This window comes from Gluconobacter frateurii (assembly GCF_002723955.1).
Classification (GTDB): domain Bacteria; phylum Pseudomonadota; class Alphaproteobacteria; order Acetobacterales; family Acetobacteraceae; genus Gluconobacter; species Gluconobacter frateurii.
The window spans coordinates 344547-805919 of the sequence record NZ_BEWN01000001.1 but is presented as its reverse complement, the minus strand read 5'-3'; the positions used below and the strand labels follow the sequence as shown (position 1 = coordinate 805919).

At 57.7% G+C, this 461373-nt stretch carries 435 protein-coding genes, 5 tRNA genes and 1 riboswitch (2 of these 441 running past the window's edge); of the genes, 203 read left to right on the top strand and 237 right to left on the bottom strand.

Annotated features, from left to right (window positions below; translation table 11 throughout):
- Positions 1–1635: the beginning of a translocation/assembly module TamB domain-containing protein gene (locus tag GFR01_RS03725; protein ID WP_099181300.1), read on the bottom strand. 2505 nt of this gene lie to the left of the window's left edge; 1635 of the gene's 4140 nt are visible here — the first part of the coding sequence; its start codon is at positions 1633–1635; its stop codon lies off the left edge, out of view.
- Positions 1635–3734: an autotransporter assembly complex protein TamA gene (locus GFR01_RS03720; RefSeq protein WP_099181299.1), complete on the bottom strand. Its 2100-nt coding sequence runs from the start codon at positions 3732–3734 to the stop codon at positions 1635–1637. Before GFR01_RS03720 ends, GFR01_RS03725 begins: the two co-directional genes overlap by 1 nt.
- 215 nt (positions 3735–3949) lie before the next feature.
- On the opposite strand from GFR01_RS03720, the gene GFR01_RS03715 reads away from it, so the two are divergent.
- The 11 genes from GFR01_RS03715 to GFR01_RS03665 all read left to right on the top strand — a co-directional run bounded on the left by GFR01_RS03715 (position 3950) and on the right by GFR01_RS03665 (position 16645).
- Entirely contained in the window at positions 3950–4906 is a 957-nt protein-coding gene (locus GFR01_RS03715; RefSeq protein ID WP_099181298.1) for a lysophospholipid acyltransferase family protein, read from the top strand.
- Between the two features lie 240 nt (positions 4907–5146).
- Entirely contained in the window at positions 5147–6571 is a 1425-nt protein-coding gene (gene miaB, locus GFR01_RS03710) for a tRNA (N6-isopentenyl adenosine(37)-C2)-methylthiotransferase MiaB (protein ID WP_174694650.1), read from the top strand.
- Positions 6565–7755 carry a PhoH family protein gene (locus GFR01_RS03705; protein ID WP_099181296.1) on the top strand — a complete coding sequence of 397 codons (1191 nt, stop codon included), beginning with the start codon at positions 6565–6567 and terminating at the stop codon, positions 7753–7755. The genes miaB and GFR01_RS03705 overlap by 7 nt, the downstream gene beginning before the upstream one ends.
- Entirely contained in the window at positions 7724–8212 is a 489-nt protein-coding gene (ybeY, locus tag GFR01_RS03700; protein WP_099181295.1) for an rRNA maturation RNase YbeY, read from the top strand. Before GFR01_RS03705 ends, ybeY begins: the two co-directional genes overlap by 32 nt.
- Positions 8209–9147, top strand: a complete 939-nt coding sequence (locus GFR01_RS03695; protein WP_016737752.1) for a hemolysin family protein — start codon at positions 8209–8211, stop codon at positions 9145–9147. The genes ybeY and GFR01_RS03695 overlap by 4 nt, the downstream gene beginning before the upstream one ends.
- 58 nt (positions 9148–9205) lie before the next feature.
- Positions 9206–9835 carry a thioredoxin domain-containing protein gene (locus tag GFR01_RS03690; RefSeq protein ID WP_099181294.1) on the top strand — a complete coding sequence of 210 codons (630 nt, stop codon included), beginning with the start codon at positions 9206–9208 and terminating at the stop codon, positions 9833–9835.
- Complete coding sequence (locus tag GFR01_RS03685) at positions 9836–10474, top strand: thioredoxin domain-containing protein (RefSeq protein WP_061931762.1); 639 nt, start codon at positions 9836–9838, stop codon at positions 10472–10474.
- A gap of 28 nt (positions 10475–10502) precedes the next feature.
- Positions 10503–15026: a coiled-coil domain-containing protein gene (locus GFR01_RS03680; protein ID WP_099181293.1), complete on the top strand. Its 4524-nt coding sequence runs from the start codon at positions 10503–10505 to the stop codon at positions 15024–15026.
- 113 nt (positions 15027–15139) lie between these two features.
- On the top strand, positions 15140–15826 hold the full coding sequence (locus GFR01_RS03675; protein ID WP_063902973.1) for a metallophosphoesterase: 687 nt from the start codon (positions 15140–15142) through the stop codon (positions 15824–15826).
- Positions 15816–16130: a chorismate mutase gene (locus GFR01_RS03670; RefSeq protein WP_099181292.1), complete on the top strand. Its 315-nt coding sequence runs from the start codon at positions 15816–15818 to the stop codon at positions 16128–16130. Before GFR01_RS03675 ends, GFR01_RS03670 begins: the two co-directional genes overlap by 11 nt.
- Complete coding sequence (locus GFR01_RS03665) at positions 16130–16645, top strand: SixA phosphatase family protein (RefSeq protein ID WP_099181291.1); 516 nt, start codon at positions 16130–16132, stop codon at positions 16643–16645. Before GFR01_RS03670 ends, GFR01_RS03665 begins: the two co-directional genes overlap by 1 nt.
- A gap of 19 nt (positions 16646–16664) precedes the next feature.
- On the opposite strand, the gene GFR01_RS03660 is transcribed toward GFR01_RS03665, so the two are convergent.
- Positions 16665–18401 carry a Hint domain-containing protein gene (locus tag GFR01_RS03660; protein WP_244902134.1) on the bottom strand — a complete coding sequence of 579 codons (1737 nt, stop codon included), beginning with the start codon at positions 18399–18401 and terminating at the stop codon, positions 16665–16667.
- 264 nt (positions 18402–18665) lie between these two features.
- Here GFR01_RS03660 and GFR01_RS03655 point away from each other — a divergent pair, with 264 nt between their 5' ends.
- The gene (locus GFR01_RS03655; RefSeq protein WP_099181290.1) at positions 18666–19967 is read left to right on the top strand and encodes a citrate synthase; all 1302 of its coding nucleotides are present in this window, start codon (positions 18666–18668) and stop codon (positions 19965–19967) included.
- 27 nt (positions 19968–19994) lie between these two features.
- On the opposite strand, the gene GFR01_RS03650 is transcribed toward GFR01_RS03655, so the two are convergent.
- The gene (locus tag GFR01_RS03650) at positions 19995–20231 is read right to left on the bottom strand and encodes a hypothetical protein (RefSeq protein ID WP_007282266.1); all 237 of its coding nucleotides are present in this window, start codon (positions 20229–20231) and stop codon (positions 19995–19997) included.
- 175 nt (positions 20232–20406) lie between these two features.
- On the opposite strand from GFR01_RS03650, the gene GFR01_RS03645 reads away from it, so the two are divergent.
- Positions 20407–21153, top strand: coding sequence for an orotate phosphoribosyltransferase (locus GFR01_RS03645; protein ID WP_010502438.1), 747 nt, complete (start codon positions 20407–20409; stop codon positions 21151–21153).
- A gap of 5 nt (positions 21154–21158) precedes the next feature.
- The gene (gene murI, locus GFR01_RS03640) at positions 21159–21995 is read left to right on the top strand and encodes a glutamate racemase (protein ID WP_099181289.1); all 837 of its coding nucleotides are present in this window, start codon (positions 21159–21161) and stop codon (positions 21993–21995) included.
- Between the two features lie 48 nt (positions 21996–22043).
- Here the strand turns inward: murI and GFR01_RS03635 are convergent, their stop codons facing one another.
- A complete protein-coding gene (locus tag GFR01_RS03635) occupies positions 22044–23099 on the bottom strand; it encodes a polyprenyl synthetase family protein (RefSeq protein ID WP_099181288.1) in 1056 nt (351 codons plus the stop codon).
- A gap of 147 nt (positions 23100–23246) precedes the next feature.
- On the opposite strand from GFR01_RS03635, the gene GFR01_RS03630 reads away from it, so the two are divergent.
- Positions 23247–24086 carry a tRNA1(Val) (adenine(37)-N6)-methyltransferase gene (locus tag GFR01_RS03630; protein ID WP_373317587.1) on the top strand — a complete coding sequence of 280 codons (840 nt, stop codon included), beginning with the start codon at positions 23247–23249 and terminating at the stop codon, positions 24084–24086.
- 18 nt (positions 24087–24104) lie between these two features.
- Here GFR01_RS03630 and GFR01_RS03625 read toward each other — a convergent pair whose 3' ends face one another.
- Positions 24105–25127 carry a ribonucleotide-diphosphate reductase subunit beta gene (locus tag GFR01_RS03625; protein WP_063902978.1) on the bottom strand — a complete coding sequence of 341 codons (1023 nt, stop codon included), beginning with the start codon at positions 25125–25127 and terminating at the stop codon, positions 24105–24107.
- A gap of 268 nt (positions 25128–25395) precedes the next feature.
- Between GFR01_RS03625 and GFR01_RS15885 the strand changes: the two genes are divergently transcribed.
- Positions 25396–27963 (top strand): YfhO family protein, encoded by a 2568-nt coding sequence (locus tag GFR01_RS15885; protein WP_244902132.1) that lies wholly within the window; start codon positions 25396–25398, stop codon positions 27961–27963.
- A 68-nt stretch (positions 27964–28031) separates the two neighbouring features.
- On the opposite strand, the gene GFR01_RS03615 is transcribed toward GFR01_RS15885, so the two are convergent.
- Positions 28032–29885: a ribonucleoside-diphosphate reductase subunit alpha gene (locus tag GFR01_RS03615; RefSeq protein WP_244902173.1), complete on the bottom strand. Its 1854-nt coding sequence runs from the start codon at positions 29883–29885 to the stop codon at positions 28032–28034.
- Positions 29886–30324: 439 nt separating this feature from the next.
- Here GFR01_RS03615 and GFR01_RS03610 point away from each other — a divergent pair, with 439 nt between their 5' ends.
- Positions 30325–30756 (top strand): OsmC family protein, encoded by a 432-nt coding sequence (locus tag GFR01_RS03610; RefSeq protein WP_063902979.1) that lies wholly within the window; start codon positions 30325–30327, stop codon positions 30754–30756.
- 16 nt (positions 30757–30772) lie between these two features.
- Here the strand turns inward: GFR01_RS03610 and aroC are convergent, their stop codons facing one another.
- Both aroC and fabI read right to left on the bottom strand, forming a co-directional pair.
- Positions 30773–31855, bottom strand: a complete 1083-nt coding sequence (aroC, locus tag GFR01_RS03605; protein WP_099181287.1) for a chorismate synthase — start codon at positions 31853–31855, stop codon at positions 30773–30775.
- Position 31856: 1 nt separating this feature from the next.
- Entirely contained in the window at positions 31857–32708 is an 852-nt protein-coding gene (fabI, locus tag GFR01_RS03600) for an enoyl-ACP reductase FabI (protein ID WP_034881234.1), read from the bottom strand.
- A gap of 290 nt (positions 32709–32998) precedes the next feature.
- Here fabI and pdxH point away from each other — a divergent pair, with 290 nt between their 5' ends.
- The 7 genes from pdxH to GFR01_RS03560 all read left to right on the top strand — a co-directional run bounded on the left by pdxH (position 32999) and on the right by GFR01_RS03560 (position 39680).
- Positions 32999–33601: a pyridoxamine 5'-phosphate oxidase gene (gene pdxH / locus GFR01_RS03590; protein ID WP_063902982.1), complete on the top strand. Its 603-nt coding sequence runs from the start codon at positions 32999–33001 to the stop codon at positions 33599–33601.
- A gap of 43 nt (positions 33602–33644) precedes the next feature.
- A complete protein-coding gene (locus GFR01_RS03585; RefSeq protein WP_063902983.1) occupies positions 33645–34529 on the top strand; it encodes a universal stress protein in 885 nt (294 codons plus the stop codon).
- 82 nt (positions 34530–34611) lie between these two features.
- Positions 34612–35322, top strand: a complete 711-nt coding sequence (locus GFR01_RS03580; RefSeq protein WP_099181285.1) for a polysaccharide lyase family 7 protein — start codon at positions 34612–34614, stop codon at positions 35320–35322.
- A 71-nt stretch (positions 35323–35393) separates the two neighbouring features.
- Complete coding sequence (locus GFR01_RS03575) at positions 35394–37241, top strand: glycosyltransferase N-terminal domain-containing protein (RefSeq protein ID WP_244902131.1); 1848 nt, start codon at positions 35394–35396, stop codon at positions 37239–37241.
- Complete coding sequence (lpxK, locus tag GFR01_RS03570; protein WP_099181283.1) at positions 37238–38221, top strand: tetraacyldisaccharide 4'-kinase; 984 nt, start codon at positions 37238–37240, stop codon at positions 38219–38221. The genes GFR01_RS03575 and lpxK overlap by 4 nt, the downstream gene beginning before the upstream one ends.
- On the top strand, positions 38218–39132 hold the full coding sequence (locus GFR01_RS03565) for a lysophospholipid acyltransferase family protein (RefSeq protein ID WP_099181282.1): 915 nt from the start codon (positions 38218–38220) through the stop codon (positions 39130–39132). The genes lpxK and GFR01_RS03565 overlap by 4 nt, the downstream gene beginning before the upstream one ends.
- A 164-nt stretch (positions 39133–39296) precedes the next feature.
- Entirely contained in the window at positions 39297–39680 is a 384-nt protein-coding gene (locus GFR01_RS03560; protein WP_010502410.1) for a hypothetical protein, read from the top strand.
- A 125-nt stretch (positions 39681–39805) separates the two neighbouring features.
- Here the strand turns inward: GFR01_RS03560 and GFR01_RS03555 are convergent, their stop codons facing one another.
- Positions 39806–41098, bottom strand: coding sequence for a penicillin-binding protein activator (locus GFR01_RS03555; protein ID WP_099181281.1), 1293 nt, complete (start codon positions 41096–41098; stop codon positions 39806–39808).
- 149 nt (positions 41099–41247) lie between these two features.
- Here GFR01_RS03555 and rsmI point away from each other — a divergent pair, with 149 nt between their 5' ends.
- The gene (gene rsmI, locus GFR01_RS03550; protein WP_099181611.1) at positions 41248–42081 is read left to right on the top strand and encodes a 16S rRNA (cytidine(1402)-2'-O)-methyltransferase; all 834 of its coding nucleotides are present in this window, start codon (positions 41248–41250) and stop codon (positions 42079–42081) included.
- Positions 42082–42085: 4 nt separating this feature from the next.
- Here the strand turns inward: rsmI and GFR01_RS03545 are convergent, their stop codons facing one another.
- The 3 genes from GFR01_RS03545 to GFR01_RS03535 all read right to left on the bottom strand — a co-directional run bounded on the left by GFR01_RS03545 (position 42086) and on the right by GFR01_RS03535 (position 45014).
- Complete coding sequence (locus tag GFR01_RS03545) at positions 42086–42718, bottom strand: LolA family protein (protein WP_099181610.1); 633 nt, start codon at positions 42716–42718, stop codon at positions 42086–42088.
- Between the two features lie 103 nt (positions 42719–42821).
- Positions 42822–44198, bottom strand: coding sequence for a glutamate--cysteine ligase (locus tag GFR01_RS03540; protein ID WP_099181280.1), 1377 nt, complete (start codon positions 44196–44198; stop codon positions 42822–42824).
- A 75-nt stretch (positions 44199–44273) separates the two neighbouring features.
- Positions 44274–45014, bottom strand: coding sequence for a 16S rRNA (uracil(1498)-N(3))-methyltransferase (locus GFR01_RS03535; RefSeq protein WP_099181279.1), 741 nt, complete (start codon positions 45012–45014; stop codon positions 44274–44276).
- Positions 45015–45050: 36 nt separating this feature from the next.
- Here GFR01_RS03535 and ubiA point away from each other — a divergent pair, with 36 nt between their 5' ends.
- Both ubiA and GFR01_RS03525 read left to right on the top strand, forming a co-directional pair.
- Positions 45051–45962: a 4-hydroxybenzoate octaprenyltransferase gene (gene ubiA, locus GFR01_RS03530; RefSeq protein ID WP_099181278.1), complete on the top strand. Its 912-nt coding sequence runs from the start codon at positions 45051–45053 to the stop codon at positions 45960–45962.
- 5 nt (positions 45963–45967) lie between these two features.
- Entirely contained in the window at positions 45968–46636 is a 669-nt protein-coding gene (locus tag GFR01_RS03525) for a class I SAM-dependent methyltransferase (protein ID WP_099181609.1), read from the top strand.
- Here the strand turns inward: GFR01_RS03525 and GFR01_RS03520 are convergent.
- From GFR01_RS03520 to GFR01_RS03500, 5 genes are all read right to left on the bottom strand, one after another.
- Positions 46605–47993 carry an MFS transporter gene (locus GFR01_RS03520; RefSeq protein ID WP_174694666.1) on the bottom strand — a complete coding sequence of 463 codons (1389 nt, stop codon included), beginning with the start codon at positions 47991–47993 and terminating at the stop codon, positions 46605–46607. The genes GFR01_RS03525 and GFR01_RS03520 overlap by 32 nt on opposite strands.
- Positions 47994–47998: 5 nt before the next feature.
- A complete protein-coding gene (locus tag GFR01_RS03515) occupies positions 47999–49411 on the bottom strand; it encodes a sugar porter family MFS transporter (RefSeq protein WP_099181276.1) in 1413 nt (470 codons plus the stop codon).
- A 182-nt stretch (positions 49412–49593) separates the two neighbouring features.
- Positions 49594–50985, bottom strand: coding sequence for a ribosome biogenesis GTPase Der (gene der / locus GFR01_RS03510; protein ID WP_063902996.1), 1392 nt, complete (start codon positions 50983–50985; stop codon positions 49594–49596).
- A 4-nt stretch (positions 50986–50989) separates the two neighbouring features.
- A complete protein-coding gene (locus tag GFR01_RS03505) occupies positions 50990–52384 on the bottom strand; it encodes a PQQ-binding-like beta-propeller repeat protein (protein WP_099181275.1) in 1395 nt (464 codons plus the stop codon).
- The gene (locus tag GFR01_RS03500) at positions 52384–53064 is read right to left on the bottom strand and encodes a tetratricopeptide repeat protein (protein WP_244902130.1); all 681 of its coding nucleotides are present in this window, start codon (positions 53062–53064) and stop codon (positions 52384–52386) included. Before GFR01_RS03500 ends, GFR01_RS03505 begins: the two co-directional genes overlap by 1 nt.
- A 154-nt stretch (positions 53065–53218) precedes the next feature.
- On the opposite strand from GFR01_RS03500, the gene GFR01_RS03495 reads away from it, so the two are divergent.
- Complete coding sequence (locus GFR01_RS03495; protein WP_048843146.1) at positions 53219–53521, top strand: hypothetical protein; 303 nt, start codon at positions 53219–53221, stop codon at positions 53519–53521.
- Positions 53522–53527: 6 nt separating this feature from the next.
- Here GFR01_RS03495 and GFR01_RS03490 read toward each other — a convergent pair whose 3' ends face one another.
- From GFR01_RS03490 to GFR01_RS03435, 12 genes are read right to left on the bottom strand one after another with little or no spacing between them, the layout of a single operon-like run.
- Positions 53528–53908 carry a hypothetical protein gene (locus GFR01_RS03490; protein WP_099181273.1) on the bottom strand — a complete coding sequence of 127 codons (381 nt, stop codon included), beginning with the start codon at positions 53906–53908 and terminating at the stop codon, positions 53528–53530.
- A gap of 45 nt (positions 53909–53953) precedes the next feature.
- The gene (locus GFR01_RS03485) at positions 53954–55273 is read right to left on the bottom strand and encodes a dihydroorotase (RefSeq protein WP_099181272.1); all 1320 of its coding nucleotides are present in this window, start codon (positions 55271–55273) and stop codon (positions 53954–53956) included.
- 34 nt (positions 55274–55307) lie between these two features.
- Entirely contained in the window at positions 55308–57068 is a 1761-nt protein-coding gene (asnB, locus tag GFR01_RS03480) for an asparagine synthase (glutamine-hydrolyzing) (protein ID WP_099181271.1), read from the bottom strand.
- Positions 57068–58144 carry a glycosyltransferase gene (locus GFR01_RS03475; protein ID WP_174694649.1) on the bottom strand — a complete coding sequence of 359 codons (1077 nt, stop codon included), beginning with the start codon at positions 58142–58144 and terminating at the stop codon, positions 57068–57070. The genes asnB and GFR01_RS03475 overlap by 1 nt, the downstream gene beginning before the upstream one ends.
- A 37-nt stretch (positions 58145–58181) precedes the next feature.
- Positions 58182–59090 (bottom strand): glycosyltransferase family 9 protein, encoded by a 909-nt coding sequence (locus GFR01_RS03470; protein WP_099181269.1) that lies wholly within the window; start codon positions 59088–59090, stop codon positions 58182–58184.
- On the bottom strand, positions 59090–59776 hold the full coding sequence (dnaQ, locus tag GFR01_RS03465; RefSeq protein WP_099181268.1) for a DNA polymerase III subunit epsilon: 687 nt from the start codon (positions 59774–59776) through the stop codon (positions 59090–59092). The genes GFR01_RS03470 and dnaQ overlap by 1 nt, the downstream gene beginning before the upstream one ends.
- On the bottom strand, positions 59773–60378 hold the full coding sequence (gene coaE, locus GFR01_RS03460) for a dephospho-CoA kinase (RefSeq protein ID WP_099181267.1): 606 nt from the start codon (positions 60376–60378) through the stop codon (positions 59773–59775). Before coaE ends, dnaQ begins: the two co-directional genes overlap by 4 nt.
- Positions 60379–60381: 3 nt before the next feature.
- On the bottom strand, positions 60382–61212 hold the full coding sequence (locus tag GFR01_RS03455; RefSeq protein WP_099181266.1) for a shikimate dehydrogenase: 831 nt from the start codon (positions 61210–61212) through the stop codon (positions 60382–60384).
- Entirely contained in the window at positions 61209–61973 is a 765-nt protein-coding gene (locus GFR01_RS03450; RefSeq protein WP_099181265.1) for an N-formylglutamate amidohydrolase, read from the bottom strand. The genes GFR01_RS03455 and GFR01_RS03450 overlap by 4 nt, the downstream gene beginning before the upstream one ends.
- Before the next feature lie 16 nt (positions 61974–61989).
- Entirely contained in the window at positions 61990–62625 is a 636-nt protein-coding gene (locus tag GFR01_RS03445) for a TlpA disulfide reductase family protein (protein WP_099181264.1), read from the bottom strand.
- 36 nt (positions 62626–62661) lie between these two features.
- Complete coding sequence (locus GFR01_RS03440) at positions 62662–63231, bottom strand: TlpA disulfide reductase family protein (RefSeq protein ID WP_099181263.1); 570 nt, start codon at positions 63229–63231, stop codon at positions 62662–62664.
- Positions 63232–63270: 39 nt separating this feature from the next.
- Positions 63271–63846 carry a TlpA disulfide reductase family protein gene (locus tag GFR01_RS03435; protein WP_099181262.1) on the bottom strand — a complete coding sequence of 192 codons (576 nt, stop codon included), beginning with the start codon at positions 63844–63846 and terminating at the stop codon, positions 63271–63273.
- Between the two features lie 15 nt (positions 63847–63861).
- Between GFR01_RS03435 and argH the strand changes: the two genes are divergently transcribed.
- A complete protein-coding gene (argH, locus tag GFR01_RS03430; protein WP_099181261.1) occupies positions 63862–65307 on the top strand; it encodes an argininosuccinate lyase in 1446 nt (481 codons plus the stop codon).
- Positions 65304–65441, top strand: coding sequence for a hypothetical protein (locus tag GFR01_RS15675; protein WP_167384192.1), 138 nt, complete (start codon positions 65304–65306; stop codon positions 65439–65441). Before argH ends, GFR01_RS15675 begins: the two co-directional genes overlap by 4 nt.
- 217 nt (positions 65442–65658) lie before the next feature.
- On the opposite strand, the gene gluQRS is transcribed toward GFR01_RS15675, so the two are convergent.
- Entirely contained in the window at positions 65659–66492 is an 834-nt protein-coding gene (gene gluQRS / locus GFR01_RS03425) for a tRNA glutamyl-Q(34) synthetase GluQRS (RefSeq protein ID WP_099181260.1), read from the bottom strand.
- Positions 66493–66637: 145 nt separating this feature from the next.
- On the opposite strand from gluQRS, the gene GFR01_RS03420 reads away from it, so the two are divergent.
- On the top strand, positions 66638–67210 hold the full coding sequence (locus tag GFR01_RS03420; protein WP_016737741.1) for an HNH endonuclease: 573 nt from the start codon (positions 66638–66640) through the stop codon (positions 67208–67210).
- 40 nt (positions 67211–67250) lie between these two features.
- Positions 67251–67700, top strand: coding sequence for a CHRD domain-containing protein (locus GFR01_RS03415; RefSeq protein ID WP_063903012.1), 450 nt, complete (start codon positions 67251–67253; stop codon positions 67698–67700).
- Positions 67701–67756: 56 nt separating this feature from the next.
- Here the strand turns inward: GFR01_RS03415 and guaA are convergent, their stop codons facing one another.
- Entirely contained in the window at positions 67757–69379 is a 1623-nt protein-coding gene (gene guaA / locus GFR01_RS03410; protein WP_174694648.1) for a glutamine-hydrolyzing GMP synthase, read from the bottom strand.
- A 75-nt stretch (positions 69380–69454) separates the two neighbouring features.
- Between guaA and GFR01_RS03405 the strand changes: the two genes are divergently transcribed.
- From GFR01_RS03405 to GFR01_RS03395, 3 genes are all read left to right on the top strand, one after another.
- Complete coding sequence (locus GFR01_RS03405; protein WP_063903013.1) at positions 69455–69829, top strand: hypothetical protein; 375 nt, start codon at positions 69455–69457, stop codon at positions 69827–69829.
- Between the two features lie 62 nt (positions 69830–69891).
- Positions 69892–69968: transfer RNA gene (locus tag GFR01_RS03400), tRNA-Arg, on the top strand.
- A 38-nt stretch (positions 69969–70006) separates the two neighbouring features.
- Positions 70007–70083: transfer RNA gene (locus GFR01_RS03395), tRNA-Arg, on the top strand.
- Between the two features lie 19 nt (positions 70084–70102).
- Here GFR01_RS03395 and GFR01_RS03390 read toward each other — a convergent pair.
- From GFR01_RS03390 to GFR01_RS03380, 3 genes are all read right to left on the bottom strand, one after another.
- Positions 70103–70537, bottom strand: coding sequence for a response regulator (locus tag GFR01_RS03390; RefSeq protein ID WP_099181259.1), 435 nt, complete (start codon positions 70535–70537; stop codon positions 70103–70105).
- A gap of 116 nt (positions 70538–70653) precedes the next feature.
- On the bottom strand, positions 70654–71367 hold the full coding sequence (locus GFR01_RS03385) for a trypsin-like serine peptidase (RefSeq protein WP_099181258.1): 714 nt from the start codon (positions 71365–71367) through the stop codon (positions 70654–70656).
- Positions 71364–71756, bottom strand: a complete 393-nt coding sequence (locus GFR01_RS03380; RefSeq protein WP_063903016.1) for a cytidine deaminase — start codon at positions 71754–71756, stop codon at positions 71364–71366. The genes GFR01_RS03385 and GFR01_RS03380 overlap by 4 nt, the downstream gene beginning before the upstream one ends.
- A gap of 68 nt (positions 71757–71824) precedes the next feature.
- Between GFR01_RS03380 and lysA the strand changes: the two genes are divergently transcribed.
- Both lysA and GFR01_RS03370 read left to right on the top strand, forming a co-directional pair.
- Positions 71825–73156, top strand: coding sequence for a diaminopimelate decarboxylase (lysA, locus tag GFR01_RS03375; RefSeq protein WP_099181257.1), 1332 nt, complete (start codon positions 71825–71827; stop codon positions 73154–73156).
- Positions 73149–75830 carry a DUF4175 domain-containing protein gene (locus tag GFR01_RS03370; RefSeq protein ID WP_099181256.1) on the top strand — a complete coding sequence of 894 codons (2682 nt, stop codon included), beginning with the start codon at positions 73149–73151 and terminating at the stop codon, positions 75828–75830. Before lysA ends, GFR01_RS03370 begins: the two co-directional genes overlap by 8 nt.
- 65 nt (positions 75831–75895) lie before the next feature.
- Here the strand turns inward: GFR01_RS03370 and GFR01_RS03365 are convergent, their stop codons facing one another.
- The 6 genes from GFR01_RS03365 to GFR01_RS03340 all read right to left on the bottom strand — a co-directional run bounded on the left by GFR01_RS03365 (position 75896) and on the right by GFR01_RS03340 (position 83160).
- Entirely contained in the window at positions 75896–76582 is a 687-nt protein-coding gene (locus tag GFR01_RS03365) for an HAD family acid phosphatase (protein WP_099181255.1), read from the bottom strand.
- Complete coding sequence (locus GFR01_RS03360; RefSeq protein WP_063903020.1) at positions 76579–77721, bottom strand: MFS transporter; 1143 nt, start codon at positions 77719–77721, stop codon at positions 76579–76581. The genes GFR01_RS03365 and GFR01_RS03360 overlap by 4 nt, the downstream gene beginning before the upstream one ends.
- Positions 77722–77800: 79 nt before the next feature.
- A complete protein-coding gene (locus tag GFR01_RS03355; protein ID WP_099181254.1) occupies positions 77801–78565 on the bottom strand; it encodes a CDP-diacylglycerol diphosphatase in 765 nt (254 codons plus the stop codon).
- Between the two features lie 8 nt (positions 78566–78573).
- Complete coding sequence (locus GFR01_RS03350) at positions 78574–80052, bottom strand: Ppx/GppA family phosphatase (RefSeq protein WP_063903022.1); 1479 nt, start codon at positions 80050–80052, stop codon at positions 78574–78576.
- Between the two features lie 5 nt (positions 80053–80057).
- The gene (locus GFR01_RS03345) at positions 80058–82286 is read right to left on the bottom strand and encodes an RNA degradosome polyphosphate kinase (RefSeq protein ID WP_099181607.1); all 2229 of its coding nucleotides are present in this window, start codon (positions 82284–82286) and stop codon (positions 80058–80060) included.
- A gap of 148 nt (positions 82287–82434) precedes the next feature.
- Positions 82435–83160 (bottom strand): DnaA/Hda family protein, encoded by a 726-nt coding sequence (locus tag GFR01_RS03340; RefSeq protein WP_099181253.1) that lies wholly within the window; start codon positions 83158–83160, stop codon positions 82435–82437.
- A gap of 100 nt (positions 83161–83260) precedes the next feature.
- Here GFR01_RS03340 and purM point away from each other — a divergent pair, with 100 nt between their 5' ends.
- The 3 genes from purM (at position 83261) to GFR01_RS03325 (ending at position 86064) form a co-directional block, all read left to right on the top strand.
- The gene (gene purM / locus GFR01_RS03335; protein ID WP_099181252.1) at positions 83261–84322 is read left to right on the top strand and encodes a phosphoribosylformylglycinamidine cyclo-ligase; all 1062 of its coding nucleotides are present in this window, start codon (positions 83261–83263) and stop codon (positions 84320–84322) included.
- Positions 84319–84909, top strand: a complete 591-nt coding sequence (gene purN, locus GFR01_RS03330) for a phosphoribosylglycinamide formyltransferase (protein WP_099181251.1) — start codon at positions 84319–84321, stop codon at positions 84907–84909. The genes purM and purN overlap by 4 nt, the downstream gene beginning before the upstream one ends.
- Before the next feature lie 216 nt (positions 84910–85125).
- Positions 85126–86064, top strand: coding sequence for a glycosyltransferase family 2 protein (locus GFR01_RS03325; protein WP_099181606.1), 939 nt, complete (start codon positions 85126–85128; stop codon positions 86062–86064).
- A 90-nt stretch (positions 86065–86154) separates the two neighbouring features.
- Here GFR01_RS03325 and GFR01_RS03320 read toward each other — a convergent pair whose 3' ends face one another.
- The 3 genes from GFR01_RS03320 to ndk form a co-directional block, all read right to left on the bottom strand.
- Positions 86155–88539 (bottom strand): spermidine synthase family protein, encoded by a 2385-nt coding sequence (locus tag GFR01_RS03320; RefSeq protein ID WP_145994547.1) that lies wholly within the window; start codon positions 88537–88539, stop codon positions 86155–86157.
- Between the two features lie 481 nt (positions 88540–89020).
- Positions 89021–90412, bottom strand: a complete 1392-nt coding sequence (locus tag GFR01_RS03315; protein WP_145994546.1) for a DUF2142 domain-containing protein — start codon at positions 90410–90412, stop codon at positions 89021–89023.
- 168 nt (positions 90413–90580) lie between these two features.
- The gene (gene ndk, locus GFR01_RS03310) at positions 90581–91003 is read right to left on the bottom strand and encodes a nucleoside-diphosphate kinase (RefSeq protein ID WP_007282334.1); all 423 of its coding nucleotides are present in this window, start codon (positions 91001–91003) and stop codon (positions 90581–90583) included.
- 114 nt (positions 91004–91117) lie between these two features.
- Between ndk and GFR01_RS03305 the strand changes: the two genes are divergently transcribed.
- The 4 genes from GFR01_RS03305 (at position 91118) to GFR01_RS03290 (ending at position 96489) form a co-directional block, all read left to right on the top strand.
- Positions 91118–93034, top strand: a complete 1917-nt coding sequence (locus tag GFR01_RS03305) for an ABC-F family ATP-binding cassette domain-containing protein (protein WP_099181248.1) — start codon at positions 91118–91120, stop codon at positions 93032–93034.
- A 135-nt stretch (positions 93035–93169) separates the two neighbouring features.
- Positions 93170–94399, top strand: a complete 1230-nt coding sequence (locus GFR01_RS03300; RefSeq protein ID WP_099181247.1) for a Hint domain-containing protein — start codon at positions 93170–93172, stop codon at positions 94397–94399.
- Positions 94400–94461: 62 nt separating this feature from the next.
- Complete coding sequence (locus GFR01_RS03295) at positions 94462–95637, top strand: AI-2E family transporter (protein ID WP_099181246.1); 1176 nt, start codon at positions 94462–94464, stop codon at positions 95635–95637.
- 60 nt (positions 95638–95697) lie between these two features.
- Complete coding sequence (locus GFR01_RS03290; RefSeq protein WP_099181245.1) at positions 95698–96489, top strand: MerR family transcriptional regulator; 792 nt, start codon at positions 95698–95700, stop codon at positions 96487–96489.
- On the opposite strand, the gene GFR01_RS03285 is transcribed toward GFR01_RS03290, so the two are convergent.
- From GFR01_RS03285 to GFR01_RS03275, 3 genes are read right to left on the bottom strand one after another with little or no spacing between them, the layout of a single operon-like run.
- Entirely contained in the window at positions 96449–96874 is a 426-nt protein-coding gene (locus GFR01_RS03285) for a hypothetical protein (RefSeq protein ID WP_063903031.1), read from the bottom strand. The genes GFR01_RS03290 and GFR01_RS03285 overlap by 41 nt on opposite strands.
- Positions 96871–98013 carry a DegT/DnrJ/EryC1/StrS family aminotransferase gene (locus tag GFR01_RS03280; RefSeq protein ID WP_099181244.1) on the bottom strand — a complete coding sequence of 381 codons (1143 nt, stop codon included), beginning with the start codon at positions 98011–98013 and terminating at the stop codon, positions 96871–96873. The genes GFR01_RS03285 and GFR01_RS03280 overlap by 4 nt, the downstream gene beginning before the upstream one ends.
- The gene (locus GFR01_RS03275) at positions 98010–100013 is read right to left on the bottom strand and encodes a polysaccharide biosynthesis protein (RefSeq protein ID WP_099181605.1); all 2004 of its coding nucleotides are present in this window, start codon (positions 100011–100013) and stop codon (positions 98010–98012) included. Before GFR01_RS03275 ends, GFR01_RS03280 begins: the two co-directional genes overlap by 4 nt.
- 45 nt (positions 100014–100058) lie before the next feature.
- Here GFR01_RS03275 and GFR01_RS03270 point away from each other — a divergent pair, with 45 nt between their 5' ends.
- Positions 100059–101024, top strand: a complete 966-nt coding sequence (locus GFR01_RS03270) for a glycosyltransferase family 4 protein (protein ID WP_099181243.1) — start codon at positions 100059–100061, stop codon at positions 101022–101024.
- Between the two features lies 1 nt (position 101025).
- Here GFR01_RS03270 and GFR01_RS03265 read toward each other — a convergent pair whose 3' ends face one another.
- Positions 101026–101424 (bottom strand): MarR family transcriptional regulator, encoded by a 399-nt coding sequence (locus GFR01_RS03265; protein WP_015072128.1) that lies wholly within the window; start codon positions 101422–101424, stop codon positions 101026–101028.
- 310 nt (positions 101425–101734) lie between these two features.
- On the bottom strand, positions 101735–103126 hold the full coding sequence (locus tag GFR01_RS03260; RefSeq protein WP_099181242.1) for a leucyl aminopeptidase family protein: 1392 nt from the start codon (positions 103124–103126) through the stop codon (positions 101735–101737).
- A gap of 18 nt (positions 103127–103144) precedes the next feature.
- Between GFR01_RS03260 and GFR01_RS03255 the strand changes: the two genes are divergently transcribed.
- The 3 genes from GFR01_RS03255 to fdxA all read left to right on the top strand — a co-directional run bounded on the left by GFR01_RS03255 (position 103145) and on the right by fdxA (position 106464).
- Positions 103145–105760, top strand: a complete 2616-nt coding sequence (locus GFR01_RS03255; RefSeq protein WP_099181241.1) for a helicase-related protein — start codon at positions 103145–103147, stop codon at positions 105758–105760.
- On the top strand, positions 105757–106053 hold the full coding sequence (locus tag GFR01_RS03250; protein WP_099181240.1) for an RNA-binding S4 domain-containing protein: 297 nt from the start codon (positions 105757–105759) through the stop codon (positions 106051–106053). The genes GFR01_RS03255 and GFR01_RS03250 overlap by 4 nt, the downstream gene beginning before the upstream one ends.
- Positions 106054–106131: 78 nt before the next feature.
- Complete coding sequence (fdxA, locus tag GFR01_RS03245) at positions 106132–106464, top strand: ferredoxin FdxA (RefSeq protein ID WP_063903036.1); 333 nt, start codon at positions 106132–106134, stop codon at positions 106462–106464.
- Positions 106465–106829: 365 nt separating this feature from the next.
- On the opposite strand, the gene cyoD is transcribed toward fdxA, so the two are convergent.
- From cyoD to GFR01_RS03220, 5 genes are all read right to left on the bottom strand, one after another.
- A complete protein-coding gene (gene cyoD / locus GFR01_RS03240) occupies positions 106830–107159 on the bottom strand; it encodes a cytochrome o ubiquinol oxidase subunit IV (RefSeq protein WP_063903037.1) in 330 nt (109 codons plus the stop codon).
- Positions 107159–107779 carry a cytochrome o ubiquinol oxidase subunit III gene (gene cyoC, locus GFR01_RS03235; RefSeq protein ID WP_063903038.1) on the bottom strand — a complete coding sequence of 207 codons (621 nt, stop codon included), beginning with the start codon at positions 107777–107779 and terminating at the stop codon, positions 107159–107161. The genes cyoD and cyoC overlap by 1 nt, the downstream gene beginning before the upstream one ends.
- A gap of 14 nt (positions 107780–107793) precedes the next feature.
- Complete coding sequence (cyoB, locus tag GFR01_RS03230; protein ID WP_063903039.1) at positions 107794–109782, bottom strand: cytochrome o ubiquinol oxidase subunit I; 1989 nt, start codon at positions 109780–109782, stop codon at positions 107794–107796.
- Positions 109783–109789: 7 nt separating this feature from the next.
- Complete coding sequence (gene cyoA / locus GFR01_RS03225; RefSeq protein ID WP_063903040.1) at positions 109790–110728, bottom strand: ubiquinol oxidase subunit II; 939 nt, start codon at positions 110726–110728, stop codon at positions 109790–109792.
- Between the two features lie 448 nt (positions 110729–111176).
- Positions 111177–111947, bottom strand: coding sequence for a Bax inhibitor-1/YccA family protein (locus GFR01_RS03220; protein WP_062023798.1), 771 nt, complete (start codon positions 111945–111947; stop codon positions 111177–111179).
- Between the two features lie 149 nt (positions 111948–112096).
- Between GFR01_RS03220 and thpR the strand changes: the two genes are divergently transcribed.
- Positions 112097–112660, top strand: coding sequence for an RNA 2',3'-cyclic phosphodiesterase (thpR, locus tag GFR01_RS03215; RefSeq protein ID WP_099181239.1), 564 nt, complete (start codon positions 112097–112099; stop codon positions 112658–112660).
- Positions 112657–113328, top strand: coding sequence for a uracil-DNA glycosylase family protein (locus tag GFR01_RS03210; protein ID WP_099181238.1), 672 nt, complete (start codon positions 112657–112659; stop codon positions 113326–113328). Before thpR ends, GFR01_RS03210 begins: the two co-directional genes overlap by 4 nt.
- On the opposite strand, the gene GFR01_RS03205 is transcribed toward GFR01_RS03210, so the two are convergent.
- Genes GFR01_RS03205 through GFR01_RS03195 form a run of 3 tightly spaced genes read right to left on the bottom strand, consistent with a single transcriptional unit; the run spans position 113255 to position 117674 of the window.
- A complete protein-coding gene (locus GFR01_RS03205; protein WP_063903043.1) occupies positions 113255–113953 on the bottom strand; it encodes a MarC family protein in 699 nt (232 codons plus the stop codon). The two genes, GFR01_RS03210 and GFR01_RS03205, sit on opposite strands and share 74 nt — an antisense overlap.
- A complete protein-coding gene (locus GFR01_RS03200) occupies positions 113950–116049 on the bottom strand; it encodes a lysylphosphatidylglycerol synthase domain-containing protein (protein WP_099181237.1) in 2100 nt (699 codons plus the stop codon). Before GFR01_RS03200 ends, GFR01_RS03205 begins: the two co-directional genes overlap by 4 nt.
- A 5-nt stretch (positions 116050–116054) precedes the next feature.
- On the bottom strand, positions 116055–117674 hold the full coding sequence (locus GFR01_RS03195) for a lysine--tRNA ligase (RefSeq protein ID WP_099181236.1): 1620 nt from the start codon (positions 117672–117674) through the stop codon (positions 116055–116057).
- A gap of 201 nt (positions 117675–117875) precedes the next feature.
- Between GFR01_RS03195 and GFR01_RS03190 the strand changes: the two genes are divergently transcribed.
- Positions 117876–120782 (top strand): ATP-dependent DNA helicase, encoded by a 2907-nt coding sequence (locus tag GFR01_RS03190; RefSeq protein ID WP_099181235.1) that lies wholly within the window; start codon positions 117876–117878, stop codon positions 120780–120782.
- Positions 120783–120853: 71 nt separating this feature from the next.
- On the opposite strand, the gene GFR01_RS03185 is transcribed toward GFR01_RS03190, so the two are convergent.
- The 4 genes from GFR01_RS03185 to GFR01_RS03170 all read right to left on the bottom strand — a co-directional run bounded on the left by GFR01_RS03185 (position 120854) and on the right by GFR01_RS03170 (position 126341).
- Positions 120854–123793 carry a TonB-dependent receptor domain-containing protein gene (locus GFR01_RS03185; protein ID WP_167384191.1) on the bottom strand — a complete coding sequence of 980 codons (2940 nt, stop codon included), beginning with the start codon at positions 123791–123793 and terminating at the stop codon, positions 120854–120856.
- 244 nt (positions 123794–124037) lie between these two features.
- Complete coding sequence (gene groL, locus GFR01_RS03180) at positions 124038–125675, bottom strand: chaperonin GroEL (RefSeq protein WP_063903047.1); 1638 nt, start codon at positions 125673–125675, stop codon at positions 124038–124040.
- 51 nt (positions 125676–125726) lie between these two features.
- On the bottom strand, positions 125727–126017 hold the full coding sequence (gene groES, locus GFR01_RS03175; RefSeq protein ID WP_023945273.1) for a co-chaperone GroES: 291 nt from the start codon (positions 126015–126017) through the stop codon (positions 125727–125729).
- A 129-nt stretch (positions 126018–126146) separates the two neighbouring features.
- Entirely contained in the window at positions 126147–126341 is a 195-nt protein-coding gene (locus tag GFR01_RS03170; protein WP_099181234.1) for a DUF4169 family protein, read from the bottom strand.
- An 81-nt stretch (positions 126342–126422) separates the two neighbouring features.
- Between GFR01_RS03170 and GFR01_RS03165 the strand changes: the two genes are divergently transcribed.
- From GFR01_RS03165 to GFR01_RS03155, 3 genes are read left to right on the top strand one after another with little or no spacing between them, the layout of a single operon-like run.
- Positions 126423–127097 (top strand): dienelactone hydrolase family protein, encoded by a 675-nt coding sequence (locus GFR01_RS03165; protein WP_167384190.1) that lies wholly within the window; start codon positions 126423–126425, stop codon positions 127095–127097.
- Between the two features lie 8 nt (positions 127098–127105).
- A complete protein-coding gene (locus GFR01_RS03160; protein WP_063903104.1) occupies positions 127106–127846 on the top strand; it encodes an SDR family oxidoreductase in 741 nt (246 codons plus the stop codon).
- 2 nt (positions 127847–127848) lie between these two features.
- The gene (locus GFR01_RS03155; RefSeq protein WP_099181232.1) at positions 127849–128235 is read left to right on the top strand and encodes a DUF2934 domain-containing protein; all 387 of its coding nucleotides are present in this window, start codon (positions 127849–127851) and stop codon (positions 128233–128235) included.
- Between the two features lie 47 nt (positions 128236–128282).
- Here GFR01_RS03155 and GFR01_RS03150 read toward each other — a convergent pair whose 3' ends face one another.
- A complete protein-coding gene (locus GFR01_RS03150; RefSeq protein ID WP_023945265.1) occupies positions 128283–129173 on the bottom strand; it encodes an S-methyl-5'-thioadenosine phosphorylase in 891 nt (296 codons plus the stop codon).
- 257 nt (positions 129174–129430) lie between these two features.
- On the opposite strand from GFR01_RS03150, the gene hemF reads away from it, so the two are divergent.
- Together hemF and GFR01_RS03140 are read left to right on the top strand one after the other, a co-directional pair.
- On the top strand, positions 129431–130348 hold the full coding sequence (gene hemF / locus GFR01_RS03145; RefSeq protein ID WP_099181231.1) for an oxygen-dependent coproporphyrinogen oxidase: 918 nt from the start codon (positions 129431–129433) through the stop codon (positions 130346–130348).
- Positions 130345–131436 carry a hypothetical protein gene (locus tag GFR01_RS03140; protein ID WP_099181230.1) on the top strand — a complete coding sequence of 364 codons (1092 nt, stop codon included), beginning with the start codon at positions 130345–130347 and terminating at the stop codon, positions 131434–131436. The genes hemF and GFR01_RS03140 overlap by 4 nt, the downstream gene beginning before the upstream one ends.
- A 4-nt stretch (positions 131437–131440) precedes the next feature.
- On the opposite strand, the gene GFR01_RS03135 is transcribed toward GFR01_RS03140, so the two are convergent.
- Positions 131441–131977, bottom strand: coding sequence for a Smr/MutS family protein (locus GFR01_RS03135; protein WP_244902128.1), 537 nt, complete (start codon positions 131975–131977; stop codon positions 131441–131443).
- Between the two features lie 540 nt (positions 131978–132517).
- Here GFR01_RS03135 and GFR01_RS03130 point away from each other — a divergent pair.
- Positions 132518–132724 carry a hypothetical protein gene (locus tag GFR01_RS03130; protein WP_063903052.1) on the top strand — a complete coding sequence of 69 codons (207 nt, stop codon included), beginning with the start codon at positions 132518–132520 and terminating at the stop codon, positions 132722–132724.
- Positions 132725–132783: 59 nt separating this feature from the next.
- Here the strand turns inward: GFR01_RS03130 and GFR01_RS03125 are convergent, their stop codons facing one another.
- The 4 genes from GFR01_RS03125 to GFR01_RS03110 all read right to left on the bottom strand — a co-directional run bounded on the left by GFR01_RS03125 (position 132784) and on the right by GFR01_RS03110 (position 137084).
- The gene (locus GFR01_RS03125; RefSeq protein ID WP_099181228.1) at positions 132784–134244 is read right to left on the bottom strand and encodes a cytochrome-c peroxidase; all 1461 of its coding nucleotides are present in this window, start codon (positions 134242–134244) and stop codon (positions 132784–132786) included.
- Between the two features lie 96 nt (positions 134245–134340).
- Entirely contained in the window at positions 134341–135171 is an 831-nt protein-coding gene (locus tag GFR01_RS03120) for a DNA-methyltransferase (RefSeq protein WP_062017084.1), read from the bottom strand.
- Positions 135168–136313: a murein transglycosylase A gene (gene mltA, locus GFR01_RS03115; protein WP_099181227.1), complete on the bottom strand. Its 1146-nt coding sequence runs from the start codon at positions 136311–136313 to the stop codon at positions 135168–135170. The genes GFR01_RS03120 and mltA overlap by 4 nt, the downstream gene beginning before the upstream one ends.
- A 15-nt stretch (positions 136314–136328) precedes the next feature.
- Positions 136329–137084 (bottom strand): Tim44/TimA family putative adaptor protein, encoded by a 756-nt coding sequence (locus GFR01_RS03110; protein ID WP_099181226.1) that lies wholly within the window; start codon positions 137082–137084, stop codon positions 136329–136331.
- Between the two features lie 180 nt (positions 137085–137264).
- Between GFR01_RS03110 and secB the strand changes: the two genes are divergently transcribed.
- Complete coding sequence (gene secB / locus GFR01_RS03105) at positions 137265–137789, top strand: protein-export chaperone SecB (RefSeq protein ID WP_063903057.1); 525 nt, start codon at positions 137265–137267, stop codon at positions 137787–137789.
- 8 nt (positions 137790–137797) lie between these two features.
- Here secB and GFR01_RS03100 read toward each other — a convergent pair whose 3' ends face one another.
- Together GFR01_RS03100 and hemC are read right to left on the bottom strand one after the other, a co-directional pair.
- Entirely contained in the window at positions 137798–138463 is a 666-nt protein-coding gene (locus GFR01_RS03100; RefSeq protein ID WP_099181225.1) for a uroporphyrinogen-III synthase, read from the bottom strand.
- A gap of 2 nt (positions 138464–138465) precedes the next feature.
- Positions 138466–139539: a hydroxymethylbilane synthase gene (gene hemC / locus GFR01_RS03095; protein ID WP_174694646.1), complete on the bottom strand. Its 1074-nt coding sequence runs from the start codon at positions 139537–139539 to the stop codon at positions 138466–138468.
- Positions 139540–139573: 34 nt separating this feature from the next.
- Between hemC and tsaD the strand changes: the two genes are divergently transcribed.
- Genes tsaD through GFR01_RS03080 form a run of 3 tightly spaced genes read left to right on the top strand, consistent with a single transcriptional unit; the run spans position 139574 to position 142472 of the window.
- A complete protein-coding gene (gene tsaD / locus GFR01_RS03090) occupies positions 139574–140650 on the top strand; it encodes a tRNA (adenosine(37)-N6)-threonylcarbamoyltransferase complex transferase subunit TsaD (RefSeq protein WP_099181224.1) in 1077 nt (358 codons plus the stop codon).
- 23 nt (positions 140651–140673) lie between these two features.
- Positions 140674–141498: a 23S rRNA (adenine(2030)-N(6))-methyltransferase RlmJ gene (locus GFR01_RS03085; protein ID WP_099181223.1), complete on the top strand. Its 825-nt coding sequence runs from the start codon at positions 140674–140676 to the stop codon at positions 141496–141498.
- Positions 141495–142472 carry an NAD(P)H-dependent glycerol-3-phosphate dehydrogenase gene (locus GFR01_RS03080; RefSeq protein WP_099181222.1) on the top strand — a complete coding sequence of 326 codons (978 nt, stop codon included), beginning with the start codon at positions 141495–141497 and terminating at the stop codon, positions 142470–142472. The genes GFR01_RS03085 and GFR01_RS03080 overlap by 4 nt, the downstream gene beginning before the upstream one ends.
- A gap of 247 nt (positions 142473–142719) precedes the next feature.
- Here GFR01_RS03080 and GFR01_RS03070 read toward each other — a convergent pair whose 3' ends face one another.
- Positions 142720–143964, bottom strand: coding sequence for a NupC/NupG family nucleoside CNT transporter (locus GFR01_RS03070; protein WP_099181220.1), 1245 nt, complete (start codon positions 143962–143964; stop codon positions 142720–142722).
- Positions 143965–144054: 90 nt separating this feature from the next.
- Between GFR01_RS03070 and GFR01_RS03065 the strand changes: the two genes are divergently transcribed.
- A complete protein-coding gene (locus tag GFR01_RS03065; protein ID WP_099181219.1) occupies positions 144055–144549 on the top strand; it encodes a glutathione peroxidase in 495 nt (164 codons plus the stop codon).
- On the opposite strand, the gene GFR01_RS03060 is transcribed toward GFR01_RS03065, so the two are convergent.
- Positions 144490–144945 (bottom strand): DUF4112 domain-containing protein, encoded by a 456-nt coding sequence (locus GFR01_RS03060; protein WP_244902127.1) that lies wholly within the window; start codon positions 144943–144945, stop codon positions 144490–144492. The two genes, GFR01_RS03065 and GFR01_RS03060, sit on opposite strands and share 60 nt — an antisense overlap.
- Positions 144946–145050: 105 nt before the next feature.
- On the opposite strand from GFR01_RS03060, the gene GFR01_RS03055 reads away from it, so the two are divergent.
- The 4 genes from GFR01_RS03055 (at position 145051) to GFR01_RS03040 (ending at position 152475) form a co-directional block, all read left to right on the top strand.
- A complete protein-coding gene (locus GFR01_RS03055; protein WP_007282397.1) occupies positions 145051–145287 on the top strand; it encodes a hypothetical protein in 237 nt (78 codons plus the stop codon).
- Positions 145288–145351: 64 nt separating this feature from the next.
- Complete coding sequence (murJ, locus tag GFR01_RS03050) at positions 145352–146908, top strand: murein biosynthesis integral membrane protein MurJ (protein WP_099181217.1); 1557 nt, start codon at positions 145352–145354, stop codon at positions 146906–146908.
- Between the two features lie 93 nt (positions 146909–147001).
- A complete protein-coding gene (gene mutS / locus GFR01_RS03045; RefSeq protein WP_099181216.1) occupies positions 147002–149632 on the top strand; it encodes a DNA mismatch repair protein MutS in 2631 nt (876 codons plus the stop codon).
- Positions 149629–152475: a [protein-PII] uridylyltransferase gene (locus GFR01_RS03040; protein WP_099181215.1), complete on the top strand. Its 2847-nt coding sequence runs from the start codon at positions 149629–149631 to the stop codon at positions 152473–152475. Before mutS ends, GFR01_RS03040 begins: the two co-directional genes overlap by 4 nt.
- Here the strand turns inward: GFR01_RS03040 and GFR01_RS03035 are convergent.
- Positions 152444–154132, bottom strand: coding sequence for a tetratricopeptide repeat protein (locus GFR01_RS03035; RefSeq protein WP_099181214.1), 1689 nt, complete (start codon positions 154130–154132; stop codon positions 152444–152446). The two genes, GFR01_RS03040 and GFR01_RS03035, sit on opposite strands and share 32 nt — an antisense overlap.
- A 562-nt stretch (positions 154133–154694) precedes the next feature.
- Here GFR01_RS03035 and GFR01_RS03025 point away from each other — a divergent pair.
- From GFR01_RS03025 to GFR01_RS03005, 5 genes are all read left to right on the top strand, one after another.
- Positions 154695–155699, top strand: coding sequence for an SdiA-regulated/phytase-like domain-containing protein (locus GFR01_RS03025; protein ID WP_244902126.1), 1005 nt, complete (start codon positions 154695–154697; stop codon positions 155697–155699).
- A gap of 22 nt (positions 155700–155721) precedes the next feature.
- Complete coding sequence (gene thrC, locus GFR01_RS03020) at positions 155722–157122, top strand: threonine synthase (RefSeq protein ID WP_063904084.1); 1401 nt, start codon at positions 155722–155724, stop codon at positions 157120–157122.
- A 66-nt stretch (positions 157123–157188) separates the two neighbouring features.
- Positions 157189–158454 (top strand): M16 family metallopeptidase, encoded by a 1266-nt coding sequence (locus tag GFR01_RS03015; RefSeq protein ID WP_099181212.1) that lies wholly within the window; start codon positions 157189–157191, stop codon positions 158452–158454.
- Positions 158451–159785 (top strand): TldD/PmbA family protein, encoded by a 1335-nt coding sequence (locus GFR01_RS03010; RefSeq protein ID WP_099181211.1) that lies wholly within the window; start codon positions 158451–158453, stop codon positions 159783–159785. Before GFR01_RS03015 ends, GFR01_RS03010 begins: the two co-directional genes overlap by 4 nt.
- Positions 159785–160690, top strand: coding sequence for a Tim44 domain-containing protein (locus GFR01_RS03005; RefSeq protein ID WP_063904087.1), 906 nt, complete (start codon positions 159785–159787; stop codon positions 160688–160690). Before GFR01_RS03010 ends, GFR01_RS03005 begins: the two co-directional genes overlap by 1 nt.
- 120 nt (positions 160691–160810) lie before the next feature.
- Here GFR01_RS03005 and GFR01_RS03000 read toward each other — a convergent pair whose 3' ends face one another.
- The 3 genes from GFR01_RS03000 to GFR01_RS02990 all read right to left on the bottom strand — a co-directional run bounded on the left by GFR01_RS03000 (position 160811) and on the right by GFR01_RS02990 (position 163695).
- The gene (locus tag GFR01_RS03000) at positions 160811–161758 is read right to left on the bottom strand and encodes a heme o synthase (RefSeq protein ID WP_099181210.1); all 948 of its coding nucleotides are present in this window, start codon (positions 161756–161758) and stop codon (positions 160811–160813) included.
- On the bottom strand, positions 161755–162930 hold the full coding sequence (locus GFR01_RS02995; protein WP_099181209.1) for a cbb3-type cytochrome c oxidase subunit I: 1176 nt from the start codon (positions 162928–162930) through the stop codon (positions 161755–161757). Before GFR01_RS02995 ends, GFR01_RS03000 begins: the two co-directional genes overlap by 4 nt.
- 84 nt (positions 162931–163014) lie before the next feature.
- The gene (locus GFR01_RS02990) at positions 163015–163695 is read right to left on the bottom strand and encodes a class I SAM-dependent methyltransferase (protein ID WP_007282411.1); all 681 of its coding nucleotides are present in this window, start codon (positions 163693–163695) and stop codon (positions 163015–163017) included.
- 164 nt (positions 163696–163859) lie between these two features.
- Here GFR01_RS02990 and GFR01_RS15670 point away from each other — a divergent pair, with 164 nt between their 5' ends.
- The gene (locus GFR01_RS15670) at positions 163860–164030 is read left to right on the top strand and encodes a hypothetical protein (RefSeq protein WP_167384189.1); all 171 of its coding nucleotides are present in this window, start codon (positions 163860–163862) and stop codon (positions 164028–164030) included.
- 54 nt (positions 164031–164084) lie between these two features.
- On the opposite strand, the gene gshB is transcribed toward GFR01_RS15670, so the two are convergent.
- The 5 genes from gshB to uvrB all read right to left on the bottom strand — a co-directional run bounded on the left by gshB (position 164085) and on the right by uvrB (position 169221).
- Positions 164085–165062, bottom strand: coding sequence for a glutathione synthase (gshB, locus tag GFR01_RS02985; protein ID WP_063904089.1), 978 nt, complete (start codon positions 165060–165062; stop codon positions 164085–164087).
- Positions 165063–165147: 85 nt separating this feature from the next.
- Positions 165148–165555, bottom strand: a complete 408-nt coding sequence (locus tag GFR01_RS02980; protein WP_099181602.1) for an NUDIX hydrolase — start codon at positions 165553–165555, stop codon at positions 165148–165150.
- Between the two features lie 11 nt (positions 165556–165566).
- Entirely contained in the window at positions 165567–166067 is a 501-nt protein-coding gene (gene greB, locus GFR01_RS02975) for a transcription elongation factor GreB (protein WP_099181208.1), read from the bottom strand.
- Positions 166067–166948, bottom strand: coding sequence for an aldose 1-epimerase (locus GFR01_RS02970; protein ID WP_099181207.1), 882 nt, complete (start codon positions 166946–166948; stop codon positions 166067–166069). Before GFR01_RS02970 ends, greB begins: the two co-directional genes overlap by 1 nt.
- A gap of 65 nt (positions 166949–167013) precedes the next feature.
- A complete protein-coding gene (gene uvrB / locus GFR01_RS02965; RefSeq protein ID WP_099181206.1) occupies positions 167014–169221 on the bottom strand; it encodes an excinuclease ABC subunit UvrB in 2208 nt (735 codons plus the stop codon).
- Between the two features lie 158 nt (positions 169222–169379).
- Here uvrB and GFR01_RS02960 point away from each other — a divergent pair, with 158 nt between their 5' ends.
- On the top strand, positions 169380–169793 hold the full coding sequence (locus GFR01_RS02960) for a hypothetical protein (protein ID WP_099181205.1): 414 nt from the start codon (positions 169380–169382) through the stop codon (positions 169791–169793).
- 68 nt (positions 169794–169861) lie between these two features.
- Here the strand turns inward: GFR01_RS02960 and GFR01_RS02955 are convergent, their stop codons facing one another.
- Positions 169862–170842, bottom strand: coding sequence for a DMT family transporter (locus GFR01_RS02955; RefSeq protein WP_099181601.1), 981 nt, complete (start codon positions 170840–170842; stop codon positions 169862–169864).
- 93 nt (positions 170843–170935) lie between these two features.
- On the opposite strand from GFR01_RS02955, the gene GFR01_RS02950 reads away from it, so the two are divergent.
- Positions 170936–171436, top strand: coding sequence for an Lrp/AsnC family transcriptional regulator (locus GFR01_RS02950; RefSeq protein WP_099181204.1), 501 nt, complete (start codon positions 170936–170938; stop codon positions 171434–171436).
- Positions 171437–171472: 36 nt separating this feature from the next.
- Here GFR01_RS02950 and GFR01_RS02945 read toward each other — a convergent pair whose 3' ends face one another.
- The 8 genes from GFR01_RS02945 to alkB form a co-directional block, all read right to left on the bottom strand.
- Positions 171473–172834, bottom strand: a complete 1362-nt coding sequence (locus GFR01_RS02945; RefSeq protein ID WP_099181203.1) for an ABC1 kinase family protein — start codon at positions 172832–172834, stop codon at positions 171473–171475.
- Between the two features lie 7 nt (positions 172835–172841).
- On the bottom strand, positions 172842–174671 hold the full coding sequence (locus tag GFR01_RS02940; protein ID WP_099181202.1) for a M3 family oligoendopeptidase: 1830 nt from the start codon (positions 174669–174671) through the stop codon (positions 172842–172844).
- Positions 174672–174761: 90 nt separating this feature from the next.
- The gene (locus GFR01_RS02935) at positions 174762–175256 is read right to left on the bottom strand and encodes a DUF523 domain-containing protein (protein ID WP_218016647.1); all 495 of its coding nucleotides are present in this window, start codon (positions 175254–175256) and stop codon (positions 174762–174764) included.
- 149 nt (positions 175257–175405) lie between these two features.
- Positions 175406–176701, bottom strand: coding sequence for a glycosyltransferase family 32 protein (locus GFR01_RS02930; protein WP_099181201.1), 1296 nt, complete (start codon positions 176699–176701; stop codon positions 175406–175408).
- Positions 176702–177354: 653 nt separating this feature from the next.
- On the bottom strand, positions 177355–177816 hold the full coding sequence (locus GFR01_RS02925; protein WP_063904098.1) for a hypothetical protein: 462 nt from the start codon (positions 177814–177816) through the stop codon (positions 177355–177357).
- Positions 177813–179003: a nicotinate phosphoribosyltransferase gene (locus tag GFR01_RS02920; RefSeq protein ID WP_099181200.1), complete on the bottom strand. Its 1191-nt coding sequence runs from the start codon at positions 179001–179003 to the stop codon at positions 177813–177815. The genes GFR01_RS02925 and GFR01_RS02920 overlap by 4 nt, the downstream gene beginning before the upstream one ends.
- Positions 179000–180394: a class II 3-deoxy-7-phosphoheptulonate synthase gene (locus GFR01_RS02915; RefSeq protein ID WP_063904100.1), complete on the bottom strand. Its 1395-nt coding sequence runs from the start codon at positions 180392–180394 to the stop codon at positions 179000–179002. The genes GFR01_RS02920 and GFR01_RS02915 overlap by 4 nt, the downstream gene beginning before the upstream one ends.
- 48 nt (positions 180395–180442) lie before the next feature.
- A complete protein-coding gene (gene alkB, locus GFR01_RS02910; protein WP_099181599.1) occupies positions 180443–181099 on the bottom strand; it encodes a DNA oxidative demethylase AlkB in 657 nt (218 codons plus the stop codon).
- 94 nt (positions 181100–181193) lie between these two features.
- Between alkB and GFR01_RS02905 the strand changes: the two genes are divergently transcribed.
- Both GFR01_RS02905 and GFR01_RS02900 read left to right on the top strand, forming a co-directional pair.
- Positions 181194–181649, top strand: coding sequence for a hypothetical protein (locus GFR01_RS02905; protein ID WP_063904102.1), 456 nt, complete (start codon positions 181194–181196; stop codon positions 181647–181649).
- An 85-nt stretch (positions 181650–181734) separates the two neighbouring features.
- Complete coding sequence (locus GFR01_RS02900) at positions 181735–182556, top strand: alpha/beta fold hydrolase (protein ID WP_063904103.1); 822 nt, start codon at positions 181735–181737, stop codon at positions 182554–182556.
- A 15-nt stretch (positions 182557–182571) separates the two neighbouring features.
- Here GFR01_RS02900 and GFR01_RS02895 read toward each other — a convergent pair whose 3' ends face one another.
- The 3 genes from GFR01_RS02895 to GFR01_RS02885 all read right to left on the bottom strand — a co-directional run bounded on the left by GFR01_RS02895 (position 182572) and on the right by GFR01_RS02885 (position 187002).
- Positions 182572–184611 (bottom strand): FUSC family protein, encoded by a 2040-nt coding sequence (locus GFR01_RS02895; protein ID WP_063904104.1) that lies wholly within the window; start codon positions 184609–184611, stop codon positions 182572–182574.
- A gap of 75 nt (positions 184612–184686) precedes the next feature.
- Positions 184687–186087, bottom strand: coding sequence for a glutathione-disulfide reductase (gene gorA, locus GFR01_RS02890; RefSeq protein ID WP_099181199.1), 1401 nt, complete (start codon positions 186085–186087; stop codon positions 184687–184689).
- Positions 186088–186114: 27 nt separating this feature from the next.
- Positions 186115–187002 carry a ferredoxin--NADP reductase gene (locus GFR01_RS02885; protein ID WP_063904106.1) on the bottom strand — a complete coding sequence of 296 codons (888 nt, stop codon included), beginning with the start codon at positions 187000–187002 and terminating at the stop codon, positions 186115–186117.
- 137 nt (positions 187003–187139) lie between these two features.
- Here GFR01_RS02885 and GFR01_RS02880 point away from each other — a divergent pair, with 137 nt between their 5' ends.
- Positions 187140–189605 carry a helicase-related protein gene (locus tag GFR01_RS02880; protein ID WP_174694643.1) on the top strand — a complete coding sequence of 822 codons (2466 nt, stop codon included), beginning with the start codon at positions 187140–187142 and terminating at the stop codon, positions 189603–189605.
- A gap of 69 nt (positions 189606–189674) precedes the next feature.
- On the opposite strand, the gene GFR01_RS02875 is transcribed toward GFR01_RS02880, so the two are convergent.
- The 10 genes from GFR01_RS02875 to GFR01_RS02830 all read right to left on the bottom strand — a co-directional run bounded on the left by GFR01_RS02875 (position 189675) and on the right by GFR01_RS02830 (position 199331).
- The gene (locus tag GFR01_RS02875; RefSeq protein WP_063904107.1) at positions 189675–190064 is read right to left on the bottom strand and encodes a helix-turn-helix domain-containing protein; all 390 of its coding nucleotides are present in this window, start codon (positions 190062–190064) and stop codon (positions 189675–189677) included.
- A 367-nt stretch (positions 190065–190431) separates the two neighbouring features.
- On the bottom strand, positions 190432–191172 hold the full coding sequence (locus GFR01_RS02870; protein WP_099181198.1) for an META domain-containing protein: 741 nt from the start codon (positions 191170–191172) through the stop codon (positions 190432–190434).
- Between the two features lie 14 nt (positions 191173–191186).
- Positions 191187–192449, bottom strand: coding sequence for a serine--tRNA ligase (gene serS / locus GFR01_RS02865; protein ID WP_099181197.1), 1263 nt, complete (start codon positions 192447–192449; stop codon positions 191187–191189).
- A gap of 14 nt (positions 192450–192463) precedes the next feature.
- Positions 192464–193243: a twin-arginine translocase subunit TatC gene (gene tatC / locus GFR01_RS02860; RefSeq protein ID WP_007283669.1), complete on the bottom strand. Its 780-nt coding sequence runs from the start codon at positions 193241–193243 to the stop codon at positions 192464–192466.
- A complete protein-coding gene (gene tatB, locus GFR01_RS02855; protein WP_061931540.1) occupies positions 193240–193830 on the bottom strand; it encodes a Sec-independent protein translocase protein TatB in 591 nt (196 codons plus the stop codon). The genes tatC and tatB overlap by 4 nt, the downstream gene beginning before the upstream one ends.
- A 9-nt stretch (positions 193831–193839) precedes the next feature.
- Positions 193840–194445, bottom strand: coding sequence for an SMC-Scp complex subunit ScpB (gene scpB / locus GFR01_RS02850; protein WP_099181196.1), 606 nt, complete (start codon positions 194443–194445; stop codon positions 193840–193842).
- Positions 194427–195185, bottom strand: a complete 759-nt coding sequence (locus GFR01_RS02845) for a segregation and condensation protein A (protein ID WP_061931536.1) — start codon at positions 195183–195185, stop codon at positions 194427–194429. Before GFR01_RS02845 ends, scpB begins: the two co-directional genes overlap by 19 nt.
- A gap of 10 nt (positions 195186–195195) precedes the next feature.
- Positions 195196–196317, bottom strand: coding sequence for an SPOR domain-containing protein (locus GFR01_RS02840; RefSeq protein WP_099181195.1), 1122 nt, complete (start codon positions 196315–196317; stop codon positions 195196–195198).
- Positions 196314–198122, bottom strand: a complete 1809-nt coding sequence (argS, locus tag GFR01_RS02835) for an arginine--tRNA ligase (RefSeq protein ID WP_099181194.1) — start codon at positions 198120–198122, stop codon at positions 196314–196316. Before argS ends, GFR01_RS02840 begins: the two co-directional genes overlap by 4 nt.
- A gap of 45 nt (positions 198123–198167) precedes the next feature.
- A complete protein-coding gene (locus tag GFR01_RS02830; protein WP_099181193.1) occupies positions 198168–199331 on the bottom strand; it encodes a deoxyguanosinetriphosphate triphosphohydrolase in 1164 nt (387 codons plus the stop codon).
- A 185-nt stretch (positions 199332–199516) separates the two neighbouring features.
- On the opposite strand from GFR01_RS02830, the gene GFR01_RS02825 reads away from it, so the two are divergent.
- Together GFR01_RS02825 and GFR01_RS02820 are read left to right on the top strand one after the other, a co-directional pair.
- The gene (locus GFR01_RS02825; protein WP_015072204.1) at positions 199517–199861 is read left to right on the top strand and encodes a HesB/IscA family protein; all 345 of its coding nucleotides are present in this window, start codon (positions 199517–199519) and stop codon (positions 199859–199861) included.
- A 4-nt stretch (positions 199862–199865) separates the two neighbouring features.
- Entirely contained in the window at positions 199866–200636 is a 771-nt protein-coding gene (locus GFR01_RS02820; protein ID WP_099181192.1) for an exodeoxyribonuclease III, read from the top strand.
- A 41-nt stretch (positions 200637–200677) separates the two neighbouring features.
- Here the strand turns inward: GFR01_RS02820 and GFR01_RS02815 are convergent, their stop codons facing one another.
- The 7 genes from GFR01_RS02815 to ftrA all read right to left on the bottom strand — a co-directional run bounded on the left by GFR01_RS02815 (position 200678) and on the right by ftrA (position 209064).
- Entirely contained in the window at positions 200678–200977 is a 300-nt protein-coding gene (locus GFR01_RS02815) for a YXWGXW repeat-containing protein (protein WP_099181191.1), read from the bottom strand.
- A gap of 123 nt (positions 200978–201100) precedes the next feature.
- Positions 201101–201748: a CPBP family intramembrane glutamic endopeptidase gene (locus GFR01_RS02810; protein WP_099181190.1), complete on the bottom strand. Its 648-nt coding sequence runs from the start codon at positions 201746–201748 to the stop codon at positions 201101–201103.
- Between the two features lie 90 nt (positions 201749–201838).
- On the bottom strand, positions 201839–203314 hold the full coding sequence (locus GFR01_RS02805) for a sugar porter family MFS transporter (RefSeq protein ID WP_099181189.1): 1476 nt from the start codon (positions 203312–203314) through the stop codon (positions 201839–201841).
- Between the two features lie 272 nt (positions 203315–203586).
- On the bottom strand, positions 203587–205383 hold the full coding sequence (aspS, locus tag GFR01_RS02800; RefSeq protein ID WP_063904119.1) for an aspartate--tRNA ligase: 1797 nt from the start codon (positions 205381–205383) through the stop codon (positions 203587–203589).
- Positions 205384–205464: 81 nt separating this feature from the next.
- Positions 205465–206988, bottom strand: a complete 1524-nt coding sequence (locus GFR01_RS02795; RefSeq protein ID WP_099181188.1) for an FAD-dependent oxidoreductase — start codon at positions 206986–206988, stop codon at positions 205465–205467.
- A gap of 143 nt (positions 206989–207131) precedes the next feature.
- Positions 207132–207896 carry a DUF2076 domain-containing protein gene (locus GFR01_RS02790; RefSeq protein WP_099181187.1) on the bottom strand — a complete coding sequence of 255 codons (765 nt, stop codon included), beginning with the start codon at positions 207894–207896 and terminating at the stop codon, positions 207132–207134.
- A gap of 208 nt (positions 207897–208104) precedes the next feature.
- Positions 208105–209064 (bottom strand): transcriptional regulator FtrA, encoded by a 960-nt coding sequence (gene ftrA, locus GFR01_RS02785; RefSeq protein WP_244902124.1) that lies wholly within the window; start codon positions 209062–209064, stop codon positions 208105–208107.
- A 109-nt stretch (positions 209065–209173) separates the two neighbouring features.
- Here ftrA and GFR01_RS02780 point away from each other — a divergent pair, with 109 nt between their 5' ends.
- The 5 genes from GFR01_RS02780 (at position 209174) to GFR01_RS02760 (ending at position 216069) form a co-directional block, all read left to right on the top strand.
- The gene (locus GFR01_RS02780) at positions 209174–209788 is read left to right on the top strand and encodes a glutathione S-transferase family protein (protein WP_099181185.1); all 615 of its coding nucleotides are present in this window, start codon (positions 209174–209176) and stop codon (positions 209786–209788) included.
- A 177-nt stretch (positions 209789–209965) separates the two neighbouring features.
- Positions 209966–210844, top strand: coding sequence for a glycine--tRNA ligase subunit alpha (locus GFR01_RS02775; protein WP_099181184.1), 879 nt, complete (start codon positions 209966–209968; stop codon positions 210842–210844).
- Complete coding sequence (glyS, locus tag GFR01_RS02770) at positions 210837–212891, top strand: glycine--tRNA ligase subunit beta (protein WP_099181183.1); 2055 nt, start codon at positions 210837–210839, stop codon at positions 212889–212891. Before GFR01_RS02775 ends, glyS begins: the two co-directional genes overlap by 8 nt.
- A 5-nt stretch (positions 212892–212896) precedes the next feature.
- Complete coding sequence (locus tag GFR01_RS02765; RefSeq protein ID WP_099181182.1) at positions 212897–214918, top strand: DUF2075 domain-containing protein; 2022 nt, start codon at positions 212897–212899, stop codon at positions 214916–214918.
- A gap of 110 nt (positions 214919–215028) precedes the next feature.
- Complete coding sequence (locus tag GFR01_RS02760; RefSeq protein ID WP_099181181.1) at positions 215029–216069, top strand: L-idonate 5-dehydrogenase; 1041 nt, start codon at positions 215029–215031, stop codon at positions 216067–216069.
- A 4-nt stretch (positions 216070–216073) separates the two neighbouring features.
- Here GFR01_RS02760 and rodA read toward each other — a convergent pair whose 3' ends face one another.
- The 5 genes from rodA to GFR01_RS02735 all read right to left on the bottom strand — a co-directional run bounded on the left by rodA (position 216074) and on the right by GFR01_RS02735 (position 221816).
- Positions 216074–217261, bottom strand: a complete 1188-nt coding sequence (rodA, locus tag GFR01_RS02755) for a rod shape-determining protein RodA (protein WP_099181180.1) — start codon at positions 217259–217261, stop codon at positions 216074–216076.
- Positions 217258–219183 (bottom strand): penicillin-binding protein 2, encoded by a 1926-nt coding sequence (gene mrdA, locus GFR01_RS02750; protein ID WP_099181179.1) that lies wholly within the window; start codon positions 219181–219183, stop codon positions 217258–217260. Before mrdA ends, rodA begins: the two co-directional genes overlap by 4 nt.
- Before the next feature lie 64 nt (positions 219184–219247).
- Complete coding sequence (locus GFR01_RS02745; RefSeq protein ID WP_063904130.1) at positions 219248–219814, bottom strand: hypothetical protein; 567 nt, start codon at positions 219812–219814, stop codon at positions 219248–219250.
- A 3-nt stretch (positions 219815–219817) separates the two neighbouring features.
- Positions 219818–220750 carry a rod shape-determining protein MreC gene (gene mreC, locus GFR01_RS02740; RefSeq protein WP_099181178.1) on the bottom strand — a complete coding sequence of 311 codons (933 nt, stop codon included), beginning with the start codon at positions 220748–220750 and terminating at the stop codon, positions 219818–219820.
- Between the two features lie 16 nt (positions 220751–220766).
- Positions 220767–221816 (bottom strand): rod shape-determining protein, encoded by a 1050-nt coding sequence (locus tag GFR01_RS02735; protein WP_007283695.1) that lies wholly within the window; start codon positions 221814–221816, stop codon positions 220767–220769.
- 296 nt (positions 221817–222112) lie between these two features.
- On the opposite strand from GFR01_RS02735, the gene GFR01_RS02730 reads away from it, so the two are divergent.
- The gene (locus GFR01_RS02730) at positions 222113–222370 is read left to right on the top strand and encodes a hypothetical protein (RefSeq protein WP_063904132.1); all 258 of its coding nucleotides are present in this window, start codon (positions 222113–222115) and stop codon (positions 222368–222370) included.
- A gap of 45 nt (positions 222371–222415) precedes the next feature.
- Positions 222416–222883, top strand: a complete 468-nt coding sequence (locus tag GFR01_RS02725) for a hypothetical protein (RefSeq protein WP_099181177.1) — start codon at positions 222416–222418, stop codon at positions 222881–222883.
- A gap of 20 nt (positions 222884–222903) precedes the next feature.
- Here the strand turns inward: GFR01_RS02725 and GFR01_RS02720 are convergent, their stop codons facing one another.
- The 3 genes from GFR01_RS02720 to GFR01_RS02710 form a co-directional block, all read right to left on the bottom strand.
- Complete coding sequence (locus tag GFR01_RS02720; RefSeq protein WP_099181176.1) at positions 222904–223671, bottom strand: sulfite exporter TauE/SafE family protein; 768 nt, start codon at positions 223669–223671, stop codon at positions 222904–222906.
- Positions 223672–223784: 113 nt separating this feature from the next.
- A complete protein-coding gene (locus tag GFR01_RS02715) occupies positions 223785–225353 on the bottom strand; it encodes a 2-isopropylmalate synthase (RefSeq protein ID WP_099181175.1) in 1569 nt (522 codons plus the stop codon).
- A gap of 206 nt (positions 225354–225559) precedes the next feature.
- Positions 225560–226405, bottom strand: coding sequence for an N-acetylmuramoyl-L-alanine amidase family protein (locus GFR01_RS02710; RefSeq protein WP_244902123.1), 846 nt, complete (start codon positions 226403–226405; stop codon positions 225560–225562).
- Between the two features lie 545 nt (positions 226406–226950).
- On the opposite strand from GFR01_RS02710, the gene GFR01_RS02705 reads away from it, so the two are divergent.
- Positions 226951–229692: an Rne/Rng family ribonuclease gene (locus tag GFR01_RS02705; RefSeq protein WP_244902122.1), complete on the top strand. Its 2742-nt coding sequence runs from the start codon at positions 226951–226953 to the stop codon at positions 229690–229692.
- A gap of 68 nt (positions 229693–229760) precedes the next feature.
- Here the strand turns inward: GFR01_RS02705 and GFR01_RS02700 are convergent, their stop codons facing one another.
- From GFR01_RS02700 to xseA, 4 genes are all read right to left on the bottom strand, one after another.
- A complete protein-coding gene (locus GFR01_RS02700) occupies positions 229761–230615 on the bottom strand; it encodes an NmrA family NAD(P)-binding protein (protein WP_099181172.1) in 855 nt (284 codons plus the stop codon).
- Between the two features lie 102 nt (positions 230616–230717).
- Positions 230718–231071: a zinc ribbon domain-containing protein YjdM gene (locus GFR01_RS02695; RefSeq protein ID WP_099181171.1), complete on the bottom strand. Its 354-nt coding sequence runs from the start codon at positions 231069–231071 to the stop codon at positions 230718–230720.
- A gap of 85 nt (positions 231072–231156) precedes the next feature.
- Positions 231157–231519, bottom strand: a complete 363-nt coding sequence (locus GFR01_RS02690; RefSeq protein WP_099181170.1) for a hypothetical protein — start codon at positions 231517–231519, stop codon at positions 231157–231159.
- Positions 231520–231564: 45 nt separating this feature from the next.
- The gene (xseA, locus tag GFR01_RS02685; RefSeq protein WP_099181169.1) at positions 231565–233058 is read right to left on the bottom strand and encodes an exodeoxyribonuclease VII large subunit; all 1494 of its coding nucleotides are present in this window, start codon (positions 233056–233058) and stop codon (positions 231565–231567) included.
- A 76-nt stretch (positions 233059–233134) separates the two neighbouring features.
- On the opposite strand from xseA, the gene purD reads away from it, so the two are divergent.
- On the top strand, positions 233135–234364 hold the full coding sequence (gene purD, locus GFR01_RS02680) for a phosphoribosylamine--glycine ligase (RefSeq protein WP_099181168.1): 1230 nt from the start codon (positions 233135–233137) through the stop codon (positions 234362–234364).
- Positions 234365–234412: 48 nt separating this feature from the next.
- Positions 234413–235540 carry a hypothetical protein gene (locus GFR01_RS02675; RefSeq protein ID WP_099181167.1) on the top strand — a complete coding sequence of 376 codons (1128 nt, stop codon included), beginning with the start codon at positions 234413–234415 and terminating at the stop codon, positions 235538–235540.
- A gap of 29 nt (positions 235541–235569) precedes the next feature.
- Here GFR01_RS02675 and GFR01_RS02670 read toward each other — a convergent pair whose 3' ends face one another.
- The 3 genes from GFR01_RS02670 to polA are packed head-to-tail and all read right to left on the bottom strand — an operon-like array spanning position 235570 to position 240632.
- Positions 235570–237213: an ABC transporter substrate-binding protein gene (locus GFR01_RS02670; RefSeq protein ID WP_099181166.1), complete on the bottom strand. Its 1644-nt coding sequence runs from the start codon at positions 237211–237213 to the stop codon at positions 235570–235572.
- 6 nt (positions 237214–237219) lie between these two features.
- The gene (locus GFR01_RS02665) at positions 237220–237828 is read right to left on the bottom strand and encodes an SCO family protein (RefSeq protein ID WP_063904143.1); all 609 of its coding nucleotides are present in this window, start codon (positions 237826–237828) and stop codon (positions 237220–237222) included.
- A gap of 14 nt (positions 237829–237842) precedes the next feature.
- Positions 237843–240632: a DNA polymerase I gene (gene polA / locus GFR01_RS02660; protein ID WP_099181165.1), complete on the bottom strand. Its 2790-nt coding sequence runs from the start codon at positions 240630–240632 to the stop codon at positions 237843–237845.
- A gap of 158 nt (positions 240633–240790) precedes the next feature.
- Here polA and GFR01_RS02655 point away from each other — a divergent pair, with 158 nt between their 5' ends.
- The 4 genes from GFR01_RS02655 (at position 240791) to GFR01_RS02640 (ending at position 243091) form a co-directional block, all read left to right on the top strand.
- Positions 240791–241705, top strand: a complete 915-nt coding sequence (locus GFR01_RS02655) for an alpha/beta hydrolase (protein ID WP_099181164.1) — start codon at positions 240791–240793, stop codon at positions 241703–241705.
- A 62-nt stretch (positions 241706–241767) separates the two neighbouring features.
- Positions 241768–241844, top strand: a tRNA-Arg gene (locus GFR01_RS02650).
- Positions 241845–242162: 318 nt separating this feature from the next.
- Entirely contained in the window at positions 242163–242669 is a 507-nt protein-coding gene (locus GFR01_RS02645; protein WP_099181163.1) for a Panacea domain-containing protein, read from the top strand.
- A 5-nt stretch (positions 242670–242674) separates the two neighbouring features.
- Positions 242675–243091, top strand: coding sequence for a hypothetical protein (locus GFR01_RS02640; protein ID WP_099181162.1), 417 nt, complete (start codon positions 242675–242677; stop codon positions 243089–243091).
- A 35-nt stretch (positions 243092–243126) separates the two neighbouring features.
- Here the strand turns inward: GFR01_RS02640 and GFR01_RS02635 are convergent, their stop codons facing one another.
- The 7 genes from GFR01_RS02635 to GFR01_RS02610 all read right to left on the bottom strand — a co-directional run bounded on the left by GFR01_RS02635 (position 243127) and on the right by GFR01_RS02610 (position 246441).
- Positions 243127–244197, bottom strand: coding sequence for a site-specific integrase (locus GFR01_RS02635; protein WP_244902121.1), 1071 nt, complete (start codon positions 244195–244197; stop codon positions 243127–243129).
- Entirely contained in the window at positions 244194–244436 is a 243-nt protein-coding gene (locus GFR01_RS02630; RefSeq protein ID WP_099181161.1) for a MerR family transcriptional regulator, read from the bottom strand. Before GFR01_RS02630 ends, GFR01_RS02635 begins: the two co-directional genes overlap by 4 nt.
- The gene (locus GFR01_RS02625; RefSeq protein WP_035729993.1) at positions 244433–244681 is read right to left on the bottom strand and encodes a hypothetical protein; all 249 of its coding nucleotides are present in this window, start codon (positions 244679–244681) and stop codon (positions 244433–244435) included. The genes GFR01_RS02630 and GFR01_RS02625 overlap by 4 nt, the downstream gene beginning before the upstream one ends.
- A complete protein-coding gene (locus GFR01_RS15665; RefSeq protein WP_167384188.1) occupies positions 244678–244815 on the bottom strand; it encodes a hypothetical protein in 138 nt (45 codons plus the stop codon). The genes GFR01_RS02625 and GFR01_RS15665 overlap by 4 nt, the downstream gene beginning before the upstream one ends.
- Positions 244805–245191, bottom strand: coding sequence for a hypothetical protein (locus GFR01_RS02620; protein ID WP_099181160.1), 387 nt, complete (start codon positions 245189–245191; stop codon positions 244805–244807). Before GFR01_RS02620 ends, GFR01_RS15665 begins: the two co-directional genes overlap by 11 nt.
- 181 nt (positions 245192–245372) lie before the next feature.
- A complete protein-coding gene (locus GFR01_RS02615) occupies positions 245373–245930 on the bottom strand; it encodes a hypothetical protein (RefSeq protein WP_099181159.1) in 558 nt (185 codons plus the stop codon).
- Between the two features lie 163 nt (positions 245931–246093).
- Positions 246094–246441, bottom strand: coding sequence for a helix-turn-helix domain-containing protein (locus GFR01_RS02610; protein WP_099181158.1), 348 nt, complete (start codon positions 246439–246441; stop codon positions 246094–246096).
- A 298-nt stretch (positions 246442–246739) separates the two neighbouring features.
- Between GFR01_RS02610 and GFR01_RS02600 the strand changes: the two genes are divergently transcribed.
- Positions 246740–247180 carry a hypothetical protein gene (locus GFR01_RS02600; RefSeq protein ID WP_099181156.1) on the top strand — a complete coding sequence of 147 codons (441 nt, stop codon included), beginning with the start codon at positions 246740–246742 and terminating at the stop codon, positions 247178–247180.
- A gap of 10 nt (positions 247181–247190) precedes the next feature.
- Here GFR01_RS02600 and GFR01_RS02595 read toward each other — a convergent pair whose 3' ends face one another.
- Positions 247191–247454, bottom strand: a complete 264-nt coding sequence (locus GFR01_RS02595; RefSeq protein ID WP_099181155.1) for a hypothetical protein — start codon at positions 247452–247454, stop codon at positions 247191–247193.
- Positions 247455–247626: 172 nt separating this feature from the next.
- A complete protein-coding gene (locus GFR01_RS02590) occupies positions 247627–247878 on the bottom strand; it encodes a hypothetical protein (RefSeq protein ID WP_007283724.1) in 252 nt (83 codons plus the stop codon).
- A gap of 64 nt (positions 247879–247942) precedes the next feature.
- On the opposite strand from GFR01_RS02590, the gene GFR01_RS02585 reads away from it, so the two are divergent.
- Genes GFR01_RS02585 through GFR01_RS02570 form a run of 4 tightly spaced genes read left to right on the top strand, consistent with a single transcriptional unit; the run spans position 247943 to position 250305 of the window.
- On the top strand, positions 247943–248392 hold the full coding sequence (locus GFR01_RS02585) for a hypothetical protein (RefSeq protein WP_099181154.1): 450 nt from the start codon (positions 247943–247945) through the stop codon (positions 248390–248392).
- Complete coding sequence (locus GFR01_RS02580) at positions 248389–249591, top strand: hypothetical protein (protein WP_099181153.1); 1203 nt, start codon at positions 248389–248391, stop codon at positions 249589–249591. The genes GFR01_RS02585 and GFR01_RS02580 overlap by 4 nt, the downstream gene beginning before the upstream one ends.
- A complete protein-coding gene (locus GFR01_RS02575) occupies positions 249588–249800 on the top strand; it encodes a hypothetical protein (protein WP_099181152.1) in 213 nt (70 codons plus the stop codon). Before GFR01_RS02580 ends, GFR01_RS02575 begins: the two co-directional genes overlap by 4 nt.
- A 13-nt stretch (positions 249801–249813) precedes the next feature.
- Positions 249814–250305 (top strand): hypothetical protein, encoded by a 492-nt coding sequence (locus tag GFR01_RS02570; RefSeq protein WP_244902119.1) that lies wholly within the window; start codon positions 249814–249816, stop codon positions 250303–250305.
- 90 nt (positions 250306–250395) lie between these two features.
- Here GFR01_RS02570 and GFR01_RS02565 read toward each other — a convergent pair whose 3' ends face one another.
- Positions 250396–251691 (bottom strand): hypothetical protein, encoded by a 1296-nt coding sequence (locus GFR01_RS02565; protein WP_099181151.1) that lies wholly within the window; start codon positions 251689–251691, stop codon positions 250396–250398.
- Between the two features lie 411 nt (positions 251692–252102).
- Here GFR01_RS02565 and GFR01_RS02560 point away from each other — a divergent pair, with 411 nt between their 5' ends.
- From GFR01_RS02560 to GFR01_RS02475, 18 genes are all read left to right on the top strand, one after another.
- Positions 252103–252954 carry a tyrosine-type recombinase/integrase gene (locus tag GFR01_RS02560; protein WP_010504884.1) on the top strand — a complete coding sequence of 284 codons (852 nt, stop codon included), beginning with the start codon at positions 252103–252105 and terminating at the stop codon, positions 252952–252954.
- Positions 252955–252996: 42 nt separating this feature from the next.
- The gene (locus tag GFR01_RS02555) at positions 252997–253194 is read left to right on the top strand and encodes a hypothetical protein (protein ID WP_099181150.1); all 198 of its coding nucleotides are present in this window, start codon (positions 252997–252999) and stop codon (positions 253192–253194) included.
- Complete coding sequence (locus GFR01_RS02550; protein ID WP_099181149.1) at positions 253191–253802, top strand: DUF3164 family protein; 612 nt, start codon at positions 253191–253193, stop codon at positions 253800–253802. Before GFR01_RS02555 ends, GFR01_RS02550 begins: the two co-directional genes overlap by 4 nt.
- The gene (locus GFR01_RS02545; RefSeq protein WP_099181148.1) at positions 253799–254113 is read left to right on the top strand and encodes an HNH endonuclease signature motif containing protein; all 315 of its coding nucleotides are present in this window, start codon (positions 253799–253801) and stop codon (positions 254111–254113) included. Before GFR01_RS02550 ends, GFR01_RS02545 begins: the two co-directional genes overlap by 4 nt.
- A gap of 186 nt (positions 254114–254299) precedes the next feature.
- Positions 254300–254899, top strand: a complete 600-nt coding sequence (locus tag GFR01_RS02540) for a terminase (RefSeq protein ID WP_099181147.1) — start codon at positions 254300–254302, stop codon at positions 254897–254899.
- The gene (locus GFR01_RS02535; protein ID WP_099181146.1) at positions 254877–256670 is read left to right on the top strand and encodes a terminase large subunit; all 1794 of its coding nucleotides are present in this window, start codon (positions 254877–254879) and stop codon (positions 256668–256670) included. The genes GFR01_RS02540 and GFR01_RS02535 overlap by 23 nt, the downstream gene beginning before the upstream one ends.
- A 65-nt stretch (positions 256671–256735) precedes the next feature.
- Positions 256736–257995: a phage portal protein gene (locus tag GFR01_RS02530; RefSeq protein WP_244902118.1), complete on the top strand. Its 1260-nt coding sequence runs from the start codon at positions 256736–256738 to the stop codon at positions 257993–257995.
- A complete protein-coding gene (locus tag GFR01_RS02525) occupies positions 257992–258720 on the top strand; it encodes a head maturation protease, ClpP-related (protein WP_099181144.1) in 729 nt (242 codons plus the stop codon). Before GFR01_RS02530 ends, GFR01_RS02525 begins: the two co-directional genes overlap by 4 nt.
- Positions 258721–258828: 108 nt before the next feature.
- Entirely contained in the window at positions 258829–260067 is a 1239-nt protein-coding gene (locus tag GFR01_RS02520; protein WP_099181143.1) for a phage major capsid protein, read from the top strand.
- A 21-nt stretch (positions 260068–260088) separates the two neighbouring features.
- Complete coding sequence (locus GFR01_RS02515) at positions 260089–260736, top strand: head-tail connector protein (RefSeq protein ID WP_099181142.1); 648 nt, start codon at positions 260089–260091, stop codon at positions 260734–260736.
- The gene (locus tag GFR01_RS02510) at positions 260736–261077 is read left to right on the top strand and encodes a hypothetical protein (protein ID WP_099181141.1); all 342 of its coding nucleotides are present in this window, start codon (positions 260736–260738) and stop codon (positions 261075–261077) included. The genes GFR01_RS02515 and GFR01_RS02510 overlap by 1 nt, the downstream gene beginning before the upstream one ends.
- Entirely contained in the window at positions 261074–261502 is a 429-nt protein-coding gene (locus GFR01_RS02505; protein WP_099181140.1) for a hypothetical protein, read from the top strand. The genes GFR01_RS02510 and GFR01_RS02505 overlap by 4 nt, the downstream gene beginning before the upstream one ends.
- A gap of 51 nt (positions 261503–261553) precedes the next feature.
- Positions 261554–262516 carry a phage tail tube protein gene (locus GFR01_RS02500; protein ID WP_099181139.1) on the top strand — a complete coding sequence of 321 codons (963 nt, stop codon included), beginning with the start codon at positions 261554–261556 and terminating at the stop codon, positions 262514–262516.
- A 14-nt stretch (positions 262517–262530) separates the two neighbouring features.
- Positions 262531–263160: a phage fiber-tail adaptor protein gene (locus tag GFR01_RS02495; RefSeq protein ID WP_099181138.1), complete on the top strand. Its 630-nt coding sequence runs from the start codon at positions 262531–262533 to the stop codon at positions 263158–263160.
- A gap of 9 nt (positions 263161–263169) precedes the next feature.
- Complete coding sequence (locus GFR01_RS02490) at positions 263170–263895, top strand: hypothetical protein (RefSeq protein WP_099181137.1); 726 nt, start codon at positions 263170–263172, stop codon at positions 263893–263895.
- Between the two features lie 13 nt (positions 263896–263908).
- Entirely contained in the window at positions 263909–264937 is a 1029-nt protein-coding gene (locus GFR01_RS02485; RefSeq protein ID WP_167384187.1) for a tail fiber domain-containing protein, read from the top strand.
- A gap of 12 nt (positions 264938–264949) precedes the next feature.
- A complete protein-coding gene (locus GFR01_RS02480; RefSeq protein WP_099181135.1) occupies positions 264950–266245 on the top strand; it encodes a CotH kinase family protein in 1296 nt (431 codons plus the stop codon).
- A gap of 64 nt (positions 266246–266309) precedes the next feature.
- Positions 266310–266747, top strand: coding sequence for a hypothetical protein (locus GFR01_RS02475; RefSeq protein ID WP_099181134.1), 438 nt, complete (start codon positions 266310–266312; stop codon positions 266745–266747).
- 5 nt (positions 266748–266752) lie between these two features.
- Here the strand turns inward: GFR01_RS02475 and GFR01_RS15500 are convergent, their stop codons facing one another.
- Entirely contained in the window at positions 266753–267076 is a 324-nt protein-coding gene (locus GFR01_RS15500) for a hypothetical protein (protein ID WP_145994544.1), read from the bottom strand.
- A gap of 50 nt (positions 267077–267126) precedes the next feature.
- On the opposite strand from GFR01_RS15500, the gene GFR01_RS02465 reads away from it, so the two are divergent.
- The 12 genes from GFR01_RS02465 (at position 267127) to GFR01_RS02410 (ending at position 279148) form a co-directional block, all read left to right on the top strand.
- A complete protein-coding gene (locus GFR01_RS02465) occupies positions 267127–267765 on the top strand; it encodes a hypothetical protein (RefSeq protein WP_099181132.1) in 639 nt (212 codons plus the stop codon).
- A 9-nt stretch (positions 267766–267774) separates the two neighbouring features.
- Positions 267775–272481: a phage tail length tape measure family protein gene (locus GFR01_RS02460; RefSeq protein ID WP_099181131.1), complete on the top strand. Its 4707-nt coding sequence runs from the start codon at positions 267775–267777 to the stop codon at positions 272479–272481.
- The gene (locus GFR01_RS02455; protein WP_099181130.1) at positions 272478–274097 is read left to right on the top strand and encodes a hypothetical protein; all 1620 of its coding nucleotides are present in this window, start codon (positions 272478–272480) and stop codon (positions 274095–274097) included. The genes GFR01_RS02460 and GFR01_RS02455 overlap by 4 nt, the downstream gene beginning before the upstream one ends.
- A gap of 412 nt (positions 274098–274509) precedes the next feature.
- Positions 274510–274848, top strand: a complete 339-nt coding sequence (locus GFR01_RS15880; protein ID WP_244902117.1) for a hypothetical protein — start codon at positions 274510–274512, stop codon at positions 274846–274848.
- 1 nt (position 274849) lies between these two features.
- A complete protein-coding gene (locus GFR01_RS02445; protein WP_099181129.1) occupies positions 274850–275959 on the top strand; it encodes a hypothetical protein in 1110 nt (369 codons plus the stop codon).
- Position 275960: 1 nt separating this feature from the next.
- Complete coding sequence (locus GFR01_RS02440; protein WP_099181128.1) at positions 275961–276617, top strand: hypothetical protein; 657 nt, start codon at positions 275961–275963, stop codon at positions 276615–276617.
- Positions 276618–276684: 67 nt separating this feature from the next.
- Positions 276685–277014, top strand: a complete 330-nt coding sequence (locus GFR01_RS02435) for a hypothetical protein (RefSeq protein WP_010504934.1) — start codon at positions 276685–276687, stop codon at positions 277012–277014.
- 51 nt (positions 277015–277065) lie between these two features.
- Entirely contained in the window at positions 277066–277638 is a 573-nt protein-coding gene (locus GFR01_RS02430) for a hypothetical protein (protein ID WP_145994543.1), read from the top strand.
- Between the two features lie 76 nt (positions 277639–277714).
- Positions 277715–278218 carry a lysozyme gene (locus GFR01_RS02425; RefSeq protein WP_099181125.1) on the top strand — a complete coding sequence of 168 codons (504 nt, stop codon included), beginning with the start codon at positions 277715–277717 and terminating at the stop codon, positions 278216–278218.
- Entirely contained in the window at positions 278205–278531 is a 327-nt protein-coding gene (locus tag GFR01_RS02420; RefSeq protein WP_099181124.1) for a hypothetical protein, read from the top strand. The genes GFR01_RS02425 and GFR01_RS02420 overlap by 14 nt, the downstream gene beginning before the upstream one ends.
- A 132-nt stretch (positions 278532–278663) precedes the next feature.
- Positions 278664–278921 (top strand): hypothetical protein, encoded by a 258-nt coding sequence (locus GFR01_RS02415; protein ID WP_145994542.1) that lies wholly within the window; start codon positions 278664–278666, stop codon positions 278919–278921.
- A complete protein-coding gene (locus GFR01_RS02410; RefSeq protein ID WP_099181122.1) occupies positions 278918–279148 on the top strand; it encodes a hypothetical protein in 231 nt (76 codons plus the stop codon). The genes GFR01_RS02415 and GFR01_RS02410 overlap by 4 nt, the downstream gene beginning before the upstream one ends.
- 216 nt (positions 279149–279364) lie before the next feature.
- Here GFR01_RS02410 and GFR01_RS02400 read toward each other — a convergent pair whose 3' ends face one another.
- The 5 genes from GFR01_RS02400 to GFR01_RS02380 all read right to left on the bottom strand — a co-directional run bounded on the left by GFR01_RS02400 (position 279365) and on the right by GFR01_RS02380 (position 284475).
- The gene (locus GFR01_RS02400; protein WP_099181120.1) at positions 279365–279742 is read right to left on the bottom strand and encodes a hypothetical protein; all 378 of its coding nucleotides are present in this window, start codon (positions 279740–279742) and stop codon (positions 279365–279367) included.
- 283 nt (positions 279743–280025) lie between these two features.
- Positions 280026–280811, bottom strand: a complete 786-nt coding sequence (locus GFR01_RS02395) for a hypothetical protein (protein ID WP_099181119.1) — start codon at positions 280809–280811, stop codon at positions 280026–280028.
- A 92-nt stretch (positions 280812–280903) separates the two neighbouring features.
- The gene (locus tag GFR01_RS02390; RefSeq protein WP_099181118.1) at positions 280904–281716 is read right to left on the bottom strand and encodes a mechanosensitive ion channel family protein; all 813 of its coding nucleotides are present in this window, start codon (positions 281714–281716) and stop codon (positions 280904–280906) included.
- 129 nt (positions 281717–281845) lie between these two features.
- Positions 281846–283966, bottom strand: coding sequence for a TonB-dependent receptor (locus tag GFR01_RS02385; RefSeq protein ID WP_099181117.1), 2121 nt, complete (start codon positions 283964–283966; stop codon positions 281846–281848).
- A gap of 83 nt (positions 283967–284049) precedes the next feature.
- A complete protein-coding gene (locus GFR01_RS02380) occupies positions 284050–284475 on the bottom strand; it encodes a DUF2946 family protein (RefSeq protein WP_244902116.1) in 426 nt (141 codons plus the stop codon).
- A gap of 303 nt (positions 284476–284778) precedes the next feature.
- Between GFR01_RS02380 and GFR01_RS02375 the strand changes: the two genes are divergently transcribed.
- From GFR01_RS02375 to GFR01_RS02360, 4 genes are all read left to right on the top strand, one after another.
- Entirely contained in the window at positions 284779–286086 is a 1308-nt protein-coding gene (locus GFR01_RS02375; RefSeq protein ID WP_099181116.1) for a DUF1800 domain-containing protein, read from the top strand.
- A gap of 3 nt (positions 286087–286089) precedes the next feature.
- A complete protein-coding gene (locus GFR01_RS02370) occupies positions 286090–287298 on the top strand; it encodes a DUF1501 domain-containing protein (RefSeq protein WP_099181115.1) in 1209 nt (402 codons plus the stop codon).
- Between the two features lie 188 nt (positions 287299–287486).
- On the top strand, positions 287487–288680 hold the full coding sequence (gene fdhA / locus GFR01_RS02365) for a formaldehyde dehydrogenase, glutathione-independent (protein ID WP_099181114.1): 1194 nt from the start codon (positions 287487–287489) through the stop codon (positions 288678–288680).
- 76 nt (positions 288681–288756) lie between these two features.
- Complete coding sequence (locus tag GFR01_RS02360; RefSeq protein WP_099181113.1) at positions 288757–289326, top strand: NADPH-dependent FMN reductase; 570 nt, start codon at positions 288757–288759, stop codon at positions 289324–289326.
- Positions 289327–289394: 68 nt separating this feature from the next.
- Here the strand turns inward: GFR01_RS02360 and gltB are convergent, their stop codons facing one another.
- The 3 genes from gltB to GFR01_RS02345 form a co-directional block, all read right to left on the bottom strand.
- Positions 289395–293915, bottom strand: a complete 4521-nt coding sequence (gene gltB / locus GFR01_RS02355; protein WP_099181112.1) for a glutamate synthase large subunit — start codon at positions 293913–293915, stop codon at positions 289395–289397.
- Complete coding sequence (locus GFR01_RS02350) at positions 293912–295345, bottom strand: NAD(P)-dependent oxidoreductase (protein WP_099181111.1); 1434 nt, start codon at positions 295343–295345, stop codon at positions 293912–293914. Before GFR01_RS02350 ends, gltB begins: the two co-directional genes overlap by 4 nt.
- A 179-nt stretch (positions 295346–295524) precedes the next feature.
- The gene (locus tag GFR01_RS02345) at positions 295525–296481 is read right to left on the bottom strand and encodes a complex I NDUFA9 subunit family protein (protein ID WP_244902115.1); all 957 of its coding nucleotides are present in this window, start codon (positions 296479–296481) and stop codon (positions 295525–295527) included.
- Positions 296482–296591: 110 nt separating this feature from the next.
- Here GFR01_RS02345 and GFR01_RS02340 point away from each other — a divergent pair.
- From GFR01_RS02340 to GFR01_RS02305, 8 genes are all read left to right on the top strand, one after another.
- Positions 296592–296678 (top strand) — tRNA-Leu (locus tag GFR01_RS02340).
- A gap of 61 nt (positions 296679–296739) precedes the next feature.
- Positions 296740–297384 (top strand): ribonuclease D, encoded by a 645-nt coding sequence (locus GFR01_RS02335; protein WP_007282433.1) that lies wholly within the window; start codon positions 296740–296742, stop codon positions 297382–297384.
- A gap of 21 nt (positions 297385–297405) precedes the next feature.
- Positions 297406–298392 (top strand): KpsF/GutQ family sugar-phosphate isomerase, encoded by a 987-nt coding sequence (locus GFR01_RS02330; protein WP_099181109.1) that lies wholly within the window; start codon positions 297406–297408, stop codon positions 298390–298392.
- On the top strand, positions 298389–299156 hold the full coding sequence (lptC, locus tag GFR01_RS02325) for an LPS export ABC transporter periplasmic protein LptC (protein ID WP_063904208.1): 768 nt from the start codon (positions 298389–298391) through the stop codon (positions 299154–299156). The genes GFR01_RS02330 and lptC overlap by 4 nt, the downstream gene beginning before the upstream one ends.
- Positions 299153–300097: an LptA/OstA family protein gene (locus GFR01_RS02320; protein ID WP_099181108.1), complete on the top strand. Its 945-nt coding sequence runs from the start codon at positions 299153–299155 to the stop codon at positions 300095–300097. Before lptC ends, GFR01_RS02320 begins: the two co-directional genes overlap by 4 nt.
- Positions 300094–300849: an LPS export ABC transporter ATP-binding protein gene (gene lptB, locus GFR01_RS02315; protein WP_063904210.1), complete on the top strand. Its 756-nt coding sequence runs from the start codon at positions 300094–300096 to the stop codon at positions 300847–300849. Before GFR01_RS02320 ends, lptB begins: the two co-directional genes overlap by 4 nt.
- Before the next feature lie 9 nt (positions 300850–300858).
- Positions 300859–302181 (top strand): RNA polymerase factor sigma-54, encoded by a 1323-nt coding sequence (gene rpoN / locus GFR01_RS02310; protein ID WP_099181107.1) that lies wholly within the window; start codon positions 300859–300861, stop codon positions 302179–302181.
- A gap of 73 nt (positions 302182–302254) precedes the next feature.
- Entirely contained in the window at positions 302255–302605 is a 351-nt protein-coding gene (locus GFR01_RS02305; RefSeq protein ID WP_099181106.1) for a DUF3147 family protein, read from the top strand.
- Between the two features lie 29 nt (positions 302606–302634).
- Here the strand turns inward: GFR01_RS02305 and GFR01_RS02300 are convergent, their stop codons facing one another.
- On the bottom strand, positions 302635–303375 hold the full coding sequence (locus GFR01_RS02300; RefSeq protein WP_099181105.1) for an AraC family transcriptional regulator: 741 nt from the start codon (positions 303373–303375) through the stop codon (positions 302635–302637).
- Between the two features lie 119 nt (positions 303376–303494).
- Between GFR01_RS02300 and GFR01_RS02295 the strand changes: the two genes are divergently transcribed.
- On the top strand, positions 303495–303890 hold the full coding sequence (locus GFR01_RS02295) for a nuclear transport factor 2 family protein (RefSeq protein WP_099181104.1): 396 nt from the start codon (positions 303495–303497) through the stop codon (positions 303888–303890).
- A 398-nt stretch (positions 303891–304288) separates the two neighbouring features.
- Here the strand turns inward: GFR01_RS02295 and GFR01_RS02290 are convergent, their stop codons facing one another.
- Positions 304289–305908 (bottom strand): ABC-F family ATP-binding cassette domain-containing protein, encoded by a 1620-nt coding sequence (locus GFR01_RS02290; RefSeq protein WP_099181103.1) that lies wholly within the window; start codon positions 305906–305908, stop codon positions 304289–304291.
- 375 nt (positions 305909–306283) lie between these two features.
- Between GFR01_RS02290 and fucP the strand changes: the two genes are divergently transcribed.
- Positions 306284–307618 (top strand): L-fucose:H+ symporter permease, encoded by a 1335-nt coding sequence (fucP, locus tag GFR01_RS02285; protein ID WP_099181102.1) that lies wholly within the window; start codon positions 306284–306286, stop codon positions 307616–307618.
- Positions 307619–308017: 399 nt separating this feature from the next.
- On the opposite strand, the gene GFR01_RS02280 is transcribed toward fucP, so the two are convergent.
- From GFR01_RS02280 to GFR01_RS02270, 3 genes are all read right to left on the bottom strand, one after another.
- Complete coding sequence (locus tag GFR01_RS02280; protein WP_099181101.1) at positions 308018–308380, bottom strand: RidA family protein; 363 nt, start codon at positions 308378–308380, stop codon at positions 308018–308020.
- Positions 308381–308389: 9 nt separating this feature from the next.
- Positions 308390–308641, bottom strand: a complete 252-nt coding sequence (locus tag GFR01_RS02275) for a DUF1150 family protein (RefSeq protein ID WP_063904217.1) — start codon at positions 308639–308641, stop codon at positions 308390–308392.
- Between the two features lie 76 nt (positions 308642–308717).
- Positions 308718–309227 (bottom strand): Hsp20 family protein, encoded by a 510-nt coding sequence (locus tag GFR01_RS02270; protein WP_007282449.1) that lies wholly within the window; start codon positions 309225–309227, stop codon positions 308718–308720.
- A 165-nt stretch (positions 309228–309392) separates the two neighbouring features.
- Between GFR01_RS02270 and def the strand changes: the two genes are divergently transcribed.
- The 3 genes from def to truA are packed head-to-tail and all read left to right on the top strand — an operon-like array spanning position 309393 to position 311637.
- The gene (def, locus tag GFR01_RS02265; protein ID WP_167384211.1) at positions 309393–309947 is read left to right on the top strand and encodes a peptide deformylase; all 555 of its coding nucleotides are present in this window, start codon (positions 309393–309395) and stop codon (positions 309945–309947) included.
- Between the two features lie 6 nt (positions 309948–309953).
- Complete coding sequence (fmt, locus tag GFR01_RS02260) at positions 309954–310865, top strand: methionyl-tRNA formyltransferase (protein ID WP_099181099.1); 912 nt, start codon at positions 309954–309956, stop codon at positions 310863–310865.
- Entirely contained in the window at positions 310858–311637 is a 780-nt protein-coding gene (gene truA, locus GFR01_RS02255) for a tRNA pseudouridine(38-40) synthase TruA (protein WP_099181098.1), read from the top strand. The genes fmt and truA overlap by 8 nt, the downstream gene beginning before the upstream one ends.
- A 4-nt stretch (positions 311638–311641) precedes the next feature.
- Here truA and GFR01_RS02250 read toward each other — a convergent pair whose 3' ends face one another.
- From GFR01_RS02250 to dapD, 3 genes are read right to left on the bottom strand one after another with little or no spacing between them, the layout of a single operon-like run.
- Positions 311642–312262, bottom strand: coding sequence for a hypothetical protein (locus GFR01_RS02250; protein WP_063904221.1), 621 nt, complete (start codon positions 312260–312262; stop codon positions 311642–311644).
- Complete coding sequence (gene dapE / locus GFR01_RS02245; RefSeq protein ID WP_099181097.1) at positions 312259–313404, bottom strand: succinyl-diaminopimelate desuccinylase; 1146 nt, start codon at positions 313402–313404, stop codon at positions 312259–312261. The genes GFR01_RS02250 and dapE overlap by 4 nt, the downstream gene beginning before the upstream one ends.
- Before the next feature lie 3 nt (positions 313405–313407).
- Positions 313408–314238 carry a 2,3,4,5-tetrahydropyridine-2,6-dicarboxylate N-succinyltransferase gene (dapD, locus tag GFR01_RS02240; protein WP_063904223.1) on the bottom strand — a complete coding sequence of 277 codons (831 nt, stop codon included), beginning with the start codon at positions 314236–314238 and terminating at the stop codon, positions 313408–313410.
- Between the two features lie 298 nt (positions 314239–314536).
- Here dapD and GFR01_RS02230 point away from each other — a divergent pair, with 298 nt between their 5' ends.
- Positions 314537–315514: a GGDEF domain-containing protein gene (locus tag GFR01_RS02230; protein ID WP_099181095.1), complete on the top strand. Its 978-nt coding sequence runs from the start codon at positions 314537–314539 to the stop codon at positions 315512–315514.
- A gap of 6 nt (positions 315515–315520) precedes the next feature.
- On the opposite strand, the gene argB is transcribed toward GFR01_RS02230, so the two are convergent.
- The 25 genes from argB to rpoZ all read right to left on the bottom strand — a co-directional run bounded on the left by argB (position 315521) and on the right by rpoZ (position 338479).
- A complete protein-coding gene (gene argB / locus GFR01_RS02225; RefSeq protein ID WP_174694664.1) occupies positions 315521–316402 on the bottom strand; it encodes an acetylglutamate kinase in 882 nt (293 codons plus the stop codon).
- 62 nt (positions 316403–316464) lie between these two features.
- Positions 316465–317133, bottom strand: a complete 669-nt coding sequence (gene yihA, locus GFR01_RS02220) for a ribosome biogenesis GTP-binding protein YihA/YsxC (RefSeq protein WP_063904226.1) — start codon at positions 317131–317133, stop codon at positions 316465–316467.
- 6 nt (positions 317134–317139) lie between these two features.
- Positions 317140–318861, bottom strand: a complete 1722-nt coding sequence (gene yidC, locus GFR01_RS02215) for a membrane protein insertase YidC (RefSeq protein WP_099181094.1) — start codon at positions 318859–318861, stop codon at positions 317140–317142.
- A gap of 90 nt (positions 318862–318951) precedes the next feature.
- Complete coding sequence (gene yidD, locus GFR01_RS02210) at positions 318952–319200, bottom strand: membrane protein insertion efficiency factor YidD (RefSeq protein ID WP_082872696.1); 249 nt, start codon at positions 319198–319200, stop codon at positions 318952–318954.
- Positions 319197–319544 carry a ribonuclease P protein component gene (rnpA, locus tag GFR01_RS02205; protein WP_063904228.1) on the bottom strand — a complete coding sequence of 116 codons (348 nt, stop codon included), beginning with the start codon at positions 319542–319544 and terminating at the stop codon, positions 319197–319199. The genes yidD and rnpA overlap by 4 nt, the downstream gene beginning before the upstream one ends.
- Positions 319541–319675 (bottom strand): 50S ribosomal protein L34, encoded by a 135-nt coding sequence (gene rpmH / locus GFR01_RS02200; protein WP_016737691.1) that lies wholly within the window; start codon positions 319673–319675, stop codon positions 319541–319543. The genes rnpA and rpmH overlap by 4 nt, the downstream gene beginning before the upstream one ends.
- A 317-nt stretch (positions 319676–319992) precedes the next feature.
- Positions 319993–320400, bottom strand: coding sequence for a lactoylglutathione lyase (gene gloA, locus GFR01_RS02190; RefSeq protein ID WP_063904229.1), 408 nt, complete (start codon positions 320398–320400; stop codon positions 319993–319995).
- Positions 320397–321242 carry an LpxI family protein gene (locus tag GFR01_RS02185; protein ID WP_099181093.1) on the bottom strand — a complete coding sequence of 282 codons (846 nt, stop codon included), beginning with the start codon at positions 321240–321242 and terminating at the stop codon, positions 320397–320399. Before GFR01_RS02185 ends, gloA begins: the two co-directional genes overlap by 4 nt.
- Before the next feature lie 2 nt (positions 321243–321244).
- Positions 321245–322102, bottom strand: a complete 858-nt coding sequence (gene lpxA, locus GFR01_RS02180) for an acyl-ACP--UDP-N-acetylglucosamine O-acyltransferase (RefSeq protein WP_063904231.1) — start codon at positions 322100–322102, stop codon at positions 321245–321247.
- Between the two features lie 4 nt (positions 322103–322106).
- The gene (gene fabZ / locus GFR01_RS02175; protein ID WP_063904232.1) at positions 322107–322625 is read right to left on the bottom strand and encodes a 3-hydroxyacyl-ACP dehydratase FabZ; all 519 of its coding nucleotides are present in this window, start codon (positions 322623–322625) and stop codon (positions 322107–322109) included.
- Positions 322626–322727: 102 nt separating this feature from the next.
- The gene (gene lpxD, locus GFR01_RS02170; protein ID WP_167384186.1) at positions 322728–323777 is read right to left on the bottom strand and encodes a UDP-3-O-(3-hydroxymyristoyl)glucosamine N-acyltransferase; all 1050 of its coding nucleotides are present in this window, start codon (positions 323775–323777) and stop codon (positions 322728–322730) included.
- Positions 323778–323800: 23 nt separating this feature from the next.
- Complete coding sequence (locus GFR01_RS02165) at positions 323801–324715, bottom strand: OmpH family outer membrane protein (RefSeq protein WP_174694642.1); 915 nt, start codon at positions 324713–324715, stop codon at positions 323801–323803.
- A gap of 57 nt (positions 324716–324772) precedes the next feature.
- Positions 324773–327241, bottom strand: coding sequence for an outer membrane protein assembly factor BamA (gene bamA, locus GFR01_RS02160; protein ID WP_099181091.1), 2469 nt, complete (start codon positions 327239–327241; stop codon positions 324773–324775).
- Positions 327242–327409: 168 nt separating this feature from the next.
- Positions 327410–328510, bottom strand: coding sequence for an RIP metalloprotease RseP (rseP, locus tag GFR01_RS02155; RefSeq protein WP_099181090.1), 1101 nt, complete (start codon positions 328508–328510; stop codon positions 327410–327412).
- The gene (dxr, locus tag GFR01_RS02150; protein WP_099181089.1) at positions 328503–329726 is read right to left on the bottom strand and encodes a 1-deoxy-D-xylulose-5-phosphate reductoisomerase; all 1224 of its coding nucleotides are present in this window, start codon (positions 329724–329726) and stop codon (positions 328503–328505) included. Before dxr ends, rseP begins: the two co-directional genes overlap by 8 nt.
- Complete coding sequence (locus GFR01_RS02145; protein WP_099181088.1) at positions 329719–330567, bottom strand: phosphatidate cytidylyltransferase; 849 nt, start codon at positions 330565–330567, stop codon at positions 329719–329721. Before GFR01_RS02145 ends, dxr begins: the two co-directional genes overlap by 8 nt.
- Positions 330564–331244, bottom strand: coding sequence for a polyprenyl diphosphate synthase (gene uppS / locus GFR01_RS02140; RefSeq protein WP_063904238.1), 681 nt, complete (start codon positions 331242–331244; stop codon positions 330564–330566). The genes GFR01_RS02145 and uppS overlap by 4 nt, the downstream gene beginning before the upstream one ends.
- A 95-nt stretch (positions 331245–331339) precedes the next feature.
- The gene (frr, locus tag GFR01_RS02135; RefSeq protein WP_099181087.1) at positions 331340–331906 is read right to left on the bottom strand and encodes a ribosome recycling factor; all 567 of its coding nucleotides are present in this window, start codon (positions 331904–331906) and stop codon (positions 331340–331342) included.
- Between the two features lie 71 nt (positions 331907–331977).
- Entirely contained in the window at positions 331978–332715 is a 738-nt protein-coding gene (gene pyrH, locus GFR01_RS02130) for a UMP kinase (RefSeq protein WP_063904240.1), read from the bottom strand.
- A gap of 126 nt (positions 332716–332841) precedes the next feature.
- The gene (era, locus tag GFR01_RS02125; protein WP_099181592.1) at positions 332842–333729 is read right to left on the bottom strand and encodes a GTPase Era; all 888 of its coding nucleotides are present in this window, start codon (positions 333727–333729) and stop codon (positions 332842–332844) included.
- A 25-nt stretch (positions 333730–333754) separates the two neighbouring features.
- Positions 333755–334489, bottom strand: coding sequence for a ribonuclease III (gene rnc, locus GFR01_RS02120; protein ID WP_063904242.1), 735 nt, complete (start codon positions 334487–334489; stop codon positions 333755–333757).
- Positions 334486–335301, bottom strand: coding sequence for a signal peptidase I (gene lepB / locus GFR01_RS02115; RefSeq protein ID WP_244902113.1), 816 nt, complete (start codon positions 335299–335301; stop codon positions 334486–334488). The genes rnc and lepB overlap by 4 nt, the downstream gene beginning before the upstream one ends.
- Positions 335302–335341: 40 nt before the next feature.
- Positions 335342–335746, bottom strand: a complete 405-nt coding sequence (gene acpS, locus GFR01_RS02110; protein ID WP_099181085.1) for a holo-ACP synthase — start codon at positions 335744–335746, stop codon at positions 335342–335344.
- 4 nt (positions 335747–335750) lie between these two features.
- Positions 335751–338048: a RelA/SpoT family protein gene (locus GFR01_RS02105; RefSeq protein WP_099181084.1), complete on the bottom strand. Its 2298-nt coding sequence runs from the start codon at positions 338046–338048 to the stop codon at positions 335751–335753.
- 35 nt (positions 338049–338083) lie between these two features.
- A complete protein-coding gene (gene rpoZ, locus GFR01_RS02100) occupies positions 338084–338479 on the bottom strand; it encodes a DNA-directed RNA polymerase subunit omega (RefSeq protein ID WP_063904246.1) in 396 nt (131 codons plus the stop codon).
- A gap of 209 nt (positions 338480–338688) precedes the next feature.
- On the opposite strand from rpoZ, the gene GFR01_RS02095 reads away from it, so the two are divergent.
- Both GFR01_RS02095 and GFR01_RS02090 read left to right on the top strand, forming a co-directional pair.
- Positions 338689–339291 carry a LabA-like NYN domain-containing protein gene (locus GFR01_RS02095; RefSeq protein ID WP_063904247.1) on the top strand — a complete coding sequence of 201 codons (603 nt, stop codon included), beginning with the start codon at positions 338689–338691 and terminating at the stop codon, positions 339289–339291.
- On the top strand, positions 339288–339854 hold the full coding sequence (locus GFR01_RS02090) for a uracil-DNA glycosylase family protein (RefSeq protein WP_174694641.1): 567 nt from the start codon (positions 339288–339290) through the stop codon (positions 339852–339854). Before GFR01_RS02095 ends, GFR01_RS02090 begins: the two co-directional genes overlap by 4 nt.
- On the opposite strand, the gene msrQ is transcribed toward GFR01_RS02090, so the two are convergent.
- Both msrQ and msrP read right to left on the bottom strand, forming a co-directional pair.
- A complete protein-coding gene (gene msrQ / locus GFR01_RS02085; protein WP_099181083.1) occupies positions 339826–340455 on the bottom strand; it encodes a protein-methionine-sulfoxide reductase heme-binding subunit MsrQ in 630 nt (209 codons plus the stop codon). The genes GFR01_RS02090 and msrQ overlap by 29 nt on opposite strands.
- Positions 340442–341386, bottom strand: coding sequence for a protein-methionine-sulfoxide reductase catalytic subunit MsrP (gene msrP / locus GFR01_RS02080; RefSeq protein ID WP_099181082.1), 945 nt, complete (start codon positions 341384–341386; stop codon positions 340442–340444). Before msrP ends, msrQ begins: the two co-directional genes overlap by 14 nt.
- 80 nt (positions 341387–341466) lie before the next feature.
- Here msrP and GFR01_RS02075 point away from each other — a divergent pair, with 80 nt between their 5' ends.
- Positions 341467–342339, top strand: coding sequence for an NAD(P)-dependent oxidoreductase (locus GFR01_RS02075; protein ID WP_099181081.1), 873 nt, complete (start codon positions 341467–341469; stop codon positions 342337–342339).
- A 72-nt stretch (positions 342340–342411) separates the two neighbouring features.
- Positions 342412–343020: a superoxide dismutase gene (locus GFR01_RS02070; protein ID WP_015072278.1), complete on the top strand. Its 609-nt coding sequence runs from the start codon at positions 342412–342414 to the stop codon at positions 343018–343020.
- An 81-nt stretch (positions 343021–343101) separates the two neighbouring features.
- Here the strand turns inward: GFR01_RS02070 and yajC are convergent, their stop codons facing one another.
- Positions 343102–343446: a preprotein translocase subunit YajC gene (gene yajC, locus GFR01_RS02065; protein WP_099181080.1), complete on the bottom strand. Its 345-nt coding sequence runs from the start codon at positions 343444–343446 to the stop codon at positions 343102–343104.
- Positions 343447–343463: 17 nt separating this feature from the next.
- Between yajC and GFR01_RS02060 the strand changes: the two genes are divergently transcribed.
- Together GFR01_RS02060 and GFR01_RS02055 are read left to right on the top strand one after the other, a co-directional pair.
- Positions 343464–344417 (top strand): ATP-binding protein, encoded by a 954-nt coding sequence (locus GFR01_RS02060; RefSeq protein WP_099181079.1) that lies wholly within the window; start codon positions 343464–343466, stop codon positions 344415–344417.
- 149 nt (positions 344418–344566) lie between these two features.
- Positions 344567–345985, top strand: a complete 1419-nt coding sequence (locus GFR01_RS02055; protein ID WP_408870362.1) for a Hint domain-containing protein — start codon at positions 344567–344569, stop codon at positions 345983–345985.
- A 70-nt stretch (positions 345986–346055) separates the two neighbouring features.
- Here the strand turns inward: GFR01_RS02055 and GFR01_RS02050 are convergent, their stop codons facing one another.
- The gene (locus GFR01_RS02050; protein WP_099181590.1) at positions 346056–348599 is read right to left on the bottom strand and encodes a TonB-dependent receptor; all 2544 of its coding nucleotides are present in this window, start codon (positions 348597–348599) and stop codon (positions 346056–346058) included.
- Between the two features lie 126 nt (positions 348600–348725).
- Between GFR01_RS02050 and GFR01_RS02045 the strand changes: the two genes are divergently transcribed.
- Positions 348726–349841 carry an aromatic ring-hydroxylating oxygenase subunit alpha gene (locus GFR01_RS02045; protein ID WP_099181077.1) on the top strand — a complete coding sequence of 372 codons (1116 nt, stop codon included), beginning with the start codon at positions 348726–348728 and terminating at the stop codon, positions 349839–349841.
- Entirely contained in the window at positions 349838–350854 is a 1017-nt protein-coding gene (locus GFR01_RS02040) for a bifunctional GNAT family N-acetyltransferase/(deoxy)nucleoside triphosphate pyrophosphohydrolase (RefSeq protein ID WP_099181076.1), read from the top strand. The genes GFR01_RS02045 and GFR01_RS02040 overlap by 4 nt, the downstream gene beginning before the upstream one ends.
- A 41-nt stretch (positions 350855–350895) precedes the next feature.
- Here the strand turns inward: GFR01_RS02040 and GFR01_RS02035 are convergent, their stop codons facing one another.
- Positions 350896–351789, bottom strand: a complete 894-nt coding sequence (locus GFR01_RS02035) for an SMP-30/gluconolactonase/LRE family protein (protein ID WP_099181075.1) — start codon at positions 351787–351789, stop codon at positions 350896–350898.
- Positions 351790–351891: 102 nt separating this feature from the next.
- Here GFR01_RS02035 and GFR01_RS02030 point away from each other — a divergent pair, with 102 nt between their 5' ends.
- Positions 351892–352656 (top strand): competence/damage-inducible protein A, encoded by a 765-nt coding sequence (locus tag GFR01_RS02030; protein ID WP_063904255.1) that lies wholly within the window; start codon positions 351892–351894, stop codon positions 352654–352656.
- 43 nt (positions 352657–352699) lie between these two features.
- Here the strand turns inward: GFR01_RS02030 and GFR01_RS02025 are convergent, their stop codons facing one another.
- From GFR01_RS02025 to GFR01_RS02015, 3 genes are read right to left on the bottom strand one after another with little or no spacing between them, the layout of a single operon-like run.
- A complete protein-coding gene (locus tag GFR01_RS02025) occupies positions 352700–353674 on the bottom strand; it encodes an acetyl-CoA carboxylase carboxyltransferase subunit alpha (RefSeq protein WP_174694662.1) in 975 nt (324 codons plus the stop codon).
- A 49-nt stretch (positions 353675–353723) separates the two neighbouring features.
- Complete coding sequence (locus GFR01_RS02020) at positions 353724–354644, bottom strand: tyrosine recombinase (RefSeq protein WP_099181074.1); 921 nt, start codon at positions 354642–354644, stop codon at positions 353724–353726.
- Between the two features lie 17 nt (positions 354645–354661).
- Positions 354662–355096, bottom strand: a complete 435-nt coding sequence (locus GFR01_RS02015; RefSeq protein WP_099181073.1) for a hypothetical protein — start codon at positions 355094–355096, stop codon at positions 354662–354664.
- A 62-nt stretch (positions 355097–355158) separates the two neighbouring features.
- Between GFR01_RS02015 and aroB the strand changes: the two genes are divergently transcribed.
- The 8 genes from aroB (at position 355159) to mtnK (ending at position 365353) form a co-directional block, all read left to right on the top strand.
- Complete coding sequence (gene aroB / locus GFR01_RS02010) at positions 355159–356841, top strand: 3-dehydroquinate synthase (protein WP_099181072.1); 1683 nt, start codon at positions 355159–355161, stop codon at positions 356839–356841.
- A gap of 320 nt (positions 356842–357161) precedes the next feature.
- Positions 357162–358307 (top strand): OmpA family protein, encoded by a 1146-nt coding sequence (locus GFR01_RS02005; RefSeq protein WP_063904259.1) that lies wholly within the window; start codon positions 357162–357164, stop codon positions 358305–358307.
- A 144-nt stretch (positions 358308–358451) separates the two neighbouring features.
- Positions 358452–359015 carry a GtrA family protein gene (locus tag GFR01_RS02000; protein ID WP_099181071.1) on the top strand — a complete coding sequence of 188 codons (564 nt, stop codon included), beginning with the start codon at positions 358452–358454 and terminating at the stop codon, positions 359013–359015.
- Between the two features lie 83 nt (positions 359016–359098).
- Complete coding sequence (gene alaS, locus GFR01_RS01995; protein WP_099181070.1) at positions 359099–361738, top strand: alanine--tRNA ligase; 2640 nt, start codon at positions 359099–359101, stop codon at positions 361736–361738.
- Between the two features lie 116 nt (positions 361739–361854).
- Positions 361855–362538 (top strand): carbonic anhydrase, encoded by a 684-nt coding sequence (locus GFR01_RS01990; protein ID WP_099181069.1) that lies wholly within the window; start codon positions 361855–361857, stop codon positions 362536–362538.
- Between the two features lie 32 nt (positions 362539–362570).
- A complete protein-coding gene (locus GFR01_RS01985) occupies positions 362571–363395 on the top strand; it encodes an endonuclease/exonuclease/phosphatase family protein (RefSeq protein WP_099181068.1) in 825 nt (274 codons plus the stop codon).
- A gap of 75 nt (positions 363396–363470) precedes the next feature.
- Positions 363471–364163 carry a hypothetical protein gene (locus GFR01_RS01980; protein WP_099181067.1) on the top strand — a complete coding sequence of 231 codons (693 nt, stop codon included), beginning with the start codon at positions 363471–363473 and terminating at the stop codon, positions 364161–364163.
- Positions 364163–365353 carry an S-methyl-5-thioribose kinase gene (gene mtnK / locus GFR01_RS01975; protein WP_099181066.1) on the top strand — a complete coding sequence of 397 codons (1191 nt, stop codon included), beginning with the start codon at positions 364163–364165 and terminating at the stop codon, positions 365351–365353. Before GFR01_RS01980 ends, mtnK begins: the two co-directional genes overlap by 1 nt.
- Before the next feature lie 75 nt (positions 365354–365428).
- Here the strand turns inward: mtnK and GFR01_RS01970 are convergent, their stop codons facing one another.
- The 3 genes from GFR01_RS01970 to rpsD form a co-directional block, all read right to left on the bottom strand.
- Positions 365429–366976 carry a peptide chain release factor 3 gene (locus tag GFR01_RS01970; RefSeq protein WP_099181065.1) on the bottom strand — a complete coding sequence of 516 codons (1548 nt, stop codon included), beginning with the start codon at positions 366974–366976 and terminating at the stop codon, positions 365429–365431.
- A gap of 596 nt (positions 366977–367572) precedes the next feature.
- On the bottom strand, positions 367573–367854 hold the full coding sequence (locus GFR01_RS01960; protein ID WP_099181064.1) for a hypothetical protein: 282 nt from the start codon (positions 367852–367854) through the stop codon (positions 367573–367575).
- Between the two features lie 196 nt (positions 367855–368050).
- Entirely contained in the window at positions 368051–368668 is a 618-nt protein-coding gene (rpsD, locus tag GFR01_RS01955; protein ID WP_007282513.1) for a 30S ribosomal protein S4, read from the bottom strand.
- A 347-nt stretch (positions 368669–369015) separates the two neighbouring features.
- Here rpsD and GFR01_RS01950 point away from each other — a divergent pair, with 347 nt between their 5' ends.
- Positions 369016–369486, top strand: a complete 471-nt coding sequence (locus tag GFR01_RS01950; protein WP_063904266.1) for a BON domain-containing protein — start codon at positions 369016–369018, stop codon at positions 369484–369486.
- Between the two features lie 57 nt (positions 369487–369543).
- On the top strand, positions 369544–370788 hold the full coding sequence (locus GFR01_RS01945) for an MFS transporter (RefSeq protein WP_099181063.1): 1245 nt from the start codon (positions 369544–369546) through the stop codon (positions 370786–370788).
- Here GFR01_RS01945 and GFR01_RS01940 read toward each other — a convergent pair.
- Positions 370751–372133 (bottom strand): MATE family efflux transporter, encoded by a 1383-nt coding sequence (locus GFR01_RS01940; protein ID WP_099181062.1) that lies wholly within the window; start codon positions 372131–372133, stop codon positions 370751–370753. The two genes, GFR01_RS01945 and GFR01_RS01940, sit on opposite strands and share 38 nt — an antisense overlap.
- A gap of 87 nt (positions 372134–372220) precedes the next feature.
- Between GFR01_RS01940 and cysS the strand changes: the two genes are divergently transcribed.
- Genes cysS through GFR01_RS01920 form a run of 4 tightly spaced genes read left to right on the top strand, consistent with a single transcriptional unit; the run spans position 372221 to position 376213 of the window.
- Entirely contained in the window at positions 372221–373579 is a 1359-nt protein-coding gene (gene cysS, locus GFR01_RS01935) for a cysteine--tRNA ligase (RefSeq protein WP_099181061.1), read from the top strand.
- Between the two features lie 4 nt (positions 373580–373583).
- Entirely contained in the window at positions 373584–374360 is a 777-nt protein-coding gene (locus GFR01_RS01930; protein ID WP_007282518.1) for an RNA methyltransferase, read from the top strand.
- Positions 374361–374364: 4 nt separating this feature from the next.
- A complete protein-coding gene (locus tag GFR01_RS01925) occupies positions 374365–375351 on the top strand; it encodes an ion channel (RefSeq protein ID WP_244902111.1) in 987 nt (328 codons plus the stop codon).
- A complete protein-coding gene (locus tag GFR01_RS01920; RefSeq protein WP_244902110.1) occupies positions 375344–376213 on the top strand; it encodes an aldose 1-epimerase family protein in 870 nt (289 codons plus the stop codon). Before GFR01_RS01925 ends, GFR01_RS01920 begins: the two co-directional genes overlap by 8 nt.
- A 48-nt stretch (positions 376214–376261) precedes the next feature.
- Here the strand turns inward: GFR01_RS01920 and gltX are convergent, their stop codons facing one another.
- Entirely contained in the window at positions 376262–377596 is a 1335-nt protein-coding gene (gltX, locus tag GFR01_RS01915) for a glutamate--tRNA ligase (protein ID WP_007282521.1), read from the bottom strand.
- A 289-nt stretch (positions 377597–377885) separates the two neighbouring features.
- Between gltX and GFR01_RS01910 the strand changes: the two genes are divergently transcribed.
- From GFR01_RS01910 to GFR01_RS01895, 4 genes are all read left to right on the top strand, one after another.
- A complete protein-coding gene (locus GFR01_RS01910; RefSeq protein ID WP_007282522.1) occupies positions 377886–378479 on the top strand; it encodes a LemA family protein in 594 nt (197 codons plus the stop codon).
- Positions 378480–378493: 14 nt separating this feature from the next.
- Positions 378494–379336: a TPM domain-containing protein gene (locus GFR01_RS01905; RefSeq protein ID WP_099181059.1), complete on the top strand. Its 843-nt coding sequence runs from the start codon at positions 378494–378496 to the stop codon at positions 379334–379336.
- Positions 379337–379444: 108 nt separating this feature from the next.
- A complete protein-coding gene (locus GFR01_RS01900; protein WP_099181058.1) occupies positions 379445–380470 on the top strand; it encodes a Dyp-type peroxidase in 1026 nt (341 codons plus the stop codon).
- Between the two features lies 1 nt (position 380471).
- Positions 380472–381272 carry a family 1 encapsulin nanocompartment shell protein gene (locus GFR01_RS01895; RefSeq protein WP_099181057.1) on the top strand — a complete coding sequence of 267 codons (801 nt, stop codon included), beginning with the start codon at positions 380472–380474 and terminating at the stop codon, positions 381270–381272.
- Positions 381273–381351: 79 nt separating this feature from the next.
- Here the strand turns inward: GFR01_RS01895 and GFR01_RS01890 are convergent, their stop codons facing one another.
- Positions 381352–382764 (bottom strand): sugar porter family MFS transporter, encoded by a 1413-nt coding sequence (locus tag GFR01_RS01890; RefSeq protein ID WP_099181056.1) that lies wholly within the window; start codon positions 382762–382764, stop codon positions 381352–381354.
- Between the two features lie 308 nt (positions 382765–383072).
- Here GFR01_RS01890 and GFR01_RS01885 point away from each other — a divergent pair, with 308 nt between their 5' ends.
- Complete coding sequence (locus GFR01_RS01885) at positions 383073–383273, top strand: entericidin A/B family lipoprotein (protein ID WP_218016646.1); 201 nt, start codon at positions 383073–383075, stop codon at positions 383271–383273.
- 64 nt (positions 383274–383337) lie between these two features.
- On the opposite strand, the gene ade is transcribed toward GFR01_RS01885, so the two are convergent.
- Positions 383338–385035 carry an adenine deaminase gene (gene ade, locus GFR01_RS01880; RefSeq protein WP_099181588.1) on the bottom strand — a complete coding sequence of 566 codons (1698 nt, stop codon included), beginning with the start codon at positions 385033–385035 and terminating at the stop codon, positions 383338–383340.
- A gap of 206 nt (positions 385036–385241) precedes the next feature.
- Here ade and GFR01_RS01875 point away from each other — a divergent pair, with 206 nt between their 5' ends.
- From GFR01_RS01875 to GFR01_RS01845, 7 genes are all read left to right on the top strand, one after another.
- Positions 385242–387800, top strand: coding sequence for a TonB-dependent receptor (locus GFR01_RS01875; RefSeq protein WP_063904591.1), 2559 nt, complete (start codon positions 385242–385244; stop codon positions 387798–387800).
- Between the two features lie 96 nt (positions 387801–387896).
- Positions 387897–389120: a TIGR03862 family flavoprotein gene (locus GFR01_RS01870; protein WP_373317573.1), complete on the top strand. Its 1224-nt coding sequence runs from the start codon at positions 387897–387899 to the stop codon at positions 389118–389120.
- Positions 389121–389124: 4 nt separating this feature from the next.
- The gene (locus GFR01_RS01865) at positions 389125–390570 is read left to right on the top strand and encodes an ATP-binding protein (RefSeq protein ID WP_063904279.1); all 1446 of its coding nucleotides are present in this window, start codon (positions 389125–389127) and stop codon (positions 390568–390570) included.
- A 98-nt stretch (positions 390571–390668) separates the two neighbouring features.
- Positions 390669–393047 carry a TonB-dependent receptor gene (locus GFR01_RS01860; RefSeq protein ID WP_099181055.1) on the top strand — a complete coding sequence of 793 codons (2379 nt, stop codon included), beginning with the start codon at positions 390669–390671 and terminating at the stop codon, positions 393045–393047.
- Between the two features lie 10 nt (positions 393048–393057).
- Positions 393058–394170 (top strand): glycerophosphodiester phosphodiesterase family protein, encoded by a 1113-nt coding sequence (locus GFR01_RS01855; protein ID WP_099181054.1) that lies wholly within the window; start codon positions 393058–393060, stop codon positions 394168–394170.
- Positions 394171–394412: 242 nt separating this feature from the next.
- The gene (locus GFR01_RS01850) at positions 394413–395744 is read left to right on the top strand and encodes a hypothetical protein (RefSeq protein WP_099181053.1); all 1332 of its coding nucleotides are present in this window, start codon (positions 394413–394415) and stop codon (positions 395742–395744) included.
- An 85-nt stretch (positions 395745–395829) separates the two neighbouring features.
- Entirely contained in the window at positions 395830–396180 is a 351-nt protein-coding gene (locus tag GFR01_RS01845) for an STN domain-containing protein (protein WP_244902109.1), read from the top strand.
- A gap of 9 nt (positions 396181–396189) precedes the next feature.
- On the opposite strand, the gene GFR01_RS01840 is transcribed toward GFR01_RS01845, so the two are convergent.
- The 11 genes from GFR01_RS01840 to tkt form a co-directional block, all read right to left on the bottom strand.
- On the bottom strand, positions 396190–396717 hold the full coding sequence (locus GFR01_RS01840) for a type 1 glutamine amidotransferase domain-containing protein (protein ID WP_099181052.1): 528 nt from the start codon (positions 396715–396717) through the stop codon (positions 396190–396192).
- Between the two features lie 57 nt (positions 396718–396774).
- Complete coding sequence (gene aldA, locus GFR01_RS01835; RefSeq protein WP_099181051.1) at positions 396775–398217, bottom strand: aldehyde dehydrogenase; 1443 nt, start codon at positions 398215–398217, stop codon at positions 396775–396777.
- A gap of 150 nt (positions 398218–398367) precedes the next feature.
- Positions 398368–399228: a LysR family transcriptional regulator gene (locus GFR01_RS01830; protein ID WP_099181050.1), complete on the bottom strand. Its 861-nt coding sequence runs from the start codon at positions 399226–399228 to the stop codon at positions 398368–398370.
- A 75-nt stretch (positions 399229–399303) separates the two neighbouring features.
- Positions 399304–399783 (bottom strand): YaiI/YqxD family protein, encoded by a 480-nt coding sequence (locus tag GFR01_RS01825; protein ID WP_099181049.1) that lies wholly within the window; start codon positions 399781–399783, stop codon positions 399304–399306.
- Positions 399767–400345, bottom strand: a complete 579-nt coding sequence (locus tag GFR01_RS01820) for a gluconokinase (protein WP_063904287.1) — start codon at positions 400343–400345, stop codon at positions 399767–399769. Before GFR01_RS01820 ends, GFR01_RS01825 begins: the two co-directional genes overlap by 17 nt.
- On the bottom strand, positions 400333–401025 hold the full coding sequence (gene rpiA / locus GFR01_RS01815) for a ribose-5-phosphate isomerase RpiA (RefSeq protein ID WP_063904288.1): 693 nt from the start codon (positions 401023–401025) through the stop codon (positions 400333–400335). Before rpiA ends, GFR01_RS01820 begins: the two co-directional genes overlap by 13 nt.
- Positions 401022–401762, bottom strand: a complete 741-nt coding sequence (gene pgl, locus GFR01_RS01810) for a 6-phosphogluconolactonase (protein ID WP_099181048.1) — start codon at positions 401760–401762, stop codon at positions 401022–401024. The genes rpiA and pgl overlap by 4 nt, the downstream gene beginning before the upstream one ends.
- Positions 401759–402619, bottom strand: coding sequence for a Cof-type HAD-IIB family hydrolase (locus tag GFR01_RS01805; protein WP_244902108.1), 861 nt, complete (start codon positions 402617–402619; stop codon positions 401759–401761). Before GFR01_RS01805 ends, pgl begins: the two co-directional genes overlap by 4 nt.
- An 82-nt stretch (positions 402620–402701) precedes the next feature.
- Complete coding sequence (gene gnd, locus GFR01_RS01800; protein WP_099181046.1) at positions 402702–403700, bottom strand: phosphogluconate dehydrogenase (NAD(+)-dependent, decarboxylating); 999 nt, start codon at positions 403698–403700, stop codon at positions 402702–402704.
- A gap of 3 nt (positions 403701–403703) precedes the next feature.
- Entirely contained in the window at positions 403704–406574 is a 2871-nt protein-coding gene (locus GFR01_RS01795) for a bifunctional transaldolase/phosoglucose isomerase (protein ID WP_099181045.1), read from the bottom strand.
- 11 nt (positions 406575–406585) lie between these two features.
- The gene (tkt, locus tag GFR01_RS01790; protein WP_099181044.1) at positions 406586–408643 is read right to left on the bottom strand and encodes a transketolase; all 2058 of its coding nucleotides are present in this window, start codon (positions 408641–408643) and stop codon (positions 406586–406588) included.
- 121 nt (positions 408644–408764) lie between these two features.
- Here tkt and GFR01_RS01785 point away from each other — a divergent pair, with 121 nt between their 5' ends.
- The 4 genes from GFR01_RS01785 (at position 408765) to GFR01_RS01770 (ending at position 411807) form a co-directional block, all read left to right on the top strand.
- Positions 408765–409784, top strand: a complete 1020-nt coding sequence (locus tag GFR01_RS01785) for an MBL fold metallo-hydrolase (RefSeq protein WP_244902107.1) — start codon at positions 408765–408767, stop codon at positions 409782–409784.
- Positions 409785–409819: 35 nt separating this feature from the next.
- Positions 409820–410323 carry an ankyrin repeat domain-containing protein gene (locus GFR01_RS01780; RefSeq protein ID WP_240283300.1) on the top strand — a complete coding sequence of 168 codons (504 nt, stop codon included), beginning with the start codon at positions 409820–409822 and terminating at the stop codon, positions 410321–410323.
- The gene (gene hisC, locus GFR01_RS01775) at positions 410320–411390 is read left to right on the top strand and encodes a histidinol-phosphate transaminase (RefSeq protein WP_099181042.1); all 1071 of its coding nucleotides are present in this window, start codon (positions 410320–410322) and stop codon (positions 411388–411390) included. The genes GFR01_RS01780 and hisC overlap by 4 nt, the downstream gene beginning before the upstream one ends.
- 132 nt (positions 411391–411522) lie before the next feature.
- The gene (locus tag GFR01_RS01770; protein ID WP_099181041.1) at positions 411523–411807 is read left to right on the top strand and encodes a hypothetical protein; all 285 of its coding nucleotides are present in this window, start codon (positions 411523–411525) and stop codon (positions 411805–411807) included.
- A 27-nt stretch (positions 411808–411834) separates the two neighbouring features.
- Here the strand turns inward: GFR01_RS01770 and GFR01_RS01765 are convergent, their stop codons facing one another.
- Entirely contained in the window at positions 411835–412626 is a 792-nt protein-coding gene (locus tag GFR01_RS01765; protein WP_099181040.1) for a glycosyltransferase, read from the bottom strand.
- A 19-nt stretch (positions 412627–412645) separates the two neighbouring features.
- Positions 412646–413014 carry a hypothetical protein gene (locus tag GFR01_RS01760; RefSeq protein WP_174694640.1) on the bottom strand — a complete coding sequence of 123 codons (369 nt, stop codon included), beginning with the start codon at positions 413012–413014 and terminating at the stop codon, positions 412646–412648.
- Between the two features lie 79 nt (positions 413015–413093).
- Between GFR01_RS01760 and GFR01_RS01755 the strand changes: the two genes are divergently transcribed.
- From GFR01_RS01755 to GFR01_RS01745, 3 genes are all read left to right on the top strand, one after another.
- Positions 413094–414377 carry an aminopeptidase gene (locus GFR01_RS01755; RefSeq protein ID WP_099181039.1) on the top strand — a complete coding sequence of 428 codons (1284 nt, stop codon included), beginning with the start codon at positions 413094–413096 and terminating at the stop codon, positions 414375–414377.
- Complete coding sequence (locus GFR01_RS01750) at positions 414374–414886, top strand: hypothetical protein (protein WP_063904595.1); 513 nt, start codon at positions 414374–414376, stop codon at positions 414884–414886. Before GFR01_RS01755 ends, GFR01_RS01750 begins: the two co-directional genes overlap by 4 nt.
- A 70-nt stretch (positions 414887–414956) precedes the next feature.
- On the top strand, positions 414957–415373 hold the full coding sequence (locus GFR01_RS01745) for a hypothetical protein (protein WP_174694639.1): 417 nt from the start codon (positions 414957–414959) through the stop codon (positions 415371–415373).
- Here GFR01_RS01745 and GFR01_RS01740 read toward each other — a convergent pair.
- Positions 415365–415790 carry a flagellar export protein FliJ gene (locus tag GFR01_RS01740; RefSeq protein WP_063904299.1) on the bottom strand — a complete coding sequence of 142 codons (426 nt, stop codon included), beginning with the start codon at positions 415788–415790 and terminating at the stop codon, positions 415365–415367. The genes GFR01_RS01745 and GFR01_RS01740 overlap by 9 nt on opposite strands.
- 19 nt (positions 415791–415809) lie before the next feature.
- Positions 415810–417186: a flagellar protein export ATPase FliI gene (fliI, locus tag GFR01_RS01735; RefSeq protein WP_099181038.1), complete on the bottom strand. Its 1377-nt coding sequence runs from the start codon at positions 417184–417186 to the stop codon at positions 415810–415812.
- A gap of 153 nt (positions 417187–417339) precedes the next feature.
- Here fliI and GFR01_RS01730 point away from each other — a divergent pair, with 153 nt between their 5' ends.
- Entirely contained in the window at positions 417340–418083 is a 744-nt protein-coding gene (locus GFR01_RS01730; RefSeq protein ID WP_099181037.1) for a response regulator transcription factor, read from the top strand.
- Positions 418084–418092: 9 nt separating this feature from the next.
- Here GFR01_RS01730 and thiD read toward each other — a convergent pair whose 3' ends face one another.
- From thiD to secA, 16 genes are all read right to left on the bottom strand, one after another.
- Positions 418093–418902, bottom strand: a complete 810-nt coding sequence (gene thiD / locus GFR01_RS01725; protein WP_099181036.1) for a bifunctional hydroxymethylpyrimidine kinase/phosphomethylpyrimidine kinase — start codon at positions 418900–418902, stop codon at positions 418093–418095.
- Positions 418903–418905: 3 nt separating this feature from the next.
- On the bottom strand, positions 418906–420264 hold the full coding sequence (gene glmM / locus GFR01_RS01720) for a phosphoglucosamine mutase (protein WP_167384184.1): 1359 nt from the start codon (positions 420262–420264) through the stop codon (positions 418906–418908).
- A gap of 99 nt (positions 420265–420363) precedes the next feature.
- Positions 420364–422268, bottom strand: a complete 1905-nt coding sequence (gene ftsH, locus GFR01_RS01715; protein ID WP_063904303.1) for an ATP-dependent zinc metalloprotease FtsH — start codon at positions 422266–422268, stop codon at positions 420364–420366.
- 168 nt (positions 422269–422436) lie between these two features.
- Positions 422437–423681, bottom strand: a complete 1245-nt coding sequence (tilS, locus tag GFR01_RS01710) for a tRNA lysidine(34) synthetase TilS (RefSeq protein WP_244902106.1) — start codon at positions 423679–423681, stop codon at positions 422437–422439.
- A complete protein-coding gene (locus tag GFR01_RS01705; protein ID WP_099181034.1) occupies positions 423659–424540 on the bottom strand; it encodes a tetratricopeptide repeat protein in 882 nt (293 codons plus the stop codon). Before GFR01_RS01705 ends, tilS begins: the two co-directional genes overlap by 23 nt.
- A 155-nt stretch (positions 424541–424695) precedes the next feature.
- Positions 424696–425175: a peptidoglycan-associated lipoprotein Pal gene (gene pal / locus GFR01_RS01700; protein ID WP_063904305.1), complete on the bottom strand. Its 480-nt coding sequence runs from the start codon at positions 425173–425175 to the stop codon at positions 424696–424698.
- Positions 425176–425764: 589 nt separating this feature from the next.
- Positions 425765–427129: a Tol-Pal system beta propeller repeat protein TolB gene (gene tolB / locus GFR01_RS01690; RefSeq protein WP_099181032.1), complete on the bottom strand. Its 1365-nt coding sequence runs from the start codon at positions 427127–427129 to the stop codon at positions 425765–425767.
- Positions 427130–427146: 17 nt separating this feature from the next.
- Positions 427147–428142, bottom strand: coding sequence for an energy transducer TonB (locus GFR01_RS01685; RefSeq protein WP_099181031.1), 996 nt, complete (start codon positions 428140–428142; stop codon positions 427147–427149).
- A gap of 12 nt (positions 428143–428154) precedes the next feature.
- A complete protein-coding gene (gene tolR / locus GFR01_RS01680) occupies positions 428155–428592 on the bottom strand; it encodes a protein TolR (RefSeq protein WP_099181030.1) in 438 nt (145 codons plus the stop codon).
- A gap of 3 nt (positions 428593–428595) precedes the next feature.
- Positions 428596–429339: a protein TolQ gene (gene tolQ, locus GFR01_RS01675; protein WP_007282570.1), complete on the bottom strand. Its 744-nt coding sequence runs from the start codon at positions 429337–429339 to the stop codon at positions 428596–428598.
- Positions 429340–429416: 77 nt separating this feature from the next.
- Positions 429417–429842, bottom strand: a complete 426-nt coding sequence (ybgC, locus tag GFR01_RS01670) for a tol-pal system-associated acyl-CoA thioesterase (RefSeq protein ID WP_099181029.1) — start codon at positions 429840–429842, stop codon at positions 429417–429419.
- 26 nt (positions 429843–429868) lie between these two features.
- Complete coding sequence (gene ruvB, locus GFR01_RS01665) at positions 429869–430912, bottom strand: Holliday junction branch migration DNA helicase RuvB (protein ID WP_015072339.1); 1044 nt, start codon at positions 430910–430912, stop codon at positions 429869–429871.
- Positions 430909–431511 carry a Holliday junction branch migration protein RuvA gene (gene ruvA / locus GFR01_RS01660; protein WP_061511945.1) on the bottom strand — a complete coding sequence of 201 codons (603 nt, stop codon included), beginning with the start codon at positions 431509–431511 and terminating at the stop codon, positions 430909–430911. Before ruvA ends, ruvB begins: the two co-directional genes overlap by 4 nt.
- Entirely contained in the window at positions 431508–432014 is a 507-nt protein-coding gene (ruvC, locus tag GFR01_RS01655; RefSeq protein ID WP_063904310.1) for a crossover junction endodeoxyribonuclease RuvC, read from the bottom strand. Before ruvC ends, ruvA begins: the two co-directional genes overlap by 4 nt.
- Positions 432011–432760, bottom strand: coding sequence for a YebC/PmpR family DNA-binding transcriptional regulator (locus GFR01_RS01650; RefSeq protein ID WP_099181028.1), 750 nt, complete (start codon positions 432758–432760; stop codon positions 432011–432013). Before GFR01_RS01650 ends, ruvC begins: the two co-directional genes overlap by 4 nt.
- Positions 432761–432792: 32 nt before the next feature.
- On the bottom strand, positions 432793–435537 hold the full coding sequence (gene secA, locus GFR01_RS01645) for a preprotein translocase subunit SecA (RefSeq protein ID WP_099181583.1): 2745 nt from the start codon (positions 435535–435537) through the stop codon (positions 432793–432795).
- A gap of 269 nt (positions 435538–435806) precedes the next feature.
- On the opposite strand from secA, the gene GFR01_RS01640 reads away from it, so the two are divergent.
- The 5 genes from GFR01_RS01640 (at position 435807) to GFR01_RS01620 (ending at position 440731) form a co-directional block, all read left to right on the top strand.
- Positions 435807–436724 (top strand): peptidylprolyl isomerase, encoded by a 918-nt coding sequence (locus GFR01_RS01640; protein WP_063904600.1) that lies wholly within the window; start codon positions 435807–435809, stop codon positions 436722–436724.
- 4 nt (positions 436725–436728) lie between these two features.
- On the top strand, positions 436729–437964 hold the full coding sequence (argJ, locus tag GFR01_RS01635; protein WP_099181027.1) for a bifunctional glutamate N-acetyltransferase/amino-acid acetyltransferase ArgJ: 1236 nt from the start codon (positions 436729–436731) through the stop codon (positions 437962–437964).
- 103 nt (positions 437965–438067) lie between these two features.
- The gene (locus tag GFR01_RS01630; protein WP_099181026.1) at positions 438068–439297 is read left to right on the top strand and encodes an NAD(P)/FAD-dependent oxidoreductase; all 1230 of its coding nucleotides are present in this window, start codon (positions 438068–438070) and stop codon (positions 439295–439297) included.
- Positions 439298–439347: 50 nt separating this feature from the next.
- Positions 439348–440097 (top strand): 2OG-Fe dioxygenase family protein, encoded by a 750-nt coding sequence (locus GFR01_RS01625; protein ID WP_099181025.1) that lies wholly within the window; start codon positions 439348–439350, stop codon positions 440095–440097.
- Positions 440098–440167: 70 nt separating this feature from the next.
- The gene (locus GFR01_RS01620; protein WP_099181024.1) at positions 440168–440731 is read left to right on the top strand and encodes a hypothetical protein; all 564 of its coding nucleotides are present in this window, start codon (positions 440168–440170) and stop codon (positions 440729–440731) included.
- A gap of 18 nt (positions 440732–440749) precedes the next feature.
- Here the strand turns inward: GFR01_RS01620 and GFR01_RS01615 are convergent.
- Positions 440750–440823 (bottom strand) — tRNA-Gly (locus tag GFR01_RS01615).
- Between the two features lie 110 nt (positions 440824–440933).
- Positions 440934–441013, top strand: a riboswitch (SAM riboswitch).
- A 34-nt stretch (positions 441014–441047) separates the two neighbouring features.
- Here GFR01_RS01615 and metZ point away from each other — a divergent pair.
- From metZ to ispF, 3 genes are read left to right on the top strand one after another with little or no spacing between them, the layout of a single operon-like run.
- Positions 441048–442286, top strand: a complete 1239-nt coding sequence (gene metZ / locus GFR01_RS01610) for an O-succinylhomoserine sulfhydrylase (RefSeq protein ID WP_099181023.1) — start codon at positions 441048–441050, stop codon at positions 442284–442286.
- Positions 442287–442327: 41 nt separating this feature from the next.
- Positions 442328–442801, top strand: coding sequence for a Co2+/Mg2+ efflux protein ApaG (gene apaG, locus GFR01_RS01605; protein WP_007282584.1), 474 nt, complete (start codon positions 442328–442330; stop codon positions 442799–442801).
- 55 nt (positions 442802–442856) lie between these two features.
- The gene (ispF, locus tag GFR01_RS01600) at positions 442857–444023 is read left to right on the top strand and encodes a 2-C-methyl-D-erythritol 2,4-cyclodiphosphate synthase (RefSeq protein WP_063904601.1); all 1167 of its coding nucleotides are present in this window, start codon (positions 442857–442859) and stop codon (positions 444021–444023) included.
- 118 nt (positions 444024–444141) lie between these two features.
- Here the strand turns inward: ispF and GFR01_RS16085 are convergent, their stop codons facing one another.
- The 11 genes from GFR01_RS16085 to aat all read right to left on the bottom strand — a co-directional run bounded on the left by GFR01_RS16085 (position 444142) and on the right by aat (position 456600).
- Positions 444142–444270 carry a hypothetical protein gene (locus GFR01_RS16085; protein ID WP_015072348.1) on the bottom strand — a complete coding sequence of 43 codons (129 nt, stop codon included), beginning with the start codon at positions 444268–444270 and terminating at the stop codon, positions 444142–444144.
- 140 nt (positions 444271–444410) lie between these two features.
- Positions 444411–445100 carry an ATP12 family protein gene (locus tag GFR01_RS01595; RefSeq protein ID WP_099181022.1) on the bottom strand — a complete coding sequence of 230 codons (690 nt, stop codon included), beginning with the start codon at positions 445098–445100 and terminating at the stop codon, positions 444411–444413.
- A complete protein-coding gene (locus GFR01_RS01590; RefSeq protein ID WP_099181021.1) occupies positions 445097–447673 on the bottom strand; it encodes an AsmA family protein in 2577 nt (858 codons plus the stop codon). Before GFR01_RS01590 ends, GFR01_RS01595 begins: the two co-directional genes overlap by 4 nt.
- A complete protein-coding gene (locus GFR01_RS01585; RefSeq protein WP_099181020.1) occupies positions 447673–448665 on the bottom strand; it encodes an RluA family pseudouridine synthase in 993 nt (330 codons plus the stop codon). The genes GFR01_RS01590 and GFR01_RS01585 overlap by 1 nt, the downstream gene beginning before the upstream one ends.
- Entirely contained in the window at positions 448662–450074 is a 1413-nt protein-coding gene (locus tag GFR01_RS01580; RefSeq protein WP_099181019.1) for a replication-associated recombination protein A, read from the bottom strand. The genes GFR01_RS01585 and GFR01_RS01580 overlap by 4 nt, the downstream gene beginning before the upstream one ends.
- Positions 450075–450150: 76 nt before the next feature.
- Complete coding sequence (locus GFR01_RS01575; protein WP_099181018.1) at positions 450151–453375, bottom strand: YhdP family protein; 3225 nt, start codon at positions 453373–453375, stop codon at positions 450151–450153.
- Positions 453376–453436: 61 nt separating this feature from the next.
- Positions 453437–453922 (bottom strand): thioredoxin-dependent thiol peroxidase, encoded by a 486-nt coding sequence (gene bcp, locus GFR01_RS01570; RefSeq protein WP_099181017.1) that lies wholly within the window; start codon positions 453920–453922, stop codon positions 453437–453439.
- A gap of 60 nt (positions 453923–453982) precedes the next feature.
- Entirely contained in the window at positions 453983–454354 is a 372-nt protein-coding gene (locus GFR01_RS01565) for a hypothetical protein (RefSeq protein WP_099181016.1), read from the bottom strand.
- A gap of 148 nt (positions 454355–454502) precedes the next feature.
- Positions 454503–455072: a hypothetical protein gene (locus tag GFR01_RS01560; RefSeq protein WP_099181015.1), complete on the bottom strand. Its 570-nt coding sequence runs from the start codon at positions 455070–455072 to the stop codon at positions 454503–454505.
- Positions 455072–455941 carry a hypothetical protein gene (locus GFR01_RS01555; RefSeq protein WP_099181014.1) on the bottom strand — a complete coding sequence of 290 codons (870 nt, stop codon included), beginning with the start codon at positions 455939–455941 and terminating at the stop codon, positions 455072–455074. Before GFR01_RS01555 ends, GFR01_RS01560 begins: the two co-directional genes overlap by 1 nt.
- Positions 455941–456600: a leucyl/phenylalanyl-tRNA--protein transferase gene (gene aat / locus GFR01_RS01550; RefSeq protein WP_099181013.1), complete on the bottom strand. Its 660-nt coding sequence runs from the start codon at positions 456598–456600 to the stop codon at positions 455941–455943. The genes GFR01_RS01555 and aat overlap by 1 nt, the downstream gene beginning before the upstream one ends.
- Before the next feature lie 93 nt (positions 456601–456693).
- Here aat and GFR01_RS15660 point away from each other — a divergent pair, with 93 nt between their 5' ends.
- Positions 456694–456861: a hypothetical protein gene (locus GFR01_RS15660; RefSeq protein ID WP_167384179.1), complete on the top strand. Its 168-nt coding sequence runs from the start codon at positions 456694–456696 to the stop codon at positions 456859–456861.
- Positions 456862–456863: 2 nt separating this feature from the next.
- On the opposite strand, the gene GFR01_RS01545 is transcribed toward GFR01_RS15660, so the two are convergent.
- Together GFR01_RS01545 and GFR01_RS01540 are read right to left on the bottom strand one after the other, a co-directional pair.
- Positions 456864–457253 carry an MAPEG family protein gene (locus GFR01_RS01545; RefSeq protein ID WP_063904327.1) on the bottom strand — a complete coding sequence of 130 codons (390 nt, stop codon included), beginning with the start codon at positions 457251–457253 and terminating at the stop codon, positions 456864–456866.
- Positions 457254–457284: 31 nt separating this feature from the next.
- On the bottom strand, positions 457285–458118 hold the full coding sequence (locus tag GFR01_RS01540) for an EcsC family protein (protein WP_063904328.1): 834 nt from the start codon (positions 458116–458118) through the stop codon (positions 457285–457287).
- 120 nt (positions 458119–458238) lie between these two features.
- On the opposite strand from GFR01_RS01540, the gene GFR01_RS01535 reads away from it, so the two are divergent.
- A complete protein-coding gene (locus GFR01_RS01535; RefSeq protein ID WP_061511930.1) occupies positions 458239–458754 on the top strand; it encodes a hypothetical protein in 516 nt (171 codons plus the stop codon).
- Between the two features lie 27 nt (positions 458755–458781).
- Here the strand turns inward: GFR01_RS01535 and GFR01_RS01530 are convergent, their stop codons facing one another.
- Positions 458782–459198, bottom strand: coding sequence for an EVE domain-containing protein (locus GFR01_RS01530; protein ID WP_099181012.1), 417 nt, complete (start codon positions 459196–459198; stop codon positions 458782–458784).
- Positions 459199–459347: 149 nt separating this feature from the next.
- Here GFR01_RS01530 and ccmC point away from each other — a divergent pair, with 149 nt between their 5' ends.
- The 4 genes in view from ccmC to GFR01_RS01515 are tightly spaced (at most 8 nt apart) and all read left to right on the top strand, a layout consistent with a single transcriptional unit that may run on beyond the window.
- Positions 459348–460109: a heme ABC transporter permease CcmC gene (gene ccmC, locus GFR01_RS01525; protein WP_099181011.1), complete on the top strand. Its 762-nt coding sequence runs from the start codon at positions 459348–459350 to the stop codon at positions 460107–460109.
- Complete coding sequence (locus GFR01_RS15655) at positions 460106–460273, top strand: hypothetical protein (protein ID WP_007282605.1); 168 nt, start codon at positions 460106–460108, stop codon at positions 460271–460273. The genes ccmC and GFR01_RS15655 overlap by 4 nt, the downstream gene beginning before the upstream one ends.
- Positions 460270–460773 carry a cytochrome c maturation protein CcmE gene (gene ccmE, locus GFR01_RS01520; protein WP_099181010.1) on the top strand — a complete coding sequence of 168 codons (504 nt, stop codon included), beginning with the start codon at positions 460270–460272 and terminating at the stop codon, positions 460771–460773. The genes GFR01_RS15655 and ccmE overlap by 4 nt, the downstream gene beginning before the upstream one ends.
- Positions 460774–460781: 8 nt before the next feature.
- Positions 460782–461373: the 5' portion of a heme lyase CcmF/NrfE family subunit gene (locus tag GFR01_RS01515; protein WP_099181009.1), read on the top strand. It continues 1388 nt past the right edge of the window; the window shows 592 of its 1980 coding nt (coding positions 1–592); its start codon is at positions 460782–460784; its stop codon lies off the right edge, out of view.

The window sequence follows — 461373 nt, the reverse complement described above, 5'->3', positions numbered from 1 at the left end:
CGTATTGCCGAGAAGCGTCGGATTGACCTGTTTCAGATCCGGCAGCGCAACCGTTGCCTTCGTCTGCATCCGGTTTCCATGCGCCATATCCACAATGGCTGACACCAAGACATGGAGCGCCTGACCATCCAGCCCGAAATTCTTCACGGTCAGGACATTGGCCGGGGACTTGCTGAGCTGCAGGGCCAGATGACCGTCCTTGCCGATCAGATGCAAAGCCTGCGGCTGACCTCCGGTGATAGAAATCGTGCCCGTGCTTTGGAGCGTCAGGTCATCATGATCCGTCACCGGCATGGCGAAATCAGCCGCCAGTGCAGCGTTTCCGCTCAGGTCCGTGCTACCCATGGCAGCAAGCGGGTGCAGATCCGGCAATGTCAGCGTGACGTGACCGGATGCTGCTGGCTTGAGCGTCGTGTTTGCGGCCATCTGGATCAGCGGGTGACTGACTGTCGCCACCACCGGCATGGTCGCTGCGAGCGGATGCGCCGTCACATCCAGCGTCAACGGGGCGGACGCCAATATGGTGGGCTGAGGTCCGGGCACACGCAGCCCGGTCAGAGCGGCCTGAAGATGAGCAACCGTATCTTCTGATTTGGGCGTTTCGTTCCCGTCAAAAGTCGCGTGCAGATGCCCGATGGAAGCACCACCAGCGGTCAAAGCGTCAATGTCCAGAAGACCCTGTCCTGCGGGGGCCTTCAGCGGCCCGTGCAGATCGGTGTTCAGGGCAATCGCATTCCAGCCAATTCCCGGTTTCAGGGTCATGGCAGGCGCATTGGCCTTGACGTGCAGGGTTGCAGCATTGGTGTAGAGGTTGATCTGCCCGGTCGAAGACGCCGTAATCGGCCCGGCGCTCAGTCCGAAATCAAGAGCGGCAGCGGTGCGCGGTCCGGACAGGTTCAGATGCGTGTCTACAGGATCAAGTTGCGGCAGTTGCCCAAGCGTGGTCGCGAACCCGTTGACGCCTTCCTTATAAGTGAGCGCCAAAGCAATACGGTCTTTGGGAGTCTGGGCCGCCAGCGTCAGGCCACCCGGTGCATCCAGACGGTTCAGTTGCAGCGCAATATCCATTTTCGGAAGCGACTGCATTGTCACGCCATTCAGGAATGGCGCGATTGACGCGATGTGCGCGTGACCGTTCAGTGTGAAGACCGTGGGCTTGCCCGTAAAGTCAGGTCCGATTTCGATACGGCCGACATTCAGGGCATCCAGATCCACCTTGATGTTGAGCTTCGATGGGCTGGACTTCGTCTGTGTCTCGGTTGTCGTCTGCGTCGTGTCCGAAACGGGGCTGCGGAGCAGCGCCAGACGGCTGGCACTCAGAACCTTGACGTGCGCATCCATGAGCAGAAGGGAGAGCGGAGACCAGCGGAGCTCAAAATGATCCAGCTCCAGCCAGACGCCTTTGCTGTCCTTCACCTTCAGTTCAGCCAGCGTCAGATGCTGTGGAAGCGCACCCGACAGCCCGGCGATCTGCACCATACCACCCGTCAATGGGCCGACTTTGCTTTCGATCAGCCGCTGCCCTGGCCCAATATTGATGCCGATGAGCACAACCAAGAGCGCCAGAACAACCAGTCCGACTGGTACGGCGACAACGAGACCAACGATCCAGAGAATGATCCTGCGGGCGCGCATCAGAAAGTCTCCCCAAGACCAATATAGAGTTCCCATTTGTCGCCATAAGCAGGGCGGTTCATTGGGAGAGCAACGTCAACACGGATAGGGCCGATCGGCGTGAAGTAACGAACGCCCGCGCCATATCCGACACGGAGCGTTCCCTGCCCCGGACGGGAGCCGGTCCCAACCTGACCGGCATCCACGAAGGCAGCCACCCCCAGATTCATTGGCAGTCGCTGGCGGAATTCGACCGTTCCCGCATCCAGGGACGTGCCGCCAATGGCATATTTCGTGTTGCCGTATTGTGGCCCCACCCCTTGATACCGGAAGCCACGAACCGTCGCGGGTCCACCTGCATAAAGCCGCTGATCCGGTGGGATCTGGTAGGTGGATGCCCCCTGAACCGACCCAATAGTGCCACGCACGGCAATGACGCTCTTGCCGGGTTTGGTCAGACCGATCCGGGCGAGGTCAAAGTATGTGGAGACCTGCGCAGACAGCAGCGTGAAGAAGGATGTTGCGTTTTCCAGTGACACCGACGGGGACGCAGACAGGGAGGCACGGATGCCGTGAGTCGCAGGGTCGATCGGGTTTGAAAGCTGGGTGCTGTCATAGGTCGCGCTGAGTGGTGCGGACACGATGAAATAACTTCGCGTATCGCCAAACTGCTGGATCTGCTCCTGCATCCCCATCAGGCCGCCAGACACATACCAGAACTTACCCAGACGACGGCCAATGCCTCCGCGAAGAATGAAGGCCGTCTGATGATAGGAGTAGAGAAGCTGCCGCACCGCTTCCACACGCAGGCTGAGGTTCTGGTTCTTATGCAGGAAGTCCGGCTTACTGAAATCGGCATAGACATCGTAGCCCAAGCCCTGCTGGGCTGAACCGCCAAGGCCTGTGAGCAGAGCTGTCAGCTTGAGCTGCTCGGCATTCCCCAGAAGATTATGATGCGTCCAGGTCACACCAGCGCGCCCACCCAGATCGGTCGAGTACCCGGCCTGAACCGCGACGGTGCGTCTTTTGGCTTCTTTGAAATCGAAATCAACAGGCATGGCCTGAAAGACGCCGGGCACGAGCGTCTTACCCGGTCCGAGCGTTACGATCGGCGGCGCATTGTGAACCTGAACTGAAGAGAAGACGCCTACGGAGGCCAGATCCTGCCGGGCAGCCTCGATCTTGGACGGCTGATACAGCTCGCCTTCCTTAATTGTCAGGCGACGACGGAGGAACGACTGGTGCACGCGCTGCAAACCATCCATCCCGACCGGACCAATAACAACCTTCGGACCTTTTCCGACCCGGAAAACCACGTCCAGCGTGTTGTCATGAGGCTGAAGATAGGCAAGCGGCGTAGACACGTCCGCTACGGCATACCCTTCTTCCTGCAACTGCGTGAGCAGATTGCCCTGTGCCGCAAGCACATCCGAAGCAACGGCTGGTTGGCCGGATTTGAGCTTGAACGCTTTCAGTTCGTCCGCAGTCAGTTCAACAGGCTCGCCCTGAGTAGCAGTCCCCCCGGTCGTTTCGGGGACGCCCATCTTGTCCGCTGTCTGCGCCTTGCTGGTCGTGGGAGCTGCACTGCCCTGTGGAGAGGGTGCCTTTGCGACGGCATCAGACGGTTGAGCCGCCGTTGGTGGCGGAGTGGTTAGGGTGATCCTGCCAAGATGAAACAGCGGCCCCATGGTAGCTGATACCGTGATGCTGACCTTGCCGTCCTTAGGGAGCGCCTCCAGAGCGTCTGGCAGAGCCGGATCCCGTCCGTCCAGATCCTGGCTTCCGACCTTGATACGAATTGTAACCGTGCCCGCATAATAGCCCTGTGACTGCAATGCGGTGTCCACACGGTCGTAATCTGCACGGATACGTCCTGCCAGGGCATAAGGCCCGACAGCATGCGTCGTCTTCAGCGTCTGAAGCTGGGACGATGCCTGAATAGCGGCATCAACCTCTGCATTCTTGGTTGGTTGGATGGTAACAGAATACGGAACGGTTTTTTCCGCCGCCTCACCACTGGAGGGCGCATCTGCCCACGCTTTATGGACATGACAGCATGGTGCCATTGCCCCAAGAGCGAGAGAAAGAGAAACGACTGACGAGCGACTGCCTGGCTTCACCGGAGGTCCTGAAAATCCGTTTTGAGGGGTAATCGAACCGGGAAGGATCGAACCTTTGGAGCGGATCCGCAAACAGCAGCCGCGTACCCTTCAGGCTGTATCCTGAACCTGCACGTCAAGTCCACCGTGGAACACCCTTTGTCACCATCGGTAAATACGCCTGTGAGACAAACAAGATTGTCTAGCCTCTCCGAAATCCTTATCACTCAGCACCCATGTCCCATCGTGATGTCCCTGGACCTTCCAGCCGCCGAAGCCATAACCGACCGATCATTGACGAAAGTGTCAATTTTCCGGCTGTTCAGGCAACAACCCAGTCATCAGCCTTCAGCCGTCTGAGCTGCGCAGGCAGACTGGTCATGGTTCTGATGTGGGCTTTCTGGTTGTCGAGCTTCCAGTATGTCTTCATCCACTTGCCGGGATCAGCGAAAATTCGCCTCCCCCGCATTTTCTGGGGTATGATCGCCCGTATTCTGGGGCTTCAACTTCGTGTGGTCGGAGAGAGTGCTGGCGGAATTCGCTCAGCCAAGGATGTTCAGCGAGGGGAACGTCCAATCGTTTATGTGGCCAACCACTGTTCCTGGCTGGACATCGTCGCCGTTGGCGGCGTGCTGCATACGGTCTTTGTCGCCAAGGGTGAAGTCGGCTCCTGGCCGCTGATCGGAACCATTTCCCGTCTGGGCCGCACGATCTTTGTCAGTCGCAATCGTCAGAATACGGGTAAGGAACTTCATGACATGGCGGATCGCCTCTGGGACGGGGATGACATCGTCCTCTTCCCGGAAGGAACATCGTCAGATGGCAGCCGCGTCCTGCCGTTCCTGTCATCCTTCTTTGCTGTCGCAAAGCCCGGCCGTCTCGAACAGGCAGGAATGCCCAAGCCGCCACCAGTCCTTATCCAGCCCGTCTCCATTGTTTATGACCGACTGGAAGGTCTTCCTGTTGGACGCAGCCGCAGATCCGTCTTCTCATGGTATGGCGACATGGATCTGACGCCTCATATTTGGTCATTCGGCCAGTGGCGCTCGATGCGGGCGACCATTCTCCTGCATCCTCCACTGAATCCGGAAGATTTCAAATCCCGCAAGGAACTGGCCAACGCGACATTCAATGCCGTGCGTGACGGCGCTGCCCTGCTTCGGCAGGGGCTTGTGCCAGACGCACAGGACTAAGCGCGCTATTCTTCTACACTTCACAAGGTTTGTCTTGACTTGCCCGGGGCCGCGGCGTCACTTTCATCGTTAATGACGGGAGCACTTTTGCGGCCGTCCGGAGATGATGATGCCGCTTCAGGCCAGTCTGACATGCCGATATGACACCATGTTTGACCTCTCCCGCGTCCGGACAGGCTTGACCGCTCGGTCTCCTGCCCCGATGTGTGTGCCTGTTTTTGCCAACCCCGGATCGAGACCGTGACCCCCGAGACTTCTGCCTCCACGCCTGCTCCTGCTGATCGTGCCCCCACTGACCGTACTCGTCATGGGCTGCATGTCATTACCTGGGGCTGCCAGATGAACGTCTATGACAGCGCCCGCATGGCCGATGTCCTGCGTCCGCTTGGCTACGGGCCGGTTGAAACCCCCGAAGAAGCGGACATGGTGATCCTCAACACCTGCCACATCCGCGAACGCGCGACGGAAAAGGTTTTTTCCGAACTGGGGCGCCTTCGCAAGATCCGTGATGAGCGGATGGAGAACGGGCAGGATCGCAGCATCATTGCCGTTGCCGGATGTGTTGCGCAGGCCGAAGGCGAGGAAATCCTGCGCCGGGCACCCTATGTTGATCTTGTGCTTGGCCCGCAGACCTATCATCGCCTGCCAGAGATGGTCGCCCGTGCAGCGCGCGCTGGCGGTGCGGTCATCGAGACGGATTTCCCGGCCGAGCAGAAATTCGACTTCCTTCCCAATGAGGCTGCCCCGCAGTCCGCCGGAAATCTCACGGCGTTTCTGACCATTCAGGAAGGCTGCGACAAGTTCTGCTCCTTCTGTGTCGTGCCTTACACGCGCGGCGCCGAAAGCAGCCGCTCGGTAGCGTCCGTCATGGCCGAAGCACGGCGCATGGTGGCAGCTGGCGTAAAGGAAATCACGCTCCTGGGTCAGAACGTCAACGCCTATCATGGCGATAATGGGCAGGGTGGAAGTGCCACACTGGCGGAACTGGCCGAAGAACTGGCCCGTCTGCCAGGTCTGGATCGTATCCGTTACATGACGTCTCACCCGCGTGACGTGGATCAGACCCTGATCGACGCTCACCGCGATAACCGCGCCCTGATGCCATTCCTGCATCTGCCAGTTCAGAGTGGTTCGGACCGTATCCTGAAGGCCATGAACCGTGGACATACCGCAGACGAGTACCGCGAGAGCGTTCGTCGTCTGCGGGAAGCGCGGCCGGATCTGGCCCTGTCTTCCGACTTCATCGTCGGTCATCCGGGTGAAACGGATGAGGACTTCGAAGCCACGATGCAGCTCGTGCGCGATATCGGCTTCGCCATGGCTTACAGCTTCAAATATTCCCCACGTCCCGGCACCCCCGCCGCTGGCCAGCCTTTTCAGGTGGCCGAGGATGTGAAGGACCGTCGCCTCGCCGAGCTTCAGGCGCTCCTGCGTGAGCAGCAGGATGCGTTCAATGCCGATATGGTCGGGACGGTTCAGGATATTCTCATTACGGGGAAAGGCCGCAAGCCGGGTCAGCTTTCTGGTCGGTCTCCGTATCTCCAGCCCGTTCATTTTGAAGGGCCGGAACATTTGATTGGCACCATCGCCAAGGTTGCCATCACAACTCGCATGACCAACTCACTTGGTGGAACCCTCATCCGGGAGACAGCCTCCGCTTGCTGACAACACCCCCGACGCGCTCCGTCGCCACCACTGGTGGCACCGAAGGCAATCGCACCGTCGCATTGCGCTTCAATGACAACATTCTTCTCCAGAGACTTCTGGGAGACCACGACCGGCATCTCGCCCGGCTTGAAGACGGGTTTGATGTCCGGCTCTCGTGCCGCGGCAACAAGATCGCCATCTCGGGCGAGACGGACGCCGTAGGCCGGGCGCAGGCCGCCATCGTCGCGCTTTACAATCAGCTTGAACAGGGTGGCACCATCGACAGTTCGCAGGTTGACGGGGTGATCCGCCTTACGGCGCTTCCCACGCGTCATCAGGAACGTCAGCGCGCTGCCGTCCCTCCGCCCCCGCAGCAGCACTCCCAGAAACAGAATGCACGCCGGGACCACCACCAGCGGAGCGATGCCCGTTCCCCGCAGCAGGCCCCTCCTTCATCTGCCCCCTTTACGGACCTGCCCGCCATTCGCACCAAGCGGGGTGTGATCGCACCACGGTCTCACGGCCAGGCGGCGTATATGGAAATGCTGGCCCGCACTGATCTGGTCTTTGGGATTGGTCCGGCCGGAACAGGCAAGACTTATCTGGCGGTCGCGCAAGGCGTCGCAATGCTGCTGGCCGGACAGGTTGATCGCATCATTCTCTCCCGGCCGGCAGTAGAAGCGGGCGAGCGTCTGGGATTCCTGCCCGGCGACATGCGGGAAAAGATCGATCCTTATCTTCGCCCGCTCTATGATGCCCTGAATGACATGATGCCGGGCGACCAGGTCGTGCGCCGGATGGGCACGGGCGAGATTGAAGTTGCGCCACTGGCCTTCATGCGTGGCAGAACCCTTGCCCACTCTTTCGTCATTCTCGATGAAGCCCAGAATACGACCCCAGCCCAGATGAAGATGTTCCTGACCCGCATGGGTGAAGGCACACGCATGGCTGTTACAGGCGACCTGAGCCAGATTGATCTGCCCAACGGGGTATCATCTGGGCTAAAGGAAGCCGTCGAGACCCTCGAAGGCATCAAGGGAATCGGCATTACACGTTTTACGTCCGTCGATGTGGTGCGCCATCCACTGGTCGCCCGTATCGTCGATGCCTATGAACAGAAAGCGCCTGCCCCTCTGGACAGTTTCAGGGATCGGCCGCGCCGGGAAAACAATGGAACCTCCAAGTCGTCACGCCGGTACTGACATCATTATCGAGGACGCCAGATGGCGCTCCTCGGTTCCTGATACGGAGCGCGCGATCCGTCGTGCGCTCACCGCCGTCGCCCGTCAGGGTGGCCCGGATTTCAGCCGGTCTCCCGCTCCATCGATTCTTCTTTCGACGGACCGGATCGTAAAGCGGCTTAACGCCCGCTTCCGCAACAAGAACAAGCCCACGAATGTTCTGACATTCGAGCCGGTGTCCCCCGTCCATGGCGGAGACATCATCCTGGGATACGAGACCGTCCGGAAGGAAGCGCATGCTGCCCATCGCAGCATGCGTGCCCATCTGTCACATCTTGTGGTTCATGGTGCCCTGCATCTGGCAGGATACGATCATTATCAGCCCGGCGAAGCCCGGGACATGGAAGGCGTGGAAACCCGCACGATGCGTCAGCTTGGCTTTGGCGATCCGTGGCGACAGGCAGGAAGACGGGCATGAGCGAAGACATTACTGACCGTTCAGACGACGGTAGGAAGAATTCCCGGGGCCTGTTCGGACTGTTTGGCCGCCGTGGTCGCGATCAGGGCCTCCGCGAATCCATTGCCACGCTCGTTCATGAGGCGGCCCAGCCTTTTGAGGAAACGGGTGACGAGCCCGAACTCGATCGGCAGGAACGCGCCCTCATCATGAACGTGCTGCGCCTGCGGGACATCACGGCGGATGACGTCATGATCCCGCGCGCAGACATCATCGCCATGCCGGAGAACATCTCTTTCAACGATGCTCTGGATCACATGCGCCGGGAAAACCATTCCCGAATGCCGGTCTATCGCGGGCAGCTCGACGATATTGCGGGCATGATCCATGTGAAGGATCTGGTGGCTTATGTGGATGATCCCGAGGCGTTCGACATCCGCCCGCTCCTGCGTCAGCCCCTGATGATTGCGCCAACCATCCCGGTTCTGGATCTGCTTCTACAGATGCGTCAGCGCCGGATGCACATGGCGCTCGTCATTGACGAATACGGCAGCATTGATGGCCTCGTGACGATCGAAGATCTGATCGAAACAATTGTGGGCGATATTTCAGACGAGCATGATGATCCGGTCACAACACCGTGGGTCGAACGTGCGGACGGATCTTTCGATATTGATGCCCGTCTGCCTGTCCGCCACCTCGAAGAACGGCTTGGCTCCGTTCTGACGGATGCCGAACGGGAAGCGGAAATCGAGACGGTTGGTGGCCTCGTATTCCGTCTGGCAGAGCATGTCCCGGCCAAGGATGAAGTCCTGACGCATGAAAGTGGATTGGAATTCCGCGTTCTGGATGCGGATGCGCGCCACATCCGTGCCCTGCGCATGCGGGTTCCGGAAGGATGGGAAAAGAAGCCCCTTCCCGATACGGGACAGCAGGATGACGAGCGCGGGTCTTGACGGCTGCGCCAGTTCATCGTTCTGAGTAAGGCACCCTGTCCGTAATGGAGACCTGTCGATGACCCTTGGCCGCCGCGCGTTCCTGATTGCCGGCCCTGCCCTTGCGGCAGTGACCTCCCTGTCTTCTGCCCGCGCGGAAGACACCGGGCTTCCTCCGGGAGATGCCCGCATGGGAGCACGCGTCCTCGGATCGCCGGATGCCAAGGTGCAGGTTGATGAATGGTTCTCCCTCACCTGCTCTCATTGTGCGCATTTTGCACAAACGGTCTTCCCACAGGTGAAGGCAAACCTGATTGATACCGGCAAGATCCGGTATCGCTATCATGATTTCCCGTTGGATCAGATTGCACTTCTGGCCGCGATGGTGGCGCGCTCTCTGCCTGCGGACCGCTACGCGCCATTCGTGGATGATCTGCTTCGCACTCAGGATCAATGGGCTTTCGCCCAGAACATCGATCCCATGCAGGAACTGAAGAAGCGCGCCGCCATGGCGGGCATTTCAGCGACTGAGTTCGACAAGATCAACGCTGATAATGCCCTACGCGAGGCCATTGTGAACCGGCAGGACCGCGATGGTGCTTTCCTTCAGATCCAGGGTACCCCTTATTTCCGCATCAATGACGCTCCGGCCCCGGATGTCGTTTCCAGCTATGATGCGTTCGCCAAAGCAGTTGCAAAGGCTTCCTGAATGACCCGCCCTATGATTTCCCGCCGCTTCATTCTCTCCGCAGCCCCGGCTCTTGCCGTGGCCGGTACGGCAGCCCGCGCTGCAGATGCACCGCCGGCGCTGCCGGCCAATGACCCGCGCATGGGACCGCGTATCATCGGCAATCCGAACGCCAAGGTGCTGGTGCAGGAGTGGTTTTCCCTGACCTGCACGCATTGTGCCCATTTCGGAACGGAAGAATTCCCGAAGATCAAGGAACAGCTGATTGATACCGGCAAGATCCGCTATCAGTTCCATGATTTCTGCGGGGACCGCGTCGGCCTGACGGCCGCCATGGTAGCCCGTTCACTGCCGGAAGACCGTTACGTACCTTTCATTGGTGCGCTGCTCTCCAGCCAGATGCAGTGGGCCTTCGCTTCGGGTGGCGACCCGATGCAACGTCTTCAACAGATGTCAGCTCTTGCTGGTGTCTCCGCTGCCCAGTTCAAGAGCATCAGCGAAGACACGGCGTTCATGCAGGCCATGTTCAATCAGGTGCAGAAGGATGCGGACACTTACAGCATTCAGGGTACGCCGTATTTCCGCTTTAACAACACGCATTACGATCAGGATCCGGAAACCTACGAGAAGTTTGCCGATCTGGTCGCAAAGGCGTCCTGATCTCTTTCAGGGCGTTTCATAAATACCGATGTCAACCCACACCACGACGATCAGCCGCCTGACGATCGGCGGCTTCAAAAGCTTCGCCGATGAGGTGCGCGTTGACATCCTTCCAGGCCTGACGGGCATTATTGGCCCGAACGGCTGCGGCAAATCCAATGTCGTTGAAGGCCTGCGCTGGGCTATGGGGGAAACCTCTGCCCGCGCCCTTCGGGGTGGCGAGCTGGACGATCTGATCTTTGCCGGAACAGGCGCACGCTCTGCCCGGAACATTGCTCAGGTCACGCTTCATCTGACTGGAGCAAAAGGTCTCGCACCGGCTCCGTTTCAGGATGCTGAAGACCTAGAAATCACGCGTCGTGCCGAGCGTGGCTCCGGCAGCGAATATCGCATCAACGGCCGCGTCATGCGTGCGCGTGACGTGCAGACGCTTTTTGCCGATCTGGCGTCCGGTGCGCGTAGTTCCGCCATCGTCAGCCAGAACCGTGTCGGCCAGCTTATCGCGGCCAAGCCGGAAGAGCGCCGCCTTCTGCTGGAAGAGGCTGCTGGCATCACGGGCCTTCATGCTCGCCGCCATGATGCGGAACTGAAACTCCGTCAGACCGAAACCAACCTCTCCCGTGCGGAAGACCTTCGCCTTCAGATTGAAGAACGCCTTGGCAGTCTCGAAGAGCAGACCGTTCAGGCTCGGAAATATCGTGAGCTTTCCGAGAAACTACGTGAAGCCGAGGTTCAGCTTCATGCGCTTCTCCATGCCCGCGCCAATCTTGCCGTACAGCGCAGCAAAGATGATCTGGCCAAAGCCCGCGAGGCCCTCCGCAAAGCCGAGCAGGAAGCCGAGCACGCGACCATTGCGGAGTTCGAAGCCCGCAAGGCCACGCCACAGGCCCGAGAAGAAACAGACCGCCTCCGCAGTGCTTTAGAGCGCCTGAAAGTGCAGTCCGAGACGGCACGGGTCGATGTCACGCGTGCAAGAGAAGCAGAGGCCGAAGCACTGGCGCGCTTCCAGCAGGCCGAAGCAGATTTTGCCCGAAGCACGGAACGGCTCTCGCAGGATCGAGCGGCCCAGACGGCCGCTCTTGCTGATCTGGAAGCGCAGGAAAAGGAACACGCCCAGCTTCCTGAACAGCGCGCTCAAGCCACCGAAGAGCAGAACCAGCTCGCAGCACTTGAGCGAACGCAGGCAGCATCTCTGGAAGAAGCAGTCCGTCTGCGGGACGCAGAAGCGATCCGTCGCGATGGGCTGAAAAGCGCTCTTGATGCTCTGACAACGCGACTTGATGCTGAAACAGGTGCTCTTCAGGCACTTGAAGCAGAACTGACTTCGCTGGAGAAAGACCGACCTGACGATGATGCTCTGGAGAGCCTGCGCCAACAGGTTGACGTCGCCATCAGTGAGGCTGAGGACGCCAGACAGATCGAAGCTGCTGCTCTCGCCACGCTTCAGGATGCGCGTCTGGCAATGGAATTGCAGGGCCGCACACTCGAAGACGGACGGCAACGGCTGGCGGTTCTGGAAAAGACCGAAGCAGATCTGAAGCGTCGCCTTCAGGCCGCGACTGCTCGTCTGGCTCAGGACCGGGCGGCCCATACCCAGACGGCCACCGCTCTTTTGACGGACGAGCGACGCGCCGAGCTTCAGGCTCAGCGGGAAAAGACCCTGCAGGCATTGGAAGATATTTCCGCTCGGGAACGCGCAGCGCGACAGGCTCTGGATGAGGCCAATACGGCGTGGCTTGAAGCGCGCGCGAAGGCTGAGGAAGGCGTTCAGCGCCATAAGGGTCTTCTGCGTGCGAAAGAAAGCGCACAGCACGCCGCCAATCAGGCAGCCCAGCGTGCAGAAACGGCTCTTCGAGAGCGGGATACCGCCGCAAAAACTCTCGTACCGGACACTGACGTAGCCGTCCTTCGAGCAGCCGTCACAGATCTGGAAGAGAGACTGGATGCCCTTCAGCGTGCTCTTTCCGAAGCCGAAAAAGCTCTCTCTTCCGCGTCCGAAGCGGAGAGCGCTACTCGTGAGGCTCTGACCCGCACAGAAAGCACGATCCTGCGCCTTCGTTCGGAATGTGAAGGGCTGGAACAGACACTCGCAGCCGTCGCCGCGCAGCCAGACCCTCTGGAAGACAGACTGGATATTCCTGCGGATCTGGCACGGGCGGTCGCTGCGGCACTGGCGGATGGACTGGATGCCTCGCTTGCACCTGCGACCGTCGCAGCCGACCGTCGGTGGCTTGCTCTCACAGCACTAGACAGCCCACGGATTGATTGCTGCCCGCCCCTCTCGTCTCTGGTTGTGGCGCCAGACGCTGTTAAACGCTGCCTGGACGCTGTTTTCCTGCTGGATGATCCCGGTAGAGGTGCCGCTCTTCAAACGCATCTCCAGCCCGGCCAGGCGCTTGTCTGCCGGAATGGCGCTCTGTGGCGGTGGGACGGTTTCATTCGCTCGGGAGACGCACCTGATGCCGGTGCTACCCGTCTGGAACAAAGGCAACGCCTGACACAGGCCCGCGCCCTTCTCGCTGAGCAGGAAAAGGGGCTTCCGGCCGTACAGAGCACATTCCAAGAAGCCCAGCGCACTCGCGTCGAAACGGAACAGACCTTGCAACGTCTTCGGTCGGAACGTTCGGGGCTGGAGCCTGAACTGAGCAAGGCCCGCACGCAGCTCTCGTCACGCGAACAGCAGGCTGCGCTGGCAAAAGGTCGATGGAACGAAGCAGAACGTCGTTTGTCAGACGCAGAGGCCGCTGCGAAAAGCGCACGCTCAGATGCTGAGAAAGCAGCGGCGGATTATGACGCTCATCCTTCTCCGTCAGCTCTGACGGACACGGCTGAACAGGCGGGTCAGGTCGTGGAGGGGGCTCGAACGGCTCTCACAGCATTGACGCGGGATCTCCAGACAGCCCGGACAGAAGCCGAACAGGCTGATCGCACTTTGGATCAGGCTGTTCTACGTCATGAGACGGCACAGACACGCCTTCAGGAACTGGAAGAGGCCCTGAAAAGGCTGGAGCGGGACATTGATGCTCTTCAAACAGAACTTGAAGCCACAAAAACTGCGACAGACCGGCCGGATCTTCCAGATCTTGAGCGCCGTGAAGCCGTAGCCCGTCAGCGGCATCAGGATGCCCGGCAGAAACTTGAAGCAGCGAGCAAGGCCACGAGCGACCTGCGCCAGAAAGCAGACCGCCTTTCTGCCGAACTACAAACTTTGGACCAGTCTGCCACGGCAGCCCTCGCCCGGCGCACGGCGCTTGCTCCACGTGCGGCAGAGCTTAAGGCGCTCGTCGAGAAGCTAACTAAGGACCATCAGGCACAGCAAGCCGCCATTGCAGAACGTCCGGACCCGGCGCTTCTGGAACAAAACGTGCTGAAAGGCACTGCGGAACTGGAAGAAACACGGAAGACACTTCAGGCGATCCGGGAGACTCTGTCTCACCTTGCGCTGGAAGATATGCGCCTGAACGGAAGCATCGCGGCGCTCAGAGGACGGCTATCCGACCTTGAGGGACAGATTTCTCTGGCCGTTCAATCCCATGCGGAACTGGAAGAACGCCGGAACACACTGGAGAACGCCTGGAACAAGGCGGCCCATATTCCGGTTCGCCTCGAAGCCGCCCTGAAGCAGCAGGATCTGGATCTTGAGAAGGCCCAGACAGCCTATGATGAAGCCCGCGCAAAGGACGAAGCCACCGATCAGGCTGGTCAGGCTGCGCAGGAGCGTCGTCGGGAGGCTGATCTGGCTCTGTCTTCGGCTCGTGAAGCCATTGCCCGGCTGACCGAACGCGCCGAACAGGCCGTGGCAGCGCGTGAGCGTCTGTTGACGGAAAGCGACCCGCCAGAAGGGGGCGTTTATCCGTCTGATCTGTCCGAGCAGGCTGAAACGTCCACTCGCCGTAGGCTCTCCCGCCTCACCCGGGAGCGGGATGATCTGGGAGCCGTCAATTTACGCGCCGAGACGGAATATCAGGACGCAAAGCAGACTGCCGAGACCATCGCCCGTGAGCATGAAGAACTGACGGCGGCCATCAATCGGCTACGCGGCGGTATTGGAACTATCAACCGTGAAGGGCGCGAGAGGCTTCTGGCCGTCTTCACTGAAGTGGACCGGCATTTTCAGTCGTTGTTCTCACGGATGTTCGGAGGGGGGCGCGCGCATCTGGGTATGGTCGGCAGTGATGATCCACTAGAAGCCGGTCTGGAAATCTTTGCCCAGCCGCCAGGGAAAAAGCTTTCCACCCTTTCCCTCCTCTCTGGCGGTGAGCAGGCCCTGACGGCACTTTCCCTCATTTTTGCGACGTTCCGCTGTAACCCTGCGCCGATCTGCGTGCTCGATGAGGTAGACGCACCGCTGGATGATGCCAATGTGGAGCGCTTCTGCTCTCTTCTGGCCGATATGACCAAAGAAGCCGGCACGCGCTTCCTTGTCGTGACCCATCATCAGCTCACCATGGCCCATATGGACAGGCTCTATGGTGTCACAATGCAGGAACGTGGTGTAAGCCGGGTTTTGTCGGTTGATCTGGGGCACGCCGCTGCCCTGGTTGAAGGCTAACGTCTTTTTTCTTCAATCGAAAATTGACGTTAAGGCGTTGAAGCCTTTTGATAGACAAAACGCCTTGAAAGATCGAACCCATTTTCGTCGAACCACCTCTCCCCGCCCCGATCATGACGCGAATCCGTGAACACGGTATTCGTGTGGTGGGAGACGTGCATGGTGATCTGAACGCTTTCCGGCATGCGACCGCGACCGAGCGGTTCGTCATCCAGCTGGGAGATCTGGTCGATCACGGGCCAGACAGTGCCGGCGTGATGGAACTGATGCTCGATCTTCTGGACACGCATCGCGGGCTGTTCATTCTCGGCAATCATGACCGCAAGCTGGGACGCGCCCTGGAAGGTCGGCGCCTCAGGCGCGATCCTCCCCTTGAAGAAACACTCCGGCAGTTTTCCCTGCCGGAATATGAAGGGCTTCAGCAGCGCACCTACGAGGCGATTGCTTCTGCTCCCACATGGCTACGGATTGGGCGGGCACTATTCGTGCATGGCGGGTTCCATACGGCCATGCTGTCCGAGGCCCCGGTTCCGGGTCTGGGCGAAATGTCCGCCCCGCTCTCCCGCGCCCTTTTTGGTGAAACCACCGGCCGCATGCAGCCGGATGGATACCCTGAACGCCGCCTGACCTGGATCAACCGTATTCCCGAAGGAATGACGGTCTATGTCGGCCATGACCGCCGCTCAACTGACGGACGCCCCTGGCGCCGGATGGGGAGACTTGGAGGCACGGCTGTCTTTACGGATCTTGGTGCTGGAAAAGGCGGCCACCTTGCATGGATCGACATCAATGACTTCTGACAGCTCTTCCGCCCTCGCAGAACTTGAGCGCCTGCGCGCCAGCATCGACAATATCGACGCCGCCCTGATTCATATGCTGGCAGAGCGGTTCCGTTGCACCAAAGCTGTTGGTGAACTCAAAGCACGTTCCAGCCTCCCCGCCGCGGACCCTAACCGTGAAGCCCGACAGATCGAACGCCTGCGCCAGCTTGCACGAGATGCGCATCTGGATCCGGATTTTGCTGAAAAGTTTCTGGCTTTCGTCATCCGCGAGGTCATTCGCCACCATGAGGCGATTGCCGCTCAAGCCAACGGTTCGCACTGATGTCCAAGCGCCTGCTTCTCGTCCTGCGTCACGCGGAAGCAGGCCCTCATCTTCATTCGGGAGCAGGCGATATTGAACGCCTGCTTACTGCCGCAGGACAGGAACAAGCCAAGCGGATCGGACAGAAGCTTGCCCATTTAAACCTGCCTCAGCCCATGCACGTTTTGTGCAGCCCTGCGCGCCGGACGCAGGAAACAGCCCAGGGCGTTCTCTCTGCTCTGCCAAACCCGATCTTACCAAAGGTCGAAAACAGCCTCTATGGCGCGGATCTCGACACGCTGTACGGGTTCATTCATGGCGCAGCAGATGACGTTCGGACATTGCTGCTGATCGGCCATAATCCCGCTATTGGGGCGCTGGCTTATGATCTTGCGGGATTAGCCGTGCAGAACGAAGCATTTGTATCCCTGAGAAGGGGCTATCAGCCAGCAACCCTGACCATCTTTCAGACAACGGAAGACTGGATCAATATCCGGCCTTCCACCGTTCAGGCCAGTCAGGTTCTTACGCCCTGACTGGTGACCTTCTCCTCCTTCAGGCGCAGAGAAGGCTTACGCGGCGCTCAGCAGCCTGAGCTTTCACATACGGTCCTGCTGCAAGAACTTCGATTTCCAGAACACCCTTTTCAGTCGCTGAGCGTGCACCCAGGTCGAGATATGCATTGCCATTCGTCCAGCGGCCACCAGATGCATCTGCATCATACCAGCCGTCGACCTGATTTTCCGTAATCTCACGCATAGCCTGTCCATCCCAAAGCCGGATCATACCGACCAGAACCCCAAGCGAACGGCGATCATCCACGTAAGGACCCGTCACGTCACATGGGCGGGATGTCCGTGACACCAGACGCACAACGTCCGCCCCATCTGGAAGCGAAAACAGGACGCGCCCGTCAACATTCCGCATGGGAGCAATGCGCTGGCCAGAGCGGGTTTCGAGATGCAGATCATGAACACTGGTCGTCTCAAGGACTGGCGCAACATTCAGACCAAGAACCTTCGAACGCCTCGCCAAGCGTGCGTGGATTGGCTCCACAACTGCACGGTCCGTCACGAGCGGTGCCGATGCATCGTGCTCCCAGCTTTTTGCAGCTGTTGAGAGAGCAGCAACATCTCCTGGCTGGGCGAAGCTGTTACGATTTCCCGTGTCGAGATAGCTTTCGGTCATGAGACCATTGGCTAGGACCACGTCGTGATTGGCTGTCTCCACATGGTAATAGTCGTAAACTGCAATGTCTGTCGCATAAGCAATGCTGCCGCCGTTTACGAGCATACGCACAGGAATGAAGGCCCCATCCAGATAGAGGCAGTGCTCAGACGTCAGAAGCAGATCTGTGTGAGGAATATTTTCCGACACAGCACCGGCACGAATACGAACTGCATATCCAGCTTCGTCAGGATGCAGACCGTTACGGACCTGTGCGGTCTTGCTGCCAACCCAGCTCACGGTCTCGGATTGCTCCACACCGTCACGCACAACAATAACGTCATCACCGGCCCGCAGATTTTCAACGACGACTTCACCCGCCGGTGTCTTGATCAAGCTTCCTCCGAGGAAACAAACTGGACCCAGTTCAGCAATGGTTGAACCGTCTGTATCCCTTATCAGGGTGACGCCATTGCTGCTGTAGTCACCCTGCATCCGGGTGGAATACACGACGTCTGCCCCGGATGTGACCTGAAGGTAGTAACCGCCACCACTGCTGACGAAAGAGGCGCTCTCTCCCTGTGAGTAGTCCAGGCCGTTCAGATCAATCTGGCCACCGGACGACAGGATGGTTTCACTCAGAGTGCCGCCGCTTTCCAGTGTCAGTACAGCGCCCGACGAAATCACAGTCGTATCTGCAACAGCTCCAGACGCAACATAGAATGAAGCACCACTTCGGACTTCCGCATGATCGACCACGGAGCCTGAAAGAGCTGACAACGTTGCTCCCGGGTTCAGCTGCGTGTGCGTCAGCTGCCCCCCAGAAGATACAATCTGCGCGCCGCCACTGCTGACCGCGACATAATAGGCGCGGCCACCGTTTGTGATGGTCTGTAGCCCACCGGACAAAACAGTCGCGTTATAGGACGAGCCAGCTGAATCGACTGTAAATGTTCCCCCACTGCTGACAACGAGGAAATGATCTTCACCGCTCTCAGAAACAACGCCACCAGCCACAACTGTGACATTCTGGATGGTGCCGCCCTGTTCAACAGTCAGAGTGTTACCCTGTCCGCTAACGGTTGCGCCCGAAACGGTCTGACCTGAAGAAACTATCTGAGACATGAAAATCCTGTGTGAAGGAAAAATGAAACCGCAGGCTTTCAGAACGCCGGGCGATGAAGAGCGCGGGTTGTAGCGGAAACCCATTCAAAAACACAATATTATTAACAAATATTCTACAACGTATGATTTCATATGGTCTTTTAGGAATTTACAGCTTTTCTCGAGCCTATACGCGCCCTCGCGAGCAGTGTCTCTGGACAGGGAAAACCCCTACCCCCTAGAGTTTGGATCTTCCCGCAACTCTGTCAGGCAGGCGCTCCTTACATGCACGACCCGAAGCCCGAAACCGCTACCCTTCAAGCCGGTGCTGCCTCCATGCAGGCTCCTCTTCTGAAGGGAACAATGGGCCCGGACGTCGTGGACCTGCGAGGAGCATCCCAAAAGCTGGGGGTTTTCTCATTCGACCCGGGCCTGGTCAGCACGGCGACCTGCACCAGTGCGATTACCTTTATCGACGGGGATGAAGGAACCCTTCTGCATCGCGGTTACCCGATTGAAGACCTCGCCCTCAATGCAAGCTTCACCGAGACGGCCTATCTGCTGCTGTACGGTGAGCTTCCGACGACACCGCAGTATCAGGCTTTCCAGGCCGATATGAATACGCATCGGCTGCTGAACGAGCAGATCCGGAATTTCTTTAATGGCTTCCGTCGTGATGCGCACCCGATGGCCATTCTTTGCGGTACGGTAGGAGCCCTCTCAGCATTTTATCATGATGGGCTAGATATCTCACAGGCCAAGGACCGGGATCTTTCAGCGCGGCGCCTGATTGCAAAAGTGCCCACCATCGCCGCATGGGCCTATAAATATTCCATCGGAGAGCCCTTCATCTATCCAGATGAGGAGATGTCCTTCTCCGAAAACTTCCTGCACATGCTGTTTGCGCGGCCGGGCAATCATTACCGCGTCAATCCGGTTCTGGCCCGTGCCATGGACCGCATTCTGCTCCTTCATGCCGATCACGAGCAGAACGCTTCGACCACAACCGTCCGACTTGTCGGTTCAACGGGCGCCAACCCCTATGCCTGCATTTCAGCCGGCATTGCGGCCCTTTGGGGACCGGCTCATGGCGGTGCCAACGAAGCAGCGCTGAACATGCTTCAGTCCATCGGCACGCGTGACGGCATCCCTGCTTTCCTTGAGAAGGTCAAAGATCGGAACTCCGGTGTGCGCCTGATGGGCTTTGGACATCGCGTTTACAAGAACTTCGATCCTCGCGCGAAAATCCTTCAGGCGACCTGCCATGAAGTTATTTCCGAGCTCGGGCTGGAGCACGATCCGCTACTGGATCTGGCAAAGGAACTGGAGCGCGTTGCGACGGAAGATGATTATTTCGTCAGCCGGAAGCTCTATCCGAATGTGGATTTCTATTCAGGTCTAATTCTGAAAGCTCTCGGTATTCCGACGAGCATGTTCACCGTGCTGTTCGCTGTTGCGCGCACGGTTGGCTGGGTCAGCCAGTGGAAAGAAATGATTGAGGATCCTGCAGCGCGGATTACACGTCCGCGGCAGCTTTATGTTGGGGAAGCGACGCGGGAATTCGTCCCCATGAGTGAGCGGGGCTGAAAAGCCCTGCCCTACCTTACGGTCTGATCAGCAATCGCAGCCAGGGGTCTGACCCTTGGCTTTGCGAACGACGTGATGGTCAATCCATTCAGCGACGAGACGACGGGCTTCCGTAATGGAAGATTCAGGATGGTGGATACGGTACAGTGTGGTGCATGCCGCAAAAGCCTGCATATCCGGCTGTCCGACCTCACGCAGTTCCTGATAGGCCGTGACAACTGCACGTTCGCACTTCCGGCCGATCCGGCTGGTTTCAATGCTCACTTTTGGTCCTGCTTCAGAAGAGGAAAAAACGGTCTTACTCCTTAGGGGGCCTGACCTGACTACGCAAGCATAGATTGGGTTCCTCTATAACAGCAACAAGTGCGTACGAATTTGGCACTACCCTTTGCGTCTTGTGGCCGGTAAACCACAGAAAACGACGTCAGTGGAGACCAGCATGACACAACACGGAGACAGCCCGATCGCGGGTCGCACCCAGTGGGACCGGGACGCAGCCCTGACCACCGCCCGCATCCTTCTGGAGATCAAGGCCGTCAACTTCCGCCCGGAAGAGCCTTACACCCTGACGTCAGGCTGGAAGTCCCCGGTCTATATCGACTGCCGCAAAATCATCTTCTTCCCCCGCGCCCGGACCAAGATCATGGAACTGGCCGTCGAGAAGATCGGCCGCCACATTGGCTATGAAAGCATCGATGCGGTTGTCGGTGGCGAGACGGCAGGTATTCCGTTCGCTGCGTGGATCGCAGACCGCATGATGACGCCGATGGCGTATGTTCGCAAAAAGCCAAAGGGCTTTGGCCGCAATGCGCAGATCGAAGGTGATGTGCCCGACGGCATGCGCACACTGCTGGTCGAAGACCTGACAACGGATGGCGCGTCCAAGATCCGATTCGCCAACGCTCTCCGCGATGCCGGCGCCATCGTGAACCACACCTTCGTCGTGTTCTTCTACGGTGTCTTCCCCGGCGCCCACAAAACGCTGGCAGACATGGACATCTCCCTGCACGCCCTGTGCACCTGGTGGGACGTTCTCGAAGCGTGTGCAGGCGGAGATTATTTCTCCGAAAAGGACAGTGCCGAGGTTCGTCGCTTCCTTGAAGATCCCTGTGGCTGGTCCCGCAAGCATGGCGGTGTTGGCAGCGCCGAAGAAGCGCTGGCGCTCAAGGCCAAAGCAGAAGGCTGACGCCCGTGGGCTCTCCTGCCCTTTCGTCCCGATGCCTTGTTTTTGACTCGGGCATCGGGGGGATGGGTGTCGTTCAGGCTCTGCGCGACATCCTCCCCGCACTCACGATCGACTATCTGGCTGATACCGCGCTGTTTCCATATGGGGAGCAGCCGGATGACCTCCTGACCGGCCGTATCGTCAGTCTGCTCGAAGCAGCCTGCCACGACTTTCGGCCAGACGTTTTGGTGATTGCCTGCAATACGGCAAGCACTATTGCGCTGCCGGCGCTCCGGGAACGTCTCTCCATCCCCGTTGTCGGATGCGTCCCCCCTATCCGCTGGGCTGGGCGCGTTTCCACAACCCGTACCGTCGGTCTGCTTTCCACGTCAGCAACGGCCCGGCGACCTTATGTACTGGAACTGCATCGGCAATTTGCGCCCGATTGCCGCCTGATTACCCACGGTGCACGCGGACTGGCTGATCTGGCCGAACGCGCCTTTCTGGGCGATGACATTCCGGATACAGACGTTGAACGCGAACTGACCTGCCTGTTCGAACAGCCTTACGGCGAGGCCATCGATACAGTCGGGCTTGGCTGCACGCATTACACGTTCCTGATGCCAGCATTTCAACGCCTTGCGCGCGCCCACCTGAACTGGCTTGACCCGGCGCCAGCCGTCGCCCGGCAGGTTCGGACTGTGCTTGAAACCCTCGCAACACTCGCACCAGACAAAGCTGCAGCACCGCCCCGGCTTTTCATGACCAGCGCACCATTTAACGCACCGCGTCTGGAAGCAGCCGTAAGCCGTTTAGGTTTTTCGGAGTGGTCTCTTTTCAGCCCGCTTGCAGTAACGGCCTGAGAGCAAACTCTGCGCCAGCCTTGAGGGACTGACGCAGAACAGAACTTTTTAGCGCGCCCGGTTCACCGTGAACTGAACGGTCTCGATTAGAAGGCGACGCAACTCGCTATCCGGGAAAATGGACAGAGCTTCGACAGCTGCGTCCGCGTAAACCTGCGCGCGGGCGATCGTCGTGTTGATCGCGCCCGTTTTCGCAATCAGGTTCAGAGCATGAGGCAGATCTTCCTCGGTCTGCTCGCCTTCTCCAATAACGCGTTCCCAGAAAAGCCGATCTTCCGGGGAGCCAGCCTCATAGGCGGCCAGCACCGGCAGGGTGATCTTACCCTCCCGCATATCATCGCCAACGGTTTTGCCCAGAACCTGCTGGTCTGCAGCATAATCGAGAGCATCATCAACAAGCTGGAACGCCATACCCAGATTGGTGCCAAACTGCTCCAGCGCTTCCTCTTCGGCATCCGGACGCTCGGCCACGACAGCACCGACACGGCAGGCAGCCGCGAATAGCGCGGCCGTCTTGCCGTGAATGACCTCAAGATACCGCTCAACAGGTGTCGTGAGGTCGTTTTGCACGACCATCTGAAGGACTTCGCCTTCGGCAATTGTCGCAGACGCATCCGAAAGGATCGCCATGACCTTCAGGGAGCCATCTGCCGTCATAAGCTGGAACGAGCGGGCAAACAGGAAGTCGCCTACCAGCACGGACGCCTTGTTGCCGAACACGGCATTGGCGGAGGCCAGTCCGCGACGCAACGTGCTCTCATCCACGACATCATCATGCAAAAGGGTCGCGGTGTGAATGAACTCAACGCAGGCTGCGAGCCCGACATGACGCTGATGATCCGGGCCCGGCTGATACCCGCACAGACGTGCGGAGGCCAGCGTCAGCAGCGGACGAAGGCGTTTGCCTCCAGCCGCGACAAGATGGGCGCCAAGCTGTGGGATCAGGGGAACCGGGCTCTCCATCCGGGCGATAATCGCACGGTTGCAGGCCAGCATGTCCTCTTCAAGATAAGCAGAGAGTGCCGATAATGCGCTCTCGCCCCCTGCACCCTGAACCACAGCTTTATCAACGGTCACGGCGGCATCCGGTGCGGCAGAATCCAAGGGTCTTTACTCCAGTTCCTGCATAACGCCCCGGGACTGCCCAGGACCATGCAGGCACGATATGATATGGCGTGTTCCCGTTCGTTCTTCCTGACCGGAAAAGCGACCGGGCCTTATTAACGCCGGACGACAGGTTGGAATGACCATATGAGCGGCAGCAGGAAGGCGGTCAACCCATTGCAGCCCTCTAAGCCTCCTCAGAAGCGCACTTCCTCCCTTTCTGAAAAAGAAAGGGAGGGCACATTGCTGAATGGACGACTCCGCTACACACAGTTCCGGCAGGGATATCGTACGGGGCTGGAGCCGGTGCTGATGGCCGCAGCCATTCCCGCTAGAGGAGGAGAGACCATTCTGGAAGCCGGATGCGGTGCCGGAGCCGGATTGCTATGTCTCGCAGCCCGTGTGCCGGGTGTCAGCGGGATTGGTCTTGAGGCAGATGCCGACACCGCAGAACTTGCCGCTCACAATTTCCTGAACAACCCGTTTCCAGACTCGCGAACCCGTCTTTCCATCGTTCAGGCCATCCTGCCGACAATTCCCTCATCCCTGCGTGCCAAAGCGCCCACAGCTAATGGGCGCTTCCATCATGTGATGGCCAACCCTCCCTGGCACAGTGTGCATGGCACCCCTTCCCCGGATGACAGACGACGTCTGGCACTCAGCGCGGAAAACGATGACCCACAGGCCTGGATCCGCGCTTTGACCCGATGGGTCCTGCCGGGTGGTACGCTGACCTTCATCATATCCTCAGCAATCGCGGATAGAGCCTGTCAGACACTTCTGGAAAACGGGTGCGGATCACTTCAGCTCTATCCCTTCTGGCCCAAACCGGGTCGGGAAGCGAAACTGGTTCTGATCCAGGCCATTCATGGCGGCAAAGGAATTTTCCGCCTGCGGCCGGGACTGGTCCTGCATGAAGAAGATGGCCGCTTTACCGATGCGACCGAACGGGTTCTGCGACTGGGAGAGGCGCTGCCCGGCAGCTAACCTCTCCCGACATGCAGATTATTCGAAGACGTTGCCTTCGAACGCTTCTTCCCAGGTGCCGGACGTAGAGGCACGGGAATATTCCGTGGAGCGGTTTTCGAAGAAGTTGGCATGCTCGACAGCATTCAGCATGTCGTCGATCCAAGGCAGCGGATTTTCTTCCTCGCCGTAAACCGGATCAAGGCCAAGCTGCGTCAGACGACGATCTGCGATGAAGCGAATGTAACGCTTGACGTCATCTGAAGACATTCCTTCAACCGGTCCCATCTCGAACGCCAGATCAATGAATGCGTCTTCATGCTCAACGGTCGTGCGGCAGATTTCCTTCAGTTCTTCACGGAAATCTTCCGTCCACAGTTCCGGATTTTCCCGGATGAACGTGCGGAACAGACGGATCATGGACAGGCAGTGCAGCGTCTCGTCACGCACCGACCAGGACACGATCTGCCCCATGCCCTTGAGCTTGTTAAAGCGCGGGAAGTTCAGCAGGATCGCGAACGACGCGAAAAGCTGAAGCCCTTCCATGAAGGCACCGAATGCCGCCATGGTCTTCGCGATTTCACGCTTGTTGTCGATGTTGAACGACTGCATGAAATCGTATTTGTCCTTCATCTCCTTATACTTCAGGAAGGCCGAATATTCTGTTTCAGGCATCCCGATAGTGTCGAGCAGATGGGAATAGGCCGCGATGTGGATCGTCTCGATGTTCGAAAACGAGGACAGCATCATTAGCACTTCAGTCGGTTTGAAGACCTGGCTGTAATATTTCATGTACGCGGAATTCACTTCCACGTCGGCCTGCGTGAAGAAGCGGAAAATCTGCGTTACAAGGTGCTGTTCAGCTTCCGTCAGCGTGCGGTGCCAGTCCTTCACGTCGTCAGCCAGAGGCACTTCTTCCGGAAGCCAGTGAACGCGCTGCTGGGTTAGCCAGGCATCATAGGCCCAAGGATAGCGAAACGGTTTGTAAACCGGGTTCGCGGTCATCAGGTCATAGTGCTCGGGTGCTGGAGTTTCTCCAGCAGTCGGGGTTGGGTTGCTCATGACCTTACTTTCCTCAAAGACACGTTTTCCCCGTGACTGCCCCTCTCGATTTCAGAGAAGCTGGACACATTAGAAATCCGTGTTTTTCAATACCTTAGACAGTCTGAAGACCACTGTTTATGGGTGCAAATTTGCTCAACCCGGGTCATCCAGAATCATTCTGGGACAGATCATAACGTCCGACACCGCATCAGTCGACAATCCATTCTCTTGTGAGACGAAAACACGGAGGTTATGCAAACAGCACAATCCTCCCGGCGGAGACTTCATGCCCCAGCAAACGCGTCGCTTCTGGCCGCGCTCCCACCTTCTCGCACTCATCCTACTGCCCATCTGCATTTATCTGCCGGAATGGTTCGGGTTCGTCTCAAGCGACCCGATGATGACAACATCCCTGATGGTGCAGAACTCCGCTGCCGCGACAAAAGGGATCATACCGGGCAATCCGGGCTGGATTGACGGCTGCGCGGGCGTTTTCGTTGAAGCTCTCGGACGGCTTGTCGCGCGGGACTGGGTGCATGGCATCATTCCGTGGTGGAACCCTTACAGCGGTGTCGGCATGCCTCTGGCCGGAGAATACCAGCCTGCCGCATTTTTCCTCCCCTTCGTGCTGTTTCTGGGCTTTTCCAACGGCCTCCTGATGATGAAGTGTGCGCTTCAGATCATCGCCGGACTTTCAACCTATGCCCTCCTGAAACAACTCCGCCTCGATCCGCGCGCGGCTCTGATCGGCGCCCTTCTTTACGCGTTCAATGGAACTTATGCCTGGGCGTCTGACGGCCCCTCCGAACCCCTCGCTTTCCTCCCACTCGCACTGTACGGCGTGGAGCGCGCTCGCACCGGGAACTGGAGTTGGCTGGCACTGGGGCTGGCCTATCTCCTTCTGGCCGGTTTTCCGGAAACAGCCTTCCTGCTGGGGCTGATCGCTCTGGGACTGGCAGGTCTTCGCTTTTTCCAGACGAACTCAGGCAAATCCCGCTTTGCTCTTCACATTCTTCTCGGAGGGCTCACGGCCGGCCTGATCGCAGCCCCACAGCTTCTGGCTTTTTTGACATTTCTGCCCCATGCCGACGTCGGATTTCATGTTGGCATCAATAATGACACCCTGCCGCATCAGGCATGGGCCATGCTGCTTTTCCCCTATATCAACGGCCCCATATTTTATGGCCCAGAACTGGGCGCCTGGTATGCGCTGGGAGGCTACTGCGGGCTTGTTCTTCCGTTCCTGGCCTTGTGCGCGATTGGCGGAAAGAAAGAGCGCAGACTGCGATTCCTGCTGCTGGGAATCATTATCGCGGTGGTCGGGAAACAGGCTGGCGTTCCTGTCCTCACCCAATTTGTCGATCTGATTCCGGGAGCAGGCCATACGGTTTTTTACCGCTTGTGCGAACCCATGGTGGAAAGCTGCCTGATCCTTCTGGCCGCTTTCACGCTGGACGACATGTTTCGTGGCATCTGGCGGCGCAAGGCGGGTCTGCTGTCGGCTGTTACAATAATTGCCGTGGGCGTAGTGGCATATCTGTTGGATCGACCAGCCTTGGAGCAGCTTCGCACGTTCTCCGACGGGCCAGTATCCTCACAGTGCTACGCAACCGGCTCACTGATTTTCGGGCTTTTCTGTTTGGCTGGCGCTTCAGGGCTTTGCTGGTCCGGAAAACATCCAAGAACTCTTGGAGCACTTGTCCTGAGTGAGAGCTTGATCCTCTTCGGCTTTCCTCTCTTGAGCGTCTATCCAGAGCCCCCTCGTCCCGACCAGAATCTCATCGCGGCTCTTCGCGAAGAAACCGGGTTACAACGCTTCGTCACCATTGGCCCGGTCGAGCCAAATTATGGCGCCTATCTTGGTATCGCATCCATCAACCACAATGCCATTCCAACGCCCAAGGCCTGGATTCAGCGCCTGAGGCATGATTTTGGCTCGAAGGTGGATTCCGTAACCTTCAACGGGTCCTATCCGTTCACCGAAAGCGGGGATGCCTTCCTGGAAACATTCCTGGCGCGTCGGCCAGAGCTGTTTACTACATTAGGCGTCTCAGCCCTTCTGGTTCCACCGGGGCATGGTCTGCCCAGTATTGCGCCCTATTCTCTGAAAGATCGTCAGTCAGGCGGCCTTTCTCTGACCCCCGACGCTTCAGAAATCAAAGTCGATATCTCGTCGTGGGATAAACCCTCCAGCCGACTGACAATGCTTCAGTTGGGGACTTACGGCGGTCATTCAGATGGTCTTCTTGTCCTGTCCATCTGTTCCGACTCTCAATGTGCAACGGGTCAAACCCCGTTGAAACAGGCAAAAGACAATGGACTAACGGCCATTGAGCTGGACGGAATTATTCCGTCCGACGCTCGGACCATGACTTTGACCCTCAAAGACGCCACCACAGGCGTCATGATCTGGTCTACCGTGAGGGATCAGATAACCTGGCCTCGCATTCGTTTCGAAACGGATGCTGTGCGCGAAACCATGATTCCCGTTCTGCAAACACCAACCGGTGATCTGATCCGGCTGAAAAACCCAGCGCCCTATTTTGAAACTGAAGCAGCCTGCACCCTGACTCCCAAGGACCGCGAGATGCTGTCTGCAACCTGCCGGGAACCTACGCACCTTATCCGCCGGGAAGTCATGCTACCGGGCTGGAAAGCTGAGGTGAACGGAACCTCAGTCCTCCCCGAAATGTGGGATGGATTGTTTGAGCGCATTCCGCTCCCCGCCGGCACCAGCCAGATCCACTTCCATTTCGCCCCTCCCGGAGCACCCTTGGCGTGGATCGCCGTAGCACTTGGGCTAATCCTGCTCGGGTTGGGCTTCCGCCGAACCAAGAAAGACGGGCCGCTTTAACGGCATAAAAAAAGCCCGGCTCCCCAATTGAGGAGCCGAGCTTTTCAAACCGGTATTACCGAGTTGCCTTACTGGCAGGCGAGGCACTCTTCATAATCGCCACTGCTCATCTTGCCACGCGGGGCAGTCTGCGCCGTTGCTTCGTACTTCTCGTCTTCCAGAATATCGCTCTTCACGGCCAGCGTGGAGACTGCATCAGCGCGCTGCACCGACAGGGAGCGGCAGTAGTACAGAGACTTCAGGCCCTTCTTCCAGGCCTGGAAGTGGATCTGATGTAGATCGCGCTTATGGACATCCGCCGGCAGGAAGAGGTTGACCGACTGTGCCTGGCAAATGAACGGCGCACGATCCGCGGCATGTTCGACAACCCAGCGCTGATCCAGTTCGAAGGCCGTCTTGAAGACGTCTTTCTCGTCCTGCGTCAGGAAGTCCAGATGCTGGACAGAACCTTTGCTCAGGGTGATGTCAGACCAGACCTTGTCCGTGTTCTGACCGCGCTCTTCAAGGATCTTGGTCAGATGACGGTTACGAACCGAGAAGGAACCAGACAGCGTCTTCTGAAGAAAAACGTTAGCGCTGATCGGCTCGATACCCGGGCTGGCATTGCCCGTGATGATTGAAATGGAGGCGGTCGGAGCAATCGCCAGCTTGTGCGAGAAGCGCTCCATGAAGCCATATTCTTCGGCATCCGGGCATGGGCCACGCAGTTCCGCCAGCTTCTTTGACGCTGCATCGGCCTGAGCGCGGATATGCTGGAAGATCTTTTTGTTCCAGACCTTCGCCATCACGCTCTCGAACGGAATCATCCGAGCCTGAAGGAAGGAATGGTATCCCATCACGCCAAGGCCGACAGACCGCTCACGGGCAGCGGCATACTTGGCGCGCGCCATGTCATCCGGCGCACGATCGATAAAGTCCTGCAGGACGTTGTCGAGGAACAGCATGACGTCCTCGATGAACTGCGGATCGTCTTTCCACTCGTCCCAGGTTTCCAGGTTCAGGGAAGAGAGGCAGCAGACAGCCGTACGATTCTTGCCGTGATGGTCGATACCGGTCGGCAGCGTGATTTCGGCGCAGAGATTGGACGTTTTGACCTCAAGTCCGGCCAGCTTGTGATGTTCCGGGCGGGCACGGTTCACATGATCCGAATAAATGACATACGGCTCACCCTGCTCCATGCGGGCCGTCAGAATACGGATCCAGAGTCCACGGGCAGACACCTTACGGATAATGCTGTGATCCTTCGGGGACAGCAGAGGCCATTCCTCATCGGCCTCAACAGCCCGCATGAAGGCATCCGTGACCAGCACGCCATGATGCAGGTTCAGGGCCTTACGGTTCGGATCACCACCCGTGGGGCGGCGCATTTCCGTGAATTCTTCGATTTCAGGATGCCAGACCGGCAGATACACGGCCGCAGATCCACGACGCAGAGACCCCTGCGAAATGGCCAGTGTCAGGCTGTCCATCACGCGGATGAACGGAATAACGCCGGAAGTCTTTCCGTTACGACCGATGTTTTCGCCGATTGAGCGGAGGTTACCCCAATACGAGCCGATACCGCCGCCCTTGGAGGCCAGCCAGACGTTCTCGTTCCAGAGGCCAACAATACCTTCAAGGCTGTCTTCCGCCTCATTCAGGAAGCAGGAAATCGGCAGACCACGTGATGTGCCACCATTGGACAGGATCGGCGTGGCCGGCATGAACCAATGGCGGGAAATATAGTCATAGATGCGCTGGGCATGACCCTGATCCGCACCGTAATAGGAGGCAACGCGCGCAAACAGGTCCTGATAATGCTCGCCGGGCAGCAGGTAACGATTGTCCAGCGTCGCCTTGCCAAAATCCGTCAGCAGGGCGTCGCGTGAACGATCCACCCGCACGGCGTGATGACCGGGAAGCTGGACAACATCGTCGAACATATCCGGCGTTTCGTCGCCTTCCCCAACAGCAGGCTCACCAACGGGATGGTCAACAGGCGGTAGCACGTCATGCGGTCGGTCGGCCGTGTGTGGCGTGTCCATCGTCACGTCATGAAGTGTCATTGCGCTCTGCTCCGGCGGTCTGTTTTTTTCGAGTTGATGACCTTCCAATTCCACACTCGCCGTGCTCACTGCAAGCGAACTCTTCGCTTGCAAAATGGAAAGACCTGTGAATTTGGAGTCATCCATATCTAGGGGCAAAAACGATCCACACCCCTATATATTGGGGCAATCGCAGAAAACTGCCACGAGTTCCCATTCATCCCCAAGCGGCTTTCCCACCGTGACATCACAACCACAGGGGCAGAGGATTTTAACCGCAACCTAAGACCGGCTCTTTACGTTGGAGACCCCGACCCCAACACGCGGAGAGCGTCTCATGACCATCAACAAGAAAGCTTCGGCTCATTGGAGCGGAACCATCAAGGAAGGCAAAGGCACCATCTCGACGCAGAGTGGCGCCCTTCAGGACCAGCCTTATGGTTTCAATACGCGATTCGAAGACAAGCCCGGCACGAACCCGGAAGAACTGCTCGGCGCGGCGCATGCGAGCTGCTTCACAATGGCGCTATCCCTGATCCTTGGGGACGCTGGCTTCACAGCAGACTCCCTCGATACGGAGTCGACAATTTCCCTGGATAAGGTGGGCGATGGGTTTGCCGTTACAAAGGCTCATCTGACACTCCGTGGCGTCGTTCCGAACGCGACTGAAGCTGATTTCCTCGAAGCAGCCAACAAGGCGAAAATCGGTTGTCCAATGTCCAAGGTTCTCAATACTGAGATCACTCTGGACGCCAAGCTCGCCAGCTAAAGCCTGAAGGCTGGGATCAGTTATCCCAGCCACACTGCGCATGATTACGCAGCAAGTGGTCTGCCAGAACGCAGGCCATCATGGCTTCGGCCACAGGCACCGCACGGATGCCGATGCACGGATCGTGTCGTCCTTTGGTGCGAACCTCAACCGAATCCCCTGCACTGTTGATGCTCGGCACGGGCGTCAGGATCGAACTGGTTGGCTTGATGGCAAAGCGGGCCACGACTGGCTGACCTGTGGAAATGCCTCCCAGGATGCCACCGGCATGGTTCGATGCGAACTGTGGTCCTGGCGCAATCGGGTCAGCATTCTGCTCACCACGAAGGGCAGCCACAGCGAAACCGTCGCCAATCTCAACGCCCTTCACACCATTGATGCCCATAAGCGCGCCCGCGAGATCAGCATCGAGCTTCCCATAGACTGGCGCACCAAGCCCCGGTGGCAGACCTTCCGCAACAACCTCAACAGTCGCACCGATGGATGAGCCATCCTTGCGAATGGAGTCGAGCAGCTCTTCCCAAGGACCCACGCTTGCAGCGTCCGGGCACCAGAGAGGATTGCGCTCCACTTCGTCCCAATCCCAGCGGGTCGGATCAATCGTTTGGCCACCGATCCCTGTCAGAGCCGCGCGAATCTTTACGCCTTCTCCGACCAGAGCTTTCAGAAGCACACGGGCCACGGCACCGGCCGCGACACGCATAGCCGTTTCACGAGCGGACGAGCGGCCACCACCACGGTAATCGCGGATGCCGTATTTCAGATCGTAAGCAATATCGGCATGGCCTGGGCGATAGCTCTGGGCAATCTCACCATAATCTTTCGACCGTTGATCGGTGTTTTCGATCATGAGCGAGATGGGCGTGCCGGTCGTCTGGCCTTCAAATACCCCCGACAGGATCCGGACCTGATCCGGCTCCCGCCGCTGGGTGGTAAAGCGGGACTGTCCCGGCCGACGGCGATCAAGCCAGGGCTGGATGTCCGCTTCGGACAGCTTCAGGCGGGGTGGGCAGCCATCCACCACGCAGCCGATGGCTGGCCCATGGCTCTCACCCCAGGTGGTGACGCGAAAGAGTTGCCCGAAGCTGTTGTCTGACATGTCAGTCCCCGGAACTGACTGCTGCGATGTCCGGAGCTGCCGGGTTCTTCATACCGACCGTGTGGTAGCCGCAATCCACATGATGGATTTCGCCCGTCACGCCGCTGGAAAGATCGGAGAGCAGGTACATGCCCGAACCGCCAACGTCCTTCAGGGTCACGTTACGCTCCATTGGGGCGTTGAGCTGGTTCCAGCGCAGGATGTAGCGGAAGTCACTGATGCCATTGGCAGCCAGCGTCATGATCGGACCTGCGGAGATACCGTTTACGCGGATATCGTCACGGCCAAGATCGGCAGCCATGTAGCGCACGGAAGCTTCAAGAGCGGCCTTGGCCACGCCCATGACGTTGTAATGCGGCATGACGCGCTCGGCACCGAGATAGGTCATGCTCAGGAACGAACCGCCAGCGTTCATCATGGCAGATGCACGACGGGCGACGGACACGAAGGAATAGCAGGAGATGTCCATGGCCTGCAGGAAGGCATCACGTGGCGTATCGATGTAACGGCCACGCAGGTACTGCTTGTCGGCAAAGGCGATGGCGTGAAGCACGAAGTCGATCTTGCCCCACTTCTTTTCGATCTCGTCGAAGGTCGCATCGATTGCGGCATCATCGCTGACGTCACAAGGTAGAACCAGATCAGAGCCAACGCTTTCCGCCAGCGGACGAACGCGCTTGCCAAGAGCCTCACCCTGATAGGTGAAAGCCAGTTCGGCACCCTGTGCAGCACAGGCGCTGGCAATCGCCCAGGCGATGGAGTGCTTGTTCGCGACGCCCATGATGACACCGCGCTTGCCCTTCATGAGGGTGCCGGTCACGGGAGCCGGGATGTTGTCTTCTGTTTCAGACATTGTGGTTTCCTGAATCGCGTTGGCGTATTAGCGTGGTGGTCGCACAAGAGATGCTAGCAAACAAGAGTAACACGACACTCAATGCCTCTTTGGCGGCGGTTTCCAGCCGTAGTGTGGATTTCAGGCCCATGAGGCAGGTCAAGGCAATGGCCCGTCTTTCCTGTATGGAAGAACCCTGACGACACAATTCGGAATCATAAGCCATCCGCACCTGTTCCTGCCATCTCGCGGAACAGCTATGATTTTCTCTCGACCGTCCGAGACCGTCCCCGCTGTTTCAGGAGACTATCATGTCCACTCAGCCTCTCATTGACCTGACCGCCAATCCCTTTGCCCTGTTCACAGCCTGGATGTCAGACGCAGAAGCGTCGGAACCCAATGATCCTAATGCGATGGCCGTGGCGACTTCGACCCCAGACGGTCGCCCCTCTGTGCGGATGCTTCTGCTCAAAGGCGCGGATGAACGGGGGTTTGTCTTTTATACAAATGTGGATAGCCGCAAAGGCGGTGATCTGCTGGCCAACCCACATGTCGCCCTGCTGTTCCACTGGAAGTCCCTGCGTCGGCAGATCAGGATTGAAGGGCCGGTTACGCAGGTCAGTGACGAGGAAGCGGATGCCTATTTTGCCAGCCGTTCGCCGATGTCCCGCCTTGGGGCAATCGCGTCTGACCAGTCCCGTCCACTGGATGACCGGAGCACCTTTGAAGAGCGCCTGAAAGCCGCAGAAGAAAAATATGGCGACGGTCCGATCCCGCGCCCGAACAACTGGACCGGTTTCCGCGTTGCGCCGGACGCCATCGAGTTCTGGCAGGATCGACCCTTCCGTCTCCATGACCGTGCATTATGGACTCGTGATGGATCCGGATGGAACGTCACGCGTCTTTATCCGTAAAGATATAGAACACCCTTTATCCGCAGGTGGGGAGCCTCACACTATGCTTATCGAAATCAAGAACATCCTTCTCCCCCTCACCGGGGCCGACGATCTGGATTCCGTCATGTCGGTCGCCCTGGATTTTGCCCGTCGTTTCAACGCGCATCTTTCCGCTGTCGTCGTAGGCTCTGATCCGACGGAAGTCGCAACATTGGCTGGTGAAGGCATTTCTGCCGGCATGGTAACGGAAATGATTGATGCGGCGGCCACGGAAGCCCATCGCCGCGCTATCCGCATCCGACACAGCTTCGATACCTTCGTGCATCAGAACGGTATCCGCCGCGTTGAGGCTTCCAAAATCGGCATGACGCTCGGCGAAGGTGTCAGCGCCAGCCTCGAAGTACTGGATGGAACGGAACATGACGCCCTGACCTGGCGCTCGCGTCTGGCGGATATGACGCTCGTACCAAATCTGATTTCGGCCACGGACCCACGCGCCTCCGAAACGCTGCATGCCATTCTTTTTGACAGTGGGCGCCCACTCGTCATTGCACCGCCAATCGTTCCCAAGACCGTTGGGCGCCGCATTGCCATTGCCTGGAACGGCACGCCCGAGGCATCCCTCGCCCTTCGTTGCATCCTTCCATGGGCCCACACGGCAGAAGCGGTGCAGGTTCTGACCTGTCAGGAATATCAGCGTCGTGGCCCAACGGGTGATGATGTTGTCCGCTATCTGCGGATGCACGGGATTTCCGCCACAACACAGGCCTGCGATCCCATCAGCAGGGACGTTGGAGCCGGTCTGCTCAAGGGGGCTGAGAACTTTGGCGCGGACATGCTCAGCATGGGCGCTTATTCCCATTCCCGCCTGCGTCAGATGATTCTCGGGGGTGTGACCCGTCATATTCTCGAAAACATGAAACTCACTGTCCTCATGAGCCGCTAACTGCGAATCATGCGTCTTTTTCCGGAGTTCTGCGTTGGAACCGTCATCTGACGTTCCACACAGACTTCCGGAAGGATGCTTCATGCTTTCCCGATTTGCCGTCCCGCTCTTCTGCCTTGCCGCTTTTGCAACTGCGCCAGCACAAGCCATGGACACCGACCTTTCAACCGATATTTCCTCTTTCACACTTCAGGAACCAGCCGGTCGCCTGAGCCTGCATCTTGTCCCTTCCGCGACGCTGGCTTCCGGCTACGGCAGTTCTTTCTTTGCCCGCAATCCGCAGACGGGCAGCGTCACTATTCAAACTGACGGTCTTCAACCACCTGTTCGGGGCACAATTGCCCCTGAGACGCTCCTCCGCGAAAATTCTGCCTGGTACTTCCAGCAGACATCCTCTGACCTGCAAGCATCCCTGCACATCGACCGTTTTCCGGAAAATGGCCACATCACGATTGGCAGACTCACCTCTCAGAACGGAGCTGTCGCCGAATTACGGGTGGAAGGCGACAGGGTTTTAGCCATCGTGGACAACGGGACGTCCACTCAAAATGTGGTCGCCGGAACCGTTTATCCGCAGCAGACCGTTCGCTATTCCATACACACGACGCCCAATGGCCTGCTCGTGATCTCCGTCAACGGAACGGTAAATCATTTCTCACTGCCTTCTGCTGCAACGACTCATGCGTTGTGGTTTGAAGCCGTTGCTGGCGAGCAGGGTTTCCATCGGCCCAGCCACTCGGATGCAGCACGTGTGACCTTTACTGGGCTACAGGTTCACCATCAGGCTGCCTGAGGTTCTGTCACAGAGTTTTGCGAGCCAGGCCGGACCATGCTACCCGACTGACCATGATATCGCCCGCGCGCATGATCCGTATCTGGCTGGGTGCCAGCCTGCGTTCCACACGCTGGCAGGTGAACGGTTCACGAGACTCCCGGGACCTTCTGCAACAGCCGGATCAGGGAACGGTAGTCGCTTTCTGGCACCGCTCCCTCACCTTGGCTCCGGCTCTCTGGTTCTGGGCAACTGCGCACGAACCTCGCCTGAAACTCAGGGTCCTCATCTCCCGCAATGCTGATGGCCTTCTTATTGCCGATGCCGTTCGTCCCTGGGGCATTATCGGCATTCACGGATCGTCCTCCAGCAAAGGCAAGGACAAAGGCGGCGCGGCCGTTATGCGTACCGCTCTTCGGGAGCTTAAGAACGGTGCCTTCGTCGCCATTACGCCCGATGGACCGCGTGGCCCAGCCGAAGAAGTCCAGCCCGGCGCCGTAGCGCTCTCCCGTCTGGCAAACTGCGCCGTCGTGCCCATGGGACTGGCCTGTAATGGCATTCGTCTTCCTTCGTGGGACAGAATGCTGTTCCCGTTGCCTTTTGGCAGAGGATCAATGGTCACGGGAGCGCCACTTTTCCAGCCGGATGCGGAAACCCTGCGAAATGCGCTCAACGCAGTCTCACGGCAAGCCGAAGACAATGTCCGGAAACAAAATCTGTCCCTGATGGATCGCGTCTGGGGAGCAGTCGGGACCTTACTGGCTCCATCCCTCACAATCATGCTGCGTATCCGCGTACATCGGGGGCGTGAACTGCCAAATCGGCTCCGCGAACGTATGGGGCTGGGCGGTGGCGTAAGGCCAAACGGCTTACTATTGTGGATTCATGCCGCCAGTGTGGGAGAAACACTCTGCGCCCGCCCCTTGATGGACGACCTTCTGGATCGACAGCCTGATCTGAAGATCCTTTTCACGACGGCGACCGTCACGGGAGCGGAAATCATCGCCGCTCACCCGGAATTCGGAAAGCGAGTTCTGCATCGCTTCATACCGCATGACGTGCCTCGCTGGTTCAAACGCTTCCTCACGCGCTGGAAGCCGAATGGGGCCGTCTTTGTAGAAAGTGAACTCTGGCCGGGGATTATTACGGCCTGCTGTCGTCAGAACATTCCCACAATGGTGATCAATGGTCGGCTGTCTGACCGTTCTGCCCGACGCTGGGCCAAGGCTGGCACCCTGACGCGCCGGATGTTTTCACGCCTAAGCTGGGTGGCAGCTCGTGGGCCAGAAGACGCTGCGCATTTTCGCAGTCTGGGCGCCAACCCGGTTTATGAAGATGGAGATCTCAAGCAGGATGCAGCTCCCCTGTCGTGTGACGAACAGGAACTGACGCGCTTGAAAGCTCTGATAGGCAATCGCCCGGTGTTTGTGGCAGCTTCCACTCACCCAGGCGAAGAAGAGCTGGTTCTGGAAGCCGCAGCAATTGCGCGACAGAAGAGTCCCGATCTCCTGACCATCCTTATTCCCCGTCATCCGTCCCGCGGAGAAGAACTGGCCCAGCGGTTTGGTTTGCCACGTCGATCCCAAGAACAAGACCCGAGCGCCGCAACACCCGTTTGGATCGCAGATACACTTGGAGAGCTGGGGCTGTTCTATCGTCTGGCCGATAGTTGCTTCATCGGAAACTCCCTGGCTGGCAAAGGCGGCGGACATAATCCATTTGAACCTTTACGTCTGGGGATCCCGACCGCGACTGGGCCGTTAATGGAGAACTGGCGTGAGGCCATGATTCTGCTTCAGGATTATCTTCACATCGTCAGTGATGTCGCTACTCTGGCGGAGTGGATGGACGCACCACACTCCACAGCCTCGACGGCGGGGCTTCAGCGCTCCGTGGTGTCAAGGCTGAGCCCTCGCATTCTGGAGACACTTGGACGATGAAGCTGCAGGCTCCGCGATTCTGGTCCGCTCCCCGGATAGGACCTGCCGCGTTCCTGCTGCGTCCGTTCGGGACCATCGCGACTCGTCTGACGCGCCGTCGGCTGAAAAAAAGCGGGTTTCAGGCCCCTGTTCCCGTGCTGTGCTGTGGCAACATCACGGTTGGCGGGACAGGGAAGACACCCCTGACCCTCGACCTGGTCCAGCGCCTCACAGAGCGTGGACATCATCCTCACATTCTTAGCCGCGGTCATGGCGGGCGCGAACGGGGGCCTTTGGAAGTCAATCCGGGCCGCGCCAGCGCGCGGGATGTCGGCGACGAACCTTTGCTGCTTGCGCGGGCTGCACCGACATGGATCGGGTCCGACCGTGGGCAAACCGCGCGTCTGGCAGTTGGCCAAGGCGCAGACTGCATCGTCATGGATGATGGCTTCCAGAATCCCAGCCTGCACAAGGACGTCTCTATTCTTGTTGTGGATGGGTCCGTGGGATTCGGGAATGCGCAGGTCATGCCAGCGGGGCCGCTGCGAGAACCGATTATGGATGCTCTGAAACGGGCACAGGTCGTGGTCGTGATTGGTGACGACCGTCACAATCTCCTGCTGACCCTTCCACCTTTTCTGTTCAAGGCGCAGGCCCGGCTTGTTCCAGGGCCGGAAATCCGGAGTCTTCAGGGCCGTCGCGTGGTTGCCTTTGCCGGGATCGGTCGGCCCGAAAAATTCTTTTCCATGTTGCAGGATGCCGGCGTAACCCCTGTACGGTCCCTGCCTTTTCCAGACCATCATTCCTATTCGAACAACGATATTCAGCGCCTTGAAACGCTGCGCCGGGAGTCCGGTACAACTCTCGTGACCACAGCCAAGGATGCGGTCAAACTTCCTCCTGCCTTTCGGGCGCAGGTCACGGTCGTCAATGTCGAGCTGCTCTGGGCAGATCCCAAGGCGCCGGACCATATTCTGGATCTGCTTTTTCCCCTGTCATGACCTCTCTTTCATATCGGGCAGAAGCCCTGATCGTGCGCATCCTGCTGGGCGGGCTCCGCATTCTGCCACCTTCCGTGGCCTCTACTCTCGGCGGGTCGGTAGCACGAACGCTCGGGCCGCTTTTGCCAGTTTCCAAGGTAGCGGACCGAAATCTGCAGATGGCCATGCCGCAGATGACCCGCGAGGAGCGACGCAAAACCGTTCGGGACTGTTGGGAAAATCTGGGGCGGACCGTTTCGGAGTTTCCGCATGTTGGACAACTGAAACAGAACACGCCTTCTGGCCCAGGATGGCAGGTTAAAGGTGCGGAGCACCTCGAAGAGGCCAGAGCTACGGGACGGCCGATCATTTTCTTTTCCGGTCATATTGGGAACTGGGAGCTGATGCCGCCTGTCGTGGCCCGCTTTGGCATGCCCTTCGCGTCCTTCTACCGCGCGGCGAGCAATCCCACTGTGGATTCCATCATCCATGCCCTGCGCCGGGAAGCCATGGGAGCCGACGTTCCCATGTTTCCGAAAGGCTCCAAAGGAGCACGTGCAGCCCTCAGGCATCTCTCGAAAGGTGGCCATCTCGGCGTCCTGGGCGATCAGAAAATGAACGATGGCATCGAGGCCCAGCTATTCGGTCGCCCCGCGATGACGGCTTCGGCCACGGCTGTGTTTGCACTGAGACATAACGCTCTGATCGTGACGGGTCACGTACGGCGCGATGGCCCGGCGAGACTCGTGCTTGTTGTAGACGAACCGATCGACTTCCAGCCGACGGAGGATCGTCAGGCCGACATTCTGGCTCTTACCCAGCGTCTCAACGACCGCCTTCAGGAATGGATCGAGCAACGGCCCGGTTCGTGGCTCTGGCTTCATCGCCGCTGGAGCAAGGATCTGTATCGGAATATGACAACAACATGTTGAGCTATGCGTTTTTCGCATGGCAGATTTGCCACAGTGGAGAAAGTTTATGTCGCCAGACGGGGTTTTGGCGTCATTTAAGATTGTGAAAGGCCCCATTAGGATTTTAGCCTAACCTCATCGCAATCACCGGGCTCTTCCGCCCCGCTTTGATGAGGACTTACCTGATGGCGCAGGCAACTCCCCTTCTTGACCTTTCCCCCGTTTCCATGGGGGGCAATGTCATTACCCTGAGACAGGGTGTGCTTCCTCGCCACCGTGAATATCTGTCCCGGTGGCTCGAAGCTGGAATGCGGATGGGTCTGTTCGATGCAGAGATCACTCCGGTCGACTCTGGCGTCACCAATTTTGATGGAACGACCCCGATTGAGCATGTTCTCGTCTGGGTTCGTGAAAATCCTGATCCGGCTTACATGCTGCGTCCGCAAGGCATGCGCTGGGTTCTGATCGATCATCTGCGGAATCACGAGCTCGGCAGCTACGCCAGCTTCGAACTGGCTCTTCATACGATCCGCCCAGTCCTGCCGCTGGCTGAAACATACGCCGCCTGACAATACTCTCAGGAGCAAGCGCTCCTGAGGTGGCCTCCCGGATTTCATACTTAGAGGCGAACATAAAAAAACACGCGCTGATCGCCACAGACGCGTGTTTCTTCTCTTTAAAATGAAGTGTCGGCTTAGCTCGGACGCGCAGCAATATCCCGCGATGCGGGAACAATGATACGGGCACCGCCGCCCCGCTGGATCTGGAAAATTGCCAGAGCGCGGGTCACATGCCCATCCGACCGCAGCCGGAACAACCCGTCTACCCCCATATAACCGTCAGCCCGTGTCAGGGCTTCCGTCGTAGGGCCGCCCTGCTTCATCAGGTTTCCGGCAAGCGCCGCTGCATCATAGGCGAAATCTGTCACAGGAGACGGGGCCTGATGATAAACAGCCTTGTACTGCCCGACATATCCGTTGCGATCCTTGGCATCAGGCGCGGCATACCAGGCGCCATGGAGCGCGCTCAGCTTGCCATCAAACGCTTTCCAAAGTGCAGGCCCCATAATCTGAACCTGACTGGAGTCGATGTGATCATCACGTAGCGCCGTGATGATGTGACCGAGTTCCATACCGGTATCTGCAAGAACAAGGGCATCAAATGGTGGCGGGGGAACTGGTGCTGCTGCGACAGGCTGCGGAGGCGTTGCCTGAGCTGGATTGGCCGTGGCAGCCGAATCGGGTGCAGCGTCTGCGGTCGGATCCACGGCTGACGGGCCGGAAGGCACTGCAGGCGCTGGTGCCGGAGGCTGGCGGTTCGCGATATCCGATAGGCTCTTCATGCCATCGTCGATATTCTGTGCGTCCATTGTATGGAAAACGATCTGCGGATCTTTCAATCCGTCGTCACTGCAGGCGCGCTGCAAACCTTCTGCCATGGCATGACCCAGCGCATTGTCGGGCAGGAAAGCCGCAAAGGTCTTGCGTCCTGTCGCACGAGCGGCATCCACCATACGGCGGACCTGCTGCTCCGGGGTGAGACCCATGACCCAGACACCCGGCCGAGCCTGCGTCGAGTCGCTGGTGAAAGCCAGAACGGGCTTGCCCGCCTCAACCGCCAATGGAGCGACAGCCGCTGTTTCCGTAGCAGTCAGTGGTCCCAGGATCATCGCGTCCCCGCGCGACAAGGCATCATGAGCGGCCTGTGCAGCGCCGCCCGCTGCGTTGCTGTCATGGACATCCAACGCGGGGGAACCCTGTGCAGAGAGGGCGAGCTTGGCTGCGTCGCGCATACGGCCGCCGATGGCTCCATAGCGCCCCGTCAGCGGAAGAATCAGGCCGACTTCGTGCGCGCCCGGAGCCTGACTGATGCCCGGAATGCCGCCAACACCCGGGATCAGGGAAGAGCCTCCCCCCGAACATGCGGTCAGCGTCAGGAAGGTTCCAGCGGCGAGGCCAGTGCTTACACCCTTGCGCAGACGGCTCATCGGTCCAGAATAGGGCCTTGAGTTCGTCACCGAGGATGCAGATGTCCGAAAAGTCATGTTCCGCTGAAACTCCCTTGAGCGATACGGCTGAAATGTTAACGGCCGCCCCGCCATCGGAGCATGGCCCGAAAGTGGGGGGACAACTGATATTGGTTGCGACGCCAATCGGCAACCTGGCCGATATCAGCGAACGCGCGATAGAAACCTTACAGAGCGTTGAGGCGATTTTATGTGAAGATACGCGCGTGACGGCAAAATTGCTGATGTCGCGCAACATCTCCACGCCCACCAGAACGCTGCACGATCATAACGAACAGGATCGTACCCCGTTTCTCATTGAAAAACTTTCTGCGGGTGCGCGATACGCCGTGGTGTCAGACGCTGGCACTCCGCTTGTGTCAGACCCGGGATATCGACTGGTTCGGGCGGCAATTGCGGCGGGTATTCATGTTACGGCCATTCCAGGACCGAATGCCGTTGTCACCGCACTGACCCTCTCGGGCCTGCCGCCGCTGCCGTTCATGTTCCTAGGCTTCCCTGCCCCCCGCAGTGAGGCGCGCAAGACCGGCTTTGCTACACTCCGAGCAGCGGAACAAGCCGGCGTTCGCTCGACGCTCATCTGGTACGAGGGACCACATCGCCTCGTCGAAACGCTGGAAGATCTGATTACCGTCTTCGGCCCCGATCGCGAGGCCGCCGTTGGCCGCGAACTGACGAAGCGTTTCGAGGAAATGGTTCGTGGAACACTGGCAGAGGTGCTGGCTCATTTCCAGACCACAGCTCCGCGCGGCGAAATCACGCTTCTGATTGGTCCGTCAGCGGAAGACGACAGTGGAGCGGATGATCTGGACACGCATCTTCGCGAAGCGCTGGAAAGTCACTCCGTCAAGGATGCTGCTTCGCTGGTCGCAGGTATTATCAAGCTCCCCAAGCGCACGGTTTATGCCCGTGCACTGGAGCTCTCAAAAGAAATGAAGAGCTGACTGATCAGTCTTCGGATTTTGGAAGCGTGAACAGAGACTGGGACACGCTTCCACCCGTCTTCACATCAGACAGGGCAATACGCGTCGTACGACCTTGAGCGTCCACAACTTCCCACCCCAGCAGAGCCAGCGGCGTTTCCGAGAAAACAAGCGTCAGATTGCCCTCACCCGGATTGTCACTTTTCTCGACCTGAAGACGGATTTGACCGCTCTTGCGTTCAAATCCCGTGACGGTCACATCCCCGGACAGTTTCAGATCAGGACGAAGCAACAGCCCCAACGGGGTGCGGTCCAGAGGAATGACCGTGACCTGGCCGACGCTACGATCCTGAAAAACAACTTTGCCGTCGTTAGCCACTAGCAGCAGAGGGCTAGGACTATCATAATCGAAGCGCATCCGCCCCGGCCGATCCAGCGTAGCCGTTCCGCCGACAGTTTTGCCATCGGGAGCGATCTGCTGGAAGCGGGCCTGAAGGACGGTGATCTGCCCCAGTGTGTCCTGAATACGAGCGACCCAGCCCTGATCGACAGGGCGGAGCTGCGCCGGAACGGCCTGCGCCAGAGCAGGAAGCGGCAGAACTGTGACGGACATGAAAGCGCTGGCCAAAGCCGCGCGGAAGAAAAGACGGTTCATCATTCCTCTGGAACTGCCGATCAGGAGGTGGGTTGCAAAAGTCCCCGCCTTTCCTGATGCATAGCGCGTTCCCACAAAAACCGGAATGTTGGCTTTCGGCCTCGCCTCAGATAGCGGCTTCGCGGAACAGCGGCTTCACACTGCCACCCCATGCGCCTTCATAGAGCGCCAGCCAGTACTCGGCCTGAGTCGGGCCACCATCCGCAATGAGGTGTAGAGGATCAAGGAACTGCGCCTCGTTGCGGACACGGGCGCGCAAGCCCTGCTCGGCGAGTGCCACAACACGCTTGGCCAGAGTCTTCAGACCACCCGGAAATTCAGCCTGCATGCCCTTGACAGGAACGTCTGCCCGAAGCTGCTGATAGACCTCCCAGGGCTGCTCCAGAACCAGCTTTTCAGCAGCTTCCAGTGTCGCTGCATCATAGAATAGTCCAACCCAGAGCGCAGACTGTGCAACCATCATCTCAGGTCGGCCTGCATCTGCACCACGCATTTCAAGGAACTGCTTGAGGCGTACATCCGGGAAAACTGTCGTCAGATGATCCTCGAAATCCCCGATCGTGGGCGTCAGACCTTCCAGGCCCGGCTGTGGCTCACCATTCAGCCACCGACGGAACGAACAGCCACTGACATCCAGATTCTTGCCATCCCGTGCAACGAAATACATGGGCACATCCAGCGCCCAATCCACGTATTTCTCGAAACCGAAGTCTTCCGCGAAGAACAGCGGAGGCTGACCGGCTCGCTGATTATCAACATCCGTCCAGATTCGCGCGCGGTTGGACAAATATCCATTCGCCTTGCCCTCAACGAAAGGCGAATTGGCAAACAGCGCTGTAGCCAACGGCTGTAGGGCGAGAGACACGCGCATCTTGCGGGCCATATCGGCTTCATCGCCAAAGTCCAGATTGACCTGCACGGTGCAGGTTCGCGTCATCATATCCAAACCGAGGCTACCGACCTTCGGCATGTAATTCCGCATGATGGCGTAGCGGCTCTTGGGCATCCACGGCATGGCATCCCGGCTCCAGAGCGGCTGGAAGCCGAACGGCAGGAAACCAATCCCGAGTTCCGAAGCCGGCCCGCGGATCAGGTCAAAATGCTCCTGCATTTCGGCCTGCGTCTCCTGAAGGGACACCACAGGCGCACCCGAAAGCTCAAACTGACCGGCAGGCTCCAGAGAAATCGACCGACCTTTCTGACTGTTCTGGCCTGCCAGTCCGATCAGCGCTTCACCGTCATGAATCGGCGCCCAGTCAGGCCCTTCCAGCTTCTGCAGGAGCGCCCCAATCCCTTTTGGCTCATAGGGCGGCGGTGACAGCGGCTCACGACCATCATCCTGTCCCGGCAGCACAAATCCGAACTTTTCATGCTCGGTGCCAATCTTCCACTCAGACTGCGGCTTGGAGCCACGCTCCAGAACCTCGACGAGCTGCGCCCGATTCTCGATCGCTGCGCTATTGGATGTGCCGGGATTGGACATGGCGGTTTTGCCTCGGTTTGAAATCGTTGTTCGATATTGATTGAACTTGTAGCAGTTCAGACGGTCCTGTCACCCTCAGGCGCCACGTCTGAGTGCCAGACGGGCCAGCCCAGCACAGACAGCCGTCTCAGCCCGTAGAACCAGCGGCCCCAGTGTAAGGGCATGCACAGCGGAGTGACGCTGCAGCAGAGCCACTTCAGCATCTGAAAATCCCCCCTCCGGCCCGATCAGCAGCGCCGCAGCCTTCATAGGGCCATCCTCACCGGGACGACGTTCCAGCGCAGCGAAAAGCGGCTTGTCGTCCGGCCAGGTGGATAGGACGGTTTTCAACGATTCCAGCGGAAGGATCTCAGGAATATCAAGTCGCTCACATTGCTCGGCAGCTTCAGATGCGATGAGGGCGAGACGTTCCAGATTCAGCCGATGCGTATTCGTCCGCTCTGTAATGACAGGCCTGAAGCAGGTCACACCCAGTTCGGTTCCCATGCGGATGACGAGCTCGGTCGCATCGCGTTTCAGCGGCGCAAACAGAAGCTCTACCCCCTCCGTCGCCTGGGGAGGACGCTCCATTGTTCCGAAAACGATTGTCCCGCGGTCTTTCCGTAGGGTCTGGATCGTCGCGGCCCATTCCCCGTCCCGCGCATTGAAGACGCGAACGGCGTCTCCCGGCCCTTGTCGCATGACATTGCCCAGATAATGGGCCTGACCGGCGGGGAGCGGAAGTTCAAGCCCTTCAGAGAAAGTAACATCCGGCACTTCAAGATAAAGACGGGGATCAGATCGGCTCATCCTTCCCGGATAGCGCGCAACAGCCATTGACGGAAGCGCCTCTGCCCCGCATCAGGGGCTTTGATGAGTGAAACCCGCCCCCATACCGATATCAGCCTGACAGGCTGGACCGGCCGCCTGCCTGAGCCCTGGCGGTCCTACGCGCTTCTGGCCCGGCTGGATCGCCCGGTCGGAACGTGGCTGCTCTTCCTCCCGGGCGTGTGGGGACTTTTCCTTGCACCGTATGCATCACTCGGACTCCGCGTCCTTTACACGGCACTCTTCGCATTCGGCTCCCTCGTCATGCGATCTGCCGGATGCGTGGTGAACGACATCTGGGACCGCGATATTGATGCCAAGGTCGCCCGGACCGCTGGCCGACCACTGGCCAGCGGTGCGCTTTCCCTGAAGCAGGGGCTCAAGCTGCTCGCTGCCCTGCTCTTCTGTGGCCTGTGTGTTTTGCTGTGCCTACCCGTGGCCTGCTGGATTTTGGCCCCTTTTGCGTTGGTTCTTGTGGCCCTGTATCCCGCCGCGAAGCGCGTCACATGGTGGCCTCAGTTGGTCATGGGATTCACCTTCGGCTTCGGTGCACCGATGGGCTACGCTGCGGCTGGCGGACGCCTCGATGGAAACGGAGCCCTGCTCTATGGCGCCGTCATTCTCTGGCAGCTCGGCTTCGATACCATTTACGGCTTTCAGGATATGGATGATGACGCGCGCATCGGCGTGCGCTCCACGTCCCGCCTCATGGAAAAGCGTGCCAAACCCTTCATCGCAACCTGTTATAGTCTGATGCTGCTGGCTCTGGGGCTGGTCGCTATTCATGCCCATCTCCATCTCGGCTTCTGGTTGTTCTTCGCGATGGCAGGTCTGCTTCTTCTTCAGCAGGCTCGCACCCTTGATCCATACGACGCGCCGAACTGCCTGCGTCAGTTCAAGCAGAACGTTCCGATCGGTTTCCTTCTGGCTATTGCCTTTATCTGCGGAAGACTTTGAACATCATGTCAGTCAGACTGCAGGACCCAGCGGCATTCATCCGCGACAACACGGCAGTCGAAAGTGCCGGACTTGTTCCGGAAATCGCCCTGCATCTGGCAACAGACATCACGCCGATCTGGCAAGCCAGCGAAGCGTTTCTCGAAGCGCATGGCATCGAGCCTCCCTTCTGGGCTTTTGCATGGCCTGGCAGCCAGCTTATTGCACGGTATATTCTGGATAATCCCGAACGTGTCCGCGGCAAGCGGGTTCTGGACGTCGCCTGCGGGTGCGGTCTGGCAGCCATTGCTGCGGCAAAAGCCGGAGCTTCGGTCGCAGAAGCCAACGATATCGATCCGATGGCTCTGGAAGTCACAGCCCTGAACGCCACACTCAACGCAGTTACGGTGGCGCTTCGTACAGGCGATCTCGTCGGCTCAAAGCCTGACTGTGATCTGCTGGTTATCGGGGATGTCTGTTACAATGAGGCTATGGCCGCCCGGATTATGCCGTGGCTGCTGGAGTGCGCTCAATATTGCGAAGTCTGGCTCTGTGATCCGGGACGGCACTATGCGCCCAAACTGGATCTGGACATTCTGATTCAACAGAACGTCCAGACCACCCAGGAACTTGAAAGCACCGACCAGCGAACAACCACGCTGTTCAGTCTGCGAGGTATTTCCGCCCAAGACTGATCGCGGACCCGGTCAGTGCAGCGATCATCGCCCCACCAAGGCAGATAAAGGCTGGATGGGGAAAGATCGTGAAAAGAGCGGCCACGAGCAGAGCGCCCGTCGTCTGACCGCCAAGCCGCGCGACTGAGAGCATGCCGCTGGCCCCGCCTTCCCGTCCTGCTGGGGCAGACACCATGATAGCACGGTTGTTGGGAGGCTGGAAAAGCCCGAAGCCACACCCGGCCAGCAGAGTGCGCCATGCAATCGCGGCGTTGCTTGCATCCAGAGGAAGCAGCCAGAGCAGCAGAAAACCGAATGCTGTCAGCAGCAGTCCCAAAGAAGACAGGACGGACGCCGGAAAGCGGTCAGCCATTTTCCCGACCACAAACGACATCACTGCCACCCCAACGGCCCAGGGCGCAATCAGAAGACCGATTGTGGAATCGCCACGATGAAAGGCTGACGCCAAGGTGAAGGGCATAGCGACAATATAAAGGTTGGATGCCACAAAGCCGAGAAAACCCACCAAGCAGGCCAGCAGGAACGGACGCCGCGCCAGAAGATCCACGGGAACAATCGGCTCCCGGCGCCCCTTCTGATACCGGAGCAGAAGCCACCAGCAGATCAGACCAGCGCCTGTCAGCAACGATCCGGGTAGAAAATCGCCATGCATCAGACCATCGAGACCGATGCCAAGCAGCGCGAAAGAGGCCACGGTCAGAATTGAACCGGGAATATCAGCCTGCATTTCGCTTCGAGGCGTCTGCGGCAAAGCAAAATGCGCCATGGCGAGGGCTGCAAGAGCCAAAGGCAGATTGATCCAGAAAATCCACGGCCACGTTGCAACGGAAAGGACGATAGACCCAATCGTTGGTCCAAGAGCCACGCCGATACCAACGAACAGGCCGTTCAGGGCGATGCCCTTACCAAGCTCTGCATGCGGATAAATGAACCGTACAAGCGCGATATTCACGCTCATGATGCAGGCACCCCCGACACCCTGAAGCGCGCGGGCCAGCGTCAATTCCAGCAGGTTCTGGGAAAGGGCGCAGCCAACGGAGGTGATGAGGAACAGGAAGATACCGATCTGGCTCATGCGGGCAAAACCCACCCTCGCTCCAAAGGAGGCCAGAGGCAGCAGGCAGGACAGATTTGCCAGCTGATAAGCATTCACCACCCAGATTGCCCGTGAAGACGGAGCATTCAGATCATGGGCGATGGAGGGAAGCGCCACGTTTGCAATGGCGTAATCCAGAACGGAAAGAAGCAGCCCAAGAAGAACGGCTGACATGGCTTTGACACGCTGGGCTCCGTAAAGCCCAGCGTGTCGTTGTGGATCGGAGGCGAGATCACTCTCTCCAGCCGTAGCGGCTTTCATCACGATTAACGTCCCAGATCCTTCAGTTTCTTACCGGCAAAAAGATTGGCTTCCAGTGTCTCAAGGGAGACACCTTTCGTTTCCGGAACCATCATGAGCGTGACAAGCACGAAAAGTCCATTGAACGCAGCAAACATAATGAAGGTGGATGCTGCTCCCATTGCCACCATGATCATCGGGAAAGTCTTGGAAATTGCCCAGTTTGCGCCCCAGTTTGTGACAGTAGAGCAGCCGATTCCAAAATCACGTCCCCGCGTTGGCTGAACTTCAGAACACAGGGTCCAGACCAACGGCCCTTCACCGATTGCGAATCCGGCAACGAACAGCAGGACAAACCCGCACAGGGCAATCTGTGCCTCAAAACTCGAAGCACCGACTTCCAGCAGGACGCCTACGCCCAGCAGCGCGGCACCAGCAATAACGCAACTCAGGATGAGAAGCGGGCGACGCCCCCACTTGTCCACGCAGGCAATGGCAACGCCCGTCAGAATCATGTTCGTCAGACCGACAAGCGTTGTAGCCCATATAGAGGCATTGACGCCGAAATGAGCGGCCTGAAACACGCGCGGCGCGTAGTACAGCAAAGCATTGATGCCGGTCAGCTGCTGCATGACCTGAAGAAGCATGCCCAGATAGACAGAACGGCGGAAATTGGGGTTGCTGCGGAACAGACCAAACCCGGCATCACTGCTTTTGTGCAGACGCGCCTGAATATCGGCCAGCTCCGCTTCAGCCACTTCTTCGTCAGAACGCAGACTGTTGAGCACGCGACGCGCGTGGTCCTTGCGCCCCTGCATCATAAGCCAGCGTGGACTGTGCGGGAGAATCAGAACGATACCCAGAAACAGCGTCGCTGGGACGGCCATGATCCCGAGCATCCAGCGCCAGTGATGGCCGTTGGCTAAAAGGCTATCCGACACGAAGGCCAGGAAAATGCCGAGCGTGACCATGAGCTGATAGAAGGAAATCATGGACCCGCGAGCGGATTCGACAGTGATTTCGGAAATATAGAGAGGGGCTGCGAATGCTGCGAGGCCGACAGCTAGCCCGAGAAAAACACGCCCGATAATCAGAACCGCCGGAGACGGCGCAAGGGCACAGAGCAGGGTTCCAAGCAGGAAAAGGATTGCTGCCAAAAGCATGGCGCCTGTGCGGCCATATTTACTGGAAACGCGACCGGCAATGAGGGAGCCAAACGCGGCACCCGCCATCATGGAGGAGACGATCCACCCCTGCAAAGCATCGCTGGCATGAAAATCTGTAGCGATAAAGGGCAATGCGCCTGCGACGACGCCCGTATCAAGGCCAAACATCAGGCCGGCAAGTGCTGCCATGATCCCCAGCGCCGTGGCGCGTGCCGTGCTGCGTTGAGGCTCCCCTGAAACGTCCTCACTGCGAACCGCAGCAATCCCGACCATAATTCCTATTCCTCATCCTTAACTCAGGCCTGACTGATGGCTGGCAGCCTTTCTAAGGCCGAACACCAACCATCGCCAGTCTGTGGAGAGGGATTAGATATACGAAAACAGGGAGTTTTATAGTCCAGTTTCGTCATTCTGTTCCGGTATGCGTACGATGCATAACGGAACAGAAACGAGAATCACTTATCCGCGTAAGGATTCTTGGTGCCGCGCAACTGGATACGGATGGGTACACCAGGCATGTGGAACGTCTCTCGCAGCCCATTCACCAGATAACGCTTGTAGGCATCCGGCAGCATCTCTGCTCGTGTTCCGAACAGGAGGAACGTTGGTGGACGCGCCTTGACCTGCGTCATGTAACGCAGCTTGAGGCGGCGACCATCCACCAGTGGCGGCTGATGGCGATCCAGCATCTCTTCGAACCAGCGGTTCAGCTCACCTGTCGTGACGCGCGAATTCCAGACTTCGTAAGCCTTGCGCACGGCTGGCAGCAGACGATGAACACCTGCCCCCGTCAGCGCGGAGAACGTTACCACCGGAATGCCACGAACCTGAGCGAGAGACGTCTCGATCCGGTCGGAAATAGCTTTGCGGGTCGCAACGCGATCTTCGACAGCATCCCACTTGTTCAGCGCCAGAACACAGGCACGGCCTTCTTTCTCAATCAGGCGGGCAATCTGCAGATCCTGCTCATGAACACCAAGCGTCGCATCAATTGTCAAAACGACCACTTCCGCCATCTTCAGCGCTTCAATGGACGCAGAAACGGACATGCGCTCAAGGTGTTGCTCAACGCGGGCACGCTTACGCATTCCTGCCGTATCGACGAGACGGATCGGGCCATGCTCATCATGCAGGTCAACAGAGATGGAATCGCGAGTCAGACCGGCTTCCGGGCCGGTAATCATACGCTCCTCGCCCAGCAGGCAGTTCAAAAGCGTTGATTTCCCGGCATTCGGACGGCCGACAATCGCAAGATGCAGCGGACCCGCTGGACGTTCTTCCTGCTCTTCGCCCTCTTCAGGCTTTTCGTCCCGGCGGCGGTGACGAACCTCACGCGGTGCATGTGGCAGGCGGTCCACGATCTCACCCATAAGATCACTGATGCCTTCGCCATGCTCGGCCGAAAGGGCCAGCGGCGTGCCAAGACCAAGCGAATAGGCTTCCAAAGCCGCGTCAGTTCCGGCTTTGCCTTCTGCCTTGTTCGCAATCAGCATGACCGGCCGGTTCTGACGACGCAGCCAGTTGGCAAAATGAGCATCCGTCGGCGTAATGCCTGCACGTGCATCGATGCAGAACAGAACCAGATCCGCCATGGACACAGCGGATTCGGAAGACGCCCGCATACGGCCGAACAGCGTATCCGGGGCAGCTTCTTCAAGGCCGGCCGTATCGATGATGCGGATCCGACGACCGCGCATGAGGGCCTCGCCCTCCTTGCGGTCGCGGGTTACGCCCGGCTGATCGGAGACAAGCGCCTGACGGCGCCCAACAAGCCGGTTGAAAAGAGTGGATTTCCCGACATTCGGGCGCCCGGCGATAACTACGATGGGCAGGTTCTCAGAGGTCATTTATTCAGCCATAGGCCCGCAGAACAGCATCCTGGGACAGTGTCAGAACCAGACCGTCACAGACGATTGGCTGAACCTGGCATGGCGCCGTGGTTTTACGGGTCGATTCAATTTTGCCAGTTACGGCATCAACAATCACCATGCCTTCCTGAGGCAGGGTAGAGAAACAGAGCAGCTTGCCGTTCACCAGAAGAGGACCGACCCACTGGACGGCATCCTTCTGCACTTCCTGACGGCGGAAGCGACGCAGCTGTGTAATCCAGCGCACGTGGCCAGACAAGCGATCCAGACAGGCGAGCTGCTGATCCGTCGACAAGACAAACATCCAGTCGCCACAGATTGTCAGAGGCGTCTGCCCGCTGACTTCACGCTCCCACAGACGGCGACCGGAACGCATGTCCACGGCCACGAGAACGCGCGACATGGAGATGGCGTAAGCCGTGCCGTCCTTGATAACGGGCGCGCCACGGATGCACGAGAAATCCAGCATGGCGCCCATACCATTGGCACCGCCAAGACTGTCACTCCAGACCATCTCACCAGACGTTGCACGCAGAGCGACAAGATCACCGCTGCCGAAACCTGCCAGAACCACACCGTCAACAATCGCAGGTGCGGCCTGACCAAAGACCACCGTGTCCGCACCCGTTGCCTGGTACGTCCAGACCTGACGGCCTGTCGCCGCCTCCAGTGCAAACAGACGCTCGTCAATCGTTCCGAAAACGACCAGCCCGTCCGCGATAGTTGGAGCAGAACGGCCCGGGGTGCCGAGATCGACTGTCCATTTAATCTTGCCAGTCGCGGCCTCCACGGCAAGCGCCTGGGCCACACCGTCTACGATGTAAAGCGTGTCACCATCCAGGGCGACACCGCCACCGATATTGGTAGACCGGGACTTGCGTGGAGCTGGCTGATGGGACCAGAGTTGCTTCATACCCGGCCACGTCCATGCCTTCACTACGCCCTGAGCATCTGTTGTGAAGATCCGGCCATTCCCGATCACGGGCGGCGACTGAATCGCACCACGGCTGTTCGGCATGATGGCGACCATGGACAGGAAGCTCGTCGGGTTAACCTCGGCACCGATCGAACGGCTCCATTTGAGATTTGCGCCGCTGCCAATCGCATTGACCGAGATGTGATCCGGCGTGCGGTCAGGCTGAAGCCATTCCGTCACGGCCTGTGGGGCCGAGAGAGTGATTGGCGTATGATCTTCCGGATCAACGGTCAGGCCAGCACCGGTAGAAAGCACGTCAACACGATGACCGGCCAGCATGGGCTTTTCATCGTCATTGAACAGGCTGCATCCACCCAGTGCGGTCAAGGCAGCACCGGAACAGGCGACCTGCAAGAGGGAGCGACGGTTCACGGTCGGGGAAGATCGGTCAGGGCGGCGCATTAACCAGCGTCTCCAAAGGTTTCAAGCAGGGCCTGTGCACGGGCACGAACCCCTTCAGGTGCAGCGGCATTACCACTGATCTGCGTCAGCAGGCGCTGAGCTTCTTTCTGCTGATCGGCGGTTGCCCCCGATCGCAGATCCAGCCCGGCCAGACCTTCCTGCGCCAGTGCTCCCCAGGCCCCGCCATTCTGGGCAAGACCTTCATAACCGGGGCGCACCGTCTTTGGGTCTGCCGTATTGGTCTGGGCATTCAGGACCATGTAACGCGCCATGTCCTTCAGAGCAGGCTCAGCCACAGAATCGGCCGCAACGCTGTTCCAGGCTTTCAGTGCAGAGGCAGTGTCGTGATCCTGCATCTTCAGGTCAGCCAGACGCAGCGCGGCATAGGAGCGCACACCTGCTGGACCGTGATCGGCCAGATCCTGGAAAGTTGCCTCAGCCTGCTGCGTGACAGACTTGTCATGCTTGGGATCAGCCAGCGTTTCGAGTGCCGTGAAATACCGGGCGGAAGCCGCACCCTGCGCCGCTTTGCGGGCATGAGTCTGCCATTCCCAGACGCCACCGCCGATCGCGCCTACGACGACGACACCTGCCACAACAGCACCCCATCGACGTGCAGCTGCCCTTAAGCGCTGAAGCCGAATTTCCTCGTTCACCTCTGTGATGAAATCGTCCGCCACCTGGTCCCCTGTTGGATCGGTTTTGTAAAGTTCTGGCGGAACCATACAGGTGCCGCACGTTTGCGGCAAACGCTTCGCTTGAGAAGCTGTTACCGAAAGAAATTCATTGCCGTTTTAGGGCTTCCTTAACCCCTGCCAGACGATCTTCTCCAGCATGAAGAAACCAGCCCTGCTGCTGCCATCGGCCCTGATGCTTTGCGCTCTCGGCGGATGTGCCCCGGACCGCATTGCCTCTGCCCTCACCGGCAAGGACTGCAACACCGCTTATCTCTATGATGACGAGAGCTTCTGCTCCCGCCCTGTAGGGCCGCCCCCTCCCCAGCCTTACTGCACGACCAGCTTTGAAGGAACGGATTGCTGGGCAAGGCCGGACCTGATGCCCAATGTAGCCCGTCAGACCTATGAAGGCCCAACGGGTCTGACGCCCCTGCAGAATCAGACGCGTATGGGACAGTAACGTTTTTTAGTGATGCCCGAGCTTACGGCCTGCCGCAGTCAGCTCCGTGGACAGCTTCTGGAATGACCCGGCAATGCGGGACTGCACCGCCGCACTCGCCGTATGGATATGCGAAATCCTGGCGCTGGCTTCCTGACTAATGGCAGTTTCTTCGCGATTGGCCTGTCCTGACACGCAGGCGTTATAGGCCCGGGCATCTTTTTCGTAAGCCGTCACGCGGTCCACGCTCTCGTTGTACTGGGCGACCGTCCCGGCCTTGACCGTGGGTGCCGTTGGCTCGGCACCACATTTAGGCGCACTCCAGCCGGAGTCGGCAGCCGTGGCTGCTCCGACAGCAAGCACGGACAGAAGAGACAGGCCACAAAGTGCGGCAACGGGACGAATCATAAAGCTCCCTTTCTTGGTCAAAGCGTCGCGCGCCCTACGCCTCGATCAAGGCGCAAATTTGGCAAAACGTCCCGTGGCGTTTCCAATCACTTCGTCATCCTGCATGACGACCGTTCCGCGCACGATGGTTGCCATCGGCCAACCTGTCACCTGCGTGCCATCAAAAGGCGTCCAGCCGGCCGGAGACGCGATCCAGTCATTCGTGATTTCGCGCTGCGCCTTCATGTCCACGAGCGTGAAATCCGCGTCGAAACCGACAGCCATCCGCCCCTTTGTCTGAAGTCCGTAAACACGTGCCGGACCCGCAGCCATCAGGTCGACAAGGCGGGACAGGCTCAGGCGACCCGCATTCACATGATCGAGCATGACTGGCACGATCGTCTGCACGCCCGTCAGACCAGCGGGGCAGTTCGGCCACGGACGCTTCTTGGCCTCAAGCGGATGCGGCGCATGATCGGACGAGACGACATCCACGCGACCATCCTGAATGGCCTTCCAGCTCGCTTCGTAATGATACTGATCCCGAAGCGGCGGGTTCATGACGGCGAGACCACCCAGCTTTTCATAGCACTCCGGGCCAACCTGCGTGAGATGATTGACCAGAACTTCAACGGTTGAAACATCCCGGAATCCTGCCAGATACTCCAGTTCTTCCGCCGTGGACGTATGAAGAATATGGGCCGGGCGACCCGTCTTGCGGGCAATCGCCATAATCCGGCGGGTGCCGAGAAAAGCGCATTCCACATCACGCCAGATGCTATGCGTGGCGTAAGGCTGACCTTCATGAAACATCGGCTTGCGTTCCTGAAGACGGTATTCATCTTCAGAATGAAAGCAGACACGACGATGACCGGAGCGCATGACGGCTTCGATGCCCTCATCGTCTTCAATCATCAGATTGCCGGTTGAAGAGCCCGCAAAGACCTTAATTGCGCAGACGCCCGGCTGCTGCTCCAGCATGGCAAGATCCGGCGTATTGTCGCGGGTTGCGCCGATATACATGCCTACATCCACATAAGCGACCTTGCTGATGTGCTCGCGCTTCCAGTCCAGCATCGCCTTATCCGTGACGCTGGGAGACGTGTTGGGCATATCGAACACGGTCGTCACACCACCAAGAGCCGCAGCGCGCGTTCCGGTTTCCAGCGTTTCGACAGCAGCGTTTCCTGGGTCTCGCAGATGCACGTGACTGTCGATCAGACCAGGCAGAACATGCAGACCCGTCGCATCAATCACACGATCGGCGTCATCGTCTTTCGAAATGGACAGGGAAGCGATGCGACCATCACGAACGCCCAGATCAGCTTCCGCCTCACCCCATGGAAATACACAGCGGCCGCCCCGGATAATCAGATCGTAATGCATGGTCTATCCTTAATCAGTCTGATGGAAACCGCACTCAATGGGCGCGGGAAAGCGTTTCGAAAACATCCGCGTCTGCCGAAATACCTTCGATATGATGTCGGTGCCACAAGGCATAAAACAGCAGCGTCCAGGCTTGTCTGGCATGTCCGCGCTGTGTTGCCGTGGAAAAAAGGCGCTCAACCCGATGGGCCGGCATGATGGCCTGAATGCAGGCCTGCTGCGCCACGAGGGGAGCCAGTCGTTTTGACTGTCCCTCGATCCATGGTCCGACCGGAACGGTGAAACCCTGCTTAGGGGCAAACGGACGTGCCTGAGGCAATGCATCCTGAAGCCAGCGCCGCAACAGCCACTTGCCGTAGCCATCACGGACCTTGAAACGATCCGGCAGGGACCAGATCGCCTTAGCCACGACGGGGTCCAGCAAAGGCGTACGGCCTTCGGCGGAATGCGCCATCAGGCAGCGATCCAGCTTGAGCAGAAGATCGTTTGGCAGCCATTCGGCAATATCGAGGGCCTGCACAGCAGGCAATCCGGTCAGGCGCTGGGAAAGCTCCATGGCCGCCAGCCCGGACCGCCACTGCCGTCCACGCCCCGGAAGGCTGCGGCCAAACGTTCCCGAGCGCCAGGGTGTTCTTCCTCCTCGCCACCAAGGCTTCAATGCCCGGCGATAACGGCCATATCCGGCGAATAATTCGTCGCCACCTTCCCCGCTCAGAATTACCGTGACGTCTTTGCGGGCTTCCTGCGCAAGGAACCACGTTGGAATGATGGCGTAATCCGCAGCCGGATCGTCCATGCACGCCACGATGGCCGGGAGATGCTCCCAGACCATCGCTTCCGTAACAGTCAGGACGTGGTGATCGGCTCCAACAGAAGCCGCCAGAGCCGCAGCGTCATTGGCTTCATCCGCCTTTCCGCTATCAAAACGGGCGGTCCAGGTTTTGGGATGCGGAAGGCCCAGCTTATGGGCAGCCGCAAGAATCGTCGAACTGTCTATCCCGCCTGACAGGAACAATCCAAGAGGTACATCAGCTCGCAGATGAGCGTGAACGCTATCCAGCAGGGCGCTATCCAATCGACGGAGAGCCTGATCGTCCGTCAGATCGACCGGCACTGACGTCGTGGCTTCCTTGAGAACATGCCTGCGACGGGACTCCACGATACGACCATCCACAATCCGCAAGGTCTCACCCGGAAGCAGTCGCCGGATGCCCGGAAAAATCGTTTTCTGGCCCGTCGTGAACTGGAGTTGCAGCAGTTCGTCCCGTGCTTTCCCGCGTGCGCGCCGGATACCAAAACCTCCAGCCAGAAGCGCCTGCGCTTCAGAGGCAAAGGCTATTCCGCCTTCATACTCCGCGATGTAGAGCGGCTTGATCCCGAATGGATCACGAGACAGCACCATTTCATGCTGGCCCTGCTCGTTCTCCACCGCCGCAATCGCATACATGCCGCGAAGATCGTGCGTATAGCCGGTGCCATCCCTCAGCCAGAGATAGAGCGGCGGTTCACAGTCACTGCCAGTTTTGAAATGATTGGCCGGAAAGCCTGCGCGAATGTCAGGGTCGTTATAGATTTCACCATTAGCGATCAGGGCTGCACTGCCAACCCGGAAAGGCTGCGTGCCTCCAGCAATATCAACGATAGACAGTCGCCGATGCCTGAGAGCCGCTCCCGCGAAATCGAGACGTCCCTCCCCATCTGCCCCACGATGGAAGATGGCGGCCGACATGCGCTCCAGCGCCGCCTGATCCGGCGAATGGCCTGGAAGGCAGGAAAGTCCGGCAATCCCGCACATCAGGACAATCCCCCGTCCAGAAACTCGGACCATTTTGTCATGACAACGCTTTCGGCAAACTCGCGCTCGAACCGGGCACGACCGTTCTGCCGCAAACGTCCTGCCAGCGCTGCATCCTCCAGAATGGCTCCAATCTGACTGGCAAAAGCGTCCGCGTCTTCAACGGGAGCCAGAAGCCCGTCTTCTGTTCCTGCAAGAATTTCCTGCGGCCCCTGAATGGCGCTTCCTACGACCGGGACGCCTGCGGACAGACCTTCGATCACCACATTTCCAAGCGGCTCGATCCGGGACGGACAGACCATGACGTCACAAGCTTTAAGCCAAGGGCCGCTATCCGCCACCCAGCCCGGCAGGTGCACACGATCCGAAAGCCCTTCCTTCCGGGTCAGTTCTTCAAGCGCGACGCGTTCCGGCCCTTCCCCACCGATCACGAGATGCACGCCCGGAAGGCGCGTCATGGCCCGGATCAGAACGTCAAAAGCCTTGTTTTCATGCAACCGCCCGAGAGCCAGTACGAAAGGCGCGCCTGAGGGCAGGAATTCCGGACGGACGGCAGGAATAGGAGAAAAATCGGTCGCAAAATTTGGGACGTAATGAACGCGGTCTGCGGGCCAGCCCTGAGCTTTCATCCAATCCGCGAGCCCACGCGTATTGCCGATCAGGTGCTCGCAGTTCCGGTAATTGGACAAATCATAATATCCGCCAAGACGCCCTGCCGTCCGCCACGACCCTGACGGCAACTTCCGGGCCGCACGGCTCATCCAGGCGACGACTACATCCGGCTGAAACTCACGTAAACTCTTCTGAAGACGCGGCTTCGTGCCCACGTCTAGCATTCCGCCAAAGCGGAAGGTGTGCGTTTCTACATTGGCGGCACGCAGACGCGCTTCACGCCCGGCATCATGCCGGATCAGGGCTCGAACGAAGCGCTGATCCGCCGTCTGGGCCATGGAGAGACGCTCGAAAAACAGTTCCGCACCCCCTCGCGCAGACCCAGCCATGACATGCGCCACCCTGGCTTTTCGACCCGAAGGAGAAGACGGTGCCACAGGCGACGGCTGGGAAGAAACGCTCATGACTTCTCTATCGGCCATGCAGCGCGACGCTTCAAGGTCAGGTTCGGAAGGCTTCAGCTTTTCCGTCCAGAATCGCCCGGGCAACATTCAGAACGTCCGAAGCCGGGAGATCTGTCAAAGCCGCCTCTCCTTCAGGTCCCGGAGCTGAGATGGCAAAGGCGTTTTGTCCTGATGGCGCATATTCCGACATGCGAGACGGCCCGAACAGGCCAAGTGTGGGTGTTCCAGCCGCCGCCGCGAGATGCATCAGACCGGAGTCATTTCCAACGAAAAATGCGCACCGTCTGAGTAAGGCCGCGACCTCGCCGAGTGCCCGGTTTCCACCAAGATCGAGCGCATCCGGGAGGGCATCCAGAACTGGTCTTGCCCGTTCTTTCTCTGCTTCGCCCGGTCCATAGAACAGAACAGGCCGCAAACCCTGCGCTCTCAGGCCTTCAGCCAGAGCAACAAACCGTTCCGGCGGCCAGATTTTGCCGTCCCAGTTTGCAGTTGGCCCAAGAGCGAGCCATTTTCCATCCGGCAAAAGAACACGCGCCGATGCGTCCTGTTCATCGGATACCCAGACACGGGGCATAGGGGTCTGACGGCGGCCGAGTGCCTGACCAAGCTGCTCGATCTTACGACCATCCCGACGGCCCCCGCGAACAATCAGTCGGCGACGCGTTCGTAAGGTGAGGCTTAGCAGCGAGCCGCGCAGATCGATCACCATGAACCAGCGCGTCCGCACGCATTCTCGCCAGAGATCCAGCCAGTGGCGATCATGCCGACGCTTTTCCATCGTGATGACGCGTTCACACCGGGGATCAGGCTCGAACAATCCGGCAGCAACAGGACCGCAAACAACCGTAAAGAGCGCGGAAGGATATCGCGCCTGCAACGCACGTAGAACACCTGTCGAAATGACGGCATCGCCCAGCCGGTTGGACGTAATGAACAGAATTTTCATCAGTCGCGGCGCCAGACCGGCTCCTTGAGGCCGTTCACAAAAGCCTCATGGGCCGCCAGTTCTTCTGCGCTGGGGGGAACCATTTTCCGTGGTGCACGATTGGCCAGAAAGTCAGCCGCGCCTGCGATATTGCGGTTCCGCGACGGGCCAGCCAGACCGAGCCCGCGCTGACGGCCACCCATCAGTTCGACGTACACTTCCGCCAGCAATTTGCAGTCCAGCAGAGCGTTATGGGTGCCACGCTGGGACAGGTCGATATTGAAGCGCCGGCACAGCGCATCAAGGCTGGCGGGCATGCCTGGATACTTTTTGCGCGCCATTTCCACGGTATCGACCGCCCGACTGGCGTAATCCAGCGCAGTACGCCCACACTTCTCAAGCTCGGCGTTCACGAATTTGAAGTCGAAGCGCGCGTTATGGGCGATCATCGGGGACTCGCCGATAAATTCCAGAAATCCGTCCGCAATTTCGGCGAATTTTGGCGCGCCTTCCAGATCCTCGATCCGAAAACCATGCACTTTCGTGGCCTCGGCAGGAATGTCCCGCTCGGGATGCACCATGACGTGATAATAATTGGTGGTCGGCAGGTCATCGATCAGCTCGATGGCGGCGATTTCGATGATGCGATCGCCCTGATCCGGGTCAAAGCCTGTGGTTTCCGTATCGAACAGGATCGAGCGTTTCATGAGGCCTCGCGCAGACGGTGCAGAAGAGCGCGAACCTGCCGGGCAGCAGATCCGCGGGAAAGGCCGGTTCGTATCACGATGTGCGCCCGGCGTCTGCGTTCATGGTCCGGCATCTGTCTGGCCAGCAGGGACCGCGCCTGCTCTTCGGTCATGCGGACTTGCCCGCGCCCGCGCTGTCGGATGCGGCTCAGACGCGTCGTCATCGGGGCCTGCACCACCACCACGACATCGCAGTTTTGGTCCTCCCCAATTTCCATCAAAAGCGGAATGTCCAGAACACAGAATGGCTCTTTGCGCGCCCGGCATTCCCGCAGAAACCGCGTCCGCTGGGCACGAACCAGCGGGTGCATGACGGATTCCAGCCGTTTCAGCGCATGTTTATCGCCAACGACCGCCTGACGCAGGGCATGGCGATCAAGCTGGCCATCCGTGACGGTTCCAGGAAAAAGGCGCGCAATTTCGGGGAGAGCCTTCCCGCCCGGCGCCTGTAGCGCACGCACCGTTGCATCGGCGTCAAAAATAGGCACACCAGCCCGGCGGAACAGGGCGGCCACCGTACTCTTCCCTGCGGCCATCCCGCCCGTGAGGCCAATGATTTTCATGGATCAGCGCAGACTGGCAGCCAGCAGGTTGAACGTTGCTTCATCTGCCTCCGGGTCAACACCGAACCAGGCCCGGAAACCGGCTCGTGCCTGATGGATGAGCATGCCAAGCCCATCGACCGTGCGCAGGCCTTCCTTCTGGGCAGCTTTCAGAAGCGGCGTGTCACGTGGTGTGTAAACGATGTCCGTCACACACAGATTGGCCCCAGCTTGGCGCAGCAGCGGTTTCCAGTCGATATCGGCTTTGCCATTCATGCCGAGAGACGTAGCATTGACCAGCAGGGAACATCCCGAAAGCAGACTTGGCCAGTCGTGCCATTCGACCGCCTCCCCGCCCTTCAAGGCTTCAACCATGGCTTCGGCACGTTCCATCGTCCGGTTGGCCACGATAACCTCACACCCGCGATCGAGCAGAGCCGCAGCGACGGCACGGGCCGCGCCGCCAGCACCAAGGATCAGCGCGCGGCCGGACAGTTTGACGTCATGGGCCGTCAGATTGTCGCAGAAACCCGTTCCGTCCGTACAATCTCCGATGATCTGGCCATTTTCGAAGCGAACAGTGTTCACCGCTCCGGCTCGCGTGGCCGTATCCGTCAGACGGTCACAGGCCCTCATGGCCGCTTCCTTATGAGGAATCGTGACATTGACGCCCTGAAAACCGGCAGCAGCCAGACCTTTCAGGGCAGCTTCGAAATGCTCGGGGCGCGTTGGCAACGGGACATACGCGCCATTGACACCATGAACCCGGCACCAGTGATTATGCAGCAGCGGGGAGCGTGAGTGCTCGACCGGCCAGCCCATGACGCCGGCAAGTTTGGTATGTCCGTCAATCATGCAGCCAGTCTCTCCCAGACCTGAGGCAGAAGCCGCGCAAGGCGCGCTGCCCATTCCCGTTGTCTCGCCTCGTCAGCGATAAGATCCTGCCGAAGTTCAATTTCCAGATACGGCAGACCGTTCGCTTCTGCGTGACGGGGGACGGTGTATTCGTTGCTGTCCGTCAGGACATAGGGTTCGTTATCGCCCACGCAGAGGTCTCCCTCCGCGCGAAGCATTTCGATCATCACCTGCGCCAGACGGCTATCTTTGTGATGCAGGATTCCGATCTGCCATGGCCGCTTTACGCCCGCCATTTCCGGCGTGAAGCTGTGGAGGGCAATGAGCGCAGTCGGGCGACCTGCCCGCTCCAGCAGAGCTTCGGCAATCGCATCATGATAAGGGTGCAGGATCTCGCGTTCGCGTCGGGCACGACAGTGAAGCGGAGCCGCACTGTTACCCGGAACAGGCGTTCCGTCGCTGACATGCGGCATGGACGTCGGATGGCCGGGCGCGCGGTTACAGTCGATGACGAGACGGGAATAGACCTGCTCGATCAGGGTAGACCCAAGCATGCCGTGCAGACTGCGCCCGACCCCGAGAATACCAATGTCCCAAGCAATGTGCCTCTGCCATTCCGCTTCTTCCACACCCAGAGACCCAAGCGCTCGGGGAACAGCTTTGCCTGCATGGTCACTGACCAGAACGAATGGCGAGGGTCGCGTTTCGGGAAACAGGAGAAACGGTGCCGGATCATCGGCACCCAGCAGAGGAAAGGACATTGGCTCTTTAGCGTTGTTAACCTGCAAGGGCAGACAGAGTATGGCGGACCGCATCCGCAGACCAGTCCATATTCCCGATTGCCTCGGCTACAACCTCACCTCTGGCGTTCAGCAGCAGAGACCGGGGGACACCGTGCAGGGACATGACGCTTGGCGTCAGGTCCTTGAGATCGTCCGGCCGAACCTGTTTGACGGAAGCCACCAGAGCGTCCTGATCTGCCGTTTCCATCATGACTGAAGATGTCGGGTCCACCAGGAGAGGTAGCGTATCGATCTGGTGGGCATCATAGAAAGCGCGAACCTTGGGAACAGTGCTCCCCCGTACCGCCACTGTCACGATCTGCGGCCCGTCTGCACCGAGAGCCTTGGCGGTCGCATTCACGGACGGCAGTTCACGGATGCAGGGCGGGCACCAGGTGGCCCAGAAATGCAGCACGAACGGCTTGCCGAACCAATGTGACAGCGGGGCGTCCTGACCCTGCTCGTTCTTGACAGACAGGGCTGGCAGAACACGGGGTTTGGTGAGAACGCCAAAAGAGTTCGGGACGAAAGGAATACCCTTGTCTTCAGCAGAGGCACTGAACGCGCGGGACGTTGCGAGAAGCCCAGCGGCGCCGGTGAGTGCGGCACGGCGGGTGAGAGAAAAAGCCATCAGTCAAATCCTGGTGTCGTCAGTAAAGATAAGAATTCAGAGTTCGGAAAGAATGTCGTGCAGCTGGTGGGCAGCATCCGGTGCAGACCAGTTGACGCCGCCCTCTGCCGAAGCACGGAGGCGGCCTGCACCATCAATGAGATACGTGACAGGAATGGCGACATCGGATGTCTTGAGCCATGCTTTGTAGGCCGCTCTGTCCATGATCCAGGCAGGAACGTGCTTCAGACCGGCAGCGTCCAGAAAGGCTGCAACCTTTTCAGGCGTCGCGCTGGCAACGGCTACCGGGATGATCGGGCAGTCTGTTCCCAGAGAAGCCATGAACGCATCCAGCTTCGGAAGCTCCTGCTTGCAAGGGCCACACCAGGTTGCCCACACATGCAGTAGAAACGGTTTGCCCCGCTGGGATTCGAGGCTTTTGCTCGCTCCAGACGGACCAGATAACTGAAGTGCGATTGGATCAAGCTTGGCCTTACCGGCTTTCAGGCTTTTGACGGATCGAAGATTTTCCTGCTGCTCCGCCCACGCTGCCCCTGAAAGAGCCGCAGCAATGCTGATACAGCCAACACCCGCGATAAATCCACGCCGTCCAATCGGGACTGTCATCAAAGCACTCTCTTTTCTGTTCCTATTCCCACAACACCATTACTCTTTCAGAGCCGCAATCACTTTTCTGAACTGCGCGACAGCATCCGGGGCTCCCCAGTCCGTTTCATCTTCAATGGACGCTCGCAGATGGCCCTCAGAATCAATCAGATAGGTTCCGGGAAAACTGAGTTCACTCACACCCAGCCACGCCCGGAAGTCGTGCCAGTCTGCGGTCCATGGATCGATATGGGTCAGATTGAGGTTTTTGAGAAAGGCAGCCACCGCATCCGGGCTATGGCTGGACATGGCGACAGGGACAATCGGGCTGTCATCACCCAGCTTTTTCATGAAGGCATCAAGCTGGGGCAGTTCAATCTTGCAGGGCGCGCACCATGTGGCCCACACATGCAGGACGAACGGCGCCCCTCGCCATGCGGACAGAGATCGCGCGCCACCTTCAGGCCGTTCAAGCTTGAGTTCCAGCGGCGTAAGACGTGCTGGCCCCGGTTCCAGGACCGGAACAATCGGTTTTGGACGATCTTCAGCATGTGCGGAATTGCACAGGCTGGCCGCCGCAGCTAGGCTTAGGCCTCCTGAAAGAAGGGTTCGCCGGTCGATCTGCTTCTGTTTCATCCTGTTACGGTTATCATGAAAAACGTTCCTGTCGAAAAAGAAACCGATGCTGCCTCGAGCTTTGAAGGCACGGCTGCCAACCCGCAATGGGGTGGCCGTTTCGCCTCCGGACCGGCCGCCATCATGAGCGAAATCAACGCCTCCATTGGCTTTGACAAAGTTTTGTGGCGTCAGGATATCCGCGGCTCTCTCGCCCATGCCGCCATGCTTCAGAAGGTTGGCCTGCTGACGGAGACCGAACTGGCAGAAATCCGGCAGGGTCTGGGTGATATCGCGCAGGAAATCGGCGAAGGACGTTTCGAGTTCTCCCCGGCCCTCGAAGACATTCACATGAACATCGAGGCCCGCCTGTCCGAGCGGATTGGTGAGGCCGGCAAGCGCCTGCACACAGCGCGTTCACGTAATGACCAGGTGGCGACAGACTTCCGCCTGTGGGTCCGTGATGCGATTGATGGCCTTCAGGAACAGACAGCGTCCCTCATGCGGGCACTGGCGAAACGCGCGCTGGAACATCATGCCACGCCCATGCCCGGCTTCACGCATCTTCAGGTCGCCCAGCCTGTAACGTTCGGCCACCATCTTCTGGCTTACGTCGAAATGCTGTCCCGCGACCGGGGCCGTCTGCGCGATGCCCGCGCACGCCTGAATGAGTGCCCGCTGGGGTCTGCTGCTCTGGCTGGAACATCCTTCCCGATTGACCGCGCCATGACGGCAGCGGCACTGGATTTCGACCGCCCGACGGCCAATTCCCTTGATGCCGTGTCTGACCGGGACTTCGCACTGGAGTTCCTGTCAGCTTTGTCTTTGCAGGCCATGCATCTGTCCCGTCTGGCGGAAGAAATCGTCATGTGGGCGTCGGCCCCGTTCGGCTTCATCACGCTGTCCGATGCGTTCACAACCGGGTCGTCCATCATGCCGCAGAAGCGTAACCCGGATGCTGCTGAGCTGGTGCGTGCGAAGATCGGCCGCATTATGGGCAACTTCACCGGCCTGCTGACGGTCATGAAAGGTTTGCCGCTGGCGTATGCCAAGGACACGCAGGAAGACAAGGAACCTGTCTTTGATGCGACGGAAGCCATGACGCTGTCCCTGGCCGCCATGGACGGAATGATCCGCGATCTGAAGCCGAATGAAACGCGGATGCGTGAAGTTGCCGGTATGGGCTTCTCCACCGCGACGGATCTGGCAGACTGGCTGGTTCGCGAACTGCGTGTTCCGTTCCGGACGGCCCATCATGTCACTGGCCGCCTCGTCGGTCTGGCAGAGCAGCGTGGATGTGATTTGTCAGATCTGTCCCTCGAAGACATGCAGGCCGTGGAACCGGGCATCAACGCTGGTATTTTCGATGTTCTGACGGTTGAATCCTCACTGGCTTCCCGCACCAGTCTGGGCGGAACCGCTCCGTCCAACGTGCGTCAGCAGGCTCAGGCCTGGCTGGAAAAACTTGGAGACGCTGCATGAAACGTTTTCTGCTTGTTGGCCTGACTCTCGTAGCACTCGGCACAACTCTGAGCGCCTGCGGAAAGAAAGGTGCTCCTCACGCACCGGGCCCGGCTTCAGACATCACCTATCCCCGCAACTATCCGCCTGAATAAAGGACTTTCAGGTACGTTTTTTAAGACCTGAAAACGGGCTGTAAAAATCGGTAGATTTTCGAGGACAGAATTTTCCTTTTCCTGTCAGTATGTTGTGAGGAAGAGTGTTCCCCGCGTGAGCGGGGATAGTTTCACCTCTGAAAAGCAAAGGCACCTTCTTAAATGTGCCTGTGACAATTTTCTGGCTGACCCGCTCAGCCTCAGGCGGGAGAAGCCGTCAACTTTCAGTCAAAGCTTTGGTGACCAGCGGGTGCGTCAGAACGTCATCCGCCGACCAACCCATCGCGCGGAGCGCTCGAACACCCTCTGCGCCATCCCGTTTGGAGAGCTTCTTTCCGCTCTTATCCAGAATAAGGGCGTGGTGTCTGTACTCAGGTTCGGGCCATTTCATCAGGGTCTGAAGCACACGATGAATGGAGGTCGCGGCGTAAAGGTCCTGCCCTCTCGTGACGCAGGTCACGCCCTGAAGGGCATCATCATGAGTGACACACAGATGATAAGATACCCCCGTATCCCTGCGCCCCAGAACGACATCGCCAAATTCATCGGCACGTCCTGCCACGCGCCCATGGCCTGCTTCATACCAGGACGGCACACCTTGGATTTCGTTCAGCGCGCGCTCCATATCAAGCCGCCATGCGGGTGCGCGGCTGTGATCGAAAGCTCCTGACCTGCAGGTTCCCGGATAGACGGTACTCCCGTCAGGTGCCTGTTGTCCGGATGCAGCCGCAGCGATGTCGGACCGTGTGCAGAAACAGGGGTAGAGCAGTTTGCGCTGTCGGAGATGATCCAGAACAGCCGCATAGGCGCCCATATGCTGCGATTGCTGAAGAACGGGTTTTGCCGACCACAGACCAAGCCATTGCAGATCTTCCCGAAGGGCGTCCGTCAATTCAGGTGTGCAACGTGTGGTGTCGATATCTTCGATGCGAACCAGAAAGCGCCCTAACGGGCCAGCGGTCTTCTGCGCATGGACGGCAGAAACGACATGCCCAAGATGCAGGTATCCGGTCGGGCTTGGGGCAAATCGGGTTACGGGCACGTGCGTCATCAAGCTGTCATCAGGGATTTCTTGCAGTCTGTGAAGTTTACTGAAATAGTCGTTTCAAAGAAGCCGACGACGCATGTTTATCGGCGTTTGTCTTACTGTTTTCTACGCCGAAGTTTCCCGCATGTGCCGTCCTCTCAAAAAAGGGATGCGCGTGGTGCCTGTCAGTAGTCAGCATTTTCCGGCTCTTGTTCTGAATGCGGATTTTCGTCCGCTGTCGTATTTTCCGCTCTCGCTATGGTCATGGCAGGAAGCCGTTAAGGCCGTCTTTCTCGATCGGGTCTCCGTTCTGTCTGAATATGAAGACGGCGTCGTTCATTCCCCAAGCATGACCATGCGCCTCCCCAGCGTGATTGCCCTGAAGGACTATATCCCCTCAGCACGAAAACCGGCCTTCACTCGCTTTAATGTGTTCTTGAGGGACAACTTCTCCTGCCAGTACTGCCATGATCGATTGCCAACGCATGAACTGACTTTTGATCATGTCATTCCCCGCGCCAAGGGGGGCAAAACAACTTGGCAAAACGTGGTAACAGCCTGCAGTCCCTGCAATCTTCTCAAAGGCTCCCGCCTTCCCAAAGAAATCGGCATGTATCCTCACCGGAAACCAGACCAGCCAAGCAGCCGACTTCTTCAGGAAAACGGGAGGACCTTCCCACCCCACTATCTGCACGAAAGCTGGCGTGATTATCTGTACTGGAACACTGAACTGGAGACCTAAGCCCGCGTTCAGTGTCTCCACTCAGCAAGGATCACGTTCCATGCGTAAAAATTTTCTGACTGCAGCTCTCGCCCTTGGCCTGTCGGTGACGGCCCTTCCGGCTTCTGCTGAAACGATCCATCTCTTCGGGCCGTTCAAAACGGAACATGGCGCTACATCCCCCATCAAGGGATCGGCCTCCGCCATGCTGGACACGACGAAGAACACCCTCACCTACCGTTTTGAAGACAATGGCCTGACGGGGCCCGTCACCGCTGCCCATCTGCATGGTCCGGCCGCAGACGGTGAAGACGCTGGCGTCCTTGCGCCGATCAACGGCCCCTACCAGACCCGTATGACAGGCACACTGAACCTGTCCGCAGATCAGGTGAAGGACGTTCTGGCAGGCAAGAGCTATATCAACTTGCACACTGAGAAATTCCCGGATGGTGAAGCCCGCGCCCAGCTCACGACCGAGCTGACCGGTCACAAGCATCATATGGACCACTAAAATAAAAAAGGCCTGCCCCTTTCAAGGCAGGCCTTTTCTCTTTTAGGGCTTAGCCCTTACTCCCACTCGATCGTTCCCGGTGGCTTGGACGTGATGTCGTAAGTCACGCGGTTGATGCCACGGACTTCGTTGACGATACGTCCAGCAACGCGGTTCAGGAATGCGAAGTCAAACGGATAGACTTCGGCTGTCATGCCATCCGTGCTGGTCACGGCACGAAGGGCACAGGCCTGATCGTAGGTCCGACCATCGCCCATGACGCCAACCGTGCGGACTGGAAGCAGCACAGCAAAGGCCTGCCAGATGGCATCATAAAGGCCAGCATTGCGGATTTCTTCCAGATAGATCGCATCGACCTTACGCAGAAGATCGAGCTTTTCCTTGTCGATGTCTCCCGGAATACGAATCGCCAGGCCCGGGCCAGGGAACGGATGGCGACCAACGATATTCTCTGGAATTCCAAGCTCACGGCCCAGTTCGCGGACTTCATCCTTGAACAGTTCCCGCAGCGGCTCGACAAGCTGCATGTTCATGCGCTCTGGAAGACCGCCGACGTTGTGATGGGACTTGATGGTAACGGACGGCCCACCCGTGAAGCTGACGCTCTCGATCACGTCCGGATAGAGCGTGCCCTGTGCCAGGAACTGTGCGCCACCAAGCTTTGCAGCTTCTTCTTCGAAAACTTCAATGAATAGACGGCCGATGGTCTTGCGCTTGACTTCCGGGTCCTTAACGCCTGCCAGTTCGCCCAGGAAAAGGTCGGATGCGTCGCGGTGAACCAGACGGATATTGAAGCGGCCACGGAACGTCTTGACGACTTCATCGGCTTCACCAGCACGCAGAATGCCCGGATCGACAAAGATGCAAGTCAGCTGATCGCCGATGGCATCGTGAATCAGCTTCGCAGCTACGGAGCTGTCAACACCGCCGGACAGACCACAGATGACCCGGCCGTCCCCGACCTGCTTGCGGATACGGGCGATTTCCAGTTCGCGGAAGCCAGCCATCGTCCATGTGCCACTGCAACCAGCAACATCATGCGTGAAGTTGCGGATCAGCGCAGCGCCATGCGGCGTATGCACAACTTCCGGATGGAACTGCACACCATACAGGCGACGGCCTTCGTCAGCGATGATCGCGAACGGAGCCCCCTCGGAATAGGCAATAGCGCGGAAGCCCGGCGGAAGCTGCGTTACGCGGTCACCGTGGCTCATCCAGACCTGTTCGCGCTTACCACGAGCCCAGACACCCCGGGACAGCGAGCAGTCTTCAGCAACTTCGATATACGCACGGCCGAACTCACGGTGTTCGTGCGTTTCGACCTTACCGCCGAGCTTCTGGCACATGGCCTGCTGGCCATAGCAAATGCCAAGAACAGGACGATTCAGGGAAAACACGATATCCGGAATCGCTGGGGCGTTTTCATCATGAACGCTGGCCGGGCTGCCAGACAGAATGATCCCGCGCGGGTTGAAATCGCGGATCTTTTCATCTGTCGCCGTGAAGGGCCAGATTTCGCAATAAACTCCGCTTTCGCGCACGCGGCGGGCGATAAGCTGGGTTACCTGGCTGCCGAAATCCAGAATGAGAATGCGGTCTTCGTGGAGCGTTTCGTCGAGTTTCGCGACGGTGCTGGCGTCCTGCTGGGTCAATGTGATGGCCTCGCGTTCCGTGTTCATGGTGCCTTTTGATGCTCTCCTATAAGGTGTTGTGTCGTCTGCGTCATCCATTCTGCATCACAGGACAGGCACAACATGCGCCCGATTGCTCTTTTTTCTTTCTCCGCACTGGCATTTCTCGCTGCGTGCGCTACGCCTGACCCAGGGAAGGATCCATCTGGCCGCTGGGTTGGCGCTCTTGTGACCGACCAGGGCACCTGCCCCACCGAACGGACGTCAACGTTCGAAATCCGCGGCAAGACGATTGTTTTCACGCCTGCTGACGGCTCACAGGTTCTGACCGGCGTCTATCAGCCCGGCACGCACCACTATCATGCAGAGCTCATGAGTAAGGACACCAGCGGTCATCCAAGCCCACTCGTTTTCAACGGATATCCGGTGGGACAGGCGATTGGCGGCACTTTTGGTTCGGCCGCATGCCGTGCTCACATCACCATGACAAGAAAGTAGAAATTATTTTCAGAGGGGGGTTGTCAGGTCTAAAAACCGCCTGTAAAACCCCGCCTCAAGACGCACCCGTAGCTCAACTGGATAGAGCACCAGACTACGAATCTGGGGGTTAGAGGTTCAAGTCCTTTCGGGTGCACCATCTTACTTTTGGCTTTGCCAGAAGATCATACTGTGTAAGCACCCGTAGCTCAACTGGATAGAGCACCAGACTACGAATCTGGGGGTTAGAGGTTCAAGTCCTTTCGGGTGCACCACACAGATTTTTCCTGAAAATCAATGTTCCAGTTGCTTCAGAACGCGATAGACATCTTCCCACTCATATGGCTTGGGAAGAAATGTCGCCTTTTCCGGAAGTGATCTCTGCTCTTTCAGGAACGCTCCTGACGTCAGGATAACACCGATATCAGGCCACCGCTGAACGACCGTTTCTGCAAGATCGATCCCGTTGATACGGCCCGGCATATTCACATCAGAAAAAACGAGATCCACGGTTTCGCCTTTCAGCAAAATATCCATGGCTTCGTCGGCAGTGGCCGCAAGAATCGGATTATAACCGGCGTCTTCAAGCATATCGGCGGCGAGAAACCGCAACAGAGCCTGATCTTCGACAACAAGAATACTCTTACGATCGGTTAGATATGCACCTCCAGCATGCATGCCGTGAGATCGCCCGACAGACGTCGTTCCTTTCCCTGACATGACATACATAAAACGTGCCCTCCTGGACCAATATTGGTTGGAAAAACCAAAAAGGTGTTTCCCGGTCTTTCAAACGTCTGATCTGAAGGATGTTTGCAGAATTATGAAAATTCTTCTTATCGAAGCTATCGAACCAGGGGAGCAGCCAGTCCACCGGGCCCAAGATTCGCTTCGACTGCCACAGCGCCGATGCCCCAGGAACCGTCTGCTGTCTGCACCAGCAAAGGCGCTCCGCTGACGCCTCTGGTCGCCTCACAGTCATGATGCACAAGTCCGCTGACCGTAACGCCGTTGACGGTACACTCCACATCCCCAAACGGAACTTCACTTCTGTCCTGCGGATAACCCACAAGCATGGCACTCATTCCGTCTTTGGCTTCCACGGCCGGAAGAAGATCAGCCGCGATCGCTACAGGATGATCCATGAGCAGCGTAGCCCGATCATTACTTGCCGTTCCGGCCTCGTTCTTTGGATCATAACCCGCTGGAATGACAAACCGCGTCACCTGGGCATGTTGTCGATAACCGCCACGGGCGTATCCCATGAGGACATGAATGTCCTTGGGCTGAATATAATGATGTGTTGCGGGTAGCCAGAGACAGTGGGCTGCCGTCATCACAACGGTCGGAGCCACGGCAAACCCAGTGCAACGGCCGCCCAACTCAGTCTGCACACGTGCCAGAATCCGCCACGGTGCCTGATTGACGTCTATCAGCTCCCGCCGTGCTCCGTCTCCCAGACCCGGAAGCGCAGACTGCACCTGCGCAAACGCGCCAGCCGCCCAGTACAGCCCCAAAAGCTCCAGAACACCAACCAGCAGGCAGGAGCGGAGTTTCATCCCAGATTGTCCGGCCCGAACGCATCAGGCAGCAACTCAGCAAGTGTCCGCGTCAAGAGAATCTCACCTTTTGGAGAAATCATGTGCACTTTCAGGTTTGGCTGACCAAACTCACGAAGTTTCTGTCGGCATCCTCCACAGGGTGTACATGGCTGGTCGCCGCCACCAACAATCACAATTTCCTCAATACGCTGGCCGCCACCAAGAACCATTGCAGAAATGGCACCACCTTCAGCACAGGTTCCCAACGGATAGGCTGCGTTTTCTACATTGCAGCCGGAATAGACGACACCATCACATCGCAAAGCCGCGCCCACCTGAAAGCGGGAGTATGGCGCGTAAGCACGGGAGCGGGCATCAAGGGCCCGGGAGATCAGTTCTTCCATCATAATTCCGACCCTAGCGCCTGTGTGAACGGCTTGGAACATCCAAGCGTCCACGATACGGTAGAACCATCATGAACGCTCTCTCTTCCGCCCCCTCCTTCAATGACCTTCTGACAAGCCGCCCTCCTTTGGAGGTCAATGCACGTGATGGTCTGCTCTTTGAAGGCGTGCCCCTGCACGTCATCGCCGCTGTTGCCGGTACGCCCTGCTGGATCACGGGGGCCGGTACGCTGCGCCGTCGCGCCAATGCGCTGAAAGCGGCCTTTGAGGCGCGGAACCTTCCGGTTCACTTCCACTTTGCCATGAAATCCCAGGATCATCAGGCGACCCTGACCATCCTGCGGGACTGCGGCTACGGCGTGGACATTGTCAGCGGCGGCGAAATGAAGCGCGCGTTGCACGCTGGCATCGCCCCCGATGGAATCGTCTTTTCCGGTGTCGGCAAGTCTGATCCGGAACTACGTGCAGCAGTGGAACGCGAGATCCGTCAGATCAATGTGGAGAGCGTGGAAGAGCTCCATCGCCTGAACGAGATCGCCCGTGCCTGTGGCAAAGTTGCCCGTGCGGCCCTGCGCGTGAACCCGGACGTCGATGCACAGACACACGACAAGATCAGCACTGGCCGCGCTGGCGACAAGTTCGGGATCGAGCATCGCCGCGCCGTCGAACTCTATGCAGAAGCTGCATCGCTGGATCATGTGCAGCTTATCGGCCTGGCGGTGCATCTTGGCAGCCAGATGCTGACGGCTGAACCCTTCCGTCAGGGCTATAGCCGCCTCGCCGATATGGTGCGCGAGATCCGTGCTGCCGGTCACACGGTGGAAAGCATCGACTGCGGTGGTGGTCTGGGTATCCGCTACAAGGATGAGGTCGCCCCTCCCCCCGAAATGCTGGCTGGCGTCATTGCTGAAACGCTAGGTGATCTCGACGTGGCGCTCAGCATCGAGCCGGGCCGCTGGCTCTCCGCTCCGACAGGCATCCTTTTGTCCCGCGTCATCGAAACCAAGGCTGGCAATCCAGATTTCGTCGTGATTGATGCCGCTATGAACGATCTGGCCCGTCCGGCGCTTTATGATTCCTGGCATGGTATCCTTCCTGTCGCCCCGGCCGCGTTCAGTGACGCACTCAAGCCATGGGATGTGGTAGGACCTGTCTGCGAAAGCAGCGATATCTTCGCTCGGGACCGCATTCTGCCTGCATCCCTGAAGCGGGGGGATCTCGTTGCCCTTCTGGATACGGGAGCCTACGGATCCGTCATGAGCTCGACCTATAATTCCCGGCCGTTCGCCGCCCAGGTTCTGGTCGATAACGGTCGCTGGGAGATTATCCGCCAGCGCCAGACCGTCGAAGACCTGATCGCCGTTGAAACCGTTCCGGACTGGCTCCTGCCCGACCATGGCTGATCCGATTGCCGCAACAGCCCGCCTCGTTTCCCTTCGCCGTCGCGCCCGGCGCGTTCTGTGGTGGGAACGTGCCTGGCCAGCCCTGCGCTGGTCTCTGCTTCTTGCGGCATTCTATGGTCTGGCCAGTCTGGCCCGCATTCCCCAGTCCTTACCGGACTGGCTTCATGCTCTCTTTGAAATGCTCGTTCTGGGAACGGCACTCTGGCTCGGCGCCAAGGGACTACGATCCATCCCACAGCCTACCGCAGCACAGGTTGACCGCCGAATTGAGCGTGATTCCCATCTAGCCTACCAGCCGCTTCTGACGCTTGCTGACCGTCCGGCTTATGCCGGCAATGGTGAGCAGGCCGCCATCTGGGCACAGCACGTTCACCGTGTTGTTGCTTCCCTTGGCCCTTTGAAGGTCGGCTTTCCAAGGCCAGAAACAACAACCGGTGAAAAGCTGGGCCTTGCCTCCGTCACGGTTGCACTTGCCGCGGCTGTAGCTTTGAGCGGGCCTCACTCTCTTTCCCGCCTGCATTCAGGTTTTGTACCAGGTGTGGATGATGACAGCGTTCCCCTGCCATCGGTACAGGCGTGGATTGATCGTCCGTCCTATGCGCCCGGAGCCCCTGTTTTCCTTTCCCAGACGCAGCAGGCAAACCCGGCAACAGTTCCGCAAGGCGCCGTCCTGAACGCGACAATTACAGGGGCCAATGGCCGCCCTGTCCTGCACGGAGCCACCTCTCTCAGCCATGACCGGCTTGATGAAAAAAGCTGGAGCGAGAAGGCAACGCTTCAGCAGAGCGGAACAGTAACGCTTTCCTCACGTGGTCGGACCCTGGGCTCGTGGCGCGTCACTGTCGAACCTGATCTTCCTCCCCTGGTTTCATGGGACGGGAAACCAGCTCCGCAGAAGGATGACTGGCGGACTAGCCTTCCCTGGCATGTGAAGCAGTCTTACGGCGTCGCGTCTCTGGAAGCTGAAATCAGACTACCGGGCATTTCGAAAGGGCGTGTGCTTCGCGTTCCTATTCCTCTGGATGGTCATCCCAAGGACGCCAAAGGCGAGGCCCGACCGGACCTTTCTTCCGACCCGTTCGCGGGTATGGAAGTTGAGGGACGTCTGCACGCAACCAGCGTTTCAGGGCGCGAAAGCCTGAGCGATGCCATTCGCTTCCATATGGGCGCACGCAAGTTCACAGACCCGCTGGCCCGCGCCATTGTGTCTCTGCGTCGTCGCCTGATGCTCGGTCAGGAGCGCCCACAGCAGGCCGCAGATGAACTGAAGCTTCTGACCCAGACGACAGATGTTCGCCCGGTTCTGGCACCTTTGAGCCTCGATATCGCTTCGCTTCAGCACAACGCACCGCAGGAGGCAGCCGAACAGGTTCCGGGCCAACTCTGGGCGCTGGCCCTGTATCTGGATGATCTGCGGCGGGATGGTCCGGAAATTGCAGATGCCGCCGCCGCCGTGCGTGCAGCCCAACAGAGCGTTCAGCAGCAGCTCGATCACATGCGGGATCTGGGCGAAAAAGGCCATTCCCTTGCCGAGCAGGAAGAGCTTCAGCGCCGGACGAAAGACCTTAAGGATGCGCTGAACCGACGGATGCAGCTTCTGTTCCAGAAGGCAGCGCAAAGCGGCATCATGATGCCACAGTCCGGTACCAGTTCGGCTGATCCGTGGTCCGACCAGATGCAGCGCCTTCAGAACGATGCCTCCCAGGGGCATGGTGACGAAGCCCTCCGCAAGCTTCAGCAGATGGAAGACATGGCCGAGCATATGCGTCAGGCCACGCCGGAAGATCTGAAAGCCCTTGCCGCCCAGATGAAAGCGCAGGAAGAAGCCCGGGCACAACGGGCCGCCCTGCATGATCTGGTTCATCGGGAAACGACGCTTCTGGATCACGCACAGGCCCGCCTGTCTGCCGCACGCAAGGCCGCCCTGCCCCCGGATCAGCAGGATGGACATGAGGATATCAGCCAAATGTCCACGGCTGATCTTCTCCGTCAGCTCGGCATGCAGCCCCCGCCCAATATGGACCAGGCGGCTCCGGCCAAACCGGAAGCGCCAACCGATCCGGCCACTGTCGCCGCGCAATCTCCCGAGCGCCGTACGGACCATGCGTTCCAACGCGCTCTGGAACGCATCGACAATATTCTTGGCCGTCGCGTCAAGGATCTTACCGGCAAACCTGCAACGGCGTTCGACAAGGCCAAGGCGGACATGCAGGACGCCCGAAAAGCTCTGGCAGACCGTCATGATGATGCTGCTGCGACGGCGGAGCAGAAAGTGCTCGCTGACCTGTCCGAAGCTGGAAAACAGATGCGGCAGAACCAAAAATCTGGCGGATCGGGTCAGGGCAAAGGCGGAAGCCTGAGCTTCATTCCGTCCATGGGAAGCGGCGGTTCTGGCCAGCAGCAGCATGGTGCAGCGGGTCAGCAGGGCGACGGCGGAGACCAGCCCGACGCAGGCGATGACGATGATGGAGATGAAGACCGCAAGGATCAGGATCCGCTGGGCCGGAAGCTGGGTGAAGGCCAGAACGGCAAGGATTCCGACGCGCACATCCCGGATCGGAATGCGCGGGATCGGGCCAGAGACATTGAACGCGAACTTCGTCGCCGGGCGTCGGATCGCACACGCCCTCAGGGCGAACTGGATTATCTGGAACGACTGCTGAAGTCGTTCTAAAGACACAAAAAAGGCGCTCAGGTCATTCACCTGAGCGCCTTTTTTGTATCAGAAACCAGTCCGTCTTACGGTACGCGGTAGAACGGGTTGGGCAGCAGAAAGCCCTTCTCCGCATGACCATCAGCGAGATCGGAAGGCTGATCTCCGATGCTGGCAATAATGGTGTATCCCTTGGCTTCAATCGCCGCGCGGGCTGGTGCCTTGTAATGCGCGGCATAGCCATGTGAGGTCATGGGGCGTAGATCCAGCCCGTCCCAGTGCTTGATCCCGGCCAGATGAAGATTGCGGGCGGTCGCCTCACGCTCGTCTTCATGGCGGCCCGTGATGAAGAAAACCGCAACATGGTTCTTCTCGGCTTCATTGATCAAAGCCAGCGTGGACGCAAAAGCTGGCGCACGGCCACTCTTTTCCCAGGCAATGGCGCCACATGGCCCTTTGGGCAAGGCGTCGCAGGGACCGTTGGCGATATAGCCAAAATTATCCGCCCGGATTTCATCCCAGTTGGACAGGGTCGTTTCGTCAATATCGAGGACGATCGCAGGCTTGTGCACCTTGGGCGCACGCTCGAAGACCCAGTGACGGGCCTGTGCCATCACCGTATCAAAATCGTGCTGATAATCGCCGCTATCATGATAGGCGCTGGCCGCCATGACGGCATCACCGACATTGGCAGGTTGCTCGGCGTAAGCGGCAAGTGGCGTCAGGGCCGCACTGAAAAGAAGCCCGGTGGCGAGCAGAAAGGAACGGGTCATGGCGGAGCCACCTTTCGCGAAAAGAGAACAAGACCGACCCCAACGAGGGCCAGAGCCGTTCCGATAACGGAAACACCCGCATAACCCAAGCCCATGGAGAGCGCGATCCCGCCAAAAGCGGCACCAATCGCATTTCCAAGGTTGAAAGCACCGATATTAACCGAGGATGCCAAGGCTGGGGCATCATGAGCGGCCTGCATGACGCGCATCTGGAGCGCCGGCATCAGAGCAAACGTCGCCGCCCCCCAGACGAGCGTGGCAATCAGCGCACCCGGCACGGTCTGAGCGGCCCAGGGGAAGAGCAGCATGACAGCCCCGAGAATGGGGAAAAACATCAGAAGGCTTCCATCGAGCGAGCGATCCGCACTCCGGCCACCAATCGCGTTACCGATTGAGAAGCCGACACCTGTCAGCATCAGGGCAATCGTAATGACCAACGGGCTGGCATGGGTGATGTGCTGAAGGATCGGCGCGATATAGGTGTAGAGCACAAACATGGCCCCTGCCCCGATCGCGGTCGTTAGCAGGGCAAGCAGAACATTCGCACGCAGAAGTGCCTTGAGTTCACTGGCAACATCCGGAACAGGTCCCGCCTCGCGCGCCGGAAGCGCCCACTGCACGGCAACCATCGTCAGCAGGCCCAGAATGGCTGTCACACCAAAAGCCATGTGCCAGCCAAAGTTCATGCCAAGCCACGTTGCCGCGGGGACGCCAATGATATTGGCGACCGTCAGTCCCATGAACATGGTTGCAACCGCGCTGGCCCGGCGCTCGGGTGCAACAACAGCGGATGCTTCAACCGCTCCGAGACCAAAGAAGGCACCATGGGCCAGGCTGGTGAGCACACGCGAGGCAAAAAGGAGTTCATAGCTTCCAGCGACTGCGGACAGCAGGTTGCCAGCGACGTAAATCCCCATCAGCAATGTCAGGGCGGATTTACGGCGTAGTCTTGCCAACAGAAGCGTAATGAAAGGGGCGCCAACCATGACGCCCACGGCATAGGCCGTTACCAGCCCTCCAGCCTTCGGGACAGTAACCTGAAGGCCCTGCGCAATGACAGGCAGAAGGCCCATCGGGGTAAATTCGGTCGTACCGATGGCGAATGCGCCCACGGCCAGAGCCAGCAAAGGCCAGTTCACGGGCAATCTCCGGAATTAACAGGTGGTTCGAGGATGATCGAACCATGCCAGTCCCGGAGCGTCAGAACAAGATGAAGTGTTACATCATCCCGTTCATGTGCATGCCCGGTTCCATGCCGTCCATATGCATGGCCTTGTGCTTCGGGTCGTCGATCTTGCACTTGTGGTCCTGAACTTCCTCACCGGAAGCCCGATCCAAAGCGTGAGCAACGTCATCAAGGATGACGAAACCACCATGATGGCCCGGCGTAACCACAATCGTGTGATCCGCCATGTCCGCATCACCCACGAGGCGGAACGGTGATGGATCAAGCGTCTGCACCAGTCGGGCGCGGTATGGATGTCCATACAGCGAAACAGGGGTCCAAGCCTCGCCGATCATGTACTTGTCGATCTCAGTACGGACGTAAGGCGTCAGGCAATCGATATGGATATGAAGCTGGTCCTGCGTCCGGCCATCACGGGAATTGATGGCGAGAGACAGGTGCTCGTCCGGGACTGGAAATCCATACCCTGTCGGAACACGCTGCCGTTCGGCCCATGCTTCCGCGAAGTAGTTCGGAGTTTCCGGCTGAAGAAGGGATGCATCCTCAATACCGGGAACCTTCTTTGTTGGAATCAGCAGGTACTGACCGTGGCCATACAGATCCTTCAGCAACGCATAACCGTCCTGAGGATCATAAACGGCGCAGGGATGATGCTGTGCATCCTTGGCGCAACGACTGCCTACCAGTTCCCAGAGCTTGTTGCGGTCATGTCCCGGCACTTTGCCACATGCCACCAGACCACCGCCGATCGTGACAGCAGCCATCAGGCCCAGAGCGGCTCCAGCGCCAAACTTCATCCTCAAACTCATTCTTCCCTTACCTGACATTCTAACTGCATGGCTGCCGCCAGTCTTTCAAACCGCCGACGGACCGCACTGCCTGCCGCACGCACGCTGCGTGCACCCAGGATAAGAACAAGCTGCTGATCTTCCACCAGAAGACGGCATTCCTCCAGCAGCACAGTCGTTCCGGCACAGAGCGTATAGGCCAGACGGAGAGCCAGCCCCAACCTCACCGCCCGCTCGATTTCCGACCGGGACAGAAGCTGGCGGGACGGCTCGATCAGGGACGCGTCCATCGCCACTTCATAACGGACTGCAAGGGTGAGCCCGATGAATGCCCGGGCGGCATGTTCGAACCCAACGCCGTGGCAATGCATAACACGCTGATAGGTCTGCTCTGCACGATACTCAGGATGATCGTAAGAGCCGATATCTGACAGGGTGCAGGCCAGTTGACGCAAACGTCGCTGCCATGGCGTTTCATCACGGAACAGAGGTGCCGTCCAGCCCGTCAACGCATTGGACAGCGTGACACTACGGGCAAGGCGCCCGGCCATTTCTTCAGCCAACGCCGTCATCGGATCATCGCCAGCAACGGACGATGCCACATGCTTCATGTACCAGCCTTCCCGCAGGCCATCGACACTGAAGACAACCTTGGACGGACGCACGCGCTCCATCAGGCATTTCAGAACAACGGCTGCGAAAGGCGCATCCCCCAGACGCTTGCGAGGTGCATTCGGAAGTTTTTCGAGGGTGCGCTTGGAAGCACCGATCACCCAATCCGACATCTCGCGCGCTTCCCCTTCGGAGAGCGTGAAAAGATGAACCAGATTGAGCGGATACTGTGTACGGGCAATCTGCAAACGAGCCAGCGCACGGAAAGCCCCACCGACCAGATACAGCGGACGACCCGTCATGCCCGGAAGCCAGTTAACCTCCTGAAGCAGTTCTGACGCAATTTCAGCGGCACGTTCGATACTGCCCTTGGCGCGATCCTGAAGGCGGATTACGCCAAGTTTGGTCGTCAGGGCTTCATAATACTGCCCGTCAGCAACGTGAATCAGTTCAAGAGAGCCACCGCCAATATCCGCGACGAGACCGTTCGCGTCCGGCAAACCGCACAGCACGCCACGGGCCGCATAATCGGCCTCTTCTGTCCCTTCCAAAACACGGATGGGAACGCCCGGCATACGTGCACGAATGGCCGACACAAAATCCGGCCCGTTCGATGCGTCTCGTACTGCCGCGGTGGCCAGAACCTCAAAAGGTTCCGCCCCCATGGCACGCGCCACCGTATGGAAACGTCCCAGCACGTCCATTGCCAGCGTTACGCCTTCGTCATTCAGGCGTCCCGTTGCATCCAGACCGCGCCCCAGCTTGAGCGTAACCTTCTCATTGAAGATGGGGAGCGGATTGCGCGCAACGCCTTCAAAAACCACGAGCCTGACTGAATTGGACCCGAGATCGACGATGGCGGAACGCTGTGCAGATGATGACATGTGGTTCAGTCTTCCAGAATCCGGTCAGGCCGCTCGCGTGGGCGATGGGCCTCCGGAAGAGCTTTCTCCCGAGCGGCCGAACCCCGGCCGGAAAGGGATGGATTGTTCATGAAGTATTCGTGCGCAGAGAATGGGTGAGCGCCAGGGGCAACCCGGTGCCAGCGGCCGTCTTTCAACAGCGTCCAGCTCTGAAGGGTGTCCTTGATGTTCATCGTCATGATCTGGCCGAGAATCTGGGCATGAACGGTTGGATTGGTAATGGGCACCATTGCTTCTACCCTCCAATCCATGTTCCGCACCATCCAGTCCGCCGAAGAAATGAAAACTTTTGCTTTGTGGGACGGCATCCGATGGCCATTTCCGAACGCAAACACCCGGGCATGCTCCAGGAAACGCCCGACAATGGATTTGATGTCGATGTTCTCCGAGAGCCCCGGAACGCCGGGACGGAGGCAGCAGATACCACGGATGATCCCGACGATCTTCACGCCAGCCTGAGAAGCCTCGTAAAGCAGATCAATGAGTTCTGCATCGACGAGGCTGTTCATTTTCAGCCAGATGCGAGCCGGACGACCTGCCTTGGCATGCGTGATCTCATCCCGGATCAGTTGCTCCAGCGTGGGCCGGATGGTGATAGGGGAAAACGCGAGGGCATCCATTTTTTCCGGCGTGGCATAGCCGGTCATATAATTGAACAGCTTGGCTGAGTCGGAAGCCAGCTTCGGATCGCACGTAAAGAAAGACAGATCCGTATAAATCCGCGCTGTGATCGGATGGTAGTTACCAGTTCCAAAGTGAGCGTAGGACCGGAGCGTTCCCCCTTCGCGACGAACCACAAGGCTGAGCTTTGCGTGCGTTTTCAGATGCGCAAAGCCGAACACGACCTGTACCCCTGCTGCTTCCAGCGCGCGGGAAAGACGAATATTGGCTTCTTCGTCAAACCGCGCCCGTAGTTCGACCATAGCTGTGACGGACTTGCCTGCTTCAGCCGCCTCGATCAGGGCCTGAACGATCGGGCTGTCACGTGAGGTGCGATACAGGGTCTGCTTGATGGCAAGGACGTTCGGATCCAGCGCAGCCTGACGCAGGAACTGCACCACCACATCGAAGCTTTCGAAGGGGTGGTGAACAACAATGTCCTTCGCGCGGATGGCAGCGAAGCAGTCCCCGTCATAATCAAGGATGCGCTCCGGAAAGCGCGGTGTGTACGGCGGGAACACGAGGTCCGGACGATCATCAACAATCAGTTGCTTGAGATCGACGACACCCACAAAACTCGGGAGAACAACGACGTCTTCATCGCCGACGCCCAGTTCCTCACCCATTTCACGGCCCAGTGTCTCTGGTAGCTTGTGGTCGAGCGCCAGGTGAATACCTACACCCCGACGACGCTGCTTCAGTGCAGTTTCGTAGGATCGAACGAGGTCTTCTGCTTCGTCCTCGAACTCGACATCCGTGTCACGGATAATCCGCAGAACACCTGCGGCACCAATCATGAGACCCGGAAACAAGCGATCCGCAAAGAGCTGGACCAGATCTTCCAGAAGCACAAAGCGTATCTCGCCGGAGGCATCACCCTTTGTCCCAACCTTTGACGGCAGACGAAGGAAACGTGGCACCTGCGCGGGAAGCAGGATCAGGCCGTCCATGACGTGCTTGCCTGTTCCGGGATCTTTCAACCGCATCACCAGAGCCAGCCCCATATTGGGAATGAAGGGCAGCGGATGAGACGGATCAACAGCTAACGGCGTCAAAACCGGAAAGACACGCTCCTGGAACAGGGTGCCAAGTTGAGCCCGGTCGGCCTCATCAAGTCCTTCCGTAGACAGGATAGAGATCCCTGCATCTTTCAGTTCAGCCTCCAGCTGACGCCAGACACGCTGCTGCTCTTCAAGAAGAAAACGTGCTTTCTGGCGAACGGCTGCAAGCTGCTGGATGGGGGTTGCCCCATCGGGGCTGCGCACCACCATTCCTTCACGAACCTGCCCGACGAGGCCAGCCACACGCACGGAATAGAACTCATCCAGATTGCTTGCACTGATAGACAGGAAACGAACCCGTTCGAGCAAAGGATTTCGGGGGTTTTCAGCTTCTTCAATGACGCGCTGGTTGAAATCAAGCCAGGACAGTTCACGATTGATAAACCGCTCTGGCGAGGTCGGCATGTCCGCGTAATCCTTGGCCGTCGGAATAACTGTCCTTCTCCGCCGCGCCCGAGTGACAGCCGGGGTCATGCTGCCTTCACGAGGCTGGCGGGAAGTGCGGCGGCGCGGAGCCGGTTTTTTGTCTTCAGTCGTCACGATGGTCTCTTCCGGGAAGCTCGAACCAAAATCCCGATCAGGATCGGGACTCGGAAGTAGCGTGTCAAACGTCGCTTTTGTGTCACTCGTCAGAATGCTCGGACATCAGGAGATCGGGAAGCATTTCCAACGCCAATGCCCGGGTAATGGCCGTGCCCCGCGCAAGTGCCGCATCATCAAGACGCTCAACAGCAGAAACCAGCGCACTCCCGGTCCGGGGAAGATGACGCCACAGCCAGTCCGTCACGGATTGGGACACCACAAGTTGCCGATGTGCCAGAAGCGAGAGAAGCAGCGTTGCCCGTAGATCATCTTCTGGCTCCCCCGTAGCCGTCGTGGCGGTAGCGCGCAGACGACTGGCGAGATCTGCAAGAGCAAAATGACTACGGGAAGGCGGCAGACGCCCGACCATCAGAACGCGGTCACCCTGCGCCAGTGCATCATTCAGAAGATGAAGCAGAGTGGCCTCGTCCCCTGGCGAATCGGCGTTATCAATGGCGAGATTACCTTGTACGCGAATGCGCCCCCCTGAAGATGAGCGGGAAAACAGGCGCGCATCCAGAACCGTTGCGTCATATTCCTGCGCCCAGACAGATAAAAGGTGGGTTTTGCCGGTGCCCGCGGGGCCCCAGAGCCACAGCCGACCATCTGGCCACCCCTTGCGGGACAGCCACGCTCTCGCAGCCGCATTGGACGGACTCGTAATGAAACGCTCGGCTGTAAATGCAGCGGGCCTACGTAAGGGAAAAGCCATCTGCGGGCCAATATCCCCTCCCAAGGGCCCTGTCTGTCCGTCCGGTTTTGTCATGCCAGCCCTTTTTCCGTGTCGTTCCGCTCTCAAATAGCGTTCCGCCCGTGCGCAGGATGCTCTAGAACGGCGTCACGTCAACCAGCGGGAAGCTTTCACGATGACCGATCAGCCCGACACCCCTCAGGGCGCCAGCTATGCACAGGCTGGCGTGGACATTGCCGCAGGCGACGCTCTGGTCGATGCCATCAAGCCGGCAGCCAAGGCAACGAACCGTCCGGGAACGATGGGCGGCCTTGGTGGTTTCGGCGCATTGTTTGATCTGAAAGCTGCTGGTTTCACGGATCCCGTCCTCGTCAGTTGCACGGACGGTGTCGGTACCAAGCTGATGGTCGCCATTGAGGCGGGCAAGCATGATGAGGTCGGTGTGGACCTCGTGGCGATGTGCGTGAACGATCTGGTTGTGCAGGGCGCAACACCACTTTTCTTCCTAGACTATCTCGCAACCGGCAAGCTGTCCGTTGAAGATGCGGCCACGGTTGTGAAAGGTATTGCACACGGCTGTGCGGAATCCGGATGTGCATTGGTCGGCGGCGAAACCGCAGAAATGCCGGGCATGTACGCACCGGGACACTACGACCTCGCAGGCTTCAGCGTAGGCGCAGCAGAACGCGATAACCTGCTTCCCGCCGGTATCCGCGAAGGCGACGCACTGATCGGTCTCCCCTCTTCCGGCGTGCACTCCAACGGGTTTTCGCTGGTACGCGCGATCGTTCGCCGATCCGGTCTAGGCTGGAACTCGCCCGCACCTTTTGCAGACGGCCATACGCTCGCAGAAGCCCTCCTGACACCAACGAAGCTTTATGTGCGCACGGTCCTGGATCTGCATGCCAAGGGTCTGCTACATGGCTGCGCGCACATCACCGGTGGCGGCCTTCCTGGCAATCTGCCCCGTGTTCTGCCCGAAGGGCTGGGCGTTCGCGTTGATGGCTCGTCCTGGACCGTTCCGTCCGTTTTCCGCTGGATGGCTCAGGTTGGTAACGTAGCAGCGGACGAGATGCTTCGGGTTTTCAACTGCGGCATCGGCATGGTTCTGGTCACCCCTGAGCCGGAACGCGTTCTGACAGAACTGGAAGCTCGTGGAGAGAGTGCCTTCCTGATTGGGGAGGTTGTTCGTTCAGACGAACATTATGCGCTGACAGCACCGGTCTCTTTTTCATGATGCAGAAAACGCCGATTGCCGTTCTGATCAGTGGTCGCGGAAGCAACATGCGCGCACTGATCGAAGCCTGCGAACGGCCAGATTACCCCGCCCGTATTGCGCTGGTTCTGAGTAACCGGCCAGATGCGGCGGGTCTTGAAATCGCCCGTGCAGCGGGCCTTCAGACGATTGCCATCGACCACAAACCATTCGGCAAGGATAGGGAGGCCCACGAACGCAAAGTTGATGCCGCCATCCGCGCCTCAGGCGCCGAAATTGTCTGCCTTGCAGGCTACATGCGCGTTTTGACCCCGTTTCTGGTCAACGCGTGGAATGGGCGCATGCTGAACATTCACCCAAGCCTCCTACCCGCCTTTCCTGGGTTGCACACCCATGAGGCGGCCTTGGCGGCAGGAGCCAAAGAACACGGCTGCACCGTTCATCTTGTAACGGCGGGGGTTGATGAAGGACCCATTCTTGGACAAGCCCGCGTGCCTGTGCACGCTGGCGATACGCCTGACGGTCTGGCCGTTCGCGTTCTGGAGCAGGAACATGTGCTCTATCCTGCCGTGCTTCTAGACTTCATCATCAACCGGTATGCGGAATAATCTGAAAACGGCTGCTTTCTCATTTAACGTCGTATGACGTCATGAATGACAGAACTGGGTGATGAGAGCACATGTATTTCGCGCTTTCCTTACACGGCAGACCTTCCTGAGTTTTCCAGTTTCGCTTATGCAGAGTATCTCTTTGATACATTACCAGTCAGAAGCACTGTCTTCTCCAATCAGTACTTTCCTGTCTCATTCCATAAGGACGTCATCATGAGTGATTTGAAAATTGCTGTTCTGATCCCGTGTTATAACGAAGAAGTAGCAATCACTCAGGTCGTATCAGAATTCAAAGCGGCTTTGCCGCAGGCGGAAATCTACGTCTACGACAACAATTCAGCAGACAATACCGTCGAAGCAGCACGCAAGGCTGGTGCAATTGTCCGTTCGGAAACGATGCAGGGCAAAGGTCATGTCGTAAGACGCATGTTCTCTGATATTGAGGCAGATTATTACGTACTAGTGGATGGGGACGCGACCTACGAAGCTGCAGCAGCTCCCCGCATGGTCGCAAAAGCATCCGGTGAAGGCCTGGATATGGTAAACGGCGTCCGGGTTACGGATCGTACTGCCGCATATCGTCCGGGGCACGTTCTGGGTAACAAGATGCTGACAGGTCTGGTCATGTCGATCTTCGGGCGGCGTACTACAGACCTGCTTTCAGGCTATCGTGTATTTTCCCGCCGCTTCGTCAAATCCTTCCCGGTCATGTCTTCGGGTTTTGAAATCGAAACCGAGTTCAGTGTTCACGCTCTTGAACTAGATATGCCGATTTCCGAAGAACCGACAGTTTATGTCGAGCGACCGGTGGGCTCCACATCCAAGCTAAACACCTACCAGGATGGCTTTCGTATTCTCTTTACGATCCTCACCCTCGTTCAAAGAGAAAAGCCCATTCTTTTCTTTTTCTCATCAGGGCTTCTGTTTTTTCTGATTGGACTTCTGGCTGGGACCCCGGTTGTCATTGACTACGCACAGACAGGGCTGGTTCCCCGCCTGCCCTCTGCGGTTCTTGCAACTGGTTTGGTTCTTTTGTCTGCACTTTGCGTGCTTTGTGGCATTGTCATGAACGGCATCAAGCATGGCCGTCAGGAAATGAAGCGGCTCGCTTATCTGTCTTACGCCGTCCGTATTGTCGATCCTACCCTCTGAATCTGAAAACAATATACAATCGTCACTTTAAATAAATAAAAATCCCTGAGGCTTAATAGTCTCAGGGATTTTTATAATTTCTAAAAGAAATCAAATTTTATTGAATTTGATTTCTTTGCCACGACTTTGAAAGAAGGGGAAAAGAAACCCTAATAATCCCAACAAGAATACTAGATATATGCCTCGTCGATAGGGCGGCGCATAAAAGAACTCTACATGACTGTGCCCGACAGGGAGCTGAACGACCTGGAAAAGCCCCTCTCCATCCTTGGAAATTTCTGACATCTCTCCATTAACGGAAACTCTCCATCCCGGGAAAAACAGCTCGCGCCTCAACATTGACCCGGCAGAAGGACAGAAAGTCTCAAAGCTCTTGTCTGTGAACGTCTCTATTCTGCATCCTGCGGATTCCGTGTAAGGAACTGCGCCACCCAAATGATGAATGGACACATACCGATCATGGTAAGGCGTCGTGACATCTGGGTCCGAGAAGTGGAAACGAAGCGGCATAAGGGGAGCGTATTCATCTGAACGATATTGCTGTTTCCACATCCATAGAGCTGGAGGGGACTGCGTGTCAGAAGTCCAAGCATGCCAATGAAGGATATCTCCAGTCTTTGTATTCAACGGCTTTGACAATGCTATCCATGCCAGTTGATTGTCCTGAGTGCTCGCGACATTAAGAACACCGTCTATACATTCATCTCCATTACACAGACGCAGATGCAGTTGACCACTTGCGTGGCCTGAAAAAGTGCCCAGACCAAGGCCAACAGATGTAATTTGTGTCTCGTTCCCAGTGGGAGCGTCAATATTTCCTTCAACTCCTTCTCCCCCGATACTGACAGCTTTGGCGGTATCAGGCTGGAGTTCTGTCCAGGTAACGTCGCTCATTTTTTCGTCACCAGCAGGTCGAATGACCCAGGCGACACCATGCTTACGCATCCAATCAAGGAAATTTTTTCCAGAAACCGGATGGCTCTTCAGGTAAAAATCAAAGCCTGACGAATTGGTCGCGCCACTATCCGCTGTTCCCAGACCTGGTGTGTAAAATCCACTCGGATCGATAGCGGGGTCATCCGCCGCATCAAGTATTCGAGCAAAATCTGTAGGAACTGGAAGATAAGTATAATTTAGGGTGCGCAGACCAAAGAAGGATCCATAATTCGGTGCAAGGGCATTGAAGCTTACAATACGCGAAAGCCCCTGATGATCGCGCATCCACTTTGCAGCTGCATAATTTATGGATCCCCCCTGCGTTCCACTTGCGACCACAGGCCATGTACTCAACAATAGCGCATGCAATGACAGCAATCCCCCCCCTGCATAAAGAGCGAATGGAGTTCTGACAGCCAGAAACCAAGGAAGCATTAGCGCCAACCCACCGGTGATCATCAGACCACACACAGCCATGGGCCGGTATTCTGGCAGCACACGCCACAGGGACATGACTTCAGGCCATGCGGAAGGCAGGACCAGGGCCATAATCAAAATCGTAGCCGAATTAGTCAGCAATGCAGATTTGATGGAAAGACGCCCATAACGAAGACGGTCATTCAAAGCAAAACTGGCTAGTATACAAAATGCGAACCACCATCCAGACGACGCATATACATAAAGCATGGTCTGTTTGATCAGGGGGATCATATCAATAGTGCGACTAATGACATGAACACCTTCAGCTTTCGCTACGGTCGCAAGAACCCAGACGCCAAGCAGAACCCGAAGCCCCCAATATGAATTTTTCATTTTCCATAGAGAGGGACGCAGAAATGCCATGAGCCCAAACACAACGAGAGCTAGATCTACATAGCCTCCCGTGTGGAACCATATGTCAGCGTGCCAAGTCCCTGCATTGGCATAGAAACCGTAAAGAGGCGGCCCGAACAGTATCGGGAATAAATGAAGAGCGCTTGTTCCCGTTACAAAGTGAGCATCGCCAAAATCAGCATTCTGCCCCACGATCGCATCTCGCAGAAACAAACCGAACGGCACCCATGCTGGAGCCGATAGGGCGAGGCCTGCTAAACCGCCGCCACAAATGTGGAACGCAGCTCGAAGCCTCAACTTACTCTCCAGGCGCAAGAGGGCCCAGACTGCTATCGCAAGCGCCAAAAGTCCATTTACATAAGCCGTTTCGGGAAATCCTGCCGCAACGGCGTAGGCGACCGCGATACCAACCATGCGACCTCCATATCGGCGCGGTATAGGCGCCGCAGCCCGCAGGATTCCCCACACCATCAGCGCAAGAAAAGGCACTGGCATGATGGGCCCATGAGCAAACCAGCTGAACGTCCCACAGAATTCTGCAAGGATACCGCCCAAAAGCGCGGCCAATGGCAGCACTTCCAATTCACCCAGCAATGCGAAAGTGAAAAGACCACACAGGATCTGTAAAATCAGGCGAAGAACCAGCAGTCCGTGCGGGAAAGCCAATAGAAGCACAAAAGGCACGAACATTGCAGAATTCTGCATTTCTGCTGCGAGAGGAACGCCAAAGCCGGTATTGGCATTCCACCAAGGCACAATCCCATGTAACCATTGACGGGCTGCAAGGGCCCCAAGCGCTTGGGTTGTAGCGCCTGCGTTCGCATCTACATAACCTGGATTACCAGGAAAAAACTGATGCCCTTCATCGCCAAACTTGGCCAGACGAAGAACCGGATCAAAAGCTGTCCAGCCAAGAAGGGCGGGCAACTGAGACAGTGGGGGCAGCACAATGAGTAAAATGATTGCCCACTGCTGAGGTGACAGGCGCCTGAGCCACAAAGGGAGGGCGAGAGTTTTCATTACAATTTATGTCTCAAAATTTACGATATTCGACGTGTTGTTTCATTCAATAATAATTTTGCCAGTCACACAACAAGAATACCTTGTTTCGTGCCTGGCCTTACAAATTAGAAAAACAAATTATGAACCAATTAAGCTCTATCAGAGAAATGCCGTCATAAGGTTTTTACCAATAGCGGGCCAGAACTGTCTCAAGCACCGCCCCCATCCCGCCCCATAAGCTGACACAGAGAACAATAATTTCCAAAACCATTACCTTTGTTTCAGTCAAGGCGCGCGGTAGAGAAGAAATTGGAAGCATTAGAATTGAGAAAATTGCCAGTGGAATAAAATATCTCCCTTGAATACCCTCAATATAATTCAAACCAACAGGCGTCCAAATCAGATACAGAGCGATACTGACAGCGCACGCCGTTCCCAGACACAGTGTAAAAATAAGTATTTTTCTCAATAAAAATTCTTTGTTAATTTTTATTGAGAAATACAGAGAAGAAATTAATGCAGTAAGTATTAGTATGATTTTTTCAAAACGATAAAACCATGATGGCAAAGGAGCATCCAGCCATCCCAACACTCCCACAAATTGCTGCTTAAAAGAGCTCCCGAAGAAATGGAATGTATTTAGAAGAGCTTCCAAACCTGTAATAGGATGACTGAGCAAGAAATGAACTTGGCGCCCTGAATCAACACCTTGCCCAGATTGGAATGGCACTTTTGTAGTGTGAACTCCCCAAAATGACCAGATCATCAGGAGCGCAACTGCAATCCCGCAAGCACCAGCAGCCCTACGCCATGAAAAACTGGGAGCAAGAACCACGGGAATAAAGGCCATTAAAATATACGGAGGCTTTGAAGCAAGAATACATCCCAACAGTAGCGCAACCGCGGGCCAGAACCATTTCCTTTCGGAAAAACTATCTTCAACCCGCGTTAGAAGAGCGACACATAATGCACAGGAAGCAATCAGAGGACCGTCCTGAGAACAGGACGCAAATAATGATAAGACCATTGGCATGGACAGGAAAACAGCAATAAGAAGTTTTCCTCTGATGGCTACTAAAAGTGCCATGAATCCAACCAGAAGACAAAAAATAGAACTTGATATTCTCGCAAGGTAAAAAGACGTCAAAATATTTGTATGAAGAACCTTGCCCACCTCGACGCCTAGCACGGCAGGCAGGTAAAACACTGGAGAGTATATGACGGTATTGGGAAAACCTGCTGGTATTCTCTGACTTTTCCAAGTCAGATTTGATCCTGTATCCAAACGGCTCCATTGAATTTTATGATCATAGTGCGAGGGGATATCGTCGTAACTATGAGCAAATGTCACGCTGTCCGCAGGAAGCATTCCTCCGCTATCCAAAGCGTTAAGACGACGACCAATCACGCCTCCCTGTGCAAGCTGTGCAACTCTAAGGAAGTGATTTTGCTCATCGGGAACCTGCATAGGAGGCGTGGCAAAAATCAGGAACACTAGAAAAGCAGAAACCAGAAGCCCCCAAACAATAGCTAAGGGATTCCTATATAACTGAGCCGTTAGAACATGTTCGCGCACAGATTACACCACACTTATAGACTGCTATTAAATAGTGTATCTCTTTTAACAATAAAAATGACTAATAGAAACAGATAAAGACCCTGTTTCTGTCACGACAGTTTAATGAATTGTCAGCAAAAAATGGGAATGAAGGATCATATGCCTCCATTCCCACATCTATCTTCCTTACGGAAGGATTTCCGTCTCAGCGAAGAAGAATGCGATTTCGTTCTTTGCATTCTCAAGGCTGTCAGAGCCGTGCACGGAGTTGGCTTCGATGCTTTCTGCGTACAGCTTGCGAACAGTGCCTTCAGCAGCGTCAGCCGGGTTCGTTGCACCCATGACTTCACGATGCTTGGCAACAGCGTTCTCAGCCTGCAGAACCTGCACGACAACCGGCTCGGCAATCATGGAGGACACGAGGCTGCCGTAGAACGGGCGCTCCTTGTGAACAGCGTAGAAAGCACCAGCCTGCTTTTCGGTCAGCTGGATGCGCTTCTGGGCAACGATGCGCAGACCGGCTTCTTCGAACACGGCATTGATCTTGCCGGTCAGGTTACGCTTCGTGGCGTCTGGCTTGATGATGGAAAGCGTGCGCTCGAGAGCCATCTTTCTTCTCCTGTTGGACAAAGGGGTAAATCCCGCCGTTCCACTAGAGCAAATTCGTCGTTCCTGATAGGTCTGTCGCGGTTTTTTCACTCTTCCCGACTGATCGAGGCGCCCGTGAGCCTGCTCACCATCACTGACCTGACACTTCGCATCGCTGGCCGCCCTCTGCTGGACGGCGCATCGCTGACTGTCGATCCAGGTCGGAAAATTGGCCTCATTGGAAAGAATGGTGCCGGAAAATCAACACTTCTTGGCGCTATTGCGGGTGATATCGCACCTGATGGCGGTACGATTACGCTGGCCAACCGCGCGACAATGGGCCGCGTGAAGCAGGAAACGCCATCTGGCGAAACGTCCCTGATCGACACCGTTCTCGAAGGCGACATCGAGCGTGCCAAGCTCCTTGCGGAAGCAGAAACTGCCACAGATCCTGAACGGATCGCAGACGTTCATGAACGCCTGATCGCAATCGACGCATACACAGCCCCCGCCCGCGCTGGCGCCATTCTGTCTGGCCTTGGGTTTGATCAGGACGCTCAGCTCCGCTCTGTCTCGGATTTCTCGGGCGGCTGGCGGATGCGCGTTTCCCTTGCGACAGCACTGTTCCTGAGCCCCGATCTACTGCTGCTGGACGAACCAACCAACCATCTTGATATCGAGGCTACCCTGTGGCTCGAGTCCTGGCTGGCCAAATTCCCCGGCGCAGCGATCATCGTCAGCCATGACCGCTCGCTGCTCGATAATACCGTCGATGCGATTGCGCATCTTGATCATCAGAAGCTCAGCCTGACGCCAGGTGGCTATGACAATTTTGTGCGCATCCGCACGGAGCAGGCTCTCCAGCAGAATCGCATGGCAGAACGCATCGCGACCCAGCGCGCTCATATGCAGTCATTTGTGGATCGCTTCCGCGCCAAGGCGACCAAGGCCAAGCAGGCCCAGGCCCGGCTGAAAGCGCTTGAACGCCTGCCCCAGATCGACAGTGTCGTGGAAGATACGCCTACGCGCTTTTCCTTCCCCGAACCTCAGCCCCTTCCGCCGCCCATGATTACGCTCGACAATGTCAGCATTGGTTATGATGGGCGCGTGGTTCTTAAAGGGCTGAACCAGCGTCTGGATATGGAAGACCGAATCGCGCTTCTAGGTCAGAACGGGCGCGGAAAATCCACGTTTGCCAAACTTCTAGCAGGCCGACTTGAGCCAATGGTCGGTTCTTACAACCACTCTTCAAAACTCAGGATCGGGTATTTCGCGCAGCACCAGGCGGATGAACTCGTCCTGTCAGAAACACCCATCGACCACATGGCGCGCGCCATGCCGGACGCACCCCCTGTCGCCGTCCGGTCTCAATTGGCGCGATTTGGTCTGGACGTGAACCGAGCGGAAACACGTGTTTCTGAACTGTCAGGCGGCGAGAAGGCGCGGCTTCTTCTTGCACTCTCGACGCGTGACGCCCCTCACCTGCTCATCCTCGATGAGCCGACCAACCATCTGGATCTAGATGCCCGAGACGCTCTGATCCGTGCCCTCTCAGAATTTGAAGGGGCCGTTATCCTGATCAGCCATGACAGCCATCTGGTTGAATCCGTGGCGGACCGGTTCTGGCTGGTCGAAGACGGAACGATCACCCCCTTCGAAGGGGATATGGCTGAGTATAAGGAATGGCTGATCGAGCGCGCCCGGAAGGCCCGTGCAGAAAATACGGAACGTACGAAAAGCGCCGCCCGTTCGTCTTCCCAGGACACTCCCCAACCTTCTGCAAATCAGAAAAGGGTAGATCGCAAGGAATTGACGCGTGCGCTGGCTCCGCTCAGGCGAAAAATTCGTGATGCCGAGGCGAAACTCACCCAGATTACGAAAGAAAAAGAAAAAATCGAGGCCAAGCTTGCTGACCCCCTACTCTATCAGTCCGGAAACCCCGGCGAAATTGCGTCTCTAAACGCACATCTGTCCGCCCTTAATACAACGCAGGAACAGACCGAAGAGTTATGGCTGGAAGCTCAGGCTGAACTTGAAGAAGCATCAGCCTGAAAACGAAATTTCACAGATTGTGACGTGTGAATAAGGAGTTTGTTTACCTTTGAACGGTAGATGTCTGTCTGGACCTTAAAACATGAGGCAACTGGCGCTCCCAGATTTGCCTCCCAGTAAAGACAGGATGCCTACGTGCCTCAGAACACTTCCCGCGGCTCTTATGCATCTCACTCTCCGTCTCACAAGCAGTCTTCCCGCGGCCGCGAACAGGTTCGTCATCGCTCGTCGTCGTCTTCAGAGCATGCCAGTCCCCACTCCCCCCATCACCAGCATGGGCATCATTCGGCAGCTCGATCCAGCTCTGCACACTCGAAAGCAGAAACAGAGCGCACAGTAACGGACAACTTTACTGCAGCCTGTTTTCTTTCGGGAAGTCTGATTGCGACCCCAAATGGCGAAAAGGCCGTGGAATCCCTTGCTATCAACGATCTGGTCCTGACGTCGGATGGCCTGTCGGAAAAACTGGTGTGGGTGGGGAAAAGTCTATGCACCGTTCGCCCGGATCTTCCAGATGATCTGGCTGGCTGGCCTATTCGTATCCATGCAGGCGCTATTGCTGACCACATGCCGCATACAGATCTGCTTGTAACGGCTGAACACTGTATTTTCCTGAACGGTGGCTTCATTCCGGCACGGATGCTGGTCAATGGCGCTTCCATCACATGGGATAAAACATTTCGCTCATATGAATATTTCCATGTTGAAACCGAAACGCATGTCGTTATCTCAGCTAATGGCCTTCTAACCGAAAGCTATTTGGACACTGGCGACAGGCAGGCTTTCCGACAAACTGGCCAGATTGCAGCCCTTCGCTCAAGCCAGAAAGACTGGCAAAAAGATGCTGCAGCTCCCCTTATGACATCCCGTTTCCAGACAGAGCCAGCATGGAAAGCAATCGCCCTGCGAGCAGGCATTGACGGCTTTGCAGCATTCACAACAGCAGATCCGGCCCTGCATCTGCTTTTGCCAGATGGCACCCGTCTCTACCCAAGCCGCCAGAGCAGTGGCTTTGTCATTTTTACGTTGCCGCACGCGATCAGAAGCCTCCGGCTGATGTCCCGTGCAGACCGCCCCTGTGATGTGGTGGGGCCGTATGTGGACGATAGACGCGCCTTGGGTGTCCTCATCCGTGACATTATGCTTTTTGACGGCCCCAAAACCCGAAGGGTTACTGACCATCTGATCCCCCCAGAGCCTACCTCCGGCTGGATGGCAGATGAGATTGAAGGTCAGGGCTGGACTGATGGTGACGCAGCCCTGCATATCAATACTGAAGGGCCAAGCACTCTCGCACTTCAGATTATCGGAGGGGGCCCCTATATTCTTTCCCATACAGACACACAGATCCGTCGGGCAGGATGACCTCAGCTTCACCCTCGGGATAAAACAGCCGATTGACCCGCCATCCCTAAATCCATAAGCGGATGCTGGCCTACAGATTCAGGATGGACCGGCTGATGCCCATTTCGTTTTCCGACCCGAAGGACCGTGACGAAAAGGAACCTCGCGCCCGCGAGCTTTCCAAGATCGCGGGGCTTCTCCGCATCGCCCTCACCGTCACATTAATTCTGTTGGCCGTCTGGCTCATGAAAGATGTCCTGGCCGTTGTCTTCGCATCGGCCCTGATGGCCGTCGTACTGCATGGCCTGGCCCGCATGGTGCGCCGACACGTCACGTTCATCCCTTATCAGGCTGCCGTGGCATTGGTGACTGTTGTCATTCTTCTGGCGGTAGCCGGTCTGGCCTGGAGCAGCGGTCCAGCTATCGGGGACCAGTTCATTCGCCTCAAGCAGGCCCTTGTTCAGCAGTCCGGAGACCTCAAGTCCCATCTTTCCGGCTCTACTCTCGGCCAGTTGGTTCTCGACCATCTGCCAACTGCCGTGGGCGGCAATGATGCGACCTCCGGCAGCCTTGGCTCACTGGGATCGGGCCTCGCAGGCTCTGTTACGGGCATTCTAAGCAGCGCCTTCGGTGTTCTCGGCACCCTGGCGGTGATCCTGATTGCAGGCCTCTACTTCGCTTTGTCTCCAGCCATTTACATTGATGGTTTTCTGCGCCTCTTTCCAACCCAGCACCGCGGCTCAGCCCGCACGCTCCTTATGGCTGCTGGGACCACCCTCTGGGCGTGGACTGCCGGACAGGCTCTCGACATGCTTGTTGTCGGGATTCTGTCAGGTATCGGCCTTTCGCTGATTGGCGTACCCCTCGCGCTGGCTCTCGGCGTGGTTGCAGGGCTTTGCAATTTCATCCCGTATATCGGTGCCATTATGGGCGCTGTTCCCGCCGTGTTGCTGGGTCTCTCGATGGGAACCAAGGAAGCGCTGTTTGTCGCCATTCTCTATAGCGTTATCCAGTTCTTCGAAGGCAATGTCCTTGCTCCGCTGATCCAGCGCCGTGCTGTGCACATGCCACCCGCAGTCGCCATCTTGTCTCAGACCGTTTTCAGCTCGATTCTTGGTATTCCAGGGCTGATCCTGGCTTCTCCGATTACGGCAGCTCTCCTTGCTATGGGAGACAAGGCCACAGCTCCTCTGGAAGACGAAGATCAGACCAAGCGGGATGTCGGAGAGATTTTTGAAGACGAGGCGCGCAAAGAGTAAATTTTCCCCTTGCTCCTGACGTAACGTCATCATGACAGATGGCGCGTCAGGAGGAACCCGATGAAACCGCAAACCCTGACCATTGGGGAACTGGCCAAGGCCAGCGCCACCACACCCCGTACGCTCCGATATTTTGAAGCTATGGGGCTTATCAGCCCCATCCGCGCAGAAAACGGCAGAAGAGTTTACGATCTGTCAGCCGTAAGCGCGCTAGCCCATGTCCTGCTTCTGAAGCGCATGGGATTCAGTCTTTCAGAAATCAAAAACATGGAGCGCAGACCCAGTGCTCCTGAAACCATCATAGACGCCCAACTGGCGCTTCTCTCGATGCGAAAGACAGCTCTCGAAAGAACAATCCATCAGCTCACCGCAACCCGAAACCTACTGAAAGAGAGCCACCCCTGTAACGGCGCCGTGGATCTTGCAGCATTCTGCCTTCTGCTCCGGGAAGGAGAAACGGCTCTTCAGTGGGGAAATACTCAGCCTGTTTTCGAACAGTATTTCACGCCGTCCGAGCAACATGAATGGCAGAAACAGATGGACGCTCATTTCGGCGGTGAAGACGAAAAGACGTTCTATCAAATCCGATGGGTAAAATTGATTACCAGTTGTGAAGAGGCCATCGGCCGTCACGTCGTGCCTTCAAGCCCGGAGGCTCAGCAACTCGTCAAAGAGTGGATGGAATTGCAGAAGCCGTTGCAGGACGCTGTAGGACCGGACCTGTGGCGTAAGGCGGCGACCATGTACGAGCAAATGCAGGACTGGCAGACACCCGAGCGGCAGGCGCCTTTCAGCCCTGAAGTTTTCAACTTTATCCGTGAGGCTGCAGCTCTGCGGGCTGCAACGCCGTAAGGGACGCATCTTCAAAGGCGTTCATGCGGTAAGGGCCGTCATCCTCAAGCTGAACACCCACGATGTCCGCTTCGTGTTTGTGCTTCCAGATGGAAACGATGACGGGGTGGTTTTCTGCGTTGCTCAGACGAAGGATGACCTGTCCCTTCGTCGGAGGCTGCTCGCCACTCGGTCCCCATCCCGTCGTATGGGACTGAAGCCAGAGATTAACGTCATTAACTTCCCCAGATGTCAGATCGCGACTGACGGGGGCCACGATTTTTCCTTCCGTAACGGGCGGAAATTTCCAGGCGTGGATCAGTGGCCATGCGACAAACCAGACGATGCCCACGGGAATAAAAACCAGTGCACAAAAAGCCAGGAGCAGCTTCTGTTCGCGCCTCATGCGTTCTCTCCTGCCCAACTTTTCAGGGCATCAGTAATGCGGCTGACTTCATCACCTGTCAGCTCCGGATGAATAGGGAGCGCTAATACCCGTGCACCGAGGCTCTCGGAAACCGGCAGCGACACACCATCATGATGTTCGCTATAGGCAGGCTGATGATGCAGTGGCTTGGGGTAATAGATCGCCGTAGGAACGCCAGCCTCTTTCAAATGTGCCTGAAGCGAATCCCGTGCGGCAGCGTCTGGAAGCAGGACTGTGTAAATTGCCCAAGCACTCTCGCTATCCGCAACGCGAACTGGAGCCTGAATACCTGCTGGCATGGCGGCGTCATACTCACGCGCAATGATGTCCCGACGTTTCAGCTCATCCTCAAAGGCTTCCAGCTTGGCGATCAAGACAGCAGCCTGAATAGTATCGAGACGACCGTTGATTCCAATCCGCTCGACTTCATAGCGGGTCTTTCCCTCGCCATGGGTCCGGAGTGACCGATAGAGCGCAGCCAGTTCTGCATCATCCGTCAGGATCGCGCCGCCGTCCCCGTATCCGCCCAGCGGCTTGGACGGAAAGAACGAAAGCGTCGTTGCTCGGGCTTCATGACCGAGGCGACGCCCATGATAAGAGGCTCCGAAAGACTGGGCACAGTCTGCAATTAGCGTCAGCTCTTCTTGCGCAGCGAAAGTCTTCAGTTCATCCCAAGGTGCAGGCTGACCAAACAGATCAACGCCGATGACAGCTCGTGGCTCCAGTTCACCAGCAGCCCGGATAGCCGCTAGACGATCAGCCAGAGAACTCATGCTGATCTGGAACGTATCCGGCTCCACATCCACAAAAACAGGCGTTGCGCCAAGAAGAAGCACAACTTCCGCCGTCGCCGTATAGGTGAAAGCAGGGAGGAAGACCGCGTCCCCCGGCCCGACTTCCTCACCCATCAGCACCATCAGAAGCGCATCTGTACCGGACGAAACGCCAATTGCGTACTTTGCGCCACCGAACTCGGCGAGGCGCCGCTCCAGTTCCTCGACTTCTGGCCCCATAACGAAGCGGCAATGTTCGAAAACCGTCTTTACCCGACGCTCGATCGCATCCTTGAGACGGGCCTGCTGTTTCGGAAGATCCAGAAAGGCAATGGGATCAGTCATGCAATCGTCTCCACGTCGGGCTGGGAATGGTCTGATTGAGACGGTGTCTTGCCGTCTCGGTTATGATTAAATTCAGGAACAAGCCGTTGAAAAATGGCCATAATGGCAGGAAGATCTTCACGCAGGCAGGCTGCTTCAAGCTCATCCATGGCTTCCGCTGCCACATCGAAATCGACCGTGCGAGGCGAGGCCATGCGCAGGCCAGGCGCATCCGTAGGAACGGGTGCTTCGCGGCCGTGAAACAGCTCTTCAAACAGTTTTTCCCCCGGGCGAAGGCCTGTAATCCGGATCTCCACATCTGTCTCGGGTCTCAGACCCGCCAGACGGATCATCTGACAGGCCAGATCCATGATACGAACCGGGTCCCCCATATCGAGCACGAAAATGCCACCCTGACGGAGCTTCTGGTCCGTGGTGTCCTCGCCTGACGCTTCCTGGGTCCCACGGACTGCCGCCTGCAGAACAAGGCCAACGGCTTCAGGAATGGTCATGAAATATCGGGTCATATCCGGATGAGTGACCGTCAGTGGGCCACCTTGTTCAAGCTGCCTGCGAAACAGGGGCACAACAGACCCAGTGGACCCCAGAACGTTTCCGAACCGCACGGTCACACAGCGCAGGCCACCTTTTCCTGCCCGGGCGCGCATATCAAGCGCCTGCCCGTAGACCTCGGCACACCGCTTGCTTGCCCCCATCAGGCTGGACGGATTGACCGCCTTATCGGTTGAAATCATGACCATGGCCTGAGCACCGGACCGTTCTGCCTCATCAAGCACGATGCGCGTCCCGATCACGTTGGTCAGGACGCCTTCGATCGGATTGGATTCGACGATAGGCACATGCTTCAGCGCTGCAGCATGGAAGACGAGCGCTGGCCGATACTGATTGAAAACTTCAGCAATCCGGCGTCGATCCCGAACATCCGCAACAATCTGATGGCGGAGTACATCGGGATAACGCTCTGACAAATCGAGATTGATCTGCCACAGAGCGTATTCATTATTCTCGATCAGCAGAATGGCCTGAGGAGAGAAAGAGGCGATCTGACGAGCCAGTTCCGACCCGATACTGCCTCCCGCTCCCGTCACCGCAACAACCTGCCCTGCGATCAGCCGGCTCATACCCTGCGAATTCAACGCAACCTGAGGGCGATTCAGCAGATCTTCAATCGCTACAGGACGAAGCTCAACACTTTCCGCAGGCTTCAGATCGGTCAGGGACGGTGTTCTCTGGACATCAAGGTGATGCAGACGCGCGACCTCAAGCACTCGCGAGAGTGGGGCACCGCGCAATTCTGACGTTGTGATGACCAGTGTATCGGGCAACCGACCCGCTGCAGCCATCTGATTCAGGAGTTCCGGCGTCTCATCGATGGTTCCCAGAATAGGACAACCGTGAATACGCCGCCCCGCCTGCTGACTACCTCCCGTCAACAGCCCGACCACCCGTCTGCCTGCCTCCTGGTCACGTTCCATCGCACGAATAAAAAGATCCGCCTCATGGTCCGCGCCGAGCAGGAGAACGCGCTCCCGACCAGCCACCATCAAACGGCGACGGGCGCTCAACCGCCAGATCATGCGGATGGACCCGAGGAATGTCAGCAAGACCAGCGCATGAATGAATGGGAACGTTGAACTGGGAAGCGGATAGCCCGCCAGATGCAGTAACGTTGAGAACAAAATCGCGCTCAGCGCAGAGGCACAGGCAATATTAAAAAGGTCCGCCAGCCCGGAAAACCGCCAGTATTGCTGGGCCATACGAAACGGCAATCCGCTGACCAGCAGCGTAATGCCACCGCCTGCAAGGAACCACAGAGGATGCAGCCATCCACCATGTGGATCTGCCAGCCAACGGGCCACAGGAGCAGCCAGAGCGGAAACGACTCCGTCCAGCACAACATTGAGAGCAATGCGCCTCGCCTGCACGGTGGTACGACCGGTGCGGCTGACGGAAGAAGACTGGGCCGGTAAATGGAGGCCGGAAGGTGGTGTGACTGTCACGCCTCCCTTATAGCGCCAAAACACCTGTTCCCATAAAGTCGGTCCATGCCCTTTTCTTTACAATCTCTTCTTTCCGGCTTCGTGCTGCCCGATCTGCTGGCGGCACTTCTCTGCATGGTGCTTATCGCACTCATGATCCGTGCCGGCGTGATGGACCATCCCGTTCATCGAAGCTCACATACCCGACCGATTCCAAAAGGGGGTGGCATCGGGATTATCGGGGCGTTTCTATTGTGCCTGGGACCCACGCTCTACCTAAGCCATCAGCCAGTTTTGACAGGCCCGGTTCTCGGGCTGATCAGCGGTGTCATCCTGCTGGCCGTCGTTTCCTGGCTGGATGACCTCTATTCTTTCCCGGCCCGTTACAAACTGGCTGCACAGTTTGGGGCAGCCGCTCTGGTGGCTTTCGGCAACGGCGCCGCCGTCCCCCTGAGCGTCCTGTTTATTCTGGGAGCAGTTTTCATAACCAATGCCCTGAACTTCATCGACGGCATTAACGGATTGGCCGCTGGAACCATGGCGCTGACGTCCCTGCTTCTGGCTGCAGCCGGAATCCAGCCCTGTTTGTTTGTCCTGTTTGCCGTCTGCCTGCTCGCGTTTCTGCCTTGGAATTTTCCAAAAGCCCGCATTTTCATGGGAGATGTGGGCAGTCAGTCGGGAGCCCTGATTGTCGCATGGGGTGCCATGCAGCCGCATCGTTATTCAGCCATGCTCACGTTGGCACTTCTGTCAGGCGTGGTGTGGGACGTTCTGTTCACCTTGGCTCGGCGCGCGCGCGCCGGAGACCATTTGGCACAGGCTCATCGCGGACATCTTTATCAACTGGCAATCCGTTCCGGGATGCCGATGCCGCTGGTGACAGTCTTTTACTGGGGTTTTGTAGTCTGGGGGGCAGTAGCGTGCCATGCAAAACAACCGTGGGAAACCGGGCTGCTTGTTCTTCTGCCTCAGCTTTGCTGGACAGGATATATCTGCACGCGAGCCAAAGCCCGCGTGCAGGATCGCTGGTAACTTAACCAGCGCGACGCGTGATACGCTCGACAGAAGCAGAAGCGCGTTCTGCACGTGCAGGGCGCGTGCCGGAAGCTTCAGCCATAACAGCGCGCATTTCACGCAGGAAGGACGACCCCTTCAGCGTGCGCTGAACCAGCACGGAGCGACGGTCCAGCGGATCGACCTTGCGGCGAGCCAGATCGAGTTCGCCCAGACGGTCCAGGGCGCGTGTGATGGCAGGCTTGGAAACCTTCAGCTCTGACGCCAGACCACGAACGGTGTGAGCACCGTCACGCAGGTAGCAGGTCAGGAACACGGCAAGCTGGCGGGCAGACAGGTCTGGACCGTCACGGCGCACCATGGAAACGACGGTGTCGCACAGAAGGTGAAGCATCTGGTCGTTGTTAGCCTGAGGCATTTCTCTCTCCTTACGGTCTGCCTTCCCTGTTGCCTGATCGGGTAACAGGGAAAAGAACAGTCGAGCCATGCAGACCCGACGGGGTTATGTGTGCCGCTCAGCCCCGCATGGGTCTAAGCCTTGGTCTTCTACATCTGGTGTTTTGAAACGCATCCGCAAGTATGCGGGTTTCAAAACGATTTATGCTGCGGATAGCAGCTTTCGAACATGGAAGGCCGTATGCCCTATCAGACGCAGATTTACACCCCATAGTTTTAAGACAATCATATTACGGTTCGTTAAGGATCGTCCCGCACTCTGGTTGTTCACTTCACGAAGACCTGTTCAGGCTTGCAATCATTTTAAGAAGCGCACGAAGCGCGAGGGTCTCTCCCCCTTCCGGACGACCTGGGGAATTCGCGTCATTCCAAGCGTAAGTGTCTATATGTAGCCACTTTTGTCCGTTCGGAACGAACCGTTGAAGGTACAGAGCGGCCGTAATCGCTCCTGCCATTGGTTTTGACGTTATATTTCCGAGATCCGCTATTTTACTATCCAGCCATGCGTCGTAGCCATGCCAGAGTGGCAATCTCCACAAAGCATCCGCAGTATCCAGACCCGATTCGAGCAGTAATTGAGCGAATTCATCACTGTTACTGAACACCGCCGGAAGGTCGGGACCGAGAGCTACGCGTGCAGCGCCGGTCAGGGTTGCAGCATCCACAATGTAATCCGGAGCGCTTTCAGCGGCTTCCGTTATCAGATCACACAACACCAGACGCCCTTCCGCATCCGTGTTCCCGATCTCCACGAACTTGCCGCTGCGTGTCTTCAAAACATCCCCCGGGCGCATGGCATGTCCGGACACACTGTTCTCGACACAACCCAGGCGAAGCTCCAGATCAATATCGAGCTTCAGGTCAATCGCCGCGCACATGACAGCAAGCATCAGGGCCGCGCCGCCCATATCCTTTTTCATGCGCAGCATTCCGGCCGCAGGCTTCAGGTCATACCCGCCCGTATCAAAGCAGACCCCCTTCCCGACCAGCGACAGACGCGGCGCACCCTCACGCGCCTTCCAGCGGGCCACGACAACAGCAGGCTTACGCTCAGACCCTTCACCAACCTCAGCCAGACAAGGGTAAGCCGCTTTCAGATCATCCCCTTCAACAATCCGAACCTCAGCGCCCCTCCCCTCCAGAGCCCGATAAGCAGACTGTGCGAGATCCCTCGGACCGAGAAGATTGGCTGGCGTGTTGATGAGGTCACGACCAAACCAGTTGGCCTTCGCAATGGCACTTGCTGTCGCAACGGTATCAGGAACCACCATGCGGGTCGCAGCGTCCTGCTCCTGCCCCACACGATAGCGATACGCCCCCATTGCGAACCCTAGGAGCGCGGTCTCCTGCACGCCGTCTTCAACCCCATGCAGGACAGCAAGCCAGTCACCGGCAGGAAGAACTGTTCCCAGCCGACCGAAAGCGGTCGGATCATTCAGTCGGCCCTCATCCACACAGAGTAGAGCCGCACCCGCTCCGTTCTCACCCGGCAGCAGCGTGAACGAACCGTCACGGGACGCAAAGCCTTGCGCCTTCAGAAAAGCGCCATGCTCTCCCAGCAGACGATCAACCGTTTCCGTATCCTGAGAGCGCACCAGATGGACTGTGCGGGGTGCCGGAGCATCAGAAACGGACACGAAAGGGAGTTGAATATGAAAACTCATGAACCTCTTTCCTGAAAAGTGTCGAACCTTGAGGCCCGAACGCTTGCTTTTGTTCCGCAGGCACCCGACCATTCAGACATGAAGGGTGCACACCGCGGTAACCATCCCGCTCATCATATCATGCCGGCAAGCGTCCGTGCGGCGCTGGGTCCAACCAATACCGGCAAGACGCATTATGCCCTCACGCGCATGATGGCTCATTCCTCCGGCATCATCGGCTTTCCGCTGCGGCTGCTGGCACGGGAGAACTATGAGCGGCTGGTGAAAGCCAAGGGAGAGCGATCCGTCGCCCTTATTACCGGGGAGGAGAAAATCGTTCCTCCCGGTGCCCGCTGGTTCGCCTGCACGGTGGAAGCCATGCCGCTGGACCGGAAAGCCGAGTTCGTCGCCGTCGATGAAATCCAGCTCGCGTCCGACCCGGACCGTGGACACATCTTTACAGACCGACTCCTGCATGCCCGCGGCACGGTAGAAACGCTCTTCCTTGGCGCTGAAACCATTCGCCCACTTCTTCAGAAGCTGGTTCCCGGCATCGAGATCGACACCCGGACGCGCCTGTCCAGCCTGGTCAGCACCGGCCCGACCAAACTGTCACGCCTGCCACCCCGCTCCGCGATCGTCGCGTTCTCCATGGCTGAGGTTTACGCGCTGGCGGAAGTTATTCGCCGCCGCCGGGGCGGATGTGCCGTCATCATGGGGCAGCTGAGCCCCCGCACCCGCAACGCACAGGTCGAACTCTACCAGAACCGGGAAGTCGATTACCTCGTTGCCACCGATGCGATCGGCATGGGGCTGAACATGGATGTGGACCATGTTGCCCTTGCCCAGCTCTCGAAGTTCGACGGTACGTCCCCGCGCCCGCTGTTTCCGCAGGAAATCGCGCAGATAGCCGGACGTGCTGGCCGTGGCATGAAGGACGGAACCTTCGGCACCACGGCGGACTGCCCGCCCATGTCTGCTACCACCATCGAAGCCGTGGAGCAGCATCGCTTCGATCCGATCCAGCGGCTGTACTGGCGAAACCACGAACTGGATTTCACCAACCCGCGCGCCCTCCTTGCCAGCCTGACAGTCGCGCCGCCGTTTCGTGGCCTGACCGCAGGCCGGGTGGCATCAGACGTTACAACCCTCGAATCCCTCGTCCTCGATCCAGAGATCCGGGAGGTCGCAAAAGGACGTCGCGCCACGTCCCTGCTCTGGGAAGTGTGCCAGATCCCCGATTTCCGGAAACTCGGGGACGACAGTCACACCAGACTCTGCGCGCGCCTTTTCCTGCATATTCTCAAAGAAGGTGCTGTCCCGGCCAACTGGATGGAAGGTCACATCAAGGGCTTCGCGCGCGTTGACGGGGACATCGACACCCTGATGCACCGACTGACCGGTGTACGTGTCTGCTCCTACGTCGCCGCCAGAACGGAATGGAGCCGTCATTCCGCCACCTGGCAGCAGCGGGCCCGCGAAGTGGAGGACCTTCTCTCAGACGCCCTTCACGAGCGTCTGACGGCACGCTTCGTGGACAGGCGGGCGACTTCCCTGCTCCGCCGCCTGGATGCAGAGACAGATCGGAACATTCTTTCCGCCGTCACAGCGGATGGAGATGTGATCGTTGAAGGCCACAGCATCGGAAAAATCCGGGGCTTTACCTTGCAAGCCGATACGACAGGCGGCCCCGATCACCAGATCATCATGCGTGCGGGCCGGAAAGCCCTTCTTCAGGAAATTCCCCGCCGCGTCCGCCTGTTTCAGGATGCACCTGACAGTGCACTGTCTCTGGATAGTGACACAGGCACCCTTTTTTGGGAGTGCGTGGCGCTTGGAAAACTGATTGCCGGGAAGACATTCCTTCAGCCGGCCGTACGTCTGTTTTCCGGGGAATTCGCCGATACCAATCAGCGCGCTCAGGTTGAAAACAGGCTGCTGCGTTATATTCGGACAATGATCGAACGGGACATGGCCGTTCTCTTCAAGGCAGAGCAGACCGTTACGAACCAGCCGGAGCTCAGAGGTATCGTTCATCGTCTCCATGAAGATGGCGGAATCACGAGCCTTCTCCCCCCTGACAGGACGTTGCCGCCGCAAGTCAAACGATCCCTGCGTAAGGTTGGCGTGGAAGTCGGGCGCTTTGCCATTTTCTTCCCTGCGCTTCTGCGGCCTCGCCCTCTTGGACTGATGACACTCCTGACGCAGCTTCGCCTGGGCGAGTCCCTCACCATACCGGCTCCAGGTCGGGTCTCGCTTCCATGGGAGCTTGTGGCAGGCGTGCCGGGCTGGCTTCAGGCCGGGCAGACAGGAATCAGACTTGATATTGCAGAACGCTGCGTCACTGAACTGGAGCATCTGACCCGCAAGCAGGATCATCCTGCCCCACTTGGTTTGGCCTCCCGACTAGGCGTGAAGACAGACATGCTTCCGGGAATCCTGACTGCTCTTGGAGTTGCTCACCGGCCCCCTTCTGTTGTCAGCCCATCTCATGCAGGGCCACCTGCCCCACTCATGATCCTCTCGGATCGGCGTACCCGTGCGGGCCGCAGGAGGCCTAAAGCTTCGGGTCAACGCACCAGTCGGCCTACTACTGTCCGACAGGATAGCCCTTTTGCTGCTCTCGCTATTTTAAGAGAACGATCTACCCCATGAGTGATGCCTATCAGCGACTGGATCAATGGCTGTATTATGCACGGGTCGCCAAAACACGCCCTCTCTGTGCGACGATCGTCAATAAGGGGCGTATTCGTGTAAACCGGCAGCCAACCAGCAAGCCTCACGCCAAACTTCGTGTGGGAGATGTGCTGACGCTTCCACCCGCCAGCCCCAACGAGGACGTACGTGTCTGGCGTATTCTGGACCTTGGGGAACGTCGTGGCCCCGCAAAAGAAGCATTCCTGCTATACGAGATCATTAAAGAAGAGCCTAAGAAGCTTGCTTCCTAAGCCAATCCTTCGCATATCATCCCGCACAATTGAAAAATGGGCCGCACAGCCGGGCCCGAATGAGGATCGGAGACACCAATGAGCTATGTGGTCACGGAAAACTGCATCAAGTGCAAGTTCATGGACTGCGTGGAAGTTTGCCCCGTAGACTGCTTCTATGCCGGGGAAAATTTCCTCGTCATCAACCCGGACGAATGCATTGACTGCGGCGTGTGCGAACCTGAGTGCCCGGCTGAAGCCATCTTCCCAGATAGCGACAACCGTGCGGCTCCATGGATCGAAATCAACTCCAGGCTCGCAGCCCAGTGGCCAAACATCACCCGCAAGGGCGATCAGCCGGCTGATGCGGAAGAATGGAAAGACAAGCCCGGCAAGGCTGCCATGCTCTCCGAAGCTCCTCACAAGGACTGAACCTTCTCCTCATTTGAAGGCTCAAAGCCCGGCACACTGTGTCGGGCTTTTTTTATGGGGATACGGCTGGGTTGTGTCGAAGATCATCTATTTCATAGTGCGGTGGTTCGGCGTGGCTATTCAGGAAGCACTCTCCCGGCGTGGAGTACCGAAACGACAAATGGTGAATATGCGCCGGAACTAAGTGTCCGCGTCATCACAGGACTAAGGGCATCAAACCCTCTGGGCTTCATGTGCCTGAAACAGAGCAGCAGAAGTAGCCGTATTTTCGGATCCTGCAGTCAAACGATCAGAATCCCACCGGGCACAAAAAAACCGGCAGGATTTCTCCTGCCGGTTTCTTCTGCTTTGATCCGGAAGGGATCTTAGCGGGACATCATGTTGATGGCCGTGTCATGCATGATGAACAGCGTGCCGCCGACAATGATGACCACTGATGCTGCTGCGAAGATGAAGCACATCAGGTTCCAGCTCTGCTCGTTGCTGGTGTTCAGGTGAAGGAAGAACACCAGATGCACGACGATCTGAACGACCGCCAGAACACCAAGAGCTGCAAGTGCCATCCCGGGAGCAAGTGCGTGGGTCATGACTGCTGCGAAAGACGCAACAGTCAGGACGACCGCAAGAACGAACCCGATGATGTAGGACTGATAGGAGCCGTGGCTACCATCGTGGGTTGTATGTGCCTGGGCCATTACATCACACCTGCGAGATAGACGAAGGAGAAAACACAGATCCAGACGATGTCCAGAAAGTGCCAGAACAGGCTGAGGCAAGTCAGCTTGTCCATCATCCGCTGGGACAGATCCTGCGGGCCCATCATCTGGACCATCAGAACCGCCATCCAGATCAGACCACAGGTTACGTGCAGACCATGCGTTCCAACCAGCGTGAAGAACGCGGAAAGGAAAGCAGAACGGTCAGGACCGTTACCTTCAGCGATCATGTGTGAGAACTCGCTCACTTCAAGACCAACGAAGGACAGACCCAGCACGAAGGTGATGGCCAGCCAGACCAGAACCATGGTCTTGTTCTTTGCCAGCGCATTGAGCGAGGCAAAGCCGTAGGTGATGGATGAGAACAGCAGGATAGCTGTCTCGATCCCTACATTCGTCAGATCGAACAGTTCCTTGCCCGAAGGCCCTCCGGCAAACTGGTTCCGGAGGACTGCAAACGCAGCAAAGATCGAACCGAACAGAATGCAGTCCGTCATCAGGTAGAGCCAGAAACCGAAAACATTCGGCGTCTCGTGATGATGATCGTGACCGTGGTCGTCAGCGTGTGCCAGAGGCGACATGGTTGCTTCGTGAGCCATTAACTATGCCCCCCTTACTCTGCTGCCTGCGCAGCGGCGATACGACGGGAATAGACTTCCTCGTTGTGCTCGATTTCGCTGACAGGGACGTAGTAATCGACATCGCGGTTTGCACTGCGCAGGATCATCGTGACGACGATACCGATCAGTCCAAGACCAGCCATCCACCAGATGTACCAGATGGCACCGAAGCCAAGGATGAACGAGAACGCACCGATAAGAGCGCCCGCAGCCGTGTTCTTCGGCATGTGGATGGGCTCCAGCGGCTTGTTATGTGCACGACGGCCAAGCTGCTTCTCGGTGTGGAACGTGTCCAGACCATGGATGTCCGGGATAACTGCGAAGTTATAAGCCGGCGGCGGAGAAGAAATGGACCACTCCAGCGTACGACCACCCCACGGATCGCCCGTCAGGTCCAGGTTCTCCGGCAGGTTACGATCGCGGATGGAGACGTAAAGCTGCGTGAGCTGGCAGACGATACCCAGAGCGATAACAACCGCACCAGCTTCTGCAATCAGCAGCCACGGACGCCAGTCCGGATTGTCGTAGTGGTTCATACGACGCGTCATGCCTTCGAGACCGAGGACATAGAGCGGAACGAAGGCAAGATAGAAGCCAACGAACCAGCACCAGAACGCGCGCTTGCCCCAGGCTTCGTTCAGCTTGAAGCCGAAAGCCTTCGGGAACCAGAAGCCCATACCTGCAATGTAACCGAAGTACACACCACCGATAATGACGTTATGGAAGTGGGCAATAAGGAACAGGGAGTTGTGAAGGATCCAGTCAGCGGCCGGCATGGCCATCATGACGCCCGTCATGCCACCGATGGAGAAGGTGATCATGAAGCCGATCGTCCAGTACATCGGAGCCGTGAATTCAACACGTCCCTTATACATGGTGAACAGCCAGTTGAAGATCTTCACGCCTGTCGGGACTGCGATAACCATCGTCATGATACCGAAGAAGGTATTGACGTTGGCGCCTGCGCCCATGGTGAAGAAGTGATGCACCCACACGACGAACGACAGCACCATGATGGAGCACGTAGCGTAAACCATCGTATTGTAGCCGAAGAGCGGCTTGCGGGAGAACGTTGAGGTAACTTCAGAGAACACGCCGAAAGCCGGGATGACCAGAATGTAAACTTCCGGATGGCCCCAGGTCCAGATCATGCTCAGATACAGCATGACGTTGCCGCCGGCATCGTTCGTGAAGAAGTGCATGCCGAGGTAACGGTCGAGGCTGAGCAGAGCCAGCGTCACGGTCAGAACCGGGAACGAAGCCATGATCAGAACGGTCGTGCAGAAAGCAGTCCAGGTGAACACCGGCATCTGCATCCAGCCCATGCCAGGAGCGCGCATCTTCACGATGGTCGTGAAGAAGTTCACACCCGTCAGAAGCGTACCGACACCGGAGATCTGAACGGCCCAGATGTAGTAGTCAACGCCGACGCCCGGGCTGAACTGCATCTCGGACAGTGGCGGGTAAACCAGCCAGCCGCACTGAGCAAACTCACCGATGAACAGCGAGATGTTGATCAGAAGGGCACCGACCAGCGTCATGTAGAAGCTGAGCGAGTTCAGGAACGGGAACGCAACGTCGCGCGCACCGATCTGGAGAGGCACCACCAGGTTGAGCAGCCCCGTCATGAACGCCATGGCCATGAAGAAAATCATGATCGTGCCGTGAGCGGAGAAGATCTGGTCGTAGTGGTGAGGCGGAAGGTAACCAGGGTTACCGGCATAGGCCAGCGCGAGCTGGGTACGCATCATGATGGCGTCCGCGAAGCCGCGGAACAGCATGACAATTGCCAGGATGATATACATCACGGCAAGGCGCTTATGGTCGACTGTCGTCAGCCATTCACGCCACAGGTAACCCCACTTACCGAAGTAAGTAACGGCACCCAGCACGGCAAGGCCGATGACAGCCACACCCAGGAATGTGCCGACAAGGATCGGCACATCGAAAGGTATGGCTGAAAGGGAGAGTTTTCCGAGCATCTGTCGGTTATTCCTTCATGCCAGTGTCGGACGGTGCAGCGCTGGAAGCGGACTGCATATGCATGACCTTGCCCGTCGTCTTCTCCACCATCATGCCATTGTTGTACTTGGCGACGATGCCGTCGAAGAGATCCGGCTGGACATGCGCGAAATACTGAACCGGCGCAGCTTCCTGCGGGGCAGAGTACTTCGGATAGGTCGTGTCATCGAGGTTTTCGCTGCCGCTCTTCACCTTCTCGACCCAGGCGCTGAATTCTTCAGGTGCCATGGCGAGGGTGCGGAACTTCATGTCAGAGAAACCGCGACCACTGAACTGGGAAGCTTCACCCAGATAGTCACCCGACTCAGTTGCAAGAAGATGCAGCTGCGTCTGCTGACCCGGCATGGAGTAGATCATCGATCCCAGACGCGGGATGAAGAACGACGTCATGACAGTGTCAGAGGTGATCTGGAAGTTCAGCGGCGTGTTCGTGGGCACATCCAGCTGGTTGATCGTAGCGATCCCCAGATCCGGATAGATGAACAGCCATTTCCAGTCGAGAGAGACCACCTGAACATTCAGCGGCTTGACGTTGTCAGCCGTCTGGATCGGGCGGTACGGGTCATAGGCGTGGGTGCTGTACCAGCTGATCGCGCCGAGAGCGACGATGATCAGGGAAGGAATGCCCCAGATGACATACTCAATCTTCGTTGAGTGATCCCAGGTCGGCAGATATTCGGCCTGGGTATTGGAAGCGCGATACTTCCAAGCAAAATAAAGCGTTGCGATACAGGTCGGAACCACAATCGCCATCATGATGGCAAATTCTGCCACCATAACGTCGCGGTTCATTTCTGCGATCGGACCGCGCGGCTGAAGCAGATCAACCGTGCAACCCGATAGCATCAGCGCCGGCAACGCTGGGAGATATCGCCAGAGTTTTTTCATCGGTCCTGCTTTCATCATCCGTTCCGGCATGGAGTATTCGCCGGGAAACGGTTTGACACGATAAGGGTCGCATCAGAGCTGCCGAACGCTGCCATAGTCTGCTGCCTTTCTCGTTCGTATCCTGACGTCAGGAACCGGATCAAAGATCCGACCCTGAAATTCATTCAGCATGGGACACGACTGTCCCGGTTCCTCAGGTTTTTTCTGCCTGAATCGCCCGGAAGACAAGGCTTATCACGGATTTCGTGAGGGGGTGTGCATATCCTCGACGACGCCATAAATGGCTGTTTTTCGCCACATTTGGTTTAATTATAGCTTTCATTAAGTACGAATATTACAGCTTTTTAATGTAAACCAATTCGAATAAGGCGAAAATAATTCAAGACCTTTTTAGTCCCAAAACAAGAAAGGGGGCGACATTGACTGTCGCCCCCTGAGAACTATCAACAATACTTGATAGGTAATATCAGTCGCTATTACTGGAACGAACGCCCGTGAACTGAATAAGAAACTGAAACAGGTTCACAAAATTGAGATACATCGACAGCGCATCGTAAATGCTGAGCTTTCCAATATCGTCCTGTGAGGCAAAAGACATATATTGCTGGTAGTTAATCTTGATGCGCTGCGTGTCATAGGCTGCAAGACCTGTGAAAAGAGCGACCCCGATTAGAGAAACAAGCATTGCCAGTGGTGCACTGTGCAGGAAGATGTTCACGACCATCGCGATCATGATGCCGATCAGCCCCATAAACAGGAAGGAACCGAGTCGAAGAAGGTTCGCGCCCGTGGTGTATCCCCACAGCGCCATTCCACCGAACATCACAGCACTGATAAAGAACGTTCTGGCGACAGAAACGCCCGTATAGCTCAGCAGCAGGCTAGACATGCTTGCGCCCATTGCTGCGCTGAACAGCAGGAAAATCGCCTGAACCGCAGAGCGTGAAAGACGGTTGATCCCGAAGGACAGCACCATCACAAAAGCAAGCGGGGCGAAAATCGCTACTCCACCAAGAAAGGTAGGGCGCAGAACAAACGCACCATTGGGCGTCTCTGCCAGATGAAAGAAGAGCGCGCGCAGAGAGGTCTCTGCCACGCCATAGGCAACAAGCCCCGTTACGACGAGGCCGATCGCCATCCAGTTGAAGACACGGCACATATAAGAGCGAAGACCAGCGTCAAGACTGCCGACCCCTGCCTGTGTACCGGCCCTGCCGAAATTGGAATTGAAAGCCATGATACCTTTTCCAGTAAAAGGCCCTTTGAAAAAGGGCGCTTGACGAACCTTGCAAGCTCGCCCGTACTTTCCCTGAATGTGGGGCTTTTCACTGCACGGTCAAGAAGACCCTTCATATCTGTGTTCCATTTGCCCGGGAAACGAGCCTCTTGAGACTTTTTGTCGCACTCGACCTCTCCCCCGCCCAGCGTGAAGCGCTTGCTCTCCTCAGAGGATCACTGCCGGGCGTGCAGTGGGTTCCCTCCGAGAACTATCATCTGACCCTTCGCTTTATCGGCGAAATTACAGACCGCTATGTCATGGAAGAGATCGATCTCGCTCTTTCACGCCTGTCCTGGAAGCCATTCAATGTCTCTTTCCATGGTGCAGACCTCCGGGAAGGCATGACTGCTGACAGCCTCATGATTGGCATCGAACGGTCCGAAGCTCTGACAACACTTCAGACACAGGTGGAAAGCGTTCTGCGCAGAGCCGGATGCGCCCCTGCCAAACGCCGTTTTCAGCCCAGCGTAACTCTCGGGCACCTTGCGACGACCCAACGTGCCGATGCAGCCCGCTGGGTTCAGCGGCATAATCTTTTCAGAAGTGAGCCAATGCCCGTTCACCACGTTACACTCTTTGAGAGCCTGCGCGGGTATGATCAGCATGTCTATGTTGCCCGCGCGGAATATGCCTGGCACCCGGATATGCCGCTTCTTCCTGAGGATGAATGATTTCCAAACCCACCACGCAAGACCGACTGACCGCTCTGGTTCAGGAGGTCCGTGCCTGCCGTGTCTGTGAAGCCCACCTCCCTCTTGGCGCAAGACCGCTGATCCATGTGTCAGCAACGTCCCGCCTGCTGATTGCCAGCCAGGCGCCAGGAACCAAGGCCCATTTCAAGAATACGTCTTTCATGGATCCGTCAGGCGTCCGGCTGAGGCAATGGCTCGGTCTGACAGAGGATGTCTTTTATGACACTCGTCATGTCGCCATTCTGCCAATGGGTCTTTGCTATCCTGGACGCTTGCCCAAGGGCGGAGATTGTCCACCGCGCCCCGAATGTGCACCGATCTGGCGGAAACGGGTTCTCTCGCTGATGCCAGCCCTCCAACTCACCCTGCTGGTCGGCAGTTACTCACAACATCATGTATTGGGAAAAGGCTCGGTCACAGAACGGGTCAGAAATTTCCGGGATTATCTACCCGACAATTACTTCCCCCTGCCCCATCCGTCGTGGAGAACAGGCGTATGGGAAAGAAAAGCACCCTGGTTTCAGGAAGAAGTCATTCCTGCCCTTCGTGAAAAAGTGCAGTCCATTCTGGCTCTCAGTGATGAGCAAGCCGAAGGGTCTCAACCAGAAAGCCCTGAACACCGGAAATCAGGATCTGGATGCCGATAGCGAGAAGGATCAGCGCCGCCAGACGGCTGACGATCCGAGCCCCCGTCACTCCCAGCATGGAAACAATACGTTCCGCGTAGGCGTAGGCAATCGCCACAACAATGCCCATGGCCGTTGCTGCTGCTGAAACACCCATGAAATAATCGGGTGCAGGCATATGCGGCGGACAGGATGAACTCAGGGCAATCGCGACTGAGATACTGCCCGGCCCCACCGTAAATGGCATGGCCAAAGGAAAGAACGCGCGCTCTTTCAGATCCGGGGCCGCGACGGTGCGGCCACCCTGCAAAGCCTGCTTTTCCTTACGCGCTTCACTTGTTTCTGGCTGTTGCAACATGACCCATGCACGTGAGGCTACAACCAGGCCCCCGGTAATGCGCAGGGCATTCATGCTGATACCAAAAAAGCTGAGAATCCAGCTCCCAAACCATATGGAAACAAGAAGAATGGCAAGCGAGTTCAGCGCAACAAGCCGCGCCAGTTCGATCACCTCCTTGCGTGTGCGTCCTTGGGTCGCCTGGGCGAAAATCAAGGATGCACCCAGCGGGTTGATGATCGAAAATAGCGCCGGGAAGGCAATCAACCAACTATTGACCGCATTTCCCAAGCTTGGCGGAAGGCTCATGTACCCGTGGTACCGGAAACAGTTTCAGACCGCCCTGCTGCCCGCTTCTTGCGAGCCTGCCGTTCTTCTCCGCTCAGGAAGGCCCGGATCATGCGATAATCCTCAGAGAAACAACAGATGGTCCCAGCCTTTCCATCCGGACAGACTGTCAGTCCAAGATCATTATAGACTGCCATGAGAGACTGACCAACACGGACAAACGCAAGTTTGCGCCCTTCCTGCAGGGCAAGATCCCTCAACCGCCAGATTGCGGCAATGCAGTTCCGCTCCGAACCAGCCGGATCACCCAGGCCAATGATAAACTGGCCCGTACGAAGGAATGGGATGGCGGCACGGCCCGCTTCATCATGCAACAGGCCACTGGGCCGACGACGCCCCAGTTCCTGCAACGCGTGCGGAAGGCTGCGATACCGCTGCTCGTTTTCCGAGTTCCACGCCTCAAAGCGAATGCGCGTCCTGCGCATCCCCAGCCAGAGAGCGAAAAGCCCACAAAGCGCAGAAATGGCCAAAAACCAACGTCCGATCGCTGTATGAGCGTCATAGATCATTGAACGCCACCAGATGGGCCCAAGATGACGTTGCAATGCCACCCACCCCACGCCGAGCAACCCCAGCGCCCAAAGTGACACCGGAGCGAGCATGGCAGGTGTCAGAGGCGCAACAAGGATCTGCGCACGGCGGTAATAGCAGTTCCGGAACGGCGCGATCAGCAGCATCACCAGTCCTAGGGCAACCGGCGCCTCCCATGGCGCATGGCGCAGAACCAGCAGGACAACGGACGCTCCCAGAACGCCCAGCGACACTTTCCAGGCTAGCGCCACACGTTGCGACAGTCCCAGAGCCAGACCAACCAGCGCGACACCACTCACGGTCAGGAAAAGATCCGCAATCTGGGACACAGCAGCGCCCAGTGACGTCCGTAGCGGTGGCAGTTCCGCCGCCAACGCATAAAGAACCAGAAGAATACCTGCGACAGCCTGAACGCTCGTCGCCACCGTGACGGAGAAATCGGCTTCCGACTCCCGCACGACCTGGCTCGGCCGGATACGACGCGGCGTCTGTCCGGCTGACATGAGCGCCTGTTCGCCCCGCAGAAATAGTTCGTGCCCGGCAAACATCAAACCAGCCAGCACGAGCGGAATGATGTAATAAAAGAGACGGAACACAAGAATGGCGCTCATGATTTCCGGAACCGGAAGATAGGGGCGCAAAGCCAGCAACATGGCGCTATCAAAGACACCAAGACCGCCCGGCACACTGGCAACCAGACCGGCCGTGTAGGACGCGATGTAGATGGCCAAAAACGTGCCAAAGCCGAAATGCGCTTCTGGAGGCAATGGTGGAAGGACGCCGTATGCGATCAGGGCCGTAGCAGCCATATCAGCAGCGCTGACGGCAATCTGGGAAATGGCGATGCCTGTCCGGGGGATTTCGATCGTGTAACGCCAGATTTTGACATGCCGTCGCACACGCGACAGAATCACATAAGCCGCCAGAACGCCCCAACACCCCAGTCCCGCCAACCTCAGAATAAAGGTGGGCAGATGAGATAATACGGGGATGGCATGAGGCTCAAGGGTCAGTATTCCCCCGACAAGCGCGGTCGTTCCCAACAGATAGGTTGCGGAACAGAACGCAATGATCTGAGCAATATCGCCTGGTGCAACACCCCAGCTACGATAAAGCCGAAATCTGACGGCGGCCCCCGAAATCGCTGCACACCCGAGATTGTGGGACAGGACATAGGAGCAGAACGCCGCAAATGCCGAGCGTTGGAAGGAAACCTTCGCCCGGACATGAAGACAGGCCAGTCGGTCATAGAACGACAGGATGAAATAGGACAGAAACGTCGCGCCAGCCCCAGCCAGCAGAGCACCCGAGGGAATATCTCCCAGACTTCTGACAATGTCATGCAGCGACAGATGGCGCAGCTCGCGCCAGATCACCACAACAGCCGCCACCAGAAGCACGAGCCCGACAACGGCGGGCGCGCGCGTCAGCAGAAGCTGCCAACGATTCTTGACGCACCCGCCCTCGTCTTCAAGATCGAGAGCAGGACTGTCATCGTGCCAGTCGTTTTCCCTATGAGGGCACATCGGCGTCAGGCCTGAGGGGTCCCGGATGCCGGGCGGGCCAGTGCGCCCCGAATAAGGGCAACTGTCTCCGGCAAACCGAAGAGCGATGCGAAAATCCCAAAACGAGGTCCCTCACTCTGTCCAAGCAGGACTTCGTACAGGCACCCAAACCAGGATCGAAGCTCGGATTTTTCGAAGTAGCGTTTGCCGACTTCGAACACCACATCCTGCACTTCGACTGGTGGGGTATGAGCCGGAAGTTTTGCCAGTTCCGTCGCCAGATCCTCAAGCCCCTTGCGTTCAGTCTCGGATGGATCACGATAGGTTTTGTTGGGGTAAACCTGCTCCTGGAAATAGGTCAGAGCGCAGCGAACAAGCTTGTCCACATACGGATGAGTTTCCGGCGATAACGTCTCGTCATACCGGCGCAGGAACTTCCAGAGAGTCTCCGGATTATCCGCATTCGCGACGTTCGCTAGGTTAAGAAGAGCCGTGTAGGACACAGGGCTTGTCTCTTCCGGACGCACCGTTCCACCGTGAATGAACCAGACCGGATTGGCCATCAGGTCTACCGGTTCCTGCGTCTCGGCCTTCTGAACCAGGGTCAGATAGTCATCCGTCGCACGCGGGATCACGTCGAAGAACAAACGCTTGGCGCGCGTAGGCTGCTGGAACATGTACTGCGCAAGGCTTTCCGGCGTGCCGTAACGCAGCCATTCCTCAACAGACAGACCATTACCCTTGGACTTGCTGATCTTCTGCCCCTGAGCATCAAGAAACAGCTCATAGGTCAGTCCGGCAGGTGGCTGCTTGCCCAAAATGCGGCAAATCTTCGAGGACAGCTTCACACTGTCGATCAGATCCTTGCCAGACATTTCATAGTCGACACCCAGAGCATACCAGCGCATGGCCCAGTCGGCCTTCCACTGCATCTTGGCATGCCCACCCAGAACTGACGTTTCGAACGTCTTTCCAGATTCATCCTTCCAGACGACGGTGCCGGCATCCGGATCAACCTTGATGATCGGAACCTGCATCACCTGCCCTGTTTCAGGGTGGATTGGCAGAACCGGGGAATATGTTGCACGACGCTCAGGACCAAGCGTCGGAATAATGGTCGCGACGACTTCGTCATGGACTTCAAGCATACGACGAAGAGCAGCATCGAATGTGCCGCCGGTATAATAATCCGTCGCGGAAGCAAATTCGTAGTCAAAGCCGAAGCCGTCCAGAAACTGACGCAGACGGGCATTGTTATGTGCGGCGAAGCTTTCATACTCGCCAAAAGGGTCCGGAATACGCGTCAGCGGCAGGCCAAGATACTTCGCAAGCATCTCCTGCTGCGGGACGTTCGTTGGAACCTTGCGCAAAGCGTCCATATCATCCGAGAACGCCAACAGGCGCGTCGGTCGGCCGGTCAGTGCCTCAAAAGCCTGACGGACCCAGGTCGTCCGTGCGACTTCGCCGAACGTGCCAATATGCGGCAGTCCAGACGGCCCGTACCCCGTTTCAAGCAGGGCCGGGATTTTCGGATCGCGCTCACCCACATGCGCGGCGATTTTTTTCGCTTCTTCGAATGGCCATGCTTTTGGCAACGGCGCATCAGGTGCGAGGGACGGAAAGGTTTGTGTTCTGGAATTGTGCATGATTGCTGGAAAACGTAGGCAGACACGTATCCCGGGTCAAGCAATACGAGAGTGTACGAAGTTTCTCCGGGCACCCTAAAGAATTACGAAATATGTCAAATCCCTGTTGCGTGAAACACGAACACCGCCCCAGACCTGCCCTTTCACGATCTGTTCCAAAAGCTCTCGCCCCTTTCCCCCCTTCCCGCTAGACTAAGCAGAATGCCACCAACCCCCTCTTTTCCGTCGCCATTTGATGCCCCCGCCCTGATTGCACGGCGGGGCCTGTCGTCTCTTCTGACGCCCGACGGAGAACTTCTGGATCTGTCAGCCGAAGACGCACGGGAAAAATTATCGCAGCTTCCCCCACCCCTTCTGGTGCACGGGCCGGCGGCCCTCCGGGCGCTGGACCTCACACCCCTGTCACAGCCGGTTCCCTGGTTCGACCTTCTGGACCTGTTCCTGTTTGTTCTTCCAGCGACAACCGTGGCCCCCACGCCACGAGGACTGGCCATTGCGCTCGGGCTAACGCCTCCCGAAAACGTAACGGCTGATCTTCTCCCGCTTCTATGCGAAAATCTTCTCGGCAGATTGCGCGCCAAAGCGGACACGCCCGAAGGCGCGCGCCTTCGGGCGCTTCTGCTTCCCCTCACACGGGCAGGCTGGATCTGGAGTGGCGAAGTTGCAGACGCGATTGGCTCTGCCTCTGACCCGGGAAGTGCGCATCCTTTTGATGCCGTCCGCATCTGGAGACGGTTGCCCCGTTGGGAGGAAACAGCTCCCCGCCCCGCTCCCAGCAGTCAACCCGTGTCTCCCCGTGCAGCACGCGAAAGACTGCGCCAGATTCTTGGTGAAGGTGCAGAAGAACGCCCCGGACAGGCCGACTTTGCCTCTGTCGCAACGGCCGCCTTCGAACCGCGGGAAACGCTCGGGTCGCCCAACGTCGTTTTGGCCGAGGCCGGAACGGGGACTGGTAAAACGCTGGGATACATCGCCCCTTCCAGCCTATGGGCCGAACAGAATGACGGTGCCGTCTGGGTCAGCACCTATACGCGCCATCTTCAGCGGCAGATCGAACAGGAACTTCATCGCCTTTATCCCGACGAGGCCACACTTCGACAAAAGGTTGTCGTCCGCAAAGGCCGTGAAAACTATCTTTGCCTCCTGAACATGGAGGATCTTCTCAATACCGCCACCTCCCGTGGAAATGACGGTGCAGCAGCATTGCTGCCTCTGGCCCTCCTGGCACGCTGGGCTGAGGCCAGCCGGGATGGCGACCTGATGGGCGGCGACCTTCCCGGCTGGTTCGGAGAACTTTTCGGACAGGGCACGCTTTACGGCGTCGCCGATCGACGCGGCGAGTGCATCCATGCCGCCTGCCCGCATTATCAGGCCTGCTTTGTAGAACACGGCATCCGCCGGGCGCGACAGGCCGATCTTGTCGTCGCCAATCATGCCCTCGTCATGTCTCAGGCTGCTTGGGCCTCATTGGCCCCTCCAGGTCTGCCAGATGAAGATGCTGCTCCCACGCGCTATGTGTTTGACGAAGGTCATCATGTTCCCGAAGCCGCCGACAGTGCCTTTGCAACGGTTCTCTCCGGCCTCGAAGCTGCTGAACTCAGACGCTGGCTTCTAGGCGCTGAAGGCAGTCGATCGCGTGCAAGAGGCCTCTTGCGGCGACTGGATGATCTGGTCGAACGCATTCCTTCGATTGATGCCCCACTTCATGCCGTCCTGCAGGCTGCCCGTGCCCTGCCAGCTCCCGGCTGGAGCACCCGTCTGAAGAGTGGTCCCGACGCTCCCTCTGATGAAGAGGAGGTTCCATCCCTTCTTCCGCTCGAAGAACCAGAACTCGACAATCCCTCAGAGCTGTTCCTTCAGGCACTGGATCAGCAGTTGAAGGCACGCAGATCTCAGGACCCACAACGTGAAAATGGATATATTTCCACGGAGTGCGATCTTCATCCGACGAATGATACCGTCCGCAAAACTGCCGAGGATCTTTCCCGCGCACTGCGTCGCCTCCAAGATCCACTCCTTCTTCTGACCAAGCGCCTTGAGGCCCAGGTCGAAGACGACCCGGAAATGGAAGCCCCAACGCGCCAGCGTATCGAAGCCTTCATCCGGACGCTTCATCGACGCGCCATCAGCCGCGTTACAGGATGGGTTGGAATGTTGGATGCGCTGCAGACACCTCCGGAAGATGGGGTCACACCCGTCCATATCGACTTCATCCGCACGGAACGCCTCCCCAAAACCCGTGCTGCCCAGGGAGATCATGACGTCGGATTGTATCGGCACTGGCTGGACCCGACCATTCCGTTCGCGTCTACCATCCAGACACCGGCTCATGGCCTCCTGCTGACCTCCGCCACCCTCCGTGATCAAACTGGCCCTGAGGACGGGGAAGAAAGCTGGCACGCCGCCGAACTTCGCTTGGGCGCTACACATTTCATGAAGCCGCCGATCCGGGCGTCTCTCATGAGTCCGTTCAACTACGCAAAGCAGACACGCGCTTACGTGGTAACGGATGTCTCTGTAGAAATCGCTTCTCTGGCCCACGCTTTTCGCGCCCTGTTCGAGGCTGCGGGAGGTGGCGCACTTGGACTATTTACAGCCATCCGCAGACTGCGCGAAGTGCATCGGCGCATTAACGAGCCACTGGAAGCGCAGGGTTTCCCCGTATACGCGCAGCATGTCGACGCGATGGACAATGCGACTTTGGTCGACGTGTTCCGCACTGAAACCCATAGCTGCCTGCTGGGAACAGACGCGATGCGCGATGGCGTGGACGTGCCGGGAGAGGCCCTCCGAATGGTGGTGTTTGAAAAAACGCCCTGGCCTCGCCCCGACATTTTACATCGGGAACGCCGGCGCCTCCTCTCCGAGGGCCGCCCCAGCGACTATGACGATCGCATCACCAGAATGCGTCTGAGGCAGGCTTTCGGGCGCCTTATCCGCCGAGGAGACGACAGAGGCGTTTTCGTCATGCTGGATCGCCGCATGCCCTCCCGCCTCCTCTCGGCTTTTCCCGAGGGGGTAGAAGTCCGACGCCTCAGCCTTGCCGAGACCTTGAAGGATATTGAGGAATTTTTGAGCTCTCCTTCCCCGGTTTCCTCGGAAACCTAAGATCGATCAGAGCATAAAAAAAGGCGGTGGAATTTCCACCGCCTTTTTCGTGTCTTCGGACAACGCGAAGATCAGAAGTTCACGCCTGCCTGCAGGAAGACGTTACGTCCCATGTAAAGGTTGCCATAGAGGGCAGCCGCACTGTTGTCTGTACCACCAGCAACAAAAGGAGGCTTCTTGTCGAGCAGGTTGTTCACACCAGCTTCGAAGTTCCACTTTTTCCAACGATAAGTCACCGTGACATCATGAGAGAAGATCCCAGGCGTCTTGGTGCGACCCGAAGCTGAACGGGTAACGTCGGTTTCCGTGTCGTTCCAACGCATACCACCCATATAGCTCATCATATAGGTGACGCCGATTGCACCATGCTGCCAACCTACGGTCGCATAATCGCGAACGCGCGGGTTGCCAGTACCGTTTTGGTAGAACATGCGACCTGCATAATTGTACCACTTCCCACCGATTTCGTTCTGCTGAAGATAGCTCACGAGCTGCTGGAAGTTATTGGATACTGTGAAAACGTCATGAGCCGTGACACGGATACGGTAATCGAGGTCGAAGTCGATGCCGCTCGTCTTGAGGCCACCGATGTTGCCATACAGAGCCGTTACGGAGTTCAGCTGGTTCGTGCTGCTGACGCGGGTAATGTCATTGCAGTACGACGTGGTTGCACCCGTGTAGCACTGATTCATGATGTACTGGCTGCTCAGGTACGAGATCATGTTCTTGAGCGTGTAGTGCCAGTATTCCACGGAAGCCGAGAGACCCGGAATCCAACGCGGCGTGACCGTCGTACCAAACGTGTAGGTACGGCCAGTTTCAGGCTTCAGCTTGGAATTGCCACCAAACAGGGTCGGAACCTGACTGGAAGACGCGGATACGAAGTTGCTGCTGTTAATTCCCTGCTTTGCGCAGTTTGCTGCAACGATTGGCGTCAGACTGCCATAAGTCCCAACCTGGCCGCTGTCACACGGGTCAGTCGCAGACGCATAGCCGAGAGACTGCCCACCATACAGCTCATAAACGTTCGGCTGACGATAGGACGTGCCGAGCGTCGCACGGAAGCGGATGTCCTGAACAGGCGCCCAGTTGATGGAGGCCTTCCAGTTCTTGGTGCTACCGAACGTGTTGTAGGACGAGTAACGGCCCTGCGCGTCCACGGTCAGATCCTTGGCGAGGAACGCATTATGCAGCAGCGTCGCCTTACCTTCGAGGTAACCTTCCGTGACATTGAATCCACCGCCCGTGTAGGAAGCGGAGTTCGTCAGCGTCTGGCCGGATTCCACCAGGGCATCCGGATGGTAGGCAAGCTGCTCACCGCGATGCTCCATACCGAGCGCGATACCCAGATCGCCACCGTTCTTCCACGGCATGTGGGCAACATGGTTGTTGTTGATACGCAGGTTTAGATCACGCAGCTGGTAGTAGTAGTGATCGTGCGAGGTGTAATTCGAGTACTCAGCTGCCTGCGGAGAGAGCTTGTTGAAAGGGTTGGAAAGTGTGCAACCAGCTGCTGCGTTGCAGATCGACGGGTTGTAAATCAGCGCACTGTCAGGATTGCCCGGCTCTTCAGCGGACAGACCATAACTCTGAAGCAGCTTGGAATAATTACCAACGCCAGAGGTCTGGGACATGACCTGGTTCCACCCATAGGTGTATGACAGATCGTATTTCCAGCCGTGGGTGATGTCGCCCGAAGCGCCAATCTTTGCCGTGTATGTGTCGGTCGCAGTCTGGCTGACGCGATCACCCCATTCGCCCATACGCTTGTACATCGTGGCATCTTCGCCAAGCGTATTGTACGGCGCGCTACCCGGAATGGTGATGGCTACCGGCAAAGTGGACGGGTAAATGCTACCTGACACCGGAATCGGCGCCATCTGCGTGTTCGAGTTGCGATGCGAATACAGGAAATTGCCATACGGCGTGAAGTGACTGTTCACATCGTAATGTGCATCGAACGACAGCGTGGCGTCCTGCAGGGAGTTCGTCAGGTTCTGATCGTTACCGTAGTTGTAGCGATCTTTCTTGCTGAAATCGTGGAACGTACCATCACCATTGGGAACATTGTCCGCGGTATCAGTGATGAAACGACCAGCCGTCGGGATGGACGATCCATAAGTCGGCGAAGCACCCGGTGCAATCAGACCAGACACAACCGGATTGGCCCAGTCACGGCTGTTCTGACGGATCCCGCTCTGGGTCATGTAAGAGCCGGAGATCGTGACGTTGCCCTTACCATGATCGAAGTTCCAGCCCTTGTAGCCGGAAATCATGCCGGACTGGCCGTCTCCACGATCAGTGATGCCACCACGAACCGTCAGGTTCGCGTCATCCAGATTGTGCTTGAGCTTGATGTTGATGACACCGGAAACAGCATCCGCACCATAAAGCTCGGAGCCACCATCCTTGAGGATTTCAACGCTCGCCACCTGGTGAACGTTAATGGTATTCATGTCGAAACAGCTGGCGGAGCCATCCATGGCTGCACGCTTGCCGTCGATCAGGACGAGAACACGCTTCTGACCAAGATTACGAAGGTCGATACAAGAAACACCAGCCGTACCGTTGGTCTGGCTGTTTGTCGTGCCCGAAGAGCCAACAGACGGCAGACGCTGCAGGTAGTCACCGAGCGTGTTGGCGCCGGTCTGTTCGATCTGCTTGCTCGTAATAACCTGAACGGGGTTGGCGTTCTGGTTATTGGACGTGCTCAGAGCAGACCCCGTAACAACCACGCTTTCCTGTGTTCCAGAATCAATGGAACGAACAGCATGGGACCGGTTGACCGCTACAGGTGCAGAAAACTGCGGAGCTGCGACCGGACGAGCCACCGAGACCGGAGCTGTTGTTGCAGGCGTCGCAGCAGAACGCACCGGACCATGAGTCACAGTCTTGTGGCGCACATGTGAGGACGTGTGAGTGCTTTCGGTTGCAGCATGAGCAACGCTAGAGAGCGCCCCCATCCCCAGCACCGATGCGCAAAGTAACGTATTGCGACGCGATACGATCATAGTGAAACGAAATCCTTCTAAAGGCGGTGGAGTCCTTTAGACGGATCGTTACGATCATGTCACCCCAAGTTACCGTGGTTACGGTCGTTACATGATAGTTGTGTGACAGGCGTTGCATAAGGGTCACATATGCATCTTGCACATATCAAAAAAAGGCCGCTCCACCTGCGTGGAACGGCCTTTTTTGCAATCTTTCGACACAATTTCCGGCTCTGAAACGAGCCGGAAATCAGGTGCGACCGGATCAGAAATCCATGTCACCCATGCCGCCCATTCCACCCGGAGCGGCCGGAGCCTTCTTCTCTGGGCGCTCGGCAACCATGGCTTCCGTCGTGATCAGCAGACCACCAACCGAAGCGGCATCCTGCAGAGCCGTACGCACAACCTTCGTCGGGTCGATGATGCCAGCGGCAACAAGGTCCTTGTACTCAGCATTCTGAGCATCGAAACCGAAGTTGTAGGTGTCGTTCTCGAGCACCTTGCCAGCGATCACGGCGCCGTCTTCACCAGCGTTCTCAGCGATCTGACGCAGTGGTGTCTGGAGAGCCTTGCGAACGATCTCGCCACCGATGCGCTGATCATCATTGTCGAAGGTCAGCCCCTTCAGAGCAACAGAAGCGCGGGCCAGAGCCGTACCACCACCCGGAACGATGCCTTCTTCAACAGCAGCGCGGGTTGCGTGCAGCGCATCGTCAACGCGATCCTTGCGCTCCTTCACCTCAACCTCGGTGCTGCCACCGACGCGGATGACGGCAACGCCACCAGCCAGCTTGGCCAGACGCTCCTGGAGCTTCTCACGGTCGTAGTCCGACGTCGTCTCTTCGACCTGCGCACGGATCTGGTTGCAACGACCCTTGATGTCGTCGCTGTTACCAGCGCCTTCAACGATCGTGGTGTTTTCCTTCTCGATGTGAACCTTCTTGGCGCGGCCCAGCATGTCGAGGGTAACGGATTCCAGCTTGATCCCGATGTCTTCGGAAATGACCTGGCCACCCGTCAGGATCGCGATGTCTTCCAGCATGGCCTTGCGGCGATCACCGAAGCCCGGAGCCTTGACGGCAGCGATCTTCAGACCACCACGCAGCTTGTTCACAACCAGCGTGGCAAGGGCTTCGCCATCTACGTCTTCAGCGATGATCATCAGCGGACGACCGGACTGAACAACGCTTTCAAGAAGCGGCAGCATCGGCTGAAGCGAAGACAGCTTCTTTTCATGAATCAGGATGTACGGCGCATCGAGATCGGCCGTCATCTTTTCCGGGTTCGTCACGAAGTACGGGGAGATGTAGCCGCGATCGAACTGCATGCCCTCGACGACGTCGAGTTCCGTGTGCAGACCCTTGGCTTCTTCAACCGTGATGACGCCCTCGGAGCCGACCTTCTGCATTGCAGAGGAGATCATCTCACCGATTTCGCGCTCACCGTTGGAAGAGATCGTACCGACCTGAGCGATTTCCTCCGGGGAGGTCATCTTCTTGCTGTTCTTCTTCAGCTCTTCAACAACAACGCCAACAGCCTTGTCGATGCCGCGCTTCAGATCCATCGGGTTCATGCCAGCGGCAACAGCCTTGGCACCTTCACGAATGATAGCCTGTGCGAGAACCGTGGAGGTCGTCGTGCCGTCACCAGCGAGGTCGTTCGTCTTGGATGCGACTTCGCGCACCATCTGAGCGCCCATGTTCTCGAACTTGTCAGCCAGTTCGATTTCCTTGGCGACAGAGACACCGTCCTTGGTGATGCGCGGTGCGCCGAAGCTCTTGTCGAGAACAACGTTACGACCCTTCGGGCCCAGCGTTACCTTGACGGCATTTGCAAGAATATCAACGCCACGCAGCATACGGTCGCGGGCATCGGCACCAAACTTTACGTCCTTGGCAGCCATGTTCTTATCTCCTGTTGAGGTCTTTTAATGAGAGGAAACGGGGACGGCTGTTCAGCCGATCACACCCATGATGTCGCTCTCTTTCATGATCAGCAGCTCTTCGCCGTCGATCTTCACCTCGGTGCCGGACCACTTGCCGAACAGCACCTTGTCACCAGCCTTGACGTCGAGAGCCACGATCTGGCCCTGCTCGTTCCGGGCGCCTGGGCCTACGGAAACGACTTCGCCTTCGGTCGGCTTGTCCTTGGCGGTGTCAGGGATGATGATGCCGCCAGCGGTCTTCTCTTCACCGGTCAGGCGGCGGACCACAACGCGGTCATGCAGGGGACGAAAAGTCGTCATGGATCGCTCCATTTTAGGCCGTGCCCTTCTCAAAAGCGACGCGGCCGGGTTACGCGCTCAATGACTGCAGCGCAGTTAGCACTCCCGTATCGAGAGTGCCAAGAGAGGTAGTCCCAACGACCGTTTTCGTCAAGAACCATCGTCTTTCAGGGAAAAAATTTTCTTGCCATCCAGAAGGGTTTTGAGACGCTGTTTCTCGAAGGAATCTGCCATTTTTTGCCCCTTCGTCCGCCCGAATAGACGACGATTAGTTTCAGCGTCCTTCGCATCCTCCACAGACTTGCGGCGTTTGCGTTCCCGACGGAGATTGATGACGTCGCTCATGGCACCTGCCTTTCCGGCGTTACAGAGACTGGACAGAAATCAATGGACCACAAGCATTCCCAAGAGAAGACCGCGGGCCACATGATCCGCCTCAAGGCGGAAGATGGTCACGAATTCGAAGCATGGGAAACTGGCTCCCCCGAGTCCCCGCGTTCGATCGTTGTCGTACAGGAAATCTTTGGCCTGACGGGACATATCCGGGAGGTCTGCTCGGAACTGGCGCAACAAGGCTTTCATGTCCTCGCCCCGGCTCTTTTCGATCGGGTCAAGCCACACACGGTCCTGGCCTATAACGAAGCAGGTCTGAAGGAAGGTCTGGAGTTCCGCAGCGGAATTTCACCGGACCTGATCCAGCAGGACCTCGCAGCCTGCGCCAAAAAGCTTCGCGAAAATGACGATCAGCGGCCCGTAGGGGTTCTGGGCTTCTGCTGGGGCGGACTCATCGCCTGGCTGGCGGCAACACGGACACATCATTTCAATGCGGCCGTCGGCTGGTATGGCGGCGGCATTGCCAATCACTCCGATACAGCGCCCCACTGCCCGACACAGCTTCACTTCGGTGGTGAAGATGCATCAATCCCACCAGCCGATGTCCAGAAGATCCGCGCAGCACGCCCTGAAGTCGAAGTCTTCCTCTACGATCAGGCCGGCCACGGGTTTGGTTGCCCTGAACGATCCAGCTTCAATCAAGATGCTCGTGACCTCGCCTGGAGCCGTACAACGGCATTCCTGAAACATCACCTCAAGAGAGCATGAGGCCAATCATGGAAGGCATTGCAGGAAAAATCGTCCTCATCACAGGCGGCAGTAGCGGCCTTGGTGAGGCAACCGCGCGTTACCTGGCCGCCCGGGGCGCCTACGTCGCTATTGCAGCCCGACGCCGGGAGCGGCTGGACGAAATCGTCTCGGAACTTGAAGCACTGGGCCAGACTGCTCGCGCCTATACGCTTGACGTCACAAACCGACTGCAAGTGTCTCAGGTTGTTGAAGCTGTCGAGCGCGACTTTGGACGCCTTGATGTACTGATCAACAACGCGGGCCTGATGGCGATCGCTCCCATGAAGAGACTGATGGTCGATGAGTGGGACCGGATGATCGACATCAACATTAAAGGCGTCCTTTACGGTATCGCTGCGGCACTCCCCATCTTCGAGCGTCAGCGTTCCGGGCACGTCATCAACCTGTCCTCCGTCGCGGGGATCAAGGTTTTTGCGCCTGGTGGTAGCGTCTATTCAGGAACGAAATTCGCTGTTCGCGCGATTAGTGATGGCCTGCGGCAGGAAGCAGGCAACGCTTTCCGCGTCACATCCATTGAACCCGGCGCGGTGGAGAGCGAACTCAAAGCAGGTAGCGGTGACAGCGAAAGCCGCAAAACAGTCGAAGAATTTTACAAAATGGCCATCCCGGCAGAGTCCGTAGCACGGGCCATTGCCTTTGCCATTTCCCAACCTGACGACGTGGACATCAACGAGATTGTCCTGCGTCCAACCCTTCAGGAATTCTGATCATGAGCAATAATCCCCTTGAAGCCGACCCGAAACGTGACGCAGCTATCCGTCGCGAGGCCAAACTGCTGTGGGAAGCCGATGGAAAGCCGGACGGTGGCCCGGAATCATACATCGAAAAGGCAACTGACCTGATCTCCATCAAGGGCGTTCCCGAAGGTATCCCCGTTGAGGATCTCCCGCCACCAGAACTGGCAGATGTTCAGATCGAAGATCCGCGTCTTCAGGAAAATCTTGGAGAATTCCCCGAGCGCAGCACGGATCAGGGCGATCAGCGCCACTTCCCTGTCGCAGACCGGAAGGAAGAGCGCGAACTGATGGATGATCCAAGCACCGATGCCGGCCAGCCGGGTTACGCCCAGATCGATGAGAAACAGGAAGGGCCCTGATTGCCCTTCCCTATTGCCGCCCGCCGTTTACACGGGCGGCAAATGCATCAGGCCTTGTTCAGAACACGACCTGCAACGGCATCAAGCTTGGCAACAAGTGCCGGATCGCGCTTTTCAGGTGCGGTGATGATCGCAAAGTCGAGCGCACGCTCCGCAGACAGATCCAGTGGGCGCTTCTGCCCCAGAACCGGGATCACAGCTTTCACGAGACGGCGGGCATTATCCGCATTCCCCTTCATAACCTTCACGACAGCCTCAACCGTGACACTGTCATGTTCGGTGTGCCAGCAGTCATAATCCGTGACCATGGCAACCGTTGCATAGGTCATCTCCGCTTCACGGGCGAGTTTCGCTTCCGGCATGTTGGTCATGCCAACGACTGAGCATCCCCATGACCGATAGAGTTCACTCTCGGCACGCGTTGAGAACTGCGGGCCTTCCATGACGATATAGGTTCCGCCACGCGTCACCGGAATATCAAGCTTGCGGGACTCCGCTTCCAGCACATCCAGCAAACGGCCTGATACTGGATCAGCCATGCCGACATGCGCCACACATCCCGTCTCAAAGAAGCTCTTTTCGCGCGCAAAGCTGCGATCAATAAACTGATCGACGAGCACGAAACGGCCTGGTGGTAGTTCTTCTTTCAAAGAGCCCACCGCTGAGAGCGAGAGAATATCCGTCACGCCCGAGCGCTTCAGAGCGTCAATATTTGCACGGAAGTTGAGGCGTGACGGCGGGATTGGATGCCCACGACCATGACGCGGCAGGAAGACGCATTTTACGCCTTCGAACGTTCCGAAAAGCAGTTCGTCCGACGTCTCGCCCCAAGGCGTCTCAACCCGACGCCATTCCTTGTTTTCCAAGCCGTCAATGTCATACAGGCCGGAGCCGCCGATAACGCCGATAACCGGCTGAATTTCTGTTTCCGAAGACATGGGTGTTCCATCCGCCCCTGATGAACATGTTTGAGGACCGTTCAGGAACACGAGACAGAAGCCAGACGCAAGCCTCTGCTGTTCAGCCCGGTGCAAAAAACGGTTTCATATTTACGAAGCGGCAAGACACTCTCTGCCATCATCGCGCCACAGAGCCGCAGCAGACATGCAACCAGCCAACTGTTCGTATCAAGTGCGATTTGCTAGGACATTCCGCGTAACGCGATTTTGTACCCAGGATGGTAGGGGAGAGAAAAATGGACCAGATCAGCCCCGATTTTGCTGAACTCGTTCGCCCGGATGTGCCTCATGATACGCTGAAGCGTGAGGCGAAGGCCTGGTTTGAATCTCTCCGGGACCGGATCTGCGCGTCCTACGAGCAGCTTGAAGATGAAGCTGTCGAGGGAGGTTCGCAGGTTCTGCGAGACCGCAAGGAAGCTGGCCGCTTCACCCGTACCGCATGGAGCAGGCCAGAAGGCGGCGGTGGCGTTATGTCGGTCATGCGCGGCCGCGTCTTCGAGAAGGTGGGCGTTAACGTCTCCACAGTCTGGGGCGAGTTCTCCCCCGAGTTTCGCAAGAATATTCCCGGCGCATCCGAAGACCCACGCTTCTTTGCGACAGGCGTTTCTCTCGTCGCGCATCCCTGCAATCCGCATGTCAGTGCCGCGCATTTCAATACGCGCATGATCATCACGACCAAGGGCTGGTTCGGCGGCGGTGGCGACATTACGCCAATGTTCCCCGATAGTGCCGAAGCCCGAAGTGACGCGGACTACTTCCACAAGATGTTCGAAGCAGCCTGCAACAAGCATGATCCCGAACACTATCCGCGCTTCAAGGAATGGTGTGACCGGTACTTCCATTTGCATCATCGCGACGAACCCCGCGGTCTGGGCGGCATCTTCTACGATCAGTTCTCGACCGGCAGCCTGGAAGGCGACTTTGCCTTCACGAAAGACGTCGGCATGGCCTTCCATGATGCCTATCCTGCCGTGGTTCGCCGCCGGATGTTCAATCCCTGGACCGAATCTGACCGTGAAGCCCAGCTCATCCGTCGTGGCCGCTACGTCGAATTCAATCTGCTCCACGATCGCGGAACGCTGTTTGGCCTGAAAACTGGCGGCAATACGGAAGCGATCCTTATGAGCATGCCGCCGGAAGTCCGCTGGCCGTGACGTCTCCTTCCACAACGCGCCGTGGCTGCCTGAAAGGGCTGGCCCTGCTCGGTGCCGGAAGCGCCATTCCCGCACTATCTGCGAAGGCGGCTGATATTCCTGATGCCCACCTCCTCCTTGGTGGCACCATGACATCCATTCAGGGACAATTCGGAGAACTGGCGGCGGGCGTCATTTCCCGCACACTGGGCCTGGATGCGCCACTCGAAATTACGCCCGATATCGGCCAGGATGGCGTACGCGCAGCAAACCTTTTCGATGCCAACAGCGCCCCGGACGGAAGTACGGCCCTGATTGCTCCCGGCAGCGTATTGCTGGCCTCCCTCACCGGAGACCCCCGCGTTCATTATGACTTCGCCAGATGGACGCCCCTGCTCACGGCCCACACGACAACCGTAGTCATCGCCAGAGCAGAGCTGCACAAGACCCTTCGAAGCCGTCTCAAGGGCTTTTTCCACGATCATCCTGTACGCCTTGCCGTCTCCCGCCCGACGGGAACAGAACTGGATGCGCTACTGGGGCTGACCCTTCTGGGACTGCGCCCTATTCCCGTGTCTGGCTTTGCCCGAACGGAAGACGCTCTCGACGCATTGGCCAATAATCAGGTCGATGCCGTTCAGCTTCTTCCTTATACGTTGGGCGTCCCGGTTGAAGATATTCTCGCAAAGCTTCCGCCAGACACAGTGCCGCTCTATCACACGGGTGATTTGTCGGACACCAGCGCCGATAGCATTCCAAATTTTCTGGAAGCCTACCAGCAGGCCCGTCATCGACCGCCTGAAGGCGCGCTCTACCGGGCCTGGCAGGCTGTTTCAGCCAGCACCTACACGGCGCTTACCGTTGCACTTCCCATGCTAACGCCCCCCGATCTGGTGAAAAGCTGGCAGAAAGCCTGCTGGGATGCAGCCGTTGATCCAACAGTCCGTCACTGGGCAGAGAAACACCATTTCATGCTGGCTGCCGGTGACAACGCCGCCCCATTCCTGTCCCGTGCCACGCCGGACATCGGGGCAATTCTTGCCCTCAGGCGCTGGATTGCCATGAACACCCCACGTTGGCGGATCGGGCAGGAAACACGTCCGATCTGAGGGGTCAGCGTCGTTTCGTCCGTAATAAAATCCGGACAGACCCATGATTGGCAGAATGTGGGTGAACCACCGCCAGAACCATGGGTCGAATGTCTGATCTCTGGAGCCAAAGCGGCAGTTCACGACGGATAAGACCGCTCGTGGCACCACTCCCCAGCCCCGTGACGACTTCGACACATCGCCAGTTCCGGGATTTGGCTCGATGCATGAACTCAATCAGGCGCTCAAACGCGTCCTGAACGATATATCCGTGCAGATCCAGCTTGGCATCAACCTTCAGATCCCCACGAGAGAGGCGCTTCCAACTGGTATCATCCAGGCCCGGAGACCGGACACCAATCCTGAGATCCTGTAGTTTGGGGCGTCTGATGACCGGGCGCGACAGCATAGCCTTGAATGAAAGCTCACTGTTTGATGGCGCACTGACAACCGTGAGCTTTTCTTTCTTTTCTGGTGTACTCGCCGTCGGACTCACAACAACAGGCGCAGGTCTGGATTTCGGGCGATCCGGATGCAGAGGCTCAATGTCGCGCACGACCATGCGCCACAAGGCTGCCTCCTCCTCCCTCAAAACCCGCTTCGCCACAGAAATTCCTTACCCGTTGCATTCTGAGTGCACCGTCGACACAAAATCTGCAACGCGTGTAACTGTTTCCATGCCCATCGAACAATGGGAAAGAAATCTTTTCCTTCCCTTGCCCTGCTCGATAATCATTCTCCACGACAGTCATAATAAAAAGGTATGGGAATGAGCATGTCCTGCAGCGCAGCGCTCGGGGCCGGGATCTCGGGCAATCAATGCTCCGGCCTTACCCTACTGGACAGCCCCATTATCTCATGGACTGTTGCTTACTACGCGACTTCATCTTGGATCTGAAACTAGGCTTTCGCTGACTGATCACAGCAATTTTCAGCTCAGCTCACTGATCTGTGCTGGACCAATGGCCCTTACAGGTCTTTTCTGTTTGCTGTCATTTGATTTCATACCGATAAACACCAACCTGTTTCAGAGCCAGACCGCCCCACAGAAACAGCGACCCTGCGCACCGCATCTCACTACCTTGCCTCAAGGAGAAAGAGCATGAGCAAACTCACAAAAGACGAACGGGACAACCTTCCCGACAGTGAATTCGGCCTTCCTGAAAAACGGGCCTATCCCGTCGATACAAAGGCCAGGGCCCGTAATGCGAAAGCCCGTGCCACGCAGGAGCTGGAACGTGGACTGCTGACACCGGAAGAGCGGGATGAAATTGACCGGGCGGCAGATCATAAACTGAACGAAGACTAAGTCAGAATCAGAAACGGCCCCGAATCACTCCGAGGCCGTTTCATCATTCAATTCCGCAATCAGTTAGCCTGCGCTGCCCGCAATGGAGCATCAGCCGGAACATCCTTGAGCGGAATGCCCTGATACTTGCCCGTCAGGGTCTTCAGGAACGCCACAATGTCTGAGACATCCTGATCCGTAATATCATGATCCGGCGTCTCATAACGGGCCATGGCACGGACAGCAGCGTCCAGTGTCTTGGCAGATCCGTCATGGAACCACGGACCGGTCAGCTCAACATTTCGCAGGTTCGGCACCTTAAAGCGCTCGCGGTCAGACTCGCTGTTTGTGAACGCGAAACGTCCATCATCCGCGGCCGTCAGCTTGCTGTGACGGTCTTCGAAATATGGCCCTTCCAGACCAAGAATTTCGTACGCATCGCCACCCACGGCAACACCACTATGGCAACCTGAGCAGCCAATCGCCTTGAAGCGCTCATAGCCGCGCTTTTCCTGCGCGGTAATCGCGTCTGCTTTGCCCTTCAGATACAGGTCAAAGCGGCTGTCCGGCGTAATCAGCGTCTTTTCGTACTCGGCAATCGCATCGGTGACAGTGTTTTTGGTAACATCATCAGATCCGTAAACCGCTGTGAACTGGTCCGTGTAACCTGGCTCTGCCCGCACCCGATCCGCCACGGCTGGCCAGTCATGCGAACCCATTTCCAGCGGGTTCATGACAGGGCCAGCAGCCTGCTCCGCCAGATCCTTGGCACGACCATTCCAGAACTGTCCGATATTGAAGACGGAGTTGTAAACCGTCGGTACATTGATCGGGCCAGTCTGGCCGTTGATGCCTGTTGCGGTCGTCTGGTTGTCCACGCCGCCCTTGTCCAGACCGTGGCAGCTTGCACAATTGAGCTGACCATTGCCGGAAAGCTGCTTGTCAAAGAACAGCGCGCGGCCCAGCTCAGCCTTCTTCCAGTCCACGGCAATTGTTTCCGGGATCGGCTGGATAACTTCACCACGGAACTGCGGCGCAACATCCGTACTGGCGTAATAGCGCTCGCGCTGGTCACGTACCCACTTCAGAATATCGGCGCGCTGCTTCTCGTTCAGATGAGCATGAGGATGCATCGTGAGATAGGCGGCCGGTGGCATCCGGTTCTGCACGATGACTTCTTCGATACGCGAAAGCTGCTCCACGGAAGGCGGCTTGCCCTGCTGGAACGCTTCGATGATCGGCGCAAATTCGAAATGCCTCTGCCCCTGCTCCAGATCGCGGTTCATGATCTGATTGGCCAGCGGCAGCTTGAAGTAGAATGGAAGATCGGCGTTGCGCGTGTGACAGTAGTCACAACGCACTTCCTGAAAAGCTGCAAACGCCGTCATGGCTACAGGGTCATGACGGGTGGGGCTGCTGGCAGGAAGCTTTGGCGCGCCAGCATGATCGAAATGCTCAAGATAGGTGACTGTACCGCCCCAGGCGACGACGCCCAGTGCCACCAGACCGGCAATTCCTTTGGTAATTGTGCTGCGACGCACCGCAAATCTCCTCACTGTCACGAGAATGTGAGGTTTGGAGATTGTAACACAAGAAGTCAAAACGATTGATCCTGTCAGACCTACAGGCCTGACCGATCATTCGTCCTCCCAGTCTTCCTCCGGCGTGCCGATCGCTGCCCGCAGACGCTTGCGCGCAATGTTGACGTAACGCGTATCTTTCTCGACGCCGATACCCGACAAGCCTTTACGTTCTGCCGCAATCAGACTGGTTCCAACGCCCATAAACGGGTCAAGCAATACCCCGCCCGGCTTCACGCCATGCAGGCGGATACAGGCTTCCGGCAACGCGATGGGAAACGTGCCCGGATGGCTGAATTTTTCTTTGCGACTCCGAACCGTTTCATAGGGAATGAACCACGTATCCCCTCGACAGCGCCTGTCCATTTCGTGCTGCCGGCGTGAAATATTGCTTTTGTCCGTAAACGGAACACCAGCATCCAGCCGGGCCACTTTCACATCACCCTTCTTGGTCAGATGAAAGATATGCTCATGGTTACGGTTCACGAAGCGAGGCGAATTCAAAGGCTTGAAATGCCCATATGTAATTTCGCCCACCGAGATCGACTTGATCCAGGTGATATGGTTCTGGAGCACGAACAGCTTACGCAGCCGGGACATCAATTCGAACGGCAGCCAGGGCTGAGACGACGAGCCCGCGATATTCAGGAAGAACGATCCATCATCCTTCATGATCCGCTTCACGCTGGCACAGACGTCTTCCATCCAGTCCAGATACGCGTCTTCAGGCAACTGATCCTGATAGGTGCGGTATTCGATACCCAGATTATACGGCGGGGACGTGACGACAATATCGACGCTCTGCGACGGCATACGCCGCAGAACGGTCGTGCAGTCTCCTCGGATCATCGTATGGGCGCCGAGCGTTTCCCGACGACTTCGGATCATGGAGCGGAAGAATCCGCAGGAGGACGCGGCAGCAGGATCACCATCCTGCCCCCTTCATGCAGATTGCCAGCCACGTACTGGGCAAAAGCGCCCCAACCGGTAAACAGGTCAGCTCGTCCCGCCCCCTTGATGTCCGTCCCAATATCCTGCGCAAAAACCAGATGCTGCCATGGTGCAGGCTGGCCTTTGGCATCAGGCAGCTTCGTCTCAACCCAAAGCGGGGTCGCGAACGGAATCATGGACCGATCAATAGCTACCGACCGCCCGGCCGTCAGCGGCACACCAAAAGCCCCCGTCGCACCCTGCGCAAGACTGCCATCATCCCGACGGAAAAAGACGTAATTCGGATTACGTTCCATCGTCGCCATCATGCGGTCCGGATGCGTTTCCAGCCAAGCTTTGATGCTATCCATACTGACGGCGGACGATGCCAGTTCATTGTCCTGAACCAGAACACGTCCGAGTGGCACATAAGGCTGGCCGTTCTTGCCATCGTAGCCCATCCGGATCTGGGAACCATCCGGCAAAATAAGCCGCCCCGATCCTTGAATTTGCAGGAAGAACAAATCCACGGGGCTTTTCAGCCACGCGATTTCCAGCCCCTGCCCGTTCAGCACTCCGCCATCAATCTGCGCACGATCATAGTAGGGCTTGAACTGACCGTTCTCCCAACGCCCCGTGACCATCTGGCCATTGGTGGCTTTGGTCCGCACTAGATCCTTCGGCCGCCCATAAACCGGCGTCTGATACGGGCCACCACGCGTCAAAGACGCTTCGATCTGTGGCTCGAAGTAGCCTGTGTAGGACGCCTTGGCATCTACAGTATAAGGCTGGAACCACGTCTGGAGGTAAGTGCGGGTATCTGTTGTCGTCTCAAGCGCCGCGCACGCCGCAGACCAGTCCCCTGCTTCCCGACCGTATGGTAGCGTCTCCGCGCCCCCCAGAGGCGTTTCCGGCGGAAGCTGTGCCAGCCGATGACAGTTCTGACGAAAGACAGGCATTAGAGAGGAAAAATCCTCCCGTTCCCACCCCGCAAGGGCGTCAAAACCGGTCGCTGTCAGGGAAAGAGAGGACGACGTGTCGTTCGGTGTGGCGCACCCGGCCACGAGGGCAAGTGCTGCCAAGGTCAGCAGTTTTCTCATGATGGGCGTATATAATCAGGCCGGGCGTGATGCCGCCAGACGCCATTGCGTTCCTGACATTCCAAACTGACGCTCGAACAGCCACAGATCATGGAACTCGGTCACAGCATCCGTGCCCTGAACCGGCTCACCCTGACGGTCCGTCAGCATGTTGACCTGGCGAGATACGATCCGCACTTCGATTCGCCCGGTTTGCGTATTGCCTTCGCCCGCCACCAGCATCGCATCCAGAATTGCCATGCTCTCAATGCCGCGAAGGTCACTACGCTGTGTTTCACCGGCTTCCGTTCGCGCGTTGATGGCCGTCAGGAATGCTTCTTCTGTCTCTGGCGTCATCAGGCCGGACAGAGCCGCCCGATCGCCCGCCGCGAAAGCTGGAACCACCTGGCGGAAGATGGTCTCGGCATCTTTCAGGAAGCCCTGCGGCGTGAACCCACCATCAAGCTGCGTCATCTGCCCGAGAATGGTTCCCACGCGGGTGGCGGGTGTTGGGATATCATACTCGATCTGAGGCGCAGGCTCGGCATTTCCCTGTGCAGAGGCGACCGGAAGGGGCGGAGGCGTCTGGCGAGCCGGCGCCTGTCCGGGGCTCGTAAAGACAGGGGGCCGGTCCTGCCGAACACCTTGCATACCGATACGACGTCCCAGCACGCGGTAGAGGCGGAAACCGAGTGCAATCGCCAGAACTGCCAGAACCACGATGTCCCAAGGGAATTCGTGGCCAGAATGGCCAATCAGGGCGGAGGGGAGATGAATGTCGTCAGAAGACATGAAGGTTATGTTTCACGCAGGTCGTTGAAATTTTCGTTGCCTTACAGATAGGGCGGCAGCGCCCCAATCTCAACCTCATGCGTGCAGGAACCGCGTCTTGGCGTGCATGTCGCATCATGCTACCGCCACTGTATCGCAATCGTTCCATCGCTATCCGCCCCGCGGATCCGGAGACCGTATATGTCCGAGACCATCAACGACAACGCCACGCAGAACCTGGAAGGCGCTCCGCCGCAGATGCCGCTTGCCGTCAACCTGCAGTACACGAAGGACCTGTCCTTCGAAGTTCCGGCTGGCGCTTCCATTTTTGCAACGCTCCGCGCTGCTCCGCAGATTTCCGTCAACATCGACGTTCAGGCAAACCGCCTGGAAGAAGAGCAGCCGGTTTACGAAGTTGCTCTGGCTGTTCGCGCCGAAGCTGCTGAGCCGCCGGCAGAAGAAGGTGGCAAGGCTGGCCGCACGGTGTTCATCGCCGAACTGACCTATGCCGCCATCGTCACGCTGGGCAATGCTCCGCAGGAGCTCGTCGAGCCGATCCTGCTGGTTGAAGTTCCGCGCCTGATCTTCCCGTATGTGCGTTCCATCATCAGCGACGTCACCCGTGACGGTGGTTTCCCGCCGGTGGTTCTGCAGCCGATCGACTTCGTTGCCCTGTGGCAGGCCAAGCGCGCCCAGCAGTTCCCGGAGCCAGCTGGCGAAGCCTGATCTCCTGATCAGTAAGGCCCGAGCCGTTCCATCGGATCGGGCCATTCTACTGCGCGCCAGTCCCTTCCGGTCAGGCGTGCAGCGATGGCCTCTGACAGACAGAGCGCCCTCACCCCGGACAGGCTTTCCAAATCCTGCCTGCCCAACGCCTCCATGAAGGCGTCTGCTGTTTTCCCTGAATAAAAGACAACAGCCTCGACCTCATGCCTCAACAGGGCATCACAAGCGGCATCCGTGAGCATGGCATTTTTGGTAGCGCCATAGACGCTCACCCGAGACGCATTCAGCTCTTCCGCAAGATCCAGCCCATAGCCCTCGCCACAAGCCAGAAGAAGCGAGGGACCAATCAGGTCATGATCACGGCAGTAAGCAGCAAGTGCCAGTGCATCGCCATCCGCCGCCTCGACCCGTTGAAATCCCATATCGCGAGCGCGGTCGGCGGTGCTTGAACCCACGGCCACGATACGCTGATCGCGAGGCCAGTCTTTCAGCGCGGCTAGGGCGTTCGCACTGGTAATGGCGACGGCCGCACACTCACTTACCGGCAGAGGTGCATATGTTCGGATTTCCAGCATCGGGCATGAGACTGCGTCCCACCCCAGACGCCGAATATCAGCGAGCGTTGCGCTCAGGCCAGGCTCAGGACGCGTGACCAGAACCGCCCGCCGTCTCATGGTCAGGCGCGCGTCATCTCGGCGAAAATGGCGGCAGGCGTATCCCGGCGCAGTTCTTCAGCCAGTTCCGTTCCCATGCGAGCCGCTTCAAGTGGCGCGCCAGAAATTTCGCGGCGAATCAGGAATGTTCCATCTTCGCTGGCAATCATGCCTGTCAGCTTCAGAACGCCATTCTCGATACGGGCATAGCCACCAATCGGCGTCCGGCAGGAACCATCAAGCTCAGCCAGAAGCGCACGCTCCGCTGTGGACACCGCGCGAGCTTCCGGATCTTCGATAGCGGAGAGCAGTTCACGCAGTTCGGTGTCGCTCTCACGCACCGTCACACCCACAATACCCTGCCCGGCTGCAGGGAGCATCTGGTCCGGCTCCAGCACAATATCGACGCGGTCTTCCATTCCGAGACGACGCAGACCAGCAAGCGCCAGAAGCGTGGCATCACAAGCGCCAGCCTGAAGCTTGTCCAGACGCGTCTGAACATTTCCACGCAGGAGACCAAATCGCAGATCCGGTCGGCGGCTCAACATCTGCGCCTGACGACGCACGGACGCACATCCGATCAGGGCACCTTCCGGCAAGGAGGCATACGGATCTGCCGGGTCAACCTTTGTCGTTCGGTCCCGCAGAATGATCGCATCCCGCGCATCTTCGCGCTTCAGCGTACAGGCCAGCACCAGACCTGGTGGAAGATTGGTTTCAAGATCCTTGAGGCTGTGAACCGCAAAATCTATCCGCCCGGCCGCAAGAGCCTCATGGATTTCCTTGGCGAACAGACCCTTGCCGCCAATTTCGGCCAGACGCTGGCTGAGATTCCGGTCACCCTCGGTGCTGATCTGATGTTCCTGAAACGCGCCCATATCACGAAGAACGGGGCAGAACCGTGTCAGACGAGTCAGGAATGTCCGTGTCTGCCAGAGCGCCAGCGGAGAGGCGCGCGAGCCAACCCTGAGTGGGAGTTTGCGCTGACCGGAGGGGCTGGCGGCATGAGATCGGCGGACGGCTTCCGCCGCGACCTTTTGGAGGGCGTCGGAAGACAGGACGGAAGCATTCATGGACGGCAGCTTTAGCTCATTCACGCGGGGCTGTCATGATGAGAGAGACTCGGTCATAATGCATGGCATGTCCGACCCTGCTGCATTGCGCCCGCTTCTGGCGATCGAAACGTCCTGTGATGACACAGCCTGCGCCATTCTCGCCCATGACGGCACCATTCTGGCCGAAGGCGTGTTGTCCCAGAACGATCATGCCATTCTGGGAGGCGTCGTTCCCGAAATTGCAGCCCGTGCGCATCTGGATGCTCTGCCCGCACTGGTCCAGTCCGTTCTCTCCAAGGCATCCCTAACGCTGGCTGACATTGATACCTTTGCAGGAACGACAGGTCCCGGCCTGATCGGTGGGCTGATTGTCGGCAGTTCCTATGCAAAAGGGCTGGCTCTTGCCCTCGGGCGGCCATTCATCGCTGTCAATCACATCGAGGGTCATGTCCTGACGGCACGCCTGCCCTCACTTGACGCCAAACTCCAGTTTCCATTTCTGACGATGCTGGTCTCTGGCGGCCATTGCCAGTGTATCTCCGTTGAGAAAACCGGGCACTATATCCGCCTTGGGGGCACCATTGACGATGCCGCCGGGGAGGCTTTCGACAAAGTTGCCAAGATGCTGGGCCTTGGCTGGCCCGGTGGCCCGGCTCTCGAAAAACTCGCAGCAGAAGGCCGAGATGATGCCTTCGCCCTGCCCCGTCCGCTCAAGGGACGCGAGGGATGCGACTTCTCGTTCTCCGGCCTGAAAACAGCAGTCAGCCGCCTCATCGAGCCGCAGGGCTCTGGTGCCCTCCCCCGCCAGTTCGCCGCTGATGTTGCTGCATCCTTCCAGCGCGCCGTTGCCGACGTCATGGCAGATCGTGCGGAGCACGCGCTCGCCATGGCTCCGCATTCCACGGCCCTTGTCGTAGCTGGTGGTGTCGCCGCAAACCGCACGTTACGCAGCGCCCTCGAAACCGTTGCCGCACGTCACGGCATTCCTTTCATCGCGCCGCCCCTACGCCTCTGCACGGATAATGCCGTCATGATCGGCTGGGCCGCACTGGAACGTCTGCATGCAGGCGAACAGCCCCACGAAATCGATGTCGCCGCACGTCCCCGCTGGCCTCTTTCGGAACGCCAGCCCCCCGCCACCGTATTGTCCTGACCCCAAGCCGGAATACAGAACCCTTGAATTACCGCCACGCCTACCACGCGGGAAACTTCGCGGACTGCGTCAAACACGCAATCCTTCTGGTCCTTCTGAAAGCCCTTGCCCGCAAACCGGCAGGGTTCTGCGTTCTGGACACCCATGCCGGCTGCGGACAATACGACCTGTCCTCCGAAGAAGCTCAGAAAACCGGCGAGTGGAAAACGGGCATCGGCCTTCTGGAAGAGTCGGAAGACCCTGCGCTTCAGGACTATCTGGCCGCGGTTCGGGATCTCGGGCTCTATCCCGGCTCCCCAGCCTTCACACGCCATGTCCTTCGCCCGCAGGATGAACTTATCGCCTGCGAACTGCACCCGGAAGACGTTCGTCCCCTACGCCGCCTGTTCCGGGATGACCCACAGGTCTCCATCCATCATCGCGATGGCTACGAAGCCCTGCGTGCGCTTTTGCCACCCAAGCACCTGAAGCGTGGCCTGGTTCTGATCGACCCACCGTTCGAAAAACTGGATGATTTCCAGCAATGCGCGCAGGCTGTTTCGCTCATCCGCAATCGCTTCCGGGCCGGGATCGTGGCTGTCTGGTACCCGATCAAGCATCGCACTCCCGTCCGAGCCTTCTACAACGCCCTGACAGATGCCGGCATTCGGGACATCATCGCCTGTGAATTCCTGTTGCGCCCTGCCCTCGACCCATCCCGCCTGAATGGATGTGGAATGCTGATCGTGAACGCTCCATATGGTTTTGAGGACGAGGCTCGCGCCATTCTGGACGCTATGAAAACCGAATTGGCCACAGAGGACCGGGACGACATGCAGGTGCATATCGAACGACTGGCCGAAGAATGAGCATGACAAGCCACCATATCGCCGTCATTGGAGCAGGCGCCTGGGGAACGGCGCTCGCATGTGCTGCGGCACGCACGGGTGCCAATGTCACGCTCTGGATGCGCTCGCCAGTTGCACCAGAGGTCAGGGAACTTCCCCGCCTGCCCGGCATCCGCCTGCCCGATACCGTGCACGTCACGGGAGAATTCCCGACGCAGGCAGATATGGTCCTTCTGGTCGTTCCGGTTCAGACGGCACGGCAGGTCTCTGCCGCACTGGAACAGTCTTTAGCGCCGGGAATACCCGTCATCACCTGCTGCAAAGGGCTGGAACAAGGCACATCCCTTCTCCCCCTCGATGTGCTCGCCGAAACAATGCCGGGTCGGCCCATAGCCGTGCTGTCAGGTCCAAATTTCGCCATAGAGGTCGCCCAAGGCCTGCCCGCTGCCGCAACGCTCGCCAGTGCGGATCTGTCGCTCGCCCAACATCTGGCCAGCCAGCTCAATTCCTCTTCCTTCCGCCTCTATGCCAGTCAGGACACCGCCGCCGTCCAGCTTGCCGGAGCTGCAAAGAACGTTGTGGCGATAGGGGCGGGCATCGTCATGGGGGCAGGCCTCGGCGAGAATGGTCGCGCAGCCCTCATCACACGGGCTGTCGCGGAAATCGCCCGTCTGGCCGAAGCGCTTGGCGGTCGGGCATCCACCCTGGCTGGTCTCTCGGGCGTTGGCGATCTGATCCTGACCTGCACCGGCCGTGGGTCACGAAACTACAGCCTTGGCGTCGAACTTGGTGAAGGCCGCTCTCTGGCGGACATTCTCGCCTCCCGCACGACCGTGGCCGAAGGCGTTCTGACAGCTCCGGCACTCGTGGATTTGGCGCAAAGCCTGAACGTTCAGGTGCCCATCATCGAAACCGTGACGCATCTACTGTCAGAGAAGCTGACGATTGATGAAGCACGATCCCTGCTGCTGGATCGTCCGCCAACGGTGGAATAGAAATCTCTTTCAGGTTCAGGGATAAACATGAAAGCCTCATGGCACGCTTGCCTGACGACACTCGTTTTCTTTCTGCTTGGAATAAGCATCAGCGTGCTGGACTTCGTCGCGACAAAAGAAAATTTGTTCGGCAATTCCCTTTTCTGGGAATGCGTCGCTATCGGTGCACCTTCTCTATGGATAACGTTCTTTTTCTGGAAAAAGTCGAAAGAGCCCTAAGTCCTCTGAACACCCGTAAAAAGCTGGATCACACAAACAGTCCAGCGATAACAGCGCTCATGGCATTGGAAAGCGTTCCAGCCACAACCGCCCGGACAGCCAGCTTCGCCACATCCGTGCGCCGACGCGGTTCCGCGCTCCCGAACGCGCCGATCAAAATTCCAATCGTGGAAATATTGGCAAACCCGCACAGCGCAAAAGACAGAATTGTAATGGTTCTGTGAGACAGCGCATGCGCGTGGATCATCGGTGACAGGTTCACATAAGCCACGAACTCATTGAACGCGATCTTCTGACCTAGTAGGCCGCCCGCAGCCACACATTCGGACCACGGAACGCCCATCAGCCACGCGAAGGGCGCAAACACGATCCCAAGGATCTGCGCCAGAGAAAGACCGATCATCGCCAGAAGACCGTTGGTCAGGGCAATAACACCGACAAAAGCGATCAGTACGGCTCCCACTGCCACAGCAATTTTTGCACCATTCATCGCGCCTTCGGCCAAGGCTTCGAACACGCTGTGATGCCCATGATCGGCTCCGGCAATTTCCGTACTGGCATGACGCGGACCGGAAAACAGCACCCGGGAAAACAGCAGACCACCCGGAATGGCCATGGCAGACGCGGCCAGAAGGTTCTCCATCGGCACGCCAAGAGAGGCATATCCTGCAAGAACGGACCCGGCGATAGAAGACGTCCCGCTGCACAGGACTGTAGCCAGTTCGCCCATCGACAGCCCTGCGAGACAGCTCTGGAGCGCTATGGGCATTTCGCTTTGCCCAAGGAAGATCGTCAGAACAGCTGAGAACGATTCAAGCTGCGTGGTCCCCAGAATTTTTGCGAGGCCGCCGCCAATGATGCGGGACAGGAACTGAAGCACGCCCCAGTGCTGCAACAAGCCTAGTAAAGCTGCCACATAAACGATCTCTGGCAGGACCTTCAGGGCAAAAATAAAGCCCCCGTCCCCAAAGACCGTATCCATCTTCGGTCCGACCAGACCGCCGAACAGGAATGCGCTCCCCTGATCCCCATAAGAAAGGATTTTTGTGACGCCATCCGACACCAGATGCAGGGCATGAGCACCTATGGGCACCCAGAGAATGATAGCAGCAATAGCCACCTGAAGGGCAAGCGCGCGCGCAACCAGCTTCCAGTCAATGGCCCTGCGGTTCGTGGAAAAAAGCGCGCCAAGACAGAGAAGACCGGCCATGCCGATCAGGACGCGCAGGATCACGAACAGAAGCTCCCTTTCAGAGACAGAACGGTTCCACAACCTGTCTGCATGACAGCGCCGTGTCCAGCCCTCCTCTCGCTTCCGGGGCGTTATGCCATTACACTCATCCGAAACGAGAGGGAGAAACCCATGTCCTGTGCCTATGATTTTCACCTGCCTGGCCTGTCAGGTGAAACCATCGACCTCTCGACCTATCGCGGCCGTCCTCTGCTCATCGTAAACACTGCATCCAAATGCGGGTTCACGCCTCAATACGAGGATCTGCAACATCTATGGTCCCGCTACGGCAGAGACTATCCGGATGGCCTTGTTGTCCTCGGGGTGCCTTCAAACGATTTTGGTGAACAGGAGCCGGGATCAGCAGAAGACATTAAAACATTCTGCTATCGGAATTACGGCGTGACATTTCCAATGACCGCAAAGGCGCATGTCAAAGGGCCGGACGCGACACCAATTTTCCAGTGGCTTCGCCAGGAAGGAGGCTTCCTTTCGCGTCCGCGCTGGAATTTCTACAAATATCTGATCGGGCGTAATGGCAAACTGAATCGCTGGTTTACCCCACTGTCAAAACCCACCTCGGGACGGGTAGAAGAGTCCATCCGCCGGGTTCTTCTCGATCACTGAGTCTTCAGTATCGCGGGATGTCGTTTGCATAAGCGCCTGCTCTATCAAGGCGACATTCCGAAGGTCAGCTTTGAAGACGGTGTCAAACACATCTCCCAGGAATGGCACCACACCAACAATCGCTTCGATTCCGACATTCAGCATCATCTTGCGGACAGTCCGCGGTCCAACGCCCATCCGATGGCCTTCCCATACGATGTAAAGCGAAAGAAGCGTCCCGAGAGCGAGCCCTCCTCCCGGAATAAGGCCCAGAATCGTGTCGACGCCGGCTCGCAGGCGCAAACCGGGAATGCGCACGGCAGCATTCAGAATCCAGGCCAGCCGCCGAAGCTTCTCCAGCCTTTGCATGAGTTCTTCAGTGCTGGAGGGAGACGAGGTGAACGAAGTTTTGATCATGATACAAAACAACACAGCAACGGGATCGGAAGTTGCGTCTTTTTCCTTGACGCTGCGCACCAAAAAACGCGAGCTTCATGACAGCAATATGACAGGAGGCTTGTCATGACGGTGTCTGTTCTCCGCCCTATTCTGCCGCTGCTGGTCGTCGCCGCTCTCGGCGCGCTCACACCGTCTGTCGCCCATCACGTTTCAAGCTTTCTAGGCCTTCCCGGCATCTTCTGGGCCAGTGTGATGCTGACGCTGGAAATTGTCCTGCTCTGCATCGGTCTGGCCGCTGTTCGCCCGAGCATGACCCGTCCATCTGAAAAGCTGTACGCCCGAGAAACCGTTCTGCGATAAAAATCGTTCCTCCTGCCCTCTGGAGGATATGTTACCTGCTCGCGGGATGGGCTAGAGACGGGAAATGCTTCGCAATTTCCTGACTGTCGGCAGCTGGACCATGCTTTCGCGTGTTCTGGGCCTGATTCGTGACCAGCTTCTCGCAGCTTTTCTGGGCGCAGGCCCGGTACAGGATGCCTATCTGGTCTCCCTGCGTCTGCCCAACATGTTCAGGCGCCTCTTCGGCGAAGGGGCGTTCAACGCCGCCTTTGTTCCGATGTTCACAGCGAAATATGAAACAGAGGGCCATACTGCGGCTCTGCGTTTCGCGGGACAGGCACTTTCGGCCCTCATTGCATGGCTCGTGATCCTGACAGTTCTGTGCGAACTGTTCATGCCACTTATCATTTCGATTCTGGCTCCGGGTTTTCAGGGCGAACGTTTCGAGCTCGCCCTGACACTGACGCAGATCACCTTCCCCTACATGGTCATGATCTGCGCGGCCGCTCTGGTGTCTGGCGTTCTGAACGGTCTTGGAAAATTCGGTGCGGCATCAGCGGCCTATCTGAGCTTCAACATCATCGGCATCGCCGCCATCTTCCTGGGTGCGTATGTCTGGCACAACGTGGCCTTCACAAGCGCGTGGGGTGTAACGATTTCCGGCGTGGTCCAGCTTGGCGCGCTCTACTGGGCCGCTCATCGCGCAGGCATGGCGCCGCATCTGGTTCGGCCGAGCTTCTCACAGGACATTCGCGCCCTTCTGCGCCGTATGGGTCCGGGTCTTGTAGGGTCCGGTGTAACCCAGATGAACCTGATGGTGGACACCATCATCTCCACCCGCCTGCCAGTCGGTTCGCCGTCGATCCTCTACTTCGCGGATCGTATCAACCAGCTTCCCCTCGGCGTTCTGGGCGCAGCAGCGGGCACCACACTGCTGCCACTCCTGACACGTCATGTCGCCAACAAGGATCGTGTTTCCCTTCACGCCAGCCTGAACCGGGCCCTTGATTACGCGCTGCTCCTGACGCTGCCCGCCACCGTCGGGCTGATCGCGCTTGCGCCGTCCATCATGGCTGGCCTCTTCAGCTACGGGCATTTCACGGTCCCAGACGCCATGAAATCCGCTCAGTCGCTCCGTGCCTACGCGCTCGGGCTGCCTGCCTTCGTCCTCATCAAGGTCTTCTCCCCCGGCTTTTTTGCAGAGGGCGACACCAGCACGCCGGTCCGCATCGGCTTCTTCACACTCGCCCTGAACCTCGCCCTCAATCTGGCGCTCTACAAGCCGCTCGCGCACGTTGGCCCTCCGCTAGCCAGCACCCTGGCAGCCATTATCAATGTCGCAATTCTGGCTGTTCTGCTTCGTCGTCGGGACGTCTTCAAACCAGATCCTCGCCTGAAAAGTCGCGTTACACGTATTGTCGGCGCTGCCCTCATGATGGGCCTATGGGTGGCTGCTGCCCAAAAATTCGTCGCCCCTGATCTCCCAAACTGGCACGGAGTGTGGCGGCTGGGGATGCTTGGCGCACTAATCGTTTTTGGGGGTATAGTTTATGCCATTTCCCTCGACGCTCTTAAGGTCGTGAAACTTCGGGACGCAGCCGCAGCGTTGCAAACGCGCATCGCCCGACGCCGGACACGATAAGAGATCCATCCTGCCGGTTCACACACCGGCAGGGACAGGGTAGTTTGCCGCCCTCCCCATTCACCATCGGAGACTGGACCCATCGGCACGTTCATGCCCCTGCCTTCTGCTGCGAATGCCACGCCATCCATGGCCCAGTGGTTTGACCTGAAGCATCAGGAGCCGGATGCCCTGCTGTTCTTCCGCATGGGGGATTTTTACGAGCTTTTCTTCGGTGACGCCCAGGCGGCCGCCATGGCGCTCGATATCGCGCTAACAGCCCGTGGCAACCATAATGGCGAACCGATCCCGATGTGTGGCGTGCCGGTCGCGGCCGCACCGGCCTATCTGTCCCGCCTGATCCGCCGAGGTTTCCGCGTCGCTGTCGCCGAACAGACGCAGTCTCCGCAGAAGGGCCAGAAAGGCCCGCTGCCTCGCGCAATCGTCCGCGTCGTCACTCCCGGCACACTGACCGAAGACGAACTGCTGGAAGCCGGACGCGCCAATCTTCTGATGGCCATTGCCCGCTCCGGAAGTCGCAGGTCCAGCATGATCGGTGCCGCCTGGATCGACATTTCGACTGGCGCGTTTGAGACAACATCCGTTCCAGAAGCCGCACTGCCGGAACTCATGGCCCGACTGGACGCTGCGGAAGTCCTGTCCGATCCAGAACTCATTCCTGCTGACCATGCGAGCCGCCTGGCTCCGGTTGCCGTCCCACCGACCATCGACAGTGCCCGCACCCTGATCGCTCGCGCCTATGGCGTCGCTCAGCTTGATGCGCTGGGAGACTTCCCGGACGAACAGGCCATCGCCTGTGCCATGGCGCTGAATTACGTTCAGCGCAGTCAGGCCGGTGCGCTTCCACGCCTGTCCCGCCCCATTCCACAAGGTGTCAGCGGCGTTCTGGGCATTGACCCGGCTACTCGCGCCAGCCTCGACATTCTCCGTACCCGCGACGGCGAAACGAAATATAGCCTCTTTGGCGTTGTTTCCCGCACGGCCACAGCAGCCGGCTCACGCCTGCTTTCACAATGGCTGTCCTCGCCACTCACTAACGCCCAGCAGATCACGGACCGACAGAATGCCTGGCTATGGCTCCAGTCCGTGCCGGGCCTCGTGGGATCACTGGGTGACATTCTCAAACGCACTCCCGATCCAGCCCGCGCGCTTGGGCGCCTGTCTGCCGGGCGCGGCCAGCCCCGCGATCTTGCCGCCATTCGGGACACGCTGATCGCCGCAGACGATCTCACCGGCTTGTTGCAACCCGTCTGTGACGCACAGACCCCAACGCTAATCCGTACGCTGACAGCCGGATTATATGGCAGGGCAGACACCCTCCTCGATCGCCTGAAAGCCGCCGTCGCCGAGGATCTTCCGGCCCGTATCGAAGACGGCGGGTTCATTGCCGCCGGATTTAACTCAGAACTGGATCGCTACCGCACACTCCGGGACGAGAGCCGACGGATTGTCGCAGCCCTTCAGGGGCGACTGTCAGAAGAATACGGCATCGGCAATCTGAAGATCCGCCATCACGCCCAGCTCGGCTATGTCATCGAAGTTCCGTCCGCCGCAGGTGCGAAGCTGAAGGACCGGCCTGAATTGTCTTTCCGTCAGGGAACAGCAAGCCTCGCCCGTTTTTCGACGGAAGAACTGGCCGCTCTGGACCGCGCCATTCTGGAAGCCGCAGATAAAGCCACCACACTGGAACGCCGTCTTTTTGCCGAGCTCTGCGCGCATATTCTCCAGACCCCCGCTCTGGACGAGGTAGCAGAATTTCTAGCATTGACAGACGTCCTGCGCTCTTGCGCGCTTCTGTCCGAAGGTGGCTCATGGTGCCGCCCGGACGTCACAGACGGCACGGATTTTGAACTGATTGCCTGCCGCCATCCCGTTGTAGAAGCCGCACTGGCGGAATCAGGGAGTGCAGACGCACGCTTCATTCCCAATGACTGCAAGCTACCGCCTGAACACCGCGCCATGCTTCTCACCGGCCCGAACATGGCTGGTAAATCGACATTCCTCCGCCAGACAGCACTGGCTGTCATCATGGCGCAAGCGGGACTACCTGTTCCCGCAAAAAGCGCCAGAATCGGCGTTGTAGATCGGCTATTTTCCCGCGTCGGCGGCGCGGACGACCTCGCACGTGGCCGCTCGACCTTCATGGTCGAAATGACCGAGACCGCAGCCATCCTCAATCAGGCCGGACCGAAATCCCTCGTCGTCGTCGATGAAATCGGGCGTGGTACCGCAACGCTGGATGGTCTTTCCATCGCGTGGGCCACGCTCGAAGCGCTGCATACGCAACTCGGCTCCCGCACAATCTTCGCTACGCATTTCCATGAACTCGGTGCATTGACGGAGTTTCTTCCCCGTCTCGCACCGTACACCATGGCCGTGAAGGAATGGCGCGGAGAAGTCATCTTCCAGCATGAGGTGCGCCCCGGGTCAGCCCGGAAAAGCTGGGGCCTGCATGTCGCCAAGCTCGCGGGCATTCCACAATCCGTCGTCACTCGCGCCTCCCGGCTACTGGCAACATTCGAGCGCGAACAGGCAGAAGCACGCTCTTCCCTGCCGCTGTTCGAGGCTGTTGCAGAAACGCCAGACCCGGCCATTGAGACACCTGCGCCACAGTCCGCTGCCCTCGATGCCCTCACGACTCTGAATCCCGATGATCTCTCTCCTCGGGAAGCACTTGCCGCGCTATATGATCTTAAACGCCTCGCCACAGGAGACAGGACTTGAAAAAAGCGGGTTTCTGGGGCGAAAGTCATCCCTCCCCTTTCGCTGACGCTACGGATACGACCCTGTCTGACCGCAAAGCCATGACCCCGTCGCTGCAAACAGCCCTCCAGAATGCTGCAGCCCAGGGGCAGACATCCCGTGAAGATGTTCTCTCCATTCTCCGTCGTCATCTCGGCAATGGCCATGCGGCTATCCGTCAGCGGTTTGAAAGCCGCCAGATGTCCGGAATTGCAGCAGCACGCGCTCTCGCCGCTCAGGCGGACAGCGTCGTCTGCGCGCTGGCGGACCTGTCATCCCAGCAGGAAGGCGCGTCTGACGAGCCACTCTGTCTCTGTGCGACTGGCGGGTATGGGGCGGGCCTTCTCGCACCCTTCAGCGATATTGATATTCTCTTCCTGATTCCGGAAAACGCATCCACCGCCCTCACCTCCCGAATCGAATTCATTCTCTACGCCCTGTGGGATCTTGGCCTGCGAGTCGGCCATGCCACGCGCTCCATCAGTGCCTGCATCAAGGATGTCGCTGAAGACCTGACAATCCGCACGGCCCTACTTGATCTGCGCCCGCTGTACGGTGACCGTACCCTCGCCCGCGATCTGCGCTCCGCTTTAGGCGCTGATCTTCAGAACGATACGCTCTGGGGCTTCGTGCAGGGCAAGATTGAAGAGCGCGAACAGCGCCATCGCCGCTTTGGCGACAATCCATACATGGTGGAGCCAAACATCAAGGAAGGCCGTGGTGGCCTGCGAGACCTTCAGACCCTGAACTGGATGGGCCGCGCCGCCCTTGGCTGTGCGATTACGACGGTCGACCAGACGGCAGCCCCTGCCGAAGCCGTCCCGACCCCATCCTTCATTTCCTTTGGCCTCCTGACCAATCGTGAAACCCACCGCGCCCGGCGCGCGTGGGATTTTTTCTGGACGGTCCGCCTGCATCTTCACTACATCACCGGTCGCGCTGAAGAACGTCTGACCTTTGACGTCCAACCCGTCATTGGTGGCCGCATGGGCTACGCAACCCATGGTCGCCAACGCGGCGTCGAGCGCTTCATGCGGCACTATTTCCTGACCGCCCGCGACGTCATGCGCCTGACGCACGTACTGCAGCCGATTGTCCTGATGCGCCTTCAGGATCAGGCCAGCGACACCCAGCCGGAAACCCTAGCCGGCCCCGAAGGGTTCGAGCGCATTGCCGGTCGTCTGTGCCCTGTCGAGCCAGTGACGTTTGCAAAGAATCCGCGCGACATGTTCCGCATGCTGGACTGTGCACGGCGCCATGATCTGGAACTGCATCCACTCGCCATTCAGCAACTTGTCCGCAACGAACGTCATGCCGTCGAACTGCGGGATGATCCGGAAACGGCTCAGATCTTTCTGAATCTGCTTTGCGAACCAAGCGCCGACGACACAAAGAATGTTCCGTTCTGGCTACCCATCCTGAACGAGACCGGTCTTCTGGGTCGCTTGCTACCAGACTGGTCCCGCGTGGTCGGGCAAATGCAGTTCGACAGCTATCATATCTATACTGTGGACGAGCACATCATCGAGGCTGTCCGCATGATGGGGCAGATCGAAGCCGGGCACATGGCGGATGAAATTCCGCTCGCTTATGGCTTGGCCAAGGATCTGCGGTCCCGCCGTGCGCTGTATGTCGCCGTCCTTCTGCATGACATCGCCAAAGGCCGCGGTGGCGATCATTCCGAACTCGGAGCGGACCTGGCCCTCACCATCTGCCCGCAGCTTGGCCTTGATCCAGAAGAAACAGACACCGTCTCCTGGCTGGTCCTGCATCATCTCCTGCTCTCGCAGACAGCCTTCACCCGTGACATCGACGATCCACGCACCATTCTGGATCTCGCGGACACCATTCAGTCCCCCGAACGTCTGCGCCTGCTTCTCCTGCTGACCATCGCGGACATGCGTGCCGTGAGTCCGAAAGTCTGGAACGCCTGGAAAGCAACACTGCTGCGCGAATTGTTCTCCCGCGTTGCAGAAGTTCTTGAAGGCGGCCTCGCGGCGACGGAACAGGATGGACGTGTCAGTCATGCACGCGAGCTTGCCCGTGACGGCCTGACCCCGCTCCTGCCAGAAAGCAGCATCGAGCATTTCCTTGCACTTGGCTATCCAAGCTACTGGTTAGGCTTCGATACCGATACGCACATGCGCCATGCCCGCATGATCCATGATTCAGACCGCTATCGCTCTCCCGTCACGGTAGAAGCGTATCCCATTCCAGACCGGGGCGTGACGGAGCTTACCGTTCTCTGCGCCGATCATCCGGGCCTGTTCTCACAGATTGCGGGTGCTTTGGCTGTTGCCGGAGCTTCCATCGTGGATGCCCGCATTCATACGCTCAGCGACGGCATGGCTCTGGATACATTCTGGGTTCAGGATGCCGATGGTTGCTCCTTTGAAGATCCACATCAGCTTGGCCGCCTGAACCATCTCGTTGAGCAGGCTCTGTCTGGTCGACTGGATCTGGAAAAAGGCATCTCCGAAGCCCGTCATCGTGGCGCATCGCGCCGAATGCGTGCGATCCACGTTCCACCCCGTGTAGTCATGGATAATACGGCATCAGATCGCCACACGGTCATCGAGATCAACGGTCGCGACAGACCAGGCCTGCTGCATGACATCACACGCACCCTGAGCCAGCAGTCACTCCAGATTTCCTCTGCTCACATTACGACTTACGGCATGCGCGCTGTAGACGTGTTTTATGTCCGCGATCTTCTGGGCATGAAAATCACGGACCCGGCCCGTCTGGCCCATATCCGTGACTCGCTTCTGGCCTCCCTGACACCTCTACCCGTCAAGAAGCCGACTGCTGCTCCCACAGCCTGAGTTCTGCCGCCACCCGTTCCACCACGGGTGGCCAGGCATCGGGTAAATATCCTTCCGGCCGGAACTGTCGCACGTCCCGGTACCAGGACACATCTTTCCAGCGCCAATCGCCTCCCCGCCGGTTCAGGAGCCAGAGAGGACGCCCCGTTGCCCCGGCTATATGCGCGACCAGTGTATCAACACTGATGACCAAATCGCATCGACTGACAGCACGAGCCAATGTCTCAAGGGTGGAAAGATCCGCAGCCTCAATCCAGTCAGGACATTCCCCTCGCTGGAGAGACACAAATCTAACTCCCACAACGTTTCTCAACGGCTCCAACCATTCAGGTTTCAGGGAACGCCTCGAATCAAAACGGTACGAAGGATTTCCCGCCCAGCACACACCAATCGTTTTCGTCTCTGGGGAAAGCCCTGTTTCCAAATAAGGCTTTTGGTCCGGTGGAGACTGCAATCCAAGCACGAACGGCAGACTTAGAAGACTGATTTCGCTTTCCACCGGACCTTCCCGATCCAGAATGCGAGACTTGTCCAGTTGAGGCATAAAAGAAACGAGATCGGCTGTCGGAAAACGGAGACGTAATGGGCGCCGCTTTCCTGCTTCGCCCAGAAACCGCAGAAACTGAACACTGTCCCCCAGCCCCTGCTCGGCGGTGACCGCAATCGGTTCTTCGCCTATCGACCCATCCCAGACGGGTATCTGGGGCGCATAACCCAACAAAGCATGACGGCTTTCAAACTCTTTCCACCCTGGGGCAAAAGATCCCTTACCCAGAAGAAGGGTGGCGTGATTGAAACGCGCCTGCTCCCTGTCGACCCCTACTTCCCTGCTTATCACGGCCCGAAAAAGCGTTTCAGCAACAGCTTCCTCACCCATTTCCATCAGAACGGTCCCGAGACTATTCGCAACGCGCCCATCTTGTGGCCGTAGAGCCAATGCTTCTTCAAGAATGTTGCGGGCCGAAGGCAAGTCGCCCAGCGCCATCAGAACCAGTCCAAGATTATTCAGAGTTTCGGGCGTCCGTGCGCCAAGGTCACACGCACGGAGCAAAATATCCTGGGCTCTTCCATACTGCCCAACTCCGAACAGCACAGCTCCCAGATTGGCCCATGCTCTCCCGTCTTGCGGGCATCGATGCGTGACGGTTTCAAAGCATGCAATCGCCTTTTCTGCCTCTCCGTCCTCAAGGTGGATCTGCCCCAGTCTTGTCAGATATTCAGCATCGTATGCGGCAAGCTTTGCGGCCTGTCCCAACGCCCCTTTTGCCTCCGCCCTTCGCCCCAGAAGCAGAAGAACCTCCGCATGAGCTGCGAAGGTCCGAGGGTCTGATGGCTGAAGCGTTTGAGCCACGACAAGCGCAGCACGCGCCGGTTCAGAATGGCCCTCCGCCATCAAAGCCAGGCCAAGCGTCAGGTGAATACGGGCCAGACGAGAGGGTGGAAGACCTGCACCTGCCTTGAGTGCCTTTCCACACAGTGCAATCGCCGTCGCATTCTGGCCGTTGGCGCGCGCCATACAGGCCATGCCATGCAGGGCGTCTGGCTGCGATGGATCAGAAGTCAAAATATCCTGAAAAAGGCGCCCGGCTTCAATCAGATCACCCTGTGCAAAGCGGTCAAAAGCATATCGGGTAGGGTCAGAAACAAGACTGGTCATTCTGGTTCCGTCATTTCGGAAAGTGAAAGAGAGTCAGTACAGACCGTGACGCACTGAAACATTTCATAAGAATATTAAAGGCCGTTAACGAAGTATTCAGGTTTTGGACAGCATTGTGCGTATGACCAAGACCATAAGAGGCGTCTGACCATGCATCTTGAACAACGGACAGGCAATGTTCCCGGCCTGGTTTTCGCAACCGTACGTCAGGGCATGACTACACGTACCTTCCCGATTGAAGTAAGGCAGACTCCTTCAGGGCATTACATTTCCCGGATGCCGGATCAGCGCTGGTCCATTGAGTGTCAGACTGTCGAGTCTGCTCTTTTGATGCATGCGGCTGTCCTGTTTCCTGTTGAGCATGAACATGCTCCCTGGTTATCTAACCCGCGCCCCGCACCGCGGCCCACCCAGCGATATTCTCACGTCACAGAAAAATTTGGCTCTGCTCACCCCCGAACAAGACACGCAGACAGAGCTGACAGAGCTGACAGAGCTGACAGAGCGCTGCCGCTGGAGAATTAATCCCTTTTCAGGCTTGTCAAATTTTCAAGACAGGCCGATGTCTCGAACCATGAAACGCTGGCTCCTGCATTCCGTCTCCGCCGTCCTTCTGGGAACGTCCTGCCTGTTTGCTTTCCCTGCACTAGCAGATCATCCCTGGAAAGACGCTGCACAGGCAGCGACCGTTACAGCAGATGTTCCGCTTCAGAATGTTCAACTTACGGACCTGGCGCCTCACGATTCTAAATCTGTCGTCGGGCTGGACCTGGACGGACATCCCGTCCTTATCGATTCGACTAATCAGACACATCCTTTTCCTTTGGACGCGACTGAGAGAGCAAAAATTCCGCTCATTTCGGCGCTCACAGCGCAAGATACATCCCTTTGGGGCCTCACCACCTCCCCGCAGGCTGCACTTGTTCACTTATCCGCAGAGGGAAAACTGCTCGGAACAGTGCCTCTTCAGGGGCCACTCGCGGCAGGCAGCCATTTAACTGCCATTCAGGTTCATGGAAATTACGCTTACCTGACTGACGAAGGACAGGCTGCACTCGTTGTGGTGTCTCTCAAAGACGGAAAGACACAACGCTTTCTTCCCTATGACCCATCCGTAACAGGCCGCCGTCCATTGATACGAAACGGTCGGATCAATAATGGCCCGGACAATCACCCGCTAACAGGCGGAAACGTCAGGTTTCTAGCCCTTGATGCCAAAGGCCAATGGCTTTTCTACATGCCAGCCTGCGGGCCTCTTTACAGAATTGACAGTGCCCTTCTCACTGACCCGGCCTTCACACCGGTGGAGCAACTCGACGGAATTGTGGAATGGCGTGATACACCCAGTCTGGGCGGCATCACACTCTCTTCCGACAACACCTTCTACATGTCGGACATTACGGACGGGGCGCTTCTGAAATTCGGAAGCGAGCGCAATCCCCTGATTCTTGTTCGCGATGCGCGCCTCACAAATGCCGGGGCATTGACGGTTTCAGGTGATCATGAGGTCAGTGTACTGACATCAGAAGATGGAAAACCGCACATTCTTCGCATCGCCTTGCCATAGAAGGTCGTGATATAAAGGCGGCATGCGCTACCGATCTACTCGCGGCGACCTGACCGCCGACGCCCCCAACTTTTCCGACATTCTGCTTGCCGGCCTTGCTGGAGACGGCGGTCTCTACATGCCGGAGACATGGCCCAAAATCAGCGCCCAGACATTCCGGGACTGGCGCGCCCTGTCCTACGCAGATCTGACGGCTGAAGTCATTTCCCTGTTTTCTGAAGGTGCTATTGATCGCGATACCCTGCGCGATATGGCCCGGGACGCCTATGCAGGCTTCGATCACGCTGCTGTAGCACCGCTGTGCGAAGTCGAGCAGGACCTCTTCTCGCTCGAACTGTTCCATGGCCCGACGCTCGCCTTCAAAGACATGGCGATGCAGATGCTTGGCCGCCTGTTCGATCACGTCCTGACGCAACGGAACCAGAAGGTCACGATCGTCGGTGCCACTTCCGGTGATACCGGTTCGGCTGCCATTGAAGCTTGCCGCGGACGTGAACGTCTTTCAGTGGTTATCCTGCATCCGAAGGGCCGCACCTCGGAAGTCCAGCGTCGCCAGATGACGACGGTGCCGGACGACAATATTCTGAACATTGCGGTCGAAGGTGACTTCGATACCTGTCAGGATATCGTCAAGGCGCTCTTCGCTGACCAGCCGTTCCGGGACGAAGTTTCCCTGTCCGCCGTCAATTCCATCAACTGGGCACGTATCGCCGCACAGATCCCCTATTACGTCCGTGCAGCGCTGGCTCTCGGCGCGCCGGATCGGGAAGTGTCTTTCTCCGTTCCGACTGGCAATTTTGGTAATGTGCTTGCAGCATGGGCTGCCCGCCAGATGGGCCTCCCCATTCGCCGTTTGTGCATCGGATCAAACCGCAACGACATTCTCACGCGCTTCCTTCTGGAAAACGACATGAGTGTCCGCACGGTTGAGCCAAGCCTGTCGCCGTCAATGGATATTCAGGTTTCGTCCAACTTCGAACGCCTGCTGTTCGAACTTCTGGATCGCAACCCGACGCGCTGCGCCGCGATCATGAAGGAGTTCCGCGAGACTGGCCGTATGGCCGTTCCGCACGATGCCTGGACGCGCATGAAGGATGTCTTCGACGGCATGACGCTCAATGATGAGCAGACCAGCGAAGCCATGCGCCACTTCTACGATGAGAGCCTTTACCTGGCTGATCCGCATACGGCCATCGGTCTGGCGGTCGGCAAGCGCTTCCAGGAACCCGGCATTCCTATGATCGCCGCAGCAACGGCTCATCCCGCCAAATTCCCGGATGCGGTCTTCTCAGCGACTGGCATCAGAGCTGCCCTGCCACCACATCTGGCTGATCTTTTCGAACGGCCAGAGCGTTACGACACGGTGAGCAGTCAGATCTCTGGCATTCAGGATGCGGTCCGCGCTCATCTCAAAAGCCACTAACGCCTTGTTCCTTCCCGCAGGCTCCCCATCTCAGGGAGCCTGTCTTTTTATGACTTACGGAAACTCATGCCCGATACGATTGAAGTCACTACGCTCGACAACGGTCTGACCATCATTACGGAACGCATGGAACGTGTTGAGACCGTCTCGTTCGGGGCATATGTCTCGATTGGCACCCGTGACGAAACTGCCGAAAACAACGGCGTGTCCCATTTTCTTGAACATATGGCCTTCAAGGGAACCGAACGCCGCTCTGCCTCCCGGATTGCCGAAGAAATCGAGAATGTCGGCGGCTATATCAACGCCTACACAGCCCGTGAAACCACCGCCTATTACGTCAAGCTTCTCAAGGAAGACCTGGCGCTTGGCGTAGACATCATCGGCGACATCCTGACGCACAGCACGTTTCTGGATGCCGAAATCGAGCGTGAGCGTGGCGTGATCCTTCAGGAAATCGGTCAGGCGAATGATACGCCGGATGACATCATCTTTGACCAGTTCCAGGAACGCGCCTTCCCGGAACAGCCCATGGGCCGCCCGACGCTCGGTACGGAACAGCTCGTCTCCGGCATGACGCGTGAGACGTTGATGGGATACATGCGTGAGCACTACACCACGCACAACATCACGATCGCCGCAGCCGGAAACCTGCATCATCAGCAGGTCGTCGATCTGGTGAAAGAACACTTCCGGGACCTGCCAACGCATCAGACGCCCCGTCCTCGTGGGGCGGCTTATACAGGTGGCGATCTGCGGACGACACGCGAACTGGATCAAGCCCATCTGGTCATGGGCTTCCCGTCTGTCAGCTATCATCATCCCGATCATTACGCGGTCATGATCCTGTCGACCCTTCTAGGCGGCGGCATGTCTTCACGTCTGTTCCAGGAAATCCGGGAACGTCGTGGGCTGGTGTACAGCGTGTATTCCTTCGCCTCCCCCTTCAGCGACAGCGGGCTGTTCGGCCTGTACGCAGGTACCGGTGAAGCCGAGACAGCCGAACTCGTTCCGGTCATGATCGACGAACTCAAGCGTCTTCAGGATGGCCTGACAGAGGAAGAACTCTCCCGTGCCCGCGCGCAGCTCAAGTCTTCGCTGCTGATGTCTCTGGAAAGTACCGGCAGCCGCTGTGAACAGCTCGCTCGCCAGATCCAGATCCATGGCCGCCCGGTTCCTGTGACCGAGACAGTCGCCAAGATCGACGCTGTCACGGAAGAAGACATCCTGCGCGTCGCCCGCGAAATCTTCGCCGGCACACCAACCTTCACAGCCATCGGCCCGGTCAAGAACATGCCGACGATGGACGACATCACCGCGAGGCTTGCTGCATGAGTACAACCCGTCACGTTGAAGCCCTTCTTGCTGCGGCAAAACGTCACGGCGCCGATCATGCCGACGCCATTTTCATCCGGAACGAATCCGAATCTGCCATGGTGCGGAAAGGCGTTCCTGAAGGCATTGAGCGCTCCGAAAGCGTAGCCCTCGGCCTGCGCGTTTTCCGCGGCCAGAAAGCAGCCTCCGTTTCCACCAGCGTGCTGGACGATGCGGAGTTTGACCGTCTGGCAGAGCAAGCCTGTGCCATGGCGCTTGTGGTGCCGGAAGACCGCTTCGGGGGTTTGGCACCCGACGCCATGATCGGCCATTTCGATGCTGCGGGTCTGGATCTTGCCGATACGGCATCACCGGATATGGACATCTTGCTCAGTCGTGCCCGGGAGGCCGAGGAGGCCGCTCTGGCCGTGTCAGGTGTGACCAACACTAACGGCGCATCAGTTGGGCACGGGCGCACTGTGATCGCTTTGGGCACGTCCGCTGGCTTCATGGGCAGCTATAGCCGTACCGGACATTCCATCAGTGCCAGCGTTCTTGCAGGTGAAGCTGCGTCCATGCAGCGCGATTACGCGTATCACAGCACTGTCCATCTGGAAGATCTGGACGCGCCTGAAACGATTGGCCGACTGGCTGGTGAACGCGCTGTTGCCCGCATCAATCCAGGCCGCCCCAGGACGGGCACTTACGACGTCATCTATGATCCCCGCGTTTCATCCAGTCTGGTCGGGCATCTGGTCAGCGCGATCAACGGTGCATCGATTGCGCGCGGTACGTCCTTCCTGAAAGAGGCTATGGGTACGCGGATTCTTAACGCGGGCCTGACAGTCAGGGACAATCCGCGTCTTGTCCGCGGCCTTGCTTCGCGCCCGTTCGATGGTGAAGGCTGTGCGGCTGAAGCGCTGGACCTCGTGACAGACGGCGTTCTTCAAACCTGGCTGCTGGATTCACGGAGCGCCCGCCAACTGGGCTTGCGTTCCAATGGACGGGCCAGCCGTGGCGTTTCCGGACCACCAAGCCCAAGTGTGACAAATCTTCATCTGGCACCTGGTGATCTTTCCGCAGTCGAATTGCGTTCCGATATAAAGGAAGGGATTTTGGTTACGGAACTGATGGGATCGTCCGTCAACATGTTGACGGGAGATTACAGTCGCGGAGCTTCCGGCTTCATGATCCGCAACGGCGAGATTGCCGAGCCTGTTGCGGAACTGACTATTGCCGGAAACCTTCGGGACATGTTCATCCGGATGGTACCAGCCAGTGATCTTTCCTTCCGGAGCAGCGTGAATGCGCCAAGCATCCGGATTGACGGCATGAGTATTGCAGGACTTTGATGCGTAATTTTCGTCTTTTCTCTATCGCCTGTGCGCTTCTCTGCGTGCTGGGTTCCGCTGATGCCCGTCCGGGTGGAGGATCGTCCATGGGAAGCCGTGGCTCCCGCACCTGGAGCGCGCCTCCACGGACCTCCATTACGCCGAGTTGGACACGCCCGATGGACCGGACCATGACGCCGCAGTCCAACTATGGCGCCCAATCCGCTGCCCCTCGCCCGATGGCGCCCATGACGCCGGGGTACCGTCCGTCCTTCCCGAACCGCCACCCGTTCATGACAGGATTTGCAGGCGGCCTACTCGGCGCTGGCCTGTTTGGAATTTTGAGCGGACACGGCTTCTTTGGCGGCATGACCGGTGGCACATCAATTCTGGGCTTCCTGTTCCAGGTCTTCGTGATTGGCGCGCTGATCATGTTCGTTATCCGGTTGTTCAACCGTCGTCAGGGTACGTCAGGCTCACCTGCTGCCGCGCCGTTTAGTGCAGCTAGTGGCAATACTCCGGTGACCCTGAGCAACGACGATTACACCAGTTTCCAGCGTCTTCTGCTCGATATCCAGTCTGCCTGGAGCGCGCAGAACATGCGTGCACTGTCGTCCATGACAACGCCGGAAATGGCGGGTTATTTTAACGAGCAACTGTCAGATCTGGCGAGCCGTGGCGCACGGAACATCGTCTCCAACGTCCGTTTCCTGCGCGGCGACCTTTCGGAAGCCTGGCGGGAACGTAACCTGACTTATGCCACCGTCGCCATGCAGTATTCCATGACCGACGTGACCACAGACTCGTTTGGCAATGTCATTGATGGCAGTTCAACGGAACCCGTTACGGTCACTGAGCTCTGGACATTCGTGCGTGCCGATGGGCGCGGCAACTGGATCCTCTCAGCCATCCAGCAGGCTGGCTGAGAGATTTTCAGAAGCGGATCAGAGTAATCACATAGAAGATTGCAGCGAGGGTGATCACCCCTCCTGCAATGCCCACGATCCGGCTTTGACGCCGCTTTACGGTGAGATCAGTTGTTGTTTTCATGACAGCAGTACCCGATCCACCAACAATCCACAGAACAGAAAAAACAGATACGCCAGCGAATAACGAAACGCGAAGCGTGCTGGCTTGTCTTTCGTCAGACTAACGCCCTGAGCGTCCTGCTGATCCATCAGCACACGGACCGCGCAAAGAATAAACCCAAGATCGAGCAGGCTGGTCGTGATGGTGTAGAACAGCCCACACTCATGCACGAAAGACGGAACCAGCGACACAGCCGTCAGAATGAACGTGTAGAGCAGGATCTGCCAGCGCGTATGCCGTGCACCCTTGACGACTGGCAGCATGGGAATACCGGCCTTGTCGTAGTCTTTGCAGGCATACAGCGACAGGGACCAGAAATGCGGGGGCGTCCAGAGAAACACGATAGCGAACATCGCAACAGGCAGAACAGCCATGGAATTCATCGTCGCGGCCCAGCCAATCATTGGCGGGAATGCGCCAGCAGCACCACCAATAACAATATTCTGAGGCGTGCTTCGCTTGAGCCACATCGTGTAGATGACGCTGTAGAAAAAGATCGAGAACGCCAGAATACCCGCGGCGAGAGCGTTCGTTGCGAGCCAAAGCACCAGCACCGATAGCACTGACAAGGCCACGCCATAGATCAATGCGCTATCAGCGGGCATCCGCCCATCCGGAATAGGACGAACATTCGTCCGCTTCATGATGGCATCAATATCTCGATCATACCACATGTTGATCGCACCAGCGGCACCTGCCCCGATACAGATGCACAGGATGGTAATGATCCCGATGGGGATGGAAGGCCAGCGCGGTGCAACGGCCATGCCAGCCGCGCCCGTAAAGACCACCAGAGAAATGACGCGGGGCTTCAGCAGAGCGAGCCAGTCCTTGAGGGAAGAGTCGCCGTCAGCGCCCAGAACGGAAAAAAGCCCCGACGGGGCTAGAGGAGTTGTCTCGCTCATGCTCTGGCCCGGGCACGCCCGGTCTCCCTGATCAGGAAAAGGCCTAAAAGACCAAATGTCAGCAGGCTAAGCCCCATCAGCCCTTCTCCAACCGGCATGAGAGCCGGCGTCAGGGAGCAGAGGGCACCAACAAATGTCAGGACTGCATGCATCCTGCTCAGAGGCGCAGGAATGTGGTCTGGCAGAAGGCGTATCACCCAGGCATAGAACCCGCCACAGAGAGCCATCACACCACCAAATGCAGCAGCCGTATGATCGGTGGCATGTCCAGGCATAAACTCAGCAACCCAGCCTGCAGAAAAAAGAACGATGCTTCCCAGGGCCCAGAGCGTGGTGCCGTCGAGAGCGCGCCGCTGCTTCCAGACATCCCCGCACAGCGCAGCAACAAGCACAAGCGACGGAACAAGCTGCGTCAGAGAGACAAGACTGTTCTGAACAACGGTTGGCATTCCGCCAAACAGGCCATCCATCCAGCAAAGTGGCCCCAGCACCGCCATGCAGCCAAAGGCATAAGGTGCAACCCGACCAGACAGGCTTTTCGCACCTTGGCGAGGCATCAGAAGATGACAGACCAGCCCCAGCGCAGGCGTCAGCATCAATGCCGTCTCAGGAAGATGGAGCATCCCTATCAGGCCTTGCGCCGCGCTGGCAGGTGCTCCGTTAACCATCATCTGGGTAACGACCGCAGCGAGCGCTGGCGCAACAATCGTCACGCCCGAAGCCGTGGCAAGCATGGACCAGGCCAACGGAGACAGGGTGCGGAAGCGCTGGGTCCGGCCTTCCAGAAAGGTCGTAATGATATCAATTGCGAGCGCCAGAACACCAACGGCCCAGAGCGCAAGAGCAATGATAGGCTGCACCGGAAGCAGGACAACACCAGAAGACAGGAAGCAGAAACCCGCCAGACTGAAAGCAGGAAGCGTTGTTCTGTCCGCCCCCAGTTCAGCGGGAAGCAGCCACTGGCCAAACCCGCCAAGCGCAGCGGGACAGATGACGAAAAATGCCATCAGAATACCGTGGCAGAACGCGAGTCCCGCGGTCGGATGTGTCTGAAGAAACGGCAAAGCCAACGACCCACCCAGGAGGCCGGCAAACAGTGCCAGCAGAATGAAGGATGTCCCGATCCGTCTGTTGGAAAGAGCGGGAGTAGAGTCGAAGGCCTGATAAGTCATGATCGCGTAGTCGGTCCCTGCCAAGGAATACCGCAGCGAGCGTCGGAATACTCGGCGCCGGCCAGTACCGGAGCCATACGCCGATCAGGCGACCAGGGCTGCGGCGTCGCTTTTACTCTCGCATTGCGGCAATGTCACGAGTGTAAACAACCCTGCAGGCGGAACAGGCGTCAGAGTTGCGCGTTTCAGATCTTCTGGTGGCAGGAGGGACTCGATTGCGAAGTCCGGGTGCCAGCCCAGGGAACGGGATGCCCGGGCCATACCGCGTTCGACCGTCAGGCGCAGACCGCCCGTTGCAAGAAAGTGGTTTACGAACAGGATGTGTCCGCCCGGACGAACAACGCGCTTGAGTTCAGCAAGCAGGCGGTCGGGGTGTGGAACCACGGACGCAACAAACATGGCGACGGCGATATCGAAGCTGTCGTCTTCGAAAGTGGTTGCTTCTGCATCCATTTCGAGAAGGTCGTCTACATTCGTGAGACGGTCCTGAAGAACACGCTGGCGTGCGCGATCCAGCATGTCTTCTGACAGGTCGATGCCCGTAATCCGTTTATCCGGATTATAGGATGGCAGGGCGAGTCCCGTTCCAACACCGACTTCAAGTACACGCTCGCCAGGAAGAGCATTTACCGCTTCAACAGCCCTCTTCCGTCCATAGCCAGAGATACCACCAAAAACAGTATCGTAAACGCGGGCCCATCGACGATAGGCCGCTTTGACGGCCTCCGCATCCAGTGCAGAACGCGGGGAGAGGGTTGAAGACATATTCTATGCGACCTTCTGTGTCCGCTCTCCTTCAAAACTGGAGAGCATGTCCGGAAACGTGGTTCAGTTGGCTCCTTCTTGCCCTTCCAGATATGCATCTGGCAAGACACGGGTTGCGGATGATGACTGAGTCCCCCGTATTTTCACTATTCAGGACACAACAGATGCTGAATTTTCTTCTTATCCTGCTCTGTATTGCTATCTGGGTAGCGCTCTATGGCCTTTATTTTCGTAACGATATCAAGGCTTGGTTTGAAAACCGCTATGGAAAAGACAAACCACCGGAGGCCCAGGAGCCACCTGAACCAATCAAATATCCTGAATCACCTAGATAAAAAGAACCGTGGCAGGGGCCAGTTTTTATTCACTCAACCGCCTGCCTGCCATGATCAGGAGGGGTAACGCCGCTCAATGGCGTCCCAGATCAGACCAGCGCTATTGATACCTTCGAAGCGATCCAATTCCTGAAGCCCGGTTGGAGACGTGACATTGATTTCTGTCAGCCAGTCTCCGATGACGTCGATCCCGGTAAAAATCAGCCCGTGGTCGCGCAGATATGGACCGATCGACTCACAGATTTCCTTGTCACGCTCCGTCAGATCGACGCGCTCGGCACGCCCACCGACATGCATGTTCGAACGCGCCTCACCCGTTGCCGGAACGCGGTTGATCGCTCCGATCGGCTGCCCATCCACGAGGATAATACGCTTGTCGCCTTTACGGACTGCCGGTTCATAGCGCTGGATCATCAGAGGCTCGTTGGTGCGTGCAAAGTGCATTTCCAGCAGAGCCTTGAGGTTCTCATCATCCGGCTTGATGCGGAAAATCCCTGCGCCACCATTGCCATAAAGCGGCTTGACGATGATGTCCTGATGCTTCTCGCGGAAGGCCAGAATGTCCCGTGGGTCCCACGCCACGAGCGTCGGGGGCATCAGATGCGGAAAATGCGTGACCAGCAGCTTTTCCGGCGCATTGCGGACAGCTACAGGATCATTCACCACCAGAGACAGCCCCTCACCGACCCCATGAACATGCTCAAGCATGTGCGTCGCGGTGATGTAACCCATATCGAACGGAGGGTCCTGACGCATCAGGATGACATCCGTCTCGCCCAGCGGAAGAATTTCTTCTTCCCCAAACGTCGCATGATCGCCACGAACACGGCGGACTTCGACACGGCGGGCGCGGGCCTGAAGGCGGCCGCCTTTGCCCTGCCCTTCTGTCAGGCTCAGGGTGGAAACAGGATAAACCCAGAGCTCGTGTCCACGCGCCTGCGCTTCAAGCATGAGGGCAAAAGTGGAGTCGCCATCGATGTTGACCTGTTCGAGAGGGTCCATCTGTACGGCAACCCGGAGTGAGCGGGACATTTCGGAAACTCCGGTTGAAGGGATGTTGAAACATTATCTGTAGCTGGCACCACGGCTTTTTCAAAGCCGGTGCCCGTGCGGGTCGTCAGGGTTCGCGCTTTTGCAGAACGGCTACGGCCTGAAGCGTTGGGGTGGTCAGCGGAGACGGCAGTTCCGCCAGCGGGAACCAGCCAAAATCGCTATGCTTTTCCGGCTCCATCAGAGCGGGCGTCCCGGTAAATTCCGTGACCAGATAGACTGGCGCAATCCAGTGCGTTCCAGCCACCTGATCTGATTGCTCTACTAAACAGAGCATTGTTTCCGCGTGGATCGTGACACCAAGTTCTTCCGCCACCTCGCGCTCAACAGCCCTGGCGACGGGTTCGAACAGATCTACCTTTCCGCCCGGCAACCCCCAACATCCGGCTTCTGGTTCTCTCTTTCGACGAATCAGCAGCAGCTTTCCACCAACAAGAATGGCAGCGCCACACCCTACACGTGGTTCGGATTGCACAAGCGCCCCCTTCAACCCTGCGGATCAGGATAAGTAATTTTCAGAATTTCGATTTCAACGGGTCCACGGGGGGTCTGCAAGTTCGCCACATCTCCAACGCGCGTACGCATCAGGGCGCGAGCAATCGGGGAAATGAGGCTGACTTCTCCCCGCACCAGATCCGATTCGTCCACACCCAGAATCGTGACAGTGTGCTCAGCATCATCTTCATCAACATAGGTCACAGTCGCCCCGAAGAATACGCGATCCCGTGTCGCCTGGGCTGCCGGATCGACGATGACGGCATTTTCCAGCCGCTTCCCCAGAAAGCGCAAACGACGGTCAATCTCGCGCAGACGACGCTTGCCATACTGATAGTCCGCGTTCTCTGAACGATCCCCGTTCCCGGCAGCCCAGGATACGATTTCAACAATGCGGGGCCGCTCTTTCTGCGCCAGTTCCTTGAGTTCCGCCCGCATGACAGCGGCGCCTTTGGGTGACAGGTAATGCGAAAGCGGCGTCTTTTCAGACATCAGACACCCCTGACACGGAAACGCATCCGGCCACCAATTCGCGTTTTTGGCTTGAGGATATGCAGTCCTCTGCCCGGAATATCAGCTCGATTAATGGCATCTGTCATGTTCGTCACTGGCTCTACAGCAACGAATGGCCCATCAGGCGACGTAAAAACGACCAGATGGGTGAAGATTGGGTCAGCCTCTACCGTGACCATCACTCCTGCATCGGGGCGATTAAGCCCGACCGTTCCTTCGAAACCTGCAAAGCAGTTATCAATGAACCGGGCATGAGCATCTTTGGGGGTATGGAAAGACCATTCGCCTTCGCAGGGGACTGCTTCAACAGGAAGCCCGTCCGGTGATGTAAGCCAGACTTTTTCTGCGTCGAATGAAAGCGTCGCTGGCCCTTCGGCTGCAAGAAATGGATGAAAGCCAAACCCGACAGGCTGTTCCACCGTATCCCGGTTTTCGACGACCATGTGAACATCGAGCACATCGTCAGTCAGCAGATAGGACAGAACCGCGCGATAAGCGAAGGGCCATTGCCGGTCATTGTCCTGCGGAACGTGATCCAGTGTCAGGACAGCGTGGCTTGCGCCCTGGTGGGCGACCGTCCATTCCTGTTCCCACGCATTTCCGTGAATTGTGTGAGGATGATCACCCATGTTGGGAGCCAGATCGTAATCCTGCCCGTCGAATGAAAAACGCCCGTTCGCGATCCGGTTGGAATAGGGAATCAGCGGATATGCTCCAACGGCCTCCCCTTTCTGCGCAGCCAAAGCCTCGTTCGGTACTGGCAGAAAAATGTCTTTCCCGTCCCGTTGCCAGACACCAACGGCGCCTCCCGTTTCGGGAAGAATGGTCAAGCGGCTCTTACCGCGGCTCAATTCGATCATGACAGTCTGCAATCCTGATAGTGGCGGTTGGTCATGGGCAACCGGGGTCGCCCCATATACCCCGATCAGCGACGACCGCCACGTTTGCGTTTGGCCGGATCGTACCCGCCACCACCTGGACCAAGCGGTGTTGGACCTTTCGATTTCTTGCTTCCACCGGGACGGCCCGCAGTAGACGTCGCCAACGGAGGTGGCTCCAGCCCCATATCAATCGCTTCAAGACGACGTACTTCATCACGCAGGCGAGCGGCCTGTTCAAAGTCCAGATTGGCAGCGGCTTCGCGCATCCGCTTTTCCAGTTCCTGAATGGTGACAGGCAACGATTTCCCGACAAACTGCTCGGTATCCCCTGCCTCGTCCGGCGCAACAGTGACGTAATCCTGCTCAAAGATGGACGAGAGCGCATCGCCAATCTTGGAACGAACCGTCATCGGCGTAATACCGTGCGCCTTATTCCATTCCATCTGACGTGTCCGGCGTCGAGCCGTTTCCTCAATGGCAAAGGTCAGACTGTCCGTCATCTTGTCTGCGTAAAGCAAGACACGACCATCAACGTTACGGGCAGCACGACCGATCGTCTGGATCAGCGACGTCCGTGAGCGCAGGAAGCCTTCCTTGTCCGCATCCAGAATGGCGACGAGCGCACATTCTGGAATATCCAGCCCCTCACGCAGCAGGTTAATGCCAACCAGAACGTCAAAGGCGCCAAGGCGCAGATCACGGATGATCTCAATCCGTTCCAGCGTATCCACATCGGAATGCAGATACCGGACCTTGATCCCGGCTTCGCTCAGATAATCGGTCAGATCCTCGGCCATCCGCTTGGTCAGCGTCGTAACGAGAATTCGGCCACCCTTTGCAATCGTCTCCCGAGCTTCATGCAGCAGATCGTCCACCTGTCCTTCGACTGGCTTCACGATCGTGATCGGGTCAATCAGTCCTGTCGGACGAATGATCTGCTCGGCAAAGACGCCGCCTGTCTGTTCCATTTCCCATGGACCGGGCGTAGCAGACACAAAGATGCTCTGCGGCCGGAACGCGTTCCACTCCCCGAAGGCCAATGGCCGGTTGTCGATGCAGGACGGCAGACGGAACCCGTAGTCAGACAGAACGGATTTCCGGGCTCTATCCCCACGCTCCATGCCACCGATCTGCGGAACCGTGACGTGACTTTCATCCACGATCAGCAAAGCATCTTCAGGCAGGTATTCAAACAGCGTCGGAGGCGGATCGCCGGGACCACGGCCAGACAGATACCGGGAATAGTTCTCGATGCCTTTGCACGCGCCAGTCGTCTCGATCATTTCCAGATCAAACGTGGTCCGCTGGGACAAGCGTTCGGCTTCCAGCAGCTTTCCTTCTTCGGTGAACTGCGCGAGCCGCTGTCGAAGCTCGTTCTTGATCCCGATCATGGCCTGATTCAGCGTTGGGCGCGGCGTGACGTAATGGGAGTTTGCGTAAACGCTGATTTCCGCCAGATCCGCCGTCTTGTTGCCCGTCAGCGGATCGAATTCGGTGATCTGGTCAATCTCATCACCAAACAGCGAGACACGCCACGCACGGTCTTCATTCTGAACCGGGAAGATGTCGATCTGCTCCCCGCGCACACGAAACGTCCCGCGCTCAAACCCAGCATCGTTTCGACGATACTGGAGTTCGACCAGCGCCTTGATGAGCTTCTCGCGATCAATCTCGCCCCCGACCTCAAGCCGGACGACCATTTTCGAGTACGTCTCAACGGACCCGATACCGTAAATACAGGACACGGATGCGACGATGATAACGTCATTCCGTTCCAGAAGCGCCTGCGTGGCCGCATGGCGCATCCGGTCGATCTGCTCGTTGATCTGACTGTCTTTCTCGATATACGTGTCCGACCGCGGAACATAGGCTTCCGGCTGGTAGTAGTCGTAGTACGAGACGAAATATTCGACGGCGTTATCGGGGAAAAACTGCCGCATCTCTCCATAAAGCTGCGCGGCCAGAGTCTTGTTCGGGGCCAGAATGAGCGTCGGCTTCTGCGTCGCTTCAATGACCTTAGCCATGCTGAACGTCTTGCCAGACCCCGTCACCCCCAGCAGAACCTGATCGCGATCCCCGTTCTCCACGCCCTGCACAAGTTCGGAGATCGCCGTGGGCTGATCGCCAGCCGGTTCATAATCCGCTTTGACCACGAACTTCCGCGTCTTGGCCTTTGCAGGCTGCTTTTCAGGGATGAATGCCGTCATGGGCATTGCGGTCGCATTGCGGAGTGCGGAGGGTTTTTTGGCCATGAGATCCAAGATGGGAAAGAAACGGGAACATCACAAGAGCGCAGCAGCACGGAAGGCGTTCCGGCGGCGTATCTTTATGTCTTTCTATTGCTGAAAAGGATGGAGGGACTCGTCAAGAGGGCGTATTCAGACCGCGTATCTTTGAAGGGAAACCGATCATGGACGTCCAGACGATCGAGCAGACATACAACCAGCTTCAGGAACAGGCCCGACAATCCGCACAATCCCTCCAGACGCTCGGCGCCAAAATGCAAGGTGCCGCACAGAGCGGAGACATGCAGGCCCGGGAATGGGCACTGGACCTGCGGGAAGTCGCGCTCTCGTTTCAGGCCGAGCAGCAACAGGTCACAACCCTGCTTCAACAGCTTCATGCAGCGCTTGAAAATGCGGCAAACAGCCAGAATACCTATGTCTCGCCTCAGCCGTACGTCGCACAACCACCTGTTCAGGCCGTGGACCAACCCGCTGAAAACAGCTTCTTTTCCAACATTCTCAATTCAGGATTTGTCCGCTCGGTGGAAGCAGGCGCCGGCTTCGGGATCGGCAATGATCTGATCAAGGAAATCTTCTGAGACTGTCTGGCCCGATCATCCACACGGGCCACCCTCCTGCTGCCGTCAGAGTATGAGAGCAGAATTAATCATGCCGCAAGATCCATGACTGGAAGGGTCTCGTGGGTGGATTGCCTGCGATGAACGGCAGCACAGGACAGAACGCTCCCGATCATCAGAGCAAATGCCGCCATTTCGAGAAAACGGGGCGCTCTTTGTTCCCACAGCACCCCATAAGTCACACCAAAAAGCGTCTCGAACAGGATCATCTGGCCCGTCATGGTCAGCGGCAAAAGACGGCACATCCGGTTCCACAGAGCATTCCCAAACAAAGAGGCAATAACGGCAACGCCTGCCGAGACACCAGCGAAACGCCCCCATTCCGACGGAGAATGGCTTCCAGAAGACGCCAGAAGAGCAACTGGCAGCAGAACCAAGGCCTGCCCTCCCGTGACCAGCCCGGTCAGCAGAGTCCAGTCATGTGCCGAAAGATGGTGCATGCGCATCAGACATCGACTGTTCCACACGGCATAGGTCGTCCAGCACGTCAGAGCGGCCAGCGCATAAACCAACCCCATCACTGATTGCCCTGACGGTGAGGGCATGGTCAGCGCCTGCCAGCCGATACACACCGCACCTGCCGCACATAATCCTAATGACGGCAGCAAAGACCTGAGCGGCACCGCTCCCTTGTCCCGACTTCCAATGATGGTGACGGCAACGGGCATAAATCCCAGAACAAGCGACGTCAGGGCAATGCCTCCTGCAAGCACGGCGGAAGACACCAGAACATAATAGAGCGTATTGCCAAACAGGGAGAGCCAGAACAGGGCGCTCCAGTCCCGAAGTCTGATGACGCAAAACACCCGGCTCCACCGAGGCGCAATCAGGACTGCGGCGATAAGACCGTAAGCAAGGTATCGCCCCACCGAAAGCTGAAGTGGCGTAAATGACCGCACCAGTTCGGGAGCCAGAAAAACCAGCCCCCACAATGCCCCCGCCCCTGCACCACACAGGATCCCCAAAGTGGCCTGACTGGATCTATCCGGATTATGCGACGGTACGTTCACGATGATCTTTCCCCTGGGGGCGAGAGGCATATCATCGGCGCAGCGAGTTTTGTGCTCTTGATTGGGGGATCAAATGCAACAAAAACTCACTCCATGAACAAGAAAGCTCCCGCGCCTTCCCGCGTTTCTTTTCGGCCTTTGGACTCGTTCGACCGAGCCATCCTGCGGATCGTTCAGAAAGACAATAAAATGCCTCAGCGACAGATCGCAGAGAGGGTCAATTTATCCGCCGCCGCGGTCCAAAGGCGCATCGCCGCGATGGAGAAATCCGGCGTCATCACACGGAACAGCGCCACGGTGGATGCCCGTGCCGTTCAGATGGGCATTACATCCATCGTGGAAGTCATGCTGACAGACGAACGGTTGCAAACCGTCGATAATGCCAAGGCCCTCTTCCGGGCCGCGCCGGAGGTCCAGCAATGCTATTATGTGACAGGTGGGGTCAGTTTCATGCTGGTCATCGTGTCACAGGACATGACCACTTATGAAGAAACAACCCGGCGCCTCTTCGCCCAGAACGACTCCGTTGCCAGCTATCGCAGCCTGATTGCGCTGGATCGGGTCAAAACGGGAAATGACATCCTCATTCCATAAAAAAAGCGCTCCCGTTTCCGGAAAGCGCTTTTTCTCTTAGAGCGAAGAAATCGCAGGTGGAACCTTGGCCTTGGCCAGTGCTTCCTTCTGGCGCTCAGCCAGAACATTGACGTCAAAGCCCTCGATCAGCTCCTGGAACATCTGATGCCAGTTCAGGCGTGCACCCAGGCGCAGGAACGCACTTCCAAGCCCAATGGCTGACCGGTCCATCAAAACGAACTCACGAGGCAGTTTTACGCCCCCCGTGCGCTTCAGCCCTTCATAGACGCGTTCCAGAACCTGTTTGGCCTCTGCCGGATCATTGCTTTCCTGCATGGCACAAACGCGATCGGTCATGAGCGGACGATAGAAGAACCGAGCCCATTCGTTCAGCACAGCGGCCGTTTCACGGGAAAGGCCCTCAAAGCCCCATTTGCTGTAGGCATGGAAAGCACGATCCTCGTCATTGTCCCGCAGAGCCGCAAACAGATCCACCACGCCCTCAACAAAGCGAGGAGAGAAGATACGGACGGCACCGAAATCGAGCAGGTTCAGACCGTAATCATCGCGAACGGTGAAGTTGCCCATGTGCGGGTCGCCGTGAATGACGCCGTAGCGATAGACTGGCGTGTACCAGGCCCGGAACAACGCCCGCGCCATATCATCCCGCTGTTCCTGCGTCGCATCAGACGCCAGCACCGCCTTCATGCTGCGACCCGACACCCAGTCCATGGTCAGCAAGCGGCCGGTAGACAGTTCTTCAATCGGAGCAGGAACGGTCACAGTCGGGGTTTCGGACAGCATATCGCGATACAGGCGCAGATGGCTGGCTTCCCGACGATAATCCAATTCTTCCCGAAGACGGTCAGACAGTTCGGTATAAACCTCGTCCTGACGGATCGTCGTCTCGAAACGCTTGTATACGCCCAGCGCCGCACGGAACTGCCGCAGATCGGAATCAACCGCGCCCTGCATGTCGGGATACTGAAGCTTGCAGGCCACTTCGCGTCCATCAACCAGACGGGCCCGATGCACCTGGCCCAGAGACGCCGCCGCAACAGCATCATGGCTGAAAGAGCGAAAGTTCTTTTCCCAGCCGGCCCCCAGTTCCGCCGTCATCCGACGACGCACGAAGTTCCAGCCCATCGGGGGCGCATTGGCCTGAAGATGAGCCAGTTCTTCCGCATATTCGTCCGGCAGAGCACCAGGAATGGTGGAAAGAAGCTGGGCCGCCTTCATGAGCGGTCCCTTCAGATTACCCAGAGAAGACTTCAGGCCTTCCGCGTGGACACCCTTATCCGTCTTGATACCAAGACGGTTTCCAGCCAGGCGCGCAGCGATGCCGCCGACTGCACCAGATGTCCGAGCCATCCGGCGAAGTTCGCCCATCAAACCGGTATTATCGAGATCGCGCGCCATGGTGCCCTCAGCCCTCCTGCTCGAGCTGATCGATCAGACCCGAGATTACATCCAGTCCTTTACGCCAGAAACCCGGATCCGTCGCATCAAGACCGAACGGCGCCAGCAATTCCTTATGGCGAAGCGTTCCACCGGCTTCGAGCATGGTCCGGTATTTGTCCGCAAAACCGTCAGGCTGGTCCTGATAGACGCCATACAGCGCGTTCACCAGACAGTCCCCGAAAGCATAGGCATACACATAGAACGGCGAATGCACGAAGTGCGGGATGTAGGACCAATAGGCGTCATAATCCGGCGTAAAGTGGAATGCCGGACCGAGGCTGCGTTCCTGCACATCGCGCCAGATGGAGCCAAGCTGCTCTGCGGACAGCTCACCCTTGGCACGCTCATCATGCACGCGCACTTCAAACTGATAGAACGCGATCTGGCGGACTACCGTGTTCAGCATGTCCTCCACTTTCGCCGCCAGAAGATGACGGCGGCGCTTCGGATCGGTTTCACGATCGAGCAGAGACTGAAAGGTCAGCATCTCACCAAACACAGACGCCGTTTCAGCCAGCGTCAGAGGCGTCGCGGAGTTCAGATAGCCCTGCTTCTGCCCTGCAAGGATCTGATGCACCCCATGCCCAAGCTCGTGAGCCAGCGTCATCACATCGCGGGCGCGACCATGATAGTTCATCAGGATATAGGGATGGACGGACGGTACGGTTGGATGGGCAAAAGCACCTGAGGACTTACCCGGTGCAGCTTCCGCATCAATCCACGGGTGCGTCAGGAAGCGGTCCACCAATGTCCCAAGCGCCGGATCGAAACCCGTGTAGGCGTTCAGAACAATCTCCTTGCCGTTCTCCCAAGGAATCACTGTGTCAGCCACGCCCGGCAGAGGCGCATTACGGTCCCAGTGTTCCAACTTTTCCAGCCCAAGCCATTTGGCCTTCATCGCGTAATAACGATGAGACAGACGCGGATAAGCCTCATCAACAGCACTGACCAGCGCGTCGACAACTTCGTCTTCAACCATGTTGCCACGGTTGCGACTGCTGGATGGACGCGGATAACCACGGAGCTTGTCCCCGATCGCCTTGTCCTTGGCGAGCGTGTTGGTGATCATCGTCAGAAGACGGGAATTGTCCGCCAGAACAGCACTGATCTGCTCAGCAGCCGCAGCACGCTTTTCGCGTTCAGCGCTCGTCAGGGTGTTGAACGCGGCCCCCAGAGGCTTCGTCTCGCCATCAAGTGTGATGGTCAGGCTGGCCATGGTTTCATCAAACAGTCGGTTCCAGGCATTCCGGCCTGTTACCGACTTGTCCATCAGAACCTGCTCAACCTCATCCGAAAGCTGATACGGACGGAAAACGCGCAAATCCCGCAGAAAGGGCTGCCACTTCGCCATGTCCGGTGACGCAGAAATCTTCGCAAGAACGTCATCCTCAAGACGGTTCAGTTCCAGCGAGAAAAATAACAGGTCAGCCGAAATATCCGTAATGCGCTCCTGCACGCCCTGCGTGAAGCGACCCCAGGTTGGGTCCGTCGTATGGGCGGCAAAGCCAAGCTGGGCGAAGGAGCCGATGCGTCCCAGCCCTTCCTCGATCCGCTCATATTCCACGAAAGCCGAGGCCAGAGCCGCTCCATCAGCCTGCCCCAGTTTCCCCTTCCAGGTTTCGCTGAACGTGCGGGCGGCCGATGTCAGAGCCGCAAAATCCTGTTCAATCGCCGGATCGTCCAGCGACGCATACAGGTCGGACAGATCCCAGCGCGGCGGTGTCCCGCTCTCGCCGGAGGGAGCAGACGGGGCATTGGACGGATCAGTGACCGCGGAAAGATTCTGACTGTTCATACCCTGAATTTAGACGTCCCTGCCGCCGGGTCAAACGGGAGGAAGATGACAAATCCGTAGTAAATGCTCCGCTGAGAGCAAGGATATGCTTTAACCGGCTCGTTGAAGGGCAATTCTGAGGTCTTCAATCGCGTCCTGACTGAAAACCTGAATCCCGTTCTGGCGCAAAAGCGCTGCTGTCACGCCTGCTCCGGCATGTTTCTGGCCGCTGAAACTGCCGTCATAAATCATCTGACTTCCACAGGACGGGCTGCCTTCCATGAGCAGCGCGAACCGGCACCCCTGTGTTTGCGCGACGTTCAGGGCAATCCGGGCACCTGCAACAAATTCGTCCGTCACATCCGCGCCTGACGTGTCGGTCACGCGCGCTTCACCCTGGAGAACGTCCCTTCCATCCTGCCGCGCACCAATTTCGGCTGGCGGACGTGGAACCGGCATCCCACCCGCAAGCTCCGGACAGACCACGACCAACCGCCCCTCTTCCTGCCATTGCTGAAGCAGCGGATGCAGAAGGGTCTTTGCCTTGCCATCATATCGGACTGGCTGACCCAGCAGACAAGCACTAACCAGAATTCGGTTCTTCACAAGCGGCAATATCCTGCTTTCGGAGCACATCAGAATTCTACTCTGATACCCTGATGTGCCCAAAAGCTGAACCAGCCCGTAACGCCCTCAAGCAGACAATTTTTTCGATCTTTGCAACTCTCGCTCAAGTGATAACAAAACTGTATTTTTCAAACATTTTGCCAGTTGGGCAGGGAATGTTTGTAGGGCGTATCAAACTCCTCAATAATTTTCTTGAAATCATGCTGGTCATAAATTGCGATTGTCTGGGTTGGCCGAAGCCCATTCAGAGACTTATGCGCCGTACGATTAAGCGCTCGCGTCAGAGGGCCAGGCCCCGTTTTGAACGCTATATACAGGTTCGGGAATAAATAGCAGTTTCGATATACTGACAGCAAAGCATCTGACACAATTTCGCTGTTCGGAACAGTTCCATAAAAGTCGTTGTGAACCATTCCATTATCCGTAAGGAAAAAAGCATTCTGAGCAGGCTCAGAGATCATCTTTTTCAACGCTACGGAACCTGACACTCTTAAATCAGCATCCAGCCACCACCCTCCCAGAGTCTGCGTCACATGAAGACGCAAAAAATCGGCGGCTTCTGCAGGGTGACGCATCTGCAGAAAGAGATTGCGAGCTTCTACGCCATAAATGTCGTAAAGCCATTCCTGTGCTTCGTCTTTATTGAAAATTTTTAATGGCATTCCTGGAAGTGTGCTATGCAGATCGAAGTTATTTTGAATCTCAGGGGGAGGATTATTGTCCCAATACATATAAAGGGCGGAAGGAATTCTTTTCCCTTCTTCTTGACGGTCCGGGGTGAACAAACTTGGCTCAATTCGTTTTGCAATTTGCAGGATTTGCCAATCAGCTTCCTCACCCGTATGAAATTCGTCATACGCACTACCGATTTTTTCAAGCGCTCCGCGCAAGTTATTTTGACGCCAGGCTAACCTGATCCCACTGATATAGTTCGCATACGGAATATGTAAGCTACGGAGGCGTTCTAATTCTTCGTCTGCAATATCCTGCCCACTTTTTAGAAGACAAAGTAAACGAACTTGCAAAAGTGTATAAACACTTGGAAATTCCGTAGGATTCCCTGAGTGGAGCTGCATAGATCGAAGGTAAAATGCTGCTGCTTCAGAAAAATGTGCATGTGTATGAAGTATATTTGCAACCCTAAAGCATGTAGATACTGTGGAGCCACCATCTTCAAGAAAAGCTTGACGAGCATCCAGGTCGCAATTCAGATCGGCACCAGCTAAAGCAGCAACAGCCGTGGGCATTGGCGGTAGAAAAGATTCATTTTGAAAAGCAATAGAGGAAGTATCCCCTTCCGTTGCTTCCTCCCCTGGAAACAGATTTTGGGGCGAGTTCATAATACCTTCTTGAGGCGTTTCTATTTCGGAGACGCTGGAGTCAGTGGCCCCAAAATTCTTGATGTGATTTTTTGAAGACATCATTCAATCCAATCCAGAATAGAGGTGTGAATACTGCTATATCGTAAAAATTATCAGAAATATTCTGTAGCAATGCGTTTCGGATTTGACAAGATACTCCGATGTTATGAGTAAAACTTGATTGGGAATATAGTTTTAACTACCGATTCAATATGAAAGATAACGTCCAGATCTGCGTTAGAAGCAGAGGAAGGTAACGGGGCACGCCGCTTTGCATGAAAGCATTGAAATGGCCACCAGCGTTCTCATCATGGTTGACCGCTGATCTCTACTGAAGGATAGCGCCCCATGGATCCTTATGTGCTCAGGTAAATGAGCGGTGGCCGCAAAGCCTGTCGGAGGCTTTGATAGCCCCACTCACTATATAGGTCAGTTGCACACCAACAGACGGCGCCATCGGACCATGAGCCATCCCGATATTCAAGCCGATCAGTGAAATTTCGCACCAGGTATTTGCTGGATAAGGTGTTGAACAGGCCAACCCCGTGCGCCTCGAAAATGGTAGAGATGTCTTGTGGAAAAATATCCCTCCACACGACTTGCCAATCTAACGCAAGAATTACAGAGCCACAGTCATGTGGATATTTTTATGACCTGCCCTTCATAACGGGCGTATTGCCCTCGTACGCTCGCAACCATACGAGGGGCAATCCTATTCAGTGACGGATGACCTCGTGAGTATCTTCGTCATCATCATCATCGTCGTCTTCATCGTCAACATCAGGAGGCCCGGCAATTTCACCGTCATCTACCAGTCTGCGCGGATCAATGGCACGCCAGTCGCGTTCCATGTCTGTCGCTGGGTTGGCGGCAAAATCTTCCAGTTCGGTGGAGGACTTCCAGCCGTCATCACCGGCATCCACAACCTCGGCGTTCTCACCGAAGGCGAACCAGCTTTCCAGCACTTCCTTGCTCGTTGCGCCCGGAACACGGCAACGCTCGATGCTGTCCCGCACATAGGCGCGGGCATAAGCATTAGCGTGCATCAGATCCATGAAGTCTTTCACGACCTCGACGGTGTCATCCTCGGATGCGCCTGACAGATCAATGATCCGTACGTTCCAGGACTGGCCCTGCCCTGCAGTCTCAGTTCCTGTGTTTTCCGGTTCGTCGCTCATGAGGCCCCCTGTTCGGCTCGTGCCTTGTTCAGCAGAAATTCACGTCCAACCTTGACGCGAAGCGTGCCGTCATAGGCCACGATGTCCGCTGTTGCATAGGTCTCGGACCAGCGATCCGGAATAAAGGAGCCACTTCCAACCACGTCAATCGGGGCATGGGCATCCCGCATCGTAGTGCATTTGGAAGCATTGAAGCCCGAAGAGACCGTGATTTTCACTTTCGGAAAACCGGCTTCGTCCAAGGCTTCCCGCATCCGCCAGATGGCAGCCGCAGAAACACCCGTCCCAACAAGATCACGCAGTTCCGCGTCCGAGCGATAACGGCGGATCGTACCGGGCGTATAGCGTTCCAGCACGGCATAGGAAGACTGCGGGTCCAACCCTTCGAGGAAGCGACCGCCATGCGTATCAAGGCGGACACTTAACTGCCCTGCGGCGGCTTTTTCAGGAAAACGATGACAGACTTCCAGAGCGTCTGTCACTTCCTGCCCGAAATAGTCCACCAGAATTGTCAGCGGATCATTTGGATAAACATCCACATACATTTCGGCAGCGCGCAGGGTAGAACCTGCATAGCCAATCAGGGCATGCGGCATGGTACCAAGCCCATGATCCTGCCCGAAGAAACCCGCCGTCGCATCATTGGCATTGCCAATGAAACCACGAGCACCTTCCTTCTGGGCGGCCTGAGACCCAACGGCCGCGGCATAACCCATCTGTTCCTGCATTTCGAAACCGGCACAATGCCGTGCTTCCATGGCCAGAAACGAGACATCAGGAAGCGCCATGGCCATCTGATAGGCATTATGTGCCGCCACACAACTGGCCCCGAGACGCTGAAGCAACAGCGTTTCCAGCGGAGCAAGACAGCTGAAGGGGCCGGTCAGGTACAGCAGAGGCTCACCTGCCCCGACCCACTGTCCCTCGTCGTACACCTCGCGGATGTGAAGATCGAAGCCCTGCTCTTTGGCGACATTGCGAAGCCAGGTGACGGCAATGCCACAGGCTGCAATCACAGGCCGCCTTATGAACACCGCGTAGGTAACCCGTGAGTCCCCGAAATGTTCGACAATCTGTCGGGTACGCGCGAAATAGGCGTCCGTCCGGGATTCGATTGTTTTCCGATCCAGCGGGCCAAGGACACCGCTGGACTGGTTTAGTGCACGTTGAGAAACGGAAGAGTTCATTCCTGCTTTCCTGCTCGTCGTCCTGTCAGTTCATGAGCAAGAAGGAACGCCATTTCAAGCGACTGTTCTGCATTTAGGCGCGGATCACAGAATGTTTCATACCGATCACCCAGGTCGGCCTCCGTCAGACACTGGGCACCACCGATGCATTCGGTGACGTCCTGACCCGTCATTTCAAGGTGAATACCACCCGGACGACGGCCTGCAGCCTCGAAAACATCGAAGAAGCCAAGGACCTCACCAAGGATGCTCTCGAAGGAGCGCGTCTTGACCTTGCTGGACGTCGTGGTCGTGTTGCCATGCATGGGGTCACACAGCCATGTGACCGTGCGGCCCGTCTTGATGACGGCATCCAGGAGGGGCGGCAGATGCTCGCGCACCTTGTCCTTACCCATCCGCGAGATCAGCGTGATGCGACCGGCCTCGTCATTCGGGTTCAGGATTTCGAGCAGCTTTTCAAGATCCTCAACCGTCGTCGTCGGGCCAACCTTGATCCCGATCGGGTTCTGAACGCCGCGCAGGAACTCCACATGCGCGCCATCCGGCTGACGGGTGCGATCCCCGATCCACAGGAAGTGCGCCGAGCAGTCGTAGTAGTCACCACTGGTGCTGTCGATGCGGGTTAGAGCCTGCTCGTATGGCAGCAGAAGCGCTTCGTGAGAGGTATAGAACTCTGTCTCATCAATCTGGGACGCAGCCGCGTCAAAACCACAGGCGCGCATGAAAGACAGCGTCTCATCAATGCGATGAGCCAGATCCCGATAGCGGGCTGCCAGCGGGGAACGCTCAACAAAGCCAAGGTTCCAGCTATGGACCTGATGCAGGTTCGCATAACCGCCGTTTGCGAAAGCGCGCAGCAGGTTCATCACACCAGCAGACTGGAAATACCCCGTCTCCATCCGTGCCGGATCAGGAATACGCGCCGCCGCAGTGAATTCCGGACCATTGATGATGTCACCGCGATAGCATGGCAGCGTCAGACCATCGATCGTTTCCGTATTGGACGAGCGTGGCTTGGCGTACTGACCCGCCATACGGCCAATCTTCACGACAGGAACCTTGGCGGCGAATGTCAGAACCACGGCCATCTGAAGCAGCACGCGGAATGTATCGCGGACGATATCCGCCGTGAATTCGTCAAAGCTTTCCGCACAAGCGCCGCCCTGAAGCACAAAAGCCTCTCCACGGGAGGCTGCGGCCAGACGCGTTTTCAGACGCCGGGCTTCACCCGCAAAAACCAGTGGTGGATATCGATGCAGACGCGCCTCGACAGCGGCAAGCGCAGCTTCGTCTTCATAAGACGGAGCCTGGACGATCGGACGGGAACGCCAGCTTGCAGGAGACCATGACATCGTGTTGTCGGACGTCTGGGTCTTGGTCGAGGGGTGCATTGAATGCCCTCCAGGGGTCGGGAAGTGAACAAAATTGCGGGGCGCTGTTTATGGCTGAAAAAGCGCCGCGTTGATAGCGCGAAAAGTCAGATTGTAACGCATGGCACCTGTCTGCGGATGGAATGTTTCACGCACGGGCGAAACTCCATGCCAAGCCAGCCGGGAAATACCCCCCCAGACTACGACATCTCCGTGAAAGAGATCATGACGTTGCACCGCATCCGTCTTTAACAGGCCCCCAAACGCAAACCGGGCTGGAACACCCAAAGAAACCGAAACGATGGGAGACGCCTGATCATCCTCATCCCGGTCCTGATGTAGTCCCATCTTTGCTCCAGGCTCATAGCGATTGATCAGGCACGAAGAAGGAGAAAAATCCGGGTATCCAGCCTCTTTCGCTGCGGCACTGGCCAACTCGAAAAACATATCTGGCATTTTTGGCCATTGCTTCCCGGTTAAAGGATCTGCACGCACATACCGGTATCCCTTCTCATCCGTATACCAGCCACAGTCTCCACAACTGGTTGTCGCAACAGACATGGAGCGCCCTCCTGGCGTTTTCATGACCCGAAAGGGCGCCTCGAGCGAGAGGCGTTGAATAGTTGCTACCAGTTGACCAGCCCAGAATTCGGCAAAACCAGGAAGGAGCACCGCCCCTTCAGCAAGGTCGGTCCGACACCGCAGTCCTGCAAAGAGATCCTCCATATCATTTCCCCCGTCCCCAATCCGGGAAAAGAACTCTTGAACCGCAGCCCAACCGGGCCGATTATAAAAGAGAGTATGCGGTTCTGCTTCCCATATGGTGATGGGGCCGTTGATTTCCATGATTGGTTCAGGACCAGACTCCATGCTGCCCTCTTCCCGCTTTTTCTGCCACGCGCTGCTGGCGACCGCCCTGCTGGGCGGGGTAGCTCAGGCTCAGACCGCGACGTTCGGTCAGCCTTACGACGCCGCCCCCCAGCAGAACAGCACCCAGTCGCAGACTCCTTCCACACAGCAGAAAGCAAATGGCGGCGAGCATTTTCGTGCCCGTGGTCACCGCTCTCTTCCGCCAGGGTATCAGGATGCCCCGAGCACCGAATTCGAGCATGGCCCCGACCCGGATCATGAAGCAGGCGTCGAGCGTGACAGCGTGACAGGTGCCAACCTTTCCAAGTTCGGCTCGGCCTATCAGGGCAGCAACAACACCCAGTCCGGTCAGCTTGGCGATGCAAGCGGCAATGGCTGGACGGCCCCTCGCGGCAACGGCTGGTAAGACGCAACCAATCTGACACAGCGGGGTTCTGCTCTTCAGGATGCAGCTGGTATCATCCAGCCAGATCATATGAGGAGCAGCACCCATGCCGTACATTACTGCTACTGACGGAACCAGTCTCCACGTAAAGGATATGGGCGCCGGACGCCCGGTTGTTCTTATCCACGGCTGGCCGCTGACCGGCGACATGTGGGAAAAACAGACTCTCGCACTTGTCGAGGCTGGCTATCGAGTCATTACCTATGACCGTCGTGGTTTCGGCCTCTCGGGTCATCCCATCAACTGCTACAACTACGACGTTCTTGCAGATGATCTGGCTGTCATTCTGGAGCAACTCGATCTGTGGGACGCAACCCTTGTTGGCTTCTCGATGGGGGGCGGCGAAGTTGCCCGTTATCTTAGCCGCCACGGCCGCGCCAGAATTTCGAAGGCTGTGCTTCTAGCCTCCATCGTTCCGTTCCTGCTGAAGACCGCCGACAACCCGGATGGGGTCGATATTTCTGTCTTTGATGGTATCAAACAGGAAATCCGACAGGACCGTTTTGCTTTCCTGAAAAGCTTCCTTCCAGGTTTTTATGGCACGACCATGCTGCACCATCCGGTCAGTGAAGGCGTGCTCGACTGGTCTTTCACGCTGGCCAGCATGGCAAGCCCGATGGCGACCATCGATTGCGTGGATGCCTGGGGGAAAACGGATTTCCGCAGTGATCTCCAGTCTTTTACTATTCCAACCCTCATCATTCACGGTACGGCCGACAGCGCAGTTCCTGGCGACATCGCCGGCCGTCGCGCCGCAGACCTGATCCCGGGATCGGTTTTTCTGGAATATGATGGCGCCCCGCACGGCCTGTTCCTGACCCACGCGGAACAGGTCAACGAGGATCTGCTAAAGTTCCTCGCGTCCTGAACGGAACGGCCTGTTTCAGGTCGTCGCTCTGAGGAATGCCCTGCTGGTTGGCAGTTCGGACTGAACAATCAGCAGGGACCCAATCGCCAGAACAAGATCATGCCGGATGGACGTATCCTGAGACTCCCGCTCCAGCGCATAGAGTTCTGCAAGGGTCGGCTCGATGGTTGCTGCCGTGTGGGTCAAAGGAAGCTTGCGACGCAGTAGATTGCGGATCAAGCCATCCACCGCCACAACTGCCGTGTCGGGCAAGCTGCCATGTTGGGCCAGTTTGCGCAGCATCAGGACGTTTCGTCCTACCGTCATGACAGACAATGTACCACGCAGCATTTCTTCCGCACGGTCACTCTCCAACGAGCCTGCGAAGCGAACCGCACGCTCCATGCTCTGTGTACCGTCATTGATCCAGACGTATTCGTCCATCATAACACCCGGCAATGCCAGCCGCCGCAGGCTGCGCTTGAGCTGATAGCGAAGGACCTCCGCCGCCCGACGTGGCGTAAACGGCAAAACTGCCCGGAAGATCACCACACCAGCCCCAAGGCCCAGCAGAAGCGCAATTGTGGTATTGAGCCAGGACAGCTCATCCATACGCCCCTGATTGTCCATACCGAGCAGGAAGGGAAAAAACGTCCCGTAAGACGCCGCCATGACGGCCGTACCCGGGTTACGCGTCGCAAGACCGCCAAGCATCATGAAGAAGCCGACCGTCAGGCAGAAAAACACATAACTGGCCGTGACTGGCATCACCACAAAGACGGGAATGACGCTGGCAAGTGCTGCAAAAACTGCGCCGTAGAAGAACGCAGCACTCAGCAGGACGGTATTTTCAAAAGTCGCAAACCGGGCACAGACTACGGCAATAAACGTCAGGAACACACTCCCTTGCGGCCAGGCCGTCACTTCCCAGACATACGCGCCAAAAAGAAGCGCAGCCATGGTCCGCACCCCGTTTCGAACAGCCGCGCGCCAGTCCGTATTTCGGGTCAGGCGGTGACGCTCGGAAATTGGCGCGCCATCTACACTGGCCCGATAAGAGCGCAGGGTTTCACAGAGGTCCGAAATCATGACCTCCACACCTGTCAGGATGATGCCCTCATTGAGGGAATCCTCATCGTCCCGCGGCAGGACAGCCTGCATCCGCCCTCGACACTCAGCCAGAAGAGCTTCAGTCTGAACAAGGGCGGCGATACCCCGACGGTCACTTTCCAGCCGCCCAGGCAGCCCTTCGAGAGCAACACCCATATCATGAAGAAATGGAAGAAGTGCCTCCGGAATATGAGACACGGACGCCATACGCGTTTTGAGACCGAGACCACGCGACAGAACACGCGCCACGAGACCGAGCGTCACATAAGCATGCTCGACTTCATTGCCCTGACTGCGAATTTCGATCCGGGAGAACTCGATCTGGTCGCTGGAGGCCTGAAGTGATCCCATGAGTGCACAGAGCGTATCCGTGGCATCCGCTTTCTGGTTCAGAACATCCCGTAAGGCCCCGCTGGCCTTCGTCAGAATGGTCTGCAGGCGCTTTCGCAGTTCTTCCCGGGCTCGGTCAGCGATATTGGGAACGAACACCATTCCCATGACCGTCTCACAGATCACGCCAAGGAAAATGTAAGTTCCGCGTGCCATGGCGATATTGAACACATTGTCCGGCTCTTTGACGGCACCGAGGGCAATAATCGTGCAGGTATAGCCTGCGAGAACGAGTGCATAGCCACGAAAATTATGCGTCAGCGTCGCAAAGCCCGCACACAGCCCGACCCAGATGGCCAGCGCCGGCAGGAAGAGCCATGGATATTGTGGAAACATTCCCATCAACGCGATGGCGGCAATCATGCCAATGACGGTTCCTACGAGACGCCAGCGCCCCTTGGAAATACTTTCGCCGCGGGAATTCTGCGCGACAATCCAGACCGTCATGGCGGCCCATTGCGGCTCACCAAGTTCCATCCACAATGCAATGGCCAGAGCCAGCAGGGAGGCAATCGTCGTGCGCAGGGCGAACATCACGGACGTGATGGACGGCGCAAACAGCCAGCCTAGTTTCACGCCTGCACCTGCCCTGTTGTGTGATGGCTCATGATCTTCAGGGGCGGCAAAGGATCGTCATGAGCCATCGGAGTATCAGTTCTGTTTATCGGAAGAAGGAGGAACATGGCGCGTTGGCGTCCGCATGGTCACGAACTCCTCCGCACTTGTAGGGTGAAGGCCGATCGTGCGGTCAAGATCGCGCTTGGTCAGACCTGCCGTGACGGCAATGGCCAGCCCCTGGATGATTTCCGGTGAATCCGGACCAATCATGTGGGCACCCAGCACCACCTGGCTCTTGGAATCCACAACCAGCTTCATGAAGGCCTTGCCCTTACGGCCGGATAGCGACTGGCGCATCGGCGTGAAGGACGAGGTGTAGATATCAAGTGTGTGGTGTTCGGCAGCCTCTTCTTCAGTCAGACCTACCGAAGCGAGCGGCTGGCTGAAGAACACGGCTTTGGGTGTCGTGGCAAAAGACCACTCGCGCCCCGTCTCACCGAACAGACGCTCCGCCAGAAGATGACCTTCGGCAATAGCGGTTGGCGTGAGGTTATAAGTGTCGGTGACATCCCCGATGGCATAAACGCCCGGAACGTTCGTCTTTGCATCTTCAAGGCGTGTGACAATGCGACCGTCCGTGACCTCAATCCCGGCCAGATCCAGCCGCAGGGATGTCAGGTTTGGGTGCCGTCCTGTCGCCATGAAGACGCAGTCGGTTTCGATGACCTTTCCACCCTTCAGGTGGAGTCGATACCCTTCAAAGGTCTTCTCAATCCGTTCCGGCGTGCTGCCCGGATGGGATGTGATACCGTTCAGAGGCACTAGCTCTGCGATATGGCGACGCATTTCCTCGTCAAACCCACGCAGTGGCAGATCCTGACGATAAACGAAGTCCACCTGCGAGCCGAGACCCGCGAAAATCCCTGCAAATTCAATCCCGATATAACCGCTGCCAATAATGGCAACACGCTCGGGCCGGTTCTCCAGATGAAACGCATCATCCGAGACAATCGCGTGCTCTGCTCCGGGAATATCGAGACGCGTCGGCGCACCACCCGTCGCAATGACGATGTTCTTTGCGTGAACGGTTTGAACCTCAGCATCCAGAGCAAGCTCAGACGGACCGATTTCAACCGTATTCGCATCCACAAAGCGTGCGTCGCCCGTAAACAGCTCAACGCCAGCTTTCTTCAGCATTGAGACGTAAATGCCATTCAGGCGCTCGATCTCGCGGTCTTTGGCATCAATCAACGTGCGCCAGTCATGCCGTCCTGGCGTCACGTCCCAGCCATAGGCGCGGGCATCGTCGATCTCGCGGCCATATTCCGCCGCGTAGACCATCAGCTTCTTTGGCACGCAGCCGAGATTGACGCAAGTTCCGCCCCAGTGACGACGCTCCGCAATTGCGACGCGCGCGCCGTTCTGGGCAGCAATACGCGCACAGCGCACACCGCCCGATCCGGCTCCGATGACGAAAAGATCGAATTCCTGCATAAATCCCGGCCTTCCGTGCCTGTGGTCTCAGCGCTCTGCGAACGCCTTCTCGACAACGTAAGAACCCTGACGGCTCATGTTGCCTTCCTCAAAGCCCATACGCTCCAGAAGTGCTTCCGTATCTGCCAGCATTTCCGGCGAACCACAGATCATGACACGGTCATGCTCGGGGTCGAGCTTGTCGATACCCAGATCCTCGAAGATCTTGCCGCTCTCGATCAGCTTTGTGATGCGATCCGTAACGGCATAATCTTCACGCGTCACAGCCGGGTAGTACTTCAGCTTCTCAGCAACGAACTCACCCAGGAACTCATGCTCCGGCAGTTCATGACGGATGTGGTTCTCATAAGCCAGCTCGCCCGAGATACGGACCGTGTGGCTGAGGATCACATTCTCATAACGCTCGTAAGCGTCCGGGTCTTTGATGAGGCTCATGAACGGCGCAAGGCCGGTGCCGGTGGACAGGAAGTACAGGTTACGGCCCGGCTTCAGGTTGTCGAGCAGCAGCGTCCCCACCGGCTTGCGGCCAATCAGAACTGTGTCTCCCACCTTCACATGACGCAGACGGGACGTCAGTGGCCCCTCCGGCACGGCGATGGAGAGGAACTCCATATGATCTTCATAGTTGGCAGAGGCGATGGAATAGGCACGCAGAAGCGGCTTGCCCTCGACCTCGATGCCAATCATCGCGAACTGGCCGTTCTCGAACCGAAGGCCCGGATCGCGCGTTGTGGTGAAGCTGAAAAGACGATCCGTCCAGTGATGAACGGTCAGGACCTTCGCAGGATACAGATGGGCGTATTCCTTGCTCGGCTCAGCCAGACGGTACTGTTTAGGATGCCCTTCATACGGCGTCAGGCCCGTGATGGGTTCGTCGATTTCAGGAGTCGGGGCGGCAAAACTCGGGGTGGACATATCGGTTTCTGTCTCCGGTGTGGCGCGGATAATTAGGTCTCGGACCTGATAAGAGCCGGACCTTTTAGCGCAATCATCACATTTCGGAAAACCCATCCGCGTTGAACCTGATAGCTGAATGACGCAAAAGTCTTTTCATGACAGACGACTCCGTGAGTGACGCCCCCCTCTCCCCCGCTGAACGCGCCCTGAATCAGGCTGAAGCCGACTTCGGAACGCCGCTGGACATTACCCCGCGTGAACGACCCGCCCTTCTGCGGCAGGTGGCACGTCGGCTTGAGGGCAACGAGGCGACCCTCCCCCATGAAGCCCTGATTGACGCCCTGTGCGTCGTCCGGCGCAAGACATGGGCGTCCCAGCTCATGAACGTGGCCCGCCGCGCTGGTGAAGTCTGGGTCACGAAGGCCGACACACAGGAAGCTGCGGCCCGAACGCATGACCCCCGTGCGGACATCGCGGCCCTGCGCCTCACGCTGGACGATGTTCTGGTTTCGCGCTGGCAGGATCTTGGAGACTCGCCACGCAGTGTTCTGGAAGAAGTCCGGGCTGATCTGGCGGATGCCGGGTTGATCCTATCGGGCGGCCAGCTCGAGAAACTGTCCCGCAGCATTGCAGGCGCTTTCGGAAGCGTGGATCTCGGCTTTGAAGACGACCTGCGTCTGGCCGAAGAGCGCCGTGCCCGTGAGCAGGCTGACATTCAGGCCCGTGCCGAGCGCCGTCGGGAGCGCGAACTCGAACGCCTGAAAGAATGGGAAGCCAATCTTGTCAGCTTTGATGAGGTGCCTGGCATTCTTCATTGCTCGCGGCGTGAAGCCCTGCGCTGGGTTGCAGAAAATCGTCTCCCGATTGCCAAGCGCGAAACGCGTGATGACGGAATCGAACTGTTCTTCTTCGATCCGGACGAACTGAAGAAGCTCCGCGCGCGCCTTCCCGAATGGCGCGGTACAACACCGGCCCGACCAGAAGTTCTGGAACGTGGCACCAAGGTCGGTAACGCTGCCATCGCCCGCGTTGCAGCGTTGGACCGGTTTGCGGCTCATTTCCGGACAGCGCGCTCTCTCAAGCGCCGTATCACGCTCGTTACCGGGCCGACCAACTCCGGCAAGTCCTATACGGCGTTGAACGCCCTTGCCAACGCAGAGAGCGGTCTGGCCCTCGCGCCTCTCCGCCTTCTGGCGCATGAATTCCGGGAAGCGTTGCTCAACCGCGGCGTGCCTGCCTCACTTGCTACAGGCGAAGAGCGCATCGAAATGCCCGGCGCACGGCATCTGGCCGCCACCGTCGAGATGTGCCCGTTCCACAAACCTGTGGATGTGGCCATCATCGACGAAGCGCAGATGCTGGCCGACCCTGATCGCGGCGCTGCGTGGACGGCCGCCATTATGGGCGTTCCGGCGCGGCATGTGTTCATTCTTGGTGCTGCGGACTGCATCCCGCTGGTCAAACGGATTGCCGAACTCTGTGATGACCCGGTGGATGAGATCCATCTGGAACGAAAGAGCCCTCTTAAGGCTGGCGGCACGCTCCACCTCAGCGAACTCACGACGGGCGACGCCGTCATCGCCTTCTCACGCCGCGAAGTGCTGGACATGCGCGCCGAACTCATGGCGCGCGGGCGACGGGTTGCGGTGGTTTATGGTGCTCTCAGCCCCGAAGTCCGCCGTGCGGAAGCCGCCCGTTTCAACAGTGGCGATGCGGATATTCTGATTGCTACCGATGCCATCGGAATGGGACTGAACCTTTCCATCCGTCGCGTCGTTTTCAGTGCCCTGAGGAAGTTCGACGGACGCCAGACACGCGATCTTATCTCGCAGGAAGTCAAACAGATTGGTGGCCGGGCCGGGCGTTTCGGCAAGCACGAAGAAGGTCTGGTCTGTGTTCTGGCAGAGTCCGGAAGCCCCACATTTGTGCGTCAGATGCTGGCTGCCCCGCCGGAGCCGGTGACGGAACTGCGCCCTCTGGTTCAGCCGGATTCCGACATCGTTCGAGCCGTTGCCGAGGAAATTGGCAGTGACAGCCTTTACGGTGTTCTGACCCGCATCAAACGCGCTGTTTTACGGCCAGACGACCCCAATTACCGTCTGGCGGACATGGAGCAGTCTCTTGAGATTGCGGCGGCTCTGGAAGGCGTGGAAGGCCTCGACCTGACGGCGCGCTGGACCTATGCCATGTGCCCGATTGATGAACGGGACAATGGTATCCAGCGCCTCGTGTCCTGGGCTGCCGATCACGCCGCCGGCCGTCCTGTGCCGCCGCCAGGTACCGGCCGCCTCCCCCACCCGGAACAGGCTGGCCGCGAAGAGCTGGAACGCGCCGAGAAGCGGCACAAGCGCCTTGTGGCATGGCGCTGGCTGGCCCTGCGTTTTCCGGAGGCTTATCCGGCGCAGCAGAATGCTGAAATCAATACCTCAATCCTGAATGACTGGATCGAACAGGTTCTGCGGACACAGAGCCGTATGCGTGAAAGCCAGAAGCAGCAGCGCGGCGGTTTCAAACCGAAAGGACGCACTGACCGACCCTTTGCCGGGAAGTCAGGCAAGCCTCCTTTCAAGGAAAGCTTTAAAAAGCGCGGAAAACCTTCTGGCCCACGGAAACGGAGCTAAAAATAAAGCCCCTGCGGCTATAACTGCAGGGGCTTTCTCTATTCCAGCGAAGCAAATTCCGCAGATTTTTCAGGTTTCTACTTCGTCTTCCGCCTGGCGAACCCGACGTTCAATCCATTTCTGTGCCTGAAGTTTGATCAGCGGAGTAAGCTGACGATACAAGCTCAGGAACATGCTTTCGTCCGGCGTCAGCGTTTCCTGAATTTCCTTATAGGCCATCCCGGTGAGCAGAACTTCGGCATCTACTCCCAATGCTTCAGCCAATGCTCCAAGATGCTTACCAACATGGCCTGAGCGTCCTGTTTCCCAAAACGCCACGGCAGAACGTGAAATTCCAACCTTGTTGGCCAGTTGCTGCTGGTTGAGGCCAGCCATTTCTCTCAACAGCCGAATGCGTCGCCCCAGTTCCAGACCCGGCGAAATCCGTGCCTTCGCAGTGTCGTCCGTTACGTCACTCATTCCTTCATCCACCCCACGCTCAATATCTGCCCCAGCCTGAAAATACCCCGAAGAAAATGAAGCTGGACGTTACCAGCTCCAGGCCTTCTTGTGAAAGATCGTGGCGTCCATATCAGACAAGGCCAGGGGTCTTATCTTTTCCTTGTCGATGCCACGACTTCGCGGACACGTCAGGCTCGATGCCCCTTTTCAAACTTTGAAAGACACGCTTTCAAGACCAGAAAAAACATGCACGAGAGGGTGCTATCGTAAAAACGTCGGGATTTTGCAAATAATTTTTATTTCAGCAGAAAGTTTATAATTATCTGACGGATAATTTTACTTTAACGCAGAGACAAAAAGAGAAATTTTCCAGTACCCGATTACTTTATTTTTGTTTCTCTGAAATATTTTCAGGTTGAAGAACAACCACTGGCTTCATGCTTTCAGACTGAAAAACCAGATTTCCCTTTTGATCCGTGGACCAGGCCCGTACCTTGTCTAACGCCTTCACAAACGCATCTTCGGTTTCCATACCCGACCCGATGCAGGCCATCCGGGTCATCGCAAAAGGCTTAAACTGCAAACTGTTTGCCGTAATGACAGCTTGCCCTATCAACCTGTTACATCCACCACTTCCAAAGACATGGCCATCACGCGCCAGGGTCAATGTAGGTGCTCGAACTGTATCAGGGATTGCTTCTCCGTTCAGGGACTGAACAGTCCAACTGCCGTAAGGCAAGTCATTTGCAGGCGCCGCGACCCTTGTGACCACGATGTCAGGTTCACTTGGAGAATGTGCTTCCTCAGTCGTGAAAAGAAGCTGCTCTCCGACACGGATCTCAGCATGCAGATTATACCGCCTATGGCTTTCCAGTACTGGCACATGCAGAATGTAAGAAAGAGGCGGGGCACCCTGAATGCTCTGAGTGCTTTCCGCCAAAATCTTTGCCGGAGCATCAGCGAGAGACACATCCTCTAGCCTGACGACGAGAACCGCCCCCGCAGGGAGTGCCATTCTCTCCCGATATGTGACCGTCCCACTGAGTGGTTTCAAAGCATCCGCGCAAGCCGTGAGAGCAAAAGCACCCCCGGCCAGAACAGAAAAAGCGGAACGGCGTGTCATCATGTCAGAACTGGTCCTTAGCCAATACGGGTTAATCCACCCATATAGGAACGCAAGACTTCCGGAATGGTTATGCTGCCATCCTCATTCTGGTACGTTTCCATGACGGCAATCATGGTCCGTCCGACAGCCAGACCGGAGCCATTCAGCGTATTCACGAAGGCCGGACCATTCTCGGAGCGATACCGAGCCTTCATGCGCCGCGCCTGAAAAGCGCGGGTGTTGGAGCAGGATGAAATCTCGCGCCAGGCCTTCTGCCCCGGGATCCACGCTTCCAGATCGAACGTCTTGGCCGCACCAAAACCCGTATCACCCGCACACAGCAGAATACGGCGGAACGTGATGCCAAGGCGCTCCAGAATGGTCTCGGCAGCCTGCGTCATGCGCTCATGTTCGGCATCGCTGTCTTCCGGTTTCACGATGGAAACGAGTTCGCACTTCGTGAACTGATGCTGACGCAGCATACCGCGCACATCACGGCCCGCAGACCCAGCCTCTGAGCGGAAACACTGAGACAGTGCCGTCAAACGGATCGGCAGCGCATCAGCAGGCAGAATATCGCCCATGACAGAGGCCGTCAGCGGAACTTCTGCGGTCGGGATCAGCCAGCGGCCATCTTCCGTACGGAAAGAATCTTCCGCAAACTTCGGCAGTTTGTCCGTACCGTACATGGCATCGTCATTGACCAGCAGCGGAACGCTGGTCTCGCTATACCCAAACTCGGTCGTATGCGTATCCAGCATGAACTGACCCAGCGCACGCTCCAGACGGGCCAGCGCGCCACGCAGAACGACGAAGCGCGTCCCGGACAGCTTGGCCGCCGTCGGGAAGTCCATCAGGCCGAGAGCTTCGCCCAGCTCGAAATGCTGCTTTGGCTCGAACGTGAATTCACGCTTCTCGCCACGATAGTGAACGACGACGTTCTCATCCTCGCTCTTCCCATCCGGCACGGACGGGTCAAGTTGGTTCGGCAGGGACGCCAGAACATCGTCGATGCTCTTTTCGATAATGGCTGCACGCTCTTCCAGACCCGTAATCCGGTCACGCAGTTCGACCGCCTGCGCTTCCAGAGCGGACGTATCTGCGCCAGTGCGCTTGCCCTGCCCGATCTCCTTGGCCAAGGTCTTGCGGGTAGCCTGAGCCTCCTGCAACGCCGCCAGAGCGGCACGGCGCTCTTCATCTTCCGAGACGATTTTCTGCCCCACGGGTGACAGGCCCCGACGCTCAAGAGCAGCGTCAAATGCGGCCGGATCGGCGCGCAGGGCTTTCAGGTCATGCATGGTTCAGGGCTCCGTCAGTCTTCTTCATCAGTCACGGGCTTCGGCTCAACCAGCCGCGCCACAAGAATGGATACCTCGTACAGCGCCACAAGCGGAATGGCGAGGCTCAGCATGGTAATGGCATCAGGCGGAGCAATCACGGCCGCCACGGCAAAGGACGCCACCACCGCATAGCGGCGGAATTTCTTGAGCTGCGCTGTCCCGATCAGCCCAACACGGACCAGCAGCGTCAGGATCACCGGCAGTTCAAAGCAGATCCCGAACGCCAGAATCATCTTCGTCACAAGGGTCAAGTATTCTGACACCTTGGCTTGAAGCTCGATATCCATCCCGCCATTGCCGGATGTCTGGAATGACAGGAAGAACTTCCAGGCAAACGGGAAAACCACGTAATAGGCCAGTGCGGCGCCAATGGTGAACATAACGGGCGTGGCGATAAGAAATGGCGCGAACGCTTTTTTCTCACTGCGATACAGACCCGGCGCGATGAAGATCCACGCCTGAATGGCGATCATTGGGAAAGACAGGCACGTCGCCCCGAAGACTGCCACACGAATATAGGTAAAGAACGCCTCATACAGCGCGGTGTAGATCAGATGCGGCTGCTCGCCCTTCTGCCGCATGATGTCCCCCAGCGGGGCGGCAAGGAAGCGATAGATATCGCCCGCAAAATGATAACAGATGGCAAAAGCGATCACGAACGTCCCGATGGACCAAATCAGCCGGCGTCGTAGCTCAACGATATGGTCAAGCAGAGGCATCGGGGTGTCATTGATGGCATCCGAGTCCGTCACGCGTCTTTCTCCGTGCTTGAAATGGCGACGCGTCGGCCATGATGAATAGCCATGACGGGCGGTAGAATATCCGGGGCGCGCCAACGGGGGCGTTCGTGCATCAGGCGGCGCGCCGTCGCAGGCGGCAGAATGGATGGCGCATCCACGATATCATCGTTCAGTCCCTCCTCCGCCTGATCCTGCATCATGGCGTTGTAAGGCTTGCTTTCCCCTCCACCAAAAGACGGCGGTGGCATCGGCGGAGGCGCCGGAACCTGCGGCAAATCATTGAGCGTGGACGGCCGGGATGATGCGCCCGTTGTATCCAGTTCAAGGCTGCGTCGGATCGAATTGTCGCCATCTATGGCACGGGTCACACGGTCCCGGAGATTGAAATTCTTCAGGTCCCGGAGTTGGTCGCGTGTCTCGGACAGATCTGCCTCACGCACCATATCGTCGATATGGGATTGAAACTCGCCCGCCATTCGTCGCATGGCCTTGATGCCGTTCGAAAGCGTGCGGATGGCGACCGGCAGGTCCTTCGGGCGAATAAAAATCATCGCCACGACGACAAACAGAGCTATTTCCGAGAAACTGAAGTCAAACATGCAACAATCCTAGCCCGTCCCGTCAGTCTCGCCTACGGGGGAAGGCGCTTCTGGTGCTGCTTCGGTCGGTGCCCTGTCCAGAAGGAAATCTTCCCGTTTGGGTAATGAACCCAGATCCGGCAGACCGAAGCTTTCCAGAAAAGCTGGCGTCGTACCCCACAAAACTGGACGGCCAGGAACTTCCTTGCGCCCTTTCGGAGCAATCAGGCTGTCTTCCAGCAGCGCATCCAGAATGGGCTGCCCCAGAGAGACACCGCGAATGGCCTCGATCTCAGCCCGCGTACAGGGCTGGTGATACGCAATGATGGCGAGGGTCTCCATCGCACCTCGGCTCAGTCGACGTGGCTTTTCGACGACTTTTGTCAGCGCCGAAGCATATTCTGGGCGCGTCCGGAACTGCCAGCCCCCGGCAGCTTCGACAAGTTCGATCGCATGGGTCGCATAACGCTCGGCCAGCGCAGCCAGAACGTCCGACACCACCAAATCCAAACCCTGAGCCTTCAGAAGCTCCGCCATGACAGACGGTCGCACAGGTTCCGGATTGGCAAAAATGAGGGCTTCCAGAAGCAGGCAGCCACGCTGCATCTCTTCAGACGTCACGACACAGCCCGCCATTCAATTTCAGCAAAAGCTTCCGGCTGACGCAGTTCCACCGCCCCGCCCTTCGCCATTTCCAGCCCCGCCAGCAGCGTTCCTGCCAGTGCAGCATTGCGTCCATACGGACCGGTTTCGGGATCGTCGGCCAGATGTTCGGGCAGTAAGGACGTCAGGGTCTGCCAGTCCGTAACAGCATCCGTTCCCAGCATTCGGCGCAGACGCGCCAGAGCGTCCTGCACGCTCCAATATCGACGCGTCCGGGGCGCATAGACGCGTTTACGGTTCGTCCGACGCCGGGCAGACAGATAGGCCGTAATCAGGGCAGACAGATCAACGCGCAGGCCAGAACGATCAATTTCCGTGTGGTCTTCGCCTTCCCCACGGCGAAACACATCAATGCCGAGGCGAGGACGCTCCATTAACCAAGCGGCGGCGGCACGCATCCGCTCAAGTTCGATCAGACGCTCCTGAAGCTGCTCGACCGCCTCTTCCGCGTCTTCCCCACCACTTTCCGCAGGCAGCAGAAGCTTGGACTTCAGCCAAGCCAGCCAAGCTGCCATGACAAGCCAGTCCGCCGCGAGTTCAAGACGCAAGGCTCGCGCTTCCGCCCGGGCCTGCTCGACCACGGACAGATACTGCTCGACGAGTTGAAGGATGGAAATCTTAGCGAGGTCCACCTTCTGGGCACGGGCGAGATCAAGAAGCAGATCAAGCGGCCCCTCGAACCCATCCAGCGTCAGATGCAGAACCTCGCTCAAGTCCAGTCTCTCAGAACTGGGCAGGAGTGCAGGCGATGGACTGCGCGTGCAGCTTCACGCAGTACGCACGGGCCGCCTTCAGATCCTCAAAGCCACCAATACGCAGACGTACAAACGTCTTGTCGCCATGTGCAGTCTTTTCGAACAGCGGCGAATGTCCGGCGAACAGAGCCGGTGCCTGATGCCGCAGGGACTCCCATTCCTTACGCGCAGCGGCTTCGCTGTCGAGAGCAGCAAGCTGGACTTCACGTGCCCCACCCGTTTCGGCCTTCGGCGTTGCGGCAGCTTTCTGGGCTGGAGCAACATCAGGCACCGGCTCCGGTGGCGGAAGCGGCTTCTGCACAGGCTTGGCCGGAACGATCGGGGGAGCCTTGTGAACGGGTGCTTCTGGAGCCTTCGGCTTCGGAGCGGGAACCGGCTTCTCCGGAGCAGGCTTTGCTGGCTCCGCGTCTTCCGCATCGTCCTCAGGTGCCGCAGTCTCCGCGGGCGCCTTGGACGTATCCGGCGCATTGGGCCCCGGAGCCGCGGCAGGAGCCTTATCCGTCGATGCATCCGGGGAAGAAGGCGTCGTGCCATCAGAAGGCTTGGCGTCCGGAGACTGCGCATCTGGCGCTGCGGCAGGCTTGTCAGCCGGGGCCGCAGGCGTGCCGGGCTGGACACCATACTGGCGCGCCAGAGCCTTGGCATCTGGCTGCTCAGGACCGGGAGCCAGATGCGCCTCGCCGTTCCCCGTCAGATCGGTATCGCCACTATCGCTACCCATGATCTGCATGCCGCCAGGATCAGCCGGAACATCCTTCACAGGACCCGGCGGGGGGCCGATGATGGGGATGCCACCATGATGACCACCCGTCAGGGACCAGCCACCCACTGCCAGAAGCAGCACTGCACCGATACCGACAGCCCCACCAACAAGCTTGCGCGTTGCCGGATCACTGCCCAGCAATGAGGCCACGCCTCCTGCCCGTTCCGTATTGCCCATAGCAGGTGCAGGACGACGACGCGGCGGCGCGTCTTCGTCATAATCGCTGCTCAGGCGTTCACGCCCGCCACGAGGTGGCGGTGTGGTCGGTCCTGATTCATAATCGCCCGGATCCCGGACGTTCCGATCATTATCGCTGTCAGGGGTCATCGCATTTCCTCCACCGGAACGACGCCAAGAATGGTCAGTGCGCACCGCAGCGTTCCAGCGATTGCGGAGACCAGAGCCAGCTTGGCCAGGCTCATCTCACGATCATTTTCATGAAGGAATCGCAGAGTCGTGTCCTCACGTCCACGATTCCACAGAGCATGGAAGTCAGACGCCAGATCAATGCAATACGTCGCGATACGATGCGGCTCACGCGCAGCAGCAGCAGCTTCCACCGAACGCGGGAAAGACGCGATACGGTGCAGCACAGCCAGTTCTACATCCGAAGACAGACCGGAAAGATCGACCTTCGCCAGCGCCTCAGGCGTCACGGCGTCGGCACCGAACATCGTCTCGGCAGAGCGCAGCACCGAACGACAACGGGCATGGGCGTACTGAACATAGAAGACCGGATTATCGCGCGTCTGAGCTACGACAGCATCCAGATCGAATTCCATCTGCGCGTCGGCCTTGCGGGTCAGCATCGTGAAGCGCACGGCATCACGCCCGACTTCGTCCAGCAGATCACGCAGCGTCACGAACGTGCCGGCACGCTTGGACATCTTCACCGGCTCGCCGTTCTTCACAACGCGAACAATCTGGCACATCACGACTTCAAAGCCGGTCTTGCCATCCGTCAGCGCCGAAATAGCTGCGCGCATCCGGGACACATAACCGCCGTGATCTGCGCCGAGCACGTCAATCAGAACGTCTGAATTCTCGGCCTTCTGGGCATGATAGCCGATGTCATTGGCGAAATAGGTGTTTGTGCCGTCAGACTTGCGAAGCGCACGATCCTGATCGTCGCCAAAGTCCGTGGACCGGAACAGCGTCTGCGGGCGGGCTTCCCAGTCTTCCGGCATCTTGCCCTTTGGTGGCTCCAGAACGCCCTCGTACAGCAGCCCCTTGCTCTCAAGCTTGGCAATAGCTGCATCGACACGACCACTGGCAAGCGTTTCAGCTTCGCTGGCAAAAACTTCGTGAGAAATGCCGAGGGCTTCAAGATCCGTACGGATCGCCGCCATCATCTGCTCAAGCGCCTCCCGACGGACGATCTCGAACCAGACGGACGGATCAGCCGGGCTACCATCATCGTTGGCCAGCGCGCGACCATGCTTGGCAGCAATGCTCTCAGCCACCGGGATCAGATAATCACCCTGATACTGAAGACCGTTCGGCGTCAGCGGGCTGAACGTTTCGGCATCAATCTGCGTGCCGATGGCCTGAAGATAACGCCAGTATGTCGCCCATGTGAGGGCCACAACCTGCGTTCCGGCGTCGTTGATGTAATACTCACGCGTGACGCCAAAACCCGCTGCCTGAAGCAGATTAGCCAGCGCATCCCCCACCACGGCACCACGGCAGTGACCGACATGCATCGGGCCAGTCGGGTTGGCGGACACGTATTCCACGTTGACGCGCGTGCCCTGCCCCATTGTGGAACGGCCATAAGCCTCGCCTGTTTCCAGAACAGCCTTGGCGATGCCCTGAAGCACATGCGGCTTGAGCGTCATGTTCACGAAGCCCGGCCCTGCAGCTTCGGCATGATCGACGTCCGGCAGTTCAGCGAGCTTCAGCACCAGCTCGGCAGCAATATCGGCAGGCTTACGCTTCGCAGGCTTGGCCGCCAGCAGGGCGGCGTTCGTGGCCATGTGCCCGTGGGACGGATCACGCGGCGGCGTCACTTCAACGCGCTGCACCACCTCTTCCGGCAGGCCGGGGACAACAGACCGCAGGGCCTCGCACACCTGGTCTCTGGTGCGGGCAAATAGGCAGTCAGTCGTATGGGCAGTGGGTGCAGCGGCCATTTTCAGTTCGAGTCCTGTAACCTGTAACGTCTTGAAGAGGCTCTATCAGCCCAGCACGGAGAGGTCCGTCAACCGTCGATGTTCTTCCATCGCGAAACGATCGGTCATTCCGGCGATATAATTCGCCACCAGACGCCGCCGTTCCGTGTCATCCGCAGCTTTGGCGCGGTCCTTGAGCGGGTCTGGCAGAAGGCCCGGTTCTTCCGAAAGGATCGTGAAGATTTCGGCCAGTGCGATCTTGGCTTTCCGCGCCATACGGTTGACCCGCCAGTGACGGTACATACGTGCGTAAAGAAATTTGCGGATCGCCTTGTTCTTTTCCCGCATTCCCGGACTGAACGCCACAACCGCATGATCGGCATGACGGATATCATCCGCTGACTGCGGGTCAAGAGCCTCAAGATTTCGGCGCGTCTGCTCCGTCAGATCCGTGGCCAGCGCATTGATGACCACGCGAATGGTTTCATGACGGACACGCTGCGCCTGATCCATCGCTTCACGACCCGTGCGGCGTTCCATTTCGCGAGAGGCCCGAAGGGCATCGCCCACGAGCGGCAGATCCTCAATATCTTCGAACGTCAGCAGCCCTGCCCGTAGCCCGTCATCCAGATCATGGCCGTGATAGGCAATATCATCTGACATGGCTGCAACCTGCGCTTCGGCAGAAGCATAACTGCTGAGATCCAGATGATGCCGTGCGTCGTACTCAGCCAGATAAGGCGTCGGACGCTTTACCGGGCCATTATGCTTGGCCAGTCCCTCCAGCGTTTCCCATGTCAGGTTCAGGCCATCAAAAGCGTGATACCGCGTCTCCAGAGACGTCACGAGACGAAGGGACTGCGTATTGTGATCGAAGCCGCCCCAGTCCTGCATGGCCAGCGCAAGAGCGTCCTCCCCGGCATGGCCAAACGGCGTGTGCCCCAGATCATGCGCCAGAGCCAGCGCTTCCGTCAGATCCTCATTCAGATCAAGACTACGGGCGATCGAACGGGCAATCTGGGCCACTTCGAGGGAATGCGTCAGACGAGTGCGAAAGAAATCGCCTTCATGATTGATGAAAACCTGCGTCTTGTACTGCAATGTGCGGAACCCGGCGGAATGCAGAACACGGTCCCTGTCTCTCTGCCAGGGAGAGCGAACCGGGCTTTCCACCTCGGGATAAAGCCGGCCACGGCTCCCTTTTTCCTGAACCGCATAGATGGCAGCCATCAACACACTCCCCTGATGAGCCGCAGGCACGGAACGCACGCTGTTCGTCGGATCACAGGTGTCATTCTACGACAGGCCTGTATCAACGCAACTCTACCCCTTTGCCCTTGGGGGTGGTCAGGCCATATAATCAGGACCAGAACCGTCCTGCCTTGCAGCAGTGCTTCAGAAACCAGGAACGAGCCATGTCCGACACACCCACCTTCACCATGTCTGCCAGCGCTGCTGCGCGGATCCTGGAAATCATCTCCGCCCAGCCGGAACCTGAAGGGCTGGCTCTGCGGGTTGCCGTGCTGGCCGGTGGCTGCAACGGCTTTCAGTACCAGTTCAAGCTGGATCGCACGAAGAACGATGATGACGTTCTGATCGAACGCGATGGCGCGACGGTCTATGTGGACGAAACCAGCCTCGACCTTCTGGAAGGCGCCGAACTGGAATTCGTCGACAAGCTGATGGGCGCGCATTTCACGGTTACGAACCCCAATGCCGCATCAGCCTGCGGCTGCGGCACAAGCTTTTCGCTGGCCTGATAGAATGTCCTTTACCTTCGCAAGCTGGAACATCAATTCCATCCGCGCCCGCGCCCATCTCGTTCAGGACTGGCTGGAACGCCATCCGGAATGCGATCTGCTCTGTCTTCAGGAAATCAAATGCGAGGACAGCCAGTTCCCGACTGTTTTCCATGAAGCAGGCCTGCACGTCGCCACGACCGGGCAGAAAGCCTATAATGGTGTTGCGTTGATCGGCCGTCGCCCGTTCGAGGTCACGACCCATCACCTTCCCGGTTTTGAAGACCCGACCGCCCGCTATATTGAAGCGGACATGGATGGGCTCACGATTGGCAATCTGTATCTGCCCAACGGAAATTCAGGCGGCGAAGACGGTTATGCCAAGAAAATGGCGTTCTTCGATGCACTCGCCAACCGGGCAACGACATTTCTTGAAAGTGAAAAATCCTTCGCCTTCATTGGCGATTACAACGTCTGCCCGACGGACGAAGACCTTGCGCCCGGCGCCCTTTCCCCCACCGACGCATTGGTACGCCCTGAAACACGGGCTGCGTTCAACCGCCTGCAATGGCTTGGCCTGACAGACGCCCTGCGCGCCGTCCAGCCTACCGGGCGCCACTACACGTTCTGGGATTATCAGGCCGCAGCCTTTCAGCGAAACTCGGGTCTGCGCATCGACCATGCCCTGCTGTCCCCACGCGTGACCGAGCGCCTCGTGTCTTTCACAATTGATCGGGATGAACGGGCCGCTGAAAAAGCATCCGACCATGTTCCGGTGCTCGTCACCCTCCGCTGAACAAAAAAAAAGCCGCTCCCTGAAAGAGCGGCTTTTCTGACTTAACCCCGTGAACGATACGCCGGCGGTGGCGCCCCTCTGCGGACGACACGAGCCAGATGGCCGGGTGTCCACCGATACCCGTTTCCAACCCATGTCCAGTGCCCCGGAACCCACTGCATGGTCTGTGCATGCGATGGAATGCGCTCAACGGGGGGACGAGGTGGCGGAGGGGGCGTCTGACGATATGGCCCCTGGTAGGGAACGAACTGGGCATACGCGGTTCCGCTCAGCGGTGGCAGAGCCATGGCTCCGACAAAAAGCGCAGAGACGGCGAGCAAGCCCGATAGATGTTTCAGCATAACGTCTCACTCCTTTCACAAAAGGCGCTGCGTAGACGTGCACCTTGCGGACCTCACAAGGCGGTGATCAGGCGGAGTTGTGGCAGAAAAAAGATTGTCTGCTGCGCTCTGTAACAACGCTCATCAACCGTGATGCCAGGCCGCACCGGTATAGAAGAACCGTCCCAACCCCACTGTGAAAATCAGGCACCCGTAAAGGCTGTGTTCCAGACAAACCAGCTTCAGGGACCGATGGCGCCCATAATCCCGTGCAAAGATCAGACCACCCAGCGCTGTCATGACAACAGCAATCCAGTTCAGGAAAATGACATGCGCGAACCCAAAAGCCGCGGCACTTGCCACAACCGTCCGACCCGTTGACCCAAAAACGGCACTGTATCGGCGGAAAAGAAATGCCCGGTACAGAACTTCCTGAGGCCAGACAGATAGCAACGGGTACAACCCCATGATCATCAGCCAGAAGAGCGGCTTCTGTCGCGGGAGGCTGAGAAAGGTGTTGGGCCAGAGAAACCAGGTCAACAGCGCTATGAGCGGCGCAAGAACAGCAAATCTAACGAAGATTTCCCGAATTTCGGCCGGAAGCACATGCGGTTCGGCGCGATCATGACGCATCCACACAAATGCCAGAAGAGCGCCAAGCCAGATCATCCCGAAGAGTAATCCAGCCCGACGCTCCATCAGGATCAGAAGCGGCCCACCCCCGTACAGAGCCAGAAACTCCACGGCCAGGCGGATACGACGAGGAACGGACATTTCAGCGGGGAGCGGCATACCGGAATCTTCCAGACGTTCTGGAAGCCATTATGCTCATAAGCCCCTCTTTCCTGAAACAATACCTCTCCGGTACAAGGTCCCTTCGTATCAGACAGGGAGCGTCTCTCGCGCCTGCAAGACCATGGCTGAGTCCGTCTCTAGGCGACTGGGCTGACCGATTTCCCGCAATGGCAGGCCAGCCTCGACACGGTGTTCAATATCTTCCAGCGAGCAGTCTTTTGTTTCTGGAACGAAGAAATACCCGATCACGAAGAACACCGCATTGAAGCCCGCCAATAGCCAGAACACACCGTAATCATTGATTGCCCCCATCACGGAGAGGAAAACGTTGCTGATGAGCCAGTTGGTCATCCAGTTGGCAAATGTCGAGCACGCGATGGCCAATGTGCGCCCCTGAATCGGCTGGATCTCGGTGCACATCGTCCAGGGGATCGGCCCTTCTCCGAAAGCATAGCCAAGAATGAACAGCACCAGCAGGCTGACGATGGCGATCTGCCCCAATACCCCACCGACATGCAGGTAGAGCAGCGTGCCAAATACGGCGAGACTCAGAGACGCCACCACCGTACTGACCAGCAGAAGCGGACGACGCCCCCAGCGGTCAATCAACAGAATGGCTCCAAACGTTGAGACCATATTGGCCAGACCAAGAAGTGTCGTGCACCAGACGGAGGCCGACGTGGAAAAACCGAGGTGCTCCAGAATATGCGGGGCGTAATACATCAGGATATTGATGCCTGCGAACTGCTGAAAAACCTGCAGTCCGATCCCGAGTGCAAAGGTTTTCCGGAACCCGGGTGAAGACTTCAGGAGCGCAAACCCATTCCCTTCCGACTTGCGAAGATTTTCCTCAATCCGGTTCAGTTCCTCTGTCGCGCGCTGCTTGGATCCACGAACCTGTTGAAGAACTTTATGTGCTTCCCTGCGTCGACCACGCATGGCCAGCCAGCGGGGAGAGTACGGAACCTGCATCGTCGCAAGAATAAACACGACTGTCGGCACCGCCAGAATACCCAGCATCCAGCGCCAGTGGCCGCCGTAGGACAGCAGACTGTCTGACAGAAGCGCCAGCAGCATCCCCGCCGTAATGACAAGCTGATACATGGAGATCATCTTGCCACGGCGGCTTTTTTCGGTGATTTCAGCGATATAGAGCGGTGCGGAAAAGGATGCGAACCCGACGCCCAATCCAAGACAGACGCGCCCGGCAATCATGACGGGAATGGACGTAGCGAGCGAGCAGAGGGCCGTTCCCAACAGGAACAGAAGCCCCGCATAGAACATTGCGCCTCGCCGTCCCCGATGATGGGACAACGGAATGGCCAACAGGGAGCCTGCAGCCGCTCCGAGCATCAGTGACGACACGACCCATTCCAATGCGCGGTCATTTGCCTTCAGGTCCGCCCCAAGGAACTTGAGCGCCCCTGCGATCACGCCTGTATCCAGACCAAACATCAGGCCAGCGAGCCCGGCGGCTCCGGCAAAAAGAAAAGCATTCCGGCGCCCCTGCTGCACACGATCCTGCACAGTTCCGCCGTCTCGTTCTGGAAGGGTGCTACTCACCGGATAACCTTTCTTGATCGCTACAGATACCTCAAGAAACGGTTATTCCATGCAAAAGTTTTTCCACCCTCAAAATCATGTTTTGAACGAAGACAGATCGGCAGAGCCTATGCAAATACAGTTTTCCAGTTCTACCAGACTGGAAATGACTGATATTGAACACGCCGTGAAGCAAGACATTTCTGTACCTCGCTTCGTAAATCTGTTTTTCCAATAAAAAAGCCGATGCCCCTTCAGGAGCATCGGCTTGTTCGTTCCAAAAGTGGGAACGCTTACTTTGTGACAGCAGGCTTTGGCTTCGGCAGATCCAGCGCCAGATGCAGTTCCTTCAGACGGGCTGGCTCAACCGGGGCCGGCGCTTCCATCATCAGGTCTTCGCCGCTCTGGTTCAGCGGGAAAAGAATGACCTCACGGATGTTTGGCTCATCAGCCAGCAGCATCACGATACGGTCCACACCCGGAGCTGCACCACCATGCGGCGGAGCGCCGTAACGGAAAGCGTTCAGCATGCCACCAAAGCGCTCTTCCACAACTTCTGGGCCATAACCCGCGATCTCGAAGGCGCGCAGCATGACTTCCGGCAGATGGTTCCGGATTGCGCCGGAGGACAGTTCAACACCGTTGCAGACGATGTCGTACTGGTAGGCATTGATCGTCAGCGGGTCCTGGGTGTTCAGTGCTTCCAGACCACCCTGCGGCATGGAGAACGGGTTATGGGAGAAGTCGACCTTGCCCGTCTCTTCGTTGAGCTCGAACATCGGGAAGTCCACAACCCAGCAAAAGCGGAACGCGTTCTTCTCGATGAGGTCCAGCTCCGTTGCCACCTTGGTGCGAACAACGCCGGAGAACTTGGCAACTTCGTCACCCTTGCCAGCAGCAAAGAACACGGCATCGCCAGCCTTCAGGCCGCAGATCTCACGGATGCTCTCGACGCGATCAGCTTCAAGGTTCTTGGCAATCGGGCCCTTGCCACCTTCTGCCTCGAAAATGATGTAACCCAGACCACCTGCGCCGCTTTCACGCGCCCAAGTATTCAGCTTGTCAAAGAAGCCACGTGGACGATCACCTGCACCCGGCGCCGGGATCGCACGGATCTGGCCGCCAGAAGCTGCAATCTTGGCGAACAGACCAAAACCGGAATCCCGGAAGGCATCCGTCACGTCCTTGATGATCAGCGGGTTACGCAGATCCGGCTTGTCGGAGCCATAATCGCGCATGGCGTCAGCATACGGAATGCGCGGGAATGCACCGTCCGTGATCTTCCAGCCTTCCGGCGTGAATTCGTTAAAGACGCCAGCCAGAACCGGCTCCAGAACCGTGAAGACGTCTTCCTGCGTGACGAAGGACATCTCGAAGTCGAGCTGATAGAACTCGCCCGGGCTACGGTCAGCGCGTGAGGCTTCATCGCGGAAGCACGGAGCAATCTGGAAGTAACGGTCGAAACCCGCCACCATCGCAAGCTGCTTGAACTGCTGGGGAGCCTGCGGAAGCGCGTAGAACTTGCCCGGATGCAGACGCGCCGGCACAAGAAAGTCACGCGCACCTTCCGGGGAAGACGCCGTCAGGATCGGGGTCTGGAACTCAGTGAAGCCCTGCTCGATCATGCGCTGACGCAGGCTGGTGATGACCCGGCTACGCAACATGATGTTCTGGTGCATCTTCTCGCGACGGAGGTCGATGTAGCGGTACTTCAGGCGCAGCTCTTCAGGGTAGTTTTCCTGACCTGCCACCTGGAACGGCAGAACAGCCGCGTTGGAACGGACTTCCAGCTCTTCGGCAAGAACTTCGATATCACCCGTCGGCAGGTTCGGGTTCCGCTGGGAACCCTGACGGACCACAACCTTGCCGGTGACGGTAATGACACTCTCAACGCGAAGACGCTCTGCCTTTTCCAGCAGGTCCGTGCCAGCCGGGATAACAACCTGTGTTACGCCATAATGGTCACGCAGATCGATGAACAGCAGGCCACCATGGTCGCGCTTGCTGTGCACCCAGCCGGACAGGCGGACGGTCTGTCCGGCGTCCTGTTCACGCAGGGCGCTACAGTCATGGGTGCGGTATGGATGCATGTCGGGCCTCTTCAACGTCCTGGCGGATAAGTGGGCGCAGGAAGCCGGGACGGCCCGCTCATGTCAAGCTTCGTGCGCGGTTCAGACCTTTTCCTGCACAAAACCTTCGAAATCGACGGCGGCTCTGGCCATGTCATACGCATGACCCGAGCCCGCCAGCGCAACCGGCTTTCCGTCCTTGAGATATGTTGCAAGGAAGCTGAACCCCTTGATATCCCCCTCAAGGCTGACGTTGTCGAACCCCTCACCCCAGCCCAAAAGCTCGATCTTCTTGCCGAACTGCTGCGTCCAGAACCATGGCGTCGGCAGACGGGTCGTCTCATGACCCATCATGGTCAGAGCCGCGATGCGCCCCTGCACCTGTGCATGCCGCCAGTGCTCGATTCGCCGGGGCTTGCCGTCATGCCGGATCGCAGACGCGTCACCGGCTGCATAAACACCGGGAGCAGCCCGCATCAGAGGATCGACAACGATTGCTCCGTCATCGTCCCGCTCCAGCCCCTGCACGTATTCCGTCACGGGCGATACGCCTACACCTGCAAGAACGAAGGAGGCTGGCAGCTTCATGCCATCTTCCAGCTCGACGCCTTCAGCTTTGTTGTCCCCATAAATTCTCACGACCTTCGCATCCGAAATGAAGGCAACGCCATTTTCTTCATGCAACTGACGCAGACGCGTCCCGATTTCCCGACCGAAATGCTTTTCCATCGGAACATCGGTATCGGCGATAATCGTGACCCCTACTCCACGCTGACGCAGGCAGGAGGCCACCTCCAGACCGATGAAACCCGCCCCGATAATGGTCACTGCCTGATCGGGGTCGATGACGCGGGCAATGTCTTCCGCATCCTTCTCCCTATGAAGGGTGAAAACTCGCTTCAAATCATCTCCAGGAATTCCAAGGGACTGGGAACGGCTTCCTGTCGCGATGAGAACGTGATCGCCCGTCAGGGTAGTTCCGTCGGAGAGTGTTGCTGTTTTCGTTGCCGGTTCGAAGGACTGGATCGTCGCATGTTTCACGCTGATCCGGTTCTGGCCGTAAAATGACTCACTTCTCAGAGAGGGAGCATGAGCTTTCTCGGGATCGCTGAGCAGAACAGTCTTGCTCAAAGCCGTGCGGTCATAAGGACGATATTTTTCCTCGGTGACCATCGTGATCTTGCCAGCAAATCCTTCCTGCCGGAGCGTCACCGCCGCCATTACACCCGCAGCGCCGGCTCCAAGGATCAGAACAGTTTCGTTTTCCTGTCGGGCAGCAGGAGTATTCCTCTTCATGGGTTCGGTGCCCACCAGCACACGACCATCCACAATTTCCACGGGATAGCGCGGCAGCGGCTCAAGAGCGAGAGGCTCGACAAGGCTTCCATCCACCGCATCGAAAACGGCCTTGTGCCAAGGGCAAACCAAGACGCTGCCTTTATCGGTTCGGCAGAAGGCGCCCTGCTCCATCGGGGCTTCCTTGTGAGGGCATTTCCCTCCCAAGGCATGAACCTCTTCCCCATCCTTCACCAGCACAACGGATGTTCCATCAACGGAAAAGGACGTGATCTGGCCCTCTTCCAGGTCTTTAAAGGCCACAAGGTCGCGGAAATCGTTTGTGCTCATCGGGTAGCCCCTGAAAAGTGGAAAATCTCGTTACAAAGCCAACGCAGTATGGGCATGCGGGTTGGCAAACAGCAAAAAACCCGCCGGGCAAAGCCGGACGGGTTTTCTGGTATTGTCGGTATCAGGCGTGAAAGATGCCCTCTTCAGAACATGTCGTCGAAGCCACCGCCATCGCCGCCACCACCGAAGTCTCCACCGCCGCCGAAGTCAGAGTCCGTAAACCCGCCCCCGGCATCCGTTCCGGCCCCGCCAAACGGATCGGAACCGGCATCGCCATAGTTGTTGTTGATGATGGTTTCGCCGCCACCGCCAAATGCTCCGGCATCCGCACCGGAATGATGATCGCTGAACAGGCCTTCAAGAGCATTGGCGGCCATCATGCCACCAGCCACACCGGCAGCCGTCGTCAGAGCGGACCCCAGAAAGCCCGAGCCGCCACGCTGGAACATGCCCGGCTGATAGCCCGGCGGGTAGCCATACTGCTGCTGCGGCTGGAAGTTCGGCGGTGGCATGGCACCGCCCTGCGCGCCCCAGCCCGGAGGCGGAGCAGACGTCTGCTGACGGTTGTTGTTGCCGCCGCCAAACAGACCACCAAACAGCCCGCCATTTCCGGAGGGACGGCTCTGCTGAGCCTGCTGGAGTTGCTGCTGCGCCTGCTGAAGCTGGAATTCCAGCTGGCGGATACGGTTCTGCGCCTGCGCCAGAGCAGCTTCCTGCACAACGGCCATCTGCGTCACGCGATAACGGGCTTCCGGATATTTCTGGAAGTTATCGGCAATGAAGCGGTCAGCCTCCGGGTCGATCGGTGGCAGAGCCGGCATCTGCTGCTGGCTGAAGCCACTCCCCTGCTGCGCTCCGCCAACGCGGGCGATGAAGCGGGAGATGACTTCGCGTTCTTCGTTGTTCATCGTCTCTGATCCTTCCAGACGAAGAAGTTACGTTCCCTCATCATATGAGGCACCCAGGCTTAATCGACAAGGGATCGACCTGCTGTCCATCAGACCTGCGCTGAAATTCAATGCGGGAAAATCTGACCGTTTCAGGATACGGCGCAACAGGTATATCAGGCAGTCAAACACGCTGCCTGATCTTTGGTTTCATTCCCTGTTCCAATCCTTAGCCCGTCGCGTCAAACCGCCTTCGATATTCAGTCGCCGTCAGCCCGCTCAAACGTCGAAACTGCTTTCGAAAACCAGCCTCTGACCGAAAGCCACTCAGGCGGGCGATTTCCATGATGGGACTACGCGTCGTTTCCAGCAGTTCCCTGGCGAGGGCGATTCGCTCATTCAGCAACCACGCCAGCGGCGTCATACCTGTCGCGTCCCGCAAATGGCGATGCAAACCACGCACACTCATCCCCGCTTCCAGCGCCATCCGTTCAACCGGCCAGTCCTCGTCCAGTCTGGTGCGAACCACATCGAACAGAGTGCCCAGACGACACCCAGGCCGTTTTGCCACCGGACGGGGAACAAACTGTGCCTGCCCACCATCGCGATGCGCTGGGATGACCAACCTGCGCGCCACCTGATTGGCAATTTTCGCCCCGAAATCCTGCCGCACGACATGCAAACAGAGATCCAGCCCCGCAGCACTTCCAGCAGAAGTCAGCAGACCATTATCTTCCGTGTAAAGGACGTCCGGCTGCACGCGAATATTCGGATATTTCCGGGCCAGGTGCTCTGTATGGTGCCAGTGGGTCGTAGCGCGACGTCCATCAAGCAGGCCCGTAGCCGCAAGGACAAACACGCCCGAACAGATCGAAACGAGCCGTGCACCCCGCGCATGAGCCCGCTGCAAGGCAAGCAAGAGTTTCTCCGGAACAATCGTATCCACACCACGCCAGCCTGGAACAACGATCGTATCCGCCTGCTCCAAAAGCGACAGATCGCCATCTGGCATGACGCTCAGTCGCGGTCCCGCGCGGAGTGGTCCATCTTCCAGACCCGCTACGACACAGCGATACCAGTACGCACCGACTTCCGGTCGGCTCAAGGCAAATACTTCCAGGGCGCAGCCAAATTCGAAGGCACACAACCCGTCATAGGCGAGAATGACGACAAGAGGACACTCAGGCACAGGCAACAGCATTCTGGCAGGATCGGATCGGAAATGACCGCTTCTGACACTTACATCAGCCACGCCGTAGCGAGAAGATGACGGCTCCACTTCTCACGGAGCAGCCCCCATGAAACTGATCGGTAAACTGGACTCACCTTACGTCCGGCGCGTCGCCATCTCCCTGACACTGATGGATATTCCGTTCGAGCATCTTTCTCTTTCCGTGTTTCGGGATAAGGCCGCCTTTGCCGACATCAATCCCCTGCTGAAGGCCCCCACCTTCGTGACGCAGGACGGGACAGCTCTCATGGACTCAACACTCATCCTCGATCATCTTGAACATGGATTACCCTCCAAGAAGCGCCTGATGCCCGAAGACCAAAGTGAGCGAACACGCGCGCTTTACATATTGGGGCTGGCCCTCGCGGCCGCAGATAAGTCGGTTCAGCTTGTCTATGAAACAAAACTTCGCCCCGTAGAGGGCCAATATGCCCCCTGGGTGGAACGCGTTACCGCACAGGCCCGTACTGCCTTCGCCGAGCTTGAAAAATGCTACGCCGTGCTGGGAGGCAATTGGCTGTTGGGCACACTCTCGCAGGCCGACATAACGACTGCGATTTCCTGGACGTTCGCCCAGAATGAAATCCCGGAGGTCATTGACGCCAAAGCGCATCCGGCCCTCATCCGGCTTGCCGCGCAGGCAGAAGAACTGCCTGCATTCCAAAAGTGGCAACCGGCATAGAAATACGCCCTGACCATCAGGCATCATTCGCAAGGGCTGGGAAAGAATTTTCAAAGATCTGTCCGTCTATTTTCCCTACTCCGAAACCGATCCGTTACTTCCTCGTCCCGCTCACTTCCGGTTATGGACCTCAGGCTGTAAGGTAGCCGCCAATTTTGCCAACCGGAGCCTATCGAATTGTCTGCGACCCGGCCGCTCAGCTTTCAGGACCTGATCCTGCGTCTACATCAATTCTGGTCTGAAAAGGGCTGCGCTATCCTGCAGCCCTATGACACAGAAGTCGGAGCCGGAACGCTCTCCCCTCATACAACCCTGCGCGCGCTGGGCTCGAAGCCATGGGCTGCGGCCTATGTGCAGCCCTGCCGCCGCCCGTCCGACGGTCGTTACGGTGAGAACCCGAACCGCCTCCAGCACTATTACCAGTATCAGGTCCTGCTGAAGCCAACACCGGAAGAGAGCCAGAACCTGCTTCTGGAGAGCTATCGTGCCATCGGGATTGATCCCGAAAAGCACGATATCCGATTCGTTGAAGACGACTGGGAAAACCCGACAATCGGCGCCTGGGGACTGGGCTGGGAAGTCTGGTGTGACGGCATGGAAGTCACGCAGTTCACGTATTTCCAGCAGGTTGGCGGTATCCCGACCGTCATGCCTTCCACCGAACTGACTTACGGGCTGGAACGGCTGGCCATGTATGTTCAGGGCGTCGAGAACGTTTACGACCTGGACTTTAACGGCAGGGGCCTGAAATACGGGGATGTGTTCCTGCGTGCCGAACGTGACTATTCCCGTCACAACTTCGAACTGGCCGATACGCAGATGCTGCTCACGCATTTCAACAATGCGGAAAAAGAGTCCATCCGTTTGGCTGAAGCTGGCGTCGCACAGCCTGCGTTCGATCAGTGCCTGAAGGCTTCCCATTATTTCAATCTTCTGGATGCCCGCGGCGTGATCTCCGTCTCTGAACGCGCATCCTATATCGGACGCGTCCGGACGCTGGCGAAAGCCTCCTGTGAAGCGTGGCTTGCTGGCGAGGAGGAGACGTCCAATGGCTGAACTGTTGCTTGAACTGTTCTGCGAGGAAATCCCGGCAGGCATGCAGCCCAAGGCTGCAAGCGAACTCGGCGCCCTTCTGACCAAAGCGCTCGATGGCCTTAACCCGTCTGGTGTTCAAACGTTCTACGGTACCCGCCGTATCGCAACCGTCCTGAACGTCGATGCCGAAATCCCGGCTCGTACCGTCTCCGAACGTGGCCCCCGCGAAGGCGCGCCGGAAAAGGCTCTGGAAGGCTTTACCCGCAAGCATGGCGTCACAGTTGATGAACTGACGCTGGAAAACGGCTTCTGGGTTCTGAACAAGCAACTTGATCCGGTAAGCGCGGAAAGCCGCGTGGCTGAAGCCGTGCCCGACCTTCTGTGGAAGTTCCCATGGGCCAAGTCCATGCGCTGGGGTGCTGGCTCGAACTTCTCGTGGGTGCGCCCGCTCCGTCGCATCACCTGCCTTCTTGATGGCAAGGTCGTCCCCTTCTCGCTCGCCCGCGATGACGACGATGCCCATGGCCTCAAGTCCTCCAACCTGTCCGAAGGCCATCGCTTTCTGGCGCCCGGCGCGTTTGAAGTCCGTTCGGGAGATCAATGGCTGGAAGAGCTGGAAACACGCTCCGTCATCGTTGATGCGGACAAGCGCCGCGACATGATCCGTACCGGTGTTCACCGTCTGGCTGAACAGCAGGGCATTACGGTTGTGGAAGACGAAGGACTGGTCGATGAAGTCGCCGGTCTGGTCGAATACCCAGTTCCGCTGCTGGGCCGCATCGACGATGCTTTCATGGATCTGCCCGCCGAAGTCATGCAGGTCTCGATGCGCATCAATCAGCGCTACTTTGCCCTGCGTAATGCAGACGGCAAGGCCGCGCCGTTCTTCGCCTTCGTCGCCAACCTGCCATTCAAGGACGGTGGCAAGCTGACGATCGCCGGAAACGAGCGTGTTCTGCGTGCTCGTTTCGCCGATGCCCGCCACTTCTGGGATCTGGATCGCAAAACAAAGCTCGCAGACCGCGTGGCAGCCCTCGATGCCGTGACGTTCCATGCGAAGCTGGGAACGCAGGGCGAGCGCGCCAAGCGGATTTCCGACCTCGCCGGCACTCTCGCTGCTGCCATGGGCCTGAGGGGAGAGCAGATCGAACAGGCAAAGCGCGCAGGTCTGCTGTCTAAAGCCGATCTGACAACCGGCATGGTCGGCGAGTTCCCGGAACTTCAGGGCGTCATGGGCGGCTATTACGCGGCACATGATGGCGAAGGCGACGCCGTTTCGAAGGCTGTGGCCGAGCATTACATGCCGCGCGGCCAGTCCGACGATACGGCAAAAGCACCTGTCTCGGCTGCCGTGGCCCTTGCGGACCGTCTGGATCTGCTGGCTGGCTTCTTTGCCATTGGCGAGACGCCAACCGGCTCCGGAGACCCGTACGGCCTGCGCCGGGCTGCACTGGGCGTGATCCGCACCATTCGTGACAACGGCCTGCGCCTCGACCTGACGGACCTCTTTGCCAAGGCGGCAAATGGTCGCACCGGCGGAGAACTCGCCAAGCTGCCGGACTTCATGGCAGACCGTCTGCGCGTTCAGCTCCGCAGCGAAGGCGAACGTCATGACGTTCTGGCTGCCACACTGGCAGGCGGTCTGGATGGCGATCTTGTGCGCCTTCTGGCCCGTACTTCGGCTCTGTCTGACATGATCCAGACGGAAGACGGCAAGAACCTTCTCGCCGCAGCCAAGCGCGCCGCCAACATTCTGCGCATCGAAGACAAGAAGGACGGTCCTCACAAGGGAACACCGGATGCGTCTCTCTACGCACAGGATGAAGAGCGCGCCCTGGCAGATGGTCTAAACAGTGCCGTGCCTGCGATCGAGACGGCCCTGAAAAACGAGCGTTTCACCGATGCGATGCAGGCGATTGCAGCTTTGCGCCCGACATTGGACCGCTTTTTCGATACTGTTACCGTCAACGCCCCGGAAGCCGACATTCGCGCCAACCGTCTGAAGCTTCTAGCGACCTTCCGCACGACCACAGCCCTGATCGCCGATTTCGCTCAGATCGAGGGCTGAACCTGATGGGAGCGTGGTGGTCCGGCCCAGTCGCCACGTTCCTCAACACGGACCCGGATCGTATTGGAGAGCGCCTCGCCCATGAAGCCGGACGCAGGCGCTTCTCCAGCGAGCCTCAACAACTCCGTGCCTGGGCCACCCAACTTGATCTTCTCCGCACCACGCTAACCGCTCTGCCGCAAACGGCAGGCTGGCAAATCCTGTTCGAATTCCCCATTCCCCGTCTGGGCGGCCGGATCGACACTGTCCTCATTTCCCCGGACGCGACGTTCGTTCTTGAATTCAAGGTTGGCACTTCTCAGTTCGACGCCGCAGCTCTCGCCCAGACCGAAGGTTATGCGCTGGACCTTCAGGACTTTCATGCAGGCAGCCGTCATCACCCGATCATCCCCATTCTAATTGCGACAGAAGCCGCACAACCCGCTCAAACATCGCCGCTCCTGTTAGGATCTGGCGTCACGCCAGTTCTGAAGTGCAATGCTACAAACCTGACGGAACTTTTGTCGGATCTCGCGCGCCGGACATTGCACTCCGTAGCGCCCATGCGACCAGAGGACTGGGAAGAGGCCCCCTACAATCCCGTCCCAAGTATCGTTGAAGCGGCTCGCCTCATCTATTCCACGCACAGCGTTGCCGATATCCATACAGCGAGAGCAGACGCGACCAATCTGACCCTGACGTCAGACCGCATCACGGAACTCCTTGAAACCGCGCGAAAACAGCACCAGAAAACAATCATTTTTGTCTCGGGCATTCCTGGCGCCGGGAAAACGCTTTGCGGCCTGAAGGCTGCGTTCGGCACGGCAGAGCCCGATAACTCCGCCACATTCCTCACCGGCAACCCAACGCTCATCCATGTTCTGCGTGAAGCCCTGACCCGTGACGCTGTGGCACAGGGTCAGAAACGCGCAGCCATAGAACAGCGCATGGAATCCACCATTCAGTCCCTGACCAAATTCCGGGATTACTATGTTGGACGCACCGCAGAGTGCCCGCCAGAACGGATCATGGTCATCGACGAAGCCCAGCGTTCCTGGAACGCCGATCAGGCTATTCGCAAAAGTGCACAACGGCCTGTTCGTCTGACACAGTCTGAACCTGCGCATCTCCTCGACATCATGCACCGGCATGCCGGATTTGCGGCCATCATCTGCCTTATCGGACAAGGCCAAGAAATTCATGATGGCGAAGGCGGCCTGGCCTGTTGGGGAGACGCTCTGGCGAGCCGGCCTGAATGGCAGATCCACGCATCACCGGATGTTGTCAGCTCCACTTCTGCCCTCACCACCCTACCTCCGTCCCTTCCGGTTCAAAAAGCGCCCTCTCTGCACCTCACAGTGCCGGTTCGCTCCCTTCGGGACACAGCAACACCCAAATGGGTGAATGCCGTACTGGAGGGAAATGTCTCTCTCGCCCGCAATATTGCGGAGAACGCCAGTCTTCCATTCCGCCTGACACGAAGTCTTCCGGAGCTACGCAAAGCCCTGCGAGAACGAGCCCGCCTGACCTATCGCTGCGGTCTGATTGCCAGCTCTCAGGCAAAACGCTTGCGCGCGGAGGGCCTCGGTGCAGAACTGGCTCACATGGACTCCAACGCGGTCGCTCAATGGTTTTTGAACCGCTGGGTTCCTGACAAGGACGTTCGAGCCTCCGATGCACTTGAAACCGTCGCCACTCAATTTGCCATTCAGGGACTGGAACTGGATTTTGTCGGCCTTTGCTGGGATGGAGACCTCATCCGTGCAGGCTATCCACAACGCTGGCAGTCCCGGCGCTTTAGCGGAACCACATGGCAAACCGTTAAATCCTCGGAAAAAGCCCTCTGGTCCCTCAATACCTATCGCGTGCTGCTGACCCGCGCATGTTATGAGACCATCATCTGGGTGCCGGAAGGCAATCCTGATGATCCGACACGCTGCCCTGACACGCTGAATGGCATTGCGGACTTCCTTCCGGCGTGTGGCATTGAACCACTGAAACACGCGGAAACTCTGCGCTTGGTCGAAAACTGTTTTCTAGACGTATGAACGAATAGCTAAGGCTATCCGCGTCGCCCAAATGTGACTGCCTTTAGCGCGCAAGATCAGCCATATCTGAGTGACATCATTCACGGTGCTCAGATGAAAGAGGCAAAGCCATGCCCGGCCTTTCTGCTCCTCAGACGACCGAAGCTCTGGTTATTCATGAAAAGGGTGATCTGCGTTTAGAGACCGTTGCCGTCCCGCCGCTTAAGGTGGGTCAGGTGCTGGTACGTCCAGCCTGGGGTGGGATCTGCGGGTCGGACATGCATTACTTCCTGCATGGCGGCGCGGGAGCATCCGTTCTGCGGGAGCCGATGATTCTTGGCCACGAGGTTTCCGGAATTGTGGAAGCTGTCAGCCCGGACGAAACACGTTTCAGGATCGGGGACGCTGTCGCCATCCATCCGGCTCGCCCGTGTGGGCACTGCCCTGAATGCGAGCGTGGGTCGAAACATCTATGCCGGCACATGCGCTTTTTTGGGAGTGCAGCGTTCCTTCCGCATACGGATGGCGGTTTCCGGCGGGATATGGTTGTCGAAACATCCCAGCTTTATCCGCTGCCTTCAGGCCTGGATGTGAAACGCGCCAGCCTTGCCGAGCCTTTCTCCGTCGCTCTCCATGCGATTGCTCGCGCCGGCGACGTTAAGGGTAAACGCATCATGGTTCAGGGAGCCGGCCCAATTGGCGCCTTGATTGTTGCCGGACTTAAAGTGGCCGGGGCGGCGGAGATCGTGGCAACCGATTTGCAAGACTTTGCACTGGATATCGCCGTCAAACTGGGGGCAACTGCCACAGTGAACACCGGCCGCGACAGTCACGATCGGGAATACGAAATCGTTTTCGAAGCAACAGGCGTCATACCTGCCCTTCCCACTGCCATCACGCGCACGCAGAAAGGCGGCATCCTCGTGCAAGTCGGAATTTTCCCACCGGGCGATGTGCCAGCCCCTCTGGGACAGATTATCGCGCGGGAAATCGACTATCGGGGGACGTTCCGCTTTGATGAAGAGTTCGCAGAGGCGCTGAAAATCCTTGCGGACAATCCCTGGATTGCGGACGGCCTTATCACCCACAGCTTTCCGCTGGCTCAGTACAAAGACGCTTTCGACGCCTCGCTGGACCGCAAAAGCTCTTCCAAGGTTCTCCTGGAACTGTAAGGGATCAATCGTCTTCGTCTTCAAAGCCTGGGTCCCGCTCGTTGCGATGGACCCAGGCTGACATCAGAAGCCCAAAGCCGAACATCATCGTCAACATGGCTGAGCCGCCATAGGAAATCAGCGGCAGCGGCACACCGCCTACCGGAATGGCCCCCATCACCATCGACAGATTGACGGCGCAGTACAGGAAAAAATCCATTGCGATGCCGAGCCCGAGCAGTCGCCCGAACTGATTGCGGCTCCGCATGGCAATCAGCGTGGCACCCAGCGTCAGAACCGTCAGCAACCCGATGACGGCTATACCGCCCGCAAAACCCCATTCCTCACCGATCATGGTAAAAATGAAGTCCGTCTGCTTTTCCGGCAGGAAGTTCAGCTGGCCCTGACTGCCATGCAAATATCCTTCGCCCCACATACCACCAGAGCCCAAGGCGATCTTGGACTGGATGATGTTGTAACCCGCGCCAAGCGGATCATGTTCGGGATGCAAAAAAGTATCGATGCGGGCCTTCTGGTAGTCATGCAGATGGCCGTAAATGACCTTCCCCAGAAACGGGATGGGCGCTATCAGAAGAACGATCTGCCACAGCCGCATTCCAGCCGCGAAAAACAGCGTAGCCCCGATAACGCCAATAATGGTCGCCGTACCGAGATTCGGCTCCTTGAGCACCAGAACCACAGGCAGCAGCGTGAGGATGGCTGGGATAACGAGACGTAGCGGATTACCCATCCGCTCGTTTCCAATCCTGTGAAACCACGTCGCCAGCATCAGAACCAGGCCGATTTTGGCAAATTCAGAAGGCTGAAATTGCATCCCCGCCAGATTGATCCACCGCTCGGCTCCCTTTCCCACATGTCCCATCCGCAGCACGAGGACGAGCAGGGCAATGGAGAGAAGATAAATCGGGACGGACAGCATCCGGAGGATCCGCGGGCTGACAAGCGCAACGGCGATCATCATCACAAGCCCAAAGCCGAAGCGGACCATCTGCGGCCCGGCAAACGGTTTCGCCGAACCACCTCCCGCCGAATAAAGCGCGATATAACCAACGCCAGCGAGCAGACAGACCAGCAGGACGTACAGCCAGTTCACCTGAAGCAGCCGCGCCATCGGACGGAAATCCGGCTCAGCCCGCAACAGGCGCTTGTCAGACTTCAGAAAACCGAATGCATTCACGACACCGCCCCTCATCCCTGCTCCGGCTCCCCTTGCGCAACCGTCTGTCCTGGTGGTCTGGACTGATTGGAGGGATCCCGCAGAAGCGTATCGGTCATGATCTGCTTGGCAAGAGGTGCCGCCTCGTCTGCGCCTGCGTTGCCATGCTCCACAACGACAGAAACCGCGTATCGTGGGTCATCATAGGGCGCAAAACAGATAAACAGCGCATGCGGACGATATTCCCAAGGCAGGTTCATCGAGTTGAAATGCCCGGATTCACGTAGCGCCCGCGACACACGCCGAACCTGTGCCGACCCGGTTTTCCCGGCCATCTGCACGTCCGGCAGATCCAGTCTGGCCTTGGGGGCAGTTCCGTGCGGCTCGTTTACAACGGCAAACATTCCGGCCCGGACCACACCCAGATGCTCCTGCGGAATTTCAAGCGCGGGAACTGTATCCAAGGATGCAAGGCTTGAGACCTGGTCGTTTGTAGCCCGGATCAGATGGGGCTGCACATTACGCCCTGATGCAATGCGGGAAACGTAAGTGGCCAATGCCAGGGGGGTAACCTGCACGAAGCCTTGGCCGATGCCCGCATTAACGGTATCACCACCATTCCAGTGAAAACCGTGCTGCTGACGCCATTCTGGCGTAGGGATCACGCCTGCCCGAACATGCGGCAACTCGATATCAAGCTTTACGCCCAACCCCATGGAGTTACCGACCGCCTTGATCGGGTCCATGCCGCATCGGCGTGCAGCCTCGTAGAAATACACGTCACAGGAATATTTCAGGGCATCGCGCATGTTGATCATGCCATGCCCCCAGCGGTTCCAGCAGTGAAACCGCACGCCGCCCATGTCGAAATATCCGGGACAGTTGAACCTGTCCTGAGGCGTGAGCGCGCCTGACTTCAATGCTCCCAGTGCCACAGCAGGCTTAAAGGTCGAGCCAGGTGGATAGAGGCCCGAGACAGCCTTATCTACTAACGGAGTACGCGGATCATTCGCCCATTCATTCCACTGGGCATGACTGACACCGGAATCAAACAGCGAGGGATCAAAGGACGGCGTGCTGACCATCGCCAGCACTTCGCCATTCCGGCAATCCATGACCACTGAACTCGCGACCCGGTCTCCCAGACGTTCCAGAACCTTGGCTTGTAAACCCACATCCAGTGTCAGACGAACGCCTTCGCCTTGTTGCCCTTCCACGCGGTCAATTTCGCCAATAACGCGGCCCAGCGCATTGACTTCCATTTCCACAGAGCCCGGATCACCCCGCAGGAGAGATTCCTGCGTCTGTTCGATCCCCGCACGCCCGACGCGCATTCCCGGCAGGGACAGCGTCGTATCCTTGGCAACATCGTCTTCATTTGGCGGAGCAACATACCCGACAATATGAGCCGTCAGTTCCTGGAAAGGATACAGCCGGGTCGAACCGACATCGACCAGCACACCTGGGAGAGACGGTGCATTCAGCTCGATCCGCGCCATATCGTCCCACGAAAGAAACTCATGCAGCGTAACCGGGACATATTTATGAACGTGCTTCAGGTCCCGCTCGATCCTGGCACGATCATGCTCATCCAAGGGAACAATCTGCGAGAACCGTTCAATAACGGCGGTAATATCCGTCGTTTCCTCCGGCATCAGCAGCGCGCGCCAGCTCACCTTATTATCAGCAAGCGCTGTTCCGAACCGGTCATGAATTGTCCCGCGAGCCGGAGCCAGAAGGCGCTTACTGGTCCGGTTGCGCTCTGCAAGCTGCCGCAGATGATCGCCCTCGAGCGTCTGAATATTATAGAGCCGTCGCCCTAAGGCACCGAGAACACCAGCCTGCACAGCCATCACCACCAGCGCACGACGCGTGAAAACACCCCGACCGGAGCGCACGGGCGCTTCCTGGCGTCGTGAGCGCAGCAGGGACCGAAAAGGGCGTTTTCTGGAAGACATCAGGTCTGGCGTTCAAGTCCGGAGAGAAGCGGCGTTTTGCGCGAAACGCGCGAAAAATGCGCCGTCAGGCCTGATCGGGATTGGCAAACGTGCGGCGACCCCAGACAAACAACGCAGTCAGACTGGGATAGATACCGATAGTCAGCGCAGCCTGAAAGAGGCCCGGCGCGGGAGATAATAGCGCAAATGCATGGACGCAGACGAGAGCCCACTGAAAAAAGGATGCCAGCGCCGCAAAAAAGCTGAAAATTAGCCAGCAGGACACAAATCCTAGACGGGACAAGCCGTATCGCCAGTGATGGGCGACGCCATAAATGACCAGCAGGGACAAAAGAACTGCGCCAGGCGGCCCGAAACTGAAAAGTTCTACACTCAGTCCACAGAGAAAGACCGCCCAGGCTGGCATGGATTTGGGCCGACTGAACGCCCAGAACCAGACTGTGCACATGGCAATTCCGAACTGCAGCTCAGGCTGTCCCGGAATACCGAATGGGGCAGAAAGCAGGACTGCAACCAGAACAATAAACAGCGAAGGCATCGCAGCCCGCGCCAAGATGTCCAGACGCCGACGCAGTGTTTGCCTCGGTTCAACAGCGGAGTGCAGGTGGGGCGTAGAGTTCTCGGCAACCATAACTTATTGCCCTCCCTTCCCTAAACTCTCCGGCAGCCCAGGAAGTCTCGGAAAAGGCAATCCGCCAGGTAGAGTTGGTTCGGCCGTGGGACGCCGTACCTTCACCCGGCCTGGTGCATCCGGCGCCTGTCCGCCATCGTCTCCGTAATCAAATACACGAACGATATCCAACCGCCGCAAATCGGCGTCCGGCATTACAACGGGTCGATTAGGCGCCAGATAATGCACAGTACCGATCGGCAGACCGGCCGGCATGGCGCTCTGACCACGCGTTTCGACGCGCTCTCCCTCAATAGGATGATGATCCTGCGGGTAATAAATCAGACGCGGAGTATCCGTATCGTCGCCAGCCATGATGGCGTCCCCACGAGACGCCGCGAGGGTGACGGGGATACGGCTGGCGTCATCATTGATCAACAGAACACGCACGGTATGCGGCCCAATCTCCGTTACACGCCCTAGAAGACCGGCCGAGTCGAGTGCAACATCGCCCGTATGCACCTGATGACCGCTTCCGACATCCAGCAGAACGGCACGGGAGTAAGGTCCCCCATCATCACGAGTCACGCGCCCCGTCACATATTGTGGAGCGCTTTCCGGAATCCAGTGCAGACTGTTTTTCAAACGCCCATTTTCGGCGGCTAATGCCACTGCCACATCATACCAGTGCCGTAGGGCACGGTTCTCATCGCGCAGACGGGCATTTTCCTTGGCGAGATCTGTCGCGCCCCGGAGATCGACCAGCCACTCCTGAACACGCATCTGCGGGTACACAAGCGCCTGATAGGCTGGGGCAAGAATATCCGTAGCCCTCAGACGCACCCCATCCACTACCGGTCGCCGGACCAGCCCGAGCAGCACCAGCGCCACAGCCAGCAGGATCAGGACAGGCAGGGCCGCTCTCGCAAGCACCTGCCGGGTGTGGATGGAAAACACCGGGAAAAATCCGGGTTCAGTACATGCTGCTCAGCACGCTGCGCAGCCGGCGCATTTCTTCCAGCGCACGACCTGTTCCCAGCGCTACGCAGGAAAGAGCATTTTCAGCAACAGTGACCGGGAGACCCGTGTAGAGACGTAAAACCTCATCGAGGCGATACAGCAGCGCCCCACCGCCCGAGAGAACGATACCCTTGTCCACAATATCGGCAGCCAGTTCCGGCGGCGTGTTCTCAAGAGCCGTCGTCACCGCATCCACGATCTGCATGACCGGTTCAGCAAGGCTTTCGGCAATCTGGGCCTGACTGACCATCACTTCCCGCGGAACACCATTGATGAGGTCACGTCCCTTGATTTCCGTAATCGGACCATCCGGGTTGGACGGATCATCCGGCATCATGGCCGCACCAAGCTCGATCTTAATCCGCTCTGCCGAGCTTTCACCGACCAGAAGGTTATAGGTCTTGCGGATATAAGAGATGATGGCTTCATCCATCTTGTCCCCGCCCACACGAGCAGAACGCGCATAGACAATACCGCCTAGGGAAATAACCGCCACTTCCGTGGTGCCACCACCGATATCGACGATCATGCTGCCAGAAGGCTCGGTCACAGGAAGACCAGCACCGATAGCGGCAGCCATCGGCTCCTCAATCAGCATAACCTTACGGGCGCCAGCACTCTCCGCACTTTCCTGAATGGCGCGGCGTTCAACAGCCGTAGCGCCAGACGGAACACAGATGATGATCTGCGGACTCGCGAAAGCACGGCGGTTATGCACCTTGCGAATGAAGTGCTTGATCATCTCTTCAGCGACTTCAAAGTCCGCAATCACACCATCGCGCAGCGGCCGAATAGCCGTGATGTTGCCAGGCGTACGCCCCACCATCTGCTTGGCTTCATTTCCAACCGCCAGAACCTGCTTTTTGCCACGCACTTCGGCAATGGCGACAACAGACGGCTCGTCGAGCACGATGCCCCGGCCTTTGACATAAACAAGCGTATTGGCAGTGCCGAGGTCGATCGCCATGTCAGCAGACATGAGACCCAGCAGACGAGAAAACATCCAAAACTCCTGGCGCGGCTCTGAGAGCGGAGAGATCACAGAGTATAATGCGGGGCGGGCTCCCCGCGGGTGGACTTAACGGTGCAGCCGCCGTTCAGCAAGGGTTCCGTGCAGTATAATGTCGTCAAACAGGAACAACTTTTCATCACACACCTGTCAGACATGGAAAAAAATTTTCTCCCGCCTCAATCCTGCCACCCTTCAGTCACGTTTCCCGCGTTACCACTAAATGGAATTATCCGTTCTTCCTTTCTTAAAGATGAACGAAGAACGGAACACACGACAGGACTGGACACATGACCAACACCAAGACACCACGCCTTCTTGCTGCTCTGGCACTTTGCGGAGCCGCTCTTGCCGGGTGTGGCAATCCGTACGACAGTGGTGCCCGTGCAGGCTCTGGCGCCCTGATCGGCGCAGGCGCAGGCGCAGCGCTGGGCGCAATTGCAGGTGGCGGTAGCGGTGCAGCTATCGGCGCACTGGCAGGTGGCGGCACAGGCGCTGCAGTCGGCGCGGCAACCACGCCAAGCCAGCGTTCACGGAATGGCTACTGAGTCTGATACAAGACCGGTTGACCATGATATCTAAGGATTTGTGACATGAGGTCCGTTATCGCCCGCCCCGCTCTCAGGGGAATGGCCCTGGTGGGAGCCTTCGCGACCGTTCTTTCACTTGGCGGCTGTCAGGGAAATTATGATCCGGGCTCCCGAGCCCTCGGTGGCGGCCTTCTTGGCGGCGGCACGGGCGCGGCTATTGGCGCACTTGCAGGTGGCGGTCGCGGCGCGGCGATCGGCGCACTCGCGGGTGGTGCTCTTGGTGCCGCCACAGGCGCCGTAACAACTCCGAACCGTCCGGGGTACCAGCAGGGCGGATACCAGAACGGATATCCCCAGCAGGGTGCATATCCACAACAGGGATACCCGCAGTACCCGCAGCAGAATGGTCAGTACCCGACCTATCCGCAACAGCAGCAGTATCAGTGCCCACCGAACACGAACTGCCAGAACGGATATCCGCCGCAGGGCTACAACAACGGTTATCCTCAGCAGAGCAACTACGGCTACTAAAACCTGAGGGCTTCCGGAGTTCAGATCATCCGGAAGCCAATGACAGCCAAAAGGATACCCAGCACCCAGCGCTGGGTATCTTCATGCAGTTTACCCGCGCAAAGCGTTCCCAGAATAATTCCTGGAATTGACCCTAAAAGCAGCGCGATCAGAACAGCCGTATCAACGGCCCCCTCCAGCCAATGCCCACCACCTGCAATCAGCGTGAGCGGAACGGCGTGCGCAATATCAGTTGCGACGAGAGTCCGCATATTCAGGCGCGGATAGAGCATTGTCAGGGCCGCCATTCCAACGGCTCCGGCTCCGACTGAAGACAATGTCACCAACGTCCCCAGAAGGACGCCCAACAAAACCGTCAGCACCGTTTCCGACGTCTCACTCAAGGGTACACGCCCTTCCGCCCATTTCCTCAGCTTCGGCTTCAGAAGAATGGCCGGTGCCGTCAGAAGAAGCGCGACCCCAAGAACAATCCGGATCAGTCTTGATGCAGAATCTGACATACCTTCATGATGCAGAAACAGCAGGCACAACAGACTGGCAGGAATACTGCCGGCCATCTGCCAGCCGACAATCCGCCAGTTCACAACCCCCATATGACGGTTGAGCCCGGTTCCAACAATTTTTGTAATGGCTGCGTAAAGAAGATCTGTTCCGACAGCAGACTGAGGTTTTGCGCCGAAAATCAGAATCAGCAGCGGCGTCATGAGGGACCCTCCCCCCACTCCGGTCATGCCTACCAGAAAGCCTACAAATAGACCCGACGCCGTATAGAGCCACGAATGCGGCATAGCTGCCCCTTCCAAATTCAGAAGGCGACAATATCAATCGTGTTATTTTTGTCCAGATCCTTAAAGAACTATAATTATTCGTTCTTTAAGGATCTCTCATCGGTCGTGAAGATTCAGAGCGCTTCAGGCTCGGTGCGCTCACGCTTGGTCAGCAGTTTGTTCAGAGCATGGATATAAGCACGCACCGCAGACACAACCGTGTCTGCATCAGCACCCTGGCCGTCCACAAGCTTGCCGTTTTCCTGCAAACGGACGGTGGTGCGGGCCTGAGCATCCGTCCCTTCCGTTACATTTGCCACGGAGAACAGTGCTAGTTCAGCAGAGTGCGGGAAAGCTTCACCAATAGCCCGGAATGCCGCATCAACCGGCCCGTTTCCGCTTACGGCTGCATACTGGATGGCACCATCGACACTGATTTCCAGCTTGACCTGAGACTTCTGCTTCGTGCCCGAAGCAACCTCCAGAGAGATCAGGTGAATGCGCTCATGATCACGGCTCTCGTCATCCACCAGCGCACAGATGTCGTCGTCGAACACGACCTTCTTGCTGTCAGCCAGATCCTTGAAGCGCGCGAAAGCAGCGTTCAGGGCCTCTTCTTCCAACGGCGGGTAACCCAGCTGAGCCAGCTTGTCGCGGAATGCGGCACGGCCGGAATGCTTGCCCATCACCAGTGAGCTCTTGTTCCAGCCCACGCTCTCCGGCGTCATGATCTCATAAGTGGCTGCATTCTTCAGAACACCGTCCTGATGAATACCGCTTTCATGCGCGAAGGCGTTGCGACCAACGATGGCCTTGTTCGGCTGCACGTCGAAGCCGGTAATCGTCGCCAGCATCCGGGACATGCCCAGCAGCTTCGGCGTCTCGATGCCGGTCACCTTGCCGTACTGGTCGTGACGCGTCCGCAGCGCCATGACGATTTCTTCCAGCGCAGCATTACCAGCACGCTCGCCGATACCGTTAATCGTGCATTCGATCTGGCGTGCGCCACCTTCGACAGCGGCCAGCGTATTGGCAACGCCCAGACCCAGATCGTTGTGGTTATGCGTGGAGAAAATCACCTGATCCGCACCCGGAACACGCTCACGCAGCATGGTAAAGATGCGGCGCATTTCTTCCGGCGTCGCAAAGCCTACGGTGTCAGGGATATTAATGGTGTTCGCACCATTCTTGATGGCGACTTCCACGCAACGACACAGGAAGTCCGGGTCCGTGCGGGAGCCATCCTCAGCAGACCATTCCACGTCGTCCGTGTACTGCCGAGCCTTCTGGTTACCAGAGGCAATGATGTCCAGAACCGTTCCCGGCTCCATCCGCAGCTTGTACTTCATGTGCAGCGGAGACGTGGAAATGAAGTTGTGAATACGGGAACGTTCAGCGCCCTTCAGGGCTTCACCACAGGATTCAATGTCGCGCTTGCCACCACTGCGAGCCAGCCCACAAATGACGGAGCCACGCACCTGCTCAGCAATGCTGCGCACACTCTCGAAGTCGTCCTTGGAGGCAACCGGGAAGCCGGCTTCGATCACATCCACACCCAGAGCGCTCAACGCATGGGCCATGCGGAGCTTCTCTTCGAGGTTCATGGAGAAACCGGGGGACTGTTCACCGTCACGCAACGTCGTATCAAAAATGATAACGCGGTCGTCGGAAATCGTACCGAAGGACGGATGTTGGAAAGTCATGTCTTGATCATCTCGCTGGTCAGGAAAATTTCTGGTCTGTCATCCCCTGAACGCAACGGAACGCTGCCCGCCTAAGATATGGCGTTCAGGGGCCGATAAGTCGAAGCGAGAGGATCGAAAGAAATGTCATGGCGACGGAAAATGTCCGATTCTTTCGTTATGCGCAACCCACATGACTAAAAACTCTGCTCTGCATTCTTTCAGGGTCAGCCCGTCATCAAACCAGGCTGCGCGGAAAAGTATCGGTCAACGGCGGTTTTCATCGCACTCGCCACCTGCGTTCGGTGAACGGCCTGACGCAGGGCCGCTTCATCCAGCCGGTTGGACATGAACCCCATCTCAACGAGAACAGACGGAATCTCCGCAGATTTCAAAACAACAAAAGCCGCATGACGGGACGGATGAGTCAGCAAGCCAATCCGGTTCCGGAACGCCCCGACCACACTTGATGCCATATGCGCGGAACCTCGCCGCGTTTCTTCCGAAACAAGGCTGGACAGGATCTGCTGCACATCAGGGGACATCCCATGAAACGCAGGTCCACCAAACCGGTCCGCGCTGTTTTCCTTCTGGGCAAGAGCCGCCGTCTGGGCATCCGACGCACCGCTGGAGAGCGTATAAACACTGGCACCACGAACATCGCGGTCATGCAGTGCATCCGCATGCATGGAAATAAAGAGATGCGCCTGATGCTGCTGGGCCAGCTCGACCCGCCCTTCCAGAGGAATGAACCGGTCCTCCGAACGCGTCATCGCGACCCGGTATTGGCCTGACGCAAGAAGCTGTCTTTGAAGTTCAGTCGCGGCCGCTTCCGCAATATGTTTCTCATAAGTACCGGAAACACCAATTGCTCCGGGATCCTTGCCACCGTGGCCGGGGTCCAACATGACAAGCGGCTTCGGGGGAGCAGCATTCCTGTGAACAGCTGGAGCATGAAGTGTACGGGCAGGAGGCGAATGATGCGTCAGATGCTTGGTGCGGGCGACTGCATTGAGCGGCGCTGCCGCTGACAGACAGGCAAGACCTTCCAGTACCGTGCGTCGCGTCAGCATCCGAATATCCTGCGTCTTTTCGATCGTTTCATGACCCCAAACAATACAGACACAGGACAATGTCTGAAACAAGGCAAAGCACCTTTTGGAGAGCCTGATAAAGCCAAGCTTGCCAGCGGCTCTTCTTTAAGTCATCCTGCACGCCAAGGACCTGAAGAGAGCGGTCCGATCGTATGTGGGCTTTTACCCTTTCCCCGCAACGCTCCCGCCTCCATTGTCCGAGCCGTGACGCCCCATCGTTTGACATGTGCCTGACATTTTCTGTGCCATGTCCTGATCGGGCTGCTCCGGCAGGATTAGTTCAGTCCGGCACAGGCTCACAACCTGACCGGAATGCGTTTTCATCCGGTACCAGACCGTGGGCCGGACGTCTGTCAGGGGTCGAATGTCACGCGACGTGATCACAGCCAGGAGCCTAGCCGGAACGGGACCAGATGCGTCCCGCGGACTGGCATTCCGGCTGATCCGCCCCCTCCACCCCGTACAATCAGGTGTTCCCTCTGGCCCAAAGCGCCACACTGGAACATCGTGGAGTTCAGTTTTCCATGACCAAGCGTATGCTTATCGACACCACACACGCGGAAGAAACGCGTGTTGTGGTCATGGACGGTGACCGCGTTGAAGATTACGACGTCGAGACATCGTCCAAGAAACAGCTCAAGGGCAATATCTACCTCGCCAAGGTCATCCGCGTTGAGCCGAGCCTTCAGGCCGCTTTCGTAGAATACGGCGGAAACCGTCACGGCTTCCTCGCCTTCAGCGAAATTCACCCGGATTACTTTCAGATCCCGGTTGCAGACCGCGAGAAACTTCTGGCCATCCAGGAAGAAGACATTGCGTCCGAACAGCGCACCGAACTTCCGGACAGTGAGGAAGAAACCGTATCTGACGACACGGACGAGACCGAAAACCAGGATCGTCGCGCCCCGGAAACCGTAGGCGGCGAACACGACACCGGCGAAGAGAGCGCAGCTTCACGTCGCACGGCCCGATTCCTGCGCAACTACAAGATCCAGGAAGTTATCCGCCGCAGACAGGTCCTGCTCGTGCAGGTTGTGAAGGAAGAACGTGGCAACAAGGGTGCAGCCCTGACCACTTATGTCTCCCTCGCCGGCCGTTACTGCGTCCTGATGCCGAACGCCCTGCGCGGCGGCGGTGTTTCCCGCAAGATCACGTCCGACACCGATCGTCGCCGTCTGCGCGACATTATTGCAGAGCTGAACCTGCCCAAGTCGATGGCTATGATCGTCCGGACAGCCGGTGCAGGACGTCCGGGGCCGGAAATCATCCGCGACTGCGAATACCTGCTTCAGCTCTGGGACGACATTCGCTCACATGCGCTGTCTTCCGTCGCTCCGACGCTGGTTTATGAGGAAGCAAGCCTCATCAAGCGCGCCATCCGCGATCTGTTCTCCAAAGACATCGAAGACATCATGGTCGACGGTGAAGCTGCCTGGAAGAGCGCACGTGAGTTCATGCGCCTGCTGATGCCGCACAACGCTGGCAAGGTGAAGCTGTGGCAGAACCGCGGCCAGAGCCTCTTCGCGCGCTACAACGTCGAAGGCCATCTGGATGCGATGTTCTCGCCAACAGCACGCCTGAAGTCTGGTGGCTACCTTGTCATCAATCAGACAGAAGCGCTGGTCGCGATCGACGTGAACTCCGGCAAATCCACGTCCCAGCGCAACATTGAGGAAACGGCTCTCAGGACCAACCTCGAAGCTGCTGAAGAAGTCGCACGCCAGTTGCGTCTGCGCGATCTGGCAGGCCTCGTCGTGATCGACTTTATCGACATGGAGAGCCGCCGTCACAACGCTCAGGTTGAGAAGCGCCTCAAGGAATCCCTGCGCACGGATCGCGCACGCATTCAGGTTGGGCATATTTCCCATTTCGGCCTGCTCGAAATGTCCCGCCAGCGTCTGCGTCCTTCCATTGCAGAATCCCTGCTGACGGTCTGCCCGCACTGTCAGGGAACTGGCTTCATTCGCGGCACCGAAAGCTCGGCTCTCCATGTACTTCGTGCCATTGATGAAGAAGGTACCCGTCAGCGCGCTGCGGAAATCGAAGTTCATATCGGATCGAGCATTGCGCTCTACATCCTGAACTACAAGCGCGACTGGCTATCAGACATCGAGCAGCGTCACCGCATGCGCGTAATCTTCCGCACTGAGGAAGACCTGCCCGCATCCGAGATGCGCATCGAACGCCTGCGCCCGCAGACAGCCGCTCCGGCTCATATCCCGACCCCGGCTGCAGCGCCTCAGACGGTGCGCACGATCGAGATCATTGAAGACGAAGCTCCGGCTCTTCCGCAGGCCATCGCTACAGAGGCTGCTCCGGCGCCTGTCCGGGCAGAAGAAGCTGACGTGGAAAACGGGGACGAGGAAGAAGGCAACAACGGTAATCGCCGCCGGCGTCGTCGTCGTCGTCGTGGTCGCCGGGATCAGTCTTCCGAGAACGAGACGGCTCAGGTCAACGCTTCTGATGATACCCAGAGCGAACAGCCTTCTCAGCCACAGGATGACGAAAACGGCGAAGTTGGGCTTATTCCAGGACGCCGCCGGACACGCTTCAAGCGCGTTCAGAAGGATGAAGATGCTGTTGCGGAAGCTCCCGCACCCGCTCCTGTGCAGGAAGAAGCTCCTGCCCGGCAGCAGTCCCGTCCGGCTCCTGTGCAGAACCAGCGCCGCCGTGAAGAGCGTCCAGCCCCACAGCGCAGCTATGTTGGCCCAACGCCCGCTGACCCGTTTGGTGGCAGCTTCGACATCTTCGATGTGATCGAACAGGCAGAGATGGAGCAGGCAGCACGTCCGCTTCGCACCTCTACGGCAATGCCAGCCCCGATCGCCATTGAGGAAACTCCGATCACCGTTGTGACGGAAACTGTGTCCGAACCTGCTCCGGAGGTTCAGGAAAAGCCAAAGCGTGGCCGCGGCCGTCGCAGCACGAAGGCTGTGAAGGCGGAAGTTGCAGCGCCGGTTGTAGTAGAAGGCACTGAGGTCGAGGCTCCTGCTCCCGTTGAAGCAGAGGACGCCACAGTCAAGCCGAAGCGCACCCGCGCCCGCCGTACGACCAAAGCCGCTGCCGCCCAAACTGAGAACGTGGCGGTTGATACAGCGGTTCAGTCCGAGGACGAGGCGCCGGCCAAGCCCAAGCGTACGCGTCGTACGACCAAGGCAACCAGAGCCAAGGCCGAAGACACGACCGGGGAAGACAGCGTCCTTCAGCCGATCAACATTGACGAACTTCCCCCCGCAACACGTCGCGTGGGATGGTGGAAGCGCTGAAAAGCCTCACCATAACGTCTAAAAAAAGCCGACCGGATAACCTCCGGTCGGCTTTTTTTATTACTCAGTCACCTACCCTGAAGAAAACGTCGCAGGCAGGTTTCAAGATCAGTCGGACCGCGGTGGGGGTCTATCGGCAACTCATAGTGCTGATGCACAAAAAGCCCCGTCATGGTGGCATAAGAACGGGCCGCCTCTGCGGAGAAGCCATTGGCAAGATAGGTCGCATACCATTCATCCTGCGGAACGGACTGCGCCTGAACAGACCGCCCCAGAAGATTAGTGAACACGTCTGCTACCTCTGTGGGTGTGTAAGCTTTCGGCCCTTCAATATTATAAATCCCGCCTTGCCCCTCATTAGAGAGCAGCATCTGCCCTGCAAAATGCCCGACATCTTCTGGCGCCACCATCGGGAAGGCCTGAGCAGATGGCAGGAGCATTTTCATCACACCCGTCACCTTGACCTCCTTCAGAAGTCCAGCCCAGTTACTCATGTAATAGGCAGCCCGCACAATACAGGTCGGTACATCAAGACGGAGTACACCCTGTTCCAATTCATAAAGAACACCCAGATCCCCGCAATGCTCACCGGGCTGGGCACCATACGTTGACTGCACCACCAGTTTCTCCAGACAGATGCCATGAAGCGCCGCCAGGATAGAGCGAACCGTTCTGCGCTCTTCAACGTCCGTATTACCCGATACGGCTGCGGGTGGATTCAGGACGAACACCCTGCGTGCCTTCTGAAACACAGCCTGCAAGGCGGACGTATCTGTTACGTCCAGAGCAACAGTCGAAAAGCTCCTGGCTAAAGTGGAACTGGCCCCACGACGGCTGACAACAGTTACCTCATGCCCTGCGGCCAGAAGGGTCTCTGTAACAGCACGCCCAACATGCCCTGTTCCACCAAGAATAACGTCCATGCTGCACACACACACCTTTTCCAAAAGCCGCCAGAACGCATTCAGCCCTCGCAGAAGATCCGCGAGGGCTGAATGAAAAAACCAGTCCGATCAGAACCGCAATCAGGACTTCTTGACGAATTCCGATTTGAGATTCATGGCGCCAATCCCGGTGATCTTGCAGGCAATATTGTGCCCGTCCGTCGCATTCACCAGACGGATGTTCTTCACCTTGGTTCCGCTTTTCACGACAAGCGAAGACCCTTTGACTTTAAGATCCTTCACAACGGTCACGCTATCCCCATCGACAAGAACATTCCCGTTCGCGTCCTTGATGACGGAACTTCCCTCACCCGCGTCGTCCTGGCCTTCTGCTTCAGGATTCCATTCATTCGCACAATCCGGACAGACCCAGAGGGTACCATCCGGATAGACATGTTCAGACCCGCATTTGGGGCACTTCAGATTATCAGTCATCACAAGCCTCACTCTTTTGTGAGGCGCATCTTAAAGCACGGTGACTGATAGGGAAATGCGACAGCTCAATCTGTGCCGAAAACTTTTACCGGCACACGCTCTTGTTGCCATCCGCCGCGATAAACGTTCCCGTCAAAGGCTCAAAACAGGCGTTCTGCGGACAGGACGACGCTGTACTTGCCAGCCCTTGAGCATAGACTGCCGCCCCAGCCTGATTGGCCTCATGCAGCGCCGTACCACACAGAGGCGTGTTTGTCGGTGCTGAGGGATCATTAAGCAGAACCTTTTGCCCTGTTGAGGGCGTTTCCTCAGCGAGACCCGGTGCAAAATCCTGTGGGGGGATCTTGTGTGCCGGAACCTGTGCAGCCGTTCGAGACGGCGCAGCAGGCTGTTCGGCACAGGCAGCCAGCAGAGGCAGGACAACAAGGCTCAACCAGAACGGACGCATGTGAACTCCGGATTACAAACCGGGCAACGGCCCGGCACTTCACGATTAAAGCCCGAGATCGCCCTGAGACGTCAGAGCATCCAGTTTTGCCCCACGTTCGCCGTCAGCGAAAGAGAGAACAATACGGTCATTGACGGGTGTAGCTTTTGCACTGGTTACTGGACGCCCCTTGCTATCCTGAACCAGCACGTAGCCACGGCTTAGAATAGCCTTGGGTGACACGGCTTCCAGATGACTTCCTAGTCCTTCAAGCCGTGCTTTCTGAAGACGAATGGTACTCTTGAGTGTCTCGGGAGACAAACGCTGTCGTTCCACACGACGATGAAACTGCTGGTCCGCCCTCTGCCATACTGTAACCAGCGCTGTATCCTCCCTCTGAAGCGCAGCCCTGCGACGTTCGATCATCAAAACTGGCGAGGGAAGCTGGCGCACCGGGGCCGCGAGAATGGCTCTCGCCCGACTGACGATCAGTTCTGGAGAAGGCAACTGATGCAGGGGCGCATCCAGCCGGCTGCGAACGCGCATTACGAAAGCCGGAAGAGCGAAATCAAGACGCTGTCCCCGATCATCCAGCCGCATCCGGGCTGTTGCCAGCAGAGAGGGCAAATCGGGTAGTCCGGCAGTGGCCTGTTCAAGCCGCCCGCGAGATACCTGCATGATCCGGGTGAGACCACCTGCCAGGCGCGCCGTACGATGCGCCAGATCGGCCACCAGTTCGGAGCGGAGCGGAACGGCCATTTCCGCTGCCGCTGTTGGCGTTGGCGCACGTCGATCGGACACCAGATCAATCAGCGTCGTATCCGTTTCATGCCCGACCGCAGAAATCACCGGGATGGGGCATGCCGCAACAGCACGCAGCACCCGCTCATCGTTGAATGCCATGAGGTCTTCAAGCGACCCGCCGCCACGTGCAACAATCAGAACATCCGGTCGCCGTGGCCTCTGCGCCATTCTTTCAATCGCTGCAGCAATCTGGGCTGCTGCCCCTTCCCCCTGCACAGCCACGGGCCACAGCAGGACATCACGCGGAAAACGGCGCTCGATCGTCGTCTTAATATCGTGCAGCACCGCACCCGCGCGGGACGTCACAACCCCCACGAGCGTAGGCAGGAATGGGATTGGCTTTTTCCGATCAGCTTCGAACAGGCCCTCTTCCAGCAGTTTCCGGCGCAAACGTTCAATGTTCGCCAGCAACGCACCTTCGCCCGCAAACTCCATGCGGTCTATGATGAGTTGGTAGCTGGACCGCTCGCCGTAAGACGAGACCTTCCCCGTCGCAATGACTTCGTTGCCGTTCTCGGGTGCCATCCCCAGACGGGACACCGTTCCACGCCAGATCACGCCGGAAATCTTTCCGCCCTCGTCTTTCAGAGACAGATAGACATGCCCGGACGGGTAGCGCTTGAGCTCCGTGACTTCTCCACGCACCCGAACGCGACCGAATCCACTCTCAAGCGTGCGCTTGATGGCTCCGGAAATCTCGGAAACTGAATATTGCGGCACATTCCCGCGTGTGGACGCGGCATCACTCTCCATCATGGCGCCAGTCTATGCTACGCACGCCGTCAGACGAAGCCCTGATCTCAGGGACCCGCATATGAAAAGGGAGAGCGGAATGCGCGTTTTGCTGGTCGGTTCCGGAGGGCGCGAACACGCCCTGGCAACATGTCTGGCGCGCTCGCCCAGTCTTTCGGCGCTTTATGCCGCTCCCGGCAACCCGGGCATGGCCTCTCTGGCAACGCTTGTTCCGCTAAAAGCCGATGACGTTGCAGGGCTTGTCGCTTTTGCAAAAGAGCAGAACATCGACCTGCTCGTTCCCGGCCCAGAGGCACCTCTAGTCGTCGGCCTGGCAGATGCCTGTGCCGAAGCTGGCATCCCCTGCGCGGGCCCAACCAAGGCAGCGGCCCTTCTGGAAGGCAGCAAAGCGTTCACCAAGGACGTTGCGGATGCCGCGGGTATTCCAACAGCAAAGTGGGAGCGCTTCGAAGACGAAGCTCCAGCCCTTGAATTCGTTCGCCGTCGCGGTGCGCCGATTGTCGTAAAAGCCGACGGTCTGGCGGCCGGTAAGGGCGTGGTCGTCGCCCAGAGTGTCGAAGAAGCGGAAGACGCCATTCGCAAGCTTGGCATGCCGCTCGTCATTGAAGAATGTCTGGTGGGCGAAGAAGTCTCGCTGTTCGCCTTCTGCTCGGACGACAAAGCCGTTCTGATCGGCGCAGCCCGCGACCACAAGCGTCTGGGTGATGGTGATACGGGGCCGAATACAGGGGGAATGGGCGCTATCTCCCCACCACCCGGCTTCGACCGTGCAGTACAGGAAAAGGCACTGGACCTCAGCGTCCGCCCGATGCTGGCGGAAATGGTGCGTCGCGGCGCACCTTTCCGGGGCGTGATTTTCGCTGGCCTGATGCTGACGAACGAAGGCCCAAAGCTGATTGAATACAATGTCCGCTTTGGTGATCCAGAGGCACAGGCACTCCTGATCCGTCTCAAGTCAGACCTGCTCCCCATCCTTGCTGCTCTCGCAGACGGCAATCTCGATCATGCCGCTGCCGAGTTCTCCGACGAAGCCTCCATCTCACTGGTGCTGGCTGCCAACGGGTACCCGGACGCTCCGAAAAAGGGCGGACGCATTTCGGGCATCGAACGCGCCGAAGCCGTCCCGGGCGTCTCGGTTTTCCATGCCGGAACAAAGCTGGTCGACGGCGTGCTGGTCGCTGATGGTGGGCGCGTTCTGACAGTCTGCGCCAAGGCTGCCACGCCAGAAGACGCGCGTCGTCTTGCTTATGAAGGCGCGTCAGCTATCCAGTGGGAAGACAAGATTTTCCGCACCGATATTGGGCTGTAAAAACGATAGGCGGTGGCTTTCGGACGTGGTGGGGGCGGAGATGAGAATATGACGTTGATCATTGCTGAAATTTACAACGCAACCCCCATTCTGTTAGGCGACACTGCGGTCTTTCAGAAAGAACCTTCAACAACAAGTGGAATTGAAGTCCCATTCGGAACGCCTTTAGTAGACATTCAATCCGCCCAACAAAAAATTATGCGCATAAACGCGTTCTTTGCTATCGGCGGCGCAGGAGACGCAGAAACAGTTCAAATTTTCTGTCGTCTACTCTCTGAATGCGCCACCCATTTGAACCAAATGGCTGATCTGTACGCTTTCGTTGAAAAGCAGCCGGTAGACTTCAAACCAGAGACTGAGATTGCTGGCGTTTTTTCTGGAAATCTTAAAGAAAAACCAGTCGCATTCCGAATTAATCTACGCCCACACCTTACTTTTACAGAACGAATAAGCACTGGAAAGCGTTTCCTCATAGGTTCTGAAACTGCTATCCGCGACGTAACGCGCTTTTTGGAGAACAGCAGAGAGGTTAAGCACGAGATCAGTGCCGAGCGCGACCCTGAAGATCGTTTGATAAGCCTCATCAATCTATTGATGAACTATGACCGCGGAACATCGGCCGCTGGGAAAAATGGTTACGGTCTCGCCTATAGGGCGATATGGCACGACAATCATGATTTCCAGGCCCTTCCAGCCTACTTATCAATATTTGGTGCAATAAAATCTGAAATATCATGGGATAAGAACGCGGTATCAGGCTGGATACCAAACTCGCAAGCATTTTTTTTACAGCATGATACTATAGATACTGTTACGATCATGGTCATTCAAAGTAATAAAGATGCCAGAATCTGGGAAATTCCTCCATTAACAGAAGAAAATTGTACGAAGGCGGAAATCACAAGACCTACAAAACCGATATTCCCCAAAGAAATTCCAATTGTTCTTTTACTCTGTGTAGATGTTCACATGCGGCTTCCTGGTGGTATTTTTCCAAAAATTGTTCCCATTATCTGCCTCTGGAGATTGGGAAAAAATCCTCTCCTACAGCTTGATACTTTTGTTCCACCCAAAGACCTTTATGAATTGATACCAGAGGAAGCCTTTTACACTATCATCGACAATGCTCTTGAAAAATATTTAGGTTTCATATCGAGAACAAATAAAAATATTTAATAACTCTTCTAGACATTTTTTCTCGAAATTTACTTCACCCAGACATGCGAAAACAGCATATGGTTCAAAAGCGTGGAGTAATAATTCCCCAGTCTTTTCGACACGAAATCAATGGTCTTCATCTGGATCATCGGCGCGCCCGGCATCTGCCGCATGATCTCATGCCCCGCTTCCTGCCAGATGGGCGCGGCTTTGGCTGGATCGGTCTGTGCCTTAGCCTGCTCAAACAGGCTCTGAACATGCTGGTCACAGAAGCCGGTAAAGTTCGGAGATATGGCGGAATTCGGATGGTAGTTATCACACCCGAACAGATCATCCAGAAACGTCGACGCGGACGGATAGTCGGCAAACCAGTAAGCCAGAGCGATCTGCACATGGTTGGCCGTATTCTGCTCGTAAGAGTCTGCCAGACCCGCCGTAATCGGTCGTAACTGCGCCTTCAGGCCAATTTGTTGAAGCACATTCCGCAGATACGTCCCCATGCCCAGTTCGATAGCGCGATTGGGGACAACCAATGTAACCGTCTGCCCTTCCGCGCCAGCCTCCCGAACCAGCCGCCGTGCCTCTTCAAGATTTTGCGGGCACGACAACCCAAGATCTGCACCCGGAATGCCGTGTGGCACCATCTGACAAAGTGGCTCAGAAATAGCGCTCCCACCGAACAGGATCGTCATGGCATGACGGTTCACCGCCAGATTGACCGCCTGCCGAACCCGCTGATCCATGAACGGTTTTTCGTGAACATTCATCGCCAGATAATAGAGACCAAGAAGCGGCTCTATATGCACTTGAGATGTATATTTCGCTCCCAGCTCTCCTAGCCGATCAGACGGCTTGGCATCCAACATCCAGTCATATTGTCCCTGCTCGACCGCCGTAATCTGCGCTTCGTCCGACAAGCCGAAACTGTATTCAATACGATCAACAAACCCATCCGTCTGCGCCTGCGGATTCCAGACGTGAAAGTAAGGGTTCCGTTCCAGCGATAGTCCGTGTTCGGGATCGTAATGCGTAAGCCGGTATGGTCCCGTCCCCGGTGCTGTCGCATTTCCCAGGTCATGGGACGAAATTCCGGCAGGCAGGATGACGGCATGGGGAAATGCCAGCTTGTAGAGAAACTCTCCATCCTGATGAGTCAGATGGAAAACAATTGTGCCATCCGGATGGCCTTCGACACCCGGCAACGTACAGTGATCCGGCGCATCCAGGCACTCTTTTGCCCCGACAATCCCACCATAAAACGACGCGGCCGTCGGGCTGCCAACCCGATAGATCCGACGGAAAGAGGCAACGACGTCCTCAACACGGACAGGCGACCCGTCTGAAAATTTCAGGCCAGATCGCAGATGTAGCGTCCATGTCAGACCATCCGGACTGATGGTGGGCATGGCTTCTGCCAGATCGGGCACAACATCCAGCCCTGAAGGACCGCGCGCCTCCCGGAACGTCAGCAGCGGGTCGTACATGTTGACGAACACCTGCATGTACTGCGTGCCGTAATTGACCTGCGGGTCCAGCGTACCGCCCGGACCATCAGCCGTCAGACGGAGCGTCCCTCCGCGATGCGGGCTACCGAGCGTCTGCCCACCCCAATCTGGCGGTGTCTCCTCCTGCGCAACAGCGGTTCCTGCCAGACACAGGGACAAAGCAAGAACCAAAGCAGACAGCCGCATCGTCACTCAGCGCTTTGCAAGCTGGCGCAGGCGCGCGATCAACGCATCAGCATCGCCCGTCGCATCAATCGTGCCCGCATACCGGGCATTCGGGTCCATGATGACGATCCGCGGGGCCGGAACGTAATGATCGCCCTCTTTCTCATCCGGCGCATGATATTCGGCCGTCATGGCCTTGATCATGTTCGGCGTTCCCGTGAACGGCATGACATGAGGCGCAACAGGAATAACGTAATTCCTAAGGGCTTCATTCTCATCAAACGGATCCAGGGAAACTGCCAGGGGCGAGACGCGCACGCCTTCCGCATGAAGCGCTTGATACGCCTGCTCCATGCTCTTCAGCACAGGCTGGCAGCGGTCTTCCGGGCAGTTCGTGTCGAAGAACCACACCAGCATCCAGGTCCCGTGGAAGTCCCCTTCCGTGACCGTGCTTTCCCCAAGGGAATCAAGACGGAAGCTGCCACCGACTTCATTTCCGTTGGACTGCACCAGCAGTCCCGGGCCGCCATGAGAGGCCAACTGGAAGCCAACCGCCCCCAGAACCGCCGCAACTGCCAGCACTCCCCAGATAATGCGATTGCTGACCCGCTTGCGGCGTTCGTGTTGGGTTTCCATGCTCGTTCAGTCTCTCAGTGTGCGTCAGCCCAGCTCGGGCCAATACCGGTTTCAACCTCAAGCGCCACATCCAGCTTTGCGGCACTTTCCATTTCCTGACGGACAAAATCCGCCAGTGCCTGTGCATCCTGCTCCTGAACTTCGAAGAGCAGTTCGTCATGCACCTGAAGCAGCATCTGCGCTTTCAGGCCCGTCTCAGGCAGCTTTCTCGCCAGACGCACCATAGCGCGCTTGATAATATCGGCAGCGCCACCCTGCAGCGGAGCGTTGATGGCCTGACGTTCCGCATAAGACCGGCGAGCGCCGTTCTTGTCCTTGATGCCGGGCACATAACAGCGGCGACCAAACGGCGTCAGAACGTAACCATGTTCCTTCGCCTCTTCCTTGGTGCGGTCCATATAGGCGCGGATACCGGGATAGCGAGCAAAATACGCATCAATATAAGAGCGTGCTTCACCCGGCGAAATCTGAAGTTGACGCCCCAGACCAAACGCTGAAATCCCGTAAATAATGCCGAAGTTGATGGCCTTGGCCCGGCGACGGGTCAGCGGATCCATGCCTTCAATGGGAATACCGAACACTTCGGAGGCCGTGCGGGCATGAATGTCCTGCCCAAGATGGAACGCCTCCAGCAAAGGCTCGATCTTCGCCACATGGGCCAGAAGTCGCAGTTCGATCTGGCTGTAATCCGCAGACACCAGAACATGTCCCGGAGCCGCCACGAAGGCCTTGCGGATCAGCGCACCTTCTTCCGTCCGGATGGGAATGTTCTGAAGGTTCGGCTCATTGGAAGACAGACGCCCGGTGGTCGTAATGGCCATCTGGAAGGACGTGTGAACGCGCTGCGTCCCCTGATCCATCTGCTCGACCAATGCATCAGCATAAGTCGATTTCAGCTTGGCCAACTGACGCCATGACAGGATCTTCTGCGGCAGGTCATGCCCCTGCTCCGCCAGCCCCTCAAGGACAGAAGAATCCGTACCCCATGAACCGCTCTTGGTCCGCTTTCCGCCCGGAAGCTCCATTTCGTCGAACAGGATTTCACCAAGCTGCTTGGGCGATCCAACATTGAAACTGCGCCCAACCTGTTCGTGAATATCTTTCTCGATCACCGCCATACGCGTTTCAAAATCGGCCGACATGCGCCGCAGTTCAACGGCATCCACCTTAATCCCGACGTCTTCCATATCCGTCAGGACTTCAATCAAAGGCCGCTCGATTTCTTCATACAGAGCCAGTGACTGACGAATACGTAACTGCGGACGCAGAACCTGCCACAGCCGCAGCGTGACATCAGCATCTTCCGCCGCATACGCGGTCGCCTGATCCAGCGGAACTTCGGCAAACGGAATGCGCTTGCGCCCCGTTCCCGTCACGGAATCATAAGTAATCGGCGTATGACCCAGATGGAGCTGCGACAGTTCATCCATGCCCTGCCCGTGCTCACCCGCAGACTGGGCATAGGAAATGAGCATCGTATCGTCGATCGGCGCAATTTCAGACAGACCGGCCTTACGGAACACCGTCAGATCATATTTCGCGTTCTGGAAGATTTTCAGAACAGACGCATCCCGCATCAGCGGCGCAAGACGCTCCAACGTTGCGGCACGATCAAGCTGCCGATCTGTCGGCTGATCGTCCGGCCCATCCTGCAACAGATCCCGCTTGCCTTCATGCAGGAACGGCACATAACAGGCCTTGCCCGGCGCAACGGACAGCGACAGCCCGACCATATTGGCCTGACGCGCATTGAGACTGTCCGTCTCCGTATCAACAGCGACGGCCCCAGCCGTTCGCGCCTCGGCAATCCACCGATCCAGCGTCTCGAAATCCGTAACTGTCTCGTATGGTCCATAAGACGCTTCAGAGAGCGTCACGGTCGGTGCTTCACCCTCCGCTGGCGCTGCCTTGGGACGAGGCGTGGGCCTCGGCTTTGCCGCCAAGCCAAGGCCCATCCGCTGGATCGTGGAATGGAAGCCCATCGTGTCGAGCCAGTCCCGGAGCGTTTCCTGAACCGGCTCACGGCACCCCAGTTCCTCAATCGGCTGCGGCAACGGCACATCGTCGGCCAGCAGAACCAGCTTGCGAGACATCCGGGCGGCATCCGCAAATTCAATCAGATTCTGGCGGCGCTTGGAGGCTTTCATGCCCTCCGCAGCATCCAGAACCTTTTCCAGCGTGCCATATTCATTAATGAGCTGGGCCGCGCCCTTCGCACCGATGCCCGGCACACCCGGCACGTTATCAGTAGAGTCCCCCATCAGGGCCTGAACATCGACAACCTGATCTGGCCGCACACCGAACTTGGCCTCAACTTCCGCTTCCCGAATCGGCTTCTGCTTCATCGGGTCCATCAGTTCGACGCCAGGGCAAATCAACTGCATCAGATCCTTGTCCGACGAGATGATCGTGCAGCGTCCACCCTGCGCCACAACAGCCTTGGCATAACTGGCAATCAGATCATCCGCTTCCCAGCCAGCCAGCTCAATCGAAGGCACATTGAATGCCGCCGTAGCATCCCGGATCAGCCCGAACTGAGGCCGTAGGTCTTCCGGCGGCTCCGCACGGTGCGCCTTGTATTGCGGGTAAATCTCGTTGCGGAATGTCTGACGACCGGCATCGAAAATGACGGCCAAATGCGTGCCAACATGATCACGTAGCAGGCGCGTCAGCATATTCGTGAAGCCATAAACCGCGTTGACCGGAACGCCATCCGGGCTGGTCATGGGCGGCAGGGCATGGAAAGCACGGAAAATGAAGCCGGACCCGTCAATCAGAACCAGATGAGGCGTTTCAGACGGCACGAATATCTCCCTTCTCGCCCGGAAGGGGCGGACGTTCTAAAATCCCCGCGATGATAGGCTCATTCCCATCCGTTTCAAACCGCCTGTGGCGTCTTTCCTGCACCTTGGTTAGCTTTGCGGCCTGCACGCTGCTTCTCGGGGCCTGCACACACCGGCCCATGCCTGACCTGCATCCAACAGCAGAAGAAACAGCCCTCATTGCTCCGGACGTGACGCTCAGCATGTCGGATGGCGCACGCATCCCTCTGCGGATCTATCCCGCAGCACACCCATTGAAAGCAGTCATTTTGGCTCTTCATGGCTTCGGAGACAGCCGGGACGCCTGGGAATTCTTTGCACCGCCCCTGAGCGCTGCCGGTATCGAAATCGTCGCCCCTGACCAGCGGGGCTTCGGAGCGACGCAGGACGCAGGCGGCTGGAGCAGCACGGCGCGCATGGTGGAGGACACACGGGAAGAGCTTGCGTGGCTTCACGGTCGTTATCCCGACCTGCCTCTCTATGTCATGGGCGAAAGCATGGGCGGAGCCGTTGCCCTACTCCTCGCCACCGATCCGCCGCCAAAGCTATCCGGCACTATTCTGCTCGCTCCAGCCATCATGAAAATCGGCGAGCCGTGGCAAACCGTTCTGGATGGCCTCGATACAGTCGCCCCCCAGTGGAAACTGGATGGATCAGCCGTTCCCGGAGAGCGCGTTGCGAGCGACAACATCTATGCCCTGCGTCGCATGTATTTCGACCCCCTAACCCAGCACAGTTCGACCATTCATCCTCTTTCGGGCCTGACTCATCTCATGGCCGCAGCTTTCGACGCAGCCCCGCGCATCCGAACACCGATGCTCATGGTATTTGGTGGCCGGGATCAGTTTGTCCTACCCCCTTACACCGCACGTTTTCTGAAGCGCCTCCCCGCTTCCGTCCGACTGGATGAATTTCCAACAGCGCACCATCTGATAAGCCGCGACAAACGGATTACCGCACAGGATGTAGCGTCCTGGATACTGACGCCAGACCGCGCTTTGCCCTCTGGGGGCGACATTGCCGCAGCCCTCTGGAAAGCAACCGCTCAACCGTGAATGAACAAAATGCCGATAGGGGCTTGGCAAGCCTATCCTGAACCGTCTATTGGAGACCCGACGGACCCGTAGCTCAGCTGGATAGAGCGTTGCCCTCCGAAGGCAAAGGTCACGCGTTCGAATCGCGTCGGGTCCACCACCAATCTCAGAAATCGCTATCTTCCGCCAGTTTTTCGGCAGGTTTGACACCTTCCAAGACGGGTTTGACATTCGGTCTTAGCCTCGACATCTCCAAAAGAGCACAATTTAGTTTTCTGAAAATCCAACCATAACAGCCGCACCGCAGAACAGCTTTTTTTATGGCGTAAAACCTCCCAAATGTGAGGGCATTGTCACCATAATTATGATTTTGGCTGGCTGAGGATATTGCTGCGCGCGAAAATTATGCACATATGTTATCTCTCTCAGAGAGGCCGTACGAAATTTCTCGTGGGTTCAGGAATGAAAGGAGAATGGTATGCCGTTCCCGGTCAAGGGAGTAGCGAACGCGTTTCTGCGGCGCAGCTTCGACGATGATGTTCCTGTAAGCCCTATGAAGCTTCAGAAACTCATTTTCCTTGCCCATGGCTACCATTTGGCGGCGAGAAATGAGCCTCTGATAGAGGAAAGCTTCCAAGCTTGGCCTTATGGGCCGGTGTCAGAAGTGCTTTATCAGGAATTTAAAAACTTTGGTGGCGGACAGATAAAGGAACTTGCTGAAGAAGTTTCTTTCACCGACGCCGACGAATTTGAATACATGCCCGTTCCTGCCCCATCTGACGAAGCGGCCCGCAAAGTAATTAACTTTGTTTGGAAAAGGTATAATTCTTGGACTGCGCGTGAACTTTCCGACCTTTCTCACAAAGAAGGCTGGGCTTGGGACAGAGTTCGAGATGCGTCTCCGGGCGGCAGAAGTGTAGAGATCCCAGACGACTACATTAAAGCCGACTTCATGCCGTTAGTGAAAAAGAAAACGGAAGCCTAATCAAAGTGGAAGACGATTTTGAATTAGAAGAAGCGCAGAAGCCAGAATCGTCTAAAAAATCAAAATCCGAGTCATCAATGTTCACTGCCGAAAAAAAGGCGGAGCATGATGAAGCAAATCATAAAAACCATCCAAACTCGGTAATGATTCCCCTTGGCCGTTCCTTTATTTCCTGGCATTCTGATAACGGTGTAGCGGTTCTCGCCCTCATAATTTTGATAGTTCTTAGCGTTCTTGCAGGATTTACTGAAATTCTCGCAACCTGCACGCCCAACAAAGAGTGGGCAGATAATTTTTTAAAAGTTGTTGGGCAAGGGATAGTAGCTACTGCTGGCGCGTTAGTTGGGGCAGGAAGCAACGCGATGGTACATAAAGGTCACGATCAAGAGAAATCCACTCAACAAAATATCAAAGCAAAGTAATTTATAAATTTTAACTTATTACTGAACCATTAATCTCAGAAATCGCTCGCTTCCGCCAGTTTTTCGGCAGGTTTGACATTCGGCCTCAGCCTTGACATCGCCGAACGTGCCAATTCCACCTGTTCGGCAGCCCGCGTATAGCGTGCCACTTCCGCCAAACTCCGGTGCCCTGTAATGGCTGCGATCTGGTGCGTTGTGCAGCCAGCTTCTGCCAGCCTCCGAGCGGCGGCCTTGCGCAAACCGTGCGGACTGCATCCAGCCGGCAGCCCTGCCTCACGGCACCAGTCGATGAACTGATTGTAGAAGTTGTTCACGGACATCGGACGCCCCTTCTCAGTCGCCAGAAACGTCCCTGCTCCATTCGGCTGCCACTGGTCCAGTTCGACCCGCAACTGCTCGTGAATGGGAATGACCAACTCAGTGCCTGTCTTCTGCTGCCGGACATGAATGCCATGACCCGTCAGTGAGCGCGGCCCCATCTTCACAACATCACTGCGGCGCTGCCCCGTGTAGAGCAGAAGAGCCAATGCCAGACGCTCTCTCGTGCCACTTGGCCAGCGCGCCTCATATCGAGCGATCTCATCATCCGTCCAGGAATGGATGCCATCACTCTTGATCTTCATGCGCTGAACGCCCGCCGTCGGGTTATTCTCCGCCCACCCCATATGAATGGCGTGCTCCATCAACATTGAGAGCAGCCGCAACATGCGATTGGCCGTCGTGGGCGAGTCATTATGCCGGGCCATGATCATCCGGACATGACGGCTTTCCATCAGTAAAACCGGGTTCGCAGCATAATCCGCGCCGCGCATACGCTCCAGCAAGCGCCGGTACACAGCCTTGGTACTCTCTTCGAGCGTCTTAAAATGCGCCGTGGCGTACCAGGATTCGATCACATCCCTCAAACTTCCCGTCGGCGTAACCTTTGCAGCGTCCAGCCCTCGTGGCTCAGCACCAGAAACAGCAGCTTGGTACGCAGCAATGAAACCCGGATCGCGCAGATCTGGCAGCGGAACGCTCTTCTGCCCCTTCTTGCGGAAGTAATACCGAACCTTCCCGTGCCGATCCTTAAAACGCTGAATGTAAGGCAGTCGCAGCGTGGTCAACTCATCGCGTCCCAGGGATTGGCGGAAACAGTGACTGCCACACCTTCCCCACCCACCTGCCGATCAATCCAGCGATCCAGATCAGACACCAAATAGCCTCGACGCCGCGCTGAAAGGTTTATCTGCCGGACATGCGGAAGCACATGCGCCCTGAACGTCCCAACCGACATGGCCAGATAGGACGCAGCATCCCCAATATCCAGCACCTTGGGAGCCATCTGGACGATACGGCCACTCACGCGTAACGGCTCCCCAGTTCGGTCAGGTCAACCTTGATTTTTCCGGCCATGGACGGCGCACAGACAGTCGCGACCAGGCGCATACCCAGATAGATGTCGTGATCACAGAATGTCGTGCGGACATCTTCCTTGGCCTGACGTTCGGCATCCCGGTATTCCGCGTAACGCTGGCCAGCGTATGGACGAGGGCGAACGCCAAGCATGCACACCGTGAACATATCCGGTGACCTTGCTTCCGCCGTCATGGCGCGGGCCTCCGATCAAGAGGCTGAACCCACCTATCGGCAGACTTGATCACCATCCCGGTGACGATCCCTGCCCCGTACACGATAGCCACCAGCCCACACGGCAAAAGCAGATCCAGAAATTCAGTGGACATCGCGCCCTCCCGGCAGAAGGTCGGTGCAAAAGCGTAGGAATCCAGCAAGGCGACCGGACACCTTTGCGGCCTCAGTGCGCATCAGAAGATCTTGCATGGTCTGAGGACCGCGCTTGGGCGGCTCCGGAAACGGGATGGCTTCTGCCGGCTTCGTGGCGTGCAGCAGGGCGACAAGTTCAGCCTCTACGGCTTCAGCTGTGGCAGCATACGCCTTGGCGATGCCCGGAATCGACGCATCAGCAGCTCTTGCGCGTGCATGCACCAGGCACACGCGCCGCTCCCGTGCTTTCTGTTGAACTGCCAGCGGGCGGTCAGACAGATATTCCGCGAATGTCTGGTCGGTGTGACCGCGCAGGAGAGGATGAAGCGGCCGCATTAGACCACTCCCCCTGCAGACAGCAGTCCAAATGGAGGGGAGAATCGGTTGCCCAATTCTCCCGTGCCTTCCATCATTGGCACTGACAAACAGCCAATGAGGAAACTAATGGCAAAGCCTCTTCCGCCACCAATACAGGCTCCAGCACCGAAGCCTATTCCACAGGTAAGCTGGCCACCATTTAAGACAGAAAAATTACCGCCACGCTCAGAGCCGCTGCTGCCATAAATCCGAGCGTGAACTTCATGAATACCGAAGCCCAGCCTAAACGGGTGTCGTTCAACTCGATCCCTTGCTCGTCTCTCTGGGCAAGGGTTTCTCGTAATTCCAGCTCTGTCTCGAACCGCAGACTTCCAAGGTAAGACGGCAGATCGCCAGAGATCTGCCACTGCCGCGGCCATAATAACAGCGCTGCAGAAAAAGAAGCTGCCGCCGTCAGAGTTGCCGGTATCCACAGATAAGGCGGATGACTGTGAAGCCTCCAAACCGCCGATAGCCCGATCGTTGCTGTGAGGCCCCAGCCCACAAAACTTGCTCCGCGAGCCATATAGCGCTCCAGCAGCTTCATCTGTGCGTCGATACGATCTTTCGCAACTCGCTGAGCTTCCGTCGCGATCCAGAGACGAAGAGTATCTCTGTCCAAAGACGCGCCAACCTGATCTGCATCGTACAGATCGTCCGCTGCTGGCGCCTCTTCCTTGGGAGGCACCGTGACGATTATCGAGACTTCCGTGGTCATAAGAGTCTGTCTCCATCAGGTTTGTGCGTGGAGCAGATACGTTAGCTATATTTGCAGACAATGACATAACGATCTCCATCGCGTCGGTGCGATGGAGTAAATGTGAGTTATGCGAACATTTCAGTCAACACCAAAGTGAGTTTAGCTCACATGAAATAATTTCTTACTGATCCAATCTGTCCTTATTCGCACGCTGAAGCATGAGCTTTAAATGAGTTTCGGCTTCGTCGGGAGGTAGTGAGCGAAAGGCCATAAGCAAGAGTGCTTCTTGCTCATTTATGGCTCGTGCTGGAACGGCATCTCCGGAACCGGATGTGAGCCAATCAAGCGAAACGTTGAATTCATGTGACATTCTGATGAGCAAATCCCTTCCTGGTTGCTCCTCTCCTGTCTCAAGTTTTGATAAATATGATCTTGAGATATTCAGTCCGGCGACAAAATCCGCCTGCTTCATATTAAGTCTCTTGCGAAGACTTTTGATCCTGTCACTGATTCTGGACGTGTTTTCCATGTGAAAATTCTGCACGTCTTGACGAGCTGATGTGTGCGCCATGCTCACGCACAAACTTGACAGAAATATGTGAGACATGCTCACATTGCTTTATGGATATTGGTGAAGTGATACGGGCCGCAGGTGGCCCCAAGAAGGTAGGTGAGGTCATAAAGCGCTCTCACTCTGCAGTCTGTAAGTGGCGACGGGTGCCACCAATCCACGTCATCGCGGTCGCACGGCTCGCCAATCTCGATCCCCACGTGATCCGTCCAGACATATTCCCTCAACCGAGTCATGATTTTGGAACAGCCGCAGCATGAGCATTCTTCATACCCTCAAGCGTAAGCTCCGCTCATGCCGCCGTCAGCAAGATGCTGTCTTGGCTGATGATGCGAAGGCTGGCTATCGGCCTCTTAGGCCAGTTTGTCCGGATGATCTTGTGGGGATTCCGCCGCAGCCAGAAGTAAACCAGCCCGCAAAGAAAGTGGAACTGGAGCCTTGGGTTCTTGCTGCCTTGGAACGAATGGAAAGCGTCGGTGCAGCAGAAAGACTTTGGAAGTCTGAACCTACTCAAGATGAGATCAGAGCATTTTCCTCGAAATCGTCTAAGGAACAGCTCGAAATTCTCAATACGCTTCTCACGCGAGTAAATATTCTCCGTGGGAGTATATTTGGATCATCTTCAATTTTCCAAACCGTCCTGTCGGCAAACGTCATTGGTATTCAGTATCGGGACACGAAAGACGGTTCAGAATGAGAACAAATCGTTATCGATTAAACATGCGTTTCGCGGATAGATCTTTGTTAAGATCGTTAATCCTGTTGGAGACAACTTCGGATAGCTCTTTCAAAACCTCCCGCTCTAATTCAAGGAGAGTCAGGCCTTCAGGTGAAAATTCTTTTGGCACTTGGAAAGAAATCCCAAAAATTGCTTTCCTGTCTCCCCACTCTGAAGACGCTCTGATTTTGACTTTTACAGTGCCATCATTGGCACGTTTGAAAGATGCAATCTTAGCAGCTGTTTTATACACGGAATCGTCTCCTGTTTGTTCTGGTGACTACAGGATGGACGATCGTGGTCGGGGACGCGAGTCCTCGACCACAGCGCAGGGAGTACGGACATGACGTTTCTCCCTCAGGACAAATGTAAGCTTTCGCCTTCTAAGGCGATGACTTGGTCCGAAAAAGTATCGTCGGTTCGCTTTAGTGCATCTCGCCTTCAGGCTTCTGGAGAAGCACCTGCGCAGCATCGAGCAGATCGCGCCCTAGTTCAGCAGCCGTCTGCGGCGAAAGCGAGAACTGTTCGAGCTTATCACCAGCCGGATAGTGTTCAGGGGATGTGGCAGCTTTTACCTGAAGCACCACAGCGCCGTCCTGAATTACGACTGTACGGAAGCCCGTTACGCTCGAAATATCGAGGTTTCCGTCTTCCTTCAGTTTCCATTCGTCAGCCATGTGTCGTCGCTCCGTTTTGTAATGAGGCGCGCAAGATGGCCGATCGTAGCGCAAGGGTGAAGCCATGAATCACGCCCCTGCCCTCAAGACGGCCACGCAATTGGCCGTCCGCGCGATTGGCGGCATTGATGCCGCAGCGGCCGTCACACGCGTTGGCCGTGCGCGGATCTCGGAATATCAGAACCGCAATTCCGCCACGACAGCCCCCGTAGACGTAGCGATTGTGTTGGATGAGTTCGCCCAGGAGCCATTCATCCTGCAAGCAATGGCACATGAGTTGGGCTACCATCTGACACCGGTTCAACTTGGCCACGGCGACGTAGCCGAAATCATGGAAGACGTGGCCGACAAGGCCAACGACACCATGAAGATGACGATCCGCGTCCTGGCGGACGGTATTGTCACGGTCGAAGAAGCCCACAAACTGGGCCACGAGCTAACCAAGCTGCGTCGTGTGGTGGACCATGCTCTAAAGATCGTTCGAGGATTGGAAAAGTCAGGAGCTTCCAAATGACGCTCCAGATCCCTGCCACGTTTGATCGGGACAACATCCCGGCCATGGCGTTCCTTAAGGTGCTCCCTGCAGAACAGCGGGGCGTATTCCACTCCCTCATGGACGCACTGAAAGCCGCTCGTGACGTGGTGTTCCACGTTGGCGGCCGCGCACTGGATGACGCTCAAGTGGCGCAGATGGCGTGCGAGCATGTCGATGTGCTGCAACGTGTACTGCCGGAACTCGAGTTCACACGCTTCATCCTGCGCGATGAAGACGGCGCGCTCTACAGCCCTCACCTCGTGGAACGTCAAATCCGGCGCGAAGAACGCGCTGCGGCCCGCGTTGAAAAGCAACGCCGCCTGGACGAGTTTCAGGAGCGTCAGGACGCCGGAGAGTTTGCACCGCAAGCCTCGGTGAAAGTGATGACCTCTCGTGCCAATGCCGCCAAAGGTGGACGCCCACGCAAAGGCGAGACATCCGAGCAGGCACGGGAGCGTCGTGAGCGCGAAGCCGTCGAGCAGCGTGAAATGCGACTGCTGTCATCAATCAGTGGTGGGGCAGTTTCCGAAACTGAAAACCAAAACCAGTTTTCAAAAACGGTTTTGGTTTCCGGGGTTTCGGTTTCAAAACCGGTTTCTGGGTTTCCCGTAGATCTAGAAGTAAAGAAAGATATATCCCCTTCTGATTCTAATTCTACGAAACCGGCTGAAACCGAAACCGGAAAACCGGCTCTTGAGATTTCAGAAGCCCTGATCTCCCAGACCGTCGCCCGCGTTCTCAAGATTGGACGCCTCCCGGACGGTCAGGCCGGTTTCGCCAAGAGCATTTGCGGTCGCTTCCTTCGGGACGGCATCCCGGCTGATGTTCTGGTCGAGGCTGTAAAGCAGCACACCGAGAAAATGGCTCTGAACGGCGACACAGCCTATAAAATGGGCGCCTTTCGCAAGCCTATCGAACGCTTCTGGGCGGATCATCAAGCCGGTGTTTCGACTACCCCAGTGCCAGAGCCTACCCCTCGTGAAGACTGGGAAGACCGTGCGCTGGAGGCTTATGCCAAGGCGCAGAAGATCTGGAGTGAAGCCTTTCATCTCCAGCGGGACTACTCAGCCGTGAAGCGCGAATGGCCGGAGTTGGCCAAGAAGCATGACCTTCCCGCCTGCCCTGTTGAACGTACCGCGTATCTGGACTGGTACCGCCCGCAGGCTCAGGCCGCATGAAGGCACTCCGGCGCGCCCTCGCCTCTTTCGCCCATTCCGAATTCCTCACGGTCCGCTCTGAACGAGACCAGGCGCAGCGTACTGCCCTGGCACTGGAGCGGACTGTGGCGGATCAAGCCCTGGAGATTGTCACACTCCAGGCCCGTCTGGCTCGGCTCACTTCGAACCGGGATGCCGACGGCCGATTCATGAAGCGCAACCCCACATGAACGTGGAATGCAAATGACTACTGCCGCTGAGGCAACTCGACCAATTGAAGAAGCCGTCCCCATGCAGGGGGCCTGGAAAAACCGCATCGCTCTGGCTGAACTGGAGCAAGGAAAAGACAGACCACCAACCAACGTCCTACGCCGTGGAGCTGGCCTCTACGGCTTGCTGCGTTCTGGCACGATAACCCAACGCCACGTCGATGCCGCCCAACGATGGGCGCGTGACTTCGAAACCGGCATCATGGGCGCCTCAGATCCCGAACGCCGCGGATCCGGCGGTGGCGACATCCACGACATGCTTATCGCACGTTCTGCCGCAGTAGCGCGGTGCGAGAGAATCAGGCGTACATTGGGACACTATGCGTCGGATCTGCTGGTGTTATTGGTACTTGACGGGCTCTCGCTTGGAAAGATTGCTGAGCACTATGGGAAGAACCGTCAGGGGATGACTGGTGCAGCTGAATTGCTACTGGAGCAATTGGCAAATTATTATGAGGAAAACTGAGCTTCATATCTCACATTAATTAATCCGCTTCATTTCTAATATAAAAAATAAAATTAAAAATGAAGCGATTATTTAATTTTAGCAAAAAAATTATTTTTTCTTTTTTGTTCCACTATCTTCTCTGATTTTTATAATATTTGTAACATCCCTAACTATTTCAAGTATTTCATTTTTTTCCATTTTTTCTCTTTCAAGCTCAATCGTTGTTTCTCCCGGCTTCAAGAGATAATTTCTTTCTGTTGAAATCAAATTTTCAACAGATATTTTTGTTAAATCATCATTCTCTAGAGAAACTGATAAAGCTGCCCACTTATAATCCAAGTTTGATATTTCATTCTGAAAAAAACGAATTTCCTCAAGATTTTTTTTATATAATTTTAGGAAAAAATAAGCAAAAACTTCAATAAATACAGCAATTGATAGTCTCATTATTATAGTGGATATATATTGTATATGATTTATATGTTCAGGTGCATTTTGAATAAAAACAACAACTCCGAGAGCAAGTACAGATAGAAATGTTGTCGCCACTCCAATCGCCAAGTTAAAATTTCCACTATTTGACAGCCTATCAATTTCTGTAAGAATTCTATTTCGGCTATTTAAAAATATATCATCGTATCCAAGAATCTTATCTTGGCTTAATGCTTTATATAGATATTCTTTCTTAAATTCAGGATCATTTTCTACTGTCCCAAAAAATTCTTCCTTTTCGTTTCTCGGATACGTGTCTTCTCCCAACTTAGATTTTTCCGAATTATTGATTATATCTGATATATTTACATCATTATTTAATTTTAAGCTCTCGTTATCTAATAAGTCGAATTTATTACTTCTGATTGCCATACTAACTGAATAGTAATCATCTAAAAAAATAGTTCCATATTTCAAATATATATTTGAATATATAACTATTGAAAAAAAAGCTATAGGTATGGAAAGTGTAGATAAAACATTATACCCGTTATAAGTATATGTTTTATCTAATAAGATTTGGTTTATAAAAATAAATATCATGTATAATAAAAGTATAACAATAGGCGCTAATAATAAAAACTGTATTTTTCTTATTTTTTCTTTTTGCTCTATTGCTCCATCTCTAATGTAGTAAAATTTATCAAGTTCTTTTCTATATTCTTCTATAGTTTTCTCTATCTGTATTTTTGATTTTATATATTTATTATAATTTTCTATTAATTTGTCATCGCTTACATAAGAATTATCTATTTCGTTTATTGTTTCTTCTATGAAGGATAGTTCTGATGAAAATTTAGATATTGATTTTTCTAAAAAATCTATCTCTTCATTAAGGGCAATTTCATCATTTTGATTTTTCCTGTTTAGTGTATTACGTTTAATAAGATTAATAAAACTCTCAACTCTCATTATTGGGTTCCATATTCATCACTCTCAATCAATGCGAAAAAGTTTATACATTTGAAAGGGCTCATCAACCTCCTTTCCAGTTTTATCCTAATAATCTTATGCTTCGATCAAAACCTTCTTGCATTGAAACCGAACTCTTTATAAAATACCTAAACTTGATGTTTTTACGTTATCACATCGAGATCCCCTAAAATTTAAATTTTATTTTCTTCCTTTCTACTTCAATGAATTTCTGTTTGACGCGACACAATAACCAGGAGTTATCGGACAAGCCTGTGCGGATTGAATGTCAGATAACCCGCTGAAAGGGTTTATAACTCGTCAGATAATACCTGTTATCTGACGGTTTTTCAGGGTCTCCGCAGGATCGGAAACCTTTATAATTCAATTACTTGTCGGAGAGTTGGGCCAATGGCACCAGCGACGGACGCGAAAAAGCCCCGTATCTCTGATGACGATCGCCTCGTGAATATGTGGCTCCATAACCGGTCCGCGAACACGTCCCGCGCCTATCGTGCGGATGTGGACGCGTTCCGTCAGTGGGCAGGCAAGCCGCTTGCGGATGTTGTCCTGGATGACCTGCAAGGCTGGTTTGATGGCCTCGCAGGATCAGATGCCACGCGCCGTCGAAAGTTGGCGTCCGTCAAATCGGCTCTGGCCTTCGGGGTCCGCGTTGGTTTTTTGGATGTGGACGTTGGCGCAGCGCTTCGCCTGGAGCGCGGGCGCGATCGTCTCAGCGAGCGGATTCTCACAGAAGAGGATGTAAAGCGCATCATCGAGCAGGAGCCCTGCCCGCGAAAGCGGGTCGCGCTCCGCGTTCTGTATTTTATGGGGCTGCGCATATCAGAGATGTGCGCCCTAAAATGGCGAGACATGACACGGCGTCAACAGGGAGGCGTGGCCTCCGTGTTCGGCAAGGGAAACAAGACACGCCATGTGCTTGTCCCCGCAAAGCTGTGGAAAGAGATCGTGGCTGTGAGAGCAGACGACTGGCGTCCCGATACGCCTGTCGTCCCCGGTCACGATGGGAGCCCGCTTCACTTGAGAGCGGCACATCGCCTCGTGAAGCGGGCGGCGAAGCGTGCCGGATTGCCTGATGCCTCTGCGCACTGGTTCCGGCACGCCCATGCCTCACACGCATTGGACAACGGCGCACCCGCCCATGTTGTCCAGCAGACTTTGGGACATTCCGACCTGAAGACCACCACACGATACGCCCACGTCCGAGAGGGCGATGGCGGCGGCAATTACCTGAAAGACTGACGCCTCACGAAGCGGCGGCGTCGGCCATTATTGGAGAGCGCTATGAGCACCCGATACCGACGACGCCCTGAGACACCAGCCGAGATCCGGGCCGAGCATGTGGACTTCTGGACCCGCGCAGCCGAGCGCTACGAACGCACGGCACACCATGCCCGGATGCCAGGAATGAAGATCTGGGCCGCTGTCGAGGCACGCCGCGCCCGCGCAGTCGAGGCCAAGCGCAAGCGAGAACAGGCATGAGCCACAATCCCGACGATTACATGAAGGATTCCGCAGGACGCCTTGTCCCGCGTGCAAACGTGAAGCCGGAAGACCTTCTCCAGGACGAACTGGTCAAGAAGCTCTTCGAGCGTGCCCGCGCCATTCGTGAGCTGATGCGCCAGTTTCGTGAGGATGCGGACAGCGATATCCGGGCTTTTCTGGACCTTCTGGCTGAACAGTATGGAGCCAAGAAAGGTGGTGCGAAGGGCAATCTGACGCTGTCGACCTATGACGGCTGCGAGCGCGTGACCATCGCCATCAGTGACACCATCACGTTCGGCCCTGAACTCCAGATCGCCAAGGAACTGGTGGACAGCTGCCTGACACGCTGGACGGAAGGCGGAAACGCCAACATCCGCGCTGTTGTCACGGACGCCTTTGACGTGGGCAAGGAAGGCAAGCTGAACGTCTCGAAGATCCTGGGCTTGCGCCGGCTTTCGATTGACGATGAGGAATGGAAACGCGCCATGCAGGCCATCACTGACGCGGTGAAGGTCAATGCCTCTCGCAGCTACATCCGCTTCCACGAACGCACCTCACCTGATGGCGCATTCATTCAGGTGCCATTGGACATTGCCAAGGCATGAGCCTGCTGCGGTGCATCAACAACGGTCTGACAGTGCTGGACACCAGCATTGCCCGCGTTCCTCCCAAGACTACGGATGCGTTCTACGTGTCGAAGGAATGGCGAGGCCTGATGGCCACCATCCTCAAACAGCGTGGACGCGTCTGCGAGCGTTGCGGCCGCACGGGCTGCCGGATCTTCGGTGATCACATCGTTGAGCTGAAAGACGGCGGTGCGAAGCTGGACCTGAAGAACGTCCAGCTGCTCTGTGGTTCGTGCCACACGGCCAAGACGGCGCAGGCCAGAGCAAGGCGAACCGCTAAAAACTGGTGAAAATGGCGAAAAACTGCCGTTTTTTCATCTCGACACGTCAACCCATACCGAAATGGTACGGATTTAGGGGGGTGGTTCGGATCTTCAGGCCGGCCTAGGGGGCGTAACCGCGCCAGTCCCACGCGTGAAAATTTTTCCTGAAATTACGAAATGAGGTGCGCACCATCCTGCGCAGGACGGTCCAGAATGTCGAAGAAACCGCCAACAGACTGGGCGGAAATTGCCAACGCTTATTGCGCGGGAAGCCTGTCAAACCGCCAGATTGCCAAGCAATTCGGGATTGCTGAAAGCACCCTGCGCAAGCGCATCGCGTCTGAAGGATGGGAGAAAACGGGCGCGCAAAAGGTGCGCACTTCTACCCCAAAAGTGCGCACCACTGCGCACCAACGTCCAGTTGCGCACAAACGCCCCTCACCTGTCGTCGCGGAAGCCATTCCCGAAGACCTGGAAGAGCGTTTGCTCTGCTTGGCTGGGCGTATGACCGAAGAGCTTGAGCATTCGACTGAGCACCTCGATGAAATCATCGAGACCATCAGTGATGAAACTGCTGACGACAAAAGTCCACGACGCCAGGCTGAGATGATGAAAGCCGTCAGTCACTCGATGCGAGCGAATATCCTGAAGACGATTGCGCAGACTGTCACGCTCCTAGGTGGCAAAGCTGGGTCCAAAAAAGGCAAGAAAGAGCAGCAAAAGGATGAAGCTGAAAAGGCGTCCTCCGGTCGGTTTGCTCCCATGACACAGCCCAAACTGGTGGTGAACAATGGCAAGCGACGGGACGGTTAAAACAACCTCTCGGGTACGAAAAACGACGCCAAAACGATCGGGCATAAAAAAAGCGGTCAAACAGGTCGCAGCTATTACAGCGACCGTTGCAAGCCTCACCTGGTCAACGGCCTGCCCTGATTGGGAACAGCGGATTGTTGCCCGCGAAAGCCTGATCCCCTGCGCACCTCTTTTCCCTGCCGCTGCCAAGCAGGGCATGGACGTTTTCAATGCCCTGAAGCTCGTCGACGTGATGGGCGAGCCGACGATTGGGGAGTCCTGCCGTCCTTGGCTGAAGGATTTTGCGGCATCCTTCTTTGGATCCTACGATCCGGATACAGGCGTCCGACACATCAACGAATTCTTCCTGCTGGTCAGCAAGAAGAACACCAAGTCCACCATCGCTGCCGGCGTCATGCTGACCCAGCTCGTCCTAAACTGGCGACGGTCTGCTGAATTTCTGATCCTGGCACCGACCAAGGAAGCAGCGGACAACGCCTTTAAACCGGCTCGGGACATGGTGCTGAACGATCCCGACCTGGACGCAATCTTCCATGTCCAGCAGTACAATCGCGTTATCACCCATCGGCAGACCGGTGCCACGCTCAAGGTCGTGGCCGCTGATGGGCAGGCAGTCGTGGGTAAGAAGGCCACCGGGATCCTGATCGACGAACTGTGGGAATTTGGGAAGAAACCGACAGGCGAAAACATGATCATGGAGGCCATGGGCGGCATGTCCTCACGGCCGGAAGGCTTCGTGATCTACCTCTCCACTCAGTCGGAAGAAGAGCCAGCTGGCGTCTTCAAATCCAAGCTGGAGTATGCCCGGTCTGTCCGGGATGGAAAGCTGGAGAACAAGAAGTTCTTTCCGGTCATCTATGAGTTTCCTGCCTCTCTCATCGAGGGTGAAAAACACAAAGATCCAGACAACTGGTACATCACCAATCCAAACTACGGTCTGTCAGTCAGTGAGGACTTCCTTCTCAGTCAGTTTGACCAGCAGAAGGAAGCCGGTGAAGGCCCACTACGGGTCTGGATGGCCAAGCATCTGAATGTCGAGGTCGGTCTCTCTCTGCGAGAAAAGGCCTGGGCCGGCGCGAAATACTGGGAAAAGTGCGGCGATCCGGACCTGACCCTAAAAGAGCTTGTCAGACGCTCTCGTGTCCTAGTCGTCGGCATTGACGGCGGTGGGCTGGATGACTTCCTATCCATGGTTGTTCTGGGCTGTGATGACGAAACTGAAGACTGGCTGCATTGGCAACGCAGTTGGGTCTTCTGCGATGTCCTCAAAACCCGAAAGGAAGAAGCTCCCCGCTATCTCGACTTCGAGAAACAAGGGGATCTCGTCCTGGTCACAACCATGCAGGACGACATCATTGAATTGGGCGACATCGCAGAGGATCTCAGCCGATCGGGCAAACTCGCCCTAATTGGACTGGATCCAGCCGGGGTTGCAGAAATCGTTTTTGAGCTTCGCCGTCGCGGGATCGAGGAAAGCCAAATCGTTGGTGTGAGCCAGGGATGGAAGCTCACCGGACCGATCAAGACCCTAGAGCGGAAGCTGGCTGACGGGTCTTTCCATCATGGCGGACGCCCCATCATGGCCTGGGCCGTCGGCAATGCCAAAGCCCAGGCACGCGGCAACAACATCGAAATCACCAAGCAGCTGGCGGGCGGAAAGAAGATCGATCCCCTGATGGCCACGTTCGATGCCGTGGCCTGCATGTCCAAAAACCCGGAGCCGCCCGGATCCAAAAGCATTTTTGACCGTGAGGATTTATGGGATTCCTGAATTCAATTTTCGGCGGCTCTCAACGTCCTCAATCGGATCGGAAAGAGCCTGTCTTACCGGCTATAATGGCCCACAGCATAGAGAACCCCAGCACGCCTTTTTCCGAGATTGGCAGTTGGGGCGAATTTCTAGGTCTTCCAGGTACCAGCGATGACTGGATGCCACCTGTCAGTGAACGCACCGCTATGGCCTGTTCGGCTGTCTACCGGTGCGTGACCTTGGAAGCGGGTGTCATCGCAGGACTTCCACTCAAGATTTACCGCCTGTCGGCAGATGGGCAGCGCGAAGAACTGCCAAACCATCGGCTGATGCCACTGCTGCAGACTGCACCTTTTCCAGGGCGCGCTCTTACAGCTTTCTCCTGGCGGGAACTCTGGGGCGTGAACATGCTGCTCTGGGGCAATCATTACAGTGCCATCCGCTACGATGGCGCTGGCCGTGTCATCGGCTTTGACGCCTATATGCCCTGGCAGGTCCAAGTGGTCCGTCTACCAGGCAAGCGGGGAATCAATTTCTACGTTTGTACGGACGACGACGGCAACAGCGAAGTGCTGCATCAGGAAGACATGCTGCACATTCCCGGACCGGGCTTTGACGGAATCAAGGGCCTGTCCCGGATCCAGTCTTTTGCGCGCGGATCGGTCGGCCTGGCGCGTTCGATGGAAGAGCGCACTGGCCGTGTTCACCAGAACGCCTCGATGCCAAGCGGCGTTATGCAGGTGCCTGGAAAAATGTCTGATCCAGCTTTCAATCGGCTCCGACGGCAGCTGGAACAGGCTCAATCGGGTGTGGCCAACTGGGGTAAAACAGTCATCGCAGATGAAGGGTCGAAATACACGCCCTTTCAGCTCTCGCCACAGGATCTCCAGACGATCGAAGCCAGACGTTACCAGGTGGCGGATATTTCCCGCTTCTTTGGCGTCCCGCTCCATCTCCTGAACGAGACGGACAAGACCACGTCGTGGGGCACAGGCCTGTCTGAAAATACGCTGGCGTACCTGATCTTTTCGCTCGATGCAGATCTGCGACGGATTGAAAGCGAGCTGAACTACAAGCTGTTTTCCGGCACGCGGCTCTTTGTAGAATTTGACCGGGACGGCCTGCTGTCCATGGATCCGGCCAAGACAGCCACGGTCATGCAAAGCGAGATCTCCAGTGGTGTCAGCACCATCAACGAGGCGCGCCGGAAGAAGAACCGGCCACCCGTCAAGGGCGGCGACACGCCGCTGATCAACAGCACCAACGTGCCGTTGACGACACAGGCAGCGAAAGGGCCGGATAACCCCTCGCCTGTTCCTCAACCTTCACCAGGGCAACAGGAATGAAACGCTACAATGCCCAGGCAGGCCGGTTCTCAAACCGTGCCCTGCTGGCCTTTACACAGGCAGGGCTTCCCCAAACCCTGACCAGTCGCCCCCGTGCAGACGGGCAACCGGCCGAGATCCTTCTCTATGACGAAATCGGCTTTTGGGGTGTGACGGCAAAGGATTTTGCCAATCAGCTGGCGCAGGTCGGTCCCGGACCCATCAACCTGCGCATTAATAGCCCAGGCGGTGACGTGTTCGATGGTCTAGCCATCTATGCCTCGCTCAAGCAGCATGATGGCACGGTCAATGTCATCATTGATGGCCTGGCGGCCTCTGCTGCCTCATATATCGCTCTGGCGGGCGATACGGTCATGATCGCACCGAACGCCTTCATGATGATTCACAATGCCTGGGGCCTCGTCGTCGGCAACAAAGCCGACATGACAGCCACGGCCGGTGTCATGGCTAAGATCGATGGCCAGATGGCGGCCCTCTATTCCGGCAAAACAGGCCAGAGTGTCGATGAGATTTCCGCACTGATGGATGCCGAGACCTGGTTTACGGCCGAAGAGGCCAAGGATGCAGGTCTGGCCGACGTCATCGTGAATGATGACCGCACTATCTCGCCTTCAGCCAAGATCGATCTGACACCTGACAAGGATGTCCTCGCACTGGCGGCCGAGATGGCCATCGCATCACGCCAGCGTATGGCTCGCCTGGCCGAAGCCGAAAACGCCCTCTGACCATGCTCTGGCCGCCCTCGAAGTGAGGCGGAATCAGGTCATGACCTATACGGAACGCCACCCCTAGAGCGTGGCGGTTCCCCCCTTTCATTCCAAACAGGAAATCCCATGCGTTCCAAGGAATTGCGCGCCAAGCGTGCAAAGCTGATTTCTGACGCCCGCGCTCTGATCAACGGCGAAACTGTCACCGCCGAACAGAATGCCCAGTTCGACGCCATGATGGCCGAGGCAGACGAACTGAAGGCCCGAATTGATCGCATCGAGACAGCTGAGGCTGCTGAAGCGGAACTGGCCGTGCAGATTGCGGCCCGTGGCGAAGGTGAAGGCCGAGGCGCAGACGAACAGCGCGATCGTGAAACGCAGGAAGTCCGTGTCTTCGGCGCATGGCTACGTGGTGGCATGGACAACCTTGCCGGAGAGGACCGTGTCTTCGCCCTCAACCAGGCACGCCTGGGAACTGAGTTCCGGGCCGCACAGAGCACCCAGTCCGGTCAGGCTGGCGGCTATCTCGTTCCTCCCCTCTTTGCCGATCAGCTCCTGGTCGCTCTGAAGGGGTACTTCACGTCCCTGGATCTGTTCGACGAGATCCAGACAGGGTCCGGTGCGCCCCTTCCCTGGCCAACGAACGACGACACATCTGCTCGCGCCAAGATCATTGGTGAAAACACTACGATCAGCACCAGCGACCTGAAGTTCGGAATCTCCAACGTCCTGGCCTATTTGTACGCTACGGATGCCGTCCTGGTGCCCTGGACGCTGATGCAGGATTCCTTCCTTGATCTGGACGCCTTCCTGCGTACCGCTCTGGCCACGCGCTTTGGCCGTACCCTGGCAGATGATCTGACTGTAGGGACCGGCACGAATATGCCGCAGGGTGTCTGCACGGCCGCAGGAGTAGGCGCTACCACGGCCACCGTTGCCATCGGCTATGATGACATTCTCGACCTGCAGCACAGTGTGGATCCAGCCTATCGTCAGGGCGCTTCGTTCATGTTGAACGATATGACGTTCAAGGCTTTGCGCAAGCTGAAGGACAATGAAGGCCGCCCACTCTGGTCTCCATCCATTGCTGCAGGCGCACCGGATATGTTCGCGGGCTCGCCTTTGAACATCAATCAGAGCATGCCTGACATTGGGGCTGGCAATAAGGCCATGCTGTTCGGCAACTTCAAGAACTACAAGTTCCGAAACGTGAAAGGCCTGTCGGTCGTGCGCCTGAATGAGCGCTATGCCGATGCTCTCCAGACCGCCTTCTTCGGATATGCGCGCTTCGGCGGCGGTATGCCTGGTGCCGGTACGGCCATCAAGGCGCTCCAGACAGGCGCAGCGCCGGCGAACGGCGGCTAACCTCAAGCAGGAGACTGATCGATGAGAAGCATTCCCCTCGGGTCAGCTCCTGCCCTGGTGCCTTTGGCCTCTCTGGAGGTCCGTATCAGACTGGGCATCACAGATGCCCAGTCTGATACGGACCTCCAGAGATACCTTATGGATGCGACTGAGGCTGTTCTGACATTTATCGGCCGGCCTCTACTGTCCCAGACCTGGCAGGACCAAATCTTTGTGCGTCCCTTCCCTCGCACGCTGTCTCTGCTCCTTGGCGTCTATCCCGTTCACAACGTGATTGCCGTCACACGAAACGGAACAGCGCTTGAGCAAGACACCATCAACGATCTGGTCATCGATGACGACTGCGGCGAACTTTACCGGCCTGATGTCACACAGCCTTTCTGGCCGGCAGGCCGGTATCTCGTGACCTATGAGGCGGGATATAACCCGCCCGTCACTCTGGATGACGGAACCGTGCAGCCTGGAAATTTTCCGGGAGCCATTTGCCTGGCCGTGCGGCGCGTCGCAGCCGCCTCCTACTATGCTCAGGGCCGTGATCCGACTTTGAAATCAGAAAATGAACAGGGCGTGGGCTCCACAAGCTGGGCTGTTCCGGATCCCTCTTTAGGAGGACTGACACCGGAAGCGGCTGGGCTGGTGCAACGTTTCCGCAGCGCAGGGTGTGCCTGATGGGGTATCAGACAGAACGCCGGCGTCGTCAGATCCGACGTAAAGGCCGCATGATGGCGCTGTCCCGTGCGAATAATGGCAGCCTTCCTGCTCCCGTTGCGGTGAACCTGATCGCCTATTCCGCGCCGCCTGCTACGGCAGCGCTGGAAGCCGGCGTTTCGGTCATGCCGTTCGTGGCGGAAATCCTGAATGATGAGCTGCAAGCTGCTGGATATGGCCGCCCGCACAACATGGACCAGCTGAAGGACGGCGATCGGATTTACACGCTGACAGATGCGACAGCTGTTTATGACGGCGATCAGATCTGCGGCTGGAAACTCTTTGCAGCAGGTGGAACATGACCTCTCCTGTCGTCTGGATGGACGCGTTCCAGCGCGCTTCTGCGGCCATGGCACCTTTTGGCATTCCGGTGCTGGATGCGATGGCGCAGACTACGGAGGATCAGCTGACCCCCTGGGTTCTGTTCGAAGTTGCCAGCGCGGACGGCGATCGCCTGGGCGTCGGTGAGATCGTTGACGAAGAAACCGGCCAGATCTGGCTGCACCTGTTCGTGTCACGCGGTTATGGGGCCTTGCCGGCACTCGAACGCCGCAAGGCCCTGTCAGTCGCGTTCCGCGTCCCGGACGGTGCCGCACCCGAAGGTCTCTATTATGACGGGAAGTCTTACGATCCGCCCGATAATGACCAGACAGGAAAGTGGGTCCGGTTCAGTCTGGCCGTCACCTATCGGTACCAGGACGTCGTCCTCCCTCTGCCATCCCCCTGATTTTCTCTGACACAGCCACCTTCACGGTGGCTTTTTTTATGAGGTGAAACCATGGCCTTCACGGGCTCGACAGCAGGGTATCAGGCCGGTGCCCAGTCTAATGACACGGCCGTTGCCTATGGTCTGGAGAAGACTTACGGCGTCCAGGCGACCGGGACATTCCAGAGCACCCGTTTCACGGGCGAAAACTTCCGTCCTCAGGACACAACGCAGCGTCCGGATGAAATCAATACGGACATCGAAGCCTCTCAGGAAGTCGTCACACAGACCACGACCTCAGGCACGCTGTCTGGTGCCCTGTCGTATGGCACCTATGACGACATGCTGGCCGCCGTCCTTGGGGCAGACTGGAACAGCAACACGATCCAGAACGGTGCCGTCGTCAAAACCTGGACGGTCATCGAAAAGCTGGGCGGAAAATGGTTGGTCCGTCCAGGCTCCTTCTGCACGCAGGCACAGCTCACCTTTGCCCAGGGCAGCTTCTCATCCGTCGCGTTTGACTTCACCTGTAAAGGGCAGTCCATCGCAGACGCGGATCCCGCCACGGCCTATACGGCAGCCCCGACAGGCCGGATTTTTGACACGGTTGGCAACTTCTCCGGCCTGACCATTCAGGGCAAGGCACCCGCAGGCTGTATTCGTCAGGTCCAGATCACGCTGAACCGGAATGGCTCCGGGGCTGACTATGGCATGGGCCATGCGGACGCCTGCGGGATCCGTCCAGGCGAAATTCTGGCAACAGGCCAGATCCAGTATTTCTTCAAGACCTGGGATGAATACCAGCTTTACGCCGCTGGAACGCAGGGACCGATCGCCATTACGGTGAAGGACGCGTCCGGGAACAGCTACGTGTTCACGTTCCTGAACGCAGCCCTCCGAAACCCGCAGATCAATGCCGGCAGCAAAAACACCACGATCGTGGCCACGTTCGACATCTCCGGTAATCCGCTGGCAGCGGGCGGAACCTTCAAGATCGACCGGATCCCGGCAACGCCTCCAGCTTCTGGCAGCTGACATGAGGTTGCGTCATGGCTGACATCCATTGTCCAGGCGTGACGGTCGCGTCGGCGCGGACCCTGCGGCTGCTGGCGTCCAGTACGCCGCCGCTCTGGGGTGTCCGGCTGCCCTCCATCCGGCAAAGCTGGGCACCGAAAGCACCGGCTGACGTCCTGGAGTTTGCACTGGATCCCGGCCGCTGGCTTGCGGATGCGGGTGACACGCTTCTGTCCGTCTCTGCCACGGTTCCGGATCCTGTCACGTCCTCGGACCTGACAGCGCTCTGGTGCGGCAAGGTCAACGGCCTCGCCGTTGTCTGTCTGGCAGGTGGCCAACCGAACACACTGGTGCCGGTGAGCCTGACCCTGCACACGTTGCAGGGGCGTCGTCACACGGAAGCCGTGACTGTCCAGATCAACCTGGACAGCGAGCCGGACGACGTGCCGGACTGGCCATCTCTGGCCGATGGCACGCCCATCATTCCGAACGCACTGACGGATCCGGATGGTCGGGTTCTTACCCTTGGCACCTCGCAGGTGAAGCAGGTTTCCGTGGCGCAGCTGCTGTCTCCGGACGGGACCAGTCACCTCACATCCCCTGCCGGCGTCCCGTTGCTCAATCAGGTTTTCCGATCGGCAACAGACACGCTGCTGCTCGCATAGAGAGACAACATGGCAACAACCAATCAACCAGGGCAGCCGATTTCCGGCCTCCCGTTTGCGGACAGCGTGTCTTCTACGGACGCGCTCCTGGGAATCGTCACCAAAGCCGGCGGAACAGGTGCCAATCAGGTCACAATCCTTGTTCTTGCGCAGGCCATCAGTGCGGCAATCGGTCTGGATGATGCTGTAGAGGCTGCGGAAACGGCTGCTGCCAGTGCGGCTGCCAAAGCTGAAGCGGCCGGGACTGCGTCCTCGGACACCGTAAATTCCTTCCGTGGCAAAGCGGGCGGCCTGGCAGCGCTGGATGCTCTGGGGCAGTTGTCCCTGACAGACGGCAAATCTCTGGTCGCGGCGCTGAAGGTTCTGCCGGCCACACAGACCACGCCAGCCCGTCTGGCGACAGTCATTCCGCTGGATGGGGCAACGCAGTTTCAGACGGGCGACACCGTCGCCACGCTGGCAGACCTGTTGACGGCCGTGTCCGGACTGGATGGTAGCCGGGTCTATATCGACCAGGACGGCTTTGTGCGTCCTGTTCCGTCCGATGCGCAGATCCTGCCGTCCGATCTGGTGGCTGATGGAAGCCGATACGTCGCGCCAGCTGAGTACCAGGCTGGGACGAAATCCTTGCCGGCTGGCCTCTCCCTGAACGCGGACGATGAAACCGTCATGACGGATGGCAGCCAGTTTTTTGCTGGTACCTGGGCGAACGGCCCGCTGCTCTCACCCCTTTAATACTGGAAGACTCATGTCTCTTTCTGATGGAAACCCGACAACCTTTGGCAAGGTTGGAGCAGATACTTTCGTGCGCGGTGACGCCTCTGCCCTGACCGTGCTGGATCCAGGCAGCGCTACACCAGCAGCTGGCATTCGTCTGGATGCGCTTGCCGGTCAGACCCGACAGGCCGCAAGTGATGCGTCTGCTGCCAAGACATCTGCATCTGAAGCTGTTGCTGCAGTAAAGTCAGCCGGAACGGACGTCGATACCAAGCTGGGGAATTATCTGCTGAAGAGCGCTGTCGGCACGAATGGTGGGGTCGTCGGCATCGATGACGGTGGCGGCATTCTGCTCAACTCCGTTTCGGGAGCCATTACCTATATTAATGCTGGAAAGCCCGGAGGATCCGACCAGACCGCCATTCAGTTTTATAGCGGCTCCAATGAGGGGACAGCGGCTACGCTGACTGCCTGGGGTGGAACAGGCAATATGGACGGGAATCTGGCCGTGGGAGGGTCTACGCTGCACCCACAGACCAATAACGTCACCAGCCTGGGAACATCCAACAACGCCTGGTCAGGCGTCGTAACCCAGACAGCGCCGCAGGTTGTTTCGGACGCAAACGACAAGACTATCATCGGCACCCTGGGCGACAGTGGTTATACGGACATCACAGCAAAGCTTCGGGCCGCCTGGGCTGCCATCAGCGGCGTTGTGTATACTCTCAAAAACGGTGCATCTGATCGTCGCCACATTGGCGTCATTGCTCAGGTTGTGCAGGCTGCCTTCACCGCGCAGGGGCTTGATCCTGCGGAATACGGTCTCTGGTGTTCAGAGCCACGGACGCAGATCGTGACGGCGAAAAATGAAGATGGGTCCACGACCACGACTGTCCAGCCCGTGTACGAAGCAGACGGAAAAACGCAGGCGACCCAGCAGACGCTTCGCTATGAAGAACTGCTGTCTCTGGGCCTGTTCTGTGAACGTCTGGAACGGTCTGACCTGACGGCCAGGATTGCTGCCCTGGAAGCCAAGGCCGCTTCTCCGGCTGCGGCATAAGGAAACCGCATCATGGGGGACAACCCAACCTCTGTGGACAAGGCGATCTGGGGTCTGCGGGCCTCAGAAACGTTTCTGCGTCTACCATTGCCGGACAGGTTCGTTATTGCCGCGCCGTCAGCTCCGACAGACAGTGACGGGGTAAACTGCACGTTTGCCATTCTGGCCGGTGATGCCGTTCTGTATTCCAACGATAGCGGGAAATGCACAGTCGGCCTCCAGGGGCAGACCAGTGCAGGCGCGTCCAAGAAGAACCTCAAGATCAAGGTCAAGAACGCCAACAAGGACAAGGTTGCCATTCAGTTTGGAGCGTGGGCCGAAAGCACGTCCATCACGCTCAAGGCCTATGGGTCTATTCCGGGCAATCCCACGGCCTTTGATCGCTCCATGGTCCGTGAGGCGGTCAGTCTGGAAATCTGGCGACAGATCCGGCGCGACACTCCGTCGGATCCGGGTCAGCTCACGCCGTGGTACGCACGGCTGAATGCGACGACCACGCTCTTCCAGTCGCCTCTGTGCTCGTGTGACTGTTGGCCGGTCAACGTCTACCTTCAGACGCCCTCTGATCCGCAGCCAGTGTTTTATGGCTGCTATATGCTGCGATCGGATAACAGCAATCAGACCTATCTGATTGACGACCAGAATCCATCTCACTATCTGCTCCAGCCGCAACACGGCTCGGATGCGATCTGGACGGACAAGGGCCAGTTAAACACGTCTGTCTGGGAATTCTCGTCTCCGGCCAAGCCTGACACATCCGTGCCAGGACGCCTGATCGACTGGTTTGCATCCTGTCTTCAGGATCCGGGAAAATGGCTGCTGTATCGTGACTATCTCAATCTGGCGTCCTGGCTGGACTACATCATTCATATTGAGGTGGTGGGGAGTTTCGACAGCACGCTGAATAACGTCATCCTGAAATCGTACACAGGCACGCAGACGTCCGGATTATGGGAAATTGATTCCTACGATCTGGATGAAAGCCTGGGTGTGAAGTGGAATGAGCCAAATGGTGCTGCGCCAGGCACCACGGGCTGGGCCAGTGATGGGGCAACGGTTTTCAAGCAGATGCGTGATCAGTTTCAGGATCAGATCCGTGCCCGTTACGCCTACTTGCGACGGTCAGGGACATTGTCCGGCACCACTTTCCGGTCGGTTCTGCAAAACTATGCGCGTTTTCGAGCTGACGATCTGGCAGCCGACTGGGCGCTCTACGGGACAAACCCCATCGCGTCCTATCCCTATCTGACGCACTGGTACGACGGCCGCCTGGCGTGGCTCGATACACAATGGGGCTACTCAGCCTGACGTGACATCCGCCGCCCTCCGAGGCGGTTTTTTTATACCCTCAATTCAAACGGAAAAAATTAACATGGCAAAGCTGTCAGCCTTCTCGCGCGATCGTAACCGTGTCTCCCAGGGCGAAGAAATCGAAGTCGGACCTGAAGGCAACACGTTCTTCATCACAACGCGCGGCTTTACGCCTGCCTATCGTGACACGCTGTATGCGCTGCGTCTGGCAGAAGCACGTGACCTGAACCGCTCTGTTCGGGCTGGCGCGGGCTTTTACGCGCCTGACACGCTGCCGCCGTCCAACGAAGATCTGTGCCAGGGCAAGGCGCTGGCGCAGGAATGTGTGCTGGGCGTCAAGGGACTGGAAGGTGACGACGGACAGGACCTGACGGTGGATGCGTTCCGCGACATGCTGTCCAGCGGGGAGTATCCGGCCCTTATCACGTTGTCCCTCATGGCGGCTGGTCGTGTCGGGTCCGACCGTGAAGAACAGGCCAAGGCCTCCGAGGGAAACTGATTGCCTCACTCCAGTGGGAACTGGAGTGGGGCCAGTTCACGGGAGAGAACGAAATTCCAGAGATCCGTGAAGCGGCTCTGGAGCACCGTATTCTCCCGGATCCCTGGAATGAGGTACCCTGGCGCGCCTGGCACGATCTCCAGCACGACCGTCCCTGGATTACCGACGGTCTGGGTGCAGGCATGGGGGCGATCCGGATTATTTCCCGTCCCCAACCCATCGGCTGGGTGGCCGTGGATCGGTGGTGTGATGCCAACGGTGTCACGGCGGATGAACGCCCGCTTGTGTTCCGCCTGGTGCGGGCTCTGGACATCGTGTTCCTCACGCATCGGAACACTCAGATCACGCAGGATCTCCAGAACGCTCTGAGGAAGTAACTATGGCGTCTCCACGCAGTGTTGCCCGGAATATCCGTCTGTTCCGGGATCAGGCGCTGTCACCGGCAGCCCAATCGGCCTATCTGGCACGGGTTGCTATCAATGCCCGTGACACGGCCGTAAGGCGCGGTGATGCGCCTCCGCACTGGACCACGAACGTGGATGGGCGTCAGGGTGCGCCGGAAAGCTCTGTCCGGCCTGACGGGTTCATTCTCTACAAGTTCAACGTGATGGGTCTGGCGGCCAAGGCTGCGCTCCAGCTTTGCAAGGAGCGTTCCCCTGTCCGGTCCGGGCGGTATCGGGACAGCTGGGTGGTCGTGGTCGAGGGCAAGCCCTGGACAGACGACGTGGCTGACGTGCCGGAGGGCAAAGAAGTGATGATTGTTAATCCTCAGCCTTACGCTCGCAAGATCGACACTGGCGCCATGAAAATGAGCGTTCCGCCCGGAATTGTCGAAGCTGTGCGCCAATCCATTCAGCGAAAATTCCCGACCGTGAACGCGGCCCGTGCCTTTGTCACGGTGCCCTCCGGATTGCTGGACAATGCGCCTTACATCCTACGACGCAATGGGCGCGCCAAAGACCGAACAGCCGGAAAAGCGATCACCTATCCGGCTTTGATACTCACCCGAAGAACCTGAGGTTTCGTCATGGCGACAGTTGAGCAGATCGAAGTTTCCTACCGTGGACAGATCGCCTCAGCTGCGCAGGCTGATGCGGATGCCCTGGACAAGGTTGCGGACGGTCTGGACCGGGTCGGTGAATCGGTTGAGGTCACGGATACGAAAATTGGCCGTTCGACTAAGACTGCTCGGGAAAACGTTAATTCTCTTGATGCTGTTACCAAATCTGCAAATGCGCTTGCGAAAACCCAGAAAGAGTTGGCGACAGTTGAGCAGACTCTGACAGATGGCGTCCGAAAAGGTGAAATCACCAGAGAAGAAGCCTCACGCGCTTTGGATGGTCAGACCGCGAAAGTTAATAAAGCTGCGGCTGCCCATGACAAAGCTGTTCAATCCTTTAAGGGTGCCGGCGATGCGCTCCAGGACACGACCGATAAGGCCAAACTGTCCGGCTATCAGTTCGGCATCGTTGCGGATGAAGCGCATAAATTTTTCGACCAGGTGATGTCTGGCGGCTCTGCCATGAAGGCCGCCTTCTATCAGGTGCCGAATATCGTCCAGACCATGGGCGGCCTTGGCAGCGCCGTGAAGGTTGTTGGCGGATTTCTGTCCGGTCCAGGCGGTCTTGCTGTTGCGGCGGCTGCGGGGGCTGCTGCCCTCTACAAGGTCGGCTCTGCGGCCGAAGCCGAACAGGAACAGCTGGCGACGCTGTCGCAGCATCTTCGGGCAACCCGTGATGATTACACCGCCATGGCCTCATCAGCCGAGGCAGCAGCACGCCAGCTGTCGTCCAGTAGTGGCCTTTCCCTCGATGATAGCCGTTCCGTCACCACGACCTTTGCAGCCGTGCCCACGGTCGATGGCTCCAGCCTCCGGGCTTTGTCAGCCGAGGCGCGGGATCTGGCCGAAGTCATGGGCGAGACCGTGCCAGAAGCCGCCAAGACCATGGCGGATGCGTATGCGGATCCGGCCAAAGCGGCCCAGGACTTTGCCGACAAGGGTTTGCTGGGGGTTCATCAGAGTTTGGTCAGCCAGATCGAAGATCTGCAAAACTCTGGCAACCGCCTTCAGGCCTGGCAGCTGCTCATGCAACAGGTCGGAACAGCAACACGTGGAGCTTCGGAACAGGGCCTGACGCCTTTCCAGCAGGCTTTGCATGACCTGCGGGACGACTGGGCCGCTCCGATTGCCGGTGCAAAAAGCCTGGCTGACGCCATCGGGGATGGCATTGTCGCGGGCGCTACGAAGGGTATCAATGCCCTTGCCTCACTCGGAACGTCCCTTCAGTCCGCCAAGAAGTGGATGGACAGCTTCCAGCCTGCGCATGTGGCTTATGAGGCGCAGCAGGCGACACTGCAAAGCGGATCGTCTTCGGGGATTTCCGGCCTGATTGACAGTGTTGGCTCTCAGATCGGGGCCAGCTCTGACGTCCTCTCCCTGGCACACCGGATCCAGCCCGTGGAAAGTGCCACGGGTCAATACAAAAACGGTCAGGTGGTCACGTCGTCTGCCGGTGCCATTGGCGCCATGCAGGTGATGCCGTCCAATGCTGATGGGAATGACCTGACGGACCCAACCGGCAACGTGACGGCCGCTGAACGGCTCCTGATCCGGCTCTATTCCAAGTATGACGGAAATCAGCAGCTTGTAGCCATGGCCTATAACTGGGGCGAAGGAAATGTTGATTCCTACCTGAAGGGCTCAAAGTCTGTTCCGCAGTCTGTCCAGGATTATGCGGACAAGGTCACGGGTGGCCAGGTCTATGGTGCCACGACTGTGGCAAGCATGCAGGGGCGTGTGGACGATGCCCTGAAGACTTCGGACGGTTATACAGCGTCCCAGGTGCAGGATCAGACCAACGCCATCAAGCAGCTCACATCTGCCCAAGCCGCGCTGGATGACCTGCACAAGGCGGGCAAGGTGACGGATGCTGACTATGCGGCGTCCACTCAGGATCTGACCAATCGTCTGCTGACCCACAAGGGCGCGCTGAACGAGCTCCGGGATCCGCTTCAGGAGCTGGCGCATCAGCAGGAACAGGCCACGGATGCTGCCTGGGCTGGAACGGCTGCGCAAAAAGCCATGGTCCAGGTGGATCAGCAGGTCGAGGACGCTGCCCGCAAGATGGGTCAGGCGCATGCCTCTACGGCTGACATTCTGGTGGCTGAAGCACGGGAACAGCAGATCCTGACGGGCGAGTTCAATGCCTCGATCGATACCATGACCCGCAAGACGACTGCCCAGGAAGCGCTTTTGTCTTCCTATGATGGCAGCAAGGGCAGCCTGGACCAGTATCTGCGGTCCGTGGAAGCATCCGAAACGGTCCAGAACACGTCTATTTCAGGAACAAAAGAGCAGGCACGTCAGCAGGCGGTCCTAACGGATGCTCTCGACAAAGCAGCGTCTGCGCAGGCAGATCTGACGACAGCCCGCAAGGCGTATGGTCAGTCCCTCGATCTGGATTACATCAAGGCGGAAACGGCGTCTCTGGGTCAAAACTCGGATGCCGTTTCGGTTCAGATGGCGGTTCTGAAAGAGCGCAACAGCCTTCTGGAGAATGGTGCCGATCTCACGTCCAAGGCCAGCCAGACTGACCTGACGAACGTGGCAGCAATCCAGTCGGCCACGAACGCCTATCAGAAACAGCAGGATGCCCTGAGTGAACTGACCAGTGATATTTCCTCAGCAGCGGACACGCTGTCGGGTGACTTCACGCAGGCCTTCGTCAATGCCTCCAATGGCGGGGTGACGTTCAAGTCTGCCATGCAGGGCGTGGAAAGCCAGCTGGTCTCCATGATCGCCAAGCTGACGCTGATCAATCCACTTCTGAGTGCCATCGATGGCAAAAGCCGGACAACCATCGGAGATATTTCCTCGATCCTTTCGGGATCCGGGTCATCCTCTGGGGTGTCTGCAACCAACGCGATCAGCACCTATTCCGGGGGCTGGGGATGGAATCCTGTTAGTTCCGGATCATCGGTTTCCAGCAGTCTTGGCGGCACCTCCTGGCTGTCCTCCGGACTGAAAACCAATCTGTTCGGGACGGCGACGGTGGGGAACCTTCTAGGCGGCATCGGTGGCGGCTTTGGCCTGGGCTCGGCGCTGTCCTCAATCGGGGGTGGTACGAACGGGACGCTGGGTAGTGGTATCGGCTCTGGTCTCGGCGCTCTGGCCGGCTCCTTCATACCAGGCGTCGGAACGCTGATTGGTGGTCTGGTGGGTGGTGGTCTGGGTGGCCTTCTTGGTGGCCTCTTCGGGCACAAGAAGAACCCCTACACGATCGACCAGGTGCAGACGATCGATGGTCAGCTGTCTCTGGGCCAGACCTGGAACCAGGCCCAGACGGACACGATCACGGAGCAGCTGAAGACAGATATCTCGTCGATCAATAGCGTTTTGTCCTCGACCGGGGCTGATATTGGGGGTGGCTATCTGGGCACGGTGCGGGATGATAAAAACAACAAGAACGCAGCGCTCCGGTCCGTCTCCCTGACGGACCTGCTGAAAAGCTCCACGCTGACCAGCTCTGACGCCACGTTCAATCAGGCGCTGTCTCAGGGCATGCCCTCGGACATCACGGACGTTTCCACCTACACGGCGGCGATCCAGAGCCTGAAGACCATGGCGGATACGGTCGATCAGCTGGGCGTCTCGGTCTCGAAATTCAATTCGGACGGTACCGTCACGATCCAGAATTTCACGCAGCAGACCGGGGATCTGAAGACGGCCCTGGATACGGCGCTGGACGGACAGACGATGTCCACGTCCGATCTCCAGACGCAGATCTCCACGATCAGCACGTTCGTCAACACGACGATGCCCAGCCTGCTGTCTGCCACGGTTTCCGGCCAGCAGTCCTGGGTGGACCAGATGGCGACGCTGAAACAGACCTATGACGCTGCGGCGTCGCAGGCCTCGGCTTACGGGCTCGATGGGTCTGCCCTGACATCCAAATATCAGACGCTTTACGATCAGGGTTATGCAAACAACATGACCACGCTCAATCAGTCTGATGCGGGTGTCCGGGCGCGTTACATGACGGCGACAGGAGATGATGAAGGGGCAGCGCTCCTGAATTTTGACACCAGTGCCGATCAGCAGCGCCAGTCCCTGAAAGATACCTGGCAGTCCTTCCTGGGCGATTCCTATGCGTCCCAGCAGGCCTATGTGGATCAGTCGGCCGATCTGGAAAAGACGCTGGCAGCTGAACGCCTCCAGATCCAGCAGCAGTACAACGGCACGTCCGTGGCACAGCTGAAGGAATACCAGGAACAGGCGCAGCAGTCTGTCACGTCGGTGTTTTCCAGCCTGACGGATTATGCGCGGGGGCTGAATACGTCCGACGCATCGCCACTGTCTGCCCAGGCGCAGTACCAGAGCGCCAATGACAACCTGATGAGCGATTATCAGGCAGCCATGGGCGGGGATTATGATGCCCTGTCGCGGATCCAGTCTGATGCCAGCACCTTCCTGTCCACGTCCAAGACCTGGCAGGGTTCTGGCACCGGATACAGCACGGATTTCACGCAGGTCACGAATATCCTGAAAGCCCTGGGGCAGTCAGACAGTGACAAGATCACGGCCTCTCTGGTCCAGAAGCTGTCGCAACAGACCAACGACCTTCTGAAAGGCATGACCGACCAAATGGCCGAGCTGGTGAAAGTTGCCACGGCAACACAGAAGACAACCCAGCTTCAGGCTGTCACCGACGCCACACGGCCGAGGGCGGCATGAGGTTTCGCACGGTTGATATGGAAATCGTTCTGCCGGCCGTCACGCAGCCGGCAGCGGTTCCAGGGTGGGGCAATGTTCCATGGGGGGCTCTGACGCAATATCCGGATAATCCGGAATCAGTCGAAACCCTGCGGTTCTCGGATGCGGGCTATGTGACGGAAACGCATATCCCCTATCCGCCCTATGTTACCCAGGCGCTGGATCTGTCACGGTCCCTGACCCTGTCAGCCGATGCCCTGGGCGGGTCGTTCTCAATCGGGATCCTGACGCTGGCCAATCCGGACGGCGTTCTGGACGGTCTGCTGCAAAGCCGTGTGAATGACCATCTTCCCGTTACGCTCCGGGAAGGTGTGCGGCTTTGGGATGGCACCCGACAGATCTGGACGGATCCGGCGTCCGCCTCTCTGCGTCCCGTTTTCGCGGGTCTGGGAAAGAACTGGCAGCCGGGTCTGAACAGCGTGTCCATCACGCTGCTCGATGCCACCTACTGGCTGGACGGGACCGTTCCCGTCTCGATCTATGGGGGCACAGGGCGACTTGATGGAGACAGCAATGTGGTCGGCCGGGATGTGCCGCGCCTGCGGGGCACGGTCTGCAATGTCACGCCTGTTCTGATCGACAGCAGCAACTACGTCTATCAGCTGTCAGACGGGCCCGCCGATATTACAGCCCTGTATGAAGGCGGCTATGCCGGCATCGCCTATGGCGGGGCTGTCACCGATATTTACGCCACGTCTCCGGATCCGGGCACCTATACGGTTCTGTCCAGCAGTGCGGGCACCTGGATCCGGCTGGGCACCAAACCCGTCTATGGAATCACCGTCGATGCGGTGGGGCATTTCCGATCGGGCGCGGCTCCTGTCAACGTCCTGGACGTGCTGCGACAGTTCCTGATTGAAGACATGGTCATGCCAGCCGCTTACATCGATGCCGCCTGGACTGCCACGTCCAGCCTGGTGCCGTATGCGGGCGGGTGGTTCTGGGACGGGTCCAGCAGTGTGACAGGTCTCCAGGCGGTCAGCACGATGCTGTCTGGCCTGGGCCTGTCCATGGTTCCAACCCGGACGGGTACCTTGCGGCCGATCCGTTTGCAGGATCCAGCAGATGCCGGCGATCCGGTCCTGACCCTGACCACGGACGTCATCAGCGCGATTTCGCCCGTGGCTCTGGACAGCTCTCTGGATCCGCCCACCTGGCGCTGGCGCATCGGATGGCAGCATAATTTCACGGTCCAGACCTCCGGATCCGGTCTGCATCCGCAGGCCTCGGCGGATCGTCAGTCCCTGATTGCCGAAAGCGACCGGGGTGCTGTCTGGTTTGATACCACTGTGAAAGCAGCATGGCGGGTTCCGAATGATCCGGCATTGATCTCCACGGCACTCGCCAATCAGGCTGATGCGCAGGCCATAGCCAACTGGCATGGTGCGGTCTGGGGAAAGCGCCGGCATCTCTGGGCGGTGGATGTGCCGCAATCCGTGGCTCTGGCCGTGGATCTCGGGGATCCGGTGTCGCTTCAGGCTCCGGTGCCAGGCGCGAAATCCGCCATTCCGGGAATTGTTGTGAGTGAACACGTCACCAGCTCCAGCAACACGACAACCCTCACCATACTGGTCTGAGTTATGCAGAACTGCGGCATCGGCTGGCAAAACCTTGTCCTGGGCGCGGCGATCACAGCCAGTTCCGAGGTCTCGGCATTGCCGGCCACCAACCTCCAGAACCAGCACGGGGCGGCCAGCCTCGGCTGGCGTAGTCCCTCTACCGCCTCGATCAGTGCGAAATTCACCTTCAGTGCCACGGCAACTATCCGGGCGGTCAGCCTGCACCGGACCAATCTGTCTGCGGCGGCCACATGGGAAATCCATCTTTGGCAAGGCAGCACGCAGGTATTTACCTGGTCTGGCCCGTGTCAGGTCTCAGGCGGTCAGTGCATTTACGTTTTACCATCGGTTCAGTCCGGCAATATTCTGACGATCACTTTGAAAGACCCGACCAATCCCGCTGGCCTATGCCGGGCCACTTTGGCAGCCCGTGCGGAACTATTCCACGGAAAGCACCGAAAGCCTGACGGTGGGACAGCAGAGCACCACGACGCTGTCTGGTGGCGAGTTCGTGGATGCGCGGTATGTCCAGCGTGGCCTGTCGATCGCGCATCAGTCCTACGGCGATGCGGACGCTGTTGTCTTGCGCCAGATCCAGCATATGGCGGCCACCGGACAGAACATTCTGTTCGTGCCGGACCCGTCTGCCAGTTCGGCAGCATTGGCCCAGACCTCCCTGTTCGGGAGGCTTTCAGGGGGCGATCTTTCAAATCCGTTCGGGCCGGCCGATCGGCATGCCCAGACCCTTACACTGACGGAAAGGCTTTAACGTGGCGGCTCCGCTTCTTCTTGATCTGGTTCTGGAGACGGCCACCAATCCGGGCACGGCCTCGTTCGTGCTGAATGGTGCCGTCCAGGACCGACGCTCTTTTGCCTCAGCTGCTCCGGGTGGCGGGCAGGTGTTCTATTTTGCCGATGACGGTACCCAGGCAGAATGGGGTGTGGGTGTCCTGACAGTCGGGACACCGAATACTCTCAGTCGTCAGACCATCACCGGCACCACACAGAACACGGCGCAGGCGCTCAATTTCACCGGGACAGTCCGGGTCTATTCCTGGGTGCCGGCATTTTACACGCCTGTGCTCGATGGCAATGGATCTCTGGTGCTCCGGGGCGATCTCTCGGCGCAGAATGGAACACTGCAGACGCTGACGGTGACAACCACCTGCACCGTGCCGCGTGTCACAGACTGGGGATCGCAACAGGCTGCACCGGCGGTCGATGTCCAGAACCGTTTCGTTAACAGAGATGTAAGTGGCGGGAATTTTCCCGTTCTCAATTTGCAGCTGGTGAATGCCGCAACCGAAGACAATGCCTCGGCTTACGTCCAGCTTGTGACCAGCTGGGGCGCGCTGGCAATTCCATCCAATGCAAACGTGGACAGTAAGATCCGTGGTTATGCCCAGCCGATCGGCAACTATGCGCAGTCGCAGGCCCTGACAGACACGACGGCCTATCTGCAAAGCCAGATCAACGGCAAACAGCCCACTGGTAATTATGTCACGACGCAGCCGACAACCTCCGGATCCAGCGGGGATCTGAAGATTAACGCGGTCAACTTTAGCAACAGTGCCTCCGCGCCGTATTTGAGCGGATACAAGCCTGACGGATCTCTGACCAGCTACGTTCTGGCCCAGCTCTCTGACCTGCCCATGGACCGATCTGAAAAGATTGTCCGGATGACAGTTATCGGCGCCAAGTCCCTGACACGGATCAACTTCAGTTCCGGGTTCTCCGGGACGCCTCAGGTTATCGCTCAAAATCGCAACGGCAGCGACATGAACTGTCATGCATCTTCTGCGGATTCGGGTGGATTTACGCTCTGGATCAACGGCGGCGGTGCCACCGATATCGATGTTATTGCAGCGGGACCAAGATAAGATGACCACAGCATTAGATGCTATCAAATCCGCGTATCCGGATCGCTATTATGCGAGCACGGACGGATCTGTCGTCACGGGCGTCCTGGACGTCTGGGGCGGCACCACAAACAACCCGCAGGCACAAATCAACGTGCTAGCGTTACCCGCTGTCTCTGATTTGGTTGTCCTGACAGAAGATCAGTTTGCAGAGTCGGTCGGGGCTACGAACATTCCGGTGTCAGGGGGTGCTCTGGTCTATGCCAGCCGTTATGCCGCGCAGTTCGACCATACGGCCGCGCAACCTACGGGCGTGACGGGATGGTACGATCTCTGGACTCTCGGCTCTCACAAGAATTTGCCGGGGCTCGATGACCTCCTGCTGCTGTCTGGTGCTGACTGGCAGGCTCTGGGCGGGGATTATGCCTACAAGGGCGACAAGGGCGTTCAGGATGGGAAGCTGGTGGATTACACGCCGCCGCCTGTTCCTGTGCCGCTGCCTGACCAGGCAAAATCCGAACAGGCCTGGATCCAGTACCAGGTCAACCTGGCCGCCGCGATGGGTGAAGCCTTTACGGATCCGATGAAGGCCTATGTGAAGGCGATCGCTGCCATCGCGGATGGCACGGACACGACCAGCACGGCACTGCCGGCGCGGCCTGATCCGATCATGGCCTGATCTCTGTCCCTTCTTTTCTGACGTTCTCTGACAGCTGCCTACGGGCGGCTTTTTTTATGGAAAAACCATGCCTGACGCTCAAAGACCTGAAGACCTTCTTGCCTCTCTTCAGGCTGAAATCCGTGTCCTCCAGGACCGTGCTCTGAAGCTCGAAACATTTGCCGACGGCCTGAATGACAAGCACGACACGCTGCGTAGTGAAGTCAGGTCTGAAATTGCATCTCTTCGAAACCAGATCGCAAGCCTGGAGACGAAAATGGAAACTGCGAACAAGCAGATCAACAGCAAGCTGGACCGACTGTTCGGGGCTCGCTCTGTAGTTACGGCCATCATTACACTCGCCACCTCGATCCTCGGATCTGGCGTTGTTCACATGGTGGTGTCGATTGGAAAGTAAATATTAACGATCTTTATCGTATATTGTCGTCTTTCAAGGGAGTTTAGAGTTATGAGAACCCATCTTTTCAGAAATTCTTTGCTTGCACTATTGGCAATGCCGCTTTCTGCATGTGCAGTCCACCAGCCTGAAATAACCCTTCAAAGCATCGTCGCGTTCCATGCTTCAGAACACAATCTTGTCCAGAAGGCAGGCCAAGTATTCTCTTCCGGCACGGAGAATATCCCACTTTCAAAAAATGGGTCTAGCCAGCAAAATATTTCCTCACCACCAAGCTATATTCGTATCTGTGATGTTGATCGCCATAGCTGTCAGAATGGCATTCTCTCTTACAAAGTGAATGCGTATGTAGCAGGGCACACTGCAAACGATTTTGAGGTTGTAGGAGAGGTCATCTCGACCATTAGCGCCTCCTACACCATGAATAATTTCAGTGGTTCTCCATGGTTCTCTGCTGCGATCGACAAAGAGGCAGCCCCCCTTCCTTTCAAGGAATACAAGGTGCCATTCCACCAGACAATCAAGCTCGGCGAAACAGTTAAGCTAGATGGTCTGGATGGAGGCTATGTAACTTTCGCTCTTCAAAATCAGCCTGTTTACTACCACGGCGCTCGCGTGCACTAAGGCGCAAACTCAATACCTCGCAAACAAAACTGTTTCGAAGCCGCCCCACCGGGCGGCTTTTTTTATGGAAAATCCCATGAATGAAACTGCCGTCGTGATGGCCACGACGCTCTTAAGGCTGCCCGGTTTCGAAGGATTCCGGTCGAAGCCCTATGTCTGCCCTGCCGGGTACTGGACCATCGGTTACGGCAGTCGCTGGCTGAAAGACGGCAAGCCCGTCACGGCTAAGACACCACCCATCAGTGAGGCGGATGCTACCAGCCTGTTGCTACAGTCTGTCACAGCTCTGGACGTCGCTCTGTCCCGCCTGGTCAGGGTTCCTCTTTCGGACGTCCAGCGGGCCGCTCTTCTGTCCTGGCAGTACAACGTCGGAACGCCGGCCGTGGCAAGCTCTACGCTGCTGCGCAAACTCAATGCCGCCTGTTACGTCGGTGCGGCTAATGAACTGACACGCTGGAACAAGGCCACCGTGAAAGGGCACCTGGTCGAACTGGCTGGCCTGACCACACGTCGCGCCTTTGAACGGGATGTGTTCCTGGGCAAGCAGACAGTCATGGGAGTAGGCCGTGCAGCTGTCTGACCTTCTCGGCTTCCTCCCGCCTCAAGTCCTGCTCTGGGGCGGCATCTTTCTTGTTCTGACGTCGATGCTACTGAATGTCTGCGGCTTCCTGCGTTCCAGACTTGCCCCACCGGACCCCGGATCGATCTGGGTCAGGCCCTATCAGCTTCTGAGCTTTCTGGCCTTCGAGCAGAAATATGCCGCGGCCATGTACAAGATCGGGCTCACGGCCGTCATGACGACACGGGCTGAAGCGCCGCTTTTGAAAAAGGCAGGCACGGACAGTGGCGTGCCAATCCTGGACAGCAAGGGCAAGCCCAAAGCGCCTACCTGACTGAACCCGTCCGTCGGACCAGGTTCGATCATCCTCATTCCTCAGATCTCCGAAGGAGGCAGCAATCCTGCTGTCAGACCGTCGGATGCAACGCTGCCCGTCGAGGCAGCTTTTTTTATGGAAGAAACAGTTATGGCTTTCAATTCTGTCACGGCTCTTCAGGGTCTCGTAAACCAGTCTCTGGGCAAGGCTGACACGCCTACGGTGCAGCAGGGCATCAGCGTCGGTGGCCTCGTGCTTCAGGGGGTTCTGGCCGCGTCCATGTCCAAGCTGGCTGAGCATGTCGATATCACGGCGTTCGATGCTGCTCTGACCAAGACACTGGAAGGTGCCACGGATCTGGAGCGCGTTATCGCTGCTGGTCCCGTCACTCAGGCGCCAGCTCAGTGAATACTGCCAATCTGGCGATTGTCGGCGTCATGGCCCTTTTGGCTGTGGCGTCGGCCCTCGGGCTGTATCGAGCCGGAGGCAAATCGCAGAAGGCCGATACGGCTGATCAGGACGTCAAAGACGCAGCGTCTCAGGTGACGCAGCTGCAAGCCATGGAACAGCGCGGTGCAGATGCTCCGCAGACCGTGGATGAGCTTCTGGATGCCTTGGATAAGGGGAAAGCGTGATGCGGGCCGTTCTATTGTGCCTGGTGCTGGCTGGGTGTGCGCAATCGCACATCAAGGTGGTGTGCCCTGCCCTTCATCCCTGGATGGCTGATTTCCAGAAGGAAATGGCAGCCGAGATCCGCACACACAGGCAGGACTGTCCTGCCTTAATTCAAAGCGCGATCCAAATGTCTCGCATCCATAAAGTCTGCAATATTCAATAGATAAGAAAATTTATTATTCCGGAATAAATAGATGCGTTCCTGCACACAAAGTCGCCCATCCATCAAACTTTGTATGCATGTATATATCAAAATACTTATTTTCATCACTAGAATTTTCGTCGACTTTTTCCCATGGGAAATCTGAAAATATTCTATCAAAAACTACATCAGGATCATCTTTAGAAAAAATAGCGACATTTTTTTTCAAATCGTATTCAATAATTCTGTTTTCTTTTATTGCAAAACAGAAAAATTCTTTAAATAAATTAAACTTCTCTTTTAACGAAAGTTCATCATGATCACTAAGACCAAGCGACCACCAAATTCCTATGGGGTTATTTCCATTCACACCAATCATGAATTCGTCAAAGTCTTCCTTGTAGTTCTTCATTTTACATTTCCTAGAATAAACTTTTCCATAGCTACTGCTTTACGGATAGTGCCCGCGATCCCAAAAATAGGTTTGACACAACGTCGATTCGCGCGTGGACTTTCCGTTGTGGGAATTTGATGGTTTGACGTGATAAGCTACTGTTTTGAATAGATTTATCTAGTTGCGTCGGGTCCACCACCAATCTCAAAAATCGCTGTTGCCCAAAGTTTTCATGCATTTCCTAAAATACATTTTTTCTCACTGAAAAAGCTGGTGCTGCGTTCACCCCAAATTCAATATATCATTCGGAATAAAATCCAATGTATTTTGGCGGATACATTATATTTAAATCATGTCTCCCTGGATAATAAAGAATAGTCGTATTTAATTTAGCCTTTTCCAGAACAGAATTTCCGTCATCTCCGTACATTAGAGAAAAATCTTTATGAAAATTATAAATATTCTCCTCTCTATCTTTATAAATTCCGTAAACACGGAGAAATCTCTGATTGTTTTGTCGTTTTATAGCGCTTGTTGTGATCCATCCTTGTGTCGCACAACCTAGCCGCATCAACTTCGCCTCTCTACGAAGCTGAAAAAATGACTGCAAGAAAACATAACAACTAGAAACAATTATCAAGCCCAATAATAAGGACGAGATATTCATAAGAGAATTTTCATTTTCTCTATTTTTATCCATAGGTACATTGCGATTGTAATTATCTTTTAAATAGTAAATTTTTATATTTCTACCATACATTCTCGAGCAATTTATATTGTTATAAGACGTTTTATTTTTGTCTATAAATACTCTTTCTTTGTTAAAGAAAGAGTATTCTACCATACAATTCCATCCGTGTCGCTCTTTTACAAGGTAGGATTTGTCAATATGAGCGATGGCGACAAGACCATGAACCTCAAATTTATGAATGTTATTCAAAATAACTGCAGAGATAATTAATATTGGTAAAACACCAAAAAATCCTAAAACCCCAAATATCCACACCCATTGTTTTATGAAAATTGGCAGCCTGTATATATCTCGTGGTGCGGGATTGTTCAGCTCATTTGGCAATTTCCATTCCATAGCAATTATTTCCAAATTTTATGATATTTATTTTTAGTATTAGAATAAATAATTACCGTGCCCAGACGATATCCCAGGCACGGCACAAAACATCAGGCCGCAGTACGGGCGGTAACACCCAGACGGAAACCTTCTTTTTTCAGCGCCTGAATGGACGCTTCGGAATACTTGGCAACCAGCGGCGTCACATTGCCCGGTGCGCACCAGAAGCCCAGCGTTACGGCAATATTGGCCGGGCGTGGTAGAAATGAAACGGATGGAGCCGGCGCCTTGAGAACCAGCGCATCATTCTCAAACAGGTCCAGGAGCAGAGCGCGAGCCTTGTCGATATCGTCATTATAATCAATCAGCAGGCTGACTGATGCGAGCAGTCGCTCAGACTGGGAACTATTGATGACCACATTGTTCGAGAGCGTCCCGTTTGGTACGTAAACAATGTCGTTCGTGGAATCCTGCAGCACTGTCCGGAACATCTCGATCGAGACAACCGTTCCCGTATTGCCCGCGGCCGTAATGGAATCCCCGACCTTGAACGGACGGAACAGCAGAATCAGCACGCCACCCGCAAAGTTGGCAAGGCTGCCCTGAAGCGCCATGCCGACTGCCAGACCAGCCGCACCAAGAACAGCGACGAAAGACGTCGTTGCAATGCCAACCATGGATGCAACGCTGATCAGCAGAAGTGCCTTCAGCAGCAGCCCGACAACACTGAGCAGAAAGCCCCGGAGGGTTGGCTCGATATTGCTGGCAGCCATCATGCGGCCCATGCCACGCGTAATCATGTTGATGATGGACCAGCCCACCAGCAGCACAATAATCGCCAGCACGAGTTGCCCGACATAACTTAGAAGCGTGGGGAGCCAGCCATAAAACTGACCCCACAATGTATTGACGTGATTTTCCATGAACCCCTCTGTTGTCCGTTCAGTTGGCACCACTGTGCCGACAGATGAACCACAGGTTAATGGGCTTGCATGACCAGCTTCAAGTCTGCCCCGGAAAACCCAACAGTTCCCCAGGTCATAAAAGGACTGTCAGAAAGACGCCGTCAGACTCAGATTAAAAGAGCGCCCCAGCCCTAATAGTGGACCAAGATACCCCGTGGACTGGTAATCCCCGAGCGACATCCCGCCCAAGGGCAGGTAATATTTCTGATCCAGAACGTTATCGATGCTGCCATCCAACGTGAAATACCGCCAGTGATAGCTTCCACCCAAGCCGAGCAACGCATAACCCGGCGTGCGCGGTTCCTGACGCAGTCGATCCACGCTTTCCTTGGATTTAACGAGCGTCACATCCACGTGCACACTCCAGTTCTGGAACGTTTCACGCAGCGTTATCACGCCATTCGTCGGCATCTGATGATAGAGGCCCGCGTGAGACACCAAATCCTGCCCGCGGACCCAGTTCAGATTGGCTTGTATCTCACCCTGACCATACGTCTGACTGTTCCATAGTCTCGCAAACATCGAGCTGTTGATGCCATAGCTCTGGGCATTGTGATTGGCGAACTGGAGCATGGACAGCCCATTCGAGAGCGTTCCGATCTTCACGACGTTTATGTAGTGATGAGTATAGGTGTAGTACGGTTGAACCTTGATTTCCCAGCGATGCCCATGCGGATCATGCAGCGTAACCGTCGTACTGACCGTATTGGCGATTTCAGGCGTCAGATTGAGGTTCCCAACATAGCCGTTCCCGTCCCCAAACCAGCCGATCATCGTTGTGGCCATCGTACCCCGCCCCCAGGCATAGCGTTCATACAAATTGGGAGAGCGGGTTTTGCGCGCGTAACCGCCTTCAATGGTCAGACTATCGAGGGCCTGCCATCGTCCGGTTGCCGTGACGTCGAAATTGGTATCCGTCCGCCCACGGGACGCCGCATTGAAAGCCTTGGCTGCAGCAGCATCCGCCATGCTCATCATGCTGGTCCAGGAATAGGGAGCGACCGGTCCGGTGTTCATCAGGACCAGATCGTTTCGCAATCCGAGCTCCGTGGAGAAACGAGGCGCCCACCGGGCTTTCCATTCTATGTAATGGCCCAGCCGGTCGCGATGCCCGTTATTCACATTATGGAACGTGTCCGGCCCCATCATCGTGCTGTTCAGCAATGGCGGCCACCAGTCATTCAGGCCGTTGTGGTCGAATGAACTGCCAATTCCGAGCGTATGTCTCGGCCCCAGAGGGATCGTGGCCTTGATGGAATAGCCCGCTGTCCGAGTGTCCGTATTCATCGGCATCCCGGTCGAGGCCGTATGCCCTCCCTTGTCGGAGAGCATGTTCATCGCGTGATCAACACGCTGCCAGAAGCCACGTGCCTCAAGCGTTCCCCAGTTGAAATCGCCCGTATATTTTCCGTTCACGAACGTGGAGCGATTGTTCGTCATGTCCATGTACTGGTTCGGGAAACCTTCATACGGGATGTCCTGCTGCCCGACCGTTAAAGCCAGCAGATGGTTTTCCTTACGAACTCCTAACGTGACAGCATGATTGAAGCTCAGATAGTTCGTTGAGAGAACCCGTTGCCCACCGCCCGCATGATAGTCGCTCGCGTGACTATAAGAGCCGGTGTAACGCAGACTAAGCCAGTCGTTGGCGACTGTTACTGACCCGGACGCTCCAGAGCCGCCACCATTACTGCGATACTCTCCTTTCGCGTGCCCGGTCACGAGGATTTTCGAACTTTTTGAAAAGATCGGGTCCTTGCGATTGACCTCAATCGTGCCGCCGGTGCTGTCCCCGCCCTGACTGACCGACGTGATGCCAGCGATGGCCACAGCGGAAGACACCATATCCGGATCAATATAGGACATGGCCGGGTTCATGTGATTGGGGCATGCCGCCTGCATGCGCATCCCGTCCACAAATGTCGCCACCCGGTCATCGGCCATACCATTGAGCACAGGAAGCGCCGAAACGCCGCCGGCAGAGTAGGCACTAAATCCAAGACTACGCTTGAACAGGCTTGTCACATCCGGGTCCGTGGTTGTGGTGCGTCGCACACCATTGACCGTGATAAACTCTGTGGAAGGAGACTTCTGGGTCTGTGCGTTATCCGTATCGTCCGCAAAAGCCGGATTCAGAGAGAAAACAAGCGCGCAACCACAGAGCAACAGTGCCGGACGTGACACACGCCGGACATTGAGAAAAAACATGATCCATAACCTTCGATGAAACACAGACAGCCGCTCGCGCGCATCCCCTTTTCAGGACGCAGGCGACCGGCAGAGACGTGATTTCAGGCGAAGAATGGCGGCCCTGTTGCTGGGGGCAGACAGGCCACCCGCCCGACCGGCGGTGCACGAACCGCCTGTGCCAGATATCGCCAGCGGGCCCAGCGGATCATGGTGAGCAGGAAAAGGGCCGCTGCCAGAAGAACAACAGCGGGAAGATGCAGCAACGGGCATAGCGGACAGGCCGCATCATGATGGTGATGCGGTCCCGAGTGATGCATCATCCCGTGCATCCCGGCATTCCCCATCGACATCATTGCAGCATGGGAAGTGGATGCAGGATCATTCGGCCCGATCTGCAATCCGGTCAAACGCTCAAAGGTGGCACGAGGGGTTTCGTCAGAAAGCGCCTGACTCTGAAGTGCAAGTTGCCCAAACAGTCCCAGCAGAACGCAGATTACCAACAGCCAACGACGTATCGTGGCTGACAAATTCCGACCTCCAGTGATTTGCCCTGAAACCAGCGTCTGCGACCTTGCTCAAATCTTCAGGCGCAGAAAAGATCACTCACTCTCTGTTGTAAATAGACTTAAAACGCCTCCAGGAAAGAAATAAACCCCGGATAGGTATCAAGTAATCAAACGACATATACCCCAATGGGTATATGGAATATGAACGCCGACACCCGCATCCGCTGACACTTCCATACAAGAGCGTCCAGATTTTGCCACATAAGGCGAGCAGCCTTCAGTAAAGTCCTGCCACTCCCGTCCACCGGACATCGTGAGGATGCCATGCGACTTGTCAGTGCCATAAACAGATTTGGTTGGGGCCAACGAGAGAGTGGCTCTTCTGACATACCTCTCCGGGAATGGCTTTCCCGTCAGCTCGATGCCCCTGATGCGGCCATGTTCAGGACTGTCGGTCCGTGTTCGGATGGCCTGATTGCCCTGCGGGAACAGCGCAAGACCAAGCTACAGGGCGACCCTCTGGTCAAACCAATTTTTCAGATGGAAGTCACAACCCAGCTCGACAACCTGCTTGTGACGGACCAGCCTTTCCGCGAACGGCTTGCGTGGTTCTGGTTCAATCACTTCACGGTCAGCCTGCGTCAGGGCGGCACAAGAGCGGTCATTGGCGCCTATATGCGTGAGGCCATTCGCCCGCATGTGACAGGACACTTCTCGGACATGCTTCTCGCCGTGATGCGTCACCCGGCCATGCTGATGTATCTGGACAACGCATCGTCCATCGGACCCACCAGCTCCGCAGGACGAAAAAGTCATCACGGGCTTAACGAAAATCTGGCCCGTGAATGTTTGGAACTGCACACGGTCTCGCCGGCCTCTGGCTACACCCAAACAGACGTTACGTCCTTCGCAGCCATCCTGACAGGCTGGAGCATCGACATGAAAGCCGAACAGCCCGGCTTCGTATTCCGGGAAAAAGCTCACGAACCGGGCGAAAAAACCGTCATGGGTCAGACCTTCCCCGAAGGTGAAGACGGCGGCGTGCAGGCCCTGCACTTTCTGGGCACACATCCTGCAACGTACCGCCATATCGCAACCCAGATGGTCGGACACTTCATTTCCGACACGCCTTCGCCGCAGGATATCAACCACATTACCTCCGTCCTCCGGGACAGTGACGGAGACCTGCGGGAAGCCTCTGTCGCCTTGGCAGACCTTCACGATACGAACCGCTCTGGCAGCAAGTTCCGCTCCCCCATGGACTATGCCACAGCCGTCATGCGAGCCCTGTCTTTGGGAGGCGCCCCCAGCCAGCCGGACGATCCACATTCCCCCGCCCATCAGCTTTACGCAGCCTTTGCTTCACTGGGACAACCGTTATGGACGGCTCCCTTACCCAACGGCTGGAGTGATAATGCGGCAGACTGGAGCGCGCCTGCGGACATGCTGGCCCGCACGGACTGGGCGTGGCGAATGGCAGCTCATGTCCGGGCCGGAGACCCGATGGAGATCGCCCATATCGCCCTCGGCCCGGCGCTCCGACCACAAACCCAACTCGCCATGCATCATGCCGGCTCCCGTCAGGATGCGCTGGCTCTGCTTTTCTCTTCACCCGAATTCCAGAGGCGTTGACCCATGATGATCCATCGTCGCACTGCCCTGCTGGGTCTGGCTGCAAGCTGGACACTCGGGCGTTCCTCTCTCGCGTTTGCCGGTTCACCCGGAGGTCCGGACGATCCACGCTTTGTGGTCATTATCCTTCGGGGCGCACTGGATGGCCTGTCTGCTGTCACCCCATACGGAGATGCCGATCTCAGAACACATCGCCGGGACCTTGTTCTTCCTGAACCCGGACAGGAGGGCGGCCTTCTTGATCTGGGCGGCTTCTACGGGCTGCATCCCTCTCTTCAGACACTTCATAGCCTCTATGGCGAAGGTCAGATGCTGCCTATCCATGCCGTGGCAGGCCATTACCGCAGCCGCTCCCACTTTGAAGCGCAGGACTATCTGGAAAGCGGTGCCGATAACCGGCTGAGCAGCGGCTGGCTGAACCGGGCTGTGTCCGTCCTTCAGGGGAAGGCCAACAGACCTGATGGATACGGGCTGGCCATGGGGCTAACGGTTCCCCTTCTGCTTCGCGGTTCTGCAAAGGTCGGAAGCTACGCGCCCGCAGGAAGCCAGCACCCGGACGAGGATCTTTACAACCAGATCGTTGCCCTGAACGCGTCCGACCCCATCACAGGCCCCGCTTTCAGGAATGGCCTGAAAGCCCGGGGTTTTTCGGACGCCACCATGACGGGAATGAAAAACGCCTCTGAGACTGGTAAACCCCGCAAACCCGATGCCTTCATGCAGCTTTCAACCGCCGCGGGGCAAATGCTGGCCACACCCCATGGTCCCCGGATCGCCGCTCTAGAAATCGGAGGATGGGACACACATGCCGCACAGCTCGGACGACTGGGAAGCCCCCTCGCCCAGCTTGATCGCGGGATTGGAGCCTTGCGTCAAAGCCTTGGAGACAGCTGGAAACGCACGGTCGTCCTTGCCCTGACGGAGTTTGGCAGAACCGTCCGCATGAACGGAACAGGTGGAACGGACCATGGCACGGGCACTGTCACGTTCCTTGCCGGAGGTGCCGTTGCGGGAGGAAAGGTCGGCGGCACATGGCCTGGCCTGCGCCCCAGCCAACTCTTTGAAAACCGGGATCTTGCACCGACAACAGACCTGCGCGCCGTAGCCGCCGGTGTGCTGTGCGACCATCTCCACATGCCTCCGCAAGCAATTGCCACGGTGTTTCCGGGGCCGAAGACTGATACCCAGAAAGGCCTGATCGTGTCCGCCTGAAAGATCCCATTGGCCCGGGCCCAAAACAGGGCACGCTCAATCACGTTCGAGCGAGAGGCGCGTCTGTAGCCCTATGTCACGGTTCCAGAACACGCGGCGAACGTTGAGGTCTCTGTACGACAACATTTCGTCGTGCCGGGCGAACCCGGCCGCAAGGGATGGCCGCTGCCCGAACCTGGAGAGAAGCCATGTCTGACGAAAACAGAGGGGTCGTTTACCTCGGCCCCAATCATGTGGAAGTCCAGCGGATCGATGACCCCAGAATGGAAACACCCGATGGCCGGAAGATTGACCACGGCGTCATTCTCAAGGTCGTCTCCACCAATATCTGTGGCTCCGACCAGCATATGGTCCGAGGCCGCACAACAGCGCCGTCCGGGCTGGTGCTCGGTCATGAAATCACCGGCGAAGTCATCGAAACCGGCTCGGATGTCGAGATGGTCCGCAAGGGCGATCTGGTCTCCGTTCCGTTCAACGTCGCCTGTGGGCGATGCCGATGCTGCCGGGAACAGCACACGGGCGTATGCCTGACGGTCAACTCCAGCCGCGCGGGGGGCGCCTATGGGTACGTGGATATGGGTGGCTGGGTTGGCGGACAGGCCCGTTACGTCATGGTCCCTTATGCCGATTTCAATCTGCTGCGCTTCCCTGACAAGGCTCAGGCGCTTGAGCGCATCAGAGACCTCACGATGCTGACCGATATTCTCCCCACCGGGTTCCATGGTGCCATCAATGCCAAGGTGGGTGTGGGCTCAACGGTCTATATCGCGGGCGCCGGGCCAGTGGGTATGGCCGCAGCCGCGTCGGCGCGCATTCTTGGCGCTGCCGTCGTCATGATCGGCGATTTCAATCCTGAACGTCTCGCTCATGCAAAGGCGGTCGGGTTTGAGCCCATCAACCTCCAGAACCATGACAGACTTGGAGACCTCATCGAACAGGTCATCGGGACACCGGAGGTCGACAGCTTCATTGATGCCGTCGGTTTCGAGGCCAAAGGATATGACGGAAAGGAACAACCAGCCGTCATCCTCAATCAGGCCATGGAAGTCACCCGGCCAGCCGGGGCCATCGGTATTCCAGGCCTTTATGTGACGGAAGATCCAGGCGCTCATGAAGCTGCGGCGCAGAAAGGCAACCTGACACTCCGACTGGGTCAGGGCTGGGCCAAAAGTCAGTCATTCCACACCGGGCAAACACCTGTTCTGAGGTATAACCGGCAACTGATGCAGGCCATTCTGCATGGACGCCTGCCCATCGCCCATATCGTCAACGCCACCGTGATTTCACTGGAAGACGCACCACGCGGCTACCATGACTTCGACAACGGCGCACCACGCAAATTCGTTCTCGATCCTCACGGGATGCTGAAAAACGCAGCCTGACTCCTGCTTTGTGTCATGATCTGTTCCCCTTCGGGTCATGACAACAAAAACCCGACTCTTTGACGGAAACCAGTCCATGCCCAACGACACGCCTCTGCATTTCGTCACCCTGCTCGGAAGTCTCCGCAAAGCCTCCTTCAACGCGGCAGTTGCGCGCGCTTTGCCCGAACTTGCGCCCGAAGGAGTTTCCATTACCCCGCTCGGATCAATCGGGGATTTTCCGCATTACAACGCAGATGTTCAGGACACAGGCTTTCCGGCTCCCGTTCTGGCCATGGCGGAGCAGATCCGGGCTGCAGACGGCGTCATCATCGTGACCCCTGAATATAATTATTCCATTCCCGGCGTACTGAAGAACGCCATCGACTGGCTCTCCCGCGTAACGCCTCAACCTTTCAGCGGCAAACCTGTCGCCATCCAGACGGCGTCCCCCGGGATGATCGGAGGGGCCAGAGCGCAATACAACCTCCGACAGAATATGGTGTTTCTGGACGCCTTTGTTCTTAACCGGCCTGAGGTGATGATTGGCATGGTAGCGGGAAAAGTAGATCCGGAAACGCTGAAACTGACGGACGAACCAACCTGCAGGTTTATTTCTAGTCAGATCGCCGCGCTCGTCACCCTAACCAGAAAGCTCAAGTCCTAAGTTACAGAAAAAAGCCCCACACCAGAAACCTGATGCGGGGCTTTTCAGACTTTAATCAATCGAAGCAATCAGGCTGAAAGCTTGGACAGATCTTCCTGCACATAGCCAATGACCTTGGCATATTCGCGGGGAACGATGTGCCAGAACTGCTCCAGCGTATGCTCCCAGCAGTGCAGCAGGTCAGCGGCGTAAGTGCTACCCGTTTCTTCCACATGCTGCTCAACCAGCGTGCGCAGTTCCACGTCCCAGCGGCTGCCAGGCTGCACGCGGTTCCACATCACCGTGTCCGGATTGATGCGGGATTCAAAGCGGTCCTTCGGATCGAGCACATAGGCCATACCGCCCGTAAAGCCTGCGCCAAAGTTGTCGCCCGTCTCGCCGAGGATCACAACCTTGCCGCCGGTCATGTACTCACAACCGTTCGAGCCACAGCCTTCAACAACAGCCGTCGCACCGGAGTTACGAACCGCGAAACGCTCACCAGCCTGACCAGCTGCGAAGAGCTTGCCGCTCGTGGCACCGTACAGAACCGTGTTGCCAATGATCGCATTCTCTTCCGAACGCCATGTAGACGCCGGAGACTGACGGACAACAATCGTCGCACCCGAAAGCCCCTTGCCAACGTAATCGTTGGAATCCCCTTCCACGATCATCTTCAGACCCTGCACCGCGAACGCACCCAGGGACTGACCAGCCGACCCACGAAGCGACAGCGTAAGCTGGCCTTCCGGTAGTTCATGCATCCCGAACTGACGGGTGATCATGCCGGAAATACGTGTCCCGATCGCACGATGCGTGTTCTGCACGTTGTAATGCAGATGCAGCTTCTCCCGACGCTCGAACAGCGGAATCGCATCGGCCACAATCTGTGCGTCCAGCGTTTCCGGAACCTCATTACGGCCCTCACGGGTGCAGTAACGCGCATGTTCACCCGGATCGGCCTGCACCAGCAGGGAGTTCAGATCCAGATCGTCCAGATAGTCCGCGCCGCGAGAGACCTGACGCAGCATGTCCGTCCGTCCGATGACCTCCTCAAGAGAGCGAACGCCCAGATCGGCAAGGATATGGCGGATGTCTTCGGCAATCAACGTGAAGAGGTTGATGACCTTCTCCGGGGAGCCTTCAAACTTCGCACGCAGCTTCTCATCCTGAACGCAGACGCCAACCGGGCAGGTGTTGGAGTGGCACTGACGCACCATGATGCAGCCCATGGCGACCAGCGCGGCCGTACCAATCCCAAACTCTTCCGCACCCAGCATCGCCGCCATGACAACGTCACGGCCCGTCTTGATGCCGCCATCCGTCCGCAGCACCAGACGATGACGCAGACGGTTGAGCATCAGGACCTGATGCGCTTCGGACAGGCCCATTTCCCACGGCAGACCCGCATAATGGATCGAAGACTGCGGGCTGGCACCCGTACCACCGGAATGACCGGAGATCAGGATGGCATCGGCCTTCGCCTTCGCCACACCCGCCGCAATCGTGCCGATACCCGTCCGGGCAACCAGCTTTACGGTGACGGTTGCCGTCGGGTTGACCTGCTTCAGATCGTAGATGAGCTGGGCCAGATCCTCGATCGAATAGATGTCGTGATGCGGCGGTGGAGAAATCAGCGTCACACCCGGTGTCGCATGACGCAGGCGGCCAATCAGTTCCGTGACCTTGAAGCCCGGAAGCTGCCCACCCTCGCCCGGCTTCGCGCCTTGGGCCATCTTGATTTCAATCTCGCGGCAGTCATTCAGATACTGCGCGGTCACACCGAACCGGCCAGACGCCACCTGCTTGATCGCGGAAGACGCATTGTCCCCGTTCGGGCGCGGCTTGGAACGCTCGGCGTCCTCGCCACCTTCACCGGAATCAGACTTCGCTCCAATCCGGTTCATCGCAATCGCCAGCGTCTCATGCGCTTCCGGGCTCAGGGCACCCAGCGAGATGCCCGGCGCGACAAGGCGACGACGGATCTGCGTGATGCTCTCAACCTCGTCCACCGGGATTGGTGCGTGAGGTGCCTTGAAGTCTAGCAGGTCACGGAGGGCAACCGGCGGCATCTGACGCACGGCATCGGCGTAACGGCGATACAGCGTGTAGCTGTTGGCCGAAACCGCACTTTGCAGCATGTGCACAAGCTGGCCGGAGAACGCATGCGTCTCTCCCTGACGGCGCAGCTTGTAACGGCCACCGACCGGAAGCGCTTCAACCTTCTGATCCCACGCAGATGCATGAGCCTTCAGGATGTTGCGGGCGATACCCGGCAGACCAATGCCGGAAATACGCGACGGCATGCCTGGGAAGAACTCAGCCACCAGCGCACGGGACAGACCAATGGCTTCGAAGTTGTAGCCACCGCGGTAAGCCGAGATGATTGAAATCCCGAACTTGGACATGATCTTGAGCAGACCCTTGTCCACCGCCTTGCGGTAACGCTCCATCGCCTCACGCATCGTCATCTGGCCAAACAGGCCACGACGCAAACGGTCTGCAATACTGTGCTGGGCCAGCGCCGGATTCACCGTCGTCGCACCAACACCGATCGTCACGGCAATGGCGTGAACGTCGATAGCACTGGACGTCCGCACGTTCAGGGACGTGAACGTACGCAGGGAATGACGCACAAGATGAACATGCACGGCAGCCGTCGCAAGGATCATCGGCACAGCCACGCGATCCGGACCTGTGTTCTCATCCGTCAGGAACAGATGGGTGCAACCTCCACGGACATGATCTTCCGCCTGAACCCGGATGGACGCGATCGCCGCACGCAGACCTTCCTCGCCATCCTCAACCGGGAAAGTACAGTCGATCGAGGCAGCGTTCTCACCGCAGACTTTCCGCAGTTCATCAAACTCACCAACCGTCAGAACCGGGCTGGGAAGCTGAAGCAGATCGCACTGTTCCGGGCGCTCGTCGAGAATGTTCCCCAGATTGCCCAGACGCGTAATCAGGCTCATCACCCGCGTTTCACGCAAGGAGTCGATCGGCGGGTTCGTAACCTGACTGAAGCCCTGACGGAAATAATGCGACAGGCCACGATAGATCTTGGACAGAACCTGAAGCGGCGTGTCATCGCCCATGGAACCCAAGGCTTCGGCAGCCGTCTCGACCATCGGGTGAAGGATGGTCTCCAGTTCTTCATGCGTCAGGCTGACGGCCATCTGCTGGCGACGCAGCACGTCGGCGGCCATACCTTCCGGCTCGACCACATCCCGCACGATCGGCTCGATATTGCGGATGCGCTTGACCCAAGACTGGAAATCCTGACGGGAGGCCAGCATTTCAAGTAGTTCATCCGGCTGATAGAGGCGACCTTCCTTGAGGTCGAGCGCCAGTGTCTGTCCCGGACCAAGGCGCCCACGACGCTGAATGCGCGCTTCCGGTACGCGGACCATACCCGCTTCCGAACCCACGATCAGCAGGTTGTCGTTGGTGATGGAATATCGCAGCGGACGCAGACCCGCACGATCCAGCCCGGCGATGACCCAGCGACCATCCGTTGCACAGACCGCAGCCGGGCCGTCCCACGGCTCGATGACCGCATTGCAGTAGCGGAACATGGCCCGCGCGGCCGGAGAAATCGCGGAGTTCGCACCGCTGGAGGCCGGAATGAGCATCATCTTGGCCATCGGCGCGCTGCGGCCACCGAAGGTCATAAGCTCGAAGACGTTATCCAGTGCGGCCGTATCCGAACCTGCAGCCTGCACGACTGGCTTCAGATCCTCCATGTAAGGATCGAGTGCTGCGTGCGACAGGCGCGTTTCGTGCGACCGCATCCAGTTGGTGTTGCCGGAGATCGTGTTGATCTCACCGTTATGCGCCACCTTGCGGAACGGCTGGGCCAGCTTCCAGGTCGGGAACGTGTTGGTCGAGTAACGCTGATGGTAGATCGCAAAACGCGAAACGAAGCGCTCGTCCAGAAGATCCGGATAAAAGTCCGTCAGGTTCTCGGCCAGGAACATGCCCTTGTAGATGACGGATCGGCAGGACAGCGAACAGATATACAGATCCACCTGCTGGCGGGTCGCCTGCTTCTCGATGCGGCGACGCAGCACATACAGATCACGCTCGAACTCATCCTCCGAACGACCCAGCGTATTGCGGATCATGATCTGTTCGATCTCAGGGCGCGTCTGGTTGGCCTTTTCGCCAATGCAGGCCGTGTCGATCGGCACCTGACGCCAGCCATAGATCCCGTAGCCGAAGTTCAGAACCTCGGTTTCAATGATCTGACGGCCAGCTTCCTGCGACGCCAGATCCGTCTTCGGCAGGAACACCATGCCAACGGCAATGCGACCGTCGATCGTGTCATCGCTGGAGCTGTTATGAATGGCTTCGGCAAAGAAATCCTGCGGGATTTCAACATGGATACCCGCACCATCGCCCGTCTTGCCATCGGCATCGACAGCACCACGGTGCCAGATGTTCCCCAGAGCCTCGATACCAGCTTTCACAACAGCGCGGGACGGCTTGCCATCCAGAGCAGCGACAAGGCCCACACCACAGGAATCGCGCTCCTGCGTAGGGTCATACAGACCCTTCAGGCGCTCGACGTTCTCGGCATAATCGCGGATGAAATCGGTGTTCTGTGTCATTCCGCGGCCTCCAGCGCCAGGGTCTCGGTCAGAGAAAGGTGAATTGCATCAGCCGCATCACGGCCGTCCTTGATGGCCCAGACAACGAGGCTCGCACCGCGGACAATATCGCCACCAGCAAACACGCCCGGTAGGCTTGTCTGGAAGCCGCCCGGCGGAACCGTCAGCGTGCCCCAGCGCGTCACGGCAAGTTCCGGCTGCTGCCACTGGCCCGGCAGGTCTTCCGGATCGAAACCCAGCGCGCGGATCACAAGGTCGCCTTCAATAATGGAATGCTGGCCCGTGCCTTCGATAGAGCGGCGGCCCGTGGCATCCGGTGCACCAAGACGCATTTTCAGCACCTTCACACCTTCAACCGTGCCTTCGCCCAGAAACTCTTCCGGTGCAGCAAGCCACTCGAAGTTCGCGCCTTCTTCCTCGGCGTTATAAACTTCCTGACGGGAGCCCGGCATGTTCGCACGGTCACGACGATAGACGCAGGTGACTTTCTCAGCGCCCTGACGGATGGACGTCCGAACGCAGTCCATGGCCGTATCACCACCGCCAATGACCACAACACGACGGCCCTTGGCGTGAAGCGCGGCATCTTCGCCAGGGTCTTCGTCATATCCGCGACGGTTTGACGCCGTCAGGAAGTCAATTGCATCCACAACGCCGTTCAGGTCTGCACCCGGAACATTTACGGAGCGCGAACGGTAGACGCCCGTTCCAAGGAACACCGCGTTATGGCGCGTCCGCAGATCATCCAGTGACGTCTCCCCCTCACCCGCACCGATTGGTGTGGAAAGATGGAAAATGATGCCCTGCTCTTCCAGCAGCTTGTGACGACGGGCCACGACATGTTTTTCCAGCTTGAAGCTCGGAATACCGTATGTCAGCAGGCCGCCCACACGGTCCTGACGTTCATAGACATGAACCTCATAGCCGCGTGCCCGCAGACGCTCCGCACAGGCCAGACCGGCAGGCCCGGAACCCACGACGCCAACACTGACTTTGAGTTCACGATCCGGCAGACGCGGCTGCACCCAGCCCTGCTCGAAGGCATTCTCCGTAATAAAGCGCTCGACAGCCCCGATAGTGACGCTCTCGAACCCCTTCTGGATCACACAGTTGCCTTCGCACAGACGATCCTGCGGGCAGATGCGGCCGCAGATTTCCGGAAAGGTGTTGGTTGCCGAAGACATCTCATAGGCTTCCTGCAGACGGTCTTCCGCCGTCAGCTTTAACCAGTCCGGGATGTTGTTGCCGAGCGGGCAATGCACGGAGCAGAACGGAATGCCACATTGAGAGCACCGCGAGGCCTGCTCTTCGGCGCGGCTCATCGCAAACCCACGGTAAATCTCCCCGAAGTCCTCGCGACGCTCGGCAGCATCGCGCTTCTCCGGAAGGATCTGTGGGTGATTGACGAACTGCAACATCCGTTCGGCCATGCGCCGTGTCTCCTAAACAAACCATACGTTCCGTGGAACGCACGAAATCGGTGGAGTACCAGCTATTCCGTCACTTTAAGTGATAACAGTCAGTGATACTTACCTATAACCAAAAACCACGTTTGGATCACCGCTTTCATTGCAGAAATCCCACATTATTTAGGTCCGATATGGACCGATCAGGATTTGAGCTGTCGATAAAGCCTGAAAACTCCCGCCTTCAGATACTCCGGCACCACCATTCGCATGGACACCGGATGGATATCCAGCGTCTGCAAATTGTCTGGCCCCGGATGCACCACATTATCGACGGACATCATCGCCACCTGATCACGCGTCAGCAGGTGGCCCGGCAACCTCTCCAACACGGAAGCTTCAAGACGGGCGAGCACCGCCGGGATCGGTAGCAGAAACCCGTGACGACCAGACGCTTCCAGAACAAACGCCATCATCTCCCGCATACTCAGAATGTCGGGGCCGCCAGCCTCGAGGATACGTCCTGCATGCTCAGGCTCCAGCAGACGCAGCAAAGCTTCAGCAACATCTTCGACAAAAACCGGCTGATAACGTGTGTGCTGAGCGAAAACCGGCAGAACAGGCGAGACTGCCGCAATCAGAGCAAACAGATTGAAGAAACTATCCTCTGGACCGAACACGACGGAAGGACGCAACAATCCGGCATCCGGAAACACACGCCTGACAACCTGCTCAGCCGCCCCCTTGCTCCGACCATAAGCGCCTGGCGACGTCAGTGAAGCTCCAATGGCAGACATGTGAACATAACTCTTCACCCCTGCACGCTGTGCGCGGACGGCAGCCAGATGGGCTCCTTCCACATTGATCCTGTGAAGCACCCGGACATCCGGCGTCATGACTGAGACCAGATTAACCGCCGCGTCCGCTCCATCAAACAGACGATCCAGTTGATCGGCATCATTGACAGAGACTTTCAGGAACTCGACACGCCCGGTCCCCCTTGCCTTGCCAAGCCCCTGAATCGCTTCTGGATTCTGGCTTCCGACCCGAACGATATGTCCTGTTGCAACCAGCTTCCGGACAAAGCTGCGGCCTATAAAGCCACCGCCGCCGAGGACCGCCACCTTACGTGGCGAAGTCCGGGAAAAAAGTTTCTCCATTTTCTTCTTTTCTTTCATGCAGACAGTTGACGCGTCCCTACAGTCGAGGTAAACGCCTCTTCACCAACCCGGGATGCTTCAGGAAACTGAAAAAACCCGGTGCTTTCTGAGCCCAGATGGCGGAATTGGTAGACGCGCAGGTTTCAGGTACCTGTGTCCGAAAGGACGTGGAAGTTCGAGTCTTCTTCTGGGCACCACAGACGGTCAGGCTTCATAAGCCTCACCCTCTGAGCTTCTAAAAAAATTGGTGACACTATCATGAGCCAGCAGAACGCCATCCATCTTCATGACGGCGACCTGCCGGACGATTTTGATATTGGCCCTGTTGTCGCCATTGATACCGAGACCATGGGTCTCAATCCCCACAGAGATCGCCTCTGCCTTGTGCAGCTTTCCGCCGGCGACGGTGAAGCGCATCTTGTGCAGATCAAGCCTGTTTCCATGGGGGGGCGCGGTTATGACTGCCCCAATCTCAAGGCTCTCCTGTCGGATGAGTCCATCACCAAACTGATGCACTTCGCTCGCTTTGATGTGGCCGTTCTCCAGCACGCTCTGGGTATCACCATTTCGTCCGTCATCTGCACCAAGATTGCCGCGCGTCTCGTCTATACTTTCACGGATCGCCACGGCCTAGCCTATCTGTGCCGCGATCTGCTTGGTGTGGAGATGAGCAAGCATCAGCAGAGCTCTGACTGGGGCGCAGACATCCTCACGGAAGACCAAAAGCGCTATGCTGCGTCTGATGTGCTGCATCTGCACGCCCTGTGGGAGAAACTGGAAGCCATGCTGATCCGGGAAAACCGTCGTGAACTGGCGCAGTCGTGCTTTGATTTCCTGTCGGCCCGCGCACGTCTTGATCTTCTGGGATATGAAAATCCCGATATCTTCGCACACCGCGCCTAATCACGACCCGGCCCTGAATTCATGACCAGCCAAGCTGTCTCGCCCCTTCCCTCGGCCCTGCATACCCTCGCAGCGGAACGTCAGGGCCTTGAGGCGCTGGAAGCAGCCTTTCATTCATCGCTTGGATCTGCTTTCTCAAAAGCCGTTGACCGTATCCTGAACTGCCCCGGCCGACTGATCGTCACCGGCATCGGAAAATCCGGGCATATTGGCCGCAAGATCCAGGCAACCCTGGCCTCCACTGGCACACCTTCCCTTTTTGTGCATCCCGCTGAAGCCTCCCATGGCGATCTGGGCATGGTCGCAGCAGGCGATCTAATCCTTGCGCTGTCAAATTCTGGCGAAACAGCCGAACTTGCCGCAATTCTGTCTTATGCATCGCACAAACATCTCGGCGTGATTGCGATAACCTCCGTCGAAACGTCTGCGTTGGCCCGTGCAGCAGAAATTGCTCTCGTGCTTCCCAAAGCCAGGGAAGCGTGCCCCATGGGGCTGGCTCCAACGACGAGCACACTTCTCCAGCTTGCTCTGGGCGACGCGCTGGCCATTGCCCTCCTTGAAAAGCGCGGCTTTACGGCTAGCGATTTCCAGACCTTCCATCCCGGAGGCCGTCTGGGCGCCAGACTGCGGCCAGTGCGGGAACTGATGCATACCGGCGACGCCCTCCCCCTCGGGAAGACCAGCCTCTCGCTACGCTCCGTCATTCTGGAGATGACACGCAAGGCATTCGGGTGCATGGGTGTTACAGATGACGCAGGCGTGCTCTGCGGCCTCATCACGGATGCGGATCTTCGCCGTGCGCTGCACCGTGATCTCGATGCGACAACAGCTGAAGAAGTGATGAACCGGTCACCGATCACGACCACCCCCGCGACTCTGGCACAGGACGTCCTGCTTCTTATGAATGCACGCTCCAAACCCATCACAAGTCTTTTCGTCGTGGGCGAAGATGGGCGACCACAGGGCATCATTCACCTGCATGACCTTTTGCGGGCTGGTCTGGCATGAGCACGCCTCAGGACGACAAACGCCCCCGGCGTGATGATTTCGCCGAGAACCGCAGCGAGAGCCTGGCGAAGCTCGATGCCCTTCGCCGCGCGGCTTTTGACAGGGTACGTACGGCCCCAAATGCTGAGCAACTCGCCCGCAGGCGCTCTCTGCTGGGTTTCGCCAAATGGGCCCTTCCCGGCCTGGCACTCGTTCTACTCAGTTCGATTGCGGCATGGCCTGAGATTTCCCATCTCGTGAACCAGAACCGTGCGGCCCTGAAAGAAATGGCCCGGCTTCGCGTCGAAAGCGGCAACATGGAAAATGCCGTCTATCGCGGTCTGGACGCCCATAACCATCTCTACATGATCACGGCCCGCACCACGCATCAGCAAGGCCCGGACCGCGTTGATCTGGTGGACCCCGTGGCGGATATTGAGCTTTCGGGGAATTCCTGGGCCCATATCAAGGCCGATCGTGGCATTTATATGCAGCACGAGCAGACCCTGAACCTTGATGACAACGTCGTCCTGTACCGCGATGACGGCACCCTCATGAACGGTCCGTCCGCAGATATGGACCTGAAACAGGACGTGATTGCCTCTCGGGACTGGGTCCATGCCGAAGGGCCATTTGGCACACAGGATGCTCAGGGCTATTTCCTGGACCAGCATGCGGGTATCATGCAGTTTACAGGGCCGGGTCTGACGGTCCGCAATGACGATAACGGCCCCCCTTCCCCGGCGGCCCGCCTCCGCCAGGAAGGAGCCAAGACAGAGAAATGATGAGCCGCATCAGCCGACTGCTTCCCATTGCAGGACTTCTTCTCGCGACCGTAGCCACTCCTGCCGCCTATGCAGACGGGCTGGACATGTCTCATGGTGAGGCCGTCAAGCTGTTCTGGAAAAACGAGGAAATCTACGATCGCAATGCCCAGACTGTTACCCTGACAGGGGGCGCCCGCGCCGTTCGTGGGGATGTAACTGTCGATGCCGATACACTCATCGGATATCTCCGCAAAAAGACAGCCCCCGACGGCCAGCCAACACCGCCGCCGCCACCCGCAAATGGCCAGAGCGGCGAAGCCGACCCGATGGGCGGCTCGCTTGAGCTGTACCGCATCGAGGCACGCGGGAACGTCCATATCTACAACCAGACGGATCAGGGTTGGGGCGATCATGCCCTGTACGACATGGATCAGGCCGTCATGGTCATGACGGGCAAGCACCTGAAGCTTACGACGCCACAAGACGTTCTGACTGCGCGGGACGTTATGGAATATCATTCCAAGACCCGCATGTCCGTCGGCCGCGGGGATGCAACCGTCACAACCAATGATGGCAAACAGGTCAAGGCAGACGTTCTGGTCTCCTTCAGCGCTCCGGATTCGCCTGCACCCGCTGGCCAGCCCCAACCCGCCAGTACAAATGGCAATCCGCTTGGTGGCGGATCGTCCAAGCTGGATCGTGCCTATGGCTGGGGTCACGTTGTCCTGCGCACACAGACCCAGACCGCAACGGGTGACCGTGGCGTCTATGTTTTCGCGACGCAGATTGCCCGCCTGATCGGCCATGTTCACGTGACGCAGGGCCAGAACCAGAACAACGGGTCGCAGGCCATCGTGAACATGAAAACCGGGATTGCCACGATGCTGCCAGGATCGGACTCTCCTATTCAGGGACTTGTCGTTCCCAACGAAGCCAACAGCAGCCAGGCCCCAAAGTGACCGAGACACCTTCCACAGCTTCCGTGCTTCAGACCGGCCTTGTCGCCAGCGGTATTGGCAAGACCTATAAGAAGCGTGCCGTCGTCAAAAACGTCTCGCTTCAGGTTCAGCGCGGTGAAGCCGTTGGCCTGCTCGGGCCGAATGGCGCGGGCAAGACCACTAGCTTCTACATGATCGTGGGACTGGTTCAGCCTGACACGGGTTCCATCACGCTGGATGGTGCAGACATCACGCAGCTTCCGATGTATCGCCGCGCCCGACTTGGCGTGGGGTATCTTCCGCAGGAAGCCAGCATTTTCCGTGGACTAAACGTCGAACAGAACATCATGGCGGCGCTGGAAGTGATCGAATCCGATCCTGAAAAGCGCGAAACCATGCTGAATGGCCTTCTGGCTGAGTTCGGCATCACCCATCTTCGTCGCTCTCCGTCGCTGGCGCTGTCCGGTGGTGAACGTCGCCGTCTGGAAATTGCCCGCGCTCTGGCCAGCCAGCCGAACTATATTCTGCTCGATGAACCTCTCGCCGGTATTGATCCGATTGCGGTGGGCGAAATTCGCGATCTTGTGTCCCACCTCAAGGATCGTGGCATCGGCGTGCTGATTACGGACCATAACGTCCGCGAAACGCTTGAAGTTATTGACCGCGCCTACATCATGCATGGTGGTCAGGTTCTGATGGAAGGCACACCGGAAGCCATCGTCGCAAACGAAGATGTGCGCCGGGTCTATCTTGGAGAGAACTTCTCGCTCTAATCTGACGGGATGCTCGGTCCCGGTCTGATACAGCGCCAGTCGCAGTCGCTCGTCATGACGCCACAGTTGCGTCAGGCGATTGCGATGCTGCAACTCGGCCATCAGGAACTGACGCAGTCCCTCCAGCAGATTGCGGAACTCAACCCCCTGCTCGTTCTTGAACCAGCCGATACAGTCGTGCTTCCAGAACCTGCCGAAGCGCCCGATTACCATGACGACGATCCGGATCGTTTCACGTCAGGAGCGGAACAACCTGAAACCGCCGCTCCCGGCCCCTCCCTCCATGACGATCTGAGCAGCCAGATCCATCTGACCTTTCCTGAACACCGCGATCGGGCCGCAGCACTGTATCTTCTGGCCAGCCTCGACGATGCAGGACGTCTTCCCGAGCCTGTTTCCGACATTGCACACCTTCTCGGCATGGAAACAGCCGCTCTTGAGTCTATCCGACGCATTCTGATGCGGCTGGACCCTGCCGGCCTGTTTTGCCGCTCTCTGGAAGAATGTCTGGCTGTGCAATTGGAGCGATGCGGTCGGCTCGATCCCGCCATGAAAATTCTGCTGGCCAATCTGGATCTTCTGGCCCGGCGTGACTGGCGGCTTCTGCGCCAGAAATGTCAGCTCGAGCAGGATGATCTGCTCGATATGCTGGCAGAAATTCAGGCCCTCAACCCCCGTCCCGGTTTCGCTCCATGCCATCCCGTCACCCCGATCCAACCTGACCTGACCGTCCGTAGGAACGGAGACGGTTTTCGCCTAACATTCAACCATCGCACCCTGCCCCGCTGCCACGTGGACACGGATATTCAACGGCACATTGACAGCAACTCAGAGGTAGGACGGCAACTCCAGACCTATGCCAATGAAGCCAGCGCCGTCATCCGGGCGCTGGAGATGCGTCGCCAGACCATTCTGAAAGTCGGAGCAGAAATCATCCGTCAGCAGACCGCTTTTTTCGAAAGCGGAATTTCTGCCCTCCGTCCCCTCACCATGCGCGATCTCGCTACCGCGACAGACGTGCACGAAAGCACGGTCAGCCGCGTCGTAAACGGCAAATACATGGACACACCACGTGGTATCGTGCCACTTCGCATGTTCTTCTCAACAGCCCTTCAGGCCAGTGACGGCTCGGTTCAAAGCGCCAGCGCCATTCAACATCGTCTACGCGCCCTCATTGCCGCAGAAGGAGACGACATTCTTTCGGATGACGCCCTGACAGCCCTGCTTCAGAAAGAGGGCTTTGCCATTCAGCGCCGCACCGTTGCGAAATACCGGGAAGGTCTGGGCATCGCGAAATCAAGCCAGAGACGGCGCCTGAAGAAAACGTCCTGATGGCTTCTCACTCTATCAGGCCCCACCTTATTTGCTGATTGCACGATCAGCCCATGCCGTTAGGGTCTGTTCCATGCTGCATCTCGCCATAAAAGCCCTGATTTCTGGAATACTGATTGCGACCGCGTCCACGCTGGCCCGTCGTTATCCAGGCTTTGGCGCACTCATCGCCTCACTGCCGCTCGTTTCGGTTCTTGGCATGATATGGCTGTGGAACGACAAACCCGCCCCCGCGAACATGGCCGCCCATGCTGAGGCGACATTCTGGTATGTCATCCCCTCACTGCCGATGTTCCTGCTGATCCCGGTCCTGCTACGGCATGGATATGATTTCTGGGTTTCCCTCGCCCTCGGCTGCTGCCTGACGATTACCCTGTATTTTGCAATGACATGGATCGGACCGCGCTTCGGACTGCATCTCTGATGACGTCAGGCCGGATGCCACATACTGCTTTATTTGCCGTAATCGCTGGGGCGTAATCCTGTATTCTTTTTGAATACCTCCGCAAAAGCGCCGAGACTTTCGTAACCGACACTGAGAGCGACAGAGGTTACAGGCTCACCACGCGCCAGCCTTTCCTGAGCATTCAGGATACGAAGACGCTGCTTCCAGCTTGAAAAAGGCATATGCGTCTCGGCCCTGAAATGCCGTACAAATGTGCGGACAGACAGCCCCGCCAGATCAGCCCAGTCTTTCTGGTCTCGAGGATCAGCCGGGTTTGCACAAAGTGCTTCTGTCACCCGAACAAGTTGGGCGGACTGGGGAAAAGGCAGTGACGCGCTCCTTCGCGGCACAGACAGAAATTCGTCCCAGAAACACTCTGCCAGACCCGCCAGACGCGGCGACCATGTCTGCCCTTCAGCACTTTGCGACAACCGCTCTGCCTGAGCCCCAAGAAGGCGGGTGCATTCTGCAAGAAAGGGCTCTTGCGGCAGATCGGCACATGATCCGGGACGGACATAAAGGCTCCACCCCGCCACAGCCCCATGAGAGCGTGCCTCATGACAAAACCCGGGAGGCAGCCAGAGAACCGATCCCGGACCAACCAGCCAGTAAGCCGTTACGCCCCTGATAGCCATCACCCCGCTTTCAATGCCCAGGATCTGTCCCTCGGCGTGCAAGTGGCGCTCCGTTTCCCGTCGCATATCCTGTTGCAGGCTTTTTCCGAAAAGCCACGGCCATGGATCATTCATCTAAACAGGTTCCCGAGACTATCATTTGGCGCATATGAGTCGAATTATGGCCTGAGACCGAAAGAACGCCAAAAGCAGCCCCGGTAATATGTCCTTCCAAGAATTACGAAGGACATCCCATGCCAGCACAGAGCCCAGAACAGATTATCCGTCAGATGTTTGAGGTTTTTACAGACTTCTCATCAGATCCGGCGGCGCTGACAGAATTCATGACGCCGGATTACCGGCAGTTTGTCGATGGCCGGGAAATGACACTCGCCGAATTTCTGGAGCATGCCATTGCTCTAAGAAACGCGCTTCAGAGGCTTGAAATCGACATCCAGCAGATTGTCTGCCAGGACAATCAGGCCGCAACAGTGCATATTGCCCGCGCCATCCGTCTTTCAGGAAAAACGAGCCAAATTAAGGTCATCGCCTTTTACCAATTCAACAATGGCAGACTGTGCCTTGTTGATGAACTGACTCATGTGCTGAAAGGCCAGCACGATGACAAGACGCTCGGATCATTACGATAACAGTCGTCCAGCTATCGAATATATTGGGAACAACTAGCTCCCAAATTTTTCGACCCGCCACCAATAGGCCGCTTTAAGATCAGAGATCCAATGGCGGGTCAGAGTCTCAACACAGGCAGCGTACGCTGTCAGACCGGCAGCCCCGCCAGAGTAGAGGTTCCGCTCGCCTCGACAGGCCTGAGCACGATAATTCACAGCCAGACGCATTGCACGGTCCGCAAATGAACTTTCTACCTTTCCTCCAGTGCCGTCACGATGCAGGTGTAAACAGCACCAAATTCTTCATCTGCCCGTTTTGCTGGCGAGTTCAAACAGTTGGCCTGAGCCGCACCGCATAACTCAATACACGCTCCGATCAGAAGGCGTCTTTTCCGGCCTGCTGCGTTTGAGTTCTTCCCTTAATGCAGGCCCGGCGCTTCCTGACCCGTCCGCGCCACATATTCCGAATAGCCGCCCCCATACTGGTGAATACCCTCAGGCGTCAGTTCCAGCACGCGGTTGGAAAGAGCCGCCAGGAAGTGACGATCATGGGACACGAACAGCATCGTGCCGTCGTAATCCGCGAGGGCGGAAATCAGCATTTCCTTCGTGGCAATGTCCAGATGGTTGGTCGGCTCATCGAGCACCAGAAAATTCGGCGGATCGAACAGCATCAGAGCCATGACCAGACGAGCCTTCTCACCACCAGACAGAACCCGGCAGCTCTTTTCCACTTCGTCGCCTGAAAAGCCGAAGCCACCCGCCAGTGAGCGCAGTGCTCCCTGATTGGCTTGCGGAAATGCATATTCCAGCGTTTCAAAAACAGTCTTGTCACCATCCAGAAGGTCCATGGCGTGCTGAGCGAAGTAACCGACCTTCACGTTGCTTCCGATCGTGACCGTTCCTGCATCTGGCTCAGTCGTACCGGTCACAAGTTTCAGCAGCGTGGACTTGCCGGCACCGTTCACACCCATGATGCAGCAGCGTTCCCGACGGCGGATCATCAGATCCAGCCCATCATAGATCGTGCGGCTGCCATAACGCTTGTCCACGCCCTGAATGTTAACCACCACATCTCCTGAACGTGGTGCAGGCGCGAACTCGAAGCTCATGGCCTGACGACGCTTCGGCGGCTCGACACGGTCGATCTTGTCGAGCTTCTTCACACGGCTCTGAACCTGTGCGGCATGAGACGCACGGGCCTTGAAACGCTCGATGAAGTTGATTTCCTTCGCCAGCATCGCCTGCTGACGTTCGAACTGCGCCTGCTGATGCTTCTCGTTCAGGGCGCGCTGTTCTTCATAGAACTCATAGTCGCCGGAATAGGTTGTCAGGTTTCCGCCATCAATCTCGATCACCTTGTTGATGATGCGGTTCATGAAGGCACGGTCATGGGACGTCATGAGCAGCGCACCATCATAACCGGACAGGAACTGCTCCAGCCAGATCAGACTTTCCAGATCAAGATGGTTGCTCGGCTCATCAAGCAGCATCACGTCAGGCTTCATCAGAAGGATACGCCCCAGAGCCACACGCATTTTCCAGCCACCAGACAGACGACTCACATCGCCATCCATCATTTCCTGGCTGAACCCAAGACCATGAAGAACCTCACGCGCCTTCCCGTCCAGCGCGTATCCGCCCAGATCCTCAAACCGGCTCTGTACTTCTCCAAAGCGCTCGATGATGCTGTCCAGCTCATCCATGCGCTCCGGATCCGCCATGGCAGATTCCAATTCAGCCAACTCGGCTGCGACTTCCGAGACAGCCCCTGCCCCGTTCATCACTTCCGCCACGGCACTATGGCCGGACATCTCACCAACATCCTGACTGAAGAAGCCGATGGTCACACCCCGATCCGTCAGGACATTGCCCTCATCAGGCTCCTCCTGCTTTGTGATGAGACGGAACAGCGTGGACTTACCCGCACCGTTCGGCCCCACCAGCCCCACTTTTTCGCCTTTCAGCAAAGCGGCCGAGGCCTCAATGAAGATGACGCGCTGGCCGTTATGCTTGCTGATGTTGTCGAGACGAATCATGGGTCCTCGGAGGCACTGGGATCTGGAAGTGAATGGCTGTCGGGACTTACCCTCATCCCTGCATGGGCGGAACCCCCAGAAAGAGGCCGTTACCCCGGCACACCTTTATTTATGGCGGCTTAAACCTCGGTGTCGGATCATGAGCTGCACGATCCCGGATGGGATAGTCCCATCTTTCTAGCCCAGGACCTCCATGCAATGTGATCCCGTTAAAAGGCCAGTACATTGAACCAAGTAGGGAATACCACTTTTAAAACACTTTATGTGTGATATATGCACTCAATATAACACCAACCCCATATCCCTAATGCTGGTACCAGCCTGAAGGGATCGGATTTCTATCTTTAGCGCTCAATTTAGTTCTGCGAGGCATCCGTGGCCAAGTCTGATCCGATCGTCCAACTCCCGGACGGCTTTTACCTGAACCGCACACCTCTTCTGGCCTTTGGGCTGCTATGTTGCCTGTTTTCCCTCTGGGGCTGTGCAATGAGCCTCAATGACGTGCTGATCGGGCAGTTTCGCAAAGCCTTCATGCTGTCGGATTTTCAATCCGCTCTCGTGCAGTTCTCATTCTACATCAGCTACTTCGTGCTGGGCATTCCAGCAGGCATGATCATCAAGCGCTTCAGCTACAAATGGTCGATCCAACTTGGACTGCTCCTGTATCTGATCGGCTGCTGCCTCTTCTTCCCTGCCGCCCATTTCGCGACATATCAGATCTTCTTTGTCGCCCTTTTTGTCGTCGCGGCAGGATTGGTCTTTATTGAAACTGCGGCCGATACCTATTGCACCCTACTCGGCCCTCCGGGACGCGGAACGCACCGTCTGAACTTTGCCAGTGCATTTCAGCCAATTGGCGCCATTCTTGGCTCCAGCATGGGGGCCTATCTGATTTTCAAAGATGGTGACCTGTCACGCGAGCAGCTTTCCGCCATGCCAGCCGCTCAGGCCTGGCAGCATCAGCTCGGCATGATCCACGCCACCCTTGAACCATATGTCTATATTCTCGGCGTGCTGCTGGTCGTCATGATCGCCATTGGCGTCACACGTTATCCGGCCTGCAAAGGACGTGATCAGCAGCGCAGTCATGAACTGGATACTGCCGGGGCTCTCAAACGGCTGTCCGCCAACAAGCGTTTCGTCCTCGGTATCCTGACACAGTTTCTGTATGTCGGTGCACAGGTTGGCGTCTGGAGCTTCATCATTCGCCTTTCCATGCGGCTGGGGCACATCAATGAACGACAGGCCTCCGTGTACCTGATCGCCTCATTCTGTGCGTTCTTTGTCGGCAAGCTGGTGGCCAACTTCTTCATGCGGCACGCCCGCCCGGCGCGTGTTCTGTTCGTTTACAGCCTGCTCTGCATCGTTGCGCTAGGTTATGCAGTGATGGTGCATGACTTCACCGCTGTCTATGCAGCCATCCTCGTCAGTGGACTCCTCGGCCCCTGCTGGCCAACCATCTATGGCCTGACCGTCGATGAACTCGGCCATGATCGCGCATATGGCGGGTCCATTCTGGTGATGAGCATCAGTGGCGGTGGCATTCTCCCGCTTCTGCAGGGCTATATTTCGGACGCTACCGGCGGAAACATGCAGCTTGCATACATTGTTCCGATGGGATGCTTCGTCGTGATTGCAATGTTCGCGGCGTACTGCATGAAAAGCGGCGACGAAACGGCAGAGCACGTGGTGTTCGATGCCACCCTCTGATCTACAAAAGAGAGGACGAGCACTTGCTCGTCCTCTTTCAATGAGCAGCCTGAAAAGCTCAGTTTTTGGGGCCTTGACCAAGCTGCACGGGGCCATCACCTGATTGGAAAACAGAACCCTGGTCATTCCAAAAGTGCAGGCTCAAAAGCCGGACAATCCGTACGAATGATCGTGCGCACCGCTTTTTAAGGGGCCCTCACAATAGTGTAGGCGCGCTTCAAACATATTGGCATCCGGCCCAACCAACCTAGAGCGTTAGTACCGGCCTTGTAGCAGCTATCTCCGTTTCTGGTACGTTTGAATAAAACCCGTACCGGACTCTAAACGATCCCGAACAAATAAAAAAAGCGGTACAACCTGTTTGGCCGTACCGCTTTTTTTGTTGGGAGTTGCTTCTGCTCAGCGCAGGGCCGCAATCGCCGTAATTTCCACCCGCCAGTCCGGATCGGCCAGCTTGGCCTCAACAGTGGCACGGGCGGGCTTATGACCCGTATCCAACCACGCATCCCAAGCCTTGTTCATGTTCCCGATCTCATTGATGTCGGTCAGGAAGATCTGAACGGAGAGGATACGCGTTTTGTCTGTACCCAGATCCGCCAGAAGTGCGTCGATCTGGCGCAGGATGTCAGCCGTCTGGCCTTCGGTATCCAGCGTGGCATCATCCGCGACCTGTCCGGCCAGATAGGCCAGACCATTATGGGTCACGACACCGGCAAGACGGTTTTCCTCAAGATGGCGGGTAATGTCGGAGTTGGTGCGCACGCCTGAACCTTACTGAAGAAGAGTGGGAATCATTTCATGTTCAAGGATCGCGTCCATAGCGCTTTCCTCATCGTCTGCCACGGCCATGGGTGTGCCATCAGCAGCATGAATTGCAACCATCAGCTCACCGTCATGCATGACGGATCTGACATAGGCGAGCTGGGACATGCCCAACGTGCGAAGCTGTGGTCCCGTGATCCGTCTCAGATCGGCCGGGAGCATCTCTTCATGCCCATCACTGTTTTCGAACGGATTGTTCAAGTCCTGATCCTTACTGAAACCTGTGGGCTTCTGTGGCACCAGTCAGGTTGAAACATACAAACTGTCAAAAAACGGTTTATTCGTCGTCAAGATCACGCACCGGTCGTGCCCGGCGCGGTTTGACCACGGGTGGAACCACTTCGTGCTGCACGGTCTGCGGCGTTCCTGCCGTCCGGCGGCCCTGCGTGATGGCAATCCGCTTCACGCGCACTTCCGGCTCTGGGCGCAGAAGATCGATATGCAGCAGGCCATTATCAAGCCAGGCTCCACCAATTTCGATGCCTTCCGCCAGAACGAACGCCTTGTGAAACTGCCGCGCAGCAATCCCACGATGAAGGAACACCCGCCCCTGACTGTCATCGGTCTGGCGACCGCGGATCACAAGCTGGTTGTCTTCCTGCGTGATCTGAAGATCGTCCATCACGAACCCCGCCACAGCCAGCGTGATCCGCAGGGCCGTCTGGCTCAGCTGTTCGATGTTGTAAGGCGGATAACCGTCGGACGTAGACTTGGACGCACGCTCAAGCATCTGCTCAAGATGATCGAAACCAAGGAACATGGGTGACGTAAACAGACGACCGGACATAGGGCTTGAGCCTCCTCCACGAGCGAGACAATGGGTGTCAGACCCTCCATGAGGCACCTGACATCAGCACAGGATATGGTGGAGCACCCCAAAGATGCAAGTTATGCCTTGGGAAATGCCCCTCAGGACTGGCACAAAAGCCTCACCCTCGCTACATCGCAGAGCATGAGCGAATTCGATTTCCTGTCCGGCATCGATGCGGTGCCCCCGACCCCGATCCTGATTGCCCCTGCCCCCGTGCTGCGTCAGGTCGCCCGCGAAGTACGCGCGGAAGACATGGCGTTCCTGCGTGAAACGCTTCCAGGCATGTTTTCCGCCATGTACAAGGCCCCCGGCATCGGCCTCGCCGCCCCGCAGGTCGGCCTTGGCATGCGCTTTGCCCTCGTGGATGTGGCCGAGGAAGACGCCCCCCGTGAGCCAATGGTTCTGATCAATCCGGAAATCGTCACGGATTCCGAGCAGATGGCCGTTCGGGAAGAAGGCTGCCTCTCCCTGCCGAACCAGTATGCCGAAGTGATCCGCCCCGAATCGATTCGCGTCCGTTACCGGGACCTTGCCGGCGAAATCATCGAGCGGGACGCGGATGGTCTTCTCGCGACCTGCATCCAACACGAAATGGATCATCTGGATGGCGTCCTATTCGTGGACCATCTTTCCACGCTCAAGCGCAATATGATCATGCGCCGCCTCGCCAAAGAGCAGAAGCTGGGAAGGCGTTAATCACTAATGCGTCTGATCTTCATGGGCACGCCGGATTTCGCGGTCCCGGCCCTGCATGCCCTCATGGCCGCAGGACACGAGATCGTTGCAGTCTACACGCAGCCACCCCGCCCCGCAGGGCGTGGCAAGGCCGTGCGCCGCTCACCTGTCCATGAAGCGGCGGAAGCTGCCGGAATTGAAGTCCGCACGCCCGCCAGGGTCCGCAAAGACGTAGCAGAGCATGAAGCCTTTGCCGCGCTCAATGCCGATGCTGCCGTCGTCGCGGCTTACGGGCTGATCCTGCCCAAGGTCATGTTGGATGCGCCCCGTCTTGGCTGCCTGAACATCCATGCCAGCCTTCTTCCCCGCTGGCGTGGTGCCTCGCCAATCCAGTCGTCCATCGTTGCAGGAGACAGCCAAAGCGGCGTCTCGATCATGCAGATGGATGAAGGTCTCGATACCGGCGCCGTGCTGCTAGAAGAAGCCACCCCCATCAGTGCGTCCGACACAGCCAGCACGCTGCATGACCGTCTGGCAGAAATCGGTGGGCGACTGATCGTTCGCGCCTTGCAGGAACAGCCTGTTGCCGTGCCCCAGCCTGAAGAAGGCGTGACCTACGCCCACATGCTCAAGCGCGAGGACGGTCGGATCGACTGGTCTCGCAGTTGCGAGGACATCGACCGTCAGATCCGTGGCCTGACCCCATGGCCCGGGGCATTCACGACACTCGATGATGTGGTGCTCAAGATTGGCGCCGCAACACCGCTGCCTGAACAGTCGGGCTCTGATGCGGGTACGGCCATTGACCACGCCCTGACCATTGCCTGTGGCACCGGCGCGCTCCGCATCGAGCGTATTCAGAAACCCGGACGCAGCATGATGAACGCCAGCGATTTCGTACGAGGACAAGCCGTCCCGAAGGGGACACGTCTTGGCTGAGGACGACATCGCACGCTGGGCCCTGAAGATTGAATATGACGGTACAAATTACGTCGGCTGGCAGCGCCAGAAAGACGGCCTCTCCATCCAGACCCTGATTGAGGCAGCAGCCTCAAAACTGGTTGGCGGCCGTGCCGTCTCCAGCATTACAGCGGGGCGCACGGATGCAGGCGTCCACGCCTCCGGCATGGTAATCCATCTCGATTTCCCGGCCGACGCACCGATCAATGGCCGTCAGATCCGCGATGGCATGGGATATTATCTCAAGCCCCACCCTGTCGTTGTGCTTCAGGCCGCGCCCGTCAGTCTGGACTGGAGCGCCCGCTTCTCCGCGACGTGGCGGAGCTACCGGTTTACCATCCTCAACCGTCAGGCTCGTCCGGCCTTGCAGGAAAGCCACGTCTGGCACGTCAAACGGTCGCTGGACGTAGATCTCATGCAGGAAGGTGCGAACTTCCTGCTCGGAACGCACGATTTCACATCCTTCCGGGCCATCGCCTGTCAGGCCAAAAGCGCGGTCCGCACTCTGGATGTCTTAAAAATCCACCGTGAGGGTGACCTCGTCCTTGTCGATACACAAGCCCGATCCTTCCTGCACCATCAGGTCCGGAATATGGTCGGCTCGCTCGTCATGGTCGGATCACGCCAGTGGCCAGCAGAAAAAATGCGGGATATTCTAGAAGCGAAAAACCGCTGTGCCGCAGGGCCGACATCTCCGCCAGACGGCTTATGCCTGACAGGCGTCGGCTACCCTGAAGATCCGTTCGCCTAAGACGTCAAACGCCCCCGAACAGATCAACCAAAGCATTGTAATGCGGTGGCAGTAGCCACAGCAGGCCGAACAGAACAACAGCGCTCAGCGTCTGCAAAACCGTCATGATGACCGCCTGCAACGCTGTCATCATCAGGCCAACGCGCGTGACATACCAGGTCAGCCAAAGGCTGTAGAGCTGCACACCAGCAGCCACTCCCGCAACGGCTGCCGATGATGATGCACTGCCCGGCATCACCATCCGCATGACACCCTCGGCCATGATCATCATGACCAGCGGCAGCCACGCACACCAGAGCGAGGCCGTCGCGTAACGCGACCACAGGCCCTTGCGCCCCGCAAAAGCGGCATACCGCTCAGACACCACAAGCTGAAGCAGCGTGCAGACAAGCTGAACAAGCGCCTGCGTCAATCGGAGCCCGCGCTGCTCCACGGGCATGAAAAACGCCCCGAAAATTCCGATCAGCGCTATCGCTACCGTCGGGGCCAGCGCTGCCATGAGTGGCTGCATACCCGGCGCGAAACAGTTAATTCCGACGCCACGGCCGCGCCCCAGAAGCCATACTCCGAGCGGAACATTCATCCCTCCGACGGGAGGCATGCCATTCGGGCGGTCTGGGGTCACAGGCCAAATCTTTCCATGAACGTCAGATAAATGCGGGTCAGATCTTCAAGGGTCGAAACATCAACATGCTCGTCCCGCTTGTGCATGGTCGCGCCCACCAGACCAAACTCTGCAACAGCACAATACTGCGAAATGAAGCGGGCATCGGATGTTCCGCCACCCGTATCGAGCTTCGGGCGACGCCCCGTCACATCCTGAACAGCCTGTTCAAGACAGTTCACTGCCGGTCCTGGCTGCGTCAGGAATGCTTCACCACTGATGGCGATCTTCACGTCGCCGTCTGGTGCATGACGGCTTACAACGCCCCTGATCCAGTCAGCCAGAGCGGCTCCCGTGTGGCTGTCATTGAACCGTATGTTCAGCCGTGCACGCGCATCGGTCGGAATAACATTCGTAGCTGGATTTCCAACATCAACACTCGTCACCTGCAGAGACGACGGAGAAAACCATTCCGTCCCTTCATCAAGGCAGCGGCCTGTCAGTTCAGTCAGGGCCGCCAGAAGGCGATGTACGGGATTATCCGCCAGATGGGGATAGGCCACATGCCCCTGCACGCCACGCATGGTAATTTCAGCATTCATGCTGCCGCGGCGACCAATCTTGATGGTATCGCCAAGAGCGGACGGATTAGTCGGCTCACCCAGAAGGCAGAAATCCGGCACCTCTCCACGTGCGGCCAGCCAATCGATAACAGGCTTCGTACCAAAATGCGCCGGGCCTTCTTCATCGCCCGTAATGAGAAGGGAAATCGATCCCTTGAGCGGACGGCTTTTCAGAAAGCGGGCGATAGCTGCAACGGAGCAGGCCACACCGCCCTTCATGTCCGCAATGCCACGCCCATAGAGGCGGCCATCATGGATTTCGGCGGAGAACGGATCATGCACCCAGCCCTCGCCGGGGGGTACAACATCCGTATGCCCTGCGAAACAGAGAGACGGGCTCCCCGTTCCGATCCGGGCGTAAAAATTCGGAGTCGGCGCATCTTCTGGTCCAAAAGGAAGATGCGTGACCTCAAACCCCATCCCTTCCAGAACCGATACCAGAAGAGCCTGTGCTCCATCATCGGCTGGAGTAACGGACTGGCAACGGATCAGATCCTGCGCAAGGGCAACAGGGTCAGTCGGAAAAGATGGGGACGGCATAGATCAGTCGCGCAGAAGTTCGTTGATGGACGTCTTGGAGCGCGTACGCTCGTCAACGCGCTTGACGATCACGGCACAGGCGAGAGACGGCTGACCCGGCTCCTTCGGCGGCAGCGTACCTGGAATGACAACGGAATAAGCCGGAACACGGCCCATAAAGATCTCACCCGTCGCACGATCCACAATCTTTGTGGATGCACCGATAAACACACCCATGGACAGGACAGAGCCCTTCTCCACGATCACGCCCTCAGCAACTTCCGAACGTGCACCAATAAAGCAGTCGTCTTCAATGATGACCGGAGCAGCCTGGAGCGGCTCCAGAACGCCACCAATGCCAGCGCCACCGCTGATATGGCAGTTCTTGCCAATCTGGGCGCAGGAGCCAACCGTTGCCCAGGTGTCGATCATCGTGCCGCTGTCCACACGGGCACCAACATTGACGAAGCTCGGCATCAGAACAACGTTCGGAGCAATAAATGCCGAACGACGAACAATGGCGCCCGGAACCGCCCGGAAACCGGCTTCAGCGAAACGGAACTGATCCCAGCCGTCGAACTTCAGCGGAACCTTGTCAAAAGCCGGCTCACCACCGCAACCACCGACCATGACGCGGCTGTCATTCAGACGGAAGGACAGCAGAACGGCCTTCTTTAGCCATTCATGCACGACCCAGCCATCTTCACTCGGCTCGGCCACACGCAGCGTACCGGCATCAAGACCTTTAAGCGCGGTTTCGATGACCTCGCGATCTTCCCCCTCTGTCTGTGCGTTCAGAGTGTTACGACGCTCCCAAAGAGCGTCAATGGCGGTGCGAAGCGTATCGTGAGGCATCAGGACCATCCGGAAAAGGAGCAGAAAACCGCCGGACCATGCGATCCCCGGCCGTGCCTGTCAACGGCTCTTTCCCCTTCAGCGGAGTGGGTCACGTTATTAAGCTTCCGTTAACCTATTGCGCCTATGGAAAACAGGGAGCGTACTGTCTCAGAAACGGCCCGAAAGAAACTCCTGATCTGCTCCGGGCCTTTCTTTGGAACAACAAGCCCGTTTCAAGTTCATCCACGCCGCAGGGTAGCAGCCTGCATCATCAAGGCGGCTTTATGGGCCGCGCCAGCATGGAGCCTTCGTGGCAATGCCTGATCCAGGACTGAACCATCCCAGCCTCCTCCCGCTGCGGGAAAATCAGTCCTTAACCCTGCCCGTGATCCGCAAGATTCTGAAGGCCATGCGCGGAGCTATTCTGCCTCGTCTGGGTATCGCCGCGGCGCTGACCGAGCTTCAGGGAATTCTTCAGGCTAACAGCCTGCTCTTCAATTCATTCACGCCCCCAACGGATGAGAGCATCCTTCATCAGTCCGCGGCATTTCCACAGGGTCTGCAGGAATGTCTTCAAGGAAACACACTCATCCCCGATCAGTCCGCCATCCGGTTTTCAGCCGGCTCAGACTATGGCGTCCTGATCTGTGAGGTTATCCGCAGTCAATCTCCACTTGGGCTGATCTTCTGGAAAAATACGTCCTGGTCTCATGAGGAAATTGAACTCCTTCAGACCGTTATGGCATTCATTGCCACCATTCAGGAGCATGATGCTCTTCAACGCCGGGTTCTGGGGGAATCCCACTACGATCTCGCATCCAATCTTCTGAACTGGGATGGCCTGAAAGATGAGATGGAACGTCGCATTCCGCGCCTGGACCGGGAAGGCCTTCCAGCAACCCTCATGGTCGCATACGTCCCTGGTCTAACTGACATCACGCAGAAGAACGGCTTTCAGGCGGGAGAAGAGGCTCTGGCCCAGTGCATAGCCCTTCTCCGCAAAGCCGTTCGCCCGACAGATGCCGTCGCACGGTTGAGCGGCAATACATTTGCGCTCTGGATGGATGGTGGGGACCGTTTTGCCATGGCCGAGCGCGCTGAACGCATGACAGCGCACGGCATTCCCCTGCTGATCGAACCGCCCGCGCACCTTCCCCTGTATCTCGGCCTTATCAGCAGGGAGCCAGAAGATCAGGAAACCTCTCCTGACACTCTGCTTGAGAGAGCGACACAGGCCCTTCACGACGCTATGGACGAGCAAAAAAAATGGCGCTTCTCTTACGAAGCGCCATAATCCGGTTCATGCTTTGATGAGCGTTCCCGGTCCAGCCCGTGTGAACAGCTCCAACAGGCAGGTATGCGGCACACGGCCATCCAGAATAACGGCAGCCTTCGCGCCGCTCTGAACAGCGTCCAGACAGGTTTCAACCTTCGGGATCATACCGCCCGAGATCGTGCCATCCTTGATAAGGTTGCGCGCCTCTTCAGCACTCAGTTCCTCAATCAACTTACCGTCCCGATCCAGAACACCCGGAACATCTGTCAGCATCAGCAGACGTGAAGCATGAACTGCGCCGGCGATTGCACCAGCTGCCGTGTCGGCGTTGATGTTGTACGTCTCACCGTTTTCGCCCGCACCGACTGGAGCAATGACCGGGATCAACCCTGACCCAAGCAGGGCGTACAGCACGCGCGGATCAATCTTTTCCGGCTGACCGACAAACCCAAGATCAATCACGCTCTCGATCTGACTGTCCGGATCGCGACGGCTCCGGGTCATCTTACGCGCCTGGATCAGACTCCCGTCCTTGCCGGAAATACCAACAGCCATCGCACCAGCACGATTGATGAGTTCTGCAACCTGCTTGTTCACACTGCCAGCGAGAACCATTTCGATGACGTCCACCATCGCGGCGTCTGTCACGCGAAGGCCATCTATGAAATGGGAACGAATCTGCAAACGATCCAGCATGGAACTGATCTGCGGGCCACCGCCGTGCACGACGATCGGGTTGATCCCCACCAGCTTGAGCAGGGCAATATCGTAGCCAAAAGCGCTGGCAAGCTTTCCCTCGCCCATCGCATGGCCACCATACTTCACAACGATGGTGTCACCGGCATAACGCCGCAGATACGGAAGGGCACTGGCAAGGATGGCCGCCTGCTGCTGGGCATCATCCATATTCACGGCCGGCGGAATTTCCGGCAGCTTTTCACTGTGGGTCTTTTTGCTCACGGCCGGACTTATCCTTCCACTGAGGTCTTGGCAGGATCTGCAAAGCGGGCAATTTCCGCACGCAGATCTTCGATACCTTCGCCGGTCTGGCTACTGGTGCAAACGATGCGTGGATAGGCAGCAGCATGCTTGAGCGCAAGAGCTTCCACATCCGCAATCTTGGCTTTGAGTGCCGTGGGCCGCACCTGATCGCACTTGGTCAGAACGATCTGAAAAACGACTGCTGCCCGATCCAGAAGTTCCATGACATCCTTGTCGGACGGCTTGAGCTCGATGCGGGCATCAAGAAGCAGAATAACGCGTGCGAGCGTCGTCCGGCCACGGAGATAAGCGAACATCATGTTCTGCCAATCTTCCTTGACGGACTTTGCAGCCTTCGCAAAACCGTAACCCGGCATATCCACGAGAGAAATGCGGTCTGACAGATTGAAGAAGTTGAGCTGCTTGGTGCGCCCAGGTTCGGAAGACGCGCGTGCAAGCGCCTTTCGTCCCGTCAGGGCATTGATGATGCTGGATTTACCAACATTCGAACGTCCTGCGAATGCAACTTCAGGCCGACCGACTGGTGGAAGCTGCTCGATCTTCTGGGACCCGAAGAAAAACTCGCACTCCCCCGCAAAAAGAAGACGTCCGTCTTCAATCTGCTCTGGAGTAGGAGGGCCCGCGACTTCTTTCATGGCGTCTCAGCGTCCGTTCTTGGCAACTGGAACCGGCAGCTTGGCGCGGCTCTGGATAAAGGTCTGCTGAGCGAACGTCAGCAGGTTGTTCCAGGTGTAATAGACCAGAAGACTGGCCGGGAACCCGGACATCACAAACACATACACCAGCGGCATGAACTGCATGATGCGCGCCTGAGCCGGGTCCATGCTGACCATCGTCTGACGCTGCAGCAGCCAGAACGTAACACCCAAAGCGGCTCCCCAGACACTGATATGCAGAAAGGAGAAATAAACCGTTGGATCAAACGGGATCAGACCAAACAGATTGAAGATGTTCGTCGGGTCTGGGACGGACAGATCACGGATCCAGCCGAAGAACGGTGCATGACGCTCGTCAATGCTGATGTTCAGCATTTTGTACAGGCAGAAGAAAATTGGAGCCTGGATCAGAACCGGCAGGCACCCACTGGCCGGGTTCACGCCCTCTTCCCGATACAGGGCCATGACCTTCTGGTTCATCACCATCGGGTCGTCTTTGTTCTTCTCGCGGATCTCCTTGATCTTCGGAGCCAGCAGACGCATCCGCGCGGAAGACGTGGCAGCCTTGGACGCCAGCGGGAAGAGCACGATCTTGACGATCAACGTCAGCGCCATCAGCGCCAGACCAAAGTTACCAAGATGCAGATACAGCCAGTGCAACAGATACAGGATCGGGCGCGTCAGGAAGCTGAACCAACCGAAATCAATTGCCTTGTCAAAATCCGCAATGTGCAGGTTGCTGCTATAAGACTGAAGCAGGCTCGGAACCTTCGCACCGGCAAAAAGATGGCTCGTCTGCGTGATCGTGCCGTTCGGCATGATCTGCTGGGGAGCCTGCGAGGTAAAGCCAATCCGATACGAACCGGGATTGCCAGGCGCATAGGCAAAGCTGGCCGTGACAGCGGCATTAGCGTCTGGTGCTACCGCCGTCAGCCAGTACTTGTCGCTGATACCGCCCCAGCCACCAGTCCCACCCTTGGCCCAGAACGTATGGTCTGCGTGCTCGGCACCCTTGCGGACATTCTTGTAGGTTTCGTCATTCAGACGACCATCCATGACGGCAATCGGGCCTTCATGAGCCGTCCAGAACCCTTCTGCTGCCTGATAGTCACGCTGAACACGCTGAAACGGAACCAGAGCGACCGGCTGTGAGGAATGGTTCTCCACGGACTGGACGACCGAGAACATGTAATGCTCATCGACCGACAGCTGGATTGTGAAGATCAGCCCTTCGCCATTGTCCCACTTCAGCGTCACCGGATGACCAGGAGACAGAGCTTCGTCTGCACTGGTCCAGACCGTATTCAGGTCAGGCACCTTGGCATTCGAACCCGGAGCATTGCTCCAGCCAATAACGAAGAAGTTCGGATGCTCGCTGCCAGGCTTATCCAGCAGGCGGACCAGCGGGCTGTCCTTCGCCAGTGTGGCGCGATACTTGGTCAGCACCGCATCATCAAGCAGCGCACCCTTGAGGTTCAGGGAACCCTGCACGTCTTCGCTCGTGATTGCGATACGTCGCGCCGTTACCGCAGGTTCAGGAGCAGCCTCTGAGGGTGCGGCCTGAGCCGGGGCTGATGGGGACTGTGTCGCAGCAGTCTGCGTGACAGCGGGATGACTGTCCTGATGGGGCTTCGGCATGAAATAGTCGAAACCGATCAGGATGAGGGCCGAGAGGATAGTGGCCGCAATGATGCGCTTGATTTCCATCGGGCGGATGCCGGTCTTTCGTCTCTACGGAGGAATGCTGAGCCTCAAGTGGCCGAAAACCGCGATCAAAACAATAGCTGGCCGCGTTTTTTAATGCTGATGGCGCTCAGGAGGGAGGTCACAACCCCCTTTTGACCAAGGATGACAGCGCAGGAGTCTCCTGCATGCCAGCCATCCGCCCCGCAACGGGCCATGCGATTTGATCACCATGACAGCATAGGTGCTACACCCCGGCTCAAACCGGCAGTTCCGTCCCAGATATGGACTGACGAAAAGTTTGTAAGAATCAATCAGTGCGAGCAGGAAGACAGTGACAGGCTTGCTAAAAAAGCCTGTCATTTTTCCGTACCCTTACGGAGGGCTTTCCGGAGATCTTCCTGAAGCAGAGAAAAATCGCGTCGGCGGGTACCGTCTCGACCAATCAGGACAAAGTCCCCTGTTGGGAGACCATCCTCACGTGCAACAAGACGCAGCACCTCACGGAGGCGGCGTCTGGTGCGATTTCGGATGACTGAATTCCCAACCTTTTTCGTGACGGTAAAGCCGACACGGCTTTCAGGCTGGGTATCATCCTGCAGGATCTGCACAACCATTCCCGGGGTAGCGACTTTACGCCCCTTCCCGGCAACACGCAGAAACTGCGGCCGCTTTTTCAGGCGGCCAGCTGTATGGTTCGCGCTCAGGCGGAGAGCTTCTTGCGACCCTTCGTGCGGCGGTTTGCCAGCACGCGGCGGCCACCGACTGTAGCAGTACGTGCACGGAAACCGTGACGACGCTTACGAACCAGCTTGGAGGGTTGATACGTGCGCTTCATGACATCGATCCTTAAAAACCATGCAGACGCCCCTCTGGACATCCGCGTCGATCGGGCGCACGAAACGCCCGGTGAATGAGACCCGGGCTTGTACTCACCGGGTCTCCGCCTGTCAATGCCGGACGATCAGGAAGCTGAGGATATGAGCCAAAAACCGACTCTAACACCGTCTCAATCGAACGAATCCAGTGCATTTCGCCATGATTTGCGAAACGCACTCTCACCTGCCCTGCTCTGCGCCGACATCCTGTCATCCCACACAGACGATTCTGTACGGCGGAATGCAGAGACAATCATACACTCACTTGAGAAGGCACTCAGTCTTCTGAAGACGTCGGCTTCTTCTCAATAAGCTCGATCTTGTAGCCATCGGGGTCCTGCACGAAGGCAATGATGATCGTCCCGAACTTTAACGGGCCGGCCTCACGCGTTACAGTTCCACCGCCAGACCGGACAGTCTCTACCAGCCCCGCGACGTCAGGCACACCAATAGCGAAATGCCCGAAACCGGTACCGACTTCGTAATCAGAATCCTGATCCCAGTTGTAGGTCAGCTCGATTTCGGCCTGTCCGTGCTCATTATCCGCGAATCCGATGAAGACCAGCGTATAACGCCCCTCACGAACTTCCTTGCGGCGCAGCTCCTTCATGCCCAGAAGGCTGTAGAACGCCAGACTGCGATCAATGTCCCGGATGCGGACCATCGTATGCAGAAATGTGCTCATTTTTCTTCCTTAAGATCTTCGGTCGTCAGCCCATAAAGGAACAGCCCGTATCGGTCAGCCAGAGAAACGCAGCGATCCGGGTCTGTCAGTAGGGTCACACCAGGCTGAAACGCTACCCCGCGCAATCCGTTCCGAGCAGCATTCTCGAGTGTCTCCGGACCAATTGTGGGCATGTCTGCCCTTAAGTCCTGACCACTCTTGGGCATCTTGATGAGAACACCGCCACTTCCAGCCTGCATCAGCTTCCCGCAGCGCCCCAACATCGCGTCAGTGCCCTCCAAAGCCTCCACAGCCAGAACCAGGCCGCTCTGCACGACACATCCCTGCCCGATATCCAGTGCGGCCATGGCGCGCAGAACCTTAACGCCGCGGGCAATATCCTGCTGGGCCTGCTCGTCCGGAGCTACGCGCCCAAGCGTTCCGCTACGACCTGTCGCATGATCCAGAAATTCATGCGCACCGCGGACAATGAAGCCCTCTTCTCCCAGAACCCGGACCACCGCGCCCAAAAGACCGTCATCACCCAGGAAAATGGCACGCCCCAAACGGGCAAGAATGCGCGCGCCTTCCGCATCTGGCCGAAGATCGCGCCAGGCAGGGCGTCTCACGGGACCGATCAGGACCAGTTCACGACAGCCATGTTTTTTAAGAGCCGCCAGGATTTCCCCTACCGCGGCAAGACGGATGATCTCATGCGGATAGGGCGCCAAACGGGCCGTATCCGCAAAATCCCGGAAGCCGACAATAAAAACGGACTTCCCTTTTTCCAGAGCAGCCGCAGCTACCTGTGCAGGCAAGGGGCCTGCCCCGGCCAGAATACCGACGCAACCTCCCCCTGGCATACTCAGGCTCCTTCGGTCTCGGACAATCCCTCATTTCGGGCAACGCGCGTCAGGCCGCGACGGCTTGGCGCTTCCATGAAGTCAAGCATTTCAGCAATGCGTTGCAGATGCCCATATTCGCGACGAACTTCTGCAATGCGCGCTTCCAGAACAACATCCGTGCTGCCATGACGGGGATACAGGGTCCGGAAAGCCCGACGCATGGCCTGCATCTCCTCCGGCCCAACGCCTGAACGCTTCAGGCCAATCCAGTTCAGACCAACCAGACGCGCACGGTTCCCCAGAACGCTGCCATAAGGAATAACGTCCATCTCAACACCACAGACGCCACCAACAACGGCTCCACGGCCAACACGAACAAATTGGTGAAGCGCAGCAGATCCCATGACCTTGGCATCATCCGCGATCTCGACATGACCGCCCATGACAACATTGTTCACGATGATGACCCGATCACCCAGAACGCAGTCATGGGCCACATGCGCGTTCGCCATGATCAGGCAGCGCGCGCCGATCTTGGTCAGTGCATGGCCCTGAGCCGTTCCACGATGGATCGTGACGTTCTCACGAATGATCGTGTGAGCCCCGATTTCGCAGAGCGTCGGCTCGCCAGCATATTTGAGATCCTGAGGGGCCATGCCGATCGTGACGAAGGGATAAACTTCCACCCCTTCACGAAGGGTCGTATGCCCGTCAACGATAACGGAAGCATGCAGGTGCACGCCGTCGCCAAGTGTCACATGCGGTCCGACGACACACCACGGACCAATACGGACATTATCTCCAATCCGGGCCCGCTCATCAACAAGAGCGGTCGCATGGATTTCGGCGCTGTCGGATCGTTTTCCTGCAATCTGCATCAGTTCAGCCCATGATCATGGCACTGAAGGTTGCCTCTGCGACAGCAACGCCGTCAACACGGGCAATACCCTTGAATTTCCAGACATTCGCCCGGGAGCGCTCCTTGACGACCTCGATACGAAGCTGATCGCCAGGCCCCACCGGACGGCGGAACTTCGCACCTTCGATGGTCATGAAATAAACGAGCTTACCTTCGAAAGCCTTCCCAAGCGTCAGAACAACAAGCGTGGCAGCCGTCTGAGCCATGGCTTCGATGATCAGAACACCCGGCATGACCGGATGAGAAGGGAAATGCCCCTGGAAGAAGGGCTCATTGACCGTGACATTCTTGATGCCGACAGCCGACTCACCAGCCTTGATCTCCTGCATCTTGTCGATCAGGAGGAAAGGATAGCGATGAGGGATCGCCTGCATGATCTGCAGAATGTCGATGCTCTCGGGAACCTGAGGTGTTCCCGAAGCCCCTTCTGCCGGGGTCGTCTTTTCAGCCGGAGCGTCCACTCGATCCATCTTCTTCACCATACCCTTCCGGGAGAAATTTTGTCAGTTTTCTGCTCTCCGAGCAGTGCGATTGGCCTCCCTTAGCAAAACTGGTCAAGGGATACCATCCATCACCCGTTCAGGTCAGTCGGTACTCTTTTTGGAGAGCTTTCGCAGAGTGGCCACATTCCTGAAGAACTCCCGGAACGGCATGGCGGGACTACCAATCACATCTGCCCCGGCATCAACGTCAGACATGACACCACACTGGGCCCCGACCCGGGCCTTGTCGCCGATCTTGATGTGACCGATCAGACCAGCCTGGGCCGCAATCGTGACGAAATCACCGAGTTCCGTAGAACCGGAAATACCGGCCTGAGACACCACAATGCAGCACCGTCCCAGTCGCGCATTGTGACCAATCTGCACAAGATTATCGATCCGGGTGCCAGCACCAATCACCGTATCGCGCATGGAGCCACGATCAATGGTGGAATTGGCACCAATTTCGACATCGTCTTCGATCACAACCAACCCAAGCTGGGGAACGGTCTCGAAGCCTTCCGGACCAACAGCAAACCCAAAGCCGTCCTGACCAATCCGCGCGCCTGGATACAGGGTCACACGATGACCAACACGTGCATGGGTCAGGCTGACATGACTGCCAATGCGGCAACGCTCGCCTATCTCAACGCTCCGGCCAATCGTAGCATGCGCTCCGATCAGGGTGCCGCTGCCGATTTTTGCACCATCTTCGATCACGGCAAACGGACCGATCTCAACATTCTCGCCAATGTCAGCTTTCTCGCTCACATAGGCTGAAGGATGTTGAGCACCGCTGGAAGACGGAGCGGGATGAAACGACGCCGCTATCCGAGCCCAGGCAAGGTAAGGCGTCTTGCAAACCAGTCCAGCCGTTTTGGGAGGCAACTTATCGGCAAAGGCGGGTGCGAGAATGACGGCACCCGCTTTTGTGTTTTCCAGCAGGGGCAGATAGCGCCGGTTATCCAGGAAACTGACGTCTTCCGGGCCTGCCACATGCAATGGCGCTACGCCGCGAAACAGCGTGCTCCCGTCCTGACCTTCAAGGGCAGGACGCACCTCACTTCCCGATACTTCTGCCAACTGTGCCAGCCCAAAAGGACCGGCACGAAGGAAGAAGCGCTCATCACCCGGACGCGTCTCGGTGGACATCGTGTCACCCACAGGCTCAGACCTCAGTGATGCTGACGCAGAACGGACTCAGGCTGAGCCGGAGCAGCAGGGGCAGCAGCCTGTTCCGGCCCCTGGGCAGCACGTTGCTCATCAGCCGTCGTTGGCATCTTGCCAGACTTGGCAAGCTGCTCAGGATCGACACCGTCTCCCGGAATAAAGACATGCGGCAGCGTCTTGTTCAGCTGGTTCGCCACTTCTTCCGTGATGTCCTGCTCGCCCACATGCAGCACAACCTGTTCTGCATGCAGAACAAGGTTCATGTTATGCGAACCCGCGACGGCGGCAATGATGCCGTTGCCCTGCTCAAGCTCACGCTCGATCTGGTGGAACCCGACCTGAGCGGCTTCCTGAATGATACGGGCCTGATTGCCGAAATCGCGCTGGTCCTTGGCACGACGTTCCTGCAGATGACGCTCTCTGAGCTGGATCTGGTCAGCGGTCAGGGTCCGAGCTTCGGACTGCAGCTTCTGCTGCTCGCCACGCCATGCACCTTCTTCGCGCTGGACAGCCTGAGCCAGCTTGTCACGGCGCGCACCAAGAACCTGCTGGATCTCCTGTGCGGCGGACGACATCTGCATGACGGCCTGCACGTTGATCACACCGATAACCGCTGCTGGTGGAGGAGCGGCCTTCGCGACTGTGGGCGGGTTCGGAATTGGCGGCAGCGGCAGCACTGGAGGCGCCTGCTGTGCGCTCGGCGCGCCCTGTTCGTCATCCGTCGGAGCCTCGGCTGCAACCGGCACACTCCGGCGCGGCGCTGGCCGTGCAGCCGGAGGAGCATCTGGATGCGCAGCCTTCGGAACAAACCAGCCGCCATTGTTGGCAGCCTGAGCGTGAGCGGACGGAGCAACGGCAAGAACCGTCGCGGCCAGAAGCGCGCCGACCGAAGCCGGACGCATCAGGGAATGAAAGGTCATGACCACCTCTGGAGAAGGGGATAAAATTGCTTGAGGCTTGAAATCAGGCACGCAGTCTTAGAACTGCTGCCCGAAGCCAAAGCGCAGCGGGTAAAGGCGATCGCCCTTTTCCTTACGCAGCGGAATAGCACCGTCGATGTTCACGAGACCGAACGGGCTCTTCCAGGAAATACCAAGACCGGTAGAAACACGCGGGATCATGGTGTCGCCCGTAATAGGGGTATACGCATATCCGGACTCATAACGACGGGAGTAGTCCGTGTACTTCTTCTGGACACGCACACTCGACAGGCTACCGGCATCGACAAAGTAACGACCGGAAATACCAAGATCGTCACCCATCGGCATTGGGAAGTTCAACTGCGCAGAGGCCGTGTACATGAACCGGCCACCCAGAAGATCTTCCTGACCCTGACGCGGAAGATAATCAAGCGTCGGGCAGGACCCGTTGACATAGGCGCCAGTACAGATGTGACCAGAACGCGGACCTACACCACCCTGGAGGAAGCCTCGCAGGTTTTCACCACCCAGATAGAAGTTATCAATGATGTTGCGCTTGCTGTTGGAATCCCAGTCGCCCATGTAGCCCACGCCGCCCTTGAACTGCATGGTCCAGTCATGACTGCCGGTAATCCGGTCCAGCGGCAGGTAGTAAGCTCCGTCTGCCTTGAAGCGGTAGTATTTTGCATTACCGCCAACGCCGGCAAAATCTCCACCCACCTTCATCATGTAACCCTCATGAGGGTTCATGCGACGGTCACGACGATCATAGGTCAGAGACGTGCTCAACTGGGACAGAAGCGACCAGCCAGCAGACTGCTGCACATACACGGAAGGAACCCATTCAATGTAAGATGGGTCTGCGGCAATCGTCGCCGCATCGTAGAAGTTACCGACCTGACGATCTACAAGGGTATAGCTGAAGGACTGCGACAGATAGCGGTTGTATGCATATCCGAGACGCAGACTCATGCCGTACTGGGATTCTTTATAGCTCTGATACGTCTGGTAGTTATTCTGGATAAAGTAGAAATCAGCACCAGCAACAAGGTTACGGTTCAGGAAGTACGGATCCGTAATGGAGATATCCGCCTGCTTCTCATAATACGCAACCGTTCCGGAAATACCGGCATCAATGCCAGTTCCCAGCATGTTGTGCTGCTTGACTGACGCATTACCGAGAACACCAACGTCCGTTGAGTAACCGCCACCCAGCGAGAATTCGCCAGTTGGCTTTTCCACGACATTCGCAGCAACGTTGACCCGGTCAGGTGCAGAACCCTGCGTCTGGTCAACCGACACCGTGCTGAAATATCCAAGGTCCTGCAGAGCAAGTTTAGAGTACTTCTTGTCAAACGGGGTGTACGGGTCGCCCTCTGCCATCGGCAGGTTACGGCGGATCACGTTATCGCGGGTAATGGTGTTGCCGTTGATGTCGATACGCTCGACGTAGACATGCGGACCTTCTGTAATATCGAACAGCAGATCCACGATCCGCTTTTCAGGATTACGTGCGATCTCGGAACGCACCATGGCAAAGGGATGCCCCTGAGCCTGAAGCCACTCCTGCATGTCCGTTGTGTTATGCTGGATCGCTGTTCCATCATAGATCTGATGCTTGAACAGCTGGATCTTTGGCCTCATCATTTCAGGCGTCACACGGCGCACGTTGGAACGAATGTCCATCTTGCCGATATGATACTGATCACCCTCGTGGATGGTGAACGTCACATAGAAGGACTTGTGATCAGGCGAAAGCTCACCTGTCGCGTCCACCATGTGGAAATCAACATATCCGTTATGGAGGTAGAACCGGCGCAGCAGTTCGGCATCATACTTGATGCGCTCGGGGTTATATTCATCCGAGGACGAGAAGAACCGGTACCAGGTGTTTTCCTTGGAAGAAATCACCTGCGCCAGACGGGCTTCACTGAACGCATGGTTGCCCACGAACACGATCTTGTGGATCAGCGTCTGCTGGGCTTCGTTGATCTTGAAAACCACATCAACCCGGTTGTGAGACAACTGGATGATCTGCGGCGTAACCGTCGCACCGAACCGCGCCTTGCCAGCATACTGGTTCAGGATCTTCTGACGATCAGCGGCCGTGGTCTGAGATGAGAAAACCGCACGCGGGCGAAGGCTGATTTCCTTGCGGAGATCCTCATCCTTCAGTGCATGGTTACCCTCAAAGACAATACGATTGACGATGGGGTTCTCAACCAGATTCACCAGAAGCGTATTGCCATCACGATGAAGGGTTACGTCCTTGAACAGGCCGGTCGCGTAAAGCGACTTCAGAGACCGGTCGAGATCATCCTGGTTAAAGGAATCTCCCGGCTGGGCAACCATGTAAGAAAGAACCGTGCTGGTTTCGATACGTGTATTGCCAGAGACCGTAATGGCCTGGATCACGTTGCTACCCGAGGCTGCACCTGATGCCTGGTGCTGACGTGCGGAACGGGCCTCCGCCACACCGAGGGCGGTCGGGAGAAGACATGCCGATGCCAGAAGCAACAGACGCATGTTCGGGGACCGGGAACCTCTTGACCGTGATCCTGACAAACCGGTTTTCCTTGTAACAGATTTTTCGTAGGCGCATGACACGCTACGCCATTGGCGGAGGTATCCGAAAAGCCCCCCACCATGCAAGATCTCCCTTCACTCACGAAGAGTTACGGGGCGTATCGCAGCCTAGCTGCCGGCGTGAAACATCCAGTGGAACAAGCCGATATTTGTCAGGTCATTCACCGTAGAAAAAAGGAAAAGTGCGCCGATAAGCGCCATTCCGACCTGCATACTTACTTCCTGTACACGCCGTGAAACAGGACGCCCCTTGATGGCTTCAATGGCATAAAAGATCAGTCGTCCACCATCGAGAACCGGGATCGGAAACAGGTTTATAAGCCCAAGATTGATGGACAGAAGCGCCATGAAAGACACAATGCTCGCCATACCATAGCTGGCGACCTGACCTGACATCTGTGCGATTCGGATCGTTCCGCCCAGCTCTTTCGCGCTGCGTTGGCCAGAAAGGATCTGCCAGACGCCCTGCAGCGTGCGCACAGACATCGTCCAGGTCTCCTGCACACCCATTACGGCAGCTTTACCTGGCGAAACAGGATGCCCGGGAGAAGCAGCAAATCCCACTCCGAGCACGCCAGTCGCATGCGAGCCGCTTTTTAGAGCCCCAATCGTGACCGGCAGGGTCAGATCTTCTCCGTTGCGACGAATTCCAAGCGTTGTCGTATCGTTCGGGTGAGAGGCAACAGTCCCCATCACATCTTCAGGACCAGAAATGGAAAGTGGACCGATACGCGTGATCACATCACCCGTTTTCACGCCCGCCTTTTCCGCAGCACTTCCTGCGACGACCTGAGAAATATCATTCCGAAGCTCCGGCTTGCCAACAGTCGCAAACAGCAGCGTGAAAGCAATAATCGCGAACAGGAAGTTGAACATAGGCCCCATGACAATCACCAGGGCCCGAGAGCCTACAGGTTTGTCATGGAATGTCCTGCCCGGAATCCAGGCCGCTTTCTGCTCATCCGTCGCGTCATCCGGCCCTTCAAACCCATGAGGTTTGACGTATCCGCCCAACGGGATAGCGCTCAGGCGCCATTCCGTTCCGGACTTGTCATACCAACGTCGCACGGCCGGCCCGAAACCAATGGAAAAAGTCTCAACCTTCACGCCACGCCAGCGCGCCGCAAGGTAATGTCCCAGTTCATGGATGAAAACCAGAATGCCAAGAATCAGGACATAGGCGATGATGGTGCGCAGAAAATCATGCATGCAGGGCATTCTCGCTCGCTGTATTCCGCAGACGGCCGCTTTCCCGAAGAATATGCTCCTCGGCAAGCGCGCGACCACGGGCATCCCATTCCAGGACTTCATCCAGTGTCGTCAGCTCAGGATTTTCGGTCATGGCCTGAAGAGCACTATCGATCGTCTCACCAATACCAAGAAAACCGATCCGGCGGTTCAGAAAAGCATCAACGGCAATTTCATTAGCCGCTGAGAAGACCGCGGGAGCCGCCCCCCCTGCCCTCAGCACCTGTCTCGCCAGCCGCAGTGGAACAAAACGCATCTCATCCGGCGCTTCGAAATCCAGACGTCCAAATGCTGCAAGATCCAGCCTCTGACAGGGTGTTTCCATGCGCTGCGGCCATGCCAAGGTGTGCGCAATAGGAATACGCATGTCTGCCGAGCCCATCTGAGCGACGAGACTGCCGTCCCGGAACTGTACCAGCCCATGAACCACAGACTGCGGATGCACCAGCACGTCAATCCGGTCTTCAGTCAGGCCGAACAGACGAGCCGCTTCAATTACTTCAAGGCCCTTGTTCGCCATCGAGGCGGAGTCAATCGTGATCTTGGCACCCATTGTCCATGTCGGATGCTTCAGGGCCTTTTCTGGGGTAGCCGCACGCATGTCTTCCAAGGAAGACTGACGAAACGGGCCGCCAGATGCTGTCAGGACAATCTTCTCGACCGTGCTCATGTCGCAGCCGCCAAGGGCCTGTGCAATGGCATTGTGCTCTGAATCCACCGGCAGCAGCGTCGCCCCAGCTTCACCGACAGCGCGAAGCATAACATCGCCAGCACACACAAGCGCTTCCTTGTTCGCCAAGGCGATTGCGTAGCCGTTGCGGGCCGCGGCGAGCGTAGGCTCCAGCCCTGCTGCACCCGTAATGGCTGCCATCGTCCAGTCAGCTTCCATGGCACCGGCTTCAATGACAGCCTGACGCCCCGCAGCGGTCCGAATGCCACTGCCAGCCAACCGGGCTTTCAATTCCTCATGCAGGCTTTCATCATGAATGACAGCGATTTCCGCACACAATTCGCGAGCCTGCTCTGCCAGCAGTGCAACATTGCGGCCACCCACCAGAGCACGAACCTCAATATCCGCTGCCATACGCTTGAGCAGATCAACCGTTGACGTACCGATACTGCCCGTACTGCCGAGAACACTGATCCGGCGAGGCTTGGCCACAGAACCGTCAGTCATGAGAAGAACTCCCCTGAGGAATGGTATGATGTGCAGACCCGCCTACCAGATCCGCAGGAGTGACAGACCAGAACACCTGTCCGAAAGCTGCCAGAGAAAGAAGAGCGGCTAGCGGCGCCGCCGCCAGAAGGCCGTCAAACCGGTCCAGCAAACCGCCATGGCCTGGAATAAGGGTGCCGGAATCCTTAACGCCGAGGCGACGTTTGGCCGCGCTTTCGATCAGGTCGCCACTCTGGGAAAAAATTCCCAGCACAGCACCCCAGATCAGGCCGCCACCAACAAATCCCAAGCCAGAAAACCACGCTACCGCCCCACCAGCCAGGGAGGCCCCCACCAGCCCCCCGATCGCGCCTGAACGTGTTTTCCCAGGCGAAATGGAGGGTGCAAGCTTTGGGCCGCCAAAGACACGTCCAAAAAGATACGCAAAGCTGTCGCTGGCGATTACAACGCACAAAACGAACAGAACGCTCTCAAAACCCGCAGGCAGATGGCGAAGCCAAAGCAGCGAAAGTCCGCCCAGGATCGATACGATCACCGGAAGACAGGCTGGCACACCAAAAACAAGACTTGGCCAGACCATCCAGAACGCACCACTCCACTCACCCCGCAATGCGGCAACGCCCGAGACAAGCGGCCAGAAAAGGAGCAGAATACCGCGCCATGTCGGCAGAGGCTGGCGGATTAGGGTTTCCCCTTCCCAAACCAGCCCGAACATCGCCAGCAGAATGAGTGCATTATAAATCATGCCACCCTGCCAAAGGCAGATCCCGGCCACAGCAACCAGAATAACAGCCGATGACAGCCGCAGCTTCAAATCAGACCAGCGGGACGAGCCACTCATGCCGGTCGGCCACCAAAACGCCGCTGACGGCCAGCAAAATGAGACAGCGCCTGAAGAAATTCAGCCTCACCGAAGTCCGGCCACAGAACATCCATGAAGACCAGCTCTGCGTAAGCACTCTGCCAAAGCAGAAAATTGGAAAGGCGGCACTCACCGCTTGTCCGAATAACCAGATCGGGGTCTGGCATATCCGAGGTCTGGAGGGTACTCGCCAGCCGCTCTTCAGTAATTTCCGAAGGTGCCAGCTCTCCTCGCGCAACCTGATCGGCAAGCCGCCGTGCAGCCTGCGCAATATCAGCACGACCACCATAGGACAGAGCCAGCGTTAGTGTCAGCGTCGTGTTATTGAAAGTCTTGGCTTCAGCGCGCCTCAGTTCCTCGCGTAAAGCACCCTCAAAGCGCTCAGGCTCGCCAATCACTCTCAGCCGCACGCCCTGCTCATGCAGCTCATTGAGCTTATGACGCAGATAGAAGCGCAAAAGAGAGGTCAGATCACCGATCTCTTCCGCAGAACGTCGCCAGTTTTCCGAAGAAAAAGCATAGAGCGTCAGGTAACGAACGCCCTGCCGAATGGCGGACTTGACACAACCCTGCACGGACTCCGCCCCTTTCCGGTGCCCGGCCACGACCGGCAGGCTACGCGAGCGTGCCCATCGGCCATTGCCGTCCATGATCATGGCGACATGCACAGGAACGGCACCCCTTTCCTCGTGAGAAGGTAAAGGAGCAGCCACACTGGGTTTAGGTACGGATCCGATCGTCAAGAGAAAGGTCAGACCTGCTTGATCTCGCGTTCTTTATCCGCGAGCGTATCATCAACTTTCTTGACGTACTGATCCGTCAGTTTCTGAATGGAATCAGACCAGGTCTTCAGATCGTCCTGGCTGATTTCACCCTTCTTTTCGAGCGCCTTTGCCTGCTCCATGCCGTCACGACGGACGCCACGAATAGCGATTTTGCCATTCTCAGCGTAGCGATTGGCTGCACGGGCAAGCTCGTTACGGCGCTCTTCCGTCAGCACAGGAATCGGCACGCGAATGGTCTGTCCGTCAGCAGCCGGATTCAGACCTAGACCACTATCACGAATGGCACGCTCAACAGCGCCCACCACCGTCCGATCCCAGACAGAAACCGTCAGCATACGCGCTTCAGGAACGGCAATGGAGCCAACCTGGGACAAGGGCACTTCGGAGCCGTAGGCCTCGACACGAACAGGCTCCAGCAGGTTCGGGCTCGCACGGCCGGAACGGAGGCCAGAGAGATCACGACGAAGACTCTCAATCGCACCGTCCATACGGCGCGTAAGATCGTCTATCAGGTCTTTCAGGTCAGCAGGCATAAGCTGTTCCTTTGCAAAATCGACGTAAGGTTCAGGAGTTTATCCTGAAAGGTTCGTTGAAAATGAGGCTTTCAGCCAGCCTCGATGACCCGCGTAAAGCGGCCTTCACCACGCACGACGGCGGCAAATGCGCCCGGAGCATGCATGTTAAAGACCACAATCGGCAATTTATTTTCACGGGCAAGGCTGATGGCCGCCGCATCCATGACATTCAACTGCCGGGCCAGAACGTCCATGTAGGTCAACTGGTCATAACGCACAGCATCCGGGTTGCGACGCGGGTCATCGGAATAAATTCCGTCAACCTGCGTGCCCTTGAACAGAGCATCACATTCCATTTCGTTGGCACGCAGGGCTGCAGCCGTATCGGTCGTGAAGAACGGATTGCCCGTTCCTGCAGCGAAAATAACGACCCGCCCCTTCTCCATGTGACGAACGGCACGACGACGGATGTACGGCTCGGCAATCGCCGCCATCTGAATGGCGGTCATGACACGCGTCTCAAGCCCCTGACGCTCCAGACCATTCTGAAGCATCAGTGCGTTAATGACGGTTGCGAGCATACCGGCATAATCACCCTGCGCACGATCCATGCCACGCGCTGCGGCGGACAGGCCGCGGAAAATGTTACCGCCACCGACAACCAGGCACACCTGCACGCCGGATGCCACAACCGCAGCAATATCGGCGGCAACCATATCCACCATTTCCGGGTCCACTCCACCGGAGCCCTTGCCCATCAGTGCCTCGCCGGACACTTTGAGCAGAACGCGCTTGTAGGAGGGGCTTTCTTCTCGTTTGTCGGTCATCGTGCCCGTCTCTTGCTGGATTATGGTGACTTTGCGCCTGTTCATACAGACGCACACGGCTGGGAACAAGCGATGTCAGAGGAGAGACGTCACAAGACGCCCTACGCCCTCAGACAGACGCTCGTTTTACTCTTCCAGACCGATTGCTCTCAAACGGGCTTTTTCCTCATCCCACCCTGCACGCTCCTTCACGTTCAGGAAAAGATGGCAGGGCCGCTCCAACAATCCCTGAAGCTCCATACGGGCGCGAGCGCCAATGGACTTGATCTTGTGGCCACCTTCGCCGATCAGAATGGCCTTATGGCCCGGGCGAGACACATAAATCGTTACCTCGATGCGCACTGAGCCATCAGGGCGCTCTTTGAAGCTCTCAGTCTCGACTGTTGCCTGATAGGGGATTTCCTCATGCGTCTGCATGAAAATCTGTTCCCGAACCAGTTCCGCGGCCAGCAGGCGGTCAGGCAGATCCGTCAGGTCGTCTTCCGGGTAAAGATAAGGCCCCTCCGGCAACTCACGCGCCAGATGGTTCATCAGATCTTCAACACCATCGCCGGAACGCGCGCTCAGCATGAACACATGCTCAACAGTCAGCAGACCGCTGACTTCCTGCGTGAGGGGCAGAAGCTCCTCTGCACTGACCAGATCCGTCTTGTTCAGAACAAGCCAGATCTTCTTATTGCCCTCAGCCAGCTTGGCGATGATCTCCCGGACGTCTTCGCGCAGACCCGCTTTCGCATCAATCAGCAGAAGCGTGAGATCAGCATCCTGCGAACCCGTCCAAGCGGCGTTCACCATCGCCCGATCCAGGCGACGGCGCGGCTTGAAGATACCCGGCAGGTCAACGAGGATGATCTGGGCGTCCTGATGAACCACGATCCCCAGCGTCCGAAAGCGCGTTGTCTGCGCCTTGGGACTGACAATGGAGAGCTTCGCCCCGGCAATCCGGTTCAGCAGAGTTGATTTTCCAGCATTCGGCGCCCCGACAAGGGCGACGAAACCGCAGCGTGTGGTCATGTTCCTATCCTTTTCCACATGCGCCTCACGACGCCACGTCTTGACCAAGAAGTTTCAGAAGATCGATCGCAGCGGCACTTTCCGCCACGCGCTTGCTTCCCGCTTCCCCACGCCCCGTCAGACCCCGGGCCTGAACAGCGACGCGAAAAACCGGCGCATGAGACGGCCCTTCAGCAGCGAGAAGCTCATATTTCGGGAGCGGCAACCCTTGCGACAAAAGGTATTCCTGCAGCAGGGTCTTCGGCTCCTTGTGAGGACGGGCCTGATTATCAATCCGGCTTCCCCACTGCTTGCGAACAACCTGACGTGCCGGCTCCAGCCCTGCATCCAGATAGAGCGCCCCCAGAAGGGCTTCCATTGCGTCCGCACGGATACTGGACAGACGCCGAATTCCCGCAGCCTCTTCATGAGGGGAAATTCTCAGCGCCGATGACAGTCTGATATCGTCAGCAATCTCTGCCAGAACAGGCCGTGACACCAGATGCGCATGCCTGGGACCAAGCGCCCCTTCCTGCTCCAGCGGATACTGCTCAAAGAGCCATTCCGCCATCAGCAGGCCCAGAACGCGATCCCCAATAAATTCAAGCCGCTCGTTCGAACCAGTCCCCTTCGGCCCCTGAGCACGCTTCCCTTTGCGAGGATCACGCCCACTGACCGCCGAGCGATGCGTCAACGCCTCCAGAAGCAGATCCCGGTTTGCAAAACGATGGCCGAGTGCCTGCTCCATGGCCTCCATGGCCTCTTCCTGTGACAGCTTCATGTGACAGGATGCAGAAAGCGATTCCAGCGGATCTCGACAGGCCAGTACCAGAACTGCCACGCCGGATGCCGCAGATCGATTGAGAACAGGACCATCGGCGCACGACCGACAAGGTTCTGCATCGGCACATAGCCAAGATCGTCCGGGCCATCTCCCTGGAAGCGGCTGTCGGCGCTATCGTCACGGTCATCGCCCATCGCGAAGAAGTACCCCTGCGGCACAACGTACTCAGGCGTATCGTTGGCAAAACCCTCGTCCGTCAGCTTCAGGATGTCATGGTCGACAGGCGCACGCCCCGCACTTCCCGGCAGGCTTTCACGATATCGCTCTCCGCTGAGGAGACGATTGTTCTCGTCCAGCACCTCATAATGACCAAGAGACGTCCGGGGCACCTCAATTCCGTTCAGGAAGAGCTTGCCGCCCGTCATCTGGATATGATCACCCGGCAGACCGACAATGCGCTTGATGTAATCAATGGATGTATTCTGCGTATACCGGAAAACTGCGACATCCCCACGATGCGGCTCCGCCCCCATGACCCGACCATTGAACAGGTTTGGTGAAAACGGAAATGAGAACCGGGAATAGCCGTAGCTGAACTTCGAGACGTAAACGAAGTCCCCGATCTGCAGGGTTGGAATCATGGAACCGGACGGAATGTTGAACGGTTCGAACACCAGAGAACGCACAGCCACAACTGCCAGCACCATCAGGGCGAGCCAACGCACGGTCTCGCCCAGAGATTCTTCACGGGCTGCTGGCTTTACGCCAGCCTTCTCTGAACCCTTCACGGGGCTTTTCTCCTGAGTCATGAGACGCTCTTAACGCAGCTTGCCCGCAATGGCGAGCGCTTCAAACCTTAACAGACTGAATGAGGACCTGCGCCAGTGCAAAGGGAGGATCATCCGTCAGGCTGACAAGCACGTCCGCCCGGCATCCTTCAGGCGTCAAACGCTCCAGAGCAAGACGAGCCCCACCCGACAAAACGAGTCTGGGCGCTCCCCTGCCATCATTCAAAACACCAATGTCCTGAAGCTGCACACCGTCAGCAACCCCCGTCCCCAAAGCCTTGACGCAGGCCTCCTTCGCGGCCCAGCGCTTGGCGTAGCTTCCCATGCGAGCAGCACCTGATAAGCGCTCTGCATGAGTGCGTTCAGCATCCGTGAAAACCCGGTCCAGAAAACGGGCACCAAACCGGTCAATGCTACGCTCGATGCGGGAGATCATGCACAGGTCCGTCCCCATGCCAAGAATCACTCCGTCACCCCTTCGCGCGCTCGACCTGCATGACACCCACAGCCGTCCGGAAGGCAGCAATCAGGGACGAGAGATGCCTCAGATCACGCACCTCAAGATCCACCAGAATCTCCATGAAATCGAGCTGGCGATTCACGATCTTCAGGTTAACGACACTGCCACTGTGCTTGGCCGCCGTATTGGTCAGCGTTGCCAGAACCTCCGGCTCATTAGCGGCAATTACAGACAGACGAGCCGTATAAGGCACTGAATCCTTGCGGCGACCCAGAGCCTCATAGTCCCAGTCCACTTCAATGAAACGTTCCGGCGTATCGGCAAAACTCGAAAGATTCTGGCATCCGCGCCGATGAATGGTCACGCCCTTGCTCTGGGCAATGATGCCGACAATGGGATCCCCCGGTAGCGGACGACAGCATCCGGCGAAACTCGTCGCAATGCCCGATCCAATACCTGTGAGAATATTGGTGGACTGGACGGGTGCCGGTCGCGCAGAGCCATTGCCAGCGCCCAGCAAAAGCGACTGACCAAAACGCGGAGACAGCCCAGGCACCATCCGCGGAGCGCGACCGGTCTGACGCAGATCCGGATAAGCCGTGTTGACCACATCTTTCGGGCCAAGCTGACCATTACCAACCGCGACATACAGATCTTCCACGGAAGCCTGCCGCAGTTCCTTCAGGATGCCATCCAGCACCTTTTCGGAACCGTCCACACCTTCCTGACGGAACGCTTTGGCAATCGCAGCACGCCCATTGTCCACATGGACCTGACGCTGCTGAGCCGCCACAAAGCGCCGCACACGTGCACGCGCCTTGCCTGTGACGACGAACCGTTCCCAGGACGGAGACGGCGTGCCGCCGCGAGCCGTCATGATCTCGACCTGGTCGCCGTTCTGAAGCTCGTGACGCAGCGGCATCAGCCGCCCGTTCACCTTTGCCCCTACGCAGGTATCACCAACCTGACTGTGAACCGCGTAAGCAAAATCGACAGGCGTTGCGCCACGCGGCAGGGAAATCAGTTGCCCCTTCGGCGTGAAGCAGAAAACCTGGTCCTGATAAAGTTCAAGCTTGGTATTTTCGAGGAATTCGTCCGGAGCCTGACTGTCTTCCAGAATTTCCAGAAGGTCCTGCACCCAGCGCAGCTTGCGACTACCAGCGCCAAAAGCGGAGGACAACGCCGCCGCCTCACGCTCGCTGGGAGTTGCGTCTTCTTTATAGGCCCAATGCGACGCCACACCGTTTTCGGCGAGGTCATGCATTTCGGCCGTTCGAATCTGAACTTCGATCTTTTGATTGCGCGGATGCCGCAGCGTTACCCCGGTATGAAGGCTCTGGTAGCCGTTCGCCTTAGGCGTAGAGATGTAATCCTTGAAACGCCCGGCAATCATTGGGTAGGCGCCGTGGATCGCCCCCAGCGCCATGTAGCAGGCATCACGGGTTGGAACGAGCAGACGGAACGCCATGATGTCCGAAAGCTGCTCGAACGCCACATTCCGGCGCTGCATTTTTTCCCAGATGGAAAAAGGCGATTTTTCACGCCCGGTCACTTCTACCTTGTCGAGGCCAGCTTCCGCACACAGAGCAATCAGTTCCTTGCGGATATGCTCGATGATATCGGCCCCCTGCCCGCGAAGGAAGTTCAGGCGCGCCCGGATGGTCGCGTCAGCTTCCGGCTCAAGCTGGGCAAAGGAAAGGTTCTGGAGCTCCGTCTTGACCCGGTCCATACCAATGCGCTCGGCCAGTGGCGCATAGATATCCATGGTTTCACGGGCGATACGCTGCCGTCGATCCAGCCTCTGGACATAATGCAGCGTGCGCATGTTGTGCAGACGATCGGCAAGCTTGACGATCAGGACCCGGATATCCCGCGACATCGCCAGGACAAGCTTACGGAAATTCTCCGCCTGCTTCGTCCGGTCAGACTGAAGCTCAAGCCGCGTCAGCTTCGTCACGCCGTCGACAAGAGACGCAACGTCCTCGCCAAAGCGGTTTTTCAGGGACGCACAGGAGACACCCGTATCTTCAACCGTATCATGCAGCAGGCCAACGATGATGGACGTTGTATCCATCCGGAAACCTGCAAGAATATTGGCTACGGCAATAGGATGCGTGATGTAAGCATCACCATTATCCCGGCGTTGCTCGTTATGAGCATCTGCTGCCAGATCATAGGCAGCTTCGACACGGGACAGGTCGGCTGTCGGATCATAACTTTCGATCCGACGGAGCAGCCCGCTGATGGAAGGCTTGAAATCTCCCGTTGCGACAGCGGTCCGCTCAACAGGAGGAGATGCGTCAGGCATGATGCGCACTCCTCTTTGTCAGGATAGCAGAGAAATCAGCGGCGACCCCGGCCACCCAGCTCTGCTTCAATGGCAGCAGCTTCGTCAGAAGACATGTTCTCAGCCATGTGAGCATGCTCTTCTTCGGAAGACACATCCTGCAAACCAAAGATGTTCTGATCGGTCGGGATGATGTCCATGACTTCTTCGTCTACTGGCTCCGGCTCCGGCGCACGGGCCAGAGAGCGGATAATGCCATCACGCAGCCCATTCAGGCTCAGCTTGTCTTCAGCGATTTCGCGCAGTGCAACAACAGGGTTCTTGTCATTGTCACGGTCAAGCAGCATTTCTTCGCCGCGAGACAGAGCGCGGGCACGCTGGGCAGCCAGCAGAACCAGCTCGAAACGGTTGGGAACCTTTTCGATGCAATCTTCGACGGTTACACGCGCCATGCGACTGGCCCCCTTCGGGTAAAACTACAAAAAATGGATACAAGAAGAAACTGGCATTAGCACGCTGAACGTGGCAATGCAACGCGTGCCCGCTTTTCTGCCATAATCACAATGAAAACTTAAGTGTCTCCGGGATCGTTTGACCTGTTCATGGCAGGGCCACCACAGCTCCCTGCGCGGGAAGATCATTTTAAAATCAGGAATATCATATGCTTCTGCGTCAGAACGAACGCACCGCTCTCTTCATTGATGGCGCCAGCCTTCACCATGCTGCACGCAACCTCGGGTTTGAAGTCGATTTTCGCAGCCTTCGCTCCCTGTTTGAAAGCCAGTGCCAGTTTCAGCGCGCCTTCTATTACGCGGCCATGCCTGAAACGGACGACTACTCCCCTCTTCGTCCCCTTACAGACTGGCTCGCCTATAACGGCTTCCATCTTATTCTGAAAAATGCCCGTGAATTTACGGATCATTCAGGAAGACGCCGTATCAAGGGGAATATGGATGTCGAACTCACCGTCGATCTGCTCGAACAGTCTTCAAGACTGGATCATGCCGTTATCATCAGCGGTGATTCCGATTTGCGCCGCGCCGTCGAAGCGGCCCAGAACCGTGGCGTACGCGTGACAGTCATTTCCTCGATGCGTTCGACGCCGCCGATGATCGGAGACGATCTGCGCAGACAGGCTGACCGCTTTGTGGAACTGGCCGATATCGCCCCGTCCTTTACACGCCGCCAGTCAGAACAGCGGACACGTCAGGCGCCTGTTCGTCATCCAGCAGACCTCAACAGCGACGAGAACAGCGACACATGATACCCCAGGCTTCTTCCGGATCACCAACCCTCGTCTCAGTGCCCGCAACGCCAGAACCCACGACAGATCATCAGGGCATTGGCGCCCTGTCTGCCGAACTTCTGGTGATTTGCCTCGATCCGGCGGAAGCTACCCAGACACTTGTTTCTCTCCTCCAGGAACAGGGAATGGTTTTCACATCCGATGAAAGTGGATCTTCTCTTATCAGGGCCCGCATCACCGGCGTGACAGCATCGCTGCCTACAGATGGCGTTCCTCAGCCAGATGAACTGGAACGGTGTAGCGCAGCCCTCTGCCGCGAACTTCAGACCATGACCCAGCTTCGTCTGGTTCTGGTGCTGGGTGTCAGTGCGCATATCACAGCGCTTGGAGCCTGCGGCATTCCCCTGACACGCCTTGATTTCAGACCCGGCGACATCACGCGCCTCCCCGACGGCCTGCTCCTCGCAGACGCCTGTCACCTTCCTTTCGATCCGGTAAGCAGCGAGCTGCTGGCTCAGCGCAGAAACGTCCTCATGGATCTGATACCGAAGATCAGAGCCGCCCTGCGCCCTTCCGCCTGAAACTGATCCAGATCATCGGAGCCCTTGCCAGAAGAACGAGGGCCAGCAGACTCAGATAAAGCGCACTTGTTCCGTTCAGTGTCTTGAACGACAGGAAAAAGTGAATGCCAGCAAGAATGGCTGCACCGTACACAAGGCGATGCAGTCGCTTCCAGCCTCTCTTCAGGCGTTTCATCGAAAACCGGTTGGACGTCAGCGCCAAAGGAAGCAGCAGCGTAAGTGCTGCCATACCAAGAATAATAAACGTTCGGTGCGTCAGATCCCGCCAGAAAATTCCGACATCAAACTGAAGATCCAGCACGACATAAGCGGCCAAATGCAGAACGGCATAGAAAAATGCGAGCAAGCCGGTCAGCCGACGAAAGCGCACCAGATTGAAGCTGACAACCCGCTGAAGAGGCGCCAACGCCAGACAGACGAGAAGAAAGCGGAACGCCCAAAGACCGAGAGATCGCTCAAAGACATTGACCGGGTCCGCCCCCAGATTCCCATTCTGCCCTTCCCAAACCAGCCATACGGCAGGCAGCAGGCCGAGCGGATATAACACTATAGACCAGTGACGCCGGACAAACGCAGGCGCTGCGCTCCTAGAAATTGTCATGCAGATTCATGCCTCGATACAGGCCTGCCACCTGTTCTCCGTATCCATTGAACATCAGCGTCGGCTGACGTTTCGTGCCGAAAAGCGTTTTGGAGCCGATGACACGCTCACTGGCCTGACTCCAGCGGGGATGATCGACCTGCGGGTTCACATTGGCATAAAAGCCGTATTCGTTCGGCGCGAGACGATTCCAGGTTGTCGGAGGCTGTTTATCCATCACCCGGATGCGCTGGATGGATTTGATACCCTTGAAACCATATTTCCACGGCACGACCAGCCGGATCGGCGCACCATTCTGGTTCGGCAGGCTCTCGCCATAAATCCCGACAGCCAGGAGCGTCAGCGGATTCATGGCCTCATCCAGTCGCAATCCCTCGACATATGGCCATGAAATTCCAGAGAATGCGCTGCTCTGCCCCGGCATTTCCGAAGGCCGCACGATACTTTCAAATGCGACGTATTTTGCTCCACTTTCCGGCTCGGCAGCCTGAAGCAGTTTGGCCAGTGGAATCCCATCCCATGGAATGATCATGGACCAGGCCTCCACACACCGCATCCGATAAATCCGCTCTTCAATATCAGCCGACTTCAGCAGTGCCCCGACATCCAGCCGTTGCGGCTTTTTTACCATGCCACTGATTTCAAGCGTCCACGGTAGAGGATGGAAGTCACTGGAATGGGAGACCGGATCATCCTTCTCCATCCCGAACTCGTAGAAATTATTATACCCGGTCACGAACTCTTCCGGCGTCGGCGTCAAGCCGCCGGAATACGGACCTGGATGCGTTTTCAACGCCTCAGCGCTCGCGGTCCCGGCCAGCATGGCGGTCAGGCTCAATGCGCCAGCCCCAAGCATTTCCCGACGTGACAGATAGACGTCTTTGGGTGTGATGTCCGAGGGTGCCGGACGCGGATAGCGAAAAATCGCCATGATCAATTTCCGATCTGGATGAAACTCTGGCAGCCATAGTGCGTGAGTTTGTGCAACGCATAGTCAAGGAGCCTGTTTGCATGCCCGATATGAAAATCGGTTTTATCGGCTACGGCGCCATGGCCCGCCTCATGGGTGCCAACCTGCGACGTGCTGGGTATTCCGTCGTGGCTTTTGCACCATCGGGAGGCAAAGACGAGACGGAGATGCTGCCTACTCCGCGCGCCATTGCTGAAGCCTCAGACGTCATCATCCTTTGCGTTCCCACCGATGCAGCAGAGAACCAGTCCCTGCACGGTGACGACGGAATGCTCGCCGGCATTTCCGAAGGCAAACTTGTTCTGGACACGTCCACCGTTTCTCCTGAACAGGCTCTCGCACTGGCCAAACTGGGAGCAGAAAACGGCTTTGTCGTTCTTGAAACCCCAATGTCAGGCAGCACGCCCGAAGCCGAAACGGGCGATCTGGTCATGCTGGCAGGTGGTGACGCAGAAACCGTGGAACGGGCGAAACCGATTCTGGATGTCATCGGGAAGCTAACGATTCACGCCGGACCAGTAGGGTCCGCCGCTCGCCTCAAGCTCGTCATCAACGGCATCATGGGCGCCACCCTGAATGTCGTGGCAGAGGGCGTCAGCTTCGGTCTTTCCTCCGGTCTGGATCGGGACGTCCTGTTCAATGCTCTACAGCAGGTCGCAGTCATCAGCCCCCATCACAAGCGCAAGCTCAAGATGGCGCAGGACAAGTCTTTTCCATCCCAGTTCCCCACACGGCTGATGTCCAAGGATATGGGACTGCTGATGGATGCAGGCCGAAAAGCCGGAGCTTTCATGCCCGCCATGGCGATAGCGGATCAGGCTCTGGCTCTTTCGAACCGTCGTCATGCCGATGAGGATTACTCAGCCCTGCTCGGCGCGATGGAACACAGCGTTGCCAACACGCCTCATAAATGAGATCGGTTGTGCCAGCGGTCACTCATCATCCCTGAAGAGCTGACCCCTTCATTTTTGCCAAGGAGTAACATCATGGCCTTCGAACTGCCTTCACTGCCCTACGCCGCCAACGCGCTCGCAGGCGCTGGCATGTGCCAGGAGACCCTGGAACTTCACCACGGCAAGCATCATCAGGCCTATGTCACGGCCCTGAACGGCTTCGTCGAAAGCAAGCCGGAACTGGCTGGCAAGTCCCTTGAAGAGATCATCGCGTTCTCTCATGGCAAGCCTGACATTGCTCCGGTCTTCAACAATGCCGGCCAGCACTGGAACCATATCCTGTTCTGGAAGAACCTGTCCCCGACAGGCGGCAAGCTGCCGACATCGCTCGAAAAGAAGATCACGGAAGACTTCGGCTCCGTGGACGCCTTCAAGACCGCATTCAAGCAGGCTGCCACGACGCAGTTCGGTTCCGGCTGGGCCTGGCTCGTTCTCGACAAGTCCGGCAAGCTTGCCGTGACGAAGACGGCCAATGGCTCCAACCCGCTCGCCGAAGGTCAGGGCAAGGCCCTTCTCGGCCTCGATGTCTGGGAACACGCCTACTACCTCGACTTCCGCAACCGCCGTCCGGACTACATCACGAACTATCTGGACAAGCTGGCGAACTATGAGTTTGCAGAAGCTGAACTGAAGTCTGCCTGAATCTTTCAGACAGTCTGAAAACGGAAAACGCCCCGACCGGTCTCCCGGCGGGGCGTTTTTCTTGGCGCACTATGACCCCGATCAGGAGTCGTTTGCAGCCTTGTCGCGAGACACGATGTTCGTGATCGTGCTGCGAACGATCTTTACGCGAACGCCCTGAGCAATTTCGACATCAACTTCATCGCTGCCGTCACGCGTCGCCTGCACGACACCAACGATACCGCCAGCCGTCACGATCTTGTCACCACGACGCAAACCGCCCTGCTCTTCACGGAGCTTGCGCTGACGCTGCTGCTGCGGACGGATCAGCAGGAAGTAGAAAACCACGAAGATGAAGATCATCGGGGCGAACTGAAGCACCGTCGGGTTCGCAAGGAGCCCGCCGCCATCGGCGGCCTGTGCGGAAGAAATGAACAGACTGCTCATGGATTATTGGTCCAGTCTTGAGTGAAACGTGCGCGGACCATATCGTCCGCAGTTTCCCCGTCAAGGACGGGCGCTTCCTTCATCACTGGCACAAAGCGAATTCCATGACCGATCACGCCCTGTTCAGCGTCCTTGAACGTATTGCGGACAGCCTCGAACGCATGAGCCCCAAGCCGCCGAGTGCTGATATCCTGAAACATCATGATGCATTCATCTGGCAGGCCGCGATGGGAACGCTGGCTCCTGTCGAGAAGGTATGCGGCGTTTCGCTTTCACTGCTTCGCGGCATTGAACGACAGATTTCGCAGGTCATGACAAATACACGTCATTTCGCGGAAGGCTTCACGGCCAACAACGTGATGCTCTGGGGCGCTCGTGGCATGGGCAAGTCCTCGCTAGTGAAGGCTTCGATTGCCACGGTCAATGCCGAACAACGCGCCAAGGGACAGCCGACACTGGCCCTGATCGAAATCCAGCGCGACGAGCTTTCCACCCTACCGAAACTTCTGGCCGTCCTGCGCACGACCGATCGCCGCTGCATCCTGTTCTGCGACGATTTGTCCTTCGAAAGCCAGGACGCTGACTACAAATCCCTCAAATCCGTTCTGGATGGTGGCATCGGCGGACGACCCGATAACGTTCTTGTCTACGCAACCTCGAACCGCCGCCACCTCATGCCACGTGACATGATCGAGAACGAAACCGGAAGCGCCATTAATCCATCCGAAGCCATCGAAGAGAAAGTCTCTCTTTCAGACCGGTTTGGCCTCTGGATTGGCCTCTATGGCGCTAGCCAGGACGAATATCTGGATATCGTCCAGACCTACGCCGCCGCCCGCAAACTTCCCATCTCCCCGGAAGACCTGCGCCGGAAAGCCCTTCAATGGTCCCTCACACGAGGAAGCCGCTCCGGGCGCGTTGCGGCCCAGTTCATCGACGATCTCAGCGCAGAGCTGGGCAGCCACCCCTGAGGCCTGTTTCAAACCAGATTGCACGGAAGCATCGAACGCAATTGGCGGTAGGCAGAGGTTATTTTAGAAGCACCGCCAATTCTTTGTTTCTTTATTCTTGTCACTATTCTATAGGTTAGCATAATACGAACACTCGAAGGATGACTGCCGTGGCACCCCGCCAGGTCATAAATAACGGAACATATACCCTGACTCTCGCTGACCTGAGCAGCAGCGGTCAGGTCTCTAATGTTTTTACAGATGTTACAGTGACAGTGAGCGGGAAAACCCTCTCTTTCACGGTAAACGGGACATCTTATTCTTATACTTACGACTATTCTTGGGGCTCCACATCCCTGAATGAGATTATTGCAGGGAACGGGCATGGTGGTTATTACATAATAACAACATCCAAGAGCAATATCGGAACGTCTTATAGCTACAGCTACAGTTCAAATACTTCAAAAAATCAGTGGACTGTCACGAGCAACGGAAAGAGCTACACCCTTAATCAGGACTCTACGATGTCCTCTTCAGGAAGCTTCGATCCATGCTTCCTGGCCGGAACTCTCATTCAGACGCCCCACGGCCTGGTAGCGGTCGAAGATCTGAAAATTGGAGATGTTCTCTCCATCACCCTCCCGAATGGTACGGCAGCAACCCGGAAAGTCATCTGGGCCGGATCAAACCGGAAGCAGACTTTCCCGTGGCAGAATGATGATGAAGCTGGCTATCCCGTCCGGATCCTAAAAAACGCAATTTCTGAAGGCGTTCCGTTTAAGGATCTTCTGGTAACTGCCGAACACTGCCTCTTCCTGAACGGACATTTCATCCCGGCACGTATGCTGGTGAACGGTCGTTCCATTTCCTACGACCGCTCGATTACCTCTTATGACTATTACCATGTCGAAACCGAGGATCACTCGATCATCACGGCTGACGGTGTACAGACCGAGACATACCTCAACACCGGTAACCGCGGCATGTTCAGCCAGAGCGGCACGGTGGTCAGCCTGACGAGTCCAGCCAAAAGCTGGGAAGCAGATGCGGCAGTTCCCCTCACGACAGACCGCGCCATTGTCGAACCCATCTTCCGCGAGATCGAAGCCCGGGCTGAACATGTAGCCCCTCACACAGACGCCCCCCAGACTGTTCTGACATCCGATTCAGACCTGCATCTTGTGTGCGACAACGGATGCACGCTCCGCCCGGTGAAGACTGAAGTGGGCAAGGTTGAGTTCATGCTTCCAGCAGGGGTTCGCGCCATTCAGATCATGTCTCGTGCCAGCCGCCCTTCAGATGTGGTTGGACCATTCCTGGACGACCGCCGCACACTTGGCGTACCGGTTGGAAACGTCACGATCTCAAATACCAAAGGCACACAACAGATCACATCCCACCAGACTGAGGCACCGCTCGCCGGCTGGTATCCTACAGATGCGTCCCGCTACCGCTGGACGGCAGGAAGCGCGTGGCTTTCTCTTGAAGAACGCGCCGAGGACGGCATGGCCATCCTGAGCATGGAAATTGCTGGCTCAGGCCCTTATGTCGTGTCCGTAGATGAGGCTCAGACCGCACTCCGCGCCTGATCGGCCTAGAACTCACAAAAAAAACCGCCCGGCGAATGTCGGGCGGCTTTTTCCATACTCTATCTGATCCTCAGAACGACGCGCTAACCGTTCCAAAGAACTCACGAACCGCACCTCGCTCCATGGACTGATAATCACCCGTCGCAGGGTTATCATTCTGGCCCATCATGGCGATATATTTCGTGTTGAACAGATTATAGACGTTGAAGCTCGCGGTAACGTCTTTCCACACACTCAACTTGCCGAAGCGATACTGCATTCCGGCATTCGCCAGCCAGTATCCACCAACGGACGTATCATTCATGAAGCTGTAGTAGCGGCGGCTATAGTAGTTGGCATCGAAATGCGCCGTCGCCCCCTTCCAGGTGTAGGAGACGGACGTCTTGTACATCCAGGCCGGGTAATTGACGATATTCTTGCCTGCCAGCGCATAGAACCCGCCCGATGTATCAACATCGCGGTCGTAGGTACCCTTGTTGTAGCTCAGGTTGTTACTGATGCTCAGACCTTCAACCGGCGTCAAAGTAATATCGCCATTGGCACCCGTCATGGAGATGTGCCCGAAGTCGATCACCTGAGACACCGGATTGGTCAGAGACCCGACAGCCGCCGCAAGGATCGGATGGATCAGACTGGCGTGATAGACGGTCGCATTCGCCTGAAGATACTTGGACGTATAACGATATCCGCCAAGATAGACCCACGCCTTGGACGGCTCGAGAGACTTTTTCTGGGCCTGGAAGGTCGCCTGATCTTCAACCGAATAAACCGAGTTCGCCACGCCATAGGCCGAAACCTCATAGGCGCGCATGTTTTCGGCCACGTCCACATACAATTCATGGTGGCTGTTGATGTGCCAGTCCAGGTTGATATGCGGCAGGAAGGCCTGAGAGGCCTTTAGCGAACCATTCGGCAGTTCATCTGAGCCGGTCCAGTCCGCGTTGTTGTAGTTTGCGCCACCAGATGTCGTCGCAACCATGGATTTAAATCCGGCATGCAGCGTCAAACCTTCGGTCAGGCGGATGCTGTCTTGCAGGTGGAACTGCATGACGTTGGTCGTCCACTGGAAGTTGTAGCCTTCCAGAAAAGCCTTTCCGTAAACGTCATAAGGCCCGACAGCCTTAAGCGGCGCACCCTCACCCAACAACGGCTGCTGATAATTGAACAGACCAGCCTGCTGGTTGTTGTTTTCATACCAGACACCGCCCTCGATCGTGTGACGCCCCCACTTGTAGCGCAGACTGGTATCAATGCCGTAGCGCTCCTGGCGGTTCTGCCAGACTTCTTCGGAGAAAGGCGCACCATTGGGGGACGGATCTTCAGAGTCCGTATAGCTGTAATAGCCAGTCTGGCTGTGGCCATAGACCGTCGTGTTCCAGGTCAAACGATCGGTCAGCGCCAGATCGAAATGCAGGCCACCCATGTAGTTGGTTTCAGCCTGCCCACCATCATACATGGCAATTTCCGACCCATCGATGCCGGAAACATTGCCGTAACCTGCCGGAAGCGCAGCCGAACCATTCGCAATGCGATAAGCAAGGCCGTAGTTCGGATAAAGATGCGGCGTCCGCCAGCCGAGGTTCTTCAGAATTCCGATGGACGTATCAGGGTAGTTCCACTGAGCCAGACTGGACCAGTTGAAGAAGGCGGACATACGGCTGCGCTGCCCGATCGGCTGCACAAGCTTGGCATCAACCTGCTGCATGAACTGGTCGCCACTGCCCATCCACATGCCTTCATCCGTCCGGGCATAGGACGTGTAGAACTTCGTGCCGGAGCTGTTCAGCTTGCCGGAATCCAGACGAACATAAGTACGATAGGAATTGTAGCTACCGAAGGACTGGCTGACCTTGCCGCCGCGCGTGTCGTTGGGATCAGACGATCCAATCTGGATTGTCCCGCCAAGCGTGTTGGTCGATGGCAGTTCCACGGACCCAGCCCCCTGAGACATCCGCATGGACTGAATATCGTCCGGGATGATGGCTGAAGCGAGGCTCATACCGCTAACAGACTGGTAGGTCTGATCGTTCAGCGGGACACCATCAACCGTCACGCCCATCTGGTTCATGAAGAAACCCCGGACGTAAAGATTTGCACCGAAACTATCGATTCCGAATGGATCTGTAGACGTAAAGCTGACACCAGGCGTCCGGTCCAGCATGCGGTACGGACTGGTTCCCGGCACGAACTGCCGCATGACAGCTTTGGAAACAGCCTGTTCAGCATCACGCCCCGTCAACTGACGCGCGGTTACGGACACGCTTTCGGTCGAACGGGATTCCACATTGGTGCGACGAGCGCGCTTTGCTGGAACTGCGGGTGCAGCCGGTTCAACCGCAGCAGCGGGACCTGCATCATGACGACCCGGTACATGCCGATGTTTCGGAGCGACAGTCTTGGTTGCGTCAGCGGCATGTGCCTGAGAGTGAAGGGCCAACAGTGCAATAGAAGACAGAAGCAGGGGTTTGGTGCGCACTGAGGCCAATACTCCGGGAATATGAACAATTACGAGATCAAGGAAGCGGTGTCCTAACCAAGCATCTTTATTAGGCAAAGCCTTTGCAGCCGTGGATGATGTTTCAATGACATCCAACCTGTGCTTTTCCAGCCTCATGTTGCCCAAATGACGCGATTTACCGCGATACGGCCTTCCCCCTTCCGGTCGGGACCCTTTGCCTGTTAGGCTCGTTTTAGAAAGACGCCTTTCAAAAGGCCCGGCTTTATAAGGATCGGGATTTCAATGTCGCAGAGTACCGTAGATGCTGATGACATCATCAGCAGCATCTCCCCCAACGAGCCTCCAGCCCGCAATACAGACCTGCGTCGCATCCGCTCCAACCCGGATTACTGGTACCCTGTCGCGTGGTCCCATGAACTCCAGCGCGGCAAAACCATCGGCACGCGCTATGCCGGACAGCCCATAGCCCTTGTTCGCCCCCTGGATGGCAGCGTGTTCGCACTTGAAGACCGCTGTGCTCACCGTCAGGTTCCCCTCAGCCTAGGCCGTGTCAGCGGTGAAGCTGTGCAGTGCTGCTACCATGGCTGGGCTTATGGCCGCTCTGGCCGATGCATCGATGTCCCCTATCTGGGTAAGAACAAACTTCCCAATGGCGTCCGCACCTATCCTTGCCGGGAAGAAGGCGGCCTGATCTTCATCTTCCCCGGAGATCCGGCAAAAGCCGACACTACCCCCTTCCCGTCTCTCGGCTCAGTTCGTGATCCGGCCTACAAGACGCGTCGGTTCGGCAAGAAAGTCGGCTGCCACTACAGTTTCATGCATGAGAACCTGATGGATATGAACCATCAGTTCATGCACATGAAGCAGATGGGGCAGATGAAACCCCGCTTTCTGGGCGGCAAAGACGAGCCAACGCTAGTCGAGGCCCGGTACAGCTTTGCCCGGACCAGCGGAAAACAGCCCTGGGGTGAAGCCCTGATCTTTGGCGAGCGCCGGGATGCCAGTGAGCGCTACGCCCATCGCGACGTCATGACGATCCGAACGGAATACCCGTATCAGACCCTGAGGATTGCAACAGGTGACGAACCGCCGGTCATGGATCTATGGATCGTCTATGTTCCGCAGGATCCTGAAGAAAAAACCTGTCGCGTTTTTGGTCTCCTGTCGGTTCGCAAACCAAAAGTCCGGGTTGTTCTGGATCTGGCATGGCCCTTCCTTGTCGCCTTCACGGAACGAATTTTTAAGGAAGACCGTGATATCGTAGAGCTTGAACAGGCCGCCTGGAACGAGCTTGGGGGCGATCACAATCAGGAAGTCTTCCCCGTCATCAACACGCTGCGCCGTCTGCTGGCCCGTTGCGGCGTCCCTGAGGAGCAGGATTCAACAAGCCCGACATGACACCTGAACTGAAAGCGGGGGATTTTCTTTTACGTCCCCTCCGCCCGGAAGACGCACCAGCCGTCCACCGCCTTGTGAACGACTGGAGCGTGGTCCGCATGCTCAGCCGCCTTCCCTTTCCCTATCCCCGCGATCTTGCCGAGAAATGGATCGCATCTACTCTGGAAGACAGCGCACGTGGTGAAGCTCACCACTTTGCAGTAACGCGCGACGGAACCCTTCTGGGAGCGGTCGGCCTTGTCCTGTCAGATGACAGACGCTCTGCCTCTCTCGGATACTGGGCTTCCCCCGCCGTCTGGGGACAGGGCATGACGACGGCTGCGGCGCAGCGTGTCGTAGAATGGGCGTTACAGGTTCTCAAAATTGAGAAACTGACGGCAGATGTTGCGGTCGATAACCCCGGCTCATCTGCTGTCCTGCGCAAGCTGGGTTTTCAGGAAACAGGCCGTGGCAGCCGCCGCTTTGTCTCCCGTGGAGCTGAATGCCCCATCATCATTCATGAATTAACCCGTTCAGGCTTTCTTCAGCAGGATGCTGGCGTTCAAGACGTCGTCGCCCCGCCGCCTGTGCAGGAAAAAGGCCCGATACCTAATGCGGCACAATCGCCAAAGCCGCGAACCCTACTGGTCGTGGCGGCAGCCCTTCTCGACGCGCAGGGACGCATCCTGCTCGCCCGTCGCCCGGAAGGAAAACGGCTGGCCGGTCTGTGGGAGTTTCCAGGAGGAAAGGTCGAACGGGATGAAACGCCGGAACAGGCCCTCATCCGGGAAATGAAGGAAGAGCTGGACGTGGATCTGACCGGTTCATGCCTCGCCCCCTTCACGTTCGTCAGCGAGAACGCCGGTCCTTTCCACCTCCTGATGCCACTCTATGTTGTGCGCCGATGGCGAGGTGTTCCCGCACCTCGTGAAGGACAAAAGCTGGCCTGGGTGAGCGCGACAGATCTGGCGAAATATCCCATGCCAGACCCGGATCTGCCGCTCATTCCCCTCTTACAGGAACTTCTGGGATAGATTGAAAGAACAGGGCCGTTTTCAATACCGCCCTGTCTGCTTCAGTCGTTCAGCTGAAACTCTTTCTGCGGAACGCCGGCAATATCCGTCCGGAAGGCAAACAGCGAGCCAGCCTGCGGTTCCTTGGCCAGCGTGGCCTCGTCCAGACCCTTACGCGCCGTCGTAACAAAAACGGTTTTCAGGTCATCGCCACCAAAAGCAACCTTCGTGACATTGCTCACAGGCATTTTAATGGCCGGAAGTTCCGTTCCATCCGGACGGAAACGGGCCACTCGACCACCCAGCCACGTCCCACACCAGAGGTTGCCTTCACTATCCGTGACGATCCCGTCCGGATAGCCATGCGTCAGCGTGGCGAAAACGCGCTCGTTGGAAAGATCACCGTTCTCGTCGATATCAAAGGCATAAATCGTCTGCTTCGGGCTGTGACAGACATACAGCACACGACCGCAAGGTGAGACGGCCGGACCATTCGAGACAATGTAGCCTTCGTTATGATGCGTGATTTCAAGACCGTCTTCTGTATGAACAACACGGTAAATAGAACCGGTTGGCTCTTCTTCTCCATCATCCATCGTACCGAACCAGACGCGACCCAATGGATCCACGCAACCATCATTCAGACGATTGCCCGGCTTCTCGGGCTCAATTTCTGGACCCGCTTCGAAGTCACCGCTTTCCGGATCAAAACCATGAAGTCCGTCACGCAAACCGGCAAGAAAGGTTCCGTTTGCGACCGGCAGCAGGAAGCCCAGGCGATCAGGGGCATCCCACGTCTTGTGCGCACCCGTCTCCGGCGTAAAGCGGTGAACCTTGGCTGCCACAATATCCACGAAATAAAGCGACTTTTCAGCCTCACTCCAGACGGGGCCCTCACCCAGCGTTGCACGCAGATCGAGAATACATTCAGGGAGATGGTGCTTCAGAGTGCTCATGAGTGTCCTGTCTGAAATTACGCAAGGCCGAAACTTTTGGCCCAACTCGACAACGCGGCACAACGCGCTACGTTCTTTCCACAGACTATCAGGACGAGACTCATGCTTCAAAAAAACGCCTGCCTGCTCGTCATAGGCAACGAAATCCTCTCCGGCCGCACCCAGGACGCCAACACACAGGTTCTGGCGCGTGCACTGAATGCCCAAGGCATCCGGCTGCTCGAAGTGCGCGTCATCCCGGACATTGAGGATCACATCATCCAGACCGTCACCGAATGCCGGTCCCGATTCGATATCATCTTCACCTGCGGTGGCATCGGCCCAACCCATGATGACATCACGGCTGAATGCATTGCCAAGGCCATGGGCGTTCCGCTGCTGCGCCATGAGCCGACGTTCCAGAAACTCGAAGCTCTCATGGGAAAAGAGAAATTCAACGCAGCCCGTCAGCGCATGGCCATGCTGCCAGAAGGCTCTACCCCCATTGAGAACGCCATCTCCGCAGCGCCCGGCTTCAGCATCGGCAATGTGCATGTAATGGCCGGGGTGCCGTCCATTTTCGCCTCCATGGTGGAAGCTCTGGTCCCTCAACTGGAGAAAGGTCCGCCCCTGACCTCCGTCAGCTGGCATGCCGCAGGCCTGAAGGAAGGCGATTTCGCCGAAGACCTCCGCCACTTGCAGGATAAATTTCCGGGAATTGACCTCGGTTCCTATCCATATGGCCTGACGGATGGAACAACCGGGACAGCCCTCGTCGCCAAGGGCTACGAAGCGGCATCCGTCTCAGAAGCCGGAACCTTGCTGCATGATCTCATTATGGCGCATGGCCGTGAGCCAATCAGCGGTGATCCTCCGCACAAGGCATAAGATCAAAAAAAACCGCTGCTCCAGAGGGCAGCGGTTTTTCGTATCAGTTCAGAGACCCACGGGTCATGGCCAGGAACTTGTCCCGGCGCTTCTGAAGAAGAGCCGGCCCCGTGAGCTTCTGAAGCTCCACCAGTTCCTCGGCAATGGCATTACCAACAGCATGAACCGCATCATCCGGAGAGCGCTGCGCGCCCCCGATCGGCTCGGCAACGATCCGGTCGATCAGACCCAGATTTTGCAGATCCTGCGCAGTCAGCTTCAGGGCTTCTGCGGCTGCAGGTGCCAGCTTCGGATCACGCCACAGGATGGAGGCAGCAGCTTCGGGCGAAATGACGGAATAGATCGAATGCTCAAGCATGAGCACGCGATCACCGGCACCAATGGCGATAGCACCGCCGGAACCACCCTCACCGATCACCGTGGCAATCAGGGGCACAGGAGCCTTGAGGCAGATGTCGATCGACTTCGCGATAGCCTGAGCCTGCCCACGAGCTTCTGCGTCAATTCCCGGCCACGCACCGGCCGTATCGATGAAGCTCAGAATCGGCAGACCGAAACGACCAGCCATCTCCACGAGACGCTGCGCCTTCCGATAGCCTTCCGGGCGGGCCATGCCGAAATTATGCAGCAGACGCGTTTCCGTATCGTGACCACGTTCCGTCCCGATCACCACGACGGGTTCTCCACGGAAACGGGCCAGACCGCCAATCATGGCTTTATCATCACCAAAGGCGCGGTCACCGGCCAGTGGCGTGAAATCTGTGGTCAGGAGACGAACATAGTCCAGAGCCTTTGGCCGCTGGGCGTGACGGGCAACCTGCACCTTCTGCAACGGCGTAAGCTTTGCATAGGTCGCACGAAGCTGTTTGTCCGCCTTGTCTGAAAGACGGGCAACCTCGTCATCGATGTTGATGCCGCTGGTGCCGGAGTCCTTCTCCTGGCTGCCCATCTGGCGGAGTTCGTCGATCTTGGTCTCGAGTTCGGCGACCGACTTCTCGAAATCTAGGAATTGGCGCATGGCCAGCCGGATAGCACGCCAGCGCATCCGGAAACAGCCCCCCGTGATTTTACGAGTCAGCCGGTTCCACAGGCGTGACTTTCGCCAAAGGATGATGGGCTGTCACAAGCTGCCTTAGACGCTCCGCCATCACCTGCGTATAGATCTGGGTGGTAGCGATGTCAGCATGCCCCAGAAGCATCTGGAGCGCCCGCAAATCGGCCCCATGCGCCAGAAGATGACTGGCGAAGGAATGTCTGAGCACATGCGGACTGACGCGTTCCGGATCAATCCCGGCTTTCAGTGCACAGGCCAACAGGATCTTGTCGAACCCCTGACGTGTCAGAGGCTTGTCAGGATTACGACCCGGAAAGAGATAGGGGCTGCCCAAATCCCGATCAAAATGAACCAGAGCGTCCGCCGCCTCCCGCGCACTACGGGACAAGGGTACTAGACGTTCTCTACCCCCCTTACCGCGCACGAGAAGCATCGCGCCTTTTGCCTTCACACAGTTGGCGGGTAACGACAGAAGTTCGGAAATGCGCAGCCCGGTTGTGTAGAGAAGTTCCAAAGCGGCCCGGGACAGAAGATCCCGCCGTTCGTTCTCATGCCCTCTCGTCCCATCCTCCAGAAGAAGACGAATCTCCTTCTCATCCAGAGGTCGAGGAAGCGAAGCCGTAATTTTGGGGGCCTGCTGACGATCGGTCGGATCATCGGACCGAATCGATTCCAGCATGAGAAAGCGATAGAACTGCTTCAGGCATGACAGCCGCCGGGCCGCCGTCCGGGCTGCCATTCCAGCTTGCGACAGAGACGCCAGATAACTCCGAACCTGCTCACCCGTCGCCTGCGCCAACGACGCGGGTGCACAATGGCGGGCAAAGTCAGACAGGTCAGACGCGTAGGCCTGCCGGGTTTTCAAGGCCGCACCACGCTCCGCCGCAAGCATTTCCAGAAATGCCTCGACGTGACGATCCGTGACCTCTGTCATCCGGCAGACCGTATCCTTCAGTGTGCTGGCGCAGCCTGTGCAGGCGCCACCGCCGCGCCCTGAGACGGTGCCGGCTTGGGGGCTGGCATTGTCGGCAGCGGCGTGGATGGCGTCAGCACAGGGGCGCTTGAAGCAGCCGGAGGGGACGCAGGAACGGTACCAGCAACAGGGGCCTGACCTGCAGGCGTAGTGGCGACCGGCGCAGAAACCGGCTGAGCAGCTCCCGCAACAGGGGCAGCTGGAACAGGCGGCATGGCGGGCAACGCGGCCGGAGCGGAACTCGTCGTCGCAAACGTGGACGCCGGGATTTCCTTGTGAACCTGCGTCTGTTCAGGCGGAACAGCATTCATGCCCAGACGCAGGAAACCGCCACCCAGCACAACAGCCAGAAGGACAAGGCCTCCCCCGGCAATCATGGGAAGACGGGAGGACGAACGATCAGATTGGGCCATTATGTTCAGGTCTCAAAGTGCAGGCAGGACGTGATGCCCTCTCCTATGATAGGTAGCAGAGCATGTCACCTCTGCCACCCTCACTTTCCGCCGATTGGGCGGTCACTCACCCCACACCGACAAGCACAGTCGTTCTCGTCGGCATGATGGGAGCCGGAAAAACCACTGTCGGCCGTCGCCTGGCACAGGTTTATGGCCTGCCGTTCGTTGATGCCGATGCAGAAATCGAGCGCGCCGCAGGTTGCACGATTCCCGAAATTTTTTCCCGCCACGGAGAAGCCTATTTCCGTGCCGGAGAGCGCCGCGTCATCCAGCGCCTTATCAAGGGGCCGCCCTGCATCCTGGCGACAGGGGGTGGTGCGTGGATGGACGCCCAGACGCGCCAGCTTGTTCGGAAGCATGCCGTTTCGGTCTGGCTGAGAGCACCAGTCCACGTCCTTCTGCGGCGCGTGCATGGCCGAGGGGGCAGACCCCTTCTGGCGCAGGGCAGCCCGGAAGACATCATGACCCGTCTGGTTGGGGTTCGTTACCCCGTCTATGCGGAAGCTGACATCATCATAGATTGCGGAGATGAAACCGTGGAACAGGGCGTCCAACGTGTCTGCGAAAGCCTTTCAGAGCACACACACCCTCAAAAAGTCCCTGTCACGCTGGCCCAGCACAGCTATGAGGTTCTGATTGGCTCAGACCTTATTTCCCGTGCAGGCGCATGGATAGCACCCCTTCTGCGTCAGAAGCGTGTCGTCGTAATTACCGACGACGCCGTCTCAGCGCTCCACCTTCCGCGTCTGCTGGCCTCTTTCGAAGAAACCGCCATTCAGACGGACGTCATTTCCGTTGTCGGTGGTGAAGAGAGCAAGTCCCTCACCACTTACGGCGAAGTGATGACCCGTCTGCTATCGTTGGGAATCGAACGTGGCACGACAATCGTTGCCTTGGGCGGGGGCGTCGTGGGCGATCTTGCAGGCTTCGTAGCGGCCACGGCCCTGCGTGGTCTCCCGTTCATTCAGATTCCCACGACTCTTCTGGCTCAGGTGGATAGTTCCGTCGGCGGCAAAACCGGCATCAATTCGCCATCTGGAAAAAATCTGATCGGCGCGTTTCATCAGCCTGTGATTGTGCTCGCCGACAATTCCGCCCTCGCGACTCTACCGCGCAGACAGCGGGTTGCCGGTTATGCCGAAATTGTGAAGTCCGGCCTGATCGCAGATCCGGACCTCTTCGCATGGTGTGAAAACAATGGCGGAAACGTTTTAGACGGGGATCCGACGGCACTTGCCGAAGCTGTTCGCCGCGCATGCGCTTTCAAAGCGGCAGTCGTTGCAGCTGATGAAAAAGAGCAGGCCAAACAGAATGGGCGTGCTTTGCTCAATCTTGGCCACACCTTTGGCCACGCCATTGAAGCGGAACTCGGTTACGATGGCCGTATCCTTCACGGCGAGGCGGTTTCAATCGGGATTCATCTGGCCATGGCCCTGTCCGTAAAGCTCGGCCACGCTCCAGCCGAAGATCTCGCGCGCCTTGATCGTCATCTTCGTTCCCTTGAAATGCCAACCAGCTTTGACTGGTTCGAAGAGTCGTTTTCTTCACAAACACTTCTCGACCACATGACTCGGGACAAGAAGATGCAGAATGGACGGATTTCTTTTGTTCTGCTGCACGGTATTGGCAAGGCGTTTACAAGTCGTGATGTTCCGATGGAAACCGTGCGTAACTTGCTGATAAATGAAGGCTGCCGCCCATGAGGACTGTTACAGTCCATTATGGATTTGCCTAACTTTCTGTTTTTTCACTTCATTTGATTGTCATAAATCCTGCGAACACTATGGCGTCCGCAGAAACGTTCAGCTATGGCAACAGGGACGCGAGGCGTAGATCGTAAACTGGGCGGAACGGATTGTGACTTTTTTGTCACTCCCTCCACCCCGAGTAGGTCTGGAAGGCTCTGTCCGGCTTTGTCCGAGGGAACTACCCGATCTATATGCGCTTATGCATCGCGCTGGGTCCGTTGGTCGAAGCAGTTCTGCCAATGGCTCGAAACGTTAGTCACTAAGAGGACGAAAACATGCGTCTCCGCACGGCACTCCTTGCCATGACGTCGATGGTCGCCGCACCGTCGCTCGCCATGGCCAGCACGGTCACCGGCCCGTACGTCAACATTGGCGGTGGGTACAACCTGGTCCAGAACCAGCACGCCAGCTTCTCCCCGACCACGCAGGCTGATGGCTCCACCAGCAATGCTGGTAGCCGTTCCCAGTTCCGTCACAAGGACGGCTTCACGGGTTTCGGTGCGTTCGGCTGGGGCTTCGGCAACGGTCTGCGCGTTGAAGTTGAGGGCGTATACAACTACTCCCAGATCAACCACCGCAACAAGACGGCCGCTACGGGCAGCACGAACGGTTCCGACCAGGCATACGGCGGCTTCGTCAATGTCCTGTACGACATCGATCTGGCTCACTTCGGTCTGAACGTTCCTGTCACGCCGTTCGTTGGTGTTGGCGCTGGCTACCTGTGGCAGCACTACAACCCGATCACGACGAGCTACTCCAACGGTGCGGTTAACCGCGTCGGTGGTACGCAGGGCAGCTTCGCGTATCAGGGTATCGTCGGTGCAGCTTATGACATTCCGGGCGTTCCGGGTCTTGCTGTCACGACCGAATACCGCTTCATCGGCCAGACGTTCGCTGATGGCGCTTATCGCTCCACTTCCTGGAACGGTAACGGCAGCGGCCTGCACAAGGGCAACGTGAACTTCGATCAGCGCTTCTCGCACCAGTTCATCCTGGGTCTGCGTTATGCGTTCGACACGGCTCCGCCGCCGCCGCCGCCGGCTCCGGTTGTTGTTCCGCCAGCTCCGACCCCAGCTCGCACGTACCTCGTGTTCTTCGACTGGGATAAGTCTGACCTGACGGGCCGCGCTCGTGAGATCGTTGCTCAGGCAGCTCAGGCTTCCACGCACGTCCAGACGACGCGCATCGAAGTCAACGGCTACACCGATAACTCCGCAGCCCACCCGGGCCCGCGTGGTGAGCGTTACAACATGGGTCTGTCCCTCCGTCGCGCCCAGAGCGTGAAGGCTGAACTGATCCGTGACGGCGTTCCGGCAGCTGCTGTCGACATCCACGGCTATGGCGAAAGCAAGCCGCTGGTTCCGACAGGCCCGAACACCCGCGAGCCGCAGAACCGTCGCGTCGAAATCATCCTGAAGTAATTCAGTTTGATAAGACGCCGGAGCCTTCGGGCTCCGGGTTTTCTGGAAAAGGCGTCCTTCGGGGCGCCTTTTTTGGTTTCAGAACATTTGCAGCCCACGCCACTTCACGTTAGAGCACCTTACCCCTGCCACGGAGACGCCTCCTTGCGACGCACCCGTATCTTCTATCCTCGGTCCCGCCCCCAGATCGTCGATCAGTTCCTTCGATTTGGAATTGTCGGAGCACTCGGTTTTTTCGTGGACTGGGCAAGTGTCGATATTCTTCGACCAGAAGTGGGCCTCATTGCAGCTACGGTTGGTGCGTATTTTGTCGCTGCAACGTTTACATGGCTCCTCAATCGCATCTGGACGTTTCGCTCTACCGGAGCCGATAACCAGCACCTGATACTTCAGTGGCTGCGATTCCTTTTGGCCAATGCCTTTGGCTTTCTGTTGAATCGTGGCGCCGTTTTTCTGCTTTACGCTCTTGTACCCTTTACGGTCACTTATCCTGTCGTCGCCCTTGCCATTGGCGCAGGTTGTGGAATGCTGGCCAACTTCAACCTTTCCAGACGGCTGGTTTTCAGAGCCAAGATTCCTGAAACGCCAATGGAACTTGTCCAGATGGCCGTGGAAATTCCCGCAGCAGGTCTGACTTCTCCAGAACCTGAGCCGCAAATACCGTTGCCTCAGGAAAGTTCAGAGATCTTTCCGCAGAAAGCCCCCTGAGCCGCACATTTCCAAGCTGCTCACAATGGTCTAGGAGTAGCGTTAGTTTTTCCCGCCTTCTTCGGAACCTGACGCTTCAGCTCATGACCAGCACAAACGACATCCGCTCAGCCTTCCTCGAATATTTCGGGTCGAACGGCCATCGCATTGTTCCCTCGGCCTCCCTCGTGCCGCAGAACGATCCAACGCTGCTGTTTACGAACGCTGGCATGGTGCCGTTCAAGAATGTTTTCACAGGCCAGGAAACACGCCCCTACAACCGCGCGACCACAGCTCAGAAAGTCGTGCGCGCAGGCGGCAAACATAACGACCTCGACAATGTCGGCTATACGGCCCGTCACCACACATTCTTCGAAATGATGGGCAATTTCAGTTTTGGAGATTACTTCAAAGCCGATGCCATTGAGTTCGCATGGACCCTGCTGACGCGCGACTTCGGCCTTCCCAAGGAAAAGCTCCTCGCAACGGTCTACGCTGAAGACGAAGACGCTGCCGATCTCTGGAAGAAAGTGGCCGGCCTGAGCGATGATCGCATCATCCGCATCGGCACGTCCGACAATTTCTGGCGTATGGGCGACACGGGACCCTGCGGCCCCTGCTCCGAGATCTTCTATGATCATGGCGACAGCGTTTTCGGGGGCCCTCCGGGCAGCCCGGATGAAGATGGTGACCGCTTCGTCGAGATCTGGAACCTGGTGTTCATGCAGTTCCTCGATCAGGCGGATGGTTCCCGTGACAATCTGCCGCGCCCGTCGATTGATACCGGCATGGGTCTGGAACGCTTTGCCGCCATCATGCAAGGCAAGCGCGACAACTACGACACGGACACGATGCGCGCGCTGATCGAGTCCTCCGCCGATATCATGAACCAGGACGCAGACGGTCAGTTCAAGTCAAGCCATCGTGTTGTTGCGGATCACCTACGCTCCACGGCGTTCCTGATCGCTGATGGCGTTCTGCCTTCCAAGGAAGGTCGCGGCTACGTCCTACGTCGCATCATGCGTCGCGCCATGCGCCACCTGCACATCATGGGCGCCAAGGACCCGGTCTTCTACCGTCTGCTCCCTGCCCTGATCCAGCAGATGGGCGCTCCCTATCCGGAACTCGTGCAGCATCAGGCCCTGATCACCGAAACCATGAAGGGTGAAGAAGAACGCTTCACCGCCCTGCTGGAACGCGGCCTGTCCCTCCTGTCCGATGAAGTCAGCCGCCTCGGTGACAAGCAGGCCCTCCCCGGCGATGTCGCCTTCAAGCTCTATGACACCTTCGGTTTCCCGCTGGATCTGACGCAGGACGCCCTGCGTGAGCAGGGGCGCACCGTTGACGAAGCCGGCTTTGAAACTGCCATGACCGAACAGCGCCAGCGTGCCCGCGCTGCCTGGGTCGGTTCTGGCGATACTGCTGCTGAAACCGTCTGGTTCGATGCCCGCGACAAGCATGGTGCGAGCGAGTTCCTTGGATATGTCTCGGAAAAGTCGGATGCCGAAGTCCAGGGTATTTTCCGTGGCAATGATGAACTCGCCGAAGCCCCTGCTGGCGACGACACGATTGCCATCCTGCTGAACCAGACGCCGTTCTATGGTGAAAGCGGCGGCCAGGTTGGCGATCATGGAACCCTCACGGCTGACGGCGTGCGCGTGGAAATCACGGACACCCAGAAGCGTAATGGCGATCTGATTGTTCATTACGGCAAGGTTGTCGAAGGCACGTTGAAGCCGGGCATGGCCGTTCATGCCGAGATCGACCATGAGCGCCGCACGGCCGTTCGTGGCCATCACTCGGCAACCCATCTTCTGCATGAAGCTCTGCGCCGCCAGATCGGCACGCATGTGACGCAGAAGGGCAGCCTGAATGCGCCGGAACGCCTGCGCTTCGACATCAGCCAGCCCCGTCCGCTGACAGACGAAGAACTTCAGGCTGTTGAAGCCGAAGTGAACGCTCGAATCCGCGAAAACGCACCGGTTGAAACGCGCATCATGACGCAGGATCAGGCCGTTGCAGAAGGTGCGATGGCACTCTTTGGCGAAAAATATGGCGATGAAGTCCGCGTTGTGTCCATGGGCAAAGGGGAGGAAGGCCGTCCGGCTTACTCCATCGAGCTTTGCGGGGGCACGCATGTCGGCCGCGTTGGTGAGATCGGCCCGTTCCGTATCGTTTCTGAAAGTGGCGTGTCCGCTGGCGTCCGCCGTATCGAAGCCGTCTGCGGTGCGGCAGCCGAGAAACTGGCTCTGGAAACGGAAAACCGCCTCAAGCAGATAGCCGAACTGCTGAAGGTTCCGGTGTCTGACGCCATTACCCGCGTCGCTGCCCTGCTGGAAGAGCGGAAGTCCCTGAACAGCCAGATTTCCGAACTTCAACGCAAACTGGCTACGGGCGAAGGAACGAGCGCCACCGAAACCATCAGTGGCATCACGCTGTCTGCCCGCAATCTCGGCGATGTCAGCCCCAAGGAACTCAAAGGCCTTGCGGATAGCATTTCCAAGCAGATCGGTTCCGGTATCGTTGCCCTCATTTCTGAGGCTGATGGTCGTGGCAGCATTGTCATTTCCGTGACAGCAGATCTGAAGGACCGCCTGGATGCCGTCACACTGGTGCGTGCGGCCTCGGAAGTCATGGGCGGAAAGGGTGGCGGTGGACGGCCAGATATGGCGCAGGCTGGCGGCCCGAATGCAAATGCTGAAGAAGTTTTTGCAATGCTGCGCGAGCGTCTGGCAGCGTCATAAACTGTAACGACAACAGATGTCAGGGCGGTAACAAATGATGAGGCGGTTCTTTTACTGCTTTACCCGCCCTGACAAAGCCTTCTAACTGCTCGTTAGTTTATAAAAAGGAGAACACCATGGCCTGTGGTCGTGATACTCTGGCGAAACTGCTGAGCGGTGTCCGTACATTTGAGACGGACGTCTATCCGGAGAGTGCGGAGCTGTTTGAAAGTCTGGCCACTAGCCAGTCGCCTTCTACACTGTTCATCACCTGCGCCGACAGCCGGATCAGCCCGAGCCTCGTCACGCAGACCGAACCGGGTGAGCTTTTCATCGTCCGTAACGTCGGCAACATTGTTCCAGCCTATGGCGAAATGCTGGGGGGCGTGTCTTCCGCCATCGAATACGCCGTTGCAGCTCTCAAGGTGAAGAATGTCGTCGTCTGCGGTCACTCCAACTGCGGCGCCATGAATGCCCTGCTGGATCTGAACGCTCCAAAGCTGGACGCCCTCCCCACTGTTCGCAGCTGGCTGCGCAATGCCGAAGCCGCCCGTGCAGCTATGGGCGATCTGAAGGCGGAGGATGCCGGCCCAGCCGATATCCGCCAGCTTGCAGAATACAACGTCCTGCTCCAGCTCGCTCATCTGCGCACGCATCCGGCTGTCGTTCGCGCCCTGTCCCAGGGTGCTCTGACACTGCAAGGCTGGTTCTACGACATTCCGAATGGTGAAGTCCTCATCCTTGATGAGAAGACCCGCACCACACGCTCCGTTGAAAGTGTCCTCGCCGAAATGGGCGCAGCCGAGAAAGAAGCCGTCTGAGGTTTTTTTCCCTAATTCTCCTCGCCGCACTGATGTGCGGCGAGGCTTTTCCAGCCCAGGCCCGGGACATCAAACTCTCAACCTGGAATCTGGACTGGCTCTCCCTGAAACAGACGGGAGATCCTGCCCTTCCCGATGATGTCCATGGCCGCAAGCCAGATGATTTCATCCGGCTGCATCAGTACGCGACCCATCTGAACGCCGATATCATCGCTTTTCAGGAAGTGGACGGTCCGGAACCCGCTGCACGGGTCTTCGATCCGCAGACCTATCAGATCATTCTCTCTGAAGCGCCCGTCATCCAGCGCGTCGGCCTGGCCGTGAAACGACCGCTCCATGTGACGGTCAATGAAGAACTGTCCGCTCTGGATGTGGCTGGTCCTGAGGCCTCGCACCATCTGAGAACAGGACTGGACGTTACTGTTTCTGATGGAACCGAGCATCTTCGCATTCTGGTCGTGCATCTGAAAACCGGGTGCTGGGATCAGCCTCTCACTCAACGCAAACATTCCTGTCCGACGCTGTATCAACAGTTCCAGATCCTCGAAGACTGGATTGCCGAACGTCAGGATGAGGGCGAACCCTATGCCGTTCTCGGGGATTTCAACCGCCGGCTGACGCTCCATGATCCCCTCATGCAGCAAATCGAACATGATGCCCCCGTCCTGCTCACAACAGCCGGGAAAGCCAGCCCGTGCTGGGGCGGCGAATACTTCATCGACCATATCATGCTCGGCAACGAAGCGCGCTCCTGGCTCATCCCGGACAGTCTGCGGATCATGACTTACCGGAACGACACCATGCCGGATGGCCTTTCGGACCACTGCCCCGTTTCCGTGCGACTGCATCTTCCCTGAGCTGAGACGTATTTGCCTCTCCGGACTTTTGCCGCATGAAGGACAGTACAGTCTCCACCCCACCCAAGGTCCGTCATGTCACACCCTGCTTCCTGGCCCATCATCCCCCTTCAGCCAGATGTGCATGTTCTGGTCGACCGCCCTCTTCCAGCACTCACAGAAGCACAGGAAGCAGCCGTTTCGCGCATCTGGGCCGACGCATTGCAATCGTATCCGGCGCTTTATAACGGCCGCGTCTTCTGTGCGGACGACATTACGCCCTCTCATATTCACGGCCACTGGTCCGAATATCGTCGCGTTCTCGCGCAGATGAAGGAGCCGGGCATTTATGGAGATACAGTGCTTAAACCTCTGGCTGTCGTGGGGCTGATGTTTGCACAGGATGGCGTTGTGATCGGTCGACGCGCGGATACTTCCATCTACCTGCCCGGCTACTGGCAGGGCGCGCCGGCAGGCAATGTCGAAAGCCGTGCACAGGAAAACATCGTGGATCTTCCTACGCAGCTTCTGGCGGAATGCGAGGAAGAACTGGGCCTGACACCTGCGGAATGCCAGGTCGGGCCATGTTTGCTCGCCTGCGAACATCCGTCGACGCACATCGTCGACATCGGGATGCGCATTGACGTGGCCCTGAGTTTTTCCGACCTTCAGAAGCGATGCCGCGAGCAGGGAAATGCCGAATATGGCGCATTGCACCTGATCCGCCCTGACCACACACCCGAAGGCCCTGTCGTTCCCACACTGGCCGCCCTGTTGGAACTTTCCTGATGCCGTACTTTACTCTTGATGCGTCCAGCCTTCAGCACTGGCTCACAAACCACGCTGACCTTGCGTCCCTCCTCGGCGGCTCACCCTCAGCCTGGACCATCCGCGAAGTCAGTGATGGCAATCTGAATACCGTTTTCCTTGTGGATGGGCCGGCCGGATCCCTCTGCTGCAAACAGGCACTCCCCCATGTCCGCGTCGCACCGGATTGGCCCATGCCTTTGGAGCGCGCTCTGTACGAAGCCCGCTATATGCGTGCGACTGCGGATGCCGTCCGCCCTGCCGCACCCGAACTCTATTTCTACGATGACGAGATGTTCCTTCTCGTCATGGAATGCCTGACCCCACATGAGGTTCTGCGCACCGCCCTGATCCGCGATGAGGTACAGCCGGGATTTTCCGCCGTTATCGGCCAGTACGTGGCCCGCAGCGTGCATGCCACAAGCTGGATCAGCCAGCCCTTTGAACACGGTTCGAAATTACTGGCCGACTTCGCTGGCAACACGGCCCTCACCCGTATCACGGTCGATCTGATCCTGACCGATCCGTTCCGCCCCTGCTCGCGCAACCCTGCCCCTGAAGCAGACCTCCTTCCGGACGTGGAAGCCCTGCAGGCCGACAAGCCCCTCCACCGTGCCGTCGGCAACCTTCAGGAGCGCTTCCTGACTGCACGACAGGCGCTTCTGCACGGAGACCTGCACACAGGCTCCATCATGCAGCACAAGGACGATGTGCGCGTCATTGACGGCGAGTTCGCAACGATGGGGCCGATCGGATTCGACTGTGGACTCTATCTGGGAAATCTGGCCCTGCATGCCTGCGGGGCACCACACAAGGGCAACCTGATCACAGCTGAAATCACGGCTTTCTGGAACAGCTTCACGGCCGACTTCCGCACCCTTTTGAAAACAGGCGGCGGGGACGTCTGGGCGTTGTCCGATGACGTCGAGCGTGAAGAGATGCTCAATACCTTCCTGCACAGTATTCTGCAGGACACGACAGGCTTCTGTGGCCTTGAGATGATTCGCCGGACCATAGGCTTTGCTCAGGTCGCGGATTATACGCTCTGCGTTACGCCAGAAAGTCGCACGGAAGCTCGCCGCAAAGCCCTCAAGACAGGGCGCACGCTTATTCTGGCAGCTCCGACCGTCCACAACCTGGAAGGCCTGCTGAACTTACTGACGCTCAGGTAAAAGCCACTAGGAAAGCCGCAGACAGCAGGCATAAAAAAAGCCCCGCTCCCGGATACAGGAGCGAGGCTTGAAAGATCAGACCGAAGCCAGACCAATCTGCTTGATGTCGTGGAACGCCAGATCCGGGTTCATTTCGATGGTGCGGCGCATCATGAAGGACGAACTGGCGAGGAAGACCGGATCTCCGTCCAGATCGTCCGCCATGGACGACCGGTTCGTCATCATAAACGTCTCGATCTTCTCACGATCCCCCGTGACCCAGCGAGCCAACGTGAACGGCGTGTTTTCAAAACCGATGGACACGCCATACTCACCCTTCAGCCGGGACTGAAGAACGTCAAGCTGAAGCGTTCCCACAACACCCACGATCGGCGGTAGACCATCCTGCGGGCGGAAAAGCTGCACGACGCCTTCTTCCGCCAGCTCCACCAGAGCCTGACGCAGCTTCTTGGCCTTCATGGCATCATCGAGACGAACACGACGCAGGATTTCCGGCGCAAAGTGCGGAACGCCCGTGAAGCGCAGCTCTTCGCTCTCGCTCAGCGTATCGCCAATCCGCAGCGTGCCATGGTTCGGAATCCCGACCACATCTCCGCCAAAAGCTTCCTCAGCCAGCTGACGATCACGGGCGAAGAAGAACTGCGGCGTATGCAGAGCAAACTGCTTGCCAGTCCGCACATGCTTGAGACGCATCCCACGTGTCAGACGTCCAGAGCACACACGAGCGAAGGCCATACGATCCCGATGGTTCGGGTCCATGTTCGCCTGGATCTTGAAAATCAGGGCCGTCACCTGCTCTTCATCTGCTCTGACTTCACGGTTTTCCGTCGGCTGTGCACGCGGTGCCGGACCATAAGCCACCAGCGCATCCAGAAGATCGGTCACACCGATTTCCTTCATGGCCGAACCGAAGAACACGGGAGACAGATGCCCCGCATCGAAGGACTCACGATCGAACTCGGGAAGCGCGGCTTCCACCAGTTCAAGATCTTCCCGAAGCTGCACCATCCGCGGATCGGCTTCGTCCACCGGGTCCTTGGTGTGCACTTCCCGGGTGCGGATATCGAACGTGCCAATAAACGTCGCAGCACGCCCGATCGGCCATGTCGCAGGCGAGACATCCAGCGCCAGAGAATTGGAAATTTCATCCAGAAGGGCGAAGCAATCCTGTGCTTCACGGTCCATCTTGTTGATGAACGTGATGATCGGAATATCGCGCAGACGGCAGATCTCGAACAGCTTACGCGTCCGGTCCTCGATACCCTTTGCGGCGTCGATCACCATGACGGCACAGTCCACAGCCGTCAGGGTTCGGTATGTATCTTCAGAGAAGTCTTCATGGCCCGGCGTATCAAGCAGGTTGAAGACGCAATTGCCGTATTCAAACGTCATGACAGACGTCACGACGGAAATGCCGCGATCGCGCTCGATGCCCATCCAGTCAGATTTGGTCCGGCGGCGCTCACCCTTGGCACGCACATTACCCGCAAGCTGAATGGCACCACCCGCACGCAGGATACGTTCCGTCAGGGTCGTCTTACCGGCGTCTGGATGGGAAATGATTGCAAACGTACGCCGACGAGCGATCTCGCGGGTAATTTCAGCGCTCAGCGCCTCTGACATGATGCCTCCGGCAACGTAGAAAAAATCCGGGACTGGAGCTTTCGCGACGTCCAGACAGGCACATGACCTGTTAGCAAATACAGAGGACAGCCCTCATGGAAGCCTTACCCATCGGGAGGCGCAATGTGCAGAAGACCGCTTTTGCCGTCAAGCATTCCCTTCCCTGCTGGTTCTCCAGTGGGGAAATCAGTTCCCCCCTCATCGGGCGGCCCTGAGCATAAGCCTCCCCAAACTGCCCGATTGCATTCCCGGAAACTGGATCATGCCCCGAAGGAACACCACCAACGCCTGCCCGATCTGAACCATCTCGGGAAAGATGACGCCTCAGAAACTTAAAAACCTTACCACTGGCCGTCTATGTCAAGGCGGGTGGCACATAATTCGGGGTTGAGGCGCATCTACATACGCATCTGGCATGACCTGCCGTGATGTCACAACATAGAGTCCTGAAACTGGAGGCATGGCAAAAGACAGAGGCACAAAAGTGTCGATACCTCTTGCTTCAGAAAAGGATGTGGAACAGCCCAATATCGCCCAACAGACAGCTTTCAGCGTCCATGAACGCATCTGTCCGCTCCTGAAGTTCTACACGTTGCCTACCATCTGAAACCCAGATTATGGCCAGTCAGACTCCGGACAACACCTGTCACGGTATCTACGGCTTTCCCGGCCGCAGTTCGTTCCATAACGGGAGGCTTAATCGGGCATCTCTGGGATGAAACAATAACTGTTCCGTCCTTGCACCGCACAAGATGCAGGCGGGGCGGCGGTGGAGGGTAATAATGCGTATCGGGTGCCACAAAGGTATTGATCCCATGTGCATCAGCCGGGCAGCAGACTACAGCACAGATCAGAACCACACCCAGCCCAACACGCATCTTCCATCGCCCCTGCTTGACGCGACACACAAGGCATCACTCAGAAACGTATTGATACATTCACAAGACAGGACAGTTCAATCCTGCGCGGCTTCTTTAGTTCTCTGCATGGCCAAAACAAAAAACGCCGGATGGGAGACCCATCCGGCGTTTTTCGATCGCGTTCTGATCCGGGCCCGAAAGCCCAAAACCCGAATTAGCGGGAGTAGAATTCGACAACCAGGTTCGGTTCCATCTGCACCGGATACGGCACATCGGAGAGAACCGGCGTACGCAGGAACGTACCCTTCATCTGGCGATGATCGACTTCAACGTATTCCGGCGTGTCGCGCTCGCCCGTCTGCACGGAGTCAAGAACGATGGCGAGGTGCTTGGACTTCTCGCGCACTTCGATGACGTCGCCTTCCTTCACGAGGTAGGACGGGATGTTCACCTTCTTGCCGTTGACCGTAACGTGGCCATGGCTGATGAACTGACGTGCTGCGAACGGCGTGATCGCAAACTTCAGACGGTACACAACGGCGTCCAGACGACGCTCCAGCAGACCGATCAGGTTCTCGGAGGTGTCACCCTTACGACGGACGGCTTCGTCGTAGTACTTACGGAACTGCTTCTCGCTGATGTTGCCGTAGTAGCCCTTGAGCTTCTGCTTGGCCATCAGCTGGATGGAGAAGTCAGAAGGCTTCTGCTTACGACGCTGACCATGCTGACCCGGACCGTATTCACGACGGTTCACAGGGGACTTTGCACGGCCCCAAAGGTTTACGCCGAGACGGCGATTGATCTTGTACTTGCTCTCAAGACGCTTTGACATGGGTTAACCCCTGTTCATACATCAGGCCCGCCCCATGCTGCATGGCGAGCCGTTTTGTTGCGCCGGTAGGCCCTTCCCCGAATTGGAAAGGACGGGCGCGCACCCAGAAACCGGAGCCTGCGGGGTACAGAAACCCGCGATGATGGCCCGGCCGGTACGTCCTCGTTTCCGGCAGTGGACCCGCGCCTAACAGGTCCCGAGCTCTTCTGTCAATCGAAGGCCGAGTCTGACCCCTGTTATTTTCTCGCGGCAGATGCGTATAAAGCGCGCAACCTCTTCCGGGGGGTTTGCGCTAACGGTCTGGTACTCCCCGCGAATTGGGGAGCCATGCCTTTTTGAGTTTGCCCATGAAAATCTATCGCTTCAATCCCAAGGCCGGCCGTATCGCTGAGGGTTCCCTCGAAGGACTGATCCAGTCCCTTGATGCACCGCCGCCGCCCAAGCCGGGTGAAAGCGCCATCAAACGAGCCTTCAAGAAGTTCGGCCTCGCACAGATGCATATGTCGCACCTCGTGATCGATGACCGCACGATCTATCTGCGCGGCAAGGCCGATTCCGCAAAGGCCCGTGATCAGATGATCCTCACCGCAGGCAATGTTGCAGGCGTGGCCGCTGTCGAAGCCGAGATTCAGGTTCCCCCCGGAACGCCCGATCCGAAGTTCCTGGAAATCAAGACCAGCCAGAACCTGGACGAGGTCGCCGAGAAGCTGCCGGAAGATATTTCAGGCGATGAGCTTCTTGATGCAAATCAACCGCTTGTCACAAGCAAGGATGACATTTATCCGGGCCAGACAATTCGTCTGCCAACGGAGAATTGAACTGACCTGCCCGGACACTTCCACGTGAAGAGGTCCGGATAGCTTTTCAGGGTCCGGATGGTGGGCGGATTTCCCCCTATTCCGGACCTTTTCCATATGGAATTAATCGAACCAGTCGATGTCGAACGGGTGCGTCCACCCCACGGTGTCGAGCCAGCCATGTTTGCTCTTATGCTGGCAACATTTACGATCGGGACTGGCGAATTCGCCATGATGGGCCTTCTGCCCGAATTCTCCCATTCCCTGGGCATTTCCATTTCCCGTGCCAGTTCCGTCATTTCAGCCTATGCGCTGGGTGTCGTGGTCGGAGCACCCCTCATTGCGGTTGCTGGTGCAAAACTCCCCCGCCGCACACTCCTGCTAGCCATGCTTGTGCTTTTCCTTGTGGGAAATATCGGCACGATCCTGATGCCGAACCTTCTTGACATTGAAGTCATGCGCTTCATCACCGGACTTCCACATGGTGCATTTTTCGGTGTGTCAGCACTCGTCGGCGCCTCCATGGTTGAGCGCGCAAGAAGAGGCCGCGCCGTCGGACGTGTCCTGTCCGGCATCATGTTCTCCACCGTGGTAGGATCACCCCTGTCCACCTACGCCGCCAATCACCTTGGCTGGCGAGCCGCATACGGCGCAATTTCCATCCTCGGACTGCTCTGCTTTCTGGCTCTCTGGTATTTCGCCCCGCGAGACAAGCCTCACCCGGACGCCAATGCCCTCGCCGAACTCGGTGCCTTCAAGCGCCCTCAGGTTCTGCTAACCCTTCTGACAAGTGCCATCGGCTTCGGCGGCCTTTTCGAGGTCTATACCTTCCTCACCACAGCGTTGTCGGACGTCACACACCTGCCAGACTGGGCCGTGGCGCTCTATCAGATCGTGTGGGGTCTGGGCATGGTCGCAGGCAATTCGTTCGGCGGCGCCATGGCGGACCGGAACATCAACCGGACGATCCTGTTCTCCCTCGCTGCCAGTTGCGTCTTCATGCTTGGCTTCTGGCTATTGCTGCCGTCCCCCATCGCCATGCTGCTGATCACTTTCCTGATCCCAGCCACGCTGATCGGCATTTCCCCCGCTATCCAGACCCATCTGATGGAAGTTGCCGGAGACGCCCAGACACTGGCCGCGTCCCTGAACAACTCGGCCTTCAACATCGCCAATGCCGCAGGCACATGGCTGGGCGCTTTTCTGGTCAGTTCCGGGCTGGGGCTGGCCTCAATCGGCTGGGGATCGGCCCTTCTCTCCGCAGGTGGTTTCCTCGCCTATCTGATTACGATGGCACAGGCTCGGCTCTCCGCATCACGCTGAACAGCCGAATGCCCAAGGCGACAGAGCTAACCGTCAGCGCTGCCGCCATGCCAATCCATAGGCCTTCCGCACCCCAGTGTCCCTGGAAGGCCAACCACCCACCAAAAACCAGACCAATCAGGCCGTAGTTCGAAACGGCAATCACCATCGGCCAGACCGTATCGCCACAGCCTCTCAAAGCGCCGCTAAAGACAACCTGAAGGCCGTCCACAATCTGGTAGATCCCGGCAATCTTCATCAGGGTGATGACAAGCGCAGCCGTTGCCGGATCAGGGGCGTGACCGGTGAAATACAGACTGACGATCTTTTCCGGCCAGACCAGCAGCAGTGCCGAAGACAGCACGGACCAGACCAGCACAATCCAGATGCCAGTCCAGGCAGCACGACGGCTCTGATCCATCCGCCCTGCCCCGCGCCAGTACGCTACGCGGACGTTCGTGGATTGGCCGATCGCCAGACACACCATGAACAGCAGCGCACTGACATTCACCGCAACCTGATGAGCCGCCAGACTCTGCGTTCCCAACTGCCCCGCCCGAAGACTGGTGATCTGGAACATCAGGATTTCAGCCGCAGCCCCCATCATCATGGGCAGACCGAGCTTCAGAAGTTCCTTCATGACCGGCCAGTGTACAGCCGCCGGCTTCATGACAGCCCGCACACGCGGATGCATCAGGCACAGACCCGTCAGGGCAAAGCTGATCGCCCAGCCCGTCAGCGTCGTGGCCGTTGCTGAGCCAAACAGTCCCATGGCGGGCAGACCGAACCAGCCATGAATCAGCGCCGCATTCGTAATGCCATTGCAGATCGCCATGGCCGGCATGATCCACAGCAGAAGCGTTTCCGCCCCAAGCGATGGAAGCGCCACACGCAACACACCGATCACCGCAAGATCCGGCAACAGCGACAGCAGCAGAATACGAATGAAGTGGCTGCCCTGCGTCACCACATCACTTGGTTCTGCGAGCCACGCGAACAGCGGCTGCACGAACCACAACAGCAAAGCACAGGGAACAAAGACCAGAAGCGCCAGAAGGAACGTTGCGCTCATCACGCTGCGCCCGTCATGGGAGTCTCGACCGTGATCTTCCGCACCCCGCCCATGAGACAGAAGTACGCCTGCACCACCCAGAATGGTCTGGCACGTCACCATGGTGGTAAAGAAAAAGGTATTGGCCAAACCGCCAACCGCCACTTCCGCAACGCCCAGACCGCCCAGAAGAATGGTGTCCGTCACGCCCATCGACATTTCGGAGAGCTGCGACAGGGCTAGCGGCAGGGCGACCCGCAGAAGGGCAAGAGCATGTCCGCGGGGAGAAGTAGGATCTTTAAAGGTGCTACACATAAGTCTCCCTATCGCAGGGCAGATCATGCAGACAAGAGTAACAAAGCCTGTTGCACCAAAACGGCTGCTGGCGCATTGATCGCCTCTATGGCCGATCCCGTTCCTCACGTGCTCCGTCTGCACGACACCCACGCGCGCGAAAAGCGACAGTTCACACCACTCGATCCGCAGAACGTCCGGGTCTATTTCTGTGGTCCCACCGTCTATGACCGCGCCCATCTGGGCAATCTGCGCGCCATGATGTGCGCAGATATCCTTGTGCGCCTGCTGCGCGTCCTGTATCCGCAGGTCACCTATGCGCGCAACGTCACGGATGTGGACGACAAGATCACCGCGCGCGCCAGAGAGAACGGCGAAGACATTTCCGCCCTGACCGCCCGGACGACCGAAGCCTTTCATGAAGATTTGGCGTCACTGGGCATTCTGCCGCCTGATATCGAGCCACGGGCCACGCATCATATTCCCGAAATGCTGGAAATGATCGGCCGCCTGATCGAAAACGGTCACGCCTACGAGGCCGAAGGGCACGTCCTGTTCGCCGTCCGGAACTTTCCGTCTTATGGCGAACTTTCCGGCCGCTCGCTGGATGACATGATTGCTGGCGCCCGCGTCGAAGTTGCGCCCTACAAGCGTGATCCGGGCGATTTCGTGCTCTGGAAGCCCTCCGCACCAGATCAGCCTGGTTGGGACAGCCCTTATGGTCGTGGTCGCCCTGGCTGGCACATTGAATGCTCCGCCATGTCTCACCGGTATCTGGGCGAGAGCTTCGATATTCATGGCGGCGGCGACGACCTGCTGTTCCCGCATCATGAAAACGAGCGTGCGCAGTCCCTGTGCTGCTATCCGGGCAGCAAGTTCGCCACGCACTGGCTCCATAACGGCATGCTCCTCTCCAACGGGGAGAAAATGTCCAAGTCTCTGGGCAATTTCTTCACCATCCGGGAAGTTCTGGAAAAATCCCCAGCGGAACCGCTGCGCCTCCTGTATCTGGGCGCGCATTACCGTTCGACGCTGGATTTTACATGGGACAAGCTGGAAGAAGCGCGTCGTATTCTGGATCGCCTCTACCGCGCCCTTGAGCGTGGAGACGCGCAACAAGAAGCGAATGTTCCAGCAACCGTGCTGGATGCCCTGTGCGACGATCTGAACACACCGCTCGCCATCGCAGCTCTTCACCCGCTGGCAGACGCTGCCATGCAGGGCGATCAGGAAGCCGCATCCGGTCTTCTGGCTGCTGGAAAGCAGCTTGGTCTGTTTCAGGTCTCCCCGGCCGAATGGTTCCGCTCAGGTGTTGATGCGTCCGCTATCGAAGCCCTGATCGAGGAACGTCTGGCAGCCCGCAAAGCCCGCAACTTCGCCCGCGCGGATGAAATCCGGAACCAGCTTGCCGCAGACGGCATCACGCTGGAAGACGGTCCCGGCGGCACCACATGGCGGAAGGCATAATCCCATGACCGGACGTGATGGTGGCGCCGATCTGGAACCGATCGGTGAATTCGACCCCGTTGTCATTCTCGTGCGCCCGCAGCTGGCCGAAAATATCGGCACGACTGCCCGTGCCATGGCAAATGGCGGCCTGTTCCATCTGCGCATTGTCGCGCCGCGGGACGGATGGCCGCAGGAACGCGCCTGGCCTGCCTCTTCCGGCGCCCATCGCATCCTCGACAACGCGCAGGTCTTCGAAACAGTCGATGACGCCGTGGCCGACCTGCACCGCGTCTTCGCGACATGCCCCCGACCCCGCCATGTCGTGAAGCCTGTCATGACGGCGCGCGGCGCTGCTGCGGAACTCCGTGTCGCTTCTACGCGCGGCCTGCGCACCGGTATCCTGTTTGGGCCGGAACGTGCCGGCCTCGACGTCGAAGACATGGCCCGCGCCGATACGCTGGTGCGTTACCCACTCAATCCGAAGTTCATGTCCCTCAACCTCGCCCAGGCCGTGCTGGTCATGGCCTATGAGTGGTACCTGACCGAAGACATGACGCCCCCGCGTGATCTCATGACCAATGAGACGCATGTGGCCACCAAGGGCGAGCTGGAAAACTTCATGTCCCATCTGCTGCGGGAACTTGATGACTGTGGCTTCCTGCGCAACGAACAGAAGAAACCGGGCATGATCCGCAATCTGCGGCATTTCTTCACACGGGGCGAAGTGACCGAACAGGAGCTTCGCACTCTCCATGGCGTGGTCAGCGAGCTGGTCAGCGCCAGAAAGGCGAGACGGTAAAACCATGATCCACTGGCGACACAGGCACCGGATGCATCCACGGCCTGAGGCGCTGGTGGTGGAAACGGCCAACCGCATCCGGGCACATGTTCTGGAAGAAAATGGCCGGGGCGACATTATCCGCACCGGTCTGAAAGATGGTTCCTTCGCAGACCTCTACCATCACCTGATGACCATGACATGGGGGACGTTCTTCTGGGCGTCCCTCCTTTTATATCTGGTTATCAACGTTGCTTTTGCAGCGCTCTATTACATGATCCCAGGCAGCGTCAGCGGCGTCCCGCATGGGGATTTCCTTGATGACGTGTTCTTCAGTGTCCAGACGATCTCAACCGTCGGATACGGGACAATGGCCCCCGTCGGACGCCTGACCAACACCATCGTGTCCTTCGAAGTGCTCGCTGGAATGATGCTCAATGCTCTCGCCACCGGCCTTGTCTTCGCACGCTTTTCCCGCCCCAGGGCCCGGATCCTGTTCAGCCATGTTGCTGTCGTGTCCTACGATGATCTGATCCCGACACTGACCATCCGCATCGCCAACCGTCGCCGCACGCTGATCCTGTCCGCCAATATCGAGATGACCCTGACGCGTCTGATGCCGGACGATCACGGCCGACTTGTGCGCCGCTTTGACCGATTGGCTCTGATCCAGTCACACATGCCGATTTTCCGGATCAGCCTGAACGCCACACACATGATTGATGAAACGAGCCCACTTTACGGCCTGTCAGCAGAAACCCTGATTGGCCAGAATGCAGAAATCATCATCACGATGGATGGGACAGACGAAATCTCTTCCCAGACCCTCTTCGCACGACATGCCTACGAGATCGGCCATGTGAAACACGGATACCGTTTCTCGGACATGATCCATCACCGCCCGGATGGCAGGGTCGAGGTCGACTTCACCCGGTTCCACACAACCGAACACGGGGACCACGACCCGATTGATCCGTCCACAGCGCATGAAAGGCACCATCACCATGTCTGACACCCAGCACAGCTTCGGAAAAAATGGCCTGACGGCAACGGTTTCCGCCCATGGCGCAGAGCTGACCTCCCTGCGGACCACTTCAGGGCAGGACCTGCTCTGGAACGCGGGGCCTGCCTGGGAACGCCATTCCCCCGTTCTGTTTCCCATCGTTGGGAAGCCGCCGGAAGATACGACGCTGAATGGCCAGCCCGTTACCCTGACCCAGCATGGCTTTGCCCGTGACATGACATTCCGCTGGCTCGAACGGACAGAAACCGGCTGTGTTCTGGAACTGGAAGATACACCCGAGACATGGCAGCTCTTCCCGGCAGCATTTCGCCTGCATCTCATCTACCGGATGGAAGAAACCGGCCTGCATGTCGGCTATGTTCTGACGAACCCCGCGGAAGACAGAACGCTGCACGCTTCTCTGGGCGCGCATCCCGCTTTCATGTGGCCTGTGAAACCAGACGCAGGACGTGATGCTCACCGCCTCACATTTGAAGCCGATGAAGTGGACCATATCCGGCGCATCAGTCCGGATGGACTGCTTCCGGAGGCAGTCGCGTCCCCAATCCATGACCGGATTCTTCCGTTACAGGACAGCTTGTTCGAAGCTGATGCCATCATCATGCTGAATGCCCGCAGCAAGGCTGTCGATTTCACAGGCCCGGACGGCAGCGGCCTGCGCGTGCACTGGGAGGGGTTCAAAGATCTCGGGATCTGGACCAAACCCGGTGCCGGTTTCCTGTGCATCGAGCCTTGGTATGGCTACGCCACACCCGTTGGTTTCGCCGGAGATTTTTCGGAAAAGCCGGGCCTGCTGCATCTACAGCCTGGCGAAAGCTGGGAAGCTTTCTGGAGCGTCGAGCCAATCTAAGGCTCGACATTGGGAATGCCCCCCGTCAAAGGGCATTCCCATCCTGAATCAGGCGCCGATTGCGTCCTGAAGACGTGACACCGTCCGCGCATGGCCCATCAGGCCCAGCAGCACATGCAGTTCCGGCCCGTTATCCTCACCCGTCAGCGCCAGACGGAGCGGCATGAACAGGGTCTTCCCCTTACGGCCAGACTTTTCCTTCAACGCTGTCGTCCAGTCCTTCCAAGTGTCTTCGCCCCATGGCTCGGCTGGTAGTGTCTCAAGCGCCTGCTTCAGGAACTCACGGTCTTCCGGCTGTGACGGCGGAACAATCGTGCCCTGCGTCACGTCCCACCAATGCGGGATTTCAGCCGTCAGATCGACATTACCACGCACCGCGTTCCAGAATTCTTCCGTCGCCTCGGCTGGAAGATGTTCCTTCGCCACCGAGAACGGCAGGTTGTGCAGAGCCTTGCGGTTCAGGGCCAGAAGCTGGCGCATATCGAAACGCGCCGCAGACTTGGAAACGTGGGAGATCTCGTAAGCCGCAATGGCCTCTTCCATCGTCATGACTTCCGGGTCATCGGATGTCCCGACGCGTGCCAGATACGACACGATGGACATCGGCTCGATCCCATCCTGACGAAGCGACTTCAGACCCAGCGCATCGAAACGCTTGGACAGCTTCCCGCCATCGGAATCCAGCAGCAACGGCAGGTGCGCGAACGTGAAGCGATCTGGCTTTGCACCCAGAGCTTCGGCAATGTCGATCTGGACACCCGTATTCGTCACATGGTCTTCGCCGCGGACGATATGCGTGATGCCCATTTCCAGATCATCAACAACCGACGCCAGCGTGTAGAGGATCGTGCCATCAGCGCGGATCAGGACTGGATCGGAGATTGCCGTCAGTTTGACGGAGCAGTCGTCCATGACGAGATCCTGCCACTTGCGGCTGCCATCCGTCAGTTTGAAGCGCCAGTGCGGCGTCTTGCCATTGGCTTCCGCACGCGCCCGCTGGTCAGGCGTCAGCTTCAGCATGGCACGATCATAGATCGGAGCCTTCCCAGCCCGGATGCGCATCTCGCGCTTGGCGTTCAGTTCGTACTCAGTCTCAAAGCACGGATACAGCCGACCAGAGGCTTTCAGCTTGTCGATCGCCGCTGCATACCGCTCCATCCGCGAGGACTGACGGGCCTCTTCGTCCCAGTCCAGCCCAAGCCATGCGAGATCCTTGCGGATGGCGTCCTCATACTCAGGCTTGCTCCGTGCGACGTCCGTATCGTCGATACGCAGCAGGAACTTGCCGCCATGACGACGGGCAAACAGGAAGTTGGCCACAGCCTGACGGGCATTGCCAACATGAAGATAGCCCGTAGGCGAAGGGGCGAAGCGCAGTTTCATGCCGCCTTAATGCCGCATGATCGCGCGTGATACCAGATGCTTGAAAGCCCTTCCCCGTGGCAGGCTCCCGGCCCCACAAAAACGGCCTGCGTTTCAAATAAAACCTGCCCATCATCCTGATATAATGTAGCAGCGAGACGAAATACTTCGGGTTTCACCACATCGGAAAAAGAAACGTTTTTTCGTTCAGTCTGATCTGCTGTAAAGAATACAGGAACAGACCCTCACGACTGATACTTTCTTCTCCCATCAGAGTGATGATCCGATTTTTGATTTCAGAGGACTCTTGATGAAAAAACTTCTCATTCCGGCGATTCTGGTCATCGGGCTCATCATCCTGATGGGGTCGAACTACAATCGCTTCATGGGTGCGGATCAGCGCGTTCAGGAACAGATGGGCCAGCTTCAGAACGAAGTACAGCGCCAGTCAGACCTGATTCCCAACCTGGTCAACACGGTCAAAGGCTATGCCACACACGAGCATGATACCCTGACCGACTATGCCGCAGCCCGCTCCGGTGAAACGCCACTGAACCGCATTGACCCACGTTCGGTCAGTGATGAAGCCCTCCAGAAGAAAATTCTGGATGCCCAGACGCGCAACGCTCAGGAAATCAAGGCCATCACCGCCGTTGCCGAGCAGTCTCCGCAGCTTCAGGCAAACCAGAACTTCTCAAGCCTGATGGTGCAGCTTGAAGGCACACAGAACCGCATCACCGTGGCCCGCCAGCGTCTTCAGCAGGCCATTCTGTCCTACAACCAGACAGTCATGCACTTCCCCGGCAACCTGCTCGCCGGCGTGATGGGCTATCACCAGCGCGTCTATTACGAAGCCTCACCGGCTGCCCAGACGCCGCCCGTTGTCGATTTTTCAAAACACTGACCTGACAGAAGACCATGCAGACTGTGCTGACCATGATCCGTCCACTGCTCATGCGCATTCTGCATCCTGTGTTCTGTGCGCTCGCACTGCTGTGCCTTTCCTTGACTGGCACAGCAGAAGCAGCCCCTCTGACCCAACTTGTCACTGATCCGAACAATGCCCTGTCAGACGCGGAACGGGACCAACTGGTCGAGAAACTCACGACCCTCCGCGAAACGCTTCCGAGCCACCCGCATATCCTGATCGATCTTCCCGGCCATGTGGATGATATCGACCAGTATGCCAATGAGACATTCCACGCTTCCGGCATCGGCCAAAAAGGACAGGACAACGGTCTGCTGATCGTTCTGGACATTCCGGATACGCAGTCCCGCATTGAGGTCGGATACGGCTTTGAAGGGGATCTGACCGATCTCCAGACACACACCATTCTCGTTGCGGCCCGACCCGACCTGAAAGCCGGACACTATGTTGCCGCACTGAACGGCATGGTCGACACCATTGGTGAAACCCTTCGCAAAAGCGATACCACAGTGCAGGAAACCGTAGCGCCTGACGAAGCCGTCACCTTTTCCAGCACGGATATGCTTCTTGGTGGCGGTGGACTGCTGCTTTTCCTTGTTGGCACTGTCTTTACAATCCGCGCGCAACGCCGACAAAGCCGCGGAGAGCCCCTTTCCTGGCTGGACCGTTTTCTCGTCAATGTTCCATGGGATGTTCTTCTGAACATTCTCATCAACATCCTTTCAGTTGCTGCCCGCAGCAAGTCCGGAGGAAGCAATAACTCCGGGAACAGAAACAGCTACAGATCCGGCGGCGGAGATTCCGGTGGCGGTGGCTCGAAGGACAAGTGGTAACAGTCATTCCGGCATAGGATCGTCCCCGTCAGAACCTTGCCTTAATCTGTTTCCCTCCTATGGTGACCTCAGAACGCTTCAACACTTTGTAAAGAAGATCTGAGAGCCTTGCAGAATCCTCAACCCGTCGCGGCAACGCTGACCAGTGCCTCTGTTTTCCTTGTCGCGACACTGGATGAAACTCTTTCCGATGGCACGCAGATCCGCGAACTGCTCGGAGACATGTCCTCGCTGGTTCGGGGCATAGGCTTTCGTATTCCTGATGGGCGCCTCTCCTGCGTCACGGGCATTGGCGCAGACGCATGGATGCGGCTTTTCGGCACGCCTATGCCCAAGGATCTTCACCCGTTCGAGGCCATTAGCGGCGTTCATGACGCCCCCTCCACGCCCGGCGACATGCTGTTCCATATCCGTGCCGCGCGCATGGATCTGTGCTTTGAAATGGCCGCCACGATCGCGTCCAGACTGGAAGGCGCAGGGAAAATCATCGATGAGGTTCATGGCTTCAAATATTTCGATGAGCGCGACCTGCTTGGCTTTGTGGATGGAACGGAAAACCCATCCGGTCAGGCGGCGCTCGACTGCACACTGATTGGCGATGAAGACCCGGATTTTGCGGGCGGCAGCTACGTCATCATCCAGAAATACCTGCATGATCTGAAGAAATGGAACGCCATTCCGACGGAAGTGCAGGAACACATCATTGGTCGAAAGAAGCTGTCGGATATCGAACTGCGTGAAGCCGAAAAACCCAGTTACGCCCATAATGTTCTGACCAACATTGAAGAAAACGGCGAGCAGCTTCAGATCGTGCGCGACAACATGCCGTTCGGCGAAGTCGGCAAGGGTGAATACGGCACGTATTTCATTGGGTACGCCAAATCCCCGTCCCGTATCGAACAGATGCTCCGTAACATGTTCATCGGAAAGCCGGTTGGCAATTACGATCGCATTCTGGACGTCAGCCGTGCCGTCACTGGCAATCTCTTCTTCATTCCCACGGCGGACTTTCTGGATAACGCTCCGGACATGCCTGCTCCTTCGGCTGAACAGTCCCCTGCTCCGCCTCATGTCGCTCCAGACTCAAAACCATCCGGCTCACTGGGTATCGGTTCGTTGAAAGAGGATCACTGAAATGAACAATCTTCACCGTCATCTCGCCCCGATTTCAACCGCTGCCTGGGCGCAGATCGAGGACGAGGCCTCCCGCACCCTCCGCCGCCATCTGGCCGGTCGCCGCATCGTGGATACATCCGAACCCAAGGGCGAAAAATTCTCGGCCGTTGAGACGGGTCGCATGATCAGCATCGAGGCTCCAAACGACGGGGTCAGTGCATCCCTGCGTCAGGTTCTTCCCGTTGTCGAACTGCGCGTCCCTTTCACGCTTTCGCGTGCTGAGATTGATGCCGTGGACAGAGGATCAGAAGATTCCGACTGGCAGCCCGTCAAGGACGCGGCTCAGAAAATCGCGTTCGCGGAAGACCGGGCCATTTTCAACGGCTACGCCCCAGCTGGCATCAAGGGTATCCGCGAAGCAACGTCCAACACGGTCTTGGCCCTTCCGGCAAGCATTCAGGACTACTCCCACGTCATCGCCGATGCTCTGAACGAACTGCGTCTGGCTGGCGTCAACGGTCCGTATTCGATCGTGCTCGGCGCCAAGGCCTATCAGGCCGTCAGCGGCGGCGATGATGACGGATACCCGATCCGCAGACATCTTGAGAGCATGATTGACGGCAAGATCATCTGGGCTCCGGCCATTGAAGGCGCGTTTGTTGTCACAACGCGCGGCGGTGATCTGGCACTCGATATCGGACAGGATTTTTCGATCGGCTATCTGGGTCATACTGCCGAGACGGTCGAGCTCTACATTCAGGAAAGCTTCACCTTCCGCGTGCTGACCAGTGAAGCCACCGTTGCCATCAACCCGGCCTAATCTTTCCGAAAAAACGCCTGTTACAGAAAAGGCCTCTCCGGGAATGGAGAGGCCTTCTTCATAAGAAGTCCAGAAAGCTTTACCGTCCGATATCCCGCAGACGATAACCATGATTGAGGCGATTTTCGATCGTCTCCAGGGAAACGCCCTTCGTCTCCGGTACGAACAGCAGCGTCACGATGATGAACAAGGCGTTGAGACCGGCATACAGCCAGAACGTGTTCGAAGAACCGAGCGTGCTCAGCAGGCCAAGGAACGTAGCACCGACAATGATGTTCGTTCCCCAGTTGGTCACGGTTGAGCAGGTAATCCCGAAATCACGGCCCTGAAGAGGCTGCACTTCCGCACACAGGATCCAGATCAGCGGCCCAGCGGAGAAGGCAAAGCCTGCGATGAAGCAAAGCAGAACCGAAATTGCGAGGTAATGCGTCAGAGAGCTTGCATGATCGCCCATCCCCATCAGCATGGCCAGAATCCCGAGCCCGGCAGCCATAATGGCAAATCCGGCGATCAGCATCGGGCGACGGCCCCAGCGGTCAGCAAAGGCAATGGCGATGAAGGTCGCAAGGCAGTTCACCAGACCGACAGTTGCCGTTCCCCACATCTGCCCGTCCTGACCGAACCCGACTTCCGCAAAAATCCGCGGAGCGTAGTACATGACCACATTGATGCCCGTGAACTGCTGTACAACCTGCAGACCAATCCCCAACATGACGGAGCGGCGGAAGTTCGGGTTTTCAAGAAACATGGCCAGACCACGCTGCTTGGCCTGCGAATTCAGCTGATCCCGAATCCCCTGAATTTCTGCATGAGCATGCTGATGGCTATGCCGCAGCGTGCTGAGCGTCTTCAGGGCCTCTTCATCCCGGCCGCGTAGCATAAGCCAGCGTGGACTATCCGGCAGAAACAGAGAGCCGATCAGGAACAGTGCCCCCGGAACACCGACAATGCCCAGCATCCAGCGCCATGAGCCGCTATAAGACAGGACGGCATTGGACACGAACGCCAGAAGAATGCCCGTGGTGATCATCAGCTGATACATCGAAATCAGGCTGCCGCGACGGCTCTCATCAGCAATTTCGGAAATGTAGAGCGGCGCAACAAAACTGGCGATACCGATTGCCAGACCAAGAATGGCGCGCCCGATGATCAGGATTGCTACCGAGTGAGCAACGGCGCACAGAATGGCCCCGACGACAAACATGGCTGCACTGTAGGTCAACGACTTGCGACGCCCCAGCGCATAGGACATCCGCCCTGCCAGTAGAGCGCCAACCGTTGCCCCGACCATCATGGACGACACAATCCAGGATAGTTCGAAGTCAGATGCCTGAAACTCGGCCTTGATAAAGCCCAAAGCACCGGAAATCACACCGATATCCAGACCGAACATCAGCCCTGCAATGGCTGCCAGCGCAACGGCCAGCATCATACGCCCTACCATGGGAGGGCGTGCGGCAACGGGCTGAGCGTGAAGTGTTGCATCACTCATGAAAAGAACTCCGGCACCCGCGCAGGATATGCCGCTGAAAGGAGAGAACAGCACCCTCGTCATGCGACGACTGGTTCATTCGCTCCATATATAACATTATAAAAGTTACATCATCATACTTTTATGTGATTTGTGAGATTTCCGTGACCGAAAATCAGAGTATGCCCGGTGGTTCGTTATCGTAACGTCCATTTAGGTCATCCCAGGAGCAGTTTTCCCGAAAACCCTGGGAAAGAAAAAACGCAACTTTTTGACAAGACAGACAGTTATGTCCCGGACTGACACATTCAGAAGAAGGACATGCCAGCATGACCAACAACCGCAAATCCACGTTCGCCCGCCTGATGCTCGTTTCTGCTCTGCTAACGGGAACAGCTGTTTCCCTGTCCGCCTGCAACACGACCCGTGGCGCTGGCCAGGACGTCAGCGCCGTAGGCCATGCAACGTCCAACGCCGCTACGGATGCACAGCATGGCATCTCCAATGCGACCGGTGCATCCACGCACTGAAGACATCCTTGAGGATTGTCGAAAAAAGCCCGCTTCCGTCCGGGAGGCGGGCTTTTTTTATGCGTTACACCAGTTCCATGGTCCCGACATCAATCATGCCAAGGTCGGTGATCTTGAGATGAGGAATGACCGGCAAAGGCAGGAAAGCCAGTTGCAGGAACGGCTCTTCCAGAGACACACCCATTTCCTTTGAGGCCTTGCGCAGAACGATCAGGTCATCCCGTACCTGCTCAAAGGACGCATCACTCATCAGGCCAGCCACCGGCAGACGCAGTTCTGCAATGACCTGCCCATCGCGGACGGCCACAAAACCGCCCCCCGTTTCTTCCAGACGGTTTACGGCCACAGCCATATCGGCGTCATTGGTGCCCACAACGCAGATATTATGGCTGTCGTGCCCAACGGAAGACGCCAGTGCCCCATGTCTGAGACCAAACCCCTTTACGAAGCCTCGCCCGATATTGTCGTTGTGTCCGTGACGCGCAACGACGCAGACTTTCGCAACATCCGCATTCAGATCGGGCAGAACCTGACCATCCGCCTCCGGCAGAGTGAGTCGCAGATACTCCGTAATGATCTGCCCCGGAATAATCCCCATCACAGGGCGAGCCTCACCAGAACCGTGAATTTCCATATCTGCACCCGTCACCGTGCCGGGAAGCTTCACGCTTCCAAGGCCGACCGGGGGGATAACGTCACGCTGTGCGAACAGATCGTCGCTGACCAGACGTCCAGCGGAGATCACATCCGAGACCAGGCATTTCTCCAGATCATCCAGCAGCACGATATCCGCCCGCTTTCCTGGCGCAATCTGCCCACGATCCCGCAGACCGAACGCGTTGGCGGCAGAAAGCGACGCAGCGCGATAGGCCGCCAGCGGCTCAACGCCAAGTTCGATCGCCCGGCGGATCAGAAAGTCCAGATGCCCTTCATGCGCGATTTCGAGCGGGTTCCGGTCATCCGTACAGAACGCGAAGAACGGAGACGTCGCCACATTCAAAAGCGGAACCAGAGCTTCCAGATCCTTGCAGACCGATCCTTCACGGATCAGAACTGTCATCCCTTTCCGGACTTTTTCCAAGGCTTCCGCAGCAGCCGTTGCTTCATGATCCGTGGAGATGCCTGCCGCAAGATACCCGTTCAGGGCCTTGCCGCGCATCAACGGTGCATGACCATCAATATGGCCCCCGGCAAAAGCCGCCAGCTTGTCCAGACATCCCGGATCGCCATTCAGCACCCCCGGAATATTCATGAATTCCGCAAGCCCGATGACCTTCGGATGATCGCGATAAGCCACAAGATCGGCGGCATCCAGCGTTGCACCTGATGTTTCCATCGGTGTTGCCGGAACACAGCTCGACAGATTGACCCGCAGATCCATCACCGTTCGTTCTGCGGATGCCAAAAAGTAGTCGAAAGCCGCACGTCCCAGCACATTGGCCATTTCATGCGGATCGCAAATGGCTGTCGTCACACCATGAGGCAGCACACAACGGTCAAATTCAAAGGGCGTGACGAGCGATGACTCAACATGCAGATGCGTGTCGATAAAGCCGGGAACAGCAATGCGCCCCTCACCCTCAATCGTGACACGCCCCTCATAGTCACCATAGGTCCCGACAATCCGGTCTCCACAGAGTGCGATATCTGTCGGAACAAGCTCACCCGTCACCAGATCGAACAGGCGGACGTTCCGGATCACCAGATCGGCTGGTTCACGCCCCTGACCCTGAGCCACGCGGCGCTGGATTGCGTTCTGCATTTTCATAATCTCCGAACGTCAGCAGTGACCACTTATAGCGCGCAGATCCCTCCGCACTCAAAGCAAGCTTTCCAACCCTATTTTGTTGCGGAAATATCACGATTTTTTATGTCGTAATGTTTCATGTGTCAGACTGTTGATGATTGTGACGAAGCATGGTTTTTGCCTCTCGCCTATTTCACTATCCGAGAAAGACCATCTTCCTGATGCGCCTTGCACGCCTGCTTTCCACGTCCGCGCTTATTGCTCTGGGGACCGCCCCTGCGCTGGCGGCCACCGCTCCGTCAGCACCAGATCACAAACCAGCCCGCCATCAGGAAGCTGCTGCTGCACCGTCCATGATGGGCAATACCGCACCGACGGATGAAGCTCATGAAGAGCATGTCGCGGTCAGTGGGCATCGCAAGTATTTCGACGGCGTTACACGCCGTGACGTTGGCGGCGGCCTGATGCAGAAGCAGGATGCGGCAAAGTCCGTATCCAGCGTGTCTCGCGACTTCATTGAAAAGCAGGCTCCGGGTCAGGACCCGATGCAGCTCATCTCCCTGCTTCCGGGCGCAAACGTGTCGTCTTCAGATCCGGCAGGCCTCACAGGAAGCCACATGAGCTCCCGTGGCCTAGATCAGACGCAGATGGGCTTTACGCTCGAAGGCTTCCCGATCAACGACGTCGGCTCCTTCCAGACATATTCCCAGGAAATCGTGGATTCAGAGAACCTTCAGAAGGTCAATCTTGCTCAGGGTTCTGCGGATCTGGACAGCCCGCATCTGAGCGCCACGGGTGGTGTGGTCGACATGTACATGATCGATCCGAAGATGAAGGCTGGAGGCGCATTCGACATGTCCTACGGGTCTTATGACTATACCCGTGGCTTCCTGCGCCTCGACACTGGCAAGATTGGCCACACGAACCTGCGTGCCTATTTCTCCGGTTCCTATGCAACCGAAGATGCCGTCCACAGTGAAGCGACGAACCGCAAGCTGCATGCGGAAGGCAAGATCGTGAATGACTGGGGCGACGGCAACCGCGTCTCTCTCGCGATCGTGGGCAACCGCCTTTACAACTACCTGAACCGCTCCGTGAACATGGCGTCCTGGGACGAATACGGGTTGGGCGTGAAGGACAAATATGTGGCCTCCTGCTCGGCTGGTGCAACCTGCACACGCCCGAATGGCACCACGTTCAAGAACAACACCACGGCCACGATTTCCAACACCGTCTATAACGGCGTGTACAAGGACCCGACAGGCCAGACCACGAAGAGCGATGCGGACTATTACAAGTTCCATCAGAACCCGTTCACCAACATCTACGTCAGTGCACCGTCCACCTTCAAGTTGACGGACCACCTGACACTGACGGAAACGCCGTACTTCTGGTACGGCAGCGGCAGTGGCGGCGGAGCGTACACCGTTCCTACGAGCTACGGCGCGACAAGCATGGGCGGCACACTTGAAGGCAAGACCGTTGCCAAGGGCAGCCTGCTGTATGAACCGTCCATCACCACAACCTATCGTCCGGGTGCCGTCACGAAGCTGACGCTGACAACAGGCGTAAACCGCCTCATGGTCGGTTACTGGTTCGAATATTCCAAGCAGATCCAGAGCGGCCCTGCTACGGGCATTGGCGCGGATGGAACGCCCTGGAGCGTTTGGGGACAGGCCGCAAACTACGTCTTTGATAATGGGCAGACCTATCAGTACCGCTCCAACCTGACGCAGACCCGCGTTCATACGATGTTCATCGGTGACAGCCTGTCGCTGCTGAACAACAAGCTCACGATCGAAGGCGGCCTGAAATACGCCATCGTCACCCGTGATGCACACAACATGCTGCCGAACACATCCACGGGTCCGTATATCAACAAGACCTATTACGAACCGCTGCCGACAGCTTCCGTCCGCTATCAGATCAACCCGGAAAACCAGATCTTCATCTCCGGTGCGACCAACTTCCGGATGCCGACGAACTACGCCCTTTTCGATGCCGGCACTTATTATTCCGTCAAGGCGCCCAACCAGGCCAGCAGCGGCTATGCCACGCGTGGAACATCAAACCTCAACCCAGAAATTTCCATCTCGGAAGAAGCCGGCTGGCGTTACACGGGATCGACCATCATGGGGTCCATCACGTACTTCCATTACAATTTTACGAACCGCTTCTTCTCGCAGAGCGAATGCACGGATGATGCGTGCTCGAACTATTACAGCAACAACATCAATGCTGGCGGTCAGAGCACAAATGGTGTGGATGCCGAAATCGGTACACGGCCGATCTTCTACCATCTGCGCCCATATGTGTCCTTCGAGTATGTCGATGCCCGTACGACCAGCAACCTGCTCGGCGGCAGCGGCAGCTCCACAGACTACCTGCACACCAAGGGTAAATTCGCACCTGAAACACCTAAATATCAGGTCGCATTCAACCTTGATTACGATGATGGCAGTCTCTTCGGCGCGTACAACCTGAAATACGTTGCCAAGCAGTATTCGACCTTCATGAACGATGAAGCCGTTCCGTCCTATGTCCGCATGAACCTGACGGTCGGTTATCGCTTCCACAATGTCGGTTTCCTGCAGAGCCCGAACATCAAGCTCAACATCAGCAACATCACCAACAAGCACTATCTCGGCTTCCCGCTGAGCGTGCAGACAAACGCAACCACCATGAAGGGCATTTTCGGCAATACGGTCAAAGGCACAGCCCCGACCTACGCCATCGCAGCTCCCTTCGCCGCAACCGGTTCCATCAGCGCCGGTTTCTGAAACAGTCCTGCCTGAGGCCGATCAACCTGCGGCCTCAGAACCTTGCTCAGGTGCAAGTGCCTGACAAACGACCCGGCTCGTGGCAATCAGACAGCCATGAGCCGTTTCCCCATGCCCCCTTCCGTCGCCATCATCGGCGCAGGCCCTGCCGGGCTGTTCGCCGCCGAATATCTTTCCGCCCACGGATGCCGTGTCGAGATCTTCGAGCAGATGCCGAGCGTTGGGCGTAAATTGCTTATGGCGGGCCGAAGTGGCCTGAATCTGACACATTCCGAACCTCTGGAACGCTTCCTAACGCGATATGGCGCGGCTCAGAACTGGCTTTCTCCAGCCCTACAGGCTTTCCCACCCGAAGCCCTTCGTGACTGGGCAGAAGACCTTGGCCAACCCTGTTTCAGCGGCACCTCAGGGCGCGTCTTTCCCAAAAGCATGAAGGCCTCCCCGCTCCTGCGAGCCTGGCTGGCCCGTCTGGCTGAACAGGACGTCGCCATCAGGACCCGCCATCGCTTCACGGGCTGGGACGGCCAGACACTTTGCTTTGAGACACCAGAAGGCCCTGTCACTTTCAGCCCAGACGCCGTTATTCTTGCCATGGGTGGCGCGAGTTGGTCCCGGTTAGGGTCGGACGGAAAATGGGCTGACCTCCTTGCGGCGGAAACGGCCCCCTTTGCCCCTGCCAACTGTGGATTTACGCCCGACTGGTCAGACGATTTTCTACGCAGACACGAAGGCAACATCCTTCATTCAGTCGGCCTGTCCTTCGAGAACGAGAAAACCCGCGGAGACCTGACAATCACTGCGCGTGGCCTGGAAGGGTCTGCCCTCTACGCACTCTCCGCACGTTTGCGAGAAGCGATCGCCAGAGATGGCAGCGCGACCATCCTGCTGGACCTGCGCCCAACCCTTTCTGAAGACGCGGCCCTGAAACGACTGCAGGCCCAGCGCCCAAGGGAAAGCCTGTCCAACCGTCTGCGAAAGGCGTTCGCGCTGGACAGCACAGCCCGCGAACTCCTGCGCGATGCAACACCCAAAGACGCCACACCGCATCAACTGACACAAACCCTCAAGACGCTTCCCATCACCCTGACGGGAACGGACACCCTGGATCGCGCGATCTCTACGGCGGGCGGATTACGGCAGGATGCGCTGGACAAGCATTTCATGATCCGCTCCAGACCGGGCGTTTTCGCCGCAGGAGAAATGCTGGACTGGGAGGCGCCAACTGGGGGCTATCTCCTGCAGGGATGTTTTTCCACCGGTCTTGCTGCCGCAAAGGGCGTCCTTGGGTGGCTAGAATCGTCAGTTTCGGGTATCCGCTGACACCATGACATCCATCGTTCTCGGACAGGGCCGCGACGGCTCAGACACCTGCATTGATTTGCCGGAACTGCTGGCTACGCGCCTGCTGGTTCAGGGTAACTCCGGCTCGGGCAAATCCCATCTTCTGCGCCGCCTGCTGGAACAGACCGCAACACTCGTCCAGCAGATCATGATCGATCCGGAAGGCGATTTCGTCACTTTAGCTGAGCGCTATGGTCATCTGGTGATCGATGTTGAAGACCAGTCTGAAGCCAGCCTTCGTGCTGCTGGCGAACGTGTCAGAGCCCATCGTGCATCGGTTGTCCTCAATCTGGAGCAGGTGGAAGCCGAGATGCAGCTGCGTGCGGCCGGGGCGTTCCTCAACGGCATGTTCGAAGCCCCCCGCGCGCACTGGTATCCGGCCCTCGTCGTCGTGGATGAAGCGCAGCTTTTCGCCCCTGTCGCAGGCGGGGACACATCCGACGAAGCCCGGCGCCTCTCGCTGGGTGCCATGACGAACCTCATGTGCCGTGGCCGTAAGCGTGGTCTGGCAGGCGTCATCGCCACGCAGCGTCTGGCCAAGCTGGCGAAGAACGTTGCAGCCGAAGCATCGAACTTCCTGATGGGCCGAACCTTTCTGGATATCGACATGGCCCGCGCTGCCGATCTTCTGGGCATGGAACGCCGTGCCGCAGAGTCTTTCCGGGATCTGGCGCGCGGACAGTTCATGGCGCTCGGCCCGGCACTGTCCCGACGCCCGAAGCTCCTGACGATCGGACCGGTGGAAACAGCAAGCCACAACACGGGGCCGGTTCTGGTACCGCTCCAACCCATGGATGCCGAGGACCTACGGGACATTATCCTGGAACCCGTCCACGAGTTCTCGCCACGCCCGCGCCGTGAAACACGGCCACCGCCGCCTGATCTTCTCGCGCAGCTCGATGCGTATGGCGCTACACGAGAGGCTGCCGAAGAACCTGCTGCAACGGCTGACATTACCGAGATTGATCCTGCCCAGATCTGGGACATGGTTGCTGGCGTCGCGTCTGAAGACGGCGCGGACTACAAGCCGCTCGCCACCCTGTATCAGGACTTTCAGCTCCGGGCCCGCATTCAGGGTCTGTCGCGGAATATTCTGGATCTCGGGCGCTTCCAGCGCATCCTGGCTACGATCCGCGCGGGTCTGGACCGGGAGCGCGCAGAAAGCGAGGACTGGCAGAAAGCCGAAGCCATTGCAGCGTCCCTGCCGGAAGACGTGCAAGGCGTCTTTCTCTTGCTGGCGCGCACCGCCCTCGATTCGGAGACCTGCCCGGACGATGATGCTTTAGCGCGCGCATACGGGACCCATTCGCTGGGCCGTGCCCGCCGCCAACTGGCTTATCTTGAAGAAAGAGAAGTCATAGTGTTGCAGGAGACCCCGTTCGGACGTCGCGTCGCGATCGTGGGCCTAGGCTGGCAAACGGCGTCATAAAACTGTCACCCGAGCTTCACACTAGGTTCACACACACCTCAGAGTATTGCGCTTAGTTTCCGCCCGTTTCGATTCTGGCTCGTTACGGGAAGACCACCATGCCTTCAAAGTCCAAGCGCAACAAAGGGTTGCTCTTTCTTTTCTGTTCTCCGTTAGCAGTGTGCATGGCTCTGCCGTCTGCTCAGGGTGCTGATACGTCCAAGACCGCTAAGAAACATACGGCCGCTCACAAGGCAGCTTCTGTTTCGGGCGGTTCTGAGCAGCTGGTCATCACGGCCAAACGGACCCGCTCCGAACAGACACTGGGTCGCGTTCAGATCCAGCGTATCCTGCCGGGTATCAACCCCATCAAGTCACTCCAGATCCTGCCGGGCGTTGTGTTCAACAATGCGGATCCCTGGGGCAACAACGAGCAGAACTCTTCCCTGTACGTGCATGGTTTCAACCAGAACCAGCTTGGCTACACGCTGGATGGCATTCCCCTCGGTGATCAGGCTTACGGTAACTATAACGGCCTTTCCCCGCAGCGCGCCGCCATCAGCGAAAACATCGGATCAGCATCCATTGCCACCGGTGCAGGCGGTCTTGGAACAGCGTCCACCTCTAACCTCGGTGGTACGCTCGAATTCGCAACGCAGGACCCACTGCGCAAGCGTGGTGCCCAGATCGAACAGGTTTTTGGCAGCTGGTCCACGTTCCGCACTTTTGCCCGTCTCGACACAGGCGAATTCGGAAATGGCAACTCTGCCTATGTCTCGTTCGCCCGTCAGGATGCCCGCGCGTGGGACTTTGCCGGTCATCAGGGTGGCTATCAGGTCAACGCCAAGTTCGTGCACAATGGCGCGCATGACCACTTCTCGGCTTTCTTCGACTGGTCCCAGAAGGTTGAGCCGAACGAAGACAGCGTAACGCTGCCGCAGGGCTACGGCACGTACGTCCGCCCCTTCACATACCCTAACTACAACTACGCAAAATCCTATATCAATTCAGCTGCCTACACGAACGCAGGCCTGAATTACCGTAACTATTACTCTGCAGCCCAGCGCGAAGATTTCCTCGCCTATGCAAAATGGACGCATGATTTCAATGCGGACCTGCACTGGGACAACTCCATCTATTATCATCATGATCTGGGTGAAGGCGTCGTTGCAGGGCCGATTACGGCTGCCGGTCTTCCGACGCTGTTCGCAGCCTATTTCCCGGGGCAGGATCTCAGCACGGTCTTCGGCGGCTCCGGCTATGCAACCCGTACGACGGAATACTGGGACAACCGTGGTGGCCTGATGTCCACGCTCCGCTACCATCTCGGCAAGCATTCCATCGAAGTCGGCGGCTGGTACGAGCGCAACAACAATACGCAGGCCCGTCGCTGGTACGCGCTTGATGCGAACAACCCCACAACACCGTATGAGCGCCAGCAGAACGCCCTGATCGACCAGTACACGAACAACTTTTACACCAACACGTTCGTGACCCATCTGCAGGACAACTGGCAGATTTCCAAGAACTTCTCCCTGACGGCTGGCTTCAAGTCGGAGCTGGTTTACACGAATGGCACCCTGCCCGTCGCTGCCAAGCCCGGCTCCCTGTCTCCGTCCTACGCCGTCACGGCTCCGGGTGGTACGATTGCTGCAGAACGTCCGTTCCTGCCTTCCTTCGGTGCAGTCTGGAACATCACGCCGAACGAACAGTGGTTTGCCACCATTCAGGAAAACATGCGCTCCTATCAGGATGCGGGCTATGGCAACGCCACTCCCTGGGGCGCCACCAGCCAGGCCGCGTTTGAAGAGTTCAAGAAGAACGGTAAGCCGGAAACATCATGGACGTATGAAACCGGTCTGCGTGAGCACCGTCAGATCCATCTTGGCCCGCTCACATCCATCGAAGGCCAGCTCTCCTACTACCATGTTCACTTCTCGAACCGCCTGCTGGCCATTGCCACAACACAGACACTGTCTTCCATCGTAGGCTCCGCCACGACGCTGGCCAACGTGGGTTCCGTAACGACAGACGGTATGGACTTCTCCTTCACGTCCCATTTCGGCGAACATTTCTCGCTTTACAACGGCCTTTCCTACAACAAGTCCACGTACAACGATAACTACAGCACCGGCACGACAGTCGTGCATACAGCGGGCAAGAACGTCGTTGGCATGCCGGCATGGTCCGAGAAGTTCGTCTTCAGCACCAACTGGGGCAACGCCTACGGCCAGTTCATCGGCGTCGTAACCGGCAAGCGTTATGCGACCTATACGAACGACCTGTATGCTGCACCATACGCGCAGTTCGACATGAACGCGGGCTACACGTTCCATGGTATTCCGCACATTGCGGCCCTGCGCGTGCAGGGTAACATCACCAATCTGACTAACACCCGCGCCTGGTCCACCATTAACGCGACCCAGGCTTCCGGTCAGTTTACGGCTTATCCGGTTGCGCCCCGCAGCTTCTTCCTGACACTGAACGCCACACTGTAAGGATTGATCCATGCTGACGCGCCGCCGCACTTTGGGCCTGCTTTCTGCAGGCATCCCTGCCCTTCACCTAAGCCGCTCTGCAAAGGCGGCTCCTTCCCTGGCGCCAAAACCATTGGTGTTCGCCCACCGCGGCGCGTCGGCCCTTCGCCCTGAACACACACTTGGCGCTTATGCCAAGGCGATGCTGGACGGCGCCGATTTCATCGAACCCGATCTGGTCATGACGAAGGATGGCCATCTGGTCGTCCGCCATGAAAGCAACATCGCCGATACGACGGATGTTTCAGACCATCCGGAATTTGCCGACCGCAAAAAGACCGTCACCATCGACGGACAAAAGCAGACCGGCTGGTTCACCACGGATTTTACACTTGCGGAACTGAAAACACTCCGGGCCCGTGAGCGTCTGGCCACCCTTCGTGTCCATAACACCCGCTACAACGACCGCTTTGAAATTCCGACGTTTGAGGAAGTTATTGAAGTTGTGGCCGCTCAGGCTGCTGCCACCGGCAAGACCTTTGGCCTCATCCCGGAACTCAAGCATTCCACCCATTTTCACAGCCTCGGCCATGATCCAGAAGCGATCTTCCTGAAGACCATCGCGACTCACGAATATACGCGTCAGGCCCCGCTCGAAATCCAGTCTTTCGAGACGTCCAACCTCGCCCGTATCCGGGAGCAGGCGCTGGCGATCAATCCACAGACACGGCTGATGCTTCTGATGGGTGAGCGCAAGCAGGTTCCGCCCGATCTCGCCGCAGCAGGCAAGACGACCACCTTCGGCGATCTGATGACGCCGGACGGCCTCAAGAATGTGCGCCGGTATGCTGACGTCATTGGCCCTTCGAACACGGATCTGATCCCACGCGATTCCAAAGGTGCGTGGCTTGATCCCAGCACGCTCGTGGATGACGCTCACCGTGCGGGCCTGCTCGTTCATTCCTACACGGCTCGTCCGGAAAACTATTTCCTTCCCGCCCAGCTCCGGAATGACGCCGGTCCCGCAGCACGCAATCCGGCTGGCATGATTGCGGAAGTCCGCCGCTATCTGGATATGGGGATCGACGGGTTCTTCACGGATGACCCGGCACTTGGTCGGCAGCTTGTAGATACGACTTTCTGAACCAGAATTTCTCTGCTCCCTGAAAAAGCGGTGTCCGATCTGCCGGAAAGAGAAGGGCAGATCGGACAGCGCTTTTTTTATTTGGAGACTAACCTTCCGGCACCCAGACGGATGACGTTGCCAGGCAGGCAGGTTATGCCTTTTGTATGTTTATATTTCATTTCGAGTCTTTAAGTTACAAAATCCAGATCTGCCGCACCTTGTTAAGGCACTCGGCTTCAGTCTCAGCGCTCATTCCTGCCTTGGCGCTCGGGGTCACGTCAGCTCAGGCCGCGTCCGTAGATGCCTTCACGCCAGACATGGTTGAGGAGGTACCGGGTGGCCGCCCGGTACTTCACGTGGAAGACAATTACGGGATTTTCGAGGCTCTCGCCCATGGGGATGAGGCCCGGCTCCAGTTTATTCAAACAGAACTGGCGCATCTCATCCAGAAAGAGCCTACGTTCTCGCATAAAGTCATGCTCGGTTTTTGCCTGAGTGCAATCGCCCGGCTGCATGGGGACTATGAAACCAGTGATCTGTTGCTGAACACCATGACCAGCAAACTGGGACCAATCGCCGACCCTGAGCGCACGGTAAATCCGCTTGATTTTATGATTGAACAGACCCGAAGTGGGAACCTGCTTCTGCGGGGCCATATCCGCGGATGGGCTCTCCTGCAGGAAAAGATCGAGCGGCAGTATTTCAAGCCTCTCCGCGCCTATTATCATATGCCCAACCTGGAATTCAGCAACGCCCAGCCCATGACACTCACCGTCCCGGCCGCAAGCATTCCGGATCAGGCGGTGCGATTGCCATTCTTCGATACCGTCAGCTTCAGCACGATGCCCTCAACTTTTACCCAGCAAGGCGTCAGGGCAGCCGCTACGCAGGTCATTCTGGATGGTGAAACTACCTGTGCTCTGATTGGAACCGCTACCCTGACAGGACTGGTTCCAGAAAAATTCGTCCGCGCGCATAAGTTGCGGGTCATCGGTAATACCAACGCCGTATCAGACGGGTCCGGCAAGATATCCTCTCAGGAATTCGTTCTGATGCCCTCGCTCGTCCTTGGCAAGACCGTTTTCCTGAACCAGCTTTTTGCTGTTTCCCAAGGCACAGAAATCGTTATTGGCCTGCAACAGCTCAGCCAGCTTCGGCACGTCACGATAACGCGCCAGGGCATGACCTATGGCCTTCACGCACCTTTCCAATGCACGGCTGATCTTATCACCGCCTCCCTGCGGGCAGGGTATGCCAGCCAATGGCTTCTCCCCATTCAGCAGGGATCACATTCTGAAATGGCCATGGTCGATACAGGCGATAATAACGAAGCGGTTCTGAATGTCCGGACGTCACACATCCCGGCAAGCGGTGAAATCAGCAGCGACTTTCAGGAGACCGCTTCGGGGCGCCAGTCCAGCCAGACAGCGACAGTTCCCGCCGTTCTCTCTATCGGAGCTGTATCCATCACAGATCAGATCCGATTCACTCTTACTGCTACAGACAGTGTTCCCTCTGCCCTCACCTACGGCCTTCTCAAATACGGATCGCTCCAGTTCGACTGGCCAGAACACAAAGCCTGTTTCAATTAAAACATGTCTGGAATGACGAAAGCTGCCCATCGTCAGCTTTCTTTCCGTTACGTCGTTAGGAAAAGGTCATTTGAAAGAAGGCAGCATGTCTTATCGAGTTCTGGCGCTTCTCACTGCGGCTCTTGTCTGCCCTACCTTTGCCTCGGGAGCTTGCACAAAAGACACCGTTCCCTTGTCTCTTCCCATTCAACGCCTGGATGAACGTTTGCAGGATCTAACCCGCGAAACCGGATGCTTTATTCAGGTAGATTCAGCAACCCTTGGAAACCTGAAAGCCCCGGCACTTTCAGGAGCACTTACGATCCAGCAGGCGCTTCGGCAGTCCCTCAAGGGGAGCCGCCTGAAGTCCCGGTTTGTGAAGGATCACTGGCAGATCACATCAACACGCAGGGTGGACGATCATCCGATCCATGATTCGTTCATCCAACCCTGGTAAGATAAGCCGTTAGCCGAGTTTGAAATGCTTGATGATGGCCTTGTTGAATGCCGGGAGATCATCAGGGCAGCGGGAAAACACATAAGGCCCGTCTGTCACGACTTCCGTGTCCACCCAATCCGCGCCAGCATTCTGAAAATCGGTCTTGATGGCTGGCCACGACGTTACGGTGCGACCGCGCAGTTCATTCACTTCAATCAGCGTTTGGGCACCATGGCAGATCGCGGCAATCGGCTTGTTGGCCTTCACGAACGCTTTCACAAATGCCACGACATCCTTGTTCATACGCAGGGCATCCGGTGAAGCCAGACCACCCGGAAGCAGAAGAGCATCGAAATCTGAAGCCTTTGCTTCAACAATCGCCAGATCCGCACGGATTTTGTTCGACGGATAGATGTCCTTGTTCACGGCCTGAAATTCGCCGGCTTTCAGCGAAATCACGGTGACAGTCGCACCAGCTTTTTCCAGTGCTTCCTTGGGGGAGGTCAGTTCGATTTCTTCAAGGCCATCCGTGGCCAGTGCTGCAACTTTAACCATGTTCCCGGTCCTTTCATGAAAAAAGGCAGCCCGATTTCCGGGCTGCCCTCAGAGAAATCAGGCGTTGAGATAAACCGTCTTGGTCTGCACATAGGCTTCCAGCCCATGCTGTCCGTCCTCACCGCCAAGGCCACTTTCCTTGTAGCCATGGTGGAAGCCCTGCGGTGCTTCGCCGCCCGGACGGTTCACATAGACCTCACCGAACTCCAGTTCGCGGGTCATGCGCAGAATGCGGCCCAGATCCTTTGTGAAGAGATAGGCCGACAGCCCGTAACGGCAATCGTTGGCCCAGGCGAGCGCCTGATCGAAGTCCTTCACCTTGATGAGAGACATGACCGGGCCGAAGACCTCGTTATGGACTATGTCCATATCCTGCGAGACATCCGTCAGAAGTGTGGGCGCATAGAAATAGCCCTTGTCGTAAACACCGCCTGTCAGCCGCTTGCCACCGGTTTCCAGCTTCGCACCCTGCTTGATGGCCTTTTCAACAATCTCGTGAACTTTCTTCAGTTCATCTTCGCTGACCTTTGGCCCCATATCCGTTTCCGGATCAGTCGGGAGCCCAACCTTCAGTGCCGCGATCTTCTGACGAACCTTCTGAACGAATTCGTCATAGACGGCTTCGTGAATGTAAGTGCGCTCATTACAGGTACAGACCTGCCCCGTATTCATAAAACGGGACTGCACGGCGGCCTCGGCAGCTTTTTCCAGATCGGCATCTTCCATGACAAGGAAAGGTGCCTTGCCACCCAGCTCGAGCCGGACTTCCTTCAGCGTTTCCGCCGCCGCTGCCATGATCTTCTTACCCGCAGGCGTAGAACCCGTCATGGTAATGAGCTTCACGTCCGGATGTGCAACCAGTGGTACGCCAACTTCCGGTCCATCACCCGTGACAATATTTACGACACCCTTAGGGATTTTCGCTTCTTCAACCAGCTTCGCCAGATGGAGCGATGCGAGAGGCGTCAACTCGTGAGGCTTCACGACGATCGTGTTGCCAGCGGCGATGGCAGGACCAATCTTGCGTGCACAAAGGGCCAACGGGAAATTCCACGCCGTGATGGCACCAATGACACCCAAGGGAACACGGTCGATCAGGATCTTCTCATCCGACGTGCTGCCTGGAATGATTTCGCCCTGAAGCCGCAACGTGTTCTCCGCTGCAAACCTTAGAAGCCCAATCGCAAAATCAACCTCAACACGGGCTTCCTTGAGCGGCTTGCCCATTTCAGACGTGATGGTCTCAGCCAACTTCTCTTTGTCCCGTTTCACGAGATCCTTAAGAGCTTGCACGTAGTCCGCACGCTCAGTCGCTGTCTTGCGGCTCCAAGCAGGAAATGCAGCCTTGGCGGCGGCAACAGCCCTGTCGAGATCTGCTTCTCCTCCCCGGGCAGCCTGCCCCACTGTTTCTTTGGTTGCTGGGTTCTCGACGGAAATCCATTCGTTGGTTTCCGGAGCGACCCATTCATTATTGATAAAGAGATCGTATTTCGTAGCCATTGACTGCTCCTGTATTCAGGGCGACGCGTCCTGCGCTGTACTGTGTCAGACGCATGAGACCGTCGCCGGTTCAGTCGATGAGCGGAGACTGACAAAAGCAGTTGATTATTAAAAGTGATGATAAATCAGCATACCATTCACTTTTTGTGATTATTCTACTGCGGTCTTTAGGCTGTCGACAAACATCTGACCAAGGGGGCCTAATCCCGGTTCGCGCCAGACAGCGTAAATATCGCTTCCACGAAGATCATCCGGGTAAAGCACGTTCACACTGGAAAGCTGGTTCCCCTTCAGTGTTGAAAGAACGCTTTGGGGAATGCAGGAAATCCCCAACCCTGCCTCTACGCACGCAAGAATGACATCATAGGACTCTATCGTGTGAATAAGGCCGCCACCAACGCCGCCCTGCTCCAGCCAGGCCTCGAAATACCGTCGATACAGGCAGTCCGTATTAAACAGGAAAACAGCCTGGCCAGACCGTAAAACATCCTGTCCGTTTGGCAGAATAATCGCCAGACGTTCCCGGAAAGCAAAAGCACTTCCCATCATGGGATGCTCGATCGGCCCGTCTGTCAGGGCCAGATCGATCTCCCCGTCCACCAGCATGCGCTCAAGGGTATCCGTCGGCCGGATCAGAAGCCTGATTTCCACTCCCGGCGCTGACGTCAGAAACCGGGGAACGCGATCCGGCAGGTATTTCTTGAGCGCCACATCCAGCGCACCAACCGTCAAAACACCCTTTGGCGTTCCCTCCGAAAACAGATCCGTCAACTGACGCGCCTGATCCACGACGGCTTTGGCCTGTTGATGAAATAACCGCCCTTCCGGTGTCAGAAGCAGGCGGTTCTTTTCGCGCGCAAACAACTCCTGCCCCAGCAACTGTTCCAGCTCGCGCAGGCGCGTTGTCACGTTGGACGCCACACAATTCAGCTTTCGTGACGCCGCAACTACCGTTCCCGTCTCGACGACTGCACAGAACATTTCCAACTGGGACAGACGCAACGGATTCATGGGCGCTTTTTCCTCAGCTGCGGACTCTTATCCCCAGATTCATGGAACATCTCCGGGGACGTCCCTGTGGATCATTTATGAGCAACTGGGGATCACTTTGGAAAGGGCAGCTTTCCTGCGGAGTCGCACAATGAGCGTATCGAGAGCGGAAAGAAACCGGCTCCGATCGGCTTTTCCGAAAGATGGATTGTAGGTGTTCACTGTGCCGGTTTCGCGCAGATCATGCATCAGATCCCGCATGGCCGAGACCATTCCAACGGACCGTTCATCAATTTCTTCGCCGTTTGGCCGAAGAACTGCCGCGCTCTTGTCCAGACACCGGACGGCAAGTGGCACGTCATTTGTAATCACGATGTCGAAAGCAACGGCCTGTTCCGCAATCCAGTCATCCGCAACATCCGGGCCTTCCGGTACTACCACGCGTTCGATCAAAGGTGACTGGGGGATATTGATCCACCGATTGGCAACAACAAGCGTCTGGAGGCCATAGCGGCCTGCCACACGGTAGATCTCATCTTTTACAGGGCAGGCATCCGCATCAACCAACAGCCGCATGAAGTTCTTTCTGGTTTTCTTCGTCACGAAATTGCTGGATCAGTTTCTCCAGCACGACATCAGGATGATCTTCGCCACAGACATGAATGACTGGCTCATCATCCCCTGGCTCCTCAAAAGTAGAGAGCTGGCTCGGCAACAGGCTGGCTGGCATGAAATGACCCTTTCGATGGGTCATGCGATCAACCAGGGTGCCCGACGCTACACGAATGTGAATGAATTCGACAGGCAGATCTCGCCGAAGCTGTTCACGATAGATGCGCTTAAGCGCAGAGCAGGTCAGCACTGCACCGTGACCGGCTTTCACTTCCTTGCTCAACCAGTCGTGGCACAGTTCCAGCCAGGGCTTGCGGTCTTCGTCCGTCAAAGGCTGACCGGAACTCATCTTGTCGACATTACTCTGGGGATGGAGAGCATCCCCTTCCTGAAAATGCCACCCGAGACGGGTCGCAAGGCCGGTGGCGATTGTCGTCTTTCCGGTCCCGGAAACCCCCATCACGACCAGAAACCGCGGCCTGACTCCCATGGTTCCAACAGACTGGACAGTCCCTATGGTTCCCATCGTTCCACTCCCTGTTCTGTCGCAACCAGAACTTCAGACGCCATGTTCAGGAACATGCCGTGCTCCACCACGCCTACGATCGCGTCTATCTGGCGCGCCAGTTCTTCCGGGTCCTCGATCGGGCCAAACGTGCAGTCCAGAATCATATTGCCATTGTCACTGACAAACAGGTTTCCGTCACGGTCGGTCCGCGGCTTGACGCCTTTGGCACCGCAGGCTGACAACCGTTCTGCCGTGCATTCCCAGCCAAAAGAAATCACTTCCACGGGAACCGGAGCACGCTCGCCAAGGTGATCCACAGGCTTGCTTCCATCCACGATCACGACGAATTTCTTCGCAGCCTGCGCCACGATCTTTTCGCGCAAAAGTGCCCCGCCAAGCCCCTTGATGAGGTTCAGCGGGCCACGCTGGACTTCATCCGCCCCATCAATGGCAATATCAATCCGGCGATGAGCCGCAAAATCGGTCAGGGGAATACCGGCTTTCTGTGCCTTGCGGGCACTGTCTTCGGACGTTGGAATCCCCACAATGTGAAGACCCTCCGCAACACGCTCGCCCAGTCGCTCAATCATGTACGTTGCGGTACTGCCCGTTCCGAGCCCGACGACCATCCCGCTCTGCACCATATCCGCAGCACGACGGGCTGCGGTGCGCTTGTGGGTCTCCATATCCGAACTCATGCTGCTTCTCCTGCCGCTGCCCGGTCCGCCAGAATGACGATGCGCCCTTCACTGGTCACATTCGCGGATGGCAGGGTCTTGTCCCCTTCCCGCAGGCGCTTCAGCATCTCGACCTTGGAGGCCCCGGTCACAAGGAAAACGACCAGAGCACTGGAGTGGATGGCAGGATAGGTCAGCGTGATACGCTCATAAGGCGCTGTCTTGGGAGCCGCCGTTCCCACCCATGCCATCTTTTCCTGAAGCACCGGTTCTCCCGGGAACAGTGAGGCGGTATGGCCATCCGTTCCAAGCCCCAGCATCACGAGATCAAACAGCGGGCGAGCCGGATCAAGCTCCGTCGCACCATAGGCCGTCTCAAGCGTCTTCTGATAAGCGCGCGCATCTGCCTCTACCGTCCCGCCAGTCGGGATCGGGTGCACGTTTTCAGGGGGAACCGGAACGCGGCTGATCAAAACAGACTGCCCAACCGTATGGTTGCTATCCGCATGCCCTTCGGGGACATGACGCTCATCGCCATAGAAGAGCTCGACCCGCTCCCAGGGAATACGCTTTGCCAGTTCCGGCTCGGCCAGCAGTTCGAACAGACGCTTCGGCGTTGATCCACCCGACAATGCCACGCGGAACTTGCCATCAGTCTTGGCAAGAACACCTTCGACCAGAAGATCCGCCATTCGAAGGGCGACTGCATCTGAATTTGGCAGTGTTTCCAGCGTGGCAGTACGGATATCGGTTGTCATGTATTCTTGACCCTTGGGAGAATGAAGCGCTCGACGGCTTTGGCCCAGCCATCACGCTCATTGGTGTCAGTGCGAACCTGGGCAGCGGCTCTCACATCGTCTTCAGCCTGTCCCATGGCAATACCCAACCCTGCGACGGAGAACATCGGCAGGTCGTTGTGGGCATCACCCAGACAGGCCACTTCATGCGGCGCCACGCCATGGGCGAGGGCCAGTTCACGCACGGCTTCACCCTTGTTGGCGAGCGCAGGCGTAATATCGAGCAACATTTCGGAAGAACGGCGCACACTTGCCTCACCCCGAAGCATGGCTGCCAGTTCCGTCTCAACACGCTGGAGCAGATCGTAGTTATTGGTGACCCCCATGACCTTGCCGATCCCATCAAATTCATGACGCAGATCCGGCACTTCATGCGGGGTCAGGCCTGTAATGCGGCGCTCATGCTCCACAAACGGTGTCGCAGCATCACTAACCATCCAATGCGACTGTCGCAGAAGCCAGGTCTCGATCCCATGAACATGCAGCATGTCATGCACCACTGAAAGCACATCGCGGGAGAGCACACGGCTGACCGTCGGCGTTCCATCTGGCCCAAAGATAATGCCACCGTTGAAACCAGCGTTTTGACCGTTCAACCCAAGTTGTGAGATGTATTTTGTCATTGCAGCCGGAGGCCGCGCACTTGCCAGACAGAGCGGAATACCACGCTTCTGAAGTTCTTTGGCCATCGCCAGCGTGGAAGGGGCGATCGTCTTTTCCGGTGTCAGGAGCGTTCCATCCATGTCGGAAACAACCATCCGGATCGTATCCGGCAATGGGGGAAGTTCCGCGTGAATGGTATCAAGATCAATGGACATGCAAGCCCCTGTCGGTCGGCCATATTGAATGGGGGAATGAGCATACTGTGCCCACTCCCCCTTGCCCATCCGTCAAAGGGGCTTATTTCTGCTCGACGTGACCGCCGAAGCCGAAACGCTGCGCCGAGAGGATCTTCTCGGCGAAGTTATTGCCCGACCGTGAACGGAAACGGGTAAAGAGAGCCGCCGTCATGACAGGCGCCGGCACATTTTCTTCAATAGCGGCTTCGATCGTCCAGCGACCTTCACCAGAGTCAGCAACTTCACCCGAGAACTCGGAAAGTTCACCAGACTTGGCGAGAGCCTCTGCCGTCAGATCCAGCAGCCAGGACGACACGACACTGCCACGACGCCAGACTTCGGCAATATCCGCCATGTTCAGGTCGAAGCGTTCACCTTCAGCCAGAACAGGAGAGTTTTTGCTCTTCATGATGTCGAAGCCTTCAGCGAAGGCCTGCATCATGCCGTATTCAATGCCGTTATGAACCATCTTCACGAAGTGACCGGCCCCCGATGGACCGCAGTGCAGATAGCCCTGCTCGGCGCGGGGATCGAGATTGGTGGCATCCCGGTTCGGCGTAACAGGAACATCGCCCTTGCCTGGAGCCAGAGCAGCCAGGATCGGATCAATATAATCCGCCGCTTCCTTCGGGCCGCCATACATCATGCAGTATCCGCGCTCCAGGCCCCACACGCCGCCGGACGTACCAACGTCAACGTAGGAAATGCCCTTCGCAGCAAGTTCTTCCGCACGACGGACGTCATCCTTGTAGTAGCTGTTGCCACCGTCGATGATGACGTCACCCTTGCCCAGAAGGGTTCCGAGCTGCTTCACACAGGCCTCGGTGATCGGACCGGCAGGCAGCATGACCCAGACGACGCGATGCGTGTCGCCCTCGAGACCCTTCACGAGAGCTTCAACGGTGTCCGCTCCTGTGGCGCGGCCGGCTTCCGACCGCTTCACAATAGCTTCCGTCACAGAAGCAGTACGGTCATGCACAACAACATCATGTCCATGCCGGGTCAGACGGACGGCGATATTCCCGCCCATACGACCCAGACCAATGATACCGATACGCATGCTTTATGCTCCTGCAATCGCTTTATGAATGGCCGCCGCAAGGGTCTTCAGGCCCTCTTCCAGTGGTCCATCAATATGCACCCGCAGGGCACGACGCCCACGGGCTGAAAGAACCTCGAAGTCACCGCGAGCCTGTGCCGCCTTGACGACACCAAAGCTGAAGCCATGCCCCGGAACCGGAACATCAGCCGCATCTTTCGCAGTGACCTGAAGGAAAACACCACTGTCCGGGCCGCCCTTGTAGGCCTGGCCTGTCGAGTGGAGGAACCGGGGCCCGAACTCGGCGGCCGTAGCAACCTTGAGTGCGTTCCGCAGATCCATACGGACGTCCTGCGCCCAGTCACGCGTCTCCCGGTTGCGTTCGATGTAAGCCAGAAGGCCCACATAGTCGCCCGGTCCAACACGTTCGAAGTGCTTCTTCAGAATGGAGACCGTATCACCGCTACCCAAGGCAGCAGCATTCTTCTCATCCGCGTAGAATGAGAGGTTTCCATCACCAGCAAACGGTGCCTCAGCCGGCAGGGAACCGGTTTCAGCGTAAGCCGTGGTCAGCTTGCGTGTTTCCACCTTGCTGAACTCGACATCCGGCTGATCAAACGGATCAATGCCCAGAACCGCACCAGCAACAGCCGTAGCGAATTCAAAGACAAAGAAAGCCTGACCGATCTCGTTCCTGTCTGCCAGACGCACCGTCACAACCGGAGCACCCGCTTCGCGCAGCGCGCCCAGACGGCTGTCAGGGGTTTCGTCACCCAGCAGCAGATCCACGAAAACGCGGTCCTTGCCGTAGACGTCAGGCGTACCGAGTTCTTCTTCATCAATCGGAACAAGGCCCGTGCCCTTCTTGCCGGTACTCTCGGCAATGAGCTGCTCAAGCCATGCACCAAAGGACGCAATGCCCTTGGACGCGAGGATCGTTACCTTGTCGCGGCCGAAGCACTTGGCCGAATGACCAAGGATCAAACCCAGGGTCACACCCGGATTGACGTGCGCCGGTGCACTGGGACCACAGCTCTCGACCATCAGGGTAGTGATTGTCAGGAACTTGCGGATATCCAGCCCACTAACAGCGGCAGGCACCAGACCGAAGTTAGACAGCACGGAGAACCGGCCACCAATCTTCGGATCACCGTAGAAAATCCGCCAGAAGCCGTTTTCTTCGGCGACCTTCTGCATGTGGGAGTCAGGATCCGTGATGGCGATGAAGTTATCGCCCGGAGCCTTGCCTAGAGCCTGACCGGCGACCGTCCAGAAATGCGCGAACAGAATGTTCGGCTCCAGCGTGCCGCCAGACTTGCTAGCCACGATAAACAGGGTCTTCTTGAGATCGACTGCCTTCTCGTATGTCCGGACCTGCTGAGGGTCCGTGCTGTCGAGAACATGCAGCTTCGGCCACCCTTCCTGCTGACCGAACGTCTCGGCCAGCACTTCCGGACCCAGGCTCGAACCGCCCATACCCAGAAGAAGAATGTCAGTGAACCCACGGCTGCGGACATCACGAGCCAGAAGTTCCAGCTCTTCGATGTGCCACAGACGGTCCTGAACGATGGTCAACCAGTTCAGCCAACCGGCTTCCGGCCCATTCGTCCAGACAGATGCGTCCTTCGCCCAGATGCGACGGACCAGACCTTCCTTGCTCCACGCCTTCTCGGATTCCGCAACATCGTCGCGGATATCAGAGGGAAGGTCAGCTGTGACGTGGAGCAACCGTTTTCCCAGCACAGACTCCCGCTTTTCAGCGACCGCACCAAGAAGGGTATCGAAGGATTCAGAGAAGGATGCACAACCATCCTTCACCAGCTTCGCCGTAACACCGGCCAGATCCAGACCAAGGCGCTCCGCCTCAGCAAGAACGTGACGGGCTTCTTCAACGTTTTCCGTCAGGCTCTCACGGAGCTTGCCATGATCACGGAAAGCATCGAAGGTTGCGGGCGGAATGGTGTTGACCGTCTCCGGACCAATCAGTTCTTCGACGTACAGGACGTCAGAATAAGCCTTGTCCTTCGTGCCGGTGCTGGCCCAGAGCAGACGCTGCGGGTTTGCACCCTTGGCAGCGAGTGCCTGCCAGCGCGGGCTCTTTTTGACGTCCAGATAATACTGATAGGCGATCTTGGCATTTGCGATGGCAACCTTGCCACGCAGAGCCTTGAGCGCTTCCGCATCCTTGTCGCCAGCAGCGACGCGGCGGTCGATCTCACCATCGATCTTCGCGTCGATGCGGCTGACGAAGAACGACGCCACGCTGGAAATGTGGGAAATGTCTTCCCCACGGGCTGCGCGAGCTTCAAGACCGGAAATGTAAGCTTCCAGAACAGCCTTGTATGCCTCCAGGGAGAACAGCAGCGTCACGTTGATGTTGATGCCGTCTGCAATCGCTTCGCGGATCGCACCCGTGCCTTCTTCCGTGCCCGGGATCTTGACCATCAGGTTCTTGCGACCGACAGCCTTCCACAGGCGACGGGCTTCCGTGATGGTACCGTGCGCGTCAAATGCAAGATATGGAGAGACTTCAAGGCTGACGTAACCGTCCAGACCCTTCGTCTTTTCGAACACCGGATAGAGAACACCGCAGGCGGCGCGGATGTCATCAATCGCGAGGTGTTCGTAAAGGTCTCCAGCAGAGAGACCTTCCCCTTCGAGAAGCTTGCGGATCTGGGGATCGTATTCCGTCCCCTTGCCGATGGCTTTCTCAAAAATGGCCGGATTGGAAGTGACCCCGCGAAGCCCGTCTTCCTCGACGAGCTTCTTGAGACTGCCATTTTCCGTAAAGCTGCGCTGGATGAAATCCAGCCATGGGGACTGGCCGTGCTTTTCCAGATCCCGCAGGACACTGCCCACTTTATCTAGGCCGGTATTAGAGATTGTGTCTGCCACAGGCTCTCTCCTTACTTGCTACGGGCGGCCTGACGCTTTGCGGCGTCAAAGACTGCTTCCGGCGTAAACCCGAACTTGGTCAGAAGTGCAGAGGCCGGAGCCGATGCACCAAACGTATTCATGGCGATGATCGCACCGCCGAGACCGACGTATCGGTCCCAGCCAAAGGCTGCTGCCTGCTCAACGGCCACGCGGCCAATCACGTCAGGCGGCAGGACTGAATCGCGGTATTCCTGAGGCTGCTCTTCGAAAAGATCAAAACTTGGGAACGATACCACGCGAGCCTTCACACCTTCTGCCTTAAGCTTTTCATAAGCTTCGACAACCAGCGATACTTCAGAACCCGACGCCATCAGAATCACATCCGGCTTACCGTCACAGGAGGCCAGAACGTACGCACCCTTCGCCAGACCGGATGCCGCTGCATACTTACTGCGGTCGATCGTCGGCAGATTCTGGCGGCTCAGAGCCAGAACAGCAGGCTTGTGCGTCATCGGGATCAGCGTGCGCCAGGCTTCTGCCACCTCGTTGGCGTCGGACGGACGGATCGTCATGATGCCCGGGGTCGCGCGAAGTTGAGCAAGCTGTTCGATTGGCTGATGGGTCGGACCATCTTCACCGACGCCAATGGAGTCATGAGTGAAGATATAGGTGACCGGCAGTTCCATGATGGCCGACAGACGGATCGGGGCCTTCATGTAATCCGAGAAGATCAGGAAGCCGGAGCCATAGGCACGGATACCGGACAGCGCGATACCATTACAGATCGAGCCCATCGCGTGTTCACGCACACCGAAATGCAGGTTGCGGCCACCATAGGTGCCACCCCACTGCGGCGGCTGGAACGATCCGCCACCCTTGATGTCCGTCTTCGTAGATGGCGTCAGGTCAGCGGAACCACCGATCATCCAGGGCAGGTTCTTGGCAACGGCATTCAGCACCTGGCCAGAGCTTGCACGGGAGGCGACGCCCTTGGCATCAGCTTCGAAGACCGGAATGTCCTTATCCCAGCCCTCTGGCAGGCGATGCTCGAAAATGGCCTCAAGTTCAGCAGCTTCCTTCGGATGCGCTTCCTTGTAAGCCGAGAACAGTTCACGCCACTGGGCACTGGCAGCAGCACCGCGCTTGCCCAGACCTTCTGCGAAGTGCTCCTTCACGCCGTCCGGCACATAGAAGTCACCCGCACCTTCCGGCCAGCCATAAGAAGCCTTCGCGCCCTTGATCTCGTCCGCGCCAAGCGGCTCGCCATGAGCGGATGCCGTACCGGCCTTCTTCGGAGCGCCATAACCGATAACCGTCTTCAGAACGATCATGCTCGGGCGGTCCGTGACCTTCTTGGCTTCCTGAAGCGCCTTCAGGATTGCCTGAACGTCATTGCCGTCCGTCAGCGTCTGGACATGCCACTTGTAGGCTTCGAAACGCTTGCCAACGTCTTCCGTGAGGGCAAGGTCCGTCGAACCTTCAATGGAAATCTGGTTGGAATCGTAAACCCAAGTCAGGTTGCCAAGACCAAGATGACCAGCTGTGGACGCTGCCTCCGAGGCTACACCTTCCATCATGTCGCCATCGCCACAGAAAACCGTGACGTGATAGTCGAACAACTTGAAGCCGGGACGGTTATACGTCTCAGCCAGCCACTTCTCGGCAATCGCCATACCGACGGAATTGCCACAGCCCTGACCCAGTGGACCAGTCGTCGTTTCGACGCCTGCCGTGAAGCGGTATTCCGGATGGCCCGGCGTGCGGGAATTCAGCTGACGGAACTGCTTCAGGTCCTCAATCGTCAGAGCCGGGCTCTCGACAACCTTGTCGTCCTGAATATCACGGACGCCTGTGAGGAACAGCGTCGAGTACAGCAGCATGGACGCATGCCCGACGGACAGAACAAAACGGTCGCGGGCCGGCCATAGCGGATCGGCCGGATCATAGTTCAGATCATGCTGCCACAGCGCATACATGGCCGGAGCCAGAGCCATCGCCGTTCCGGGATGACCGGAATTCGCGCGCTCGACAGCGTCCATGGAGAGTGTGCGGATGGTATTGATACCGAGTTCAGGAAGGGTACTCATCGGTATGGGGTCTCCGGCTTGTGACGAGCGGGGGAAAGGTGAATGATGCCCCCGCACCTTCTGCAGCCACGGCATGACGCGATATCACGTCTGACGCAATGCTTGATGGGTAAACCATATTGTGAAACACGGTCTTGTGCTCGACGACAACCCGCTACACTTCGACGGAACACGCTATTTTAACCCACCTTCGTGGCGTCCGGATGAAACTGGCCCTGTGCGCACACGGGGTCAGCGTTTCCGAAATATTCTGAAATGGCAGCTCAGCCTGCGTCCCCGCTGGCCTGATGCCCTGCCACCCCAGACACCCCACACCCTGACTGCTCCCGCGCCCGGTGAATGTCTCGCAACCTTCATCGGCCATGCTACCGTCCTGCTTCAGTTCGGTCGGCAGGGACGTGAACCACTACGCATCATCACGGACCCGGTGTTTTCAGAACGCTGCTCCCCCTTCCGCAGTTTCGGTCCCAAACGCGTGAGGTCGCCGGGTATTCCGCTGGATGCCCTCCCACCGATCGACCTGATCCTGGTGTCGCACTGCCATTACGACCATATGGATTTTCCGACTCTGCGTGTGTTGGCTGAAAAGAATGACGCGCTGTGCATTTCTCTACCCGGCAATCGCAGACATCTGGAGAAGACCGGTCTGGCGCGCATCGTTGAACTCGACTGGTGGGCCGAGACAGAAGCCGAAGGCGCGCGCCTCACGGCAACCCCCGCCCTGCATGGAAGTGCCCGCACCCCTTTCGATCAGAACAAGGCTCTGTGGGGCGGTTTCATGATTGAAGCTGAGGGTAAAAAGGTCTTCTTCGCTGGCGACACCGCGTGGGGCGGTCACTTTGCAGCAATACATCGACGCTGGGAGACGATGGATCTCGCCATTCTGCCCATTGGCGCCTACGAGCCGCGCAATTTCATGCGACGGGTTCACATGAATCCCGAAGAAGCCGTCATGGCCTTTGACACCCTCAAGCCGGCTCACGCTATGGCCATCCATTTCGGGACTTTCCAGCTTACGGATGAGGCAATCCTGGAACCGGGCGCTCGTCTGAAGATCGCTCTTCAGGATCGACAACCTCTCTTCAAGGCACTGGAAAACGGTGAAACCGTTGCCCTTTCGTCCCCTTCCTCAAGCCGCTAACCTAGCGCCAGATTGTCCCCTTGGTGGAAACCGTCATGAACGCACAGACCGTCAACTTCACGCCCGAACAGATTACCGCCCTGTTCATTGACGCCGCCCGCGAGGGTGACACGGACCTGCTGACCCAGTTTCTCGATGCAGGCATGGCCATTGATACACCAGACAGCCGCGGATATACGGCCCTTATTGTCTCGACCTATAACGGACATATGGACGCGGCCCGGTTGCTCCTGCAACGTGGCGCCAATACGGAAGCCACCGACCTCAAGGGCGCAACAGCCCTGTCCGGCGTAGCTTTCAAAGGCCTGACGGATATTGCCAAAATTCTTATCGACCATGGATCACAGGTCGATCATGCCAATTTCTCGGGACGGACACCGCTTATGTTTGCAGTGATGTTCGGTCGAGCAGATATGGCGCGACTTCTGCTTTCCGCCGGTGCCAACCCTGAACACCGGGACATGGATGGTGTTTCGGCTCGTGATCTGGCTGAGCGCCAGAACCTGACGGGCCTTTTCACCGAAGGGACAGGCGCATGAGCCGCTTCTGGAACCGTCGCGTCCACGAGCTAGACCCTTACGTTCCGGGCGAGCAGCCAAAACTGACCAACCTGCTCAAGCTCAACACCAACGAATCTCCGTATGGTCCTAGCCCGAAAGTGCTGGACGCCATCAGAGCCTCCGCGACAGATACGCTCCGCCTGTATCCGGACCCGACAGCCGCCGCTTTGCGCGAAAGCATTGCCGAGCGTTTTGACGTTCCGGCAGACTGCGTTTTCGTTGGCAACGGCTCAGACGAAGTGCTGGCTCACGCTTTCCGTGCCCTGTTCCACGACGACGCACCGCTCTATTTCTCAGACGTCACATACGGGTTCTACCCAGTCTATTGCGGCCTGTTCGAACAGCCATTCAAACAGTTCCCGCTCAATGATGACTATGAGATCGCCATCGACGCCTATGACGGCCCGTGCGGCGGTGTAGTGGTTGCTAACCCCAATGCCAATACGGGTCTCGCCCTTTCACTGGAACAGATCGAAACGCTGGCTCTCCGCCACCCGGATCGGACCGTCATCATCGACGAAGCCTATGTGGATTTCGGTGCCGAGTCGGCCATTCCCCTGACAAAGCGTCATGACAACCTTCTGGTCGTGCAGACACTCTCCAAATCCTATGCCCTGGCGGGGCTGCGAGTTGGCTTTGCGATCGGCTCCCCGGAACTGATCGAAGGGCTGATCCGCGTGAAGGACAGCTTCAACTCGTACCCCCTGTCACGCCCGGCGCAGGAAGGTGCAATCGCTGCCATCCAGGATACGGACTGGCTGATGGACATCACGGCCAAGGTCATCGCCAGCCGTGCGACGCTTGTTCCGGAACTCGAAAATCTCGGCTTCCAAGTCCTGCCATCCTGTGCCAACTTCATTCTCATGCGTCATCCGGCGCATCCGGCCGGATCGGTCGCCGCCGCCCTGCGCGAGCGCTCGATCCTGGTGCGGCATCTTTCAACCCCGCGTATCCAGAACTGGCTACGCGTCACGATCGGAACTGACGAGGCCTGCACACGCCTGATTGACGCCCTTCGGGCCATCATTCTGAGCAACCGATCCTGAATCACAGCCGGGCGGACTGATCCGCCCTCACGATCATGACCTCCCAGAGGCCAACCGGGGCACCCTCGTGCGCCGTTCTGCATTTCCGACAAATGCGGAGGCTTCTGGCATTTCGTGCTGAAAGACCAAGACATGCGCGCATTCCACGGACAGATGTCCGACAACCAGCCTATCCGCCGCAATCAGGCCGAAAAGGAAAAGCAGCTTCGGGACCTCAAGGAAACGCTTGCGTCCATGAAGTCCCACACATCGCCTGCTCTCAAGGAGAGTGTCCAGCGCCGCATCAAGGAACTGGAAACGGAACTCCGCGCCGCTGCCCGCGAAAAAGCGGTCCGCGCTGCCAACCGCACGGAGCAGCCGCAGGATCAACAGCGCCAGCGCCGTGCGCCACGCCGGAACACCATCCGCTCCATGTAAGTACGATCGGAGCCGGGCTTGTGCCGATTATTGGCCAGCCCGGTCCCACGCCTCGCCCATGCAGCGAAGCCGGATCGGATGCATGCCATCCGTTTCCGTCAGAACATAAAATGCCGAATAGCTTCCGCTTGGCCGACCCGGCCGGGACTTGAGAAAATTGAAAACACTCCGGTCAGCCGTCATTCGTGTCTGATCCCCAGCCAAAGGCTGATTCCAGAGATCTAAAACCTCCGGCACACGGGTGCGATCAATCATCAGGCAGTTCGGATCAACGAACCCTCCATACGCTTCACGAAACAGACCGCCGCCCAGTCCGATAGATTCCCATTGGTCTTCGCAGACGGGCTTCAATGTTTGGGGATGAACAAACCATCGCCCGGACCATGCCCAGTCCTGTCCTTCAATCGCCTCAAGCAGGGACTGAAGATGGTTGGGTGCCCACCAGTTGTCATCGTCCAGATAGGCAATCCGGGGTGCATTGGAGAGCTGGCTCAGCACACTCCGCAACACGCCGCCATCCCACGCCTTTCCGAGCCCGCCATGCCGCTCGGATGTGGAATATCCCGGCCACAGGACTTGTACAGACCACCCTTCAGGGCGCCCTTGACAGGCCTGCTCCAGCATGTTCTGTGCTCCCGGTGGGGGGGCAACATCCACCCCGATCATGATCTGAACCCGCAGATGACCCATTTGGGCAAACACGGACTGCAACGCATGAAGCAGGGTAGGTCTTAGTAGGCTAGGCATGACCACTGCGACATCAAAAGGGCGCTGATCGGGCTGACCGTCGTCAGCAAAAATATGAAATCCAGGACGCATTCCGCAAGATTACGGGCTCTCAGGCCATCCGTCCACGATGCGGCCCATGCTTGGATGCTGCGCGCCGCGTTCGTGCATGAAAATCCGCGGGCTTCCTGCGTATCCATGACAGAAACGGCGCAAGAGCGGCTTCTTGCCGCAATGCTTCCGGATCTGTCAGACGCGCCGCCAGTTCTGCTTCACTGAAATGCGCATGAATGGCGTTATGGCAAATCTGATGCAGCCGCACTGTTTCCGCTTGGGCGCCCCCCTTCAGCTTGGGCGTGAGATGATGGCGTGAAGACCGTACCGTCGATGGAATCGCACGGCCACACAACGCACAGAAGTTCTCATCGTCATGCTCCCCAGGCGGTTCCAGCCGTTTTTCGAATGCTCGATTTCGTCCCATGAACTCTGAGAGTGGGTGCACTCACGAAGAACCGCAAGCCTCAGAGGCGCTCTTGCACTTCGCTCGTTCAACCCCCACCATGACAGACAGATTTTTCATTGCGAAAGAGCAAGACGTGCCCGTTCCTTCCCCCTTTTCGCACGAACAGCTTCTGGATCGACTTGGTGAAGTTGCCGTCCGCGTCGGCCTGAATATCAAGCCTGGACAGCAGCTTCTCATTACGGCCCCGCTCGATGCTGTGCCACTGGTCCGCCGCGTCACGGAACACGCCTACAAGGCTGGGGCCTCCCTCGTCACCACCCTGTACGCTGACGACGAAGCCACGTTAGCCCGGTACGTCCACGCCTCTGACGATGCTTTCGATACAGCCCCAACATGGCTCGCCAACGGGATTGCACAAGCGTTCCGGGACGGGGCCGCGCGCATGGCCATCACCGGCGCAAATCCGACCCTTCTCGCAGGGCAGGATCCGGAGCGTATTTCCCGCGCCAACCGCGCCAACTCCGCCGCCAATCGCCCGGCCATGGAAATCATCACCCAGTTTGCGGTGAACTGGAACATCATTGCCTGCGCTACCCCTGCCTGGGCGGCACAGGTTTTCCCCGACCTGCCAGCAGATGACGCGCTGACCGCCCTGTGGAATGGCATCTTCAAATCATCCCGCGTAGATGTTCCGGATCCGGTCGCAGACTGGAAGGCTCACAATGCGCGCCTCCATGCCCGCGCAAAATACATGAACGATACGCGTTTTGACGCGCTGCACTTCTCCGGGCCCGGCACAGACCTAACGGTAGGCCTGGCAGACGGTCACGCCTGGGCTGGCGGCTCGGAAGAAGCGCTCAATGGGATTGTCTGCAACCCAAATATTCCGACGGAAGAAATCTTCACCACGCCGCACCGCTCCCGCGTCAATGGTACAGTTTCAAGCACAAAGCCACTCTTCCATCAGGGCACCCTGATTGACGATATTTCCGTCCGTTTTGAAGATGGCCGTATTGTCGAGGCTCATGCCAGCAAGGGTGAGAACGTTCTGCACCGCATTCTGGACACTGATGAAGGCGCACGACGCATTGGCGAGGTGGCGCTTGTGCCGCATTCCTCTCCAATTTCCTCCAGTGGAATTCTCTACAAGAACACATTGTTTGACGAGAATGCTTCCAGCCATATCGCCCTTGGTCAGGCTTACACCAAATGCATGGTCGATATTGAAGGCCTGACGCCGGAACAGCTTCTTGAGCGCGGCGTTAATGACTCGCTGATCCATATCGACTGGATGATTGGGTCGGACAAGATTGATCTCGACGGCCTCAAGGATGGAACGCGCACGCCTCTCATGCGTGCTGGTGAATGGGTAATTTCATGATTTTTCGACGCGGCCTCCTCCCTGCACTCGCCTTGGCAACAGGGGCAATCGCTCCCTTGACCGCTGTCGCTCAAGGCGCTCCCAGCCAGACACAGATCGACGGCCAGTCAGGCCAGCAATCTGCACAGATCCCCCCACAGTTCCGTGCTGATGCGGAACGGGCCATGCGATACGTGCTTCCCGCAGATTTTATGCCACGCGCGGTCTCCACGATCAGCGAGCTTCAGGGGCGGAATATCCAGCCCCCCAATTCGCAGGGCCTTGGGCTTCAGGACATGATTGCCCGAACGAGTCAGGTGCCCGGCTTCCCGGAAGTGCTTCGCTCTCACGGCTTCACCCCGGAAACATTCATTATCGGCATGACGACTTTCGGCATGACACTGGCTGCCAGCAATGGGCAGGTTCCTGCCGGGATGCCTACTCCCAACCCGTCCAACGTCGCGCTGTTCAAAGCCCACCCGGATCAGGTCAACGCTCTGATGCAGGCCATGGGCAACCCACCACACTGATGTCTTCCGGCATACCCTTCTGGAAAGGGTATGCCTTCTTTTCCGGACGCAGCGCTGGTAAAACAGCGCCATGTCCGTGATGCTCGATCCCTCTACGCTTCCATCCGTCAATATTCTTGGCCTGGCCCAATCTGGCGCCATTCTTCGTGCCGAACGCGAAACACCGCCTGACGGTATTCCAGCCTTCGTCACGAAAGCAGGATGGGATGAACTCATTACAGCGCATGCTGACAACCATGCCGCCCCTCATCTCATCGTGCTTCCCGCTCTTGAAAAAGCCGTCACCCGCATTTTGGCTCACGCAGCTGAAGCGGCTCAGAACGAAGGCAAGACCGCACCCGTTATCAGTCTGGAAAGCGACCTTTTCCCCAGCAATCCCACCTTGATTCTGGCGTTCGTGAGAGACGAGACGCATCCAGTCGCCTGCGCTCTGATCGGAACCGCAGACCATCTGGTGGGGATGCTTCGGGGCGACGGATCAGTTTAGGCTTCGTTGCCTCAGAGCCAGTTCATCCAGAGCAGCCTGCTCTTTGCGAAGAAGATGCTGCTGAATTTCACCCCGCTGTTTTTCTTCCAGCTTTTCCACGGCCTTCAGGGCCGCCTGCGCCATCAGAAGAGCTGACCTGATGCAGTCTCTGTCCATTGCTGCCTGACGGCATTTTTCCTGAGCCTCAGAAATGGCCCGTTGGCCAACGGGCAGCCAGCGACTGAAAGCCTCAACGGCCTCATCATCCGCAGTCGGATCAGAAGCCAGCTTCTGTTCCATCAGCAATTGTTGATGCTTTTGACCAAGCACCGTTTCTGCGGCAGTTTCCCGCGCCACGGCCTCTGCAAAAGCCTTTTCCACATCTGCAAGTTCGTGACGTCTCAGACGACGCAGAACCTCAAGTGGCATCTGCCGCATTGCTTTTCTCCGAGAAGGGTCAGGCGGTCGCGCCCATGATGGTTGCAAGCTGCTCAAAGGCATCCAGACACCCCGAGCGTTCGTTTTTCCCCTGAGACAGAAATGCATCAAGCTGAGGCATAAGGCGGATCGCCTCGTCCACATCTTTCTCCGTCCCCGGTTTGTAGGCACCCAGCCGGATCATGTCGGCCATGCGCTCATAGGTTGCCATGGTCGCGCGCGCCTGGCGCGTTAGCCTGTTTTCCTCTGCGGAATTACACCCAGGCACTGCCCGGGACAGAGACCGCAACACGTCGATAGCCGGATAGCGTCCTTGCTCTCCGATCTTTCGATCAAGAACGATGTGCCCATCCAGAATACCACGCACCGCATCAGCAACAGGCTCGTTGTGATCGTCACCTTCCACCAGAACCGTAAACAGAGCCGTAATCATTCCCTTGCCCGGATAGCCAGGCCCCGCACGCTCCAGAAGCTTTGGCAGTTCCGCAAAAACCGAAGGCGGATACCCGCGGGTTGCAGGTGGCTCCCCTGCTGACAGACCAATTTCTCGCAAGGCCATGCAATAACGGGTTACGCTATCCATCAGAAGAAGGACCGATTTGCCCTGATCCCTGAAATGCTCGGCGATCGCCATGGCAGAGACAGCAGCGTCCCGCCGCATCAATGGTGGCGTGTCGGAGGTCGCAATCACAACAACGCTTCGCGCAAGACCTTCCGGGCCAAGGTCGTCTTCAATAAACTCGCGAACCTCGCGGCCTCGCTCACCAACAAGCGCAATCACCGCGACGTCACAGTCTGCTCCCCGCGCCAGCATGGACAACAGCGTCGACTTACCAACACCGGATCCTGCGAACAGGCCTAGCCTTTGACCGCGCCGACAGGTTGTAAACGCATCAAGGGCCCTGACGCCCAGATCGATCCTGTCTCCAAGCCTTGCGCGCGTTGCAGCATTGGGAGGGGAATTGAGAACAGGTTGCTGATCCAGAGCGGGAACCAAGGCCCCTTTCCCGTCCATCGGCACGCCAAGCGGATCGACAACACGCCCCAGCCAGCTTTCATTAACTCCAAGAGACGCCGAAGACTGACGGCTCAGGGGAATACGCGCCTCACAACCCGGCCCGATACCTTCGAGACTGCCAAAAGCCATGACCCGAGCATGTGCATCATGAAACCCTACAACCTCTGACTGTATGAGGCTCCCGGAACGAGAACGGATTGCGATTCGATCTCCGATTGAAACGAATCCTTCCAGCCCGCGAATTGTTACACACAACCCAGTTACGTCTTGGACCGTCCCCACTGCACCGTCAGGTTGCAAGGGTGCCACCTTTTCCAGCAGTCCTTTGAGACGGCCGGAAATCGCCTTTTTTTCCTGTTTTTTGGCGGCTTCAATCATTTTTCGAACGCTAAACCGAGAGAGTTAACAAAACCTGAAGCGAACACACTTAATGAAGGAATGATGAAAAATTTACGCTTTTTGGTTTATGTCTATCGACATGCACAACCTTAGGTAGTAACCATTACTTCACCAATCCGGGAGTTGAAAAACATGCGTATCCTTCTTGTCGACAGTGATCTTCAGGCCGCAGCCACTCTGTCCCAGATCCTGCGGACAGCCGCTTTCACCGTGGATCACACGGCATCAGGTGAAGAAGCCATCGAGATGCTCCGCCATTACGATTACGACGTGATGGTTCTCGAACTGATGCTGAACGACATTGAGGGATATGACGTCATCCGCCGGGTCCGCTCCGCCCGCATTACAACGCCTATTCTCGTTCTGTCCGCCCTGCTCCGTCCACAAGCCAAGATCCGGGCATTCTCGATGGGCGCGGATGACTACATGACGAAGCCTTACGATCCCGGCGAACTGATCGCTCGCCTTCAGGCAGTCATGCGCCGCTCTCGCGGATTTGCCGAACCCTGCCTGCGGGTTGGAAATCTGGAACTCGATCTGAACGGCAAGAACGTCACGGTTGACGGAACAGCCCTGCACCTGACTGGCAAGGAATATGCCATTCTGGAACTGCTGGTTATCCGCAAGGGCTCAGTCCTGACGAAAGACGCCTTTCTGAATCACCTGTACGGCGGCATCGATGAGCCAGAAATGAAAATTATCGATGTGTTCATCTGCAAGCTTCGCCGCAAGCTGCAAAAAGCCGGAGCTGGAAATCTGATCGCAACGGTCTGGGGGCGTGGATATATTCTGCGTGACGAACAAAACGTCGAAGCTACTTCCACTCTTCAGGCCGAGCCCCCGCGCGCAGTTCAACCCATTACAACACTCGCCTGAAAGCAGCGTTCAGGATTGGTGCCATTCAGGCCGGATCGTCACACCATGATCGACCGGCCCGTGTCCCCGCCCCAATTTGGGCGCATGTAACAGCGCAAGTTTGAGATACTGGTTTCCACGCACAACCGCACCCTCCAGACTCATACCCTGCGCGACACCCGTCGCAATCGCACTCGCCAGAGTGCACCCCGTGCCATGCGTATGACGGGTCTTTATCCTTTCACCACGAAGAACAACTTCGCGCCCATCGGGAAAGACCAGAAGGTCTTCAAGTTCATCTCCATGAAGATGTCCCCCTTTGAGCAGAACGGCTCCTGCACCTTTTTCCTGCAATACCTGCGCCGCAGATCGCATCCCACGCAGATCGGCGATGACCTGCCCGGTCATAACTTCAGCTTCGGGAATATTCGGCGTTACAACCAGAGCGCGAGGAAGCAGGCGTGTCATCACGGCTTCCACTGCTTCGGGATCGAGTAAAACAGAGCCACTTGTGGAAACCATGACAGGATCAAGCACAAGCGGCAGCTCTGACCGCCGACCCAATTCATCTGCTATGACATGAACGATTGCGGCATTTGCCAGCATGCCTGTCTTGCAGCAGTCCGTTCCAAGATCATCCAGAACAACCTGCATCTGCTGAAGCACAAACGCAGGCGACACAGCTTCAACACCAAAGACGCCCAACGTGTTCTGAGCGGTCAAAGCTGTAATGGCGCTCATGCCAAATCCGCCAAGCGCCGTTACAGTCTTGAGATCAGCCTGAATTCCAGCTCCTCCGCCTGAATCACTTCCGGCAATGGTCAAAACCCGGCCGATCATCGCTTAGTTTCCCGTAATGGCGCGGATCGCGTCACAGACATGGTCCACAACTTCAACAACGAGAGTCTCGTCTTCAGCTTCCGCCATAACGCGGATCAGCGGCTCCGTTCCGCTAGCCCTCAAAACCAGACGCCCCCGACCTGCAAGACGCTCTTCAGCCCAGGATTTCGCAGCAGCCAGTTCAGGACTGCTCAGCGGGCTCACACCCGAATAGCGCACATTTTTCAGAAGCTGCGGAAACGGCTCAAAGACCTTGCAGATTTCGCTAGCTGGTTTTTTGGTTTCAACTGACACGGCCAGCACCTGCAATGCAGCAATCAGACCGTCGCCCGTCGTGGCATAATCGGACAACACCATATGCCCGGATTGCTCACCACCGAGATTGCCACCATTCTCGCGCATCCGCTCAACAACATAGCGGTCACCAACGGCGGTCCGCTGGAGTTCCAGCCCTACTTCTGAAAGTGCCTTCTCCAGCCCCATGTTGGACATGACGGTCGCCACAACAGTCGTGCTGCGGAGGCGATCATGCTGCTTCCAGAATTTGGCAATCAGACCGAGGATCTGGTCTCCATCGACCAGGGTACCGTTCTCATCGGCGATCAGTACGCGGTCAGCATCACCATCCAGAGCAATTCCGAAATCTGCCTTATGCTCCTTTACGGCCGCACAAAGTTTCTCTGGATGCGTTGAACCCACACCGTCGTTGATGTTCAGACCATCTGGAGAGCATCCAATCTTAATGACTTCCGCCCCAAGCTCCCACAAAGCCGTCGGCGCTACGCGATAGGCCGAGCCATTCGCACAATCGAGAACAATCTTCAGTCCATCAAGACGCAACCCACGAGGGAACGAGGCCTTGGCATTCTCAATGTAACGGCCCGCTGCATCGTTCAGACGTGAAGCCCGACCAATCTGCTCCGGAGACGCCAGGCGCCCAGACAAGTCCTCACCCATCAGGGTCTCGATCTCTCCTTCAACGTCATCGGAAAGTTTGAACCCATCCGGCCCAAACAGCTTGATACCGTTATCCGTGAAGGGGTTATGGGATGCGGAAATCATCACCCCGAGATCGGCCCGGAGTGACCGTGTCAGCATGGCAATGGCTGGCGTCGGCAGCGGACCAACAAGAATGACATCCATGCCCGCAGATAGAAACCCGGCTACAAGCGCGCACTCAATCATGTAGCCCGACAGACGCGTGTCCTTGCCCAGAACAACACTGTGTCGGCGGCTCTGATTGCGCATGAAGTGCAGCCCGGCCGCCTGTCCGAGTTTCTGGGCAACCTCTACCGTCATCGGTGCGGTATTGGCTGTTCCCCTGATCCCGTCCGTACCGAACAGTGCCCTCTTGCTGGCCATGGTCATGAAATCCTGCATGTCTCAATAGATAAGAAAAAGGCGCGGCATCGAGGGGGAAACCCCTCAATGACGCGCCTGATGGTGCGGTTAACGGTCTGATTAGCCCGCCTGTGGAGCCGGATCAAACGCGCCTGGACGTGTTGTTGGAACAGAAGCACGGCGATTATCGGGCAACTGTTCGTCGTCCGAAGCGCGCTCAATAGCCTCACCGCGCATGATACGGCCTACGTCATCACCCGTCAGCGTCTCATACTCAAGAAGCGCTGCTGTCAGACGATGCAGATCATCGATATGCGTCAGAAGAAGCTCACGCGCCTGCTGATAAGCCGTGTCGATGAGTACCTTGATCTCCGTGTCGATCTCACGGGCCGTCTGCTCGGACAGGTTCTTGTTCTGCGTCACGGAATGACCCAGGAACACTTCCTGACCGTTATCACCGTAGGAGATCATACCGAGCTTATCGCTCATGCCCCATTCGGTCACCATCCGGCGTGCCAGATCAGTGGCACTCTTGATGTCGCCCGACGCACCCGCACTGACTTCTTCGGGACCGAAGATGATTTCTTCAGCCACACGACCACCCATGGCGATCACGAGACGGGCAAGGCACCATTTCCGGCTGTAGGAGATATTATCCTTCTCCGGCAGCGTCATCACCAGGCCCAACGCACGACCACGCGGCACAATCGTTGCCTTGTGAATCGGGTCGCTGCCCGGGGTGAAGATGGCACAGATGGCATGCCCGGACTCATGATAAGCCGTAGAACGCTTTTCATCTTCGGTCATGACCATGGAGCGACGTTCCGCACCCATCATAACCTTGTCTTTGGCTTCCTCGAACTGAGCCATACCAACCGTCCGACGTCCCTGACGGGCCGACATCAGTGCGGCTTCATTCACAAGATTGGACAGATCCGCACCCGAGAAGCCCGGCGTGCCGCGAGCGATCACCTTTGGATCCACATCAGAAGACAGCGGCACCTTTTTCATGTGAACGCGCAGGATCTTCTCACGACCGGCTACATCCGGGTTCGGCACGACAACCTGACGGTCAAAGCGGCCTGGACGCAACAGAGCTGGATCAAGCACGTCCGGACGGTTCGTTGCGGCAATGAGGATAACGCCCTCGTTGCTTTCAAAACCATCCATCTCAACCAGCATCTGGTTCAGTGTCTGCTCGCGCTCGTCGTTACCACCGCCAAGGCCAGCGCCACGATGGCGACCGACCGCGTCGATTTCATCGATGAAGATGATGCACGGCGCAGCCTTTTTGCCCTGCTCGAACATGTCGCGCACACGCGATGCACCAACACCCACGAACATCTCTACGAAGTCTGAACCAGAGATCGTAAAGAACGGGACGTTTGCCTCCCCAGCAATGGCTCGAGCCAGAAGCGTCTTACCCGTACCCGGAGGACCGACCAGCAGAGCCCCCTTGGGGATTTTGCCGCCCAAACGGGTAAACTTCTGCGGATCCTTGAGGAATTCAACGATTTCCTCAAGTTCGGCCTTGGCTTCGTCAATACCTGCAACGTCATCAAACGTGACGCGACCGGTCTTCTCCGTCAGGAGACGAGCTTTGGACTTGCCGAAGCCCATGGCACGGCCGCCGCCTGCCTGCATCTGGCGGAACACCATGAAGCACAGGCCAACCAGCAGCAGAACCGGAAGGTAAGCACCGACATACCGCAGGATCGGGCTTTCACCGCTATCCATCGGCTTGGCAGTGACTTCCACGCCAGCACTCGTCAGACGAGCCGGAAGGCCCGGATCCATCGGCGCATAGGTCTCGAAAGACGTGCCGTTCGTCAGCGTTCCAGAGACATTCTGTTCCTGAATCACTACCGAGCGAACCTGGTGCTCATCCACATCATGGATAAAATCGGAATAAGCGATCTGCTGGGCAGCGTGCTGGCTTCCACCGGGCTGGAAGGCGGTCAGCACTGCCATTCCGACCATGATGATGACCACCCAGATCGCAACGTTACGGCCTAAATTGTTCATCTCGTTCTCTGTCGTCCTTCAGACTGTCCAACCGATGCAGCGTGGCTTCATCATCTCAAACAGGCCGACGTCATAGTCTGCGTTGACTTCATAACATAGGCGCTCCAGCCCACGTTCCTACCCCATTGGGGGAAGGAAAACGCATTTCAGGCCATTTTGGTGCGCTTTTCACCCTGTTGCACCATTTTCTCCGGTCGCAGGAACCCCTCCTGCCCACAGAAAAGGAACAGCGCCGGCTTCCTTCAGAACATCAGGCAATCCGATGATCTGACCGTTCTGCCAAAGAGCAGGTAGAGTTCTCAGGGCTCCCAGAGGCAAGCCAAGCCTTCTGGTATCCATCTTCAAGGCCCCGTCACCCAAGGCACCGATCAGACAGTCAGTCGGAAGACCGTCCGCATCACAACGCCAACGCCTGTCCCACAAAGCTCCAGTCTCAGCCACAACAGGACGCTGAACCGCCCGCTCCTCACGGACAAGCATCACACCTTCACCGAAACGGCCTGCTGGACGCATGATGACACCAGCCAGCGTTCCGTGCCCCTGTTGCGCAAGAGCGAGCACCTGTCCACGGGAGGGACGATATGGACGTCCAGAGACCAGACGGATCAGCGCTGAAAGCGTGTTTTCACAAATCCCCGCAGGTTTCAGATGAACCCAGCCTGTGGAATGCCAGACCGCATTTTCTGCGAGCAAGGCCGCCAGTATCTCATCTTCAGAATGACGATAACTTTGTGCTGCGACCTGCCACTCCCGGGCTTCTTCCCGCTGCGTCGGAAACAGATCCTGGCGCCACCGGACACGCTCAAAGCGCCTGTTCTGATTGGAAGGGTCCTCAATCCACATAAGACCAGCCGCACGCAACGTCGCACGCAACCGCTCCGGGTGAAGTGTCAGGCAAGGCCGGACGATCCTGACACGACCGCGAAGGGATGTCGCTTCCATCCCCGCCAGCCCTCGCCAGCCGCTGCCAGCATGCTGCCGCATCCAGACCGTTTCATCCTGATCATGGAGATGATGAGCCACCAGAAGATCCAGGCATCCGGCCTCGACACAGGCCTCTTCCAAAGCTGCAAAACGCGCATCCCTTGCACGTTCCTGAAGTCTACCCTTGGGAAATGGCGCCAGTGTCAGAACACGTGCCTGAAGTCCCAGAGCCTCCAACCGCTCTACCGTCAGAAGTGCCTCGGCACCGGACTCGGGCCGCAAAGCATGATCCACCACAAAAGCCAGAACATGCCGCCGCCAGCGTTTTGCCAGCCATGCCAAAGCCAGGGAATCACCCCCACCCGAAACAGCAAGCCCGACAGGAGCCTCAGGCACATCAGGCAACCATGGCCCTACATTTTCCATCAGGGCGGAAAACTCGTCCGCCCCGACAGGAGCGTTCAGGTCAGTGACAGGCTGCACGTCCACGGAACGTCGCAGCGGCAGACTTCACACGAGGCGTGGGCGTTGGAAACTCGTCCTTTAGCTTGTCGAGTGCCTGACAGGCGGAATTCTTGTCGCCCATCGCCAGAAGGGAGGCTGCAACGCCCAGCAGAGAGTCCTGAGCCTTGGGAGACTTCGGAGCTTTGTTATAGGCATCGTAATAAGCCACAGCCGACTCACGATACTGCTTCTGACCTGCGAGGGACTGGGCCAGAAGGAACTGGGAATCCATTTTGCCCGACGCGCTTTTGGCCGTCTTGATGGCAAAGCGCGCATTCGTTTCAGCGTCGTCGTATTTGCCGGCCTTCAGCGCGGCATTACCAAGTTTCAGCGCCTCAAGGGCCGTCTTGGGTGCTGCGTCTCCGGCAGCCGGGGCTTCCGCTTCAGCCACCTTTGCACTCGGCGGCGCCGATGCTGTGGGCGCCGCTGCCTGTGTCCCGCCGCCGCCATTCTGAGACGCAAACTGCATGTCAGAGATCTGCTTGGACAGATTGGCCTGTGTTTCCTTCTGTGCGTTCGTTAACTGGTCCAGTTCTCCACGCATCTGACGGTTCTGCTCTTCGAGAGCCGAAACACGCTCCAGAAGTTGGGCAACCATGCTTCCGTCGCCGCTACCAGACGAACCTCGGGAGGATGAGGAACTAGGTGCAGGCAAAGGTCCACTGTTCTGGATCTGCGAAAGCTGCTGCCGCAATGATGCAATTTCATCCTGAAGGGCAATCGCCTCGCGAGAGGAAATCCCCCCGCCATCCGATGCGTCCTGCGCCAGAGCCGGCAGGACAGGGCAAAGCACAGAAAACGCCGTTCCGAGCATCAGCGCGCGAAGGGGACGGGACAGGGCCATGCAAGATCTCCTGAGACAGTTCAGCACCCGGCCAGGGCGCCCTCTCGCAGTCGCCGGCGAGCACGGCAGAAGAGACAGTCATAAAACAGAAACGGCCGGGGGATAAGCTCCCCCGGCCGTTCAAACTGTCAGTCCGTCAAACGGATGACCCGGGTTCAGCGAACCGAGGTGATCGCGTTACGGTTCTGAGCCCATGAGGATTCATCATCGCCATCAGCGGTCGGACGATCCTTACCATAGGAAATCGTCGTGATGCGGGAAGCGCTGACGCCCTTGGCAACCAGATAGTCGCGAGCGGCATTTGCACGGCGCTGGCCGAGAGCAATGTTGTATTCTTCGGTACCACGGTCATCGCAGTTACCGGCGATCTGAACGCTGACCTGCGGGTACTTCTGGAGCCATGCAACCTGCTTGTCCAGCGTCGCACGAGCTTCTTCGGAGAGCTGGGAAACATTCAGCTCGTAGAAGATACGATCGCCAACGTTGGCAACCAGATCAGCTTCGCTGCCTGGCGTCGGGCCAGCTTCCTGCGTAGCTGCGCCAGCACCGGTGCTGTTGCCCGTATCGGTTTTGCCATTGGAGCAGGCTGCGAGAACGAGCGCCAGACCAAGCGCACCAAACACCTTGAACTTCATGTGTCTCAACCCTGAGAACGGTTCCTTTTCGGGAACCGAAATGCGGCATAATGCCGCGTTGTTCCGGACCCCACGCCCTTCATCGGAACCGCTCAAGAGTCGCTCTGCAACTCCCAGCGTGTCCTCTGAAAAACATTGGCCACTAGCGCCCATACCCATGACTTAAATCCGGGGTCAAGCATCCTCTAAGACACACCTTGTGCACCAAAGAACGATTCTGATTCGAAACTAGAGAATGCAACATAAATGTCACAGCATTTGGACAGGAATGTGGCGGAATTCTGCCGGTTGTTTTGCTGAACATTCTTGAAACCGTCAATCATCATGCAGTCGATGCACGGCAGACCAGCGCTGAATGCGGGGCAAAATTCCCCCATCCTCTGGCGTCGCGTCTTTGATTTACAGAACATGCGATGAAACCATGCCGCAAGTGACAAGCGATCCGGGCTCAATCGACTCCACCTAAAGGCGTTTCAGCCGACTTGCTTAAGCATGGTGTCTGCCCTCTCCAGCAAGCTTCTGCCTTAAGGCCTATGCCGGTGGGAGGATTTTCCGCGTCAGAGTGATCTCTGGCGCGGAGGAAGCCTGTTCAGCCGTTCAGCGGAGACCAGGCTGGATCGGACGCGCCAGTGGCTGTCCGGATCGGGCGCTCATTGAAGCCCGTGATGTCGATTGTACCGATGCCAGATGAGAACCCTGCTCCGCCCGCACTAGAGGCGCTCTGACGGCAGAACGCCAGAACACGACCATTTGGACAGAACGTCGGCGATTCAACCGTAAAGCCCTGCGTCAGGATCCGCTCACCTGTCCCATCAGGATTCATCACACCCAGCGAAAAGCCACCGTGACCAATACGGGTAAAGGCAATCAGATCACCACGCGGCGACCACACCGGAGAACCGTACTGACCCGAGCCGTACGAAATCCGGCGTGCTCCGCCGCCTGATGCGCTCATGATATAAAGCTGCGGACTACCACCACGATCGGAGTTGAACACGATCTGGCTGCCATCCGGGCTGAAGCACGGGCTGGTATCAATGGCACCACCAGAGCTGGTGATCTGGTGCTTGCTTCGGGAGGCCAGATCCACAACGAAAATGTCTGACCCACCACCACGCGTTGCAGACAGAACAACGCGGCTGCCATCAGGCGAGAAACGAGGCGCAAATGAGATGCCATCGAACTCGCCCAGCATCTGCTGACGGCCAGAGCCAAGATCGAACAGATACACACGCGGACGGTTGTTCGCATAAGACATGAACGCGACCTGATCGCGCGCCGGATTAAAGCGCGGCGTCAGCGTCAGCCACTGGCCGCCGGTCAGCATACGGGAATTGAACCCGTCCTGATCCATTAGCGCCAGACGCGTAATCTGATGACGACGCGGTCCTGTACGGGCGATGTAGGCGATACGGGTATCAAAATATCCCTTCTCACCCAGCATCCGCTCATAAATCACATCAGCAATAATATGAGCGATACGACGCCAGTTGGAGGGAGACGCCGTATAAGCCGTGCCCTGAAGCTGCTCACCAGCCACAACGTTCCACAGCCGCATCTCAACGCGAACACTGCCTGAACCGACTGCGCGCCCGGCTACAGCCGCACGTGCGCCCTGCGCCTTGAGGGCACTGAAGTCAGGCGTGGAGCCCGGAGGCACATCACCGCTCATGACCTTGAAGAGACCCGTGCTCTCCAGATCAGAGGAAATGACGCCAGAAATCTGCTCGCCCATCCCGGCACCGAAGCTCGGGATCACGATGGGGATCGGCGCCTGACGGGCCTGATCCACGGTAATTTCAGCTTCACCCGGGCCAGCCGCAGTGGAGCCCTGGGCAAAAGCAGGCAGGGGCGTTGCCAGAAGGCCACCAGCCGCAGCCGTGGCACCAAGAACAGAACGGCGCGATAGCAGCGCGCTCAGAGCATCAGCTTCGGAATCGGAAATGAAGGTCATGATGATTCCTCTAGGGTTTACGGCCTGAAGACAAAACGCAGCTGATGCGTCTGGCCTAGCAGGTTGGAAGGAATGGGCAGATGGGCACAGGTCGGGCTCAGCACTGCATCTCGCGCACGCTCCGCCAGCACACGATAGGACGGATCTGCCGCCATCTTCGCTGCTGTATCTGGAGCATACTTCACAAGACGTGCCTCACCCGTTGCATCCACCGTCACAATCAGATGCGCGACAAAGCTCGCATAGTTCCGCGCTTCCGTGTCTTCCGTGTAGCAACGCCGCACGGAACCACCGATGGCTTTCTGATCCGCCATGGACAGGGACTTCGTAATATCCCCGTTCGGAACACCGCCGCCATCCGGCGCACCACCCTGTGGCGGGTTGGCTTTCGCCTTGGGCGCATGCGTCTGCTTCTGGTCGGACCGGAAGCTATCCAGCGTGGCCAGCAGGGAATGACTATCTGCCTGCGTATTCTTGGACGCATTCGGCTGAGTCAGGTGTGAGAACTTCGGCGCATCCGGCAGCTTGTCAGCCTTCTGCGTCTGCGGGCTTGGCGGGGCCACCATCGTCGACTTGGTCGGCGGTGACGGCTTTGGCGGGGACGCAGGCACAGGTTCCGGCGACGGTTCCGTGATCTTGGGCGGAAGCTTCGTCGGCGGCAGAGGCTGAGGCTTGGTCTCCGGCGCTGGCGGAACCGGCTGCGGCGGCGGTGGAGGCGGAGGTGGTTCTTCCGTCGGCGCCTTCAAGGGAGGCGTCGGGGACGGAGGAGCCTCGTTCTTCACGGGCGCAGGAGCCGGCGCTGGCTTGGGAGCCGGATGATCAGCCTTGATAGGATGAGTGGGAGGACCAGCCTCCTCGAACTCCATCTGCACCGCCGGGGGTTCCGGCGGCTCAGGAGGTTTCTCGAACGGGATCCGCACCACCAGGTACAGGATCAGTGCCGCATGGACACCAACCGAACCCAGCAGCGCGTTGCGAAAGCGACGCCTGTCCGAACGACGTGGACGCACCACTGGCGAAGTCCTTTACTGGCCGCTCTGAGGCTGCTGAGCAAGCAGCGCCACATGCGTAAAGCCGCCAGACGTGATCTGACCCATGACCTGCATCACGCGGCCATAGTCGATATGCGCATCGGCACGAACGAAAATCCGATGGTTCGGATCATTCTGGGACTGGACCTTGAGCTGGTCCACAAGCTGTTCCGGCGTGATCGGATCTTCGCCCAGATACAGCGAACCGTCATTGCGCAACGAAACCGTGATGGGCTTCGTATCCGCATTGACCGGGCTGGCATCCGTTTTGGGCAAATCAACATTGACGCCACTGGTCATCATTGGTGCTGTCACCATGAAGATGATGAGCAGCACAAGCATGACGTCCACCAGTGGTGTGACGTTGATCTCGGATGCCGGACGCCGACGACGGCTCCCTGCGCGTCCTCCTCCTCCAGCGGACATCCCCATGGATCAGGCCTTCCCGCTGGACGTCTCGTCAGCTCGCTCTTCGGACTGACGGGACAGGATGGCGGCGAATTCGGTTCCGAAAGCCTCCATACGGTCCGCAAACTTGTCCGTGGAGTTGCTGAGAACGTTATAGGCAACGTAGGCGGGAATAGCCGTTACAAGGCCAATGGCTGTTGCGAACAGCGCTTCGGAAATACCCGGGGCCACGACCGAAAGGTTGGTGTTGTGCATGGCGGCAATCGAGCCGAACGCATGCATGATACCCCAGACCGTACCGAACAGACCCACGAACGGTGCTACCGGACCAATCGTCGCCAGGAAGATCAGGCGACGGCCCAGACGATCATTTTCGCGGGAAACGGTAATATTGATGGCACGGTCGATACGGTCCCGCACGCCACCACGCGCCAGGTCGATCCCGACGATACGTGCCGAACGACGCCATTCGCCCATGGCTGCACCGAATACGGCGGCCATCGGGTGCGTCGGGCGGGCACCATCGGATTCGTAGAGGTCGTCCAGCGAACCGCCGGACCAGAAACGGTCTTCAAATTCCGTCGCTTCACGATTCACGCGACGCATCAGAATGATTTTTTCCGCGATGATCGCCCACACGCCTGCACTGCACAGGACGAGCCCGATCATGACCAGCTTTACGACGATGGACGCGTGCAGGAACAGGTCCAGAGGCGACAGACCGGCCGCACCGACCGCCCCAAGCGCACTCGAACTTACCTCATGATCCACTGTTCTCTCCTGTCCAGATCCTGTCCCTTACGGGTCAGGTCTCTCCATTGCACTTCGTGAGGAAACAGGAAAGTGGGTCAGACCTCTCCAGCCTCGAGTTTTCGAACAGCATCACACCAGCGAGGCGGAATTTTGGCAGGTTTCATTGTTTCTGCAGAAAGGCAGGCCAGTTCCACATCAATGACAACGGCGGTTTCGTTACCCTTTGAGAAATTCCGCACTGTCTGCTGAAGTTTCAACCGTGTTGGCGTCATGGCATCCAGCGCAGTCTCGATTTCCATTTCATCATCGAGTCGCAACGGGGAGCGATACCGGATGCTGGCCTGCCGAACGACGAAGGCCAGACCGAAATCATTCAGAAGTTCCGTGACGGACGCATCTGCATCCCGCATGGCCTCGCTGCGCGCACGTTCAGCAAAACCGAGATAGCGCGCGTGATAGACAATCCCCCCGGCATCCGTGTCTTCGTAATAAACCCGGAACCGGATTTTATGCGTTGCCATCAGATCCTCCGCTCATTTGCCCAGTTTCAGGCCGTCGTATCGTCATCGAGCGCAGAAAGGAGATCCACCTGGCTCGCTGGCGGGTTCAGCCCCAGATGGCGCCACCCCGCTTCACCCAGCATGCGACCGCGTGCTGTTCGAAGCACCATGCCTTCCTGAATCAGGTAAGGCTCAATGACATCTTCCAATGTATCGCGGGCTTCCGCCAGACCGGCTGCGAGCGTTTCAACGCCCACCGGCCCGCCATGATGATGCTCTGCAATCCGCACCAGATAGCGCCGGTCCATCGCATCCAGACCGCGCTCATCAACCTCAAGACGCGACAGCGCCGCATCCGCCGTGGCGCGATCAATGATCGGCTTCTTCGCCACCAAAGCAAAATCCCGCACCCGACGCAGAAGACGCCCGGCAATACGCGGCGTCCCACGGGAACGGCGTGCGATTTCTTCCGCGCCATCGTCGTTCAGATGCACGCCGAGCTTGGTCGCTCCACGGGACACAATGGCCCGCAGTTCATCCGGCGTATAAAAAACAAGTCGCAGGGGAATGCCGAAGCGATCCCGCAAAGGCGTGGCCAGCAGACCCGCACGCGTCGTCGCGGCAACAAGCGTGAACGGCGCGAGATCAATCCGGACAGATCGAGCCGCTGGCCCCTCCCCGATAATCAGATCGAGCTGGAAATCCTCCATCGCAGGATAGAGAATTTCCTCAATCGCAGGCTGAAGACGGTGAATTTCGTCAATGAACAACACATCGCGTGGCTGGAGATTCGTCAGGATCGCCGCCAGATCTCCTGCCCGCTGAATGACTGGCCCGGACGTTGCCCGGAAACCGACACCCAGCTCACGGGACACAATCTGTGCCAGGGTCGTCTTACCCAGACCCGGAGGGCCATGCAGCAAGACGTGATCCAACGCCTCACCACGAGCCTTGGCAGCCTCGATGAAGATAGCAAGATTTTCCCGGCTGGCTTTCTGCCCGGTAAAATCAGCAAGGCTCTCCGGCCTTAACCCACTCTCTGCAATATCTTCCGGCAGACGAGCCGGGTCCGTTTCCCGAAATTCGCTCATCGGGCCAGTTCCTTCAGGCAAAGACGGATGGCCAGATCAAGGCTGGCATTCTCATTTTCAGCCAGAACACGACTCAGCACCGGCCACGCTTCTGCCCGACGGAAGCCGAGACCAGCCAGCGCCAGCAGCGCATCATTTTCAACGCTTGGTCCGGTCACGATCCCCGGCATTGGTGCAGCAGCCCCGCCACCCGGCATCTTGGCGACCTTGTTCCGCAGTTCGCTCAGAATACGGTCCGCAAGGCGCGGGCCGACACCAGCTGCCCGCGTCAAAGACCCACGGTCTCCGGCATTGATGGCCAGCAGAATTTCACCCGGCGAGTTGGCCGACAAAATGGCCAGCGCAACCTTGGCGCCCACGCCCTGAACCGTTGTCAGCAGACGGAACCACTCGCGTTCATCAGCGGTCCCGAACCCATACAGCAGGATCGCATCTTCCCGGACGACTGTCTCGATCAGCAGACGTGCCACTTCCGGCGGGTGCGGAACCGTGCCGAGCGTGCGCGTTGAGGCGGACACCACATAACCAACGCCATTGACATCTACGATGCAGCGCTCGCCTTCAATCTGCCCGACAAGGCCAGTCAGTTGTCCGATCATGCCATTCGCCTTCCGACAGCCACGTGCGCTGCGCTGGCACGATGATGCGCGTGGCAGATCGCCACGGCCAAAGCATCGGACGCATCCGCCTTGTGAATAGCCACACCCGGAAGCAGGCGCTTCACCATCATCGTGACCTGCTCCTTTGTGGCAGACCCTGTCCCCACAACGGATTTCTTGACCGTCATGGCGCCATATTCTGCGACGGGAAGCCCTTCATAGGCAGGCGTCAGAAGCGCCACACCGCGCGCATAACCGAGTTTGAGTGTGGAGGAGCCGTTGCGGTTCACGTAAGTTTCCTCAACCGCAGCTTCAGCGGGAGCATACTCACGGATCAGATTCTGGAGCTTCCCATGCAGCTCACAAAGCCGCAGGGGAACCGATTCCTGGCCATCCGTTGCGATCACACCGGAAGCCACATGCTTCAGGCGATTGCCATCCACATCAATAATCCCCCAGCCCATGAAACGCAGGCCGGGGTCTATGCCCATCAGACGGATCAAGCGGCGAGCGCCTGAGCCACGTCATCCGGAAGGTCAAAGTTGGCGTACACAGCCTGAACGTCGTCGTTGTCTTCCAGAACGTCGATCAGCTTCAGAACCGTCCGGGCCTTCTCTTCATCCAGCGAAACGCTGTTTTCCGGACGCCAGTCCAGCTTCGCGGACTGCGGCTCGCCAAATCGGCTCTCAAGGGCGTCACGAACCGCGAAGAAATTTTCCATCTCGCAGGTGATCTCGTGACCTTCCTCGGTCAGCACAGCATTGTCAGCACCAGCTTCAATGGCGGCTTCAAGCATCTCGTCTTCGGACGCGGCATCGACCCGATAGGTCACAACACCCAGACGCTGGAACATGAAGGACACCGAGTTCGATTCACCCAGTGAGCCGCCATGCTTGGAAAATGCAGCGCGGACTTCGCCAGCCGTACGGTTCCGGTTGTCGGTCAGGCCTTCGACAATGATCGCCACGCCAGCCGGGCCGTAGCCCTCGTAGCGGACTTCCACATAGTCTTCCCCGCCAGCAGCACCGGATGCCTTCTTGATGGCGCGCTCGACATTGTCCTTTGGCATATTCGCTTCACGTGCGGCCGTAACAGCCGCACGAAGCCGCGGGTTGGATGCCGGGTCAGGCAGGCCAGACCGCGCTGCAACCGTGATTTCACGCAGGATCTTGGCGAACTGCTTGGCGCGCTTGGCATCCTGCGCGCCCTTGCGGTGCATGATGTTCTTAAATTGCGAATGACCGGCCATCGGTCGCTCCTTCCTCTACGGGTGTCAGAGGCTCAGGCGAGCCTGCCATGACAGTGTTTGAACTTCTGGCCCGATCCACACGGGCAAAGCGCATTGCGCGGCGTCTCTTCATACCACCGCTGAAGCGTTGCTGCATCTGGCTCTTCTACCGAACCCTGCGCAGCAAACTGCGGCTGCGGGGCGGCAAAGCTCATAACCGGCTGCGAAGCCTGCTCAAGAGATGCCGGAGCGGACGGCGGAGCCTCGAACGTCTCATGCTGCGCGGATGTATCCACGACCGGATAAGGCGGCGGCTCACTCACAGCCTGAATGCGGCACATAGTCTGCGTCACGCGCATCCGCATGTCATCCAGCATGGCCGTGAACATCTGGAAGGCTTCCTGCTTGTACTCGTTCAGCGGATCACGCTGACCATAAGCACGCAGGCCAATGCCCTGACGAAGCTGGTCCAGCCCATGCAGATGCTCTTTCCACACAGCATCGAACGTCGTGAGTACAACCTGCTTCTCGATCATGCGCATGAGTTCCGGCCCCATGTTCGCCGTACGGGCGGCCTGAGCCTTCTGGGCTTCGGCTTCCACACGCTCGATCACGCCTTCTGCATCCATGCCATCTTCCTTTGCCCATTCGGCAATCGGAAGATCGAGGTTCAGGGTCTCTATCAGGCTCTTGGAAAGTCCTGCCGTATCCCAGGCTTCCGCAAAGGACTTCTCAGGAATATGGGCGTGAACCAGATCCTCGATAGTGTGCAAACGCAGCTCCGCGATCACACCAGACAGATCTTCAGACGACATGTATTCCTTGCGCTGGGAATAGACTTCCTTGCGCTGGTCATTCATGACGTCGTCGTATTTCAGCGTGTTCTTGCGCATGTCGAAGTTGCGGGCTTCAACACGCTTCTGAGCCTTCTCGACGGCCTTGTTCAGCCAGGGGTGAACAATCGCCTCCCCTTCCTTCAGGCCCATCTTCTGCATCATTGCGCCCATACGGTCGCCAGAGAAAATGCGGATCAGATCGTCTTCAAGTGACAGGAAGAAACGGGAATTACCCGGATCGCCCTGACGCCCCGAACGGCCACGCAACTGGTTATCAACACGACGGCTCTCATGACGCTCCGTCCCGATGACATACAGACCACCGGATTCATGAACGGCGCCATGATTGGCCTCGACAGCCGCCCGGATCTCCTCGGTGATGCGCGCCCGTTCCGCTTCATCCTCGATTCCGTCCGTGTAGGCATGGGTCAGCATTTCAATATTGCCACCCAGCTTAATGTCCGTACCGCGACCAGCCATGTTCGTGGCGATCGTGATGGCACCCGGGGCACCAGCCTGCGCAATGATGCTGGCTTCTTTTTCATGGTGCCGTGCATTGAGCACGTTATGTTTGATGCCGCGTCCGGTCAGAATGCTGGAAAGGTATTCACTCTTTTCGATGGACGTCGTGCCCACCAGGATCGGCTGTCCCTTCGCAGTGACTTCCTGAATTAGATCGGCAACGGCGTTAAATTTCTCGCCAGCCGTCAGATAAACTTCATCGTCCGTATCAATCCGCTTCACCTGACGGTTCGTCGGAATTTCCACAACCGTCAGGTTGTAGATTTCCGCAAACTCGTCAGCCTCGGTCATGGCCGTACCGGTCATGCCGGACAGCTTCGGATACAGACGGAAGTAGTTCTGGAACGTGATGGATGCGAGCGTCTGGTTTTCCTGCTGGATTTCGACGTGCTCTTTCGCTTCCAGCGCCTGATGCAGACCATCCGAATAACGACGGCCATCCATCATACGGCCAGTGAATTCATCAATGATGATCACCTTGCCATCACGGACGATGTAATCAACGTCTCGCGTAAACAGCGTATAGGCCCGCAGGGACTGCTGAACGTGATGAACTACAGCCACGTTATGGATGTCGTACAGACCGCCTTCCTGCAGAACGCCGGCTTCACTCAGAAGCTCTTCAATCCGGTGAGAGCCGGCCTCGGTCAGCGTAACGCTGCGCTGCTTCTCATCCTTGTCGAAGGTCTCGGGTTCCAGCACCAGCTTCGCTACGACCGCGTCAACCGTCCGGTACAGGTCTGAACTGTCGTCGGCGGGGCCGGAAATGATCAGCGGCGTCCGGGCTTCGTCGATCAGGATGCTGTCCACTTCATCCACGATCGCGTGGTTGAACGGACGCTGCACCATGTCGCCAAGCGAATATTTCATATTGTCGCGCAGATAGTCGAAGCCGAACTCGTTGTTCGTTCCGTAGGTAATATCTGCGGCATAGGCTTCACGACGCTCTTCATCCGCCAGATTGGGGATGATCACGCCGGTCGTCAGACCAAGGAAGCTGTAAAGAACCGACATTTCCTCAGCATCACGACGGGCCAGGTAGTCGTTCACCGTCACGACATGCACGCCCTTGCCGGACAGCGCGTTCAGGTAAACGGCCAGCGTGGCAACAAGGGTCTTACCCTCGCCTGTCCGCATTTCGGCAATACGGCCGTCATGCAGAACCATCGCACCGATCAGCTGCACATCGAAGTGACGCTTGCCCAGCACACGACGGGACGCTTCACGGCAGACAGCAAAGGCTTCCGGCAGCATCGCATCCAGCGTTTCGCCTTTGGCGACGCGTTCTTTGAACTCTACCGTCTTATGCTGAAGCTGCTCGTCACTGAGCGCCTGAACCGTGGGCTCCAGAGCGTTGATCTCGGGCACACGGCGCTGATACGCCTTGAGCGAACGATCATTGGCGGAACCGAAGAGGGCGCGTGCGAGGCGTGCGAACATGCTGAACCTTGAGATGCCGAGCACCCGATCAAAAGCTCTTTCCACCAGCGGAAAGACCTCCCAAACCGGGCAATCACGATTTTCACGTCACGTGGAGATAGGACCCGCGTGCCCACGGGTCAATGGAGAGGCACCCGAGAGGTCCACTAAAATGCCCATTTCCGGAGTGTGACGGAATGGTAAGGGAGCACGCTCTTGCAGGGTTGAGCGCGCTTTGTCATGGTGCTGCCCATTCGTTTTCCTCCTTCTTTATGGTCCGAGGTATTTTCATGCGGCTTTCCCGCTCCACTCTCGCCTGTGCGGCACTTCTGGCTGGCACGTCGGTTTCAGCTCCTCTCGCCTTTGCGGCTCCGGCAACCCCGGCTGCTGCTCCGGCACCGGCTGCAGCCCCTGCTCCGAAGCCGGACATGGTGATCGCAACCGTCAATGGCGAAAAGATTACCCTCGGTGATGTCCAGCAGGCTGCTGGCAACCTGCCGCCGCAGGCCCGTCAGCTTCAGCCGTCCATGCTGATCCCGCTGCTGGTCAACCAGCTCGTCGATCAGAAGGCGATCCAGATCGCTGCTGGCAAGGAAGGTCTGACCAACAAGCCGGAAGTCAAGGCTGCCATGCAGAACGCTGCCAACAGCGCCCTGCAGAATGCCTATCTGGAAGAGAAAGTCGCACCGCTCGTAACCGATGCGGCCATGCACGACTATTATCAGGCGCATTACGCCAACCAGAAGCCTGAGCAGGAAGTTCACGCTCGCCACATTCTCGTGGAGACGGAAGCGCAGGCCAAGGACATCATCGCCCAGCTCAACAAGGGCGCTGACTTCGCGAAGCTTGCAGGCCAGCTGTCCAAGGACAAAGGCTCCGCTGGTGCAAACGGTGGCGATCTTGGCTGGTTCAAGAAGGGTGACATGCTGCCGGCTTTCTCTGACGCCGCGTTCGCTATGAAGCCGAACACGATCTCCCAGACGCCGGTTCACACGCAGTACGGCTACCACGTGATCCAGGTTCTGGGCACGCGGACTGCTCCGATCCCGAGCTTCGACCAGATCCACGACCAGGTCCGTCAGGAACTGATCCGTGACAAGGTTCGCCAGATCGTTCAGCAGGCTGAATCGCAGGTGAAGGTTGTTCACTTCGACGCACAGGGCAAGCCAATCGCTGATGCCCCGGCTGCAGCTCCAGCCAAGAAGTAAGACCATGGGAAAGCCGATCGCCGTGTCTCCGCTGTCCCGTCCCCTCCCGGACCTTTCAACGGTTGCCGGTGTACGGCTTTCCGCCGTTGCCGCAGGCGTCCGCTATCAGGGCCGAACGGACCTGATGCTGGCGGAATTTGCCCCCGGCACGGTTGTCGCAGGCGTTTACACGCGTAACGCCTGCCCTGGCGCACCCATCCTGTGGTGCCGTCAGGCCCAGACAACCCCCTATGCCCGCGCGCTTCTGGTCAATGCCGGAAACGCCAATGTCTTCACCGGACGTGCAGGCATTCAGGCCTGTGAAGACTGCGCTGATGCTGTCAGCGCCATGTTCGACTGCCCGCCGCAGGACGTGTTCCTCGCCTCAACGGGCGTTATTGGCGAGAAACTTCCCCAGCAGCGCATTATTGATGCCCTTCCCGCCGCTCAGGCCGGTCTGGACGAGAACAACTGGGAACAGGCTGCCCGCGCCATCATGACGACGGACACCTTTCCGAAGGCTGCCCGCCGTGACGTGACCATCAACGGAACACCCGTTCGCCTTCAGGGCATCGCCAAGGGCTCCGGCATGGTCGCCCCTGACATGGCCACGATGCTGGCTTATGTCGCGACGGACGCCAAAATTCCCCAGAACATTCTCCAGTCCCTGCTTTCTGCTGGCTGCGCCAAAAGCTTCAATTCCATCACGGTCGATTCGGACACATCTACGTCCGACATGCTGGTGCTGTTCGCTACAGGGCTTGCAGACAACGAGCCCGTTACCGGCCCGCACGACCCCGCTCTCATTGAATTTACCGAAGCCCTGAATGACCTGCTTCTGGAGCTTGCCATTCTCGTCGTCCGTGATGGCGAAGGGGCCACGAAGCAGATCCGCGTGGACGTCACGGGCGCTGAATCCGATTTTTCCGCGCATCGTATCGCTCTTTCAATTGCCAACTCCCCGCTGGTCAAGACGGCCATCGCAGGTGAGGACGCAAACTGGGGCCGTGTCGTGATGGCTGTAGGCAAAAGTGGTGAGCCTGCCGACCGTGACCGCCTCTCCGTTGCCATGGGCGGCACGTGGATTGCGCGAGAAGGTGGCGTCGTCGAAAACTATGACGAAGCCCCTGTCGTGGCCCACATGAAGGGTCAGGACATCGAAATTACCGTTGATCTTGGGCTGGGTGACGGACAGGCCCGCGTGTGGACCTGCGACCTTACGCATGGCTACATCGACATCAACGGGTCCTATCGCAGCTAAAGCGGTCAACACGAGAGCGGGAGCGGGGGTTGTGCAGCTCTTCCGCTGCCGTTAGCACAGTCATCAGCCCAATTGGCGGGCGCCCGGTAAGAGGAAACTGTCCATGTCTGCTGCAACTCGTGTCGTTGTTCTCGGTGGCGGAGTCGGAGGTCTGGAGGCCGCGACGGCCCTTGGTCGCCGCAGCAACATTTCCCTGACACTCGTTGATCGCAGCCCGGTCCATTACTGGAAGCCATCCCTGCATGAATTTGCAGCCGGCACGATGCAGCATGACGGCAACTGCATTCCCTTTACGGAAACTGCCGCGAAATTCGGTTTCAGCTTTGTTCAGAGCGTTCCTACAGCCGTTGATCGGGCGACCCAGACGGTCACGCTCGAGAACGGATCGACCCTCCCCTACGATTATCTCGTCGTAGCACTGGGTTCACGCGCTAACGATTTCGGAATTCCCGGAATTCTCGAATATTGCCGCTTCATCGATAGCCTCAATGACGCCGACACACTGTATTCGGAATTCCGCAAGGCCCTTCAAACGGCGCGCGCTGCCGGCCAGAAGCTGAGCGTCGGTATTGTGGGGGGTGGCGCAACCGGCGTGCAGCTTGCCGCTGAGCTCTGCAAGGCCATTGACGAAGCCCCGGGCCTGGGCGCCTCGGTTCGCAAGAACGGCCTGGACGCCGTTCTTATCGAAACGGGACCCCGCATTCTTCCGGCCTTCCCTGAGGCCGTGTCCGAAGCTGCATCGGCACAGCTTGAAAAGCTCGGCATTTCCGTTCGCACCAGCGCAATGGTCGTGGGAGCTGACGAAAACGGTTTTAACCTGAAGTCCGGCGAACAGATCCCCGCAACGCTCCGCATCTGGGCAGCAGGTGTTCGCGCCTCTGACGCAACGGCCCTGTTCGACGGTCTCGAGCGCGGTCGTGCCGGACAGCTTGGTGTGACCCAGACTCTTCAGACCACCGAAGATCCCAAGATTTTCGCTATCGGTGACTGCGCGCGCATCGATGCGGCTCCTGTTGCCCCTACGGCACAGGCTGCTCGCCAGCAGGGCCAGTATGTCGGGCGTGTTCTGCCGCAGGTCATCGCCGGACAGACGCCTGCTCCGTTCGTTTATAATGATCGCGGTGCGGTCGTGGCACTGGGTGATTACAACGGCTGGGGCATGCTGGATGCAAACCGCAGCTTTGGCGGCGGCTTGCTCTCCGGTCTTTTTGCCCGTCTGATCCATGAAGGACTGTACCGCCAGCATCAGGCTGGTATCGTAGGTCTTGCAAAAACGGCGTCCACGACGGTTCGGGAACATCTCTCGCCTGTCAAGCCAGACCTCGGAGCCTGAACTGCCCGACAGATGTGAGCGTCGGGCATGGCATCACCAAGTGAGCAGACATGACCGACACACCTCTGCCTTCAGCCTTCGACCAGACCGTGCAGCGGGTCGAGACCATCCTTGAGGAAAAAGGCTTCAAGTTCCTGCAAGCGGACACAATGCGTCCGCTTCTTGAACATGAGGGCCTGACAGACTGGGACACGTTTGCCTCAAGCTGGAACGATCTTGGCCTTGATCTCTACATGGCTGATGGTGGACGTTACCGGCGACGGCGCTATGCGACGTTCTCTGTCAGCAATGGTCTCATTACGCGCAAAACGCACCAACCCCATTATCAGAGCCGGGACCACAACCTGCTGAATGGCGGGATCGAACGCTGGTTCGGTGCGATTGAAGACAACATCGCTTCTCATCCCGCAATGCTTGCCGCGATCCGGACCATCAGCCGATTCGCCGATGCCCTGACACCTTCCCAGGAAAAGCCGGACACCTGGCACACGGAGGTTCATCAGTTTCGCATCGAGGCCAACCCGGACAGCGAAGGGCGCCCAACCCCGGAAGGGATGCATCGGGACGGAGTTGACTGGGTTCTGGTTCTGATGATTGGACGCCACAATGTCGAGCAGGGCGTGACGACCATTCACGACAACCAGAAAGACCTTCTCGGGTCTTTCACCCTGACCCAACCTCTCGACGCTGCCATTGTGGATGACCATCGCGTCTATCATGGCGTCACAGCCGTAACGCCGCAAAACCCTGACGAACCCGCTTACCGGGACGTTCTGGTCATTACGCTCCGGCACGAATAACGTCGAAATTCACCTCAGCCGGAAATCTGTCATGGATCGACTGGCTTAATTCCGTGTTAAGAATCACATCATGACGATCCAGCAGATTCTATCCCGCACCCGGCTTCGCCATCTGGCGCTGCTTACAGTCTCAGTTCTCTCGGTTGCCGCCACGGTAAGCGCCGCGACAACGCATCATCGGGCCACGCATCACACCCAGCATTCTTCTGCTGCGGCAACAGGCCCCGCACCTGTCATTCTGTCTGCCCACCCGGGCACACAGCTTGATATTGATGCCCGCAAGCTGAATTCAGACGACCTGGAAGACGCTGCCAAACATCACGACCATCCGGTTGTGCTGGTCGGCTCTGCGCCCCTGTCTTCTGGCAAGAATGACGAAGCCCTGTTCGTTCAGCTTCAGTCCGCCCGTCTCTGCGGGTCTGCTGGCTGCACGACCTCTGTGTACCTGCGCCATAACGATAGCTGGAAGACGGTTCTGGACTCAGTGAACGGTGATATTTCCGTTCTCCCGACGCGCCATAAAGGCATGCACGACCTGCTGGTCGGCAAGAATGACAAGTGGATCTGGGATGGCAATGAGTATCAGGACACGCTGAGCGCGCCGCCCATGCCCAAGATGAACGGACCGAACTGACAATTTTTCAGGGAAGTCTGGAGCGGGTGAAGGGAATCGAACCCTCGTATGCAGCTTGGGAAGCTGCCGTTCTACCATTGAACTACACCCGCAATGTCGTCGCTTATATCCTCCCCTCCGCCCCTCTGCAATCCATGCTGAGGGGTGTTGACGCAAAACCACTCCTCGTCCCATAGTCCTGCCCGTCAGGCGGCCCTAAAGACCGTTTGACCCTCGTGATTTGAGCGGCCGGCTTGCGGCGAGGATAAATAATTGCGCTAAAGAGGCCCTGCGGTTTTCCATCCACGGTTTCCCCAGGACTTCCACGGCCCGCCACATGCTTTTCACCCAACCGGTGAGAACCTTTGGAGGGACTGATCTTATGTCTTCAGAAAACTGGCGTACTGCCACGCGTCTCCTGCACGACGCCCCGAACCGTACCGAGTTCGGCGAAACGTCCGAAGCGCTCTTCCTGACATCCGGCTTCGTTTATGACAGTGCCGAGCAGGCTGCCGCCACTTTTACGGGCGATGTCGAGCATTTCCAGTATTCACGCTTCGGCAACCCGACTGTGGACACACTTCAGGAACGGCTTGCCCTTCTGGAAGGTGCAGACGCCTGTATCGCCACGTCCACAGGTATGGGCGCGGTCTCGTCAGCTCTTCTGGCGCATGTCAAAACTGGTGAGCGGGTTGTTGCGTCCCGCGCGATCTTTGGTTCCTGCTACTGGATCGTTACGACGCTGCTGCCGCGCTACGGCATCGAGACCGAACTGGTCGATGGCGATGACTACGACGCCTGGGAGCGCGCGCTTTCGCGCCCAACAGCTGCCGTCCTGATCGAAAGCCCGTCAAACCCGATGCTGGATGTTCTCGATATCCAGCGCATTGCGGATCTTGCCCACAAGGCGGGTGCGCTGCTGATGGTGGACAATGTCTTCGCCTCCCCGATCGGTCAGTCTCCGCTCAAACTGGGCGCTGATGTCGTACTGTATTCCTGCACGAAACATATCGACGGTCAGGGACGTGTTCTGGGCGGTGCCGTTCTGGGCAACGACAAGTGGATCAAGGAGACGCTTCAGCCGTTCACCCGCAACACGGGTAACGCCCTGTCTCCGTTTAATGCCTGGGTGCTGCTGAAGGGTCTCGAAACCCTCAAGCTTCGGACCGAAGCCATGGCACGCAATGCGGCGGCTGTTGCCGACGCACTCGCAGCACTTCCGGGCGTCGTGAACGTCCGTTATCCGGGTCGTGCCGACCATCCGCAGCATGACCTTGCGCAGAAGCAGATGAACAACGGTGGCTCTCTGGTTGCCTTTGAAGTCGAGAACGGCAAGGCCGGTGCCTTTGCGTGCCTCAATGCCTTTGGCCTGATCGCCATTTCCAATAATCTCGGCGATGCGCGCAGCCTTGCCACCCATCCCGCCACGACGACCCATATGCGCGTCAGCGAAGAGGAACGTGCACGTCTGGGCATCACGGATGGCGTGATTCGTCTGTCTGTCGGCCTTGAAGACGCAGCCGATCTGATTGCCGATGTCACAGCTGGTGCAGCCGCTGCACATTCGGTCAAATAAGTTTTCCTGACAAAGAGGCGGGATGACATTAGAATGGCGTCATGCCTGACAAGTCATCCCACCCTCACCTCCTGGCTGATCCGGAAGCGGCTCTGGCCGAAGCCATGGATAATGCACCGCGTTTCAGCCAGATAACGGACGACGTGACCGTCACGGTCCGTACGTTCTGGCTGGACGACCAGTCCCAGCCCGAAGACCATCGTTTTGCCTGGGCCTATCACATCAGCATCGAAAATGGCCGGAAAGAAACCTTCCAGCTCATTTCCCGAAGCTGGGAAATCGTGGATGGCCTTGGCCGGGTTGAACATGTCCACGGAGACGGGGTTGTCGGCGAGCAACCGATCATCTCTCCCAAAGACCAGTATGATTACACGTCAGGCGCAATGCTCACGACGCCTGGTGGCTTCATGCGCGGGACGTATCACATGCTTGAGCCTGTCTCAGGGCAGCGCTTTGACGTCCATATTCCCACGTTCAGCCTCGACAGCCCCCATGATGGCGGACTGCTTCACTGATCTGCACTGACACGAACCCTTGACGTTGCGGTCCCCGCGGCCCATTCCTGCGCCCATGCGTATCGCCGCCCTTCTTCTCGCCGCCGGTCGTGGTCGGCGATTTGCCGCCGCCTCACCCGAGGGTGAAGGTTCCAGCAAGCAGTTCCGGATGCTGCGGGGCAAACCCGTCATCCGCCGTGCTGCCGAAGCCCTCCTTCCGCATGTAGATGTTCTTCTGCCAGTCGGAGACGATCCCCTGCTGGCCGAAAGCCTTGCCGGGCTGGAGGTTTTGCCACCCGTTGCGGGCGGTGCAGAACGTCACGACAGCGTGCGGAACGGGCTGGAAACGCTCGCCAACCTGCCGGAGCCACCGGATCTTGTGCTGGTTCATGATGGTGCGCGCCCCTGCGTACCACCGGAAGTGGTTCAGAATGTCATAGAGGCGCTGAAAACCCATGCGGGCGTGATTCCCGCCGTTGCGGTCAGCGATACCATCAAAAAAGTCCGGGACGGCATCATCATCGACACCGTCCCGCGCGAGAACCTGTGGCGAGCGCAGACACCTCAGGGTTTCCATTTCCCGACCCTGCTCGAGTTGCATCGCACTCACCGCGATGCCCGCACCGACGATGCAGCCCTGCTGGAGCAGGGTGGCCATCCGGTCGCAATCGTTCAGGGATCGGACAACAATATCAAACTGACAGTTGCGGAGGATCTGATGCGTCTTGAAGGTGTAATCGACGGCAACCTGCTGCCCCGCGTCGGGCTTGGCTACGACGTCCATGCATTTGAGGAAGGCCGCAAGCTGATCCTCTGCGGGATTGAAATTCCGCACACGAAAGGCCTTGCTGGCCATTCAGACGCCGATGTCGGTATCCATACGCTGTGTGACGCCATTTATGGTGCATTGGCTGAAGGCGATATTGGCCGTCACTTCCCGCCGACAGACAACGAGTGGAAGGACATGGATTCCGCCCGTTTCCTGATCCATGCCGGTGAGCGCATTCGCGCCCGTGGCGGCTTCCTCGTGAATGCAGACATTACGCTGATCTGCGAGCGCCCAAAGATCGGTCCGCATGCCAAGGCCATGCAGGAGCGTCTGGCAGAGCTGCTTCAGGTTAATGTCAGCCGTATTTCGGTGAAGGCCACAACATCCGAGCGCCTGGGCTTCACCGGCCGCGAAGAGGGCATCGCCGCGACCGCTGCCGTCAGCATCATGGTACCGGATAACGGAGACGCCTGAGCGTCTTCAATTATTTCTGTTTTAAAGAGAGCCCGCATCCTTCTGGAGGTGGGCTTTTTTCATGCCACCACAATCAGGATGGCACGTCGGGCAAGTAAACTGTGAGGCTACGGAAGCCTCAGCCGTGAATGGCGCAGACAACGACAATAATCGGCGTTGCTGCGAGTAGAAGCCATGCCCCCATCGAGCACTTCGCTACAAGACGTGTACCCATGTGACGCATGGGGCGACTGACGGATACCGACATATCTTCCTCGACTCTGACGTTACAGGACAGATCGGAAATTGCGCCATAACTTCCCCTGGAAGCCAGTCACTAATCATCTCTTTCTGTCACAGCGCCAGATGCGCTCCGAATATGGCAACATCATGCCTCACACGAAAAATTCAGCCCTCGCGTGCAAAACCGAGAAACGTCAGAGCCTCCGTGGTGTCCTGCTCGCGTGTGGTCATGACACGGAACAGTTCGTCATCCCGCCCCCAGACCAGAAGTTGTTTGCGCTCATCAGCATTGGCAACGGACACGGCGTCTTCTTTGCTGATTGCACCTGAGACCAGCGCCAGAGCCAGAAGAAGACTTCCAAAACTCTGCGTCAGAACTCCCAGGACTGCTAGTTCGGCTTCGTTCTGGCGGGTCAGGAGGCGCTCCAGCCCTGTAATGTAGTCACCCGACTGAGTAATCGGCATGAGACCATCTGTAACAGATGGCTGAATGCCTTCCTTGGCCAGCCACTCGAAGATGCGCTCTACGGTCGAGTCGGGCTTTTCCTTGCGGTAGCAGAGGCCATCATCCAGCCCATGTCGCAGCAGAGCTTCACGGGCTTCGATCAGATCAGGCCGGATCCGCTCGATCATGGTTCCTGCAATGCGCGTCAGAGGAAGCTGTTCTGGCGTGAAAGATTCCTCTTCCGGAATGCGACTCCATTCCGCGACAATCGCCTGCCCAAGAGCCCGAGAAGCAACGGCCAGAACCTCTCCCTTGGGCAGGCGGATCGGGCGACCGTCCAATTCCGGGCGGAACAACCCATCCTGTTCCCCGAGTGTCACATTTTTCCAGAAACGCTTCCGACTGCTCAATGGAGAACTCCCAGCGCACGCAGGATGTCACCTGCCTTGTTGTGATGATGCGACTGCTCGCTAACAGGTGGTCCCGCCTGTCCTTCGCGAGCTGCGGTTAATGCCGACGTGCAGGGATCAGCAGCCGGACCATCTCCGATCGAAAGCTGGAACCGCCCGTTTCCGTCCCTGTCCTGCTTGGCCTGGGGGGCAGAGATCGTTCCGGTGACAACCACCGGCGTTGAAGCTCCCGCCCCCTCAAAATCGAGGCTTGGCACGAGGTGAAGCGTCATATCTTGCGATCCGAGATGCACCTCACCATGCCCTTGCGTCGAGAATCGTCCTGATTGCAGACCGATGGTGTCCAGCGTGGCGACATCATCAGAAAGCGCCAGATGCAAACCGAGGCAACGGAGCGGACGCGAACCGCTACCCAGCAGCGAACTCGCTCCTGGCCCGGCAATACGACCAAGGATCTGGCTATCCACCTGACCATCCACCATTGAAACGCCGAGATGGCCGTTCAGGGACTGCCGGATGGTTTCCAGACTGTCACCCTGTCCCGTCACTTCACCAACAAGCTGGACCGGCCCTTGAAGCAGGAGCGGCAACTTCAGGCTTTCCTCAAGCAGGCCGACCGGCAGAACCAGCGGCTGGAACGTGAGATGCGTTGTGACCGGCAGTTTCGAGGCATCAAGATCAGCCTGACCGGCCAGGGTTAAGCCCTGCCCCTGCCCCGAAATCGGCTCAAGGCGCAGATGACCGTTGGACAACGTCAGATGCGTGACGAGATTTGTGTAATCGTGGCTGTAGAAAACAACCCGGTCCAGCGTGAGGTGTAGATCGAGATCCTGCGCCCGTAAGCGCTTGACCCATGCTGGCACGGCTGCCCCAGAGCCAGTTGGAGCATCAGGAGCCGCAGGCACAGCAGACTGATCCTGCGTCTGAACGGACTGGGTTGCTGCCTTTTCCACTGTTCCGGCAGGACCGGGCATCGGTACAGGCTCGGACTTCACAGGTTTAGCCGCCTGCTCTGCCTTGACCTCAGCGAGCCACAGACCTCGCAGCGCATCCAGATCCAACTGCGTTGCATGCAGACGACCGTTCAGCAGGGGAACCGCGTCTTCATCCGTGAGAAGATGCAAAACTCCATCCACGTCCACTTCATGACTTTTGAACGCAAAGCCATCGAGCGTGGCTTCGCTCAGCCCCTTGCTGTCCAGTGTTCCCTGAAGAGAGACGTCATGCAGAAGGGTTTTGGGCAGATGAAGCGTTCTTGCCCCACCCTGCACCACAAAATGGCTCTTCTCGGCGCCCACCGTGCCAGAGACGGTAATTTTGGCATCATCCTGCGCATTGGCAGGCGGAACCGCTCCATCGCTGCCAACCGCTGAAGAAAGCGACAGCGGCGTGGAGCGAATTTCTGCCTCCACGGGGACCGCAGTCTGTCCATGATCGCGCCATGCACGGGCTGCCTGTTCCAGCGTTCCGGCGTTGCTCAGGATTCTCCAGCCTGTATTCCGCCAGAGGACATCCGCACCCACAGACAGAGGGGCAGAGCTGGCGTCGGCATCAAGATGCAGGTTGTTGATCGCCACACCCCGAACAATCAGTCCTGACGCGTGCAAATGCACGCGGCCCGGAACAAGACTCACGAGCAGCGCCTGCCCCTTCTCTGCCCAGTCGGCATCCGTCAGTTCGCCCGCATCGCCCTGAACCGACAGTTCACCGCCAAGACCACGGACATCCGGCAAATTGGCATGCGGGAAAAGGCGATGCGCATCCTGCAGGTTTGGCCATTCTCCCTGCGCCGTCACGGACAGGCCACGGAGATGGCGGGCATCGTGGATCTGACCGTCCACGTTCAGCCAGTCCCGCTTGGCGTCTGCCCCCAATGTCGTGCCCAGACTGAACGTCCATGGCTTGGCGCCAGACTGCAACAGGGACAGATCACCGACATGACCCTGAAGCGTGAAGGGCGTCGACCCATGCGTGCCTTGCAGGTTAATCCACGGGCTGGGGCTGCGAAGCCCGGCGAGATCCATCGTTCCGATCTGGAACGACCCGCTCATACCCTTCATGTCGTCCTGCCAGCGAACGGTACTGTTCGTCAGATGCAGAGCATCAAGCGACAGATCCCAATGAGCCTGAACGCGCTCCCCGATGTGCTGCCGAACCGGAAGCGGGGCATTCTCTCCGCCATTTTCAGGATGAGCATTGCGGCTGAAAGACCAGTTGGCATTGCCGTCCCGATCACGCTCCAGCAGCAACGTTGCCCCGTCGACCACAAAACCCTGAAAGCGGACCTCCCGGTGCAGAAGCGCCAGAACGGACAGGCCCGCATGAAGAGTTTTGGCCTCAAAGACCGGCTTCTGACCGGGGCGTTGCAGAACAAGACTCCGCGCTTCAAACGAGGGCCAAGGCAAGATCTGGATGGATGATCCCTTAACGGCCATGGAAAGGCCCGTCTCTTTCTTCAGGGCCTCGGCCACACGCTGGCGCAGCGCATCCTGATCGATCAGTTCATGTGCAGCGATAGAGGCGCCCACGAAGGCAACGATGACCCCGATGAGCGCGCCAGTGAGTTTCCTCATTATTTTGCAGGCCCTCTGTTTCCCTTGATCCGCTTGGGTGCAGGCGTATCACCCGGCACAAACCCCAAAGAACGGAATGTCTCACGCATATGCGGTGGCAGCGGCGCGGTGACGATCAGGCGTCCACCAGCCGGATGCGGAATATCGAGCTGGCGGGCATGGAGATGCAGCCGGTCGATGAATCCTTCCGGATGGGCGGCCTTCCCGCCATAGCGCGGATCACCAACGATGGGCGTGCCGAGGGATTCGCAGTGAACGCGAAGCTGATGCGTGCGGCCCGTCAGCGGAGACAGGGCCAGCCAGGAGAACTTCTTTCCAGCCGCATCAATCGTCTCATATTCGCTCTTGGCAGACACAGCATCTTCTTCGCCACGTGACGCAGCGACCACGAGAGCCGCTCCACCTGCGCCAATCTTGGCGAGTGGTTGATCAATAATGCCGGAAGGCTGCGCCGGGCGACCGACAACGATTGCCCAGTACGTCTTGCCCACATCACGCCCCCGGAAGGCGGCTGCCAACTTGGCGGCCACGCCCGGCGTGCGGGCGATCAGAAGGATACCTGACGTGTCACGGTCGATACGATGCACAAGACGCGGACGATCCCCATCTTCCTTGCGCAGACCATCGAGCATCATGTCCACATGCTTGGTGATGCCGGGACCACCCTGCGTTGCAAGGCCGGATGGCTTGTCCAGAACCAGCAGGTGATCGTCCTGATAGATCACCATCTTTTCGATTTCGCGCACCAGCATCGGATCGGGCGGCGGCAGTGGTGCAGGCTGGCTTATGTCCGGCAGCGGCGGAATGCGGACGGTCTGTCCCGGCGCGAGGCGCGAATTGGTCTGCACGCGCCCCCCGTCGACGCGGACCTGGCCTGTCCGGCACAGCTTCTGGAGCGCGCCCTGCGTGAGATTGGGGTAGTGACGTCGGAACCAGCGGTCGAGGCGCAGATCGGCTTCGTCTTCGGTGACAATGCGGTTGGAAACTTTCATGGCTCGCGGGATGCCCTTTTGGCGGCCCGTATGTCCAGAAGTTTTCTGATACGGCCCTCGTAACCCCGGTCTGTCGGCTGATAGAGCGAGACCCGCTCCATGCCCTCCGGGAAGTAGTTCTGACCCGAAAACGCATCTTCGGAGTCATGATCGTATTCATAGCCCTTGCCGTACCCGATGTCTTTCATCAGGGCTGTCGGGGCGTTGAGAATATGGGATGGCGGCATCAGGCTGCCGGTTTCCCGTGCCAGCTTTCTTGCGGCCTTGTAAGCAGCATACACCGCGTTGGACTTCGGAGCGGTAGCAAGGTGCACAACTACCTGCGCCAGAGCCAGCTCCCCTTCCGGAGAGCCAAGCCGCTCATAGGTCTGCCATGCTGCAACGGCCATTGGCAGAGCATTCGGGTCCGCCTGCCCCACGTCTTCCGCTGCAAACCGCGTCAGACGGCGAGCGATATACCGCGGATCTTCGCCACCTTCGAGCATTCGCGCGAACCAGTACAGGCCGGCATCCGGGTCGCTGCCACGCAGGGATTTATGCAGCGCGGAAATGAGATTGTAGTGCTCTTCGCGATCCCGGTCATACAGCACGGCCCGGCGGGACAGCAGTGCAGCCAGATCCTTCGGGGTCAGCGCCGGGTTCGGGTCCAGCACGACGAGCTGTTCCACCATGTTCAGCAGATAGCGTCCGTCTCCGTCCGCCATGGCCCGCAGACTGGCGCGCGCTTCACGGTCCAGCGGCAGGCGATGGCCAACTACTTCTTCCGCGTGCCTGAGCAGGGCTTCCAGACTGGCATCATCCAGCCGGTTCAGCACTAGCACCTGACACCGAGAGAGAAGAGCCGCATTCAGGGCGAACGACGGATTCTCCGTTGTTGCTCCGACAAGCACGACTGTTCCGCGCTCGACATAGGGGAGGAATCCATCCTGCTGGGCGCGGTTGAAGCGATGGATTTCGTCCACGAACAACAGCGTGCCGCGACCCGTTGCTTCCTGCTTTTTATCAGCCTCATCAAAGGCCTTCCGCAGCTCTGCCACGCCTGAGAAGACCGCGGAAATCTGGGAATAGAAAAGATTGGCCTTCCCTGCCAGCAGACGCGCAATCGTCGTCTTGCCGCATCCCGGCCCTCCCCAAAGAATCAGGCTGGAGAGCGTGCCACGCGCCAGCATCCGCGTCAGGGTGCCTTCGGGGCCAAGAAGATGATCCTGCCCTCGTACTTCGTCTAGTGTCTTTGGTCGCAAACGGTCTGCCAGTGGCTGCGTTCGCGATGGTGCGCGAGTTGGCACTTTGGGAGCTTCGATCGGGCGAGACGGCTGAGCAGGACGCGAGGGCTGCCCGTCACGTCTCGGGGGCGTTTCCCTGCCGCTGGGGCCGGGCGTCGTCCCGAACAGATCCGTCATGTCCGTCATGGCTGCCTCCTGATACGGGAACGATCATAGAACTCCCTTCCCTATTTCGGAACCACCGCACTTCGACGGAAGAGGCTTATTCCATAATCTTCCGCAGCACGCCCGGAAGCAGCATGGAAAGCGGATTGACGGTCATCTGGGGCTGGCCGACGGTTCCCTTGACGTCGAATGTCGCAGCCAGAAGGCCACCGCCCTTCTCGGGGGCCAGAATATGACCGACGCCCGGCAATTTCCCTGGAAGCGCATTGAGGCCGAACAGCGGCACGATGGTGCCGTGTAGATTTACGACGGACGTATCGAGATCAACTGGCCCTTCGACTGTCGCACCCAGAGCCTGATTGCCGATTGTTCCATCACGCAACGTGAGTTTCCGGCCTTCCAGACTGATCTTTGTGGAGACATGCTTCACCTGGAAGCGGTCCATATGGCTCTGGGTCCAGTGAAGCGGGGACAGGTCGGAAACCGCCGTAAGAGTGAACGGCGGCTGGAGGAATTCGAATGGTCCGATCTCCAGATGCCCACGGAACGGCGGCAAACCGAGCCCCAGCCCTGAAGACCCCGCTTTTCCGCGTAGAAAGTTTCCGTCCACATGCGCAACACCACCGCCGATCCGGTCGTACAGCCCCAGTCCTTTAAGCAGGACACCAAGATTGTCGACATCCAGCACGAATGGTTGCTGTTGGCCGGTATCTGCAAGTACAGCCCGCACCCGGGAGGGCACATCCAGAGCGAAACGGCCTGAAACAAGGGTGCCTTGCCGGAGTTCCAGGTGCGAAACAACGCCGCCGACCATGCCTTTTGGTCCGAAATAGACATGCGGCGCATGAACGTCGATAGACCAGCCCTGATCGGCATTTCCGGACGTCGCGGGATTACCCGCTTCACGCGTCGCAGCGTCCGCTGCGTCATGAACGGCCTTGCGCGTGGCAGGATCAAACAGTGGCGCAAGATCCAGTGGGTCCGCATCCAGAGCGATATGAACCGGATCAGAGGGCTGGTCTGGCAGCATGATCCGGGCGCTCCCTTCACTGCGCCCTAGCCGGAAGCCTTCAATGATGATGCCGTTCAGCTTACCATTCTGTGTGACACCCCGCCCCGCGATGGCCAGGGTCTTGCCGTGGGCCTGAAGGCCATCCAGCGCCACCATGTCATGACCCCGGAACGCGATGTGGCCAGTCGCAACGGCCGCTTCACCAACAGGCTTGGTCCAGACCGGAACCGTAATGCCAGCCCGTTCCATATCGAGGGAGAGAGCAAGATCCGCGAGGGAACTGGCGTGCTGCACGTAATGCGCGGAAAGCGTGGCATGGCCGGTGAAAAGACCTGCCGGAACCAGATGAGCTTTTACAGCAGACAGGGGATCAAGGAACGCCTTCGCCTGGATGTCCTGTAAAATGCGTTCCGGCGATCCTTTGCGGAAATTTTCATTCACAACGACATGGACGGGAATACCCGTCAGACGCCCGTCTCCCGTAAGATCCAACCCACTTTCCGTAGCCGTCAGACCGCCAGAGGCGTCATCGACGCCGTGACCCATCAGCACGTTGCCCAGATGCACCTTTGCGAAAGAAGCTTTGGCCTGAACGTGAATGTCCTTGTCCTGAACATGCGCCGTTAAAGGCAACGTCAGACGGGCTGTAGCGTCCACTGCCCCGGAAGGATCAGTAAAAGGCAGCGGATGTTTGGAGAGAAGGTGCAGTCTCGGATGAGACAGGATGTCTTTGAACGCAGGCAGAGAGCCTTTCAGATGCGTTCTGATATCACCCGTGGTCGGGCCTTTTTCATACAGATTGCCCAGACGGACTTCCCCGTCAGCAATCTCGATTTTCCCGCTATCTGTCGACTGTATCCCATGCTGGAACCGGACGACCAGTGTATCGAATCCGTCAAATCCCAGCTTCGCATCGATTCCCGTGGCAGGCGAAACCGGCCGCAACCAATGCACCGTCAGATCATCACCAAGCAGTTGCCCATCCATGCTCGTCGGGCGGACATGCTTCGGGCCTTCGTTCGAATGAATATGGGTACGCACTTCAAGATCATGCGCGTGGCCGCTTGTGATGTTGGCGACAATCCATTTTCTGCCACCTTTGATAATTCCCGCAGGCCATACGTTGCCCAGCGTCGAAAAATCGAAACCGTCCAGAGCAGCTGTAGCATCACCATCCAGCACCTGGGGATGCTTCAGGTCGTCCACCGTCAGTGCTGCTGTAGCCTGAACATGGGTCAGAGCGCCGTGAACATCTGCCACTGTCAGCTTCAAAGCAGGAACAGAAAGCGAAGCTGGCCCCTGCGTGCCAGGTGTACGCATCCGAAGGTTCAGTTGCGCTTCACCGCCCCGCAGATCAATCGGCTCATCAGAATCCTGCCGGACGTGACCGTTCCCGAGCACAAGGTGAAGAGCCAGACTGGATGGCAGTTCTCCCATCCCGTGGGGGACCACCTGCATGTCAGTGGCAACGGTGATCGGGATATCCCAGTTGGCCAACCCCTTGCTGAAAACACTCAGGCCCTCGGGGCGAAATGGTGTGGATGTCAGATGCCATTGCCCGGTTTGCGCTGAAGTCTGGCCTCCTTTTGCACTCAGAACCGTCTGAAACGATCCAACGCGCACGGCACTGTTCCACCAGCCATTCCAGAGATAGTCCTTGGACGCAGACATAACCTTCAAACGCTCGCCATGAGCCGCCATGGGGCCGAGCAGCAGCTTCTGGCCATCAGGCAGGCCCAGCAGCGTTATGGAAACGTTTCGCAGATCGACTGCGGCCAAACGGTCCATCTGGGTGGGAACGCCCCGGCCACCATGTTTCTGGGCGGGAAGGTCGAGATCAATATCGCCATTGGGCTGGCGGCGCAGAACAAGGGAGACGTCCTGAAGGCGCATCCGACGAGGAGCGATAATCCCGTGAAGCAGCGGAGCAAGCGCCATGACCACATCGGCCTCACCTGCCCGCTCGGCGATTGTCCCATCCAGCCGTGTCACAGTCAGACCGCGTGCTTCCAGCATCAGTCCGGCGGAAATTCCACCAGAACTTGGCTGCCACTGCACCCGAAGCTGCGACCATGCCAGACGCCCTGCAGGATGGCCGGGCCTCTTGCCTGCCACTACGGGAATTGGCTCAATCAGACGGGAAACTGGCGTAACGTCGACCGGCCCGTGCGCGAGTTTCCAAAGCAGCAGGGTTCCTGCTGCTCCAGCGGCTGCTACAGGTGCTATCAGCGCAATGCACACCCAGCGCGCGACGCTCAGGTGACGCGGCAGGCAGAACGGACCAGGTAGGTACGGATCAGGCAGGGCCATCAGTGTGTGCCGGGGACGTCCGGCGTTCTCCCTGTCTGTGGAAAGAATGGCGGAAGGGCGCTCAGGCCCCGCTGGTCATATCCCGGAAAGCCTCAGCCACCAGCGCGGTATGGTCGGCAGGTTTCACCTTGCGCCAGATATGACGGACGACACCGTCTCCATCCACAAGAAAGGAACTGCGCTCCATGCCCATGTAAGTCCGGCCATACATGGATTTCTCAACCCATGTTCCATAAGCCTCCGCGACACTATGATCTTCATCGGAGGCCAGCGGAAATATGAGAGCATATTTGGCTGCGAAACGATCAATTTTCGCGACCGGATCGGGGCTGACGCCAATGATCGTCAGACCTTCACTGTCGAAGGATGGCAGGTTCTCCTGAAGGGAGCAGGCCTGCGTCGTACAGCCAGGCGTGTCCGCCTTTGGGTAGAAATACAGCAGATACGGTTTGCCCTTCAGCGTTTCACTGCTGACGGTGCCACCTCCCGAAACAGGAAGCGAAAACGCTGGAGCACGGTCACCCGGCTGAAGGGCATGATCTGTCATAGGCACCATGATTGCCTGACACCCTCCGCCCGATCAAGGCGGACGAAGGGCAATAATGGCTCAGTATTGCGGATAAACCACAACTGGCGGCGGTGGCGGAGCATAAACGACCGGCGGTGGCGCATAAACGACACGGGGCGGCGGGGCATAGACAACCGGCGGTGGTGGCGGTCCATAAGGATGGCTCAACATGGCGCCACCGACGGCGCCAATCGCCAGACCACCCAGAATGCCACCAACGACAGCACCGGTGTTTCCACGATGACCACCGCGGTTCCAACCTGGTCCTGGGCCATAATATCCACGCCCCGGACCACCATATCCACCATGCCAATGAGCTTCAGCGGCGGGGACAACGGCATTCGGGGCAACTACTGCCGTGCCGATCAGCAGGGGCGCAGCCAGCAGGACTGCACGGGTGATGCGACGCATGGCAAATCTCCTCATTACGTCAGACGGGGTAGACCCAGAGAGCGGTTCCGCCCGTCCTGTGAGAGAAAATCTGCCACACGAAAATGGCAGGAAAAGGCAACAATCATGGCAGCCATTTTTCAAATTATGATTGCTACGAAGAGCCTCTTCAATGCTTGGGATCGATCCGATGGTACCCCTCCGGCGGGTCAAACAGCTCATCGGCCTGAGCCGCACGACTGACAGACGCAGCCTGCACTACAAGGCGTCCACCCTGGGTTGCACCCAGTAGCAATCCATCCGTTGTATAACAGAAATCCGTAGGGAGCTTGTTCGTATCCAGGCTCTCCCAGATCATGCAGCTCTCGCCGGCAATTGTGGCAGGCCCCACCTGTTTCCACCCGCCGGGTGCAACCGTGCCCGGCGCAGAAAACGAATCGCCCGGTGCCTCGGTCACAGTGGCGCTTTTCGCCGTTGTATCCAGCACCATCAGGCGATGGGTTCGGTAATCCGTCAGCATAACCGTCGCGGCTCCTTCTGGATCCACGCGCTGACGCCACAACTTTGCACTCCACCGCATCCGCTGGTGAAGATGCTGGCCTCCCGGGCCAACCATCACATAGTCAATGTCAGCATCATGCATCGGAGTCACGTAAGGGGCTGTGTCTGTGGCGTGCGCTGCGTGGCCGCCAAGAATCAGACCGGCCAGAACGCCAAGGCTCCAAAAACCGCGCCGCATTACTTCTGACCACCGTTGGACGGGCCACTGGGCGGCTGATCAGGTGTCGCAACCGTTCCGTCACCCGCGGAATCATTTGGGACAGAGGGTTGGCTTGCATCGTCGGGGGACGCAGGTGTGGCACCTGTGGATGGGGCCGAGTTCTCCGCCGGGGTGCCTTCTGCGGCAATATGCCCCGGAGCCTGCACGGCCGAATCTCCTGCTGCACCACCTTCGGGAACAGGGGCCGGCGTTGCCGACGTGGACTGGTTACCGTCAGTCGCCGAATGGCGTGGTGGCGTGCGTGGCGTGATTTCCTGAAAGCCTGCGGGCGGCTCGAAAGTGGACGTTGGCAGGTCGCCGTAAGTTACGGTCGTCGCCTGAATGGAGCCTTCCGCCCCATCTGCATCCACACCGTTCTCGGACAGGATAACACCATCGTCCGTCACGCAGGCTGCGGCTTTGCCGTGGGCCGTCTGGATATCCCATCGACCACAGGAAACTCCGGCAATCGTTGCCTGACCCGCCTTGGTGTATTTCATCCCGAGATCAAGCATGAACGGGTTATGCAGCCCGTGCTGAGGCCGGATATGAGCGTAAAGTTTCCGCTCCAGCATAACGAGTGTCACAAGCTGCTTGGGACGGTCCAGAATCGTGATGCCACGCCCATCAGCCGAATCAATCCGCAACATGTCGCCCGAGCCGGAGAAATAGACTTTCACATCCCCTCCAGCACCCTGCATTCCCGGGGCCGACAGATGATATGTGACAGTCACATCGCGAGCAGGAGCCAGTCTCGGATGGTCATCGGCGTATGCTGCGCCGCTGCCTGCCACGAGGAACAGACTGGCGAGAAAAGCAGACTGATGCCGCCGAAGAAAAGAAATCATCAGGAGTCTCCTGGATGTGGGCGTAGGTACGCGATGTCATCGCGTAGGGCGTGCAGACTGAAGTCGCCCGGCCAGACGGCACGAACAGTCAAAGCCTGATTCAACAGCACCAGATATGCTGCTGCAGGAATACCGATACCGCCCAGTGTCGTCAGATGAGGCGTGGTGTACTGGGTATCCAGAAGGCGATACCCTCCCTGACGCAATCCTGCAACGAGATGGACCAACGCAATCTTGGAAACATCCCGTTGGCGAGAAAACATGCTCTCTCCAAAAAAGGCGCCTCCCAACGTCACACCATACAGTCCACCGACGAGTGCCTCGCCATCCCAGACTTCGATGGAATGGGCATGGCCTTTCTGATGAAGGGCGCCATAGAGCGCGCAAATTCGAGGGCTGATCCAGGTTTCTTCCCGGCCTGGCGCCGGCTCAGCACAGGCGAGCATGACGTCATCAAAAGCCCGATCGGCCGTTACCTGAACCTTTCCGGACCGAATGGCCCGCATCAGCTTGCGCGGTACCACCATTCTATCCAGTGGAAGAATTCCGCGCTCCTCCGGAAAGTACCAGCTCAGTTCGTCACTGTCCCGATCGGGTGCCATCGGGAAAATCCCTGCGGCATAAGCCTCCAGCAGACTTTCCGGTGTGATGTCAGACATGCCGTCGATGCTTTCGGTCCTGCATAGGGGAAATATTGGCCTCTTTCTGTCCCGGCATGATACACAGATCCCCAATCTCGTCGGAGAACTGCTTTGCCAATCGCATTTGTTTACATGATCTTTCTGGTGCCGCTGGCGCTTCTACGCCTGCTTATCCCTGAGGCACACGGCCTGCTGATGGCCCTTGCCAAGATCTGTTTTGCAGGAATTGTTTTCTGGGGTCTGCTGGACTTCTGGCGCATGCGCCCCAGCAAAAGCTGAGATCAGATCAGGCCGACAAGCACCACAAACAGCCCGACCATCGATCCGCCCCAGATGAGGCTGCGGATCGGCCCCCAGCCGAACGCATAGGCCGGGACGTAGATCAGACGCCCGAAGAAATAGAGCCCTGCGCCCCAGGCAACAAGAGCGCCATCTTTCCCGGCGATGTGGGCCAATAGAACAGCCCCGATGAAAATCGGTAGCGTTTCCTGAAGATTAGCCTGCGCGCGGCGCATGCGGGCAGCGAGTCCCGTATAATGTGGCGCCTCGCCATCCCGGTTTCCCGTCGCCCACTGCACGCCATCCTGACGTCGACAGGCTGCCGAGGTGAGAAACAGGTGTACAAAAGCCAGAACAAGAGTCCAGCCAAGCCAGACAAGACTCATCGACATCCTGTTTCTCCGCTTTCAGTCTCCCGAAAGATCAGGAGAAGGTTTCAGACGTTGCACCGGACCTCAGATCCATAGCTGCTTCATGAACGGCCCGGCCATGCGTCCGTTCCAGACGACGGATCGTAAAATGTGCCCGCGCAAGGGCACGGTAATGCGCAAGGAACGCCGAATTGAGTGACGCACCACACAGCGCACCCGCGACTGGCACCATCTGAAGCGCAAATTTCCGCGACAGGCCGATGCCATAATGGGACGCCACTTCGGAAATCAGCATCACAACCGGGCGACCCCGTAGCAGGGCGCGCGCCGAGAAGAATCCGAGTTCACCGTCTTCTTCTTCCTGACGGGCCGGAAAGGTCTTGAGCGCAAAGACTTCGAGGCAGGCCCGGCGCGTGTCTTCGTCGCGCAGATCCTCGCCTTCCTCGCGAGCGATGCGGGCGATCTCACGCATGATGGTCAGGGTCGTGAACCCGACATCGGGGGCAAGACCAAACACGCCACCAAAACCGCCGACGGCGCCCGAAATGGCAACAGCCGCCTGTCCGGCATTTTCACGCCACACATCGCGCTTGAGAGGAACATCATTCTTGATCCCGACGACTGCGACATTGAAGGCCTGTTCAATGGCGACTTCTGCCGTTTTCTGGATTTTTTCCTGAAGGCCCGGTGCGAGACCAAGCCCCTTCATACCGAGTCGCGCGGCCTGTCCGACAGCACCACCCATCAGATCCGCCAGACGGACGAGTACGCCGCGCCCCTGCTCGACGCGTGCCAGCACGGACTGAAGCTGGGCAAGGGACTCCCCGTCCAGCGCCAGTGATGCAAATTCGCTGGTCGGAAGCTGCGAGCCATTCTCTACGGTCATGACGATCAAAACTCCTGTTCGTAAGACCCGAAACCGTTTACCCGATAGCAGGTTTCATATCGCATCACGAAAGCCCCCTGCTTGACGGGTGCCACGGCCGGGTGTGGAGAAGGACATATTATGAAAACATTTTCTCGCTGGATCCTGTCTGCCCCGCTGGCGGTCAGTCTCCTCGCAACAGTCGCCACGCCGGCGCTGTCCGCTCCACATCATGCCCATCGTAGCCACAGTACGGCTGATCTGCCACAGATCCCGCCCTCAACGGCTCATCAGCTGAACAATCCACCTGAGAAAGTGCTGACACCTGCGCAGCAGGTTGCCCTGCCAGACGGCGGCGCACCGCCACCGCCTCATGGCTACACGACGGTTGAAGACTCGGAAGAAAGACTCGCAAATTACAGCGGTGAAGTCCGGACGCATCTGCCTGTCGGCATGCCAGGAACCAATGCCGAGCAGAAAACCAACGGTCCTAACAACCTGCCGTCCCATTTCAGCATTTTTGGGATGCCCGTGAAGTTCAACGCCCCCGTTACGGCACCTTATCATAGCGAAGACCTGCCACTGACCTATGCCGGGCATCCGTCCAACGGGCAGACCAACGTTCTGGTCAACGGCGACGCCTCAGATATTCACTAAGACTCAGAACTTTCAGGGTGAGGGCCATCAGGCCCCAACCCAGTCTCCGATTTTCGTCAGGTAGCGGAACTCCGGTTCCGTGACTGGCGCAACGGACAGGCGTGACTGCTTCAGAAGCGCCATGTTTTCCAGTTCCGGATCAGCCTTGATCTGGGCAAGCGTGATGGGTTTGGCGAAAGCGCCATTCGCTTTCACATCCACACAGACCCATTTCGGGTCATCGGCAGTCGGGTCCGGGTAGGCTTCTTTCACGACTTCAACGACACCCACGATCTGCTTTTCGCTCACAGAATGGTAGAAAAGCGCCAGATCCCCAGTCTTCATGGCGGCCAGATTATTACGGGCCTGATAGTTGCGAACACCTGTCCAGGGTTCGACCCCATTATGGACCTGTTCGCTCCACGAAAAGGCTTCGGGTTCGGATTTTATCAGCCAGTACGCCACGTCATTCTCCTGCGGAAAGTTCCCCTTTCGCGCTCATTTCCGTGAAACGTGATAACAGTCATAGGAACAATGGGACAATGCACCTCTTCCGATTGTGAGGGGTTCGGACTATTTCATGTAGAAATATTTCGCGGAGTTTGAGAGTTCCCGTGCGCCCTACGCCCTACCTGCTCCATCGTTATGCCAATCCGGGGCAGTTCCTGCGTCTGGCCCGTGCGCTTCAGCCGTGGCTGTCAACAGGCGCAATCATCTTCCTGACAGTCGGGATCGTGTGGGGCCTCTTTTTCGCCCCTGCGGACTGGCAGCAGGGTGAGACCGTCCGGATCATGTATGTGCATGTTCCCATGGCATGGCTTGCGTCGTCCTGTTACCTCGGTCTGGCCATCTGCGGCCTGTTGTCATTAGTGTGGCGCCATCCGCTGGCCGATCTAGCCGCCATCGAGATTGGCCCGGTCGGAGCTTGCGCCGCTGCCCTGTGCCTCATCACGGGCTCCCTCTGGGGTCAGCCGATGTGGGGAACATGGTGGGTCTGGGATGCGCGCCTAACCTCCGTTCTGGTGCTGTTTTTCCTGTATCTGGGCCATATCGCCCTGATCCGCGCCTTCGATGAGCCTGCCCGTGGGCAACGCGCCGCCGCCATTCTGGCGCTGGCTGGCGCGATTGATCTGCCCATCATCAAGTTCAGTGTGCAGTGGTGGAACACCCTGCATCAACCGGACAGCATCACGCTGACAGGTGCTCCCACCATGTCCATGACGATGCTCTGGCCGCTTCTCATCACGACCATCGGCTTCACCCTTGGTGTTGCCGCAGTCATCTTCGCCCGGCTGAGTGCCGCAATCCACGAGAGCCGGACCCGCCAGCTTATGGCACGGTCCCGGCTCAACCGTTCGGACAGGTCCGCAGCATGATGCACCTTCCCAATCACTGGCCCTATATCGCCGCAGCCTATGGTCTCACCATCGGCTGCTCGCTGGTTCTCGGCATCGGAGCGGCCCTGCGCCTGCGTCGTGCCAAAACCCGGCTGGCGGCTGTCGAAAGTCAGCTTCGCCACCGTGAAAGCTCTGCATCATGACCCGCAAGACACGCCGCCTCTGGATTGTCATTGCCTGCCTCGCCTGCATCAGTTCTGCCGCGGCTCTGACGCTGCGGGCGTTCTCGTCCAACATCGTGTTCTTCATGGCCCCCTCGCAGGTCAAGGCAAACCCACCAGCTCCGGACCGGACCATCCGTCTTGGCGGCATGGTGATGGCGGGCTCCCTGCATCGCATCACGGAAAATGGGGCTCCGGTGAACTCCTTTAACGTCACCGATGGCCAGGCTGCCGTTGAAGTGCATTACACGGGCATCCTTCCGGACCTGTTCCGCGAAGGGCAGAGCGTTGTTGCTCTCGGGACCGTTCAGAAAAATGGTGGCTTCACGGCAAGCGAAGTTCTCGCCAAGCATGATGAGACGTACATGCCCAAGGAAGTGGCCGAGGAACTGAAGCGCACGGGCAAATGGGATCCGCGCTTCGGCAAGGCGCCTGACGCTGCCAGCTGGGACACCATGACCGCCAAGAAAGCCGGAGGCTGAACACCATAATGTTCGGACCAGAACAGGGCCATTTCGCCCTGGCCCTCGCCTGTGTTCTCGCACTCATCCAGTTTGTTGTTCCCCTCTGGGGCGCCCACAAGCGCAATGCCCGCCTTGTAGCAATGGCTCCGTTTCTTGCGGTGTCGCAGCTTCTGGCGCTGGCGATTTCGTTCTTCAGCCTCATCATGTGTGCTGTCCACGATGACTTCTCGGTTCAGAACGTCGCAGCCAACTCCGCTGCGTCCAAACCGCTGCTCTATAAAATCACGGGCGTCTGGGGCAACCATGAAGGGTCCGTCCTGCTCTGGACGTTGATCCTCGGGGTCTGTGGTGCCGCTGTTTCAGCATTCGGCCGTAACCTGCCGGACATCTTGCGTGGCCGCGTGCTCGCAATTCTTGGCGGTGTCTCCGCTGGCTTCCAGCTCTTTTGCCTTCTGACCTCCAATCCCTTCGACCGTGTTTTCCCGGCTCCTATGGATGGTCAGGGCATGAACCCGCTGCTTCAGGACCCCGGCCTCGCCTTTCATCCACCCATTCTCTACACCGGCTATGTCGGCTTTGCCGTTCCGTTTGCTTTTGCCGTCGCCGCCCTGCTTGAAG

Excerpts from the sequence above, each read along its gene's own strand:
- GFR01_RS03715 (WP_099181298.1), top strand. The coding sequence starts at position 3,950 with ATGTCCCATCGTGATGTCCCTGGACCTTCCAGCCGCCGAAGCCATAAC.
- ybeY (WP_099181295.1), top strand. The coding sequence starts at position 7,724 with ATGGAACCTCCAAGTCGTCACGCCGGTACTGACATCATTATCGAGGAC.
- GFR01_RS03695 (WP_016737752.1), top strand. The coding sequence starts at position 8,209 with ATGAGCGAAGACATTACTGACCGTTCAGACGACGGTAGGAAGAATTCC.
- GFR01_RS03690 (WP_099181294.1), top strand. The coding sequence starts at position 9,206 with ATGACCCTTGGCCGCCGCGCGTTCCTGATTGCCGGCCCTGCCCTTGCG.
- GFR01_RS03685 (WP_061931762.1), top strand. The coding sequence starts at position 9,836 with ATGACCCGCCCTATGATTTCCCGCCGCTTCATTCTCTCCGCAGCCCCG.
- GFR01_RS03680 (WP_099181293.1), top strand. The coding sequence starts at position 10,503 with ATGTCAACCCACACCACGACGATCAGCCGCCTGACGATCGGCGGCTTC.
- GFR01_RS03675 (WP_063902973.1), top strand. The coding sequence starts at position 15,140 with ATGACGCGAATCCGTGAACACGGTATTCGTGTGGTGGGAGACGTGCAT.
- GFR01_RS03670 (WP_099181292.1), top strand. The coding sequence starts at position 15,816 with ATGACTTCTGACAGCTCTTCCGCCCTCGCAGAACTTGAGCGCCTGCGC.
- GFR01_RS03665 (WP_099181291.1), top strand. The coding sequence starts at position 16,130 with ATGTCCAAGCGCCTGCTTCTCGTCCTGCGTCACGCGGAAGCAGGCCCT.
- GFR01_RS03660 (WP_244902134.1), bottom strand. The coding sequence starts at position 18,401 with ATGTCTCAGATAGTTTCTTCAGGTCAGACCGTTTCGGGCGCAACCGTT.
- GFR01_RS03655 (WP_099181290.1), top strand. The coding sequence starts at position 18,666 with ATGCACGACCCGAAGCCCGAAACCGCTACCCTTCAAGCCGGTGCTGCC.
- GFR01_RS03645 (WP_010502438.1), top strand. The coding sequence starts at position 20,407 with ATGACACAACACGGAGACAGCCCGATCGCGGGTCGCACCCAGTGGGAC.
- GFR01_RS03630 (WP_373317587.1), top strand. The coding sequence starts at position 23,247 with ATGAGCGGCAGCAGGAAGGCGGTCAACCCATTGCAGCCCTCTAAGCCT.
- GFR01_RS03625 (WP_063902978.1), bottom strand. The coding sequence starts at position 25,127 with ATGAGCAACCCAACCCCGACTGCTGGAGAAACTCCAGCACCCGAGCAC.
- GFR01_RS15885 (WP_244902132.1), top strand. The coding sequence starts at position 25,396 with ATGCCCCAGCAAACGCGTCGCTTCTGGCCGCGCTCCCACCTTCTCGCA.
- GFR01_RS03615 (WP_244902173.1), bottom strand. The coding sequence starts at position 29,885 with ATGTTCGACGATGTTGTCCAGCTTCCCGGTCATCACGCCGTGCGGGTG.
- GFR01_RS03610 (WP_063902979.1), top strand. The coding sequence starts at position 30,325 with ATGACCATCAACAAGAAAGCTTCGGCTCATTGGAGCGGAACCATCAAG.
- aroC (WP_099181287.1), bottom strand. The coding sequence starts at position 31,855 with ATGTCAGACAACAGCTTCGGGCAACTCTTTCGCGTCACCACCTGGGGT.
- fabI (WP_034881234.1), bottom strand. The coding sequence starts at position 32,708 with ATGTCTGAAACAGAAGACAACATCCCGGCTCCCGTGACCGGCACCCTC.
- pdxH (WP_063902982.1), top strand. The coding sequence starts at position 32,999 with ATGTCCACTCAGCCTCTCATTGACCTGACCGCCAATCCCTTTGCCCTG.
- GFR01_RS03585 (WP_063902983.1), top strand. The coding sequence starts at position 33,645 with ATGCTTATCGAAATCAAGAACATCCTTCTCCCCCTCACCGGGGCCGAC.
- GFR01_RS03580 (WP_099181285.1), top strand. The coding sequence starts at position 34,612 with ATGCTTTCCCGATTTGCCGTCCCGCTCTTCTGCCTTGCCGCTTTTGCA.
- GFR01_RS03575 (WP_244902131.1), top strand. The coding sequence starts at position 35,394 with ATGATCCGTATCTGGCTGGGTGCCAGCCTGCGTTCCACACGCTGGCAG.
- lpxK (WP_099181283.1), top strand. The coding sequence starts at position 37,238 with ATGAAGCTGCAGGCTCCGCGATTCTGGTCCGCTCCCCGGATAGGACCT.
- GFR01_RS03565 (WP_099181282.1), top strand. The coding sequence starts at position 38,218 with ATGACCTCTCTTTCATATCGGGCAGAAGCCCTGATCGTGCGCATCCTG.
- GFR01_RS03560 (WP_010502410.1), top strand. The coding sequence starts at position 39,297 with ATGGCGCAGGCAACTCCCCTTCTTGACCTTTCCCCCGTTTCCATGGGG.
- GFR01_RS03555 (WP_099181281.1), bottom strand. The coding sequence starts at position 41,098 with ATGAGCCGTCTGCGCAAGGGTGTAAGCACTGGCCTCGCCGCTGGAACC.
- GFR01_RS03545 (WP_099181610.1), bottom strand. The coding sequence starts at position 42,718 with ATGATGAACCGTCTTTTCTTCCGCGCGGCTTTGGCCAGCGCTTTCATG.
- GFR01_RS03540 (WP_099181280.1), bottom strand. The coding sequence starts at position 44,198 with ATGTCCAATCCCGGCACATCCAATAGCGCAGCGATCGAGAATCGGGCG.
- GFR01_RS03535 (WP_099181279.1), bottom strand. The coding sequence starts at position 45,014 with ATGGCTGTTGCGCGCTATCCGGGAAGGATGAGCCGATCTGATCCCCGT.
- ubiA (WP_099181278.1), top strand. The coding sequence starts at position 45,051 with ATGAGTGAAACCCGCCCCCATACCGATATCAGCCTGACAGGCTGGACC.
- GFR01_RS03525 (WP_099181609.1), top strand. The coding sequence starts at position 45,968 with ATGTCAGTCAGACTGCAGGACCCAGCGGCATTCATCCGCGACAACACG.
- GFR01_RS03520 (WP_174694666.1), bottom strand. The coding sequence starts at position 47,993 with ATGAAAGCCGCTACGGCTGGAGAGAGTGATCTCGCCTCCGATCCACAA.
- GFR01_RS03515 (WP_099181276.1), bottom strand. The coding sequence starts at position 49,411 with ATGGTCGGGATTGCTGCGGTTCGCAGTGAGGACGTTTCAGGGGAGCCT.
- der (WP_063902996.1), bottom strand. The coding sequence starts at position 50,985 with ATGACCTCTGAGAACCTGCCCATCGTAGTTATCGCCGGGCGCCCGAAT.
- GFR01_RS03505 (WP_099181275.1), bottom strand. The coding sequence starts at position 52,384 with ATGCGCCGCCCTGACCGATCTTCCCCGACCGTGAACCGTCGCTCCCTC.
- GFR01_RS03495 (WP_048843146.1), top strand. The coding sequence starts at position 53,219 with ATGAAGAAACCAGCCCTGCTGCTGCCATCGGCCCTGATGCTTTGCGCT.
- GFR01_RS03490 (WP_099181273.1), bottom strand. The coding sequence starts at position 53,908 with ATGATTCGTCCCGTTGCCGCACTTTGTGGCCTGTCTCTTCTGTCCGTG.
- GFR01_RS03485 (WP_099181272.1), bottom strand. The coding sequence starts at position 55,273 with ATGCATTACGATCTGATTATCCGGGGCGGCCGCTGTGTATTTCCATGG.
- asnB (WP_099181271.1), bottom strand. The coding sequence starts at position 57,068 with ATGTGCGGGATTGCCGGACTTTCCTGCCTTCCAGGCCATTCGCCGGAT.
- GFR01_RS03475 (WP_174694649.1), bottom strand. The coding sequence starts at position 58,144 with ATGAGCGTTTCTTCCCAGCCGTCGCCTGTGGCACCGTCTTCTCCTTCG.
- GFR01_RS03470 (WP_099181269.1), bottom strand. The coding sequence starts at position 59,090 with ATGAAAATTCTGTTCATTACGTCCAACCGGCTGGGCGATGCCGTCATT.
- dnaQ (WP_099181268.1), bottom strand. The coding sequence starts at position 59,776 with ATGAAACGCTCGATCCTGTTCGATACGGAAACCACAGGCTTTGACCCG.
- coaE (WP_099181267.1), bottom strand. The coding sequence starts at position 60,378 with ATGAAAATCATTGGCCTCACGGGCGGGATGGCCGCAGGGAAGAGTACG.
- GFR01_RS03455 (WP_099181266.1), bottom strand. The coding sequence starts at position 61,212 with ATGATTGACGGACATACCAAACTTGCCGGCGTCATGGGCTGGCCGGTC.
- GFR01_RS03450 (WP_099181265.1), bottom strand. The coding sequence starts at position 61,973 with ATGTCCTTTCCTCTGCTGGGTGCCGATGATCCGGCACCGTTTCTCCTG.
- GFR01_RS03445 (WP_099181264.1), bottom strand. The coding sequence starts at position 62,625 with ATGGCTTTTTCTCTCACCCGCCGTGCCGCACTCACCGGCGCCGCTGGG.
- GFR01_RS03440 (WP_099181263.1), bottom strand. The coding sequence starts at position 63,231 with ATGACAGTCCCGATTGGACGGCGTGGATTTATCGCGGGTGTTGGCTGT.
- GFR01_RS03435 (WP_099181262.1), bottom strand. The coding sequence starts at position 63,846 with ATGAAACAGAAGCAGATCGACCGGCGAACCCTTCTTTCAGGAGGCCTA.
- argH (WP_099181261.1), top strand. The coding sequence starts at position 63,862 with ATGAAAAACGTTCCTGTCGAAAAAGAAACCGATGCTGCCTCGAGCTTT.
- GFR01_RS15675 (WP_167384192.1), top strand. The coding sequence starts at position 65,304 with ATGAAACGTTTTCTGCTTGTTGGCCTGACTCTCGTAGCACTCGGCACA.
- gluQRS (WP_099181260.1), bottom strand. The coding sequence starts at position 66,492 with ATGACGCACGTGCCCGTAACCCGATTTGCCCCAAGCCCGACCGGATAC.
- GFR01_RS03420 (WP_016737741.1), top strand. The coding sequence starts at position 66,638 with ATGCGCGTGGTGCCTGTCAGTAGTCAGCATTTTCCGGCTCTTGTTCTG.
- GFR01_RS03415 (WP_063903012.1), top strand. The coding sequence starts at position 67,251 with ATGCGTAAAAATTTTCTGACTGCAGCTCTCGCCCTTGGCCTGTCGGTG.
- guaA (WP_174694648.1), bottom strand. The coding sequence starts at position 69,379 with ATGAACACGGAACGCGAGGCCATCACATTGACCCAGCAGGACGCCAGC.
- GFR01_RS03405 (WP_063903013.1), top strand. The coding sequence starts at position 69,455 with ATGCGCCCGATTGCTCTTTTTTCTTTCTCCGCACTGGCATTTCTCGCT.
- GFR01_RS03390 (WP_099181259.1), bottom strand. The coding sequence starts at position 70,537 with ATGTATGTCATGTCAGGGAAAGGAACGACGTCTGTCGGGCGATCTCAC.
- GFR01_RS03385 (WP_099181258.1), bottom strand. The coding sequence starts at position 71,367 with ATGAAACTCCGCTCCTGCCTGCTGGTTGGTGTTCTGGAGCTTTTGGGG.
- GFR01_RS03380 (WP_063903016.1), bottom strand. The coding sequence starts at position 71,756 with ATGATGGAAGAACTGATCTCCCGGGCCCTTGATGCCCGCTCCCGTGCT.
- lysA (WP_099181257.1), top strand. The coding sequence starts at position 71,825 with ATGAACGCTCTCTCTTCCGCCCCCTCCTTCAATGACCTTCTGACAAGC.
- GFR01_RS03370 (WP_099181256.1), top strand. The coding sequence starts at position 73,149 with ATGGCTGATCCGATTGCCGCAACAGCCCGCCTCGTTTCCCTTCGCCGT.
- GFR01_RS03365 (WP_099181255.1), bottom strand. The coding sequence starts at position 76,582 with ATGACCCGTTCCTTTCTGCTCGCCACCGGGCTTCTTTTCAGTGCGGCC.
- GFR01_RS03355 (WP_099181254.1), bottom strand. The coding sequence starts at position 78,565 with ATGAAGTTTGGCGCTGGAGCCGCTCTGGGCCTGATGGCTGCTGTCACG.
- GFR01_RS03350 (WP_063903022.1), bottom strand. The coding sequence starts at position 80,052 with ATGTCATCATCTGCACAGCGTTCCGCCATCGTCGATCTCGGGTCCAAT.
- GFR01_RS03345 (WP_099181607.1), bottom strand. The coding sequence starts at position 82,286 with ATGACCCCGGCTGTCACTCGGGCGCGGCGGAGAAGGACAGTTATTCCG.
- GFR01_RS03340 (WP_099181253.1), bottom strand. The coding sequence starts at position 83,160 with ATGACAAAACCGGACGGACAGACAGGGCCCTTGGGAGGGGATATTGGC.
- purM (WP_099181252.1), top strand. The coding sequence starts at position 83,261 with ATGACCGATCAGCCCGACACCCCTCAGGGCGCCAGCTATGCACAGGCT.
- purN (WP_099181251.1), top strand. The coding sequence starts at position 84,319 with ATGATGCAGAAAACGCCGATTGCCGTTCTGATCAGTGGTCGCGGAAGC.
- GFR01_RS03325 (WP_099181606.1), top strand. The coding sequence starts at position 85,126 with ATGAGTGATTTGAAAATTGCTGTTCTGATCCCGTGTTATAACGAAGAA.
- GFR01_RS03320 (WP_145994547.1), bottom strand. The coding sequence starts at position 88,539 with ATGCAGAATTCTGCAATGTTCGTGCCTTTTGTGCTTCTATTGGCTTTC.
- ndk (WP_007282334.1), bottom strand. The coding sequence starts at position 91,003 with ATGGCTCTCGAGCGCACGCTTTCCATCATCAAGCCAGACGCCACGAAG.
- GFR01_RS03295 (WP_099181246.1), top strand. The coding sequence starts at position 94,462 with ATGCTGGCCTACAGATTCAGGATGGACCGGCTGATGCCCATTTCGTTT.
- GFR01_RS03290 (WP_099181245.1), top strand. The coding sequence starts at position 95,698 with ATGAAACCGCAAACCCTGACCATTGGGGAACTGGCCAAGGCCAGCGCC.
- GFR01_RS03285 (WP_063903031.1), bottom strand. The coding sequence starts at position 96,874 with ATGAGGCGCGAACAGAAGCTGCTCCTGGCTTTTTGTGCACTGGTTTTT.
- GFR01_RS03280 (WP_099181244.1), bottom strand. The coding sequence starts at position 98,013 with ATGACTGATCCCATTGCCTTTCTGGATCTTCCGAAACAGCAGGCCCGT.
- GFR01_RS03270 (WP_099181243.1), top strand. The coding sequence starts at position 100,059 with ATGCCCTTTTCTTTACAATCTCTTCTTTCCGGCTTCGTGCTGCCCGAT.
- GFR01_RS03265 (WP_015072128.1), bottom strand. The coding sequence starts at position 101,424 with ATGCCTCAGGCTAACAACGACCAGATGCTTCACCTTCTGTGCGACACC.
- GFR01_RS03260 (WP_099181242.1), bottom strand. The coding sequence starts at position 103,126 with ATGAGTTTTCATATTCAACTCCCTTTCGTGTCCGTTTCTGATGCTCCG.
- GFR01_RS03250 (WP_099181240.1), top strand. The coding sequence starts at position 105,757 with ATGAGTGATGCCTATCAGCGACTGGATCAATGGCTGTATTATGCACGG.
- fdxA (WP_063903036.1), top strand. The coding sequence starts at position 106,132 with ATGAGCTATGTGGTCACGGAAAACTGCATCAAGTGCAAGTTCATGGAC.
- cyoD (WP_063903037.1), bottom strand. The coding sequence starts at position 107,159 with ATGGCCCAGGCACATACAACCCACGATGGTAGCCACGGCTCCTATCAG.
- cyoC (WP_063903038.1), bottom strand. The coding sequence starts at position 107,779 with ATGGCTCACGAAGCAACCATGTCGCCTCTGGCACACGCTGACGACCAC.
- cyoB (WP_063903039.1), bottom strand. The coding sequence starts at position 109,782 with ATGCTCGGAAAACTCTCCCTTTCAGCCATACCTTTCGATGTGCCGATC.
- cyoA (WP_063903040.1), bottom strand. The coding sequence starts at position 110,728 with ATGATGAAAGCAGGACCGATGAAAAAACTCTGGCGATATCTCCCAGCG.
- GFR01_RS03220 (WP_062023798.1), bottom strand. The coding sequence starts at position 111,947 with ATGGCTTTCAATTCCAATTTCGGCAGGGCCGGTACACAGGCAGGGGTC.
- GFR01_RS03210 (WP_099181238.1), top strand. The coding sequence starts at position 112,657 with ATGATTTCCAAACCCACCACGCAAGACCGACTGACCGCTCTGGTTCAG.
- GFR01_RS03205 (WP_063903043.1), bottom strand. The coding sequence starts at position 113,953 with ATGAGCCTTCCGCCAAGCTTGGGAAATGCGGTCAATAGTTGGTTGATT.
- GFR01_RS03200 (WP_099181237.1), bottom strand. The coding sequence starts at position 116,049 with ATGTGCCCTCATAGGGAAAACGACTGGCACGATGACAGTCCTGCTCTC.
- GFR01_RS03195 (WP_099181236.1), bottom strand. The coding sequence starts at position 117,674 with ATGCACAATTCCAGAACACAAACCTTTCCGTCCCTCGCACCTGATGCG.
- GFR01_RS03190 (WP_099181235.1), top strand. The coding sequence starts at position 117,876 with ATGCCACCAACCCCCTCTTTTCCGTCGCCATTTGATGCCCCCGCCCTG.
- GFR01_RS03185 (WP_167384191.1), bottom strand. The coding sequence starts at position 123,793 with ATGATCGTATCGCGTCGCAATACGTTACTTTGCGCATCGGTGCTGGGG.
- groL (WP_063903047.1), bottom strand. The coding sequence starts at position 125,675 with ATGGCTGCCAAGGACGTAAAGTTTGGTGCCGATGCCCGCGACCGTATG.
- groES (WP_023945273.1), bottom strand. The coding sequence starts at position 126,017 with ATGACGACTTTTCGTCCCCTGCATGACCGCGTTGTGGTCCGCCGCCTG.
- GFR01_RS03170 (WP_099181234.1), bottom strand. The coding sequence starts at position 126,341 with ATGAGCGACGTCATCAATCTCCGTCGGGAACGCAAACGCCGCAAGTCT.
- GFR01_RS03165 (WP_167384190.1), top strand. The coding sequence starts at position 126,423 with ATGATCCGCCTCAAGGCGGAAGATGGTCACGAATTCGAAGCATGGGAA.
- GFR01_RS03160 (WP_063903104.1), top strand. The coding sequence starts at position 127,106 with ATGGAAGGCATTGCAGGAAAAATCGTCCTCATCACAGGCGGCAGTAGC.
- GFR01_RS03155 (WP_099181232.1), top strand. The coding sequence starts at position 127,849 with ATGAGCAATAATCCCCTTGAAGCCGACCCGAAACGTGACGCAGCTATC.
- GFR01_RS03150 (WP_023945265.1), bottom strand. The coding sequence starts at position 129,173 with ATGTCTTCGGAAACAGAAATTCAGCCGGTTATCGGCGTTATCGGCGGC.
- hemF (WP_099181231.1), top strand. The coding sequence starts at position 129,431 with ATGGACCAGATCAGCCCCGATTTTGCTGAACTCGTTCGCCCGGATGTG.
- GFR01_RS03135 (WP_244902128.1), bottom strand. The coding sequence starts at position 131,977 with ATGGTCGTGCGCGACATTGAGCCTCTGCATCCGGATCGCCCGAAATCC.
- GFR01_RS03130 (WP_063903052.1), top strand. The coding sequence starts at position 132,518 with ATGAGCAAACTCACAAAAGACGAACGGGACAACCTTCCCGACAGTGAA.
- GFR01_RS03120 (WP_062017084.1), bottom strand. The coding sequence starts at position 135,171 with ATGATCCGAAGTCGTCGGGAAACGCTCGGCGCCCATACGATGATCCGA.
- mltA (WP_099181227.1), bottom strand. The coding sequence starts at position 136,313 with ATGAGAAAACTGCTGACCTTGGCAGCACTTGCCCTCGTGGCCGGGTGC.
- GFR01_RS03110 (WP_099181226.1), bottom strand. The coding sequence starts at position 137,084 with ATGTCTTCTGACGACATTCATCTCCCCTCCGCCCTGATTGGCCATTCT.
- secB (WP_063903057.1), top strand. The coding sequence starts at position 137,265 with ATGTCCGAGACCATCAACGACAACGCCACGCAGAACCTGGAAGGCGCT.
- GFR01_RS03100 (WP_099181225.1), bottom strand. The coding sequence starts at position 138,463 with ATGAGACGGCGGGCGGTTCTGGTCACGCGTCCTGAGCCTGGCCTGAGC.
- tsaD (WP_099181224.1), top strand. The coding sequence starts at position 139,574 with ATGCATGGCATGTCCGACCCTGCTGCATTGCGCCCGCTTCTGGCGATC.
- GFR01_RS03080 (WP_099181222.1), top strand. The coding sequence starts at position 141,495 with ATGAGCATGACAAGCCACCATATCGCCGTCATTGGAGCAGGCGCCTGG.
- GFR01_RS03065 (WP_099181219.1), top strand. The coding sequence starts at position 144,055 with ATGTCCTGTGCCTATGATTTTCACCTGCCTGGCCTGTCAGGTGAAACC.
- GFR01_RS03060 (WP_244902127.1), bottom strand. The coding sequence starts at position 144,945 with ATGATCAAAACTTCGTTCACCTCGTCTCCCTCCAGCACTGAAGAACTC.
- GFR01_RS03055 (WP_007282397.1), top strand. The coding sequence starts at position 145,051 with ATGACGGTGTCTGTTCTCCGCCCTATTCTGCCGCTGCTGGTCGTCGCC.
- murJ (WP_099181217.1), top strand. The coding sequence starts at position 145,352 with ATGCTTCGCAATTTCCTGACTGTCGGCAGCTGGACCATGCTTTCGCGT.
- mutS (WP_099181216.1), top strand. The coding sequence starts at position 147,002 with ATGCCCCTGCCTTCTGCTGCGAATGCCACGCCATCCATGGCCCAGTGG.
- GFR01_RS03035 (WP_099181214.1), bottom strand. The coding sequence starts at position 154,132 with ATGACCAGTCTTGTTTCTGACCCTACCCGATATGCTTTTGACCGCTTT.
- GFR01_RS03025 (WP_244902126.1), top strand. The coding sequence starts at position 154,695 with ATGTCTCGAACCATGAAACGCTGGCTCCTGCATTCCGTCTCCGCCGTC.
- thrC (WP_063904084.1), top strand. The coding sequence starts at position 155,722 with ATGCGCTACCGATCTACTCGCGGCGACCTGACCGCCGACGCCCCCAAC.
- GFR01_RS03015 (WP_099181212.1), top strand. The coding sequence starts at position 157,189 with ATGCCCGATACGATTGAAGTCACTACGCTCGACAACGGTCTGACCATC.
- GFR01_RS03010 (WP_099181211.1), top strand. The coding sequence starts at position 158,451 with ATGAGTACAACCCGTCACGTTGAAGCCCTTCTTGCTGCGGCAAAACGT.
- GFR01_RS03005 (WP_063904087.1), top strand. The coding sequence starts at position 159,785 with ATGCGTAATTTTCGTCTTTTCTCTATCGCCTGTGCGCTTCTCTGCGTG.
- GFR01_RS03000 (WP_099181210.1), bottom strand. The coding sequence starts at position 161,758 with ATGAGCGAGACAACTCCTCTAGCCCCGTCGGGGCTTTTTTCCGTTCTG.
- GFR01_RS02995 (WP_099181209.1), bottom strand. The coding sequence starts at position 162,930 with ATGACTTATCAGGCCTTCGACTCTACTCCCGCTCTTTCCAACAGACGG.
- GFR01_RS02990 (WP_007282411.1), bottom strand. The coding sequence starts at position 163,695 with ATGTCTTCAACCCTCTCCCCGCGTTCTGCACTGGATGCGGAGGCCGTC.
- GFR01_RS15670 (WP_167384189.1), top strand. The coding sequence starts at position 163,860 with ATGCTGAATTTTCTTCTTATCCTGCTCTGTATTGCTATCTGGGTAGCG.
- gshB (WP_063904089.1), bottom strand. The coding sequence starts at position 165,062 with ATGTCCCGCTCACTCCGGGTTGCCGTACAGATGGACCCTCTCGAACAG.
- greB (WP_099181208.1), bottom strand. The coding sequence starts at position 166,067 with ATGTCTGAAAAGACGCCGCTTTCGCATTACCTGTCACCCAAAGGCGCC.
- GFR01_RS02970 (WP_099181207.1), bottom strand. The coding sequence starts at position 166,948 with ATGATCGAATTGAGCCGCGGTAAGAGCCGCTTGACCATTCTTCCCGAA.
- uvrB (WP_099181206.1), bottom strand. The coding sequence starts at position 169,221 with ATGGCCAAAAAACCCTCCGCACTCCGCAATGCGACCGCAATGCCCATG.
- GFR01_RS02960 (WP_099181205.1), top strand. The coding sequence starts at position 169,380 with ATGGACGTCCAGACGATCGAGCAGACATACAACCAGCTTCAGGAACAG.
- GFR01_RS02950 (WP_099181204.1), top strand. The coding sequence starts at position 170,936 with ATGAACAAGAAAGCTCCCGCGCCTTCCCGCGTTTCTTTTCGGCCTTTG.
- GFR01_RS02945 (WP_099181203.1), bottom strand. The coding sequence starts at position 172,834 with ATGGCGCGCGATCTCGATAATACCGGTTTGATGGGCGAACTTCGCCGG.
- GFR01_RS02940 (WP_099181202.1), bottom strand. The coding sequence starts at position 174,671 with ATGAACAGTCAGAATCTTTCCGCGGTCACTGATCCGTCCAATGCCCCG.
- GFR01_RS02930 (WP_099181201.1), bottom strand. The coding sequence starts at position 176,701 with ATGATGTCTTCAAAAAATCACATCAAGAATTTTGGGGCCACTGACTCC.
- GFR01_RS02925 (WP_063904098.1), bottom strand. The coding sequence starts at position 177,816 with ATGAGCGACGAACCGGAAAACACAGGAACTGAGACTGCAGGGCAGGGC.
- GFR01_RS02920 (WP_099181200.1), bottom strand. The coding sequence starts at position 179,003 with ATGAACTCTTCCGTTTCTCAACGTGCACTAAACCAGTCCAGCGGTGTC.
- GFR01_RS02915 (WP_063904100.1), bottom strand. The coding sequence starts at position 180,394 with ATGCACCCCTCGACCAAGACCCAGACGTCCGACAACACGATGTCATGG.
- alkB (WP_099181599.1), bottom strand. The coding sequence starts at position 181,099 with ATGGAGGATCTCTTTGCAGGACTGCGGTGTCGGACCGACCTTGCTGAA.
- GFR01_RS02905 (WP_063904102.1), top strand. The coding sequence starts at position 181,194 with ATGGTGATGGGGCCGTTGATTTCCATGATTGGTTCAGGACCAGACTCC.
- GFR01_RS02900 (WP_063904103.1), top strand. The coding sequence starts at position 181,735 with ATGCCGTACATTACTGCTACTGACGGAACCAGTCTCCACGTAAAGGAT.
- gorA (WP_099181199.1), bottom strand. The coding sequence starts at position 186,087 with ATGCAGGAATTCGATCTTTTCGTCATCGGAGCCGGATCGGGCGGTGTG.
- GFR01_RS02885 (WP_063904106.1), bottom strand. The coding sequence starts at position 187,002 with ATGTCCACCCCGAGTTTTGCCGCCCCGACTCCTGAAATCGACGAACCC.
- GFR01_RS02880 (WP_174694643.1), top strand. The coding sequence starts at position 187,140 with ATGACAGACGACTCCGTGAGTGACGCCCCCCTCTCCCCCGCTGAACGC.
- GFR01_RS02875 (WP_063904107.1), bottom strand. The coding sequence starts at position 190,064 with ATGAGTGACGTAACGGACGACACTGCGAAGGCACGGATTTCGCCGGGT.
- GFR01_RS02870 (WP_099181198.1), bottom strand. The coding sequence starts at position 191,172 with ATGATGACACGCCGTTCCGCTTTTTCTGTTCTGGCCGGGGGTGCTTTT.
- serS (WP_099181197.1), bottom strand. The coding sequence starts at position 192,449 with ATGCATGACCTGAAAGCCCTGCGCGCCGATCCGGCCGCATTTGACGCT.
- tatB (WP_061931540.1), bottom strand. The coding sequence starts at position 193,830 with ATGTTTGACTTCAGTTTCTCGGAAATAGCTCTGTTTGTCGTCGTGGCG.
- scpB (WP_099181196.1), bottom strand. The coding sequence starts at position 194,445 with ATGGCGGGCTGTGTCGTGACGTCTGAAGAGATGCAGCGTGGCTGCCTG.
- GFR01_RS02840 (WP_099181195.1), bottom strand. The coding sequence starts at position 196,317 with ATGACCCCTGACAGCGATAATGATCGGAACGTCCGGGATCCGGGCGAT.
- argS (WP_099181194.1), bottom strand. The coding sequence starts at position 198,122 with ATGGCCGCTGCACCCACTGCCCATACGACTGACTGCCTATTTGCCCGC.
- GFR01_RS02830 (WP_099181193.1), bottom strand. The coding sequence starts at position 199,331 with ATGGCTGCCATCTATGCGGTTCAGGAAAAAGGGAGCCGTGGCCGGCTT.
- GFR01_RS02825 (WP_015072204.1), top strand. The coding sequence starts at position 199,517 with ATGTCCGACACACCCACCTTCACCATGTCTGCCAGCGCTGCTGCGCGG.
- GFR01_RS02820 (WP_099181192.1), top strand. The coding sequence starts at position 199,866 with ATGTCCTTTACCTTCGCAAGCTGGAACATCAATTCCATCCGCGCCCGC.
- GFR01_RS02815 (WP_099181191.1), bottom strand. The coding sequence starts at position 200,977 with ATGCTGAAACATCTATCGGGCTTGCTCGCCGTCTCTGCGCTTTTTGTC.
- GFR01_RS02810 (WP_099181190.1), bottom strand. The coding sequence starts at position 201,748 with ATGCCGCTCCCCGCTGAAATGTCCGTTCCTCGTCGTATCCGCCTGGCC.
- aspS (WP_063904119.1), bottom strand. The coding sequence starts at position 205,383 with ATGCATCCATACCGCACCCATGACTGTAGCGCCCTGCGTGAACAGGAC.
- GFR01_RS02795 (WP_099181188.1), bottom strand. The coding sequence starts at position 206,988 with ATGAGCACAAACGATTTCCGCGACCTTGTGGCCTTTAAAGACCTGGAA.
- GFR01_RS02790 (WP_099181187.1), bottom strand. The coding sequence starts at position 207,896 with ATGAACAACGAAGAACGCGAAGTCATCTCCCGCTTCATCGCCCGCGTT.
- GFR01_RS02780 (WP_099181185.1), top strand. The coding sequence starts at position 209,174 with ATGAAACTGATCGGTAAACTGGACTCACCTTACGTCCGGCGCGTCGCC.
- glyS (WP_099181183.1), top strand. The coding sequence starts at position 210,837 with ATGGCTGAACTGTTGCTTGAACTGTTCTGCGAGGAAATCCCGGCAGGC.
- GFR01_RS02765 (WP_099181182.1), top strand. The coding sequence starts at position 212,897 with ATGGGAGCGTGGTGGTCCGGCCCAGTCGCCACGTTCCTCAACACGGAC.
- GFR01_RS02760 (WP_099181181.1), top strand. The coding sequence starts at position 215,029 with ATGCCCGGCCTTTCTGCTCCTCAGACGACCGAAGCTCTGGTTATTCAT.
- rodA (WP_099181180.1), bottom strand. The coding sequence starts at position 217,261 with ATGAGGGGCGGTGTCGTGAATGCATTCGGTTTTCTGAAGTCTGACAAG.
- mrdA (WP_099181179.1), bottom strand. The coding sequence starts at position 219,183 with ATGTCTTCCAGAAAACGCCCTTTTCGGTCCCTGCTGCGCTCACGACGC.
- GFR01_RS02745 (WP_063904130.1), bottom strand. The coding sequence starts at position 219,814 with ATGGTTGCCGAGAACTCTACGCCCCACCTGCACTCCGCTGTTGAACCG.
- GFR01_RS02735 (WP_007283695.1), bottom strand. The coding sequence starts at position 221,816 with ATGTTTTCTCGTCTGCTGGGTCTCATGTCTGCTGACATGGCGATCGAC.
- GFR01_RS02730 (WP_063904132.1), top strand. The coding sequence starts at position 222,113 with ATGACCAACACCAAGACACCACGCCTTCTTGCTGCTCTGGCACTTTGC.
- GFR01_RS02725 (WP_099181177.1), top strand. The coding sequence starts at position 222,416 with ATGAGGTCCGTTATCGCCCGCCCCGCTCTCAGGGGAATGGCCCTGGTG.
- GFR01_RS02720 (WP_099181176.1), bottom strand. The coding sequence starts at position 223,671 with ATGCCGCATTCGTGGCTCTATACGGCGTCGGGTCTATTTGTAGGCTTT.
- GFR01_RS02715 (WP_099181175.1), bottom strand. The coding sequence starts at position 225,353 with ATGACTTTCCAACATCCGTCCTTCGGTACGATTTCCGACGACCGCGTT.
- GFR01_RS02710 (WP_244902123.1), bottom strand. The coding sequence starts at position 226,405 with ATGCTGACGCGACGCACGGTACTGGAAGGTCTTGCCTGTCTGTCAGCG.
- GFR01_RS02705 (WP_244902122.1), top strand. The coding sequence starts at position 226,951 with ATGACCAAGCGTATGCTTATCGACACCACACACGCGGAAGAAACGCGT.
- GFR01_RS02700 (WP_099181172.1), bottom strand. The coding sequence starts at position 230,615 with ATGGACGTTATTCTTGGTGGAACAGGGCATGTTGGGCGTGCTGTTACA.
- GFR01_RS02695 (WP_099181171.1), bottom strand. The coding sequence starts at position 231,071 with ATGACTGATAATCTGAAGTGCCCCAAATGCGGGTCTGAACATGTCTAT.
- GFR01_RS02690 (WP_099181170.1), bottom strand. The coding sequence starts at position 231,519 with ATGCGTCCGTTCTGGTTGAGCCTTGTTGTCCTGCCTCTGCTGGCTGCC.
- xseA (WP_099181169.1), bottom strand. The coding sequence starts at position 233,058 with ATGATGGAGAGTGATGCCGCGTCCACACGCGGGAATGTGCCGCAATAT.
- purD (WP_099181168.1), top strand. The coding sequence starts at position 233,135 with ATGCGCGTTTTGCTGGTCGGTTCCGGAGGGCGCGAACACGCCCTGGCA.
- GFR01_RS02675 (WP_099181167.1), top strand. The coding sequence starts at position 234,413 with ATGACGTTGATCATTGCTGAAATTTACAACGCAACCCCCATTCTGTTA.
- GFR01_RS02670 (WP_099181166.1), bottom strand. The coding sequence starts at position 237,213 with ATGCGGCTGTCTGCTTTGGTTCTTGCTTTGTCCCTGTGTCTGGCAGGA.
- GFR01_RS02665 (WP_063904143.1), bottom strand. The coding sequence starts at position 237,828 with ATGGAAACCCAACACGAACGCCGCAAGCGGGTCAGCAATCGCATTATC.
- GFR01_RS02655 (WP_099181164.1), top strand. The coding sequence starts at position 240,791 with ATGCCTGACCTGCATCCAACAGCAGAAGAAACAGCCCTCATTGCTCCG.
- GFR01_RS02645 (WP_099181163.1), top strand. The coding sequence starts at position 242,163 with ATGCCGTTCCCGGTCAAGGGAGTAGCGAACGCGTTTCTGCGGCGCAGC.
- GFR01_RS02625 (WP_035729993.1), bottom strand. The coding sequence starts at position 244,681 with ATGACGGCGGAAGCAAGGTCACCGGATATGTTCACGGTGTGCATGCTT.
- GFR01_RS15665 (WP_167384188.1), bottom strand. The coding sequence starts at position 244,815 with ATGTCCACTGAATTTCTGGATCTGCTTTTGCCGTGTGGGCTGGTGGCT.
- GFR01_RS02620 (WP_099181160.1), bottom strand. The coding sequence starts at position 245,191 with ATGCGGCCGCTTCATCCTCTCCTGCGCGGTCACACCGACCAGACATTC.
- GFR01_RS02615 (WP_099181159.1), bottom strand. The coding sequence starts at position 245,930 with ATGACCACGGAAGTCTCGATAATCGTCACGGTGCCTCCCAAGGAAGAG.
- GFR01_RS02610 (WP_099181158.1), bottom strand. The coding sequence starts at position 246,441 with ATGGAAAACACGTCCAGAATCAGTGACAGGATCAAAAGTCTTCGCAAG.
- GFR01_RS02600 (WP_099181156.1), top strand. The coding sequence starts at position 246,740 with ATGAGCATTCTTCATACCCTCAAGCGTAAGCTCCGCTCATGCCGCCGT.
- GFR01_RS02590 (WP_007283724.1), bottom strand. The coding sequence starts at position 247,878 with ATGGCTGACGAATGGAAACTGAAGGAAGACGGAAACCTCGATATTTCG.
- GFR01_RS02585 (WP_099181154.1), top strand. The coding sequence starts at position 247,943 with ATGAATCACGCCCCTGCCCTCAAGACGGCCACGCAATTGGCCGTCCGC.
- GFR01_RS02580 (WP_099181153.1), top strand. The coding sequence starts at position 248,389 with ATGACGCTCCAGATCCCTGCCACGTTTGATCGGGACAACATCCCGGCC.
- GFR01_RS02575 (WP_099181152.1), top strand. The coding sequence starts at position 249,588 with ATGAAGGCACTCCGGCGCGCCCTCGCCTCTTTCGCCCATTCCGAATTC.
- GFR01_RS02570 (WP_244902119.1), top strand. The coding sequence starts at position 249,814 with ATGACTACTGCCGCTGAGGCAACTCGACCAATTGAAGAAGCCGTCCCC.
- GFR01_RS02565 (WP_099181151.1), bottom strand. The coding sequence starts at position 251,691 with ATGAGAGTTGAGAGTTTTATTAATCTTATTAAACGTAATACACTAAAC.
- GFR01_RS02560 (WP_010504884.1), top strand. The coding sequence starts at position 252,103 with ATGGCACCAGCGACGGACGCGAAAAAGCCCCGTATCTCTGATGACGAT.
- GFR01_RS02555 (WP_099181150.1), top strand. The coding sequence starts at position 252,997 with ATGAGCACCCGATACCGACGACGCCCTGAGACACCAGCCGAGATCCGG.
- GFR01_RS02550 (WP_099181149.1), top strand. The coding sequence starts at position 253,191 with ATGAGCCACAATCCCGACGATTACATGAAGGATTCCGCAGGACGCCTT.
- GFR01_RS02545 (WP_099181148.1), top strand. The coding sequence starts at position 253,799 with ATGAGCCTGCTGCGGTGCATCAACAACGGTCTGACAGTGCTGGACACC.
- GFR01_RS02540 (WP_099181147.1), top strand. The coding sequence starts at position 254,300 with ATGTCGAAGAAACCGCCAACAGACTGGGCGGAAATTGCCAACGCTTAT.
- GFR01_RS02535 (WP_099181146.1), top strand. The coding sequence starts at position 254,877 with ATGGCAAGCGACGGGACGGTTAAAACAACCTCTCGGGTACGAAAAACG.
- GFR01_RS02530 (WP_244902118.1), top strand. The coding sequence starts at position 256,736 with ATGGCCCACAGCATAGAGAACCCCAGCACGCCTTTTTCCGAGATTGGC.
- GFR01_RS02525 (WP_099181144.1), top strand. The coding sequence starts at position 257,992 with ATGAAACGCTACAATGCCCAGGCAGGCCGGTTCTCAAACCGTGCCCTG.
- GFR01_RS02520 (WP_099181143.1), top strand. The coding sequence starts at position 258,829 with ATGCGTTCCAAGGAATTGCGCGCCAAGCGTGCAAAGCTGATTTCTGAC.
- GFR01_RS02515 (WP_099181142.1), top strand. The coding sequence starts at position 260,089 with ATGAGAAGCATTCCCCTCGGGTCAGCTCCTGCCCTGGTGCCTTTGGCC.
- GFR01_RS02510 (WP_099181141.1), top strand. The coding sequence starts at position 260,736 with ATGGGGTATCAGACAGAACGCCGGCGTCGTCAGATCCGACGTAAAGGC.
- GFR01_RS02505 (WP_099181140.1), top strand. The coding sequence starts at position 261,074 with ATGACCTCTCCTGTCGTCTGGATGGACGCGTTCCAGCGCGCTTCTGCG.
- GFR01_RS02500 (WP_099181139.1), top strand. The coding sequence starts at position 261,554 with ATGGCCTTCACGGGCTCGACAGCAGGGTATCAGGCCGGTGCCCAGTCT.
- GFR01_RS02495 (WP_099181138.1), top strand. The coding sequence starts at position 262,531 with ATGGCTGACATCCATTGTCCAGGCGTGACGGTCGCGTCGGCGCGGACC.
- GFR01_RS02490 (WP_099181137.1), top strand. The coding sequence starts at position 263,170 with ATGGCAACAACCAATCAACCAGGGCAGCCGATTTCCGGCCTCCCGTTT.
- GFR01_RS02485 (WP_167384187.1), top strand. The coding sequence starts at position 263,909 with ATGTCTCTTTCTGATGGAAACCCGACAACCTTTGGCAAGGTTGGAGCA.
- GFR01_RS02480 (WP_099181135.1), top strand. The coding sequence starts at position 264,950 with ATGGGGGACAACCCAACCTCTGTGGACAAGGCGATCTGGGGTCTGCGG.
- GFR01_RS02475 (WP_099181134.1), top strand. The coding sequence starts at position 266,310 with ATGGCAAAGCTGTCAGCCTTCTCGCGCGATCGTAACCGTGTCTCCCAG.
- GFR01_RS15500 (WP_145994544.1), bottom strand. The coding sequence starts at position 267,076 with ATGCGTGAGGAACACGATGTCCAGAGCCCGCACCAGGCGGAACACAAG.
- GFR01_RS02465 (WP_099181132.1), top strand. The coding sequence starts at position 267,127 with ATGGCGTCTCCACGCAGTGTTGCCCGGAATATCCGTCTGTTCCGGGAT.
- GFR01_RS02460 (WP_099181131.1), top strand. The coding sequence starts at position 267,775 with ATGGCGACAGTTGAGCAGATCGAAGTTTCCTACCGTGGACAGATCGCC.
- GFR01_RS02455 (WP_099181130.1), top strand. The coding sequence starts at position 272,478 with ATGAGGTTTCGCACGGTTGATATGGAAATCGTTCTGCCGGCCGTCACG.
- GFR01_RS02440 (WP_099181128.1), top strand. The coding sequence starts at position 275,961 with ATGACCACAGCATTAGATGCTATCAAATCCGCGTATCCGGATCGCTAT.
- GFR01_RS02435 (WP_010504934.1), top strand. The coding sequence starts at position 276,685 with ATGCCTGACGCTCAAAGACCTGAAGACCTTCTTGCCTCTCTTCAGGCT.
- GFR01_RS02430 (WP_145994543.1), top strand. The coding sequence starts at position 277,066 with ATGAGAACCCATCTTTTCAGAAATTCTTTGCTTGCACTATTGGCAATG.
- GFR01_RS02425 (WP_099181125.1), top strand. The coding sequence starts at position 277,715 with ATGAATGAAACTGCCGTCGTGATGGCCACGACGCTCTTAAGGCTGCCC.
- GFR01_RS02415 (WP_145994542.1), top strand. The coding sequence starts at position 278,664 with ATGGCTTTCAATTCTGTCACGGCTCTTCAGGGTCTCGTAAACCAGTCT.
- GFR01_RS02400 (WP_099181120.1), bottom strand. The coding sequence starts at position 279,742 with ATGAAGAACTACAAGGAAGACTTTGACGAATTCATGATTGGTGTGAAT.
- GFR01_RS02395 (WP_099181119.1), bottom strand. The coding sequence starts at position 280,811 with ATGGAATGGAAATTGCCAAATGAGCTGAACAATCCCGCACCACGAGAT.
- GFR01_RS02390 (WP_099181118.1), bottom strand. The coding sequence starts at position 281,716 with ATGGAAAATCACGTCAATACATTGTGGGGTCAGTTTTATGGCTGGCTC.
- GFR01_RS02385 (WP_099181117.1), bottom strand. The coding sequence starts at position 283,966 with ATGTTTTTTCTCAATGTCCGGCGTGTGTCACGTCCGGCACTGTTGCTC.
- GFR01_RS02375 (WP_099181116.1), top strand. The coding sequence starts at position 284,779 with ATGCGACTTGTCAGTGCCATAAACAGATTTGGTTGGGGCCAACGAGAG.
- GFR01_RS02370 (WP_099181115.1), top strand. The coding sequence starts at position 286,090 with ATGATGATCCATCGTCGCACTGCCCTGCTGGGTCTGGCTGCAAGCTGG.
- fdhA (WP_099181114.1), top strand. The coding sequence starts at position 287,487 with ATGTCTGACGAAAACAGAGGGGTCGTTTACCTCGGCCCCAATCATGTG.
- GFR01_RS02360 (WP_099181113.1), top strand. The coding sequence starts at position 288,757 with ATGCCCAACGACACGCCTCTGCATTTCGTCACCCTGCTCGGAAGTCTC.
- gltB (WP_099181112.1), bottom strand. The coding sequence starts at position 293,915 with ATGACACAGAACACCGATTTCATCCGCGATTATGCCGAGAACGTCGAG.
- GFR01_RS02350 (WP_099181111.1), bottom strand. The coding sequence starts at position 295,345 with ATGGCCGAACGGATGTTGCAGTTCGTCAATCACCCACAGATCCTTCCG.
- GFR01_RS02345 (WP_244902115.1), bottom strand. The coding sequence starts at position 296,481 with ATGGAGAAACTTTTTTCCCGGACTTCGCCACGTAAGGTGGCGGTCCTC.
- GFR01_RS02335 (WP_007282433.1), top strand. The coding sequence starts at position 296,740 with ATGAGCCAGCAGAACGCCATCCATCTTCATGACGGCGACCTGCCGGAC.
- GFR01_RS02330 (WP_099181109.1), top strand. The coding sequence starts at position 297,406 with ATGACCAGCCAAGCTGTCTCGCCCCTTCCCTCGGCCCTGCATACCCTC.
- lptC (WP_063904208.1), top strand. The coding sequence starts at position 298,389 with ATGAGCACGCCTCAGGACGACAAACGCCCCCGGCGTGATGATTTCGCC.
- GFR01_RS02320 (WP_099181108.1), top strand. The coding sequence starts at position 299,153 with ATGATGAGCCGCATCAGCCGACTGCTTCCCATTGCAGGACTTCTTCTC.
- rpoN (WP_099181107.1), top strand. The coding sequence starts at position 300,859 with ATGCTCGGTCCCGGTCTGATACAGCGCCAGTCGCAGTCGCTCGTCATG.
- GFR01_RS02305 (WP_099181106.1), top strand. The coding sequence starts at position 302,255 with ATGCTGCATCTCGCCATAAAAGCCCTGATTTCTGGAATACTGATTGCG.
- GFR01_RS02300 (WP_099181105.1), bottom strand. The coding sequence starts at position 303,375 with ATGAATGATCCATGGCCGTGGCTTTTCGGAAAAAGCCTGCAACAGGAT.
- GFR01_RS02295 (WP_099181104.1), top strand. The coding sequence starts at position 303,495 with ATGCCAGCACAGAGCCCAGAACAGATTATCCGTCAGATGTTTGAGGTT.
- GFR01_RS02290 (WP_099181103.1), bottom strand. The coding sequence starts at position 305,908 with ATGATTCGTCTCGACAACATCAGCAAGCATAACGGCCAGCGCGTCATC.
- GFR01_RS02270 (WP_007282449.1), bottom strand. The coding sequence starts at position 309,227 with ATGTCCGGTCGTCTGTTTACGTCACCCATGTTCCTTGGTTTCGATCAT.
- def (WP_167384211.1), top strand. The coding sequence starts at position 309,393 with ATGAGCGAATTCGATTTCCTGTCCGGCATCGATGCGGTGCCCCCGACC.
- fmt (WP_099181099.1), top strand. The coding sequence starts at position 309,954 with ATGCGTCTGATCTTCATGGGCACGCCGGATTTCGCGGTCCCGGCCCTG.
- dapE (WP_099181097.1), bottom strand. The coding sequence starts at position 313,404 with ATGCCGTCCCCATCTTTTCCGACTGACCCTGTTGCCCTTGCGCAGGAT.
- dapD (WP_063904223.1), bottom strand. The coding sequence starts at position 314,238 with ATGCCTCACGATACGCTTCGCACCGCCATTGACGCTCTTTGGGAGCGT.
- GFR01_RS02230 (WP_099181095.1), top strand. The coding sequence starts at position 314,537 with ATGCCTGATCCAGGACTGAACCATCCCAGCCTCCTCCCGCTGCGGGAA.
- argB (WP_174694664.1), bottom strand. The coding sequence starts at position 316,402 with ATGGATGATGCCCAGCAGCAGGCGGCCATCCTTGCCAGTGCCCTTCCG.
- yihA (WP_063904226.1), bottom strand. The coding sequence starts at position 317,133 with ATGAAAGAAGTCGCGGGCCCTCCTACTCCAGAGCAGATTGAAGACGGA.
- yidC (WP_099181094.1), bottom strand. The coding sequence starts at position 318,861 with ATGGAAATCAAGCGCATCATTGCGGCCACTATCCTCTCGGCCCTCATC.
- yidD (WP_082872696.1), bottom strand. The coding sequence starts at position 319,200 with ATGACAGGCTTTTTTAGCAAGCCTGTCACTGTCTTCCTGCTCGCACTG.
- rpmH (WP_016737691.1), bottom strand. The coding sequence starts at position 319,675 with ATGAAGCGCACGTATCAACCCTCCAAGCTGGTTCGTAAGCGTCGTCAC.
- gloA (WP_063904229.1), bottom strand. The coding sequence starts at position 320,400 with ATGAGCACATTTCTGCATACGATGGTCCGCATCCGGGACATTGATCGC.
- GFR01_RS02185 (WP_099181093.1), bottom strand. The coding sequence starts at position 321,242 with ATGCCAGGGGGAGGTTGCGTCGGTATTCTGGCCGGGGCAGGCCCCTTG.
- lpxA (WP_063904231.1), bottom strand. The coding sequence starts at position 322,102 with ATGCAGATTGCAGGAAAACGATCCGACAGCGCCGAAATCCATGCGACC.
- fabZ (WP_063904232.1), bottom strand. The coding sequence starts at position 322,625 with ATGGTGAAGAAGATGGATCGAGTGGACGCTCCGGCTGAAAAGACGACC.
- lpxD (WP_167384186.1), bottom strand. The coding sequence starts at position 323,777 with ATGTCCACCGAGACGCGTCCGGGTGATGAGCGCTTCTTCCTTCGTGCC.
- GFR01_RS02165 (WP_174694642.1), bottom strand. The coding sequence starts at position 324,715 with ATGACCTTTCATTCCCTGATGCGTCCGGCTTCGGTCGGCGCGCTTCTG.
- bamA (WP_099181091.1), bottom strand. The coding sequence starts at position 327,241 with ATGCGTCTGTTGCTTCTGGCATCGGCATGTCTTCTCCCGACCGCCCTC.
- rseP (WP_099181090.1), bottom strand. The coding sequence starts at position 328,510 with ATGCATGATTTTCTGCGCACCATCATCGCCTATGTCCTGATTCTTGGC.
- dxr (WP_099181089.1), bottom strand. The coding sequence starts at position 329,726 with ATGACTGACGGTTCTGTGGCCAAGCCTCGCCGGATCAGTGTTCTCGGC.
- GFR01_RS02145 (WP_099181088.1), bottom strand. The coding sequence starts at position 330,567 with ATGAGTGGCTCGTCCCGCTGGTCTGATTTGAAGCTGCGGCTGTCATCG.
- uppS (WP_063904238.1), bottom strand. The coding sequence starts at position 331,244 with ATGATCATGGACGGCAATGGCCGATGGGCACGCTCGCGTAGCCTGCCG.
- frr (WP_099181087.1), bottom strand. The coding sequence starts at position 331,906 with ATGCCTGCTGACCTGAAAGACCTGATAGACGATCTTACGCGCCGTATG.
- pyrH (WP_063904240.1), bottom strand. The coding sequence starts at position 332,715 with ATGACCGACAAACGAGAAGAAAGCCCCTCCTACAAGCGCGTTCTGCTC.
- era (WP_099181592.1), bottom strand. The coding sequence starts at position 333,729 with ATGACCACACGCTGCGGTTTCGTCGCCCTTGTCGGGGCGCCGAATGCT.
- rnc (WP_063904242.1), bottom strand. The coding sequence starts at position 334,489 with ATGAAGCTGTCACAGGAAGAGGCCATGGAGGCCATGGAGCAGGCACTC.
- lepB (WP_244902113.1), bottom strand. The coding sequence starts at position 335,301 with ATGACTCAGGAGAAAAGCCCCGTGAAGGGTTCAGAGAAGGCTGGCGTA.
- GFR01_RS02105 (WP_099181084.1), bottom strand. The coding sequence starts at position 338,048 with ATGCCTGACGCATCTCCTCCTGTTGAGCGGACCGCTGTCGCAACGGGA.
- rpoZ (WP_063904246.1), bottom strand. The coding sequence starts at position 338,479 with ATGGCGCGTGTAACCGTCGAAGATTGCATCGAAAAGGTTCCCAACCGT.
- GFR01_RS02095 (WP_063904247.1), top strand. The coding sequence starts at position 338,689 with ATGCTTCTGCGTCAGAACGAACGCACCGCTCTCTTCATTGATGGCGCC.
- GFR01_RS02090 (WP_174694641.1), top strand. The coding sequence starts at position 339,288 with ATGATACCCCAGGCTTCTTCCGGATCACCAACCCTCGTCTCAGTGCCC.
- msrQ (WP_099181083.1), bottom strand. The coding sequence starts at position 340,455 with ATGACAATTTCTAGGAGCGCAGCGCCTGCGTTTGTCCGGCGTCACTGG.
- msrP (WP_099181082.1), bottom strand. The coding sequence starts at position 341,386 with ATGGCGATTTTTCGCTATCCGCGTCCGGCACCCTCGGACATCACACCC.
- GFR01_RS02075 (WP_099181081.1), top strand. The coding sequence starts at position 341,467 with ATGCCCGATATGAAAATCGGTTTTATCGGCTACGGCGCCATGGCCCGC.
- GFR01_RS02070 (WP_015072278.1), top strand. The coding sequence starts at position 342,412 with ATGGCCTTCGAACTGCCTTCACTGCCCTACGCCGCCAACGCGCTCGCA.
- yajC (WP_099181080.1), bottom strand. The coding sequence starts at position 343,446 with ATGAGCAGTCTGTTCATTTCTTCCGCACAGGCCGCCGATGGCGGCGGG.
- GFR01_RS02050 (WP_099181590.1), bottom strand. The coding sequence starts at position 348,599 with ATGAGGCTGGAAAAGCACAGGTTGGATGTCATTGAAACATCATCCACG.
- GFR01_RS02045 (WP_099181077.1), top strand. The coding sequence starts at position 348,726 with ATGTCGCAGAGTACCGTAGATGCTGATGACATCATCAGCAGCATCTCC.
- GFR01_RS02040 (WP_099181076.1), top strand. The coding sequence starts at position 349,838 with ATGACACCTGAACTGAAAGCGGGGGATTTTCTTTTACGTCCCCTCCGC.
- GFR01_RS02035 (WP_099181075.1), bottom strand. The coding sequence starts at position 351,789 with ATGAGCACTCTGAAGCACCATCTCCCTGAATGTATTCTCGATCTGCGT.
- GFR01_RS02030 (WP_063904255.1), top strand. The coding sequence starts at position 351,892 with ATGCTTCAAAAAAACGCCTGCCTGCTCGTCATAGGCAACGAAATCCTC.
- GFR01_RS02025 (WP_174694662.1), bottom strand. The coding sequence starts at position 353,674 with ATGCGCCAATTCCTAGATTTCGAGAAGTCGGTCGCCGAACTCGAGACC.
- GFR01_RS02020 (WP_099181074.1), bottom strand. The coding sequence starts at position 354,644 with ATGACAGAGGTCACGGATCGTCACGTCGAGGCATTTCTGGAAATGCTT.
- GFR01_RS02015 (WP_099181073.1), bottom strand. The coding sequence starts at position 355,096 with ATGGCCCAATCTGATCGTTCGTCCTCCCGTCTTCCCATGATTGCCGGG.
- aroB (WP_099181072.1), top strand. The coding sequence starts at position 355,159 with ATGTCACCTCTGCCACCCTCACTTTCCGCCGATTGGGCGGTCACTCAC.
- GFR01_RS02005 (WP_063904259.1), top strand. The coding sequence starts at position 357,162 with ATGCGTCTCCGCACGGCACTCCTTGCCATGACGTCGATGGTCGCCGCA.
- alaS (WP_099181070.1), top strand. The coding sequence starts at position 359,099 with ATGACCAGCACAAACGACATCCGCTCAGCCTTCCTCGAATATTTCGGG.
- GFR01_RS01990 (WP_099181069.1), top strand. The coding sequence starts at position 361,855 with ATGGCCTGTGGTCGTGATACTCTGGCGAAACTGCTGAGCGGTGTCCGT.
- GFR01_RS01985 (WP_099181068.1), top strand. The coding sequence starts at position 362,571 with ATGTGCGGCGAGGCTTTTCCAGCCCAGGCCCGGGACATCAAACTCTCA.
- GFR01_RS01980 (WP_099181067.1), top strand. The coding sequence starts at position 363,471 with ATGTCACACCCTGCTTCCTGGCCCATCATCCCCCTTCAGCCAGATGTG.
- mtnK (WP_099181066.1), top strand. The coding sequence starts at position 364,163 with ATGCCGTACTTTACTCTTGATGCGTCCAGCCTTCAGCACTGGCTCACA.
- GFR01_RS01970 (WP_099181065.1), bottom strand. The coding sequence starts at position 366,976 with ATGTCAGAGGCGCTGAGCGCTGAAATTACCCGCGAGATCGCTCGTCGG.
- GFR01_RS01960 (WP_099181064.1), bottom strand. The coding sequence starts at position 367,854 with ATGCGTGTTGGGCTGGGTGTGGTTCTGATCTGTGCTGTAGTCTGCTGC.
- rpsD (WP_007282513.1), bottom strand. The coding sequence starts at position 368,668 with ATGTCAAAGCGTCTTGAGAGCAAGTACAAGATCAATCGCCGTCTCGGC.
- GFR01_RS01950 (WP_063904266.1), top strand. The coding sequence starts at position 369,016 with ATGAAAATCTATCGCTTCAATCCCAAGGCCGGCCGTATCGCTGAGGGT.
- GFR01_RS01945 (WP_099181063.1), top strand. The coding sequence starts at position 369,544 with ATGGTGGGCGGATTTCCCCCTATTCCGGACCTTTTCCATATGGAATTA.
- GFR01_RS01940 (WP_099181062.1), bottom strand. The coding sequence starts at position 372,133 with ATGTGTAGCACCTTTAAAGATCCTACTTCTCCCCGCGGACATGCTCTT.
- cysS (WP_099181061.1), top strand. The coding sequence starts at position 372,221 with ATGGCCGATCCCGTTCCTCACGTGCTCCGTCTGCACGACACCCACGCG.
- GFR01_RS01930 (WP_007282518.1), top strand. The coding sequence starts at position 373,584 with ATGACCGGACGTGATGGTGGCGCCGATCTGGAACCGATCGGTGAATTC.
- GFR01_RS01925 (WP_244902111.1), top strand. The coding sequence starts at position 374,365 with ATGATCCACTGGCGACACAGGCACCGGATGCATCCACGGCCTGAGGCG.
- GFR01_RS01920 (WP_244902110.1), top strand. The coding sequence starts at position 375,344 with ATGTCTGACACCCAGCACAGCTTCGGAAAAAATGGCCTGACGGCAACG.
- gltX (WP_007282521.1), bottom strand. The coding sequence starts at position 377,596 with ATGAAACTGCGCTTCGCCCCTTCGCCTACGGGCTATCTTCATGTTGGC.
- GFR01_RS01910 (WP_007282522.1), top strand. The coding sequence starts at position 377,886 with ATGAAAAAACTTCTCATTCCGGCGATTCTGGTCATCGGGCTCATCATC.
- GFR01_RS01905 (WP_099181059.1), top strand. The coding sequence starts at position 378,494 with ATGCAGACTGTGCTGACCATGATCCGTCCACTGCTCATGCGCATTCTG.
- GFR01_RS01895 (WP_099181057.1), top strand. The coding sequence starts at position 380,472 with ATGAACAATCTTCACCGTCATCTCGCCCCGATTTCAACCGCTGCCTGG.
- GFR01_RS01890 (WP_099181056.1), bottom strand. The coding sequence starts at position 382,764 with ATGAGTGATGCAACACTTCACGCTCAGCCCGTTGCCGCACGCCCTCCC.
- GFR01_RS01885 (WP_218016646.1), top strand. The coding sequence starts at position 383,073 with ATGACCAACAACCGCAAATCCACGTTCGCCCGCCTGATGCTCGTTTCT.
- ade (WP_099181588.1), bottom strand. The coding sequence starts at position 385,035 with ATGCAGAACGCAATCCAGCGCCGCGTGGCTCAGGGTCAGGGGCGTGAA.
- GFR01_RS01875 (WP_063904591.1), top strand. The coding sequence starts at position 385,242 with ATGCGCCTTGCACGCCTGCTTTCCACGTCCGCGCTTATTGCTCTGGGG.
- GFR01_RS01870 (WP_373317573.1), top strand. The coding sequence starts at position 387,897 with ATGAGCCGTTTCCCCATGCCCCCTTCCGTCGCCATCATCGGCGCAGGC.
- GFR01_RS01865 (WP_063904279.1), top strand. The coding sequence starts at position 389,125 with ATGACATCCATCGTTCTCGGACAGGGCCGCGACGGCTCAGACACCTGC.
- GFR01_RS01860 (WP_099181055.1), top strand. The coding sequence starts at position 390,669 with ATGCCTTCAAAGTCCAAGCGCAACAAAGGGTTGCTCTTTCTTTTCTGT.
- GFR01_RS01855 (WP_099181054.1), top strand. The coding sequence starts at position 393,058 with ATGCTGACGCGCCGCCGCACTTTGGGCCTGCTTTCTGCAGGCATCCCT.
- GFR01_RS01845 (WP_244902109.1), top strand. The coding sequence starts at position 395,830 with ATGTCTTATCGAGTTCTGGCGCTTCTCACTGCGGCTCTTGTCTGCCCT.
- GFR01_RS01840 (WP_099181052.1), bottom strand. The coding sequence starts at position 396,717 with ATGGTTAAAGTTGCAGCACTGGCCACGGATGGCCTTGAAGAAATCGAA.
- aldA (WP_099181051.1), bottom strand. The coding sequence starts at position 398,217 with ATGGCTACGAAATACGATCTCTTTATCAATAATGAATGGGTCGCTCCG.
- GFR01_RS01830 (WP_099181050.1), bottom strand. The coding sequence starts at position 399,228 with ATGAATCCGTTGCGTCTGTCCCAGTTGGAAATGTTCTGTGCAGTCGTC.
- GFR01_RS01825 (WP_099181049.1), bottom strand. The coding sequence starts at position 399,783 with ATGCGGCTGTTGGTTGATGCGGATGCCTGCCCTGTAAAAGATGAGATC.
- GFR01_RS01820 (WP_063904287.1), bottom strand. The coding sequence starts at position 400,345 with ATGGGAACCATAGGGACTGTCCAGTCTGTTGGAACCATGGGAGTCAGG.
- rpiA (WP_063904288.1), bottom strand. The coding sequence starts at position 401,025 with ATGAGTTCGGATATGGAGACCCACAAGCGCACCGCAGCCCGTCGTGCT.
- pgl (WP_099181048.1), bottom strand. The coding sequence starts at position 401,762 with ATGACAACCGATATCCGTACTGCCACGCTGGAAACACTGCCAAATTCA.
- GFR01_RS01805 (WP_244902108.1), bottom strand. The coding sequence starts at position 402,619 with ATGTCCATTGATCTTGATACCATTCACGCGGAACTTCCCCCATTGCCG.
- gnd (WP_099181046.1), bottom strand. The coding sequence starts at position 403,700 with ATGCGTATCGGTATCATTGGTCTGGGTCGTATGGGCGGGAATATCGCC.
- tkt (WP_099181044.1), bottom strand. The coding sequence starts at position 408,643 with ATGAGTACCCTTCCTGAACTCGGTATCAATACCATCCGCACACTCTCC.
- GFR01_RS01780 (WP_240283300.1), top strand. The coding sequence starts at position 409,820 with ATGAACGCACAGACCGTCAACTTCACGCCCGAACAGATTACCGCCCTG.
- hisC (WP_099181042.1), top strand. The coding sequence starts at position 410,320 with ATGAGCCGCTTCTGGAACCGTCGCGTCCACGAGCTAGACCCTTACGTT.
- GFR01_RS01770 (WP_099181041.1), top strand. The coding sequence starts at position 411,523 with ATGCGCGCATTCCACGGACAGATGTCCGACAACCAGCCTATCCGCCGC.
- GFR01_RS01765 (WP_099181040.1), bottom strand. The coding sequence starts at position 412,626 with ATGCGTCCTGGATTTCATATTTTTGCTGACGACGGTCAGCCCGATCAG.
- GFR01_RS01760 (WP_174694640.1), bottom strand. The coding sequence starts at position 413,014 with ATGGGACGAAATCGAGCATTCGAAAAACGGCTGGAACCGCCTGGGGAG.
- GFR01_RS01755 (WP_099181039.1), top strand. The coding sequence starts at position 413,094 with ATGACAGACAGATTTTTCATTGCGAAAGAGCAAGACGTGCCCGTTCCT.
- GFR01_RS01750 (WP_063904595.1), top strand. The coding sequence starts at position 414,374 with ATGATTTTTCGACGCGGCCTCCTCCCTGCACTCGCCTTGGCAACAGGG.
- GFR01_RS01745 (WP_174694639.1), top strand. The coding sequence starts at position 414,957 with ATGTCCGTGATGCTCGATCCCTCTACGCTTCCATCCGTCAATATTCTT.
- GFR01_RS01740 (WP_063904299.1), bottom strand. The coding sequence starts at position 415,790 with ATGCGGCAGATGCCACTTGAGGTTCTGCGTCGTCTGAGACGTCACGAA.
- fliI (WP_099181038.1), bottom strand. The coding sequence starts at position 417,186 with ATGATTGAAGCCGCCAAAAAACAGGAAAAAAAGGCGATTTCCGGCCGT.
- GFR01_RS01730 (WP_099181037.1), top strand. The coding sequence starts at position 417,340 with ATGCGTATCCTTCTTGTCGACAGTGATCTTCAGGCCGCAGCCACTCTG.
- thiD (WP_099181036.1), bottom strand. The coding sequence starts at position 418,902 with ATGATCGGCCGGGTTTTGACCATTGCCGGAAGTGATTCAGGCGGAGGA.
- glmM (WP_167384184.1), bottom strand. The coding sequence starts at position 420,264 with ATGGCCAGCAAGAGGGCACTGTTCGGTACGGACGGGATCAGGGGAACA.
- ftsH (WP_063904303.1), bottom strand. The coding sequence starts at position 422,268 with ATGAACAATTTAGGCCGTAACGTTGCGATCTGGGTGGTCATCATCATG.
- GFR01_RS01705 (WP_099181034.1), bottom strand. The coding sequence starts at position 424,540 with ATGGCCCTGTCCCGTCCCCTTCGCGCGCTGATGCTCGGAACGGCGTTT.
- pal (WP_063904305.1), bottom strand. The coding sequence starts at position 425,175 with ATGAAGTTCAAGGTGTTTGGTGCGCTTGGTCTGGCGCTCGTTCTCGCA.
- tolB (WP_099181032.1), bottom strand. The coding sequence starts at position 427,129 with ATGACCTTCATTTCCGATTCCGAAGCTGATGCTCTGAGCGCGCTGCTA.
- tolR (WP_099181030.1), bottom strand. The coding sequence starts at position 428,592 with ATGGGGATGTCCGCTGGAGGAGGAGGACGCGCAGGGAGCCGTCGTCGG.
- ybgC (WP_099181029.1), bottom strand. The coding sequence starts at position 429,842 with ATGGCAACGCATAAAATCCGGTTCCGGGTTTATTACGAAGACACGGAT.
- ruvB (WP_015072339.1), bottom strand. The coding sequence starts at position 430,912 with ATGAGCGAATTTCGGGAAACGGACCCGGCTCGTCTGCCGGAAGATATT.
- ruvA (WP_061511945.1), bottom strand. The coding sequence starts at position 431,511 with ATGATCGGACAACTGACTGGCCTTGTCGGGCAGATTGAAGGCGAGCGC.
- GFR01_RS01650 (WP_099181028.1), bottom strand. The coding sequence starts at position 432,760 with ATGGCCGGTCATTCGCAATTTAAGAACATCATGCACCGCAAGGGCGCG.
- secA (WP_099181583.1), bottom strand. The coding sequence starts at position 435,537 with ATGTTCGCACGCCTCGCACGCGCCCTCTTCGGTTCCGCCAATGATCGT.
- GFR01_RS01640 (WP_063904600.1), top strand. The coding sequence starts at position 435,807 with ATGCGGCTTTCCCGCTCCACTCTCGCCTGTGCGGCACTTCTGGCTGGC.
- argJ (WP_099181027.1), top strand. The coding sequence starts at position 436,729 with ATGGGAAAGCCGATCGCCGTGTCTCCGCTGTCCCGTCCCCTCCCGGAC.
- GFR01_RS01630 (WP_099181026.1), top strand. The coding sequence starts at position 438,068 with ATGTCTGCTGCAACTCGTGTCGTTGTTCTCGGTGGCGGAGTCGGAGGT.
- GFR01_RS01625 (WP_099181025.1), top strand. The coding sequence starts at position 439,348 with ATGACCGACACACCTCTGCCTTCAGCCTTCGACCAGACCGTGCAGCGG.
- GFR01_RS01620 (WP_099181024.1), top strand. The coding sequence starts at position 440,168 with ATGACGATCCAGCAGATTCTATCCCGCACCCGGCTTCGCCATCTGGCG.
- metZ (WP_099181023.1), top strand. The coding sequence starts at position 441,048 with ATGCTTTTCACCCAACCGGTGAGAACCTTTGGAGGGACTGATCTTATG.
- apaG (WP_007282584.1), top strand. The coding sequence starts at position 442,328 with ATGCCTGACAAGTCATCCCACCCTCACCTCCTGGCTGATCCGGAAGCG.
- ispF (WP_063904601.1), top strand. The coding sequence starts at position 442,857 with ATGCGTATCGCCGCCCTTCTTCTCGCCGCCGGTCGTGGTCGGCGATTT.
- GFR01_RS16085 (WP_015072348.1), bottom strand. The coding sequence starts at position 444,270 with ATGTCGGTATCCGTCAGTCGCCCCATGCGTCACATGGGTACACGTCTT.
- GFR01_RS01590 (WP_099181021.1), bottom strand. The coding sequence starts at position 447,673 with ATGAGGAAACTCACTGGCGCGCTCATCGGGGTCATCGTTGCCTTCGTG.
- GFR01_RS01585 (WP_099181020.1), bottom strand. The coding sequence starts at position 448,665 with ATGAAAGTTTCCAACCGCATTGTCACCGAAGACGAAGCCGATCTGCGC.
- GFR01_RS01580 (WP_099181019.1), bottom strand. The coding sequence starts at position 450,074 with ATGACGGACATGACGGATCTGTTCGGGACGACGCCCGGCCCCAGCGGC.
- GFR01_RS01575 (WP_099181018.1), bottom strand. The coding sequence starts at position 453,375 with ATGGCCCTGCCTGATCCGTACCTACCTGGTCCGTTCTGCCTGCCGCGT.
- bcp (WP_099181017.1), bottom strand. The coding sequence starts at position 453,922 with ATGACAGATCATGCCCTTCAGCCGGGTGACCGTGCTCCAGCGTTTTCG.
- GFR01_RS01565 (WP_099181016.1), bottom strand. The coding sequence starts at position 454,354 with ATGCGTCGCATCACCCGTGCAGTCCTGCTGGCTGCGCCCCTGCTGATC.
- GFR01_RS01560 (WP_099181015.1), bottom strand. The coding sequence starts at position 455,072 with ATGCGGCGCGGTTTTTGGAGCCTTGGCGTTCTGGCCGGTCTGATTCTT.
- GFR01_RS01555 (WP_099181014.1), bottom strand. The coding sequence starts at position 455,941 with ATGATTTCTTTTCTTCGGCGGCATCAGTCTGCTTTTCTCGCCAGTCTG.
- aat (WP_099181013.1), bottom strand. The coding sequence starts at position 456,600 with ATGTCTGACATCACACCGGAAAGTCTGCTGGAGGCTTATGCCGCAGGG.
- GFR01_RS01545 (WP_063904327.1), bottom strand. The coding sequence starts at position 457,253 with ATGTCGATGAGTCTTGTCTGGCTTGGCTGGACTCTTGTTCTGGCTTTT.
- GFR01_RS01540 (WP_063904328.1), bottom strand. The coding sequence starts at position 458,118 with ATGACCGTAGAGAATGGCTCGCAGCTTCCGACCAGCGAATTTGCATCA.
- GFR01_RS01535 (WP_061511930.1), top strand. The coding sequence starts at position 458,239 with ATGAAAACATTTTCTCGCTGGATCCTGTCTGCCCCGCTGGCGGTCAGT.
- GFR01_RS15655 (WP_007282605.1), top strand. The coding sequence starts at position 460,106 with ATGATGCACCTTCCCAATCACTGGCCCTATATCGCCGCAGCCTATGGT.
- ccmE (WP_099181010.1), top strand. The coding sequence starts at position 460,270 with ATGACCCGCAAGACACGCCGCCTCTGGATTGTCATTGCCTGCCTCGCC.